We start from the raw sequence: 461,373 nt of genomic DNA on the forward strand, positions 1-461,373 counted from the left end.
AGACTCACCCGCCGCTCCCTTTGTGGTGGCTGAAAATGTGGATTGCCGTGTTCCGGCACGAAATGTCGCAAGTATAACGGGCTGTACAGGCTTTACCTTTAATGAAGCGAATTCGCTTCGCGCACACGTTTGCTGTCTGACGATGAAATCCGTTTAACAGATCGATGCCGCTGTAAGACACGGCCGATCGAAGAGAATTCAGCGCATGAAAACAAATGCTCAGGCCAGCGGCCCATTGAGCAACGGCACGAAGCGCACTGCCCCCAGGACGCGCCTGGAAAAGCCCTGTTCTTCACGGATGATCAGCATCAATTGCTGGACCTCACCGGAGCCAACCGGGATCACCAGGCGTCCGCCCGGTGCCAACTGATCGAGCAGCGCCTGGGGCACATCGGTGGCAACGGCCGTCACAATAATGCCGTTATACGGTGCCAGTGCCGGCCAGCCTTCCCAGCCATCGCCCCAACGAAACACCACGTTGCGCAGGTTCAGCTCGACCAGGCGTTCCTTGGCCCGATCTTGCAACACCTTGATGCGCTCCACGGAAAACACCCGCTCCACCAGTTGCGACAGCACGGCGGTCTGGTAACCCGAACCGGTGCCGATTTCCATCACCTTGTCCAGAGGACCCGCTTCCAGCAGCAGCTCGCTCATGCGCGCCACCATATAAGGCTGGGAGATGGTCTGGTTGTTGCCGATCGGCAGCGCGGTGTCTTCATAGGCGCGGTGCGCCAGCGCCTCGTCGACGAACAGGTGACGCGGTGTACGGCGGATGACTTCCAGCACCTTGGCGTTGGAGATCCCCTCTTCATACAGCCGCTGAATCAGGCGCTCGCGGGTCCGTTGGGAGGTCATCCCGATGCCGCGACGCAGCATATCGTCTTGTTCACGAGACATTAACGCAGCCCCTCCAGCCAGCCATCGAGACTTCTGAAGGCATCATTGAAGGTGCGATCCAGTTGTAGTGGAGTGATTGAGACATAGCCCTGCATCACCGCATGAAAATCGGTACCCGGACCGCCGTCTTCCGCATCCCCTGAGGCGGCAATCCAGTAGCCGGACTTGCCCCGTGGATCGACGACTTTTATTGGCGCCGCCGCGCGGGCGCGATGCCCGAGGCGGGTCAACTGAATACCGCGGATGTGGTCCAGCGGCAGGTTCGGAATATTCACGTTCAGCACCGTGCGCGGTGGCAGCTGGAGGTCAGCATGGGCTTCGACCAGTTTGCGCGCAAAGTAGGCGGCTGTGGGAAGGTTCTCTATTTGCCGTGAGACCAACGAAAAGGCAAACGAAGGTCGCTCCAGGAAGCGCCCTTCAAGGGCCGCCGCCACGGTACCGGAATACAGCACGTCGTCCCCCAGGTTAGCGCCCAGGTTGATCCCGGAAACCACCATGGCCGGTTCGCGCTCCAGCAAGCCGTTGAGGCCCAGGTGCACGCAATCGGTGGGTGTGCCGTTGAGGCTGATAAAGCCGTTGGCCAGGGTTTGCGGGTGCAACGGACGGTCGAGCGTCAGCGAACTGCTGGCGCCGCTTTTGTCCTGGTCCGGGGCGATAACCACGCACTCGGTGAAATCCGCCAGCGCAGCATAAAGCGCGGCGAGACCGGGTGCGGTTACCCCATCGTCGTTAGAAATCAGAATACGCATGGGCTGTCCGTCTGCCCCACCGGCACCAGATCGACAAGTTCACGCACCAATACGGTGGCGAAGCATCCGGCCGGGAGGACGAATTCCAGTTGCAGAATGTCAGGCTCGGGATAATGCCACGTCAACCCACCAATGGGCAGCCGCAGGATGCGACGTTCGTGGCTCATACCGGCGTTAATCAACCAATCGCGCAAGTCTGCTTCGCGGCTGGCGATTGCCTGCTCCAGTTCATGGACAGCGCCCGTGGTCGGCGAGTCACCTTCGCCCCACTGCGGGCCGGTCGGATGCAGGTCAAGAATCGCCAGGCGCGGATCGCTGCACTCAGCCTCACCGGCCGGAAAGAAGCTGCGGCTGTCGGTGAAAGCCAACAGATCGCCAACCTGAGCGCGCTGCCAACTGCCATCGGCGACACGCGCCGCCAGCACTTGGTTGAACAGAAAACTGCGGGCGGTAGAGAGCAGGCGCGAACGCACGTTGCGCTGTTCCGGCAACGCCTTGCGCGCCGCCCAGGCCCGGGCATCGACCACGTTGCCGCCATCAAACCCGAAACGCTGGGCGCCGAAATAATTCGGAATACCTTTTTGGGCGATCAGTTGCAGACGCTCTTCGATTGCCGCCTTGTCACCGGCAAATTGGGTCAGACGCAAGGTGAAGCCGTTAGCCGAATGGGCGCCGCGTTGCAGCTTGCGTTTGTGTCGGCCGATCTTGAGGATTTTCAGTGTGTCGTTTTCCGCCGCCGACAGATCAGGATCGGCCTTGCCCGGCAGTTGTACGCTGAACCACTGGCGGGTCAGCGCCTGACGGTCCTTGAGGCCCGCGTAACTGACGGTACGCAACGGCACGCCGGCCGCTTTTGCAATCCGGCGTGCGGCTTCTTCGGTATTCAGACCGCGTTTTTCCACCCAGATCCACAGGTGTTCGCCGTCGCCACTCAAGGGAATGTTGAGGACTTCGTCGACCTGAAAATCTTCCGCCGTGGCTTTCAGTATCGCGGTGCCGAGCGCGTCGCCATAGGCGCGCGGGCCGAGCAGTTGCTGTTCGTTCATGCGCGCAGCAACAAGGCAACGGAATGCACGGCAATGCCTTCTTCGCGACCGACAAAGCCAAGCTTCTCGGTGGTGGTAGCTTTCACGTTCACTTGATCCAACTCAACTTGAAGATCCGCGGCAATCAGCGCGCGCATCGATTCGATATGCGGGGCCATTTTCGGCGCCTGGGCGACGATGGTGTTATCGACGTTGCCGATTTTCCAGCCCTTGGCATGGATCAGTGCGACGACGTGACGCAACAGCACACGGCTGTCGGCGCCCTTGAATGTCGGGTCGGTGTCCGGGAAGTGCTTGCCGATATCACCCAGCGCCGCGGCGCCGAGCAAGGCATCGCTCAAGGCGTGCAGCAGGACGTCACCGTCGGAGTGAGCGAGCAGCCCGAAGCCGTGTGCAATGCGCACGCCGCCCAGAGTAATGAAATCGCCTTCAGCGAAACGGTGCACATCATAGCCGTGGCCAATACGCATAAAAAAACGCCCCGATTTTTGTCAGGGCGTGATTCTACCTGCATTAGGCGCCTAGGGCGCGTGCGTGATGCTGCAAGTGGTCGTCAATGAAGCTGGCGATGAAGAAATAGCTGTGGTCGTAGCCCGGTTGCAGGCGCAACGTCAGCGGATGACCGGCCAGTTTGGCCGCTTGTTGCAGGGCTTCAGGCTTGAGCTGGGTGGCGAGGAAATCGTCGCGATCGCCTTGATCGACCAGCAGCGGCAGTTGCTCATCGGCCTCGGCGATCAGGGCGCAGGCATCCCATTCGCGCCACTTCGAGCGGTCCTCCCCGAGATAACGGGAGAACGCCTTCTGGCCCCACGGGCAATCCATCGGGTTGTTGATCGGCGAAAATGCCGACACCGACTGATAACGCCCCGGATTGCGCAGCGCGCAGACCAAGGCCCCATGACCGCCCATGGAGTGGCCGCTGATGCCGCGCTTGTCCGACGCCGGGAAATGCGCCTCGACCAATGCCGGCAATTCCTGCACGACATAGTCATGCATCCGATAGTGCCGGGACCACGGTTCCTGCGTGGCATTCAGATAGAAGCCGGCGCCGAGCCCGAAGTCCCAGGCGCCATCCGGATCACCCGGCACATCGGCACCACGCGGACTGGTGTCCGGCGCAACGATGATCAGCCCAAGCTCGGCGGCCATGCGCAGGGCGCCGGCCTTGTGCATAAAGTTCTCGTCGGTGCAGGTCAGGCCGGACAACCAATACAGCACCGGCAGCTTGCCACCCTGCTCCGCTTGCGGCGGCAGGTACACGGCGAACACCATGTCGCAGCCGAGCACATCGGAACGGTGACGGTAGCGTTTGTGCCAGCCGCCGAAGCTTTTCTGGCACGAGATGTTTTCCAAAGTCATGGGAATGCTCCCAGCTTCAAGCCCCAAGCTTCAAGCTGCTAGAGGAGGCAAAGGCCCACGCTCTTGCAGCTTGGAGCTTCCAACTTGGCGCTGCTCTTAAAAATGAATGACGGAACGGATGCTCTTGCCTTCATGCATCAAGTCAAACGCCTTGTTGATATCTTCCAGGCCCATGGTGTGGGTGATGAAGGTATCCAGCGGGATCTCGCCGGTTTCGGCCATTTCGACGTAGCTTGGCAACTCGGTACGACCGCGCACGCCGCCGAACGCCGAACCGCGCCAGACGCGACCGGTGACCAGTTGGAACGGACGGGTGGAAATCTCCTGGCCGGCACCGGCCACGCCGATAATCACCGACTCGCCCCAACCCTTGTGGCAGCACTCAAGGGCCGCACGCATCAATTGCACGTTGCCGATGCACTCGAAGGAAAAGTCGACACCGCCATCGGTCATGTCGACGATCACTTCCTGGATCGGACGGTCGAAGTCTTTCGGGTTCACGCAATCGGTTGCCCCCAACTGCTTGGCGATCTCGAATTTGGCAGGATTGATGTCGATGGCGATGATGCGTGCAGCCTTGGCTTTGACCGCACCGATCACCGCCGACAGACCGATGCCGCCGAGGCCGAAAATGGCCACGGTATCGCCCGGTTTTACCTTGGCAGTATTGAGCACCGCGCCGATGCCGGTGGTGACACCGCAGCCCAGCAGGCAGACTTTTTCGAGGGGCGCTTCTTTGGCGATCTTGGCCACGGAGATTTCCGGCAACACGGTGTACTCGGAAAACGTCGAGGTGCCCATGTAGTGGAAAATCGGCTGGCCCTTGTAGGAAAAGCGCGAAGTGCCATCTGGCATCAGGCCTTTGCCCTGGGTGGCGCGAATCGCCTGGCAGAGGTTGGTTTTGCCCGACAGGCAGAATTTGCACTGGCGGCATTCCGGGGTGTACAGCGGAATCACGTGATCGCCGACGGCGACCGAGGTCACGCCTTCGCCAATGGCTTCAACCACGGCACCGCCTTCGTGGCCGAGGATCGACGGGAAGATGCCTTCCGGGTCAGCACCGGACAAGGTATAGGCATCGGTGTGGCAAACACCGGAAGCGACGACGCGCAGCAGGACTTCACCGGCCTTCGGCATGGCGACATCGACTTCAACGATCTCGAGGGGTTTCTTGGCCTCGAAGGCAACGGCGGCGCGCGACTTGATCATGCTGACTCTCCAGTGAATAAAAACGAGACAAGGAGTGTAATACACCGCCGTACGATGAATAATCGGGGCAAATGCAAAATATTATTGCCGTACAGGGATAATCCTAAATGTCCGAAAACCGCTGGGAAGGGATCGACGAGTTCGTCGCCGTCGCCGAGTGCAGCCAATTCACCGCGGCGGCGGAGCGTCTTGGGGTTTCGTCCTCCCATGTCAGTCGACAAATCGTACGCCTGGAAGAACGCCTTCAGACGCGACTGCTGTATCGCAGCACCCGTCGAGTCACCCTGACCGAGGCCGGGCAAACCTTCCTGCAACATTGCCAGCGTTTGCAGGACGGACGAGAAGAAGCGTTGCGTGCGGTCGGTGACCTGACCAGCGAACCCAAGGGCATGCTGCGCATGACCTGCGCCGTGGCGTATGGAGAACGCTTCATTGTGCCGCTGGTGACCCGATTCATGGGCCTCTATCCACAATTGCGTATCGACATTGAACTGAGCAACCGTCAGCTCGATCTGGTGCACGAAGGCCTGGATCTGGCGATCCGCCTCGGTCGCCTGCAAGACTCGCGGCTGGTGGCGACCCGTTTGGCACCGCGACGCATGTATTTGTGCGCGTCCCCGTCCTACCTGGAACGGTACGGTCGCCCACACAGCTTGTCGGAATTGAACCGGCACAATTGCCTCATCGGCAGTTCGGACCTGTGGCAACTGGAGCAGAACGGGCGGGAATTTTCGCAACGGGTGCAGGGAAACTGGCGCTGCAACAGTGGGCAAGCGGTGTTGGATGCGGCGCTGCAAGGGGTCGGGCTGTGTCAGTTGCCGGATTATTACGTGCTGGAGCATCTGCACAGCGGCGCGTTGATTTCATTGCTGGAGGCGCATCAACCGCCGAACACAGCGGTGTGGGCGCTTTATCCACAGCAACGGCACTTGTCGCCGAAGGTGCGCAAGTTGGTGGATTATTTGAAGGAAGGGTTGGCTGAGCGGCCGGAGTATCGGAATTGAGGGTTTGAAGATCTAAAGATCGCAGCCTTCGGCAGCTCCGAGGGACTTGTGTACACCCTGCAGGAGCGGCCGCAGGCTGCGATCTTTTAGCGGCGGTTAGCCCAACGCTGGCGCAACCATTCAAGATCTTCAGGCCGAGTGACCTTGATATTGTCGGAGCGCCCCTCGATCAAGCGCGGCGCGAGCCCCGACCATTCCATCGCCGACGCTTCATCGGTGATGACAACATCCGCGACCAGACTGTCCGCCAACGCCCGATGCAGCGCACCGAGGCGAAACATCTGCGGCGTGTAAGCCTGCCAGATCACGCTGCGATCCACGGTTTCCAGCACACGCCCGTTTTTGTCGACGCGCTTGAGGGTGTCCCGCGCAGGCACCGCCAACAACCCACCGACCGGATCGTCCGCCAGCTCACTCAACAACTTGTCGAGATCGTCCCGGGCCAGGTTCGGCCGTGCGGCATCGTGCACCAGCACCCAATCCTCATCGCCAGCCCCCAACGCATGCAAATGCAGCAACGCATTGAGCACCGACCCGGACCGCTCCGCGCCGCCCTCGACTCGCTGAATGCGAGCATCGGAAGCGCAGGCCAGGTTCGGCCAATAAGGATCATCGATAGCAAGACTGACCACCAACCCCTTCAGGGACGGATGATCAAGGAAACAGCCGAGGCTGTGTTCGAGAATAGTGCGCCCGCCCAGTTGCAAATATTGCTTGGGACGGTCCGCGGCCATACGGGCACCGACGCCCGCGGCAGGAATCACGGCCCAGAAGGCCGGTAACGTCTGGATCATTGAGCCAACTGGTAAAGGGTTTCACCGTCCTTGACCATGCCCAGCTCATGACGAGCCCGCTCTTCAACGGTCTCCATGCCCTTTTTCAACTCGCTGACTTCGGCGTCCATCACCCGATTGCGTTCCAGCAAGCCTTCATTCTCAGCATGTTGATCCGCGATCTGCTGAGTCAGCTCGGCCACTTGCGCCAGACTGCCATTTCCCACCCACAGGCGGTACTGCAGGCCAGCCAGCAGCAGGAGCAAGACGAGGAACAACCAATTGGGACTGCGCATCGAATATCAGGTATCCAGTGAAAAAAGACAGCCATGCCAAAACTATGAAGCTTCTGATAGCACGAAGCCTGGAAGACCCAGGCTTGTGCTCTTAAGGCATCAGATTAGTGGCAAAAACGTCGCTGTCGCGATTTTTCCGACACAATCCGGTGTCTTTTTTTACCACGTACAGCTTAGCCGCGGAACTCGCTGCGGCCGTTGTACTTGGCTTTGCCATTCAACTGCTCTTCGATACGCAGCAGTTGGTTGTACTTGGAAACGCGATCGGAACGGCACAGGGAGCCGGTCTTGATCTGGCCAGCCGACGTGCCCACGGCCAGATCGGCAATGGTCGAATCTTCGGTTTCGCCGGAGCGGTGCGAGATCACGGCAGTGTAACCTGCGGCCTTGGCCATCTGGATGGCTTCCAGGGTTTCGGTCAGGGTGCCGATCTGGTTGAACTTGATCAGGATCGAGTTGGCGATCTTTTTGTCGATGCCTTCTTTCAGGATCTTGGTGTTGGTCACGAACAGATCGTCGCCCACCAGTTGGATTTTCTCGCCGATCTTGTCGGTGAGGACTTTCCAGCCAGCCCAGTCGGACTCGTCCAGGCCATCTTCGATGGAGATGATCGGGTAGCGCTCAGTCAGGCCTTTGAGGTAGTCAGCAAAACCTTCGGAGGTGAAGACATGGCCTTCGCCGGCCAGATTGTATTTACCGTCTTCGTAGAATTCGCTGGCCGCGCAGTCCAGAGCCAGGGTCACGTCGGTGCCCAGCTTGTAACCGGCGTTGGCCACGGCTTCGGAGATCACTTTCAACGCATCTTCGTTGGACGCCAGGTTCGGCGCGAAACCACCTTCGTCACCAACAGCAGTGCTCAGGCCACGGGCTTTCAGCACCGCTTTGAGGTGATGGAAAATCTCGGTGCCCATGCGCAGGCCTTCCGAGAAAGACTTGGCGCCAACCGGCTGAACCATGAATTCCTGGATGTCGACGTTGTTATCGGCGTGCTCGCCACCGTTGATGATGTTCATCATCGGAACCGGCATCGAGTAGACACCCGGGGTGCCGTTCAGGTTGGCAATGTGAGCGTACAGCGGCAGGTCCTGGTCCTGTGCTGCGGCCTTGGCGGCAGCCAGGGAAACGGCGAGGATCGCGTTGGCGCCCAGGGAACCTTTGTTTTCAGTACCGTCGAGCTTGATCATCGCGTGATCGAGGGCTTTCTGGTCGCTTGGGTCTTTACCCAACAGCAGGTCGCGAATCGGACCGTTGATGTTGCCTACGGCTTTGAGTACGCCCTTGCCCAGGTAACGGCTCTTGTCGCCATCACGCAGCTCGAGTGCTTCACGCGAGCCAGTGGAAGCACCGGACGGCGCGCAGGCGCTACCGATGATGCCGTTATCGAGAAGCACGTCCGCTTCGACGGTGGGATTGCCACGGGAGTCGAGAACTTCACGACCTTTGATGTCGACGATTTTTGCCATTGTTGTAAACACTCCAAAGTTGACGAAACGCTCGTACTGATCGATTTATAACTTGTGGGTCGCATTGTTACATAAGACTGGTTGGCTAGCGGCGCTCTCTCGGGCGCCTTCGCGAGCAAGCTCAGCTCCTACACGGAGAAAAGAGGTTTACGCGGTTTCTACCGTCGGAAAACTCTTCACCAGTTCGTCCAACGCTTTGAGCTGGGCCAGGAATGGCTCCAGTTTGTCCAGGCGCAAGGCGCAAGGGCCGTCGCATTTGGCGTTGTCCGGATCCGGGTGGGCTTCGAGGAACAGGCCCGCCAGGGACTGGCTGATGCCGGCCTTTGCCAGATCGGTGACCTGGGCGCGGCGACCGCCAGCGGAATCGGAACGACCGCCAGGCATTTGCAGCGAGTGGGTCACGTCGAAGAACACCGGGTATTCGAACTGCTTCATGATGCCGAAGCCGAGCATGTCGACGACCAGGTTGTTGTAGCCGAAGCTCGAACCGCGCTCGCAGAGGATCAACTGATCGTTACCCGCTTCCACGCACTTGCTCAGGATGTGTTTCATCTCATGCGGAGCGAGGAACTGGGCTTTCTTGATGTTGATCACCGCGCCGGTCTTGGCCATCGCGACCACGAGGTCGGTCTGGCGCGACAGGAAGGCTGGCAACTGGATGATGTCGCAGACTTCAGCGACGACCGCGGCCTGTTCAGGCTCGTGGACGTCGGTGATGATCGGCACGCCGAAGGCTTGCTTGATGTCCTGGAAGATCCGCATGCCCTCTTCCAGGCCGGGGCCACGGTAAGAGGTCACGGAGGAACGGTTAGCCTTGTCGAAACTGGCCTTGAACACGTAAGGGATACCGAGTTTCCCGGTGACCTTTACGTATTCTTCGCAGACCTGCATCGCCATGTCGCGGCTTTCCAGCACGTTCATGCCACCGAAAAGCACCATTGGCTTGTCGTTGGCAATCTCGATATCGCCTACACGGATGATCTTCTGCGCCATCGGTTTTATGCCTTCTTCTGGTGTTGAGTCAACGCTGCTTTGACGAAGCCAGTGAACAGCGGGTGGCCGTCACGCGGGGTCGAGGTGAACTCAGGGTGGAACTGGCAAGCGACGAACCAAGGATGATCCGGTGCTTCAACCACTTCAACCAGCGCGCCATCACCGGAGCGACCGGAGATTTTCAGCCCGGCTTCCATGATTTGCGGCAGCAGGTTGTTGTTCACTTCGTAGCGATGGCGGTGACGCTCGACAATCACGTCCTTGGCATAGCAATCGTGAACCAGCGAACCCGGCTCCAGCAGGCAATCCTGTGCGCCGAGGCGCATGGTGCCGCCCAGGTCGGACGATTCGGTACGGGTTTCGACCGCGCCGGTGGCATCTTCCCATTCGGTGATCAGGCCCACGACCGGGTGACCGCTGGTGCGATCGAACTCGGTGGAGTTGGCGTCTTTCCAGCCCAGCACGTTACGAGCGAACTCGATCACGGCCACTTGCATGCCCAGGCAGATGCCCAGATACGGAACCTTGTTTTCGCGAGCGAATTGAACGGCAGTGATCTTGCCTTCCACGCCACGCAGACCGAAGCCGCCCGGAACGAGGATCGCGTCGACACCTTCGAGCAGCGCAGTGCCCTGGTTTTCGATGTCTTCGGAATCGATGTAGCGCAGGTTGACCTTGGTGCGGTTGCTGATGCCGGCGTGACTCATCGCTTCGATCAGCGACTTGTACGCATCCAGCAGTTCCATGTACTTGCCGACCATGGCGATGGTGACTTCGTGCTCAGGGTTGAGCTTGGCGTCGACCACGGCTTCCCACTCGGACAGATCGGCGCCGCCACATTGCAGGCCGAAACGCTCGACAACGAAATCATCCAGGCCCTGGGAATGCAGGATGCCCGGGATCTTGTAGATGGTGTCGGCGTCTTCCAGGGCGATCACCGCACGTTCTTCAACGTTGGTGAATTGCGCGATCTTGCGACGGGACGAGATGTCGATCGGGTGATCGGAGCGGCACACCAGCACGTCAGGTTGCAGGCCGATGGAGCGCAGTTCCTTGACCGAGTGCTGGGTTGGCTTGGTTTTGGTTTCGCCGGCAGTGGCGATGTACGGCACCAGTGTCAGGTGCATCAGCATCGCGCGCTTGGCGCCGACTTCGAAACGCAATTGACGGATCGCTTCGAGGAACGGTTGCGACTCGATGTCACCCACGGTGCCACCGATCTCGACCATGGCCACGTCGGCATCGCCGGCGCCCTTGATGATCCGGCGCTTGATTTCGTCGGTGATGTGCGGGATCACCTGGATGGTGGCGCCCAGGTAATCACCACGGCGCTCTTTGCGCAGCACGTGTTCGTAGACACGGCCAGTGGTGAAGTTGTTGTTCTGGGTCATGGTCGTGCGGATGAACCGCTCGTAGTGGCCCAGGTCCAGGTCGGTCTCGGCGCCGTCGTGGGTGACGAACACTTCACCGTGCTGGAACGGGCTCATGGTGCCCGGGTCAACGTTGATGTACGGGTCCAGCTTCAGCATGGTGACCTTAAGTCCCCGCGCCTCCAGGATGGCCGCCAATGAAGCCGAGGCAATGCCTTTCCCCAATGAAGAAACAACACCGCCCGTGACGAATATGTAGCGCGTCATGAAAAACCCTAGAAGTCTGCGTTAAAGCGGTCCGAGCCGCCGGGGAAAGCGAAGGAAGGCCGAAGCCCCCGATCACCTGCATTAATCACAGTGCATCTTTCAAAAAAACCGCCGCGTTGGGACAGACCGGGAGATGAAACACCGGTGCGTTGCTCGCTACACATTTTTTGGAATCGCCCAGCAAAGACTGCTTGGTAATCGGCAACTCCTGCAATTCAGGCGAATCCACAGAAGTTGTATCAAGAAGGGAGCGTAGTCTACCGGAAAGCCCCTTTCAGCTCAAACCTTGATCTTCGGTTGGCGGCTGCCACTGTAAATTCCAGCCGTCCGCTGTGCAGCCATTCACCCCCTGCAACCCCGCTACAGCCAGCAGTTGCTCGCCGCGATAGAGCAGCGGCAATCTGCCACGGGCGAATGCCGGGACAGCCCTTTCGTTAAGCAAACGCTTAAGGTCGCGGTGACCGCGGTCGGGTAAATTCATGATCTCGCCTCCTTCACGATAGCGGATCTGCAGCGGGCCAGCGGGGATTTGCCCGCTCAGCGTGAGCAAGCCATTGTCCGGCAACGCCAGCGGCAATGTGGGATCGGCCCAGCGTCCGGCCACCGGTGGCGTACGTAGCCAGGCACCGAACAGCCACCAGATACGCCCGCTCGCCCGGTGCAATTCACCGTCCGCCAGACGCCAGATCGGACGAGCATCACCGGTGGCATCGCGCAGATCCTGCCAACCCGACCAATGGTCACTGTCCGGCAGGCGTGTCCGCGTCTTTAACCAGTAACTCAAGGCATTGCGTTGACGTGCACCGGACAGTTTTTCCAATGAAGCCAGTGCCAGAGACGGCAATCCCAGCCAATCGAAATCACTGCGACTGCCTGCCTCGGCCAAATCGATCACCGCCAACTCATCCAGTAACCCTTGGGCTTCGCGCAGATGCGCCGCACTGCGGGCCATGGTCGCCTGCGCTTGCGGCCAACGCTGGGTCAGCACCGGGAACACTTGATGACGCAGGTAATTGCGCGAGAACTGCCGATCCTCATTCGAAGGATCTTCGATCCAGCTCAATTGATGCTCGACGGCATAAGCCTCGAGTTCCGCCCGAGTGACCTCCAGCAACGGCCGAAGCAAATGCCCCTGACCCAAGCCACGTTCGACCGGCATTCCCGACAGCCCCCTTACCCCGGCCCCGCGCAACAGTCGAAACAACAGGGTTTCGGCCTGATCGTCGCGGTGCTGGGCGGTCAGCAGTACATCGTTGATGTGTGTCGCCGCGATGAAGGCGCCATAGCGCGCATCCCGGGCGGCACGCTCCAGGCTGGCGCCGGGTCGAACCTGGACGCGAACAACCTCTAGCGGTACACCGAGGGCATCACAGACTGATTGGCAATGTTCCGGCCACGCATCCGCGGCAGCCTGGAGACCGTGATGGACATGGATCGCGCTGAGCGCCGGCAGGGATTGGATTTTGGCGAGGTGGGCTAGAAGGTGCAGCAGGACGGTGGAGTCGAGGCCGCCGGAGAAGGCGATGCGCCAGGTATTGGCATTGCGCCAAGGATCAAGTTGCTTGAGCAATTGCGCGTGAAGTGACATGGACGCACCAAAACCGTGTAGGAGCAAAGCTTGCCCGCGATGACTTGTGGCGAGGGGGCTTGCCCCGTTCGACGGCAAAGCCGTCGCAAAAAGTCGATGCATTCCAACCGAACGCATCGACTTCATTTGGGACTACTTCGTCGTCCAACGGGGGCAAGCCCCTCGCCACAGCAAGCCCCGCTCGTACAGGGTGATGCAGGAGCGTTCGATCAGAGACCGTAGCTCATCAGACGTTCGTAACGACGCTTGAGCAGCGCTTCGTTATCAAACTTCTTCAGCATCGCCAGTTGCGAGCTCAGCTCGGCACGGATCGAGGCAGCGGCGGCAGCCGGGTCGCGGTGGGCGCCGCCCAACGGCTCGCCGATCACCTTGTCCACGATGCCCAGGCCTTTCAGGCGCTCGGCGGTGATGCCCATGGCTTCTGCGGCATCCGGGGCTTTCTCGGCGGTTTTCCACAGGATCGAGGCGCAACCTTCCGGCGAAATTACCGCGTAGGTCGAGTACTGCAGCATGTTCAGCTGGTCACAAACACCAATCGCCAACGCACCGCCGGAACCACCTTCACCGATGACGGTGGCGATGATCGGGGTTTTCAGGCGCGCCATGACACGCAGGTTCCAGGCAATCGCTTCGCTCTGGTTGCGCTCTTCAGCGTCGATGCCAGGGTAAGCACCCGGGGTGTCGATGAAGGTCAGGATTGGCATCTTGAAGCGTTCGGCCATTTCCATCAGGCGGCACGCCTTGCGGTAGCCCTCCGGACGCGGCATGCCGAAGTTGCGGCGAACCTTCTCGCGCACTTCACGGCCTTTCTGGTGACCGATGATCATCACCGGCTGGTCGTCCAGACGGGCAATGCCGCCAACGATGGCTGCGTCGTCGGAGAAGTGACGGTCGCCGTGCAGTTCGTCGAACTCGGTGAAGATATGTTCGATGTAGTCCAGGGTGTATGGACGTTTCGGGTGACGCGCCAGACGCGCGATCTGCCAGCTGGTCAGCTTGCCGAAGATGTCTTCGGTCAGCGTGCTGCTTTTGTCCTGCAGGCGGGAGATCTCATCGCCGATATTCAGCGAATTGTCATTACCGACCAAGCGCAACTCTTCGATCTTGGCTTGCAGGTCGGCGATCGGCTGTTCGAAATCTAGAAAATTCGGGTTCATAGGCGTCCGTCTTGGGTCGACTTCCAAGGGAGCTTGGGCCGGCCGGTTGTCTATTCGCGCCCTACCTTAAGGGAGAGGCGCGTTCAGGTCGAGATTAAAAATTCAGGTCGAGATCAGGCCCTATCAATAGAGCCTGACCGTCAACGGTATTGGAGGAAGACGTTGTCTCGCCCGAACTGGTCACGCAGGGCTTGAATCAAGGCATCCGCCGGGTCGATCCGCCAGGTCTCGCCGAACTGCAGCAAGGCCTTCGCATCAGGACTGGTGTACTCCATGGTGATCGGGCACGCACCGCGGTGACGCTTGAACAGCTCACCCAGCCAGCGTAGCTGATCGCCTTTCAAATCCTGGGTGTGCAGCTTCAGGCGCAGGCTTTCGGCCAGGTTGGTGCGCGCATCTTCCATGCTCATCACCCGCTTGACTCGCAGGCGCAAGCCACCGGAGAAGTCGTCGTTACTGACTTCGCCTTCGACCACCACCATCGCGTCGGTCTGCAACAGCGACTGCGCGGAGTGGAACGCCTCGGCAAACAGCGACGCTTCGATCCGGCCCGAGCGGTCGTCAAGGGTGATGAACCCCATCTTGTCGCCCTTTTTGTTCTTCATCACCCGCAGGGCGATGATCATGCCGGCGACTGTTTGGGTATCGCGCGCCGGTTTCAGGTCGATGATGCGCTGGCGGGCGAAACGGCGGATCTCGCCTTCGTATTCATCAATCGGGTGACCGGTCAGGTACAGGCCCAGGGTGTCTTTCTCCCCTTTCAGGCGTTCCTTGAGGGTCAGTTCCTTGGCCTTGCGGTTATTGGCGTAGACGTCGGCGTCTTCTTCAACGAACAGGCCGCCAAACAGGTCAACGTGACCGCTGTCTTTGGTACGCAGGGTTTGTTCCGCGGCCTTGATCGCTCCCTCCATGGCATTGAGCAACACCGCCCGGTTACGGTCGATATTGGCCTGGTAGGCTTTCTGCTCGTCATGAAAGTAAGGACCGAGACGATCCAGCGCACCGCTGCGGATCAGACCGTCGAGGGTGCGCTTGTTGATGCGCTTGAGGTCAACCCGGGCGCAGAAGTCGAACAGATCCTTGAACGGACCGGCCTGACGCGCCTCGGTGATCGCTTCCACCGGACCTTCGCCCACACCCTTGATCGCGCCGAGGCCGTAGATGATCCGGCCTTCCTCGTTCACCGTGAACTTGAACTCCGACGTATTCACATCCGGCGCGTCGAGACGCAGCTTCATGGTGCGAATTTCTTCGATCAAGGTCACGACCTTGTCGGTGTTGTGCATATCCGCCGACAGCACCGCAGCCATGAACGGCGCCGGGTAATGGGTTTTCAGCCACGCCGTCTGGTACGACACCAGACCGTAAGCGGCCGAGTGAGACTTGTTGAAGCCGTAACCGGCGAATTTCTCCACCAGGTCGAAAATGTTACCGGCCAGGTCGGCGTCGATATTGTTGGTGGCGCAACCCTCAATGAAACCGCCGCGTTGCTTGGCCATTTCTTCGGGTTTTTTCTTACCCATGGCCCGACGCAGCATGTCCGCACCACCGAGGGTGTAACCGGCCATGACCTGGGCGATCTGCATCACCTGTTCCTGGTACAGGATGATGCCGTACGTCGGCGCCAATACCGGCTTGAGGCCTTCGTACTGGTAGTCCGAGTGCGGGTACGCCAGTTCGGCGCGACCGTGCTTACGGTTGATAAAGTCGTCAACCATGCCTGACTGCAACGGACCCGGACGGAACAGGGCCACCAGTGCGATCAAGTCTTCCAGGCAGTCGGGCTTGAGCTTTTTGATCAGCTCTTTCATGCCGCGGGATTCAAGCTGGAACACCGCGGTGGTTTCAGCTTTTTGCAGCAACTGGTACGTCGGCTTGTCATCCAGCGGGATGAAGGCGATGTCCAGCGGCGGCTGATCGACCTTGGCGCGGTCGCGGTTGATGGTTTTCAGCGCCCAGTCGATAACGGTCAGGGTCCGCAGGCCGAGGAAGTCGAACTTCACCAGACCGGCAGCCTCGACGTCGTCCTTGTCGAACTGGGTGACCAGACCATCACCGGCCTCATCGCAATAGATCGGCGAGAAGTCAGTCAACTTGGTCGGGGCGATAACCACACCACCGGCGTGCTTGCCGACGTTACGCACTACGCCTTCGAGCTTGCGCGCCATTTCCCAGATTTCCGCGGCTTCTTCATCGACCTTGATGAAGTCGCGCAGGATTTCTTCCTGTTCGTAGGCTTTTTCCAGGGTCATGCCGACTTCGAACGGAATCATCTTCGACAGACGATCCGCCAGCCCGTAGGACTTGCCCTGCACCCGCGCCACGTCGCGGACCACAGCCTTGGCGGCCATGGAACCAAAGGTGATGATCTGGCTGACCGCGTTACGGCCGTATTTCTCGGCCACGTATTCGATTACCCGGTCGCGGCCATCCATGCAGAAGTCGACGTCGAAGTCGGGCATCGATACCCGTTCCGGGTTAAGGAAACGTTCGAACAGCAGGTCATATTCCAGCGGGTCGAGGTCGGTGATCTTCTGCACATAGGCCACCAGCGACCCGGCACCCGACCCCCGGCCCGGACCTACCGGCACACCGTTGCTCTTGGCCCACTGGATAAAGTCCATCACGATCAGGAAGTAACCGGGGAACCCCATCTGGATGATGATATCCAGCTCAAAATTCAACCGGTCGACGTAGACCTGGCGCTTGGCTTCGTAGTCTTCGGTGGTGTCCTTGGGCAGCAGGACGGTCAGGCGCTCCTCCAGGCCGTCGAAGGACACCTTGCGGAAATACTCGTCGATGGTCATGCCATCGGGAATCGGGAAGTTGGGCAGGAAGTGCTTGCCCAGCTTCACTTCGATGTTGCAGCGCTTGGCGATCTCGACGGTGTTTTCCAGCGCTTCGGGAATGTCGCTGAACAGCTCGGCCATTTCCTCGGCGCTTTTGAGGTATTGCTGGTCGCTGTAGTTTTTCGAACGCCGCGGATCGTCGAGGGCGCGGCCCTCACCGATGCAAACGCGGGTTTCGTGGGCTTCGAAGTCTTCCTGCTTGATGAAGCGCACGTCGTTGGTCGCCACCAGCGGCGCGCCGATCTTCTCGGCCAGGGCCACGGCGCCGTGCAGTTGTTCTTCGTCGTTGGGACGGTTGGTGCGCTGGATCTCCAGATAGAAACGGTCCGGGAACACCGTCATCCATTCACGCGCCAGGGTTTCGGCTTCGGCGGGGTTGCCGCCGAGCAGGGCCAGGCCGATTTCGCCCTCTTTCGCCGCCGACAGCATGATCAAGCCTTCGCTGGCTTCGGCCACCCATTCGCGCTCGATGATGATCGAGCCATTACGCTGGCCGTCGATGAAGCCACGGGAGATCAGTTCGGTGAGGTTGCGATAGCCGACGGCGTTCATCGCCAGCAGGCTGATCCGGCTCAGGGCGTTATCCGGATCCTTGTTCGACAGCCACAGGTCGGCGCCGCAGATTGGCTTGATGCCCGCGCCCATCGAGGCTTTATAGAATTTGACCAGGGAACACATGTTGTTCTGGTCAGTGACCGCGACGGCAGGCATGTTCATGCCGACCAGGGTCTTGACCAGCGGTTTGATCCGCACCAGACCGTCGACCAGGGAATATTCAGTGTGCAGGCGTAGGTGAACGAATGAAGCCGGCATAGTGATCCTGTCTGTAAACGTGAAGACAACAAGGCCCGGATTGTACCGGGCCTTGGGAAAAACATCAGCCTTGCGACTAACTCTCGATCAGGTTTTCCCGCGCCTCGTAAGCCAGGCGGACCGGGGCGAACGAACGGCGATGGATGGGGGTCGGCCCCAAACGGGCCAAGGCTTCCAGATGAACGGGCGTCGGGTAGCCTTTGTGGCCGCCAATGCCGTAACCCGGGTAAATCAATTCGAAAGCAGCCATTTCACGGTCGCGACTGACCTTGGCCAGAATCGACGCGGCGGCGATGGCCGGCACCTTGCCGTCGCCCTGCACCACCGCTTCGGCGCGCATGGACAATTTCGGGCAACGGTTGCCGTCGATCATCGCCAGTTTCGGCTGGATGTGCAGGCCTTCGATGGCGCGCTGCATGGCCAGCATGGTGGCGTGCAGAATGTTCAGCTCGTCGATTTCTTCGACTTCGGCCCGGGCGATGTGCCAGCTCAGGGCCTTCTCGCAGATTTCGTCGTAGAGCTTTTCGCGGCGGGCTTCGGTGAGTTTCTTCGAATCGTTCAGGCCGAGGATCGGCCGATTCGGGTCGAGAATCACCGCAGCCGTGACCACCGCGCCGCAGAGCGGGCCGCGACCGACTTCGTCGACACCGGCAACCAAATCTTCCACTTCCGCGACCAAGGTGAAATCCAGCCCCATTTGCATGCTTGTCTTACTCATTGTACGTGGCCGATCAGATTCAGCACGGCGTCCGCCGCCTGGTTGGAGGCATCCAGACGCAAGGTGCGGTGGATTTCATCAAAGCCGCGGGTCTGTTCTTCGCCGCCGTCGATCAGCGGGGACAGGGTCTGGGCCAGGGCTTCGACCGTCGCATCGTCCTGCAGCAACTCGGGCACCAGCAGGCGCTGGGCCAGCAAGTTCGGCAACGAAACGTAGGGACTTTTCACCATGCGTTTGAGAATCCAGAACGTCAGCGGTGCCAGGCGATAGGCAACCACCATCGGCCGTTTGTACAACAACGCTTCGAGCGTCGCCGTACCAGAGGCGATCAACACTGCGTCGCAGGCGGCCAGGGCCAGATGGGATTTACCATCGAGCAAGGTCAGCGGCAGATCGCGACCGGCCAGCAGCTCTTCGAGCTGGGCCCGGCGCTGCGGGCTGGCGCACGGCATGACGAAGCGCACGCCAGGCCGCAGGGCGCGCAGGCGCTGGGCGGTGTCGAGGAACAATGCGCCGAGACGGCCGACTTCACCGCCACGGCTACCGGGCATCAACGCCACCAAGGGACCGTCGGGCAAGCCCAGCTCAGCCCGCGCTGCTGCGCGATCGGCTTGCAGCGGAATCGCATCGGCCAGGGAGTGCCCGACAAACCGCACCGGCACGCCTTTCTCTTCGTAGAACTTCGCTTCGAACGGGAACAGCGTCAGCATCAGGTCGCAGCCTTCGCGAATCTTCAACACCCGCTTTTGCCGCCAGGCCCAGACCGACGGGCTGACGTAATGCACGGTCTTGATCCCGGCCTGACGCAGCTTGAGTTCGATATTGAGGGTGAAATCCGGGGCATCGATGCCGATGAACACGTCCGGCTTTTCGGCGATCAGGTCCGCAATCAGCTTCTTGCGTCGGGCCAGCAGTTCGCGCAAGCGGCCCAGCACTTCCACCAGGCCCATGACCGAAAGACGTTCCATCGGGAAGTACGACGTCAGGCCTTCGGCCTGCATCAGCGGACCACCGACACCGATGAATTCCACCGCCGGATGCAGGGCCTTGAGCGCGCGCATCAGACCGGCGCCCAGAATGTCACCGGAAGCCTCACCCGCTACCAGCGCAATACGCAGATTAGCCATGATTAGCGAGTGATGCCGCGGGTCGAAGACTGGATGGAATCACGGAACACCGCGACTTCCGGAAACTGTGCCGAAGGTTCGGCCAGTTCGGCGAGCGCCTGTTCGACTGTCAGGCCCTGGCGGTAAACCACCTTGTAGGCACGACGCAGCGCGTGGATCGCGTCTTCGCTGAAACCACGACGGCGCATGCCTTCGAAGTTCATGCTGCGGGCTTCGGCCGGATTGCCAAATACCGTGACGTACGCGGGCACGTCCTTGCCAATAGCGGTGCCCATGCCGGAGAAACTATGGGCGCCGATGTGGCAATACTGGTGAACCAGGGTGAAGCCGGACAGGATCGCCCAATCTTCAACGTGCACATGGCCGGCCAACGCGGTGTTGTTGACCAGAATGCAGTGGTTGCCGATCACGCTATCGTGACCGATATGGGCATACGCCATGATCAGGTTGTGATCACCCAGCGTGGTTTCCGAACGGTCCTGCACGGTGCCACGGTGAATCGTTACGCCTTCGCGGATAACGTTGTGGTCACCGATGACCAGGCGGGTTTCTTCGCCTTTGTATTTCAGATCGGGCGTGTCCTCACCTACCGAGGAAAACTGGTAGATGCGGTTGTGCTTACCGATACGGGTCGGCCCCTTGAGAATCACATGCGGCCCGATCACTGTCCCCTCGCCGATTTCCACACCAGCGCCGATGATCGACCATGGGCCGACCTCGACGTCGTCAGCCAGGATGGCTGTCGGATCGATGATTGCGCGAGGGTCAACCAAACTCATAGTTTGCGTTCCGCGCAGATGATTTCAGCGGAGCAGACTGGCTTGCCGTCGACCGAAGCCTGGCATTCAAACTTCCAGATCTGGCGCTTGCAGCTGATGAAGCGGGCTTCGAGGATCAACTGATCGCCTGGGGTGACAGGCTGGCGAAAACGCAGCTTGTCAGAGCCGACGAAGTAGTAAAGCGTGCCGTCAGCAGGCTTCACGTCGAGCATTTTGAAACCAAGGATACCGGCAGCCTGAGCCATTGCTTCGATGATCAGTACGCCCGGCATGATTGGATGCGCAGGGAAGTGACCATTGAAGAACGGTTCGTTGATGCTGACATTCTTGTAGGCGCGAATGCGCTTGCCTTCCACATCCAGTTCCACGACCCGGTCCACCAGCAGGAACGGGTAACGGTGAGGCAGGTATTCGCGAATCTCGTTGATGTCCATCATTTCGGGGGGAAGCCTATGTAAAGATTGGGAGAGCGCGACTGACGCGCACCCCTCTAGCAAATCAAGGAGGCAGTCTAGCGGCTGTGCACACTTGATATGGAAATGGTATCAGCCATCTGATGAAGCATTACCGCCAGGGGTCACTTCCCCTACTCGCTTTTCCAGCTGTCGCAGACGCCGCGCGATGTCATCGAGCTGACGGATGCGTGCCGCGCTTTTGCGCCACTCGGCAGCCGGTTGCATGGCTGTACCGGAAGAGTAGGAACCCGGCTCGGTAATCGAGTGGGTCACCATGGTCATCCCGGTCAGGAAAACGTTGTCGCAAATCTCGATATGCCCCACCAGCCCTACACCTCCGGCGAGCATGCAGTGCTTGCCGATCTTGGTGCTGCCGGAGATCCCCACGCACGCGGCCATGGCAGTGTGATCACCGACCTGGACGTTGTGGGCGATCTGGATCTGATTGTCGAGCTTCACACCGTTACCAAGAATGGTATCGGCCAACGCACCACGGTCGATGGCGGTGTTCACGCCAATCTCCACATCGTCGCCGACCAGCACGCCACCAATCTGGGCGATCTTCTGCCAGACACCTTTCTCATTGGCAAAACCGAAACCTTCACCACCGAGCACAGCACCCGACTGAATCACCACGCGTTTGCCAATGCGCACGTCGTGGTACAGCGTGACCCGCGGAGCCAGCCAGCCGCCCTCACCAATCTCGCATCGCGCACCGATGAAGCAATGCGCCCCGACGGTCACACCCGCGGCAATACGCGCGGCGCTTTCGATCACCGCAAAGGCCCCGATGCTTGCCGCCGGATCGACCACCGCGTCCGGCGCCACGACCGCTGTCGGATGAATACCGGCAGCCGCTTTCGGCTTGGGATCGAACAGATGGGAAATGCGGGCGTAAGCCAGGTAAGGATCAGGCACGACCAACGCATTACCGGCAAAACCTTCAGCGTCGGCGGCCTTGAGCAACAGGGCTGCGGCTTTACTGTCCGGCAGGTATTTGCGGTATTGCGGGTTTGCCAGAAAGCTCAACTGAGCTGGGCCAGCCTCTTGCAAAGTGGCTAGCCCAGTAATTTCTTTCTCCGGGTCGCCACGTAGGGTGGCGCCGAGGAACTCGGCCAATTGGCCGAGCTTTATAGTCGCTGTCATGGATTACTTCAGCTGATTCATGCGCTCGATAACCTGGCGAGTGATGTCGTACTGAGGTTTGACATCAATCACTGCGCCACGCTCGAAGACCAGGTCAAAAGCACCTTTCTTGATGACTTCTTCCACAGCGCTGTCCAGTTTCGGCTTGAGCTGCTTCAGCATTTCACGGTCGGCAACGGCTTTGGCTTCGTTCAATTCCTTGGACTGGAACTGGAAGTCACGGGCCTTTTGCTTGAACTCAAGCTCCAGGCGTTCGCGTTCGCCTTGCTGCATCTTGTCACCACCGGCTACCAGACGATCCTGGATACCTTTGGCACTGCTTTCCAGCGTCTTGAGTTTGCTCAGCTGCGGGCCGAACTTCTTCTCCGCGTCCACGGCGTATTTTTTCGCCGCGTCGGATTCAAGCAGGGCCATCTGATAGTTCAGGACGGCGATTTTCATGTCGGCAAAAGCCGGACCTGCTACCAGTACGGTCGCCAGGAGAACCAATTGAGTCAACTTACGCACGATGCACTCCTACAAAATCCATTGTCGTTATGGGTCAGACGCTTAGAACGTCTGGCCGAGGGAGAATTGGAACACTTGGGTTTCAGCGTTATCCGGTTTCTTGACCGGCATGGCCAACGCGAAGCTCAGAGGACCCAGTGCGGTAACCCATGTCACGCCGACACCGACGGAACTGGCTACGTTGCTCAGGCTGATGTCGTTGCACTCTGTTTGAGAGGTCGAACCGACATTGGCGTTCGTCGTCTTGTCGCACTTGGAGTCGAATACGTTACCCACATCCCAGAATACCGAAGTACGCAGGGAACGCTGATCCTTGACGAATGGCAGCGGGAACAACACTTCGACGCCACCCTGGATCAGGACGTTACCACCGAACGGCAGCGGATCCTGGTCCGGGTCGGCGAGCGTACCGACGTTACCCGTCTTGTCAAAGCCACGGCTTGGGGTACTGCGCGGACCAAGGGTACTGTCCTTGAAGCCACGAACCGAGTTGAAACCACCAGCATAGTAGTTTTCATAGAACGGCAAGCCGTCGGTTGAACCGTAGCCGTCGCCGTAACCGAGTTCGGTGTGCAGGCGTACGGTGTAGTTCTCGGTGATTGGCTGGAACAACTGACCACGGTAATCGAGTTTGAAGAACGACAGGTCGCTGCCAGGGGTCGTGGTTTCCAGAGTCAGGCTCTGGGAATGGCCACGGGTCGCCAGTACGCCTTTGTTCAACGTGGACTCGGACCAACCGGCGGACGCCTTGAAGTTCAGGTAGCTGTCGCCTTCACGGTTTACGAAGTCGAAAATCTCGTCGACGGTGTATTGACCGGTCTTGATCTTGTCCTGCTGTGCAGTCAGGCCAAAGGTCAGACGCGAAGTCTCGCTGATCGGGTAACCGACGCTGACGCCAGCACCCAGGCTGTCTACCGCATAGCTTGCAACATCGACATCGAGGTCTTTGTAGTCAGTGGTGCGATAGAACGCGTTGTAGCCCAGGCTCACACCGTCAGCGGTCCAGTACGGGTCGACATAACCGAAGTTATAGCGGCTCTGGTATTGGCTTCGGGTCAGTCCGATGCTGACCTTGTTACCCGTACCCAGGAAGTTGTTCTGGGTGATCGAACCACCGAGGATCAGACCGGCGCTCTGGGCGAAACCGACACTGGCGGTAATCGAACCGGAAGCCTGTTCTTCAACGCTGTAGTTCACGTCCACCTGATCGTCCACGCCCGGTACGGCCGGGGTTTCGACGTTCACTTCCTTGAAGAAGCCCAGACGCTCAAGACGGGTCTTGGATTGGTCGATCAGGTAGGTCGAAGCCCAGCCACCTTCCATCTGGCGCATTTCACGACGCAGCACTTCGTCTTCGGACTTGGTGTTGCCACGGAAGTTGATGCGGTTCACGTAGGCACGCTTGCCCGGATCAACAGCGAACGTGATGTCTACCGTGTGATCGTCATCGTGAGGCTGAGGCACGCCGTTGACGTTGGCGAAGGTGTAACCCTCGTTACCCAGACGACGCGTGATCAGTTCCGAAGTCGTGGTCATCAGCTTGCGCGAGAACACCTGGCCTTTCTGGACCAGCAGCAGGGACTTGACCTGGTCTTCAGGCACTTTCAGGTCACCACTGAGTTTCACGTCACGAACGGTGTATTTCTCGCCTTCGTTGACGTTGACCGTGATGTAGACGTGTTTTTTGTCCGGGGTGATGGAGACCTGGGTCGAAGCGATATCCATGTTGATATAGCCGCGGTCCAGGTAGTAGGAGCGCAGACGCTCCAGGTCACCGGAGAGTTTCTCGCGAGCGTACTTGTCATCGTTCTTGAAGAACGACAGCCAGTTGGTGGTCTTGAGTTCGAACAGGTCGATCAGGTCGTCATCGGGGAAGACCGTGTTACCCACCACGTTGATGTGCTGGATAGCGGCAACGGTGCCTTCGTTGATATTGACCTTCAACGCCACGCGGTTACGCGGCTGCGCCACCACTTCGGTGTCGACGGTCGCCGAGTAACGACCCTGCGCGACATACTGGCGCTGCAGTTCGTTACGCACACCTTCGAGGGTGGCACGCTGGAAGATCTCGCCTTCGGACAGGCCGGATTGCTTGAGGCCCTTCATCAGGTCTTCAGTGGAGATAGCCTTGTTACCCTCGATCTCGATACTCGCGACCGACGGACGCTCGACTACCGTGATAACGAGGACATTGCCTTCGCGACCCAGCTGGATATCTTGAAAGAAACCGGTTTTGAACAACGCACGAGTGGATTCCACCAGGCGACGATCATCCGCCTGTTCACCGACGTTCAACGGCAAGGCACCAAAGACACTACCCGCGGAGACCCGCTGGAGGCCATTGACGCGAATATCAGAGATAGTGAAGGACTCGGCGTGAACTTCGGCGATCATCAATACGGTGAGAACCGCAGTTAGCAGCAGACGTTTCATGAAGTCCTTTCTTATTCCAACTGGCAATAAACAAACTGCCGCAAAATGCGGCAGATTCGCAATTCAGCGAAGCGTTACAGTCGACCCAGATCATTGACCAGAGCAAGCAACATCACCCCGACCACCAAACTGATACCGATCTGTATCCCCCAACCCTGCACCCGATCTGACAAGGGGCGACCACGCACCCACTCGATCAGATAAAACAACAAATGCCCCCCATCCAGTACTGGAATGGGCAACAAATTCAGAACACCCAAGCTAATACTCAGATAAGCAAGGAAATTCAGGAAATCAGCGACACCCGACTGGGCAGAAGCGCCCGCCACTTTAGCAATGGTTATCGGTCCACTCAAGTTTTTTACCGAGAGCTCGCCGAACAACATTTTCTTGAGCGAATCGAGGGTCAGTACACTCATGGTCCAGGTGCGTCGGGCACCCTCCCCAATTGCGGCTATCGGACCGTAGCTGACCTCGCGAATCATCTCTGGTGGCCAATCGACTGCTTTAACCCCGGCGCCCAGGTAACCCGTAGGCGCTTTGCTCCCGCCGCGGGCTGCCAGCGTCACAGGGACGTCGATTTGAGCACCATCGCGCTCGACGCGCAGCATGATTTTGGTATCCGGATGCATACGTACTGTATCGACCACTTGCTGCCAGTCATCCAGAGACTTGCCATCAAGCGCCAACAACCGGTCACCGGTCTTCAGGCCCGCAGCTTGCGCCGGCCCTTTCGAATCGAGTTCCGCCAGGATCGGCGGCAAGGCCGGACGCCATGGGCGAATACCCAGCGAGCGAATCGGATCCGGCTCATCGGCACCCTTGAGCCAGTGATCCAGCGCCAGCTCACGCGGCGAATCGGCCGTCGAGCCCTGCTCACGCACCAACAACTGCAACGTACCGCTCTCGCCAAGGCGACGGACCAGTTGCAAGTTCACGGCCGCCCACCCGGAAGTCGGCTCGCCATCAATGGCCACAATTTCCTGATTCGCGCTCAAACCCGCCTTGGCGGCGATACTGCCGGACTCGACTGCGCCGATAACCGGGCGCACCTGCTCGCTGCCGAGCATGGCCAACACCCAGAAAAACACCATCGCCAGCAGAAAGTTGGCGATCGGGCCCGCCGCAACGATGGCAATGCGCTGACGCACGGACTTGCGATTGAAGGATTGATCGAGCTGATCGACCGGCACTTCGCCTTCGCGCTCGTCGAGCATCTTCACGTAGCCACCCAACGGAATGGCGGCCAGCACGAATTCAGTGCCTTGCTTGTCGTGCCAGCGCAGCAACGGCATGCCGAAGCCCACGGAGAAGCGCAGCACTTTGACCCCACAGCGACGTGCGACCCAGAAATGGCCGAATTCGTGGAAGGTGACCAGCACGCCCAGGGCTACCAGGGTGCCGACAATCATATAGAGCGCGCTCATCTACTTTCTCCGCAATCCTATCCAGTGCTGCATGGGGGCAAACGTACTGCAGCACTTATCGCCCGTGACGACTCAACCACTGTTCGGCCAGCACACGCGCCTTGGCGTCTGCGGTGAACACCGCCTCGAGATCATTCACCGCCACCACAGGCTCGAGATTCAAGACTTCCTCGATGATACTCGCGATTTCCGGGTAACGAACCCGCCCGTCGAGAAAGGCCGCGACCGCCACTTCATTTGCCGCATTAAGCATGGCCGGCGCGCTTTTGCCCGCCTCTGCCGCTTGCCGCGCCAGGCGCAGGCACGGGAAACGCTGTTCATCGGGCGCCTGGAAATCCAGGCGCGCAATGGCAAACAGATCCAGCGGGGCGACACCCGAGTCGATCCGCTCTGGCCAGGCCAGGGCGTTGGCAATCGGCGTACGCATATCCGGGTTACCCAACTGCGCCAATACCGAACCATCGATATAGTCGACCAGCGAATGGATAACGCTCTGGGGATGAATCACCACTTCAACCTGGGATGGCTTGGCATCGAACAGCCAGCAGGCTTCGATCAACTCAAGGCCTTTGTTCATCATGCTGGCCGAATCGACCGATATCTTGCGCCCCATCGACCAGTTCGGGTGAGCGCAGGCTTGATCGGGGGTCACGTGCGCCAATTCCGCCATCGGCGTCTGCCGGAACGGACCGCCAGAGGCCGTCAGTAAAATCCGACGCACACCAACCGCTCCCAGACCGCGGGCGAAATCGTTGGGCATGCACTGGAAAATCGCATTGTGCTCGCTGTCGATCGGCAGCAGCACCGAACCGCTTTGGCGCACGGCCTGCATGAACAAGGCGCCGGACATCACCAGCGCTTCCTTGTTGGCCAGCAAGATCTTCTTGCCCGCCTCGACCGCCGCCAGGGTCGGACGCAAGCCCGCCGCACCAACGATGGCCGCCATGACCGCATCGACTTCAGGGTCGGCAGCGACCTGACACAGGCCCTCCTCCCCCACCAGAACGCGCGTCGACAGGCCGGCAGCGCGCAAGTCGTCCTGCAGGACCCGGGCAACACCCGCTTCAGGCACGACCGCAAACCGCGGTACATGTCGCACGCACAAGGCCAGCAGCTCACTCAATCGAGTAAAACCGCTCAATGCGAACACCTGATAGCGCTCGGGATGACGCGCAATGACATCCAGGGTGCTCAGGCCAATCGAGCCTGTCGCCCCCAGGACGGTAATCTGCTGTGGGCGGCTCACGGTGCAGCCATCCACAACAACACCGCGAACACCGGTATCGCGGCGGTCAGGCTGTCGATACGGTCCAGCACACCGCCGTGACCGGGCAGCAGATTACTGCTGTCCTTGATCCCGGACTGACGCTTGAACATGCTTTCGGTGAGGTCGCCCACCACCGAAATGAACACGATCAATGCGGCGCCGACCAGGCCTTTAAGCAACTCCGCCACCGTCCAGTCGCGAACCAGGCCGACCACCAGCGTGATCACCAGGCTCAGCGCCAGGCCACCATAGACGCCTTCCCAGCTCTTGCCCGGACTGACTTGCGGCGCCAACTTGCGCTTGCCGAACTTGCGCCCGGAGAAGTACGCACCGATGTCAGCACCCCAAACCAGCACCATGACCGCCATGATCAGCCAGTTGCCCAAGGGCTCTTGCTTGATCTGGACCAGACCTTGCCACGCGGGCAGCAGGATCAACAGACCGATCACCAGTTTGCAGGCGGCGCTGGCCCAGTGTTCGCTGGAGCGCGGATAGGTCAGCACCAGGTACGTCGCCACTGCCCACCAGAGCACAGAGGCGCCCAATACCCAAGGCGCGAGCCCGGGAAGGACATGCATGACAAACAGCATCAGCGCGACCAGAGCCGCATAGGCAACGCGAATCGGCTGGGCAGTGAAACCTGCCAGGCGAGCCCACTCCCATGCACCCAGGGTCACGACCAGCCCGATGAACAGCGCAAAACCGGAGCCTTCGAGCAGGAAAAACCCGCACAAGGCGATCGGCAGCAGGATCAGCGCAGTAATGATTCGTTGTTTAAGCATTAAACCCGGGCTCCAGACTCGATCTGCTCGCTCGTTTTACCGAAGCGGCGCTGACGAGAAGCGAAATCGGCCAGCGCGGTGCGCATGGCTTCGTGTTTGAAGTCCGGCCAGAACAGGTCGGAGAAGTACAGCTCGGTGTACGCCAGCTGCCACAGCAGGAAATTGCTGATGCGGTGCTCACCGCCGGTACGGATGCACAAGTCCGGCAACGGCAGATCGCCGGTGACCAGACAGGTTTGCAGCAGTTCCGGGGTGATGTCTTCCGGGCGCAAATGCCCGGCCTGGACTTCCCGTGCCAGACGCTGCGCAGCTTGCGCGATATCCCACTGACCGCCGTAGTTGGCGGCGATCTGCAGGATAAAGCGATTGGCGCCGGCGGTAATCGCCTCGGCTTCGCGCATCGCTGCCTGAAGCTCGGGGTGAAAACGCGAACGGTCGCCAATGATGCGCAGGCTGATGTTGTTGTCGTTGAGGCGCTTGGCCTCGCGACGCAACGCCTTGAAGAACAGGTCCATCAAGGCGCTGACCTCATCGGCCGGGCGCTGCCAGTTTTCACTGGAGAAGGCGAACAGGGTCAGCACCTCGACTTTGGCCTCGGCGCACACCTCGATAACCGCACGAACCGCATCCACACCCGCTTTATGCCCGGCGACACCCGGCATAAAGCGTTTTTTCGCCCAGCGATTGTTACCATCCATGATGATCGCGACATGGCGCGGCACCGCGGACGGCGCAGTCTGCTTGGTCTTATCCATGAAAACGCGACCCTTATACGGCCATCAGGTCCGCTTCTTTTTGCTTGGTCGCTGCGTCGATATCGGCCTCAGCCTTGTCGGTCAGCTTCTGGATATCAGCAGCGGCACGACGCTCTTCGTCTTCGCTGATTTCCTTGTCCTTGACCAGTTTCTTCAGGTCGCCAAGTGCATCACGACGAATATTGCGCACGGCAACACGGGCATCTTCAGCTGCGCTACGCGCCTGCTTGGTGAAGCCCTTGCGGGTTTCTTCAGTCAGGGCAGGCATGGAGATCAGCAGCAACTCGCCCAGGTTGGTCGGGTTGAGGTTCAAACCGGCACTTTGGATCGCTTTGTCGACTGCCGCGAGCATGTTGCGCTCAAACGCCACGACCTGAAGGGTCCGGGAGTCTTTTACGGTGATGTTGGCCACTTGGGTGATGGACGTGTCTGTGCCGTAGTACGGCACCATCACGCTGCCCAGAATGCTTGGGTGAGCCTTGCCGGTACGAATCTGACCAAATGCATGGTTCAGAGAGTCCAGGGATTTCTGCATGCGCTCTTGAGCGTCTTTCTTGATTTCGTTGATCATTGTTGGCCTTCCTCGATCAGGGTCCCTTCAGCGCCGCCATGTACGATGTTCAGCAGGGCGCCGGGCTTGTTCATGTTAAATACGCGCAATGGCATCTTGTGGTCGCGGCACAGGCAAATGGCCGTCAGATCCATCACGCCCAGCTTGCGATCCAGCACTTCATCGTAAGTCAGATGATCGAACTTCTCGGCATGCGGGTCTTTGAATGGGTCAGCGGTGTAGACGCCATCGACCTTGGTCGCCTTGAGCACGACATCGGCATCGATTTCGATTGCACGCAGGCAAGCTGCCGAATCCGTGGTGAAGAACGGATTGCCCGTACCGGCCGCGAAAATCACGACTTCCTTGGCGTTCAGGTGACGCATGGCCTTGCGGCGATCGTAGTGATCGGTCACGCCAACCATGGAAATGGCCGACATCACGATGGCCGAGATATTGGCACGTTCCAGTGCGTCGCGCATGGCCAGGGCGTTCATCACAGTGGCCAGCATGCCCATGTGGTCGCCGGTGACCCGATCCATGCCGGCCGCGCTCAGCGCTGCCCCACGGAACAGGTTGCCGCCACCGATCACCAGACCGACCTGTACACCGATGCCGACCAGTTGGCCGACTTCCAGCGCCATGCGATCCAGAACTTTCGGATCGATCCCGAACTCTTCCGAGCCCATCAGGGCCTCGCCGCTAAGCTTGAGTAGAATGCGTTTATAGCGAGCCTGATAACCACTGCCCTGCTGAGCCATTGCGAATCTCTCCTGCGGCGTATTTTAAAAAATTCTTTGCGAGCTGTTTACAGCTGGCGTTCACTCTAGCTTGGCGCTGCTTCAGCGCCATCGGAACATGGCTTTGTAAGCCAGTTCCAAAGGGAAACCAATAAAAATTGGTAGCCCATCTGAAAAGAGGCTGCGCGCGTAAGCGGGCAGCCTCTTCAGGGCGACAGTTAAAAAACCGTCTTATTGCTTGGCGGCAGCCAGCTGGGCAGCAACTTCTTCAGCGAAGTTGTCGACCGGCTTCTCGATGCCGTCGCCTACTTTGAAGTAGGTGAAGGAAACGATTTCAGCACCGGCTTTCTTGGCCAGTTCGCCAACCTTGATTTCAGGGTTCTTGACGAACGCCTGCTCAACCAGGGAAGCCTCAGCCAGGAACTTGCTGATACGGCCTTTGACCATGTTTTCAACGATGTTTTCTGGCTTGCCAGCGATCTTGTCGGCGTTGAGGGTCAGGAACACGCCCTTCTCACGCTCAACCGCTTCAGCGGAAACTTCCGATGGCAGCAGGAATTCAGGGTTGGTCGCCGCTACGTGCATGGCGATGTCCTTGGCCAGCTCAACAGTGCCGCCTTTCAGGACAACGGCTACGCCGATCTTGTTGCCGTGCAGGTAACCACCAACAACGTCACCTTCAACGCGTGCCAGGCGACGGATGTTGACGTTTTCGCCAACCTTGCCGACCAGAACCAGGCGATCAGCTTCTTGAGCTTCGATCAGCGGAGCCACATCAGTCAGCTTGTCAGCGAATGCTTTTTCGACGCTGGAAGCAACGAATGCCTTGAAGTCATCCTGCAAAGCCAGGAAGTCGGTCTGCGAGTTCACTTCCAGCAGAACGGCGGTTTTACCGTCTTCTTTCAGAGCGATCGCGCCTTCAGCGGCAACGTTGCCAGCTTTCTTGGCAGCCTTGATGGCGCCCGAAGCACGCATGTCATCAATGGCTTTTTCGATGTCGCCGCCGGCCTTGGTCAAGGCCTTTTTGCAATCCATCATGCCTTCGCCAGTACGCTCACGCAGTTCTTTAACCAACGCTGCAGTAATCTCTGCCATTTCAAAAATCCTCTTGGATAGGTTATCAACCATTCCACCCGATCGAACGGGCGTTCAATTCTTCCCGAATCACCCTTGTAGGCCGCTGCACGTTACAGAACTTGTAGCTGCGCTGCCGACAAATGGTTTTCGAGGTGGCAAAAAGGGGGCCAAGCCCCCTTTTTGCTTACTGAGTCAACGCCAAGGCGTCAATTACTCAGCTGCTGCTACCGGAGCTTCTTCAACGAACTGCTCGGTGCCGCCAGCAACGTGGTTGCGACCGCGGATTACAGCGTCAGCCATCGAACCCATGTACAACTGGATAGCGCGGATTGCGTCATCGTTGCCTGGGATGATGTAGTCAACGCCTTCCGGGCTGCTGTTGGTATCGACTACGCCGATAACCGGGATGCCCAGCTTGTTGGCTTCGGTGATCGCGATGCGCTCGTGATCAACGTCGATAACGAACAGTGCGTCTGGCAGACCGCCCATGTCCTTGATACCACCCAGGGAACGATCGAGCTTCTCAAGATCGCGAGTGCGCATCAGCGCTTCTTTCTTGGTCAGCTTGGCGAAAGTACCGTCTTCGGCTTGCACTTCAAGGTCACGCAGACGCTTGATGGAAGCACGGATGGTTTTGAAGTTGGTCAGCATGCCGCCCAACCAGCGGTGATCGACGTACGGCGAACCGCAACGTGCTGCTTCTTCAGCAACGATCTTGCCAGCGGAACGCTTGGTGCCAACGAACAGAATCTTGTTTTTGCCCTGGGCCAGGCGCTCTACGAAAGTCAGAGCTTCGTTGAACATTGGCAGGGTTTTTTCAAGGTTGATGATGTGGATCTTGTTACGCGCGCCGAAAATGTATTTACCCATTTTCGGGTTCCAGTAACGGGTTTGGTGACCGAAGTGCACACCGGCCTTCAGCATATCGCGCATGTTGACTTGGGACATGATAGTTCCTTAATAAGTCGGGTTTGGCCTCCACGTATCCCAATGACCAACCAGCAGCATCAGCTGAAGGCACCCAGGTCATCGTGTCGACACGTGTGTGGATTTAAGCTTCTCGGGGTATCCCCGGAAAGCGGCGCATTTTATATCACAGGGCTGCAAAAAACGGAACCCGGATTCTCGATTCCTGGCGCGCGCCTTTATAAACGCCCTTGGAATCGCTCAAGAATGCGCCTATCTATAGAGAGAAGCGATGCACAGAGGCTCAGATTTGCGCTGATCGTCTGTTAGAATCGCGTTTTTCAGGGCCGCGAAGCTTGATCGCACAATGCCCATTTCGAATTAGTAAGCGCCGTTGAGCGCAGAGAGAGCCTGTATGACCGTCACCCTCAAAACCCCCGAGGACATCGCAAAAATGCGGATCGCCGGCAAACTGGCCGCCGATGTGCTGGAAATGATTGCCGAACATGTCAAACCGGGCGTCACCACCGAAGAGCTGGACCGCATCTGCCACGACTACATCGTCAACGAGCAGCAAGCCATCCCCGCCCCGCTCAACTATAAGGGCTTCCCGAAGTCGATCTGCACCTCGATCAACCACGTGGTCTGCCACGGCATTCCGAACGAGAAGCCGCTGAAGAATGGCGACACCGTGAACATCGACGTGACCGTGATCAAGGACGGCTACCACGGCGACACCAGCCGCATGTTCCACGTCGGCACCGTGCCGGTCTGGGCCGAGCGCCTGTCCCAGGTCACCCAGGAATGCATGTACAAGGCCATCGAAATCGTCAAACCCGGCTGCCGCCTGGGCGACATCGGTGAAGTGATCCAGAAGCACGCGGAAAAGAACGGTTTCTCGGTGGTTCGCGAGTTCTGCGGCCACGGCATCGGCAAGGTGTTCCACGAAGAGCCGCAGATCCTGCACTACGGCCGCGCCGGCACCGGCATGGAGCTGAAAGCGGGCATGACGTTCACCATCGAGCCGATGATCAACCAGGGCAAGGCCGACACCAAGGTCCTGGGCGACGGCTGGACCGCGATCACCAAGGACCGCAAATTGTCCGCCCAGTGGGAACACACCCTGTTGGTGACCGACACCGGCTACGAGATCTTCACCCTGCGCGCCGATGACACCATCCCGCGCGTTTCGGCCTGATCGACCCGTTTTGCCCCTAGCCTTATAGAAAGGAAAGCCAATCGATGCCGCAGGTGGATCCCGAACTCTTCGACCGTGGCCAGTTCCAGGCTGAACTGGCCCTGAAGGCCAGCCCGATCGCGGCCTTCAAGAAGGCGATTCGCCAGGCCCGCGAGGTGCTCGACGGGCGCTTTCGCAGCGGCCGGGAGATCCGCCGGCTGATCGAGGATCGCGCCTGGTTCGTCGATAACATCCTGCAAAAGGCCTGGGAGCAGTTCAACTGGAGCGAAGACGCCGACATCGCGCTGGTGGCGGTCGGCGGCTACGGTCGCGGCGAGTTGCACCCCTACTCCGACATTGATTTGCTGATCCTGCTGGACAGCGCCGACCACGAAGTTTTCCGCGATTCCATCGAACGTTTTCTCACGTTGTTGTGGGACATCGGCCTCGAGGTCGGTCAGAGCGTTCGTTCGGTGGACGAATGCGCCGTCGAGGCCCGCGCCGACCTGACTGTCGTCACCAACCTGATGGAGAGCCGCACCATCTGCGGCCCCGAGCGCCTTCGCCAGCGCATGCTCGACGTCACCAGCACCGCGCACATGTGGCCGAGCAAGGATTTCTTCCTGGCCAAGCGCGCCGAGCAGAAGGCCCGTCACCACAAATACAACGACACCGAATACAACCTGGAACCCAACGTCAAAGGCTCGCCCGGCGGCCTGCGGGATATCCAGACGATTCTGTGGGTCGCCCGTCGCGAGTACGGCACCCTGAACCTGCGGGCCCTGGCCGGCGAAGGTTTTCTGGTGGAGAGCGAAAACGCCCTGCTGGCCTCGTCCCAGGAATTCCTGTGGAAGGTCCGCTACGCCCTGCACATGCTCGCCGGGCGTTCCGAGGACCGCTTGCTGTTCGACCACCAGCGCTCCATTGCCGGGCTGCTGGGTTTCGAAGGCGATGACGCCAAGCAAGCCATCGAAAACTTCATGCAGCAGTATTACCGGGTGGTCATGAGCATCGCCCAGCTCAGCGACCTGATCATCCAGCATTTCGAGGAAGTCATCCTCGCGCCGGAAGATGAAGCGCCGCCGCAGCCGATCAATTCGCGGTTCCAACTGCACGATGGTTACATCGAGGCACGCAACAACAACGTGTTCCGCCGCACGCCGTTCGCCATGCTCGAAATCTTCGTGCTGATGGCCCAACAGCCGGAAATCAAGGGCGTGCGCGCCGATACCATTCGTCTGCTGCGGGAAAACCGGCACCTGATCGACGACGATTTCCGCAACGATATCCGCAACACCAGCCTGTTCATCGAACTGTTCAAATGCAAGATCGGCATCCACCGCAACCTGCGACGGATGAACCGTTACGGCATCCTCGGGCGCTATTTGCCGGAGTTCGGCTTTATCGTCGGGCAAATGCAGCACGACCTGTTCCACATCTATACGGTCGATGCCCACACCCTGAACCTGATCAAGCATCTGCGTAAGTTGCAGTACACCCAGGTGTCGGAAAAATTCCCGCTGGCCAGCAAGCTCATGGCCAAGTTGCCCAAGCCCGAACTGATCTACCTCGCCGGCCTGTACCACGACATCGGCAAGGGCCGCCACGGCGACCATTCGGACATCGGCGCCGTGGATGCCGAAGCCTTCTGCCAACGCCATCAATTGCCGACATGGGACAGCCGCCTGATTGTCTGGCTGGTGCAAAACCACCTCGTGATGTCGACCACCGCCCAGCGCAAGGACTTGTCCGACCCGCAGGTGATCCACGATTTCGCACAGATCGTCGGCGATGAAACCCATCTAGACTACCTGTACGTGCTGACCGTCGCCGACATCAACGCCACCAACCCGACGCTGTGGAATTCCTGGCGCGCCAGCCTGTTGCGCCAGCTCTACACCGAGACCAAGCGTGCCTTGCGCCGCGGCCTGGAAAATCCGGTGGACCGCGAAGAACAGATCCGCCAGACCCAGAGCGCCGCCCTGGATATCCTGGTGCGCGGCGGCACCGATCCGGACGATGTCGAGCAATTGTGGGCGCAGCTGGGTGATGACTATTTCCTGCGCCACACCGCCGGCGACGTGGCCTGGCACAGCGACGCGATCCTGCAACAGCCGGCTGATGGCGGGCCGCTGGTGCTGATCAAGGAGACCACCCAGCGCGAATTCGAGGGCGGCACGCAGATCTTCATCTATGCGCCGGACCAGCACGATTTCTTCGCCGTGACCGTGGCCGCAATGGACCAGCTCAACCTGAACATTCACGACGCCCGGGTCATCACCTCCAGCAGCCAGTTCACCCTCGATACCTACATCGTGCTCGACACCGACGGCGACTCGATCGGCGACAACCCGGCGCGGGTCAAGCAGATCCGCGACGGCCTGACCGAGGCCCTGCGCAATCCGGACGACTACCCGACGATCATCCAGCGCCGGGTGCCGCGCCAGCTCAAGCATTTCGCCTTTGCGCCCCAGGTGACGATCCACAACGACGCCCAGCGTCCGGTGACCGTGCTGGAACTCAGCGCCCCCGATCGCCCGGGCCTGCTGGCGAGGATCGGCACGATTTTCCTGGAGTTCGACCTGTCGCTGCAGAACGCCAAGATCGCCACGCTGGGCGAGCGCGTGGAAGACGTGTTCTTCATCACCGACGCCAACAACCAGCCTTTGTCCGACCCGTTGCTGTGCAGCCGTTTGCAGGATGCGATCGTCGAGCAGCTTAGCGTCAGCCACGAACCCGAGATCAAACTGTCGCGCATCAGCATCTGAACCAACATATTTCCCCTGTGGGGGTGGTTTTACTGTGGCGAGGGGGCTTGCCCCCGTTGGGTCGCGAAGCGGCCCCAAAACCTGCATCCGTAGTGTCTCAGACACACCGCATGCAATGGCTTTGCGACTGCTGCGCAGCCGAACGGGGGCAAGCCCCCTCGCCACACAAGCCCGCTCCCACATTAGAAGAGGCCCCGCATGAACAACGCTCTGAACCAGTTGCAGCCTTACCCGTTCGAGAAGCTCCGCGCCCTGCTCGGCAGCGTCACGCCCAACCCGGACAAGCGCCCGATCGCGCTGTCCATCGGCGAGCCGAAGCACCGCTCGCCAAGTTTTGTCGCCGAAGCCCTGGCCAGTAATCTGGATCAGATGGCCGTGTACCCGACCACCCTCGGCATCCCGGCCCTGCGTGAGGCAATTGCGGCCTGGTGTGAACGTCGTTTCAACGTGCCGAACGGCTGGCTCGACCCGGCGCGCAATGTGCTGCCGGTCAACGGCACTCGAGAAGCGCTGTTCGCCTTCACCCAGACCGTGGTCAACCGTGGCGAAGATGCGCTGGTGGTCAGCCCGAACCCGTTCTATCAAATCTACGAAGGCGCCGCGTTCCTCGCCGGGGCCAAGCCGCATTACCTGCCCTGCCTGGACGAAAACGGTTTTAACCCGGATTTCGACGCCGTTTCGCCCGACATCTGGAAACGCTGCCAGATCCTGTTCCTGTGCTCCCCAGGTAACCCGACCGGCGCGTTGATCCCGGTTGAAACCCTGAAAAAGCTGATCGCCCTGGCCGACGAACACGACTTCGTGATCGCCGCCGACGAGTGCTACAGCGAACTGTATTTCGACGAACAAACCCCGCCGCCAGGCCTGCTCAGCGCTTGTGTAGAACTGGGTCGCAAGGACTTCAAGCGTTGCGTCGTGTTCCACAGCCTGTCCAAGCGTTCCAACCTGCCGGGGCTGCGCTCGGGCTTCGTCGCTGGCGATGCCGGCATCCTGAAAGGCTTCCTGCTGTATCGCACCTATCACGGCTGCGCGATGCCGGTTCAGACGCAACTGGCCAGCGTCGCCGCCTGGAATGACGAAGTGCACGTGCGCGCCAACCGTGCGCTGTACCGCGAAAAGTACGATGCGGTGCTGGAAATCCTTAGCCCGGTGATGGACGTGCAACGTCCCGACGGCGGTTTCTACTTGTGGCCGAATATTGAAGGCGATGACGAAGCGTTTTGCCGTGACTTGTTTGTCAAAGAGCATGTGACGGTGGTGCCGGGTTCGTACTTGTCCCGCGATGTCGAGGGTTTCAACCCCGGTGCCGGGCGCATCCGCATGGCCCTGGTTGCACCGCTGGCAGAGTGCGTTGAAGCGGCGGAACGCATTCGCGCGTTCATTACCCGCAAGTAACAAGTTATTGATTTCCTGCACGGTGCAATGCCGTGCGGGAACTTGCCAACATCAAGTAACAGCTCCAACCTTATTCAAACTTAACAAGTCAGTCTTTCTCGCTTAATCTTCCGTGGACCTGAATACCCAAAATAACTCAGGCATTCTTTTTAACTCACATGGAAGTTAGTCATGAACCGTAACCCTTGCAAAGTAATAAAGCCGATCAGTGATGAAGCATCTTATCTGGCCGCTATTACAGAAAACCCGGCCAACGAGAAAAAGTCCGCCCCGGGCGGGAGACGTAAACGTTCCGTTGGTGCTTGGAGCAAGTTCTGGGGAAACTACCGGACCCTGAACATCACTTTTCTCAATGAGGTGCCCCAATGCCTGCAAGATTCTATTGAAAGCATCATTCGGCAATGGCAGCCCAGCACAAACCTGACATTCACATTTGACGCGAGCCTGCCCGGCGACATCCGCATTCAGACAGGCACCGAGCACAACTCGTCTGCTGTTGGAAGCGATGCTTTAGGCATTCCGATAGACCAGCCTACCCTGACCCTGGCCACGCCTTCAAACGGCACCGATTTCGAAGCCACCGTGCTGCACGAGTTCGGACATGCCTTGGGACTCGAACACGAGCATCAGCACCCCAAGGCGAATATCCCTTGGGACAAACCCAAGGTTTACGAGTTTTATAAAACACTCGATAAATGGACCGAGGATGACGTCGATTTCAACTTGTTCCGCACTCTGCCCACTAACGGACTTCTTAGCGGTGCCTACGACAAGGAGTCGATCATGCACTATTCAATTCCCAACGAAATCACGCTGGGAGATTGGGAAGTAGGCTACAACACTCGCATCAGCAAACTTGACAGGCGAAACATGCGCAAGGCTTACCCAAAAGCCGAACAGCCGATCGATTAATAACAAACTTCACCCGCACCCGACTAAAACGCTTTGATACGCAGTCCAGACAATCAAGATTTAATCCAGGACCACGACACTTCAGATTGACCTGAATCTGATGCTCAGTGAAAAGGACAAGGCGTTCATGGCCGAGGCTTATCCTTGCCCGGACGCAAAGAACACAGGTTTTATCATTGAACCTGGACTTACTTGACCTGCCCAGGCTGGCCCGACCCACAATCAAGTCCTCTTATATGGAGAGGATTTGATTTCAATCTCGCCCATTGAGACAACAACCAACGAAACATGGAGGTTAATATGACCCTGCCTCTCCTCTGTACAGTGATACGACACGTCGACAAACAAGAAGCCTACGACACTGCCATTGCTGAAAACCCGGACAATGCCGGAAAAAAGTCATCCGGGGAACGCGGCAGACGTGCGACCGCCACTTTTCACAAACACTGGGCGTCGCACCGGTTATTGAGAATATCTTTTACCGACAACCCAACCGCCGAACTGCGCAATGCCATCGAACATGTAATTTGGCAATGGGATCAATACGTCAACCTGCTTATCGAGTTCAGCCCCGTGAATGACGGGGACATCAGAATCTCCACCAACACCTCTCGAAACGCTTCAAGCATCGGCACTGATGCGCTGCTTTTCAGAACGATGTCCAAGCCGACCATGTACATCGCCGTCAAACCTGCGGACGAGGGGTTTGAGGCCATGGTGCTGCATGAATTCGGACATGCCTTGGGACTGCTGCATGAACATTTACATCCAGAATCAAAGATCCCTTGGAATAAAGAAAAGGTTTACGAAGATTACGGCCGGGCACTCAATGTATCGAGAGATGAAATCCATCAGAATTTCTTTGCGACATATCCTCCAGCGTCCGTACGTCGAACGCCTTACGACACCACGTCAATCATGCACTACATGGTCCAAAAGGAATTTACCGACGGTGAGTTTGAAATTGCCCAGAACACAACGCTCAGCGAACTGGATAAAGAATTGATCAGTTCCATGTACCCCTAGGAGCCTAATTAAGTTGCTACTTGAACTGTCCTGGCCTGGCTTCACTCAGCTCCACCTCACCCAATACCTCGCACAATACGCCCGCGCCGGTTTGCACCAATGGCACGGGCTCTCCTCCGATCGGGCGTGACCCGCCGACCCGCATCAGCGGGATCAGACAGATATCCTTGAAGTGCCATATTTGCCGCCTAGACTGCTGGCAGGCCCGTGCAGCCCGCAACCCCACATCAGGTTTTGCGCTTTAACCGGAAGGCCATGGCATAATCCGTCACCATTTTTTTCCAGCACCTGTAAAGGGGGCAATTCCTTGACCGTTTCAAGTAAAACGTTGCACCTTTTCGGCATCAAAGCCTGCGACACCATGAAAAAGGCGCGCACCTGGCTCGATGAACACGCTGTCAGCTATGACTTTCATGATTACAAGACGGCCGGAATCGACCGTGAACACCTGAGCCAATGGTGCGACGAGCACGGCTGGCAAGTGGTGTTGAACCGTGCAGGCACGACCTTTCGCAAACTCGACGACGAACGCAAAGCCGATCTCGACCAAGCGAAAGCCATCGAACTGATGCTGGCACAACCCTCGATGATCAAGCGCCCGGTGCTTGATCTCGGTGACCGAACCCTGATTGGCTTCAAGCCAGATATCTACGCGGCCGCACTCAAGTAAGGCAGCCCGTTCCTTTTTGTTAGAGGTCTCAACATGTCCAATTCCCTGTTCAGCCTGGCCTTCGGCGTCGGCACTCAAAACCGTCAAGGCGCCTGGCTGGAAGTGTTTTACGCACAGCCACTGCTCAACCCGTCGGCCGATTTGGTCGCGGCCATCGCGCCAGTGCTGGGTTACACCGAAGGCAACCAGGCCATCGCGTTCACCACCGCCCAGGCTTCGCAACTGGCTGAAGCACTGAAAAGCGTCGACGCCGGCCAAGCTGCTTTGCTGACCCGTCTGGCCGAAAGCCACAAGCCGCTGGTCGCGACCATTCTGGCCGACGACGCTCAACTGACCTCCACGCCTGAGGCTTACCTCAAGCTGCACCTGCTGTCCCACCGTCTGGTCAAGCCCCACGGCCTGAACCTGGCCGGTGTGTTCCCGCTGCTGCCGAACGTCGCCTGGACCAGCCAGGGCGCCATCGATCTGGCCGAACTGGCCGAGCATCAACTCGAAGCCCGCCTGCGTGGCGAGTTGCTGGAAGTGTTCTCGGTGGACAAGTTCCCGAAAATGACCGACTACGTGGTCCCGGCCGGCGTGCGTATCGCTGACGCGGCGCGTATCCGCCTGGGCGCCTACGTGGGCGAAGGCACCACCGTGATGCACGAAGGTTTCGTCAACTTCAACGCCGGCACCGAAGGCCCGGGCATGATTGAAGGTCGCGTCTCGGCTGGCGTGTTCGTCGGCAAGGGTTCGGACCTGGGCGGCGGTTGCTCGACCATGGGCACCCTGTCGGGCGGCGGCAACATCGTGATCAAGGTGGGCGAAGGCTGCCTGATCGGCGCCAACGCCGGTATCGGTATCCCGTTGGGCGACCGCAACACCGTTGAGTCGGGCCTGTACGTGACCGCCGGCACCAAGGTTGCGCTGCTGGACGAGCACAACAAACTGGTCAAGGTGGTGAAGGCCCGTGAACTGGCCGGTCAACCTGACCTGCTGTTCCGTCGCAATTCGGAAACCGGTGCCGTGGAATGCAAAACCCACAAATCGGCCATCGAACTGAACGAAGCGCTGCACGCTCACAACTAAGCAGAGCGTTCGACGATACCTGCGCCCTGCCCTTGTAGGAGCAAGGCTTGCCCGCGAAGGGGCCTTTGAGGCCGCCAAAAGCTTCGCGGGCAAGCCTCGCTCCTACAAGATCAACATCAAGGTCAAGGGCAAGGTCAGGCGTTCCCCCCGCCCATGTTTACCAGGGCCCGATAGCATGATGATTCCTTCTCCCTGGCGCGCCGATTTTCCGGCCATCGCCGCTCTGCAACGGCAAGACCAGACCTACCTGGACAACGCCGCCACCACACAAAAGCCTCAAGCCCTGCTGGATGCCCTGGCGCATTACTACGCCAATGGCGCAGCCAACGTGCATCGGGCGCAACACTTGCCCGGCGCCCACGCCACCCAGGCGTTCGAGGACAGCCGCAACAAAGTCGCGCAATGGCTCAACGCGGGCGATTGCGGGCAGATCATTTTTACTCACGGCGCGACCTCCGCGCTGAACCTCCTGGCCTATGGTCTGGAACACCTATTCAACCCGGGCGATGAAATTGTCATCAGCGCTCTGGAGCATCACGCCAACCTGCTGCCCTGGCAGCAACTGGCCCTGCGTCGCGACTTGAAACTGGTGGTATTGCCGCTGGATGCCAACGGCGTGATCGACCTCGCAGCCGCCGCGCAACTGATCGGCCCGCGCACCCGTTTGCTGGCGGTCAGTCAGCTGTCCAACGTGCTCGGCGTCTGGCAGCCATTGCCTGAGTTGCTGGCAATGGCCAAGTCGCACAACGCCCTGACCGTGATCGATGGCGCCCAAGGCGTGGTCCATGGTCGTCATGACGTGCAGGCGTTGGGTTGCGACTTCTATGTATTTTCCAGCCACAAGCTCTACGGCCCCGATGGCCTGGGCGTGCTGTTCGGGCGCAATACAGCCCTTGAACAGCTGCGACCGTGGCAATTCGGCGGCGAAATGGTGCTGGACGCCAACTACCACGACGCCCGCTTCCGCCCGGCGCCGTTGGGTTTCGAGGCCGGTACGCCGCCGATTGCCAGCGTGATCGGCCTGGGGGCGACCCTGGATTACCTCTCCGGCTTGGATCAAGACGCTGTGTCTGCCCATGAAGCGGCGCTGCACGACTATCTATTGAAAGGCCTTGAGGCGCGCAACGGCATTCGCCTGCTGGGCAAACCGCAATTGGCACTGGCCAGCTTTGTCGTCGAGGGTGTGCATAACTCCGATCTGGCGCACCTGCTGACCGAACAGGGCATCGCCGTACGCGCCGGTCACCACTGCGCCATGCCGTTGCTTAAAAGCTTCGAATTGGCCGGGGCGATTCGGGTGTCGTTGGCGTTGTACAACGATTCCGAGGATCTGGAGCGGTTCTTTGAAGCGCTGGATCAGGCGCTGGAGCTGTTGCGATGAGTATGCCGGCCGATGCCGTTACGGCACTGGAAGCCTTTCAGCAGGCCGGGAGCTGGGAACAACGGGCGCGCCTGCTGATGCAATGGGGCGAGCGCCTGCCGGCGTTGAGCGATGTGGATAAAGTCGAGGCGAACCGGGTGCATGGCTGTGAAAGCCAGGTGTGGCTGGTTGGGGCATTGCAGGATGGACATTGGCAGTTCGCTGCGAGCAGCGATGCGCGGTTGATTCGCGGGTTGGTGGCGTTGTTGCTGGCGCGGGTCAATGGGCTGTCGGCGGTTGAGTTGCAGCAGGTGGATTTGCCGGATTGGTTCAATCAGCTTGGATTGAGCCGGCAGTTGTCGCCTTCGCGCAGTAATGGCCTCAATGCCGTGTTACAGCGGATGAATGAGTTGGCTGCGCCCTTGTAGGAGCGAGGCTTGCCCGCGAAAGCGGTGTGTCAGGTACGACGCCTTCGCGGGCAAGCCTCGCTCCTACAGGTTTTGTCAGGTCATGGAGGTCAGGCAGGTTTGATGCGATCCGCCGGGCGCCGCACGCCCGCCACAATCTTATCCACAGCCTTGGTCGCCGCGACCATGCCGAACGTCGCCGTCACCATCATCACCGCGCCGAACCCACCGGCGCAGTCCAGCTTCACGCCATCGCCGACAAAACTCTTCTGCAAGCAAATGCTGCCATCCGGTTTCGGGTAGCGCAGTTGCTCGGTGGAGAACACGCACGGCACGCTGTAATGGCGGGTCACGGTGCGGGAGAAGTTGTAGTCGCGGCGCAGGGTTGAGCGCACTTTCGAGGCCAAAGGGTCGTTGAAAGTGCGGTTCAAGTCGCAGACCTGGATCAGCGTCGGGTCAATCTGCCCGCCTGCGCCACCGGTGGTGATGATCTGGATCTTGCGCCGCTTGCACCAGGCGATCAGCGCAGCCTTGGCATTCACGCTGTCGATGCAGTCGATCACGCAATCGATGTTCGGCGTGATGTACTCGGCCATGGTCTCGCGGGTCACGAAATCCGCCACCGCGTGCACCGTGCAATCCGGGTTGATCCCGCGCAAGCGCTCGGCCATCACCTCGACCTTGGGTTTGCCGACAGTGCTGTCCAGCGCGTGCAACTGACGGTTGGCGTTGCTGACGCAGACATCGTCCAGGTCGAACAGCGATATCTCGCCCACACCACAGCGGGCCACGGCTTCCGCCGCCCAGGAACCGACGCCACCGACGCCGACAATCGCCACATGGGCCGCGCGCAAGCGCTCCAGGCCTTCAATGCCATACAACCGAGCGATGCCGGCAAACCGCGGATCTTCTGTACTCATGACCATTACCCCAAAAACCGGCGCGCATTATAGGGCCACGCAGCAACAAGTTCTAAGCTACAAGCGACAAGTGTAAGAACTTATGTGAAAGCGGATTGCCCAACGTCAGACTTTTCGCTGCCGCCTGTACGGTAAGCGGAAGCACGGTGTAGGATGCGCGCCCCTTGGCAGCATGCCGACCGTTCCTTCGTTCCACAGCCTCTGGAACCCGAAAAAGCTATGTCATCGCGTAAATTTGGACTCAACCTGGTCGTGGTGCTTGCCATCGCAGCCTTGTTTACCGGCTTCTGGGCGCTGATCAACCGCCCGGTCACCGCCCCCAATTGGCCTGAACAGATCTCCGGTTTTTCCTACTCGCCGTTCCAACAAGGCCAGTACCCGCAGAAAGACCAATACCCGTCCGACGATGAAATGCGTCGCGACCTGGAGATCATGAGCAAGCTGACGGACAACATCCGCACCTACTCGGTCGATGGCACGCTGCAGGACATCCCCAAACTGGCGGAAGAGTTCGGCCTGCGGGTGACCCTGGGGATCTGGATCAGCCCGGACCAGGAACGCAACGAACGCGAGATCCTGCGCGCCATCGAACTGGCCAACACTTCCCGCAGCGTGGTTCGCGTGGTGGTTGGTAACGAGGCGATCTTCCGTAAGGAAATTACCGCAGCGGAACTCAGCGTCATCCTCGACCGCGTGCGCGCCGCCGTGAAAGTGCCGGTGACCACGTCCGAGCAATGGCACGTCTGGGAAGAACACCCGGAACTGGCCAAGCACGTCGACCTGATCGCCGCGCACGTTCTGCCTTACTGGGAATTCGTTCCGGTGGACAAGGCCGGCCAGTTCGTCCTCGACCGCGCCCGGGACCTGAAAAAGATGTTCCCGAAAAAACCGCTGCTGCTGTCGGAGGTTGGCTGGCCGAGCAACGGCCGCATGCGTGGCGGCACCGATTCGAGCCCGGCGGATCAGGCGATCTACCTGCGCACACTGGTTAACAAGCTCAATCGCCAAGGCTTCAACTACTTCGTGATCGAAGCGTTTGACCAGCCGTGGAAGGCCACGGACGAAGGTTCGGTGGGCGCTTACTGGGGCGTGTTCAACGCCGCGCGTCAGCAGAAATTCAACTTCGAAGGCCCGGTCGTGGCGATCCCGCAGTGGCGGGTACTGGCGATCGGCTCGGCCGTGTTGGCGCTGTTGTCCCTGACCTTGCTGATGATCGACGGCTCGGCCCTGCGTCAACGGGGCCGCACCTTCCTGACCTTTATCGCGTTTTTGTGCGGTTCGGTTCTGGTGTGGATCGGCTACGACTACAGCCAGCAATACAGCACCTGGTTCAGCCTGACGGTGGGCTTCTTGCTCGCCCTCGGTGCGCTCGGGGTGTTTATCGTATTGCTGACCGAAGCCCATGAACTGGCCGAAGCGGTCTGGACCCACAAGCGCCGGCGAGAATTCCTGCCGGTCGTGGGGGATTCGGACTACCGACCGAAAGTCTCGATTCACGTACCGTGCTACAACGAACCGCCGGAGATGGTCAAACAGACCCTCAACGCCCTGGCCAACCTCGATTATCCAGACTTCGAAGTCCTGATCATCGACAACAACACCAAGGACCCGGCGGTCTGGGAGCCGGTGCGCGATTACTGCGAAACCCTCGGTCCGCGTTTCAAGTTCTTCCACGTCGCCCCGTTGGCCGGTTTCAAGGGTGGCGCGCTGAATTACCTGATCCCGCACACCGCCAAGGATGCCGAAGTGATTGCGGTGATCGACTCGGACTACTGCGTCGACCCGAACTGGCTCAAGCACATGGTGCCGCACTTCGCCGATCCGAAAATCGCCGTGGTGCAGTCGCCACAGGATTATCGCGACCAGAACGAAAGCACCTTCAAAAAGCTGTGCTACGCGGAATACAAAGGTTTCTTCCACATCGGCATGGTCACCCGTAACGACCGTGACGCGATCATCCAGCACGGCACCATGACCATGACCCGGCGTTCGGTGCTCGAGGAGCTTGGCTGGGCTGACTGGTGCATCTGTGAGGACGCCGAGTTGGGTCTGCGCGTGTTCGAGAAAGGCTTGTCGGCGGCGTATTACCACATCAGCTACGGCAAGGGCCTGATGCCGGATACCTTTATCGACTTCAAGAAACAGCGTTTCCGCTGGGCCTATGGCGCGATTCAGATCATCAAGCGTCACACCGCCAGCCTGCTGCGCGGCAAGGACACCGAGCTGACCCGTGGCCAGCGTTACCACTTCCTCGCGGGCTGGTTGCCGTGGGTCGCGGACGGCATGAACATCTTCTTCACCGTCGGCGCGCTGTTGTGGTCGGCGGCGATGATTATCGTGCCGCAACGGGTCGATCCACCGCTGCTGATCTTCGCGATCCCGCCGTTGGCGCTGTTCGTGTTCAAGGTGGCCAAGATCATCTTCCTGTACCGCCGTGCAGTTGGGGTTAACCTGAAAGATGCGTTCTGCGCGGCATTGGCCGGGCTGGCGTTGTCGCACACCATCGCCAAAGCGGTGCTGTACGGCTTCTTCACCAGCAGCATTCCGTTCTTCCGTACGCCGAAAAACGCCGACAACCACGGCTTCTGGGTGGCGATTTCGGAGGCGCGGGAAGAGGTGTTCATCATGCTGCTGTTGTGGGGCGCTGCGCTGGGGATCTTCCTGGTGCAGGGCCTGCCGAGCAACGACATCCGCTTCTGGGTGATCATGTTGCTGGTGCAGTCGCTGCCGTACCTGGCGGCGCTGATCATGGCGTTCCTGTCTTCGCTGCCGAAACCGGCCGCCGAGGCTGAGCCGCTACCAGCCGTCTAAATCAGTCCAGATGCACTAAACGGCGGCCAATGGCCGCCGTTTTGCTTTAAGATAACCGCCATTTTGCGCGCCCAGCCTAACCCCCGTAGGAGCGAGGCTTGCCCGCGAATGAAGCGACTCGGTGTAACAGATACACCGCATTATCGTTCTTCGCGGGCAAGCCTCGCTCCTACAAATCGAGCTTCCGGAGTTTTCCATGACGGCCCACGCCGACCTTTCGCCGACCCTTCAACTCGCCATCGACCTGATCCGCCGTCCGTCCGTGACGCCGGTCGACGCCGATTGCCAGAAGCAGATGATGCAGCGCCTGGGCGATGCCGGTTTCATGCTTGAGCCAATGCGCATCGAAGATGTGGATAACTTCTGGGCCACCCACGGCAAACACGACGGTCCGGTGCTGTGCTTCGCCGGTCACACCGACGTGGTCCCGACCGGTCCGGTGACGGCCTGGCAGATCGATCCGTTCAACGCGCTGATCGACGAACACGGCATGCTCTGCGGGCGTGGCGCGGCGGACATGAAAGGCAGCCTGGCCTCCATGACCGTGGCCGCCGAGCGTTTCGTCGCCGACTACCCGGACCACAAGGGCAAGGTCGCGTTCCTGATCACCAGCGATGAAGAAGGCCCGGCGCACCACGGCACCAAAGCCGTGATCGAACGCCTCGCCGCGCGCAAGGAACGTCTGGACTGGTGCATCGTCGGCGAGCCGTCGAGCACGACGCTGGTCGGTGATGTGGTCAAGAACGGCCGTCGCGGCTCCCTCGGCGCCAAGCTGACCGTGCGCGGGATTCAGGGCCACGTGGCCTATCCGCACCTGGCAAAGAACCCGATCCACCTCGCTGCCCCGGCCCTGGCCGAGCTGGCCGCCGAGCATTGGGACCACGGCAACGATTTCTTCCCGCCGACCAGCTTCCAGATTTCCAACGTCAACTCCGGCACCGGCGCGACCAACGTGATTCCGGGTGACCTGGTGGCGGTGTTCAACTTCCGCTTCTCCACCGAATCCACCGTCGAAGGCCTGCAAAAGCGCGTCGCTGGCATCCTCGACAAGCATGGCCTGGACTGGCACGTGGATTGGGCGCTGTCGGGCCTGCCGTTCCTCACCGAACCGGGCGCGTTGCTGGATGCCGTGGCATCGAGCATCAAGGACATCACCGGTCGCGAAACCAAGGCGTCCACCAGCGGCGGCACCTCTGACGGGCGCTTTATCGCGACCATGGGCACCCAAGTGGTTGAACTGGGGCCGGTCAACGCGACGATCCATCAGGTCAACGAGCGGGTGTTGGCCGCTGACCTCGACGTGCTGACCGAAATCTACTACCAGACCCTGATCAAGTTGCTCGCCTGATGCTTGCCTGCCCGATCTGCAGCGAACCGCTGAACGCGGTGGACAACGGTGTGGCCTGCCCCGCCGGGCATCGATTCGACCGCGCGCGCCAGGGTTACCTGAACCTGTTGCCGGTGCAGCACAAGAACAGCCGCGACCCTGGGGATAACCTGGCGATGGTCGAGGCCCGCCGCGATTTCTTGAACGCCGGGCATTACGCGCCGGTGGCCAAGCGCCTGGCGGAACTGGCGGCGCAATACGCGCCCCAGCGCTGGCTCGACATCGGTTGTGGCGAGGGTTACTACACCGCGCAAATCGCCGAGGCCTTGCCGAATGCTGACGGCTACGCCCTCGACATCTCCAAGGAAGCGGTCAAACGTGCCTGCAAACGTAACCCCGAGCTGACCTGGTTGATCGCCAGCATGGCGCGGGTGCCGTTGGCGTCCGGCAGTTGCCAGTTTCTCGCCAGTGTCTTCAGCCCGTTGGACTGGGAAGAAGCCAAGCGCTTGCTCAGCCCCGGCGGCGGTTTGATGAAAGTCGGCCCGACCAGCGGCCACCTGATGGAATTGCGCGAAAGCCTGTACGACGAAGTGCGCGAGTACACCGACGACAAGCACCTGGCCCTGGTGCCGGAAGGCATGGCTTTGGCGCACAGCGAAACCCTGGAATTCAAACTGATACTGGAAAGTGGTCAGGATCGTGCCAACCTGTTAGCCATGACGCCCCACGGCTGGCGCGCCAGTGCCGAACGCCGCGCCGCCGTCATCGAGCAGGTCGAGCCGTTCGAGGTCACCGTGTCGATGCGTTACGATTACTTCGTACTTCAATAATTTTTGGTCTTGAGCAACAGCTTGAGGCCGGCTAAATCCGCGAATGGATTTTTCAAGACCGCAGTGAGGACATCCATGCGCCAACCCGATATCGAGATTTACCTGAAAGACGCCGACGTCGACTACAAAGCCGTCGCAGAGTGGCTGAACACCGCGCTCGGCACCTGCACCGAGTGGGTAAAGAAAGGCCAGACCTACAAGTGCAAGGCCGGCGACGTACCCGTGACCTGGCTGCCGAAAGCCGTGGGCAAATGGAACAGCCTTTACCTGGAAAGCGACCAGACCCCGTGGGACGACGACATCGCCTGCGCCCGTGCAGCCTTTGCCGCGTTGAACGTCGAAGTGCGTTGCGCGCCGGGTACGTGGGTCGAGGAAGAAGGTGAAGAAGCGGCGGATCGCTGGATGCGTATCAGCGTTGATGGTGAAGAAGAGATCACCTGGAAAACCGCGTAAAAGCAGCATCACCACAAACCTGAAGGAGCGAGGCTTGCCCGCGAAGGCGTCATCACTGGCGCTAAAAGCTTCGCGGGCAAGCCTCGCTCCTACAGGTGATTTTGATCGTTCCCACGCTCCGCGTTCGGCCGTTGAAGGGACCCGGAGCGTCCCGGGATGCATTCCCACGCAGAGCGTGGGAACGATCGGTCAGGTCATGCGTAATCCGGAAATCGGGTCTACAACCCCACCACATCCTCAGCCTGCAACCCCTTCTCCCCCGTCACTACCGCATATTCAACCTGCTGGCCTTCAGCCAACGAACGGTGGCCTTCGCCACGGATCGCGCGGTAGTGCACGAACACGTCCACCCCGTCCTCGCGTTGAATAAAGCCGTAGCCCTTGGCGTCGTTGAACCACTTCACATTGCCGGTTTCGCGCGTTGCCATGTATCAGTCCCTCTTCTTTTTATTTTGAGCGGTCGAGTATATGACAGGCGCGAAAACTCTCAACTACAGATTGGATGAGTGCTTTTTTGCCGATTTTCGGCGAATACGGCACACTGTCCGCCCCCCGAGCAACTGCTCGGTTTTATTCACTCACGCAGAAGCCGTATGACCCGCTCCCCGTTCCGTCGTCTTGTGTTTGGCACCCTGCGCCGACTGTTGTACCTCTGGGTTCGCTCGGAGACGATCAACCAGTCGTCCCTTACCCTCAACCTCGACCGCAGCCGTCCGGTGTTCTACGTCCTGCAAAACCCTTCGCTGACCGACCTGGCCGTGGTCGACGCCGAGTGCACCAAGGCCGGCCTGCCGCGCCCGGTGCTGCCGGTGTCGGTGGGTAATCTGCTGGAGCCTGCCGCGTTCTTCTACCTGACGCCGGAGCCCGACTGGCTCGGCCGCCAGGACAAACGCGGCGCGCCGCCGACCCTGACCCGCCTGGTCAGCGCCCTGAGCCAGAACGCTGCCGAAGATGCGCAGATCATTCCGGTCAGCGTGTTCTGGGGCCAGTCACCGGACAGCGAGTCGAGCCCGTGGAAGCTGTTGTTCGCCGACAGCTGGGCGGTCACCGGGCGTTTGCGCCGCTTGCTCAGCATCATCGTGCTGGGGCGCAAGACTCGGGTGCAGTTCTCGGCGCCGATCCATCTGCGCGAGCTGATCGAGCACAACAAGGGCCACGAACGCACCGTGCGCATGGCCCAGCGCATCCTGCGGGTGCACTTCCGCAACCTGAAGGCTGCGGTGATCGGCCCGGACATTTCCCACCGCCGCAACCTGGTCAAAGGCCTGCTCAACCAGCCTTTGGTCAAGCAAGCGATCCTCGACGAAGCCGAGCGCGAGAACATCTCCCCGGAGAAAGCCAAGGCCCAGGCCCTGCGCTACGGCAACGAGATCGCCTCGGACTACACCTACACCGCCATCCGTTTCCTGGAAGTGGTGTTGAGCTGGTTCTGGAACAAGATCTACGACGGGGTGAAGGTCAACCACATCGAAGGCGTGCAGAAAGTCGCCCAGGGTCACGAAGTCATTTATGTGCCCTGCCATCGCAGCCACATCGACTATCTGCTGCTGTCCTACTTGCTGTTCCGCAACGGCCTGACCCCGCCGCACATTGCGGCGGGCATCAACCTGAACATGCCGGTGATCGGCAGCCTGCTGCGTCGCGGCGGCGCGTTCTTCATGCGCCGCACCTTCAAGGGCAACCCGCTCTACACCTCGGTGTTCAACGAATACCTGCACACCCTGTTCACCAAGGGCTTCCCGGTCGAGTACTTCGTCGAGGGCGGTCGTTCGCGCACCGGGCGCATGCTGCAACCCAAAACCGGGATGCTGGCGATCACCCTGCGCAGTTTCCTGCGTTCGTCGCGCATGCCCATCGTGTTCATCCCGGTGTACATCGGTTATGAGCGTGTCCTGGAAGGCCGGACCTACCTCGGCGAACTGCGTGGCGCGAGCAAGAAGAAAGAGTCGATCTTCGACATCTTCAAAGTCATCGGCGCCCTCAAGCAGCGCTTCGGCCAGGTGGCGGTGAACTTCGGTGAGCCGATCAAACTCGCGGAATTCCTCGACAGCGAACAGCCGGACTGGCGCCAACAGGAACTGGGCCCGCAGTACAAACCGGCCTGGCTCAACGAAACCACTAACCGCCTCGGCGAGAAAGTCGCCCAACACCTGAACGAAGCAGCGGCGATCAACCCGGTGAACCTGGTCGCTCTGGCGCTGCTGTCCACCAGCCGTCTGGCACTGGATGATCGTGCGATGGCGCGGGTGCTTGATTTGTATCTGGCGCTGTTGCGCAAGGTCCCATACTCGCCGCACACCACGTTGCCGGAAGGTGACGGTCGCGCGCTGATCGAGCACGTGAAGGACATGGATCTGCTGTCCGAGCAGAGCGATGCCTTGGGCAAGATTCTGTACCTGGACGAGCAGAACGCCGTCCTGATGACCTACTACCGCAACAACGTGTTGCACATCTTCGCGTTGCCAGCGTTGCTGGCGAGCTTCTTCCAGAGCGCGTCGCGCATGAGCCGCGAACAGATTCTGCGCTACACCCGCGCGCTGTATCCGTACCTGCAATCGGAACTGTTCATTCGCTGGTCCATGGATGAGCTGGAGGCGGTGGTCGATCAATGGCTTGAAGCCTTTGTCGAGCAAGGCCTGCTGCGGTTCGAGAACGATGTGTACCTGCGTCCGGCGCCTAGCTCGCGGCATTTCGTGCTGCTGACCCTGCTGTCGAAAAGCATCGCCCAGACCCTGCAACGCTTCTACATGACGGTGTCCCTGCTGCTCAACAGCGGCCAGAACAGCATCAGCGCCGAAGAGCTGGAAGACCTGTGCACAGTCATGGCCCAGCGCCTGTCGATCCTGCATGGCCTGAATGCCCCGGAGTTCTTCGACAAGAGCCTGTTCCGTCACTTTATCCAGACCCTGCTTGACCTCGACGTACTCAAGCGCGATGAGGCTGGCAAGCTGAGCTATCACGAGTTGCTCGGCGAGTTGGCAGAAGGCGCGGCCAAGCGCGTATTGCCGGCGGAGATTCGCTTGTCGATCCGTCAAGTGGCGTTGCATCGCAGTGAAGACGCGGCGGACGCCAGCCCGTTGTAACTTCCCGACAACTAACAAGGAAACACGGACGTTTCCTTATTAGTTAATTAACGGATAAATTGAGTTTTTTCATTATCACGATAAGGACATCGCGATGAATAACAACTCGACTATCACCCTGACATTCAAGCTCCCGCCTTTTTATTCCGTGCCGACGGAGGGCGAGCGTGAGACACGCATCAACATTCAAATCATTAATGCCTCCCGCCCCATCACTGTCATGAACCGGATTCATCCCGACATCGCGGACGGGCAGTGGAATTTTTCATTTCCGCACAACTATGAAGATGTGAGCGTCAAATATCAGGTCAATGTTCAACTCAGCCATAATCGCCAGCCCTTGTTACTGGACCTTGACTACTTCATCACTGTCGACAAGGCGCCCCATTACCAGACACTTCACCTGAGTCCGATCGGGCAACTTTATGTTGAGGCGCAACAGCCAAAACTTGTCGAGCGCGATCAAGCGATTACCATCCGCGCCCATGAACATAATGAACCAGGCGCGGAACTTGTCCGTATACAGTGCGATGAAGAAACAGCCACGGCGTTTTATCTGAATTACGATCCGGCACAAGTAGTTCCCGGTAAACGTTACACATTGAAAGGCATGGAAAACCGATTTGGCCAGGATATCTCTGTCTACCCCGATCTCGCCGTACTCGTGCCGTTTGGATTTAAAGAAGTTTCGGCCCGCTGATCTGCATTTATCGGCCAGCCGATTGTTTGAATTTCGACGTGCACCGCAAAATCCGCTAAATTCCCCGGGCGCCAGGTTCCTGCTGGCGCCAATGTCTTAGAGGCCCTCGATGAAAAAACTGATGCTTGTTTGCCTGACCACTCTGCTCGGTGCCTGCCAAACCCTGCACCCTGGCGCCAAAACCAGCCTCGATGGCGAAGTGTTCTATCTGCAACGCATCGCCTTGCCGCCGAGCGCCACCTTGAGCGTCAGCCTGCAGGACGTGTCCCTGGCCGACGCCCCCGCCGTGGTGCTCGATGAGCAGAAAGGCCCGGTCAAAGGCCAGGTCCCGCTGCCGTTTCACCTGAGCTACGACCCGGCGCAGGTCAAACCCGGTCATCGTTATTCGGTCAGTGCGCGCATTGAGGTGAACGGTGAACTGATGTTCATCACCACCGAGCACCATGCCGTGCAACTCGACGGCAACGATCCGCAACCACTGAAAATCCGCGTCGACGCCGTCCGCTAATTTCCCTTATTCGTACAAGGAAGCCGCCATGCTCCGCCCTACCCTTCGCTTCGCCGGCCTGTGCGCAGGCTTGATGATTTCCGCCAGCGCCCTGGCGCTGTCCCTCAATGACCTGTCGCAAAACGACGCCACGGGTGGTTTGAAAGACGCCCTGACCCAAGGCGCGCAACTGGCCGTCAAACAACTCGGCACGCCGGGCGGTTTCAGTAACAACCCGGACGTGAAGATCGAACTGCCGGGCAAACTGGGCAAAGTCGCCAGCAAAATGAAAGCCTTCGGCATGGGCGCCCAGGTTGATCAACTGGAAACCAGCATGAACAAAGCGGCAGAAACCGCCGTGACCCAGGCCCAGCCTATCCTCATCGATGCGGTGAAAAAAATGAGTGTGTCCGACGCCAAGGGCATCCTCAGCGGCGGCAAAGACTCGGCCACCCAGTACCTGGATAAATCCAGCCGTGAGCAGATCCGCGCCAAGTTCCTGCCGATCGTCAAGCAAGCCACCGACCAGGTTGGCCTGGCCAAACAATACAACTCGTTCGCCGGCCAGGCGGCGACGTTGGGCGTGGTGGACGCGAAGAGCGCCAACATCGAAAGCTACGTGACGGAGCAGGCGTTGAACGGCTTGTTCGAGATGATCGGCAAACAGGAAGAAACCATTCGCCAGAACCCGGCTGCTGCGGCGACCAGTTTGGCCAAGAAAGTGTTTGGTACGCTGTAAACCCGCTGCAGGTCGTTTGATCGTTCCCTCGCGCAGCAAAGGAATGCATCCCGTGACGCTCCGCGTCACTTTTTAAGCGGACGCAGAGCGTCCATGGCGGCATTCCCACGCAGAGCGTGGGAACGATCAAGATCGCAGCCTTCGGCAGTTCCTACGGGCCTGTTCGCAAGAAGAAGACCCACTCCTGCCCCATCTTGCGTTTCTCGAACACCTGCAGATCGACCAACCCGTTCAGGGTGGCCGCTGCTGTTTTGTACGAGCAATTCAGATTGTCCATCACATTGGCCGCCGTAAACTCCTTCGCCACCCCACTCTTGGCCACTTGATAAATAGCCCGCTGTTTTTCGGTGAGCTGGTCAAAAAATCCGGAGGCCATCAGCCATCGGTCAAAACGCTCGGTGTATGCCAGGTTTTTGCGATAGACCTCTGTAAAACCGGTGACGGCCCGCAAGATGACCGAACACTGGAAATCGATGAAGTAAGTCAGGTCCAGCTCATCGGACTCGGTATGCAAATACGAGTGCCCGTACTTCACCGGCGCGTTACGCAGCAAAACGCTGATGGCTATGTAGCGAAAGGCCGAAAAGTCATTCTTGAACATGAACCAATAGAACAGCGCCCGTGCGACACGGCCGTTGCCATCGCGAAAAGGATGCTCATAGCCCAGGGCAAAATGCAGCGCGATGGCCTTGATCAACGGATGAAGGTAATCAACCTGATCAGAGGCGTCGTGGGACTGGTTGATCCACGTCGACAGTGCCTGCAAGCGTGACTCAAGCCCCGCTGCGGGAGGCGGTGTGTGGACGGTGTTGCCCTCACCGTCCTGCACCACGACGTTGTCGTTGAGCCTGAAGGTCCCCGGCGCATATTGCGGGTCATCGATACCTTCGACACCCACCCGATGAATCGCTGCGATCAGCTCGACGCTCAGGGGTTCGTAACGCTTGTCCCAGGCGAAATTCATCATTTTGTAATTACCAATGACCATTCGCTCGTCCGGCGTGCGCGGCAGGCGTTTGCGCTTGAGCATGTCCTTGGCCACCCGCGTGGTGGTGGCCGCACCTTCCAGTTGGCTGCTGCTGATGGCTTCGTCTTCGATCAGATCATTGAGCAGATAACTGAAATGCGCGTGCTCACCGATCTGGCTGCTCATGTACGCCAGCGCCGCAGTGGTGGCTTGCCGATCGACCGCCGAAATGGCTTTCTGCGCGACGGGTGTCAGCACGAAACTGCCCCACTGAATCGGTTCACCCAATGGCAACAGGCTGGCGTACTGGGCGGTTCGGGCCTTCTTGACCAGTGCCCAACAGAGATGGCTATCCAGTCCTGGTGCCCAGCGGTAGCGTAGATCATCAAACGGCAAGTAGCGCCCTTGGTCATCCAGGGGTTTTAGCAACGCCAGGTAATCCGACAGGCGTTCCTTGTGAGGTGATTGCGCCAACAGGTCGAACACCGGGTCGGACCGGCCCTTCAGCGCGGGGGGCTTTTTCATTGCGACTGTCTCAAGAACTCGTCAAACCGAGCCTGGAGTACAGCATTGAGCCCTCTGCGACTCAATATCAGAGACTTCTGAAATTCCTGTAGGAGCTACCGCAGGCCGCGATCTTGATCGTTCCCACGCGCAGCAAAGGAATGCATCCCGTGACGCTCCGCTTCACATCAAAGGCTGACGCGGAGCGTCAATGGCGGCATTCCCACGCAGAGCATGGGAACGATCAATACCTGTAGGAACTGCCGAAGGCTGCTCCTGCGTGGGGAATCAGGCCGGGTCTTTCTTGATCCTGAACCACGCCGCATACAGCGCCGGCAGGAACAGCAACGTCAACGCCGTCGCGACGATCAACCCGCCCATGATCGCCACTGCCATCGGCCCGAAGAACACGCTGCGCGACAGCGGAATCATCGCCAGGACCGCGGCGAGTGCCGTCAGCACAATCGGCCGGAACCGGCGCACCGTCGCCTCGATGATCGCTTGCCACGGTTTGAGCCCGGCGGCGATGTCCTGTTCGATCTGGTCCACCAGGATCACCGAGTTGCGCATGATCATCCCGGACAGCGCGATGGTCCCGAGCATGGCGACGAAGCCGAACGGTTGACGGAACACCATCAGGAACAGGGTCACGCCGATCAGTCCCAATGGCGCTGTCAAAAACACCATCGCGGTGCGTGAGAAACTGCGCAGTTGCAGCATCAGCAATGTCAGCACGACCACGATGAAAAGTGGCACACCCGCCTTCACCGAGTTCTGCCCGCGGGCCGAGTCCTCGACCGTGCCGCCGACTTCCAGCAAGTAGCCGTCGGGCAGTTCGGCGCGGATCGGGTCGAGGGTCGGCAAGATCTGTTGCACCAGGGTCGCCGGTTGTTCCTTGCCGTAGATGTCGGCGCGAATCGTCACGTTGGGCAGGCGGTTGCGGTGCCAGATGATGCCTTCTTCGAAGCCGTATTCCAGGGTCGCGATCTGCGACAGCGCGACGCTTTTGCCGTTGTCGGTGGGCACCGCCAGGCTCGGCAGCAACGACAGTTCGGTACGCTCATGCACCGTGCCGCGCAGCAGGATTTCGATCAACTCGTTGTCTTCGCGGTACTGGCTGACGCTGGAACCGGTCAGGGAGCTTTGCAAGAACTTCGACAGGCTGGCGGTGCTCACGCCAAGGGCCCGGGCGCGGTCCTGATCGACGTTCAGGTACACGACTTTGCTCGGTTCTTCCCAGTCCAGGTGGACGTTGACCACATGGGGATTCTCGCGAACCTTCTCCGCCACTTTACGGGCCAGGGCGCGGACTTCTTCGATGTGTTCGCCGGTGACGCGGAACTGCACTGGATAGCCAACCGGCGGGCCGTTTTCCAGGCGCGTGACCCGTGAACGCAGGGCCGGGAATTGTTCGTTGAGGGTTTCGATCAGCCAGGTGCGCAGGATTTCGCGCTCCTCGATGGTCTTGGCCAGGACCACAAACTGGGCGAAGCTCGCCGCAGGCAACTGCTGATCCAGTGGCAGGTAAAAGCGCGGCGAGCCGGTGCCGACGTAGGCCACGTAATTGTCGATGCCGGCGTGATCCTTCAACAGGCCTTCAAGGCGTTTAACCTCGTCGGCAGTGTTGCTCAGGGACGCGCCTTCGGCCAGTTTCAGATCAATCATCAGTTCCAGACGCCCCGAGGCCGGGAAGAACTGCTGCGGCACGTAGCGAAACAGCACGATGGAAGCGATGAACAAGATGACCGTCAGCGTGATCACGGTCTTGCGCCAGCGCACGCACCACTCCACCAGGCGCCGGACCCGTTGATAGAACGGTGTGCCGTAAGGGTCGGCTTGGCCGTCAGCCGTGCCGTGTTTGGCGGCGTGAATTTTCGCCAGGTCCGGCAGGAGTTTTTCCCCCAGGTACGGCACAAACACCACGGCGGCAATCCACGAGGCCAGCAGCGCGATGGTCACCACCTGGAAAATCGAGCGAGTGTATTCGCCGGTGCCCGATTGCGCGGTGGCAATCGGCAGAAACCCGGCGGCCGTGATCAAGGTGCCGGTGAGCATCGGGAACGCGGTGCTGGTCCAGGCATAGCTGGCGGCCTTGATGCGGTCGAAGCCCTGCTCCATTTTGATCGCCATCATTTCCACGGCGATGATCGCGTCGTCCACCAGCAACCCCAGGGCCAGTACCAGTGCACCGAGAGAAATCTTGTGCAGGCCGATGCCCAGGTAATACATGCAGGCGAAGGTCATCGCCAATACCAGCGGAATGGCCAACGCGACGACCATGCCGGTGCGCACACCGAGGGAGAAGAAGCTCACCAGCAACACGATGGCCAAGGCTTCCACCAGCACCTGGACGAACTCGCCGACCCCGGTTTTCACCGCAGCAGGCTGGTCCGAGACCTTGCGCAGTTGCATGCCGGCCGGGAGGTTTTTCTGGATGCGGTCGAACTCGACTTCGAGAGCTTTACCCAGCACCAGAATGTCGCCGCCATCCTTCATCGCCACGGCCAGACCGATCGCATCTTCGGCCATGAAACGCATGCGCGGCGCCGGTGGATCGTTGAAACCGCGACGCACGTCGGCGACATCGGCGATGCGGAACGTGCGATCACCGACCCGGATCGGGAAGCTTTTTATCTGATCGACCGTCTGAAAACTCCCCGTGACCCGTAGCTGCAATCGCTCGCTGCTGGTTTCGAAGAACCCGGCAGTAGACACCGCGTTCTGTTCCTCAAGGGCCTGCTGCACCGCCGCCAATGGCAGCCCAAGGGTCGCCAGTTTGACGTTGGACAGTTCGATCCAGATCTTCTCGTCCTGCAAGCCGAGCAAGTCGACCTTGCCCACATCCTTGACCCGTTGCAGCTGAATCTGGATGCGGTCGGCGTAGTCCTTGAGCACCGCGTAGTCAAAACCGTCGCCGGTCAGGGCGTAGATATTGCCGAAGGTGGTGCCGAACTCATCGTTGAAAAACGGGCCTTGAATGCCCGGCGGCAGGGTCTGGCGGATATCGCTGATCTTCTTGCGGACCTGATACCACAGGTCCGGAATCTGCGCCGAGTGCATCGAATCCCGGGCGATAAACGTCACCTGAGACTCACCCGGACGGGAGAACGAGACGATGCGCTCGTACTCGCCGGTTTCCATCAGCTTCTTTTCAATACGCTCGGTAACCTGGCGCGAGACTTCCTGGGCCGTGGCCCCCGGCCAATTGGTGCGAATCACCATGGCCTTGAAAGTGAACGGCGGGTCTTCACTCTGGCCGAGCTTGGTGTAGGAAAGTGCGCCGACGATCGCCAGCAAAAGCATCAGGAACAGTACGATCTGGCGGTTACGCAGCGCCCATTCAGAAAGATTGAAACCCATCGGGGATTACTCCTTGTCCGCCAGATTGACCACGCGGTTGGAGCGATCCACCGGGCGCACTTGCTGCCCGTCGTGAAGCACATGGACACCGGCGGCCACCACCCAGTCGCTGGCGTTCAAGCCTTCCAGTACCGGCACGGTTTTCTCACCGAAGGCACCGACCCGCACCGGGACTTTCTTCAACCTATTGTTGGCGCCGACCACCCACACGTAGGTCGCACCGTTTTCCGCGGTGACCGCCGACAGCGGCACGGCCAGTGAGACTACGGCAGCGGTCTGGATAAACACCCGGGCACTCTGGCCGAGTTCGGCCGGGACTTTGCCGGAGTTGAAGGCAATGCGCGCGGCGAAGGTTCGGGACTTGGGATCGGCTGCCGGCGACAGCTCGCGGATGCGTCCGGTAAAACGTTGACCGGGCTGAGTCCAAAGCTCCACCGACACCGGTTGATCAACCTTGAAACGGCCGAAGCTTTGTTCCGGCAGGCTGATCAACACTTCGCGCTCACCATCGGTGGCGAGGGTGAACACGGTTTGTCCGGCGGCGACCACTTGGCCGACTTCCACCGCACGCTTGGCCACCACCCCGTCCTGGGGAGCACGCAGCACGGCGTAGCTGGCCTGATTGGTCGAGACGTTGAATTCGGCTTTGATTTGCTTGAGGCGCGCTTCACCGGATCGGTAAAGGTTTTCGGAATTGTCGTACGCGGATTTACTGACCATCTGACGGTCCATCAGGGTCTTGTAGCGATCCCGCTCGGCGCGGACCAGGTTCAGATTGGCTTCGGCGGCAGTGACCTGGGCGCGGGTGGCTTCCAGTTGCAGGCGCACGTCCTGGGGATCGAGCTCGGCGAGAGGCTGATCGGCCTTGACCCGCTGGCCTTCCTCGACCAGTCGTCGGCTGACTTTGCCGCCAATGCGGAATGCGAGGTCCGGCTCATAACGGGCGCGCACTTCACCGGGAAAGCTTTCCATCGCCTGGGCCGAAGGCTCGGGCTGCACCACCATGGCCGGTCGCACGCTGACTTGCGGTGCCTCGTCGTGACCACACGCCGACAATAAAAAAGCCAGACTGACTGGCAACGCGAGGGGCAAGGCATAGCGGAACATGGTGAAGGACCTTTCGCTAATGGTGCTTGGAATAATTATACTGGCCGGTATGTTATTAATAGCAAACTCACCAGTCCAGTATTAAAAGCGAAGAATGTCGAACAATCCTTCAGCATCCAGTGGTCCGGGCCGCCCCAAGGATCTGGCCAAGCGCCAGGCCATCCTCGATGCGGCGAAAATTCTGTTCCTGAGTAATGGTTATGCCAGCACCAGCATGGACGCCGTGGCGGCCGAGGCCGGGGTGTCAAAGCTGACGGTCTACAGCCATTTCAACGACAAGGAGACCCTGTTCTCCGCCGCCGTGGTGGCCAAGTGCGAAGAGCAATTGCCACCGCTGTTCTTCGAATTGCCGGAAGGCATTTCGGTGGAATCGGTGCTGCTGAACATCGCCCGGGGCTTTCATCAGCTGATCAACAGTGATGAATCCGTGAACTTGCATCGCTTGATGATCAGCCTGGGCAGCCAGGACCCGAAACTGTCGCTGATCTTCTTCGAGGCCGGGCCGGAGCGCATGTTGAATGGCATGGAGCGCTTGCTGAGCCGGATCGATCAGACCGGCGCGCTGAGCATCGATAAACCGCGCAATGCCGCCGAGCATTTCTTTTGCCTGCTCAAGGGGGCGGGGAATTTCCGGTTGTTGTATGGCTGCGGTGAGCCGTTGATTGGCGACGCGGCGGAAAGTCATGTGCGGGAAGTGGTGGGGTTGTTTATGCGGGCTTACAGGCCTGAGATTGTTGGCGCCTAGTCGGGCGCCTTCGCGGGCAAGCCTCGCTCCTACAGGGTTCGCGCAGATCCTGTAGGAGCGAGGCTTGCCCGCGAATGGAGCGACTCGGTATCAGGGCTTCAACGCCTTCTTCGGATAAATGTCATACCGGCTGGATTTCCCATCCAGCGCATGACTGGGCTTGGGCCCCGCAATACACGGCGCTTTGCGCGGGCGCTTGACCACCACCCGATGGCTGGCTAGGGCCAACGCCGCTTCAAGCAACGCCGGCGCATCCGGGTCATCCCCTACCAGCGGGCGGAACAGGCGCATTTCCTTCTTCACCAGCGCGGTTTTCTCACGGTGCGGGAACATCGGGTCGAGGTAAATCACCTGCGGCGGCTCGCCTTCCCAATTGCGCATCACTTCAATCGAATTGCCCTTGAGCAAGCGCATCCGCGCCACGATGGGCGCCACGTCGAAATCTTCCGCGCCACGGGCCAGGCCATCTTCGAGCAACGCGCCGATCAACGGCTGACGTTCGATCAGGCTCATCTCGCAACCCAGGCTCGCCAGCACGAACGCATCCTTGCCCAGCCCCGCCGTGGCATCCAGCACCCGTGGGCGCACGCCTTGGGCGATGCCGACCGCTTTGGCGATCATCTGCCCGGTGCCGCCGCCGAACAACCGGCGATGGGCCGCGCCACCCTCGACGAAGTCCACCCGCACCGGCCCCGGCGCATCGGGGCCCAGCTGTTGCAGCTGCAAACCCTGCTCGCCCACCTGCAAGGCAAACTCGCCGTCATCCACCTGCAGGGGCAAGCCCAGGCGCTCGGCCCATTGCTCGGCCTGTGGCTGAAACGCCGGGGCCGAGGCCTCGACATGGATGCGGCAGGCCGCGGGTTGTTCAATCATGGGAAAAGGTGCTCAAAAAATTAATGATCGGCCAAAAACGTCCGATAACAAAACTATCGAGCATTTTGCCAGAGCTGAGCGTCGACCGAGAAAAATGTCAGACATTCAAACCACATCCGTAGGCTACTTATCGCGTCATGGCGATTATGGCCTGCGAAACTCCCAAGCACTGAGCGGCGTCAGTCACCTGTGGCAAGATTTTTTTGCCCAGGCCCTGGCCGAACAGTCGAGCGATGTGATGCCGGCGTGCGGGACGTTTCCACCGGTGGATCTGGAAAGCCCGGTGGAGCCGACCGTTGGCAGCGAGCTCTACGCGCACATCATTTCCCAGCGCGAATGCGATGTGACAGAAACCCAGGTCAAGCCGCCAGAGCCGCTGTTCCTGCCGATTGCCGAGTTCGAAATGGACCTGGCCGACAAACCTTTCCCGCCGTTCCCGCCGGAAGAAATCGTCGCCCAGCAGCAACAGCAGAACTTTGAAAGTGGCTGGGTCCGCCCAATCGTCCTCACCGCCGGCCAACCGGTGCCAGCCGCAGGCCCGGCACCGCAGCCGCGTCCGCTGCATCTGCCGATTGCCGAATTCGAACTGCACCTGCTGGACAAACCGTTCCCGCCGTTCTCGCCAGAAGAACTGGTTGAACAGCAGAAACAACTCGATTTCGATAACGGCTGGGCTCGCCCAATCGTCCTGCAAAACCTGCGCATCGCCGCCTGATCCCTCAGCATCCCTTCAGCGACACACCCACCACGGCCCCACATCCACATGAAAGTGATTGCGATGGGCGGCGTTGTAGTCCGGGCTCAACACCACACTGAACATGTCGCAGGCGCCGTCGCGCACCTGGCGTAGAAATTGTGCGTCGCGGTTATCTTTTGGCCAATCCTTGAGCACGCTGATGGTTCGGCCATCGGCCAGGCGGAAACCGGCGATGTCCAACGCGTTGGCGCCGGCATGCTGGCTGCGGGCACCATTCTCGCGGTTGTACATGTTGCGGCAGGCGAAACTGCCGAGGTGATCGACCCGCGTCACCGCCTGGCCGTAAACCGCCTGTGACGCCGGCTGCAAGGCGTGGCGCTCGAACAGGGCGAACGCCACCGCCAACGGACAACTGGCGAGGAAACTGCTGCTCAGGGCCACCTCGCCGCCCTGAACGCGCAAGGTATTGGTCAACGGGCATGTCGCGTCCGGGCTGTCGGCCTGGCGCGAAACGCGCAAACCGGAACTGCTCAGCGCCTGATCGCACAATTGCGGATCATTGCGCAGGCGCATCAGTTTGTAGCGGGTCAGAAAATTCGGCGCGGCGTTCACGTCCAGCGGCGCCCAGGGATTCCACGGCGCGGGCACGGGAATCCAGCCACGCCAGACACTGATCCCCGCCGCCCCCATCACCAACAACACCAGCAGCAATCCCTTGGCAAACCGCATCGTCAGTCCTTGAAGAACTGATTGGCCGTCGCGTACGGCATGGAGCGCGAGGTAAAACTGAAGGTGCCCGAGGTTTTGATCTCTTGCGCCGCGCGGAAGAATTCGCCATACGCCGCCAGGGCCAGGGCCGAACCGACGCTGATGCGTTTGACGCCCATCTCGCTCAACTGCTCGACCGTCAATTTGAGGCCACCGGACATCAACACATTCACCGGTTTCGGCGCCACGGCACGGACCACCGCCAACACGTCTTCGGCGCTGCGCAGGCCCGGCGCATACAACACGTCGGCGCCCGCCTCGGCGAATGCCTGCAAGCGGCGAATGGTGTCATCCAGATCAGGATTGCCGTGCAGGAAGTTCTCGGCGCGGGCCGTCAACATGAAAGGGAACGGCAGGCTGCGCGCCGCTTTCCCCGCGGCTTCGACTCGTGCCACGGCATGTTCGAAGCAGTAGATCGGCGCGTCTTCACGACCAGTCGCGTCTTCAATCGAACCGCCGACCGCCCCCGCCTCGGCTGCGCGCAAGATGCTCTGGGCGCATTCGGCCGGGTCGTCGGCGAAGCCGTTTTCCAGATCCACCGCCACCGGCAGATCCGTCGCCGCGACAATCGCCCGAACATTGGCCAGGGTGTCGTCCAGCGACAAGCCGCCATCGGGGCGCGCATTGGAAAAAGCGTAACCGGCGCTGGTGGTCGCCAGCGCCTCGAAACCCAGGCTGGCGAGCATCTTCGCCGAGCCGGCGTCCCACGGATTGGGAATGACAAAAGCCCCCGCGCGTTCATGCAGCGCTTTGAACGCCTGGGCTCGAAGGGTTTGCGCATCCATTGGCAGGCTCCTGAGAAGAGGAAGAAATCCGCCTCAGAGCAAACCAAGTTGCTCGGCGGCGGGCTCTCTGTATAGCTCAGGCAGCGGCGGCAAGCCAGGCAAACGCAGCATCAGTTGCCCGTGGAAACGTTGCGCCAGTTTCGCCGCCAGCAGGTTGTCGGCGGTGTGCAGGAAGATATAGGGCGTGCGGCCCTCTTCGATCCACGTGGCGATTTTCTCGACCCAGGGCACGAGGAACGGATCGTTGGCTTCCAATTGCGGATGGCCGATGAATCGCACCTGGGGGAATTGGGTGAACGCCGCGGGGCGCGGCGGCACCTTGGGCTTTTTCGATTGGGCGTGGAGCACCGACGGATCGGTCGAGATGCAACTGAACAGCGCCCGCGGATCGAGGCAGATCCGCTCGACGCCGCGATCCAGCAACAGGCGATTGAGCATGCGCTCGGCATCGCCCTTGGCGAAGAATTCGTCATGCCGCACTTCCACCGCCAGCGGTCGGTCCACCGCATCGATAAAACCGGCCAGTTCCGACAGTCGTTGCGGGGTGAAGCTTTTGGAGAGTTGCAACCAGAGCGGCGACACACGTTCGCCCAGCGGGCTGAGCAATTGCAGGAAGGTATCGACGGCGGTCAGTTGTTCACGCAGGTCGCCACTGTGGCTGATGTCGCCGGGGAATTTGGCGGTGAAGCGAAAGTGTTCGGGCATGGTGTCGGCCCAGCGCTGCACAGTGGAGGCAGCCGGACTCGCGTAGAAGGTGGTATTGCCTTCAACGGCGTTGAACACTTGGGAATACAGATTGAGGAATTCGGCGGGTTTGGCGTCTTGCGGGTAGAGATAGTCGCGCCAGGCGTTTTCACTCCAGGACGGGCAACCGAGGTAGTAAGGCAGCAACATCAGATGTAGAGATCGAGGCCCAGCACATCAGCGTCCCAATCGACAAAACCGGCGGTGCTCAAGTAGCTGGCCAGGGCCATCGCCACGCTCTTGCTCATGGCGCGGTGGTAGATCATGTCTTGCTGACGGGCGGGGAGATTGCTCAAGCGTTGCGCGGAAGCTTTGGCGGCGCGGGCGGCCATTTGTTCTTCGGACGGGATTTCCAGCTCGCCGTCGATATCATCGACGGATTCATCCAGCGCGACATTGCCTTTGCGAGGCTTGCGCTTGATGGGGTAGGACTGAGAAGAAAAGCCGTCTATACGCATAAGTGCATGCTCGGTATCAGTGATGGCAGTTTAGTGGCGCGCAAGCCACTTCGCAAACTGTCGAGTGATAACTAGAACACATAAAAGGAAAAAGGTTTAAAGCCCGGGGTTAGAAACTGACGATTGGCCGCATCTGGAATACTCATTGTGGCGAGGGGGCTTGCCCCCGTTCGGCTGCGCAGCAGTCGTAGAACCAGTCAATGTGGTGCATCAGGCATAACCGGGTGCTGGATTTGGGGCCGCTTCGCAGCCCAACGGGGGCAAGCCCCCTCGCCACAAAAGCGTGTACGTCACCGCGCTTTCGGGGTGGCGACTTTGTCGCGCAAATAAACCGGCTGCGCCAAATCCGCCACAATCGCCTCACCGCGCTCCCAGGCAAACCGCGCCAGAGTCAGCAGGTCTTCGGCATGGGGCAACATGCCCGCATCCTGCCCGGTCAGGCTGACGCCGATGCGCTCGGCATAACCCCAACCGGTGCCTGCGCCGAACCATTCGCCGCTGGCATCCGCCGGCAACGCCGCCACTTCCGGCGGCAGCACGGCTTCGTTGCCGACCAGCCGCATCTCCCCTGCCGTTTCGCGGTAGCAGCCCCAATACACTTCATCCATCCGCGCATCGATGGCCGCCGCGACCTGGCTCACACCGTGTTCGCGATAAGCGCGCTGGGCCAGCACGGCCAGGTTCGACACCGGCAACACCGGGCGCTCCAGGGCAAAGGCCAAACCTTGAACCACGCCGATGGCGATCCGCACGCCCGTGAACGCGCCCGGCCCACGGCCGAAGGCGATGGCGTCCACCGCTTGCAGGGTCGTGCCGGCGTCGGCCAACAACTGCTGGATCATCGGCAACAATTTTTGCGCATGAAGGCGCGGGATCACCTCGTAATGGCTCGTCACCTTGCCGTCATGCAGCAAGGCAACGGAGCAAGCTTCAGTCGCGGTGTCCAGGGCCAGCAAGGTGCTCATCGATGTTTCCGTAAGAGAGGTCAGTAAAAGTGCGCCAGTATAAACAACTACGGCCCGCAAGCGGGCCGTAGAAGATGAAGCGATTCAGACTTTTCAGTTCAGCGCTTCAAGCACCTTGCCGGTGATCGCTTCAACCGAGCCAACACCTTCGATGTGGCTGTACTTCGGCTTGCCTTGAGCAGTGGACAGCTCCTGGTAGAACTTCACCAGTGGCTCGGTCTGGGCATGGTAGACCGACAGGCGATGACGCACGGTTTCTTCGGTGTCGTCCTTGCGCTGCACCAGCTCTTCACCGGTGATGTCGTCTTTACCGGCAATTTTCGGCGGGTTGTAGACGATGTGGTACACGCGGCCGCTGGCCTCGTGGACACGACGACCGGCGATACGCTGGACGATGTCTTCGTCCTTGACGTCGATTTCGACCACGTGGTCCAGCTCGACGCCGGCTTTCACCAGGGCTTCAGCCTGGGGAATGGTGCGCGGGAAACCGTCGAACAGGAAACCGTTGGCACAATCGGCCTGGCTGATACGTTCCTTGACCAGATTGATGATCAGGTCATCGGAGACCAGACCACCGCTGTCCATGACGCTCTTGGCGACCAGGCCCAGCTCGGTGCCGGCCTTGACCGCTGCACGCAGCATGTCGCCAGTGGAGATTTGCGGAATGCCGAATTTCTCGGTGATGAACTTAGCCTGAGTACCTTTACCGGCCCCGGGAGCTCCCAGCAGAATGACGCGCATCGATGTGCTCCTCAATTTTTTATATAGATAACGTCAGATTCGCCTCGTGGGGCCAATCTCAAAAATAGGGTCGTGGCCGCCCAAACGGCCAAAGGCTGATCAAGATACACAGCAGGCCCTGACCACACAAGCCGCCGAAAGTCGGAGAAACCCGCGCCTGTCGTGACCTTTGGACGAGGTATCCCTAGTCGCAACCCCGTCATTAACTGTCGCCTGCCAGACCTTTTGCGCCCTTCGCCCAGAGGCAACGGGCCCGAGCGCAAAGTGCCCGGCCCCAAGAGGAAAACCTTAGCCGGTATTTCGCAAACCGGCGGCAATCCCCGCCACAGACACCAGCAGCGCTTGCTCTACCGGGCTGCCCTGCGCCACTTCCTGTTGTCGCGAACGGGCCAACAGCTCGGCCTGCAATAGATGAAGCGGGTCGAGGTAGGTGTTACGCAGGCGAATGAATTCCAGGGTGTCTGGGCTATGTGCCAGTAGCTGAGACTGCCCGGTCAGCCCAAGGACCACCGCGCAAGCCTGCGACAATAGGTCGCGTAAATGCGCACCCAAAGGAAGCAGATCGGGCTCGACCAGGCGCTGATCGTAAGACAGGGCGATGTCTGCGTCGGCCTTGGCCAGCACCATTTCCAGCATATCGATGCGGGTGCGGAAGAACGGCCACTGCTCGCGCATCTGCCCCAGCAGTTCACCTTCACCGCGCTCCAATGCCTTGCTCAGGGCTGCCTCCCAACCGAGCCAGGCCGGTAGCATCAGGCGCGTCTGAGTCCAACCGAAGATCCACGGAATCGCGCGCAGGCTTTCTATCCCGCCCGCGCGGCGCTTGGCTGGGCGGCTGCCCAACGGTAAACGGCCGAGTTCCTGTTCCGGGGTCGACTGGCGAAAGTACTCAACGAACTGCGGATTTTCCCGCACCACGGCGCGGTAAGCCTTGACGCCGTCGGCGGCCAATTCGTCCATCAAGTGGCGCCACGCCGGCTCCGGCGGTGGCGGCGGCAGCAGCGTCGCTTCGAGCACGGCGGCCAGGTACAGATTGAGATTCTGTTCGGCGATGTCCGGCAGGCCGAATTTGAAACGAATCATTTCCCCCTGCTCGGTGGTACGGAAACGCCCCGCCACCGACCCCGGCGGCTGCGACAGAATCGCCGCGTGCGCCGGACCGCCGCCACGGCCCACAGTGCCGCCGCGACCGTGGAACAACAGCAGTTCCACTTGTTGCTCGCGGCAGATATCCACCAAACGTTCCTGGGCCCGATACTGCGCCCAGGCCGCCGCCGTGGTGCCGGCGTCCTTGGCCGAGTCGGAATAGCCGATCATCACTTCCTGCGGCCCTTGCAGGCGCGCGCGATAGCCCGGCAGCAGCAACAGTTTTTCAATCACCGGGCCGGCGTTGTCGAGGTCGGCGAGGGTTTCGAACAGCGGCACCACACGCATCGGCCGCAATACGCCAGCCTCTTTGAGCAGCAGTTGCACGGCAAGCACGTCGGAAGCGGCACCGGCCATGGAAATCACATAAGAGCCGAGGGACGCGCCGGGTGCGGCGGCGATTTCCCGACAGGTCGCCAGCACTTCGGCGGTATCGGCGGACGGCTTGAAGTACGCCGGCAGCAGCGGCCGACGGTTGTTCTGTTCGCGCATCAGGAAGGCGATGCGCTCTTCCTCACTCCAGTCTTCGTAGCGACCCAAGCCCAGGTAATCAGTGATTTCGGTCATGGCCGCGGTGTGCCGGGACGAATCCTGACGCACATCGAGGCGCACCAGGAACAGCCCGAACGTCACCGCCCGGCGCAGGCAATCGAGCAGCGGGCCGTCAGCGATCACGCCCATGCCGCACTCGTGCAGCGAGTTGAAGCACAGCTCCAGCGGATCGAGCAGGTCTCGATTGTTTTGCAGCACATCGGCCGGGGCTGGCGTGGTCTTCGTCAACGAGGCTTGCGCCCAGTTACGCGTTGCCCGCAGGCGTTCACGCAATTGCTTGAGCACCGCGCGATACGGCTCGGCGCTGTCGCCGGCCTTGGCTTTCAAGGCTTCGCTGGCCTGCTGCATCGACAACTCGGCAGCCAGGTGATCGACATCGCGCAGGTACAAATCCGCTGCCATCCAGCGCGCCAGCAACAGCACTTCGCGGGTGACCGCCGCCGTGACATTCGGGTTCCCGTCGCGGTCACCGCCCATCCACGAAGCAAAGCGAATCGGCGCCGCTTCCAGGGGCAAACGCAGGCCAGTGGCGGCGTGCAGGGCTTGATCGGCCTTGCGCAGGTAGTTGGGGATGGCTTGCCACAGGGAATGCTCGATCACCGCAAAGCCCCATTTGGCTTCGTCCACGGGCGTGGGGCGGGTGCGGCGGATTTCTTCGGTGTGCCAGGCTTCGGCGATCAGGCGCTGCAATTTGGCCTGGATCTGCTCGCGCTCGGCGCTGGTCAGGTCGCGGTGATCCTGGGCCGCCAGTTGCGCGGCGATGGCGTCGTATTTCTGGATCAGGGTACGGCGCGCGACTTCGGTGGGGTGCGCAGTCAGCACCAGTTCGATTTCCAGGCGTCCGAGTTGCCTGGCCAGGGATTCGGCGCTGTGGCCTTCGGCGCGCAGGCGGGCCAGTATTTCGGGTAGAACGCGAGACTCGAACGGTGCCGGTTGCGACTCTTCGCGGCGGTGAATCAGCTGATATTGCTCGGCGATATTGGCCAGGTTGAGAAACTGATTGAACGCCCGCGCCACCGGCAGCAACTCGTCTTCGCTCAACTGGTTGAGGCTGGCGCTCAGCTCGGCGTCCATCGAACCGCGACGGTCAGCCTTGGCGCCTTTGCGGATCTGCTCGATCTTGTCGAGAAAACCGTCCCCGTACTGTTCACGAATGGTGTTGCCCAACAGCTCACCCAACAGGTGAACGTCCTCGCGCAAGCGTGCATCAATATCGGTCATCAGCAGTTCTCCAGCAAAAAATCCGGGCGGCTACGAACTTCAAGAGTGCCGCTCCAGACCGGTTCTTACAAGCCACACGACAAAGGGACTTTAAACCTTGTGGCTTAAAGCTAGTCTCAACAGTAAGCCGCACAACGGCTTACCGGCGAACACCGCCGGACACTCACACCGCCTGCCAAGAGCAGGAGCGTCATGAGGTCACTATGAAAATCCGTGAGCTAGCCCAGCATTGGGAAGAAAACGCCAAGGGTCGCCTGACCGACACTGGCTACACCATTCACCTGGACGTGGAAGCCGCCGCCCGGCTGGCAGCGATCACCGAGATGTACCCCAAACGGCATCCCGAAGAACTGCTGGGCGAACTGATCGGCGCCGCGCTGGAAGAACTCGAAGCGAGCTTCCCGTATGTGAAAGGCCAGACCGTGGTTGCCACCGATGAAGAAGGCGATCCGCTGTACGAAGACGTTGGCCCGACCCCACGCTTTCTCGCGTTGTCCCGGCGGCATTTGCATGATTTGTCGGCGGATGGCGACAAGCAAAAACATTGAGGCGAATCAGGTCAAACGCCTTCGCGGGCAAGCCTCGCTCCTACAGGGTTACGCGACCTTTGTAGGAGCGAGGCTTGCCCGCGAAGGCGTCAGTCAAAACAACAAAAATCTCAATACCGCTCCCTCCTCTCGCCTCCCCAAACATGCCTGTTTCCAACCCCGCCCAAACCCGTCGATACCCCTGCGCATCGCGAAAGTTCCCGTCCTAGAGCCTTGTCCGCCCGGTCAAAGTTTTTTTAGGCAATTAGCCATCTTCTCTGAACTTTTGAAAAACAGCTCGGGTCGTACCCAGTAACCACACCTGGTACGGCCGTTTCATTAAACGTTTTGAACATTCGGTTACGGCTCCTCACACCAGGAGGGATTTAGATGTTTTTCAGGAGATACCCAATGGAGTTGAAGACCATGAAGACCAGCACTGCCAAATCCTCGTTCACCCACCTGCGCGGTCTGAAACTGGCTGCACTGGCGATCGGCAGCACTTTCGTCCTCGCCGGTTGCGCTGGCAACCCGCCGAGCGAGCAATACGCCGTGACCCAATCCGCCGTGAACAGCGCCGTCAGCGCCGGTGGTACTGAATTCGCAGCCGTGGAAATGAAGTCCGCCCAGGACAAGCTCAAACAAGCTGAAATCGCCATGCACGACAAGAAGTATGACGAAGCCCGCACCCTGGCCGAACAAGCCGAATGGGACGCTCGCGTCGCTGAACGCAAGGCCCAGGCGATCAAAGCCGAACAAGCTGTGAAGGATTCCCAGAAAGGTGTTCAGGAACTGCGTCAGGAAAGCCAGCGCACTGTGCAGTAAGCGCGCATCCGGACCACACGCCTGAAGCTCTTATCGATAGAAAGGACGAACCATTATGCGTAAACAATTGATGATCCCCGCTCTCCTGGCCGCAAGCGTCGCCCTGGCTGCCTGCTCCACCCAGCCGAACGCGAACCTGGAACAGGCCCGCGTGAACTACTCCGGCCTGCAAGCCAACCCGCAAGCCAGCAAAGTCGCGGCCCTTGAGACCAAAGACGCCAGTGATTACCTGGACAAGGCCGACAAGGCTTACCAGGACAAACAGGACCAGGCCAAGGTTGATCAACTGGCTTACCTGACCAACCAGCGCGTGGAAGTGGCCAAGCAGACCATCGCCCTGCGCACCGCTGAAGCCAATCTGAAAAACGCTGCCGCCCAACGTGCCCAGGCCCGTCTGGACGCTCGCGACCAGCAGATCAAACAGCTGCAAGACAGCCTGAACGCCAAGCAGACCGATCGCGGTACGCTGGTGACCTTCGGTGACGTGCTGTTCGCCACCGACCGTGCCGACCTGAAATCCAGCGGTCTGGTGAACATCAACAAACTGGCGCAGTTCCTTCAGGAAAACCCGGACCGTAAGGTGATTGTCGAAGGCTATACCGACAGCACCGGTAGCGCGGGTCATAACCAGTCGCTGTCCGAGCGTCGCGCTGGCTCCGTGCGCATGGCGCTGGTGAAGATGGGTGTTGATCCAGCACGCATCGTTGCCCAGGGTTATGGCAAGGAATACCCGGTTGCTGAAAACACCAGCGTTTCGGGCCGTGCCATGAACCGTCGGGTGGAAGTGACCATTTCCAACGACAACCAGCCAGTGATTCCACGTTCGGCGGTTAGCTCGAACTAAGCGTCACGCTGAAACACAAAAGCCCCGCCTGATCTGATCAGGCGGGGCTTTTTGTTTGGCTTTCTGTAGGAGCGAGGCTTGCCCGCGAAGGCGTTGTGTCGATCAACCCATTTGTTGAATGTTGAACCGCCTTCGCGGGCAAGCCTTGCTCCTACAGAATCATCATTGTTCGAGCTTCTGCGGGGTTTCCTGGCCCATGCAGCGCACGGCTTTTTTCTGGCCGTTGATCAACACGCCGGTCAGGCCTTTTTGCTCGGTGTCGAACAGCACCAGTACACCGTCGATGCACTGGGCGACTTGCGGGGCCGGTTCCAGGGCGACTTTGTAGTCTTCGCCGGGCACGGTCTTGAGCATGGTGAATTCGTTGAGCAGCAACGCATCCTCGGGTTTGGCGAAGTGCAGGTAGCCGTAGTACCACAGCACCCCGACGGTGCCGAGGATGGTACAGATACCGGTGATGATCAGCGGGATGGCGTTACGTTCTTCACTCATTGCGGACTCTCTGGTGGTTCATCTTTTGAATTCAGGGGCACCGGGTAATTCGGGATTTCGCCCAGGCGGCGCAGACCGTTGAAATGCTGCGGGTCTTCGAGATAGCGCAGCATCACCTGGCGCCAGACCGGGTCGGCAAAGGTCTGCACGTGACCGCCACGGGTCAGTTGCAGCACCCGCGGCGGCGGCGCAGCTTGATACAGACGGATGCCGTTGGAAAGGGGCACGAGGTTGTCGTCGATGCTGTGGTAGATCAGTTTCGGCACGCCTTTGAGCTGCGCCATGGAGTTGATCGCGCTGTCGCCGTCCGGCACCAGCCACGACAACGGTACCTGGAATGGCCAGGTCAGCCACGAAGTGGTCAGGGCAAATCGGCCGACATCGCGGTAGCTGGCGGGGGCGCCGTCGAGCACCAGCGCCTTGATCTGAGGCTGGCGTTCCGGGTGCTGGACCAGGTAATGCACGGCCATCGAGCCGCCGAGGCTTTGGCCGAGAATGACCAACGGTTTGCCTTTGACCTCGGGCGCCTGGTCGAGCCATTTGAACGCGGCGTCGATGTCCTGATAGATCGCCGGCAGGCTCGGTTTGCCTTCGGACAGGCCATAACCGCGGTAATCCACCAGCAACACCTGGTAACCCTCTTTCGGCAACCACCAGCTCCCACCGAGGTGATAAGACAAGTTGCCGCCATTGCCGTGCAGGTGCAGCACCGTGCCTTTGACCTCCACGCCTTTGGGTACCGGCAACCACCAACCGTGCAGTTTCAGGCCGTCGGCGGTGGTCAGGGTGAGGTCGCGGAATTCGAGCTTGGCCTTGTCCGGGGTGAACGGCTGGCCGGGTTCGGGGTAGAACAGCAGCGAACTGCAGCCGCTCAAGGTCAGGAGAAGGCAGACGATGCCGAGGATTCGCATCCGGTGAAACCTCGCAGTGATGGTTGGTAAGTCTGATCGTTCCTACGCTCCGCGTGGGAATGCCGCTTTGGACGCTCCGCGTCCTCTGTGACGCAGAGCGTCACGGGATGCATTCCCACGCAGAGCGTAGGAACGATCAGTGTGGTTCTCACAAAATGTTGGAGTAGTCGGCTTCGATCCGGTCCAGGCTCAGGTGATTGAGGAAGTTGGAGAAGCACATCCACGCCGACAGTGCGTTCAAGTCGCGGAACTGGTCCGGCAAATACTTGGGCGGCACTACCAGGCCTTCGTCCACCAATTGGCGCAAGGTCCGCATGTCTTCCAGCGTGGTCTTGCCGCAAAACAGCAGCGGTATCTGCTCCAGCTTGCCTTTACGCACGGCCAACTGAATGTAGTTGTAAACCATGATAAAGCCCTTGAGGTAGGACAAGTCTTTGGTAAATGGCAGACCATTCGGTACTGAACCACGGAAAACCCGACTGGCGTTGCCGTAGCTTTCGGCCATTTCGAAGCCCTGCTCGCGGAAGAACTCGAACACCTGCAAAAAGTCCGCGCCCTCCTCCACCATATGAATGGCGCGAGTACGGTTGGTCAGTTTGCGCAGGCGACTCGGGTAGGAGGCGAAGGTGATGATTTCCATCAGAATCGCCAGGCCTTCCTGGGTCACGGTCGACGATGGCGGGCCTTTGGACAGGAAGGTGCAGATCGGCTGGTTCAAGCCGTTCAGCGTGGTGCCCACGTGCACCAGGCCTTCATGGACTTCCAGGGCGCGCACGTCACGGTCGTTGAACATCGCGTCGGCGCGGATCTTGATGTAGTCCGCACCCGCCGCCGCGTCGGCAACGATCCCGTCAGACTCGAACACCCGGATGGTTTCCTCGGCTTCACCGAACACTTTGTTGAGTCGATGTTGCAGCAGGCTGACAGCGTCCTTGGCAGTGAGGATTTTCGGCTCATCCTTCAGATCGCCACGACCGTCGATATTGTTCAGGTAGTCGGACATCATCAGGCCGAGGTCGGCCAGGGTCGGGTCGCCGGCGTGGAACGCGTCGGACGCGGCGCCGTACAGTTCCTGGGAAATCAGCCCGAAATCCTCGGTGCCGCGCGCTTCGAGCATGCGCACCACCATCCGGTATTCCTTGCACATGCGGCGCATGATCTGGCCGACCGGGTTGAACTGGCCGAGCTGGCGGGTGATGTCGCGCTCGATGTTCTGGAATTCCAGTTTCACCTTGCTCGAGTCAAAGGCCAGCGGCCGGTTCAGGTAATAGTCGCGGTCCACGGCGGGCATTTCCTTGCCCTTGGCCTTGAGGAAGCCCTTGCGGATGTTGTCGTCCCACTTGACCGCATCGAGGACGCGAATCGGCGTCTGCGCCAGCACTATGCGATCGGACAAAATGCGTATCGTCTGCTGGTAATCGTCCACCCGAAACTCCTGTAGAAAAACCGTGAGGTGCTGGATTTATTTGGCTTTGGCTTTGGCCAGGCGCTGGTAGCGCACGGCTTCGACGAACACATCGGAATTGGCCGGGTCGTCGAGGTAAGCGAAGACTTGGTTCATGTCGGTGTTGATCAGCACGCCATCGCCGTCGTCAGTCTGGAAGCCTTCGCCACTGAGGACTTTTTGCCCCAGGGCCTGGTTGATCTGTTCGAGGTCGAGGTTGTAGACCACCAGTTCGTGCTTTTCGTTGAGTTCGAACCCGGCGATTGTGAAGTGGCCGCCAAACCTGGCCGGTACTGGCGCCGACAAGTACCAGCGACTGCCGTGGCGCGACACCGTGAAGGGATAGGCTTCGCGCTCGCGAGGCTTGGCCTTGAAGTAGCTGACGGCCTGATAGCGGTTGTCGCCGAGGCGCGTCAGTTCCAGGTTCATCGGCTCTCCCCAGGCGTTGGTGCTGGTCCATTTGCCAAGCAAGCCTTTGGGCGCGGGTTCGCTCGAAGGCAGCGGGTCCTTGAAGGTCACCAGACAGCCACTGAGCAGCAGGAACGACAAGGCGATCACAACGACGCGCCAGGCTTTCATTCAACACTCCCTATCGATACAGCACGATGATCGTTCCCACGCTCCCGCGTGGGAATGCCGCCCGGGACGCTCTGCGTCCCTTACCGGCGTGACGCAGAGCGTCACAGGATGCATTCCCACGCAGAGCGTGGGAACGATCAGGGGTTACACCGACGCCAAGACCAAATGCATGTAGCGCGTGAGGATGCCGAGCATTTCGGCTTCGGCCGCAGGCTCGGCGTCGTTGAGCAGGCCCTGATATTCCATCCGTCCGATAATCGCCGTCAACACTTTGGCATCCTGTTGTGGCTCGCGCGAACCCAATACCTCGAAAAGCTGGCAGGTGCCCTGCAACAGAATCTGTTGATGGGAACGCACCAACACCGCCAGTCGCGGGTTCAGCAGCGCCTCCTGGCGGAACGCCTGTTCGGCCATCAAATGCTCACGACGGTTGATCAATTGCCGATGAACATAGTCCGCCATCAACCGCGCAATATCGTCCGCCAACTGCGAGCGCGACTCCGGCGTACCGTCGCCGCTGACCACCATTTCGCGCAACAGGCCTTCGTTGCTGGCCCACAGCTTGCCCATGTAAGCCGCGCTGCGTTCCACGTATTGGGCGAAGGTATCGGTGAGCAGGTCATCGATATCCTTGAAGTAGTAAGTGGTGGCCGACAACGGCACACCGGCTTCGGCCGCCACGGCGCGGTGGCGCACCGCCCGTACGCCATCGCGCACGACAATGCGCATGGCCGCATCGAGAATGTCCTGTCGACGCTGTTCGCTGCCCTGTCGGCTGGCCTTGCGGCCCTGGTACTGAACACTTTCAGCGACCGCAGTGGCGATACCCGCTGCACCTTCTTGAGCCATTGCACGATTCACGACAGGTCTTCCTCTCTCACGCCAAAAGTAACCAATTGATACGTTTGTACCAGACAGGCAATAAAAAGCCGCCTGTTTTAGGCGGCTTTTTAACTGAAACGTTTACGCTTGCGGCCGCATGTGCGGGAACAGGATCACGTCGCGGATCGACGGTGAGTTGGTCAGCAACATCACCAGTCGGTCGATGCCGATCCCTTCACCAGCCGTTGGCGGCATGCCGTACTCCAGCGCGCGAACGAAGTCGGCGTCGTAGTGCATGGCTTCGTCGTCGCCAGCGTCCTTGTCGGCCACCTGGGCCATGAAGCGCTCGGCCTGGTCTTCCGCGTCGTTCAACTCGGAGTAGGCGTTGGCGATTTCGCGGCCACCGATGAACAGTTCAAAACGGTCGGTGACGTTCGGGTTGTCATCGTTGCGACGGGCCAGCGGCGACACTTCGAACGGGTACTGGGTAATGAAGTGCGGCTGTTCCAGCTTGTGCTCGACCAGTTCTTCGAAAATCATCACCTGCAACTTGCCCAGGCCTTCGAAGCCCAGCACCTTGGCGCCGGCCTTCTTGGCGATGGCGCGGGCCTTGTCGATGTCGGTCAGGTCGTCGGCGGTCAGCTCAGGGTTGTACTTGAGGATCGAGTCGAACACCGACAGACGCACGAACGGTTCGCCGAAGTGGAACACCTTGTCGCCGTAAGGCACGTCGGTGCTGCCCAGGACCAACTGCGCCAATTCGCGGAACAGTTCTTCGGTCAGGTCCATGTTGTCTTCGTAGTCGGCGTACGCCTGGTAGAACTCCAACATGGTGAATTCAGGGTTGTGACGGGTCGAAACACCTTCGTTACGGAAGTTGCGGTTGATCTCGAACACCTTCTCGAAACCACCCACCACCAGACGCTTGAGGTAAAGCTCAGGCGCGATGCGCAGGAACATTTCCAGGTCCAGCGCGTTGTGGTGCGTTTCGAACGGCTTGGCCGCTGCACCACCGGGGATGGTTTGCAGCATCGGCGTTTCGACTTCCAGGAAGTCACGCTGCATCAGGAAGCTGCGGATGTGCGCAATCACTTGCGAACGCACGCGGAAGGTATTGCGTACTTCTTCGTTGACGATCAGGTCAACGTAACGCTGGCGATAGCGCTGTTCGGTGTCGGTCAGGCCATGGTGCTTGTCCGGCAGCGGACGCAGGGACTTGGTCAGCAGGCGCACTTCGGTCATTTCGACGTACAGGTCGCCCTTGCCGGAACGCGCCAGGGTGCCAACGGCTGCAATGATGTCGCCCATGTCCCAGGTTTTCACCGAGGCCAGGGTTTCTTCAGACAGGGTTTTACGGTTGACGTAAACCTGGATGCGACCGGTCATGTCCTGGATCACCATGAACGAGCCACGGTTGAGCATGATGCGACCGGCAACCTTGACCGGGATTGCAGCCTCTGCCAGCTCTTCCTTGGTCTTGTCCGCGTATTTCTTCTGCAGTTCTTCGCAGTAGTTTTCGCGGCGGAAGTCGTTCGGGAAGGCATTGCCCTTGGCGCGCTCGGCAGCCAGCTTTTCCTTGCGCAGGGCGATCAGGGAGTTTTCTTCCTGTTGCAGGGCTTGCGGGTCGAGTTCTAGGTCGCTCATGTCTTTAGATATTCCATCAGGTTCGTTGCCCCCGGCGTTCGCCGGGGTTCGCGGGCAAGCCTCGCGCCTGCAGGATGATCCTGCAGGGCGTGCCTTAAAGCCCTTGTTTCAAGCTGGCTACCAGGTATTCGTCGATATCGCCGTCGAGCACCTTGTCGCAGTCACTGCGTTCGATGTTAGTGCGCAAATCCTTGATCCGCGACGCATCGAGCACGTAGGAGCGAATCTGGTGACCCCAGCCGATGTCCGACTTGGTGTCTTCCAGGGCCTGGGAGGCGGCGTTGCGTTTCTGCACTTCCTGCTCGTACAAGCGCGCCCGCAACATTTTCATCGCGGTGTCTTTGTTGGCGTGCTGGGAGCGTTCGTTCTGGCAGCTGACCACGGTGTTGGACGGTACGTGGGTGATCCGTACGGCCGAGTCGGTGGTGTTTACGTGCTGGCCACCGGCACCGGAGGAGCGGTAGGTGTCGATGCGCAGGTCCGACGGGTTGATGTCGATTTCGATGTTGTCATCGATTTCCGGCGACACGAACACGGCCGAGAACGAGGTGTGGCGGCGGTTGCCGGAGTCGTACGGGCTCTTGCGCACCAAACGGTGCACGCCGATCTCGGTACGCAACCAGCCAAAGGCGTATTCGCCCTTGATGTGGACCGTGGCGCCCTTGATCCCGGCGACTTCACCGGCGGACAGTTCCATGATGGTCGCGTCGAAACCGCGTTTGTCAGCCCAGCGCAGGTACATGCGCAGCAGGATGTTGGCCCAGTCCTGGGCTTCGGTACCGCCAGAGCCGGCCTGGATATCCAGGTAGGCGTTGTTGGCGTCCATCTCACCGCTGAACATGCGACGGAATTCGAGTTTTTCCAGGGCTTCGCGCAGACGCTCGACTTCGGTCGCGACGTCATCGACGGCGCCCTGGTCTTCTTCTTCGGCGGACATCAGCAGCAGTTCTTTGGCATCGGCCAGGCCGGTGTGCATTTCGTCGAGGGTTTCGACGATCTGCGCCAGCAGCGAACGCTCGCGCCCCAGTTCCTGGGCGTACGACGGGTTGTTCCAGACTGCCGGATCTTCAAGCTCGCGATTGACTTCAGTCAGACGCTCATGCTTTTGATCGTAGTCAAAGATACCCCCGAATAGTTTCGGAGCGCTCGGACAGGTCCTTGATACTGTTAAGGATCGGGTTGATTTCCATGGCGGGCAGCACTCGTTGGCGAACTTTTGAAAGCCGGCGAGTATAACGTAATCAAGCTGTCACGGCAGCCCGCCTGGCGGACTGAATACGCGCCGGTTCTTTTTGACGACTTCCTGCCAAGCAAAAAATCCTGAGGAAAAATCCTACCCGATAAAAAAATTCTTCCCACACCAGTAACAGAATCCCCCTGCATCAACCCCGCATTCACTCATTCACAGTCCCGCCCTTCTAAATCAGCACAAGGGATGTGTGATGTTCGGCCCTGCCCATCAAGCCTCTTTCCTCCTGGACATCAAGGGTTTTACCCACGACCTGCACGTCCTTGAGTTCAACGGCAAGGAAGCCATCAGCCAACCCTTTCGCTTTGATCTGAAACTGGTTAGCGAACACCCCGGCCTGGATCTGGAAAGCCTCCTGCATCGCCCGGCATTCCTGGGTTTTGATCGCCATGGCGCCGGCATTCATGGTCACGTGTACAGCATCGGCCAGGGCGACGCTGGCAAGCGTCTGACTCAATACCAAATCTCCTTGATGCCCAGCCTCGCCTACCTGGGCCACCGTTTCGACCAGAAAATATTCCAGAAACGCAGCGTGCCGCAGATCATCGCCCAAGTCCTGGAGGCCCAGGGCATCCTCGGCGATGCCTACCGCTTTGCCCTCGGCACGGATTACCGCCCAAGGGATTATTGCGTCCAGTACGGCGAGAGTTGCCTGCATTTCATCCAGCGACTCTGCGAAGAAGAAGGCCTGCATTACCACTTCGAGCACAGTCGCGAGGGGCATGTGCTGGTGTTCGGGGATGATCAAACGGTATTCCCCAGGCTGCATCGCCCTACCCCATACCTGCAGGACAGCGGACTGGTCGCCGATGAACCGGTGATCAAGGCCTTTACCCTGGCGATGGAAACCCGCCCCACTGCAGTGACCCGTCGCGACTACGATTTCGAAAAGCCCTTGCTGCAACTGGAGAGCGCGGCGAAAGATCCTTCGCCGCCACACCTCGAAGACTACGGCTTTCCCGGCCGCTTCACCGACCGTGAACAGGGCAAACACCGTGCAAGGCGAGCCCTTGAACGGCATCGCAGCGATTATCGGCAAGCCACCGGGCGTAGCGATCAGCCCATGTTGCTCAGTGGCCACTTCCTCCCCCTGACCGGCCACCCGCGCCAGGAATGGAATGACTTGTGGCTGTTGACCGAAGTCATCCATGTCGGCCAACAACCGCAAGTGCTTGAAGAGTCAGGCACCAGCCCCCCAAGCGGCGACTTTGCTCAAGGCTACCGCAACACCTTTCTCGCCATACCGTGTCACACGCCGTTCAGGCCTGCGCTCGACCACCCCAAAACCACGATCAACGGCTATCAGCACGCCGTGGTCTGCGGCCCGCCCGGCGAAGAAATCCACTGTGACGAATACGGTCGAGTGCGCATTCAGTTTCCCTGGGACCGCGACGGTGACCACGATGACCATTCCAGTTGCTGGGTGCGCGTGGCCAGCAACTGGGCCCACGACCGTTATGGCAGCGTGCTGATCCCGCGCGTGGGCATGGAAGTGATCATCGGTTTCTATCAGGGCGACCCGGACCAGCCGTTGGTCGTTGCCTGTCTGTCCAACGGCGCCAATCGCCCCCCGCTCGACCTCCCCGCCGAGAACACCCGCAGCACCTTCAAGACCCAAAGCAGCCCGGGCGGCGAAGGGTTCAACGAACTGCGCATCGAAGATCGCAAGGGAGCCGAGGAAATTTCCGTCCGCGCCCAGCGTGATTACCGGCAACACGTGTTGAACGATGAGCGGATTCAAGTCGACAACCAGCGCAGCATCGTGGTCGGGGGAAACGCTCGACATGAGCTGCGCGACGAAGAACAGCACATCGCTCACGGTGACCGGCGCACGGAAATCCGCCAGGACGATCGCCTCACGGTGCATGGCGAGCGCCATGTTCGCGCCACCAGCCATCGGCTGAGTGCTCAACAGCAGGTCCACCTCAGCGCCGATCAAAACATCGTCATCGATGGCGGCGCCAGCGCCACGATCCAGGTGGGGGGCGCGTGGATCACGATCAATTCCACAGGGGTTTTCAGCAGTGTGCCCATTCAGGTGGGCGGTGCACCAATGCCACTCATGGCAGCGGCCCCGGTGGTACTCGAGCCAAGCGAACCGCCCCTCCCCGAAACGGTTTCAACCGCTCTACTCAAACAACTACTCGGCAACGAAGCATTGATTGAACTCTGCCAGATGCCCAGCGGCGGTACGCCGATGGACTGCCCGCTGAGCGACTGCCAATGCCGCAAGGCCCTGGGCTATGGAAATCGCTCATGAATACATGGATTTTGCTGGAGCGCCCCGCCGCGCAGCTCGAAACGCTCTATCGTCTGGCGACACATGCCGACACCCAAAAGCTGTTCACCGGCACGTCACTCGGCGGTTTCGCCGAACACAGCCCGCTGCTGGCCAGGCTGAACAACCAACCGACGCTCACTCAGGCCATCGAGCAAACCCCGGCGCAGTGGCCCGGCCTGCTGATCGAAAGCACCTGTGACACGCCCTCGGTACTCGCGCACTTGCGCCAGATGCTGTTCGTCAACTTCGACCAGCAACGCAAAGGCGTGCTGCGCTACAGCAACCCGACCGTCGCCAGCTATTTTTTTGCCGCATGTACCGCGCAAGACCTCAGCCTGTGGCTCGGCCCGATCAAGAGTCTGCGCTGGTTCGGTGCGACGTGGGCCACTCAAGCGACAGGCGAAGCTGGCTGGCAGCGGTTGAACAACCTCCATGCGAACGACTGGCGCATTGAACGGACACACCGGGCAATGGTGCTGAGCGTCGCCCAGGAAGAAGCCTTGACGCGCCAGCGCAACGAGCAGTTTCTTTTCCACTGGTGGCAGCAGCATCCCCGGCATTCATTCGCGCACGCCCATGAACTGCTGGAGCAAGCCCTGACTCAAGGCATCGACGACAGCGACGCCATCAGCGATTACCTGAGCACCCACTGCGCGCAGGTTCAGTTATGACGCGCCTCGGGAAGATGACCAATGGCCCCATCTGCGAGCGCGACAAACTGATTGTCCAGGTCATTGGCACCGGGCATTCAAAAAACCAGCGACTGCTGATCGTCGATCAGTCCGGCGTCGAACCGCTTCAGGCCCTGACCGATGAGGCCGTGCGTGAAACGGAGCGTTCGACCAGCGTCCACAGCGAGCTGTTTGTGTGGGATTGGTCGGCGCAGTTCAAACATCAGTTGTGGCTCGAAATTGCCACCACCCAAGGACCGTCGATTCGCCTGCCGTTGCTGGAGGACGTGCGTGTCACCCCGCGGCAACTGGAAACCCAGTGGAACCAGATCGTACCGATCCTGCCTTTCGTCGCGCTGCCCGGGACTCGCAGCCGACATGACCTCGGCACGCCGGTCCTGTGCCGCAGTGGCTATGTCTATGTGTTTTACCGCGATCGTCTCTGGCGTGAGCTCGAGGTGCGGCAGGACGGCGAATTGACGACTTACCGCGACATCGATCTGCAGGCGTATCGCCAAGACCCGGCACTCAGCATCGACTACCGACAGGCCAACGGTGTCGATCTCAGCGACATCTGGCTGCCCGCGACCTGGAACAACCAACCCGCCGAAGCCGTGCAACTGTGCTTCAGCGAAATCCAGCTCAGCGCCGCACGCATTAAACGACTTGAGGAAGACCCGGCGTTGCGCGCCCAGCGCTGTCAGAGCCCGGCGTTGAAGTGCGAGAGCCGGACGCTCGAACGGCTTTTCCACCAGCAGCCCGATGGGCCGGCGATGCTGGAAGCTTTCAGTGGTTTCAACCTATGGGATGCACAAGCGTCCGATGCCGCGACGAAAGCCGGCGTTACCTGGCGCAACCTGGCTTCGCGAGCCTTTCCGGTCAGCCTGATCGCCCCGCAACGGGCACGCCAAAGCGGTTTCGAATACGTGCTGGAGCATCCGGGGCGTTACGTCTGCGACCTCTCGGGGCAATTCGCGGCGCAACGCAAAACCGAAGCCAGGGCCTGTCTTGATCAGTGGGAGCAAGGCGCCACACCTGCGTTACCTGCAACGTTTGAAAGCAGCGCCTGGGCGGATGGCCTCGCCACGTTGCTGGATCAATTGCGAGGAGAAACCCCCGCCACCGATGAAGCCGACCTCTGGCAACCTCAACCCACCGTCACCGATGTGCTGGAAACCGCTCGCCAACGGCGCGTGTGCGGCGTGTTGCTGGAAGACCCGCGCTACCGCGTGCGCCATCTGGTTTCACAGGTCCAGCAGCAACAACAATTGCTGACGTTGTATGCCGAGCGCGCCAGCCTGCACCCGCATCACGCCAGCGCGGTCATGGTCCAGCAACTGATCGTGCCGGCGACGATCAGCGGGCAGAAAAACCCGTTGCATGCCTGTTTCGACAAAGTGAAAGAGGCCGGCCGTCGCGACATCAATCGTTTCACCGCCACCGCCGAACGCGCCTTGCTCTGGCAACAACTGAACATGGCGCAGGCCCTGCTTGCCGAGTGCCTGCAACAACCGGTGACCCAGCAAACCCTCGCCGATCATTTGAGCCTTGAGGGCTTTGATTACCTGGCGGCGTTGTTTGCCGTGAGTCAGGTGTTCGCCAGCCTCGCCACCGTGCCCGCGCAACTTGATCCGCTGGCCCGCAATGGCGATGTCACCAATGCGCTCACCGGTTTGAGCCTCTACAGCCCGCAGGCCAGTGTCGGCCAGACGCTGCTCAATGCCATCGCCCACGACTCGGCGCACCCACTGCACCGGATGCTTTGGCCGGCCGTTGATGAAGCCGCGCTGGCTACACCTTATGTGCCGCCCACCGAGAAAACGGTCAACGAGGGCGACGGATGTCTACGCGCCCAACACCTCGCCGTATTCGAAAGCGAGCCCGGCCCTTACTACCCGCAAGTCGAACACCTCGACGGGCATTTGCTGGAAGGGTTACTGGCCAGCGGCAGCCTGAACAGCACCCTCACTGGGCAATCGAAAGCGGCGGCCAGCACGTTGGTCAGCATCTACGAAAACCTCGCTGGCTCTTTAGAAACCGCCAGCAGCGCGGTGATGGCACAGGTCGCACACGCCCCCACCAGCGCTTACCTGCATGGACTGGGCGTGGGACTGTTACGCAGTTTGATGCCCAAGACCTTTGGTGAAATGCACTTCATCAATCGCCGGGATGCGGATCCGCAGCGCTACCACCTCTTTGGTTTGTCCGATGTACCGACTGGGGATCAGCGGCCTCGGCGGGTGATGGGGGAGTATCTGGATGCTCAGGGGCGGCCGTTGAAGGTCGGGAGTGCCGCTGATGCTTTCGAGACACCGAGCACTCAACGCATGGGTCATTACAAGCTGGTGGTGATGCCGGTGGATCACCCGACAGTGCGCAGCCTTAGTGCGCTGAATCAGCGGATTAATGCGGTGCATAAAGAGGATGTGGAGGCTCGGGGGATGGACAACGCGAAAGTGAAAGGCGCGTTGCAGCAGGGTGTGGATGGGCATGCGGATCTGGCAAATAGCCGGGTTTATCGGGTGTTGAACTCGTTGCCGTTTGCGGCGGGGGTTTTGATGTTGGAGGTTTGGAATGTTAGGACGGAGTGGGAAGGTAGGGAGCAGTTAAAACGAGAGAAAGGTTCATTACGCGTAGGTTTATCTTTCGCGGGGGCCAGCATTGATCTGGTTATTGCGCTAGAGATGTTGACGGTAAAAATTGCCGGTACCAAGTCTGTTTGGGCGGTTGGCCGTAAGGTTCTTTTTACTTTTTCAGAGGAGGCTGTGAAAAAAACTTTAGGAACTCGAGCAGCAACGTATTTAGCAAAGGAGTTCACCGGCCGGATACTTGCCCAAATTGGCTCTGGGTTAATTCTTTCAGCTATTTGCCTTGCAGACGCCTGGTATGCGTGGACATGGGGCGATGATGCCGGATGGGGATATCTGATGATGGCCGTGGGTGGAGCAGTTAGTGCTCTTAGTAGCCTGATTGTTCCCACAGTCACCTTTCTTGGTCTTGGTCCGGCAGGTTGGGTAGCGCTGATATTGATTGTAATTGGCGCCGGAATGGCTTGGTGGCTAAGCGACAAGCCTATTGAAGAATGGCTGGTTAATGGCCCTTTCGGCACGCAAGTTCATTCAGACAATGTGCATCTGCTAGATCCGCAGAGTAGCTTTTACTACCTGATCAGTTTGTTTGCCGACATTCGCATCAATGTGGGGCCCAACCCCGAATTCGTCCCCAATGCTAAACACGACATTCACGCAAAGACGCCTTTTCAGGTTATCTCGTCCAACACTTGCATTCGCATTGAAAGCAACTTAGCGGGCCTGCTTTCAAATTTGGGCACGCTCAATGTCAATGCTCACTGCCGACTCAATACATTCGAAGTCAGAGGTGGACGCATCAAAAGTGAAACCGTAACGTTCAAAAAACTGATTAACAGTCAACTTGCTCCGCCTAAAGCACAAAGACTGCTTCCGCAGGGCTTGGAACTTTTTTTCGCAACCCCACCGAGCTATGCCTTTGACTTAGCGACACGCTCACCTGGCATTGAGCAGCAATGGCAAGTTAGAGCGCAATGTGTACTGGAGCAAAAAAATCAGCGCTGGCACTTTCCTGCGCCACCGCCAAAGGATGCAACGCCATTTGATGCCCCCCACAAAAAACCGAACTTCGACAGCGTAGGCGAACTTTATTGGGCTGACGAATTTACAAACAAATCCCGGAACAGTAACTGATGACTGACGAATCGTGGTACGCCCAGACTGCCTATGGATGGAATGAGGTACCCCAACAAGAACGCTCGGCTGAACGCCCATGGATTATGCGCTTCGCGAAGGTCAGACTGCCGTGGGGCAATACGGATGAAGTCACGGCTACAAATCTTTTCGAAAAATTCCCACCAAAAGAACTTCGTCTCCATGAAGGCTTCAAGAAAGAGCGTGAAAAGCAAATAGCCGAAAACATCTATGATCCGACCCCATACGGACATATTGATTTTCATATAAGGGATGATAACGAACGGTTCAGATATGCTCTTCTTCCCGCAAGCTCTCACTTCTGGATGTATATGTCAGGAGGGGGACGATTCATGTTTTTTCTACTTTTCATTGTCAGCATACCTTCCTATTTCGCAGTTGTTAGCGCAGGGCACGAGCCTATTTTGGAGTCAACCAAAACTATCTTTATCCAACTATTTTCCTGGCTTCTCGGCCTACCACTCCTATCCTGGACCATCGGTTCAACAGTCATAAAACACTTCCCAAACCTCTGGCTAAAACCCTCCCGAGGCCCCATCTGGGAACTCAACCGCCGCACCGGTCTGGTCACCGTCTTCGACTACAAAAACAACGGTGAATATAAAAAGAACGGCACCATCGGTGAACTCACCGCGCCGTTCTACGAGTTTGATGCCTACATCGCCACGTCCCCGGACAGTCAGGGCATGCCGATGAATGTGCTTTACCTCGCCCATCGCTACCGCAACATCATGATCAATTTCGGCGCACTGCTCTGTCCCGGTCCCGAGGTACAACCCGCGTGCGCCCTGTGGGATTTCATCCAGAACTACATGGACGTCAGCCGCCCGTTGCCGGACCTGCCGCAATACGAGGAATACCGCCACCTCGACCCCACCACCGCCGAATACGACCGCCTCACCGGCCGCAACCCGCGTTTCTGGATCGACATGGACGATGCGACGTTCAAGCAGGTGGTCAAGGAGATGCATCGACGCGTCGCCAGCATCGACACGTTTCAACGCCCGAACTTGATGGCCAGGTATGTGACCTATGTCGACTGATAAGACACCACCCGATAACGGGGCCCTTCCGCTCACAGATAACCCGGATGCACCCGGAAGCACCAACGACTACGCCATCATCAAAGTCCGCCACAAAAAGTCGGGCGCCATGGCTTGGCGGGTGTCGTTGTACCGGGATGGCGTCTTGAAGGTACACAAGGAATTTACGTTCATCCGCCATGGTGGTGAGCGTGAGGCGCGTTGCGCTGCCGAGCGGTTTCGCAATGAGCAGATGCTGCGTTTCCCACCACCACTGAGCTGCATGGTCCGGCAAAAGTTGCGTGTCACTAACACCAGTGGCCTGGCGGGTGTTTCACGACAAACGAACGGCAAGAACACCTATTGGATTGCGCAAACGACGACTCGCCAAGGCAAAAAACTGTCCCGGTCATTCAACGTGGCAACGTTCGGGGAGGCACAGGCGAAACACAAGGCTATCGAGGCGAGGAAGGAGCAGTTAGCGACTATTGAGCATCGAGCCTTTCGTCATCGAGGTGGCGAAAAACTCCACGCTGAATTGCTGCGGACGGTCGCTACATCGGCGAACGATGAATGAACAGTGGCGAGGGAGTTTGTCGGAATGCCGCACCACCTCGTTCGGCTGCGAAGCAGTCGTGAAACCTGCTTGCCGGATATGACTGTGTGAATGCAGAGGGCCGCTTCGCGACCCAACGGGCAAGCCCCCTCGCCACAGGGTGCGCGCGAGCCTGGAGAACTTCTACACCGGCCGACCCGCTACTCAATCCCCACCTGATTGCGCCCATTGTTCTTCGCCAGATACAGCCCCTTATCCGCCGCCGAGATCAACTGCCGGCAATCACTGCCCGCCTGCGGGGTAATCGTCGACAGGCCAATACTGATCGTCAAATTCGCCCCCTCCGCCGGGAACACATGGGGAATCTTCAACGCCGCCACGGTCTGGCGCAGTTTCTCCGCCACCAGCCGCGCGCCGCCCGGCGAAGTGTTGGGCAAGACCAGCGCAAACTCTTCACCGCCGTACCGCGCCGGCAGGTCCGACGGTCGGGCGCTGGCGTCGCGGATGGCCGTGGCGACTTTGCGCAGGGCTTCGTCACCTTCCAGGTGGCCGAAGCTGTCGTTGTAGGACTTGAAGTAGTCCACGTCGATCATCAGCAGTGACAGTTGAGTCTGGTCCCGCAATGAACGTCGCCACTCCAGTTCCAGATATTCGTCGAAGTGCCGGCGGTTCGACAGGCCGGTCAGGCCGTCGGAGTTCATCAGGCGTTGCAGAACGAGGTTGGTGTCGAGCAACTGCTGCTGGCTGACCCGCAACGCCCGATAAGCGGCGTCACGCTGGAGCAAGGTCATGTAGGAGCGCGAGTGGTAGCGGATGCGCGCCACCAGTTCGATGTTGTCCGGCAGTTTGACCAGGTAATCGTTGGCCCCGGCGGCGAACGCCGCGCTTTTGATCAGCGGGTCCTCCTTGGTCGAGAGCACGATGATCGGGATGTCCTTGGTCGCCGGGTGGTTGCGGTATTCACGCACCAGGCTCAAACCGTCGAGACCGGGCATCACCAGGTCCTGCAGGATCACCGTCGGCTTGATCCGGATCGCCTGGGCTATGGCCTGGTGCGGATCGGCGCAGAAGTGGAAGTCGATGTTCTCTTGATTCGCCAGACCGCGCCGAACCGCCTCGCCGATCATCGCCTGATCGTCCACCAACAACACCATGGCGGCGTTTTCATCGGTCTTGAAGTCGTCGAGCTGTAAGTCATTCATGTGCGGTCACCTGAGTACTACTTGGGCCAGGATTGCTGTGAAAAGTCTTCATTTGGGGAAAATCTCCAGCAATCGTGGCGCTATCTTGTCCAGTGGGCGAATTTCCACGGCGGCGTCGATGGCCGCAGCCGCTTTCGGCATGCCGTACACCGCACTGCTGTTCTGGTCCTGCGCGATGGTCAGGTAGCCCTGTTGGCGCATGAGTTTAAGCCCCTGCGCACCATCACGACCCATGCCGGTCAGCAAAACGCCCACGGCGTCGCCGTTCCAGTAACTGGCTACGCTCTCGAAAAACACATCGATCGAGGGCCGGTAAATCTCGTTGACCGGTTCGGCGGTGTAGGCCAGCGTCCCGTTTTTCAACAAGCGAATATGGTGGTTGGTGCCGGCCAGCAACACCGTGCCGGCCTGGGGCGGTTCGCCTTCCAGGGCCAGGCGCACGTTGAGGCCGCTGGCGCTGCTGAGCCACTCGGCCATGCCGGCGGCGAATACCTGGTCCACGTGCTGCACCAGCACGATGGCTGCCGAAAAATCCCGTGGCAGGCCCTTGAGCAATAATTCCAGTGCCGCCGGTCCGCCCGCAGACGAGCCGATGGCCACCAGTTTTTGCCGCGAACCCGAACTGCGCAGCGGGCTCGGCGCCGAGCGAACCCGATTGCCCTTGTCGCCGATCAGCCAGCCGATGTTCATGATCTTGCGCAGCAACGGCGCCGCCGCTTCCGCCGGGTTGCCGGCGCCGATGGCCGGCGTGTCGACCACATCCAGCGCACCGTGGCCCATGGCTTCGAACACCCGGTGCACGTTCTGCTGGCGGTCCACCGTGACAATCACAATGGCGCAGGGCGTATCGGCCATGATGCGTCGGGTCGCTTCCACGCCGTCCATCACCGGCATGATCAAGTCCATCAGGATCAGGTCCGGCGTCTGTTCGGCACAGCGTTGTACGGCCTCGGCGCCATTGCTGGCCACCCAGATCACCTGGTGCGCCGGTTCGAATGCCAAGGCGCGGCGCAGGGCCTCTACCGCCATGGGCATGTCGTTGACGATAGCGATTTTCATGCCCGCGCTCCTCCGATGAGCTCGACCACTGCATCGAGCAGGGCGTCGTCATGAAAACTGGCTTTGGCTAGATAATAGTCGGCTCCGGCGTCCAGTCCACGACGACGGTCTTCTTCGCGATCTTTATAGGACACCACCATCACCGGCAGCGATTGCAGGCGGTTGTCCCGGCGCAATAAAGACACCAGCTCGATGCCGTCCATGCGCGGCATGTCAATGTCAGTGATCAGCAGATCAAAATCCTCCGAACGCAGGGCGTTCCAGCCATCCATACCGTCCACGGCCACAGCCACGTCGTAACCGCGATTGAGCAGCAACTTGCGCTGCAACTCGCGCACGGTCAGGGAATCGTCCACCACCAGAATCCGCTTGCGCGTCGCTTCCGCCGCCTGGTTACTTTGGCGGGCAATGCGCTCCAGACGCCCGGTGTTGAGCAGTTTGTCCACCGACCGCAGCATGTCTTCGACATCAACGATCAACACCACCGAACCGTCGTCGAGCAAGGCTCCGGCGGAAATATCCTGAATCTTGCCCAGACGCTCATCCAGCGGCAATACAACCAAGGTCCGCTCGCCAATAAAGCGTTCAACCGCCACGCCGTAGATCGCATCGCGCTCGCGAATCACCACGACCTTGAGGGTTTGCTGGCTGTTCTGGCTCGCCGGGCGCTGCAACAACTGACTGGCCGCCACTAATCCGACGTGCCGGCCTTCGTACCAGAAGTGCTGGCGACCTTCGAGCTGGACGATGTCTTCCGGCTCCAGGTCGCACATGCGTTCGATGTGCGCCAGCGGAAAGGCGTAGGCCTCGTCGCCGACTTCCACCACCAGGCTGCGCACCACCGACAGGGTCAGCGGCACTTCCAGATGGAAACGACTGCCCTCGCCCGCCGTCTGCTCCAGCACCACCGCCCCGCGCAACTGCCGGACCATGTGCTGAACCGCATCCAGACCGACGCCGCGCCCGGAAACTTCGGTGACTTTGTCCCGCAGGCTGAAACCCGGCAGGAACAGGAACGTCAGCAATTCTTCTTCGCTCAACTGCGCGGCGGTTTCCGCCGGGGACAGTTGCCGCTCGATGATGCTGCGGCGGACCTTTTCCAGATCAACGCCATTGCCGTCATCGCTCAGTTCCAGCACCAGCAGACCGGCCTGGTGCGAGGCGCGCAGACGGATCAAACCTTCAGCCGGCTTGCCGGCCAATAACCGTTGTTCCGGAGTTTCAATGCCGTGGTCCACGGCGTTGCGTAGCAGATGGGTCAGCGGTGCTTCGAGTTTTTCCAGCACATCGCGGTCGACCTGGGTCTTTTCGCCTTCGATTTCCAGCCGCACCTGTTTGCCCAGATCGCGACCGAGGTCACGGACCATCCGCACCTGCCCGGTCAGCACGTCGGCAAACGGGCGCATGCGACAGGCCAGCGCCGTGTCGTACAACACCTGGGCACGTTGACTGGCATGCCAGGCGAATTCATCCAGTTCAGCGTTCTTTTCCACCAGCAATTGCTGGGACTCGGCCAACAAACGGCGGGCATCGTCCAGCGCTTCCTGGGCTTCCAGGCTCAGGTTCTGGTCCTTGAGGTGGACGTTGAGGTTTTCCAGGGCACGCAGGCCATTGCTTTGCGTGCGTTTGAGGCGCTGCATCGTCGCCAGGTGCGGTTTGAGCCGCAGGGTTTCCACCAGGGATTTGCTCGACAGGTCGAGCAGGCTGTTCAGGCGTTCGGCGGTGACCCGCAACACCCGCTCACCGTTTTCGGTGGTGCGTTTGTTTTTGCGCGGCGGCTCGGCGGGGGCGACCGGCAGCGACTCGACCACCGGAATCGGCACTTCGACCACGGGCGGCTGCACCTGTTGCTCGTCCATGAACGGTGCAATCGGTGTGCTGATCGGCGGCGCCAGCGCCATCGGATCGAGCAAGCGCCCCATCAGCGCCACGTAGGCGTCGATTTCCACCGCCGAAGGCGCGTTGTGTGGGGTGGCGATGCGCATCAACAGGTCGGTGCCCTGCAACAACGCATCGATGTGCTCGGGCCGCAGATAAAGCCGCCCTTCCTGGGCGCTGACCAGGCAATCTTCCATCACATGGGCCACGCTGACCCCGGCATCCACGCCGACAATCCGCGCCGCGCCCTTGAGCGAGTGCGCCGCGCGCATGCACGATTCCAGGTGATCGGCCTGGGTCGGATCGCGCTCCAGGGCCAACAACCCGGCGCTCAGCACCTGGGTCTGGGCCTCGGCTTCAAGGCTGAACAGTTCCAGCAAAGAGGCGTCGCGCATTTGCTCGGGGGTCATGTGAGGCTCCGGGTCACGGCGGACAGCAACTGTTCTTCATCCAGCCAACGCAGGCTGCGACCTTTGAATTGCAACACGCCACGGGTGTATTTCGCACTGGCCTGGGCGCCGGACTGGGACGCGGCATCGAGGATGCGTTCGTCGATGGCGTGAATCCCGTCCACTTCATCCACCGGCACCACCACCGGGCCACCGCGAGCGGCGATGATCAGCATGCGCGGCATCACCCGCCCACCGGCCGGTGCGTTGTTGGTTGCGTCGAGACCGAGCAACTCCACCAAAGACAAACACGCGACCAACGCACCGCGCACATTCGCCACACCGAGCAAGGCCCGGGAACGCTGGTGCGGCAAGGAGTGGATGGTTTGCAGCGGCGCCACTTCCACCAGGCTGCGCGTGGCCAGGCCCAGCCATTCTTCGCCGAGGCGGAACATCAGCAGCGAGCGGGTTTTGACGTCGGTTTCGACCGCGGTCGCCACTTGCTCGTGATCTTCCTGCTGCAAGGCGTAGCGGTCGAGCAAGCGGGTGGCGGCGGCGGAATACACCGCGCAATTGCGGCAATGAATGTGCTCGGTCAGCAACGGGCAGGACTTGTCGCCGTGGATGCCGATGCGGTTCCAGCAGTCGTCGATGGCCTGGGCATCTTCATGGGTGACGCTCAAGGTGTCGGAGATGCTCATCGTTTACGCTCACTGTCAGCGGCGCGCTCACTGCGGGCGGCGCGGTCCTGCAATCGTTTGGCGCCCGCCGTGTCGCCCTGGGATTGCAGCAAGGCCGCCAGGTGCATCAACGCGTCGGGGTGCTGTGGTTCGAGGTACAACGCCTTGCGATAAAACCCTTGGGCTTCCAGTGCGCGGCCGGCCACATCGCTGAGCAATCCCAGCCAATAAAACACCTGAGCCACCGGTTCGTGGCTGCGCAGGTAACTTTCGCAGGCGGCGCGGGCATCGGCACTTTTGCCTTCGTTGGCCAGCGCGGCAATGTTCGCCAGCAGTGAGGCGGCGTCGGGGTTAGCGGTTTTCACCGTCGCGGGCAGCGGCACCACCGTTGCGAACGGACGGCTGCGCACTGGCGGCGGGGTCACGCTGCGCACCGGTTGGCGCACCGGCAGCGGCGTCGGCACGAATGAAGACGGATAAGGCTCGGGCTCCGGCGCACTTTGGCGACTGAACGCGAAGGACTGCGGGATACCAATCGAACGCATGCCCAGACGCCCGAGCAAACTGCCCTCCGCCGGGCCGATAAACAGCACGCCATCGACGTGGGTCAGGCGTTTGAGCACTTCGAACACTTGTTGCTGGGTCGGCTGGTCGAAATAGATCAGCAAGTTGCGACAGAACACGAAGTCATAGGGCGGCTCACTCGCCAGCAAGGCCGGATCCAGCAGGTTGCCGACCTGCAAACGCACCTGTTCCAGCACCCGTTCGCTGAGTCGATAACCGTCCTCTTCGGCGCTGAAATGCCGCTCGCGAAAGGCGATGTCCTGCCCGCGAAAGGAGTTTTTGGTGTACAGCGCGCGCTTGGCTTTCTCTACCGAAAGCGGGCTCACATCCATGCCTTCGACCTTGAACTGATGGGGCTTGAGCCCGGCATCGAGCAAGGCCATGGCGATGGAATACGGCTCTTCGCCGGTGGAACACGGCAGGCTGAGAATCCGCAGGGCGCGCATGTTGTTGATGTCGGCCAGGCGTTTGATTGCCAGTTTCGCCAGGGTGGCGAAGGATTCCGGGTAACGGAAAAACCAGGTTTCCGGGACGATCACGGCTTCGATCAACGCCTGCTGCTCATCCCGCGAGCCCTGCAAGGTGTGCCAGTACTCATCGGCGGTCAGCGCCTGGGACGCCGTGGTGCGCTGGCGCACGGCGCGCTCGATGATCGCCGGGCCGACCGACGCGACGTCGAGGCCGATGCGGTCCTTGAGGAAATCGAAAAAGCGCTGGTCGCTGCTCATGGCTGCTCCCCAAGCGATGCCAGGTCCAGGGGCGGCAATGGGAACAGCAGCGCCCGCACCTGATCGTCCAGCAGGTCGGCAACCCGCACCCATTGCAGTAAACCCTGGGCATCCTTGCGCACCGGGCCGAGGTACGGCGCCTGGGGATTGTCCAGGCCATAGGGCTGAAAATCCGCCGGGTTGCAGCGTAGGGTGTCGGTGGCCTGTTCGAGGATCAGCCCGAGCAATTGTGCCGGCGTCGACTCGTCCGGCCGATAGTGCACCAGCACCAGGCGCGTACTGGTGCGGGCCTGGGCCGGTTGGCCGAACGTCAGGGCGCTGAGGTCAATCACCGGCACCACCGCGCCGCGATAGGCGAACACCCCGGCCACCCAATCGGGGGCCCGGGCAATCGGCTTCAACGGCAGGCGCGGCAGCACTTCCGCCACCTCGATGGCTTGCAGGGCGTAGCGCTCGTTACCGACGCGGAACACCAGGAACAACGCCTGCTTCGCCGACACCACGGCAGGGCGTTTGGCCGCGAGTTCGCTCATCAGACTTTAAATCGCGAGACGCCGCTGCGCAGCCCGACCGCCACCTGACTCAGTTCGTCGATGGCGAAACTGGCCTGGCGCAAGGACTCGACGGTCTGGCTGCTGGCATCGCCCAACTGCACCAGCGCGTGGTTGATCTGTTCGGCGCCGGTGGCCTGGGCCTGCATGCCTTCGTTGACCATCAACACCCGCGGCGCCAGCGCCTGGACTTGGTGGATGATCTGCGACAGCTGCTCGCCGACCTGCTGCACTTCGGACATGCCGCGGCGCACTTCCTCGGAGAACTTGTCCATGCCCATCACCCCGGCGGACACCGCCGACTGGATCTCACGCACCATTTGTTCGATGTCGTAAGTGGCCACGGCGGTCTGGTCCGCCAGACGTCGCACTTCGGTGGCAACCACGGCAAAACCGCGACCATATTCACCGGCCTTCTCGGCCTCGATGGCGGCGTTGAGCGACAACAGGTTGGTTTGGTCGGCGACCTTCACGATGGTCACCACCACTTGATTGATGTTGCCGGCCTTCTCGTTGAGGATCGCCAGTTTGGCGTTGACCAGATCCGCCGCGCCCATCACCGAGTGCATGGTGTCTTCCATGCGCGCCAGGCCTTGCTGCCCGGAACCGGCCAGCACCGAGGCCTGATCGGCGGCGGTGGAGACTTCGGTCATGGTGCGCACCAGGTCACGGGAGGTGGCGGCGATTTCTCGGGACGTCGCGCCGATTTCAGTGGTGGTAGCGGCGGTTTCGGTAGCGGTGGCTTGTTGTTGCTTGGAGGTGGCGGCGATTTCCGTCACCGACGTGGTGACCTGCACCGACGAGCGCTGGGCCTGGGACACCAGGGCCGTAAGCTCGGTCATCATGTCGTTGAAGCCGGTTTCCACCGCGTTGAATTCGTCTTTACGCTCCAGATTCAGGCGACTGCTGAGGTCGCCAGTGCGCATGATTTCGAGGATCTGCACGATGCGGTTCATCGGCGCCATGATTGCGCGCATCAGCAGCAGGCCGCAGAGGCCGGCGGCCAGCACCGCGATCAGCAGGGAAACGCCCATGATGATCTTCGCTGTGAGCACGGCGTCATCGATGTTGGCCATGTCCTGGTCGGCCACGGCTTTGTTTTCACGCAGGATATCGTTGAGCTTCATGCGCCCGGCCGTCCAGGTCGGGGTCAGTTGCTCGTTGAACATCTTGATGGCCTCGGCTTCCTGATTGCGCTTATGCAAATCAAGTACTGCGGCGAGGGTCTTGTTGTACTCCTCATGGAGTTTTTCGAAGGCGGCGAATTCGACCTTGTCTTCCGCCGTGGTGACGGTTTTGCGATAGCTGTCCATCGCATCGACCACGCGTGCTTCGAAGCTTTTGAAGTCGGCGGCGTCTTCGGCACTGATGCCCTGCCCTTCCTTCAAGCCGAGCATTTCCTGGGTCTGGAGAAAACTGTCGACCCAGGCGCCACGGATGGTCGAGCTGTAATACACCCCGGGCACTGCGTCTTCACGCACGCTTTCTTCACTGGCCTCGATCTTCAGCAACCGGGAATACGAGACGACGACCATCAACAGCATGATGGCAATAATGACCGCAAAGCTCGCCAAGATGCGTTGGCGCAACGTCCAGTTCTTCACAGTATGTCCTCGGGGCCATTTTCAAATGCTGCGGAGTATAGCTGAGGGCGGTGTTTCATTTATAAGACGGATGCGCGTCGCCCTCCGCCCCGGGGGTAAATAGCCGGGACGGGCTCTGGAATGGGACTTTCCGCTAGATGGGGGGAAGGTTGCCAGTGGTGATTTGGCAGAAAGGGGCCGTGGAATGGTCATGGGGGGATGGGTTTAGCTCAAAGGCGCGAAATTGATCCTTCCCACGCTCCGCGTGGGAATGCAGCCAGGGACGCGGAGCGTCCCAAATGGACGCGGAGCGTTCAAAGAGGCATTCCCACGCGGGAGCGTGGGAACGATCAGATCATAGGTGTTACGGGCATCGCTTACATTGCAGCCTGGCGCACCTGTTTCTCCAGCTCCGCCTTCAAACCCGGTTCAAGCTTCAATTGCCGCGCCAGTTCATCGAGGTAGGACTTCTCCATGAAGTTCTCCTCATCCACCAGCATCACGCTGGCGATGTACATCTCGGCGGCCATTTCCGGGGTGCTGGCGGCGCGGGCGACGTCGCTCGGGTCGAGGGGTTTGTTGAGTTCGGCGTGCAGCCAGTGTTGCAGTTCCTGGTCGTTATCGAGCTTGGTGAATTCACCTTCAATCAGCGCCCGTTCACGCTCATCGACATGACCGTCCGCCTTGGCCGCTGCGACCAGGGCCTTGAGAATCGCCTGGCTGTGCAACTCGACCTGCGCTGGCGGCAAGCGGTCGACCGTTTGCGGCTCGGTCTTCGGTGCCGTGCCCTGCTGGGCCTGCCAATTACCGTAGGCCTTGTAGGCAATCACGCCCAGCGCGGCGAGACCGCCGTAGATGGCGACTTTGCCGCCCACCTTGCGCACCTTCTTGTTCCCCATCAGCAGCCCCATCGCCCCCGCCGCCAACGCACCACCACCCGCCCCCGAGAGCAAGCCACCGAGGCCGCCCGAGCCACCGCTGCCGCCTAGCAAGCCGCCCAGGCCGCCGGCAGAAGGCTTGTTTTGATGACCGCCAGACTTTTTCTGCAACAGGTCCTGGCCGGATTTGAGTAACTGATCGAGCAATCCACGGGTGTTCATTTGCTGCCTCCACGAATTCGGGGTAACTGGATCAATAAGGCCATCAGCCTAGATCGAAAGTGCCCAGCGACCGGCGACGAGAGTGCTTCCAGATGTTGCCCGCGCTTTTCAACTTGCCGCTTGAAGCTCACTACTTGCGCCAGCACCTCAAAAAAATAGATATACACTCGAACAAATCTATAAAAACCGCCCACCGGGTACCTTTCCGATGATGACCCTGCGTCAGATCCGACATTTCATCGCCGTGGCCGAGACCGGCTCAATCTCCGCCGCCGCGCAAACCGCGTTCATTTCCCAATCCACCCTGACCCTGGCGATCCAGCAACTGGAGCAGGAAATCGGCGTCATCCTGTTCAACCGACACGCGAAGGGCATGACCCTGACGCACCAAGGGCATCAATTCCTACGCCAGGCGCACTTGATTCTGGCGACCGTCGATAACGCCAAACGCAGCCTGCAACAGAGCACCGATCAGGTCGCCGGGCAGTTGATCGTCGGCGTGACCAGCCTGGTCGCCGGTTACTACCTCGCGGATCTGCTCACGCGATTCCAGCGCGCCTACCCCAACGTCGAAATTCGCGTGATGGAGGACGAACGCCCGTACATCGAGCATTTGCTGGTCAGCGGCGAAATCGATGTCGGGGTGCTGATCCTCTCCAACCTCGAAGACCGCCACGCCTTGCAAACCGAGGTCCTGACCCATTCGCCCCACCGCCTGTGGCTGCCGGCCCAGCACCCGTTGCTGGAACACGACAGCATCAACCTCGCCGATGTCACGCGCGAGCCGCTGATCCAGCTCAATGTCGATGAAATGGACCGCAACGCCCAGCGCATGTGGTCGGCGGCGTCGCTGCAACCGCGCATCACCTTGCGAACCGCCTCCACCGAGGCCGTGCGAAGCCTGGTGGCGGCCGGATTAGGCGTGTCGATCCAGCCCGACATGACCTATCGCCCGTGGTCGTTGGAGGGCGACATCATCGAAGCCCGACCCATCGCCGACCTCAGCCAGACCCTCGACGTTGGCCTGGCGTGGCGCCGTGGCACTGCGCGGCCGGCGCTGGTCGATCCGTTCCTGACCGTCGCCCGCGAGCAGCCCCATGGCGGGCGCAAGCCATCTATTTAATCGAACGCCACCTTCAGTATTTAGAATTTGTCGACCTCGGGCTCGCGCACTAGTCTTGTTACATCTTTATAAGACGGCCGGGCCCCAGTCACTGGGAGCACCATGGCCACACAAGAAAAGAGAACCCGAAAAATGGCTGGCGCGCAGACCCCGTTGTTCACCGCGTTGTTGATCGATGGCGAGTTGGTCGCGGGCCAGGGCTTTGTCGAGCCGATCCTCAACCCCGCCACCGGCGAAGTGCTGACGCACATTGCCGAAGCCAGCACCGAGCAAGTCGAAGCCGCGATCCTCGCCGCCCACCACGCCTTCGCCAGTTGGTCCCGCACCACCCCGCAGCAACGTTCGAACCTGTTGCTGGACATCGCCAACGCCATCGAAAAAAACGCCGACCTCCTCGCCCGCCTCGAATCCCTGAACTGTGGCAAGCCGTTGCACCTGGCCCGCCAGGACGACTTGAGCGCGACGGTGGATGTATTCCGCTTCTTCGCCGGGGCCGTGCGCTGCCAGACCGGCCAGCTCAGTGGTGAATACCTGCCGGGCTACACCAGCATGGTGCGGCGCGATCCGATTGGCGTCGTCGCGTCCATTGCGCCGTGGAACTACCCGATCATGATGGCCGCCTGGAAAATCGCCCCGGCCCTGGCCGCCGGCAACACCCTGGTGTTCAAGCCTTCCGAACATACGCCGCTGTCGATCCTGGCCCTGGCGCCAGCCCTGGCCGAGATCCTGCCGCGCGGGGTGATCAACATCATCTGCGGCGGCGGTGAAGGGGTTGGCAGCCATTTGGTCAGCCACCCGAAGGTGCGCATGGTCTCGCTGACCGGCGATATCGTCACCGGGCAAAAAATCCTGCAAGCCGCCGCAAAAACCCTGAAGCGCACGCACCTCGAACTCGGCGGCAAAGCCCCGGTGATCGTGTGTAACGACGCGGACATTCAAGCGGTGGTCGAAGGCGTGCGCACCTACGGCTATTACAACGCCGGCCAGGACTGCACGGCGGCGTGCCGGATTTATGCACAGGCCGGGATTCATGACCGTTTGGTGGCCGAATTGGGCGCGGCGGTCAGCAGCCTGCGCTTCGCCGGTAAGCGGGATGCCGACAATGAAATCGGTCCGCTGATCAGCACGCGCCAGCGTGACCGCGTGGCCAGTTTCGTCGAACGCGCCCTCGGTCAGCCGCACATCGAGCGGGTCACTGGCGCGGCGGTGCACTCCGGTGCCGGCTTCTATTACCAGCCGACCTTGCTCGCCGGCTGCAAACAGAGCGATGAAATCGTGCAGCGCGAAGTGTTCGGACCGGTGGTCACCGTCACCCGTTTCGATGAACTCGCGCAAGCGGTGGACTGGGCCAACGATTCGGAATACGGCCTCGCCTCATCGATCTGGACCCAGAACCTCGACAAAGCCATGCAGGTGGCGGCGCGCTTGCAGTACGGCTGCACCTGGATCAACAGCCATTTCATGCTGGTCAGCGAAATGCCCCACGGCGGCCTGAAGCGTTCGGGCTACGGCAAAGACTTATCCAGCGATTCGCTGCAGGACTACAGCGTGGTGCGGCACATCATGGCCCGGCATGGCCGGGAGCTTTAAGCGGCAAGCTACAAGTCAAAGCAGATCGCTGTTTCTTGCAGCTTGAAGCTTGCCCCTTGCAGCTACTCTTTACTCTTAACAAAAACCTAAAAAACAAAGAGGTGTGTCCCATGTTCGCGCACAAGACCGCACTGCTTAGTGCAATCACCACTGCATTGCTCGCCAGTGCCAGTATCCAGGCCGCCGAACCGCTGAAAACCGTCGGTGCCGGCGAAGGTCAGCTGGATATCGTGGCCTGGCCGGGCTACATCGAACGTGGCGAGAGCGACAAGGCCTACGACTGGGTGACCGGTTTCGAGAAGGAAACCGGCTGCAAGGTCAGTGTGAAAACCGCCGCCACTTCCGATGAAATGGTCAGCCTGATGGCCAAGGGCGGATACGACCTGGTCACCGCGTCGGGCGATGCCTCGTTGCGCTTGATCGTCGGCAAGCGGGTGCAGCCGATCAACACGGCGTTGATTCCGAACTGGAAGAACATTGACCCGCGCCTCAAGGACGGTCCCTGGTACGTCGTTAATAAACAAACCTACGGCACGCCCTATCAATGGGGCCCCAACGTGCTGATGTACAACACCAATGTATTCAAGACCGCGCCGGACAGCTGGAGCGTGGTGTTCGAAGAACAGACCTTGCCGGACGGCAAGTCCAACAAGGGCCGGGTCCAGGCGTACGACGGCCCGATCTACATCGCCGATGCGGCGCTGTACCTCAAATCGACCCGTCCGGAACTGGGGATCAAGAACCCCTACGAACTCAACGAAACGCAGTACAAAGCCGCGCTCGACCTGCTGCGCAAGCAACAACCGTTGATCCACCGTTACTGGCATGACGCGACCGTGCAGATGAGCGACGTCAAGAACGAAGGCGTAGTGGCATCCAGCACCTGGGGTTACATGGTCAATGGCCTGGTGGCCGACAAGCAGCCGGTGGCCTCGGTGATTCCCAAAGAAGGGGCCACAGGCTGGGTCGACACCACGATGATGCATGTCGATGCCAAGCACCCCAACTGCGCCTACAAGTGGATGGACTGGTCGCTGCAACCGAAAGTGCAAGGCGACGTATCGGCGTGGTTCGGCGCACTGCCGGCAGTCCCTGAAGGCTGCAAGGCCAGTGAGCTGCTCGGTGCCGAAGGGTGTGCGGCCAATGGTTACGCCCAATTCGCCAACCTGGCCTTCTGGAAAACCCCACAGGCTGAAGGCGGCAAGTTCGTGCCGTACAGCCGCTGGACCCAGGACTACATCGCGATTATGGGCGGCAGGTAACACCAACTGATCGTTCCCACGCTCCGCGTGGGAATGCATCACTGGACGCTCCGCGTCCATTCGCGCAGTCGTGACGCAAAGCGTCACCGGCTGCATTCCCACGCAGAGCGTGGGAACGATCATCACTGAAGAACTCAGAAAGTCAGGCAGGGCCGCTGCGACGACCCTCGCCTTTTTGGAGCACCGCACCATGACGCTTGCAGTCCAGTTCACCAACGTTTCCCGGCAGTTCGGCGAAGTGAAGGCCGTTGACCGGGTTTCCATCGATATCCAGGACGGCGAGTTCTTTTCCATGCTCGGCCCTTCCGGCTCGGGCAAAACCACGTGCCTGCGCCTGATCGCCGGGTTCGAACAACCGAGCACCGGCTCGATCCGTATTCACGGCGAGGAAGCCGCCGGGCTGCCGCCGTATCAGCGTGACGTCAACACCGTGTTCCAGGATTACGCACTGTTCCCGCACATGAACGTGCGTGACAACGTCGCCTACGGTTTAAAGGTCAAAGGTGTCGGCAAGGCCGAACGCCTGAAGCGCGCCGAAGAAGCCCTCGAGATGGTCGCCCTCGGCGGCTACGGCGAGCGCAAACCGGTGCAACTGTCCGGCGGCCAGCGCCAGCGTGTGGCGTTGGCCCGCGCGTTGGTCAATCGCCCTCGCGTCCTGTTACTGGATGAGCCGCTGGGCGCTCTCGATCTCAAGCTGCGCGAACAAATGCAGGGCGAATTGAAGAAGCTGCAACGCCAGCTCGGCATCACGTTTATCTTCGTCACCCACGACCAGACTGAAGCGCTGTCGATGTCGGATCGCGTGGCGGTGTTCAACAAGGGACGCATCGAACAGGTCGATACCCCGCGCAATCTGTACATGAAACCGGCGACCACCTTCGTCGCGGAATTCGTCGGCACCTCCAACGTGATTCGCGGCGATCTGGCCCGGCAGTTGAGCGGCAATCCGCAGCCGTTTTCGATTCGCCCAGAGCACGTGCGCTTCGCCGAAGGTCCGCTGGCCAGCCATGAAATCGAAGTCAGCGGTTTGCTCCACGACATCCAGTACCAGGGCAGCGCCACCCGCTATGAAGTGAAGCTGGAAAACGGCCAGGTCCTGAACATCAGCCAGGCCAACGTGCAATGGCTGGACACCAGCGCCCAGCACCAGACCGGGCAACGCATCAGCGCCCGTTGGGCTCGCGAGGCCATGATCCCGCTGCACGACAACGTTGCTGGCGGGGTGTGAGATGAACACCTTGGCAGCCTCGCAAACCCCGGCCAACGGTTCGCCGTTGCGGCGGTTTTCCAACCTGCTGTATCGGCGGCCGAACTTTTACCTGGCGCTGCTGCTGGTGCCGCCGCTGCTGTGGTTTGGCGCGATCTACCTCGGCTCGCTACTGGTGCTGTTGTGGCAAGGCTTCTACACCTTCGACGACTTCACCATGGCGGTCACGCCTGACCTGACCCTGGCCAACTTCGCCGCACTGTTCCAGCCATCGAACTTCGACATCATCCTGCGCACCCTGAGCATGGCGATTGTCGTGTCGATCGCCAGCGCCATCGTCGCGTTCCCGATCGCCTACTACATGGCGCGCTACACCACCGGCAAGACCAAGGCGTTTTTCTACATCGCGGTGATGCTGCCGATGTGGGCCAGTTACATCGTCAAGGCCTACGCCTGGACGTTGCTGCTGGCCAAGGGTGGCGTGGCGCAGTGGTTTGTTCAGCACTTGGGGCTGGAGCCGGTTTTGCAATTCATCCTTGGCATTCCCGGAGTGGGTGGCAGCACCTTGTCGACCTCGCATTTGGGACGGTTCATGGTGTTTGTCTACATTTGGTTGCCGTTCATGATCCTGCCGATCCAGGCTTCACTGGAACGCCTGCCGCCCTCATTGCTGCAAGCCTCGGCGGACCTTGGAGCCAAGCCGCGCCAGACCTTTATGCAAGTGATTCTGCCGCTGTCGATTCCGGGCATTGCCGCCGGTTCGATCTTTACGTTTTCCCTGACCCTGGGCGACTTCATCGTGCCGCAATTGGTGGGCCCGCCGGGGTACTTCGTGGGCAGCATGGTGTACGCCCAGCAAGGCGCGATCGGCAATATGCCGATGGCCGCCGCGTTCACCCTGGTGCCGATTGTATTGATCGCCGTTTACCTGACCATCGTTAAACGACTGGGGGCCTTCGATGCACTCTGAGAAAGCTTCTATAGGTCTGCGCATCGCAGCCTGGGGCGGGTTGGTGTTTTTGCACTTCCCGATCCTGATCATCTTTTTGTACGCCTTCAACACCGAAGACGCGGCGTTCAGCTTTCCGCCCAAGGGCTTCACCCTGAAGTGGTTCAGCGTGGCGTTTTCGCGGCCCGACGTGCTGGAAGCAATCAAGCTCTCGGCGGAAATTGCCGCCATCGCCACCTTGATCGCCATGGTCCTCGGCACCCTCGCGTCGGCGGCGTTGTACCGGCGGGAGTTCTTCGGCAAACAGGGCATCTCGCTGATGCTGATCCTGCCGATTGCGCTGCCGGGGATCATCACCGGGATCGCGCTGCTGGCGACCTTCAAGACGTTTGGCATCGAGCCGGGGATGTTCACCATCATCGTCGGCCACGCGACCTTCTGCGTGGTGATCGTCTACAACAACGTCATCGCCCGTTTGCGCCGCACTTCCCACAGTTTGATCGAGGCGTCGATGGACCTCGGCGCCGACGGCTGGCAGACCTTCCGCTACATCGTCCTGCCGAACCTCGGCTCGGCGTTGCTGGCCGGCGGCATGCTCGCCTTTGCCCTGTCGTTCGACGAGATCATCGTCACCACCTTCACCGCCGGGCATGAACGCACCTTGCCGTTATGGCTGCTCAACCAGCTCAGCCGCCCCCGGGACGTGCCGGTGACCAACGTCGTCGCGATGCTGGTGATGATGGTGACCATGTTGCCGATCCTGGGGGCGTATTACCTGACACGGGGTGGTGAAAGCGTGGCGGGTAGTGGCGGGAAATAACCCAATGTGCAAACCGAATCCTGTAGGAGCGAGGCTTGCCCGCGAAGGCGGTGTGTCAGCCAACATCAATGTTGAATGTGATGGCCTCTTCGCGGGCAAGCCTCGCTCCTACAAGAGATCCGGTTCCGGCAGAAAAATAATAGTTTCGATGAGGACAACCCCATGCAAACCAAACTCTTGATCAACGGCCAACTGATCGACGGCGAAGGCCCCGCCCAACCGGTGTTCAACCCGGCGCTCGGCCGTGTGCTGGTGGAAATCAACGAAGCCAGCGAAGCCCAGGTCGATGCCGCCGTGCGGGCCGCCGACAACGCCTTCGAAGCCTGGTCGCAAACCCCGCCCAAGGAACGCTCGCTGCTGCTGCTCAAACTCGCCGATGCCATCGAAGCCCACGGCGAAGAACTGGCGAAACTGGAGTCGGACAACTGCGGCAAACCCTACAGCGCCGCGCTGAACGACGAGATCCCGGCGATTGCCGACGTGTTCCGTTTCTTCGCCGGCGCCAGCCGTTGCATGAGCGGCTCGGCCGGTGGTGAATACCTGGCCGGTCACACCTCGATGATTCGCCGCGACCCGGTGGGCGTGATCGCCTCCATTGCTCCATGGAACTACCCGCTGATGATGGTCGCCTGGAAAATCGCCCCGGCCCTGGCCGCCGGTAATACCGTGGTGCTCAAGCCGTCGGAACAAACCCCGCTGACCGCGTTGCGTCTGGTGGAGCTGGCGTCGGAAATCTTCCCGGCGGGTGTACTCAATCTGGTGTTCGGCCGTGGTCCTACCGTCGGCAGTCCATTGGTCACGCACCCGAAAGTGCGCATGGTGTCGCTGACCGGTTCCATCGCCACTGGCGCGAACATCATTTCAAGCACCGCCGACAGCGTGAAACGCATGCACATGGAACTGGGCGGCAAGGCCCCGGTGATCATCTTCGACGACGCTGACATCGACGCCGCCGTGGAAGGTATTCGTACCTTTGGTTTCTACAACGCCGGGCAAGACTGCACCGCTGCGTGCCGCATCTATGCGCAAGCAGGCATCTACGAAAAGTTCGTCGAGAAGCTCGGCGCGGCGGTCAGCACCCTCAAGTACGGTTTGCAGGATGACCCGGCGACCGAGCTGGGGCCGCTGATTACCGCGCAGCACCGCGACCGCGTGGCCGGGTTTGTCGAGCGCGCTGTGGCGCAATCGCACATTCGACTGATCACCGGTGGCAAGGCTGTGGAAGGCAATGGTTTCTTCTTCGAACCGACGGTGTTGGCCGACGCGCAGCAGGACGACGAGATCGTTCGCCGCGAAGTGTTCGGGCCGGTGGTGTCGGTGACCCAGTTCAACGATGAAGCGCAGGTGCTGGGCTGGGCCAATGATTCGGATTATGGCTTGGCGTCGTCGGTCTGGACCTCGGACGTCGGCCGCGCCCATCGCCTGGCCGCGCGTTTGCAGTACGGCTGCACCTGGGTGAATACCCACTTCATGCTCGTCAGCGAAATGCCCCATGGCGGTCAGAAATTGTCCGGTTACGGGAAGGACATGTCGATGTATGGGCTGGAGGACTACACCGTTGTTCGGCATGTGATGTTCAAGCATTAAAAGCTTCGCGGGCAAGCCTCGCGCCTACAGGGTTGATGTCGTTCACATGTTTGGCGAACGACACAAAACCTGTAGGAGCAAGGCTTCCCGCGAAGGCCTCACCGCAAATCCCAAGGAAGAAACCGGCACCCAGCACCACCAGGTTCCACCCCAGACAAACCAAAACAATAACCACCGACCCGGGCAGCGCCTTAACGGCCCCGCCACGGTTTCGGACATCCGAAATCTGCCGATTTTCCGGAGCTGACAGACCATGAGTGCACTACCCGAACTCTCCCCCGCCGCAGCCGACAGCGATGCCGAGCAACTGCGCAAACTGGGCTACACCTCGAACTTCAATCGCAGCATGAGCCTGTGGGAAAACTTCGCACTGGGCTTCACTTACCTCTCGCCGGTCGTCGGGGTTTATACCCTGTTCGGCCTGTGCCTCGCCGCCGGCGGGCCACCGATGTTCTGGGCCTATTTGCTGGTCGGTTGCGGCCAGTTGCTGGTGTGCCTGATCTTCGGTGAAGTGGTGTCGCAATTCCCGATTTCCGGCGGCGTCTACCCATGGGCCCGGCGCCTGGTGGGCAAAAAATGGGCGTGGATGGTCGGCTGGATCTACTCCATCGCCCTGTGCGTGACCATCGCCGCCGTGGCCGTCGGCGCCGGCCCGTACCTCGCCGCGATGATGGGTTTTGAGCCGAGCAACAACACCAACATCGTCATTGCCCTGTTCCTGACGCTGTTCGCCACCCTGGTCAACCTCAGTGGCACCAAAGTGCTGGCGCGGATCGCCATGTTCGGCTTCCTCTGCGAGCTGATTGGCGCCGTCATCGTCGGCGTGTACCTGCTGATCTTCGAACGCCACCAACCGATCAGCGTGCTGTTCAACACCTTCGACATCCGCATCGACGGCTCCTACCTGCCGGCCTTCCTCACCGCCTCCCTGGCCGGGATGTTCCTCTACTACGGCTTCGAAGCCTGCGGCGACGTCGCCGAAGAAACCCCGAACCCGAGCAAGCAAATCCCGATTGCGATGCGCATGACCATCTACATCGGCGGCATCTCCGCCATGTTCGCCTGCCTGGCCCTGATCCTCGCCGTACCGGACATGCAAGCCGTGATCAACGGCACCGACAAAGACCCGGTCACCACCATCCTCAACAACGCCTTCGGCCCAGTGGGCTCGAAAGTGGTGATGGGCGTGGTCATGATTTCCTTCATCTCCTGCGTCATCAGCCTGCAAGCGGCGGCGAGTCGTCTGCTGTACTCCTACGCCCGGGATGAAATGGTCATCGGCAGCAAGTTGCTGAAGAAGATTTCGCCTACGACTCAAGTGCCGGTGGCGGCGTTGTTTGTGTCCGGTGTCCTGCCGGCGTTGATCATCGTGCTCGGATTTTTCCTGCAAGACGCGGTGGCGACCATCGTCAGCTTCGCAGCGATCGGGATTTACCTGGCGTTTCAGATGATCGTGTTGGCCGCGTTGTATGCACGGATGAAAGGCTGGAAACCGAGCGGCAAATTCACCCTCGGCGCATGGGGTTTGCCGGTAAACATCGGAGCGCTGGTTTATGGCGTTGGCGCGATCATCAACATGGCGTGGCCGCGTACGCCGGATGCGGCTTGGTACATCAACTATGCGATGGTGTTGAGTACGGCCATTGTGATTGGGTTGGGGTTGATCTACATGTGGATTGCGAAGCCGTATGACCACGGGACTGCGCCTGCGGGGGATGCTTGGAAGGTTAGTCGGTAAGGATTTTGCCTCCGACCCCGTTGAAAGTGCCGAGATGAAATACTCCCCTTTTCTCTCACGCGTTGAGAAAAGGGGAGTTAATAACGATATCGACTGGAAAGAAATCCATCAAAGCAGCAGCTCAGTTTGATCGTGCTTCAGTAAGGATATGCGATCGAAAAGCTTTATTTTTTCATCCGCTTTTTTCTTAGAAAAATCAGACATAAATGTAATCAGCTCCTCGAGCTGCTTTACACTCCCTACCACTTTAAAAGCTTTCTCTTTATTGACAAAAACGAGCGACTTCTTCTTTCGAGACAACAGTTCTATTACGTTACTGAGCGTCCCGGTGCTTTTTGCATCCCATATCATCAAGCCGTAATCAGCGGCCTCAGCCATGACAACGTCCTTCGCGGTGAAAAATGCTCGTGACCCTTTAGAATGCTTGGTTTCCACTGTCCTCGCCGGCCACTCTCCAAGATTGTTTCTCGGGGTAGCACCGCTGCAATAAATGGTCGTTTTAGATCGAACCAGGCTTAACAGATATTCTTGAATAGATGTATCGGCTCCGCCTGCATCGCCAACCACGACATCAAACTCAGAATCAACGATATTATTGATACGCTCTTTAACCTTCGGATCAAGGTGCTTGATATTAATAGAGCCCGCAATAAATACAGTTGTCATCTATCTCACTTCCAAGTTAATGCGGCAACGTAGATTTTTCCAACTTTTGGATACTTACGCAGAGCAGCGCAAGCAGCATCCATTGATGCCCCACTGTCAAACAAATCATCAACGACCAAAACATTCCAACAGCCAGTACTAGTAATTTCATCATTGACGCTAAAGCTTGCTCCAATAGCAGCAACCTTTTCAGCTTTGGTATGCAAATCTTTAAGCGATTGCCCCATACCAGACTTCCGGAGTAAATCCGAGAACACAGGCAGTCCTATTATTCGCCCTAACTCCACGGCCACCTCAGTGACTGGTTGCCTAGCACGAACGTTTGAGGCCGGCATAGGAACAACGAATCCCACCTGAGCAAGCTTAGGCAAGACATTGGTCGCTACAGCTTGGGCAAGAGGGCTCACCTGACTCCAATCCTTCTGATATTTGAGCTGGTAGGTCGCTTGTCCTACCTCTGTACGGAGATTATCGAATCGCGGGTTTCCTCGCTCGTCATCTCCTAGAAAGGTACTACTTATCATGTGCTTGTCCAGCACCCATCCCTGGTCCCAAGGGCCGTTTATCTGTTTCAAACATACTTTCAAGGCATTCTCCATTTTTGAAGCCTGTCCGTTAAGCACCAAAATTCATTGGCGCTCTCTGACCCTAGGCAATGAAAAACAGAGATACCAGACGACCATCGATTGGCGCTGAGCCTCATGCAAAAACAGGAAATTCCTACAGACCGAGCCTTCCGCTAAAAGCTCCAATTCCTACAACACGTGACGCCAGAGTAGACTTGGCACCGCGAGCGCCTGGACGATAGGCTTTACCTCGTCGCTGCCAAATCAGCGACCCGGGGTCGAAGCCGGAAAAAGTCAAAACGGTGCTTGCGCGCCCTCCATAGAACTACGGCTGTTTCGTGCCTTTAGTTCTGCTTTATGGCGGGCCGTGTGGCGCGGGCCTTCCGGCTTTGCCGTTTTGACAGGAAGTATCCCGACTTCGAACGCCACTCGGTCCGCCACCCAACCTGTCGAAGGGTTGGTGGCGACTTTCCTAAACAAAACGGAAGTTACCTTCATGCCTAAGCACGCTCAAAATTTGCCTTACTTCACCCCAACCGTCTTCACCCGCCACAACCGCTTCCTCCACACGCTCATGCAAGACAACCAAGCCTGGTTCTGCGTCCACGACCTCGGTCGTCTGATGGGCCGCCCCATGGACGAACGCCTCACCCTTAAACTCGATCCCGATCAGCGCCGAAACGTCCGGCTGCTGAAAAGCGGTAATACCGTCGAATCTCTGATGGTCAGCGAATCAGGGATGTACGCCCTCCTGATCCACCATTTCATCCCGGAAAACCGCAACCTGCGCCAATGGCTGAGCAACGAAGTCATCCCGATGCTGCGCGAGTCGAGCGCGGCATCTGTGGATAACATTCCGAGCCTGAGTTCGTTGCAATGGGCCGGCATCTCGGTGCCGTTGCTGCACTGGCAGCATCAGGCCTGGATCAAGTGGCGGGACATGCCTGAGCTGATGCAGGTACAGAGGCCGTTCAAGATCATGGGTACCTGTAGTTGAAGAAATAAAAAGGGGCGGACATTTCAGTCCGCCCCTGTTACCTCCTCCTCAAAACCGCGAAACACTCCTCATCGCATCCACCAGATACCTCATCGCAATCCGATCACTCTCGGACAGCTCCCTATACCGCTCCACCAATTTCATCTCCTCTGAATTGAGCCGACGCCTGCGCCGACCAATGGACAAGCACGGAAATATTCCTAACAGTTCGGTGATGCCTTGTACTTTCGACATGGACGATGTCCTTTTAATACGTCAAAGAAAACTTCAGAAAACCGCATCGCCCTACTCCTTTTTTCAGCAGTCGCTGGGTGCGCACTGAACCCGCCGGCCTGAAGGGCCGAAACCGGCTATGCCCATAGGATAGGAATTAAATCGGCGCTGAAAAGTGGTTTTTAGAGTAATTAGTCGAGAAAGGCACAAATGCCCTATAAAACAGAAAGTACTGTGGGAAACGTTACCGGACATGTCTTGTTTCATTGCCGCAACATCATTGTGCTACCAATCATTTTTTCTCGATGACCGAACGGTTTAAGCTATTTGGCATCTGTTTAGAGTCCGTTGCGTTTGGCCGAAGGCATGTCCGAACCTCTATTTTTGATCCCAGCAGTGCCAGGAACGGCGCGGGATTGTTCACGACAGGTTGTACTTATGCACCGCAGGAATTTGCTCAAAGCGTCCATGGCTATCGCCGCCTACACCGGTCTGTCCGCCACTGGCCTGTTGGCCACACGGGCCTGGGCCGGGAATGGCGCCGCTGATGGTGACGCCCAGGCCTTCGACTTCGAAGCGCTGAAGATCCAGGCCAAGCAGCTTGCCGCCAGCCGCTATCAGGACACCAAGCAGGTGTTGCCGCCCACCCTCGGGACGATGACGCCGCAGAACTTCAACGCGATCCAGTACGACGGCAAGCACTCGCTGTGGAACGACTTGAACGGTCAGCTGGACGTGCAGTTTTTCCACGTCGGCATGGGTTTCAAGCAGCCCGTGCGCATGTACAGCGTCGATCCCAAGACCCGTCAGGCCCGGGAAGTGCATTTCCGCCCGTCGCTGTTCAACTACGAAAAAACCACGGTCGACACCAAGCAGCTCACCGGCGACCTGGGGTTTTCCGGGTTCAAGTTGTTCAAGGCCCCGGAACTGGACAAGCACGATGTGCTGTCTTTCCTCGGCGCGAGTTACTTCCGCGCAGTCGATGCCTCTGGCCAATATGGCCTGTCCGCCCGAGGGCTGGCGATTGACACTTACGCCAAGAAGCGTGAGGAATTCCCGGACTTCACCAAGTTCTGGTTCGAGACGCCGGACAAGGACAGCACCCGTTTCGTGGTCTACGCCCTGCTCGATTCGCCGAGCGCCACCGGTGCCTACCGCTTCGACATCGACTGCCAGGCCAGCCAGGTGGTGATGGCCATCGACGCCCACATCAATGCGCGCACCGCCATTGAACAACTGGGCATTTCGCCGATGACCAGCATGTTCAGCTGCGGCACCCACGAGCGGCGCATGTGCGACACCATTCACCCGCAAATCCACGACTCCGATCGCCTGGCCATGTGGCGCGGCAACGGCGAGTGGATCTGCCGGCCGCTGAACAACCCGGCGACGTTGCAATTCAACGCCTTCGCCGACACCGACCCGAAAGGTTTCGGCCTGGTGCAGACCGATCACGAGTTCGCCAGTTATCAGGACACCGTCGACTGGTACAGCAAGCGCCCGAGCCTGTGGGTAGAACCGACAACCGCGTGGGGCGAAGGCTCTATCGATCTGTTGGAAATTCCTACGACCGGCGAAACCCTGGATAACATCGTCGCGTTCTGGACGCCGAAAAAACCGGTAGCCGCCGGTGATTCGCTGAACTACGGCTACAAGCTGTACTGGAGCGCATTGCCGCCGGTCAGCACGCCGCTGGCGCGGGTCAATGCGACCCGTTCGGGCATGGGCGGCTTTATCGAAGGCTGGGCGCCGGGTGAGCATTACCCGGAGGTCTGGGCGCGACGCTTTGCGGTGGACTTCACCGGCGGTGGTCTGGACCGTTTACCGCCAGGCGCGGCGATCGAGCCGGTGGTCACCTGCTCGAATGGCGAGGTGAAGGACTTCAACGTGCTGGTGCTGGATGACATCAAGGGTTACCGGATTACGTTTGACTGGTTCCCGACCAATGACAGCGTGGCCCCGGTGGAGCTGCGATTGTTTATCCGCACCAATGACCGGACGCTGAGTGAAACCTGGTTGTACCAGTATTTCCCGCCGGCGCCGGAGAAGCGTAAGTACACCTGATATCAGGTGGTTGTTTGGGCGGGCCCCTTCGCGGGCAAGCCTCGCTCCTACAGGTGGCAATGTAATCCCTGTAGGAGCAAGGCTTGCCCGCGAAGACGGTCTGACAGACAACAAAAAACCCCGGCACAGAAACGCAAAAGCCCCGACCAACCCGGCCGGGGCTTTTTGTTTTACAGCGTTATTCAATCCCGCAAATCAGACTCATGAATCGGCTGGTCCCGATGGGTCGCCCGCTGATACTGCGCCGGCCACACCGCTTTGCGCCCGCCCAGGTCATCATCGGCATGCAACGGCCAGTACGGATCGCGCAACAACTCCCGGGCCAGGAAGATGATGTCCGCCTGGCAGGTCCGCAGAATGTGCTCAGCCTGCGCCGGCTCGGTAATCATGCCCACGGTGCCCGTGGCAATGCCGGACTCCTTACGCACGCGCTCAGCGAAGCGGGTTTGATAACCCGGTCCTGTAGGAATTTCCGCATTGGCCGCCGTCCCGCCCGACGAGACGTCGATCAAATCCACGCCCAGGTCCTTGAGGCGACGTGCCAGTTCCACGGTTTCATCCGGGTTCCAGCCATCTTCCACCCAGTCCGTCGCCGATACCCGCACGAACAGCGGCAACTCTTCAGGCCAGACCGCCCGCACCGCTTCGGTGACTTGCAACACCAGGCGAATGCGGTTTTCGAACGAGCCACCATATTGGTCGCGCCGCTGATTGCTCAGTGGCGACAGGAACTGGTGCAGCAGATAACCGTGAGCAGCGTGAATCTCAACCACTTTGAAACCGGCGGTCAGCGCCCGTTTGGCCGACTCGACAAAGGCCTGGATCACTTCGGCAATCTGCGCCTCATCGAGTTGCTTGGGCGGGGTGTGCTGTGGATCGAAAGCAATCGGCGAAGGCCCGACCGGGGTCCAGCCGCCGTCTTCGGGTTTGACGCTGCCGTGCTTGCCGATCCACGGCCGATGGGTGCTGGCCTTGCGCCCGGCGTGGGCCAGTTGAATACCGGCCACCGCGCCTTGGGCGGCGATAAACCGGGTGATGCGTTGCAGCGGTTCAATCTGTTCGTCATTCCACAGGCCGAGGTCTTCGGCGGTGATGCGGCCATCGGCGGTGACCGCCGTGGCTTCAGTAAAAATCAGACCGGCCCCGCCGACCGCGCGGCTGCCGAGGTGGACCAGGTGCCAGTCATTGGCCAGGCCATCGACGCTGGAGTATTGGCACATGGGCGATACGGCAATGCGGTTGAGCAGGGTCAATTGGCGAAGGGTATAGGGTTCAAGCAGCAGACTCATGGGGCACCTCTCGAATCAGTGGGCAGGCTCCAGGGTTCTGTTTGAAAAGTCGACGAGTGACAGGAAAAAGGCGCAACACCCGCCCCCGCGGGTAAAAAATTCGACAAGACGTCACAAGGCCAATCAAGCAGTGCTTAGAGCCTAGTCGACAACGGCGGATGAGGGAGGGTTCAGAGGGATTCGGTGTCAGAAAGATCACTTTCGCGGGCAAGCCTCGCTCGGGTTTGGCGGCGTCCGAATGATTGGCGACGCCACAAGTCCTGTAGGAGCGAGGCTTGCCCGCGAAGGGGTCAACGCGGTTCGATGTGGGCAATCATCAACTGCACCGTCTCATTCCCGCGAAACTCGTTGAGGTCGAGTTTGTAGGCCAGTTCCACCCATTTGATGGTTGGATTCGGCCAGATATCGCGGTCAATCCCGAACGCGATGCCATCGAGTTTCACCGAACCGCACTCACTTTTCAGCACCACTTTCAGGTGCCGCTCGCCGACCACCCGCTGCTCGACCAACTGGAACACCCCGTGGAACAGCGGCTCCGGGAAGTGCTGGCCCCAAGGCCCGGCGTGGCGCAGGGCGCGGGCCAGTTCCAGGTGAAATTCCTCGACCGCCAACGTGCCGTCCGACAGCAGGCGCCCGGTCAGGTCTTCTTCGCGCAATTGCCGACGCACTTCGACGTCAAAGGCTTCGGCAAACAGCGGAAAATTCGCTTCCGGCAAGGTCAAACCGGCCGCCATCGCGTGGCCGCCGTACTTGCTGATCAGGTTCGGATGCTGCGCCGCCACCACGCTCAGGGCGTCGCGAATATGGAAGCCCTGCACCGAACGTCCCGAGCCCTTGAGCATGCCATCGCCGGCGTCGGCAAAGGCAATGGTCGGGCGGAAGTAGCGCTCTTTCATCCGCGAGGCGAGGATGCCGATCACGCCCTGGTGCCACTCGGGATCGAACAGACACAAGCCGAACGGCATCGATTCCACCGGCAGATCCTTGAGCTGGGCCAGCGCTTCACGCTGCATGCCCTGTTCGATGGATTTGCGGTCCTGGTTCATGCCGTCGAGCTGGCCGGCCATTTCCCGGGCGAGCCCGGCATCTTCAGTCAGCAGGCATTCGATGCCCAGGCTCATGTCATCCAGGCGCCCCGCCGCGTTCAGGCGTGGGCCGACGATAAAACCCAGGTCGGTCGAGGTGATGCGCGCCGGCTCACGCTTGGCGACTTCAAGGATGGCCTTGATACCCGGTCGGGCGCGACCGGCGCGAATCCGTTCCAGGCCCTGGTGCACGAGGATGCGGTTGTTGGCATCCAGCGGCACCACGTCGGCCACGCTGCCGAGCGCCACCAGATCCAGCAATTCGCCGATGTTCGGCTGCGGCTTGCTTTCATACCAACCGAGGCTGCGCAAGCGGGCGCGCAGGGCCATCAGCACATAAAAGATCACCCCGACGCCGGCCAGCGCCTTGCTCGGAAACTCGCAGCCGGGCTGGTTCGGGTTGACGATGGCGTCGGCCAGCGGCAGTTCATCACCGGGCAAGTGGTGGTCGGTGACCAACACCTTGAGCCCGGCCTTTTTCGCCGCCGCCACGCCTTCAACGCTGGAGATACCGTTGTCCACGGTGATCAGCAGTTGCGGGGTGCGGGTCAGCGCGACTTCGACGATTTCCGGGGTCAGACCGTAGCCATACTCGAAACGGTTCGGCACCAGATAATCGACGTGGGCCGCGCCCAGCAAGCGCAACCCGAGCACACCGACGGTGCTGGCGGTCGCGCCATCGGCATCGAAGTCGCCGACGATCAGGATCCGCTGGCGCTGCTCCAGCGCCGTCACCAGCAGGTCCACCGCCGCATTGATGCCCTTGAGCTGCTCGAATGGAATCAAGCGTTTGAGGCTCTTATCCAGTTCAGCCTCGTTCAGCACGCCCCGCGCCGCGTACAGACGGGTCAGCAGCGGCGGCAGATCACCGAGGAATGGCAGGGTGTCGGGCAACAGGCGAGGTTCGATGCGCATGGGGTGACAGGTGCTTCTCTTGGGTACGTAGGATAAAACCGGATAACGCGGACCAGCAGCGAATAATCAGCCGCGCTCGCCGCTCAGCCACTGCAACTGCACTTCATGCTGACCACGGTCGTCGGTGACGAAAATCGTCCCTTCGCTGATCATCACGTCCCACTTGATAACGCGGGGCATGTCTTTGGCGAGGGTTTCCAGAATGTCCTGAGGTACGGCGGCGATGTGCACGTTTTTCAGGTTCTTGATTGCCGGGATCACTTTGGTTTCCCAGACACGCAGGCTGCCATAGGCCAGCAGGCTGGTGCGCTCGGTACGGCGCGAGCACCAGGTCAGGCGATCGGCGTCCGGCTGGCCGACTTCGATCCAGTGCAGGACCCGATCATCCAGGCTCTTTTCCCACAGGGCCGGTTCATCCACGTCTGACAGACCGCGACCGAACGACAGCTGCTCGTTGTACCAGAAGGCGTAGGCCAGCAGTCGCACGGTCATGCGCTCTTCGGTTTCCGAAGGGTGACGGGCGATGGTCTGCTTCACGCTCTCGTACACGCTGCGGTCGAGGTCGGTGAGGTTCAGTTCAAACTTGTAGGTCGTGGACGGCTGGGCCATGAACGGGCTTCTTGATACGAGGAAAGGCGGCAAGTCTAACCGATGCGGTAGGCAATCAACCAATTGACGGCCATCAACTTTGGGCGACTGACACGCGGCTATGTTAAAACGCACTACTCACACGACTTTGTCCTACAGGATCGCGCATGCCATTCACCGGAAAACCGCTCTCAGGTCTGAAAGTCATCGAATTGGGTACGTTGATTGCCGGGCCGTTTGCCTCGCGCATTTGCGGCGAGTTCGGCGCTGAAGTGATCAAGATCGAATCCCCGGACGGCGGGGACCCGTTGCGCAAATGGCGCAAGTTGTATGAAGGCACCTCCCTGTGGTGGTTCGTCCAGGCGCGCAACAAAAAGTCCCTGACCCTGAACCTCAAGCACCCGGATGGCCTGGAGATCCTGAAAAAACTGCTCAGCGAAGCCGACATCCTGATCGAGAATTTTCGCCCTGGTGTGTTGGAAAAGCTCGGCCTGGGGTGGGACGTTTTACATGCGCTCAACCCGAAACTGGTGATGGTGCGGCTCTCGGGCTTCGGCCAGACCGGGCCGATGAAAGATCAGCCGGGGTTTGGCGCCGTCGGTGAATCCATGGGCGGCCTGCGTTACATCACGGGTTTCGAGGATCGGCCACCGGTGCGCACCGGGATTTCCATCGGTGACTCGATTGCCGCGCTGTGGGGCGTGATCGGCGCATTGATGGCCCTGCGTCATCGCGAAGTCAACGGCGGCCTGGGCCAAGTGGTGGACGTGGCGCTGTACGAAGCAATCTTCGCGATGATGGAAAGCATGGTCCCGGAGTTCGATGTGTTCGGTTTTATCCGCGAACGCACCGGCAACATCATGCCCGGCATCACGCCCTCCTCCATCCACACCAGCGCCGACGGCAAGCACGTGCAGATCGGCGCTAACGGCGATGCGATCTTCAAGCGTTTCATGCTGATCATCGGTCGCGAAGACCTGGCCAACGACCCGGTGCTCGCTAGCAACGATGGCCGCGACAGCCGTCGCGACGAGATTTACGGGGTGATCGATCGCTGGGTCAACTCGCTGCCGCTCGACAGCGTGATTGCGCAATTGAACCAGGCCGACGTCCCGGCCAGCCGGATCTTCAGCGCCGAAGACATGTTCAGCGATCCGCAGTACCTGGCCCGGGAAATGTTCCTGCACGCCAAGCTGCCGGACGGCAAGGACTTCAAGATGCCGGGGATCGTGCCGAAACTCTCTGAGACACCCGGCACATCCGAATGGGTCGGACCGCAGCTGGGTGAACACAATGCGCAGGTACTTCACGATCTTGGCTATGACAAGGAACGGATCGCAAAGCTGCGTGAAGACGGAGCCATCTAAGCTGAAGCGCCTGCTTTCAGTCTTCATCCATCGCGCCAGCGGCCGGATTACGTTGGTGTTGTTGCTCGGTTTGAGCTCATCTGCCTGGGCACAACCGAAAGACACGTTGATCTGGCTGCTGCGCGACTTGCCGCCACTGACGATCTTCGAAGGCCCGGAAAAAGGCCAGGGGGTGGTCGATCAACTGATGCCGCTGCTAATCGCCGGGATGCCGCAATACGATCACACGCTGATGCGGGTCAATCGCGCCCGTGGCATGCAGATGCTGCGTGAAGAATCGTTCACCTGCGATCCCTCGCTGATCTGGAGCAAGGAGCGGGAACAGTGGATCGCGTTTTCCATTCCAGTGTTCCGGGTCGTGAGCAATGGCCTTGCCGTGCGCCAGGAAGATCAATCGGTGCTGGAGCCGTTCCTGGTGAACGGCGAAATCGATCTGGCGGCGCTGCTGGCCGACGGCAGCAAGAAACTCGGAGCCGTGGCCGAGCGTAGCTACGGTCAACTCCTCGATGCTCAGTTGAAGCAGGCGCCGACCAATACCCTGACATTCCATTATGGAAACGACGCACTCGGCAGCCTGTTGCAGATGCAGCGCCTGGGGCGTTTGCTGGGCGTGTTGGGTTACTGGCCGGAGATCCGTTACCTGGCCCGGCAAGAACATATTGCTGACAAGGAGCTGGTGTTTTATCCGGTCAAGGGCACCGGCAGGTACCTTTCCACCTACATCGGCTGCTCGAATACGCCCCAGGGTCGGCAGGCCATCAGCGAGATCAATCAGCTGTTGCGCACCCTGCCCCACGAGCGCCTGGCCCAGGCTTATGCCGACTGGCTCGACCCGGAACGGCGCCGCGATTACCTGGAGCAAGCCAAGGTCTTTTTCGAACAGCAGGCCGGCCAATGACAAATTCCGGGCAAAAAGAAACCCCGAGAAGTGGGGAGACGACTCGGGGTTAAACGTGGCCTACATAAAGACCAGTGGCAGCAAGCTACAAGCACCGGAGCACAATGCTTGATCCTGCTGTTACATGGTCTGACGACCTTGGCGCAGGAAGGTTCCCACGCCAAGGCAATTCAATTTCGATTGGCCAGGATCTTGTCCTGTGCCGCATTGCGCAACGCCGCGATGACACAGGGCTCCAGACGACCTTCGGCAATCAGCACATCGCGGTGCAATCCGTCGACGACATCCGTCAGTTGCCACTTGTCGCGCAACTGCGCCTGATTGAACGCACGTTCCACGACAATGGCGCCGGCCGCATTCTTCAAGGTCACCAGGCATTCGCCATGGGCGCCCGATGGGGTCAACGAAACTTGATATGGGCTCAGAGCCTCACCGAGCAATAGGCTGATACTTTCCATCTCGCGATCACCACTCAATAGTCCGAAAACAAAGTGCCTGGGAGGGCGTGTCTACAGTTAATGACCCCTGGCCCGAGAAGAAAGTTCTGAATACCGCATGGCAGCGGTACCTGCGTCTCTGGGGAAATTGAGCATGCACCGCAAAGATGACAAGGAAAAAACAGCCGGTTTCAGGCCCTGGCTTGCAGCATCGACTCCAGGAGATAGACATCCAGCAGCCTGCGCATCAACACCGCGGACACGGGGGTGTGCAGCTGCCCCAGGAGTTTCACCTCGTTGTCCGCCAGCATGGCCGTCACGTCCGACATGACGCTCGACGCCACGTTGCCGAGCAGGATCAGCGCCCGCGCCTCACGGTGCTGCGCCAGATGCTGCACCAGTGCCAGCCCGTCGCCCCCTTTGAGTTGCGGGTCGCAGAACGCGATGTCGACCGCGCCCCGGCGCCCCAGGGAACGCAGCGCCGCCGACATGGACGGCGCCGTGAGCACGTCATAGACCCCGATGGCGTTGAGCATTTGGTGCAGCGCCATCATCTGGAAAGGATTGTGTTCAAGAATCAGGATTTTGAGCGTGCGCATGGGCGACCTCTGGAACGACAATCGCGGACTTTCACCGCAGTTGTCGAACACTCTAGAAGAGCTTCCTTCAGCGTCCCATCGGAAAAGGAGTCGCACCCCATAGGACAATTCCTAAACTTGCGAAGCCCCCCGGCAGTGACACGACCCCCTGCGCTGATCGATATCAGTCCACCCTCCCACCAGCCCCCGCAGCTGCCCGTCGGCACTGTAAAACGGCACCGTCCACTGGTAGACATCCCTCACACCGTTGTTGAACCGTAACTGGCGCTGACTGAACCGGGTTTTATGCGTATTGAGCTGGGCCATGAACTCGGCATGCAACATCTGCGCAGTCTCCGGGGGCAGGATGTCGACGTCGATCAGCTGTCGCCCCTGAACCTGGTCGAAGCGGGTCGATAAACCTTCCTCATAACTTTTGTTGCACATGATCAGCCGCCCCTGCAGATCACGCACGAACACCGGGTCGGGCATCGCGTCGATCAACGCATGCTGGAAGGCGAGTTGATCACTGAGGTCTTTTTCGGCGTCCCGGCGTTGCTTGACCAGCGCGGCCAGTCGCCGGTTCCAGAGCAAGGAAAGCAAACCGAACAGGCCGACGAAAAACATGCCCCAGCAGCCCAACTGAGCCACGCGCTGCCAGAAGGTGAGCGCCGGTTTGGGGGCAATGCCGTCCAGCCACTTCAGGCGAATGGCCCGTAGCTCGGCCGGTGGAAAGGCTTCAAGGGCCTTGTTGAGAATACTCAGCAACTGCGGCTGCCCTTTGCGTACAGCCAAGTGGTCCGCTTCCCACGACCCTTCCACGGTATGGCCTACCTTCAACTGTCCGATCGGATAGAGCTGCGCGCCGGTTTCGTTCTCGATGGTGGCGTAGGCCTCCCCGCTTTCCACCAGCGCCCGAGCCTCGGCGTAGGTCTTGACCGTGCGCAGCTCGATGGCCGGATAGTCACGCCGAATGGTTTCCTCCATGGCGTGCCTGGCCGGCAGCACCAAGACCCTTTTCGACAGCTGTTCCAGCGACTGCAACAACGGCGCCCCGGCCCGCCCGACTAAAACCCAGGCGGACCCGCCGAAGGCATGGCTGAAATCCAGGAACTGTTTGCGCTCGTCATTGAACGCCAGCGTCGTGCTCATGTCCGCCGCACCGCTCTCCAGACGCCCGAGCAACTGATCGGTGGAAAACGATTCTTCATGGACAAAATGCAGCCCCGTCATCGCACTGATGCGGTTAAGCACATCATTGTTCAGGCCGCTCCAATGACCGTGTTCGTCCTTGAACAGGTACAGCGGGTACTGCGTCGACGCGACGATGACCTTTGGATGCGCGCGTAGCCATTGTCGCTCCTGGGCATCCAGCTCAATGGCGTTGACACTCACTGACTCGGTGGCCTCATAGGCCACCAACTGTGCGGCCAGCGTGCACGAGCCAAAGCCCATAACGCTCAACAAAAAAACCCAGCACGCGGCTGGTTTCAACCCTATTGAAAACAACATTGCCACTTCCTTCGTGATCAACTCGCCCGTCCTTCGGGGGCGAAAACACGACAAGTGTGCACGCAGAAACAAAAAAGCCCGTCAGGAGACGGGCTTCAAAATGTGACAGTTTTGCGGGCTTAAAGCGGCTTGCCGCGGTTGCCATGCTGACTGACAAAGGCTTGCACGGCCTTCAGGTCATTTGGCAACACGGTGCAACGCTCATCTCTCTCAAACAAATCAGAAAGATGTGCAGGTAGTTCGAGAGCTTTTCCTACACCCGCTTTTTCCACGGCGTCCGGGAATTTGACCGGATGGGCCGTGCCGAGGATCACCATCGGGATGTCCAGGCTACGACGGCATTCGCGGGCAGCCTTGACGCCGATGGCGGTGTGCGGGTCCAGCACCTCGCCGGTCTGCTCGTAGACCTCGGCGATGGTTTCGCAGGTTTGTGCGTCATCCACGGCCAGGGAATCGAACAGCTTGCGCGCTTCGGTCCAGCGTTCTTGCTCGACGCTGAAGCCACCGCCCTGCTTGAAGTTGTCCATCAGGCCGGCAATCGCCGCGCCGTTGCGACCGTGCAGGTCGAACAGCAGGCGTTCGAAGTTCGACGACACCATGATGTCCATCGACGGCGACAGCGTGGCGTGCAGGGTTTCCTTGACGTACTGATTGCCGCTCATGAAGCGGTGCAGGATGTCGTTGCGGTTGGTGGCGACGATCAACTGGTTGATCGGCAGGCCCATGTTGCGCGCCAGGTAACCGGCGAAGATGTCGCCGAAGTTGCCGGTCGGCACCGAGAACGACACCGAACGCGCCGGGCCACCCAGTTGCAGCGCGGCGTGGAAGTAGTAAACGATCTGGGCCATGATCCGCGCCCAGTTGATCGAGTTCACCGCCACCAGGCGCGTGCCCTTGAGGAAGCTCTGGTCGGCGAAGCTGTTCTTGACCATTTCCTGGCAGTCATCGAAGTTGCCTTCGATGGCGATGTTGTGGATGTTCTCGCCGAAGATGGTGGTCATCTGGCGACGCTGCACTTCGGACACGCGGTTGTGCGGGTGCAGGATGAAGATGTCGACGTTTTCGCAGTGCTTGCAGCCTTCGATGGCGGCCGAACCGGTATCACCGGACGTTGCGCCAACGATCACCACGCGCTCGCCGCGTTTTTCCAGCGTGTAGTCGAGCAGGCGACCGAGCAGTTGCAGAGCGAAGTCCTTGAATGCCAGGGTCGGGCCGTGGAACAGCTCCAGCACCCATTCGTTGCCGTTCAACTGACGCAACGGGGCCACGGCGCTGTGGGCGAACACGCCGTAAGTCTCTTCAAGGATCTTTTTGAAATCAGCATCGGGAATGCTGCCGGCCACGAACGGGCGCATCACCCGGAAGGCCAGTTCGTGATACGGCAGGCCGGCCCAGGAGGCGATTTCTTCCTGGGTGAAACGTGGCAGGCATTCCGGCACATACAGGCCGCCGTCCGTGGCCAGACCGGCCAGCAGAACGTCTTCGAAATTCAGGGCCGGTGCCTGGCCGCGGGTACTGATATAGCGCATAGGGGCAAACCTTCGGTTTGAGCGACAAGTTGCAAGCTACAAGCGGCAAGACAAAAGCAGATTGGCTTTTACTTGCAGCTTGAAGCTTGCCACTTGCCGCTGCTTCAATTCAATTCAGGTGTTCGACACGGATCCGTACAACCGGACCGACGACACCCGCCAGGGCTTCCAGGGCGGTGATCGCATCGTTCATGTGCTGTTCCAGCACACGGTGGGTCAGCAGGATCATCGGCACCAGGCCGTCGTGCTCTTCGACTTCCTTCTGCATGATCGATTCGATGTTGATGCCGCGCTCCGACAGGATGCTCGCCACCTGGGCCAGCACGCCAGGATGGTCCTTGGCCTGGATCCGCAGGTAGTACGCGCTTTCGCAGGCTTCGATCGGCAGGATCGGGTGGGCCGACAGCGAATCCGGCTGGAAGGCCAGGTGCGGTACGCGGTTTTCCGGGTCGGAGGTCATGGCGCGAACCACGTCGACCAGGTCGGCGATCACCGACGAAGCGGTCGGCTCCATGCCGGCGCCAGCGCCGTAGAACAGGGTCGAACCGGCCGCATCACCGTTGACCATCACCGCGTTCATCACGCCGTTGACGTTGGCGATCAGACGATCGGCCGGAATCAGCGTCGGGTGTACACGCAATTCAATACCGGCGGCGGTGCTGCGTGCCACGCCCAGGTGCTTGATGCGGTAGCCCAGCGCTTCGGCGTAGTTCACGTCAGCGGTAGTCAGCTTAGTGATGCCTTCGGTGTAGGCCTTGTCGAATTGCAGCGGGATGCCGAACGCGATGGACGCCAGGATCGTCAGCTTGTGGGCGGCGTCGATGCCTTCGACGTCGAAGGTCGGATCGGCTTCGGCGTAACCCAGGGCTTGCGCCTCGGCGAGTACATCTTCGAAGGTGCGACCCTTCTCACGCATTTCGGTGAGGATGAAGTTGCCGGTGCCGTTGATGATGCCGGCGACCCAGTTGATCCGGTTGGCGGACAGGCCTTCACGGATCGCCTTGATCACCGGGATGCCACCGGCCACGGCCGCTTCGAACGCCACGATCACGCCCTTCTCGCGCGCCTTGGCGAAAATTTCATTACCGTGAACGGCGATCAGTGCCTTGTTCGCGGTGACCACATGCTTGCCATTCTCGATGGCCTTGAGTACCAGCTCACGGGCAACGGTGTAGCCGCCCACCAGCTCTATAACGATGTCGATCTCAGGGTTCGTGGCCACTTCGAACACATCGTTGGTAATCGCAATACCGGTCGTCTGGAACTGAGGCTTTGGCGTGCGCGTGGCAATTTGTGCCACTTCGATTCCACGCCCGGCACGACGAGCAATTTCCTCGGCGTTGCGCTGAAGTACGTTGAAGGTACCGCCACCGACGGTCCCTAACCCACAGATGCCTACTTTGACCGGTTTCACTGTGAACTCCCCATAAAACGGCCGACGCAAGGCCGGCCGTGAAAACAACCGCATGCTCGCGGTTCTCTATTAATGGCCCGGCGGACAGTGCCGCCAGACCATGATCGTCAAAGGCTGACCGTGACGATGCGAATTATTTCGCGCCCAGCGCCAGTTTGGCGACTTGTGGCGCAGGCTGGTAGCCCGGAATGACCTGGCCGTCGGCCAAAACGATGGCCGGCGTGCCGTTCACGCCGATCGACTGACCGAGGGCGAACTGCTTGGAAACCGGGTTATCGCACTTGGCGGCCTTGATTTCCTTGCCATCGACCATCTTGTCCATGGCCGCTTTCTTGTCCTTGGAGCACCAGACCGCTTGCAGCTGTTCGTCACCCGGCGAACCCAGGCCCTGGCGCGGGAACGCGACGTAACGCACTTCGATGCCGCGCTTGTTCAGCTCCGGCACTTCGGCGTGCAGCTTGTGGCAGTACGGGCAGGTGGTGTCGGTGAACACGGTAATGTGCGACTTGGTTTCGCCGATCGCCGGGTAGACCACGGTTTCTGCGACCGGGATGTCGTTGACCAGTTTGGAAACGCCCAGGCGCTCGGTTTTCTCGGTCAGGTTGACCGGCTTGCCGTCCTTGAGCTGGAACATGTAGCCCTGCATCACGTACTGACCGTCGGCGCTGGCGTAGAGCACGCGACTGCCCTTGAGTTTGACTTCGTACAGGCCGGCCAGCGGGCTGGCGCTGATGCTGTCGATCTGGGTTTCCAGCTGGAGGCTTTCCAGGCTTTTACGAATGGCTTTGTCGGCCGCATCATCGGCGACGGCAAAGGTGCTGATCAACGCAATGGCTGCGGCGGCGAAAATAGGGGTCAGACGCATGAGAACTCCTGAAGGCGGACAAATGGGACGATCAGAACGCCCGTGCCGAAACACCGGGTCACAATCGCCCATCGTGCAAACCGGCAAAGCCTACCACATAAGGCTGGTGGGGCCGAATGCACCTGATACCAGGCAACATACGACTGGCAACATTCATTGTGGCGAGGGAGCTTGCTCCCGCTCGACTGCGCAACAGTCGCAAAGCAGACAAAGCAGTTTGTCTGACAGAGAGCGGTTGCCGGTTTTGGGGCCGCTTCGCAGCCCAGCGGGAGCAAGCTCCCTCGCCACAGGGACCGCAGTCGATCAAAAAAGGATCCACTAGCCGCGCGGGTGGTGTTTGGCGTGCAAATCCTGCAAACGGGCGCGGGCGACGTGGGTGTAGATCTGGGTGGTCGACAGGTCGCTGTGGCCGAGCAGCATTTGCACCACCCGCAGGTCGGCGCCGTGGTTGAGCAGGTGCGTGGCGAACGCGTGGCGCAGGGTGTGCGGCGACAGCGACTTGCCGATCCCGGCGACCTTGGCCTGGTGCTTGATGCGGTGCCAGAAGGTCTGACGAGTCATTTGCTCGCCGCGCTGGCTCGGGAACATCACGTCACTGGGCCGCCCGCCGAGCAGTTCGCCACGGCCGTCACGCAGATAGCGCTCGACCCAGACAATCGCCTCCTCGCCCATCGGCACCAGCCGTTCCTTGCTGCCCTTGCCCATCACGCGCAACACGCCTTGGCGCAGGTTGACCTGTTCCAGGGTCAGGCTGATCAGCTCGGTGACCCGCAAGCCGCAGGCGTAAAGCACTTCCAGCATGGCGCGGTCACGCTGGCCGATGGCTTCGCTCAGGTCCGGGGCATTCAGCAACGCTTCGACATCGGCTTCCGACAGGGATTTGGGCAACGGCCTACCGAGTTGCGGCATATCGACGCGCAACGTCGGATCGACGGCGATCAGCTTTTCCCGCAGCAAATAGCGATAAAAGCCACGCACGCCGGAGAGAAATCGGGCGGTGGAGCGGGGTTTGTAGTTTTGCTCGAGGCGCCAGGCCAGGTGATCGAGGATCAATTCGCGTCCGGCGTTGATCAGCTCCAGATTCTTTTCCTGTAGCCAGCCGTTGAACAGGGCCAGATCGCTGCGATAGGCATCGCGGGTGTTATCGGAGAGGCCTTTTTCCAGCCACAGGGCGTCGAGGAATTGGTCTATCAGGGGGTGGTCGATGGCGGGCATAGAGGCTCAGGTCACGGGAAAACTGGGGGCAAGTCTTTCATAGCCGGACAGGCCTTCACAGTGCCAGATGCAATTGCGGTGACGGCATGATCACCTGTAGGAGCGAGGCTTGCCCGCGAAGACGGACTTACATTCAACATTGATGTTGGCTGATATGACGCCTTCGCGGGCAAGCCTCGCTCCTACAGGTAAGGGTTGTATCGGGTAAATCGCAGGCAACAAAAAAGCAGCCCGAAGGCTGCTTTTTTCTGCATCGGAAGCTGGACTTAAGCCAGTTTTTCCTTGATGCGAGCTGCTTTACCGGACAGGTCACGCAGGTAGTACAGCTTGGCTTTACGTACGTCACCGCGACGTTTAACGGCCATGCTGTCGATTTGCGGGCTGTAGGTCTGGAAAGTACGCTCTACGCCAACACCGTTGGAGATTTTGCGAACGGTGAATGCACTGTTTACGCCGCGGTTACGCTTGGCGATAACAACACCTTCGAACGCTTGCAGACGCGAACGGTCGCCTTCCTTTACTTTCACCTGAACGACAACAGTGTCGCCCGGGGCAAAGGTAGGGATCTCTTTGGTCATCTGCTCTGCTTCGAGTGCAAGAATGATTTTGTTAGTCATGCTGTGCTCCTAAGGTAAATCGTCGGATTTACCATCGATACGTTGTTAACTATCGTCCCGCTCGCGGATGTATTCCTCGAGCAGCTTCTTCTCTTCTCCAGAAAGCGAGCGGCTTTCCAGAAGATCGGCGCGTCGTTCAAAGGTCCTACCAAGGGACTGCTGTAAACGCCAACGCCGGATATGCGCGTGATTGCCACTAAGCAACACGTCGGGAACACGCTGATCCGCATACACCTCCGGTCGGGTGTAGTGCGGGCAATCCAGCAGACCATCCGTAAAGGAATCTTCCTCGGCGGAGTCCGCATGCCCTAAAGCTCCAGGCAGCAGTCGTGTAACCGCATCAATCAGGACCATCGCCGGCAGCTCGCCGCCAGACAGTACATAGTCGCCAATCGACCACTCTTCATCGACATGAGCTTCAATAAAACGCTCGTCAATGCCTTCATAGCGGCCGGCAATCAGGATCAATGCATCCAGATTCGCCAACTCGCGCACCGCCGACTGAGTCAGTTGACGGCCTTGGGGGGACAGGTAAATAACCTTCGCCGCCTCCCCGGCTGCTGCCTTGGCCTGAACCAGAGCATCTTCCAGGGGCTTGATCTTCATCACCATGCCCGGGCCACCGCCAAATGGGCGATCGTCCACAGTGTGATGTCGATCCGTCGTGTAGTCTCGCGGATTCCAACAGGTGAGCTGCAACAGCCCCTGTTTCACCGCACGACTGGTGATGCCGTACTCGCTGATGGCGGAGAACATCTCGGGAAACAAACTGATCACTTCTACGCGCAAGTTAGCCACGCTTAGAAGTCCGCATCCCATTCCACCTTCATCTCGCCTGCGGCAAGGTCGACTACCAACACGCATTGCTCCGTATAGGGCAACAGGCGTTCTCGATCGTCCAGGCTGCCAGCGCAAGGCTTGACCACCATTACATCATTGGCGCCGGTTTCCAGAAGATGATCGATCTTCCCGAGCAATTGCCCGAGTTGGTCAATGACCTTCAGACCTTCGAGCTGGTACCAGTAGTACTCGCCGTCGGTCAAATCAGGGAACAGGTTGCGCGGCACGCAGATCTCATAACCGGCCAGAAGACGAGCTTCTTCACGATCATCGAGACCCTTGAGCTTTGCGACCAGGAACTTGTCGTTCCCGCGTCCGCTGACCAGCTCAACCTGCTTTACGCTGCCTTCGCGCTTGAGCGTCCAGGTTTTGTATTGCAAGAGGTTTTCTGTTGGATCAGTAAAGGAATACACCTTCACTTCGCCGCGAACGCCATGAACAGAATAGATTTTGCCGATAACGATCAAATCATCAGCAACAGCAGGCGTCGCGTTCATATTGCTCAGGCCGCAGCCTTAGCAGCGTCCTTCAACAACTGAGCAACACGCTCAGAAGGTTGTGCACCAACGCTCAGCCAGTAGGCTACGCGCTCTTGGTTCACGGACAGACGGACTTCTTGACCACGAGCAACAGGGTTGAAGAAACCAACCTGTTCCTTGTGCGAACCGTCGCGCGGGTTGCGGCTGTCGGTTACGGTCAAGTGGTAAAACGGGCGCTTTTTGGAGCCGCCAAGGGCAAGACGGATTGTTAGCATGTGAACATCGTTCCTGTAGTCGGTGCTGCAAATCTAAAGGCACAGCGGGCATAGGTGCCCGAAAGGCCGCATATTCTAAGGAATATCCGGACTTTTGCAAATGTCTTTTTCCGGCGGCCTTCCGGTCGCCATCAAGATTTGCTATAGAGCCGTCGTTGAAAACGGCCAGTCAGCTCCCGCCAAGTGCGGGTTTGCTGGAGTTCCCGCATCGCTGCGGGTCTGCGCCGACATGACTGCCGGCGCGGAATCTTTACATCTTGGGCATGCCGCCGCCGGGCAACATACCGCCCATGCCGCGCATCATTTTGGCCATTCCGCCTTTTGCGGAGAATTTCTTCATCATCTTCTGCATCTGCTTGTGCTGCTTGATCAAGCGACCGATGTCCTGCACCTGGGTGCCGGAACCCATGGCGATCCGACGTTTGCGCGAACCGCTGATCAGCTCAGGGTCGCGGCGCTCGGCCGGGGTCATGGAATTGATGATGGCTTCCATCTGCTTGAATTGTTTCTCTGCCGCGCCTTGGGCATTACCCATTTGCGCCAGGTTCACACCGCCGATGTTCGGCAGTTTGTCCATGAGGCCGCCGAGGCCGCCCATGTTCTTCATCTGTTGCAGCTGATCGCGGAAGTCTTCGAGGTCGAAGCCCTTGCCCTTCTTCAGTTTCTTGGCCAGTTTGTCGGCCTTGTCCTTGTCGAGGGTCTGCTCGGCCTGTTCGATCAGGCTGAGTACGTCGCCCATGCCGAGGATGCGCGAAGCAATACGCTCAGGGTGGAACGGTTCGAGCGCTTCGCTCTTCTCGCCCATACCGATGAACTTGATCGGCTTGCCGGTGATGGCACGCACCGACAGCGCGGCACCGCCACGGGCGTCGCCGTCGACCTTGGTCAGGATCACGCCGGTCAGCGGCAGCGCGTCGCCGAAGGCCTTGGCCGTGTTGGCGGCATCCTGGCCGGTCATGGCATCGACCACGAACAGGGTTTCGACCGGGTTGATCGCGGCATGCAGCGCCTTGATCTCGCCCATCATCTCTTCGTCGATGTGCAGACGACCGGCGGTATCGACGATGACCACGTCGATGAATTTCAGCCGCGCCTCTTTAATAGCGGCTTGCGCGATGTCGACCGGCTTCTGGCTCAGGTCGGACGGGAAGAAGGTAACGCCCACTTCACCGGCGAGCATTTCCAGCTGCTTGATCGCCGCCGGACGGTATACGTCCGCAGACACGACCATGACGGTCTTCTTCTTGCGCTCTTTAAGGAAGCGCGCAAGTTTACCGGCGGTGGTGGTTTTACCAGCGCCCTGCAAACCGGCCATCAGTACGACGGCTGGCGGAACGGCGCTCAGGTTCAAGTCTTCGTTGGCCGCGCCCATCAGGCTTTCGAGTTCGGCCTGGACGATCTTCACGAAGGCCTGGCCCGGCGTCAGGCTGCGCGACACCTCGGTGCCGACGGCGCGTTCCTTGACCGAATTGACGAAGTCCTTGACCACCGGCAGGGCGACGTCGGCTTCGAGCAACGCCATGCGCACTTCGCGCAGGGTGTCTTTGATGTTGTCTTCGGTCAGCTTGGCCTTGCCGGTGACATGGCGCAGCGTCTGCGAGAGACGGTCGGTTAAGTTTTCAAACATTGCGCGATCCTTTCAGGCCCTGTGTAGACCGGGATAATGGCGGCCCAGACCGGAATAAACATGTGCTCGGCGAGCCTGCGGCGTGGGCAGGTCGCGGATTATAGCGAAGACTGCGTCTGGCGGACACCTCGCACTTTCGTGTGATGTGGGTTCTATGCCAAACTCAGCGCCTTTCGGGCTTGCCTAACAGGATTTATGCTCCCCTTGTCACCCAGTTTGCTTACCACTCTCGCCGCCGCCTGCTTATATGCCGCTGCGACTCTCTATCAGGGCACTCGCCTGGCTTCCGGTGCCAAGGCGAACAAACGCCTGCTGGTCACGCTCGGCGTACTGGCCGTGCTGGCTCACAGCGCCAGCCTGTTTACCCACTTGCTGACGCCGATCGGCCTGGGCCTGGACTTCTTCAGTGCTGCCAGTCTGATTGCTGCGGCGGTCATCGCCCTGACCCTGATCGCCTGCTCTCGGATCCCGGTGGAGAACCTGCTGATCCTGCTGTTCCCGCTGGGGCTGGCAACGGTGCTGCTGGCGCAGTTCGCTCCCGCCGGCACCGTGCAGATCATCGACGAAGAACCGGGCATTCTCGCCCACATTCTCTTGTCGATCCTGGCCTACGGCATGTTCACCATTGCGGTGTTCCAGGCGTTGCTGCTGTTGGTGCAGGATCACCAGCTCAAGCACAAGCACCCGTCCGGGCTGATCAAGAACTTCCCGCCGCTGCAAACCATGGAAAGCCTGCTGTTCGGCTTTCTCTGGGCCGGCTGGACCCTGCTGTCGCTGTCGCTGATTTCTGGCTGGCTGTTCGTCGAGAACCTGTTTGCCCAGCACCTGGTGCACAAGACCCTGCTGGCCTGCCTGGCCTGGATCGTGTTCAGCGTGTTGCTGTGGGGCCGTAATCGCCTCGGCTGGCGTGGGCACAAGGCAATCCGCTGGACCCTCGCCGGTTTCTGCCTGCTGATGCTGGCCTATTTCGGCAGCAAGCTGGTTCGTGAATACATTCTGCACATCTGACGGGCGGCAAAAATGGACGACTTGCCCATAGGGCCGATGCTTGCAGTGATCGCCCTGCTGATTTTGTGGTCGGGGCTGTTTACCGCCATCGAAGTCGCGCAACAACATTTGTTGGCCCAACGCACCGCGTCGCGCTCCAGCGATAAGCCGGTGGCGAAGCTGAGCTTCCCGCTCAACAGCCTGATCCTCTGCAACACCCTGTGCCGTGCGCTGGCGATGGTCATCAGCACCTTGCTGGCGATCTTCACCTGGGCAGAGAACGGTCCGTGGGTCGCTGGCATCGGCGCCGGTGTGATCCTGCTGGTGTTCGCCGACTACCTGCCGCGCACCCTCGCCGTGCGCTATCCGGACACGATCCTGAGCCTGGGCAACACCCTGCTCGGCGTGCCGCTGAAAATCATCTACCCCGCCGCCTGGCTGCTCAATGGCATCAGCCAGTTGCTGACACGCCCGTTCGCCCGCAAGGTCAAAGTGGTGCAACAGAGCGAAGACGAGGCGCCGGTGGATCGCCACGACGAACATGAACACGCGCCCATCCGCCCCCATGCGCTGTCGGGCATCCACGCGCTGGACAACATCACGGTCAACGACATCCTGGTGCCACGCAGTGACGTCGACGGGATCAACCTCGACGATTCGCTCGAAGAGATCATCGAGCAGTTGCGCAACAACCGGCGCACACGCCTGCCGGTGTTCCACAGCGACATCAACCAGGTCGAAGCGGTGCTCAACACCCGACAGATCCGTCATCTGTTGCCGGATGCCACCTTGACCCTGGAAGCGCTGCTCGCGGCCTGCCACGAACCCTACTTCGTGCCGGAAAGCACGCCGCTGCAGTTGCAGTTGCTGAACTTCCACAAGCAACAGCGGCGTCTGGGCATGGTGGTGGACGAGTACGGCGAAGTGCTCGGCATCGTGACCCTGGAAGACATCCTCGAAGAAATCGTCGGCGAGTTCGAAAGCGAGCACAGCCTGGACAACCCGCATATTCATCCACAGGCCGATGGCCGACTGGTGATCGAGGGCGCGGCATCGATTCGCGAACTGAACAAGAGCCTGGGCTGGCACCTGCCCAGCGATGGCCCGAAAACCCTTAATGGCTTGGTCACCGAGGCACTGGAGACTATCCCGGAGAGCGCGGTGTGCCTGAAGATCGGGCGCTATCGACTGGAGATTCTCGAGACTGAGGATAATCGGGTGACACGGGTGTTGGTCTGGCATACCAGTTCGGTGCCGGTGCTCTCCAAAACCTGACACGGCCTCTTGTGGAAAGGTGCTTTTGTGGCGAGGGGGTTTACCCCCGTTGCGCTGCGAAGCAGTGCCAAAACCTGCAACCGTGTTTAATCTGATGCACCGCGTCCGTCGACTTTACGACTGCTTCGCAGCCGAACGGGGGTAAACCCCCTCGCCACAAAAGCCACCACCACCCCTTGCCCCCTTGTTTGATCGTTAGCCGCCTTCCTATAATCGAGCCGCTTACCCAAGCGCCGCCCTACCCCCGTGCTACCCGCACGCCGCGTTAAACCCACATCCCTGGGTGTTCGACCATAATAATTCGCTCCACTGGAGCATGACTGTCAGGGATCACCGCATGACGACCAGCACCGCTTATAGCGATACCACGCCTGCCCAGCCGACGAACTCCGCCACCCGCGTGGCCACGGCGAGTTTCATCGGCACCGCCATCGAGTTCTACGATTTCTACGTCTATGCCACCGCCGCCGCGCTGGTGATCGGGCCGGTGTTCTTTCCGCAGACCTCCGGCACCGCGCAGATGCTTTCGGCGTTTCTCACCTTTGGCATCGCGTTCCTGGCGCGGCCACTGGGTTCGGCGCTGTTCGGCCACTTCGGTGACCGTATCGGGCGTAAGTCGACGCTGGTCGCTTCCCTACTGTTGATGGGTGTCTGCACGACGTTGATCGGCGTGTTGCCGGGCTACGACAGCATCGGAGCCTGGGCGCCGATTCTGCTGTGCGTGTTGCGCTTCGGCCAAGGGCTGGGGTTGGGTGGCGAATGGGGCGGCGCAGCGCTGCTGGCGACGGAGAACGCCCCCAAGGGCAAACGTGCCTGGTTCGGCATGTTCCCGCAGTTGGGCCCTTCGATCGGTTTCCTCGCGGCCAATGGTTTGTTCCTGACCCTGGCGATGACGCTGAGCGACGATCAGTTCCGCTCGTGGGGCTGGCGGATTCCGTTTCTGTTGAGCGCGGTGCTGGTGATGGTCGGCCTGTATGTGCGCCTCAAACTCCACGAAACCCCAGTGTTCGCCAACGCGATGGCGCGCCAGGAGCGGGTGAAGATTCCGCTGGTCGAGCTGTTCAGCCAGTACTGGGCGCCGATGTTGCTGGGTGCCGGGTCGATGGTGGTCTGCTACGCGCTGTTCTACATCTCGACCGTGTTTTCCCTGAGCTACGGGGTGTCGACCCTCGGCTACACCCGGGAAACCTTCCTCGCGCTGCTGTGCTTTGCGGTGCTGTTCATGGCCGCCGCCACGCCTTTGTCAGCCTGGGCCAGTGACCGTTACGGGCGCAAACCGGTGTTGATCATTGGTGGCGTGCTGGCGATTTTGTCCGGTTTCCTGATGGAACCGCTGCTGACCCACGGCACGACCTGGGGCGTGGCACTGTTCCTGTGCATTGAGCTGTTTCTGATGGGCGTGACATTTGCGCCGATGGGCGCGTTGTTGCCGGAGCTGTTTCCGACCCACGTGCGATACACCGGAGCGTCGGCGGCGTACAACCTGGGCGGCATTGTCGGGGCCTCGGCGGCGCCGTTCTTTGCGCAGAAACTGGTGGCGATGGGCGGTTTGAGTTATGTCGGCGGGTATGTGTCGGGGGCGGCGGTGTTGAGTTTGATCGCGGTGCTGTGCCTGAAAGAAACGCGGCATAACGATTTGAATCGGGCCTCATAAGGATCGTTCCCCACGCTCCGCGTCCCAAAAGCGGACGCGGAGCGTCCGTTGAGGCATTCCCACGCAGAACGTGGGAACGATCTTTGTAGCCTTACAACTCGACTACAACAGCCTGCGAAGCACGAGTTGCCTTGGCGCGCGCCGCTTCAATCGACTCATCCCGCGCCAACGCCACGCCCATGCGACGCTGGCCGTTCACTTCAGGCTTGCCGAACAGACGCAACGCCGTATCCGGCTCGCTCAGCGCAGCACCCAGATTGGAGAAAGCGGTCTGGGTCGACTGCCCTTCCACCAGGATCACCGCCGACGCCGATGGACCGAACTGCCGGATCAATGGGATCGGCAGGCCCAGAATCGCCCGTGCGTGCAGCGCAAATTGCGACAGGTCCTGGGAAATCAGGGTCACCAGGCCGGTGTCATGCGGGCGCGGCGACACTTCGCTGAACCACACCTGATCACCTTTGATGAACAGCTCGACGCCAAACAGACCACGACCACCCAGGGCCTCGGTCACAGCTTTGGCGACGCGCTCGGATTCGGCCAGGGCAATCGGGCTCATGGCTTGTGGCTGCCAGGATTCCTGGTAGTCGCCCTTCTCCTGACGGTGGCCGACCGGTGCGCAGAACGTGGTGCCACCGATGTGACGCACGGTCAGCAGGGTGATTTCGTAGTCAAAATCGATAAAGCCTTCGACGATCACCCGACCTTTGCCGGCGCGGCCGCCTTCCTGGGCGTAATCCCAGGCGGTTTTCACGTCTGCGGTGCTGCGCAGCAGGCTCTGGCCTTTGCCCGACGAACTCATCACGGGTTTGACGACGCAGGGGAAGCCCAGGTCTTCAACGGCCTTGCTGTAGTCCTCGAAAGTGTCGGCAAAGTGGTACGGCGAAGTCGGCAGGTCCAGCTCTTCGGCGGCCAGGCGACGGATGCCTTCGCGGTTCATGGTCAACTGCGCGGCGCGCGCGGTCGGGATCACGGTGAAACCTTCGGCTTCCAGTTCGACCAGGGTCGCGGTGGCGATGGCTTCGATTTCCGGCACGATGAAGTGCGGCTTCTCGGCCTCGATCACCGCACGCAGGGCGGCGCCATCGAGCATGTTGATCACATGGCTGCGGTGGGCGACTTGCATGGCCGGCGCGTTGGCGTAGCGGTCCACGGCAATCACTTCAACACCCAGGCGTTGCAGCTCGATCACCACTTCCTTGCCCAACTCGCCACAGCCACACAGCAATACGCGGGTCGCGGTTGGCGACAATGGAGTTCCGATACGGGTCATCTGAAGGTCCTCAAAGAAGCGGATCATCGAGGGTCGCAGCGCCAGGCGCGCTTCCCATGGGGAGAAAGCGCGGCATTTTACATGAACTGCGAGGTTTGGCTTCAGCCGGCGACGGCCTGTTTGCGCAAGCGCCAGGCCATGATCAGCCACACGACCGTCACACCGGCGAACTTCGAGCCCATGGCGGTGAGGATCACGGCCGGGGTGAAGGCGTCGATCATGCCGAAGAAGATGAAGGTGTCGAGGGGAATGCTCAGGGCCGAACTTATCCACAGGCGATCGTGCAACGGGCGCTTGGTGATGCTGAACACCAGCCAGTCGATGCACTCGGACACCGCGAACGCCGTGGCGCTGGCCAGGGCGATGGACGGATCAGAGGTGACGTAGGACAGCACCAGCGCCGCCAGCATCGCGGCGATGGCGCCATGGCCGAAGCGGGTTTGCACCATGTCGCGCAGCACAAACACCAACCCGCCCCAGGCCGACCAGATGATGTCCAGGTGCGGGGCGGTGGAAAAGGCGTAGTTGATCAGCACGACGCTGCTGATGTAAGAAATCAGGAAGAGCATGGGGGCTTGGGAATACCTGTCAGTTTGGCGCACAGGGTACTTCAGGGAATGAGGTTGGGCCAAGAGATGGGGTGGTCGTGAGGGCCTCTTCGCGGGCAAGCCTCGCTCCTACGGTATTGTGGCGGTCACATCATTGCGGAACGCCCCGGTCCTGTAGGAGCGAGGCTTGCCCGCGAAGGCCGCACCTCATTTATCCGATTTGGCCCCGATCATCCAAAGCAGCCCACTGGATTTGGCCCGCTCATGACACAACCCCAACACCTTGCGCCGCTCTTCGTTGTCCATCCGGCTCCAACGGGTGATCTCTTCCACCGTGCGCTGGCATCCGGTGCAGATATCGTCGTCGTCCAGTGCGCAGATGTTCACGCAGGGCGATAGCACCGGTCGTTCGGGCGCGTTCATTCTTCCTGCTCGGCCAGGTCGCGGGCATAGCGCTGCGAGTTGTGCACGTAGTGAGCGGCGCTGGCTTCGAGCATTTTCTTCTGCGGCTCGGTGAGTTCGCGCACCACCTTGCCCGGCGAGCCCATGACCAGTGAACCGTCCGGGATCTCCTTGCCTTCGCCGATCAGCGAGTTGGCGCCGATGATGCAGTTCTTGCCGATTTTCGCGCCGTTGAGGATCACGGCGTTGATACCGATCAGGCTGTAGTCGCCGACGGTGCAGCCGTGGAGCATGGCGTTATGGCCGATGGTCACGCCGGTGCCGATGGTCAGCGGGTAGCCCATGTCGGTGTGCATCACGGTGCCGTCTTGGACGTTGCTGTTCTTGCCGATCAGGATCAGTTCGTTGTCGCCGCGCAGCACGGCGTTGAACCAGACGTTGGCGCCCTCTTCCAGTTTGACCTTGCCCACCAGCACGGCGTTGGGGGCGACCCAGCTCTGCGGATGGGTTTCGACGCGGGCATCGCCCAGGCGATATTTCATCGTGTTGTCCTCAAGGCTCAGGCAGCCGCGGGTTCGGATTCAGGTATTGATAAAGCTTTTCGGGGGGCGGTGCAGGCTGATGTCGGCGTCATACAGCAGGTTGATCAACTCGACGATCATGATCGCCGTCAACCCCCAGATCTTGTATTCGCCGTAGCGATAGCTCGGCACGTACCAACTGCGGCCCTGGTAATCGATGCGGTGCGTGTGTTCCCGCGGGTCCTTGCGGAAGAACTCCAGGGGCACGCTGAACACCGCCGCGATTTCGGCATCGTTGGCCAGGTATTCGACGTAGTCAGGAATGACACCGACATAAGGCGTGACCTTGATGCCATGCAGGGAAATCAGCGGGCTGAGCGGGCCGATCACTTCGACCAGGCCTGGCGGCAGGCCGATTTCTTCTTCGGCTTCGCGCAGGGCGGTGAAGATCAGGTCGGGGTCTTCGGGGTCGCGCCGTCCGCCGGGAAAGGCGACTTCGCCGCCATGGGTCGAGAGCCCGCTGGCGCGCAGGGTCAGCACCAGTTCCGGTTCATCGCTGCGAGTGATCGGCACCAGTACCGCGGCTTCGGGGAAACGTTTATCGGTTTCCAGCGTTTTCGGCGTGTGGTTGCTTACCCGGTGAAGTAGCTCGTCCAGCATGAGTGCTCTCGATCTGTTGGCTACCTCGCATCATGCACCAATAGAACCGACCGCCCAACCCCCGAACTGCGCCATGTCGCGAAACGACAACTTGCCGACTGACACCGCCGCACGCCAAGATAGGCGCAGCCTCCAGGAACCCAAGCATGAAATTTTGCAGTCAGTGCGGTAACCCGGTCACCCAGCGCATTCCCGAAGGCGATTCGCGCCTGCGTTTTGTCTGTGACAGCTGTCAGACCATTCACTACCAGAACCCCAATATCGTCGCCGGTTGCGTGGCGACCTGGGGCTCGAAGGTGTTGTTGTGCCGCCGCGCCATCGAGCCGCGCCTCGGTTACTGGACCCTGCCCGCCGGTTTCATGGAAAACGGCGAGACCATCGAGCAGGCCGCCGTGCGCGAGACCGCCGAAGAAGCCTGCGCCCGAGTGCGTAACCTGAGCATCTATACGCTGATCGACGTGCCGCACATCAGTCAGGTGCACGTATTCTTCCGCGCCGAACTGGTGGACCTGGACTTTGCTGCCGGCCCCGAGAGCCTGGAAGTCATGCTGTTCGATGAAGCCGACATCCCTTGGTCAGAGCTGGCTTTCCGCACGGTGGGCCGTACCTTAGAATGCTTCTTCGCTGACCGGCAGACGGAGGTCTACCCGGTGCGTTCCGAGTCGATTCCACCGCTTGCGCAACCCGCCATCATCTAAGCTCTTACTGAATTCCAACTTATAAATAGTCGCGACACCTCTAGGGATATCGTTTCAATGCGCTGGTTGCTTGCCTTGTTTTGCCTGTCGTTCGTCGTGGTGTCCCAGGCCTCCACCGTGGTCACCCTGGACGGCAAACCCATCGAAAAAGTGCTGGTGCTCAAATCTGCCCATCAACTGCAATTGATCGCCGACGGCAAACCGCTGCGCACCTACCGCATCTCCCTGGGCAAAAACCCACGGGGCACGAAGCTGATGGAAGGCGACAAGCGCACACCCGAGGGTTTCTACTGGGTGGACTGGCGCAAGGTCAGCGACCGCTTCAACCTGGCGATGCACATCTCTTATCCCAACCGCGACGATGCCGACCGCTCCCGGCGCGAAGGGGTCAACCCGGGCGGCATGATCATGATCCACGGCACCCCCGACACCTATGACTACCCGGAAAACCTGTTCCACACCCTGGACTGGACCGACGGCTGCATCGCCATGCGCAACATGGACATGCGCGAGGTGTGGGGTTTGGTGCCGGATGGCACGATGATTGAGATTCGGCCGTAAGGTTTGTGCAACTGCGCGGGGCTTTTGTGGCGAGGGGGCTTGCCCCCGTTGCGCTGCGAAGCAGTGCCAGAACCTGCTACCGGGTTTCAACTGGCATACCGCGTCTGCTGATTTTACGGCTGCTGCGCAGCCGAACGGGGGCGAGCCCCCTCGCCACAGTGGGCTGCGGCGCCAGTTAAATCGTGGTCTGCCCGCTACCTTCCGTCGCCCTTCGAAAAAATAAATCAAAAGATCGCAGCCTTCGGCAGCGCCTACAGGGTTGATACCAATTCTCTTTGTAGGCGCTGCCGAAGGCTGCGATCTTTGCTTCCAAAACCCCCACCGCTAATACCACTTCAAACCATCCCCCTCCAAACAAGCCCTTAAGCCCCGATTTTGCTGCGCCTCAAGCAAAGTGGTCTGATTGACATGGTATTTAAGTGGTATTAGCTTCCGTCCTACAACCGGGCGACAACAATCCAATATCCGCATCGGAAAAGACCTACATGAATGACATCCAGGCCCTACGTCCTGACGACACCCAGCCGACGCCGCTGTACCTGCAACTGGCGCGCAATCTGGAAGCGGCGATCCACGCCGGCCAGTGGAAAGCCGAGCAGGCCATGCCGTCGGAGCGCAGTCTCAGCGAATTGCTGGGCATTTCCCGCGTCACCGCACGCAAGGCACTGGAGGTGTTGTTCGAACAAGGCCTGATCCGGCGCAATCAGGGTTCCGGCACCTTCATCACCCCGCGCCTGGAACAACCGCTGTCGCGCCTCTCCGGTTTCAGCGAAATGCTCCGCCTCAAAGGCTTCGTCCCCGGTTCGCAATGGCTGGAGCGGGAAATCACTCCGCCGACCCATGAAGAACTGATCCGCCTCGGCCTCTCGCCCAACGACAAGGTCGCGCGGCTCAAACGCCTGCGCAAAGCCGACGACACGGTGATGGCCATCGAGATGAGCACCCTGCCCGCTTCGATCATCCCCAAGCCGCAAGCGGTGGGCGATTCCCTCTACGAATACCTCGACGGTATCGGCAAACCGATTGTCCGCGCCTTGCAACACATCCAGGCGATCAACGCCTCGGACGAATTCGCCGCGCTGGTGGGCATCGCCCCCGGCACCGCCATGTTGCTGATGACCCGGGTTGGCTACCTGGAAGACAACACGCCCATCGAAGTCACCGACACCTATTGCCGCAACGACTACTACGACTTTGTCGCAGAGCTTCGCCGCTAAACCGGGCGAAGTCGCCAAACAGCGAGAACCGAAATGTCCGAAGACAACATCCTCACCGCCCACGGCTGGGTTCGCGGCCGGCTGATTCACCAACACGGCAAAGTCGTGTCCATCGAAGGCGTGCCCTGCGATCCGGCCGACAACGACCTGCCTTACCTGCTGCCGGGTTTCATCGACCTGCACGTTCACGGCGGCGGTGGCAAAGACATCATGGAAGGCGCGAGCGCTTTCGAAACCATCACCAAAACCCACGTGCGTTTCGGCACCACCTCGCTGCTGGCCACCACCATGACTGCGCCGAGCGAAGAGATTTCCAGCGTGCTCAAAGCCGTCGGCGAGTTCTGCGAGCAGCGCCCGACCGGCAGCGCCCGGGTCCTCGGCGTGCACCTCGAAGGCCCGTACATCAACCCCGGAAAACTCGGGGCCCAACCGAATTTCGCCCACACCGCGTTGATGGCCGAAGTCGAGGCGTACCTGGCCCTGGCGCCGATCCGCGTGATCACCATCGCCCCGGAAATCGCCGGCCACGACGCCTTGATCCGCGCCCTCAGCGCCCGTGGCGTGCACATGCAAATCGGCCACACCCTCGGCAGTTACGAGGAAGGCGTGGCGGCGCTGGAGGCCGGCGCCAGTAGTTTCACCCACCTCTACAACGCCATGAGCCCGCTGCATCACCGCGAGCCCGGCATCGTGGGCGCAGCCCTGGCCCATGCCAAATACGCCGAGCTGATTCCGGATCTGCTGCACGTACACCCCGGCGCCATGCGCGTGGCCCTGCGCTCGATCCCGTGCCTGTATTGCGTCACCGATTCCACCGCCGCCGCCGGCATGCCTGACGGTGAATACAAGCTCGGCAGCCACACCGTGACCAAGTGCCTGGGCGGCGTGCGCCTGGCCGACGGCACTTTGGCAGGCAGCACCCTGACCATGGATCAAGCGTTGCGCAACCTGGTGAAGATCGGTTTGCCCATCGCCGAAGCCTCGCAACGCCTTTCGCAATTCCCCGCCGACTACCTCGGTATTAACGAACGCGGGCGCCTGGAACCCGGTGCCTGGGCCGACTGCGTGCGGCTGGATCGCTCACTCACACTGACCGCCGTCATGGTCGAAGGAGAAGACATTGACTTCAAAAATGCTTGAAGAGGCGCTGTCCTCGTTCGAGGCCGTGCAAGCCCAATTGCAGCAACTGGACCCGCAGATGATCGAGATCGCCGGGCGCCTGCGCCGTCAGCCGCCGCAAGTGGCGATGACCGTGGCCCGGGGCAGCTCCGACCACGCGGCGAGTTACTTCGCCTACCTGACCATGCAGCAACTGGGGATTCCGGTGGCGTCGTTGCCGATGTCGGTGGTGACCATGCAGCAAGCGCCGTTGAAGGTCAGCGGCCAGGTGGCGTTCGCCTTCTCGCAATCGGGGCAAAGTCCGGATTTGGTGAACAGCCTGCGTCTGTTGCGCAAGCGTGGCGCTCTGAGCATTTCGATGGTCAACGCGGCGGACTCGCCACTGGAAGCCGCGTGTGAATTCAGCCTGCCACTGTTGGCCGGCACCGAAAGCAGCGTCGCGGCCACCAAGAGTTTTATCGCCACCCTCAGCGCCAGCGCACGCTTGATCGCCCACTGGAAAGAAGATGTGGAATTGCTCGAAGCCGGCAACGCGCTGCCGGAAGGCCTGCGCGAGGCGGCGCAACAGGACTGGAGCCTGGCCATCGACGCCCTGCGCGATTGCGAACGCCTGATGGTGATCGGCCGTGGCGCCGGTTTCGCCATCGCCCAGGAAGCCGCACTGAAGTTCAAGGAAACCTCGGCGATCCAGGCCGAAGCCTTCAGCAGTGCCGAAGTCCGGCACGGCCCGATGGCCTTGATCGGCGAGCAATACCCATTGCTGGTGTTCGCCCCGCGCGGTGCCGAGCAGGCCGGTTTGCTGAGCTTGGCCGCCGACATGCGCCAGCGCGGCGCCCGTGTATTGCTGGCCGCACCGGATGACGTCAGTGAACGCGACCTGACCCTGACCCGCGCCGAACACCCGGCCCTTGATCCGATTCTGGCGATCCAGAGTTTCTATGTGATGGCGGCTGGTTTGGCCGTCGCCCGAGGCATGGACCCGGACCAACCACGGCACTTGAGCAAAGTGACGCGCACCCATTGAGTCGAAGGGCGCGATCGACCCGAACCGAATTGTTTACTGATGAGTACCGAGCCATGCACAACAATAATAAAGAGCTGACCCTCAGCGCCCCGCTCAGCGGCCCGGTGCTCACGCTCGCCAGAGTCCCGGACCCGGTGTTCGCCAGTGGAGCCATGGGTGACGGGATTGCTATCGATCCATTGAACGACACCCTTCACGCGCCTTGCGCTGGCGTGGTGGTGCATGTCGCCCGTACCGGCCACGCCGTGACCTTGCGCGCCGACAACGGCGCCGAGTTGCTGCTGCACCTGGGCCTCGACACGGTCGAGTTGCAGGGCGAGGGCTTTTCGATGCTGGTCAAGGAAGGTGCGCGGGTTTCTAACGGCCAGCCGCTGTTGCGCTATGACCTGGACAAGGTCGCGCAGCAGTGCAAAAGCCTGGTCAGCCTGATGATCCTGACCAACAGCCAGGACTTTCAAGCGCGCCCGATCACCCTGAAATCGGTGAAGGTCGGCGATCCGCTGCTGCATATCGTGCGGCGGCTGGCCAATGGCGTGCCGGTCGAAGTCGACCTTTGCGGCATCGAAGTTCACGGTCATGTCCGCATCGCCCATCGCGGTGGTTTGCACGCTCGGCCGGCGGCGCTGATTCGGCAGACGGCGCAAGGCTTCAAGAGCCAGTCGCGGCTGCATTTCGCCGGCAAATCGGCGCCCTGTGACAGCTTGATCGGGCTGATGAGCCTGGCCATCGGCGAGCAGGAAGACGTTCAGGTCAGCAGTCAGGGCCCGGACGCTGAAGCGGCGTTGCAGGCGTTGTTGACTGCGTTATCCACCGCATTGGCGCAAGACAGTCACACCGCTGCGCCAGCGCCGATTGCCCAACGCAATCGCCCGGCCGAAGCGGGTGTGTTGCATGGCGTTTGCGCCGCGCCCGGTCTGGTAGCAGGGCCGCTGTTTCGCTTGAACGCAATCAGCCTGCCGGTGGACGCTGGCAGCCACGATCCCGAGCAACAACGGCAAGCCCTTGATGCCGCGTTGGTCGTGGTGCGCAGCGAAATCGATCACACGCTGACCCAGGCCCGCAAGCACAAGCACACCGACGAGGAAGCGATCTTCGCCGCGCACCTCGCGCTGCTGGAAGACCCGGCGTTGCTGGACGCAGCGGCGCACTCCATCGACAACGGCAGCGCCGCGACTCACGCCTGGAGCCAGGCCATCGACGTGCAGTGCGAGGTCCTGCAGCAACTCGGCAGCCCGTTGCTGGCCGAACGCGCCAATGATTTGCGTGACCTCAAGCAACGGGTGCTGCGCGCCCTGCTGGGGGAAACCTGGCATTACGACATTCCCGCTGGCGCCATCGTGGCGGCCCATGAACTGACGCCGTCCGATCTGCTGCAACTGAGTCAGCATGGCGTTGCGGGCCTGTGCATGGCAGCGGGTGGCGCGACCTCTCATGTGGCGATTCTCGCCCGGGGCAAAGGCCTGCCGTGCCTGGTGGCGTTGGGTTCGACATTGCTGGATCAGGCGCAAGGCCAAGCGGTGGTACTGGATGCCGATGGCGGTCGCCTCGAATTGACGCCGAGCGCCGAACGCCTGGCCGAGGTGCGTCAGGCGCAAATCGATCATCAGCAACGTCGCGCCCAGCAACAGGCGCAAGCGCACACCCCGGCGTTGACCCTCGATGGCTCGCACATTGAAGTCGCAGCCAATGTCGCGTCCAGTGCCGAAGCGGCGGATGCCCTGGCCAATGGCGCCGACGGCGTCGGCCTGCTGCGTACCGAGTTTCTGTTCGTCGATCGCAACACCGCGCCGGACGAACAGGAACAACGCCACGCCTACCAAGCCGTGCTCGATGCCATGGGTGACAAGTCGGTGATCATCCGCACCATCGATGTCGGCGGCGACAAACAACTCGACTACCTGCCACTGCCCGCCGAAGCCAACCCGGTGCTCGGCCTGCGCGGGATTCGCCTGGCTCAGGTGCGCCCGGAACTGCTCGATCAGCAACTGCGCGCGCTGCTGCACGTCAGCCCGTTATCGCGCTGCCGGATCCTGTTGCCGATGGTCACTGAAGTCGACGAGCTGCTGCACATCCGCCAGCGCCTCGACGCCTTGTGCACCGAGCTGGAGCTGACTCAACGCCCGGAGCTTGGCGTGATGATCGAAGTCCCGGCCGCCGCGCTGTTGGCCGAGCAACTGGCCGAGCACGCGGACTTCCTGTCCATCGGCACCAACGACTTGTCCCAATACACCCTGGCCATGGACCGCGACCATGCCGGCCTCGCCTCCCGGGTCGATGCGTTGCACCCGGCGCTGCTGCGTTTGATCGCGCAGACCTGCGCCGGTGCGGCGGTGCATAACCGTTGGGTCGGGGTTTGTGGGGCGCTCGCGTCGGATCCGTTGGCCACGCCAGTACTGATTGGCCTGGGGGTCAGCGAATTGTCGGTGAGCCCGGTACAGATTGGCGAAATCAAGGACCGCGTCCGACACCTGGACGCCAGCGAATGCCGACGCCTCAGCCAGGGCTTGCTCAAGTTGAGCAGCGCCGGCGCGGTGCGTCACGCCTGTCATCAACATTGGCCTCTGAGCTGAACAACTAAAACAAGAATCCAGGGAGATACGCCATGTACCAATACTTCATCGAAGGCTTGCAGCGCCTCGGCCGCGCGCTGATGCTGCCGATCGCGATCCTGCCCATCGCCGGCCTGTTGCTGCGCCTGGGCGACACCGATCTGCTGAACATCGCGATCATCCACGACGCCGGCCAGGTGATCTTCGCCAACCTGGCGATGATCTTCGCCATCGGCATCGCGGTCGGTTTCGCCAAGGACAACAACGGCACTGCCGGGCTGGCCGGGGTCATTGGGTACCTGGTGATGGTGTCGACCCTCAAGGTGCTCGACGCCAGCATCAACATGGGCATGCTCGCCGGGATCGTCAGTGGCTTGATGGCCGGCGCGCTGTACAACCGCTTCAAGGACATCAAGTTGCCGGAGTACCTGGCGTTCTTCGGTGGCCGACGCTTCGTACCCATCGTCACCGGTTTCGCCGCCGTCGGCCTGGGGTTGATCTTCGGCCTGGTCTGGCCGCCGATCCAGCAAGGCATCAACAGTTTCGGCGCGTTGATGATGGAAAGCGGCAGCTTCGGCGCGTTCGTTTTCGGCGTGTTCAACCGCTTGCTGATCGTCACGGGCCTGCACCACATCCTCAACAACATGGCGTGGTTTGTGTTCGGCAACTTCACCGACCCGACCACCGGCGCCATCGTCACCGGCGACTTGTCGCGCTACTTCGCTGGCGACCCGAAGGGCGGCCAGTTCATGACCGGCATGTTCCCGATGATGATCTTCGGCCTGCCCGCCGCGTGCCTGGCGATGTACCGCAACGCCTTGCCGGAGCGGCGCAAGGTCATGGGCGGGATCTTCCTGTCGATGGCGCTGACGTCGTTTTTGACCGGCGTGACCGAACCGATCGAATTCGCCTTCATGTTCCTCGCGCCGATGCTGTATCTGGTGCACGCCGTGCTGACGGGCCTGTCGATGGCCATCACCAACATGCTGAACATCCACCTCGGGTTTACCTTCTCCGGCGGCTTCATCGACATGGTTCTGGGCTGGGGCAAATCCACCAATGGCTGGCTGGTGATCCCGGTGGGTTTGGCCTACGCGGCGATCTACTACCTGGTGTTTGATTTCTGCATTCGCCGCTTCAACCTAAAGACGCCGGGGCGTGAAGATGTTTTTTCAGGCGAGAAAGTGGTGGTCGCGGCGAACGAGCGCGCCGGGGCCTATATCAAGGCGTTGGGCGGCGCGGACAACCTGATCACCGTCGGCGCCTGCACCACGCGCCTGCGACTGGACATGGTGGATCGCAACAAGGCCAACGATGTCGAGCTCAAAGCCCTGGGCGCAATGGCCGTGGTGCGTCCGGGCAAGGGCGGGAGTTTGCAGGTGGTGGTCGGGCCGATGGCCGACAGCATCGCCGATGAGATTCGCCTGGCGATGCCCGCTCTGGGTCGTGGGGTTATCGCTGCCCCTGCCCCTGTGGTCGACGTGGTGAAACCCGTAGCGACACCGGAAGCGCAGCAGTGGCTGAATGCCTTGGGCGGTGGCGACAATGTGCTGCAAATGGACTGCATCGCCATGACCCGGATTCGCCTGCAACTGGCGGATGGCAAAGCGTTGTCGGAGTGTCAGTTGAAGGAATTGGGCTGCCAGGGTGTCAGCCAGCTTGAAGGTGGCATTTGGCACCTGCTGATTGGCGACAAAGCGCCGAGTTTGAGTGGGGCGTTGGAGGCGTTGGTTAATCGCAGTGAGGTGAGTGCCAAGGTTTAGATCTTTGGCGCCTGACCTGCCGTCTTCGCGGGCAAGCCACGCTCCTACAGGTTGATTGCATTCCCCTGTAGGAGCGAGGCTTGCCCGCGAAGGGGCCGGGTCTATTCACGCGGGTCGATCTGATCCAGCACCCGGTTCGCTGTGATTTCCGCCAGCATCACGCTGTTGGAAATGCCGAGCAAGGCGTTGCGTGAGCTGCCGTCCAGCAGGTCCACCAGGTTGTGGACCAGCACGTCGACCGAGGCCAGGGTCTCGACCAGGTATGTCATCAGGGTTTCGCTGCTGGCCTCGGGGCTTACGGCAAACAGGGTGCTCGGTGTACGCGGTGTGGCTTTGATGTCGGCGAATGAGGGGATGTCGCGTGGTGTTGATTCGGGTTGTTGCGGGGCGGTTGGATCGGTTTCTGGCGGATCGGGCGTCACTTTAGTCATAAGTCAGTTCTCAGATCGGGCGCCAACCCTTCTGCTGCTAAACGAGGGGGAGGCAGCTGTGCGCAGGTTAGCAGACCGGGGAACTAACAAAACCGGCGCGCCCGAAGACGCCCTGCACACAGCTACCATCGAGTGCTGGCATGGAAATGCCTGACTGACGGAGCTTGTGCATCTTGTTAATTGTCCTGGGCTGCTAAACCCGACCACTGATGGGCAGCGGTGCGGAAACGATAGAGGCCAGCCCCAAGGCACACAAGCCGGCGGATTCTGGCGTAGCCGTAGGCAACGGCGCAAGATTTTGTAGGTCTCGGGAAGTAACTCAGAAGTGGTTTTAAACAAGCCGTGTTTAAACGCCTGACACGCACATCCCACGCGGCGAAGGGTGGTAACTATGTACCGCCACCGCCCACGCGCCCCACTCCAAGCTGAAGGTTATTCCCATCAGCCTGGAGACCGTGCCGATGAGCACACCCACCGCCGCGCCGTCCTTTGAAGAGATCAAAGGCTATCTCAACCAGATCGGTCATCATCTGTTCAAGACCCAAACCCCTTTGCTACCCGAACAAAAACCCTCGGCCGAACAGGTCTACCTGACACGCCTGAACGGCCTTCTGAAAAACTACCGCGAGCCGTTTCTGCGCCGCTGCCGTACGCACTACCAGGCGCTGGCGGACAGTGATTTGCACAGCCAGGCCGCGCAAACGCTGCTCGCGACACTCAGGGCCACGCTCATCGCGCATTTGGCGGACATGGACCTGCGGGACTTGATCGACGGCAAGCCTGCCAAGTCCTTCATGACCTTTGAGGCCGGGTTCACCGCCATCGAGCATGAAGCCCGGTGGGCGGTCCAGGATCGCTTGCTGCATCCGCAGGCCGGCAAGATGCTGGAAAGCCTGGCGCTGGGGCCGGCCCTGCGTCCGGGCCTGTATGCCTTGCAGTTCAGCTATCAGGAACACACTGTCGAACTGGCCGGGGCTTTTGTCGCCACGGAAAAAAACAGCCCCGTGACCAACGATTTACTGACGCCGCAAAACGTCGGCCAGGTCCTGCTGTTCACGCCCTCGCGAGGGGTCGAGTCCTTCGACTCGCTGGCCGCGCTCAATAGTCATTTGTCGCAGCACATGCAGCACGCCGCCGGGCGCAGTGACTTCATGCAGATGCTGCCGACGCGCTATCACGCCTTGAGCGAATCCGGCATCTGGCCTTTGCAGTTGTCGCCCATCGACAGCACCCCCTTGTTTGAACACCTCTACGACGCGCTGATCGACAAACGCACCCGAGATATCGAGCGGGCCTTGAGTTTTGCCGACAACCCCGAGCACGACAGCGGCCAATTGCTCCGCGCCCTCGACCGCGCCATCGACGCCGCCCTGCCGGACCTCACGCCCCGCCTCGAACTTCACGCCCAAGCCCTGCTTGAACGCAGCCTGCGTTACAGCGCACCGGACTGGTATCGCAGCGCCAGTGAAGACCACCGGGCAGAACTGGCATTGCGTCTGCGTCATTACAACCAGGCGCGGCAACGTTTGCTGGACCTGCTGGGCCCCGCCGCCAGTCCGCAAGCCCTGGCCCGTCACGCCTGGCTTGAACGGCTCGGCGATGAGCTGGAAATCCATGACCTGGAACCACAACACCTGCACCTGCGCACCCGCCGTTACGTCGCCGGTTTTGGTGTCTATGAACATTCGCGAGACCTGATCGAGCTGGCCTTGCGCGGCGCCCATACCGGGGACGCGTTGCCCGGCTCGGACTTCCTGGAAAAAACCACCCTCACCTACCACGGCGCGCCCCTGCACGAATCGCACATGGACCTGACCCCGGCGTGGCTGATTCAGCAACTGGACACCCTGCACCCGCGTGTGGATTTTGCCGAGGTGCAAACCTGGATGCATGCCCGCCCCGAAATCAGGCGGGCCATCGAGCAGATGCTCGATCAGCGGATCGACGCACTGGCCTACACCGCGTATCTGCAAGGTCATCTGCGCGACGACGACCTGCAATTGATCCAGCGCCTGCGCGCCGGCAGCGATACGCGACTGAGCGCCGCAACCCTGGGGGCCGGCACCCTGTCGCTGCATGGCGCGCAACTGCAGGATGTGTGGGTGCTGCGCCAGGCGGACGACCACGGAACGATCAAACGCCTGCTGCTCTGCACCCCCGAAGCGCCGCGAGATCAGCAATTCCAGGCGTTCGGCAGCGAGGCCGCTTGCCAACAACACATCCTCGGCTGGGCCCTGAACAACGGCGACGCCGCTGCCGCCCGCATGACCGAGTACTTGATCACCCGGGCGCCCCTGCGTTTTCGCCCCAGCCTGCGCCAGGTGCTGGCCGGCCTGAGTTTTAAACCCCAGGACCGGGAATACCAGGAAGTCTGGTTCACGGTCGCCGTTAGCCATCGCGATTGCCTGAGGTCGATGGCCGAGCATGTGCTGGCCACGCGGGTCGACGACTATGAGTTCACCACGCCGGGCTGGTATCGCTCAGCCAGCGCACAAGACAGGCAAAAGCTCTCGTCCCTGGCCGAAGACGCCGAAGGCGCCTTGCGCACTTTCAACGATCATCCGGCCTCGGAAAGCCGGTTTCCGGACTTCGATACCTACCTGCATGAGCAGGCCCAGGCACGCTTGAACGAACTGCTGGGACGCAGCGCCAACGACGTCGATCCGGACACCGTCTGGGCGTATTCGCCCCCTGTCCTTGCCGGCACCACACCGCCACCGCTGAGCTATACCCAGCTGTACCGCGACGGCTATGCCGACGGCGTGGGTTTTCTCGATGAAAAGTTCTCCCATTCGGCGCGCTTCAAAGGCCCGCAAGGTGTGGACCTGAGCCGCCTGACGGCGCAAAACGTCGCACGCTCGGTCACCGGGGTGTGGATCGGCCAGCGTTACATCGACAAGGTCAGGACCGAACTGCAAAGCCCCGAGAGCCTCGGCTATGCACTGCGGCGCAACACCACCCTGGCCATCACCCAGCGGCAGATGCAAAGCGCCGCGCTAGAGTGCCACCTGCAAGGGCACCTCACCGGCGTCGATCTGCAATGGCTGGAAGCGAGCATTGCCAACCTGGGCGACAGCTCGGCGTCGACGCGCAGCCAATACGCCTTGCACCCTTTGATGATCGACGGCGACTGGGTGATCGGCGCTTGGCTGTTCAGCCACGGCGACCGCCCGGTTCTGCTCTACACCCCGCAAGCCCCCGACGGCATCAGCTTTCGCGAAGCGCGGTTGTTCAACTACCTGCTGAAAAAACAGCCCGGCATGATCGCTTACCTGACCCAACGGGTCGGCGTTCCATCCCGCACCCGCGTCCGCGCCTTCCTCGAAGAGGTCAGGCAACAACTGCCCGATCAACTGGACACCACCAGCGTCAGCCCGGCGCGCTACGACTCGACCCGTTCCGTGGCGGCCACGTCCGACGTGCGCCATGCCCTGTACAACATGCAGTTGCAGCGCAAGATCGACGACGTCAACGCCACCACGGTCAACCGCACCCGGATGATCAGCGACCTCGTCTGGACCTGCGTCGAATGGGTGGCCGCGATCGCCACCGCGCCGTACCCGATCCTGAGCCTGAGCGCCGGCCTGCTGCTGGCGTTCAAGGACGCCATGCTCGCGCTGCACGCCTACAACCAGGGCGATACCACGGCGGCGCTTGAGCATTTCGCCGGTTACCTGCTCAACAGTGCCGGCGCCTTGTTCACCGACTTGCGCCCCGCCCTGCGCGCACTCAAACCCGTGGGGCGCTCGTTGCGCCTGAGCAGCGCCGGTGCCGAGCAAAGCCGCGCGATGCAACTGATCCGACAACTGGAACCCGCCGCGCTGCCCCCGACGGACATGCGCGCGGTGGTGTTCGAAGGGCGGACCCTTTGGACGACGAACACCCCGGATGCGATCGGCCGCTACTTGCTGTATCGCCTGGACCCGCACGGCCAATGGGCCTCGACCGGACGCCTGGTCACGCCAGATGCCGACGGCGTCCTGGTACGCAGCGGTGTGTCCGGCGGCGGACCAAAATATCAACCGGTGCAGGAAACCCCCGGGCCGCACAAAGACTACGGGATCCCGGCGAAACACCGGGATCGGCTCGAAGGCATCCTGGACCCACAATGCAGGACCGAAATGGTCAACATGGGCGAATTGATGTTCAACTCGGCGCAGCCGGTGCTGGACAAAGCCGTCAAGCAGTTGGGCAATGCGCGCACCGCCTACCTGCAACAGGTCGAGCGTCTGACCACGCAGGCGCGGGCGTTTTTCAGGGAGCTGGGCCCGCTGCCCGCCGCGCCCCGGATCCTTCCGGTCCAGACCGACCTGTCCATGGCGCAGTGGCTCGCCAGCGACACCTTTGCCGGTAACAAGAGCCTGATCATCGGTGCCCTGCCAGGCTCCCTCGCCAGCAAACAGCTGTTGATCGCTCATATGGATGAGTTGATTGAAAAGGGCTTCAAGCGTCTGTACGTGGAATACCTGCCGGGTGACGTCTTCCCGATCAAACTGGAAAAGCTCAACACGGGCAAATCCTGGCGGCACATCGAGAAGCACCTCAAGGCCATGGACACAGCCCTCGGTCACGCGCCGGACGCGGAGTATTGCTACCTCGCCCTGGTGCGCAAAGCCAGGGACAAGGGTCTGCAAATACGCGCCCTGGATGCCTCGACCTGTTATCAACTGGAGGATGCCCTGCTCCTGGGCGAGACCTCGCCGACCACGCCACGGGATAACGCCGTGAGGAATTTCTATTCCCATAAAGTCATCGCCGGCGATGTCGCCGACGCCCCGCACGAGCGCTGGATCGCCCTGGTCGAACAGTCACGCCTGCGGACATTCAACGACACCCCCGGCCTGGCGGACCTGCAAAATGCCGTGGCGCTGCGCGTCGAAGACGTCGGGCTGGATCAACCGGCGGGCATCTGGGCCGATACCGCAGGCGCCATGCCCGGGGATGCACTGGCCAAAGCCGACTACCGAATGGCAGTGCCCACTGCCTACAAGGCACCCGCGCCGAGCACACCGGCGGCAGCGATTGCCCCCGAACCCGGCGTTCAGCATTTCAGCGCTTTCGACATCGCCCCGGCCTTGCGCGAGGACGTTGCCCGCCTATCCCGTCAGCCCCATGGTCTGGACAGCCGCTACGCACCAGCGAGTCAGAGCAGGCAAGGCCCGTTCATGGCCTTTCTCGAACGGCGCTCCAGCCTGAACACCACCGCCAAGCAGTTTTTTGCCGACTACGTGCCCCCCGGCAGGCCGGCACTGCCTGAGATCACCGCAAGCACGACGCCGGAATCGTTTCTGAAACAGGTGGCCGACAGCCCACTGGCGGGGCTGGTGATCGGTGAGGGCCATACCCACGAGTCGAGCAAGGCGTTGCTCAGAAAGCAGATGAAAAACATCAAGAAGCTGGGATTCAAGACCCTCTACGTCGAGCACCTGCTGACCGACCTGCACCAGGCCCACCTGGATGCCTTCCACTTGACCCAGCGAATGCCCAACCGCCTCAAGACCTACCTCAGAAACCAGGACGTGGGCCACATGGGGCCCTTCTACACCGGCGCCGATACCTACTCGGAAGTGATCCAGGCTGCTGGCAAGTACGGCATCCGCGTCAGGGCCATCGACTGCACCGCCAGCTATCACATCAAAGGAATGGAGGACGGGGACCTTACGCGAAACCAGATGTTCAGCTACTTCGCCGCCCAGGTCATCCGCGCCGATCAGGCGACACAGGGCCCGCACAAATGGATCGCCTTCGTCGGCAGCGCCCACACCAACAATAACCTTGGGGTGCCGGGGCTGGCGGAAATGCTCGGTGCAGTCAGCCTGCATGTCAGGGATACCGCACCGGCGCGGGCCAGGAGCATCCACCGTGGTTTCTGGGAAACCGACCCCACGTCACTGACGACGCGAGCCTTGCGCAGCGACTTCATACTGGACGTCGGCATTGCCGGCATGCCAAGACCGGCGGCCATCGTTCCAGTCGACCGATCAAGATTGACCGAGGCCGGGCACTACCTGATCGAACGCCCGTCCACGGCAGAGATCAATTTGCTGCACAAATCCGGCAACGGGGACATCGTTTCCACCCCGATCCAGATCGACGATAACGGGCTGTTTTTTATCAACCGCTGGGTCAAGCAGACGCGACGTTTCAAATCCCTGCTCGAACTGCTCAACATGCTCCGGCAAGAGGTGCACCTGACGCCTGCGCCATGAAGCAGTGAACACGTCGTAAAGATCCCGCCCAATAAAAAACCCGCTGATTTGCATCAGCGGGTTTCTCATTTCAGCACCCCGGAAGATCAGAAATCTTCCAGCCGCCACACTTCGTAAGCTGGCGTCTCGTAGGGATGGCTGAGTTTCAACGCGGCCACCACGGCCACGATCAACTCATCCGCCACCACCAGCTCAACTTTCCATTCCTCAACCTGTTCGATCTGCCCCGCTTCGCCAATAAACGGCTGACTGCCGTCCAGTGGACGAAACTGGCCCAGACCGAGCACCTGCCACGCGCAGTGATCATAAGCACCGATCCGCCCGCCACCGGCGGCGAATACGGCGCTTTTCACGTCTTCGACGTGACTGGTAGGAACAAAAAAGCAGAGCTTGTACACAGCGCTTGGTTCACCCGCTCTTAGTTCACCCGCTCTTAGTTCACCCAGACGCGCGCATTACGGAACATACGCATCCAAGGTGCGTCTTCGTTCCAGTCTTCCGAACGCCACGAGTTCTGCACGGCGCGGAACACGCGTTCCGGGTGCGGCATCATGATCGTGACGCGACCGTCGCGGCTGGTCAGCCCGGTGATCCCGCGCGGCGAGCCGTTCGGGTTGGCCGGGTATTTCTCGGTGACCTTGCCGTGGTTGTCGACGAAACGCATCGCCACGCAACCGGACAGATCGGCTTCCAGCAATGCTTCTTCGTTTTCGAACTCGGCATGACCTTCACCGTGAGCGATGGCGATCGGCATGCGCGAACCGGCCATGCCTTGCAGGAAGATCGAGTTCGACTCCTGGACCTGGACCATCGCCACGCGGGCTTCGAACTGCTCGGAACGGTTACGCACGAAGTGCGGCCAGAACTCGCTGCCCGGGATCAGTTCGTGCAGATTGGACATCATCTGGCAACCGTTGCACACGCCGAGGGTGAAGCTGTCGTTACGTTCGAAGAAACCCTGGAACGCATCGCGAGCGCGGCTGTTGAACAGCGCGGACTTGGCCCAGCCTTCGCCGGCACCCAATACGTCGCCGTAGGAGAAACCGCCGCAAGCGACCAGACCTTTGAACTCGTTCAGGTCGACACGGCCGGCCAGGATATCGCTCATGTGCACGTCGATCGCGTTGAAACCGGCGCGGTCGAAGGCTGCGGCCATTTCCACCTGACCGTTGACGCCCTGCTCACGCAGTACGGCAACTTGTGGGCGAATGTTTTTCTTGATGTAAGGCGCGGCGACGTCCTGGTTGACGTCGTAGCTCAGCTTGACGCTCAGGCCCGGGTTGTCTTCTTCCAGTAGCACGTCGAACTCTTGTTCGGCGCAGTCGGCGTTATCACGCAGACGCTGGATCTGGTAGCTGGTTTCAGCCCAGGTACGTTGCAGCAGACGACGCTGGCCTTCGAACACGGTTTCGCCGTTGAAGGTGATGTTGATCTGGCCGTTGTTCATCGGCTGACCGATTACCGACACGCAGTCACCCAGACCGGCCGCGCTGAACTGCGCGAGGATGTCTGGCGTCGCGTCCTGGCGAACCTGGATCACGGCGCCCAGTTCTTCGTTGAACAGGATCGCGGCGATGTCGGCGGACGTTTCCGCCAGACCGTCGAGGTTCAGACTCAAACCGCAGTGACCGGCGAAGGCCATTTCCACGACGCTGGTCAGCAGACCACCGTCGGAACGGTCGTGGTACGCCAGCAGGTGACCGTCGGCGTTGAGGCCCTGGATCACGGCGAAGAAGGCTTTCAGGTCTTCGGCATCATCGACGTCCGGCGCTTGCGAGCCGAGCTTGCCGTGCACCTGGGCCAGGATCGAGGCGCCCATGCGGTTCTGGCCACGGCCAAGGTCGATCAGGATCAGGTCGGTGGTGCCCTTGTCCATGCGCAGTTCCGGGGTCAGGGTCTGACGGATGTCAGCCACTGGCGCGAAACCGGTCACGATCAGGGACATTGGCGAGGTGACAGTCTTGTCGACACCTTCGTCGGTCCAGCGCGTGGCCATGGACATGGAGTCCTTGCCCACCGGAATGGTAATGCCCAGGTCCGGGCACAGTTCCATGCCGACTGCTTTCACGGTGTCGTACAGACGCGCGTCTTCGCCCGGGTGACCGGCGGCGGACATCCAGTTCGCCGACAATTTGATGTCGGAGATCTTGTTGATGCGCGAAGCCGCGATGTTGGTCAGGGTTTCGCCGATGGCCATGCGGCCCGACGCCGGAGCGTCCAGCAGCGCCAGCGGAGTACGCTCGCCCATGGCCATGGCTTCACCGGTGTAGACGTCGAAGCTGGTGGCGGTGACGGCAACGTCGGCCACCGGAACCTGCCACGGGCCGACCATTTGGTCACGGGCCACGAGGCCGGTGATGGTGCGGTCGCCGATGGTGATCAGGAAGCTTTTGCTTGCGACGGCCGGGTGATGCAGAACGCGTTCGACGCAGTCGGCAATCTCGAGCGTCGACGGATCGAAGTCGTCGCCCAGTTCGTTTTCACGAACAGCGGAACGGTGCATGCGTGGGGCTTTGCCCAGCAGCACTTCGAGTGGCATGTCCACCGGGCTGTTGCCGAAGTGGCTGTCGGTGACCGTCAGTTGCGGTTCGGCAGTGGCTTCGCCGACCACGGCAAACGGGCAGCGCTCACGTTCGCAAATCGCCTGGAAGCGTTCGAAGTCCGCCGGGCCGACCGCCAGAACGTAGCGTTCCTGGGATTCGTTACTCCAGATTTCGTGCGGGGCCATGCCCGGCTCGTCGTTTGGAATGTTGCGCAATTCGAAGCGGCCACCGCGGTTGCCGTCGTTGACCAGTTCCGGGAAGGCGTTGGACAGACCGCCCGCGCCCACGTCGTGGATGAAGCTGATCGGGTTTTTGTCGCCCAGTTGCCAGCAACGGTCGATGACTTCCTGGCAGCGGCGCTCCATCTCAGGGTTTTCGCGCTGTACCGAAGCGAAGTCCAGGTCCGCCGAGCTGGTGCCGGTGGCCATGGAGGAAGCCGCGCCGCCACCCAGACCGATCAGCATCGCCGGGCCGCCGAGGACGATCAGCTTGGAGCCGACGGTGATTTCGGCTTTCTGTACGTGTTCGGCACGGATGTTACCCATGCCACCGGCCAGCATGATCGGCTTGTGGTAACCGCGAACTTCGTCGCCACGGGGGGTGGTGATCGACTGTTCGAAGGTACGGAAGTAACCGGTCAGGGCTGGACGGCCGAATTCGTTGTTGAACGCGGCGCCACCCAGTGGGCCTTCGATCATGATGTCCAGCGCGGTAACAATGCGCTCAGGCTTGCCGTACGGCACTTCCCACGGCTGTTCGAAGCCCGGAATTTGCAGGTTGGACACGGTGAAACCGGTCAGGCCGGCCTTTGGCTTGGCACCACGACCGGTGGCGCCTTCGTCGCGAATCTCGCCACCGCTACCGGTGGACGCGCCCGGGAACGGGGCAATCGCGGTCGGGTGGTTGTGGGTCTCGACTTTCATCAGGATGTGCACCGGCTCCTGCACCGCGCCGTACTGGCGGGTTTCAGGGTCCGGGAAGAAACGACCGGCGACGTTGCCGACGATCACCGAAGCGTTGTCCTTATAAGCCGACAGAACGCCTTCGCTGTGCATCACGTAGGTGTTCTTGATCATGCCGAACAGGCTTTTTTCCTGGCTCTGGCCGTCGATGTCCCAACTGGCGTTGAAGATCTTGTGACGGCAGTGCTCGGAGTTCGCCTGGGCGAACATCATCAGTTCGATGTCGTGCGGGTTGCGCTTCAAGCCGATGAAGGCGTTGACCAGATAGTCGATCTCGTCTTCGGCCAGGGCCAGGCCCAGCTCGGTGTTGGCTTTTTCCAGCGCGGCGCGGCCGCCACCCAACACGTCGATCGCGGTCAGGGGCTTGGGTTCGGCGTGGCTGAACAGGCCGGCGGCCTGTTCGAGGTTGCCCAACACGATTTGCGTCATGCGGTCGTGCAGTACGTCAGCAATCAGCTGCGCTTCGGCGTCGCTGAACTGGCCGGCCACGTAGAACGCGATACCGCGTTCCAGGCGCTGGATTTTGCTCAGGCCGCAGTTGCGAGCGATGTCGCTGGCTTTACTGGACCACGGCGAAATGGTGCCGAAACGCGGCAACACCAGGAACAGACGACCGGTCGGTTCTTGCACCGGGACACTTGGGCCGTACTTCAGAAGGCGCGCGAGCACCTGCTGTTCGTCGCCGGTCAGGACGCCGGTAACTTCGGCGAAGTGAGCGAATTCAGCATACAAGCCGCTGACAGCCGGGACCTTCTGGCTCAGTTGCTCAAGGAGTTTGCTGTGGCGAAAGGCAGAAAGGGCAGGAGCGCCGCGCAGGATCAACATCTTCGGGACAGCCTCGGGAAGGGGTGTGCTTTGAGGCCGTGCATTCTAGCCTAAACCGCCCGCGACATCACCCGAAACGGTGCGCGCGGCCGTACCCGAACGTCGGGCCGGGCATCCGTACCGAAAATCGTTGCATTTGGCGGGTTATTTTTTCTGTCACAAATTGCTGTTCGGGCCCATTCCTGCGGGCTCCCGGGCAGTTTTTCGATGCCTAGCAGACAAGGCCTTCGCTGTCGAGATATGGCGGTCGTGGTCCTTTGCGTATACTGCGCAGATGTTTTCCCCAACGGCTTTGCGTCCGCGGTACGCCAAATGGCTGATCGCAACCGGACTCTTCCTGATGCTCAGTGGCTGTGTTGATAAACCCAACACGCTGGAGCGCGTAAAGGAGGATGGTGTGCTGCGGGTGATCACCCGGAACAGCCCCGCCACCTACTTTCAGGATCGTAACGGCGAGACCGGCTTCGAATACGAGCTGGTGAAGCGCTTTGCCGAAGATCTGGGGGTCGAGCTCAAAATCGAGACGGCTGACAACCTCGACGACCTGTTCAACCAGGTGGGCAAGCCTAACGGCCCGGTGCTGGCTGCTGCCGGTCTGGTCAGCAGCGAGCAACGCAAGAAGCAGGTACGGTTTTCCCATTCCTACCTGGAAGTCACCCCACAGATCATCTACCGCAATGGCCAGTCCCGGCCTACCGACGCTGGCGACCTGGTCGGCAAGAAGATCATGGTGCTCAAGGGCAGCACCCACGCCGAGCAACTGGCGGAGCTGAAAAAGAAATACCCCGGCATTGAATACGAAGAGTCCGACGCGGTTGAAGTCGTCGACCTGTTGCGGATGGTGGATGAGGGGCAGATCGACCTGACCCTGGTCGACTCCAATGAAGTGGCGATGAACCAGGTCTACTTCCCCAACATCCAGGTCGCCTTCGACCTTGGCGATGCCAGCAACCAGAGCTGGGCGGTGGCCGCCGGCGAAGACAACAGCCTGCTCAACGAGATCAATACCTACCTCGACAAGGTGAAGAAGAACGGCACGCTGCAACGCCTGAAAGACCGTTATTACGGCCACGTCGATGTCCTCGGCTACATGGGCGCCACCACCTTCGCCCAGCACTTGCAGCAGCGCCTGCCCAAGTACGAACAGCACTTCAAGAATTACGCGAAGAAAGAGAAAGTCGACTGGCGCCTGCTGGCGGCCGTGGGCTATCAGGAGTCGCTGTGGCAACCGGCGGTCACGTCCAAGACCGGCGTGCGCGGCTTGATGATGTTGACCCAGAACACCGCACAGGCCATGGGCGTGTCCAATCGCCTCGACCCCAAGCAGAGCATCATGGGCGGCGCCAAGTACCTGGCCTACATGAAGGATCAGCTGGACGAGTCGATCCAAGAGCCGGATCGCACCTGGTTTGCATTGGCGGCCTACAACGTCGGCAGCGGCCACCTGGATGACGCGCGCAAACTGGCGGCCAAGGAAGGGTTGAACCCGGACAAATGGCTGGATGTGAAGAAGATCCTGCCGCGGCTTTCAGAGAAGAAATGGTTCAGTAAAACCCGTTACGGCTACGCCCGGGGCGGGGAGCCGGTGCACTTCGTGGCGAACATCCGTCGCTACTACGACATCCTGACCTGGGTCACGCAGCCACAGCTTGAAGGTGATCAAGTGGCTGAGGGCAACCTGCACGTGCCGGGGATCGACAAGTCCAAGCCGAATCAGGAAACGCCGCCGCTTTAGATCTTTGATCGTTCCCACGCTCCGCGTGGGAATGCATCTCCTGACGCTCTGCGTCAGTTGGTGAAGCGGAACGCGGAGCGTGGGAACGATCAGGCTCACCGACCTGTAGGAGCGAGGCTTGCCCGCGAAGGTAGCGCCGCCTGTCTCAACCCTTGAGCGCAGCCGCCAGAATCAGCGCCTTCATCTCCGAAACCGCCGACTTGAACCCGACAAACAGCGCATGGGCCACCAACGCGTGACCGATGTTCAGTTCGTTGATGCCCTTGATCGCCGCCACCGCTTCAACGTTGTGATAGTGCAGGCCATGGCCGGCATTCACGATCAAGCCTTGGGTCAAACCAAACGCCACGCCATCGGCCACACGCTTGAGTTCTTGCGCCACATCAGTCGGCGTCTCGGCATCGGCATAACGGCCGGTATGCAGCTCGATAGCAGGCGCGCCAACACGCTTGGACGCCGCGATCTGCCGCTCATCAGCGTCGATGAACAACGACACTTCGCAACCGATCTTCGACAGGCGATCCACCGCAGCCTTGATCCGCGCTTCCTGCCCGGCCACGTCCAGGCCACCTTCGGTGGTCAGTTCCTGGCGGGTTTCCGGCACCAGGCAAATGTGCGCCGGGCGGATGCGTTCGGCGAACGCCATCATTTCTTCGGTGACGCCCATTTCAAAGTTCATGCGGGTTTGCAGCACGTCCTTGAGCAGCAGCACGTCGCGCTCCTGGATGTGCCGGCGGTCTTCGCGCAAGTGCACGGTGATGCCATCGGCGCCCGCCTCTTCCGCGTCCAGTGCGGCCTTGACCGGATCCGGGTAGCGCGTGCCCCGGGCCTGACGCAAAGTGGCAACGTGGTCGATGTTCACGCCAAGAAGAATGCGATTGCTGGTGGTCACGGAAGCGCTCCTGAATTGAAAGATTCGGCGCACAGCATACGGGGTGATCAGGGCTTGCGAAACAGTTCGCGACTGACCAGCGGACGACCGCCCAAGTGAACAGCCAGCGCCTGACGCATCAGACGCTTGGCGGCGGACAACGCACCGGGCGCGGTCCAGTCGGCTTCGGCCATGGCCAGCAGCTCAGTGCCGTTGAACAAACCGGGTTGCAACAGGTAGACCCGCTCCAACCCTGCATCCACCTGCAAACGATAGAGACCATCCGCCGCGACGGAATCGCCGTGGATGTCGGTATTCAGCGCAAAACCGTAGCCAAGATCATCCAGCAATCGCCATTCAAACGAACGCAGCAACGGTTCCAGCGGTCGACCTTCGGCCAGAGCAAGCAACGTCGCAGCGTAGTGATCGAACACACCGGGATGCGGGTCTTCGGCCGGCAGCAGGCGAATCAGCAGTTCATTCAGGTAGAGGCCACTGAACAGCGCCTCGCCGATGAGCCAGGTCGAAGTCCCCGCACTTTCCATGCGCCCGACATTCTTCAGCTCGCCCCGACCACGGAACTCGACTTCGAGCGGCACAAACGGCCGCGCCAATGTCCCGGCCTTGCCCCGCGCACTGCGCAACACCGCCCGCAGCCGACCTTGCGGCGTGAGGAAGTCCACCAGCGCACTGCTTTCGCGGTAGGCGCGGCTGTGGAGCACGTAGGCGAGTTGGCCGATGGGCGCGGTGGTCGACATGGTGGTCTTGTGTCCCGGTCAGGGATTGCAAAAAAAGATCGCAGACTTCGGCAGCTCCTACAAGGAGTTGCCGAAGGCTGCGATCTTTTGATCGTTGAAGCGTGTTACAGGTCGCCGTAACCCAGCGAACGCAAGGCGCGTTCGTCGTCGGACCAGCCACCTTTCACTTTCACCCAGAGGTTGAGCATGATCTTGGAGTCGAACAGCAGCTCCATGTCCTTGCGCGCCTCGGTGCCGATGCGTTTGATGCGCTCGCCCTTGTCGCCAATGATGATCTTCTTCTGGCCGTCACGTTCAACGAGGATCAAGGCATGGATGTGCAGGGTCTTGCCCTGCTGCTTGAACTCTTCGATTTCGACGGTGATCTGGTACGGCAGCTCGGCGCCCATCTGGCGCATGATTTTTTCGCGTACCAGTTCGGCAGCGAGGAAGCGGCTGCTGCGGTCGGTGATCTGGTCTTCCGGGAAGAAGTGCTCGTTTTCCGGCAGGTAGCCGGCGATCACACGCTCCAGCGCTTCGAGGTTGTGCCCGTGCTGGGCCGAGATCGGCATGATCTGCGCGTTCGGCAGCTGTTCCTGCAACCAGCTCAGGTGCGGCATCAGCTCGGCTTTGTCTTCGATGCGGTCAGTCTTGTTCAGCGCCACGATCAGCGGGCCGGTCACGTATTGGACGCGCTCGAGGACCATCTGGTCTTCGTCGGTCCACTTGGTGCGGTCAACCACGAAGATCACCACGTCGACGTCTTTCAACGCCGCCGAAGCGGTCTTGTTCATGTAGCGGTTCAGGGCCTTTTCGCCGCCCTTGTGCATGCCTGGGGTGTCGACGTAGACAGCCTGGATCGCGCCTTCGGTCTTGATGCCCAGCATGTTATGACGGGTGGTCTGCGGCTTGCGCGAGGTGATCGCCAGCTTCTGACCCAGGATGTGGTTCAGCAGCGTGGACTTGCCCACGTTGGGACGGCCGACGATGGCAACATAGCCACAGCGTGTTGCGGTTGTATCAGTCATTGCCATTCTCCACACCCAGGGCAATCAGTGCTGCGGCGGCCGCTACCTGTTCGGCAATACGACGACTCACACCCTGACCTCGGCTTTTTTCATTCAGTAAGGTGATTTCGCATTCGACGAAGAAGACTCGGCAATGCGGCTCACCCTGGATATCCACCACTTCGTAACGTGGCAGCTCACAGCCCCGCGATTGCAGGAATTCCTGCAGGCGGGTTTTCGGATCCTTGTTGGTGTCGACCAGGGTCAAGCCCTCGAACTCACCGGTCAGCCAGGCCAGCACGCGTTCGCGCGCCATGTCCATGCCGGCGTCCAGGTAGATCGCACCAATCAGCGCTTCCAGGGCATCGGCCAGAATCGACTCGCGACGGAAACCGCCGCTCTTCAATTCACCGGAGCCCAGGCGCAGGTAATCGCCCAGATCGAAACCACGGGCCAGTACGGCCAGGGTCTCACCTTTCACCAGGCGTGCGCGCAAACGCGACAACTGGCCTTCGCGGGCCAGCGGGAAGCGATCGAACAGCGCCTCGCCAGCGACGAAGTTGAGGATGGCATCACCGAGGAATTCCAGGCGTTCGTTGTTACGCCCGGCAAAACTGCGGTGAGTCAGGGCCAGGACCATCAGTTCCTGATCCTTGAAGGTATAGCCGAGCTGACGCTCTAGACGGCTTAAGGAGACGCTCACGGTTTACCCACGCTGAGTTCGTGGTTGGATTCCACCGCCATCGCCATGATGCGGCGCAGGCTTGGGACACTTAACGCTGTGTTCAAAAATTACGTCCTGAATATCATTGTTTTCATGCTTCTGGCGCCGATTGTGGCGGTTCCAGAAATGCATTCGGCGCTGTGTTCAACAGCGCCGTGTGTGATTACTTGATCAGGCCAACCCGCGAGAAATTCGGCAGGTGACTGAGTTTGGGTTCCGGCCAGCTCATCCAGACTGCGAAGGCCTTGCCGACGATATTCTTGTCGGGAACCATGCCCAGCAGATCCTTGGGAATGTTCGGATCATCCCAGTAGCGACTGTCGTTGGAGTTGTCGCGGTTGTCGCCCATCATGAAGTAGTGCCCGGCAGGCACGGTCCAGGTATGGTCCGGCGTTGCGCGGTAGCGGCTCATTTCCTTGCGGATCAGGTGCTCGGCTTCGCCGAGTTTTTCCTTGTAGAGCTCGGCACTGCCCAGCGTGCCCGGCTCGGAGCCGACCAGTTGCTCGGCGATCGACTCACCGTTGACGAACAAGCGCTTGTCGGCGGTGTACCGAATCTGGTCGCCCGGCAGGCCGACTACACGCTTGATGTAGTTGACGTTCGGATCGCTCGGATAGCGGAACACCATCACATCGCCACGCTGTGGATCACCGACATCGATGACTTTCTGGTCGACCACCGGCAAGCGGATCCCGTAGGAAAACTTGCTCACCAGGATGAAGTCACCCACGTCCAGGGTCGGTTTCATCGAGCCGGAAGGAATCTGGAACGGTTCCACCAGGAACGAACGCAGCACCAGCACGATGAACAACACCGGGAAGAACGACTTGCCGTATTCGACCAGCAGCGGCTCTTTGTTCAGCTTCTCGATCACCACCCCGTCAGGCTGGCTGACGCTGCCCTGATAGGAGGTGATGGCAGCACGCCGACGCGGTGCCAGGAAAACCAGATCGAGCAACGCCAACAGGCCGCAGACGAACACGGCGATGACCAGCAACAGCGGGAAATTTAGTGACATAGGACCTAACTATCCAACCTGAGCACTGCAAGGAAGGCTTCTTGTGGAATTTCCACGTTGCCCACTTGCTTCATGCGTTTCTTACCGGCCTTTTGCTTTTCAAGCAGTTTTTTCTTACGGCTAACGTCACCGCCGTAGCATTTGGCCAATACGTTCTTTCTGAGTGCCTTGACGGAAGTCCGCGCAATGATCTGCCCGCCAATGGCGGCCTGGATCGCGACGTCGAACATCTGGCGCGGAATCAGTTCTTTCATCTTCTCGGTCAACTGGCGACCTTTGTAGTGCGCGTTATCCTTGTGCACGATCAGCGCGAGGGCGTCGACCTTGTCACCGTTGATCAGCACATCCAGTTTCACCAGATTAGCTGATTGATAACGATCGAAATGGTAATCCAGCGAAGCATAGCCGCGACTGGTGGATTTCAGACGGTCGAAGAAGTCCAGGACCACTTCGTTCATCGGCAAATCGTAGGTCACCTGGACCTGGGTGCCGAGGAACAGCATGTCGTGCTGGACGCCACGCTTTTCGATACACAGGGTAATGACGTTGCCCAGGTGCTCTTGCGGCACAAGAATATTGGCCCGCACGATCGGCTCACGCATGTCTTCGATCGAGGACAGGTCTGGAAGCTTGGACGGGTTGTCGACGTAAATCGTTTCACCGGTTTTCAGCAACAGCTCGAAAATCACCGTCGGCGCCGTGGTGATCAGGTCCAGGTCGTACTCGCGCTCGAGGCGCTCCTGGATGATTTCCATGTGCAGCATGCCGAGGAACCCGCAACGGAAGCCGAAGCCCAGGGCGTCGGAGCTTTCCGGGGTGTACTGCAGGGACGAGTCGTTGAGCGTGAGCTTTTGCAGGGCTTCACGGAAATCTTCAAAGTCGTCGGAGCTGACCGGGAACAGACCGGCGTAAACCTGCGGCTGAATGCGTTTGAAGCCGGGCAGCACGTCAACGTCGGGGGTCGAGCTCAGGGTCAGGGTGTCACCGACCGGTGCACCGTGAATGTCCTTGATACCGGCGATGATGAAGCCCACTTCGCCGGCCTTAAGGTCAACGGTGGCGGTGTGTTTCGGGTTGAAGACACCGACGCTGTCCACCAGGTGGATCTTGCCGGTGGACTTGACCAGGATCTTGTCGCCCTTCTTCACACGACCGTGGCGCACGCGAACCAGGGAAACAACGCCCAGGTAGTTGTCGAACCAGGAATCGATGATCAACGCTTGCAGCGGATCTTCGTAGTTGCCGGTCGGCGCAGGAATGGTCTTGACCAGACGCTCGAGCACCTCGTCGACGCCCAGGCCAGTCTTGGCGCTGCACTCGACTGCATCGGTAGCATCGATGCCGATGATTTTTTCGATTTCTTCTTTGACGCGGTCCGGATCAGCCTGTGGCAGGTCGATCTTGTTCAGGACCGGCATCACCTCCAGGCCCTGCTCGATCGCCGTGTAGCAGTTGGCAACCGACTGCGCTTCAACGCCCTGACCGGCATCGACCACCAGCAACGCACCTTCACAGGCCGCCAGCGACCGGCTGACTTCATAGGTGAAGTCGACGTGGCCCGGGGTGTCAATGAAGTTCAGCTGGTACTTGATACCATCTTTGGCGGTGTAATACAGGGTGACGCTATGGGCCTTGATGGTGATCCCGCGTTCACGTTCCAGGTCCATGGAGTCCAGGACCTGGGCTTCCATTTCGCGCTCGGCAAGGCCGCCGCACATCTGGATGAAGCGGTCGGCCAGCGTCGACTTGCCATGGTCAATGTGGGCGATGATGGAGAAATTGCGGATATGACTCAAATCACTCACGGATCAACACTCAAAAAGGCTGCAGGCATAGCCCGCCGAAAAATAGCCGGGAATTGTACCTGATCCACGGCGCAAGCGTCACGTTCGCAGGTCAGACGGCGAATACAAAAACGCCCCGGTCTTGCGACAGGGGCGTTTTCAGTGAACGGCAAAATCAGGAAACCCCCTGAATCAACCGGCCCGACGCAACAACCAGACCCCGGCCAAACCACAGACTCCGGCCGGCACCAGCACCGCAAACAGCGGCGAGAAACCGAACACCAGGCTCGAAGGCCCGAGCAGGTCCTGGACGATACGGAAGGTGAAGCCCACCAGCACACCGGTAAACACCCGCTGACCAAGGGTCACCGAACGCAGCGGACCGAAGATGAAGGAAATCGCCATCAGCACCAGCGCGGCGGTGACCAGCGGCTGCAACACCTTGACCCAAAATGCCAGCCAGTAACGACCGTTGGCCAGGCCCTGGTCGGCCAGGTAGTGGATGTAACCCCACAAACCGCTGATCGACAGCGACTCGGGCGCCATGACCACGGTGCTGAGCAATTGCGGGCTCAGGGCCACTTCCCAGCGCTCGACCGGCGTGCTGACCACTTCAGTATTCTTTTCATGGAACAGCGTGGTCGTCACTTCGCTCAGTTGCCAATGGTCCTTGTCGAACTCCGCACGCTTGGCGAAGCTCGCCGACAACATGTGGCGCTCTTTGTCGAAGTGATAACGGGTCACGCCATACAGCAGGCCATTGGGCTGCACGGAGTTGACATGAATGAACTCGTCACCCTGGCGATGCCACAGGCCGTGCTTGGCGCTTTGCGCATCACCACTGCCCTGGGCCAGGGAACGGTTGGCCTGGGCGGTGACCTCGGTGGCCGGCGCGACGTACTCGCCAATCAACACGCCCACCACCATCAGGACCAGCATCGGCTTCATGACCGCCCACACGATCCGCCCGATCGACACGCCAGCGGCGCGCATGATGGTCAGTTCGCTGTTGCTGGCCAGACTGCCGAGGCCGATCAGGCAACCGATCAGCGCCGCCATCGGCAACATGTCGTAAAGACGTCGCGGCGCGGTAAGCAGCACGTAGCTCAGGACGTCCAACAAGGTGTAGGTGTCCGTGGCGTCGCTCATTTCATCGATGAAGGCGAACAGGGTCGCCAGGCCGAGAATAATCCCCAGCACGGCCAGGATCGCCACGAAAACGCTGCTACCAATGTAGCGATCGAGCTTAACCACGAGCCACCTCCAGCGCATCGCGGCGACTCGCCAGTTTCAAGCGCATAGGCTCCCAGTAGAGCAAGACCAGGCCGATGGTCAGGAAGATCCCGTGCACCCACCACAAGCCCAGCGCCGGCGGAATCTTGCCCTTTTCGAGGGCGCCGCGAGCGGCAATCAGGATGGTCAGGTAAGCCATATAAAGAAGAATCGCCGGCAGCAGCTTGAGGAAACGGCCCTGGCGCGGGTTGACGCGCGACAGCGGCACCGCCATCAGGGTCACGATGAAGACCAGCAACGGCAGGGACAGGCGCCATTGAAGTTCGGTGCGCGAGCGAATGTCTTCGCTGCCCAGCAAGGAACTGGTGGTCATGGCGTCACGGTCGGTCACCTCGTCGCTGACGTCCGGCTTGGGCAGCAAAACACCGTACTCGTCGTACTTGATCTTGCGGTAGTCGGCCTGCCCCGGGTTACCGTCGTAGCGGTAGCCGTTGTCGAGAATCAGGTAGCGGTTGCCGTCAGGGCGGATTTCCTGACGGCCCTTTTCGGCCACCAGTACGGAAATCCCGCGATCTTTCTGATCCGAAGAAACGTTCTTCTGGGAAATGAATACGCCTCCCAGGTGGATACGATCGTCGGTCAGCGTTTCGGTGTAGGTCACCCGCGTACCGTCACGCAGCGCCTGGAAGCGACCCGGTTCCAGCGTATCGAACTCGGTCAGCGCGTCCTGCTTGTTCAGCAGCAACTGGAACTGGTTGGCCCCTTGCGGCGCCAGGCTCAGGCTCAGCCATGCAACCACCAGTGCCACCAGGGTCGCCGGAAACAGGGTGATACGAAACAAGCGCTGCTGACTCATGCCGGTGGCCGACAGCACGGTCATTTCGCTTTCCAGATACAGCCGGCCATACGACAACAGGATCCCGAGGAACAGCCCCAATGGCAGGATCAGCTGCAGGAAGCCCGGCAGACGAAAGCCCATGATCAGGAACAGTGAACCCGGGTCCAGTTGGCCCGAAGCCGCCTGCGCGAGGTATTTGATGAAGCGACCGCTCATGATGATGACCAGCAGCACGGCGCTGACGGCGCTCAAGGTCAACAGGACTTCGCGGGATAGATAACGGAAGACGATCAAACCAGACACTCCAGGGTTGTCAGGCTAAGGCGGCCAAACAAGCAAACGTATCAGACGGCCCGCAGGGCAGAGCCGCCGAAAAAAGATGGCGCATTATCCTGTGATTGGGTGCGCCTGTCACTGCGCATACTCAAGCACGTGCGCAAAGCACCGAAGATCGTACAACCGAGGGTTGTCAGGCGCCGGTAGCGAGGTTCAAACTGCGGCCTTTGTCGCGGGCCGTGACCTGCGTCTTTCTATTTATATAAGCAGGCGTTTGCGCACACCGTCGAACGCTGCGTGTTGACCATTAATTCAGGGACCCGGACATGGAACTGGTTGTAAAAAGCGTTAGCCCAGAAACGTTGAAAACCGCCACTCTGGTGGTCGCCGTCGGCGAAGGCCGTAAACTCGGTGCCGTCGCCAAGCAGCTCGACGAACTGAGCGGTGGCGCCATCAGCGCCGTACTCAAGCGCGGCGACCTGGCCGGTAAAGTCGGCCAGAGCCTGTTGCTGCACAGCCTGCCGAACCTCAAGGCCGAGCGTGTTTTGCTGGTGGGCGTAGGCAAGGACGAAGAACTGGGCGATCGCCCGTTCCGCAAAACCATCGCCGGCATCCTCAACACCCTCAAAGGCCTGGGCGGCAGCGATGCCGTGCTGGCACTGGACGAAGTCGTGGTCAAGGGCCGCGACAGCTACGGCAAGACGCGCCTGCTGGCGGAAACCCTGGTGGACGGCGAATACACCTTCGACCAGTTCAAGAGCCAGAAAGCCGAACCCCGCGCCCTGAAAAAAATCACCCTGGTGACCATCAAGGCCGCCCAGGCTGAAGTCGAGCGCGCCGTGGCCCACGCCACCGCGATCGCCAACGGCATGGCGTTCACCCGCACCCTGGGCAACTTGCCGCCGAACATCTGCCACCCGACGTTCCTCGGCGAACAAGCCAAGAACCTGGGCAAAGAATTCAAGAGCCTGAAAGTCGAAGTCCTCGATGAGAAGAAGATCAAGGACCTGGGCATGGGCTCGTTCTACGCCGTCGGCCAGGGCAGCGCCCAGCCGCCGCGCCTGATCGTGATGCAATACAACGGCGGCAAGAAATCCGAGAAGCCGTACGCCCTGGTCGGCAAAGGCATCACGTTCGACACCGGCGGCATCAGCCTCAAGCCTGGCTTGGGCATGGATGAGATGAAATACGACATGGGCGGCGCGGCCAGCGTGTTCGGCACCCTGCGTGCCGTGCTCGAACTGAAACTGCCGATCAACCTGGTGTGCATCCTGGCGTGCGCCGAGAACATGCCAAGCGGCAATGCTTCGCGCCCGGGCGACATCGTCACCACCATGAGCGGCCAGACCGTGGAAATCCTCAACACCGACGCCGAAGGCCGTCTGGTGCTGTGCGATGCCCTGACCTACTCCGAGCGCTTCAAGCCGCAGGCCGTGATCGACATCGCGACCCTGACCGGCGCTTGCGTGGTTGCACTGGGCGCCCACACTTCGGGCCTGCTGGGCAACAACGACGAGCTGATCGGCCAATTGCTGAGCGCGGGCAAGACTGCTGATGATCGCGCCTGGCAACTGCCGTTGTTCGATGAGTACCAAGAACAGCTGGACAGCCCTTTCGCCGACATCGCCAACATCGGTGGTCCGAAAGCCGGCACCATCACCGCTGCCTGCTTCCTGTCGCGCTTCACCAAGAACCTGAACTGGGCGCACCTGGACATCGCCGGCACCGCATGGACCAGCGGCGGCAAGGACAAGGGCGCCACTGGCCGTCCGGTTCCATTGCTGACCCAATACCTGCTGGACCGCGCCAAAGCCTGAAACCGATGACCCTGGGCGGCGTTGTTTTCGGACAACGCCGCTCATGGCTCAGGAACCGCAATGACCAAAGTCGACTTCTATATCCTGCCCAGCGCCGATCCTTCAGCGCGGCTGGACTTTGCCTGCAAGCTCACCGAAAAAGCCTGGCGCATGGGTCACCGCATCTACCTGCATTGCAGCGATACCGCCCAACGTGAAGATCTCGATGCGCGTCTGTGGGCGTTCAAAGGTGAAGCCTTCGTGCCCCACGGCCCCGCCGAAAGCGAACCGGACAGTTTGATTGTCCTCGGCCTTGGTGATGACTGCGGTGCGCATCAGGATTTGCTGGTCAATCTCGACCTGAAAGTCCCGGCCTTCGCCAACAAATTCGCCCGGGTGGCGGAAGTGGTGGTGGAAGATCCGACGATTCGCACGGCTGCGCGGGAGAGTTTCCGTTTCTACCGCGAACAGGGCTATCCTCTGCAAGATCACCGTTTACAGCGACTCTGAGCATTCCGATGGACACTCCAAAACCGCAGCAAAAGTCCGTGCACCTGCTGGATGACCTTGAGTCGATCCGCCAACTGCTCGGCGATGACAACCTGCAACCGCCCTTGCTGACCGACACGGTCAATGAAGACGAACAGGAACAGATTCCGATGCTGTTCGAGGCCGTAGGCGCCACGCCTGAAGCCGTCGAACTGCCCCCCGCTGCCGTCCAACCGGCAGCCGCTGCGAGCAAAGGCCCTGACGCCCTGCTGCACCTGGACAGCGAACTGCGCGCCGCCGCGCAATTGATCATGCAAGACGTGATCGACGACTTCGCTCCGCATATCGAAACCGAGATCAAGCGTCGGCTGGATGCGCGGATGGAGCGGCTGCTCGCCGCAGCTACAAGCGGTAAGCTTTAAGCTGCAAGCAAAGCAAAAGCCAAGCCGGCACACCCTTCTTGCAGCTTGTGGCTTGTAGCTTGCCGCTGTCCCCGAGGCTATACTCGTCGGCTTTTCCTGAATTGATGCCAATAGGGTCCCGCCGCGCATGGATAAGACCTACCAGCCGCACGCCATTGAAACTTCCTGGTACAACACCTGGGAGTCCGAGAACTACTTCGCCCCGCAAGGCGCGGGCGAGTCCTACACCATCATGATCCCGCCGCCGAACGTCACCGGCAGCCTGCACATGGGTCACGGCTTCAACAACGCGATCATGGACGCCCTGATCCGTTTCCGTCGCATGCAGGGTCGCAACACCCTGTGGCAGCCGGGCACCGACCACGCCGGTATCGCCACGCAAATGCTGGTGGAACGTCAACTCGAAGCCCAGGGCCAGAGCCGTCACGACCTCGGTCGCGAGAAATTCCTCGAGAAGATCTGGGAATGGAAGGATCAGTCCGGCGGCAACATCAGCCGTCAGATCCGCCGTCTCGGTTCGTCCGTGGACTGGAGCCGCGAGCGCTTCACGATGGACGACGGTCTCTCCGAGTCCGTAAAAGAAGCCTTCGTGCGCCTGCATGAAGACGGCCTGATCTATCGCGGCAAGCGCCTGGTCAACTGGGACACCAAGTTGCACACGGCGATTTCCGACCTTGAAGTGGAAAACCACGACGAGAAAGGTTTCCTGTGGAACCTGAAATACCCGCTGGCCGACGGCGCCAAGACCGCTGAAGGCAACGATTACCTGATCGTCGCGACCACTCGCCCGGAAACCATGCTCGGCGACGCCGCCGTCGCGGTGAACCCGAACGATGAACGCTACAAAGCCCTGATCGGCAAATTTGTCGAGCTGCCGCTGGTCGGCCGCCGCATCCCGATCATCGCCGACGATTACTGCGACCCTGAATTCGGCACCGGCTGCGTGAAAATCACCCCGGCCCACGATTTCAACGACTACGAAGTCGGCAAGCGCCACAACCTGCCGCTGCTGAACATCTTCGACAAGAACGCCGCCGTCCTGCCGGCCTGCCAGGTGTTCAACCTCGACGGCACGCTGAACGAAAGCATCGACGGCAAGATCCCGGCCGAATACGCCGGTCTCGACCGTTTCGAAGCCCGTAAGCAGATCGTTGCCGCCTTCGACGCCGCCGGCCTGCTGGTCAGCGTTGACGACCACGGCCTGAAAGTGCCGAAAGGCGACCGCTCCGGCACCATCATCGAGCCGTGGCTGACCGACCAGTGGTACGTGTCGACCAAACCATTGGCCGAGCCTGCTATTGCTGCCGTTGAAGACGGTCGCATCCAGTTCGTGCCCAAGCAATACGAAAACATGTACTTCTCGTGGATGCGCGACATCCAGGATTGGTGCATCAGCCGTCAGCTGTGGTGGGGTCACCGGATTCCGGCCTGGTACGACGAGTCGGGCAAAGTCTACGTCGGTCGCGACGAAGCCGAAGTGCGTGCCAAGCACAACCTCGGCCCGGACGTTGCGCTGCAACAGGACAACGATGTTCTGGACACCTGGTTCAGTTCCGGCCTGTGGACCTTCTCCACGCTGGGCTGGCCTGAGCAGACCGAATTCCTGAAGAAATTCCACTCCACCGACGTACTGGTCACCGGTTTCGACATCATTTTCTTCTGGGTTGCCCGGATGATCATGCTCACCATGCATTTGGTGAAGAACGAAGACGGCACGCCGCAAGTACCGTTCAAGACCGTGTACGTGCACGGCCTGGTGCGCGATGGCCAGGGACAGAAAATGTCCAAGTCCAAGGGCAACGTCCTGGACCCGCTGGACATCATCGACGGTATCGAGCTGGAAGAGCTGGTGCAGAAACGCACCTCCGGCATGATGCAGCCGAAACTGGCGAAGAAGATCGAGAAGCAGACCCGCGACGAGTTCGCCGACGGCATCGCCAGCTACGGCACCGACGCCCTGCGCTTTACCTTCTGCTCGCTGGCGTCCACCGGTCGCGACATCAAGTTCGACATGGGCCGCGTCGAAGGCTATCGCAACTTCTGCAACAAGATCTGGAACGCCGCGCGTTATGTTCTGGACAAGGGCGAAGACTGCGGCCAGAACGGCGAAGCCTACGAGCTGTCCCTGGCGGATCGCTGGATCATCTCGCAGCTGCAACGCACCGAAGCCGAAGTGACCCGTCAACTCGACCAGTTCCGCTTCGACCTGGCAGCACAAGCCTTGTACGAGTTCATCTGGAACCAGTATTGCGACTGGTACCTGGAACTGTCCAAGCCTGTGCTGTGGGACGAAAACGCTCCGGTTGAACGCCAGCGCGGCACCCGTCGCACCCTGGTTCGGGTGCTGGAAGTCGCGTTGCGCCTGGCGCACCCGTTCATGCCGTTCATCACCGAAGAAATCTGGCAGCGCATTGCGCCGCTGGCCGGTATCGAAGGCAAGACGATCATGCTGCAACCTTGGCCCGTGGCCAATGAAGCGCGCATCGATCAGGGCGCCGAAGACGATATCGAGTGGCTGAAAACGCTGATGCTCGGCACGCGCAACATTCGCGCCGAGATGAACATCGGGCCGGGCAAGCCGCTGAACCTGTTCCTGAAGAACGTCAGCGCCGAAGACCAGCGTCGTCTCACCGAGAACGAAGCCTTGCTGAAGAAGCTGGCCCGCCTCGAATCGATCACGGTGTTGGCCGCCGGCGAAGAAGCACCGCTGTCCGCCACTGCACTGGTGGGCGAGATGGAAGTGCTGGTGCCGATGGCCGGCCTGATCGACAAGGACGCCGAACTGGCACGCCTGGATAAAGAAATTCTGCGTTTGCAGGGCGAAGTCCAGCGCGTCGGCGGCAAGCTGTCCAACGCCGGCTTCGTCGACAAGGCCCCGGCCGAAGTCATCGAGAAAGAACGGGCCAAACTGGCCGAAGCTGAACAGGCTTTGGGCAAATTGGCCGAGCAACATGCGCGGATTGCCAGCCTGTAACGGCAACTCGCAATGAAAGAGGGAGGCCCGCAACGGCCTCCCTTTTTTGTGCTCCCGACTTTTTTGCTAGCTGTAGGAGCGAGGCTTGCCCGCGAAAGCGATCTGCCTGTCGCCATTGATGTCGGATGTGACGGCCTCTTCGCGGGCAAGCCTTGCTCCTACAGGATCCCCGCGCGACCATCGTCTGTGGGACAATGCCCCCCACTTTCAGCCATACCCGAATCGATCACACCCATGAACGCCCCTCGCACTCCCCGCCCTGCGCGCAAGAAGCCTGACTCCGCCACCCCGGCCAACGCCGTGGAACCCCGTCCGAAGGCCAGCCTGCACCCGCGCAATCGCCACCAGGGTCGCTATGACTTCCCGGAGCTGATCAAGAGCACGCCGGAACTGGCGAAGTTCGTGATCCTCAACCCGTACGGCAAGGAAAGCATCGACTTCGCCAGCCCCGACGCGGTGCGGGTGTTCAACCGGGCACTGCTCAAGTCGTTCTACGGCGTGGCCCACTGGGACATCCCGGCCGATTACCTGTGCCCGCCGGTTCCGGGGCGTGCCGACTACGTGCACTTCCTGGCCGACCTGCTGGCCAGCGTCAACGACGGTGAAATCCCGCGCGGCGCGCCGGTCAAAGTGCTCGATATCGGCATGGGTGCCAACTGCGTCTACCCGCTGATCGGCTACAGCGACTACCGCTGGCACTTCCTCGGTTCGGAAATCGACCCGACTGCCGTGGCCGCCGCCAAAGCCATCGTCCAGTCCAACGGGCTGAACAAAGCCATTCAACTGCGTTTGCAAAGCAATCCCAAGCACATCCTGCTCGGCTTGCTGGAGCCCGGCGAACGTTTTGACCTGACCATGTGCAACCCGCCGTTCCACGCCTCGATGGACGAAGCGACCAAGGGCAGCGAACGCAAATGGCGCGCCCTGGGCCGTGCCGACCCGAAACGCAAACTGCCGGTGCTGAACTTCGGCGGGCAATCGGCGGAATTGTGGTGTGAAGGGGGCGAGGCACGTTTTGTGACGCAACTGATCGCCGAGAGCGCGAGCTTCCAGCACAAAGTGCTGTGGTTCAGCACCCTGGTATCGAAAGCCTCGAACCTGCCCGCCATCCAGACCGCTCTGAAAAAAGCTGGCGTGCTGGAAAGCCAGGTCGTGGAAATGTCCCAGGGCCAGAAGCAAAGCCGCTTTGTGGCCTGGACCTTCCAGACCCAGTCCGAGCAACAGGTCTGGCGCGAGCGCTGGGCCCGCAAGTAAACACCTGAAACAGCGATTGGCCTGGGGTCAATCGCTGAATCGCAGGCACAAAAAAGCCGCGCCCGGATCACTCCGGAGCGCGGCTTTTTTTACTGCGTCTTACTTGTTAACAGCGTCGGTCAGGCCTTTGGCCACAACCAGCTTGATAACTTTCTTGGCAGCGATTTCGATGGCAGCGCCAGTCGAAGGGTTACGGCCGGTACGGGCAGGACGCTCGGTCACTTTCAGTTTGCCGATACCTGGCAGAGTGATTTCGCCGCCGTTTTCCAGCTGATCGGCAACGATTTGGCCCAGTTGGTCCAGAGCGTTACGCGCGGTGGTTTTTGGCGCGTCGATAGCTTCAGCGATGTCGGCGATCAGTTGGTCTTTAGTAAGAGCCATGTAGTGTTCCTTCCCTATCAAATTCATATGGATTGCAGAGTGCAGTGTCAGCCATCGAGCCCGATCTTCTGGATCTGGCACCCTCGGCCATAACCGCGACGAGTCGGGGTAATAGATACCGAAATCAGGGTTTGGTTCGACCTGACAAATGCTGAATGCACGCTTAACGCAGTGACTTCGCGTAAGACCGGGCAAAACTAGCACAGAGACGGGGAAATATCCGCCTCTAGCTACCCATTTGGTCAGCTTTATTGCTCTAAACCGTTAAAAAAACGCATAAGGGCCGCTCTACGTTCGGGATTTCCCCTTCGAGCCGCGCCAAAACCAGTGGTTGCGGTACACTTGGCACTTTTTGGGGGAGCACGCCCTCCTCTCTTCAATCAGCCGAGAAGCCCATGCCGATCCGCCATTGCATCGTCCACCTGATCGACAAAAAACCCGACGGCACCCCCGCAGTTCTTCACGCTCGCGACTCCGAACTGGCGGAGTCCACGGCCATCGAGAACATGCTCGCCGACCTCAACGAGAGCTACAACGCCAAACAAGGCAAGGCCTGGGGTTTCTTCCATGCCGAGTCCGGGGCGCATCCGTTCAGCGGCTGGCTGAAGGAGTACCTCGACGGCGGCAAGGATTTCACGGCGTTCAGCCGGGTGGCGGTGGAACACCTGCAAAAGCTGATGGAAGAATCGAACCTGTCAGTGGGCGGCCACGTGCTGTTTGCGCACTACCAGCAAGGCATGACCGACTACCTGGCCATCGCCCTGCTGCACCACAGTGAAGGCGTGGCGGTGACGGAAGAGCTGGACGTGACCGCGTCTCGTCACCTGGACCTGGGCCAGTTGCACCTCGCGGCGCGAATCAACATCTCCGAGTGGCAGAACAACAAGCAGTCCAAGCAATACATTTCGTTCATCAAAGGCAAGAACGGGAAAAAGGTTTCGGAGTATTTCCGCGACTTCATCGGCTGCCAGGAAGGCGTCGACGGCCCGGGCGAAACCCGCACCTTGCTCAAAGCCTTCAGCGACTTCGTTGAAAGCGAAGATCTGCCGGAAGAATCCGCCCGCGAGAAAACCAAAACCCTGGTGGATTACGCCAGCAGCCAGGCCAAGCTCGGCGAGCCGATGGGCCTGGAAGAACTCTCGGAGCTGATCGACGAAGAACGCCCGAAAGCCTTCTACGATCACATCCGCAACAAGGATTACGGTTTGTCCCCGGAGATTCCGGCGGATAAACGTACCCTGAACCAGTTCCGCCGCTTCACCGGGCGCGCTGAAGGCTTGTCCATCAGCTTCGAAGCACACCTGCTGGGCTCGAAGATCGAATACGACGAAGAAGCCGGCACGCTGATCATCAAGGGCTTGCCGACCCAGCTGACTGATCAGTTGAAGCGACGCAACTGATGCTCAACGGCATCCTGAAGAAATTCCTGCTGATCCTGCTGGTGGTCGTGGTTTACCAGAACTGGGGCAAGATCGAGCGCTATATCCACCCGGCGCAGGTGGTGTCCGAGCAGACCCAGGCCAAGGCCAACGTCGTGCTCTACGCCACCGACTGGTGCGGCTACTGCAAACTGACTCGACGCTTTCTGGATCAGAAAGGCATTCCGTACAAGGAATTCGATATCGAGAAGGACGCCGAGGCGCGCAAGGCGTATGAAGCGTTGGGTGGGCGCGGGATACCGTTGATCGATGTGAACGGGACGTTGATTCGCGGGTATGACCCGGATGAGATCCTCGCTGCATTGAAATAACCGATTGCCTCACACAAAACCCGTGTAGGAGCGAGGCTTGCCCGCGAAGGCGTCCTCACTGACGCTAAAAGCTTCGCGGGCAAGCCTCGCTCCTACAGGGTTCAGGGTTTTTCGATGCGGAAGCCAAACCGCGGAAAGTGCACATGCACCACGCCCGCCCGCTCGTCTTCCCGACGCACAATCAATTCCTCACGCCCCGCAAACACCAGCTCACCCGTCACCGGATCACAACCGTAGTCCGTGGCGGCAATCACCACCTGCTGGCCCGCCTCAAAGCCGTTAGGCTCCTCGAACGCCTCATCCGGCAACGCAGCGGGCGTGGCATTGCGCGACACCTCCAGCGCCTCCTCGGCCGTCATCTCGCTGAACGCACCATGACCGAACCCCATCACCCGACCAAACCACGCCAAAACCGCCGGATAAGCATCGACCAACGGTGAAGTGACCGGCGTTGCCTTGAGGAACCACAGGCAATGAGCCAGCGAAAAATCGGCGATCGAAGGCTCGCCGAACAGGAAGTCGCCCTCCTCGCGCTGAAGCTGCAATTCGAGACGCCCCATAATCGTCGGCCACTGATGCCGCGCCTGTTCCGCCGACAATTTCGTCGAGCTGCCGCCGCTGAACAACCCGGCGCGATCGGCCAGGAACGCCTTGATCGCTTCCGGCGGCAATTTGCCAAAGCGCACCGCCACCGATTCTGGCTGGAACACCAGGCTCACCGCGTGCTGGAACACCACCGAATCGACCCAGGCCGCGAAGCTCGCGACGATCATTTCCTGACCTTCCGGGAAAAACGCCGGCAGGGCCTTTTCCTGCTCCAGGCGACGGGCGATCAGAGCGGTGTCGCAATAAATATCGGCGCCGATCTGCAACACCGGGGTCTTGCGGTAGCCGCCCGTCAGCGCGGTCAATTCAGGTTTTGGCATCACCGGCGAGATCTTCACCGAACGCCACGACAACCCTTTGAAGCCCAGCAGAAGACGGGCCTTTTCGGCGAAGGGGGACGTCGGGTAATTGTGAAGGATCAACTCTGACATGCTCGGCTCCGCCGCTCGGATAAGGAGTCCGCAGCTTAGCGCGCAATCGGGAAGCGGCCTACAGATCCGCCTGATGGGAACTTATCAGTCAGATTGATAAGTCAGCACCAGGCATTCCTTGGCGCTTTTCTTGAGTTTTTTGATCAACCGTTCCTGACGCAGCGCTTCGCTTTTGTCGCGGCAGATTTCGGTATAAACCAACGCCATGGCCGGGCTGGACAGGAAGAACCGCGCGCCCTTGCCGCTCTGGTGCTTGGCAAAGCGGCGCACCGGGTCGTCGCTGATCCCGCAATACAACGAACCATTGGCCGCGCGCACGAGGTAAACGAACCAGGGCTTGCTGGCGGGCACCGGTTCGACGGCAATGACGGGGGATTCGCTGAGGGTGTTCACGTGGCGATCATGGCTTGCAGGGAAACAAGCCGCGATCTTATCAGCGACTGGCCTGGAATGCCTTCAGCCCCTTCAACGCCTGGGCGCGCACGGCGTTGCGCACCAGCGGCGTCCAGCCCAGCAACAGGCCTTTGGTGCCCAGCGCCTGGCGGGACCAACGCCACAGGTCGAAGCTGTCGTGATGTTCGCAGATCTTGCCGTCGCGAAACACGAAACGCGCCTGGATGTCGTTGATCACAACGTTGCCGGTCTGGCTGAACAGGTAGGTCGCAACCCAATGGGCGCCGCCGGTGCGCTCGTCGCTGCGCACGTTGTCGAAGGTCAGGGAAAAGTCCTTGGCCCGGGTCGTGAGCATGCGCCACATGTCGCCGGCATCGCGGCCGCGCAACTCGCCGAACGCTGGATCGCTGAACACCACGTCGTCGGTGTAGCAGGCCGCCATGGCTTCGGCATCCAGCCGCTGAAAAGCCTGGTAGAAGCGGGTGATCAGGGCGTTATGGGCGTCACTCATGGGCTGGCTCCGAACCGTCGAAAGATTGCCAGCACGATAGTCTGCAAATGCCCGCAAGACCACCGGCATTCGTGGGCCGAATGCCAGTAGTGCGGGGATTCACACTTTTTCGCTGTTCACCTGCACGTACAGCGAACGTCCGGCGCCAAGGCCGGCGATGATCGCGCCCAGGCCAATGATGCCGAAGATCCAGCCCAACGCATTCCAGCCACCGGTCCAGTCGTGGACGATGCCGACCGCGAATGGCCCCATGGACGCCAGGGTGTAACCGATCCCTTGGGCCATGCTCGACAGGTTGGCGGCGACGTGGGAATCCCGCGAGCGCAGCACGATCAGAGTCAGCGCCAGGCTGAACGTCCCGCCCTGCCCCAGGCCGAGCAGGATCGCCCAGCCCCACAGGCCTTCGATCGGCGCATACAGGCAGCCGAACAAGCCGCCGAGGGTCAGCAACATCACGATAACAATCGCCAGGCGCTGATCCTTGCCGCGCGTGGCCAGCCAAGGCGCGGCCAGGGAGCTGGCCAATTGGACAATCACCGACCCTGAAAGCACGAGACCGGCCTGGGTCGGCGTCAGCCCACGGCCGATCAGGATCGACGGCAACCAGCCGAACACGATGTAGGCCAGGGACGATTGCAGCCCCATGTACAACGTCACTTGCCAGGCCAACGGGTCGCGCAGCAGACCACGAACGCGATAGGCGACGTTATGCGAACCGTGCTTCTGCCCCACTTGCGGCAACCAGAAAATCGCCGCCACCAGCGCCGGCACCACCCAGAAGCCCAGGCCCAGAGCCCAACTCTTGTCGAAATGCTCGCTCAACGGCACGGTCGCCCCCGCCGCCATCGCCGCGCCCAGGCACAGGGCCATGGTGTAGACGCCGGTCATGGTGCCGGCTTGTTTCGGGAAGTCGCGCTTGACGATCCCCGGCAGCAACACGCCAATCACGCCGATGCTGGCCCCGGCCAGCACACTGCCGGCGAACAGGCCGATTTCACCGAAGGAGCTACGCAGGATGATCCCGCCAGCCAGCACCAACAGAATCCCCAGCACCACCCGCTCGGCACCGAAACGCCGGGCCAGGATCGGCGCCAGCGGTGCGAACAGGCCCAGGCAAAGCACCGGCAACGTGGTCAGCAAACCGGCTTCGGCCGCGGATAAGCCGAGGGTCTTCGACACCTCGCTGAGCATCGGCGCCATGCTCGACAGCGCCGGACGCAAGTTCAGCGCCACCAGGATCAGCCCCAGCAGCAACAGCCACGGTCGTCGCAGGATCGGGTGACTGTGCTGGACCTGCTCGTCATCGGCCTCGGCATCGATCAACAGCTCTTCGAGCTCCGCCGTGCGCTTGGGTTGCGGGATGTTGCTGTGATTGGCAGACATGGGGTTCTCGGTTTCAAGGTTCATTGATCAACTGCCTCGACAGGGCTTTGGCCCGCTCCGGGTCACGTTGTTCGACGGCCTCCAGCAGTTCGATATGCAGATCGAACACCTCTTGGCGTCGCGGGGAAATGTTCAGGGTCTTGCGCAGTTGGTCGCCGACGATGCTGGAGAAGTAGCGATACAACTCGCTGAGGGTGGGGTTGTGCGCGGCGTCCACCAAGCGGCGGTGGAACACCAGGTCGCAGGCGATGTAGCTGTCGAGATCGCCGTGATAGTGACTGCCGCTGACGCCCAATGCTTCGTGCAGTGCCGCCAGATCTTCGTCAGTGCGGCGCAACGCCGCCAGGCCAATGGCCTCGACTTCCAGAATGTGCCGGGTTTCCCGCGCCTGTTCGTGGGTGCATTGCGACAACGCCTTCATGGTGTCCATCGGATCGATCACCGCCCGCAGGTAACTGCCGTCGCCCTGGCGGATCTCGATCAACCCGGAAAACGCCAACACGCGCATGGCTTCGCGCACGGTGTTGCGGCTGATGCCCAGCTCGGCGGACAGCTCAGGTTCAGTGGGCAGACGCTGGCCGACGGTCCAGATGCCTTGGGTGATGCGCAGGCGTAATTGATCCAGGGCCTGATCGACCAGGGATCGCTTAATGAGTGGAGAAATGTCTGACATAGGATTCGCCCTTTCATCCAATCATAGGATGAATTTTCCGACATGTTAGTCAGCTCCGTGTAGGACGGCAACCGCCTACGGTCAGAGGGAGGGAAATGGAGCGGGATTTTCGATTAGTCAAAATTACCCTTTAAGGGTAATTTCAGGCATAGGGTTTACGGTTTCTTATGGAGAAGAACACACCCCATTACGACTTGGCGGTGATCAAGTCGGACGTGCTGCGGCTTAGGGTATCTGCCTTTACGAGCGCGGCAAAAACAAGCGCCAGGAGGTTGGGCTTGAGCTTTACAGAGATGCAGGAGGTCATCCTCAAGCTGCAGCGCAATATGTTGTACAAATCGATGATCACCTGTGCCAACCACCGAGTCTGGCAAGACGTTTACCACATCAATTCACATGACCTGGAGATTTACATCAAGGTGACTTACCGCCCCGGCGGTGGCCCTCCGGCAATCTCCTTCAAGGAGAATAACCTATGAAAACCCAGCAGTGTTTCAGCTGTGGCGCCCCTGAAGGAATGACCCATTTCCAAGGTCGCGGCGAAACCTTGAGTGTCAAAGGCATGGAGCGCCGGATTGATGATTTATCCGGTTGGGAATGCCAGATGTGCGGCGAAGTCGAATTTGACCCCAACTGCGCGGAGCGTCATTCAAACGCAGGTGACGAACTGGTCATTGCTGGCAGGCAAATGATCGGCGCGGAGATGAAGCGCATCCGCCGCAAGCTGCACCTCTCACAAAAAGACGCGGTGCTGCTGTTGTCCGGTGGCGGGCACAACGCGTTTTCCCGGTATGAACGTGGCGAGGTACTTCCGCCAAAAGCGCTGGTACTGTTGATGCGCTTGCTGGACCGGTATCCCTATCTGCTCGCCGATGCGCATGTCTTGGGTGAGGGCGCGGATTTACGGGGCTTCAGAGAAATCGTGCACAAAGAGCACGAGACGATCACCGTTTCCTGAACGTGAACGCCAGACAAAAATAAACCCGGAACAGGTCCGGGTTTATTTCAATGCCTGACATCGATCAATGCAGAATCTGACTCAGGAACAACTTGGTCCGATCGTTCTGCGGATTATCGAAGAAGTCATTCGGCGCCGCCTGTTCAACGATCTCGCCCTTGTCCATGAAGATCACGCGGTTGGCCACGGTGCGGGCGAAGCCCATTTCGTGGGTTACGCAGAGCATGGTCATGCCGTCTTCAGCCAGGCCGATCATGGTGTCCAGAACCTCTTTCACCATCTCGGGGTCGAGTGCCGACGTCGGTTCATCGAACAGCATGATTTTCGGTTTCATGCACAGGGCACGGGCAATCGCCACACGCTGTTGCTGACCGCCGGACAGTTGACCCGGGAATTTATGCGCCTGCTCTGGAATGCGTACGCGCTCCAGATAATGCATGGCGATTTCTTCGGCCTTGCGTTTCGGCATCTTGCGCACCCACATCGGGGCCAGGGTGCAGTTCTGCAGGATGGTCAGGTGCGGAAACAGGTTGAAGTGCTGGAACACCATGCCGACTTCACGGCGGATCGCTTCGATCTGCTTGAGGTCGTTGGTCAGTTCCACGCCATCGACCACGATGCGGCCCTGCTGGTGTTCTTCCAGGCGATTGAGGCAACGGATGGTGGTGGATTTGCCGGAACCCGACGGGCCGCACAGGACGATACGCTCGCCCTGCTTGACGTTCAGGTTGATGTCTTTCAACACGTGGAACTGGCCGTACCACTTGTTCACGCCCTGCATCTGAATAATGCCTTCAGGGCTCACAGGCTGTTTGATCGCTTCACTCATGACAAAACTCCTAACGCTTGTGGCCAGTGTCCAGCTTACGTTCCAAATGCATGGAGTAGCGGGACATACCAAAACAGAAAATCCAGAACACCAGGGCCGCGAACACATAGCCTTCAGTGGCCATGCCCAACCATTTCGGGTCGGCGGCGGCTTGCTTGACGCTGTTGAGCAGGTCGAACAGGCCAATGATGATCACCAGGCTTGTGTCCTTGAACAGCGCAATGAAGGTGTTGACGATGCCAGGGATTACCAGCTTCAGGGCTTGAGGCAGAATCACCAGGCCCATACTGCGCCAGTAACCGAGGCCCATCGCTGCGGCCGCTTCGTACTGACCTTTGGGGATCGCTTGCAGACCGCCGCGCACCACTTCGGCCACGTAGGCCGACTGGAACAGGATCACGCCGATCAGGGCCCGCAGCAGTTTGTCGAAGTTCATGCCTTCGGGCAGGAACAGCGGCAGCATCACCGAAGACATGAACAGCACCGTGATCAACGGCACGCCGCGCCAGAATTCGATGAAGGTCACGCAGACCACCCGAATCGCCGGCATGTTCGAACGTCGACCCAGCGCCAGGACGATCCCCAGCGGCAACGCACCGGCGATACCGACGGTAGCAATCACCAGGGTCAGCATCAGGCCGCCCCACTGGCTGGTCGCCACGTTGGTCATGCCGAACAGGCCGCCATGCAACAGGAAGAAGGCAATGATCGGGTACGCCACCAGGAAGCTCAGCCCGTACACCGCTTTACGGTGAAAGCGCGAGATGAACAACGGTGCCACGCCGATGACCGCCAGCCACACGGTCAGGTCCACGCGCCAGCGCAGGTCCACCGGGTAGTAGCCGTACATGAACTGGCCGAAACGCTGTTGGATGAACACCCAGCAGGCGCCTTCCTTGGTGCAGTCGGCGCGAGTGGTGCCGACCCAGTTGGCGTCGAGGATGGCCCAGTCCAGGATCGGTGGGACGATCAGGTAGATCAGGTAGAACGCGAACAGGGTCAGCAGGGTGTTGATCCAGCTGGAGAACATGTTGGCGCGCATCCACGCCACCACGCCGATGCTGCTGCTCGGTGGTGGCATGTCAGGCTTGAAAGTATGAGTACTCATGCGCTTTTCCTTACCGCTCGATCAGCGCAATGCGCTTGTTGTACCAGTTCATCAGCAGGGAAATGCTGATACTGATCGCCAGGTACACGCTCATGGTGATCGCAATCACCTCGATCGCCTGTCCGGTCTGGTTCAGCACCGTACCGGCAAACAACGACACCATCTCCGGATAACCGATACCGGCCGCCAGCGAGGAGTTCTTCGCCAGGTTCAGGTATTGGCTGGTCAGCGGCGGGATGATCACGCGCAGAGCCTGCGGGATGATCACCTTGCGCAGGGTCGGACCGTTGCGCAGCCCCAGGGAACGCGCGGCTTCGGTCTGGCCGTGGCTGACCGACTTGATGCCCGAACGCACGATCTCGGCGATAAACGCCGCGGTGTACACGGTCAGGGCCAGGGTCAAGGCCAGCAGTTCCGGGATCAGGACCCAGCCACCGACAAAGTTGAAGCCTTGCAGCTTCGGCAGTTCCCAGTGCAACGGGGCGCCGAAGATCAGCGCGCACAGCGCCGGGATCACCAGGAACAGCGCCAGGCCGACCCAGAACTTGTGGAACGGTACGCCGGTGGCTTCAAAGCGCTTGTTGGCCCAACGGCACATCAGCACGATGGCGACGATAGCGATAACTACACTGACGAAGAACGCCCAGAACCCGTCCGCCATTTGCGCGGCCGGCATGTTCAGGCCACGGCTGCTGACGAAGAAGGTGTCGCCGAAGTTATGACTGGCCCGCGGGCCCGGCATGGTCAGGAACACCGCGAAGTACCAGAACAGGATTTGCAGCAGCGGCGGAATGTTACGGAAGACTTCCACGTAAACCGTCGCCAGTTTGCTGATGATCCAGTTCGGCGACAGCCGTGCCACGCCGACGATGAAACCGAGCAGGGTCGCCAGGACCACGCCGATGACCGTCACCAGCAAGGTGTTGAGCAGGCCGATGACAAACACCCGGGCATACGTGTCCGATTCGGTGTAGTCGATCAGGTGTTGAGCGATGCCGAACCCGGCACTGCGATCCAGAAAACTGAAGCCGGAGGTAATGCCCCGGTGTTGCAGGTTGGTTTGCGTATTGTCGAACAGATACCAGCCCATCGCGACAACCGCGACGATGGTGATGATCTGAAATAGCCACGCACGCACTTTTGGATCGCTGAGGCTGAGCCTCTGCTTTGGTGCGCCGATTGATTTTTGCATGGAGTGCCCCGGAAATAATGGAACAGAACATCACCCGGTGGTTGGCCCACCGGGTGATAGAACCATCAGCGCACTGGTGGTGCGTATTGAATGCCGCCGTTGGTCCACAGGGCGTTCAGGCCACGGTCGATTTCCAGCGGGGTGCTCTTGCCGAGGTTTTTCTCAAAGATTTCGCCGTAGTTACCGACTTGGGAAACGATCTTGACGACCCAGTCCTTCGGCAGTTTCAGGTCCTTACCGTATTCACCGTCGGCACCCAACATACGGGCAACGTCAGGGTTCTTGGTGGACTTGGCTTGTTCCAGTACGTTTTTCGAGGTAACACCGGCTTCTTCGGTGTTCAACAGCGCGTAGCCAACCCAGCGAACGATCGCCAGCCACTCGTCGTCGCCGTTACGCACGACTGGACCCAGTGGTTCTTTGGAGATGGTTTCCGGCAGTACCACGTAGTCTTTTGGCGAAGCCAGTTTGCTGCGCTGTGCGTAGAGCTGCGACTTGTCGGAGGTCAGCACGTCGCAACGACCGGATTCCAGCGACTTGGCGCTTTCATCGGAGGTATCGAAGGTGATCGGGGTGTACTTCAGGTTGTTGGCACGGAAGTAGTCGGAAACGTTCAGCTCGGTGGTGGTACCGGCCTGGATGCAGATGGTTGCACCGTCCAGTTCCTTGGCACTTTTCACGCCCAGCTTGCTGTTGGCCAGGAAGCCCACGCCGTCGTAATAAGTGATGAAGCCAGGGAATTTCAGGCCCATGCCCGCATCGCGGGAACTGGTCATGGTGGTGTTACGGGAGAGAATGTCGATCTCGCCGGACTGCAACGCGGTGAAGCGCTCCTTGGCGTTCAACTGGCTGAACTTGACCTTGTTGGCGTCGCCGAATACGGCAGCGGCCACAGCACGGCAGACGTCAGCGTCGATCCCGAGGATCTTGCCGGTGGAGTCCGGAACCGAGAAACCCGGCAGGCCGTCACTCACGCCGCACTGTACAAAACCTTTCTTCTGCACTGCATCCAGGGTTGCACCCGCCTGAGCGAACCCGCTGACACCGAGCACTGCGGCTGCAGTCACGATAGCCAGGGTGGATTTCAACATTTTCATTCAAACCTCCAGTTTTGCTCTTGTTGTGTCGGAGCTGAGTCCCGTCGCACCCTTTTGAGGCATTGTTGACCCGTGTTGGCTTTTTTTGGGGTCAACCGACGTCAGGACCGTCGCTATGAGTCTATTAGGAGAAAATCCACATCATGGATCACTCGCTTCTCACCAATCGGCCGAACGGGCTGTAGCCCTTTCACGTTCGCTACGCCCGTAACGGCCGCTGGCGAACATCCATCACCGGATTCTTTGCTATCCCGTCCTCGGCAGTACACTGATAGTGTTACCGCCAGGCGCGAGATTGGTTGCACAGGTTTCCCCATAGCAAAGCCCGTACCACACCGCTCGCTCAAGCGATTCAGCGACAGGTCAATAGCAAAACTTGTAGCCTTGCGACATCTTCTTAACTGATCAACCAGACGCGCACTCACATCTCGCACTCAATGAGAGCGCACGCACAAAATTGGAGCAGACATGACTCAGCCCTTGATTCTTCAGCCCGGCAAGCCAGTAGACGCCTGCGTTATCTGGCTGCACGGCCTGGGCGCCGACCGCTACGACTTTCTCCCGGTGGCCGAAACGCTTCAAGAAAGCTTGCTGACCACCCGTTTCGTTCTGCCCCAGGCGCCGACCCGGGCTGTCACCATTAATGGTGGCTACGAGATGCCGAGCTGGTACGACATATTGGCCATGAACCCGGCGCGTGCGATCAGCCGCGAGCAACTGGATGAGTCAGCGGACATGGTCATCGCGTTGATCGAAGAGCAGAAGGTCAGCGGAATAGACGCCTCGCGCATCTTTCTCGCCGGGTTTTCCCAGGGTGGCGCGGTGGTGTTGCACAGCGCTTTCCTGAAATGGCAGGGCCCGCTGGGCGGCGTACTTGCCCTGTCGACTTATGCACCGACCTTCAGCGATGAACTGGAGCTGTCCGCCAGCCAGCAACGCATTCCGGTGCTAAGCCTGCACGGCCAGTACGATGACGTTGTGCAAAACGCCATGGGCCGTAGCGCTTATGAGCATTTAAAGCAGCGTGGTGTCACCGTGACATGGCAGGAATACCCAATGGGCCACGAAGTGTTACCCGAAGAAATTCGCGATATCGGTACCTGGCTCGCCGAGCGCTTGCGTTAACTCTTTATATGAACAGAACGTCCTTTAGCTTCCTTTGATCATCCCGCTACGCCGCGCCCGTTTCTTGCATTACACTGGCCGGCGTACATTCCTTAACCAATTGATGAGATGACCGTGCTCAAAGCACTCAAAAAAATGTTCGGTAAAAGCGAGACTGAGCAGCTCGCGCCAGTCGCCAGCGCTCCGTCTCACACCACCAGCCACCGCACCGACGGTCGTCAGCCTGGCCGGACCGCAGCCGCAGCGGCACCGAAACAAGAGCCCGTGACCACACCGGCCGCCCCACCTGTCGAGGCAATCGCTGCCGAACAACCGCTCAGCGAAACCCCGAAACCTGCAAAACCGCGTCGCGAACCCAAGCCAAAAGCCCCGGTCATTCCCTGGAAACTCGAAGACTTCGCCGTCGAGCCCATGGAAGGCAAGACCCGTTTCCACGATTTCAAGCTCGCCCCGGAACTGATGCACGCCATCCAGGACCTGGGCTTTCCGTATTGCACGCCGATCCAGGCGCAAGTCCTGGGCTTCACCCTGGCCGGCAAAGACGCCATCGGTCGCGCCCAGACCGGCACCGGCAAAACCGCCGCGTTCCTGATTTCAATCATCACCCAGTTGCTGGAAACCCCGCCGCCGAAAGAGCGTTACATGGGTGAACCGCGGGCGCTGATCATTGCGCCGACCCGCGAACTGGTGGTGCAGATCGCCAAGGACGCAGCCGACCTGACCAAGTACACCGGCCTCAACGTCATGACGTTCGTCGGCGGCATGGACTTCGACAAGCAGCTCAAGCACCTCGAAGCCCGTCACTGCGACATCCTCGTCGCCACCCCGGGCCGCCTGCTGGACTTCAACCAGCGCGGCGACGTGCACCTGGACATGGTCGAAGTGATGGTCCTGGACGAAGCCGACCGCATGCTCGACATGGGTTTCATCCCGCAAGTGCGTCAGATCATTCGCCAGACCCCGCCGAAGAACGAGCGCCAGACGCTGCTGTTCTCCGCGACCTTTACCGAAGACGTGATGAACCTGGCCAAGCAATGGACCACCGAGCCATCGATCGTCGAGATCGAAGCGCAGAACGTGGCCAGCGAAAACGTCGAGCAACATATCTACGCCGTGGCCGGTGCCGACAAATACAAACTGCTCTACAACCTGGTCACCGACAACGGTTGGGAGCGGGTGATGGTCTTCGCCAACCGCAAGGATGAAGTGCGGCGCATCGAAGAACGCCTGGTGCGCGATGGCGTCAACGCTGCGCAGCTGTCCGGCGATGTGCCGCAGCACAAGCGGATCAAGACCCTGGAAGGTTTCCGCGAAGGCAAGATCCGCGTGCTGGTGGCCACCGATGTTGCCGGTCGCGGCATCCACATCGACGGCATCAGCCACGTGATCAACTTCACCCTGCCGGAAGTGCCGGACGACTATGTGCACCGCATCGGTCGGACGGGTCGTGCGGGCGCTGATGGCGTGTCCATCAGCTTCGCCGGGGAAGATGACTCCTACCAGCTACCGTCCATCGAGGCGCTGCTGGGCAAGAAAATCAGCTGTGAAACGCCACCGACGCATCTACTGCGGGCGGTTGAGCGCAAGCGCCCGTAACCCAGGCGCACTGAAGGGAGGCGCAGCCGGCAACGGACTGCGCTTTTTTTTCGCCTCGGCTTTTTAACAGGGCTTGCTCAAGAACACTAAAAGTCCATAATGGACAAATAAGTTTACTTTCAGCGCCCGGAGCCGAGCATGTCCAGTACGCCCTACGTGATCCACCAACATCAGGCCCGCGAGCTGCTGGCCCAGGTCGATGTACCGCAGATCCTGCGCAAACTGTTCCGCGACCTGGCCGCCGGGCAAGCCGTGCAACCGGCGCAGCAACTGGTGGAATTCCCCCAGGGCGCAGGCGACTTCATCAACTATCTGGGCGTGTTGGCCGAAGATGGCGTCTACGGGATCAAGACTTCGCCCTATATCGTGCGTGAACAAGGTCCGCTGGTGACCGCGTGGACGTTGCTCATGTCGATGCAAACCGGCCAGCCGCTGTTGCTGTGCGATGCCGGGGAACTGACCACCGCCCGCACCGCCGCGACCACCGCCGTAGCAGTCGACGCCCTCGCCCCGCTGAACGCCCGACGTTTGGCGATTATCGGCAGTGGCAAAGTGGCCCAGGCGCATTTGCACTACGTCAAGGACCTGCGGGACTGGCAGAGCATCAGCCTGTTCTCGCCAGGCTTGAGCGAACTGGATGCCGAGGCTCGGGCACACCTGCAAAGCCTCGACTCACGGCTGAGCCTCGTCGACAGTCGCGAAGCGGCGATTCACGACGCCGACGTGATCATGCTCTGCACCTCGTCCGCCGGCCCGGTGATCGATCCGGCCACCCTGAGCAAACCCGCCCTGATCACCTCGATCAGCACCAACGCCCCACGGGCCCACGAAGTGCCACCCCAGCGCCTCAACGACATGCAGGTGTTCTGCGACTATCGTCAGACCACCCCAGGCTCGGCGGGTGAAATGCTGATTGCCGGTGAACAGCATGGCTGGGACAAAAATACGATTGTCGGTGACTTGCCGGATCTGCTCAGCGAGAAAGTGCAGCGTCCGGGCTACGACCGTCATGTGTTCTTCCGCTCCATAGGCCTGGGCCTGGAAGACATTGCGCTGGCGAATGCCCTTTACCACCTCCAGCACTAACCACGCCCCTGTAGGAGCGAGGCTTGCCCGCGAAGGCGGTGTGTCAGTCTCCATATTTGTCTACTGACACACCGCCTTCGCGGGCAAGCCTCGCTCCTACGCACACACATTATTTGCGCCTTTTCAGGAGACGTTCATGAGCCAGGCAGACTTCATCATCATCGGCGGCGGGATTGCCGGCGCTTCCACCGGGTACTGGCTGTCGCAGCACGCACGCGTCATCGTGCTGGAGCGCGAAACCCATCCGGCCTATCACTCCACCGGACGTTCGGCGGCGCTGTACACCGCCGCTTATGGCACACCGCAAGTGCGCGCGCTGACCCAGGCCAGCCGCGACTTCTTCGACGCCCCGCCCGCCGGTTTCTGCGATCACCCGCTGCTGACCCCACGTGGCGAGATGACCGTGGATTTCACCGGTGATCCGGCCGAGCTGAACAATCAATACCTGAGTGCCAAAGCCACGGTGCCGCAGATGCAACTGCTCAGCGCCGAAGAAGCCTGTGCGCGCCTGCCGATCCTGCGCCGGGAAAAAGTCCACGGCGCGATCTACGACCCGACCGCCAGCGACATCGATACCGACGCCTTGCACCAGGGTTATCTGCGCGGGATCAAGCGCAATAAAGGTGAAGTCCACACCGACAGCGAAGTCCTGGGCCTGGCCCGTGACGCCGACGGTGTATGGCACGTGCAGACCAACGGCCAGACCTTCACCGCACCGATCATCATCAACGCCGCCGGCGCCTGGGCCGACAAGGTCGGTGCGCTGGCCGGCGCCGCATCACTGGGCCTGCAACCGAAACGCCGCGCAGCGTTCATCTTCGCCGGCCCCGAGGGCGTGGACATCCACCACTGGCCAATGCTGGTGGCGCTCGACGAATCCTTCTATATGAAGCCCGACGCCGGCATGTTCCTCGGCTCACCCGCCAACGCCGACCCGGTGGAACCCCACGACGTCCAGCCCGAAGAACTGGACATCGCCATGGGCATTTACCAGATCGAAGAAGCCACCACCCTGACCATCCGCCGCCCGACCCGCACCTGGGCCGGGCTGCGCAGTTTCGTGGCTGACGGTGATTTGCTGTCCGGTTTCGATACGCAGGTGCCGGGACTGTTCTGGGTTGCGGCGCAAGGGGGCTACGGCATCCAGACCTCACCGGCCATGGGCCAGGCCAGTGCGGCGCTGGTGCGCGGCGAAGCCTTGCCGCAACAGCTGCGCCAATTCGGCCTGGACGCCGCGATGCTCTCCCCGGCACGCCTGGGCTGAGCCGCGTGAGTGACGTGCCGACCCGATTGCGGCAAACTTCCAGCGCCCTGTTTGATGGGGCGCTGACGCTGCCTGGAGCTCCCTGTATGAATGCACCTGAACAAGACCTGGCCCTGGACAACTTCCGGGCGATTGCCGACGCCATCGCCACGCTGTTCTTTCCTCACGCCGAGGTGGTGCTGCACGATTTGCGCACGCAAAAAGTCGATTACATCGCCAACAACCTGTCGAAACGGGAAATCGGTGACGACTCGGCGCTGGAGGACATGCTCAGCGAAGAGGTCAGCGAACGAAACATCGGGCCGTACGAAAAGCTCAATTGGGACGGTCAGAAGATTCGCAGCCTCAGCAGCGTGCTGCGTGACAGTGACGGCCACCCGCTGGCGGTGCTGTGCATCAACCTGAATATTTCGCTGTTCGAAAATGCCAAGGCGGCGCTGGATCTGTTCCTGTCGCCGACCAAGCTGATCCCGCAACCGGACGCCCTGTTTCGCGATGACTGGCAGGAGCGGATCAACACCTTCCTGCATGCCTGGCTGCGCGAACGTCAATTGAGCCTGAATGTGCTGACCCGCGATCACAAGCGCGAGCTGGTGCTAGCGCTGCACGCTGAAGGGGCGTTCAAGGGCAAAAGTGCGTCGAACTATGTGGCCAATGTGCTGAACATGGGGCGGGCGACGGTGTACAAGCATTTGAAGGAATTGAAGGGTTAGGCATTTTGAGGTGTGTTGTTTGAGCGGGCTTCTTCGCGGGCAAGCCTCGCTCCTACAGGTGGAATGCGTATACCTGTAGGCGCGAGGCTTGCCCGCGAAGGCGGTTAATCAATCGCCGTAGATATCCGACTTGAAATACTTGTCGGAAATCTTCTGATACTCGCCACTCGCACGAATGCCATCGATGGCCGCGTTCAACTCACTGACTAATTCGGTATTGCCCTTGCGCACGGCAATCCCGGCGCCCTCGCCCACGTATTTCGGGTCTTTCAGCTCCGGCCCGACAAACGCGTAGCCCTTGCCGCGAGGCATCGACAGGAAGTCACTGAGCGGAATGGTGTCGGCAAAAATCGCATCGAGGCGGCCGGCGGCCAGGTCCATGTAGATTTCTTCGTTGTTGCCGTAGCGCTTGACGTTGATGCCCTTGGGTTCGAACACCTCAGTGGCGTAACGGTCGGTGGTGGTCGCGCGCTGCACGCCAATGGTCTTGCCCTTGAGGCTGGCGTACTGATCATCCACCGTCGCGCCTTCCTTCATCACCAGCCGCGAGGAGGTGAAGTAGTACTTGTGGGTGAAATCCACTGACTTCTTGCGGTCTTCGTTGATGGTCATGGACGACAGCGCCATGTCGATTTTCTTCACTTTCAGGGAAGGAATCAGACCGTCGAATTCACCTTCGACCCAGGTGCACTTGACCTTCATCTGCGCGCACAAGGCGTTGCCGATGTCGTAGTCGAACCCGACGATCTCGCCTTTGTCGGTCTTGGAGGCGAACGGCGGATACGCCGCTTCGATGCCGATGCGCAGGGTTTTCTCGGCGGCGAACACGCTGCTGCACGCCAACAGGCTCAGGGCCAGACCGGTAATGAGTGGGAATTTCTTCATGTTCGTTTTCTCGCGGGTTGTTGTTGGTTTGGCAAGAGAGAAGAAGAGCTGGAACGGGTACTTTTTGTACTTGTAATTCCATACTGGACTTTTACGTACAAATCGTCAATCGCGCGCGTGGATCTGCTGCGCCTCTGGTCGGGTGGTGAGTCAGGGGGGATTTTTGGTGGTGCGGAGGGCCTCATCGCGGGCAAGCCTCGCTCCTACGGTTGTTCACACATTCGGTGAACGACACAAAACTTGTAGGAGCGAGGTTTGCCCGCGAAGGCGTACTTAAGCGCGCTGCAAAATTATTTCTTCCAACGATCCGCCGCCGCATGATCACTGTCGCGCCCTTCCACCCAGCGCGGTCCGTCGCTGGTGTTTTCTTTCTTCCAGAACGGCGCGCGGGTTTTCAGGTAATCCATGACGAAGGCGCAGGCATCGAACGCGGCCTGGCGGTGGGCGCTGGCGGCGCCGACGAAGACGATCGGCTCGCCCGGTTCCAGGGCGCCGATGCGGTGCAGCACTTCCAGCTTGAGCAGCGGCCAGCGCTGTTCGGCCTCCAGCGCAATCTTGCCCAGGGCCTTTTCGGTCATGCCCGGATAGTGTTCGAGGAACATCCCGGCGACATCGAGCCCGTCATTGAAGTCGCGCACGTAGCCGACAAAACTCACCACCGCGCCGACGCCGACATTGGCGGCGTGCATGGCGTTGACTTCAGACCCCGGATCGAACGCCGTGGCTTGCACGCGAATCGCCATGCTCAGCCCCCGGTCACGGTCGGAAAGAACGCCACTTCATCGCCGTCGACCACCGGCTCGTCGAGCTGGCAGAGGTCTTCGTTGCGGGCGCACATCAGGTTTTGTTCGCTCAACACGTCGGCACCGTCGCGTTGCGCCAGCAGCGCTCGCACGTCATCGACCGTGGCGAAGTCGCCTTCAACCTTGACCGAGTCCACGCCCAGGGCTTCGCGGTAACGGGCAAAAAACTTCACCGTGACCTTCATGACGGATCTGCCTGGAAGTGCCCGCTCTTGCCGCCGAGTTTCTCCAGCAGCCGCACGCTTTCAATGGTCATGCCCCGGTCAACTGCCTTGCACATGTCATAGATGGTCAGCGCGGCGACACTGGCGGCGGTCAGGGCTTCCATTTCGACGCCGGTCTGCCCGGACAACTTGCAACGCGCGACGATGCGCACGGTATCGTCGCCTTCGGCACTGAGTTCGACCTTGACGCCGGTGAGCATCAACGGGTGGCACAGGGGAATCAGATCGCTGGTTTTCTTCGCCGCTTGAATGCCGGCAATGCGCGCCACGGCGAACACATCACCCTTGGGGTGATCGCCGCTGACGATCATCTGCAGGGTTTCGGGCTGCATGCGCACCAGCGCCTGGGCGGTCGCTTCACGGAACGTCACGGCTTTTTCAGTGACGTCGACCATGTTGGCGCGACCTTGGGAATCGAGATGAGTCAGCACGAGGCCTCCTTGAGGCAGCTACAAGCGGCAAGCTACGAGCGGCAAGTGAAAAGCGCAGTAGCTGCAGGTATGGAGGAAAGCATTTAAGCAGCCAAAAGCCGCAAGCTTCAAGCGCTAAGTGAGGTTCACTTGGTTCGCCTGAAACTTGCGGCTTGCAGCTTAAAGCTTGCAGCTTGCAGCTTAGAGATGAGTCTCTGCGTATTCGGCCAGAATCGAACGTGGCACCCCTTGCAGGGTGATGTGTACACCGTTAGGGAAATCCTTGAAGCGTTCAGTCAGGTAGGTCAGCCCGGAGCTGGTCGCGGACAGGTAAGGGGTGTCGATCTGTGCCAGGTTGCCCAGGCACACCACTTTGGAACCGGCGCCGGCACGGGTGATGATGGTTTTCATCTGGTGCGGCGTGAGGTTCTGGCATTCGTCGATCAAAATCAGACTCTGCTGGAAGCTGCGACCCCGGATGTAGTTGAGGGATTTGAACTGCAACGGCACTTTGCTGAGGATGTAGTCCACGCTGCCATGGGTGTTTTCGTCATCCATGTGCAAGGCTTCGAGGTTGTCGGTGATGGCGCCCAGCCAAGGCTCCATTTTTTCCGCTTCGGTGCCGGGCAGGAAGCCGATCTCCTGGTCCAGGCCCTGCACGCTGCGGGTGGCGATGATCCGGCGATAGCGCTTGCTGACCATGGTCTGCTCGATGGCGGCGGCCAGGGCCAGGATGGTTTTACCGGAACCGGCGGCGCCGGACAGGTTGACCAGATGGATGTCCGGATCGAGCAACGCGTACAGCGCCAGGCTCTGATAAATGTCGCGCGGTTTCAGGCCCCAGGCTTCCTGGTGCAACAGGGGTTCCTGATGCAGGTCGAGAATCAGCAGGCGGTCTTCCTCGATCTCCTTGATCCAGCCGACAAAGCCTTGTTCGTCGATGATGAATTCGTTGATGTGCACTGCCGGCAGGTTGTCGATCAGCTTCACCTGATGCCAGGTGCGGCCGTGGTCCTGACGGGTTTCGACCTTGCTCACGAGGTCCCAGAAGGAGCCGGTCATGTTGTGGTAGCCGTTAGGCAGCAGCGAAACGTCGTCGACCAGTTGGTCGGTGCTGTAGTCCTCGGCCGCGATCCCGCACGCTCGGGCCTTGAGGCGCATGTTGATGTCTTTGGTGACCAGCACCACGGGCAGTTTGGGTTCGCGCGCGTGCAGGTCGATCAACTGGTTGATGATGATGTTGTCGTTCAGGTGCTCGGGCAAGATGATGTTCGGCTCGGCGCGCTTGCTCATCAGAATTGACAGCAAACCCTTGGGCCCACTCTTGCCGCGCTGGATCGGCACACCGAGTTCGACATCTTCCGGGCTGGCATCGCCCAGGGTCTTGTCGATCAGGCGGATCGACTGACGGCATTCGGCCGCAACGCTGTGATGCCCGCTCTTGAGCTTATCCAGCTCCTCAAGCACGGTCATCGGGATCGCAACGTGGTGTTCTTCGAAGTTAAGCAGGGCGTTTGGATCGTGAATCAATACGTTGGTATCGAGTACATAAAGGATTGGCTGGTTGGAGGAAGAACTACGTCCGTGATCATCCATACTCGGTCACCTTTGTGGGAGCCATTCGACGCAATACCGTGACAGTGCTGCGCCTCGAAGTGGCCACCGAATTCACCTGTTGGGACTCAAGTGAACTGCTCACAAATGGGTCTTGGAAGACGCCACCTGTGTTGCAGGTTTCGGCGGTCTGTCTTCGTAATACTCCAAAACCCATGACAGAAAAAAGCACTTTGACGTTTTTTTGAAGTTTATTTTTCAGAGTGACGAATAGCCCTTGGCGTGCAGGCATTGTGCCGTTAAAGTCGGAAGTCCGCCTGCATCGAAATTCCTTCCAAAATCACCCCACCCTGCCCTCTGCCTCAACGTTTTCGGGCTTTTCACGCTTTCAGCGAAACGCCACCTGACAGTCCTGCCAACCGATCCCGCTTTGCGCCGTTTGCGCGATCAGCCAGGGCATCGACGTTTTCACCGCGTCCTGCTTCACATTGAAATTGATCACGCCGTGGCGCCACAACAGCATCAGGGTCAGCACCCGTTGTGCGCTTTGTGGGCCCTTGAGCTTGCCGGCGCCGTCCTGGGGATCGATGTCCCACAAAGCCACCTGCAAACCCTGGGACTCGAAGAAGCCCTGGGCATCGGAACGCCGTTGACCATCGGGCGGGCGGAACAGCGGCACGTAGTTCTCCGGGAGCTTGCTCTTGACCAGGTCGGCGCTGCGCCGCACCGAGTCCTGCCAGTCCTGCCAATGGCTGTGGGAGCGGAACTCCCAGCCCTGCACGCCGAGGCATTGCTGTGAATACATGGCTTGCAGGCTCGCCACCGAACGATCGGCCAGCCGCGCCTGGATGTCCTTGCCGAGGACGAAGAACGTGCCGTTCATGTTCGACTTGCGCAGGTACTCGGTCACCCACCCGGTGTTGTCCGGCACGGCATTGGCGGCGCTGTCGAAGGTCAGCAGAAACAGCCGGTCATGCATCTCGTCGCCATTGCGCTCATAGTCGCCAAAACGATCGACTTCACTGCTGGTTTGCGGAAACAGCGCGGCCTTGCGCAACTGCTCGTCGAGGTACTGGGCGTGGAATAACCGGCTCGGCTCGGACCACTTGATATAGAAGCTGTCGTCGCTGACCACGAACTTGGCCGCTTGCTCGCGCAGGGTCGGCAGGTCTTCGACCAGGAAACAGAACGACGCATCCTGATCGCAGCTCTGCTGGGCGAAGTTGTAGTTGGTCAGCAAGCGCTGCCACATACGCTCGCGTAGGGCGTTGATCGAGTCCAGATTGATCGTGCGCAGGCCCAGGCGCTGGGCCAGGCTCGCTTCATTCAGGGACTCGCTGGCCAGCAGCACCCGGGCAAACATGAGGATTTCGGCCCGGGAGGCGACGTCGAACAGGGTCGGGCTGGTGAGTTGTTCCGGCCAGGTGCTGCGATCCAGCGTCGCCACGTCGCCAGGCGCCGCCAGGGCGCCAAAGCTCAAGAGCCAGGCCGAGAATAAAAGAACGATACGCAATGGGATGTCTCCATAACAAAACCCGCGCGGCACTATAGCTGATCCCGCCGACATTCCCGCAGCAGCACTGAACCCATTGTGGCGAGGGAGCTTGCTCCCGCTGGGCTGCGAATCAGACCCAAAGCCCGCGACCTCATTCCTTCAGGTGAAACCTGTGCAGCAATCATGCGACCGCTTCGCGCTCCAGCGGGAGCAAGCTCCCTCGCCACAAAAGCCCGTCCAGTCAAACCACCGATCACCTATGGACTTGATAGCTGGAGTCATCAAGCGCAACCCCCTAGAATCGCCGCACGATTAAAGGAGACGACTTCATGCTGATGGTGATTTCCCCCGCCAAGACCCTCGATTACGAAACACCGCCGGCCACCCAGCGCTTCACCCAGCCGCAATACCTGGACCATTCCCAGGAGCTGATCATGCAGCTGCGCGACCTCACGCCGGCGCAGATCAGCGAGTTGATGCACGTCTCCGACAAGATCGGCGGGCTCAACGCCGCGCGTTTCGGCAGCTGGACCCCGGCGTTCACCCCGGAAAACGCCAAGCAGGCACTGCTGGCCTTCAAGGGCGACGTGTACACCGGCCTGAACGCGCAAACCTTCAGCGAAGCCGACTTCGATTACGCCCAGCAGCATTTGCGCATGCTCTCTGGCCTCTACGGCCTGCTGCGCCCGCTGGACCTGATGCAGCCTTATCGGCTGGAAATGGGCACCAAACTGGCCAATGCCCGTGGCAAGGACCTGTACGCCTTCTGGGGCACGCGAATCAGCGAATGGCTGAACGAAGCGCTGGCCGATCAGGGCGACGATGTGCTGCTGAACCTGGCCTCCAACGAGTACTTCTCGGCGGTCAAACGCAACGCCCTGAACGCGCGCATCATCAATACCGATTTCAAGGACATGAAGAACGGCCAGTACAAAATCATCAGCTTCTACGCGAAGAAGGCTCGCGGGATGATGAGCCGTTTCGTCATCGAAGAGCGCATCAACGACCCGGCCGACCTCAAGCAGTTTGATGTCCAGGGTTATCGCTACAGTGCCGAGCAGTCGAAACCGGACAATCTGGTATTCCTGCGCGACCACGCTCCCGAGTAACGCACACTTTCGGCGCACGACCGCTGGTCGTGCACGCCGTCTGATCGTCCAACAATTCCCCGCCTGTTTCGTCAGTTCACTGGCGCCAAAAATACATCACGCCAATTTCTAACTTTTGTTTCACTCGACAATCATGATTTTTTTCAGTAGTGGCACTGACATTTTTTAACAATGGTGGCACTTACCCATCTGATTCGATAATTACCCTATATATAAAGGGCCAAACGGTAAGTGCTATCAGTTTGAAAGCAGTGCCATCTTTCTCAATATTTCAAGAAATTTCAGAATTCACGATGGGCGGACAGGAACTATGTCCAAATGCGTCGTTCATACCACCGGTAACGATTCTCCCTGAACGTGTAGGAGATAACTTACGCAGAGACGAGAACCATGTAGCCAAGTTGTCACACTAACTTCCGCTTAATGACCTCTTATTTGGGCAACACATATAGGACAGGAAATACGCACCATTACTATCCCCTATACGGCCAAGGCAGCGCCCCTATAAACGTGCTCCACCCGAGCACCCAACCGCTTGATTTACGGGCCCCACGCCTGGCATTGAGCGCGCAAGACCTTTGCACCACGGCCCTGCTAACAGGGCACAGGATGCATAACAGGGCACATCACAATAATAAGGCCTAGTTGCGCACATCTTGAGTGCACTTATTTAGTCACTCGGAACTTAGTATGCCTGCACGCTGCATTGTGGCGCCTGTAAGGCTGCACTTGCGAGTGCACTACGACCGCTGAACACCATTAACTCCGGCCATCTAATGGCTTGATAATTACAGAGGTAAATGCGATGCGCATCAGCATATTTGGTTTGGGTTACGTCGGTGCAGTATGTGCCGGTTGCCTGTCTGCACGTGGCCATGACGTCATTGGCGTTGATGTTGCCAAAGACAAGATCGATATGATCAACGCCGGCAAATCGCCGATCGTTGAACCGGGTCTGGGCGAGCTTCTGCAGAAGGGCATCGAGACGGGCAAACTGCGCGGCACGACCAACTTCGCCGAGGCGATTCGCGACACCGACCTGTCGATGATCTGCGTCGGTACGCCGAGCAAGAAGAACGGCGACCTGGAACTGAACTACATCGAAGCCGTGTGCCGCGAGATCGGTTTTGTCCTGCGCGACAAGACCACCCGCCACACCATCGTAGTTCGCAGCACCGTATTGCCGGGCACCGTCGCAAACGTTGTCATCCCGATTCTAGAAGACTGCTCCGGCAAGAAAGCCGGCGTCGACTTCGGCGTGGCGGTCAACCCGGAATTCCTGCGTGAAAGCACCGCGATCGCCGACTACGACCTGCCACCGATGACCGTCATCGGCGAATTCGACAAGGCCAGCGGCGACGTGCTGCAAGCCCTGTACGAAGAACTCGACGCACCAATCATCCGCAAGGACATCGCCGTTGCCGAGATGATCAAGTACACCTGCAACGTGTGGCACGCCACCAAGGTGACCTTCGCCAACGAGATCGGCAACATCGCCAAGGCGGTCGGCGTCGACGGTCGCGAAGTGATGGAAGTGGTCTGCCAGGACAAAACCCTGAACCTGTCGCAGTACTACATGCGTCCAGGCTTCGCGTTCGGCGGTTCCTGCCTGCCGAAAGACGTGCGTGCCCTGACCTTCCGTGCCGGTTCCCTGGACGTCGATGCGCCGCTGCTCAACTCGCTGATGCGCAGCAACGTGTCGCAAGTGCAGAACGCTTTCGACATCGTTTCCAGCCACGACAAACGCAAAGTCGCCCTGCTCGGTCTGAGCTTCAAGGCCGGCACCGATGACCTGCGCGAAAGCCCGCTGGTCGACCTGGCGGAAATGCTGATCGGCAAGGGTTACGACCTGAGCATCTACGACAGCAACGTCGAGTACGCCCGTGTCCACGGTGCGAACAAGGACTACATCGAGTCGAAGATCCCGCACGTTTCGTCGCTGCTCAACTCCGACTTCGACGAAGTGATCAACAACTCCGACGTGATCATCCTTGGCAACCGTGACGAGAAATTCCGCGCCCTGGCGGAACAGGCTCCACACGGCAAGCAAGTGATCGACCTGGTCGGCTTCATGTCCCAAGCCACCAGCGTCACCGGTCGTACCGAAGGGATCTGCTGGTAAAGCAGCAATAAGCGACAAGCTTCAAGCGGCAAGTTAAGCGCTCTTCACTTGCAGCTTGAGGCTTGAAGCTTTCAACTGACTTTAGGATTCCGATTATGCACAGGCTAAAGCACGGCCTACTTCAGGCCGCCGGTTGGCTGTTTTACCTAAGTTTATTGATGGGCATCGCCATGGCGTTGCCTTCGTCCACGTTCGACTCCGAGTCGAAGGACTTCATTTTCCTGATCGGTTTCATCGGGATCTGGCGTTACTCGATGGGTGCCACGCACTTTCTGCGCGGCATGCTGTTCCTGTACGTGGTCTACCCGCACCTGCGGCGCAAAGTGCGCAAGCTGGGTAAAGCGGCAGACCCGTCCCACGTGTTCCTGATGGTCACCAGCTTCCGTATCGACGCGCTGACCACCGCCCAGGTCTACGCCTCGGTGATTCGCGAAGCGATTGACTGCGGCCTGCCGGCCACCATGGTCTGCTCCATCGTGGAAATGTCCGATGAGAAGCTGGTCAAGAGCCTCTGGTCCCGGATGAATCCGCCGGACCGGGTCAAGCTCGACTTCGTGCGCATTCCCGGCACCGGCAAACGCGACGGCCTGGCCTACGGCTTCCGCGCCATCTCCCGCCACTTGCCGGACGACCGCGCCGTGGTTGCAGTGATCGATGGCGACACCGTGCTTGCTCCGGGCGTCGTGCTCAAGACCGTGCCGTGGTTCCAGCTGTTCGGCAACGTCGGCGGCCTGACCACCAACGAGTTCTGCGAAGTGCGCGGCGGCTACGTCATGGCCGAGTGGCACAAACTGCGTTTCGCCCAACGCCACATCAACATGTGCTCGATGGCTTTGTCCAAGCGCGTGCTGACCATGACCGGGCGGATGTCGGTGTTCCGCGCCACGGTCGTGACCGACCCGGACTTCATCGCCGACGTGGAAAGCGACTCGCTGCAACACTGGCGCCTGGGCCGCTTCAAGTTCCTGACTGGTGACGACAAGTCGAGCTGGTTCAGCCTGATGCGCCTGGGCTACGACACCTTCTACGTGCCCGACGCGGCGATCCACACCGTGGAACACCCGCCGGAAAAAAGCTTCATCAAAGCCAGCCGCAAACTGATGTTCCGCTGGTACGGCAACAACCTGCGCCAGAACTCCCGCGCCCTGGGCCTGGGGATGAAACGCCTTGGTCTGTTCACCTCGGTGGTGCTGTTCGACCAGCGTGTGTCGATGTGGACCTCCCTGCTCGGCCTGACGGTGGCGATCATCGCCAGCTTCAAGTACGGCGCCGCGTTCATCCTCGCGTACCTGCTGTGGATCGGCATCACCCGCCTGATCCTGACCCTGCTGCTGTCGTGCTCCGGTCACCGGATCGGCCCGGCCTACCCGATGATTCTCTATTACAACCAGATCGTCGGCGCGCTGGTGAAGATCTACGTGTTCTTCCGCCTCGACCAACAATCCTGGACTCGCCAGGACACCAAATTGACCCGTGATCTCGCCAGCTTTCAACGTTGGTTCAACACCTGGTCGTCTCGGACCATGACCTTCTCCGCCGGCAGCATTTTCGTCGCCGTGCTGTTGATGATGGTCTGACCGCCCCCTTATTGAATTAACCAGGACATTGCCCCTATGAATACCGCCGTCAACGCCAACGTAGTGCACGAATCTGAAGCCCAGCGCCAACACGCCCGAGTGAAAATCCCGGCCAAGCTGCGGTTCTTCGGCCCTGACCGGACTCCGGTCGATGCCCGGGTCCTCGACCTGTCCGCTGGCGGCCTGGCGTTCAACGCCGGTCAAATGCCGCTGAAAATCGGCGAGGTGTACAAGGCTCGTCTGCAATTCGTCATCGATAACCTGGGCCTGGCCATGGACGTGGAGTTGCAGATCCGCTCCTTCGATCGCCCGACCGGGCGTGTCGGCTGCCAGTTCCAGAACCTGGAATCCCAAGACATCTCGACCCTGCGTCACTTGATCACTTCACACCTGTCCGGCGACATCGTCAGCATGGGTGAAGTACTGGCGACCCTGCAGCGCGACAACTTCACCAAGGCGCGCAAGGTCAAGGATGGCGGCCACGGCATGACCCCATTCGGTCGTCTGCGTGCGGTGACCTTCAGCTTCGCGATCTTCCTCGTCGGCCTCGCCGCCTTCGGTTTCATTTTCAAGTCGGTGTACGGCATGTACTTCGTCAGCCATGCCCAGGCCGGCATCGTCAGCGTCCCGGGCATGAACATCACCATGCCTCGCGATGGCACCGTGCAGAGCCTGATCAAAGACGACGGCATCGCCGCCAAAGGCGCGCCGCTGGCGACCTTCAGCACCAGCATGCTCGACGTGCTCAAGGGCCATCTGGACGAAGACCAGTTGCAACCGGCCAAGGTTGAAGAACTGTTCGGCAAACAAATGACCGGCACCCTGACTTCGCCGTGCGATTGCACCGTGGCCCAGCAACTGGTCGCCAACGGTCAGTACGCCAGCAAGGGCGACGTGATCTTCACCCTGGTGCCGCGTAACAGCGAAGCCAACATCGATGCGCGCTTCACCTATCGCCAGTTCGCCGACGTGCGTCCAGGTGCACCGGTGACCTTCGAAATCGCCGGCGAAGACAAGATCCGCACCGGCAAAATCGTCAGCAGCACCAGCCTGAAAAGTGCCGACCTGTCTTCCGACATCCGCGTACAGATCAAGCCTGACGAGCCGCTGAGCAGCACCTTCGCCGGTCGCCCGGTGGAAGTGAACAGCGATCGTGGCCCGAACCTGAACTGGCTGATCGACAAAGCCATGGCCGCCGGTATTTAAGCAGAGGACATGCCTGTGACGAGCCCACTCAGAATCCTGCCGGTCCCGCTGACCCTGGCCATGGCAATTGCCCTGGCCGGTTGCGCCGGCCTGCCCGACCAACGCCTGGCGAACGAAGCGCTCAAGCGCGGCGACACCGCGCTGGCTCAGCAGAACTACCAGCAACTGGCAGACCTGGGCTACAGCGAAGCACAGGTTGGCCTCGCCGATATCCAGGTCGACAGCCGTGACCCGGCGCAGATGAAACAGGCCGAGGCGACTTACCGCGCCGCGGTGGACGTCTCGCCGCGAGCCCAGGCTCGCCTCGGTCGCCTGCTGGTGGCCAAGCCCGGTTCCACCGAAGCCGAACAGCACGAAGCCGAAGGCCTGTTGAAAAAAGCCGGGGCCAATGGCGAAGGCAACACCCTGATCCCGCTGGCCATGCTGTACCTGCAATACCCGCACAGTTTCCCGAACGTCAACGCCCAGCAGCAGATCAGCAAGTGGCGCGCTGAAGGCAAGCCGGAAGCGGGCCTGGCCCAAGTGCTGCTCTATCGCACCCAGGGCACTTACGACCAGCACCTGGACGAAGTGGAAAGCATCTGCAAGGCGGCGCTGAACACCACCGACATCTGCTACGTCGAACTGGCCACGGTTTACCAGAAACAAGCCAAGCCAGAGCAAACCGCCGAGCTGATCAAACAGATGCAAGCCGCTCACACTCGCGGCACCGTCAGCGCTCAACGCGTCGACAGCGTCGCTCGCGTCCTGGGCGATGCAACTCTGGGCAAGACCGACGAGAAAACCGCGCAGTCGCTGCTCGAAGACATCGCCCCTGGCTACCCCGCTTCCTGGGTCAGCCTGGCGCAACTGCTCTACGACTTCCCGGAACTGGGTGACGTCGACAAAATGATGCAGTACCTGGACAACGGTCGCGCCGCGGACCAACCCCGCGCCGAACTGCTGCTGGGCAAGCTCTACTACGAAGGCAAATGGGTGCCGGCCGACGCCAAGGTCGCCGAAGAACACTTCCAGAAAGCCGTGGGCCGTGAAGTGGCCGCCGATTACTACCTCGGCCAGATCTACCGCCGTGGTTACCTGGGCAAGGTCTATTCCCAGAAGGCTCTGGATCACCTGCTGACCGCTGCGCGCAACGGCCAGAACAGTGCCGACTTCGCCATCGCCCAACTGTTTTCCCAAGGCAAGGGCACCAAGCCCAACCCGGTCAACGCTTACGTCTTCAGCCAGCTGGCCAAGGCTCAGGACACCCCGCAAGCCACTGAGCTTGCGACAACACTCGAAGCCCAACTGCCGCCTGCCCAGCTCGCCGAGGCCCAACGCCTGTTGAAACAAGAACAGGCCGTTCGTGGCGCCTCGAGCCAGAACAAGCTGGATCTGCAAGCCCTGCAAGAAGAAGACGGCGAGGAAAAATTATGAAATTGAATCCCTTTGTGCAGGCCGGTATTGGCCTGACCTTCGCCCTGCTGTGGTCGTGCCCGACCCTGGCCGCGATGACCGATGCGAAGAACTACGGTCTGGAAGTGAAAATCACCGGCCAGTCCGAAGACGACGCCGACCTCGGCACCGCCAAGGGCGGCGACGTCAACGGCCTGGGCCTCGACCTGCGACCATGGGTCTACGGCGAACGTGGCGCGTGGAGCGCCTATGCGATGGGTCAGGCGGTGACGTCCACCGACATCATCGAAACCGACACCCTGCAACAAGCCGACGACACCACCCAAGCCACCGACAACGGTGATCGCAAGTCGAAGAAAAACTACTTGGCCATGCGCGAATTCTGGGTCGGCTACAGCGGCCTCACGCCTTACCCGGGCGAGATGCTCAAGCTCGGTCGCCAGCGCCTGCGCAATGACGACGGCCAGTTCCGCGACACCAACATCGAAGCCCTGAACTGGACCTTCGACACCACCTTGTTGCGCGCCAACGCCGGTGTCGCCGAACGCTTCAGCGAATACCGCACCGACTTGAAAGAGCTGGCGCCAAAAGACAAGGATCGCCTGCACGCCTACGCCGATGCCGCGTACCAGTGGACCCCGGGCAACTGGGTCGGCATCCGTGGTCATCACACCCACGATGACGGCAAGCTCGACTACCCGGAACCGGGTGTGGCCGGCGACTCGCTGGACAAGAAACAGAACGGTGACATCAGCTGGCTCGGCCTCACCGCCGACAGCGACGCCTACAACTGGCGCAACACCAACACCGTCAACTACTGGGGCAGCATCACCGGTATGAGCGGCGACACCGACACGGTCAACGCACTGAATGCCGACGGCACTCGCCCGACCGAAGCCAAGACCGGTGAAGACCTCAACGGCTGGGCCACCGATGTCGGCTTGCGTCTGCGCCTCGATCCGCAATGGCAAGTCGGTGCAGCCTATGCCCGCGCCAGCGCCGATTACCAACAGAACGGCCTGGAAAGCAACCGCTCGAACTACACCGGTACTCGCTCGCGGGTGCACCGTTTCGGCGAAGCCTTCCGTGGCGAAATGAACAACATGCAAACCGCGACCCTGTTCGGTTCGTGGATGCTCAACGACGAATACGACGCCAGCCTCGTGTACCACAAGTTCTGGCGCGTGGACGGCAGCAAGCCGGTGGGCAGCAACGGGATCAACGCCGTCGAGAACAACACCGACGACGCCACCGGCGCGATCCTCTCCAGCACGTCCCTGCCGCTGCAAGATGGCAACAAAGACCTCGGTCAGGAAATGGACCTGGTGGTCACCAAGTACTTCAAGCAAGGGCTGTTGCCTGCCGCTTTGAGCCAGTCGATCGATGAGCCTTCAGCCCTGGTGCGTTTCCGTGGCGGAGTGTTCAAGCCCGGCGATGCCTACGGCAAAGAAGTCGATTCGTACATGCACCGCGCGTTCATCGACGTGATCTGGCGCTTCTGATGCGAGCCGCGAAAGGAGTGCCCGACATGACCTATCCGAAGAGAGGTTCGATCTCTTTGCTGGCCGGCGCGATGCTGCTGGCCAGCTCGGTCGCCTTCGCCAGTGCAGAGCCGACGGCGCCTGCGCAAAAAGGCCAGCCGATCACCCTGGCCAAGGGGCTGCAACAAGCCAAGACCTACACCGTCAGCAGCGCACCGACCGAGCCGCTGGAGCTGGCCAAGCCCACGCTGCCAGACACTTCCGGCTACACCGCCGAAGCCATCGCGGCGAAAATCGTGCGCAGCAAACCGGGCAAGGCCAGCGTGCGCCGGATGATGCAGGAAGACGCCTTGAAGGACTTCATCGGCGGCGACAACAAGATGGCCGAGTGGGTGGTGCGTCAGCACGGCATCCCGCAGGCGATCTTCGTCGACGACGGCTACATGAACCTCAAGGACCTGGCGAAGAAAGAACCCAAGTACATCAGCGAAACCTCGCCGGGCGTGTACCTGGCGAAGTTGCCGATCGTGGTCGGTCGCAAGGGCATCCTCGAAATCGACAAACAGACCCAGGAACTGCGCCTGTCCCAAGAAGCCGGTTCGTTCCTGGTCAACGACGGCCAGTTGTTCGTGCGTGACACCAAGATCACTGGGTGGAGCGAGAAGAACAACGGCCCGGCGCTGTTCAAGACGCCGAAGGAATTCCGTCCGTTCCTGCTGTCCTGGGGCGGCACCGAAACCTACATCGCGAACAGCAAGATCGCCAGTTTCGGCTACGCCAACAGTAAGTCCTACGGCGTGAGTATTTCCCAGTACACGCCGAACATGGCCAAGGTACTCAAGCGCCCTGAACCGACCGGCTGGATCGTCGGCTCCGAGTTCTCGGACATGTGGTACGGCTTCTACTGCTACGAAACCCGCGACTTCGTGGTCAAGGGCAACACCTACAAAGACAACATCGTCTACGGCATTGACCCGCATGACCGGTCGCATGGCCTGATCATCGCCGACAACACCGTCTACGGGACCAAGAAGAAGCACGGGATCATCATTTCCCGTGAGGTCAACGACAGCTTCATCTTCAACAACCGCAGCTACGACAACCACCTCTCGGGGCTGGTCATCGACCGTAACAGCGTGAACAACCTGATCGCCTACAACGAGATCTACAAGAACCACACCGACGGCATCACCCTCTACGAGAGTGCCGACAACCTGATCTACGGCAACAAGGTGATGGGCAACAAGCGCCACGGCATCCGGATTCGTAACAGCGTGAACATTCGCCTCTACGAAAACCTCGCCATGGCCAACGGCCTGACCGGCGTTTACGGCCACATCAAGGACCTGAGCGACACCGACCGAGACATCAAGCTCGACCCGTTCGACGCCCAGGTGTCGCTGATCGTGGTCGGCGGTGAACTGGCCGGCAATGGCAGCGGGCCGCTGGCCATTGACTCGCCGCTGAGCGTCGAGTTGTACCGCGTGTCCATGCTCGCGCCGACCAAATCCAGTGGCATCAGCTTCAACGGGATTCTTGGCGAGCGCCAGGATGAAATTCTCGACCTGCTGGTGCGCCAGCAGAAAGCCGTGCTGATCGACCCTGTCGAACGCCAGACCGAAATGCAGGACTGAGGATAATTTTATGCACCCACACTTGATCAAATTACTCAGCCTGTCGGCCCTGACCGCCGGCATTCTCGCGGCCAGCGTCGGGGCCAGTGCCGACGATGCCGCCGCTAGCGCAACCGCGCCGAAGTTCACCGCCGACCCGTGCTGCAACCTGTGCCCGGAAGCCCACGACGCGAAGAATTACACCACCCGGTATCAGCAGAACTTCACCACGCTGGTGCAGGCCCAGGGCGACTGGTTGTTCCGTACGCAAGAAGACTTGCGCACCGAGTTCGACACCTCGCCGGCCGGCTACAAACGCATGAAAGAACTGCACGATGCGTTCAAGAGCAAAGGCGTGGAACTGGTGGTCGTCTACCAGCCGACCCGAGGCCTGGTGAACCGCAACAAGCTCAACCCGGAAGACAAGGCCAAGTACGATTTCGACAAGGCCCTGCGCAATTACAAGACCATGCTCGGCCGTTTCGCCGCCATGGGCTACACCGTGCCGGACCTGTCGCCGCTGACCAACGAGTCGCTGCCCGACACCCTGCCCGCCCACGACTTCTACTTCCGCGGCGACCAACACTGGACGCCGTATGGCGCCCAGCGCACGGCGAAAATCGTTGGTGAGCAGATCAAGCAAATGCCGGCCTTCGCCGACGTGCCGAAACGCGAATTCGAGAGCCATAAGTCGGGTCGCATGGGCAAGACCGGAACATTACACAACATGGCCGGTCAACTCTGTGGCACGAGCTACGCGATCCAGTACATGGATCAGTTCACCACGGAGCCAAAAGGCGAAGCGGCCGATGGCGATCTGTTCAGTGACTCCGGCAATCCGGAGATCACCCTGGTCGGCACCAGCCACAGTGGCAAGAACTACAACTTCGCCGGTTTCCTCGAAGAGGCCATCGGCGCCGACATCCTCAACGTGGCATTCCCTGGCGGTGGCCTGGAAGGTTCGATGCTGCAGTACCTGGGCAGCGACGAGTTCCAGAAGAAGCCGCCGAAAATCCTCATCTGGGAATTCTCGCCGCTCTATCGCCTCGACCAGGAAACCATCTACCGCCAGATGATGGCGTTGTTGGACAACGGTTGCGAAGGTAAGGAAGCACAGATGTCCGGTAGCGCCACATTGAAACCGGGCAAAAACGAATTAATGGTCAACAGCAAAAACCTGAACCTGCAAAACGGCAGTCACCAGGTCGACATCCAGTTCGCCGATGCGTCGGTGAAAGTCCTGCAAGCCACCCTCTGGTACATGAACGGTCGCCACGAGGACATCAAGATCGAAAAACCGGAAACCTCCGACACTGACGGGCGTTTCGCCTTTGAGTTGCGCACGGACGAAGACTGGGCCACGCAGAATCTGCTGGCCGTCGAAGTCCAGGGCCCTGAAGCAGGTGCCGCGCCACAAAAAGTCGAAGCGAAAATCTGCAAACGCAACGTGTTCTCTGGTGCTGAGCAACGTACCGCTCAGGCCGGACAATGAGGCTCCCTCTTATGACCTGCATGCAAACCCGAACTTTGAAAAGATTACTCGCGCCCTCCCTGCTGACGTTGGCGATGTTCGCCGGCGCCACCCAGGCCGCCGCGCCATTGCGTCCGCCCCAGGGCTACTTCGCGCCGATTGAAAAAGTGAAGACCGGCGACAAGAGCGAAGGCTGTGACGCGATGCCGGCGCCCTACACCGGCGCTCTGCAATTTCGCAGCAAATACGAAGGCTCCGACAAGGCCCGTTCGACCCTGAACGTGGCGTCGGAAAAAGCCTTCCGCGACACCACCGCCGACATCACCAAACTGGAACGCGGCACCAGCAAGCGCGTAATGCAGTACATGCGTGACGGTCGCCCGGAACAACTCGAATGCACGCTCAACTGGCTGACCGCGTGGGCCAAGGCCGATGCGTTGATGTCCAAGGACTTCAACCACACCGGCAAGTCGATGCGCAAATGGGCCTTGGGCAGCATGGCGTCGTCGTACATTCGCCTGAAGTTCTCCGACTCGCATCCGTTGGCCAACCACCAGCAAGAGTCGCAGTTGATCGAAGCCTGGTTCAGCAAAATGGCCGACCAGGTGGTCAGCGATTGGGACAACCTGCCGCTCGATAAAACCAACAACCACTCGTACTGGTCCGCCTGGTCGGTGATGGCAACGTCCATCGCCACCAACCGTCGCGACCTGTTTGATTGGTCGGTGAAGGAATACAAAGTCGGCGCCAATCAGATTGACGCCGAGGGCTTCCTGCCGAACGAACTCAAGCGCCAGCAACGCGCCCTGTCCTATCACAACTACGCCCTGCCGCCACTGTCGATGATCGCCAGTTTCGCCCTGGTCAACGGTGTGGATTTGCGTCAGGAAAACAACGGCGCGCTGAAACGCCTGGGTGATCGCGTGCTGTCCGGGGTGAAAGATCCGGAAGAGTTCGAGAAGAAGAACGGCAAGGAACAGGACATGACCGACCTCAAGGTCGATTCGAAATTCGCCTGGCTCGAACCGTTCTGCTCGCTCTACACCTGCTCGCCGGATGTGCTTGAGAAGAAGCACGAGATGCAGCCGTTCAAGACCTTCCGCCTCGGTGGTGACTTGACCAAGGTCTACGACCCGGCGAATGAAAAAGGCAACAAAGGCTCCTAGAGCCAAACGCAAAACCCTGTAGGAGCGAGGCTTGCCCGCGAATTCGGTCTGACATTCACCAATGATGTCGACTGACACACCGCCTTCGCGGGCAAGCCTCGCTCCTACAGGGTCAGCGCAAGATTTGAGTTGAGTGTTATTCCCCCGTTTTTCGGTGGGGGGTTTGGGGGGGGCTGCGGCCCTTGACTGTTGGTTAAACATGGAGAGATCGGGATGGTATTTTCGTCCAATGTGTTCCTGTTTTTGTTCTTGCCGATCTTTCTCGGCATGTATTACTTGAGCGGGATTCGCTATCGCAACCTGCTGCTGCTGATCGCCAGTTACGTGTTCTATGCCTGGTGGCGCGTGGACTTCCTTGCGCTGTTCGCCGCTGTCACGCTGTGGAACTACTGGATCGGCCTCAAAGTCGGTGCGGCAGGCGTTCGGACCAAACCAGCCCAACGCTGGTTGCTCCTGGGCGTGGCCGTCGACCTGTGCATTCTGGGCTACTTCAAGTACGCCAACTTCGGCGTCGACAGCATCAACGCGATGATGACGTCGGTCGGTCTGTCACCGTTCATCCTGACCCACGTGCTGTTGCCGATCGGGATCTCGTTCTACATCTTCGAGTCCATCAGCTACATCATCGACGTCTACCGTGGTGACACCCCGGCGACCCGCAACCTGATCGACTTCGCTGCATTCGTCGCGATCTTCCCGCACTTGATTGCCGGCCCGGTGTTGCGTTTCCGCGACCTCGCCGACCAGTTCAACAACCGCACCCACACCCTCGACAAGTTCTCCGAAGGTGCCACGCGGTTCATGCAGGGTTTCATCAAGAAGGTCTTCATCGCCGACACCCTCGCAGTGGTGGCTGACCATTGCTTCGCCTTGCAAGCGCCAACAACCGGCGATGCCTGGCTCGGCGCCCTGGCCTACACCGCGCAACTGTATTTCGACTTCTCCGGCTACAGCGACATGGCCATCGGCCTGGGCTTGATGATGGGTTTTCGTTTCATGGAAAACTTCAAGCAGCCGTACATCAGCCAGTCGATCACCGAGTTCTGGCGTCGCTGGCACATCAGCCTGTCCACCTGGCTGCGTGACTACCTGTACATCACCCTCGGCGGTAACCGCAAAGGCACGTTGATGACCTATCGCAACCTGTTCCTGACCATGCTGCTCGGTGGTCTGTGGCACGGCGCGAACATCACCTACATCGTCTGGGGTGCGTGGCACGGCATGTGGCTGGCGATTGAAAAAGCGTTGGGCCTGAACACCTCGCCACGCAGCATCAACCCGATCCGCTGGGCGCTGACCTTCCTGCTGGTGGTGATGGGCTGGGTGATCTTCCGCTCGGAAAACCTGCACGTGGCCGGTCGCATGTACGGCGCGATGTTCAGCTTCGGCGAATGGTCGCTGTCGGAACTCAACCAGGCCAGCCTCACCGGCCTGCAAGTTGCGACCCTGGTGGTGGCTTACATGACCCTGGCGTTCTTCGGCATTCGTGACTTCTACACCAACCTGCCGCCAGAAAAAACCAAGCCAGTCGTGAACGTCGAGGCCGATGGCCCGGCCACCGCGACCCCTGGAATGATCAAAGCCGTACCGGGCGACAACCCGGGCAGCATCCACGAACCGGGCTACACCGTTGGCGTTGAAGCCACTGTGCAACCGGCTTACTGGACGGCGGACTGGTCGCGTTACGTGATGCGCACGCTGGTGCTGGTGTTGTTCATCGCCTCGATTTTCAAACTCTCGGCGCAAAGCTTCTCGCCGTTCCTTTACTTCCAGTTCTGAGGGATCTGACCATGACCCGCTCATTACGCATCCTCTACATCGCCCTGTTCCTGGTGACCCTGTTGGTCCTGGGCCTGTGGTCCACGCGCAGCTTCTTCGGTTTCAGCACCAGTGCCGAAACCACGGTGCTCAACGGCCGCTGGACCAAAGCCGTGGAGACGCACTACGACGCCGAGTTCCCGATCAAGCGCCTGGGAACCAACCTCTGGGCCGCGCTGGATTTCAAACTGTTCAACGAAGGCCGTCCGGGCGTGGTGCTCGGTCGCGATCAATGGTTGTACAGCGATGAAGAATTCAACCCGATCGTCAACGAAGAGCTGAACCTGCAAGGCAACTACGCGCTGGTCGAAGGCGTGCGCCAACAGTTGAAAGCCAAAGGCGTGAAGCTGGTGATGGCGATCGTGCCGGCCAAGGTTCGCCTGTACCCGGAACACCTGGGTGAAGTGAAACCGGCCAGCATCCACGCCAATCTCTACCAGGACTTCCACGCTCGTGTGGCGGCCGACAAGATCCTCGCTCCCGACCTGCTCGGCCCGTTCAATCAGGCCAAGCTTGCGGGTGAGCAAGTGTTCCTGCGCACCGACACCCACTGGACCCCGGAAGGCGCGCAAATCGCCGCCGAAACCCTGGCCAAGACCATTGCCGCGAAAACCCCGCTCAGCGGCGAACCGCAAAACTTCGTCACGACACCGGCGGAAAAAGTCACCCACAAAGGCGATCTGCGACTGTTCCTGCCGCTGGATCCGCTGTTCGAAAACCTGATGCCGGCCACCGAGCCGCTGCAGAAACGCAACACCGTGGCGGCTGACGACCAGCCTGCCGCTGACGACGCTTTGTTCGCCAACAACGAAGTGCCGGTGGCCCTGATCGGCACCAGCTACAGCGCCAACCCGAACTGGAACTTCGTCGGCGCGCTGAAGCAAGCGCTGAAAAGCGACGTAGTCAATTACGCCGAAGACGGCCACGGCCCGATTCTGCCGATGCTCAGCTACCTCAAAAGCGATGCTTTCAAGAACAGCCCGCCACAGGTGCTGATCTGGGAGTTTCCTGAACGTTATCTGCCTGTGAACAACGAAATCGGTGACGCCGACCCGCAGTGGGTCGCAGAGCTCAAAGAAGCTGGCGTGCGCCAACAAAACGTAGCCGCAAACACCAAATCCGAGACGCCCGACCGGGCGCAAAACTGAAAGAGAGAGGTACTACCATGACTTTCACTACAACTCCTCGCCGTCTCGCGAAGACTTTTGCTCTTGTTGCTGGCATGAGCGTCCTGTCGATGTCCGCCTTCGCTGGCGACGCCGCACTCTATGGCCCGACCGCACCGAAAGGCTCGTCCTTCGTGCGGGTCTACAACGCCGGTAATGCTGAAGTCAGCGCCACCGTCGGCACCACCAACCTGAGCGATGTTGCGCCACTGGCCAGCAGCGACTTCAGCTTCATGCCGGGCGGCGACTACAGCGCCAAGGTCGGCAGCCAGACCCTGCCGGTCAAACTCGCCGGTGACCACTATTACACCCTGGTCAACAACGCCAGCGGCGCACCGCAACTGATCGAAGAGCCGCCGTTCAAGAACAAGCAGAAGTCCCTGGTCCGCGTGCAGAACCTGAGCGACAAGGCCCTGACCCTGAAAACCGCTGACGGCAAGACCGAAGTGATCCCGTCGGTCGCGGCCAAGGGCCGTGGCGAGCGTGAAATCAACCCGGTGAAAGTCAGCCTGGCCCTGTACGACGGCGCGACCAAAGTCGGCGACGTGAAACCGGTTGCCCTGGAACGCGGTGAAGCGGCTGTGCTGTACGTCACCGGTAAAGGCAGCAGCCTGTCGCCAGTGTGGGTAAAACGCCCGGTTTCGACGCGCTAACTATTTTTCTGGATTGCCGCGCTCCTGTGTAGGAGCAAGGCTTGCCCCCGATGAGGCCCTTGAGACCGCCATCGCGGGCAAGCCACGCGCCTACAGGGGATCGGGTGGCAATCGAGATACGGAATAAGAACAAGAGTGAAACGACAGAACGTTCGTAGCTCTAACCAAATCGATTTTAAGGAGTAACAACATGATTCCGGTAATCTTGTCAGGTGGTAGCGGCTCACGTCTTTGGCCGCTTTCGCGTAAACAGTTTCCTAAACAGTTCCTGGCCTTGACCGGCGAGCACACCCTTTTCCAGCAAACCCTGGAACGCCTGGTGTTCGAAGGCATGGACTCCCCGATCGTGGTCTGCAACAAGGACCACCGCTTCATCGTCAACGAGCAGCTGAGCACCCGTAAGCTTGAAGTGCAGCGCATCCTGATGGAACCGTTCGGTCGCAACACTGCGCCGGCCGTGGCCCTGACCGCGATGATGCTGGTCAATGAAGGTCGCGACGAGTTGATGCTGGTGCTGCCGGCCGACCACGTGCTGGAAGACCAGAAAGCCCTGCAACGCGCCCTGGCCCTGGCCACCGTCGCTGCGGAAAACGGCGAAATGGTGCTGTTCGGCGTACCGGCGACCAAACCGGAAACCGGTTATGGCTACATCAAATCCACCAACGATTCGCTATTGCCCGAAGGCGTCAGCCGCGTCTCGCATTTCGTCGAGAAACCGGACGTCAAGCGCGCCACCGAATACGTCGAATCCGGCGGTTATTTCTGGAACAGCGGCATGTTCCTGTTCCGCGCCAGCCGCTTCCTCGAAGAGCTGAAAAAGCATGACCCGGACATCTACGACACCTGCCTGCTGACCCTTGAGCGCAGCGAGCAAGACAACGACACCATCACCTTCGACGAAGCCACCTTCGCCTGCTGCCCGGACAACTCCATCGACTACGCCGTGATGGAAAAAACCCAGCGCGCCTGCGTCGTACCGTTGACCGCCGGCTGGAGCGATGTCGGTTGCTGGGCGTCGCTGTGGGAAGTGAACGAAAAAGACGCCAATGGCAACGTGTCCAAAGGCGATGTGGTCATTCAGGACAGCAAGAACTGCATGATCCACGGCAACGGCAAACTGGTGTCGGTGATCGGCCTGGAAAACATCGTGGTCGTCGAAACCAAGGACGCCATGATGATCGCCCACAAGGACTCGGTCCAAGGCGTGAAACAGATGGTCAACACCCTCAACGAACAGGGCCGCAGCGAAACCCAGAACCATTGCGAGGTCTATCGTCCGTGGGGTTCCTACGACTCGGTGGACATGGGTGGCCGCTTCCAGGTCAAGCACATCTCGGTGAAACCGGGCGCGTGCCTGTCGCTGCAAATGCACCACCACCGCGCCGAACACTGGATCGTGGTCAGCGGCACTGCCGAAGTGACCTGCGACGAGAACGTGTTCCTGCTCTGCGAAAACCAGTCGACCTACATCCCGATCGCCTCGGTCCACCGTTTGCGCAACCCGGGCAAGATTCCACTCGAGATCATCGAAGTGCAATCGGGCAGCTACCTGGGTGAAGACGATATTGAGCGCTTCGAAGATATCTACGGTCGCTCCACCCCGATTGAACGCGGCGTGTCGGTGAAAACCATCGCGCAGTAAGCGTTTAGCGAAATAAAAAGCCCTCGTCGAGCCCACTGCGTTTTCCCTATCCGCAGTGGGTTGGTCGGGGGCTTTTTTTTGATCGTTCCTACGCTCTGCGTGGGAATGCCTCAAGGGACGCTCCGCGTTCCAATGGGACGCGGAGCGTCCCGGGCTGCATTCCTTTGCTGCGCGTGGGAACGATCACGCCCATCGCCAACCGCACCTGCGCTTAGGTAGGATGACCTTCTCTTTCCCCGAGGTTGTGCGACATGTTCATTGGCGTCCTGCTGGTCATCACCTGGCTTATCCTGTTGCTGCGCTACCCCGCCAAGGCGTTTCCCGTCTCGGTGGCCGCCGCCGTTGGCCTGGGCCTGGTCGCCACCTGGGTGATTTGGATGGACAACCGCGAGGTCAAGCAACTGGCGCGTCTTGAGTTGCGCATCACCTACGCCCCCGAACACTGCCCGGCGGATCGCCCGCTGCAACTGACCATGAACAACGGTAACGACGTGCCGCTGACCGAACTGCGCTGGCGCATCGCCGCCTACGCACCGGGCGACACCGTGAACCTGGCCGACAACCAATACGCCGCCCCGCGCTATCGCGGCCCCGGCGAATTGCAGGCCGGTGCCAACTGGGACGATTGCTTGCCATTGCCACCGCTGCGCCCCGGCTATCGCCCGCAAACCCTGGAGTTTCGCGCCGAGCATTTGCAGGGTAGTTTCTCCGACTGATCCCCCTTTCTTTTTGCACAAGGACCGCGCCATGCCCGTTGCGTTGATTACCGGTTGCTCCAGCGGCATTGGCCGCGCCCTGGCTGATGTGTTCAAGCACGCTGGCTACGAAGTCTGGGCCAGCGCCCGCAAGACTGAAGATGTGGCGGCGTTAGCGACGGCCGGTTTCACGGCGGTACAACTGGACGTCAACGATGGCGCGGCGCTGGATCAATTGAGCGAGCGCATCAACCAGCAACATGGCGGCCTCGATGTGCTGATCAACAACGCCGGTTATGGCGCCATGGGGCCGCTGCTCGATGGTGGCGTGCCGGCGATGCAGCGCCAGTTCGAAACCAACGTGTTTGCCGTGGTCGGCGTCACCCGCGCGCTGTTCCCGGTGCTGCGCCGGGCCAAGGGTTTGGTGGTGAATATCGGCAGCGTGTCCGGTGTGTTGGTCACGCCGTTCGCCGGTGCTTACTGCGCCTCGAAAGCTGCGGTGCATGCCTTGAGCGATGCGTTGCGCATGGAACTGGCGCCGTTCGGCATCCGCGTGATGGAAGTCCAGCCCGGGGCCATTGCGTCGAGCTTCGCCAAAAATGCCGGCCATGAAGCCGAACAACTGATCACCGAACAATCACCGTGGTGGCCGCTGCGCGAAGGCATTCGTGCGCGGGCCAAGGCCTCTCAGGACAACCCGACCCCGGCCAGTGAATTTGCCGCTGTATTGTTGAAGGCCGTGCAGCAGGAAAAACCGCCACGGCTGATCCGCATCGGCAATGGCAGCCGGGCGTTGCCGTTGCTGGCGGGGTTGTTGCCCAAAGGGTTGCTGGAGTCGGGGCTGATGAAGCGGTTTGGATTGCGGGGGCAGCTCTGAGACCGCGTCACCGTTCATCGCGGGCAAGCCTTGCTCCTACAGGGATTTTGAGTCGTACGCCAATCATGCGAACGACACAAACCCTGTAGGAGCAAGGCTTGACCGCGAAGACGTCAGCCCAATCACCACTCATTCTCAACACCACCCCTTCATGAAATCAATAAACGCCCGCACCTTCAGCGGCAGGTGCCGGGTGTCCGGGTACAACGCATACACCCCCTGCTGGGCAAACCGGTGATCCGCCAACAAGCGCTGTAACCGCCCCGCTTCGAGATCCTCCTGAACCAGCCACTGCGGCAAGATCGCCACGCCCTGCCCGGTCAACGCAAAGGCCCGCAACGTTGCCGAGTTGTCCGCGACAATCGCGATGCTCCCCGGTTTTGGCTGGTACAGATGCTCGGTCCCGGCCGGGTCGGTCACCGTCAATTCCGGCACTCGCCCATGCCCCAGGGTCGGCAACGATTCCACGGCCGCCAGCGTATCGGCGACATCGAAACGCTCGATCAACCCCGGCGACGCCACGGCAAAAATCTCGAACGTCGACAACTGCACCGCCCGCAGGTTGGAGTCGTGCATACGCCCCAGCCGAATCGCCACGTCAAACCGCTCGGAGATCAGGTCGGCGTGGGTCGAGGACGTGGACAGGTGAATGTTCAACTGCGGATGTTGCTGACGAAATACCTCCAGCGCCGGCACCACCTGGGCCAAGGCGAACTCCACGGTGGTGGTGATGCGCAAGGTGCCCTTGAGCTGCGAATGCTCGGACCGGGCCTCCTCGATCGCCAGCCGGGCTTCGTCGAGGGTGCGCAGGCAACGCTGATAGAAACGTTCGCCGGCATCGGTCAAGGCCAGTTGCCGGGTGTTGCGCGTGAGCAACGTCACGCCCAGTTCTTCCTCCAGGCGCTTGAGGTTGAAACTGACCACGGCACGGGTCTGGCCCAGCAAATCGGCGGCAGCGGTCAATGATCCGGCCTCGACCACGGCCTTGAAGGTGTCGAATCGATCGAGGCTGACCATGGACACCTCACTCCTTTGTCAAAATAATTTTGACAAACTAGCAGCCAAACCAGCGTTTTCCTACCCTCGCCAGCGCCCTACCCTGCACACCTCATTACAGGGAAGTGGCCATGGCCTATCGCTCGAAAGTCGCGCTCGTGTATCTGTTGGGGTTCGCCCTCGACCTGCTGAACATGTTTGTCGCCAGCATCGCCTACCCCGACATCGCCCGGGACCTGCATGCCTCGGTCACCGAATTGGCCTGGATCAGCAACGCCTACATGCTCGGGCTGACGCTGATCATTCCGATGAGCGTGTGGCTGGCGGCGCGGATCGGTGAGCGGCGGCTGATCCTCGCATCCTTGCTGTTGTTCGGTATCGCTTCGGCGTTGGTGGCCCAGGCCGGGTCGATTGAAAGCCTGATCGGCTGGCGGCTGCTGCAAGGGCTCGGTGGCGGGTTATTGCTCCCGGTCGGCCAGGCGTTGGCTTATCGACAGTTTCCACCGGCCCAGCGTGCGCATTTCACCGGCGTGGTGTTGCTGGTGGCGCTGATGGTCCCGGCCTTGTCGCCAATGGCCGGCGGGTTGATCGTGCAGACGTTGTCCTGGCGCTGGATTTTCTACCTCAACCTGCCGGTGGCGCTGCTCACCTTCGGCCTCGGCCTGCTGTGGCTGAAAGCCGATCCAGCCGTCACCGAACGCCCGACTCTGGATGCCCGTGGCTTGCTGCTGGCCATCTCGGCCCTGAGCCTGTTGCTGATCGCCTTGAGCCTGTTGAGTGAACCCGGCACCCGTGCGTTCGGCTGGCTCGGATTGATCCTCAGCGCCACGATGGCCGCGTTGTACCTGCGCGACAGCTGGCGAAAACCCGAGGCAATCCTCGACCTGCAACTGATCAAAAATCCATCACTGCGCCTGGCGATGCTGATCTACCTCTGTGTGCCCGGCATTTTTACCGGGACTAACCTGATTGCCGTGTTGTACCTGCACGAGCTCGGTTTCGGCGCAGCGCAAACCGGCGCGCTGATGTTGCCGTGGGCGGCCGGCTCGGGGGTGGCGATCCTGCTGGGCAAACGCAGTTTCAATCGCATCGGCCCCAAGCCGTTGCTGATCGCCGGCATGGTCTTGCAAAGCCTTGGCATTGTGCTGCTGATGCGCATCGAACAACCCGCCGGCCCACTGCTGATCGTTGCCTACGCCATGATGGGCCTGGGTGGCAGCCTGTGCAGCGTCACCGCACAGACCTTGGCCTTTGTCGGCATAACGCCGGAAAAAATGGGCCACGCCAGTGCCCTGTGGAACATCAATCGCCAACTCGGTTTCTGCCTCGGCGCGGCGCTGTTGAGTTCATTGCTCGGCGCGCTGGGCACTCAAGGTTTCAACTATTGCTTCCTCGCCGCCGCCCTGTTGACACTGGTGCCCATGACCGCCGTCCTGCGCTTCGATTCGACGAACGTCCTCGCCCTGCTAACCTCAAATCCCCTTCAGGAAAAATCCGTATGACTGACTACACCGAGTACTTTGACGAAGTGATCCAGGCCCACGTGGCGATCGAACAATGGTTCGCCGTGGAAGAAGATGTCGCCGCACTGGATCGGTTGCTGAGCCGTTTCTCGCCGCAGTTTTCCATGGTCTCGCCGTTGGGCCGGGTGCTGGATCTGGGCGCGTTGAGCGCGTTGTTTCGGATGGCGGGCGGCAAGAAGAGCGGGTTCAGGATTGAGCTTAGCGAGCTCAACGGCATTGCCTTGCACGAGCATGGCGCGACGGTGAGTTATCGCGAAAAGCAGACTGATGCGACGGGATTGCACTCGGATCGCAGGTCGACGGTGGTGTTTGAAAAACTCGCATCCGGGCGGGTGATCTGGCGGCATTTGCAGGAGACGTTTTGTAGCGGCGAGTGAGCCCCCGATCGCTCCCGCGCTCCGCGTGGTAGCGCGACGCCCGGGACGCTCTGCGTCCCAAGCTGTGACGCGGAGCGTCACGGGATGCATTCCTTTGCTGCGCGTGGGAACGATCTTCATTCTGCCGCGTCGCCCTGCCTCACCACCACCGTGCACGTAATCCCCGCCGCCAACAGCACCCCCTCCGGCACTTCATCAATGTGAATCCGCACCGGCACCCGTTGCGCCAGGCGCACCCAGTTGAACGTCGGGTTGACGTCAGCAATCAGCTCCCGGCTTTCCGGGTTGTCCCGGTCGTAGATCCCGCGAGAAATACTCTCCACATGGCCCTTGAGCACTTCGCCGCTCATGAGTTGCATGTCCGCTTTATCGCCGACCCGCACATGAGGCAGTTTGGTTTCTTCGAAGAAACCATAGACCCAGAACGAGTTCATATCGACCACGGCCATTTTCGCTTCGCCGATGCGCGCGTAGTCGCCGCGATGGACGTTGAGGTTGGTCACGTAGCCGTCCACCGCCGCGCGCACGGCGGTGCGTTTGAGGTTGAGTTCGGCGGCTTCCAGTTGCGCCTGGGCGTGTTGGTAATCGGCCAGGGCCGAGTCGGCGATGTTGCTGGCGTCGTCGCGGTTTTCCTTGGAGATCACCAGCGCGTCCATGTCGGCGCGGCGATGGGCGTTGACCTTGCGCATCTCCCACGTCGCCTTGCGCGACGCCACCATCGACTGCGCCTGCTTGACCGCGATGCGGTAGTGCTCGGGGTCGATCTGCATCAGCAAGTCGCCCTTTTTCACCAGTTGGTTGTCGCGCACCGGCACGTCCACCACTTCGCCGGTGACGTCGGCGGCGACGTTGATGATGTCGGCGCGCACCCGCCCGTCGCGGGTCCAGGGGGTGTCCATGTAGTGCACCCACAGGGTCCGGCCGATCCATATGGCGAGGGCCAGCACCAGCAAGGTGGCGAGCAGGCTGAAGAGCTTTTTCATCAGAGCATTCTCAGTATTAGAGAGTCAACGGTAGACAGTCAGCGCCAGGGCGCCGAACAGACAGGTAAACAGACTCAGGCGCAGCAGCGCCGGGTGCCAGAAAAAACGGTACAAGTCGAACCCCGAGAGGAAGCGGTCCAGCGCCCAGGCCAGTGCCGCGGCGATGAAAAACATCAGGGTCATGGTCGGCATGTACACGCCGTGGAAGGCGATTTCACGCGGCATGTTCAACTCCTTTGGCCGTAACTTTCATGTAGCCGGATAGCGGCGATTGCGGGTCCAGTAATGAGGTGCGGATGAAGTGCAGATAACTCTTCACCCGCCGCAGCGCCGAGGTATCGAAGTGCGGGGCGAAGGGTTCGTCGGTGGCTTGCACCCGGCTGATTGCGTGATCCACGGCAATCAATCCGCGCTCCAGATTGCTCTGGCTCGGTTGCAGGAACAGCCGCACCAGCGAACGCCCCATCACCCGGATCGCCTGGCGCCACGGCTGGGATTGAGCATAGGCCGGGTGCACCGGCAGAATCGCCTGTTCCTTGCGCAACTCGATGATCGCGTGACCGACTTCCAGTACCACGAACATCCAGCGCAGCAAGTCCCGTTGCACCTGCGGCGAACCGACCGCCAGGCCATAGGCCTGGTGCAGCAAATCCCGGGTACGACTTTCGAAACTCGACCCCAGGCCCTTGAGCTTGCCGCTGATCGCGTACACCACTTGCTCGCGCAAATCCTGCTCCAGCCGCCGCCACAACCAGCGGCTGTTGGGTGGCAGGATGATCGCCCCGGCGGCGGCGCACACCAGCATGCCCAGGACCATGGCGATGTAGTCGTTGATAAAGGTGTAGGGGTTGTAGACCGTGAGGTTGTCCGGCACCGAACCGGTGCTGAAGAAGATCAGCAACCCGAGGCCCACCCCGGCGTATTGCGGGCGTGACGTGAGGAACGAACCGAGCACGATCACCGGTGCGAGCATTACGCACAACAGCGGAAAACCATCGATCCACGGGAAGATGAAAAACATCTCGACGAAGCCGATCAATGCGCCGAGCAAGGTGCCGCAAGCCATTTGAAAGGCCATGCGTTTCGGGTTCGGCGTTGCCGCTGAAAGGCCCACGGTAGCGGCGGCAATCAACGTCATCGTCGCCCCGCTCGGCCATGCTGTAGCGACCCAATAACTGCCGAGCACCACCAGGATAAATGCCGCGCGAATCCCCGATGCGGCCGACGCCATCCAGTTGGTTTGTGGGGTGAACGGCTCGTCCCATTGTTCGCGGGCGTGACTGTGATCGGCCAGGGACGCGTGGGTCTGTGCATAACTGTGCAGGTCGTCAACGAAGCGATAGAGCAATTCGTAGGCGGTGTGGAAATCCAGTTGCTCGGCGTCGCTTGGCGCGCTCTCCTGGAAGGTCGCCCGCAGGCTGCGTACCCGCGCCGGCAAGCCTTCCTTGTACGCGGTCAACGCCGTGACCAGACGCGCGGCATCGGCGTTGGTCAGCGCCCGGCCGCTGAAGCCGTCGAGCAATTCGGCGAGGTCCTGCAAGCCCGGTTTGATCGCCGCCACCACGTGATCCGCCTCGCTGCTGCGCAAGCGTTCGAGCAATTGGTGCAAGGCGTTGAAGCGGGTAGTGATGCTCATGAATTCGCTGTTCAAGCGACTGAGCCGACCGTTGCGCCGGCGCATGTGCGGGTCTTCGAACACCGTCACGCTGCGCAAGCCTTCCAGGCCCACGGCTTCGGCAATGAAACGCACGTTGCTCGCTTCAAAAGCCTCGCGTTGGCTGCGACCGCGCAAGCCGTCGGTGACGAACAAGGCGAACACGCCGAAGCGCTGGTACAAGGCGTTGCGCATCGCGGCGCTGGCGGTTTGCGGCAGGATCGCGGCGCTGATCAGGGTCGAGCAGATAATCCCCAGGGAGATTTCCAGCACCCGCCAGACCGCCGCCATGAACGCGCCGTCCGGGTGGGCCAATGCCGGCAAACCGACCATCGCGGCGGTGTAGCCGGCGAGCACAAAACCGTAGGCGCGGAAGTTGCGATAACGCGCGGCACCGGCGGTGCACAGGCCGACCCAAATCGCCAGCGAACCGAGGAACAGTTCGGTGTTTTGCGCGAACAGCGCGATCAACGCAACCATCACCGCCGAGCCGGTGAGCGTGCCGAGGAAGCGATAGAAACTCTTGGCCAGCACGTGGCCGCTTTGCGGCTGCATGACGATGAACACGGTGATCATCGCCGTGCGCGGTTGCGGCAGTTCCAGGCGCATGGCCAGCCACAGGGTCAGGAACGCGGCGAACAGCACCTTGAAAATGTAGACCCAGGTCACGCCATCGCTGCGTGCCCAGTCGTAGAAGCCTCGGCGCCATTCGAGGGAGTACAGCCAGCGCAGGGGTGTGGGCAAAATCCTGCTCATGTAGAAGAAACCTGAGTCACACGAAAACCTGTGGAACTACGAGTACCTGTGGCGAGGGGGCTTGCCCCCGTTCGGCGGCGTAGCCGTCGTAAAACCGGTAGATGCGGTGTGCCTGAAAAAACGCGTTGGCCGGTTTTGGGGCTGCTGCGCAGCCCAACGGGGGCAAGCCCCCTCGCCACAAATGTGGGTGTGCCAGAAACAGTGTGTTCAATTCGAGAGGCTCTTAAGCAGGGCCGGGGTTTTGGGTGCGGCGGTCTGGCTGTCTGTCGGCACATCACTGCCGGCACCCAGCCCACCACCCAGCGCCGTCACCAACTCGGCATGAGCACTGAGGCGCGCAGCTTGAACCTGCTGCTGCACCTGCTGCTGCTTGAACAACAACGTCTGGGCATTGAGCACGTTGAGGTAATCAGTGAGCCCGCGCTGGTAGGCGATCATCGCGATGTCGTAGGTCTTCAGCGCCGTGGCCACCGACTCGGCGGCGAACATCTGCTGCTTGTCCATCGACTCGCGGCGGATCAGTTGATCGGAGATGTTCTTCAACGCATTGACCAACGTCTGGTTGTACTTGGCCACGGCGATGTCATACCCGGCCGACGCTTCGCCCAGTTCCGAGCGCAAGCGGCCCCCATCAAAAATCGGCAGCGAGATCGCCGGGCCGACGCTGTAGTTGAGTTTCTTGCCGGTCAGGAATTCAAGCGCCCCGCCGCCCGTGGCCATGTAGCCGAGGCTGCCGACCAGGTCGACGTTGGGGTAGAACCCGGCATGGGCGACATCGATGCCACGAGCCTGGGCCGCCACTTGCCAACGGGCCGCGACCACGTCCGGGCGCTGGCCGAGCAATTGCGCAGGCAGTGATGACGGCAGTTTCAGCGGCGCGCCCAACGCCAGAGTCGGCCGTTGCAACTGCGCGCCCTCCCCCGGGCCTTTGCCCGCCAGCGCCGCGAGTTGGTTACGGCTCAGGGCGATTTCTTCGTCCAGGGCATCGATCTGTCGATGGGTTTCCGGCAACGGGGTTTCGGCCTGGCTGACTTCGAAATGAGTGCCGATGCCGCCGTTCAAACGCTTTTGCGCCAGATCGAGGATTTGCTGTTGCTGCTGCAACGTCGCGGCGACGATGTCCCGTTGCGCGTAATGCAACGAGAGTTCGATGTAGGCGCGCACGATGTTGTTCTGCAATTCGAGCTGGGCCAGGCGCGCTTCGGCGGCGCTCATGTGCGCCATGTCCACGGCGCGCTCGGTGGCGTTGCTTTCGCGGCCCCAGAGGTCGAGGGCGTAGCTGAAGCCGAGCGCGGCGTTGTTGTCCCAGGTCGTGGTGTTGGACAGTTCACCGGGGCCATAGAACTGATCGGTCGGCCAGTTGTGGCGCTTGAGGGTCGATTCGCCATTGATCTGCAACGACTCGGCGGCCTCGGCGATGCCGGCCATGGACTTGGCCTGGCGCACCCGGGCGGTGGCCATGGCCATGGTCGGGCTGCCTTGCACGGCGAGGTCGATCCAGCGGTTCAGTTGTGGGTCGCCATAGGCCTGCCACCATTGCGCGGTGGGCCAGTGAGCGTCCTGTGCGGCGTGCTGGATGGCTTCATCGGTGGCCAGGGAATCGGCCTCCAGTGCCTTGCCCTGCGGGGCAATGCCTGCGGTACCGATGCAGCCGCTGATTGCCAGGGTTAAAGCCAAAACACTGAGCGTCTTGAGCGCTTTGTTGATGCGACGCGGCACTGCTGAAAATTCCTGAAATAGAGAGGGGTCCTGTAGGCGCGAGGCTCGCCCGCGAAGAACGATAACGCGGTGTTACTGATACACCGCGGCGCTCCCTTCGCGGGCAAGCCTCGCTCCTACATGGGACCGGCGCAATTCTAGGGGTGGGCCTTGTTGGCGATAAGCTGGGATTCCTGTGAATCTTTGTTACCGTTAACGCGATAATCCCTTGGTCGGGGTCACTGACCCCGTAACTTCGTGTCACAATTTGCCATCGAACCCGAGAGCACCCCATGGACACCTTGCAAAACATGCGCGCCTTCAGTTACGTGGCCCAGGCCGGCAGTTTTACCGCCGCCGCCGTGCAACTGGACACCACCACCGCTAACGTCTCGCGCGCGGTCTCCACCCTGGAAGCCCACCTGCAAACCCGTCTGCTTAACCGAACCACCCGCCGCATCGCCCTGACTGAGGCCGGCAAACGCTATCTGCTGCGCTGCGAGCAGATCCTGGCCTACGTCGAAGAAGCCGAAGCCGAAGCCAGCGACGCCCACGCCCGCCCCGCCGGACAGCTGAAAGTGCACACCATGACCGGCATCGGCCAACACTTCGTGATCGATGCCATCGCCCGCTACCGCAAGACCCACCCGGACGTGACCTTCGACCTGACCATGGCCAACCGCGTGCCGGACTTGCTGGACGAGGGTTACGACGTGTCCATCGTGCTCGCCAGCGAACTGGCGGACTCGGGCTTCGTCTCCCAGCGCTTGGGCATCACCTACAGCATCGTTTGCGCCTCGCCCGCGTATGTGAAAGCCAACGGCTGCGCCCAGAAACCCAGCGACTTGCTCAACCACGCCTGCCTGCGCCTGGTGAGCCCGGTGATCCCGCTGGAGAAATGGACCTTCGATGGCCCCGAAGGCCAGGAAATGGTCACCATTAACAGCTCGCCGTTTCTGGTGAACTCCGCCGACGCGATGAAAACCGCGATCACCAGCGGCATGGGCGTCGGCGTGTTGCCGGTGTATGCGGCGATTGAAGGGCTGCGCAACGGCACGCTGGTGCGGATGATGCCGAACTACCGCTCGCAGGAATTGAATCTGTACGCAATCTACCCCTCGCGCCAGTACCTGGATGCCAAGATCAAGACCTGGGTCGAATACCTGCGCGGGTCGTTGCCGGAGATATTGGCGGCGCATCAGGCGGAACTGGCGGCGTATGAATTGAGCGGGAGCCTGGCCGGGGCGCGGTTGGCGAATTGATCGCTCATCCAGCGGGCTCTTGATCGTTGATGATCGTTCCCACTCTCCGCGTGGGAATGCAGCCCGGGACGCTCTGCGTCCCCTCCAAAGCCGAACGCGGAGCGTCCGTTGAGACATTCCTTGGCTGCGCGTGGGAACGATCAATGCCGTCCGGGACCTCGCGCAACGCCCGGAAAGAATGTTAGCGTGCTTGGCATTCACCACCGCCCGCCGAGCCGATTCCCATGAAAAAAACCGTCCTCGCCTTCAGCCGCATCACCCCCGAAATGATCGAGCGTTTGAAACAGGATTTCGACGTGATCGTGCCGAACCCGAAAAACGGCGACATCAATGCCCAGTTCAACGAAGCCCTGCCCCACGCCCATGGCTTGATCGGTGTCGGGCGTAAACTCGGCCGCGCGCAGCTGGAGAACGCCGCCAAACTGGAAGTGGTGTCCAGCGTCTCGGTGGGCTACGACAACTATGACGTCGCCTACTTCAACGAACGCGGGATCATGCTGACCAACACGCCCGATGTGCTCACCGAAAGCACTGCCGACCTGGCCTTCGCCCTGCTGATGAGCAGCGCCCGCCGCGTGGCGGAACTGGACGCCTGGACCAAGGCCGGCCAGTGGCAAGCGACCGTCGGCGCCCCGTTGTTTGGCTGCGATGTGCATGGCAAGACCCTGGGCATCGTCGGCATGGGCAACATCGGCGCGGCCATCGCCCGTCGGGGTCGGCTGGGTTTCAACATGCCGATCATCTACAGCGGCAACAGCCGCAAGACCGAACTGGAACAGGAACTCGGCGCGCAGTTCCGCAGCCTTGACCAGTTACTGGCCGAAGCGGATTTCGTCTGCCTGGTGGTGCCGCTCAGCGAGAAAACCCGCCACCTGATCAGCCACCGCGAACTGGCGTTGATGAAGCCAAGTGCAATCCTGGTCAACATCGCCCGCGGCCCCGTGGTGGACGAACCGGCGCTGATCGAAGCGCTGCAAAACAACCGGATCCGCGGCGCCGGCCTGGATGTCTACGAGAAAGAACCGCTGGCCGAATCGCCACTGTTCCAGTTGAAAAATGCCGTCACCCTGCCGCACATCGGCTCCGCCACCGATGAAACCCGCGAAGCCATGGCCAACCGCGCCCTGGCCAACTTGCGCAGCGCGCTGCTCGGTGAGCGTCCGCAAGACTTGGTGAACCCGCAGGTCTGGAAAGGCTGAATAAAAACGGGCAGGTTTATACAAACACTTGCCCGTTATTGATTAACTCCGATACACACTTTGCAATTCAGTCCAGCGCCAAAATAGTTATCCACGCTATAGACTCCGCGTCATTCACTCGACTATCACGAGTATTGGCTACGGAGAGCCCATCCATTGAATTACCTGACCACAGATCAACTCATCAGATACAGCAAAATCACACTCATGGCGTTCTTGAGTTTTTTTGGGCTGCTGGTGCTATATAGCAACATCATTGACTACAGCACCAACTATGAATATATCGGCCATATCCTGAGCATGGACACCACCCGCGAGAACCTTAACATCAGCTACCGGGCGATTACCTCGCCGATTCTGCATCACCGCATCTACTGGTTCATCATCACCCTGGAAGTTATGTATACCGCTTACTGCCTGCTCGGCACTTATCAACTCTTTAAACACAGGCATGCATCCATCGACGTATTTCACGAAGCTAAAAAGTTATCCATCATCGGCCTGTTAATTGCGATCTTCGTCTATTACGTGTGCATGCAAGTGATCGGTGTCGAATGGTTCGACATGGATGAATCGCAAGTGTGGAACGCCAAGGATTGGGCGCGGCATATTGTCGATTTCATTTTGCCGTTATTGATTTACATGACATTGAAGGTTGAGCACTAAGTGCCTTGGGCTTGCGAAACACCAGCACGTTACCCAGCATCACCAACACCAGGCCCACCAGCGCCGGCGCGGTCCATTGGTAGCCTTCGGCAAATGCCGAGACATTCAGCGCCACCACCGGGAACAACACCGTGCAGTACGCCGCGCGCTCCGGGCCCATGCGTCCGACCAGCGTAAGGTAAGCGGTGAAGCCGATGACGGAACCGGGGATGACCAGGTACAGCAGCGAGCCGATGTAGCGCGCATTCCATTCGATGTCGAACGGGATGCCTTTGACCAGGCACCACACGGTCAGCATCGCCGCGCCGTAGGCCATACCCCAGGCATTGGTGGTCAGGGGTTTGAGCCCGGCCTTCTGTTGCAGGCTCGATAGCATGTTGCCGGCCGAGAAGCACAGCGTTCCGCACAGGGCCAGGCCCAGGCCGAGCAAGGTTTCCGGGCTGGCAGTTTGGCCCGCCAGTTCCGGCCAGAACAGCAGGCCAAGCCCCAACAAGCCCAGCGCGCCGCCCATCAAGACGTTGCGGGCGATTTTCTGACCGAAAAACACCCGCGCATTCAGGGCGTTCCACAGCGTGGCAGTAGAAAACACCACGGCGACCAGACCACTGGGGATCCACTGGCTGGCGGTCAGGAAGCACATGAAATTGACGCAGAACAGGCACAGGCCCTGGGCCAGGCAGATCAAGTGCCCGCGACGGTTCATCACTTGCAGGCGTCGGCTGAGCAGCAGCATCACAAACAGCACCAGCGCGGCGAGGCCGAAGCGATAGACGATCGACACCGGGATGGCCACCACCCCCAGTTGCCATTTCAAGGCAATCCAGGTGGTGCCCCAGATCAGCACGGTCAACAGGTACAAAGACAGGTTCATGGCAAAACTCCTGGAGGGGCAACGCGGCACGCTGTTCTGGCGAGTACGCTTTTGTGGCGAGTACATTTCTGTGGCGAGCGAGCTTGCTCGCGCTGGGCTGCGAAGCGGCCCCAAAATCTCGGCAACCGTTGCCAATTTTGTGAGTGCTGCGCACTCAAGCGCGAGCAAGCTCGCTCGCCACAAAAGCGTCCTCGCCACAAGGGCATTGCTTGATTAGGGCTCCAGTGTGCTGCGCCAAACGTGCACGCACTTGCATAAACTTGCGCTTTTGTCGGCCCGCGGGCTGGCAGGCCAGGATCTACGGAGTAGGATGCAAGGCGTTGGAGAGAAAACGATCATGCCCGCACTGGAAACCCTGCAAGTCTTTCAAGCCCTCAACCGCTCGCCCAATGCTCGTCTTGAGCACAGCGCCGAGCTCGGTGACGGCATGGCTGCAGCTTTGTGGAGCAACCATCACGACGCTCAAGACTACGAAGCGCCGAGCCATCACACCCTGTCCTGCTACATTGCCGGCGGCACCGGGACCTTTCGTCGTGATCAGCCCGGCACCAAGGGTGGCCCCGACAAGCTGTGCATCCTGCCGGCCGAGCATCAGTCAGGTTGGGTCATCAATGGCGACATTCGCCTGGCCCATCTGTATTTCAGCCCCGAACAATTCGCCCTCGGCTGCGTCACGCTGCTGGACCGCGAACCGCGCGAATTGCAATTGCGTGAAGGCACCTTCCTCGACGACCCACAACAAGCCCGGCGCTTTCGGCAGATGCTCACGCTCAATTGGGAAGAACCGGGCGAACGCGTGCTGACCAGCAGCCTGGCCCACGAAATGCTCAGCCACGCGCTGCTCAGCCAGGTCGGCATGCGCCAGGGTTTACGGCTCAAGGGTGGACTGGCGGCGCATCAGCGCCGGCAGTTGGTGGAGTTCATCGACAATCAACTGGCCGACGCCATCAGCCTGGGGCAACTGGCCGGGTTGTGTGCGCTGTCGGAATATCACTTTGCGCGGATGTTCCGCGAGAGTTTCGGCTTGCCGCCCCATCAGTATGTACTGGCGCGACGCATGAGTCGGGCGCGGGAGTTGTTGCGTTCGACCGCGCAGCCGTTGGGGGAGATTGCCTTGGCGTGCGGGTTTGCCAGTGCGAGTCATTTCACCAATCGGTTTCGCCAGGTGTTGGGGGTGACGCCTGGGGAATATCGGCAGGCGTTTTTGCGTTAGATCCGAAGATTATCGGCGCCCTTCAAGGCCTCTTCGCGGGCAAGCCTCGCTCCTGCATTTGATCGCATTCTCATGAAGGAACGCGTACCTCTGTAGGAGCGAGGCTTGCCCGCGAAGAACGATGACGCGGTCTGAGATCAGAACTCTAGCGTGCTGGAAAGCGACACCTGCCGCGAATCCCCCATCGACACAAAGAACCGGCTCGCCGCCGAGGTGTAGTAGGTGCGGTCGAACAGGTTCTTCACGTTGAGCTGGAACTTGACCTTCTGCCCTTCGACCTTGGTGTCGTAGGTGGCGAAGGCATCGGCCACGGTGTAGCCCGGCAGGTCGAAATCATTCGGCGCATCCCCCGCTCGCTCGCCGACATACCGCGCCCCCGCGCCAACCCGCAACTGATCGCCGCCGATGAGGGTGCCGAAGTCATAGACGGCCGACAGCGAGCCCGTATTCTTGGCGACGTTTTGTAGTTTTTTGCCCTTATAGTCCGGGTCTTCGGCGACTTCGGCGTCGGTGTAGGCGTAGCTGCCGATCATGCTCCAACGGTCGGTGAGCTGGCCGGTCAGATCGATTTCCAGACCACGGGAACGTACTTCGCCAGCGGCGCTGTAGATCGTGGTCGGCCCTTCGGCGTTGGCGATCAGCACGTTGCGTTTCTTGATGTCGAACAGCGCGATATCACCGGTGATGCGGCCTGGCATGTCGAGCCGGGCGCCGATTTCCCAGGACTTGGCTTCTTCCGGCGCGATGCTGCCGTCGAGCACCACGGTGCTGCCGCTCAACGGTGCGATGGTCGAGTTGGGTTTGAACGATTCGGTGTAGCTGCCGTAGAACGACAGTTCATCGGTGTAGCGATACACCAGCCCGGCGCGCGGCACGAATTTCTGACCGTTGTTGTCGGTATTGGCCTTGAACGGCACGCCTTTGCCGGCGTACTGGTCGTACTCCTGGAAGCGCCCGCCCGCGACAAAGATCCACTGGTCGGTGAGGTGAATAGAGTCCTGGGCGAAGATCGAATCGCTACGCAGTTGATCGGTCTGGGCACTGTCCGCCGGGCTGACGGTGGTGCCGGCGACTTCGCGACCGTACACCGGGTTGACGTAGCTGAAGGTGCTCAGGCTTTTCTGGCGGATCAGGTCTTCGCGGTAGATCTTGCGGTACTCGTCATCGACGCCGAACACCAGGTCGTGCTGCAGGCCCAACACGTTCACTTTGCCTTCGAGGCTGGCGGTGGTGAAGCGGTCGGTGCTGATCGCATTCTGCGTGCCGTCCATGTTGCGGGTCAGGGTGCCGTTCCTGGTGTTGATCGCGGTGACACGCACCTGGCTGGCGTCGTAGGTTTCGCGGTTCCAGCTGTAGCCGAAGTGGGCTTTCCAGTTGTCGTTGAGCTCGTGATCGGCCTCGAAGTGATACAGGTCCGAGCGCCCTTCCATGTTGTTGAACGGCTCGTCGAGGCGCTCGTTGCGCGAGATATCCAGTGGGTGGTTGGTGCGCGGGTCGATGATCGTGCCCCGGTCGAACGGGGTCAGAAATTCCCGGTGTTCGTAGGAGAACAGCAGCTTGGTGCTCTCGCCGAACCAGGCCAGGGACGGCGCCACCAGGGTTTCGCGGTGGGTGCCGAAGTTGCGCCAGTAATCTTCATCTTCGTGGTCCAGGACCATGCGATAGGCCAGCCCGGACTCGCCCAGCGCGCCGGTGCTGTCGAGGCCGCCGCCGCTGCCGTTCTTGCCGTCGCCGTAGGTCGAGCCGCGCAGGGTCAGGGCGTTGTATTGGGTCAGTTCGGGTTTCTTGCTGACCATGTTGACCACGCCACCCGGGTCCTGGATGCCGTAGAGCAAGGACGCCGGGCCCTTGAGCACTTCCACGCGATCAACCGTAGCGTTCATGCCACGGCCCTGCACGATCGGCATGCCGTCGCGCATGATCGAGCCGTTGCGGTTGTCGCCGAAACCCCGGGTCATCACCGAGTCCTGGGTGCTGGCCAGGGTGTTGCCCTGGGTGATGCCGCTGACGTTGGCCAGCGCATCATCGAGATTGCGCGGCGCCTGATCGCGAATGACCTGGGCCGGGATCACGTTGATGGTTTGCGGGGTTTCCTGGAGCAACGCCGAGCTGCGCATCACATTGCTGGTCGGCGGTGGCTGGTAGCTCTGGGTTTGGTCCAGCACCGAGGTGATGGTGGTCGCGTCCAAGTTCAGAGTGCCTTCGGTGGGCACGGGTTCCAGCGCCAGGGTGTGGGCGTCGGTGCGGCGGAAGGTGAAGCCCGATCCGCTGAGCAGGCGCTGGATCGCCTGTTCCGCGCTCATCTGCCCATTGAGCGCCGGGGCATTGAGGCCGTAGGGCGCTTCGTCGGTGTAGACCACGCTGGTGCCGGTGATCCGGCTGAAGTCGCTCAGGGCCTGGGGCAACGGTTTGGCGGCGATGGCGAAATTGAATTGCGTGCGCTGTTGCGTGCTGGTGGTTTCAGCAGCGATGGCCACGCTCAGCGGCAGCAATGCCACTGCCGAAAAACTCAGCGCCGAGGCACCGAACCATTGTTTGACCGAACCCGATTTTGCCCTGGACTTCATTGCTCATGACCTGTGTAGAACCGCAGCGGGATGCGAATGACTCGCAGTTTCAGTCACTACACGGATGGCGTTAGGGTTTACCTCATCATTATTTTGAAAATATTTTTTATCTTGGGTTTTGTGGTGTCTGGTCTGGCGCTTTCGCGGGCAAGCCTCGCTCCTACAGGGGATGGGTGTTTATTCCGAACATGCGAACGCCCCCTTTGTAGGAGCGAGGCTTGCCCGCGAAGAGGCCAGCCGCCTAACGCAAAATAATCATCTGCCCCAAAAGGTGATGCTGCTCAAACCCCAACACCCCCTGCAACGAACTCAACACCGCCTGCGGATCCTTGCTCGGAAAACTCCCGCTGACCCGCCGCGCCGCCAGTTCATCGTTGAGCAACAAAATCCGCCCCGGGTAATAGCGCCGCAGGTCTTGCACCACCTCCGCCAGGCTCGCCTTGTAGTAATTGAGCCAGCCCTGGCGCCAGGCCAATTGCGCCTCACTGTCCACGGCCTGCAGTTTTTCCGCCGAGCCATCGGCATAGGCGACCTGCTGGCCCGCGGTGAGGATTTGCTGTTCGGCGCCGCGCTCCGCCGTGACGCCGACCCGCCCGGACAACACCGTCACCTGCGCACCGTGAGGTTGCAGGCGCACTTCAAACTGAGTGCCGAGCACCCGCGCCTGGCCCTTTTCGGCCTCCACCACAAACGGCTCGCCGGTGTGGGTCACGCTGAAAAAACCGGCGCCGCGACGTAGTTCGACGTGACGCTCGCCGTGGCTGAAATCCACGGCAATCGCACTGTCGGCATCCAACGTCACTTGCGATTGATCAGCCAGGGTGACCGTACGAATTTGCCCCGGCGCCGACACATAATCCGCGCCCAGATCATCCGCCCAACGCAGCGGCTGCCACCCCGCGCCGACGCCGACCATCAGCAACAGACACGCCGCCATCGCCAACGCCCCGGACCAGCGCCGCACGCTGGAGCGCTTCGAACGGTCCATCGCATTCAGATACCCCTGCAGGGCAAACGCCTCTTCATCGGCCAATGTCCGCGCCGGCACTTCGCTCAATTCCCAGACCACTTGCGCCTGGGCGTAGGCCTCGGCATGCGCGGGATCGGCCTGCAACCAGTGACTGAACGTGAGCTGATCGCCAGTGCTCGGCTGATCGTGCAACAGGCTCAGCCAGGCGAAAGCGGCCTGTTCCTGGGCGGGCGTCGGGGTGACGCGTTCGGCGTGGTTCACGGTGCTTTCCTTGGCGTACGCGGTTCGGGTTCCCGCAGGCTGGCCTTGCAGGCGTCGAGGGCGCGCATCATATGTTTTTCCACGGCGCTTTGGGACAAACCCATGGCCTTGGCGATCTCGGCGTACTTGCGGCCGTGGATGCGGTTGAGCAGGAAAATCTGCCGCGTGCGCTCGGGCAACGCACGCAACGCGGCTTCGACGTGGCGCAAATCATTGCCCGCCTCCAACGCGGCTTGCGGTTCGCTGCCCTGGCTGTCCGGCGCATCCGGCATCCAGCCTTCGTTGACCCGCACCCGCGTGCCTTCGCTGCGCAAGTGGTCGATGGCGATGTTGCCGGCGCAGCGCAGCAGATAAGTGCTCAATTCTTCTACCTGAACCAATGGCCGACGCCAGAAACGCAGGAACAAGTCCTGCACCAGGTCCGCCGCCGTCGCCCTGCACCCGACGCGCCGACTCACCAGCGCTTCCATCTGCGAACGCTGGGACAAAAACACCTGGAGAAAATGCGCGCGGGCGCCACGATGTTCGTCATCGTGGGACTCCGGAGGGCTGGCGATCATCAGCTCAGCACTGCGCAAACGGGGCTGGCGAGCAAACCCATTGCTGCCAACGACAAGGCCAGGCGCGGGCGATACGGCAGCAGCAACACCAGCAACAATGCGCTGGACATCAGCACCGCGAACCACTCGACCAGGCCCAAACCCCAATCGGTCGCGGACACTGCCGCCCATAACGACAAGGCCAGCAATAACCAGCCGCCAAGTCTCATATTGCGTCGGCGCCTGGCCGATGGCTTGCGCCCCAGAAGGTCGACGTGATGCCGATCCATCGACAGACAGAGCGCGGCAAATCCGCCGTAGCAGAGCAACAGGGCCAGCAGCATTCAGGTCGCCTCGCGCTCAAGGGAGATGGGGCGGCGGGTGACTGGTGCAGCGTTCTCCACACGCCGCATTTTCCACGCAGCCCAGGCCAGGAACAGGCCACTGCCCAGGCATGTCAGATCGAAACCGGCCATGGCCCAATCGCCTTGGCTCAGGGACACGCCCACGTTGTACGGCGTGGTCAACCCGTTGAGCAACGGCACCGCGCAGAACAGCACCGCGGCCAACGCCAGTTGCTCGACCCACGCCGTGCGGCCACGGCGGACCAGCGCATGCAGCACGCTCAAACCCCAGGCGATGAAAAAGTTGTTCACTTCCCAATCCGCCCGTTCCGCCAGCGCCACCGACAACAAGCGGTTGGCCCAGAAGAACACCGCCACGGCTATCACCAGTCCCGACATGCTGGCGATGTTCAGCACTTCCACCAGCCGCAATTCGAAGGGCATCACGCCGCTCTTGGCATGTTTGAGCTGACGCTTGCCGAGCCAGATCACCAGCCCGGTGCCGATCATCGCCGTGCCGGCCAACCCGCAGATAAAGTACAGCCAACGCAACACCGGGCTGGCGAAATGGCCCATGTGCAAACCGTAGAAACCGCCGGCGATTGCCATTGGAATCGGTTGTTCCGGTGGCGTGCCGAGCAGCTCGCCAGTGACGCCGTTGAACGTCAGCGCGCGGCCAAAATCGTAGACCACGCCGTCGGCGCCATCGCGTTCCAGGATGACCGAGGCATTCGCATCGCCTGGGTTGTTCACGGCCAGGCGACCGGCGCGCCCTTCAGCCCATTGCTCATGAGCCCGTTCCAGCAACGGTGCCAGCGGCGCCAATGGCGCAGGTTGACCTGCAACAGTCGGCGTGTTGGCCGCCGGAAATACCTCCTCGAAAAACGCCGAGGCATTGCCCTTGTACGCAGCAAGAATGCCCGCCGGCATCACCATCGACATGAAAATCACCAAGCTGCTGTAGGTGATCATCAGGTGAAACGGCAACACCAGAACGCCCACCGCGTTGTGCCCGTCGAGCCAGGAACGCTGGCCCTTGCGCGGGCGGAAGGTGAAGAAGTCCTTGAAGATTTTCTTGTGCGTGATGATCCCGGTGATCAGCGCGATGAACATCAGCATCGCGGCGGCGGTCGACAACCAGCGACCCCACGGGTAAGGCATTTGCAGTTGGAAGTGGAAGCGGTAAAAGAAGTCGCCGCCCATGGTGGCCCGGCCTTGCACTTCGGCACCGGTTTGCGGGTCGAGGGTCTTTTTGCTGAATTGGCCGCGCTTGCCCGGTTCGGCCGGGGCTTGCTGCCAGCGCACCGTCAGGCCGGGCTCGCGGGCGGTCGGCAGGTCGATGAGCCAGCGGGAAGCGTTGGGCGCGTGCTGTTGAAGATAATCTTGCGCCAGGGTCAGGCTGGCTTCAGAAGACACCGAACGCGCAGGAATCTCCGGCTGCATCCAGTGGCTGGTCTCGGCTTTGAAATACGCGAGGGTGCCGGTCAGGAAAATCGCGAACAGCAACCAGCCAAAGATCAAGCCGACCCAGGTGTGCAGCCAGGCCATGGTCTGGCGAAAGCCCTCTTTCATGGCTGGCCCGCCCAGTACGCCAGCCCCGACACCGCGCCCAGCACCAGGCTCGGCACGAGCATGCCGAACCACGCCTGCCAGGCACTGCGACAGGCAAAACACCAGAGCACCGCCACCAGATACGCCAGAAACGAAGTCATCATCCCGGTGACCACCGCTTCGGCGCGGGCCATGGGCAGCAGCAGGCTCAGGCTGACACTCGCCAACGCGGCCACGACATAACCGCCCAGCACGGCAGCCAACACCCGCGAGGTAACCGCCAGTCGGTAGGAAACGGGGAGCGTGCGGCTTTTGCCTTTCATGGTTCGACCTTGAAACCGGGTAAGGCCTCGTGAATGTCTCGAGACCAACAAGGCCGCAATACTAATGATAAAAATTCTCATACGCAAAAGACTCCGATGAGAATCATCTATCGCTACTTGGGCTGGTGAACACCGGAAACAAAAACGGGCCTGCATAAGCAGACCCGTTTGTCAGTGGAAAGGTAAAAAGTGAATCAGGCCTCAGCCGTTTTGTGCAGCCTGTTCGTTCTCTAGAAACTCGTCTTCCAGCAGCGCATCGGCTGCAACTCTCTCGAACGGCACGATAGCGGCACGTGGTTTGCCCCGCAATTTGCCGAACAGATGCTCAAGCGCGTGTTCGAGTTTTTCGGCCGCCCCGTCGATGGCTTGTTCCAGGGTATCGGCTTTATGGGTCACCGAGATCGGTTGGTGGCCTTTAGGCCGCGCTTCCAGCTGGCAGCGCATGTCATGCGGTCCGGGCTTGTCGCCGTTTTCGTCCCGCAGGTGAACCTCGACGCGGGTCAGGTCCTCTTCGTAACGTTCGAGCGTGCTCTCAATGGTAGTACGTACCCACTCCTCCAGTCGGATGCTGCTTTGAATATGGTTATCGCTGTTGACTTGGATTTGCATAGTTCATCCCTTATTTCAGCTAGCTCGCGAGAGGCCGGTCGGCTTGCCCTTGGGCGTCATCACCGTGGCCTCTTACTTACACAATCGGTCTGTGCGCAGAACATTTCAACCCCTAAAAAAAGATAAATATGGATTCGCAAAAAAAGCCGGACAACGGCCAAAAGCGCTGTTAAGGTCGGGAGTTGGGTCGCCACGCTTCCTTGTCACAATTGCTCACATCTGCTGCTCCGCCAGTGGATGCAGACTGCGAAAAATCCCCGCTTCCTCTACCAGCCAATCATGCACCGCGCGCACGCCCGGATGGCTCAGCGCCCCCGGCGCATACAGCAGCATGTAGCGTTTGTGATTCGGCACCGCCAGGCCAAACGGCACAATCAACGTCCCCCGCTCCAGCTCATCGTTGAGCAAGGTTCGCCGCGCAATCGCCACGCCCATGCCGGCAATCGCCGCTTCGATGGTCAGGTGATTGCGATTGAAGGTGTGCCCGCGCCGTACGTCGGCGCCTTCGAAGCCGATGGCGTTGAGGTAGAACTCCCACTCCGCGTACTCGTAGCTGCCGCGCCAGGCGGTGATGTCGTGCAGCAGCGCAAAATGCATCAGGTCCGCCGGGCCGTGCAGTGGCGGACGGCCGCGCAGCAGGCTCGGGGCGCAGACCGGAAAGATCTGCTCATCGAGCAAGGCGGTGGATAACAAACCGGGATAGCTGCCGTCGTTCAGGTCAATGGCCAGATCGAAGTCGCCTTCGTGCAGCGGCACGCTGCTGTCCTCGGCGACCAGGCGCAACTGAATGTCCGGAAAACGTTGCTGCAAGCGTGGCAGGCGCGGGGTCAGCCACTTGCTCAGGAATGACGGAATAGAGCGCAAGCGCAAAGTCCCGCTGATCATCCCGGCGTCCAGTCGTCGCAATTCCGCGTCGATGCTGCCGTACGCCTCGTTGACCGTAATAGCCAGTCGCTGGCCCTCCGCGCTCAATTCCACGCCGCGAGCGCGACGGTGGAACAGGCGAAAACCCAGACGCTCTTCCAGCTGTCGGATTTGCTGGCTGACCGCACCCGGCGTGATGTGCAGCTCTTCGGCGCAACGGGTGAACGACAAGTGCCGCGCGGCACAGGAAAACACGTGCAGCCAGACGTAGGTCTGGGCGTGCAATTGACGACTCATCGTTTAGTCCTGCTAAAGGCTGTCTTAGGAAGTTTCGTTGGTCACGTAGGACCGAGGTGGGCAGTATCGCCGACATTGCGCTTGTCCTACAAAAATGGCAGCGATTTCTCTTCCATTGCTTGTATAGGCTTTAGCATGGCTATCAGTGTTTTCGATCTCTTCAAGGTGGGCATCGGTCCATCCAGCTCCCACACCGTCGGCCCGATGCGCGCCGCCGCGACCTTTGCCCAGGCCCTGATCGACCAACAATTGTTGGCCGACGTACGGCGGGTAGAAATCCGCCTCTACGGCTCGTTGTCGGCGACCGGCGTCGGTCACGCCACCGACCGCGCCTGCGTCATGGGCCTGATGGGCGAATGGCCGGACAGCATCGATCCGACGTCTATCGATTCACGCATCCAGCATCTGCGGGAAACCGGCGAACTGTCCCTCGCCGGCCAATTGACCATTGCCTTCAACTGGCAGCGCGATCTCCTGCTGCTGGACGAGAGCCTGCCCTACCACCCCAACGCGATGTCTCTGACAGCCTTCGGCGAAACCGGCGAGCTGTGGGAGCAAACGTACTACTCGGTGGGCGGCGGTTTCATCATCGAAGCGGCGGAAGCCGAGTCCGGCATCGCGCCTGCCAGCGACGTGGTGCTGCCGTACGATTTCTCCAGCGCCGCCGAATTGCTCAGGCTGTGCAACCAGCATGGCCTGCGGGTTTCCGAGCTGATGATGGCCAACGAACTGGCCTGGCGCAGCGAAGCCGAAATCCGCCAAGGCTTGCTGCACATCTGGTCGGTGATGCGCGAGTGCGTCGAGCAAGGCTTGCTGCATGAAGGCATTCTTCCCGGCGGTCTGAATGTTCCGCGCCGTGCCGCGAAATTGCACCGCAGCCTGTTGGAAATCGGCAAGCCGAATGTCATCACGTCCACGCTGTCGGCCATGGAGTGGGTCAACCTGTTCGCCCTCGCCGTGAACGAGGAAAACGCCGCCGGCGGACGGATGGTCACCGCCCCCACCAACGGCGCGGCCGGGATCATTCCGGCGGTGCTGCACTACTACATGAAATTCAACCCGGACGCGTCGGACGATGACGTGGTCGCGTTCTTCCTCGGCGCGGCGGCGGTCGGCATTCTGTGCAAGAAAAACGCCTCGATCTCCGGCGCCGAAGTCGGCTGCCAGGGTGAAGTCGGATCGGCCTGTGCCATGGCTGCCGCCGGTCTGGCAGACGTGCTCGGCGCCACCCCGGAGCAACTGGAAAACGCTGCCGAAATCGGCCTGGAACACAACCTCGGCCTGACCTGCGACCCGGTCGGCGGCCTGGTGCAAGTGCCGTGCATCGAACGCAACGCCATCGCCGCAGTGAAGGCGATCAACGCCACGCAAATGGCCCTGCGCGGCGACGGCAAACACTTCATTTCCCTGGACCGGGTAATCCGCACCATGCGCGATACCGGCGCCGACATGCAGGACAAATACAAAGAGACTTCACGGGGTGGGTTGGCGGTGAGCTGGGTGGAATGTTGACCGCTTCCGTTGCACCCGCACTGCTTTTGCCCTGAAACGGGCAGGCAAGAAAAGGCGAACATCACCGTTCGCCTTTTTTGTGCCCGTTTCATTGTTCGACCGTTTTCCCGGCATGCCCCTTGCTACGTCCCTGTAGGCGCTGCCGAAGACTGCTCCTACAAAGCGATGATGGCGATATGGCTATGGAATGGCCGATGGTCTGGTATTGCGAACCAACCCGATCATGGCCGGTCAACAACTGCACGTTCAATCAGGCGGTGACGCATCATGGACAACCCTTTTCAGCTCATTACCGATGCCTTTGCACCGGACTATCAGATCAACCTGAGCATTCAGGGTCTGGACGGCAGCATCATGCTGACGCTCTCCAACAGTGGCCGCGTGGTCGCCAAACGGATGATCAGCGCCGAACAACGCAACGACCCCAAACGCCTCAAGCGCCTGGTGCAAAGCATCCAGTTCGGCATCGCCATCGAACAGGGCCACAGCGCCGTGGCCATCCTTGAAGCGATGACCGACGGCGACAATCGCAATCTGCCGCCGCCACAGATCAAAGGCCACAGCCGGCCAGCCATGCGGCTTTAGATCTCGCCCTTCTCCACCTCGGGATGCTCACCGGAGCCCGTGCCGATCTTGCGCTGCGGGTGTTCGATCTTCACCGAGGGAAATTGTGAGGACGCGTAACGCACCACCAGAATCGAGAACGCCAGCAGCAGAATCCCGCCACACAGGTAGATGATGCCGATGTCCGGCGGGTTGTGGTGCGAGACGTTGGAGATCAGCAAACGCGTCAGCGCGGTAATCGCCACGTAGATCAGGAAGCGCACCGGCATGTGGTTGGTCTTGAAGTAAATCCCGACCATCGCGCCCAATTCCAAATAGATGAACAGCAGCAGGATGTCATCGATCTTGATGTGCCCCGCCTCGATCATCTGCAGGAACTCCATCACCGCCGCCCACGCGGTGACCGCACCGATGGCGAACAGCGCCAGGTAGTGGAAGGTCTCGACGAACAGGTTGCCCAGGGACTCGGCCAGTTGATGCACGTTCTGCCGCAGGTTCTCGGACCAGTTGATTTTCACGATGATTCTTCCTTAGCTCGGTTCGAGCGGATGATGCGGGTTGGACGTGACGGTTGTTCTGCATGCAGAAAAAAGGCCAGGAGTTGTGAGTTGAGATGATGGCCGCGTGATATGAGACACGTTTGTGGTGTCGCGAAGGGGACAACACGATTCACCTGACAAACGCCAATTTCGGTCTACATTAAAAAGCCACTACCCAAAGCGCAGGGATTCGCTTATCCTTTTCGCTGTATATAGATACAGTAGTCGCAAAGACAACTTAATGTGAAGGCATGTGAGGTGGTGAATGGCCGTCGAAGTGGTATACCGCAGCAGCCGAGATCTGGAGCGCTTGTTCATGGATAAAGCCGAAGCTGACCGTCATGACAAAATGCTCGAACTGGCCGAATTGCTGGCCGAAGTGTTGCAAAAAGCCGTTCCGTCCCTGAGCGAGCAGCAAGTCGAAGAAGCCGGGATCTACATGGCGAAGAACCGCGATGTGTTCGCCAAGGCGTTCAAGAGCCAGCCGGACGCACTGTCTGAACTGCTGAGCGCGCCTGCTGAAGTGGTTGAACCTGTGGCGGTGGTTGAAGACGCCGAGCCGGTGAAACCAGCGAAAGCGGTTAAAGCCGTCAAGTAAGCAAGGCCCGAATTGAATAGGCCCTGAGTCGAATGGCTCAGGGCCTTTTTCATGTCCAAAAATCAAGATCAAAAGATCGCAGCCTTCGGCAGCTCGGGGCGTTACCGATACAAAACCTTTTCCGCCAACTCGTCCGCCACCCGCGCCGGCGAACGCTTCTCCGCCTGCGCGTGGGCAAACACTTCGGTCAATCGCGAACTGATTTTCGACAGGTGCGCCGTGATCGTCGCCAACTCCTCGCCACGATGCTTGAGCGAGACGTAGATCAGGCCGCCGGAATTGATCACATAATCCGGCGCATACAGAATCCCACGCCGTTCCAGCTGATCGGCAACATCCAGGTGAGTCAGTTGATTGTTCGCCGAACCCGCTACCGCCGAGCAGCGCAGTTGCGTCACGCTATGGCTATTGAGCACACCGCCCAGGCCACACGGCGCAAGGATGTCGCACGGTGTGCTGAGCAAGGCATCGTTGGCAATCGGATGGGCGCCCAGTTGCTCCATGGCCAGTTGCACCTTGCCGTGGTCGATGTCGCTGACCAGCAGTTCGGCACCGGCCGCGTGCAGTTGCTCGGCCAGGGCGAAACCGACATTGCCCAGGCCCTGAATCGCCACGCGCAAGCCTTCGAGATTGTCGCTGCCCAAACGCGCCATGGCGGTGCTGCGGATACCGGCGAACACGCCCATCGCCGCGTGGGGCGCGGGGTCGCCGGCAGAGGTGGTGCTGGTGACGTGCTGGGTTTGTTGGGCGATGCAATCCATGTCCGCCACCGAGGTGCCGCTGTCGATGGCGGTGATGTAGCGGCCGTCGAGCTGATTGATGCAACGCCCGAAGGCTTCAAACAGCGCCCCACGGTTTTCCACGTGGACCGGGCGAATGATCACCGCCACACCGCCGCCCTGGGCCAGGCCGGCCAGTGCCGCCTTATAACTCATGCCTTGGGCCAGGCGCACCGCGTCCTCGACCGCCGATTCGTCGCTGGGGTAGGCAAGATAACGACAACCGCCCAGGGCGGGCCCCAGGCGGCTGTTATGAATGGCAATCACCGCCTTCAACCCGGTGACCGGGTCTACGCTTAGGTGTAGCGATTCAAGGCGAGTGCTTTGCATGAGAGCGAACATCGTTGGGCTCCCGAATCACTTCTGGTAGTCGCCAGTATAGGCTTGCGCCTGAAAATTGCTGAAGCGCACCGGAATAAGCCGCGCGTGTTTAAGGGCTTTGCGACATAACCTGCAGGCGCCTGTGTGCAGGACTGGACGAAAGCCGGTGGCGGGGCTAAAACGAGGCATTCCATGGAGATTCAGATGACCCCGCGCCAACGCTTCTTCGACTGCCTGCAACGTTCACCGCCCGCCCTGTTCGAGGCGGCGCTGTGGATTGCGGCCGAACACGATGCCCAGATGAAGCTCGAAGCGGTGCTGGCGGACTTCATGGAACTGCAACAACGGGTCAGTTCAGGCCTGCCGATGCTGCCGGTGAGCGAATTGGCCCAGCCGTTATTGCGGCGCATGAATGACCTGGGGTTTGCCCAGGACGACTTCACTCCACTGCGTCCGCAAGTGGCATTGGTCCATAAGGTCCTGGAACGTCGCCGTGGCCAGCCGCTGGCCCTGGGGCTGATTGCACTGGAGTTGGCCAGAAGGCTGGAGATTCCCCTGGTGGGGGTGAATTTTCCCGGGCATTTCCTGCTGCGGGTGCAGGGCGCCGATCACCTGCTCGACCCCTGTGGCGGGCGCCGACTGTACCCCAACGATTGCCGCGATCTGCTGCAGCGTCAGTACGGTCCCAACCTCAAACTCAGCGCCGAGCATTTGCTGACGGCCGACCCGGTGCACATGCTCCAGCGGCTGTCGCGCAACTTGCGCCAGTTGCACCTCACCAACGACGACTACATCGGCGCCCTGGTGGACGCCGAGCGAGTGCTGGAACTGGGCAACGGCAGCGCCTCCGATTACCTGGCCCGGGCCAGTCTCTACCAACGGCTCGACTGCCCGAATGCCGAGCGCTTCGACCTGGAGCATGCGCTGTTGCTCAGTGATGACCCGATCCAGCGGATTCGCCTGACCGAGCGCCTCGGGCACCTGCCCCCAAACTCAGTCGTTCACTGATCTCCTGTAGGAGCGAGGCTTGCCCGCGAAAGCGGTGGGTCAGCCAACATCAATGTTGGATGTCCCGCCGTCTTCGCGGGCAAGCTTTGCTCCTACAGGGGGGGGTGTTGTTTCCTGGGGCGAACGCACCTGAATGATGAACAACGCCGCAATCACCGCCGGTATCGCGCAGAAGAAGAAAATCTGCTGCACCGGGATGTGCATCGCCAGCAGCATGCTGCCAAACAATGGCCCGAGGATCGAACCGAAACGCCCCACGCCCAGCGCCCAACCGGTGCCGGTGGCGCGCACGTGCGCCGGGTAGAAGTTACTGGCGAAGGCATTGAGGGTCAGTTGCCCGCCGATGATGCAGAACCCGGCGGCGATCACGCTGGCCACCAGATAACGCGGGTTGTCGTGATTGAGGCCGAGCAGAATCGTGCACAGCGCCGCCGCCGTCAGCACGCCCGCCAGCAGTCGCACCTTGCTTTTGAGGCGGTCGGCGAACCAGGCCATGCAGATCGCGCCGACGGTGCCGGCGAACAGGAACATTGAGGTCACCAGGTTGGCTTGGTTGAGTTTCAAGCCGCTTTCCAGCAACAGCGTCGGCAACCAGCTGATCATGAAATACAGCAGGATCAGGCTGACGAAAAAGGTCGCCCAGATCAGCAAGGTCGGCCGCGCATAACCGTTGCGGAACAACTCCAGCACCGTCAGTTTGCTGCCCTGTTCCTGCTCGTTTTGCGCCATCGAGGCGGCGGGTGGTTGCCAGTCCGGGAGCATCCGCGCCGTGACGTTGCGCAAGCGCGCATAAGGCGGTGCATCGCGCAGCAGGCGCGGCAAGGACTCAGGCAGAAACCAGGCCAGGAACGGGAACAGCAGCAAAGGCGTGATGCCACCAGCGAGGAACACCGCTTGCCAGCCGAAGCTGTCGATAAAACCCGCCGCGACAAACCCGCCCGCTGCCCCGCCGAACGAAAAGCCGCAAGCAGCCAGCGTCACCATCAAGGTGCGCAGGCGTGGCGGCGAATATTCCGACATCAATGCCATGGCGCTGGGCATGGCCCCGCCCATGCCGATCCCGCAGATGAATCGCGCGGCCATCAGGGTATTCAGGGAGTTTGCGAACACCATCAGCACCGTGAGGGTGGCGTAGATCAGCACACAGCCGAGCAGAATCCGCCGTACGCCGAAGCGATCCGCCAGAGGTGTCACCGCCAGTGAACCCAGGGTCAGGCCCAACAGGTTGGCGCTGAACACCGGGCCGAACGCGGCTTTTTCCAGGCCCCAATCCTGGGCCAGGGCCGGCACGACGTAGCCGAGGACTTGCGCGTCATAGCCGTCGGTGACCAGCAGCAATGCCAGCAGCAAAAGGAGTAACCACTGATAACGGGACACAGGACGGGCGTCGAGTGCCGCCCGGAAGCTGGCAATCTGGTTGTGCATCGCGAGGTACCTGTTTTGTTTTTATGTTTGTAGACCGATCGTTCCCACGCTCCGCGTGGGAACGCATCCCGTGACGCTCCGCGTCACAGTGGACGCGGAGCGTCCATGGCGGCATTCCCACACGGAGCGTGGGAACGATCAGCTTACTGCGGGGTGTCGGGCTGGTTCGCCGGGTGGGCCTTCATAAAGGCCGGATGCGTCGCCGCCAACGCTGCAACCCGGCGAATCCGCGGATACGCCTCCAGCGAAATATTGAAGCGCTGCGCCGCATACAACTGCGGGATCAGGTACACATCCGCCAACCCCGGCTGATCACCGAAGCAGTAACCGGCATCACCGATCAACTGCTCCACCGTCGCCAACCCCTGGCTGATCCAGTGCCCGATCCACTCCACCACTTGCGGTTCATCGTGGCCCGACTGACGCAGCTTGTTCAGCACGCTGACGTTGTGCAGCGGGTGCACATCGCAGCCGATCACCGCCGCCACGCCACGTTCGCGGGCGCGTGCGACGAGGTCTTTGGACAGCAGTGGCACCTGTGGATAACGTTCCTCCAGGTACTCGATGATGGCGGGCGACTGGATCAACAGATCGCCGTCGTCAGTGCGCAAGGCCGGCACCCGACCTTGCGGGTTGATCGCCAGGTACGGCGGCTGCCGGTGCTCGCCACCGGGTGGCGCGATCAGGTTGATCGGCAGGGCCTGATAGTCCAGGCCCTTCAACGCCAGCGCGATGCGCACCCGGTAAGACGAGGTCGAACGGTAGTAGGTATAGAGTTCCATGACCCGATCCCCTTAACGCGCCGGCACGACTTTGCCACGGCATTCGCCGAAGCCGATGGAGGCAAAACCCTCGCGGCTGCAACGGGCGCGCAGGATGATTTCGTCGCCGTCCTCCAGGAACTTGCGCACTTCGCCCGACGCCAGTTCGATCGGCTTTTTACCGCCCTCGGTGATTTCCAGCAGGCTGCCGAACTGACCATTTTCCGGCCCCGACAAAGTGCCCGACCCGAACAAATCACCGGCCTGCAATTGGCAGCCGTTGACGCTGTGGTGCGCAACCATTTGCGCCACGGTCCAGTACATGTGTTTGGTGTTGCTCAGGGTCAGGCGATGGGCCGGCAGGTTTTGCTCGCGCATGGTTTCGGTGAGCAGCAACACTTCCAGCTCGATATCGAAAGCACCGCCCTCCTGATCGCGTTTGTCGGTGAGGTACGGCAGTGGCAGCGGATCACCTTCCGGGCGTGCCGGTTGGGCGCGGCGGAATGGCTCCAGCGCTTCGGCGGTGACGACCCACGGCGAGATGCTGGTGATAAAACTCTTCGACAGGAACGGCCCCAGCGGCTGGTATTCCCAGGCCTGGATGTCTCGCGCCGACCAGTCGTTGAGCAGGCAGAAACCAGCGATGTGATCCGCCGCATCGCCGATGGCAATCGAGTCGCCCATGTCGTTGCCCTGGCCGATCCAGATCCCCAGCTCCAGTTCGTAATCCAGGCGTGCGCACGGACCGAACGTTGGCTCGGTCTGACCGGCCGGCAGGGTCTGGCCCTTTGGACGACGCACGTCGGTGCCGGACGGGCGAATGGTCGAGGCGCGGCCGTGGTAGCCGATCGGCACGTACTTGTAGTTCGGCAGCAACGGGTTGTCGGGGCGGAACAGTTTGCCGACGTTTTGCGCGTGCTCGATGCCGACGTAGAAGTCGGTGTAGTCGTTGATTTTCGCCGGCAGGTGCATCACGCAATCGGCGGCCAGAGGCAGCAGTTTTTTGCCCTGGGCTTCGATCTTGCCGTGCAGCGTACTGCCTTCGGCGAACAGTTCCATCAGGCGTTCGCGCAGGGCCACCCGGGCTTCGCGACCGAGTTCGAAGAAGGCATTGAGCTGACCGCCACGGGTCGCTTCGACCGCTGTGCGCGCCGCGCCGTCAAACAGGCCGGCGTCCAGCGCTGCTTCCAGATCGAAAATATGCTCGCCGATAGCGACGCCACTGCGCGGTGCGGAACCGTTCACGCTGAACACTCCCAGCGGCAGGTTTTGCAGCGGGAAATCCGCATGGCCGTTGGCGGAGGCAACCCAGCTACGAGGGGTGGAAGTCTGAGTCATGGGTTATCTCCGGGTCGGGTCGAAAGTGACGGGCAGCGTGGCCCAGCAGGCATCGTAGTTGGATTGCAGTTGCGGGCATTCGAGGGCGAACTGGCTCGGGCGCAGCACCTGGCTGGTCTCGAACATAAAGGCCATGGTGTTGTCGATTTTCGCCGGGGCCAGTTCGGCGTTGATCGCCTTGGTGCAGCTCTCGCCGTCCGGGCCGTGGGCGCTCATGCAGCTGTGCAAGGACGCGCCGCCGGGCACAAAGCCTTCGGCCTTGGCGTCGTATTCGCCCTTGATCAGGCCCATGAATTCGTTCATCAGGTTGCGGTGGAACCACGGCGGACGGAAGGTGTTCTCGGCCACCATCCAGCGCGGCGGGAAGATCACGAAGTCCAGATTCGCCAGACCGTGGACGCTGGTTGGCGACGTCAGGACGGTGAAAATCGACGGATCCGGGTGATCGAAACTCACGGTGCCGATGGTGTTGAAACGGCGCAGATCATATTTGTACGGCACGTTATTGCCGTGCCAGGCCACCACGTTCAGCGGCGAGTGATCGAGCTCGCAGCCCCACAACTGGCCGAGGAATTTCTGCACCAGCGTGGTCGGTTGCCGCAGGTCTTCGTAATGGGCCACCGGGGTCAGGAAGTCCCGTGGGTTGGCCAGGCCGTTGCTGCCGATCGGCCCCAGGTCCGGCAGGCGCAATGGCGCGCCGTGGTTTTCGGCGATGTAGCCCCGGGCTTGGGGGTCGAGCAGCTCGACGCGGAATTTCAGACCGCGCGGCAACACGGCGATTTCCAAGGGTTCGAGTTCCAGCACGCCCAGTTCAGTGGCGATGCGCAAGCGGCCCTGTTCCGGCACCAGCAGCAGTTCACCGTCGGCATTGAAGAACACGCGCTCCATGGAACGGTTGGCGCGGTAGCTGTAAATGCTGATCCCGGACGGTTTTTCCGCGCCCGAGTTGGCGGCCATGCTCACCAGGCCGTCGATGAAATCGGTGGGCTCGCTCGGGATGTACAGCGGATTCCAGCGCAGGCGATTGGGGGTTACTTCACCCAAAGGGCCACCGGCCAGTTGCCGCTCCAGTTTGACGAATGCCGGGTGATTGGCCGATGGCTGAATACGGTACATCCAGGTGCGCCGGGCTTCGCTGCGGACCATGGTGAACGCAGTGCCGGAGAACAGCTCGGTGTAGAGGCCGTACGGGACTTTTTGCGGGGAATTGCGGCCGACAGGCAAGGCACCGGGCAGTGCTTCGCTGCTGAATTCGTTGCCGAAGCCTGACTGATAAGCCAGCGCTGGCGCGGTTGAATCGGGGTTCATGGAGCCTCCTGAACAGGGAGTTGGCAATGGCCTGTCGCTCTGCTGCAGAGGTCTCGGCACGCCTGGGTTGTTTTTATCGTAATCGAATTACGCATAACGTAATTTGATTGGTATTGACCGTCAAGCTATAAAGACGCCCATTCGTCCCGGGATTCAGACCGCCTCCATGGAAAAGCCGCGCACCAACGATAAACAGAAAGTCCGCTCGGCCGAGGTCGGCACCGACATTCTCAAGGCCCTGGCCGAACTGTCGCCCTCGACCTCATTGTCACGCCTGGCCGAACACGTGCAGATGCCCGCGAGCAAGGTTCATCGCTATTTGCGGGCGCTGATCGCCAGTGGTTTTGCCGAGCAGAACACCACCACCAACCACTATGGCCTGGGCCGTGAAGCCCTGCGTGTGGGCCTCGCTGCACTCAACAGTATGGACGTGATGAAAGTCGCCGCCCTGCCCCTGGCCGAGTTGCGCGACGATCTGAATGAAACCTGCTTTCTGGCGGTATGGGGCAATCAAGGCGCAACCGTAGTGCACATCGAACCGGCGGTGCGCGCGGTGACGGTGGTGACGCAATTGGGTTCGGTATTGCCGTTGCTCAGTTCTTCGACGGGGCTGGTGTTCAGTGCCTTCCTGCCGGATCGGGAAACCGTTGAATTGCGCGAACTGGAAATCCAGGCCAGCGAAGCCCATGCACTGACTGATGAGCAGGTGTACGCGGCATTGCGCGAACAGATCCGCGAACGCGGCTTGCACCATGTACACGGACTGTTGATGCCGGGCGTGGATGCGTTGTCGGCGCCGGTGTTCAACGCGGTCGGCAATGTCGCCGCCGTGCTGACCATCGTCGGCCCGACGTCGTTGTTCCACGCCGATGAAGACGGCCCGGCGGCGCAGCGCTTGCTGGCGGCGACCCGGGCCGTGAGTTGGCGGATGGGGTATGAATCCTAGGCGTCAGCGTACCCAGGCTTTACTGTGCGACTCGGTTTTTAAGGTGTCCTGGACAATTTCCAGCAGCACTTCGTGTGGCACCTTAAGACCTGCGGCCTTCGACACCAGATCAGCCAGGGTCTTCGCATCACCCGCGAGATCAATCAAGGTTTTCTGCAGGCTGGAGACGGCCGGCTTGCCCAGTTCCTTGTACTTGCCATAACCCAGCGTGGCCAGTTCGATCAGTGCAGTCTTCACCCGATCGGCAGCCTTTGCCCTGTCTCGGTAGTGATACGCCTCAATGCCCTCAATCACATTTTTGGTGATTTGCACCGCGCTAACGGCGAGACCAACCGGCGGGATCGCCAGACTGAGGACTTGTGCCGCCAGCATCACCGTGTCGTAGGTCACCTTGGCAATAATCTCTGCAAGGCTGGTGGTTACCGCATCCACATCGTCAATGACCCGCCGGATCATTTGCTCGTAAGCCCCGGAAAAGTTGCGCACACGGCTGCCCACCTCGAGATCCGGCGCCTTGACGGTGCTCTTGGAAGCGAGCAGCGCATCGAAATATTCACCGGCGAAAGTGCGATTCAGGTAGTGAACCCGGTCAATGTAGTACTGGCGCAGATCATTGATGCGTACAGAAGTGTCGAAATTCTCCAGCGGACGGAACCAGATTCCATCCGGCGCTTGCGGGGTGTACAGGTAGTCTTTCACTTCGCGCCCTTTCATGAAGCGAAACACATAGACGCCTTCCACGGGCCGGCGGCGACCGAGGTGGAACTGATAAACACTGTTTTGGTTGACCGGCACGTCGCCTATGACCGGCGCGCCGTTGATATCTGGTGTACGCAGTGACGCAATGGCTTGTTTGAAGTCGTGGAAGACTTCACGGGAAATACGTCCCTGAAAGTAAGAAGACAACGCGGCTCGATTCATTTCGGCCTGTTGGCGCTCGAAGTGCACGTCACGCCGGAATGTGTAGGCCGGATCGCCGGGATTCAAATAAACCGAATGCAGCATCTCGATGTATTTTTCGCCGGGGCGCAACGTCCGGGACCAACCGGCCAGGTCGAGAATATTGAGTTTATTTATCGAAGGATGATCTGCCCCGACGCGGAACCTGGGGTAACTATCGACTGGCAGACGATCATTCTCCACGGCGTAGAACGCTTTCTCTCGGGTAATCACCGAGGTCAGTGACATTTTCTCCTGTGGTCCGAACTCGATATTGATCAGATCCGGATTGACGGTGACGACTTCGCCACGCTCTTTCAGTACGCCCTCCACCCGCTCCTTGATGAGGGAGTAGGCGAACTTCTCGTAGGATACAAGTGCGGCCTCGCGTCCTTCAACGGTATACAACGCTTTGAGTTTCGTATTCAGGCTGGCAAATTCCTGACGTTCATCAAACGATGCCGTTCGATAATTAGGCGGCGCCAATTCAATACTTTCAAATCGGTCCCATCTTACTTGCCCGGAGACTACACCCGCTAATGGCGGCTCGCGCAGCGACTGTGCAACATCCACAAACCTCACCGATTCAAGTGTCCAGGCTCGAACATTCCGACTAAGTTCGCGAAGAAAATTACCAAAGCTCAACTGATATCGACTGCCTACTTGTTGAGATAGAAAGTCCGGATGCCTGACCGTCAAGTTATGAATATGCGCTCTTGCTTCGTCACTATTGGCGACCCGATGCCAAACACCACCGTCGGGATCGCCCGGCGTAAAGTACACGCCCTGACCCTCGGGCTGGCTTCGCTCGCTGATGAGGAAGAGATTTCGCAGTGGAGCACCGGTGCCTTGTAAAACAACACCGCGGACTAACATCGATGGATCACCCTGCAGCAACCTTTTCAGCCAGTCCTCGCTTATTGCATTGTCCGGGCGCTCAAACCGATCGCAAAACGCAGTGAACTCCATCTGCCGAGCCAGGTATTCCTGAGAGGCGTCATGCACAGCCTGCGACGGTTCGTTAATAAGCATTTGCGCATAATCAGAGCGGATGTCCACTTGGGACAGCCAGTTCTCCAGCGAAAAATACGAGATCGCGGAAGACGTCTGCCCTTCGAACGAAAGCGTGATCCGGTCTTTGTCTTGCTGACCAAAAATCGCATAGTCGGTTAACGAGCGACGATCTTCCTGAATCACTTCCCGATTACCCAACTTATATCGATAACGTGTTCTGATAATGCAGAGATCCGGATCAATCGACGTATGGGTTGCACTGCGCAGCCATTCCAGCGCGCGGAGTCGAGCGTATGCCCTGAGCGAAGCGCGGGGGCCCATGACTTTTTTCAGTGCAACTTCAGCTTCCAGCATCGTCGTTTGAAGAATGTCAAAGCGGCGCATCGTATGTTCGCCAAAGTTTTCGCGCCAATAAGAAAGTATGGAACTGCGATCTTCTACTGTCTTGATATCCACTTCTACTCACCTTGTGTTATTCGGAAAGCCTGATGACTCCCCTTTCAACAACAAAGCTAATCAGCACACCGTAAAAATAACAGCGCCGACCCATTGCCACTTATGTAGTGCAATCGGCCTGATTACAGAATACAAACTTTGCAAATGATACAACTTCAACCAAAACAAACTGACATTACAGGCTTCATAAAACAATATTCAGATCAATAACCCCAGCCCCTTGGCCTTGGCGACTGCCTGGGTTCTACGCTCCACTCCCAACTTCCCGTGAATGCGCCGCGCATGGGTTTTAACCGTATGTAACGAGATGAACAATTGTTCTGCAATCTGTTGATTGGAATTCCCTCGAGCAATCAACTCCAGCACTTCAAGTTCTCGCTGACTTAGCGGGTGATCAGCCTTGCAGTGTGCCACCGACAAGTGCTCCTCATGATTGACCAGTTGCTTGATTTGTTCTGGCAAGCGCGAGCAGATATCTCGCCTCGCTTGCTGAAAATGGCAGCGGTCAACCCGCTCTTGAGCCTCGCGCCAAGATTCACGGGCGCCCGTTTCATCACCAATAAGCCATGAGACTTCAGCCAGGGCGAATAACAGTTCGGTCTCCAGATTCACCGAGCCACTACGCCGAGCGTGCTCCAGCAGCCGGTTCAGTTGCAGGATCGGATCCGGGCAGCGATGCAAATACACCTGCGCCAACACCAACAGGTATTCAATACGCGCAATCAACTCCAGCGTCGCTGGCGGCGCCTGCCGGGCATTCGGCCCGCAGTAATGACGCAACACCCGGCTCAGCGCCTCTCGGGCCAATTCCGGCCGTCCTTGTTGCAACCAGAATTGGCTGCTCACCTGCAACAACACGCCGCGATACACCGTGTCGGGAATCTGCCGCTGCTGCATCAGGCGTTCGGCGTCGCGCAAGCGGATAAAGGCCTGGGCGTAGTCCCCTTGATTCGCCGCCAGTTGCGCCTGCCCAAGGAAGCCGTACAACACGCGCTTGTCCTGGCTGCGCAAGCAATCGTACAGCCCCGAATCAAAGAAGCCGGCCGCTCGCTCATCCAATCCCTGACTCAGGGCCAGGCGACCTCGGCGCAGGGCGATACGCCCCAATAACGGCGTGGCCGGATCGGGCTGCTGACTCAACAGTTCATGGATGTTGGCCAGCAGGCTTTCGGCGCGCTCGGCCGCGCCGCGCTGTTCCAGCAACTGCGCGTGATCGAGTTCCAGCAAGCCTTCAAACAGCAACGAATCCTGCGCCCGCGCCAGGCACAACGCTTCGCGATTAAGGGCCTGGGCGACCTCCAGCTCGGCGTTGAGCAAGGCTTGCTGGGTCAGCCCGGACAGGCACAACAAACGCACGGGCCAGGCATTGGCGCCCAGCGCTTGCAAAGCGTCGAGAAAATGCTCGCGCGCCGGTGCCATGCGTCCCTGAAGATGCAACAACCAGCCCATCTGGGCCTGCCAGCGCGCCAACAATTGACGCTGTTGTATCGCCGTCGGCTGCGGGGCAAAACGCTCCAATTGCGCAATGCAATTGGCCGCCTGCTCGAAGCGACCGGCGAACAGCAACGCCGCCGTAACCAACCCGACCAAATGCGGCGTACCGAGCATTAGCTCATCGCCCTGCTGCTCATGCAGGCGCAGCAACAACACCACATTCTGGCCAAGGAACACGTGCTCAAGACTGAAGTGCTGCAACAGGCTGACCGCCACTTCGAAGGCTTCGGCAAGCAACGCCTGTTCGAACGCCGCTTGCCAGTCCTCCTCGGCACAAAACCACTGACAGGCACGACGATGCCAGGAACGTCCGGCCGGCCAAGGTTCGTCGCGCATTAACTGGCGTAACGGCGCGAACACTTGCAGCCAGTCCGGCGAATCCTGCCAGGCTTCGATAAAACAACCGCGCACTTGCAGTGCCTGCATCCAGCGCGCGCCCTCCCCGGCTCCGAACAGGTGCTCGCACAGGCTGGCATTGAAACGCGGCAGATGGGCCAGCACCCGCCAGGCTTCGGCCAGTTCGGCGGGCAGGCTGGCGAACAGTTCGTGCTGCAAATAATCGAGCAGGGTCGAGCGGCCGGGGGAATGATGATCCCGCGCCCACTGGCAACTATCGAGCAAGGCAATGCGCACGGCGGCGCACCAGCCACCGCTGCGCTGGAAAATCCGTCGGGCGGCTTTGGCGGCCACGGGTGCCTCGACATGTCGCAGCAAGTGCTCGATCTCGGCCAGGGTGAACGCGAGTGTCCCCCCTTCGGATTCATGCAACTCGTCATCCAGCAACAGGCGCGGCCAGTTGCAGTGCGGCCGCCGCCGACCGCTCAGCCACCAGGTAATCAAGGGATTGCTGACGGCCAGGAGCTGATCGAGCAGGCCATCCAGTTCGGGCGCGGGCACGCGGCAGTAATCGTCGAGAAACAACCAGATGGGGGTCTGCACCCTGGCCAGGTACGCCAGCACGGTGGACTCCTGCGCCGAGGGCAACTCCAGGACCTCGGCCAGGCGCTGACAGAAATCGTCTCGGCTCAACACCGCACCGCTCAACGCCAGCCACACCACCCGACACGATGGTGGTGCCTGCAACAAACACTCGGCCAGCAGCGCGCTCTTGCCACTCCCGGCAGGGGCACACAGCAGTTTTACCCGGGCTGGCGACGTCAGCAACGGTTCGCTCAACCGAGCCCTGGGCAGGTGATGGGACGACAGGCGAGGAAGGAATCCAGGACGATCCAGACACGGGGTCATGGCGGTCATTGCGGCGTGCCTTTTTATAGTTGTGCCGCAACCCTAGCCCTGTGCAACGCACTTGTTGAGAAGTATTCAGAACGCTGATTGCCCCTCATAAAGCACGCGACCCACCAGTCACGCACAACCCTGTAGGAGCGAGGCTTGCCCGCGAAGACGTCAGCACATCCAACGATGATGCTGGCTGACGGAACGCCTTCCCCCGTAGGAGCGAGGCTTGCTCGCGAAGGCGTCAGCACATCCAACGATGATGCTGGCTGACGGAACGCCTTCCCCCGTAGGAGCGAGGCTTGCCCGCGAAGACGTCAGTACATCCAACGATGATGCAGGCTGACGGAACGCCTTCCCCCGTAGGAGCGAGGCTTGCCCGCGAAGGCGTCGTGTCAGCCAACATCATCGTTGGATGGGCAGCCGCTTTCGCGAGCAAGCTTCGCTCCTACAGGGGATTGGGGGGGGCCTTAGCGAACGCCCTCCGCACGCAGCGCCGATGGCGTGTAGTCCGCCGCCTTGGCCTCGAAGCCGAATTCGAAGCTGTGCTTCTCTTCGTTCTTCATGCCCAGGGCAATGTAGCGCCCGGCGATGATGTCGTAGAGCGCTTCGAGGGTGTAGGCCTGGGCCTGGTGATCGTAGTAGTACTGGGCGTGACCTTCGGCCACGCGCCACAGTTGACCGCGACCGTCGTAGTGATCCACCAGCGCCACTTGCCAGCTGTCTTCGTCGATGTACATGTGGCGCTTGGCGTAGATGTGCCGCTCGCTCGGCTTGACCGTGCCGACCACTTCCCACACCCGGTGCAGCTCATAGCGGGTCAGGTCCTGGTTGATGTGCCCGGCCTTGATGATGTCGTCGTACTTGAGGCTCGGCGAATCGAGTTTGTAGCTGTTGTACGGGATGTACATTTCCTTCTTGCCGATCAGTTTCCAGTCGTAGCGATCCGGTGCACCGGAGAACATGTCGAAGTTGTCGGAAGTACGCAGGCCATCGGCGGCAGTACCCGGCCCGTCATACGCCACTTGCGGCGCACGCCTTACGCGGCGCTGGCCGGCGTTGTAAATCCACGCCAGGCGCGGTTCCTTCACCTGATCGAGCGTCTCGTGCACCAGCAGCACGTTACCGGCCAGACGCGCGGGGGCGGTGACGGATTGCTTGAAGAAGGTCAGCACGTTGGCGGCTTTTTCCGGGTCCAGGTCCTTCATCAATTGCGGCACGGCGATCTCTTCTTCGAAGCGGATCGGCGTGTAGCTGCCATTCGTTTGCGGTGTCACCTGGGTGATGATGCGCCGCAGGTTGCCGCCGTGGTAACGGGTGATGTGGTTCCACAACACCTCCACGCCGTTCTTCGGAATCGGGAACGCGTAGTAGCGATTGCCGGTGAAATTGGCCAGGCCGTTACCGTCGTTGATGCTGGTCACGTTCAGCGCGCTGCGCTTGGCCGACTCGTAGATTTCCGGCGGCACGGCCACGGTGCGGTGGGTCGGGTAGACCGGGATCTTGTAGGTTTCCGGGTAGCGCTTGAACATCGCCACCTGGCCTTCCGAGAGTTTGTCTTTGTACTTGTCGACGGTGGCCGGGGTGATCACGAACAGCGGTTTTTCGTTGGCGAACGGGTCAGCCAGGAAGCCCTTGCTGTCCACCGCCCCGGCGTTTTTCGGGATGCCGCCGGTCCAGGCCGGGATCGAGCCGTCGGCGTTGCCGGCCTTCTCCGCGCCCAGTGGCGTGAGCGTGGTGCCGAGTTTTTCGGCCTCTTGCGGCGACACCGCCGCCATCACGTTGGCAGCCAGCAGGCTCAGGGCCAGGGCGCCGCATTGCAGAATCATTTTGCGCATCTAAATCATCCTTCTCAGCCAGATCAGAAGTTCACGCCGAAGCTCAGCGCCAGGAAGTCGCGGTCAGTCAGGGTGTTGTAGTCCCCGCCAAAAAAGTCGGTGTAACTCAGGCTCGCGGTATAGGTGTTGCGGTAGTCCGCATCGACGCCGACGCTGATCGCCTTGGCGCCTTCGTTGAACAGGCCGTTGGGGCCGTAGCCGCTGACGTCATGGGACCAGGACAGGTTGGGCTTGAGGTTGATCCCGCCGATCACGTTGGCGTAGTCGAGGATCGCCCGGGCGCGATAGCCCCAGGAGGTCGAGGTGACGAAGCCGTCGGTGTCGCCACCGAAACCGTATTGGCCGTAGACCGAATCGCGGCCATAACGCAGCTTGGTCCGCGACTCCAGGCCACCGACCCGCACCACTGCCGCTTCACCGACCAGGGTCAAGCGCTCGGCGCCCCACACTTGGTCGACGAAGTGCGTGAGGGTGCTCTGGATCTGGGTCACTTCCTTGCGCCGGTAGCCTTTGTTGTCAGCGCCAGGCGAGGTGGCAATCGGCGAAGCGACGCCGCCGGCAATCGGGTTGAGCAAGGCCAGGGTCAAGTCGTTGGTGTTGACCTGCACCGGGGCGTTGGGCCGGTAGCTGATCTCGCCGGTCCACGCGGTGCCGGTAGGCAAGGTGGTGGAGAAACTCGCGCCGTACAGGCGGATGTCTTCCGGGTATTCGAGGTAATACTGGCCGCGACCGAGCATCACGCTTTGCGCCAGCCCCGAACCGCTGCCCGGCGCCAGTCGGTTGGCAATGCCAATCATGCCCGGCAGGCTGGCCAGGGTCGATGCACCGGCCGTCACCGTGCCGACGGTTGGCGTGCGGCTGTGGTAGTTCATGAAGTACAGACCGTACTCGGTATCGTCACCGAGCCAGCGCAACGCCGTGCCCCACTGCCCCGAATCCCGCGCATCGCGGTCGCCGCCACGGGGCACGATCACGCCTTCGCGGGTGACCTGGATCGGCTGGCCAAAGGCCGATGCCAGCGGCGCCAACGGCGCAATCGCCGGGCTGCCGACGCTGTAGTTGTTGTTGCAACCGTCCGCCGCCACGTCGACACCGAAGTAGGTGCCGCAGTTGTCGAGAACGGTCTGGTCCCATTCCAGTTGATAGAAACCTTCGACGGTCAGTTGATCGGTCAGACCCTGGGAGCCGAACAGCATGTTCACCGGGATCAAGCCTTCCTTGATCTCCGCACCGGGACGACGAAATGCGGACACGTCGATCGGGTTGATGCTGTTGATCGAGTTACCGATGAAGGTACTTTCACCCCAGCTCACGACCTGCTTGCCGGCGCGCACGGTGCCCGGCAAATCGCCAATGGAATAGTTGTGATAGACGAAGGCATCGAGGATCTGCGCCCCGGAGGATTTGGCGCCTTCCTTGCGGCCGCTGTCGCTGATCTGCTTGAACTCGCGGTCCTCGTCCTTGAGCTCAAAGTCGTACCAGTACTTGCCACGCACGAACACGCCGGTGTCGCCGTATTTGAGCTCCAGGTCGTGGATGCCCTTGACGATCTTGGAGAAGGTTTCGCCCTTCTTGAAGTTCAGCCGCCCGTCATCACCAGTGGAGGACTGGCCGGTGCCACCGTTGACCGTACCGACCAACGACTTGTCCGCATCGCGCATGCCCCAGCTCGCGCCGACGGAGAGCGACGAATCGAACGTGCCCTCGATTTCTCCGATGTTGAATGCAACGGCGTGCGCCTGGGCGCAGCAACCCAAGGCCACCGCAGCGGCGAGCGCCTGCGGTGTGAAGATGGCGCGCATTGTTGTTTTTGTCATGCGTCTTCCCCGGTGAGTGACAGAAGGCCCCACCCTACTGCCGCACGCCAGGAGCGATAAGCGCACCAAGGAGGTATTCGCGCTGTACCTCCAAAGGATGAATGCCCGCATGGCGCGGGGTTTTGCGCGAGGTATGGACGGGCTGGATGGCGGGTTATCAGGGGAATGGATGGACGCATTGGCGAGGTGCACGGCGACTGTTACATGCCCCGTAACAGTGCATGTCTGGAATCGCTATTTTTCCTTTGCCTTCAAACCCTTATTCTTGCCGGGCTTTCACGGGCAACCGCCGCAAAGCACGACGCGAAGGCTTGTGTTGAACCCCAGGTCTCTCGCGCAAGATTTCAGATGAGTTGAAGTGTTTCGAGTCATCGCCCCGTGTTCACTGACGTTGATTTATTGCTCCTTGATCTACGTCTTACTTCGGCCGCTGCGTTTGCAGCGGCCTTTTTTATGGGCGATGGTTTTTCAGCGGGGATGGGGTGAAGGGATCAGCAGGACTCAGGCAAGCCCTGCCGGATGGCGCTGATCAGAGGGCGTACTTCTGCAAATTCCCCATCATCTCCTTCAACGCTTCGATGTTGTCCTTCGGATGCGCCGCGCCTTCGAAATCACAAATCTGCTGCCAATGCGCCGCCACGTCTTCCGGCGAAAAACCCACACGCGGATCAAACCCGGCACCGAGGCTGCGCTCCCAACGGACCTTGCCCATCCAGCCGCCACCCACTTCAAACAACCCCGACGTTTCCTGGCAATGCTCACTGGCCAAATACACCACCAGCGGGCTGACCAGTTCCGGCTTGAGTTGTTCGAACACCTGCGGCGGGATCAGGCCTTCGGTCATGCGCGTGCCGCCGGTGGGGGCGATGGCGTTGACCAGGATGTTGTTCTTGCGGCCTTCGATGGCCAGGGTGCGGGTCAGGCCGTAGAGGCCGAGTTTGGCCATGCCGTAGTTGGACTGGCCGAAGTTGCCGTAGATGCCGGAAGTCGAGGCCGTGAAAATCACGCGGCCGTAGTTTTGCTCGCGCATATGCGGCCATGCCGCGCGGGTGACTTTATAGGCGCCTTCGACGTGGACGCGGTAAACCAGGTCCCAGTCGGCGTCGTCCATTTTGTGGAAGGTCTTGTCCCGCAGGATCCCGGCGTTGTTGACCACGACATCGACACGGCCGAAGACGTCGAGGGCGTTTTGTACGAGTTTGTCGCCGTCGGTGACGGAGTCGTGGTTGGCCTCGGCCGTGCCGCCGGCCTCGCGGATTTCGGCGACCACACGGTCCGCCGCCGACGCGTTGGCACCTTCTCCCTGAGCCGTGCCGCCGAGATCGTTGACCAACACTTTCGCGCCCTGTTTGGCGAACAGCAACGCATGCGCCCGCCCGAGACCGCCGCCAGCGCCAGTGATGATCACGACTTTATCTTCGAAGCGCACAGACTCATTCATGGGGGGACTCCAGCAGGCCTAAGGGACGATGACCTCGAGTGTCAGGCACGGGGCGGCGGGTCACAATCAAGACGAGGTGGCTGAATGGTGTGCGATAAGGCTGGGGGATGATGAAGTGAATGCTGCGAAACCTGTAGGAGCAAAGCTTGCTCGCGAAAGCGTCGTGTCAGCCAACATCATCGTTGAATGTGCCGCCGTCTTCGCGAGCAAGCTTTGCTCCTACAGGGATTGGGGTCAGGAACACGCCCGCTTGAGCGGCGCCGACACCTGCCGATCCCGAAACTCAAGGTAGTGCTTGAGCACCTGCCCCGGCGCTTCGGTCTGCGGGTAGTGACCAATGCCCGGCAGCAGCACCGTATCGGGGTTGGGGATCAGCTCCCGATAACGCTCGACCATGTGCGCGCCGGAGATCGGATCGACCTCGCCATCAATCACCCGCAACGGCACTTCGCCGCGCTGCATGGCGCTGACCCAGCGATCACGCTGCACCCGTCGCTCCGGGATATAACCGATCAATTTATGCATGATCCGCGGCCCGCGATTGCTGTCGATCAGGCTCCAGAAATCATCCATTTCGCTTTCCGTGGGCCAGGTCTGGGGACCGAAGATCTGGCGGAAACTTTTCACCAGTGCGTCACGGGTAAAGGCACGACCGATCATCCAGCCCAATGGGCTGAGCAGGAGTTTCTGCGTCAGCAACGGGCGATGGGTTTCGGGAAACAAGCCCCCGTTGAGGAACACGCAACTGGCGATATTTACCTGCGCCTCATGGTGCCGGGCCAGCAACTCCTGGGCCACGCTGTCGCCGTAATCGTGGGCCAGCAGGTGCACCGGCTGCTCGATTTCCAGATGCGCCAACAAGGCCTGTTGCAAATCGGCTTGCTCCAGCAGGCTGTATTCGTGGTTCACCGGTTTGGCCGAGTCGCCGAAGCCGAGCATGTCGCAAGCGATCACTCGATAGCGCTGGGTAAGCGGCTGCCAAAGGTAATGCCAGTCCCAACTGGCGGTTGGAAAACCGTGGATCAGCAGGAGCGGCTCGCCCTGCCCGGCCGTCCAGTAACGGATGGCCTGGCCACGGAATACGAACGTCTGGCCGCGCTTGCGCCAGACACACAGCGGGATCTCGGCGAGTGGCATCAGAGTTTATAACCCGGGTCTTGTTTATCGAGTTTGCGCAGCAGCGCCGGCCAGGCCAGCGCGCCACCCATCCCTTGTGCGCTTTTGGTGACGCCGGCGATCATCGCCTTGGCGCCCGCCAGAATCTGCGGTTCGATGGCGATCAGCTCGGCGCCACCGTTCTGCGCCAGCACCTGGATATCGCAGGCGCGCTGGAAGGTGAACATCATCAAAAAGGTGTCGGCGATGGTGCTGCCACAGGTCAGCAGCCCGTGGTTGTGCAGCATCAGGAAATTGTTTTCACCGAGGTCGGCTTGCCGCCGCGCTTTCTCTTCGTGGTTCAGCGCCACCCCTTCGTAGGCGTGATACGCCAGGCTCGAGAGCACGAACAACGACTGCTGGCTGATCGGCAGGATGCCCTGCTTCTGCGCCGACACTGCTACGCCGGCAGCGGTGTGGGTATGCAGCACGCAGACCACGTCGTGACGCACTTCATGCACGGCGCTGTGGATGGTGTAGCCCGCCGGATTGATCTCATAAGGGCTGTCCATCAGCTTGTTGCCGGCCTGATCGACCTTGACCAGGCTTGATGCGGTGATCTCGTGGAACATCAGCCCGAACGGGTTGATCAGAAAGTCTTCGGTGCCGGGCACCTTGGCCGAAATATGGGTGAAGATCAGATCATCCCAGCCATGGGAGGCGACCAGGCGATAACAGGCGGCGAGGTCGACGCGGGTCTGCCACTCGGCGGCACTGACCTGGTCTTTGACACTGTAGGGCGATTGGACGGGGGCAACACTCACGGCAAGAACCTCCTGGTTTTTATTATTTTTGCTCACGTGTCAGCAGTCTAGTCAGCCCTCGGGGATCGTGTAGTTGCATTCGCAGCCAGCTTGATGGCCGAGCGAGTCAGAGACGCCAGGACCTTGGATCCATGTCAAAGCACCGACGCCAACAAGGGGGCCGCGAACAGATTCAGCAACCCCGTCAGAACCATGACCAACCCTGCGACAGAGCCCTCCTCACCGCCGACTTCATGGGCCCGGCTGACCCCGGCACCGTGAGCCCCGACGCCAAACAAGGCGCCCCGCGCCAGGGCACTGCGCAGGGGCAACCACTTGAGCAGGATCCCGCCGAGCATCGCCCCGATGACCCCGGTAAACATCACAAACACCGCGGTCAGTTCCGGTACGCCGCCGAGGTCGTGGGCCAGTGGCATGGCAAAGGGCGTGGTGATCGAACGCGGCACCAGCGACATCGTCACCGAACTGTCCAGCGCCAGCGCCTTGGCCAATCCGAACGAACTGCCGATGGACGCCACACTGCCCGCCAGCATCCCGAGCGACAGCGCCGACCAATGCCGCGCCAGCATTTGCCGCTGCTGCCAGATCGGCACCGCGAAGGCCACAGTGACCGGGCCCAGCACCCGCATCAGCCAATGGGTGTTGCTCGAATATTCGGCATAAGCGGTGTGCAGCGGCACGGCGAGGGCCAGCAACAGCGCCGGGACCAGGATCAGCGGCGACAGCAGATAACGGCCGGTTCGCCGGTAGATCCAGCGACTGAACAAATACGCCAGCAACGTGAAGGCCAGCCAGAACATCGGCATCCACTCAAGCTTCATGGGACCTCCGCATGCGTACCGCCCACTCCACGGTAAACGCCGTCACCAGCATCACCGTCAGCGTGCTGACTCCAATCACCAACAGAATCCGCCAGCCGTCGTCGCGCATGAGGCCTCCGTAATCGAGCAGGCTCATCAACGCGGGAATAAGGAACAACAGCATCTCCGCCATCAACAACCCGGCGCCCAGTTGCAACGCCGCCGGTTTGACCCAACCGAACGCGAACGCCAGCAGCAGCAACGCCATGCCGATCACACCCCCGGGGATCGGCCAGGAAAACCAGGCGGCCAATTGACAGCCGAGCAGGTAGATCGCCAGCAACACGGCCAGCTCGGCGATCAGTCGCGACAGGTATTTAACGGTGGTTGATTTCATGGTTTCGGTCCTCACAGGCGCTCATTTTACGGAGCGGGCTGCCATCCCCGAAGCGAATTGTTAGACTTGAAGCCATTCCAAAACGGAATCCGTACCATGGAATTCAAGCAGCTACGCAGCTTCATCGAAGTGATGCGCCAGGGTGGTTTCACCCAGGCCGCCAAGACCTTGCACATCAGCCAATCGGCGGTGAGCAAGCAAGTCGCACAGCTTGAGCAAAGCCTCGGCACCCCGCTGCTCGAACGCCTCGGCTCGCAGTTACGCCTGACCGCCGCCGGCAGCGTGGTGCTGCAACGGGCCGAAGGCATGCTGAGACTGCGCAATGAGTTGCTCAGCGAGCTGGATGACTTGAGCCAACTGGCCCGTGGGGAATTGCGCCTGGGGTTGCCGCTGCTGGGCAGTGACGCGTTGTTCGCCGGATTGTTCGCCGAGTACCGGCGGCGCTACCCGAACATCAACATTCATCTGCTTGAAGGCGGCAGCCGGAACATCGAACAAGCGGTGCTGAGCGGCGAACTGGAACTGGGCGGCAGTCTGCTGCCGAAGGATCCGCAATTCGCTTTTCAACCGTTCTGCGATGAACCGTTGGACGCGCTGCTGCCAGCCGATCATCCGCTGGCCACCAAGACCGCGATTGGGCTGGAGGAACTGGCTGACACGCCGTTCCTGCTGTATCAGCGCAGCTTTGTGCTCAATGACCGTTTGCTGCAAGCCTGCCAACAGATGGGATTCACGCCCAGGGAAGGCGGGCGCAGCGGCCAGGCGGATTTTCTCGCGGCGCTGGTGGCCGCCGGGCAAGGCGTGGTGCTGTTGCCCAGCGTGGTGGCGCGGGGGCTGGTGCGGCCAGGCGTGGTGCGCCTGACCCTGAACGCGCCGGCCTATCTACGCTGGGACATTGCCTTTATCTGGCGCCAGGGTGCGTACCTGTCAAAAGCCGCCCAGGCTTGGCTCGCGCTGCTGCGTGAGCATCCGGTCAGCCGCGCAGAGCCGTGATCAGCTCCGCCAGCCAAGGCTCGGCGTCGGTTTCCGGCGTGACGCTTTCGCTGGCATCCAGGCGCAGCATCGGCAACGCCTCGCGCAGGCCCAGCTCACCGAACAATTCGCGTATCTGCTCACCGCCGCCGCAGAAGGTGTCGCCATAGCTCGCATCGCCCAGACCGATCACCGCACCGGGCAAACCGCGCCAGGCGGCAGGCAACTGGTCACGAATCGTCGAGTACAGCGGTTGCAGGTTGTCCGGCAGTTCACCCATGCCCGTGGTCGAGGTCACGGCCAGGAAGGCTTCGGGGCCGAAGGCCTGAATGTCCGCCAGGCTCGCGCGGGGGTTGTGCCAGGTCTCGAAACCGGCTTCTTTCAAAATAATCGCAGCGTGCCGGGCGACTTCTTCGGCCGTGCCGTACACCGAGCCGGAAAGGATGGCGACTTTCATCAATCTGTTCCTGATGCTGTAAAAGACGGGGGATATTAACAGCACCGGCAAAAAACCCGGCGATGGCCGCTCAATTCGTGCTGGTGGCCAGTAGACAGCTCATTTTGTTCTTCTAGAATGCAGCCCCCAAACATTCAGAAAGGACTCTCTGATGATCAACGCTCAATTGCTGCAACTGGTGGTCAACGCTTCCAATGACGGCATCGTGATTGCCGAAAAGGAAGGCGAGCAAGACAACATCCTGATTTACGTCAACCCGGCCTTCGAACGCATGACCGGTTACACCAGCGAAGAAATCCTCTACCAGGATTGCCGCTTCCTGCAAGCCGGCGACCGGGATCAAGAGGCGTTGGGGGTGATTCGTGCCGCGCTGGAGAACGGTGGCTCGTGCCGTGAAGTGCTGCGCAACTACCGCAAGGACGGCACGCCGTTCTGGAATGAGCTGTCCCTTTCGACGGTTAAAAACGAAAGTGACGGACAAACGTATATTGTCGGTGTACAAAAAGATGTGACCGTTCAAGTCAAGGCACAGCAGCGGGTAGCGCTACTCGAAATGCAAGTCGCTGAATTGCAGGCCGAGCTGGCTGCGCTCAAAACGACGAACGGCGAAAACAAAACAACGAATTAATTGTCATTAACTACAATCACCGATGACTTTGTAACTTTTATTTACGAGCAAGCCATGCAACGCGACGCACTCCTGACCCAGGATGAGCTGGATTTTATCCAGACCATGCAGCACAACCCGCAGCTCAATGTGCGGGATGCAACGTCGAGCCTGCTCGTTAATGGTGGATCGCAGATCCGTGACCTGCTCACACGCCTTGCCGCGCATGAGCAGGTCACCATCCAGGCCAACTTCGAAAATCAGCAAATGACCTTCCCGCTGCACCTGGTGGAAGACGAGTTCCATGCGCTGCATTTGCGCTTGGGCGTGCCGAGTATTTTTGAAGATGGGCCGATGGTCCGGCCATGGCGCCTGACGCTCGAAGAGCCGGTCGCGCTGGAGAATGCCAAGGGCCAGCCGGGCACGATGTGGGTGCACGAAGTGTCGTTCAAAGGGGTTTTGCTGGAAGTTCGCAACAAGACCAAGCCACCGAAGCATTTCGCGTTGTGGTTCAGCCCGTCAGGTTATGAGCGGATCGCGTTGCGCGGCACGTTCGAACGGGAAACCGAGCAAGGTTTCTTCGCCTATCAGCTTAGCCAGAGCGACAAGGACGAAACCGAACGCCTGCGTCAGTTCATCCTCCAGCAACATCGCCTGACCCATCCCGCCCTGCACGTCTGAGCCTCAAGTATCCAGGTTGCCCGCCAGGAACTGCTTCAGACGCTGTCGCATCAACAAGCCCTCGTTACCCAGACAACCAATCGACGTACCGGCCAGGCTGTCCTGTGCCAGGTCGGACGCATCACCGGCGAGCATCAGCCGGCAATCCAGGCTCAAGGCCAGGCGATTCAAGCGTCGCGGCAGCTCGGCAGCCGGTACGTGATTGGAAAACAGCACCAGTGCCAGCGGCTGGATTCTTTCGCAAACCAGGGTCAACTCATCGAAGGGCTGGCCGATCGTGAGCACCCGCACGCCCGAATCCATCCCGCTCAAATACAACGCGGCGACCAGCAATTCGAGTTCATGACACTGACCGGCCAGGGCGCTGACCACGATCCGGCGCTTTGAGGTATCACGGACCATCAACAGGCGCTGCGCCACGCGCGAGCGCAGAAACGCATCGAAGAACAACCATTCGCTGGTCTGGCCGAAGCTCTCCTGGCGCTGCAGCAGTTGCTTCCAGAGCGGCATCAGAATGTCCTGGAACACCACGGGCAGCGAGTAACTGGAAAAGATCTGCCCGTAGACCCGCTCCAGCTGGACGTCGTCAAACCCGCTGACAGCGGCCTGGACCTGTTGCTGCCATTGGGCGTAGTCGGCCAGCACGAGTTCATTGGGGATGATGTGCGAGAGCGCTTTGAGCGGCTCGGTCTTTGCCAGGATCTTGCCGACCTTGCTCACCGCCACACCGCGATCAATCCAGCCGAGGATGTTGCGCACCGTCTCGATATCGGTCATCGAGTACAGCCGATGCCCGCTTTCGGTGCGGGTCGGCTGGATCAGGCCATAACGACGCTCCCATGCCCGCAAGGTGACCGGGTTGATGCCCGTCAGGCGTGCCACCTCTCGAATCGGAAAAAGCTCTTCCCGTTCCAGGGAAGCAGCTGGCAACAAGCCAGGGACAACATCAGACAGAACAGGCATGGGGCGACGATCGTTCATTGGATAAATTGGATCCCATTTAACGCCTATCCCCAGCAATCATTCAAGTTATTGATGGGTGACGAAAGTCTCTGGTGTAAATGTCAGATTAGGGAATAATCCTTGCTTGTCCAAAGACGCAGCCCACTACCCCGGCGCTGTGACTGGCGAAACTCCTACCCGGAGCAACGCGTTTGTAATACGGAGATACAAAATGTCTACCTCACCCGTCACGCTGATGGTGGCGCGCCGCGTTGCCGATGGACGTTATCAGGACCTGATCGCCTGGTTGCGTGAAGGCGAACAACTGGCCACCGACTTTCCCGGTTATCTCGGCTCTGGCGTGCTCGCTCCGCCGCCCGACGATGACGAATTCCAGATCATTTTCCGCTTCGCCGACGAGCAGACCCTGCACGCCTGGGAGCACTCCGCCTCGCGTACCGCCTGGCTGGCACGGGGCAGCGACTTGTTCGCCCATCCGACCGAACATCGGGTCAGCGGCATCGTAGGCTGGTTCGGCGCTGCCGGTAATCGCCCGCCGCGCTGGAAACAGGCGGTGGCGATCTGGCTGGCGTTCTTCCCGGTATCGCTGCTGTTCAACTTTGTCCTGGGCCCGTTGCTCGGCGAAATGAGCCTGTTGCCCCGGGTGTTCATCAGCACGTTGTGCCTGACGCCATTGATGGTCTACTTCTTTATTCCGCTGTCGACCCGAGTGTTGGCCAACTGGCTGCACAGCACGCCGGCGCGTCCGTTGCCCGTCGCGCCCACCACCCAAAATCCGTAACCCCTGTAGGAGCGAGGCTTGCCCGCGAAGAACGATAACGCGGTCTGACAGATAGACCGAGGCGTCCTCTTCGCGGGCAAGCCTCGCTCCTACAGGTCGTAGGTGATCGCTCGCCGTCGCTGGTATAGTTTTGCTCTAACCGCGACGCGAGCCGTTCATGACCTCTTCCGCAGCCCCCCTCCTCATCACCGGTGCCGGCCAGCGAGTCGGCCTGCATTGTGCGCAGCGTCTGCTCGAAGACGGCCACCCGGTGATCTTCAGCTACCGCAGCGAACGCCCCGGCGTTCAAATGTTGCGCGACCTGGGCGCGACGGCGCTGTTCGCGGACTTCTCCAGCGAAACCGGCATCCTCGCGTTCATCAGCGAACTCAAGACCCACACCGACAGCCTGCGGGCGATCGTGCATAACGCGTCCGAATGGCTGGCCGAAACCCCGGACACCGAGGCCCAGGCCTTTACCCGGATGTTCTCGGTGCACATGCTCGCGCCCTACCTGATCAATCTGCACTGCGCCGACTTGCTCGAACGCTCGAGCCCGGCCGACATCGTGCACATCAGCGACGACGTGACCCGAAAGGGCAGCAGTCAACATATCGGCTATTGCGCCAGTAAAGCCGGGCTCGACAGCCTGACCCTGTCCTTCGCCGCAAAATATGCGCCGACGATCAAGGTCAACGGCATTGCCCCAGCCCTGCTATTGTTCAATCCCGACGACGACGCGGCGTACCGCGCCAAGGCCCTGGCCAAATCCGCGCTGGGCATCGAACCCGGCAGCGAAGTGATCTACCAGAGCCTGCGCTATCTGCTCGACAACCCTTATGTCACCGGCACGACCCTGACCGTCAACGGCGGACGGCACGTCAAATAAGCCGCCCCGCGAGGATATTTCATGACGTTATCCCTGCCTCAGAACGCCTTATCCCAGAGCTATCGCGAGATCCTCATCGGCCTCGGCGAAAACCCCGACCGCGAAGGCCTGCAAGACACCCCGATGCGCGCCGCCAAAGCCATGCAGTACCTGTGTCATGGCTACGAGCAAAGCGTCGAGGAAATCGTTAACGGCGCGCTGTTTTCCTCGGACACCGACGAGATGATCATCGTCGCCGACATCGAGCTCTATTCGCTGTGCGAACACCACCTGCTGCCCTTCATCGGCAAGGCGCATGTGGCTTATATTCCGACGGGCAAAGTGTTGGGCCTGTCGAAGATTGCACGCCTGGTGGACATGTTTGCCCGACGCCTGCAAATTCAGGAGAACCTCACCCGGCAGATCGCCGACGCGGTGCAGCACGTGACGGATGCCGCCGGGGTCGCCGTGGTGATCGAAGCCAAACACATGTGCATGATGATGCGCGGTGTCGAGAAACAGAATTCGACCATGAACACCTCGGTGATGCTCGGCGCCTTCCGCGAGTCGAGCAACACCCGCCAGGAGTTCCTGCAATTGATTGGACGGAGCAAGTAGCAATGCCACAACTTCAACCAGGAATGGCGCGCATCCGGGTCAAGGACCTGTGCCTGCGCACCTTCATCGGCATCAACGAGGACGAAATCCTCAACAAGCAGGATGTGTTGATCAACCTGACCATCCTCTACGCGGCGCAAGACGCGGTGCGCGACAACGACATCGATCACGCGCTGAACTACCGCACCATCACCAAGGCGATCATCGCCCACGTGGAGGGCAATCGCTTTGCCCTGCTCGAACGCCTGACCCAGGAAATCCTCGATTTGGTCATGGTCAACGCGTCGGTGCTGTATGCCGAGGTCGAAGTCGACAAACCCCACGCCCTGCGGTTTGCCGAATCGGTGTCGATAACGCTAGCGGCGAGCCGCTAAGCTTCAAGCTTCAAGCTTCAAGCTTCAAGCTTCAAGCGGTAAGCTAACGGCCACCGAAATCCAACTTGCAGCTTGAGGCTTGCCGCTCAACGCTGTCTCGCAGAGACTCCCATGACCGATCAACAACGCCTGGAACTTGAAGCCGCCGCCTTCCGCCGACTGGTCGCCCACCTGGACAGCCGCAAGGACGTGCAGAACATCGACCTGATGAACCTCTCGGGTTTCTGCCGCAACTGCCTGTCGAAGTGGTACAAGGCCGCCGCTGACGAACGTCAGATCGAGGTCAGCCTCGACGACGCCCGCGAGGTCGTCTACGGCATGCCGTACGCCGATTGGAAAGCCCAATACCAGCAAGAAGCCAGCGCCGAACAACAAGCGGCGTTCGCCAAAGGAAAACCCAATGAGTGATTTGAACACCCTGCGCGCCAGCCTCAAAAGCGGCGAACACGTTTTTGCCGACACCCTGGCCTTCATCGCCGCCGGTTACGATTACCAGCCGCAAGCGTTCAACAACGGTGGCGTGGAAAACGCCGCCGGGCAGAACGAAGGTTCGTGCAAGACCCTAGGCCTGGCGTTGCTGGAAGGTCTGAGCGATGAAGAGGCGCTGTTGGCGTTTGGCGAGCATTACCGTTCGGTGGTGGCGACGCCTGAAGGTAGCGATCACGGCAATATCCGCGCGTTGATTGCTCATGGTCTGGCCGGCGTGAAGTTCACCCAACAGCCCCTGACCCGCCGCTAAAACCGCGTTCCCACGAACACCACCGTCCCGTAGGAGCAAAGCTTGCTCGCGATGGCGATCTTCTGGACGCCATCGCGGGCAAGCCATGCTCCTACAAAGGGCCCCGGCACACATCCCGACTTTTAAGATTGACCCGGCGACTTTATTTCGTTTGCCCGGTCCCCCTGCTCACGGCTTAGATAAAAAGAAGCAACCCTTCTTCTGAGTCAGGTATCCATGAGCAGCGAAAGCATCAGCCAATCGATCAACGTCGTGCATCCCGTCACCCTCAGCCACGGCAAGAATGCCGAAGTCTGGGACACCGACGGCAAACGCTACATCGATTTCGTCGGCGGCATCGGCGTGCTCAACCTCGGCCATTGCCACCCGCGCATCGTCGAAGCCATTCGCGAACAAGCCACCCGGCTGACCCACTACGCGTTCAACGCTGCGCCGCATGTGCCTTACCTCGACTTGATGGAGCGCCTGACGGCGTTTATCCCGGTGAGCTACCCAGTCAGCGGCATGCTCACCAACAGCGGCGCAGAAGCAGCGGAAAACGCCTTGAAGATCGTTCGCGGAGCCACCGGCCGCACCGCCGTGATCGCTTTCGACGGCGCCTTCCACGGCCGCACCCTCGCCACCCTCAACCTCAACGGCAAAGTCGCGCCCTACAAACAGAAAGTCGGGGTGCTGCCAGGTCCGGTGTATCACCTGCCTTTCCCGAGCAAGGACAACGGCGTGACCTGCGCCGAAGCGTTGAAGGCGATGGATCGGCTGTTCAGCGTCGAGATCGATGTGAATGACGTGGCGTGTTTTATCGTCGAACCGGTGCAGGGCGAAGCGGGTTTCCTGGCGATGGACGTGGAATTCGCCCAGGCGTTGCGGCGCTTCTGTGACGAGAAAAACATCCTGCTGATCGCCGATGAAATCCAGTCCGGTTTCGGCCGTACCGGGGAGCGTTTTACCTTCTCGCGATTGGGAATCGAGCCGGACCTGATCCTGCTCGCCAAGAGTATTGCCGGCGGTGTGCCGCTGGGCGCGGTGGTCGGGCGCAAAGCGCTGCTCGACACGCTGCCCAAGGGCGGACTCGGCGGCACCTATTCCGGCAACCCGATTGCGTGTGCTGCGGCACTGGCGACGTTGGACGAAATGACCGATACGAACCTGCACACGTGGGGTTCGCAACAGGAAGAAGCCATCGTCAGCCGCTACGAAGCCTGGCGCGCCAACGACATTTGCGCCTATCTGGGCCGCCTGACCGGTGTTGGCGCGATGCGCGGTATCGAGTTGGTCAACGCCGACGGCACACCGGCCTCAGCGCAACTGACCCAGCTTCTGGCCCTGGCCCGGGACGCGGGTTTGCTGCTGATGCCCAGCGGCAAGTCGCGCAACATCATTCGGCTGCTGGCACCGCTGACCACCGAGGCAGCGGTGCTGGAGGAAGGTCTGGACATCTTAGAGGCCTGCCTGGCCAAGCTTTCCTGAAAACGCAAACTGCGATCCGGGACTGACATAGCGAATTATGTTCGCTTGTAGTCCCGGATTTTGCGTCGCAATACTGCCCAATAACCGACCTGCAGGAGCCAGGCTTGCCGGCGAGGGCGCCCCGCCAATCGCCTTCGCCGGCAAGCCAAGCTCCTGCAAATAACTTCTTTTATCGAGCGAGACCGTAACCACCTACAAGCCGAGGCATTCATGTATCACGACAATATAATTTATAAAAAAAAGTCCAATGATCCTCAATTCCTGCTTGGCGTCGCTGTGGTGTTGTTCCTCGGCGCGTACCTGATGAACCTGGGCAACAGCGCCCTCAGTCACTTTCTGCATCCACTGCTGGGCGACGCCCCCGACAGCCTGACCGCCCGCAATATCGCCATCGGTTTGCTGATCGCCGTGCTCGGCACACTGAACTTCCATGTCCTCGGGCGCCTGAAGTTCAAAGTGCAAACCACCGTAGTGTGGATCGAACTGCTGATCCTGTTCCTCGCCTTCTTCGACACCTTCAACCTCTCCTACAGCTTCATCCTCGACAAGATCGGTTTCCTGATCATCCAGGGCGCCGCGACCACGCTGTATATCTCCGCCGTCGCCATCGTGATTGCCTTTGTGCTGGCGCTGATCGGCGCGGTGGCCAAGCTGTCGAACAACGGCCTGGCGAATGCCATCGCCTCGTTCTACACCTCGTTCTTTCGCGGTGTGCCGCTGCTGATCCAGATCTACCTGATTTACCTCGGGCTGCCGCAACTCGGTTACGTGGTCGACGCAGTGCCGGCCGGCATCCTCGCCCTGTCGCTGTGCTACGGCGCGTACATGACCGAGATCTTCCGCGCGGGGATCCAGAGCATCCCGGTCGGCCAGTGGGAGGCCTCGCGGGCGCTGGGCATCAGCCCGTTCAAAACCCTGAGCCGGGTGATCATGCCGCAAGCCTTGCGGGTGATCATCCCGCCCACCGGCAACCAGTTCATCGCCATGCTCAAGGACAGTTCGCTGGTGTCAGTGATCGGTGTCTGGGAGCTGATGTACCTGGCCAAGACCCAGGGCCGCGCGGACTTCCGTCACCTGGAAATGCTGATCACCGCCGCGATGATTTACTGGGCGCTGTCGTTCATTCTCGAACGGGTGCAGGCGCGAATCGAAAAACGGGTCAACCGATCCACTGCCAGAGGTTGATCCATGATGACTACCGCCGAGCGACTCGACCTGGCCCCTGCTACGCAGACCGGCCCATCCATGATTTCAATCACTGGCCTGAACAAGTGGTACGGCAATTTTCACGCCTTGCGTGACGTCGATCTGAACGTGGCCGCCGGGGAAATCCTGGTGGTGTGCGGGCCGTCAGGTTCGGGCAAGTCGACGATGATTCGCTGCATCAATCACCTGGAAAATTTCCAGAAAGGCCACATTAAGGTCAACGGCATCACCCTCACCAGCGAGGCGGAAAGTGTCAGCGCGGTGCGCCGGGAAATCGGCATGGTGTTCCAGAGCTTCAACCTGTTCCCGCATCTGAGCGTGATGGATAACCTGACCCTGGCTCCGCAGTTGGTGCAAGGCGTGTCGTCCACCGAAGCGAAAAAACGTGCGCAGGTGTACCTGGAGCGAGTGCGGATTGCCGAGCACGCGCACAAGTATCCGTCGCAACTGTCCGGCGGCCAGCAGCAACGCGTGGCGATTGCCCGGGCGCTGTGCATGAATCCCAAAGTGATGCTGTTCGATGAGCCGACCTCGGCGCTGGACCCGGAAATGGTCCACGAAGTGCTCGATGTCATGGGCGAGTTGGCCACCGACGGCATGACCATGATTTGCGTGACCCACGAGATGGGTTTTGCCAGCAAGGTCGCCGATCGCGTGCTGTTCATGGACCAGGGCCAGGTCATCGAACAAGCCACCCCGGCCGAGTTTTTCAACAACCCCCAGACCGAACGCGCGCAGAAGTTCCTCTCGCAAATCATCGGTCACTGAGAACGGCTTTACCCCGCATAACAAAAACGAAAAGTGGAGATAAACATGCTCAGTAAAAAACATGCGCTGACCCTCGCTGCCACCCTGTCGCTGTTGTTCGTCGGCGCAGCCAATGCCGGCGCGGTCCTGGACAAGATCGAGAGCAGCAAGACCCTGACCGTCGCGACCTCGGCGACCTGGCCACCCCAGGGATTCATCAACGACAAGAATGAGATCGACGGTTTCGACATCGACGTCTCCAAGGAGATCGCCAAGCGCCTCGGGGTCGCGGTCAAGTTCATCACGCCGGACTGGGACGTGATCACCGCCGGCAAATGGAACGGGCGCTGGGACGTGTCCGTGGGCTCGATGACCGCGACTAAAAGTCGCTCGCGCATCCTCGATTTCCCCGGCACCTATTACTACGTGCCCTACGTGTTTGCCGTGCACGGCACCTCCAAAGTCACCGACCACAAAGCGCTGAACGGCAAGACCATCGGCGTCGAAGGCGGCACCACGTCCGAGGACTATTTCAGCCAGGCGCTGGCCATTGAAACCACCGACGTGCCGCCCGTGGTATATGACGTCAAAACCGAAAAAATGAAGACCTACTCCGGCTCTGTCGGCCCGCTGGACGATTTGCGCCTGGGCGATGGCACACGCCTGGATGCGATCCTCACGCAACGCAGCACCCTGGACGCGGCCGTCAAGAAAGGCTACCCGCTGCGTGCCGTGGACAATGCCGTGGCGTTCTACGAACCGCTGGCCATCGCCACCGACAAGGGTGACCCGGAGCTGACCGCCAAACTCAGTGAAATCGTGGGCGCGATGCACAAGGACGGCACGCTGACCAAGCTCTCGGACAAGTGGTACGGCGTCGACTACTCGACCATCAAGTAAGCGCACTAACCCTGTGGGAGCGAGCCGGCTCGCTCCCGCAAACACCCTTCTTCAAGGATTGATCATGTCCTTTCCAACCACCTGGTATTCCCAAACCTCGCTGCCGCGCGCGGCCCGGCCCGCATTGAACGGCGATCAAACCTGCGACGTGTGCATCATCGGCGCCGGTATCGCCGGCCTCACGGCCGCCCTCGAACTGACCCGGCGCGGCAAGCGCGTGATCATCCTTGAAGCCCATCAAGTCGCCTGGGGCGCGTCCGGTCGTAATGGCGGCGTGGTCTCGCCGGGCTGGGCGGAAGGCTCTGGGGCGATCCGCAAAAAACTCGGTCTGGAACAGGCCAGGGCGTTGTTCCAGATGTCGGCCGAGGGGGTGGAGATCGTCCGCGACAACATCCGTGAACTGGCCCTGACCGGGTGCGCGCCGTCCGCCGGCACCATTCGCGTCAAGCGTTACGACGACGGCGCCGAAGTGAAAAACCACATCGAAACCATGCGCCGGGACTTCGGCTATGAACTCAACTTTCTCGACACCGCCCAGGTGCGCGAACGGGCGCACACCTCGCGTTATTTCCAGGGTGTGGAAGACCCCAATGCCCTGCATTTCCACCCCTTGAATTATTGCCTGGGCCTGGCCCTCGCCATCGAAGCGGTGGGGGGACGGATTTTCGAACATTCGAAAATGCTCGCCTGGCAGCACCAGGGCACCGACAAAATCGTCCGCACTGTTCACGGCACCGTGTGCTGCCAGGACCTGGTGTTCTGCGCCGGCGGCTACGGCGGCCCGGAATTGCAGAAGCTCAGCCGCGCCTATCTACCGATCGCCACGTACGTGGTGCTGACCGAACACCTGGGCGACGGGATCAAGAATGTCCTCGACTCCGGCGCCGCGTTCTCCGATGACCGCCGCGCATCGGACTATTACCGCGTGGTCGAAGGCGACCGCCTGCTCTGGGGCGGACGCATTACCACCCGCAACGAACAGGACGAAAAAGCCCTGGCGGCGATGCTCAAGGCCGATATGGTCTCGGTGTATCCGCAATTGGCTGCGGTCAAGATCGACCTGGCCTGGTCCGGCCTGATGGGCTACTCCACCAACAAAATGCCCAACCTGGGGCTGCTGGAACCGGGTGTCTGGGCCTGCACTTCGTTTGGCGGCCATGGCTTGAACACCGGCTCCATCGGTGGCCGGGTGATCGCTGAAGCGCTGTGTGGGGACAGTGCGCGTTATCAGCTGTTCAAGCCGTATCTGCTGGACTGGAACGGTGGGCCGTTCGGAAAGATTGCCGCCAATGCGATCTATCAGTCGTTGAAGGTCATGGATTTTGTTCAGGAACGATTGCGCGGCTAACGCATTTTTTGTGGGCACAAAAAAACCGGCCGAGGCCGGTTTTTTTCATTTCAACGCAATCAGAGCTTGGCGTTCTGCAGGTCATCGAGGTAGCGCTCGGCGTCCAGTGCCGCCATGCAGCCGGCGCCGGCCGAGGTGATCGCCTGGCGGTAAACGTGGTCAGCCACGTCACCGGCGGCGAAGATGCCTTCCAGGTTGGTGGCAGTGGCATTGCCTTCACGGCCGCCGTGCACCACCAGATAGCCGTCTTTCAACGTCAGCTGGCCTTCGAACAGCGAAGTGTTCGGGGTGTGGCCGATGGCGATGAACACGCCGTCCACGGTCAGTTCGTCGAAGCTGCCGTCGTTGTTCTTCAGGCGAGCACCGGTCACGCCCATGTTGTCGCCCAGGACTTCGTCCAGGTTCGAGTTCAACTTGAGGATGATCTTGCCTTCGGCAACCCGGGCGTTGAGCTTGTCGATCAGGATCTTCTCGGCGCGGAAGGTTTCGCGACGGTGGATCAGGGTCACGGTGCTGGCGATGTTGGCCAGGTACAGCGCCTCTTCAACAGCGGTGTTACCGCCACCGACCACAGCCACTGGCTTGTTGCGGTAGAAGAAACCGTCGCAGGTCGCGCAGGCCGATACGCCTTTGCCCATGAACGCTTCTTCCGACGGCAGGCCCAGGTAACGCGCGCTGGCGCCGGTGGCGATGATCAGGGCGTCGCAGGTGTAGGTCGCGCTGTCGCCGGTCAGGGTGTACGGCTTGGCGGCGAAGTCCACGGCATTGATGTGGTCGAAGACGATCTCGGTTTCAAAGCGTTCGGCGTGCTCTTTCATCCGCTCCATCAGCGCCGGGCCGGTCAGGCCGTGGACGTCGCCCGGCCAGTTGTCGACTTCGGTGGTGGTGGTCAGTTGACCGCCAGCCTGCATGCCGGTGATCAGCAGTGGCTTGAGGTTGGCACGGGCGGCATACACCGCGGCGCTGTAACCGGCAGGGCCGGAACCGAGAATAATCACTCGCGAATGACGGACTTCAGACATGACCTGCTCCTGTTAACCGGCCCGAATAACCTGGCGCGGAACGCCGGGTTTGCCGGCGGGAATAAAAAAGGACTGTTGAAAGCACTTGGGGAAGGCTTGAGCTCGACAGTCCTGTAAAAAGAATGGGTGCAGCGTATCGAGGGGGCGAAGATTAAGGAAATACGGTTTAACAATCCAGCTCATAGGCGGTCTCTATCCCGATACGGTGATTTTATAGACGCCTTTGTTACAGTGAATGTCGACGCTGCGACCGCGCTTTCGCCCGTGAGGCAAAGCCGGTAAGGTCGGCGCGTTTACCCCTTGCTCGGAGCACGCTATGCCCGCCCCTGTTCTGTCCGGCCCGCAATACCTGCGCGAAGGCCTCAAGCTGGTCTTGAGCCCGGGCCTGCGTTTGTTCGTCTTGTTGCCGCTGGCAATCAACCTGGTGCTGTTCGTCGGATTGATTTACCTGGCCGGCCATCAATTCAGCTTATGGGTCGACACCCTGATGCCGTCCCTGCCCGACTGGCTGAGTTTCCTCAGCTACGTCCTCTGGCCGATTTTCGTGGTGCTGGTGGGATTCATGGTGTTCTTCACCTTCACCATGCTCGCCAACGTCATCGCCGCACCGTTCAACGGCTTCCTCGCGGAAAAAGTCGAAGTGGTGGTGCGCGGCACCGACGACTTCCCGACCTTCAGTTGGGGCGAGCTGATCGAAATGATCCCCCGCACCCTGGCCCGGGAAATGCGCAAACTCGGCTACTTCCTGCCCCGGGCGCTGGGCCTGTTCATTCTCTCGTTCATCCCGGTGGTCAACATCATCGCCGCGCCGTTGTGGCTGCTGTTCGGCGTATGGATGATGGCGATCCAGTACATCGACTACCCGGCGGACAACCACAAACTTGGCTGGAACGAAATGCTCGCCTGGCTGCGCGAAAAGCGCTGGCAGAGCATGAGCTTTGGCGGGATCGTGTACCTGGCGCTGCTGATTCCCGTGGTCAACATCCTGATGATGCCGGCCGCCGTGGCCGGGGCGACGTTGTTCTGGGTGCGTGAACGTGGGGCGGAAAATCTGGTGCCCCAGCGCGCGGCGTCATAAATCCATCATCGCACTGACACAATGACGACATGGCCTCAGCCGACACTGAGGTCATGACGACAGCTCTGCATATCACCCTGATCACCGAAACCTTCCCCCCGGAAATCAATGGCGTGGCCCATACCCTTGGCCGCTTGTGCGACGGTTTGCGCGCGCGCGGGCATCAGGTCGAGCTGGTTCGACCGCGTCAGGGCTGTGATCGGCAGTTGGGCAGTGACGATGCACTGCTGCTGTGTCGCGGCTGGCCGCTGCCGGGTTATCCGGGGTTGCAGTGGGGCCAGTCGTCGATGCACAAGTTGCTGCGGCGCTGGAAACGCCATCGCCCCGACGTGTTGTACATCGCCACTGAAGGGCCGTTGGGTCTGTCGGCCTTGCGTGCGGCGCGGCGCCTGGGGATTTCGGTGGTCAGCGGCTTTCACACCAACTTCCAACAGTACTCGAGCCAGTATGGGTTCGGCCTGCTGACGCGCCTGTTGACCCACTACCTGCGCTGGTTTCACAACCGCTCGACACTGACATTGGTGCCCAGCATCAGCCAGCGACTGGAGCTGGAACGCCGGCAGTTCGAACGCCTGGCCCTGTTGTCCCGGGGGGTCGATAGCCAACTGTTTCACCCCACCAAACGTCTCGACGCGCTGCGTGAACAATGGGGCCTGGCGGACGATGACATTGCCGTGGTCCACGTCGGACGCCTGGCCCCGGAGAAGAACCTGGGCTTGCTCAAGCGCAGCTTCGAGGCATTGAAAAGCACCTATCCACAGCGAAACCTGAAGTTGATCGTGGTCGGCGACGGTCCGTTGCGAATGGCGCTGGAGAAGGATTTGCCCGAGGCGATCTTCTGCGGCACACAACGCGGCGAAGCCCTGGCCAGCCACTATGCGTCGGGGGATGTATTTCTGTTTCCAAGCCTGACCGAGACCTTCGGCAATGTGGTGCTGGAGGCGCTGGCTTCGGGGCTGGGCGTGGTGGCCTACGATATGGCGGCAGCGGGTCAGCACATTCGCCACGGCTACAACGGCGTACTGGCGATGCCGGGCGATGAGGAAGCGTTCTGCGAGGCGGCGCGCTGGTTGCTGGAAGAGCGGGAAACACTGCGTTGCGTGCGGCTGAATGCACGCCAGCATGCGAGTCGCCAGGGGTGGGCGGCGATTATCGAGCAGTTTGAGGGGCAGTTGCGCGGGGCTTGTGTGCAGGGGCAATCGCTGCCGAATGGCGCGTTGTTGCCTTAAAAGCTTCGCGGGCAAGCCTCGCTCCTACAGAGGACGGTGATTCCCTTGTAGGAGCGAGGCTTGCCCGCGAAGAGGCCTTCCCAGGCGCCGCTTAAACCAGCGTCATCAACGCCTCACGGCTGAACGGCAGGATGTCTTCCTCACGCCCCTCGCGCACTTTCTGCGCCCAATCCGGGTCCACCAGCAGCGCACGACCTACAGCCACCAGATCGAACTCTTCGTTATTCAACCGCTCCAGCAATTTCTCCAGGCTGGCCGGCTGCGCGATCTTGTCGGTGTTGACCATGAACTGCAGAAACTCGCCATCCAGACCAACGCTGCCCACGGTGATGGTCGGCTTGCCAGTGAGCTTGCGGGTCCAGCCGGCCAGGTTCAGCTCGGAACCGTCGAATTCCGGCTCCCAGAAACGCCGCGTCGAGCAGTGGAAAATGTCCACGCCTGCGTCGGACAACGGCTTGAGGAATTCACCCAGGGCTTGCGGAGTTTGCACCAGGCGCGCGGTGTAATCCTGCTGCTTCCACTGGGAGAAACGGAAGATGATCGGGAAACCTTCGCCCACGGCCGCACGCACGGCCTGGATCAATTCGATGGCGAAACGCGAACGGTTGGCCAGGCTTCCGCCGTATTCGTCGGTGCGCTGGTTGGTGCCTTCCCAGAAGAACTGGTCCACCAGATAGCCGTGGGCGCCGTGGATTTCCACGCCGTCCATGCCGATGCTCTGGGCATCTTTGGCCGACTGTGCGAATGCGGCGATGACGTCCTGGATATCCTGTTTAGTCATGCCGTGAACCACGACCTGACCGTCCTTCAGTTTCTCCGACGGGCCGTAACCCGGCACGCTGGCGTCCGGCTCGGTGCCGATGCGGCGCACACTGCCCACGTGCCACAACTGCGGAACGATCTTGCCGCCTTCGGCGTGCACCGCGTCGACGACTTTCTTCCAGCCAGCCAGGGCAGCTTCACCGTAGAAATGCGGCACGTTCGGGTAGCCGTTGGAGGCCTTGTGGCCGACGGTGGTGCCTTCGGTGATGATCAGGCCCACGCCGGCAGCAGCGCGGCGGCGGTAGTACTCGATCACTTTGGTATTGGGTACGCCGCCCGGGGAGAAGGAGCGGGTCATCGGCGCCATGACGACGCGGGTCGGCAGTTCGAGGGTGCCGAGGTGGAACGGTTTGAACAGGGCTTTAACGGGCATGGGACGCTCCACGGGGAAATGACTTTATGACGGGTATAATATGGAGAGTCGCAAGCCTTGAACAGCACTATTGATTGCGGTGATTAAGGTCTAAAAGGTAGGAAACATTGTAGGAGCATGGCTTGCCCGCGATGGCGGTGTGTCCGCCGACAACTAAGTCGACTGACATGACGCCTTCGCGAGCAAGCTTTGCTCCTACAGGTACAGGGAGATATTCAGCTCAGCGCTTTTTCGATGGCGTGGATCACCGTCGGATCATCCGGCGCTGTCCGCGGCGAAAACCGCGCCAGGACGCGCCCGTCTTTGCCCAGCAGGAATTTCTCGAAATTCCAGGTGATATCACCCGGAAACTCCGCGCCCTCGCCCGCCAGCAAACGGTACAGCTGATGACGATCGTGACCGTTGACTTCCAGCTTGCTGGACAACGGAAAGGTCACGCCATAGTTGAGGCTGCAGAACTCCTGGATCTCTTGCTCGGTGCCCGGTTCCTGGCCAGCAAACTGGTTGCACGGCAAGCCCAGCACGCTGAAGCCCTTTCCCTTGAATTGCTGATAGAGGTTTTCCAGCGCCGCGTACTGTGGGGTCAATCCACATTTGGAGGCCACGTTGACCACCAGCACGACTTGCCCCTTGAAGGGCGCCAGAGGGAGCTCCTGACCATCCAGGGCTGTCAATTTAAGGTCGTGGAAAGCACTCATGACGAACTCCAAATTCCCGTGTTCTTCTCGAAACAGCCACCTGGCGGCGCCGCCTGGGACAGCCGCGGACTAAAAAGGCGCCCTCGGGCGCCTCTCCAGTTCTCGAAAGCTTAGCGCAGAAAATCAGTGGTGATGGCCACCTTCGCCATGGACGTGACCATGAGCGATTTCTTCCTGGCTGGCATCACGGATGTCGATGATCTTGACCTGGAAATTCAGGCGCTGACCAGCCAACGGGTGGTTGCCGTCGACGGTGACATCGTCGCCGTCCAGGTCACGGATGGTGACAATTTGCATCTGGCCGTCCGGCGCGGAAGCGTGGAACTGCATGCCCACTTCCAGTTCATCGACGCCTTCGAACATGCTGCGGCTCAGGGTGCTGACCAGTTCGGCAGCGTATTCGCCGTAGGCGTCTTCAGGTTCAACGGCAACGGTCAGTTCATCACCGACGGTTTTGCCTTCCAGGGCTTTTTCCAGGCCCGGGATAATGTTACCTGCGCCTTGCAGGTAAACCAGCGGCGCGCCGCCGGCGGAGCTGTCGATGACCTCACCAGCGTCGTTGGTCAGGGTATAGTCGATGGAGACAGCCTTATTGGCGGCGATCAGCATGGGGCGAGACCTTTTGCAGAAGAATATAGAAAGAGCGAGTTTAGCGAAGCAATCGCCCGAAAGCGAACACAACCCGGACGGACGGATTGCCATGAAACCCTCAACGGTCACAGGCTTCCATCAGGACGAGGACGGCCATTGGGTCGCCGAGCTTTCCTGTGGCCACACCCAACACCTGCGCCATCAGCCGCCATGGCAATCCCGGGCCTGGGTCGTGGACCCTGCGCAACGTATTGAAAAAATAGGCCAGCCCTTTGATTGCGGTTGGTGCGCACAAGGCTCGGTTAGCGATAACCTTGGCGACTGAATTTCGGTAGATCGTCAGTTATAGATGATCACCACTGCCATGCACCTCCAGAGAATCCGCATGCAAACTTTTTTTATCGCACCCACCGATTTTGGTGTGGGTCTGACCTCCATCAGCCTCGGGCTGGTGCGCACCCTTGAGCGAGCCGGCCTCAAAGTCGGCTTTTTCAAACCGATTGCCCAGCCGCATCCGGGCGACACCGGCCCAGAGCGTTCCACCGAACTGGTGGCGCGCACCCACGGCCTCAAGCCGCCGCAACCCCTGGGCCTGGCCCACGTGGAGCGCATGCTCGGCGACGGTCAGCTGGATGAATTGCTCGAAGAAATCATCACCCTGTATCAGCAAGCGGCTATCGGCAAAGACGTGCTGGTCGTCGAAGGCATGGTCCCGACCCGCAGCGCCAGTTATGCCGCGCGGGTCAATTTGCACTTGGCCAAAAGCCTGGATGCCGACGTGATCCTAGTGTCGGCGCCGGAGAGCGAAGCCCTGACCGAACTGTCCGGCCGGGTGGAATTGCAGGCGCAATTGTTCGGCGGGCCGAAAGACCCGAAAGTGCTCGGCGTGATCCTCAACAAGGTCAAGACTGACGAAAGCATGGAGGCCTTCGCCTCGCGCCTGAAGGAACATTCGCCGCTGCTGCGTACGGGCGATTTCCGCCTGCTCGGCTGCATTCCGTTCCAACCGGAACTCAACGCCCCGCGCACCCGCGACGTGGCGGACCTGATGGGCGCGCAGATTCTCAACGCCGGTGATTACGAAACCCGGCGCATGACCAAAATCATCATCTGCGCCCGCACCATGCGCAACACCGTGGAGCTGCTCAAGCCCGGCGTGCTGGTCGTAACGCCAGGCGATCGCGACGACATCATCCTCGCCGTCAGCCTCGCCGCCATGAACGGCGTGCCCCTGGCCGGCCTGTTGCTGACCAGCGACACCCTGCCCGACCCACGGATCATGGACCTGTGCCGTGGCGCCTTGCAGGCCGGCCTGCCGGTGTTGTCGGTGAGCACCGGTTCCTACGAAACCGCCAACCAGTTGAACGGCCTGAACAAGGAAATCCCGATCGACGACCGCGAGCGTGCGGAGATCATCACGGACTTCGTCGCCAGCCACCTCGACGCCAAATGGCTGCACCAGCGTTGCGGTACGCCACGGGAAATGCGCCTGTCGCCGGCGGTGTTCCGCTATCAACTGATCCAGCGCGCCCAGGCCGCCAACAAGCGCATCGTCCTGCCCGAAGGCAGCGAGCCACTGACCGTGCAAGCCGCCGCGATTTGCCAGGCCCGGGGCATCGCCCGTTGCGTGTTGCTGGCCAAACCGGCGGACGTCGAAGCCGTGGCTCGCGCCCAAGGTATCGAGTTGCCTCCTGGTTTGGAGATTCTTGATCCGGATTTGATTCGCGGTAATTACATCGAACCGATGGTCGCCCTGCGCAAAAGCAAAAGCCTCAACGCGCCGATGGCCGAGCAGCAACTGGAAGACACCGTGGTGATCGGCACCATGATGCTGGCGCTGGATGAAGTCGATGGACTGGTGTCCGGGGTCATTCACTCCACCGCCAACACCATCCGCCCGGCCCTGCAGCTGATTAAAACCGCACCGGGTTGCACCCTGGTGTCCTCGGTGTTCTTCATGCTCTTCCCCGAGGAAGTGCTGGTCTACGGCGACTGCGTGATGAACCCGCACCCGAGCGCCAGCGAACTGGCCGAGATCGCCCTGCAAAGCGCCGATTCGGCCGCCGCGTTCGGCATCACGCCGCGAGTGGCGATGATCAGCTACTCCAGCGGTGAATCCGCCAGCGGCGAAGAAGTCGAGAAGGTCCGCGAAGCCACGTTGCTCGCCCATGAACAACAGAACTCGCTGCTGATCGACGGCCCGTTGCAATACGACGCCGCCGCCAACGAAACCGTGGCTCGGCAACTGGCGCCGAACAGCCAGGTGGCGGGTCGCGCCACGGTGTTTGTGTTCCCCGACCTGAACACCGGCAATACCACCCACAAAGCCGTGCAGCGCAGCGCCGATTGCGTCAGCCTCGGCCCGATGCTGCAAGGCCTGCGCAAACCGGTGAACGACCTGCCGCGCGGTGCGCAAGTCGATGACATCGTCTACACCATCGCGCTGACCGCGATTCAAGCTGCCAACCGACCTATGGATCTTTAAATGCTGGCTTTCCTTCCTGCCCCCGTACGCGGCGTCATCGCCTCGTTGCTGTTGGCACTGAACACCATTTTGCTGTGCTCGTTTCTGTTCATCGTGGCGCTGTTCAAAGTGCTGCCCTTCGCCCTGACCCAGCGCTTCACCCGCTGGCTGATGAGCCACACCCATGAAGCCTGGATCAGCAACAACAAGGCCTGGATGAACCTGGTTTGCCGCACTCGCTGGCACCTCAGCGGCCTTGAAGGGCTGGACTATCAGCACTCGTACCTGATCACCAGCAACCACCAGAGCTGGGTCGACATCATGGTCCTGCAATACGTGCTCAACCGGCGCATCCAGCCGCTGAAGTTCTTTCTCAAGCAAGAGCTGATCTGGGTCCCGGTGATTGGCCTGGCCTGGTGGGCGCTCGGTTTTCCGTTCATGAAGCGTTACTCCAAGGCCTATCTGGAAAAGCACCCGGAGAAGAAAGGCAAAGACCTGGAAACCACGCGCAAGACCTGTGACAAGTTCCGCAATAACCCGGTGGGGATTTTCAACTTCGTCGAAGGCACGCGGTTTACCGAGGGTAAGCATGCGCAGCAAAAATCGCCGTTCAAGTACCTGCTCAAGCCCAAGGCGGGCGGCATTGCGTTTGTGCTGGACGCGATGGGCGAGCAGCTTGAGTCCATCGTCAACGTGACCATTCACTACCCCGCTGGCCGGCCCGGCTACTGGGATCTGCTGTGTGGGAACGTGAAAGACGTGGTGGTGCATTTTCAGGAGTTGAAGATTCCGCCGCAGTTCATTGGCAAGAATTACGACCAGGACGGCGAGTACCGCTTGCAGTTTCAGGGCTGGATCAATCAGCTTTGGGAAGACAAGGATGCGTTGCTGGCGCAGATGCATCGTGAGTATCCCGCCAGGTCTTGAGGCGGCTGTACTGGCCTCTTCGCGGGCAAGCCTCGCTCCTACAGGTTAGCGTCGTGTGTTAAACGTGCGGCCACCCGCAATCCGTAGGAGCGAGGCTTGCCCGCGAAGGCGTCCCCACAGCCACAAAAAAAAACCCGCCGGATGATCACTCATCGGCGGGTTTTTTCTTGCAGCTTGAAGCTAAAAGCTTGTCACTGCTCCCATCTTAGATCGCGCCGCGGCTACGCAGCAGATCCAGCACTTGCTTGACGCTTTCTTCCAGCGACAGCGACTGGGTGTCGACCACGAGGTCGGCGTCCAGCGGCACGTCGTACGGGAAGGAGTCGCCCGGAATGTTGTCGCCAGCGGCGGCGTACAGCCCTTGCGGATCACGCTCGGCACACACCGTCGGCGAGGCCTGGACGTAAACCGTCAACAGACGCTCCTTGCCGATCAGGTCCTTGGCTTGCTCGCGACCTTCAGCACTCGGCGCCACGAAGGCCGCCAGGGTCAGCAGGCCCGCCTCGTTGAACTGACGCGCCACATGCGCGGCACGACGCCAGTTCTCGGTACGCCCGGCACGATCCTGCGGCAGACCTTTGTTCAGGTCATGACGCAGGTTCTGGCCATCCAGAACGAACACCGCGCGGCCCATGTCGAACAGCTTGCGTTCAACCGCATAAGCCAGGGTGCTTTTACCCGCGCCGGACAAGCCGCTGAACAACACGGTGGCCGGTTGCTGGCCGAAGCGCTGGGCGCGTTCTTCAGTCGCCACGTGCGCCAGTTTGCCGTGGTGCGTGCTGCCACCATGGGTCAACGGCTGGGCGATGATCATCCCGGCGGCAACGGTGCCGTTGGTTAAACGATCGATAACGATGAACGAACCGGTGGTGCGGTTGCTCGCGTAACCGTCCAGGGCGATGGCGGCGTCGAGGCTGACCTTGACCCGGCCGATCTCGTTCAGGTTCAGCGAACTGGCCGGCCCTTCTTCCAGGGTGTTCACGTCAACGCGGTTGACGATGCTGGTGATCGAACCCGGCACGTAACTGGTAGCGCGTTTGATGTCGTATTTCTTGCCCGGCAGCATCGGTTCTTCGGCCATCCACACCAGCATGGCGTCGAAGGCGTCGGTCACTTGCGGCAGGTTGTCGGCGTGTACCAGCAGGTCGCCGCGAGAGATGTCGATCTCGTCTTCCATGGTCAGCGTGACCGCTTGGCCAGGACCGGCGTGTTCCAGCTCACCTTCAAAGGTGACGATGGATTTCACACGGCTGCTCTTGCCCGACGGCAGCACCACGACTTCGTCGCCCTTGTGCACGATGCCGCTGGCCAGGGTACCGGCGAAACCACGGAAGTTCAGGTTCGGACGGTTGACGTACTGCACCGGGAAACGCAGGTCGGTGTAGTTGCGGTCGTTGGCGATCTCGACGGTCTCGAGAATTTCCATCAGCGACTGGCCGGTGTACCACGGCGAACGCTCGGACTTGTTCACCACGTTGTCGCCCTTCAGGGCAGACATCGGCACGAAGGCCATGGTGGTCGGCTTGAACGCGATGCCTTCGGCAAACTTCAGGTAATCGGCCTTGATCGACTCGAACACGCTTTCGTCGAAGCCGTTGAGGTCCATCTTGTTGATAGCGACCACGATGTGCTTGATGCCGAGCAACGAGGCGATGAAGCTGTGGCGACGGGTCTGGGTCTGCACGCCGTAACGGGCATCGACCAGGATGATCGCCAGGTCACAGGTGGACGCACCGGTGGCCATGTTGCGAGTGTACTGCTCATGGCCCGGGGTATCGGCGATGATGAATTTGCGCTTGGCGGTGGAGAAATAGCGGTAGGCAACATCAATGGTGATGCCCTGCTCACGCTCGGCTTGCAAGCCGTCGACCAGCAACGCCAGGTCGATGTCTTCGCCCGTGGTGCCGACTTTCTTCGAGTCACGGGTGATGGCTTCCAGATGATCTTCGTAGATCATTTTGGAGTCGTGCAGCAGGCGCCCGATCAGGGTGCTCTTGCCGTCGTCGACGTTGCCACAGGTCAGGAAGCGCAGCATTTCCTTGCGTTCGTGCTGGCCCAGGTAGGCGAGGATGTCCTCGCTGATCAAATCGGATTGATGGCTCATTGGGGTTAAGCTCCGAGCTGTAAGCTTCAAGCGGCAAGCTTGTCGGCGTACAGCTAGTCAGAAATTTTGTTAATCAAGCCGCATAGCATTCTTGAAAGCTCGCGGGTTTCTGTAATCCAATTTTCAGCCAGTGGATCGGCGATATAAGCAATTTCACGGGCAATGAGGAGTTGGGTGCGTAACTCCCCACAGGAAGCCTTGGCGATCCAAAGAAAACGCACTTTTTCCTTGGCACTGCGCCGTTCCATGCCTTCAGCAATATTGGAAGGCATCGAAAGCGCGGAGCGGGTGATTTGGTCCTTGAAACCAAAATCCCTTCAACGCGCGAACTCTCTGTAAATGCCCACCGCCAAACACTTGCTACGCTGCCAAACAACCAGTCTCTCGAAATCCATAACGAGTAACTCAATCACGGCTCGCAGCAACCGGCCACAAGCACCAAACCACAACGTTACGCATACCGCCTTTAACTTGCAGCTTGCCGCTTGTAACTCGAAGCTTAAAAGTAACCCTGCCGTTTCTTTTCTTCCATCGAGCCTGCGCCATCGTGGTCGATGACCCGGCCCTGGCGTTCGGAAGTTCGCGTCAGGAGCATTTCCTGAATGATGTCGGTCAGGCTGGTGGCCTCGGATTCGACCGCACCGGTCAACGGGTAGTCGCCGAGTGTGCGGAAGCGCACCTTTTTCTTGACGATGCGCGCCTTGTCTTCGTCGCTCAGGTGATTGTGCAGGCGTTCGTCGTCGATCATGATCCAGGTGCCATTCATCTCGATGACGTCGCGCTCGGCGGCGAAATACAGCGGCACGATCGGGATGCCTTCAAGGTAGATGTACTGCCAGATATCCAGCTCGGTCCAGTTCGACAACGGGAACACACGAATGGATTCGCCCTTGTTGACGTTGCCGTTGTAGACGTTCCACAGCTCGGGGCGCTGGTTTTTCGGGTCCCAGCGGTGCTTGGTGTCGCGGAAGGAATACACGCGCTCTTTGGCGCGGGACTTCTCTTCATCACGACGGGCACCGCCGAAAGCGGCGTCGAAACCATACTTGTCGAGGGCTTGTTTCAGGCCTTCGGTTTTCATGATGTCGGTGTGCTTGGCGCTGCCGTGGGTCAGCGGATTGATGCCCTGCGCGACGCCATCGGGGTTGACGTGGACGATCAGGTCCAGGCCCAGTTCTTCGACCATGCGGTCGCGGAACGCGTACATTTCCTTGAACTTCCACCGGGTGTCGACGTGCATCACCGGGAACGGCAGCTTGCCCGGGAAGAATGCCTTGCGCGCAAGGTGCAGCATCACGGCGGAGTCTTTACCGACGGAGTACAGCATCACCGGGTTATCGAACTCGGCGGCGACCTCGCGGATGATGTGGATGCTTTCGGCCTCCAGCTGTTTCAGATGCGTCAGTTTGTCGACCATGGCTACTCACGAAAACGATCTTATGGACGGCCAGCGGGCCGTGTTCGAGCGGGGAATCCTAGCACAGCGACCTCTTCTAATCAGGACGTGGGCTAGATCGAAAGGGTATATGAATATACCTGCTCGTTTGGGCTACAGCCCTTGTAGGAGCAAGGCTTGCCCGCGAAGAACGATAACGCGGTCTACCTGACGCACCGCGTAATCGTTCTTCGCGGGCAAGCCTCGCTCCCGCAGGGTATGGCGGTGTCAGATGGGGTTGGGGCAATCAATGAAGATGTGTTCCAGGGCAAACCGACGCGCCAGGTAATCCCCCAGCGCTTGAACGCCATAACGCTCGGTGGCGTGATGACCGGCGGCGATGAAGCTGATGTCGTTTTCCCGTGCGCTGTGGAAAGTTTGCTCGGAGGCTTCGCCGCTCAGGTACAGATCGACACCCGCCAGCACCGCCTGATCAATGTAGCCCTGGCCACCCCCGGTGCACCAGCCGACCCGACGAATCATCTGGCTGCCTTCAATCAGCAACGGCTCGCGGCCCATCACTTCCTGCACCCGGCGCGCAAAGTCGCGAGGGCTCAGCGGTTCACTCAGCGAGCCGACCAGGCCGACGACTTTCAGGTTATCCGGATCCAGCGGCCCTTCGACGGTGATGTCCAACTGACGGGCCAGCTGCACGTTGTTACCGACGTCCGGATGCAAATCCAGCGGCAAGTGATAAGACAGCAAACTGATGTCGTGCTTGAGCAAGGTCTTCAAGCGGCGCTGCTTCATGCCGGTGATGCACGGGTTCTCGCCTTTCCAGAAGTAGCCGTGATGCACCAGCACCAGATCGGCCTTGGCCTCGACCGCCGCGTCCAGCAGCGCCTGGCTGGCGGTGACGCCGCTGACGATGCGCATCACTTGCGGACGACCTTCGACCTGCAAGCCATTCGGGCAGTAGTCGGCGATCTTTGAACTGTTAAGGTAACGGTCGGCTTCTTCGACCAGGGTGCTCAGGGCGACGGCCATAAAAGACTCCTAAATATCCCGTTCAGAGGCGCGCTCGCCTCGTATAATGCGCGACATTATGGGCGGTCTCATACCACCTGCAACCTTTCCAGGACTTGCTTAATGCTTAAGGCGCTGCGTTTTTCCGGCTGGCCGCTGTTGGCCGGCGTGCTTATTGCTCTGTTGATAATCCAGCGTTACCCACAGTGGGTCGGGCTTCCGAGCCTGGACGTCAACCTGCAGCAAGCCCCGCAAACCACCAGCGTGCAACAAGGGCCAGTGTCCTACGCCGATGCCGTGGTGATTGCCGCACCAGCGGTGGTCAACCTCTACACGACCAAAGTCATCAATAAGCCGAATCACCCGCTGTTCGAAGATCCGCAGTTCCGCCGCTTCTTCGGCGACAACTCGCCGAAGCAGAAGCGCATGGAGTCGAGCCTGGGCTCCGGCGTGATCATGAGCCCGGAAGGCTACATTTTGACCAACAATCACGTGACCACCGGTGCCGACCAGATTGTCGTGGCGCTCAAGGATGGCCGCGAAACCCTGGCCCGAGTGATCGGCAGCGACCCGGAAACCGACCTGGCGGTATTGAAGATCGATCTGAAAAACTTGCCGGCGATCACCATCGGCCGTTCCGACAATATCCGCATCGGCGACGTCGCGCTGGCCATCGGCAACCCGTTCGGCGTCGGCCAGACGGTGACCATGGGCATCATCAGCGCCACCGGGCGTAACCAGTTGGGCCTGAACAACTACGAAGACTTCATCCAGACCGACGCCGCGATCAACCCCGGCAACTCCGGCGGTGCGCTGGTGGACGCCAACGGCAACCTGACCGGCATCAACACCGCGATCTTCTCCAAGTCCGGCGGGTCCCAAGGCATCGGCTTCGCGATCCCGGTCAAACTGGCGATGGAAGTGATGAAGTCGATCATCGAACACGGCCAGGTGATTCGCGGCTGGCTCGGGATTGAAGTGCAGCCGCTGACCCAGGAACTGGCGGAATCGTTCGGCCTGTCCGGGCGCCCGGGCATCGTGGTCGCGGGGATTTTCCGTGACGGTCCGGCGCAGAAGGCCGGCCTGCAACTCGGTGACGTGATCCTCAGCATCGACGGCGAACCGGCCGGCGATGGCCGCCGCTCGATGAACCAGGTGGCGCGGATCAAACCGACCGACAAGGTAACGATTCAGGTGATGCGTAACGGCAAGGAACTGAAGCTGAGCGCAGAGATTGGTTTGCGTCCGCCGCCGGCGCCGGTCAAAGAAGAAGAGTAAGCCCCCCGCCGCCTGACCTGATCGTTCCCACGCGGAGCGTGGGAACGATCATGTAGGAGCGAGGCTTGCCCGCGAAGGCGTCAGGTCAGTCAGCGATGATGTCGACTGATATGACGCCTTCGCGGGCAAGCCTCGCTCCTACAGGGGGTGGTACTGGTTAGAGATCGCCGAGGCCGTCGATCAGCGCCTGGTTCTGCTCTGGCGTGCCGATGGAGATCCGCAGGAACTGGGCAATCCGCTCCTGCTTGAAGTGTCGAACGATCACCCCTTGCTCACGCAACTTCGCCGCCAGACCGGCCGCATCGTGTTGCGGGTGCCGGGCGAAGATGAAGTTGGCGGCCGATGGCAGCACTTCAAAACCCTTCGCTTCCAGCTGAGCGACAACCTTCTCGCGGTTCTCGATGACCAATCGGCACGTCTTGTCGAAGTACTCACGATCCTCGAACGCCGCCGCTGCCCCGACATTCGCCAGGCGATCCAGCGGATACGAGTTGAAGCTGTTCTTGATCCGCTCCAGGGCCTCGATCAGGTCCGGGTGCCCTACCGCCAGACCAACCCGCAGCCCCGCCAACGAGCGGGACTTGGACAAGGTCTGGGTCACCAGCAGGTTCGGGTAGCGGTCCACCAGGCTGATCGCGGTTTCGCCGCCGAAGTCGATATAGGCTTCATCGACCACCACCACCGAATCCGGGCTGGCCTTGAGGATCTGCTCCACGGCGTCCAGCGCCAGCAGGCACCCGGTCGGCGCGTTCGGGTTGGGGAAAATGATCCCGCCGTTGGGCTTGGCGTAGTCGGCCGGGTTGATCTGGAACTGGGCGTCCAGCGGCACTGCGTCAAAGGCAATGCCGTACAACCCGCAGTACACCGGGTAGAAGCTGTAGCTGATGTCCGGGAACAGCACCGGATTGTCGTGTTGCAGCAAGCCGTGAAAGATGTGCGCCAGGACTTCGTCGGAACCGTTGCCGAGGAACACCTGGTTGCTCTGAACGCCGTAGTACTTGGCCACCGCATTCTTCAGCAAATCGCTGTTCGGGTCCGGGTACAGGCGCAGGTTGTCGTTCAGTTCGGTCTGCATCGCCGCCAGGGCTTTTGGCGACGGACCGTAGGGGTTTTCGTTGGTGTTGAGCTTCACCAGTTTCGCCAGTTTCGGCTGCTCGCCCGGCACGTAAGGCACCAGATCCTTGACGAACGGGCTCCAGAATTTACTCATCTTCAGTTCCCCTTCTTGTCATCAACGATGCGGTATTCGGCGCTGCGGGCGTGGGCGGTCAGCGACTCGCCACGGGCCAGCACGGACGCGGTCTTGCCCAGTTCGGACGCCCCCTGCTCGGAGCAGAAAATGATCGACGAGCGTTTCTGGAAGTCGTACACACCCAGCGGCGAGGAGAACCGCGCGGTGCCTGAGGTCGGCAACACGTGGTTGGGGCCGGCGCAGTAATCGCCCAGGGCTTCAGAGGTGTGGCGCCCCATGAAGATCGCCCCAGCGTGGCGGATCAGCGGCAGCCAGGCTTGCGGATCGGCGACCGACAACTCCAGGTGCTCCGGCGCGATGCGGTTGGCCACTTCGATGGCTTGTTCCATGTCACGGACCAGGATCAGCGCGCCACGGCCGTTGATCGAGGTTTCGATGATCTCGGCGCGCTCCATGGTTGGCAGCAACTTGGCGATGCTCGCGGCAACCTTGTCGAGGAACTCGGCGTCCGGGCTGACCAGAATCGCCTGGGCGTCTTCGTCGTGCTCGGCCTGGGAGAACAGGTCCATGGCGATCCAGTCCGGATCGGTCTGGCCGTCGCACACCACGAGAATCTCGGACGGGCCGGCGATCATGTCGATACCGACCTGACCAAACACGTGGCGCTTGGCAGTGGCGACATAGATGTTGCCCGGGCCAACCACTTTGTCGACCTTCGGCACGCTTTCGGTGCCGTAAGCCAGCGCGGCAACCGCTTGGGCGCCGCCGATAGTGAACACGCGGTCGACGCCGGCGATGCAGGCCGCGGCCAGTACCAGTTCATTGAGTTCACCGCGCGGGGTTGGCACGACCATGACCACTTCGGTCACGCCGGCCACCTTGGCTGGAATCGCGTTCATCAGCACGGAGGACGGGTACGACGCCTTGCCACCCGGCACGTACAGGCCGGCGCGATCCAGCGGCGTGACCTTCTGGCCCAGCACCGTGCCGTCGGCTTCGGTGTAGCTCCAGGAATCCTGCTTCTGTTTTTCGTGGTAGCTGCGCACCCGGGCCGCGGCTTTTTCCAACGCTTCGCGCTGGGGTACGGTGATCCGGGTCAGGGCCAGTTCCAGGCGTTCGCGCGGCAGGATCAGGTCGGCCATGGAGGCGACTTGCAAGCCGTCGAACTTCTGGGTGAATTCCACCAGCGCCGCATCGCCACGCTCACGCACAGCCTTGATGATGTCCAGCACCCGCTGATTGACCGAGTCGTCAGACACACTTTCCCAGCTCAGCAGATGATCCAGATGATGCGCGAAATCCGGGTCAGCAGCGTTGAGTCGGCGAATTGCAGTCGGTGCGGTCATAGCGAGAGCCTCATAGGAATGGCAAAAACTCAGGCGCCCTAACTTAGCAGTCGTTTCCGCTTGGGCACCTGAGATTCTGGCTATGAGGCGGATAGACGGGCGCGACTCAAGGTCGCGCAGGTGAATCAGCCGCGGTGTCGAGACTCCACTGCCTTGCGCAGGGTGTCGATCAACGCCTGGATACGGGCGTGCTGCATTTTCATCGAAGCCTTGTTGACGATCAGCCGGGAGCTGATATCAGCGATGAAATCCTGTGGCTCCAGGCCATTGGCCCGCAGCGTGTTGCCAGTGTCGACCACGTCGATGATCTTGTCGGCCAGGCCGATCAGTGGCGCCAGTTCCATCGAGCCATAGAGCTTGATGATGTCGACCTGACGCCCCTGCTCGGCGTAGTAACGCTTGGCAACGTTGACGAACTTGGTGGCGACGCGCAGACGACCCTTGGGTTCGATGGCGCCGACCTTGCCGGCCGTCATCAGCTTGCACAGGGCAATCCGCAGGTCCAAGGGCTCGTAGAGGCCCTGGCCGCCGTATTCCATCAGCACATCTTTACCGGCGACGCCCAGGTCCGCGGCACCGTGCTCGACATAAGTCGGCACGTCGGTGGCGCGCACGATCAGCAGACGTACGTCAGGCTGGGTCGTGGGGATGATCAGCTTGCGGCTCTTGTCCGGATTCTCGGTCGGCACGATGCCCGCTTCAGCCAGAAGCGGCAGGGTGTCGTCAAGGATACGGCCCTTGGACAGTGCGATGGTCAACATGGGAAACGTCAGTCCTTATCAAGGTACTCATGCCCGGTCGCAATCGGCGCCGGACATACATCGAGGCCATTACAGCCTCGATGAAGCAAATCAGTTAACAGCAAACTGTGGCGAGGGAGCCTGCTACCGCTGTGTCGCGAAGCGGCCCCAACAGCGGGACTGCTGCGCAGTCCAACGGGAGCAAGCTCCCTCGCCACAATTGCAGCCGGAACTAGCCCGGTACGCGGCGGATCTTGGCGCCGAGCATCTGCAGTTTCTCTTCGATGCACTCGTAACCACGGTCGATGTGGTAGATGCGATCGATCAGGGTGTCGCCTTCGGCGATCAGTGCCGAGATCACCAGGCTGGCCGACGCACGCAGGTCGGTGGCCATGACAGGCGCGCCCTTGAGCTTCTCGGTGCCGGTGACGATGGCAGTGTTGCCTTCGACCTGGATCTTGGCGCCCATGCGGTGCAACTCGTACACGTGCATGAAGCGGTTTTCGAAGATCGTCTCGATCACGGCACCGGTGCCTTCGGCAATGGCGTTGAGGGAGATGAACTGCGCCTGCATGTCGGTCGGGAACGCCGGGTACGGAGCGGTCCGCACGTTGACGGCTTTTGGCCGCTTGCCGTGCATGTTCAGCTCGATCCAGTCTTCGCCGCAGGTGATTTCGGCACCCGACTCACGGAGTTTTTCCAGAACGGCTTCGAGGATGGTCGGATCGGTGTCCTTGACCTTCACGCGACCGCCAGTCACGGCAGCGGCGACCAGATAGGTGCCGGTCTCGATCCGGTCCGGCATCACCTTGTAAGTGGCCGGGTGCAGACGCTCAACGCCATCGATGGTGATGGTGTCGGTGCCGGCGCCAGTGATCTTGGCGCCCATGGCGATCAGGAAGTTCGCCAGGTCGATGACTTCAGGCTCGCGTGCGGCGTTAGCCAGGACGCTACGGCCCTTGGCCAGGGCAGCGGCCATCATGATGTTTTCGGTACCGGTCACACTGACGGTATCGAAGAAGAAGTGCGCACCGCGCAAGCCGCCTTCTGGCGCCTTGGCCTTGATGTAGCCGCCTTCGACATCAATGACTGCGCCCATGGCTTCGAGACCACGGATGTGCAGGTCGACCGGACGCGAACCGATGGCGCAACCGCCAGGCAGTGCAACTTCGGCTTCACCGAAACGCGCAACCATCGGGCCCAATACCAGGATCGAGGCGCGCATGGTTTTCACCAGTTCGTACGGCGCGATCAGGGTCTTGATGGTGCGTGGGTCGATTTCGACGCTGAGTTTCTCGTCGATCACCGGCTCGATGCCCATGCGACCGAACAGCTCGATCATGGTGGTGATGTCGTGCAGGTGCGGCAGGTTGGCCACGGTGACCGGGCCATCGCACAGCAAGGTGGCGGCCAGGATCGGCAGGGCAGAGTTCTTTGCCCCGGAAATGCGGATTTCGCCATCAAGACGAACGCCACCAGTAATTATCAATTTATCCATAAGAATCTCGACGCCCTTGGGCTCAGGTGCGCTCGGCCCAGGCCGCGCTGCTGAAAAATTTCATAGTGACCGCATGGATGCTGCCATCGGTGATCCATGGGTTCAAATGGGCATAGATCTGCTGCTGACGCTTCACCGGGCTCAACGCCGCCAGTTCATCGCTAATCACGTTCAGCTGAAAGTTGCAGCCTTCGCCCTCAACTTCTACCAGCGTTCCGGGCAGCTTTCCTTCAAGGAAGCTCTTCACTTCTACGGCCTGCATGCTCAACCTCAATCGGCGCCCTGTGCGCGCGGGTCGGACATCATACAAAAAAGCCCCGCGCCTGCGAACCCCGCATTCACAGGACTCTGACGGGGGGCTTCTTTATAGATGCCGGTTAGGGGTGCGCCAACAGCTCGGTCAATTCGCTGACCTGAGCGATTTCGCGCATGTCTTCGGGCATGGCGCGGATGCTGACGGCCTTGCCGCCCGCCTCTGCATCACGCATGAAGCACAGCAGCAGCGACAAGCCGACACTGCTGGACTTCGTTACCGCCGAACAATCAACCACCACGGCGGCGGCCTTACTGGCCTTGATCAGCGCCTGACCTTGCTTGCGCAAGTCAGGGCCGGTGCGGTAATCCAGCACGCCACTGAGCAGCAACTCGCCGGTTTCGCTCATGCGAACGGCTGACTCACTCATTGAGTCTTCTTCTCTGTGGCTTCCTTGGCTTTAGCGACTTCCCCGGCCCAATTGTTGATGGTCTTGTCCAGGTCGTTGCCATTGCGCTGCATCGCGTCAGCGAACTGATCGCGGAACAGCTTGCCGATATTGATGCCGTTGATGATCACGTTGCGCAGCTTCCACTCGCCGTTGATCTTCTCCAGGGTGTACTGCACGGGATAAACCGCGCCGTTGGTGCCCTTGACCGTCATGCCAACGCTGGTGCGGTCGCCCGACTCATCCTTGGCAGGGTCAACGGTGATGCCCTGGTTGTTGTATTCGAGCAAAGCGTTGCCATAGAACTGGAACAGGCCTTTCTTGAAGTTTTCCTGGAAGGTCTGCATCTGCGCGGGCGTGGCTTTGCGCGAATACTTGACCGTCATGATGCTTTTGGAAATGCCTTCGGCATCCACCACAGGGCCGACAATGGTGTTCAGCGCCGTGTAGAAGTCCTGTGGATCCGTCTTGTACTTCTCTTTATTGGCCGACAGGTCTGCGAGCATCCGGGTCGTGGTGTCCTGAACCAGATCGTGCGCCGACTGTGCCGCCACGGCGTTAGCCATCAACGGCAGGGCCGCGAGTAATACCAACAGGCCACGTCGCAAGGTAGAGATCATTCAAAAGCTCCTCATTTGGCGTCTTTGCTAACGGTATTGAGCAGGAATTTACCGATCAGGTCCTCGAGCACCAGCGACGACTGGGTGTCATGGATGGTCCCGCCATCCTTGAGCAAGGCTTGTTCCCCGCCCACGCTGATACCAATGTACTTCTCGCCCAACAGGCCAGCGGTCAGGATAGATGCAGTGGAGTCAGTCGGCAGATTATCTACGCGCTTTTCCAGCTGCATGGTCACCCGACCGGTGAAACTGTCGCGGTCCAGATCGATCGCCGTGACCTTGCCGATGGTCACACCGGCCATGGTCACTTTAGCTCTGACCGTCAAACCGGCGATATTGTCGAAATAAGCATAAAGTTTATATGACTCGGTGGTCGCGCTCGGGGACAGGCCACTGACCCGCAACGCAAGCAGCAGTAAAGCCAGGATGCCAGCCAGCAGGAAAAGGCCGACACCGATTTCCAGGGTGCGGTTTTGCATCAGAAATCTCCAAACATCAAGGCGGTCAGAATAAAGTCCAGGCCGAGCACTGCCAAAGAGGCATACACCACGGTCTTGGTTGTGGCACGACTGATCCCCTCGGAAGTGGGCTCGCAGTCATACCCTTGGAATACGGCAATCCAGGTCACGACAAACCCGAAAACGATGCTTTTGATGATGCCGTTGAGCACGTCACCATTGAACGTCACGCTGTTTTGCATGTTCGCCCAGTAGGAGCCGTCATAGACGCCCAGCCAGTCGACTGCAACCCACGAACCGCCCCAGATCCCGACGACGCTGAAAATCATCGCCAGCACCGGCAGGGAAATGAAACCGGCCCACAGGCGCGGGGCAACGATGTACTTGAGCGGGTCGACGCCAATCATTTCCAGACTGGACAACTGCTCGGTGGACTTCATGTTGCCGATTTCCGCCGTCAGGGCCGAACCGGCACGCCCGGCGAACAGCAATGCTGTCACCACCGGCCCCAGTTCACGCAGCAGCGTCAGGGCAACCATCTGCCCGACGGCCTGTTCCGAACCGTAGCTGGACAGGATATTGAAGCCTTGCAGCGCCAGCACCATGCCGATAAACACCCCGGAGACCACGATGATCACCAGAGACATCACGCCGATCGAATGCAGTTGCTTGATCAGCAAGCCGAAACCGCCGCCAATGCCACCGCGACCCAGCAACGCGTGGAACAGGAAAATCGCCGCCCGCCCGAACACCCCCACGGCATCGATGGCCGCGCGGCCGAACCGGCGCACTCTTTCTATTAGTGAAATCTTGCGCATCAGCGCTTCCCCAGAAGATCTGCGCGGTAATCCGTCGCTGGAAAGTGATAGGCGACCGGACCGTCCGGCTCGCCCGTCATGAATTGACGGATACGCGGCTCTTGCGAGTTCATCAGTTCTTCAGGCGTGCCCTGCCCCAGGACTTGCCCTTCGCCCACCACATAAATGTAATCGGCAATGCTCGCGGTTTCGGCCAGATCGTGGGAAACCACGATGCTGGTGATGCCCAGTGCATCATTGAGCAGGCGAATCAGGCGCACCAGCACGCCCATGGCGATCGGGTCCTGCCCGACAAAGGGCTCGTCATACATGAGGATCTGCGGATCAAGTGCGATGGCCCGCGCCAGCGCGACGCGACGCTTCATGCCGCCGGACAATTCGTCAGGCATCAGGTCGATGGCGCCACGCAAGCCCACGGCCTGCAATTTGAGCAGGACGATGTCACGGATCATTTCTTCCGGCAGCTCGGTATGGACGCGCAGCGGAAAAGCAACGTTCTCGAATACATCGAGATCGGTAAACAGTGCGCCGCTCTGGAACAGCACGCCCATGTGCTTGCGCGCATCGAACAGATCGCTGCGAGACAATTTGGGTAAATTCTGGCCGTTGACCCAGACTTCGCCGCTGGTAGGTCGCAACTGCGCGCCCATCAGCCGTAATAGCGTGGTCTTGCCACACCCGGAAGGTCCCATGATGCCGGTGACCTTGCCGCGCGGGATACGGATATCGACGTTATTGAAAATGCTGCGCGTACCGCGCTTGAAGGTCAGTCCCTTCAGCTCGACCGCGTAGGCGTTATCGGCACTCATCTAAACTCCTTGCGATGCAGCCTCTCACTCGGACGCCTGGCTTTCTGTCGAAAGCACATACCTCCCCGGGCAGGCCGAACTGGCGGCGAACTATATCACTGCAAAGGCCAAGCGCCCAAGGCCCAAGCCGGGGCATGTTCAGCAACAGGACAGGCAAATCCGTTGATTTAGAAGGATTCGGTTACAGCTATTTACAAAGCATGACGAACTAGCGTGAGGGTTTCGATCATTACCGCTATAATCGCCGCCTTTTCATCGGGCTATACGATTCTGACATGAGCCAATCCAGCGACCTGATTCAATCGGCACAACGCACCATCCGTCTCGAAGTGGAAGCCGTACAAGGCTTGTTGCCCCATATCGACGCGGATTTCGTACGCGCTTGCGAGATGATTCTGGCCAGCAAAGGCCGTGTGGTCGTGCTGGGCATGGGCAAATCCGGGCACATCGGCAACAAGATTGCCGCCACCCTGGCCAGCACCGGCACCACGGCGTTCTTCGTGCACCCGGCTGAAGCCAGCCACGGCGACATGGGCATGATCACCCGCGACGACATCATCCTGGCGCTGTCGAACTCCGGCTCCACCAATGAAATCGTCACCCTGCTGCCGCTGATCAAGCGCCAGGGCATCCAGTTGATCAGCATGACCGGCAACCCGGATTCGCCGCTGGCCAAGGCCGCCGAGATCAATCTCAACGTACACGTGGAGCATGAAGCCTGCCCGCTGAACCTGGCGCCGACCTCCTCCACCACCGCCGCCCTGGTCATGGGCGACGCCCTGGCCGTGGCGCTGCTGGAAGCGCGCGGCTTTACCGCGGAAGACTTCGCCTTTTCCCATCCAGGTGGCGCACTTGGCCGCCGCCTGCTGCTGAAAGTGGAAACCGTCATGCACGCCGGCGCAGAATTGCCCCAGGTGCAACGCGGCACGCTGCTCAAGGACGCGCTGATGGAAATGACCCGCAAAGGCCTGGGCATGACCGCGATCGTGGAACCCAATGGCAAACTGGCCGGGATCTTCACTGACGGCGACTTGCGCCGCACCCTCGACCGGACCATCGACATCCACCACACGACCATTGATGAGGTCATGACCCTTCATGGCAAGACCGCACGGGCCGATATGCTGGCAGCCGAAGCCCTGAAAATCATGGAAGACCATCGAATCAACGCACTGGTAGTCGTCGACAAGGAAGACCGCCCGGTGGGCGCCTTCAACCTGTCCGACCTGCTGCGTGCCGGAGTAATGTGATGAGCGACGATCTGCTGCAACGCGGCAAGAACATCAAACTGGCGGTCTTTGACGTCGACGGCGTCCTCACCGACGGACGCCTGTACTTCCTCGAAGACGGCAGCGAATTCAAGACTTTCAGCACCCTCGATGGCCAAGGCATCAAGATGTTGATGGCAGCCGGCGTACAGACCGCTATCATCAGCGGCCGCAAGACCCCGGTGGTCGAACGTCGAGCGAAAAATCTCGGCATTCCACATCTGTATCAGGGTCGCGAAGACAAACTGGTGGTGCTCGACGAGCTGCTTGCCCAACTCAATCTAAGCTATGAACAGGTTGCCTACCTCGGTGACGACCTGCCAGACCTGCCGGTGATTCGCCGCGTCGGCCTGGGCATGGCGGTGGCCAATGCCGCCAGCTTCGTGCGCGAACACGCCCACGGCATCACCCTGGCCCGTGGCGGCGAAGGTGCCGCCCGCGAATTCTGCGAATTGATCCTGCGCGCCCAGGGCCGCCTCGATGCGGCCAACGCCGCGTACCTGTGAGCCATTTATGTTTATTTTGAGCAAAAAGTTTCGCAGATTTATGCTGTTCGGTTGCATCGCTGCGATATTTGCGGCGGTCGGCTACTGGAACATCAGCCCCGAACGCTTCCTCGACAAGCCGGTCGTCGCGGTCGATGAAAGTGCAATCGACTATTACGCCATTAACGCCCACAGCGTGCAGTACCTGCCCGACGGTGGCCTGCAGTACGACTTGACGTCCGACAAGGTCGAGCACCTCAAGGCGACCGACGTGTCGTTGCTGACCAATCCGGACCTGAACATGTACCGCGGCACCGATTTTCCATGGCACGTCACCAGTTTGCGCGGTGAAGTGAACGCGGACGGCACCCAGGTAGAACTGATCGATTCGGTGCGTATTGCACGCACCGATGAAAAGAACCGTAATTTGATCGTTACCAGCACCCGGATGACCGTGTTCCCGCAGCAGCAATATGCGCAGACCGATCAACCCGTTAGAATCGACGGCGCTGGTGGTGTGTCGACTGGCAACGGAATGAAAGCGTATTTGAAAGAAAGCAGAATACATCTGCTATCGAACGTAAGAGGACAGTATGAGGCTCGTTAAAACCCTCCCTATTTTGCTCAGTCTGGGCGCAGCACTGGGAAGCGTGAGCGCCTGGGCTCTGCCGAACGATCAAGAGCAGCCTATCCGTATTCAGGCCGACGATGCCCAACTGGACGACAAGAATGGCGTTGCCACCTATAAAGGTGACGTGATCATTACCCAGGGTTCGATGAAGGTCACCGGCAACACCGTGACCATCACCCGTACCCCGACCGGCGACATCGATGTGGTGACCTCGGTGGGCAATCTTGCTTACTTCGAGCAACTGCAGACCGCTGGTGACACCAAGCCTGTTCAGGGCTGGGGCGTGACCATCCAGTACCATGCCGCGCAAAACCGCGTTGTACTGATCGATAAGGCCAAAGTCGTCGACAAGGACAACAACACCACCCAGGGCGAGAAAATCGTCTACGACACGGTCAAGAAACTGGCGAGCGCCGGCCGTGCCACGGGTAGCAAGGTCACCGAGGCGCGTCCGCGCATCGACATGGTGATCCAGCCGAAGCCGAAAACCGACGAGAAAAAGGCCAAGTAATGGCAACTCTGAAAGCTCAGCATCTGGCCAAGAGCTACAAGAGCCGCCAGGTCGTGCGTGACGTCAGCCTGTCCATCGACAGCGGTCAGATCGTCGGCCTGCTGGGCCCGAACGGCGCCGGCAAGACCACGTGCTTCTACATGATCGTCGGCCTGGTGCAGGCCGATCAGGGTCGCGTACTGATCGACGACCTGGACGTCAGCCACCAGCCGATGCACGGTCGTGCGAAGGCCGGTATCGGCTATCTTCCGCAAGAAGCATCGATCTTCCGCAAGCTGTCGGTAGCCGACAACATCATGGCCATCCTCGAGACCCGCAAGGAACTCGACAAGGCGGGTCGTCGCAAGGAGCTGGAAAGCCTGCTGCAGGAATTCCACATCAGCCACATCCGTGACAACCTCGGCATGAGCCTGTCCGGTGGTGAACGCCGCCGGGTGGAAATTGCCCGGGCTTTGGCCACCAACCCGAAATTCATCCTGCTCGACGAACCTTTCGCCGGCGTGGACCCGATTTCGGTGGGCGACATCAAACAGATCATCCATCACCTCAAGGCCAAGGGCATTGGCGTGCTGATCACCGACCACAACGTCCGTGAAACCCTGGATATCTGCGAAACCGCCTACATCGTCAACGATGGCCAACTGATCGCCGAAGGTGACTCCGCCACCATCCTGGCCAACGAACTGGTCAAGGAAGTGTATCTGGGTCATGAGTTCCGCCTTTAAGCACTGAGGTGTCTGGCTGGTTGTCCGAGCGCTTGTCTCGATAAAAAATCAATAAGTTTTTATTGTTACAGCGCTCTAGGCAAACGATGCAGTTTCGGGCATATAATTTGCTTAAGTTTGGCGCTCCGGCGCCCTGTAGTGGATGGCGCATGCGCGCCGGCGAAATAAGGTGTTAAGCCCCTGCCATGAAACCATCGCTAGTCTTGAGAATGGGCCAGCAGCTGACGATGACACCTCAGCTGCAACAGGCCATCCGCCTGCTCCAATTGTCGACCCTGGACCTGCAACAGGAAATCCAGGAGGCCCTGGAGTCCAATCCGATGCTCGAACGCCAGGAAGAAGGCGACGACTTCGATAACGCCGATCCCTTGGCCGACAAAGCCGAACAGCAACCCAACGCCGATGTTTCAGAACCCTCCTACCAGGAAACCGCCCCGACGGTGGACAACCTCGAGGAAGGTGACTGGAACGAGCGCATTCCCAACGAACTGCCCGTCGACACCGCGTGGGAAGACGTCTACCAGACCAGCGCCAGCAGCCTGCCCAGCAACGATGACGACGAATGGGATTTCACCACTCGCACATCGGTCGGCGAAAGCCTGCAAAGCCACCTGCTCTGGCAACTGAACCTGGCGCCGATGTCCGACACCGATCGCCTGATTGCCGTGACCCTGATCGATTGCATCAACAATCAGGGTTACCTGGACGAAACCCTCGAGGAAATCCTCGAAGCCTTCGATCCGGAACTGGACATCGAACTGGACGAAATCGAAGCCGTCCTGCACCGCATCCAGCAATTCGAACCGGCTGGCATCGGCGCGCGCAACCTGGGCGAATGCCTGCTGCTGCAATTGCGCCAGCTGTCCGCCAAGACCCCTTGGCTGGCCGAGGCCAAGCGCCTGGTCAGCGATTACATCGACCTGCTCGGCAGCCGCGACTACAGCCAGTTGATGCGCCGCATGAAGCTCAAGGAAGATGAACTGCGCCAGGTGATCGAACTGGTCCAGAGCCTGAACCCGCGCCCAGGATCGCAGATCGAGTCCAGCGAAGCCGAATACGTCGTGCCCGACGTGATCGTGCGCAAGGACAACGAGCGCTGGCTGGTGGAGCTGAACCAGGAATCGGTGCCACGGCTGCGGGTCAACGCTCAGTACGCCGGTTTCGTACGCCGCGCCGACACCAGCGCCGACAACACCTTCATGCGCAACCAGTTGCAGGAAGCCCGCTGGTTCATCAAGAGCCTGCAAAGCCGCAACGAAACCCTGATGAAAGTGGCCACCCAGATCGTCGAACACCAGCGCGGCTTCCTGGAGTACGGCGACGAAGCCATGAAACCGCTGGTCCTGCATGACATCGCCGAAGCGGTGGGCATGCACGAGTCGACGATTTCACGGGTGACCACCCAAAAGTTCATGCATACCCCACGGGGTATATATGAGCTGAAATACTTTTTCTCCAGCCATGTCAGCACCTCCGAAGGCGGTGAATGCTCGTCCACAGCGATCCGCGCGATCATCAAAAAACTGGTTGCCGCGGAAAATCAGAAAAAGCCGTTGAGTGACAGCAAGATCGCTGGTTTACTGGAGGCACAAGGCATTCAGGTGGCTCGCCGCACCGTCGCCAAGTACCGCGAATCCCTGGGAATCGCGCCTTCGAGCGAACGCAAGCGGTTGATGTAAGCCACAGCACAGCGTTCCAGTGGTAGATCATCTGATCTACCGCTTTATGCACTTGCAACGAAGGAGAAGCTGTATGCAAGTCAACATCAGTGGACACCAACTGGAAGTGACCGAACCCCTGCGCGCCTACATCGGCGAAAAGCTCGAACGATTAGAGCGGCATTTCGACAAGATCACCAACGTGCAGGTCACGATGACGGTCGAGAAGCTGAAGCAGAAAATCGAAGCCACCCTGCATATTCCCGGCAATGAAGTGGTCGCCAACGCGGAACATACCGATATGTACGCGGCGATCGACGCATTGACCGACAAGCTGGATAAACAACTCAAAAAGCATAAGGAAAAGACCCAGAGCCTCCTCCAGGGCGCGACCGGTCGTTAACATCCCCAACCCATGATCCGACTTGAAAACATCCTGACCCCCGGCCGTTCCCTCGTGAACGTGCCGGGCGGCAGTAAAAAGAAAGCCCTCGAGCAAATTGCCAACCTGATCGCCCGGGAAGTGCCGGATCTGGAGATGCAAGATGTCTTCGAGGCTCTGATTGCCCGTGAAAAACTCGGTTCCACCGGTTTTGGCAACGGCATCGCTATCCCCCACTGTCGCCTGAAGGGCTGTACCTCGCCCATCAGCGCCCTGATGCACCTTGACGCACCTATCGATTTCGACGCCATCGACGGCGCCCCGGTGGACCTGCTGTTTGTACTGCTGGTCCCGGAAGCCGCCACTGATGCGCACCTGGAGTTGCTGCGCCAGATCGCCAGCATGCTTGACCGCAAGGAAGTCCGCGAGAAACTGCGCAGTGCCCCGAGCAACGAAGCCTTGTATCAGGTCGTCCTGAGCGAGCAAAACGGTCACTAATCATGCGCTTGATCATCGTCAGTGGCCGCTCCGGCTCAGGTAAAAGTACGGCGCTCAATGTCCTTGAGGACAACGGCTACTACTGCATCGACAACCTGCCCGCCGGCCTGCTGCCGGAACTGGCCGAACGCGCCCTGATTCATACCGAACTGGCACAACCACTGGTCGCCGTGTCCATCGACGCCCGCAACCTGCCCAGCCACTTGTCGCGCTTTCCCGAACTGCTTGAAGAAGTGCGCAGCCGGCATATCCAGTGCGATGTGTTGTATCTGGATGCCGATGAAGAAACCCTGCTCAAGCGTTTCTCGGAAACCCGCCGCCGGCACCCGCTGAGCAACGCCAACCGTTCACTGGCCGAGGCGATCAACGACGAGTCCCAACTGCTCGGGCCGATTGCGGACCTCGCCGACCTCAAGATCAATACCACCAACCTGAACCTGTACCAGTTGCGCGACACCATCAAGTTGCGCCTGCTGAACCAGCCGGAACCAGGCACCGCGTTCCTGGTGGAGTCTTTCGGGTTCAAGCGTGGCATGCCGGTGGACGCCGACGTGGTGTTCGACGTGCGCTGCCTGCCCAATCCTTACTGGAAGCCGGAACTGCGGGCGCAGTCCGGGCTCGATCAACCGGTGGCCGACTATCTGGCGGCACAGCCGGACGTCGAGGAGATGTTCCAGGACATCTACAACTATCTGTTCAAGTGGCTACCCCGTTTCGCCGCCAGCAACCGCGCCTACGTCACCATTGCCATTGGCTGTACCGGCGGTCATCACCGCTCCGTCTACCTGACCGAACGTCTGGGCCAGGCCCTGCAACAATCCCTGAAGAATGTCCAGGTTCGCCACCGCGACCTCAGCTAAAGGATTCACTACGCGATGCCTGCTCTGGAAATTGAAATCATCAACAAGCTGGGCCTGCATGCCCGCGCTTCTGCGAAATTCGTTGGTGTTGCCGGTGAGTTCAAGGATTGCACGATCCGGGTCGGACGCAATCCCGAGTCCATGGTCGACGGTAAAAGCATCATGGCCATGATGATGCTCGCTGCCGGCAAGGGCACCATCATTCACCTGAGTACCGAAGGTGAACAGGCCGACGAAGCCTTGCAGGCATTGGTGGCCCTGATCAACGACTACTTCGGCGAAGGTGGTTGAACATCAAAAGATCGCAGCCTTCGGCAGCTCCTTGCCGATCCTGGAGCTGCCGAAGGCTGCGATCTTTTTTACGCCAACGCCGTATCCATCACCATCATCAAGCAAAACCCCAGCAACAACCCCAGGCTAGCCAGTTTGTCGTGACCATTGCGCCGCGACTCCGGAATCACCTCATGGGTCACCACCAGCAGCATCGCCCCAGCCGCCAGCGCCAGTCCCAACGGCAACAGCAATTCCGCCAGGCTCACCAGCCACGCGCACAACAATGCGAAAACCGGCTCCACCAAGCCTGATGCCGCACCGATCAGGAACGCCTTGACCCGCGACATCCCCGCCCCGGCCAACACCAACGCAATCACCAGTCCCTCGGGCACATCCTGCAAGGCGATGCCCATGGCCAGGCTGTCGGCGTCAGGCATGCCGCCACCGGCCGAAACCCCGACCGCCATGCCTTCCGGAATGTTGTGGGCAATGATGGCGAACACGAACAGCCAGATTCGCGGCGCAATCACCGGGCGTTCCAAGGTGCCAACGAGCATTTCCGGACTGGCCCCGGAGACCTTGCGATCCACCAGAAACAATCCGAATGCGCCGAGCATGATGCCGAAACTGATCAGGCCGCTGGCCACCCAAGGCGTCAGCCCCAGGCTTTCGGCCGCAGAGATGCCCGGGACAATCAGCGAAAACGCGGTCGCCGCGAGCATCACCCCGGCACCGAAACCCAGCAAGGTATCGCTGAGCGCCTGGGGCATGCGCCGAATCACCAGCACCGGCACCGCCCCGAGCGCCGTGCCTAAGGCGCAAATTGCCCCACCTTGCAGGGCACGCAGCAACCTCGGCTCAAGTTCCAGCCACGCCAATCCCTGGGCAACCAACAACGTCATTCCCGCCAGCAGCAACAGCGATCCCAACGCGTAACGGAACATTCGTCCGCCGCCGATCGCCAGTGTTTCAGTGCCCATAGTCAGCCTTGGATTGTTTTTATAGAGGACTTAAACCAGCGCAGCCTGATAGCGCGCCGCGACTTCGGGCCAATTGATCACGTTGTAGAACGCGTTGATGTATTCCGGACGACGGTTCTGATAACGCAGGTAATAGGCGTGTTCCCAGACGTCGAGGCCGAGGATCGGCGTGTTGCCGTTCATCAACGGGCTGTCCTGGTTGCCGCTGCTTTCCACGATCAGGGTCTTTTGCGGCGTGACACTCAACCACGCCCAACCACTGCCGAAGCGGGTCAGCGCGGCTTTGGTGAAAGCTTCCTTGAAGCTGTCGAGGCCGCCCAACTGCTCATCGATGGCCGTGGCCAGCGCACCGTCCGGTTTGCCGCCGGCATTGGGCGCCATGACTTCCCAGAACAGCGAATGGTTGGCGTGGCCACCGCCCTGGTTGATCACCGCAGCGCGCAGTTTTTCCGGGAGTTGCTGGACGCCGGCCACCAGTTTTTCCACCGACCACTCGGCAAACTCGGTGCCTTCAACGGCCGCATTGAGGTTGTTGATGTAGGTCTGGTGGTGTTTGGTGTAGTGGATTTCCATGGTCTGCGCATCGATATGCGGTTCCAGGGCATCGTAAGCGTACGGCAAGACAGGCAAGGTAAAAGCCATTTCAATGGACTCCATGGTGAAGAGGGACAGGCGGGTGCCGCGTCGACGCCGCCTCCATGTGCAGCAAACGATGGGTGCGTGGGTATTCGCCGTGTTCGCTGATGAAATTCAGTAGTTCGACGTAGGTCTTGCTGCTCTGGCGCAACGCGGCTTCGCGCAGCGCCGGGGCCAGTCGCGAGTCTTGCATGGTCTGCAATAAGCGCTGATGGATCGCGCACAGGTACTCGGCGCTCTCCTCCGGCTGGTTCAGACGCAAATGCAAGTCCGCCAGGTTGTGGTGGGAAATCACGCAAGCGGCCACCGCTTCGTCGGCATCCGCCCAGCGCTCGAACAACACCTGGGCCAGCGCCAGTGCCTGCAAGTAAGCCTCGCGGGCATCGACGAACTCGCCCAGCATGAAATGGCGATTAGCCCTTTCGATCGTGCGTTTCCAGTGCTCCATGGTGTGCCTCCAAAGCAGTAGCGTGAGTTACACGCCGCCAGCGGTGAGCTTTTCTGGATTGAGCAAGTCTTCCAGTTGGCTGCGCGTCAGGTCGGTGTGTTCCAGGGCGACATCAATCACCGGACGGCCCTGCTGATACGCCTTCTTGGCGATCTCCGCGGCTTTTTGGTAACCGATGATCGGGTTGAGTGCAGTGACCAGGATCGGGTTGCGCGACAACGCTTCCTTGAGCCGGGCCTCGTTGACCTTGAAGCTGGCGATGGCCTTGTCGCCCAACAAACGGCTGGAATTGGCCAGCAACTCGATGCTGCTCAGCAGGTTCTGGGCGATGATCGGCAGCATCACGTTCAATTCGAAATTGCCCGACTGGCCGGCGATGGTGATCACAGAGTCGTTGCCGATCACTTGAGCGGCGACCATCGCCGTGGCTTCCGGGATCACCGGGTTGACCTTGCCCGGCATGATCGACGAGCCCGGCTGCAAGGCTTCGAGTTCGATTTCACCGAGGCCAGCGAGCGGGCCGGAGTTCATCCAACGCAGGTCGTTGGCAATTTTCATCAGCGACACGGCGGTGGCCTTGAGCTGCCCGGAGACTGCGACCGCGGTGTCCTGGGAGCCAATCAGCGCAAACAGGTCCTTGCCAGGCTGGAATTGCACTTGGGTCAATTTGCTCAATTGCTGACTGAACAGCGCCGCGAACTGCGGATGGGCGTTGATCCCCGTGCCCACCGCCGTGCCGCCCTGGGCCAGGGATTGCAGGCTCGGCAGCAGGTCTTGCAGGTGGCCGATATTGGCCTTGAGCTGTTGCGCCCAACCGTTGAGCACCTGGCTCATGCGCACCGGCATGGCGTCCATCAGGTGCGTGCGCCCGGTTTTGACGTGGTGATGAACCTGCTCGGCCTTGTGCTCGATCACTTGCACCAGGTGCAGCAGCGCCGGCAGCAATTGCTCGTGCAACGCCAATGCGGCGCTGACGTGAATGGTGGTCGGGATGATGTCGTTGCTACTCTGGCCGCAGTTGACGTGATCATTAGGATTCACCGGTTCGCCCAGCAAACGGCTGGCCAGGGTGGCAATCACTTCATTGGCGTTCATGTTGGAGCTGGTGCCGGAACCGGTCTGGAAAATATCCACCGGGAAGTGCTGCATGAAATCGCCTTCGAGCAGGCCTTGGGCCGCATCGACGATGGCTTTGCCCTGGGATTCGCTGATCTGCTTGAGCTCGACGTTGGCCCGGGCGGCGGCAGCTTTGGCCAGGATCAACGCGCGGATGAACTGCACCGGCATCGGTTGGCCACTGATCGGGAAGTTATCCACTGCACGCTGGGTTTGTGCGCCGTAGAGGGCGGCTTCCGGGACTTGAAGCTCGCCCATGCTGTCGCGTTCGATACGCGTATTACTCATCAGGAAATCCTTGCACCAGTTCTATGAGGGGAATCGAAGGCTGCAACTCGCAGGTCGCCAGTTGCCAGGTGTAGCTCTGCCAGCGCTTGAGGCGGCATTTGCACAGGGAGAGGCGTTCCAGTTCGCGCAATGGGCGCCAGGCCTGGTCGAGACAGAAGGTTCGCCAGTGCCACGGCAGCGCGACATCGGCGGCGGTGTCGAGCAACAAACGGAAAGAGGTTTCGGCGATGGTCCAGGGCGAGGTGGCCGTGCAACAGGCCAGATACCGGCCTTCGGCCAGGTAATGTTCGATCAGGCGCGGCTCATCGGGATCCATCGCGCAACGAATCTGGCGACTCATCCAGCGCCAGCTTTCGAGGTAAGGCTGCTCGTGCAAGGCAGAACTCATAATCCGGGCTCATTCGGTAATGAGATTTATTATTAGATGATAATGAGAACCAAAACAACCCCGGGATTATTTGCCACAGCCTCCGTAGGAGCAAAGCTTGCTCGGGATGACAATCTCGGGGACGCCATCGCGAGCAAGCTTTGCTCCTACAAGAGCCACAAAAAAAAACGCGCCACCCATGGGGTGGCGCGCCTGTTGTGTAACGGTCTGGGTTAACTACCCGCCACCGTCATCCGCTCAATCAACACCGAACCCGTGCGAATGTTGCTGCGCAGTTCCAGGTCATTACCCACCGCGACAATCTGTTTGAACATGTCGCGCATGTTGCCGGCGATGGTCACTTCCTGGACCGCGAACTGGATTTCGCCGTTCTCGACCCAGAAACCCGCCGCACCACGGGAATAATCGCCGGTGACCATGTTCAGGCCCTGGCCCATCAGCTCGGTAACCAGCAAGCCACGGCCCATGCGACGCAACAGCGCGGCCTGGTCTTCGTCGCCATGGGTGACGAACAGGTTGTGCACGCCGCCCGCGTTGGCGGTGCTCGGCATGCCCAGTTTGCGACCGGAATACGTGCCGAGGATGTACGACACCAGGACGCCATTTTCGACGAACGGTTTGGCATAGGTCGCCAAACCATCGCCATCGAACGCCGAACTGCCCATGGCCCGCATCAGGTGTGGACGCTCGTCGAGGGTCAGCCATTCCGGGAACAGCTTCTGCCCCAGAGTGCCTTCGAGGAACGACGATTTGCGGTACAGGCTGCCGCCGGACACCGCCGACAGGAAGCTGCCGAACAACCCGCCGGCCAGTTCCGCCGAAAACAGCACTGGCACTTCACAGGTCGGCACCGGACGTGCGCCCAAGCGGCTCGCAGCCCGTTGCGCGGCGCGCTGGCCGATGCTCACCGGGTCGGCCAGCAAGTTGCCCTGACGGTTCACGTCGTACCAGTAATCGCGCTGCATCTGGCCGTCGGCCTCGGCGATCATCACGCAGCTCAAGCTGTGCCGGGTCGACGCGTAGCCGCCGATAAAACCGTGGCTGTTGCCGTAGACGCGGCAGCCCTGGTGCGTGCTAAGGGTGGTGCCATCGGCATTCTTGATCCGGTTGTCGGTGGCAAACGCCGCCGCTTCACAGCTCAGGGCCATTTCGATGGCTTGCTCGGGGGTGATGTCCCACTCGTGGAACAGATCGAAATCCTGCAGATCCTTGGCCATCAGCGCGGCATCCGCCAGGCCCGAGGCTTCGTCTTCCGAGGTGTGCTTGGCAATGGCCAGCGCGGCGGCGACGGTTTCGCGGATCGCTTCCGGGCCGCTGGCCGAGGTGCTGGCCGAGCCTTTGCGCTGGCCGACGTACAAGGTGATGCCAAAGCCCTGATCACGATTGAATTCGACGGTTTCGACTTCCCGCTGACGCACCGACGTGGACAGTCCCTGCTCCAGCGACACCGCCACTTCACAGGCACTGGCACCCTGGCGCTTGGCTTCAGCGATGATCTGCTCGACTTGCTCTTGCAGTGCCGGCAACGCTTGTGGGCCGACGCTTTCAACTGCACTCATGCTGTTCTCCACTCAAATTCTGCTTTCGGTAAGGCCTTCGAGCGACCGGGCCGGACAAGCGGCCCCCGACTGGTTATCATGGCGGCGTTTCTTTGCGGACGGCCACCATGGTTGATTCTTACGACGACTCCCTCGATACGGGAGAAAAAAGCAAATCCCAGGTTAAACGCGAGCTGCATGCTCTGGTTGACCTCGGCGAACGCCTTACAACGCTCAAGCCTGACTTGCTGGCAAAACTGCCGTTGACCGACGCCATGCGCCGGGCCCTGGCCGATGCGCCCAAGCACACCGCGAATATCGCGCGTAAACGGCACCTGATGTTCATCGGCAAATTGATGCGCGATCAGGACACTGACGCCATTTTCAAGCTGCTCGATCAACTCGATGCCTCCACCCGGCAGTACAACGAACGTTTCCACGGCCTGGAACGCTGGCGCGATCGCTTGATCACGGGCGACGATGCAGTCCTGGAGAAGTTCGTGCTCGACTACCCGGAGGCTGATCGTCAACAGTTGCGCTCCCTGATCCGTCAGGCCCAGCACGAACTGGCGACCAACAAGCCACCGGCATCGAGCCGTAAAGTCTTCAAGTACATCCGTGAGCTGGACGAGACTCAACGCGGTCTGCGTTAAGTCCCGAATCGGGTGAACCGCCAAGCGGTTCACCCGAAGCTCCATCCATCAGGATCCTGTGCCACCCACAGTGATCGCATCGATTTTCAGCGTTGGCTGGCCGACACCCACCGGCACCGACTGCCCATCCTTCCCGCACGTCCCCACACCACTGTCCAGCGCCAGATCGTTACCGACCATCGACACTTTGCTCATGGCTTCCGGGCCGTTGCCGATCAACGTCGCGCCTTTGACCGGGGCCGTGATCTTGCCGTCTTCGATCAGATACGCCTCGCTGGTGGAGAACACGAATTTGCCGCTGGTGATGTCCACCTGGCCGCCGCCGAGGTTGGCGCAATAGATGCCGCGCTTGACCGATTTGATGATTTCTTCCGGGTCGCTTTCACCCGCCAGCATGTAGGTGTTGGTCATCCGTGGCATCGGCAGGTGCGCGTAGGATTCGCGACGACCGTTACCGGTACGGGCAACGCCCATCAGCCGTGCGTTGAGCTTGTCCTGCATATAGCCCTTGAGCACACCGTTTTCGATCAGCGTGGTGCACTCGGTCGGGGTGCCTTCGTCATCGACGCTCAACGAACCACGACGCCCGGCCAACGTGCCGTCATCGACGATGGTGCACAGCTTGGACGCAACCATCTCGCCCATGCGCCCGCTGTAAGCAGAACTGCCTTTACGGTTGAAGTCGCCTTCCAGACCATGACCGACCGCTTCGTGCAGCAGTACGCCGGACCAGCCCGAACCCAGCACCACCGGCAACGTGCCGGCCGGTGCCGGAATCGCTTCCAGGTTCACCAGCGCCTGACGCAAGGCTTCACGGGCATAACCCATGGCGCGGTCGTCGCTGAGGAAATAACGGTAATCAGTGCGACCGCCGCCGCCATGGCCACCGCGTTCGCGGCGCCCGTTCTGCTCGACGATCACGCTGACGTTGAAGCGCACCAACGGCCGCACATCCGCCGCCAGGCTGCCGTCGGTGGACGCGACAAGAATGCGCTCCCAAACCCCGGCCATGCTCACGGTGACTTGCTGGATACGCGGGTCGAGGGCGCGAGTCGCGACATCGATGCGCTTGAGCAGGTCGACTTTCTCGGCGCGGGTCAGCACTTCCAACGGGTTGTCCGGCCCGTACAACTGGGCGACATCCTGGGTGGTGAACGCTTGCACCGTGCCGTTCTGCCCGGCGCGGGAGATCGAACGGGCAGCACGGGCCGCTGCGCCGAGGGCTTCGAGGGTGATGGCATTGCTGTAGGCAAAACCGGTCTTCTCACCGGATTGCGCACGCACGCCGACACCCTGGTCGAGGTTGAAGCTGCCTTCCTTGACGATCCCGTCTTCCAGCGCCCAGGATTCGGAAATCTGGCCCTGGAAATACAGATCGGCAGCATCGATGCCCGGGCCGGCCAGATCGCCGAGCACACTTTGCAGGCTCTCGATCGTCACGCCGCCGGGCGCTAACAGGTGGTCACTGACTGAGGACAACAACTCGCTCATATGCTTTACGCCTTAAATTCATCGTTCTGAGGCAGGTCGCTGGACGCCCTGCGAGAAAAAGCGCCGGTGACTGGACACCGGCATCCGCGCCCGGATGGACGCCTGTTCGCTGCTGTCGCGTTCGGCCAGCAGCACGGCCTCGCCTTGATCCTGTTGCGCCAGCACGCGGCCCCACGGGTCGACGATGGCGGCATGTCCGTAAGTCTCTCGCGGCCCCGGATGGGCGCCACCTTGAGCGGCCGCGAGCACATAACACTGGGTTTCGATGGCCCGTGCACGGATCAGCACATCCCAATGGGCCGCGCCGGTCACGGCGGTAAAGGCCGAGGGTGCGGTGATCAACTCCGCACCGGCAGCGCGCAATTCGCTGTACAGCTCCGGGAAACGCAGGTCGTAACACACGCTCAGGCCGACTCGACCGACGGGGGTGTCCGCCACCACGACGCCACTGCCATAAGCATAGTCATCGGATTCACGGTAACGCCCGCGATTGTCCGCCACATCGACGTCGAACAGGTGCAACTTGTCGTACCGCGCGACGGTTTCGCCCTGGTCATCCACCAGCAGCGAGCAGGCATGCACTTTCGCCGTCGGCTGATCCACCGGCGGCAATGGCAAGGTGCCGGCGACTATCCATAACTTGAGGGCGCGTGCGGTCTGTTTCAACCACGGCAGGATCGGGCCTTCGCCCATGGCTTCGGCGCGGCCGATGTCGGCGATGTCGCGACGGCCCATGGCGGCGAAGTTTTCCGGCAGCACCGCGAGCCGTGCGCCGGCGTTCGCCGCTTGTTCAAGCAGGCGCCGGGCCTGGGCCAGATTAGCCAGCACATCGCTCTGGCTGACCATTTGAATCACCGCTACAGACATGGCCATTCCTTATTCAAAACAACACATGACCCGTAGGCGAGGCTTGCCCGCGAACCGATACACCGCAGGGTGTCAGGAAACACGCCTTCGCGGGCAAGTCGGATCGCCGCACCGCTCGCTCCTACAAGGATTAGCGCCATGCTACTCCATCAACCCAGAGCGTGTTTTTTCAAAACGGCTTGTCCAGGGTGATCTTCGGCTCTTTCCACGGCCCCTTGACGCTGTACTTCACGCTGGCAAAACGCGCCACGCGGTCGCCAATCAGTTTGTCGATCAGGAACAACGCACCGCCAATGGCCGGCGCGCCGACAATCAGCGCGGCAATCGGCAGGTTGTTGGTCAGGGGCAAGGTCACCAGCAACTTGGCATCGACCTGATCGCCGACCAGATCCAGGGTGCCATTGAGTTCCAGGTTGCTCGACGGACCGGTCAACAGGATCGGCTCGCGGGTCACGTACACGCCGTTGCTCGCCACCAGCAGGCCCTTGACCCGGTCGTAGCTCAGGCCTTTGCCGAACAGGTCGGAGAAGTCCAGGCGCAGACGGCGGCCGATGGAGTTGAAATTGAGCAGGCCGAACACTCGCAACGCCTGGGCGCTGCCTTCGACTTCGACAAACTGACCTTTATTCAGCGACGCATCGAGGCTGCCGGAGAAGCGTTTGGTGGCCAGCCACGCCGGCGAACCGGGCCAGCGACCGTCGACATCCATATGAAACTCTTCACTGGTCACGCTCGGCGCAAAGCCCCAGCCCTTGAGCACATCGGCCAGGTTCTTGCCGCTGATCCGGCCCTTGTACCAACTGTTGGTCGCGCCCGGCGTGCCTTCCCAGCCACCGCTGCCCTGCAACAGGATGCCCTTGAGACCCATGTCCAGGGTATTGAGGGCGATGCCCTTGGCGGTCGGGCGGATTTTCAGTGACCAGGCGCCGACCAGGTCATTGCCCTGGAACAGCTGATTGATGGTGATATCCAGCGCCGGGATCTTGGTCGGGTCCACCGAGACCAGCGGGTCCGGCGAGTTTTCGTCGGCCAGCACGGTCGGATCCGGCGCCGGCAACCGTACGTATTGCAAATTGATCGCAATCGGTGCGGCTTTCGCGTCGGGGATCGTCGCGCTGCCCTTGGCCTGCTGACTGTCGAGCTGCAACGCCCAGGCCGACGGTTTGCGGTTCAACTGCACCGACACCTGATCGAGGGTTGGCCCTATGCCACTGAGCTTGCCGACCTTGAAATCTGCGCCGCTGAGCAACTGCTTGGCGCTGCCACCCGGGTCCTGGCCGGCGTACTTGTCCGCCAGCTCTTTCCACGGGCCGACATCCAGCTCCGACAGCACACCGCTGATACGCAGGCCCTTGGCGTTCGGCAAGACGGCGGTGCCGTTACCGAGGAACAATTCTCCGCGACCGTCGGCAAAATTGCCGGGGGGTGACGCGAACGTGAAGTTCGCCAGGTCGCCATACGTGACGCCGTAACGCCGCTCCGGCCCTTGCAGGGACATGCGGAACACCGTGTCACGCCCCACATCGGCGGCCATGCCGAACGGCGCGGGCAGATCGATGGCAACCCCTTTGAGATTCGAGCTGACGACCAATTGGCTGTCGGCGCCATTGAGGTTCAGTTGCAACTGATACGGGACGACGCCGGACACAGGCAACGGCTGGGTCACGTTCAGCCAGTCGGTGAGTTTCTTCACCTCGACCTGACCGGACGCCGTGACCCGGGTATTGAGCTTGCCCGGGCTGCCATCGGCAAAAATCTGCGCGCTCACCGGTTTGTCGAAAGCCCGCGCAGTGATGTTCTGCCCGCTCAAGCCCTTGGTGCTGTCGAAACGGAAATCGCCTTTGAGCTGCGTCAGTTCCAACGTCGGTTCGGCCAGTTTCAGCCTCGCCTTGGCAGTCTTGAAGTCGACCAGGATTTTCGGCAGCTCGCCCTTGGCCAACGGAATGTCCAGTTTGAGCTTGCCCTGCAGGTCGCCCTCGCCTTCCCAACCGGCAAAAGTGTCAGCGGTGCCGATCGGCGCTTGCTGCAGAATCTTCAGGCCATCGCCCAAGCCGCCGGCAAACCCGCCGTCGAGGAACAGGTGGACGTTTTGCCCGGCCGGCACGTGGGGGATGTTGACGTAGATGTCGCTGACCTGGGTGTCGAGCAATTGCCCCTTGCTGGCCAGGATCCGCACACCGCTGTCTTCGATGAAGACATCGCCACTGACCTTGCTCACGTGCGGCCAACCCGGCTGGAACGCCAGTTCGGCGTCATGCACCTTGAAGAACAGGCTGATGCTGCGCGCCGTGTCTTCGGCGCCATGATTGAGCGAGCCCTGGTACTGGAAGAACCCCTGGTCCACCGCGCCCTTGAGGATCGCCGTGCGCAGCCATTCGTCCAGTGCCGGGCTGAGCACGGTGGGCAGGTACTTGGCGGTGTATTTGCCGTCGCCGTCCACCAGGCCGACCCGCAGGTCCATGTAGTCTTCCTGGGTGCGATCGAAATGCAGGCGGATCAGGAAGTCGCCGGCAATCTTGCCCTCTTCGCCCAATACTTTCAGGTACGGCGCGATCAGGGTGAAGCCGTCTTTATCGAGTTTCCAGGTCAGCCGGGCATTGGCCTGGATGTATTGCCATGGCTTGGCGAAAATCGGGTCCAGGTGCAGGGAAAAGTCCTTACTGTCCATGCGCAGCTCGCCGTGACCGAGGTCGCCGCTGATGCTGCCGCTGACATTTCGCGCCGCCGGAGCGCCGTGATAGGCGTCGAAGCCGACGCGCTCCAGGTTGGCGGCGAAACCGAATTTGCTGTCGTCGGTGGCGTTGGGCCGAAAATCCATCAACACGTTACGCAGGGCGCCGGTAACCTTGAGCTTCTCGACGGCGGTGGCCACGCCTTCCGGCAACGGCCCCAGCGCATTGAGCAGTGGCGTCAGCGGGGTCAGGTCGAGACGGTCGGCTTGCAGGTGCCAGAGCTCCGCGGTCTTGTCCGTGGCGACGCTTTGCTTGAGTTGCAGATGGGTTTCCCAGCGCGTGTCGCCAAAGTTCATCGACAAGGAATCAAGGGTCACCAGGGCGCCTTCGTCACTGCGCTGGAAGTAGCCGTTGAGGGCAAAATTGTTGATCTGGATTGGCTTGCGCTCGGCGTAGGCGCCCTTGAGTTGCGGGGCGTTGAGACGAATCGCCGCGCTTTGCACCGCGCCCTCGCCCCAGGTCAGCCACAGCTCGCCGCCGGCCTTGATCTCGGAGAAATTCCACTGCCGGGTCAGGCGTGCGGGCAACCATTTCGACCAGTCGCTTTGCGGCAGGCTCAGGTAAGCCTCGGCTGCACCGTCCTTCCATGCACTGGCGCGCACACGGGTGCGCAGGCTCATGGCCACAGGCTGGCCATCAGGCAGGGTCAGGCGCGCGTCGAGTCGCTGACGGGAAGCGCCGGTTTGCAGATTCAGGCCGACGTAAGTCAAGGTCAGCGGCTCATGGTCCAGCGGCTGCAAAGTGATCTGGCTGTCGAGCACCGACAGCTGTTGGACCATCTGCATGCGATTGAGCAGTTGCGCCGGGTCCATGGGCTGGTCTTGCTGCACCGGCAAACCTTCCAGCGCCCACTGGCCATCCTCACCTTCCTTGAGGCTGATCTTCAGGCCATTGAGTTCCAGGTGGGCAATGCGCACTTCGCGCGCCAACAGGCTGGCCCACAGATCCGGCACGGCCCGCACGTTGTCCAGGCGCAGGGCATTGGTGCCCGCGCCGACCGTCACGTCGTGCGCCAGCAGGATCGGCGCAAAACCGCTCCACCTGCCTTCCAGCTTGCCGATTTGCAGCGGCATGCCCAGCGCTTCAGTGCCTTTGGTCTCGATGTCGGCGCGGTATTCGGCCACCAGCGGCGCCAGCTCTCGGCCGAGACTGACGTACAACGCCATCAGCACCAGAACCAACGCACACAGGCCCAGCCCCCAGCGGGTCAGTGCAGCCAAAATGCGTGTCAGACGGTCCATGTCAGGTGGCTCCCATGGCAAAAATATTGCAAAAAGCTGAGGCCAGCCGTTCTAGTCGCGGTGAAACCTGGAGATTCAGAGCAGCACCACGTCGTATTGTTCCTGGGAATACATGGTTTCGACCTGGAACCGAATGGTGCGGCCGATAAACCCTTCCAGCTCGGCGACGTTGCCCGACTCTTCATCGAGCAAACGGTCCACCACTTTCTGATTCGCCAATACACGATAGCCTTCGGCCTGATAGGCGCGGGCTTCGCGGAGGATTTCGCGGAAAATTTCGTAGCAGACCGTTTCCGGTGTCTTCAACTTGCCGCGGCCCTGGCAACTGCTGCACGGTTCACACAGCACCTGTTCGAGACTTTCGCGGGTGCGTTTGCGGGTCATCTGCACCAGGCCCAACTCGGTGATGCCGATGATGTTGGTCTTGGCGTGATCGCGTTCCAACTGCTTCTCAAGGGTGCGCAGCACCTGGCGCTGGTGCTCTTCATCTTCCATGTCGATGAAGTCGATGATGATGATCCCACCGAGGTTACGCAGGCGCAGTTGGCGGGCGATGGCGGTGGCGGCTTCGAGGTTGGTCTTGAAGATGGTTTCTTCGAGATTGCGATGACCGACGAACGCCCCGGTGTTGACGTCGATGGTGCTCATGGCTTCTGCCGGGTCCACCACCAGATAACCGCCGGACTTGAGCGGCACTTTGCGCTCCAGGGCTTTCTGGATTTCGTCTTCGACGCCGTACAGGTCAAAAATCGGCCGCTCGCCGGGGTAGTGCTCAAGGCGATCCGCGATTTCCGGCATCAGTTCGGCGACGAATAGCGTGGTTTTCTGGAAGGTTTCCCGGGAGTCGATGCGGATCTTCTCGATCTTCGGGCTCACCAGGTCACGCAAGGTGCGCAGGGCCAGGCCGAGGTCTTCGTAGATCACACTTGGCGCGCCGATGGTTTTGATCTGGGCGTTGATCTGGTCCCACAGCCGGCGCAGGTAGCGGATGTCCATGAGGATTTCATCGGCCCCAGCCCCTTCGGCGGCGGTGCGCAGGATGAAACCGCCAGCTTCCTTGATGCCTTCCTTGGCCACGCAATCGGTGACCACTTGCTTGAGGCGTTCGCGCTCGGCTTCGTCTTCGATCTTCAGGGAAATGCCGACGTGGGCCGTGCGCGGCATGTACACCAGATAACGCGACGGGATCGACAGTTGGGTGGTCAGGCGCGCGCCTTTGGAGCCGATCGGGTCCTTGGTGACTTGCACTACCAGGCTCTGGCCTTCGTGCACCAGGCTGCTGATGCTTTCGACCGCCGGGCCTTCGCGCAGGGAGATTTCCGAGGCATGAATAAATGCGGCGCGGTCCAGGCCGATGTCGACGAACGCCGCCTGCATGCCCGGCAGCACCCGCACGACCTTGCCTTTATAGATGTTGCCGACGATCCCGCGCTTTTGCGTGCGTTCGACATGAACCTCTTGCAGAACACCGTTTTCGACCACCGCCACGCGCGATTCCATCGGCGTGATGTTGATCAGAATCTCTTCACTCATGGCAGGGTCTCGTTCAGGCATGTTCACGAAAATGGCCGCATCTAGTCAGTACGACGCTTAGCGCGCGTTTAGGGTTTGCCAACAGGGTATGCCGAAATGGCCGAGGAGTTCTGCGGTTTCGCACAGTGGCAATCCGACCACCGCCGAATAGCTGCCATCGAGCCCGGCGACAAACACCGCGCCAAGTCCTTGAATCCCATAGCCGCCGGCCTTGTCCCGGGGTTCGCCGCTGGCCCAATAGGCCGCTGCTTCCTCGCGGCTGATGTCACGAAACCGCACCCGGCTGCGCACCACCCGCGACTCGCAACGCTCACCTTCGAGCACGGCAATCGCCGTCAGCACTTCGTGTTCATGCACTGCCAACAGCATAAGCATGGCGCAAGCGTCGGCTTCGTCCACCGGCTTGCCGAGAATTTTCCCGTCCAGCACCACGGCAGTGTCCGCGCCCAATACACAGAACGCTGCGTCGGACACGACAGTGCCGCGCCCGGCCTCGGCCTTGCCGCGCGCCAGGCGCTCGACATAGGCCGATGGGGTTTCGTTGTGCAAAGGGGTTTCGTCGATGTCCGCACTGATGGCGGAGAACGGCACGCCGATCTGCGTGAGCAGTTCACGCCGACGCGGCGAGCCTGAGGCGAGGTAAAGCAATTTCATCCAGACATCTCCCTTGTCGAGGTGCGGGCAAATGCCTGACCGAATTAATTGATCTTGTAGCGCCGACGCAGTCCACGCAAACCGAAGCTGATCCACGGCCAGAGCAGCGCACTCACCAGTGCCGGAAGTACCAGCGCCAAGGTTGGCTGACGGTTGCCGGTCAGGGCGCTGAGCCACAGCTGCACCAATTGCGCGAGGCCGAAGATCACCAGGATCACCAGGCACTGCTGCCACATCGGGAACATGCGCAGACGTTGTTGCAGCGACAGCACGAGGAAGGTGATGAGCGTCAGGATCAACGCATTCTGGCCCAGCAAGGTGCCGTAGAGCACGTCTTCGGCCAGCCCCAGGCAAAACGCAGTGACCATGCCGACGGTTTGCGGCAAGGCCAGCGCCCAGAACGCCAGCAGCAAGGCCAGCCACAAGGGACGCAGGATTTCCATGAACTGCGGCAGCGGCGAAACGCTGAGCAGCAGGCCGATGGCGAAGGTCAGCCAGACGATCCAGCCGTTACGCGATGAAGTAGCGCCCGCCATTATTCTCGTCCCCCAGTGGTGGCCGGTGCAGTGACTGGCGGTTTGGCAGCAGGTTTCGGGGCAGCCGGTTTGGCGACAGGTTTGGCCGCACGGGTGCTGGCCGCAGGCTTGGTCGGTGTCGTTGCAGTGGGCGTTGTGACCGCTGGTGCGGTGACTGGCGCGGCAACGGCCGGAACTGGCACGACGGCTGGAATCGGTTTCGGCACCGTGGCCGGAATGATCGGCCCGCCGCCGTGCTGGTCCAGCGCTTCCTGGGCCTGGGCGGCTTCGTTGGCGCGTTCTTCGGCAGTGCGACCATCGCTGAATACCAGCAACAGATAACGGCTGCGGTTCAAGGCCGCAGTCGGTACGGCGCGGACGATGGCAAACGGCTGGCCGGAATCGTGAATCACTTCCTTGACCGTCGCCACCGGGTAACCCGCCGGGAAGCGCTGGCCGAGGCCGGAGCTGACCAGCAGATCGCCTTCTTTAATGTCGGCGGTGTCGGCGACGTGACGCAGTTCCAGGCGCTCCGGGTTGCCGGTACCGCTGGCAATCGCCCGCAGGCCGTTGCGATTCACTTGCACCGGGATGCTGTGGGTCGTGTCGGTCAACAACAGCACTCGGGAGGTGTAGGGCATCAACTCCACCACCTGGCCCATCAAGCCACGGGCGTCGAGCACCGGCTGGCCGAGGACCACACCGTCGCGCTCACCTTTGTTGATGATGATGCGATGGGTGAAGGGGTTGGGGTCCATGCCGATCAACTCGGCCACTTCGACCTTCTCGTTGACCAGCGCGGAGGAATTGAGCAACTCGCGCAGCCGAACGTTCTGCTCGGTGAGGGCGGCAAGCTTCTGCATACGGCCCTGCAACAGCAGGTTTTCGGTCTTGAGTTTTTCGTTCTCGGCAACCAGTTCGGTACGGCTGCCGAATTGGCTGGCCACACCTTGCCATAGCCGCTGTGGCAGGTCGGTGATCCAGTAGGACTGCATCAGCACCAGCGACATCTGGCTACGCACTGGCTTGAGCAGTGTGAAGCGGGCATCGACCACCATCAGCGCGACCGAAAGCACGACCAGCACCAATAAGCGCACGCCCAGTGAGGGGCCTTTGGCGAAAAGCGGTTTAATAAGCCGCTCCTCCCAGGCAAATGTTCTCTTTATTCATACGGCATCAAACCGGCCTGGATGCAGACTGACAGAAGATAAACGCAACAGGCAGCACTGCAAAGTGCTGCCTGCGCGCTCACAGCATAGAGGTGTCGGACGAGATCACTCGCTCGACAGCAGATCCATGGTGTGTTTATCCATCATTTCCAGGGCACGACCACCGCCGCGAGCCACGCAGGTCAGCGGATCTTCGGCAACGATCACCGGCAGACCGGTTTCCTGGGCCAGCAACTTGTCGAGGTCGCGCAGCAAGGCGCCACCACCGGTCAGCACCAGGCCACGCTCGGCGATGTCGGAAGCCAATTCCGGCGGCGATTGCTCCAGGGCACTTTTCACAGCCTGAACGATGGTGGCCAGGGACTCTTGCAGAGCTTCCAGCACTTCATTGGAGTTCAGGGTGAATGCGCGTGGAACGCCTTCAGCCAGGTTACGGCCACGAACGTCGACTTCGCGAACTTCGCCGCCCGGGTAGGCGGTACCGATTTCCTGCTTGATGCGCTCGGCGGTGGATTCGCCGATCAGGCTGCCGTAGTTGCGACGCACGTAGGTGATGATCGCTTCGTCGAAGCGGTCGCCGCCAACCCGTACGGACTCGGCGTAAACCACACCGTTCAGGGAGATCAGCGCGATTTCAGTGGTACCACCACCGATATCGACCACCATCGAACCGCGCGCTTCTTCAACCGGCAGGCCGGCGCCGATCGCAGCAGCCATCGGCTCTTCGATCAGGAACACTTCACGGGCACCGGCACCAAGGGCCGACTCACGGATGGCACGACGCTCGACCTGGGTCGATTTGCATGGAACGCAGATCAGCACGCGAGGGCTAGGCTGCAGGAAGCTGTTTTCGTGAACCTTGTTGATAAAGTACTGCAGCATCTTTTCGCAGACGCTGAAGTCGGCGATCACGCCGTCTTTCATCGGACGAATGGCGGCAATGTTGCCCGGCGTACGGCCGAGCATGCGCTTGGCCTCGGTGCCGACAGCAACGACACTTTTCTGGTTACCGTGTGTCCGAATAGCCACAACGGAGGGCTCATTCAGGACGATTCCGCGCTCGCGCACGTAAATAAGGGTGTTGGCAGTGCCCAGGTCAATGGAAAGATCGCTGGAAAACATGCCACGCAGTTTCTTGAACATGGGAAAGGGACCCTAGGCAACGCGTGGGTAAAAAAGTGCGGCAAACTCTAACAACGACAGGGATTTTGGGCAAGGCGCCAATATGTTAAATTGGCCGCTTTTCTGTGCACCAACCCCCACAATCGCGGCCTTATGACCGTAGAAATGCGGTAGTGTTCCGACAATCTAACACACGGACGCCGTCCGTTCTGTTTTCCACTGGAGAATCGCAATGGCGCTTGAACGCTCCGACGTGGAAAAAATCGCTCATCTGGCCTGCCTTGGCCTGAATGATGCCGATCTTCCACACATCACTTCGGCCCTGAACAGCATTCTTGGGCTGGTCGACGAAATGCAGGCGGTCAATACCGACGGTATCGAGCCGCTGGCCCACCCACTGGAAGCCAGCCAGCGCCTGCGTGCCGACGTTGTGACCGAGACCAATCATCGCGAGGCCTATCAGTCCATCGCACCAGCGGTCGAAAACGGCCTGTACCTGGTTCCGAAAGTCATCGACTAAAGGGAAAGAGCCTGCAATGCATCAAATGACTCTGGCCGAGATCGCCCGCGGTCTCGCCGATAAAAAGTTTTCTTCCGAAGAGCTGACCAAAGTCCTGCTGGCGCGCATCGCCCAGCTCGATCCACAGCTCAACAGTTTCATCAGCCTCACCGAAGACCTGGCGCTCCAGCAGGCGAAAGCCGCTGACGCACGCCGCGCCAATGGTGAGAGCGGCGCCCTGCTCGGCGCGCCGATCGCCCATAAAGACCTGTTCTGCACCCAGGGCATCCGCACCAGCTGCGGCTCGAAGATGCTCGACAACTTTAAAGCACCGTACGACGCCACCGTGGTCGCCAAACTGGCCGCTGCCGGCGCTGTGACCCTTGGCAAGACCAACATGGACGAATTCGCCATGGGTTCGGCCAACGAGTCGAGCTACTACGGCGCGGTGAAAAACCCGTGGAACCTGGAACACGTGCCGGGCGGTTCGTCCGGTGGTTCGGCGGCCGCCGTTGCCGCGCGCCTGCTGCCAGCCGCGACCGCCACCGACACCGGCGGCTCGATCCGCCAACCCGCTGCGTTCACCAACCTCACCGGCCTGAAACCGACGTACGGTCGCGTTTCGCGCTGGGGCATGATCGCCTACGCCTCCAGCCTCGATCAGGGCGGCCCGTTGGCACGCACTGCCGAAGACTGCGCGATTCTGCTGCAAGGCATGGCCGGTTTTGATGCCAATGATTCCACCAGCATCGACGAACCGGTGCCGGATTACAGCGCCAGCCTCAACACGTCGTTGCAAGGCCTGCGCATCGGCGTGCCGAAGGAATACTTCAGCGCCGGTCTCGACCCGCGCATTGCCGAGCTGATCCACACCAGCATTAAAGAGCTGGAAAAGCTCGGTGCCGTGATCAAGGAAATCAGCCTGCCGAACATGCAGCACGCGATTCCTGCGTACTACGTAATCGCCCCGGCAGAAGCGTCCTCCAACCTGTCGCGTTTCGACGGCGTGCGTTTCGGCTATCGCTGCGAAGACCCGAAAAACCTGGAAGACCTGTACAAGCGTTCCCGTGGCGAAGGTTTTGGCGCCGAAGTACAGCGCCGGATCATGGTCGGTGCCTACGCGCTGTCGGCCGGTTACTACGACGCCTACTACCTGAAGGCGCAGAAGATCCGTCGCCTGGTGAAAAACGACTTCATGGCCGCCTTCAATGAGGTCGACATCATCCTCGGCCCAACCACGCCGAACCCGGCCTGGAAGCTCGGCGCCAAGAACAGCGACCCGGTCGCTGCCTATCTGGAAGACGTCTACACCATCACCGCCAACCTCGCGGGCCTGCCGGGCTTGTCCATGCCGGCCGGTTTTGTCGACGGTCTGCCGGTCGGCGTGCAATTGCTCGCCCCGTATTTCCAGGAAGGTCGCCTGTTGAACGTTGCCCACCAGTATCAGCTCAACACTGACTGGCACACCCGCACCCCAACCGGCTTCTGAGGAGAAACACATGCAATGGGAAGTCGTGATCGGGCTGGAGATTCATACCCAGCTCACCACCCGGTCGAAAATTTTTTCCGGTAGTTCCACCACCTTCGGTTCCGAGCCGAACACCCAGGCCAGCCTGGTAGACCTGGGCATGCCCGGCGTGCTGCCGGTGCTGAACCAGGAAGCGGTACGCATGGCGGTGATGTTCGGCCTGGCCATCGATGCCGAAATCGGCCAGCACAACGTGTTCGCCCGTAAAAACTATTTCTACCCGGACCTGCCCAAGGGCTACCAGATCAGCCAGATGGAATTGCCGATCGTCGGCAAGGGCCACCTGGACATCGCCATGGAAGACGGCACGATCAAACGTGTCGGCGTGACCCGTGCGCACCTTGAAGAAGACGCCGGTAAAAGCCTGCACGAAGAGTTCAACGGCGCCACCGGCATCGACCTGAACCGTGCCGGCACGCCGCTGCTGGAAATCGTCTCCGAGCCGGACATGCGCAGCGCCAAGGAAGCCGTGGCCTACGTCAAGACCGTCCACGCGCTGGTGCGTTACCTGGGCATCTGCGACGGCAACATGGCCGAAGGTTCGCTGCGTTGCGACTGCAACGTGTCAATCCGTCCGAAAGGCCAGGTTGAATTCGGCACCCGCTGCGAGATCAAGAACGTCAACTCGTTCCGCTTTATCGAGAAGGCGATCAACAGCGAAGTGCGCCGTCAGATCGAGCTGATCGAAGACGGCGGCAAAGTGATCCAGCAGACCCGCCTGTACGATCCGAACAAGGACGAAACCCGTCCGATGCGCAGCAAAGAGGAAGCCAACGACTACCGTTACTTCCCCGATCCGGACCTGCTGCCAGTGGTGATCGAGGACTCGTTCCTCAAGGACGTGCGCGCCACCCTGCCGGAATTGCCACCGCAGAAACGTGAGCGCTTCCAGGCGCAGTTCGGTCTGTCGGTGTATGACGCCAGCGTCCTGGCCACCAGCCGCGAGCAGGCCGATTACTTCGAGAAAGTCGTAAGCATCGGCGGCGACGCCAAACTCGCGGCCAACTGGGTGATGGTTGAACTGGGCAGCCTGTTGAACAAACAGGGCCTGGACATCGAACAGTCGCCGGTCTCGGCCGAGCAACTGGGCGGCATGCTGCTGCGCATCACCGACAACACCATCTCCGGCAAAATCGCCAAGGTTGTGTTTGAGGCGATGGCCAGCGGCGAAGGCAGCGCGGACGAGATCATCGACAAGCGCGGCCTCAAGCAAGTGACCGACAGCGGCGCCATCTCGGCGGTGCTGGACGAGATGCTCGCGGCCAACGCCGAACAGGTTGAACAGTACCGCGCGGCAGATGAAGCCAAACGCGGCAAGATGTTCGGCTTCTTCGTCGGCCAGGCCATGAAAGCCTCCAAAGGCAAGGCCAACCCGCAACAGGTCAACGAACTGCTGAAAAGCAAGCTCGAAGGCTAAACCGTGGTCTTGGGCCCGAGGATCGTTCCCACGCTGTGCGTGGGAATGCCGCCCCGGACGCTCCGCGTCCATCGCAATGTGACGCAGAGCGTCACGGGATGCGTTCCCACGCGGGAGCGTGGGAACGATCACTTGGGAGCTTTTGAATGAAGCGTCTACTGGGCGCCTGCGCCCTGCTCTCCCTGCTGGCCGGTTGCGCCAGCAACGACATCATCGACCCACACGGTTACGACAAGACCGGCACCGCGTCCTATTACGGCGCCAGACACCAAGGTAAACGCACCGCCAGCGGTGAGCGTTTCGACAAGAATTCCCTGACCGCCGCCCATCGCCAGTTGCCCTTCGGCACGCGGGTGAAGGTCACCAATCTGAATAACGACAAATCCTGCGTGGTGCGCATCAATGATCGCGGGCCGCATACCCGTGGGCGCCTGATCGATCTGTCTCACGAAGCCGCCGAGCGGCTGGGCATGCTGCGCGCCGGTACCGCACGGGTTCGCGTGCAAGCCCTCGACGATTGACGGAGCCGAGACCATTTACGGATTAGAAGACATCCCTCTGCTGAGCCTGATCGAACTGCTCAGCGGCCTGTTTCTATTGATCGCCGGCGCCGAGCTGATGGTGCGCGCCGCCGTGCGCCTGGCCGCGCGCCTGCATGTGCGGCCGCTGATCATCGGCCTGACCATCGTCGCCCTCGGCAGCAGCGCCCCGCAAATGGCGGTCAGCCTGCAGGCCATGCTGGCGCAAAACCCTGACATCGCCGTCGGCAGCGTGATCGGCAGCAGCATCTTCAACATCCTCGTCACCCTCGGTCTGTCGGCGCTGATCATTCCGTTGCGGGTCTCGCGCCAGCTCGTTCGGCTGGACATTCCGCTGATGATCGGCGCCAGCCTGTTGGTCTGTGTATTGGCCTGGAACGAAGAACTGACCCGCACCGACGGTGTCATCCTGCTGACCGCGTTGGTGGTTTACCTGGGTTTGCTGTTGCGCCAGTCGCGACACTCGACCCGGCCACAATCGACTCACGAAGCCACCGCACAAGCCCCGTGGATCACCAGCCTGCTGATGATCGTCGCCGGACTGGCGATGCTGGTGTATGCCGGTCATTTGCTACTGGGCGCTGCGGTGTCGGTCGCTACCGATCTGGGGCTGTCAGAGCGCGTCATCGGCCTGACCATCGTCGCCATCAGCACCTCCCTGCCGGAACTGGCCACCTCGCTGATCGCCGCCCTGCGCGGTCAGCGGGAGATTGCCGTGGGCAATGTGATCGGCAGCAACTTGTTCAACCTGTTGGGCGTGCTGGGCTTTACCGCCTTGGTGGCGCCGTCGCCGCTGTCGGTGTCGCCCAATGCCCTGGATTTCGATCTGCCGGTGATGCTCGGCGTCGCCACGCTGTGCCTGCCGGTGTTCTATTCCGGTTATCGGGTGACCCGGGCCGAGGGCCTGCTGTTTCTGGGTTTGTACCTGGCCTACGGGTTGCACGTGGTGGCGTTCACCACCGGCATGCCCCTGGCCGGCAAGCTTGAACATTTGATGCTGATTTTCGTCCTGCCGGCGCTGGTGGCGTTCTTGCTGTTCACGTCGCTGCGCGCCTGGCGCCGCCAACACCACAAGAGGGATGTGCCATGACCGACAACAAGAAGCCCGGCGTTGAAGTACGCCGCCAAGTGATGGGCGATGCGTTCGTCGACCGCGCACTGGGCAATGCCACCGAGTTCAGCCAACCGCTGCAGGATTTCGTCAACGAACACGCCTGGGGCAGCGTCTGGAACCGTGAAGGTTTGCCGCTGAAAACCCGCAGCCTGATCACCCTCGCCGCGCTGACCGCGTTGAAGTGCCCGCAGGAGTTGAAAGGTCACGTGCGTGGCGCGCTGAACAATGGCTGCACCGTAGAAGAGATTCGTGAAGCACTGCTGCATTGCGCGGTGTATGCCGGGGTGCCGGCGGCGATTGATGCGTTTCGCGCGGCGCAGGAAGTGATCGAAACCTACAAGCCGGTACAGTAAGGCGTTCTGCCACTCGAACCGGGAGACGATCCAGTCTTCTGGTTTGTCCTGACTCACAAGTTTGCCCGCCAGATAGCCATTCGTCGAAACTGGTATTTCTGACAGTCGTAAATCCTCCATCCCTATTCAACAATCTGCCTGTCTGCAGCGAGTTCCCCCACGCCTATCAAATGACAGGGACAAGAGCCATGAAACCCGACCTGATGATATTCAGTAGCGTTGAATTTGATGGAAAAATCCACGTTAGATACATCGGCGTAAAAGCCTTCAAGCACATTCAGTATCACCTGCAACGAGCGGGTAAGACGGTCGCGCAGATTGACTCACTAACAAAAGATGAAACCCTGAGCTTTGATAATCAGCCAGCCGGTACTTATAAGGCTACCTGCCGACTGACGCTGGATGATGGAACACTGGCGACTGGCGAATCGATGGAAATCAATATATCCCCGATGTCTCAGCCCTATCCCGTTGCGCCTGCCGTGAACCAACCGCCCAGCAAATCTCTTAAAGGTGGTCACTGGCTCTATGAAGGTATCGAACATCATTTCCTTGAGGTCAAGTTTCAACCTGGCGGTCTGGCGAAGCTTGAACACGAGTCTGCCAAAGTGCTGTCCATCTTCAACGGCATCAAGCATACGCTCCGCTTCAGGCTGGTTTTTTCGGCGGTGACCACGCGTAAAAAAGGTCTTGAGGCATTTTCCGATTTCTACCGGATTGACGGCGTTATCCCAAAAGAGGACTTGATCCCGATCGCAACGGAGTTGGAAACCCTGGACTATGTTATTTACTGTTCCGTCACACCGGACACTAAATCGATGAAAGCGCCGGAACTTCCCGCGCTGGCGGATGAGGGCATTGAGGAACAAGAACAACTGACAAGCACAGACACCCCCACGCCGGACTTTACCCAACTGCAAACTTACGTTGATGCCCCTCGTGGGATGAACATCCGCAGCATCTGGGATGAACGGCATGGCGCCGGTGCAACCGTGCACCATCTTGATTTCGGTGTGTATAAAAACCATGAAGACCTGGCCAATGTTCAGGTGATCACTAGTCGTTTGGAAACCGAAGATTGCAACCACGGGACAGCCTCCTGTGGCTGTGTGGTTGGAACCGACAACAGCTTTGGGGTCAAGGGCATAGCGCACGGCTGCCGCTTTCTTTTCTACGACACGGGGGATCTTGATTTAATTGTTCAGAACGCCGAGTTGGCCGACATTGTGGCCCTGGACATCGAATTCAATGACAGCATCCGTGGCCGTCTGCCCGTGATCGACAGTAAGTCATGGTGGGACAAAATTCACGCGCTGACCCAGCGCCATGTCACCGTTCTGCTCGCCGCCGCCAACGGTGCAATGAATCTGAGCGAAAGCGCTATGAATGATTGGGGTGACAGCGGCGGCACACTGGTGGGTGCTTGCACACCCAGCACCGGGCGCCGTAGATCAACGTCCAACTACAACCACTACTCTCTGTGGCTCAATTCATGGGGTGACTCAGTGACGACTACCGGTTATGGACATCTGCAAAACCGAGGCATCAACGCAAGCTACACCTCTTCCTATTCAGGAACCTCGAGTGCAACCCCACTGTGTGCGGCAGCCCTGGCGATCGTGCAAGGTTATGCGCTGTCGGAAAGGCGCGAATACTATCCACCGCTAGTCTTCAGGGAAGCCGCCATGTACTACGGCTATGATGAGGGCGCAGTCGACGGGGTCGGCTATCGACCGAATGTCGCCCGCTGGCTGAGCGACCTGGAAGCGAAACGCTAAATCCACCCACCCCACTGCAACACAAAGATCCCGATATTGGTGGTCACCGCGGCCATCAATGTCGTAATCACAATAATCGCCGCCGCCAATTCATGGTTGCCGTTGGCCTGACGCGCCATGACAAAACTCGCCGCCGCCGTCGGGCTGCCGAAGTACAGAAACAAGATCCCCAGCTCCGCCCCACGAAAGCCCCACAGCCACGCGCCTACGGTCGCCAGCACCGGCAGGCCGATCATCTTCACCAGGCTAGAGCTCAGCGCCATGTTGCCGCTTTTGCGCAACGCCGCCAGGGACAAGGTGCCGCCGATGCAGATCAGCGCCAACGGCAAGGTGGTTTGCGCCAGGTACTGGCCTGAAGTCTCCAGCCAGCCCGGCAAACTGAGCTTGAAATAGGCAAATGGCGCCGCCGCAAACACGCTGATGATCAGCGGGTTGCTGAACACGCTTTTGCAGATGCTCCACGGATCGGACTTGATCACCGGGCTGTACACCGCCAACACGATGGTCGAGAGGGTGTTGTAAAACAGGATCACCAACGCCGCGAGAATTGCCCCGAGGGAAATCCCGTAGTCGCCGTACATGCTCGCGGCCAGCGCCAGGCCAATCACCCCGTTGTTGCCGCGAAACGCGCCTTGGGTGTAGATGCCCCGGTCTTCCCGCGGACACTTCCAGATCGCCCAGCCCCAGGCGATGGCGAAACTCGCCAGGGTCGCCACCGAAAAGTAGATCAGTAGCGCCGGCTGCAATGCAGCGTGCAGGTCGGCATGCAGGATGCCGAGGAACAGCAACGCCGGCATGGTGACATTGAACACCAGGGCCGAGGCGGTGTGGATGAAGTTGTCGTTGATCCAGTCGATGCGCTTGAGCAGCACACCCAGAAACAGCATGGCAAACACCGGCGCGGTGATGTTCAGGGTTTCGAGGAAGATTGCCAGCATGCCGGAGGGGACCTTGGGTGGGCGTCATTAAGGGCGAATGATATGCCACGGAAGACATCGGCGTCTGGGAGAACGCCTTCGCGGGCAAGCCTCGCTCCTACAGGTTCGGTGGTCTGTAGGAGCGAGCGGTGCGACGATTCGACTTGCCCGCGAAGAACGATAACGCGGTCTTAAGTGATCGGCGCCGGGTTGAACAAGGTGATGTCGTTATGCAGTTTGTGCTGCTCGGCCCAGGTCTGTTTCTTGCCGCTGGCCACGTCCAGGTAGTAATGGAACAACTCCCAGCCGAGGTCTTCAATCGAAGCGCGCCCGGTGGCAATCCGCCCGGCATCGATGTCGATCAGGTCCGGCCAGCGCTGCGCCAGTTCAGTCCGGGTCGAGACCTTGACCACCGGCGCCATCGCCAAACCATACGGCGTGCCACGCCCGGTGGTGAACACATGCAGGTTCATCCCCGCCGCCAGTTGCAACGTGCCGCAGACAAAATCACTGGCCGGGGTCGCGCAGAAAATCAGCCCTTTGCGCTTGAAGCGCTCGCCAGGGCCGAGCACGCCGTTGATCGCGCTGCTGCCGGATTTGACGATCGAGCCCAAGGACTTCTCGACAATGTTCGACAACCCGCCCTTCTTGTTCCCTGGCGTGGTGTTGGCGCTGCGGTCCGCTTCGCCCTTGGCCAGGTAACGGTCGTACCAGTCCATTTCCCGCACCAGTTCCTCGGCGACTTCCTTGGTTTCGGCGCGGGAGGTCAGCAGGTAAATCGCATCGCGCACTTCAGTGACTTCGGAAAACATCACCGTCGCACCCGCCCGCAACAGCAAGTCCGAGGCATAACCCAACGCCGGATTGGCGGTGATCCCGGAAAACGCATCGCTGCCGCCGCACTGCATGCCGAGGATCAGCTCGGACGCCGGCACGGTTTCCCGGCGGCGTTGATCAAGCTTCTTCAAACGGATTTCGGCCAGCGCCATGATCTGCTCGATCATCTCGGTGAAACCGTGACTCGAATCCTGCAAGCGATACAGCCAAGGCTCGCTCAAATCCACCGAGCTGTCGTTGTCGTGCATCACCTGCCCGGCCTGCAATTTTTCGCAGCCGAGGCTGATCACCAGCGCTTCGCCACCCAGGTTCGGGTTGCGTGCGAGGTTGCGCACGGTGCGGATCGGGATGTATGCGTCGGTCGCCGTGATCGCAACGCCGCAGCCGTAACTGTGGGTCAGCGCCACCACGTCATCGACGTGCGGGTACAACGGCAGCAACTCGTCCTTGATGCGCTTGACCGCATGATCGAGCACACCGGTGACGCACTGCACCGTCGTGGTGATCCCGAGAATATTGCGCGTACCGACGGTGCCGTCGGCGTTGCGATACCCCTCGAAGGTGAAGCCTTCCAGCGGTGCCTGGGTCGCCGGCACATCGGTGGACAGCGGCAGGCTGTCCAGCGGTGGCGCGGTGGGCATGCGCAGTTGATCTTCCTTGACCCAACTGCCGCGCGGAATCGGCTGCAAGGCGTAGCCAATGGTCTGGCCGTAGCGAATCACCTGACCGCCCTCGGGAATGTCCTCGAGGGTGACCTTGTGGCTCTGGGGCACGAAATCCACCGTGACCAGGCCATCGGGAAACTCGGTGCCGGCCGGCACGCCCTGGTCGTTGACCACAATCACTACGTTGTCCCGCTCGTGCAGGCGGATGTAGCGCGGCGAGTCGGAATGTTCAATCAACTGCATGACGCCGCTCCTCAGGAATGCGCTTCAGATAATTTGGTCAGCTCAGGACCGGTGCTTGGCGGCTCTTTGAGCACCACGCGTTTGATCGGACCAACGATCACCAGGTAGCTGAACACCGCGACCAGGGCGTTGCAACCGACGAACACCAGCGCCCATTTGAACGAACCGGTGGCGCTGATGATGTAGCCAATCACGATCGGGGTGGTGATCGACGCGATGTTGCCGAACATGTTGAACAGGCCGCCACTCAAACCGGCGATCTGTTTTGGCGAGGTGTCGGACACCACGGCCCAGCCCAGCGCGCCCACGCCTTTACCGAAGAACGCCAGGGCCATGAAGCCGACGACCATCCATTCGATGTCCACGTAGTTGCACGCGACGATGCTGCTGGAGACCAGCAAACCGGCAATGATCGGCGCCTTGCGGGCGAAGGTCAGGGAATGGCCCTTGCGCAGCAGGTAATCGGAAATCACCCCGCCGAGTACACCACCAATAAAGCCACAGATCGCCGGCAACGAAGCAATGAAACCGGCCTTGAGAATGGTCATGCCGCGCTCTTGCACCAGGTACACCGGGAACCAGGTCAGGAAGAAGTAGGTGATGCCATTGATGCAGTACTGGCCCAGGTACACGCCGAGCATCATGCGGTTGGTCAGCAACTGGCGGATGTAGTCCCACTTCGGACCGTCGACCTTTTTACCTTTGCCCTTGTCCTGGTCCATGTCGACCATGCCGCCGTTGTCGGCGATGTGCTTGAACTCGGCTTCGTTGATCATCGGGTGCTGGCGCGGGCTGTGGATAACTTTCAGCCAGATCAGCGAGAACACGATGCCGATGCCGCCCATCACCACGAACACGTGCTGCCAGCCGAAGGTGTAGACGATCCAGCCCATCAGCGGCGCAAACAACACGGTGGCGAAGTACTGCGCCGAGTTGAAGATCGCCGAAGCGGTGCCGCGTTCAGCGGTCGGGAACCAGGCCGCGACGATGCGTGCGTTGCCGGGGAAGGATGGCGCTTCGGCCAGGCCCACCAGGAAGCGCAGCATGAACAGCGCAACAATGGCCGTGGACATGCCGAACTCACCGACATAGCCCTGCAACACGGTGAACAGCGACCAGGTGAAGATGCTCAGCGCGTAGATTTTTTTCGAGCCAAAACGATCGAGCAACCAGCCACCGGGGATTTGCCCGGCCACGTAGGCCCAACCGAATGCAGAGAAGATATAGCCGAGGGTGACCGCGTCGATGCCGAGGTCTTTTTGCAGGCTGGAGCCGGCGATGGCGATAGTGGCCCGGTCGGCGTAGTTGATCGTGGTCACAAGGAAAAGCATGAGCAAAATCAAATAGCGGACGTGGGTCGGCTTGGTCGCTTGCATGTAGATGTACTCCCACTGATTATTTTTATGCGGGTAAAACATTCTTTGGTCTTGTGCCACGCGAGGCCTCAGGCAAAGGCCTCGCGCGGGTGCAGCGGGTTACGATCCGATGTAGGAAGTTTTTACGACCGTGTAGAACTCTTGCGCGTAGCGACCTTGCTCGCGGGAACCATAGGATGAACCTTTACGCCCGCCGAACGGCACGTGGTAATCCACGCCAGCGGTCGGCAGGTTGACCATCACCATCCCGGCCTGGGAGTGGCGTTTGAAGTGGTTGGCGTACTTCAGCGACGTGGTGGCGATGCCCGCCGACAGACCGAATTCGGTGTCGTTGGCCATGGCCAGAGCCGCTTCGTAATCCGCGACGCGAACCACGTTGGCCACCGGGCCGAAGATCTCTTCGCGGCTGATGCGCATCGCGGCTTCGCTGTCGGCAAACAGCGTCGGGGCGAGGTAGTAGCCTTCGGTATCGCAGGTCACCAGACCACCGCCGCTGACCAGACGCGCACCTTCGGACTGGCCGATGTCGATGTACTTCAAGTCTTGTTCAAGCTGCGCCTGGGACACCACTGGACCAATGTCGGTACCGGTTTTCAGCGCGTGGCCGACCTTGATCGACTTCATGCGCTCGGCCACGGCGTCAACGAACTTGTCGTGAATCCCGGCGGTGACGATGAAGCGGCTGGAAGCGGTGCAACGCTGGCCGGTGGAGTAGAACGCGCTCTGTACCGACAGCTCGACCGCTTGCTTGAGGTCGGCGTCGTCGAGAATGATCTGCGGGTTCTTGCCGCCCATTTCCAGCTGCACTTTCGCTTGGCGCGACACGCAGCTGACGGCGATCTGGCGACCGACACCGACGGAGCCGGTGAAGCTGATGCCATCAACTTTCGGGCTCTGCACCAGCGCATCGCCAACCACACGACCACTGCCCATCACCAGGTTGAACACGCCAGCCGGGAAGCCTGCGCGGGAGATGATTTCGGCCAGGGCCCAGGCGCAACCCGGCACCAGATCCGCAGGCTTGAGCACCACGCAGTTGCCGTAGGCCAGGGCTGGGGCGATTTTCCACGCCGGGATCGCAATCGGGAAGTTCCACGGGGTGATCAGCCCGACCACGCCCAACGCTTCGCGGGTGACTTCAACGTTGACGCCCGGACGTACCGACGGCAGGTAGTCGCCGGACAGGCGCAGGGTTTCACCGGCGAAGAACTTGAAGATGTTACCGGCGCGGGTCACTTCGCCGATGGCTTCAGGCAGGGTCTTGCCCTCTTCCCGGGCCAGCAAGGTGCCGAGTTCTTCGCGGCGGGCGAGGATCTCAGTACCGACTTTATCCAGCGAATCGTGGCGCGCCTGAATGCCCGAGGTCGACCAGGCCGGGAACGCAGCGCGAGCGGCGTCGATGGCCGCGTGAACCTGGACCAGGTCAGCCTTGGCGTATTCACCGATGGTGTCAGTCAGTTCGGACGGGTTGATGTTGGCGCAGTATTCGCTGCCGGCCACCCACTCACCGTTGATGTAGTTATCAAAACGCTTTGAATCAGCCATCTGAAAATCTCCTCAAGCAAAAGGCCGCTGATTACTCAGCGGCCTTGTTTAATCGGGTGTGTTACTGAGCACCTTGCTTGTCGATCAGCGCCGCGAGCATTTCGTACTCTTCGGCCGTCAGATCGGTCAGCGGTGCACGCACAGGACCTGCGTCATAGCCGACAATTTTTGCCCCGGCCTTGACGATGCTCACCGCGTAACCGGCTTTGCGGTTACGGATGTCCAGGTACGGCAGGAAGAAGTCGTCGATGATCTTGCCCACGGTGGCGTGATCTTCGCGGGCAATGGCGTGGTAGAAATCCATCGCGGTTTTCGGGATGAAGTTGAACACCGCCGAGGAGTAAACCGGTACGCCCAGCGCCTTATAGGCAGCGGCGTAGACTTCGGCGGTCGGCAAGCCACCCAGGTAGCTGAAGCGATCACCGAGGCGGCGACGGATCGACACCATCAACTCGATATCGCCCAGGCCATCCTTGTAGCCGATCAGGTTCGGGCAGCGCTCGGCCAGGCGTTCCAGCAGCGGCGCGGTCAGGCGGCAGACATTGCGGTTGTAGACCACGACGCCGATTTTCACCGATTTGCACACGGCTTCAACGTGGGCGGCAACGCCGTCCTGGCTCGCTTCGGTCAGGTAGTGCGGCAGCAGCAACAGGCCTTTGGCGCCCAGACGCTCGGCTTCCTGTGCGTATTCGATGGCCTGGCGAGTCGAACCGCCCACGCCGGCCAGGATCGGCACGCTGGTTTCGCAGGTGTCGACGGCAGTCTTGATGATTTCCGAATATTCGCTGGCCGCCAGAGAGAAGAACTCACCGGTGCCGCCTGCGGCGAACAGTGCCGAGGCGCCGTATGGGGCCAGCCATTCGAGACGTTTGATATAGCCCGCGCGATGGAAATCGCCCTGAGCATTGAAGTCGGTGACCGGGAAGGACAGCAGACCGGAAGAGAGGATGGACTTCAGTTCTTGTGGATTCATTATTCGAACACCCTGGGTAGCGACGTGATGTGTGAGAAAACCGTTCAGCCTCGGCCGAAGTTGTAAGTCATCGTACAACTTAAAATACAACCGTCAACTGCATTTCATCGCCGACCGCAAAATTGGAGTCGGACAAAGTGATTTCTTGACGTAGGAAGATTCTCGACTAAGATCGTTTTAACTGTATATACATACAGTTAAATCTGAAACCACCTACGACATATCAAGGAGCTAGAAATGTCAGGTCTACACTTGCAACCGAAGGAACAGCCCAAGCAGGTCATCGCCCGTTTCGATGATCTTTTTACCGGGCACGGCATCGCCATTGCCGGGGATAACGATCACCTGGTGCTGCACATCGCCGAACAACACAGCCATCCACCGACGCCTGCCCCCGCCAAAGCCTTGAAAGGCAAGCCGGTGCTGAAGTTCGAGGGCGGCGAACACACCGCCATTGGCGACAACACCCTGCTGCGTTTCGTCGAAAACGCCGAGCCGGTCCTCGCCCAAAACGTGCAATTGCACCTGACCAACGGGCTCGCGCCAACCTACGGCCAGATACTGGCATTGGGCGGTGATTTCTACGGCATTGCTGATCGCCCCGTGAGCGACGGCGCCACGCCGGTGGATCGCCTGAACCGCTTTATTACCGCGTTCGACACCCTGGCGGTGGTGTCCGCGTCCAAAGTCGAGGCGGTGAAAATCCTCGCGGTGATGCAGAAAGAAATCGACGCCGTTAAACAGGCGATCAAGGACGGCAAACAACCCCACGAAGCCTATGACGCCCTGGGTGATACGTTGTCGGAAGAGTGGAACAAGATCACCGGCGGCGGCAGTTTCGTCTCGGCGCTATTTCCGCTGGGGCGTTATCTGAAACTGGCGGCGAACAACGCCGACCACTTTGGCGAGTGGGCGCAGCAGGCTTATATCGCCGGCCACACCGCCGCGCTTCAACACGCGGCGGCTGCTCACACCAGCCGTGATGAAAAACAGCTGGAAATCGCCTACGCGATGAATGCCTTTGCCGATCACTACCTCACCGACCTGTTTTCCGCTGGCCACTTGCGTGTGCCGCGCAAAGCCATGGCGGCGGCGGTGACACCGAGCGACCTGGGCTCGCTGATCACCCGTTTCATGCACGACGAAGACAGCAAGTTCGGCCTCAATGTGCGCAACGGCAACGGCGAGCAATGGCGCGCCTATGGCGACAAGCGCTACTTCGATGCCATCGACAGCGCCAATCGCCTGCACGTTAATCAAGCGGTCCAGGTGTCAGCGGATGAAGTGTTCGCGGCTTACCTCAACGGGACCGTTCCGGCCTTCACCAGCTTCGCGGCGTTGAAACAGCTGCCGGACCTGCAGGCGGTGCTGAACCTGGCGAGCAATTTCGCGCCGCTGTTTCGGCTTGAGGGCGGCAAGGTGCTGCGGCGCAAGGATGTGAACAACCTCAACGACATCGCCACCGTCGATGACTGGTGGGGCTGGAGCACGTACCTGCTGCTCAAGGACTACCACCCAACCGGCAACGTGGCCTGATAAGGAGATCTGAACATGACGATTAAAGTGAAACTGGAATTGGCTTCGGGCCAGTCATTGAAAGGTGCGCCGCTGGAATTGTTGTCCAAGGGGCTGCCGATTGCGCGGGGCGTTGTGGATGCTCAGGGGGTGGTGGCGTTTGATGCCAAGCCTGGGGCTGGGGACTTAGCGGTGCGAGTGGATCGGGGAATCTTGAAGGCCTGACCCCGATCGCTCGATCGTTCCCACGCTCCTGCGTGGGAATGCCTCCACGGACGCTCCGCGTTCGGCTGTTGATGGGACGCGGAGCGTCCCGGGCTGCATTCCCACGCGGAGCGTGGGAACGATCTTCAAACCGCTCAACATCCTGGCTCCGTAACCCCCGCAGACCTGATCGTTCCCACGCTCCCGCGTGGGAACGCCTCCACGGACGCTCCGCGTTCGGCTGTTGATGGGACGCGGAGCGTCCCGGGCTGCATTCCCACGCGGAGCGTGGGAACGATCTTCAAACCGCTCAACATCCCGGCTCCGTAACCCCCGCAGACCTGATCGTTCCCACGCTCCCGCGTGGGAATGCCTCAACGGACGCTCCGCGTTCGGCTGTTGATGGGACGCGGAGCATCCCGGGCTGCATTCCCACGCAGAGCGTCGGCACGATCTTTTAACCGCGTTGCGCTTCTGCCTCTTCATGGGCATGGCGCAGCCGCTCACGGCTGTTGGTCAAATGCAGTCGCATCGCTGCTCGCGCCGCATCGGAATCCTGCCGCGCGATAGCGTCGTAAATCTCTTCGTGCTCACGGCTCAGACGATTCATGTAGTGCTGCTGGTCGTCATGGGCCAGGCGCGCGGAGTTAAGCCGCGTGCGCGGAATAATGCTGGTGCCCAGGTGGGTCATGATGTCGGTGAAGTAGCGGTTGCCGGTGGCCAGGGCGATTTGCAGGTGGAACTGGAAGTCCGAAGCTACCGCGTCACTGGCGTGGGAGGCGCTTTCATTCAACGCATCCAATGCCGCACGCATCAGGCCAAGTTGTTCGGCGCTGCGACGTTGCGCAGCGAGGCCAGCGGACTCCACTTCCAGACTGATGCGCAGCTCCAGGATCGCCAGCACGTCACGCAGGGTGACCACGGTGGCCGGGTCGATGCGGAAACCGCTCGGGCTCGGCGTGTCGAGGACGAAGGTGCCGATACCATGGCGGGTTTCCACCTGCCCGGCGGCCTGCAAACGGGAAATCGCCTCACGCACCACGGTGCGGCTGACGCCATGGGCGTCCATGATCGCCGACTCGGTGGGCAACTTGTCGCCCCGCTTGAGTTGACCGTCGCGGATCTGCTCGGACAGCACCGTCACCAGTTCCTGAGCGAGGCTGCGGCGCTTGCGAGGGAGACGAGGTGCGTCGATCGGGTTTTCCATGGTGAACGTCTGTCTCGAGAATTCGGCTGAAAGCGCATCATAGCGCAAGCGGGTTGTACGATCACCGTTGAAGAACACGGCCCCTGTAGGAGCGAGGCTTGTGTGGCGAGGGGGCTTGCCCCCGTTGGGTCGCGAAGCGGCCCCCTCCTCTTCAGCAAAAGAAGGGGACTGCTGCGCAGTCCAACGGAGGCAAGCCCCCTCGCCACAAAGGCCCGTCCCATCAAGGGATGTGTGGGGATCAGGCGGTTACGGCTTGATCCACCAGATGGCCGTTGTCTATTCGGATATGTCTTGGGTGGAAACGCTTCAGGCTGCTGCGATGGCCGACGCTGACAATGCTCAACCCCGGTATTTCATCGATCAACGCCTGGTACAGCGACGCTTCGTCCTCTTCATCCATCGCCGAGGTGGCTTCGTCCATGTATAGCCATTGCGGCGCGTAAAGCAGCGCCCGGGCGAAGGCCAGACGTTGCTGTTCACCCGGCGACAACATGCGCTGCCAGTGATTGGCTTCGTCCAGACGCGCCACCAGATGCGGCAAGCGGCAAGTTTCCAGCACTTCGGCATAACGCTCAGGCGCGTAGGTGTCGCCGGGCTGTGGATAACTCAAGGCTTCACGCAAGGTGCCAATCGGCAGATACGGTTTCTGCGGCAGGAACAGGTAACGCGCCGCCGGCAACCGGATGTTGCCGTGGCCCGCCGGCCACAAATGCCCCATCGCCCGCAGCAGCGTGGACTTACCGCTGCCGGAACGCCCACTGAGCATGACGCGCTCGCCCTCCTCCACGGTCATGTCGGCGTTGGTCAGCAAGTGACGGCCATCCGCCAGGTCCAGGCCCAGGTTGTGGATTTTCAAGTCCGAACCCTGGTTCTGCACGTCGATGGCCGGTGCACGCTCTTCGTTATCGCGCATGGCCTGATGGAAACTCAGCAGACGATCGCAGGTGGCACGCCACGCCGCGAGGTTCTGGTACGCACTGATAAACCAGCTGAAACTCTCCTGCACATTGCCGAACGCCGAACTGATTTGCATCAGCTCACCGAGTTCGATCTTGCCCGCGAAATAACGCGGCGCGGCCACCATGAACGGAAAGATGATGGCGGCTTGGCTGTAACCGGCAGTGAAGAATGTCAGGCGCTTGGACACTTTCATGATGTCCCAGAAATTGTGCCAGACCAGACCGAAACGGCTGCTCAGGCGCCGGTTTTCATTCGGCTCGCCGTTGTACAACGCAATGCTTTCAGCGTTTTCACGCACCCGGACCATGGAGAAGCGCAGGTCGGCTTCGAAGCGTTGTTGTTGGTTGTTGAGGCCGATCAAGCGACGACCGATCAAATGAGTCAGCCAGCTGCCGATCACGGCGTAGACCAGCACACACCAGAACATATAGCCGGGAATGGTGAAACCGAGCACTTCAATACTGCCCGACACGCCCCACAGAATGATCGAGAACGACACCAGGCTGACAATGTTGCGCAGCAAACCAATGCCCAGTTCCAGGGTGTTGGAGGTGAAGTTGTTGAGGTCTTCGGAAATCCGCTGGTCCGGGTTATCGGTGTAACCGCCCTGCTCCAGCTGGTAGTAATTCTTGTTGGCGAGCCAGCGGGCGAAATGCTTTTCGGTGAGCCACGCACGCCAGCGAATGGTCAGCATCTGCGTCAGGTAAAGGCGATACACCGCGCCGACAATCGCCACCGTCGCAATCCCGCAGAAATACAGGATCAGCCGCCAGAACGCCGCTTCATCCTTCTTTTGCAGGGCGTTGTAGAAATCCTTGTACCAGGTGTTGAACCACACCGAGATCCCCACGCTGAGCAGCGACAACGCAATCACCGCGATCAACAGCGTCCAGGCCTTGACCTTCTCTTCGCTGGACCAATACGGCGTGATCATCGCCCAGACTTTGCGGAAAAACTGCCCGCGCACCGCATCATTGACCGCGGAATATTCAGCGTTCTGATTCATGGATAAGGCTCGATAGAGAAAAGAACACACACGAACCGATCATAGATGATCGGTTCGGTTCCCCGCGAGGAGCGGCCTGCCTTCATTCAGCGCAGGTTCAGCGACGAACGGGACGCTTCTGCAGTTTGCGCTGCAGCGTGCGGCGGTGCATGCCCAGGGCGCGGGCCGTGGCGGAGATGTTGCCTTCGTGCTCGGTCAACACCCGCTGGATGTGCTCCCATTGCAGGCGATCCACGGACATCGGGTTTTCCGGCACCAGGGTGTCGAGGTCGGCGTGCTCGGACAGCAGCGCCGCCAACACGTCATCGGCGTCCGCCGGTTTGCAAAGGTAATTGCAGGCGCCGCGCTTGATCGCCTCGACAGCGGTGGCGATGCTCGAATAACCGGTGAGGATCACCACGCGCATTTCCGGGTCGAGTTCGAGCAGTTTCGGCAGCAATACCAGGCCGGAATCGCCGTCCATTTTCAGGTCGAGCGCGGCGTAGTCCGGCAGGTCGGCCTGGGCGATGGTCAGGCCTTCTTCGGCGGAACCGGCAGTGCTGACACGAAAACCACGGCGGGCCATGGCACGGGCCATCACGCGGGTGAAGGTGGCGTCATCGTCTACCAGCAGCAAATGCGGCAGTTCTTCGCCTTCTACTTGGATCTCGTCACTCATGTTCGTCTCCTCGGGCGACACGGGGCAGGCGCAGCTCGGTAAGCGTGCCACCTTCCTCATGACTGTAGAGTTTCACTGAGCCGCCCGCGCGTGTCACGCTGGCCTTGCTCAAAAACAGGCCCAGGCCGAAACCTTTGCCCTTGGTGGTAAAAAACGGTTTGCCGATCTGCTCGGCGATGGCCAGCGGCACACCGGCGCCGTGATCGCGGATGCTGATGGTCAAGTCTTCGGCGTTCCAGTCCAGCGTCACTTGCAGCCCTTCGGGGCAGGCATCGGCGGCGTTGTTCAGCAAATTCAGCAGCGCCTGGGTCAAATCCGGCGGCGGTGCCATGCGCGGCACCGTGCCCTGGCCGAGACGCTGGAAGCGGTAACTGGCTTCCGGGCGCATCAGGTGCCAGCGGTTCAGGGCTTCGTCGAGCCAATCGGTAACGTCCTGCATCTCCACCGCCAGACGGCGATTGGCTTCGGCGGCGCGCACCAGTTGTTGCAAAGTCTCTTTGCAGAGTTTGACCTGATCCTGCAGCACCTTCAGATCATCCTGCAACAGCGGGTCGGGATGATCCTGCTGCATCTCTTTGAGCAGCACGCTCATGGTCGCCAGCGGCGTGCCCAGTTCATGCGCAGCGCCGGCGGCTTGCGTGGCCACGGCCAGCAATTGCTGATCGCGCAAGCCTTCTTCGCGGCGGATGGCGCGCAGCTCATCCTGACGCCGCAACTCTTCGGCCATGCGTGCGGCGAAAAACGTGATCACTGCCGCAGCGAGGGCGAAGCTCAGCCACATCCCGTACACCTGCAGGTTTTCCCGGGCAATCGGGAACGTTTGCAGCGGGTAGAACCGCGCCAGCAGCAAGGTGTACATGGCCAGGGCGATGCCGGACAGAATCAGCGAAAAACGCCACGGCAAGGTCACGGCGGCGATGGTCAGCGGCACCAGGTAATAAGAGACGAACGGGTTGGTCGAACCGCCGGAGAAATACAGCAAGGCACTGTGGATAAACAGGTCGCAGGCCAATTGCACGGCGTATTCGAGTTCGGTGACCGGCCACGAGGTGCGCAGGCGAATGGCGGTGAATGCACACAGCAGCATCGAACAGCCGAGGGTCAATGCCAGTTGAAACCAGGGCAAGGGCAGCAAATCGAACCAGTAGGCCAGCCCGACGGAGCCGGCCTGGGCGGCGAGTACCAAAGTGCGGATGAACGTCAGCCGCCAGAGATTCTGGCGAGTCGCGGAAGTGATTTGAACGGGGGCGAGCATGAGCTCTCCTGATGAGCGCTCCAGGCGGATCGCACGGAGTATAACCAAGCACGGGGGCTGGCAGGCAAAAGTGCGGCAAATGGACACATAGAAGCAGCGGCAAGTTTTAAGCGGCAAGCTGTAAGTTAAAAGCTTGTGGCTTGTAGCTTGAAACTTGCAGCTGCCCCATAGAGTCTGATGGTTTCACGCAGGCTCGGACCTTAACCCCTGCGCCCTTCCAAGGAGCTTTTCATGCACACATTGCGCCGCAGCGCCGCCCTTCTCGCCCTCAGCGTGGGCACCGTCGCCAGTCTCCCGACCCTGGCCGCCGACGAACTTCACTACAACCAGATTGCCCTGCGCGCCGAAGTCAGCCAGGAAGTGGCCCGCGACCTGATGATCGTGACGCTCTATACCGAAGAACAAAACACCGACCCGGCCAAGCTCGCCGCCGACGTCAGCACCACCATGAACAAGGCATTGGCCCAGGCCAAGCAAGTCAAAGACATCACCCTGCGCCAAGGCAGCCGCAACAGCTACCCGATCTACGACACCAAAGGCCAGAAAATCACCGGCTGGCGTGAACGCGCCGAACTGCGCCTGGAAAGCTCGGACTTCGCCGCCCTGTCGAAACTGACCGGCGAACTGCTCACCGACCTGAAAATGGGCGGCATGGACTTCGCCATCGCCACGCCAACCCGCAAGGCCAGCGAAGACGCACTGCTCAAAGACGCCGTCACCGCGTTCAAGGCCCGCGCGCAACTGGCGACCGATGCGCTGGGCGGCAAGGGTTACAAAATCGTCAACCTGAACCTGAACAGCAACGGTTATCCACAACCCTACATGCGCGCGCCGATGATGATGAAAGCGGCGGGCATGGACTCCGCGCCGGTGACGCCTGAAGTTGAGGCTGGCACCAGCCAGGTCAGCATGACGGCGGATGGCTCGATTGAAGTGTTGATGACGCCTTGATTCAGTAGCCCGTACACACCAGAGCGCCTGATCGTTCCCACGCTCCGCGTGGGAATGCAGCAAGGGACGCTCTGCGTCCCAAGAGCGGACGCAGAGCGTCCGGGGAGGCATTCCCACGCAGAGCGTGGGAACGATCAATCAAACGGCGATCACCTGGCGTGACCGCCGTTTTTTATTGCCTGCGATAATCCGCCGGACGCCATCGCGTTCATGCCGTAATCGACCCGCGCCCTCCTCAACTATGCCCGGATAGAGCAGTCCCCCTCAAAAAACGATATTTCCGCCCGACCCGTCAACACAGCTACTCTCAGGGGTATACCGCTACCCAAATCCCCCGGGGACTCCATGGAAAGAACCACCGTCAAACCGCTGCTGCTCGCCCTCGCTTTAGCCACCTCCGCGCCGTTCGCCCAAGCCGCTACGACCCTGGTCTATTGCTCCGAAGCCAGCCCCGCCGGTTTCGACCCGAGCCAGTACACCAGCGGTACCGACTTCGATGCTTCGGCCGAGACGGTTTTCAATCGGCTCACCCAATTCAAGCGAGGCGGCACCGAAGTCGAACCGGGGCTGGCGACCAGCTGGGACGTGAGCCAGGACGGCTTGAGCTACACCTTCCACCTACGCCACGGCGTGAAATTCCACACCACCGACTACTTCACCCCGACCAGGGACTTCAACGCCGACGACGTGTTGTTCACTTTCCAGCGCCTGCTCGACCCGGAGAATGCGTTCCGCAAGGCTTATCCCGCCGAGTCGCCATACTTCACCGACATGGACCTGAACAAGACGATCAAGAGTGTCGACAAGATCGACGAGCACACCGTGCGCTTGAGCCTGAACAACATCGACGCCGCGTTCATCCAGAACCTGGCCATGAGCTTCGCCTCGGTGCAGTCCGCCGAGTACGGCGCGCAGCTATTAAAGGAAGGCAAAGCGGCAGACATTAACCAGAAGCCAGTCGGCACCGGGCCGTTCGTGTTCAAGCGTTATCAGAAGGACTCGCAGATCCGTTACGCCGGCAACAAGGCGTACTGGAAACCCGAGGATGTGAAAATCGACAACCTGGTGTTCTCGATCACCCCCGACGCCGCCGTGCGCTTGCAGAAGCTCAAGACTGGCGAATGCCAGGTCAGCGGCTACCCGCGCCCCGCCGATATTGAAGTGATGGAAAAGACCCGAACCTGACGGTGCTCAAGCAGGCCGGTTTCAACCTTGGCTTCCTGGCCTACAACGTGACCCATCCGCCGCTGGACCAGCTCAAGGTGCGCCAGGCGCTGGACATGGCCATCGACAAATCCGCGATCATCAAAGCCGTGTACCAGAGCGCCGGGCAACTCGCACAAAACGCCCTGCCGCCGGCGCAATGGTCATTTGATCCGACTATCAAGGACGCGCCCCACGATCCGGCCAAGGCCAAGGCGCTACTGAAAGAAGCGGGGGTTGCACCCGGTACGACCATTAATTTGTGGGCCATGACCGTGCAGCGCGCGTCCAATCCGAATGCGCGGATGTCGGCACAGATGATCCAGCAGGATTGGGAGAAGGTCGGGATCAAGGCCAACATCGTCAGCTATGAGTGGGGCGAGTACATCAAGCGCGCCAAGAACGGCGAGCACGACGCGATGATCTACGGCTGGACCGGCGACAACGGCGACCCGGACAACTGGCTCGGCGTGCTCTACAGCTGCGCTGCGGTGAAAGGTAGCAACTACGCCAAGTGGTGCGACCCGGCGTACGACAAACTGGTCCAGCAGGCCAAGGTGTCCACCGACCGTGACGAACGGGTCAAGCTCTACCAGCAGGCGCAGAAAATCCTCAAGCAACAGGTGCCGATTACCCCGATCGCCAACTCGACGGTGTTCCAGCCTTTGCGCAAGGAAGTAACCGACTTCAAGATCAGCCCGTTTGGCCTCACGCCCTTCTATGGCGTGGGTATAAATAAGTAACACCGCGCCCCAGTCGGGTGCGCCATACGCGCCCGTCGCCCCCTCGTGGGGCGCCGTTTGCACCGTAAAAAACGTGCGCAAACGGTCAAATGCGTCAATATTTATACATATGCGACATTAAGGTACGTTCGTGCCACTGTTTAAGACTTGTGGCCGTTCTGGATCTTGCAATGGGTATGGCCCCTGCATAAGTATCCGCAGGCACGACTCACGAGGTCGTCCTCTAATTCCAAAAATGACAACAAATCATGAGGCCACCATGCTTAAACACGCGGTCATTCCGTTTTTAGTCGGCGCCAGCTTGTTAGCTGCCGCACCTTTCGCCCAAGCGGCGACTAACCTGGTGTTTTGCTCCGAAGGGAGCCCGGCCGGTTTTGATCCTGGTCAGTACACCACCGGAACCGACTTCGACGCCTCTGCAGAAACCATGTTCAACCGTTTGACTCAGTTCGAACGTGGCGGCACCGCTGTCATTCCTGGTCTGGCGACCAGCTGGGACATTACCCCGGACGGCCTGACGTACACCTTCCACCTGCGTGAAGGCGTCAAGTTCCACACCACCCCGTACTTCAAGCCCACTCGTGAGTTCAACGCCGACGACGTGCTGTTCACCTTTAATCGCATGATTAACAAGGATGATCCGTTCCGCAAAGCGTACCCGACCGAATTCCCGTACTTCACCGACATGGGGATGGACACCAACATCACCAAGATCGACAAAGTCGACGACCACACCGTCAAGTTCACTTTGAAAGAAGTGGATGCTGCGTTCATCCAGAACATGGCCATGAGCTTCGCTTCCCTGCAATCCGCCGAGTACGCTGCCCAGCTGCTCAAGGAAGGCAAGGCTGCGGACATCAACCAGAAGCCGATCGGCACTGGCCCGTTCGTGTTCAAGAGCTACCAGAAAGACTCCAACATCCGCTACACCGGGAACAAGGACTACTGGAAGCCTGACGACGTCAAGATCGACAACCTGATCTTCGCCATCACCACCGACCCGTCGGTGCGCATCCAGAAGCTGAAGAAGAACGAGTGCCAGATCACCCTGTTCCCTCGTCCAGCCGACCTGAAAGCGCTGAAAGAAGACAAAACCCTGAAAATGCCTGACCAGGCTGGTTTCAACCTGGGCTACATCGCCTACAACGTGATGGACAAGGTCAAGGGCAGCAACGAGCCGAACCCGCTGGCTGACCTGCGCGTCCGTCAGGCGCTGGACATGGCCGTCAACAAGCCGCAGATCATTGATTCGGTTTATCAGGGCGCGGGTCAACTGGCCGTCAACGCCATGCCGCCGACCCAGTGGTCCTACGACACCACCATCAAGGACGCCAAGTACGACCCTGAGAAAGCCAAAGAGCTGCTCAAGGAAGCCGGCGTCAAGGAAGGCACCGAGATCGTCCTGTGGGCGATGCCGGTACAGCGTCCGTACAACCCGAACGCCAAGCTGATGGCTGAAATGCTGCAGTCCGACTGGAAGAAAATCGGCCTGAACGTGAAGATCACCAGCTACGAGTGGGGCGAGTACATCAAGCGTTCCAAAGGCGGCGAGAACCAGGCCATGATCATTGGCTGGAGCGGTGACAATGGTGATCCGGATAACTGGCTCAACGTTCTGTTCGGCTGCGACTCGCTGAGCGGCAACAACTTCTCCAAGTGGTGCGACAAGAAGTTCGACGGCCTCGTCAAAGAAGCCAAGCGCACGACCGACCAGGGCAAGCGCACCGAACTGTACAAAGAGGCGCAACACGTCCTCAAAGATGCAGTTCCAATGACACCTATCGCACACTCGACGGTGTATCAACCCATGCGCACAACCGTGCAGGACTTCAAGATCAGCCCATTCGGCTTGAACTCCTTCTACGGCGTCAGCGTTAGCAAATAAGATTTGGCAGCGGCGACGTGTTTAACGTCGCCGCTGCTTTTATCTGCCGGGAATGTAGGAATTTACTGACAGCCAAATCCGCTGCGTACCACAGCAGAGGTTAAGGACGTGTCGGCTTTTCCTACGCGTTTTTCAGGCCTTTCCGCATTTACTGCCAGACCCACGGCCCCTACCGTCGGGTTCTGACCAGTTCATGCGTGGGCCCTCGGTTTGCTGCACATGGTTTGAGATCAATGAAGTCTCCACGTCCCCGGACGGGACGGCGGCTCATTGTTAAACACTAAAAGAGGGAGCGTCATGCGCCATACCTTGGTTTTATCCGCATTGCTGGGCACCGGCCTGTTGGCCGCCACTTCCATCAGCCAGGCCGCCAACAACAGCCTGGTGTTCTGCTCTGAAGGCAGCCCCGCCGGTTTCGACACGGCGCAGTACACCACTGCGACCGACAACGACGCCGCCGAGCCGCTGTACAACCGACTGGCAGAGTTTGAAAAAGGCGCCACCAACGTCGTTCCGGGCCTGGCCACTCGCTGGGATATTTCCGAAGACGGCCTCACGTACACCTTCCACCTGCGCGAAGGGGTGAAGTTCCACACCACGCCCTACTTCACGCCAACCCGTGATTTCAATGCCGATGACGTGCTGTTCACGTTCAACCGCATGCTCGATCCGCAGCAACCTTTCCGTAAGGCTTACCCCACCGAGTTCCCGTATTTCAACGGGATGAGCCTGAACAAGAACATCGCCAAGGTCGAAAAGACCGGGCCGCTGACCGTGGTCATGACGCTCAACAGCGTCGACGCCGCGTTCATCCAGAACCTCGCCATGAGCTTCGCCGCCATCCTGTCGGCCGAATACGCCGACAAACTGTTGGCCGACGGCAAGCCCAGCGACATCAACCAGAAGCCGATCGGCACCGGGCCGTTCGTGTTCAAGAGCTACCAGAAAGATTCCAACATCCGCTACAGCGGCAACAAGCAGTACTGGGACCCGAGCCGGGTCAAGCTCGACAACCTGATTTTCGCCATCAACACCGACGCCTCGGTGCGGGTGCAGAAGCTCAAGGCCAACGAGTGCCAGATCACCCTGCATCCGCGCCCTGCCGATGTGACCGCCCTGAAGAACGACCCGAAACTCAAGCTGATCGAGAAGCCGGGTTTCAACCTTGGCTACATCGCCTACAACGTGCGGCACAAACCGTTCGACCAGCTCGAAGTGCGTCAGGCGCTGGACATGGCGGTGAACAAGCAAAGCATTCTCAACGCCGTGTACCAGGGCGCCGGGCAGTTGGCGGTCAACGCCATGCCGCCGACCCAGTGGTCCTACGACGACACCATCAAGGACGCCGCCTACAACCCGGAAAAAGCCAGGGAATTGCTCAAGGCTGCCGGCGTGAAGGAAGGCACCGAAATCACCCTCTGGGCCATGCCGGTCCAGCGCCCGTACAACCCCAACGCCAAGTTGATGGCCGAAATGCTCCAGGCGGATTGGGCGAAGATCGGCCTCAAGGTCAACATCGTCAGCTACGAATGGGGCGAGTACATCAAGCGCACCAAGAATGGCGAGCACGACGTCAGCCTGATCGGCTGGACCGGTGACAACGGGGACCCGGACAACTGGCTCGGCACGCTGTACAGCTGTGACGCCATCGGCGGCAACAACTACTCCATGTGGTGCGATCCGGCTTACGACAAATTGGTCAAGCAGGCCAAGGTCGTCACCGATCGTGACCAACGCACCGTGCTTTACAAACAGGCGCAGCAATTGCTTAAGCAGCAAGTGCCGATCACGCCTATTGCTCACTCGACGGTCAACCAACCGTTAAGCGCCAAAATCGAAGGGTTCAAGGTAAGCCCCTTTGGTCGCAACGTGTTCTCGGGTGTCAGCATCGATCAATAACCGATAAGCCTGAAACGCTGAGGACGGATTCTGTCCTCACGCAAGCGTATTGCCGTAATTCGCCAAACAGGCCTGGAGCAAACGTTTGCGATGCCTTGAATGAGTTCAACCAAATAGTCGGATCACCAAAAAAGACCGGCATTAAAAAAAAGAAAGAAAGGAGCTTCACCCATGAAACTGAGCAGCACCGCGATTTTGGCCTTGGCCATCAGCAGCGTAACCGCCACGGCTTACGCAGAAACCCAGAGTCAGGCGTTCACCCCGGTTACCGTGAAAGAGAAAAGTGCCCAAAGCGAAGCCACGGGCTTTGTCGAAGGTCAATCGATCAGCGGCACCACGCGTAACTGGTACGCCAACGAACAGTTCAAGCGTGGCGCCAAGCTCCGTTACAAGGAAGACGGCGTACTGAAGGAAACGGATCGTCGTATCAACTGGGTCCAGGGCACGATCATCAAGTACAACTCGGGTTTCACTGAGGGTACTGTCGGCTTCAGTACTGAAGTCGCGGCTTACAACGCTATCGCCCTGGATCGTGACCGCAAGGATCTGGCATCTGCCAATGGCGGCGCACCCATTCCCGGTGTTGGCGGTCTCGGCAATAACCGTACCCTGACTAAAAATGGCGGCGACGCCGAGGGGCAGTGGAGCAAGCTCGGCCTGGCCAACGTCAAGGCCCGTTTCTCCAACACCACGCTGACCGCCGGCCGCATGAACTTCAGCAGCCCGATGGTCGATGTCATCGGTAACCGTCCACTGCCTTCAAGCTTTGAAGGTGTGGCGATCAAGAGTGAAGAACTGGAAAACCTGTCGTTTGACCTGGCCGCCTTTGATCGCAACTCACCGCGTACAGAAGAGAGCCAGCGTAAATTCCGCGCGGAATACGCCGACCACCTCGTTGAGGTCGATCACGTATACACCGGCGGTATCACCTACCAGCCGTTCGCCAGCTTGACCACCAGCCTGTGGGGCACCCAGGCCGAAGACATGTGGAACCAGTACTACTTCGGCGCCAGCCACGTATTGGGTGACAGCTCGGTGCTGAGCCTGACCACCGGCCTGAACTACTACAAGACCGTTGACGAAGGCAAAGCCAAGCTCGGCCAGATCGACAACGACACTTACTCGCTGTCGCTGGGCCTGACCCACCAGGCCCACAGCCTGACCTTCTCGTACCAGGAAGTGAACGGTAACGAATACTTCGACTACCTGCACGAAACCAACGGCATCTACCTGGCCAACTCCCTGCTGTCCGACTTCAACGGCCCGAACGAAAAATCCTTCCAGATCGCCTACGGCCTGAACATGGCCGAATACGGCGTTCCTGGCCTGAAGTTCAACATCTACCAGGCTCGCGGCTGGGGCATCGACGGTACTCACTATAAAGGTGGCGAGTACGACAGCGTGCGGGCGATGGACGGCGAACACCATTACGAATATGGCATCGGTACTTCGTACGCCGTGCAGAGCGGCCCGCTTAAAGCGACCACCATCCGCGCGACCTACACCGCCCACCGCGCCAGCGAAAACCAGGCCGATGGCAGCCTCAACGAGTTCCGTCTCGTGACCACCATCCCATTCAACATTCTGTAAAAACGCACGCCAACGGCTGACTCAAGATGAGTCGGCCGTTCGGTTTTTATCTGTTCAACCGATTGCAGAGGGTTCTTGATGAAAATGCTTCCCCTACGTGCGGCCATCGCTGCCGCGTTGCTGAGTGTCGCTGTTGGCGTCTCGGCCAAACCCTTGGTGGTCTGCACCGAAGCCAGTCCGGAAGGCTTCGACATGGTCCAGTACACGACTGCAGTCACAGCCGATGCGGTGGCCGAAACCATCTTCAATCGCCTGGCGGACTTCAAGCCCGGCACCACCGAAGTGGTTCCGGCACTGGCCGATTCCTGGGACATCAGCGAAGACGGTCTGAGCTACACGTTCCACCTGCGCAAAGGCGTCAAGTTCCACACCACCGAATACTTCAAGCCGACCCGCGACATGAACGCCGACGACGTGGTCTGGAGCTTCCAGCGCCAGCTGGACCCGAATCACCCGTGGCACAAACTGTCGAGCGTGGGCTTCCCGTACTTTGAAAGCATGGGCTTCAAGGAACTGCTCAAAAGCGTCGAGAAAGTCGACGACAACACAGTCAAGTTCACGCTGACCCGTCGCGAAGCGCCGTTCCTGGCCGACATCGCCATGGCCTTCTCTTCGATCTACTCCGCCGAGTACGCTGACCAGTTGCTCAAGGCCAACAAGACCGGCGATCTGAACAACAAGCCAGTGGGCACCGGCCCGTTCATCTTCCAGCGTTACGCCAAGGACGCTCAAGTCCGCTTCAAGGCCAACCCGGAATACTTCCGTGGCAAGCCACCGGCAGAAGCGCTGATCCTGGCCATCGCCACCGACAACAACGTGCGCCTGCAAAAGCTCAAGGCCAACGAGTGCCAGATCGCGCTGTATCCGAAACCGGATGACATCCCGAGCATCAAGAAAGACACCAACCTGAAAGTCGATGAACTGAACGCGATGACCGTGTCGTACATCGCCATGAACACCACCCACAAGTACATGAGCGACGTGCGGGTGCGCAAAGCCATCGACATCGCGTTCGACAAGGCCGCTTACGTCAATGCGCTGTTTGGCAAAGGCAATGCGACGGTCGCGGTCAACCCGTACCCGGACACCCTGCTGGGTTACAACCACGACCTGAAGAACCCGCCACGTGACCTCGACAAGGCGCGCGCCCTGCTCAAGGAAGCCGGCGTACCGGAAGGCACCACGTTTACCCTGTTCACCCGTAACGGCGGCGGTCCGACCAACCCGAACCCGATGCTCGGCGCGCAGATGATGCAGGCTGACCTGGCCAAGGTCGGGATCAAGATCGACATTCGCGTCATGGAATGGGGCGAAATGCTCAAGCGCGCCAAAAACGGCGAGCACGACATGGTTTCCGCCGGATGGGCGGGCGACAACGGCGACCCGGATAACTTCCTGACGCCTATGCTCAGTTGCGAGGCAGCCAAAAACGGCGAAAACTACGCGCGCTGGTGCAGCGAGAAATTCCAGGCGCTGATCGACGAAGCCCGCGCTAAAGTAGATCCGGCCGAACGCGCCAAGCTGTACGAACAAGCCCAGGTAGTCTTTAACCAGGACCAACCGTGGATCAGCATGGCCCACACCCGTATGTTTACCGCAATGCGCAACAACGTAGAGGGCTATCACATTAGCCCCCTCACCACGAATAACTTCGCCACCACTCAGGTGAAGTAAATAAGAAAACGCCCGGTGTCTCTGATCCCAGAAACACCGGGCACGCCTAACCGGCTGATGAGGTAGCACACAAGATGTTTAGTTTTATTGCCCGCCGACTGGGGTTGTTGATCCCCACGTTTTTCGGCATCACCCTGCTGACTTTCGCGTTGATTCGCATGATTCCGGGCGACCCCGTGGAAGTAATGATGGGCGAACGTCGGGTCGACCCCGAAATGCACGCCCAGGCAATGGAACGCCTTGGTCTGAACAAACCCCTGTATGCCCAATACCTGGATTACATCGGCAAGTTGGCCCACGGCGACCTTGGCGAATCCCTGCGTACCCGTGAAAGCGTCTGGACCGAGTTCAGCTCTCTATTCCCTGCGACCCTGGAACTGTCCATGGCCGCGCTGTTGTTCGCCGGCATCCTGGGCCTTCTGGCCGGGGTGATCGCGGCACTCAAGCGAGGATCCCTGTTCGACCATGGGGTGATGGGCATCTCCCTGGCGGGATATTCGATGCCGATCTTCTGGTGGGGCCTGATCCTGATCATGTTCTTCTCGGTGTCCCTGGGCTGGACCCCGGTGTCCGGGCGGATCGACCTGCTGTACGACATCGAGCCGCGCACCGGTTTCATGCTCATCGACACCTTGCTGGCCGATGACGTCGGTGCGTTCTTCGATGCCCTGCATCACCTGATCCTGCCGGCCATCGTGCTTGGCACCATCCCGCTGGCCGTTATCGCGCGGATGACCCGTTCGTCGATGCTCGAAGTGCTGCGTGAAGACTACATCCGTACCGCCCGTGCCAAAGGCCTGTCGCCGGCGCGCGTAGTGTTCGTGCACGGCCTGCGCAACGCGCTGATCCCGGTACTGACCGTGGTCGGCCTGCAAGTCGGCACGCTGTTGGCGGGTGCGGTCCTGACCGAAACCATTTTCTCCTGGCCCGGCATCGGCAAATGGCTGATCGAAGCCATTGGCGCACGGGACTATCCCGTGGTGCAGAACGGCATCCTGTTAATCGCCTGCCTGGTGATTCTGGTCAACTTCGTAGTGGACATCCTCTACGGCTTTGCCAACCCACGCATTCGTCACCAGCGCTGAGATCCTCATGACCATGACCACTCAAATTCCAGCGGCAGCAGTCGATCAAAGCCTGCTGTACCCGTCTCCGTACAAAGAATTCTGGCAAGCCTTCTCCAAGAACAAAGGTGCCGTCGCCGGCCTGCTGTTCATGCTGCTGGTGATTTTCTGCGCGATCTTCGCGCCATGGGTTGCCCCACATAACCCGAGCGAGCAATACCGTGACTTCCTGCTGACCCCACCGTCCTGGCTGGAAGGCGGGCAAATCCAGTTCCTGCTCGGCACCGATGAACTGGGTCGCGACCTGCTGTCGCGCCTGATCAACGGTTCGCGCCTGTCCCTGCTGATCGGCTTGTCGTCGGTAGTGATGTCGCTGATTCCGGGGATCCTGCTGGGTCTGTTCGCCGGGTTCTTCCCGAAGGTGCTTGGTCCAACCATCATGCGCCTGATGGACATCATGCTGGCCCTGCCGTCCCTGCTGCTGGCCGTGGCGATTGTCGCCATCCTCGGCCCTGGCCTGATCAACACCATCATTGCCATCGCCGTGGTTTCGTTGCCGTCCTATGTCCGTCTGACCCGCGCTGCGGTGATGGGCGAACTGAACCGCGACTACGTGACCGCCGCGCGCCTCGCCGGTGCCGGCCTGCCACGCCTGATGTTCGTCACCGTGCTGCCCAACTGCATGGCGCCGCTGATCGTACAAGCGACCTTGAGCTTCTCCTCGGCGATTCTCGATGCCGCCGCCCTGGGCTTCCTGGGCCTTGGCGTACAACCGCCAACCCCTGAGTGGGGCACCATGCTGGCTTCGGCTCGCGACTACATCGAACGCGCCTGGTGGGTGGTAAGCCTGCCTGGTCTGACCATTTTGCTCAGCGTGCTGGCAATCAACTTGATGGGCGACGGTCTGCGCGATGCGCTGGACCCGAAACTCAAGAACGCCGCCTGAGGAGATTCAAATGTCACTGTTAGAAATCAAGAATCTCAACGTTCGCTTTGGCGACAAGAACGCCGTTCCGGTGGTCGACGGGCTCGACATTACCGTGGACAAGGGCGAAGTCCTGGCCATCGTTGGCGAGTCGGGTTCGGGTAAATCCGTGACCATGATGGCGCTGATGGGCCTGATCGAACATCCAGGGATCGTCACCGCCGACGCCCTGAATTTCGACGGCAAGAACATGCTCAAGCTCAGCAACCGTCAGCGTCGGCAGATTGTCGGCAAAGACCTGGCCATGGTGTTCCAGGACCCGATGACCGCGCTGAACCCGAGCTACACCGTCGGCTTCCAGATCGAAGAAGTGCTGCGCCTGCACCTCAAAATGTCCGGCAAGCAAGCGCGCAAGCGTGCCATCGAGCTGCTGGAAAAAGTGGAAATCCCGGGCGCCGCCAGCCGCATGGAGGCCTACCCGCATCAACTGTCCGGCGGTATGAGCCAGCGTGTCGCGATCGCCATGGCGATTGCCGGCGAACCGAAATTGCTGATCGCCGACGAACCGACCACCGCGTTGGACGTGACCATTCAGGCCCAGATCATGGACCTGCTGCTGGCCTTGCAGAAAGAGCAGAACATGGGCCTGGTGCTGATCACTCACGACCTCGCGGTCGTAGCCGAAACCGCTCAGCGCGTGTGCGTGATGTACGCCGGCCAAGCGGTGGAAGTCGGTCAGGTGCCACAACTGTTCGACATTCCGGCGCACCCGTACAGCGAAGCGCTGCTCAAGGCGATTCCGGAACACAGCCTCGGCGCCACGCGCCTGGCCACGCTGCCGGGTATCGTTCCCGGTCGTTATGACCGTCCGCAGGGTTGCCTGCTGTCGCCGCGTTGCCCGTACGTGCAGGATTCCTGCCGCCAGCAACGTCCTGGCCTTGACCCGAAAAGCAACAGCCTCGCCCGCTGCTTCTACCCGCTGAATCAGGAGGTGGCGTAATGGCCGTCGTACTTACCGCCCGCGACCTGACCCGTCACTACGAAGTGTCCCGTGGCCTGTTCAAGGGCCATGCGACCGTGCGCGCCCTGAACGGTGTGTCGTTTGAACTGGAAGCCGGCAAGACCCTCGCGGTCGTGGGCGAATCGGGTTGCGGCAAATCCACCCTGGCCCGGGCCCTGACGCTGATCGAGGAGCCGTCCTCCGGTTCCTTGAAAATCGCCGGACAAGAAGTGACCGGCGCCGACAAGGCGCAACGCAAGCAACTGCGCAAAGACGTGCAGATGGTGTTCCAGAGCCCGTACGCCTCGTTGAATCCACGGCAGAAAGTCGGTGACCAACTCGGCGAACCGCTGCTGATCAACACCAACCTCTCCGCCGCCGAACGTCGCGAAAAAGTCCAGGCGATGATGAAGCAGGTGGGCTTGCGTCCTGAGCACTACCAGCGTTATCCGCACATGTTCTCCGGCGGTCAGCGCCAGCGGATCGCCCTGGCTCGCGCGATGATGCTGCAACCGAAAGTGCTGGTGGCGGACGAACCGACCTCGGCGCTGGACGTGTCGATCCAGGCCCAGGTGCTGAACCTGTTCATGGATTTGCAGCAAGAGTTCAACACCGCCTACGTGTTCATCTCTCACAACCTGGCCGTCGTCCAGCACGTGGCCGATGACGTGATGGTGATGTACCTCGGTCGCCCGGTGGAAATGGGCCCGAAGAGCGACATCTACGAGCGTCCGCTGCACCCGTACACCCAGGCGTTGCTGTCGGCCACCCCGACCATTCACCCGGACCCGAACAAGCCGAAGATCAAGATCGTCGGCGAATTGCCCAATCCGCTGAATCCGCCGTCGGGTTGCGCGTTTCACAAGCGTTGCCCGTACGCGACCGAGCGTTGCAGCACTGAAGAGCCGGCTCTGCGCCTGCTCGACAGCCGCCAAGTGGCTTGCCACTACGCCGAGCAATTCCTCGACGGCGCGGCATAAAAAAACGCGCCTCTTTCAACGGGGCGCGCTTTTGATGAGTTGACCAAACCCCTTCTACCTGGATTGCGCATCAGTCCGGTGGAAGGGGTTTTCTTTTGCCTGCGGTTTAGGTCTGGCTGTCGCCTTCTTCGTCATCGTCGGTATCCGGCTCATCGGTGGTCGAGTCGTCATCACCGGCGCTGCCACCCTGCCCCTTATCACCGCCCTCGGAGTCGTCCGCAGCGATCATCATGCCCGTGTGCACCACCTGCCCGCTTGAAGCCTGCTCACCATGGGCCGGGCAATCCGCCCACGCCGCCGACATGCCGACGGACAGCATCACCAAAACCTTCAGCAGCAACACAATGCGTTGAAAAATGCTCATAGCCGATTCCATCCTTTCTGAGATGCAGCATAAGTGCCTGACGGCGCATGACCCGAGTGCCGTGGCGCTGAATGAAATCTAGTTCCGATCGGCCGGGTTCTCCAGATAGGACGCTGACGGAAGGTGGGAATTGCCGTTAATGGGCAGATTGGTTTGGAATAGGGACTATGCCGAACAGCAATTTCAGAGCTCGATACTTTGATCGTTCCTACGCTCCGCGTGGGAATGCCTCAATGGACGCTCTGCGTCCGCTCTTGGGACGCGGAGCGTCCCGGGCTGCATTCCCACGCAGAGCGTGGGAACGATCAACATAGGGGGGATTTTTCCTTTGCGTAATAAAAAACCCCGCAGCTTTCGCAACGGGGTTTTGGGTACAGCCATCAGACCTTAATGATGCTCACGGGTCGCACGGAATTTCACGTCCGGCCAGCGCTCTTCCATCAGCGCCAGGTTGACCCGGGTCGGCGCGAGGTAGGTCAGGTGACCGCCGCCGTCGATGGCGAGGTTTTCCACGGCCTTGACCTTGAACTCTTCCATCTTCTTCTTATCGTCGCAATCGATCCAGCGCGCGGAGTACACGGTGATCGGCTCGTAGGAGCACTCGACCTTGTATTCCTCTTTCAAGCGGCTGGCGACCACGTCGAACTGCAGCACACCGACGGCGCCGAGGATGATGTCGTTGCTGCGCTCCGGGAAGAACACCTGGGTCGCGCCTTCTTCGGCCAATTGCTGCAAGCCCTGGCGCAGTTGCTTGGATTTCAGCGGATCGCGCAGGCGCACGCGGCGGAACAGTTCCGGGGCGAAGTGCGGGATGCCGGTGAAGCTCAGGGCTTCGCCTTCGGTGAAGGTGTCGCCGATCTGGATGGTGCCGTGGTTGTGCAAACCGATGATGTCGCCGGCGAAAGCCTCTTCCAGTTGCTCACGTTCGGAGGAGAAGAAGGTCAGCGCGTCGCCGATCCGCACGTCTTTGCCGGTGCGCACGTGGCGCATCTTCATGCCTTTTTCGTATTTGCCGGAGCAGATACGCATGAAGGCGATGCGGTCGCGGTGTTTGGGGTCCATGTTCGCCTGGATCTTGAACACGAAGCCGGCGAATTTCTCTTCAACCGGTTCCACGGTGCGCTCGTTGGCGACACGGGCCAGAGGTTTCGGCGCCCAGTTGACCACGGCGTCGAGCACGTGATCGACACCGAAGTTGCCCAATGCAGTCCCGAAGAACACCGGTGTCAGTTGGCCGTCGAGGAATTCCTGTTGATTGAATTCGTGACAGGCGCCCTGCACCAGTTCCAGTTGATCGACGAAGCGATCGTATTCGTCGCCCAAGTGCGCGCGGGCTTCGTCGGAGTCGAGCTTCTCGATGATTTTCACATCGGTGCGCTCGTGGCCGTGACCGGCGGTGTACACGATGATGTAGTCGTCGGCGAGGTGATAAACACCCTTGAAGTCGCGGTAGCAACCGATCGGCCAGGTGATCGGTGCAGCCTTGATCTTCAGGACGGCTTCGATTTCGTCGAGCAGTTCGATCGGGTCGCGGATGTCACGGTCGAGTTTGTTGATGAAGCTGACAATCGGCGTGTCCCGCAGACGGCAGACGTCCATCAGCGCGATGGTCCGAGGCTCAACACCTTTACCGCCGTCGAGGACCATCAGCGCCGAGTCCACTGCCGTCAGGGTGCGGTAAGTATCTTCGGAGAAGTCTTCGTGGCCCGGGGTATCGAGCAGGTTGATCATGTGGTCGCGATACGGGAACTGCATGACCGACGTGGTAATCGAGATACCGCGCTGCTTTTCCATTTCCATCCAGTCGGACGTTGCATGGCGGTCGGATTTACGTGATTTCACCGTGCCCGCAATCGCAATCGCCTTGCCCATCAGCAAGAGCTTCTCGGTGATGGTGGTTTTACCGGCATCGGGGTGGGAAATAATGGCGAAAGTGCGGCGTTTCGCGACTTCGGCGGCCTGTTTGGTCATGGGAAATCGCCTGGCAGGTGATTCAAAAAAGGGCGGCGAGTATAGCGCAAACCGAGCGTCACGGACCACCGCTCGCCCAGTCGCCCATGGCGATTAACGGGACCGTTGGGAGATCAAGGGTGGCTAATTGCTGCTAATTATGGAACCTTTTAAAAGGTGCAGACGTCCACTCCCCTGTTACGGCACTCGTATCAGGGGCTGATAAATCAGCAAGTTAGCCTGACGAGGCTGCGCTTATGGCTCGATCTCATGCGGTTTTACCAGCATGAAGAGCTGCTTCTCGCGAACGTCGATATCCCGGCAGCCAGTGATGGCATTGCCACAAAGGACTGCGTTCGCCGACCAAGAAAAAAAAGGAGTCCGCCTGTGGCGATTCGCTATGGCAAGGGGCTTATAGGAGGTGCGGTTGTCGTCGCACTCCTGGCCCTGCTGGTCCATTGGATTGGCATCAACACGATCGAACATTACCGCGACGATTTGTTGTTTTACCTGCAAGCTCACTTGATTCTCGTCCTTGTTTCCATGCTGGCCGCCCTCGTTGTGGGCATCCCCGCCGGTATCTTCCTCAGCCGCCCGACCATGGTGGGCCGCGCTGAACGCTTCATGCAGATCTTCAACATCGGCAACACCGTGCCGCCTCTCGCCGTACTGGCCATCGCCCTGGGGATTCTGGGCATCGGCAGCGGCCCCGCGATCTTCGCCCTGTTCCTCGCCTCGCTGTTGCCGATCGTGCGCAACACCTATGAAGGCCTGAAAAACGTCCAGGGTTCGCTGAAAGAAGCGGCCGTCGGCATCGGCATGACGCCAACGCAAGTGCTGTGGCGGGTCGAACTGCCGAACGCGGTACCGATCATCATCGGTGGCGTGCGTGTGGCCCTGGCGATCAACGTCGGTACCGCACCGTTGGCATTCCTGATTGGCGCCAATAGCCTGGGCAGCCTGATTTTCCCCGGCATCGCCCTGAACAATCAGCCGCAACTGCTGCTCGGCGCGGCTTGCACCGCCCTGCTGGCCTTGCTGCTCGACGGCCTGGTGACACTCGCCAGCCGCCTCTGGCTCGAACGCGGCCTACGCCCGTCTTAAGCCTCGGCAAAGGAATTTTTATGAAGAAATTAAGCTTTCTAATAGGCTGCGCCCTGCTGTTTGCAGGATTTGCCCAAGCCGCTGAAAAACCCGTGATCCGCATCGGCGCCCGGGTGTTCACCGAACAAACCCTGCTGGCGGAAATCACCTCCCAATACCTGCGCACCAAGGGTTACGACACCCAGGTGACCGGCGGTCTGGGCAGCAACCTGGCCCGCAGCGCCCACGAAAGTGGCCAGCTGGATTTGATGTGGGAATACACCGGCGTGTCGCTGGTGGCTTACAACCACATCACTGACAAGCTCGACAGCGCTCAGTCCTACGCCAAGGTGAAAGAACTCGACGCGAAAAAAGGCCTGGTCTGGCTGACACCGTCGAAGTTCAGCAACACCTACGCCCTGGCCCTGCCGGAGAAAACCGCGCAGGCCTATCCGCAGATCAACACCATCAGCGAGCTGAACACGGTGCTGCAGGCTGAGGCGAAGACCAATCACCTCGTGGCCCTGGACACCGAGTTTGCCAACCGTTCCGACGGTCTGGACGGCATGGTCGACCTCTACGGCATGAACCTGACCCGCAAGAACATCCGGCAGATGGACGCCGGTCTGGTCTACACCGCCCTGCGTAATGGCCAGGTGTTTGCCGGTCTGGTTTACACCACGGACGGTCGCTTGAACGCCTTCAAGCTGAAACTGCTCGAAGACGACAAGCACTACTTCCCGGACTACACCGCCGCGCCGGTGGTGCGTCAGGTTTACCTCGACGCTCACCCGAATCTTGCCGAAGAACTCAAGCCACTGGCTGAACTGTTCGACGACGCCACCATGCGTGCGCTGAATGCGCGGGTCGATGTCGATCACGAAAGCCCTTCATCGGTTGCCGCAGATTTCCTGCGTCAGCATCCGATCAACTGAGGAGGAGAAGACATGGAATTTTTGAACGCCTTTTCCCATCTCGACTGGCCGCAGGTCCTGCACCTGACCTGGCAGCACATCACCCTGGTCGGCATCGCCGTGACCTTGGCGATCCTCGTCGGCGTGCCCCTGGGCATCGTGATGACGCGCTTCCCGTCGCTCGCCGGTCCCTTGCAGGCCAGCGCCACGGTGCTGCTGACCGTGCCGTCGATTGCGCTGTTCGGCCTGTTGCTGCCGTTCTACTCCAAGTTCGGCCAGGGCCTGGGCCCGATGCCGGCGATCACCGCCGTGTTTCTGTACTCGCTGCTGCCGATCATGCGTAACACCTACCTCGCCCTGACCGGCGTCGAACCGGGCATTCGCGAAGCCGCCCGCGGCATCGGCATGACCTTCGGCCAGCGCCTGCGCATGGTTGAACTGCCGATTGCCGTGCCGGTGATCCTCGCCGGTGTGCGCACCGCCGTGGTCATGAACATTGGTGTCATGACCATCGCCGCGACCATCGGTGCCGGTGGCCTCGGTGTACTTATTCTCGCTTCAATCAGCCGCAGCGACATGTCGATGCTGATCGTCGGCGCCGTGCTGGTCAGTCTCCTGGCCATCTTCGCCGACCTGCTTCTGCAATGGCTGCAACGCACGCTGACTCCTAAAGGACTGCTCAAATGATCGAACTTCAAAACCTCAGCAAGACCTTCCAAAGCAACGGCAAAGATGTGAAAGCCGTGGACTCGGTAAGCCTGACCGTCAATGAAGGCGAAATCTGTGTGTTCCTCGGGCCATCGGGCTGCGGCAAAAGCACCACGCTGAAGATGATCAACCGCCTGATCAAGCCGACATCCGGCAAGATCCTGATCAACGGCGAAGACACCACCGACCTCGACGCCGTGACCCTGCGTCGCAACATCGGTTATGTGATCCAGCAGATCGGTCTGTTCCCGAACATGACCATCGAGGAAAACATCACCATCGTTCCGCGCCTGCTGGGCTGGGACAAACAGAAATGCCACGACCGCGCCCGCGAGTTGATGAGCATGATCAAGCTCGAACCCAAGCAGTACCTGAATCGCTATCCGCGTGAGTTGTCCGGCGGCCAGCAGCAGCGGATCGGCGTGATCCGGGCACTGGCGGCGGATGCGCCGCTGTTGTTGATGGATGAGCCGTTCGGCGCGGTCGACCCGATCAACCGCGAGATGATCCAGAACGAGTTCTTCGAGATGCAGCGCGCGCTGAACAAGACCGTGATCATGGTCAGCCACGACATCGACGAAGCGATCAAGCTGGGCGACAAGATTGCGATCTTCCGCGCCGGCAAGCTGTTGCAGATCGACCACCCGGACACCCTGCTGGCACACCCGGCGGACGACTTTGTGAGCAACTTCGTCGGCCAGGACAGCACCCTCAAGCGTCTGTTGCTGGTGAAAGCCGAAGACGCGGCGGACAACGCGCCGTCGGTGAGCCCGGAAACCCCGGTGGCCGAGGCCCTGGAGCTGATGGACGAACTGGACCGTCGTTATGTGGTGGTCACCGATGGCGAGAACAAGGCGTTGGGTTATGTACGACGTCGCGACCTGCACCGTCAGGCCGGTACGTGCGCGCAATACCTGCGCGAGTTCAACGCCACCGCCGCGTTCGACGAGCATTTGCGCATCCTGCTGTCGCGCATGTACGAGTTCAACCGCTCGTGGTTGCCGGTGATGGATGCCGAGCGGGTGTTCCTGGGAGAAGTGACCCAGGAATCGATTGCCGAGTACCTGAGCTCCGGCAAGTCCCGTGGCGGCAAGACCAGCATTGTTTCGCCGGCTGAGGCTGCGGTCGCCTGATCTGACGCCTTCGCGGGCAAGCCTCGCTCCTACAGGTGCGGTGTCGTACGCAACATCACGGCATACCGAAAACCTGCAGGAGCGAGGCTTGCCCGCGAATGGGGCACCACAAATCCCCTTGAAACACCTCAAATTGATCGTTCCCACGCTCTGCGTGGGAATGCCGCCCGGGACGCTCTGCGTCCGCCCTTTGAGACGCGGAGCGTCTGTTGATGCATTCCCACGCAGAGCGTGGGAACGATCATTCGAGGGAACATCACACTGTCATGCAGGTCGGTTACATCAGTAGCTGTCCGGGACCGCACGACGGAAGCGTGCAAAAACGCGACATTTTTAGTTGATCTCAAGCCCCTCACGCCCTAAAGTTCGCGCCGAACGTCCATGCTGGAAACGATCCATCCGGCTCAAGTACTGACGACGAGACAGCAAGGCCAAGGGCAGCACCGCCTCCCGTGGCCTTTTTGCTTTCGGCGACATGCCTTGGGAAGTAGGCGAACCAAAGTGGGGATACGGAGGACGTTCATTTGCACCCATTTATTTACTCAGTTTGCCAGTAGGAGTCCCAAGCATGTCGATCAACGTCGAAGACTATTTCGCGCGCGATACCTTCAACAAAATGAAGGCATTTGCCGACAAACAAGAAACCCCGTTCGTGGTGATCGACACCGCGATGATCAGCCAGGCCTATGACGACCTGCGCGCCGGTTTCGATTTCGCCAAGGTCTACTACGCGGTCAAGGCCAACCCGGCCGTCGAAATCATCGACCTGCTCAAAGAGAAAGGCTCGAACTTCGACATCGCCTCGATCTACGAGCTCGACAAAGTGATGAACCAGGGCGTCGGCCCGGATCGCATCAGCTACGGCAACACCATCAAGAAATCCAAGGACATCCGCTACTTCTACGAGAAGGGCGTGCGCCTGTACGCCACCGATTCCGAAGCCGACCTGCGCAACATCGCCAAGGCTGCACCGGGTTCGAAAGTCTACGTGCGCATCCTCACCGAAGGCTCGACCACCGCCGACTGGCCGTTGTCGCGCAAATTCGGCTGCCAGACCGACATGGCCATGGACCTGCTGATCCTCGCCCGTGACCTGGGCCTGGTGCCGTACGGCATCTCGTTCCACGTTGGCTCGCAACAGCGCGACATCAGCGTCTGGGACGCGGCGATTGCCAAGGTCAAAGTGATCTTCGAGCGCTTGAAAGAAGAAGACGGCATCCACCTGAAGCTGATCAACATGGGCGGTGGCTTCCCGGCCAACTACATCACCCGCACCAACAGCCTGGAAACCTACGCTGAAGAAATCATCCGTTTCCTCAAGGAAGACTTCGGCGACGACCTGCCAGAAATCATCCTCGAGCCGGGCCGTTCGTTGATCGCCAACGCCGGGATCCTGGTCAGTGAAGTGGTATTGGTCGCGCGTAAATCCCGTACCGCCGTCGAGCGTTGGGTGTACACGGATGTGGGCAAGTTCTCCGGCCTGATCGAAACCATGGACGAAGCCATCAAGTTTCCGATCTGGACCGAGAAGAAAGGCGAGATGGAAGAAGTGGTCATCGCCGGTCCCACCTGCGACAGCGCCGACATCATGTATGAAAACTACAAGTACGGTTTGCCGCTGAACCTGGCGATTGGTGATCGTTTGTACTGGTTGTCCACCGGTGCCTACACCACCAGTTACAGCGCGGTTGAATTCAATGGCTTCCCGCCGTTGAAATCCTTCTACGTGTAAGTACTGCACGCGCAAATCAAAAAGCCCATGACGATTCATGGGCTTTTTTGTTCCTGCGATCTGATCGCAGCCTTCGGCATCTCCGGGGAGTGTGTCGTTTGTCAGGGCTGTGTTAGTTCGGCGCAGCGTTTGGCGTAGTCAGCGGCCAACTCGCGAATGCGTGGATGCGCTGCGTTCAATAGCGTCTGACTCGCCACCTTCAGGAAATTCAGATTCCCGCCGGCCAGCGCCTTGCGCAACCAGTCCAGCGCGTCTTCGATATTGCCTTCATCCGCGAGTACCGCGGCGTAGCTGAATTGCCCTCGAAAATCCCCACCGAGCGCCGAGCGTCGATACCAGTCGCGTGCAGCCTGCGGGTCCGCCGGGTACACCCGCCCGTCTTCCAGATAACGCCCGAGCAGGTTCATCGATTTCGCGTGGCCCAGTTCAGCGGCATTGCGATAAAGACTCAGCGCTTGCGCCTGGTCTTCAGCGACACCGCGCCCGGTGGCCAGCAGGTTGGCGTAGTTGTACATCGCCCAATCCAGCCCCTGCTCAGCCGCGAGTCGATAATGCCCCGCCGCCGTCGCAGCATCCGCCGCACACCCCCAGCCATGCTCATGACAACGACCGAGCATGTTGCGCGCCATCAGGTGCCCGCCCTGAGCGGCGATGCCGAACCAACGCACGGCCAGCGGCTGATCCTGTTCGATGCCCTGCCCGTCCAGCAGGATCTGCCCCAGCAAGGCCTGGGCCTCCACCACGCCTTCGCCGGCCGCGATCAGAATCGCCTGGGCCGCGCGCGCCGGACTTTCTTCGAGCATGGCTTTGAGGCGATCACCGTCGAGCACTTCTTCGCGGCGCAGTTGATAACTCATACCTCGACCCAGCGGCGCAGCAGGTTGTGATAAGTGCCGGTGAGGCGGATCAGCGACGGGTGGTCGGGCAGGTCCTGGGTCAGTTGCTGGATCGCCCCGTCCATCTCGAACAGCAAGGCGCGCTGGCTGTCCTCGCGGACCAGGCTTTGGGTCCAGAAGAACGACGCATAACGTGTTCCACGCGTGACGGCGTTGACCTTGTGCAGGCTGCTGCCGGGGTACAGCACCAGGTCGCCGGCGGGCAACTTGACCCGTTGGGTGCCGAAGGTGTCCTGGATTTCCAGTTCGCCGCCGTCGTAGTCCTCCGGTTCGCTGAAGAACAGTGTCGCCGACAGGTCAGTGCGTACCCGCTCGATACTGCCCTGGGGCTGGCGCACCGCGTTATCGATATGGAAGTCGAAGCTGCCGCCCGCCGTGTAACAGTTCAGTAACGGCGGGAAGACTTTGTGCGGCAGCGCGGCCGACATGAATTGCGGATTTTTCCACAGCCGCTCAAGCATGGCCGCGCCGATCTCCTTGGCCAGTGGATGACCTTCAGGCAGTTGCAGATTGTGCTTGGCCTTGGCTGACTGGAAGCCGGCGGTGATCTTGCCGTCCGCCCAATCAGCCTGTTCCAGCGCCTCGCGGATGCGCTGCACTTCTTCTTTCGCGAACACGCCGGGAATGTGCAGCAACATGAGGACGAGACCTGATTTCAAAGAGGCGCCAATGGTATTGATTCTTATTGCCCGTGTAAAACCCCGCAGACGAATGAGCCAACAAAAACCGTAAGGTCAAAGTGTAAAGAATGTAAATTTGTCGCGAATAGCAACGTTTCGCAATTGATACAAATACCTGTTTACCCTATATTCCGCGGCCTCAAATCCTTGGGGAGGGGAATTCACATGTCACGCCAACAACCACAATTACCGGTCAGTTCACCACGTTTGCTCGCGTCTGCCATTGGTATGGCGATCACTGCGGGCTCCGCGGGCCACATGGTTTTCGCTGCCGAGAAGACTGACGAAAAAGCCCCAGGCAATGCGATTTCCCTCGACGCCACCAGCGTTGTTGGCGTGCAGCAAGACACCTCCTACAAAACCGATACCTCGGCCTCCAAGAAATACACCGCCCCCCTGCGTGAAACGCCGAAAAGCGTCACCGTGATCCCGCAGCAAGTCATCCGCGATACCGGCGCTACTAGCCTGGTCGACGCCTTGCGCACCACGCCGGGCATCACCTTCGGTGCCGGTGAAGGCGGCAACCCGGCAGGCGACCGTCCGATCATTCGTGGCTTCAACGCTGAAAGCGACACCTTCGTCGACGGCATGCGCGACCCGGCGTCCCAGAGCCGCGAGATTTTCAACGTCGAATCGATCGAAATCAGCAAGGGCCCAGGCTCGGCCTTCACCGGCGCTGGTTCCACCGGCGGCAGCCTGAATCTGGTGAGCAAGACCGCCAAACTCGGCAACTTCTACAACGGCGGCTTCACCTGGGGCTCGGACCAGACCAAGCGCACCACCCTGGACCTGAACCAGCAGATCAACGACACCTCGGCCTTTCGCCTGAACCTGATGAAGCACGAAGCCAACGTCGCCGGCCGCGATGCCGTGGACGTCAGCCGCTGGGGCGTGGCGCCGACCTTCTCCTTCGGCCTGGGCACCGACACCCGTGTGACCGTCGGTTACTACCACGTCGAAACCGATGACATGCCGGACTACGGCGTGCCGCTGACCTTGAGCCCGAATCGCAGCAAGTACCACGTCGACAAGCCGGCCAACGTCAATAAAGACAACTTCTACGGCCTCACCGGCCGCGACTATCGCCAGACCGAAAACGACAGCGGCACGATCAAGATCGAACACGATCTGAACGACGACCTGACCGTTTCCAACAGCTTCCGCATGTCCCGCTCGACCCTCGACTACATCGTCACCAACCCGGATGACAGCAAGGGCAACGTGGCCAATGGCAGCGTGTACCGTGGCTCGAAAAGCCGTAACTCGACGTCCAGCGGCTGGGTCAACCAGACCGACCTGAGCGCCAAGTTCAACACCGGCGCTATCGAACACAGCCTGGTCACCGGTCTGGAGTTTTCCTATCAGGACACCCACAACCGCCCGTACATCCTGACCTCGACGGCTGCCGGCACCACTTGCAACCGCGCACTGTTCAATTCTGGCGACTGCACCAACCTGTACAAGCCGACGCCTGGGGATAACTGGTCGGGCACGATCAAAGACAGCAACGCCTTCACCGACACAGACACCAAGACCGCTGCGGCCTATGTGTTCGATACCCTGAAGTTCAACGAGCAATGGTCCCTGAACCTGGGCCTGCGCTACGACAACTACCAGACCGAATCCAGCGGCTACGCCAATGCGGGGCGTAGCACACCTGCGGGCAGTTTCTCCCGCGAGAACACCAGCGACCTGGTCAACTACCAGATCGGCGTGGTCTACAACCCGTTGCCGAACGGCAGCGTGTACGCGGCCTATTCCACCTCCAGCAACCCGGCCGGCGAAACCAGCGGTAACGGCGGCCTGGAACTGGCGGCGAACAACAGCGATCTGGACCCGGAAAAGAACCGTAACTACGAGATCGGCACCAAGTGGGACTTCTTCGGTGACGACCTGTCGCTGACCGCCGCGCTGTTCCGCACCGAGAAAACCAACGCGCGTATCGACGATCCGGACGGCGCCACCACCCAAGTGCTCGACGGCGAACAAACCGTCAACGGCCTGGAACTGACCTACACCGGCAAGCTGACCCGTAACTGGAAAGTCTTCGGCGGCTACACCTATATGGAAAGCGAAGTGGTCAAGACCACCCTCGCCGCCGACAAAGGCAACCACATGCCGAGCACGCCACGGAACAATTTCACTCTGTGGTCGACGTATGACCTGATCCCGGAGAAGTTGACCATCGGCGGCGGCGCGACCTTCGTCGACTCGCAGTTCGGCAACGTCGCCAACTCGGTGGAGATCCCGTCCTACTGGCGCTACGACGCCATGGCCAGCTACGCGCTGACCAAGAACGTCGACCTGCAACTCAACGTGCAAAACCTGACCGACAAGCGTTACTTCGACCAGGTGTTCCAGACGCACTATGCCCACGTGGCGGCGGGTCGTACCGCCTTGCTGAGCGCCAACTTCCACTTCTAACAGGGAGTCGGTCGTCGAATGCATAACTGTGGCGAGGGAGCTTGCTCCCGCTGGGTGGCGAAGCCGCCCCAAAACCAGGCACTGCGGTTTTCCCCTTAAACCGTATTGCCCTTTTGGGGAGTCCTTCGGCCTCCAGCGGGAGCAAGCTCCCTCGCCACAAAGGCAACATTCGGTCTTAACGCCCCGTTCATTGAATTGAACGGGGCTTTTGTGCGTAATAAAGAATGTTTCTCGACAACCCACGGCATAATGCGCGCCGTGATGATTACTTTCGAACGAACAAGGCGAGTGACGTGTTGAAGAAAACCCTGTTCCAGTTGCACTGGTTCTTTGGCATCAGTGCCGGGCTGGTCCTGGCCCTGATGGGCATCACCGGTGCGGCCTATTCGTTTCAGGATGAAATCCTGCGGGCGCTGAATCCATCTGTGTTGCAGGTGGAGAAACAGGTCGCCGGTGTGCTGCCGCCCGCCGAACTGGTTGAACACATCGAAGCCGCCTCCGGCAAGAAAGTCTCGATGCTCTGGGTCGAAACCGACAGCGGCAACGCCGCGCGGGTGATCTTCACCCCGCCACCGGGCGAACGTCGCGGCGAGATGCGTTACTTCGACCCGTACACCGCCGAGTTCCTGGGCGACGCCACCGGCCAGGACTTCTTTGGCTTCATGTTGCAGTTGCACCGCTTCCTCGCGATGGGTGATACCGGGCGGCAGATTACCGGCGCGTGCACGCTGCTCCTGGTGTTCTTCTGCCTGTCCGGCCTCTACCTGCGCTGGCCGCGCCAATGGAATAAATGGCGTGCCTGGCTCACTCTCGACTGGAAGAAAAAAGGCCGCAGCTTTAATTGGGATCTGCACTCGGTGGCCGGCACCTGGTGCATGCTGTTTTACCTGTTGGCCGCGCTGACCGGGTTGTCCTGGTCCTACGAGTGGTACAACAAGGGCCTGACGCAATTACTCTCCGACGCGCCGCAGAACGAGCGGGCGCGCAACCGTGGCCCGGCGCCCAGCGGTCCGGCGCCGAGCGCCGATTACGCGGCGATGTGGAGCAGCATCTACAGCGCCGCCGGCCCGAACCTGTCTGCCTACAACATCCGCATGCCACCGCTGGCCGGCCAACCGGCGACCGTGTTTTACCTGTTGAATACCTCGCCCCATGACCGCGCGCTGAACGAGATCAGCCTCGATCCGGCGACCGGCATCGTCAAACGTCACGATCGCTACAGCGACAAGAGCTTCAAGGCGCAACTGCTGACCAGTATTTATGCGCTGCACACCGGCAGCTACTTTGGCATCGTCGGACGGATCATCCTGACCGTCACCGCGCTGACCATGCCGTTGTTTTTCATCACGGGCTGGCTGCTGTACCTGGATCGTCGACGCAAAAAACGTCAGATCAAGGATGCGCGCAAAGGCCTGGCGCAACCGGGCGGCGATGCGCCGGCGTGGCTGATCGGCTTCGCCAGCCAGAGCGGTTTTGCCGAGCAACTGGCGTGGCAGACCGCGGGGCAATTACAGGCCGCCGGGTTACCGGTGAAGGTGCAGCCGCTGGCGAGTGTCAGCGAGCAGGATTTGCAGGACTCGGACAACGCGTTGTTCGTGGTCAGCACCTTCGGCGACGGCGAAGCGCCGGACAGCGCCCGGGGTTTCGAACGCAAAGTGCTGGGGCGGGCGTTGAGCCTGGGCAGTTTGAATTACGCGGTACTCGGTCTCGGTGACCGCCAGTATCAGCACTTCTGCGGTTTCGCCCGGCGCTTGCACACCTGGCTCGGCGAACACGGCGGCAAGACCCTGTTTGCCCCGGTGGAAGTCGACAGCGGCGACCCTTACGCCTTGCGCCACTGGCAGCAGCAACTCGGCCTGCTGACCGGACAGGCCCCCGTGGACACCTGGCAAGCGCCCCACTACGACAACTGGACCCTGGCCCGCCGCGAGCTGATGAACCCTGACAGCAGCGGTGCGCCGGTGTACCTGCTCGGCCTCATCGCCCCGACCACCAGCAGTTGGCTGGCCGGCGACCTGGTGGAAGTCATGCCGCGCAACTGCCCATGGGCGATCGAAAATTTCCTCGATGGCCTGGGGATTGATGGTCGGGCCAGTGTTGAACTCGATGGTCTCTCGCAACCGCTGGACCAGGCGCTGGCCAGTCGGCAGCTCCCCGAGAACCGCACGCATCTGGTCGGCCTGCATGCCCAGGCGCTGGTGCAGGCATTGGTGCCATTGGCAATGCGCGAATACTCCATCGCCTCGATCGCCGCCGACGGCGTACTGGAACTGATCGTGCGCCAGGAACTGCACCCCGACGGCAGCCTCGGCATCGGCTCCGGCTGGCTGACCGAGCATGCGCCAGTGGGCGGCAGCATCAGCCTGCGAGTGCGGCGTAACAGCGGTTTCCATCTGCCGGTGGAACCGGTGCCGATGATCCTGCTGGGCAACGGAACGGGCCTGGCCGGGCTGCGCAGTTTGCTTAAAGCGCGGATTGCCGACGGGCAGCAGCGGCATTGGCTGCTGTTTGGCGAACGCAATCGCCGGCATGACTTCCTGTGTCGCGATGAGTTGGAAGGCTGGTTGATTGAAGGTGATCTGGAACGACTGGACCTGGCGTTTTCACGGGATCAGGCCGAGAAGATCTACGTCCAGGATCGCCTGCGCGAATCGGCCGTCGAGCTGAAGAAGTGGCTGGCCGAGGGTGCCGTGATCTACATCTGCGGCAGCTTGCAAGGGATGGCATCGGGGGTGGATCACGTGCTTAACGAAGTGTTGGGGATTGAAGAGGTTGACCGGTTGATCGAACAAGGCCGCTACCGCCGCGACGTTTACTGACACCTCAAGCCAGATCGTTCCCACGCTCCGCGTGGGAATGCCGCCCGGGACGCACCGCGTCCCATCAAGAGCCGAACGCAGAGCGTCCGTTGAGGCATTCCCACGCAGAGCGTGGGAACGATCTCCCCCTCACCTCAAACCGGCTGCAACTTCTGCTCAAACACACTCACCCCATCCAGATCCCGCAACACCACACTCATCTCCCCCGTCTGCCCTTCAATATTCACCTCACCAAAAAACTGAAACCCGGCAAACGGCGAGGTGTTTTGCGCTGGCGGTGCTTTCTCGAACACCACTTCCGGGCCAAAGGTTTTATCCAGCGGATTTGGCCCGAAGCTCCCGGCATTCAACGGTCCGGCGACAAACTCCCAGAACGGTTCGAAATCCTGAAACGCGGCGCGATCCGGGTGGTAGTGATGCGCCGCGCAGTAGTGCACATCCGCCGTCAGGAACACGAAATTGCGTACCTGTTGCTGACGCAGAAAACCCAGCAACTCGGCGATTTCCAGCTCGCGTCCCTGGGCCGGTCCCGGATCACCGTTGGCCACCGCTTCCCAGCGCGCGACGCCCGGGCTGACTTCACCATCCGGCACGCCGAGACCAATCGGCATGTCGGCGGCGATGACTTTCCATTGCGCCGTTGAGGCTTTCAATGAAGCCTTCAGCCAGTCCAGTTGCTCGCGGCCGAGAAACGGTTTTTCCCCGCCGAGGTTGGCGTCATTCGCCCCGCGATAACTGCGCATATCGAGCACGAACACATCAAGCATCGGCCCATAGCTCAGCTGGCGATAAATCCGCCCGCCGTTGTCGGCGCTCTGCAAACGCATCGGCGCGTATTCGAGCCAGGCCTGACGCGCGCGGCCGACCAGGCTGTGGATATCTTTGCTCTTGTAGCGCTCGTCGAGTTGTTTACCCGGCGACCAGTTGTTCACCACTTCGTGGTCGTCCCATTGCCAGATTTGCGGCACCTCGGCGTTGAAGCGGCGGATGTTTTCGTCCATCAGGTTATAGCGATAGTTGCCGCGATATTCGTCGAGGGTTTCCGCGACTTTGCTCTTGGCTTCGCTGGTGATGTTGCGCCACACCCGACCGCTCTCGGTGGTGAGTTGTGCCGGCACCGGGCCGTCGGCGTAGATGGTGTCGCCGCTGTGGATAAAGAAATCCGGCAGGCGCAGGCGCATGGCTTCGTAGATGCGCATGCCGCCGATGTCCGGGTTGATGCCGAAGCCCTGGCCGACGGTGTCGCCGCTCCACACAAAACGAATGTCGCGCCGGGCCGTCGGCACGCTGCGCAAGTGGCCGAACCAGGGTTCGCTGCTTGTGCCGTTCTGGGCGTCTTCGAAGTGCACGCGGTAGAAAATCGCCTGATCGGCGGGCAGGCCGGTGAGTTCGACCCGGGCGGTGAAATCGGTGCGCGAATCCGCCAAGGGCGAGACGAATCGACGAGGATTAGTGAACAGGCTGCGGGTGTCCCATTCCACCACCATCCGTGCGGGGCGGTCGCTGCGACTCCAGATCATCGCCCGGTCGCCCAGCAAGTCGCCGGACTGCACGCCGTCGGTGAGTTGCGGCCGATCCTTGACCGAAGCGATCACCGCCGGGGCCAGGCCGGGCAGCAACAATCCGGCGCCAACCGCTTGCATGACACGCCGGCGACCGAGGTTGAATTCGCTCATGGTGTTCTCCCTGGAAAAGGGAAACTAAAGCATGTGCGCATGACGCCCGTGTGAAACGCGCCCCCTGTAGGAGCGAGGCTTGCCCGCGAAGGCGGTGTGTCATTCAACATAGATGTTGAATGTGACGGCCTCTTCGCGGGCAAGCCTCGCTCCTACAAGGGGTGGGTGTCAGGGGTAAGTGGCAGGGTGTCAGGCCTTCGCGGGTTCCAGCGCCAACTCCACCCCTTCCGGCCGCTTGAGCAGTGCATACGCCACCGCCGTCAGCAAACTCCCGGCCACGATGGCGAGCAGATACAGCAACGCATGGTTGATCGCATTCGGGATCATCAGCACAAACAACCCACCGTGCGGTGCCATCAGTTTGCAGCCGAAATACATCGACAACGCACCGGTCAGCGCACCACCGGCAATGCTCGCCGGGATCACCCGCAACGGGTCTTTCGCCGCAAACGGAATCGCCCCTTCAGAGATAAAGCACAGCCCCAACACCAATGCCGCTTTACCGGCCTCGCGTTCAGTCTGGGCGAACTTGCGCCGGGCAATAAACGTCGCGATGCCCAGGCCAATCGGCGGCACCATGCCGGCGGCCATGGTCGCTGCCATCGGCGCATAGCTCTGCGACGCCAGCAGCCCGACGGAGAACGCATAAGCCGCCTTGTTGATCGGCCCGCCGAGGTCGACGCACATCATCCCGCCGAGCAGCACACCGAGCAGGATCGCGTTGGTGGTGCCCATGCTGTCGAGGAAGTGCGTGAGCGCTTCGAGCATCCCCGCCACCGGTTTGCCGACCACATAAATCATCACCAGACCGGTGAACAGACTCGCGAACAACGGGATGATCAGGATCGGTTTCAGCGCCTCAAGACTTTGCGGCAATCGCGCATAACGGTTGATTGCCTGGGCCGCGTAACCGGCGATGAAACCGGCAAGGATCCCGCCGATAAAACCGGCGCCCAAGGTACTCGCGAGCAAACCACCGATCATCCCTGGCGCCAGGCCCGGACGGTCGGCGATGGAGTAGGCGATGTACCCCGCCAGCAACGGCACCATCAACTTGAACGCGGTCTCGCCGCCGATTTGCATCAGTGCGGCGGCGAGCGTGCCCGGTTCCTTGAACGCGGTGATGCCGAACACGAACGACAGCGCGATCATCAAACCGCCCGCCACCACCATCGGCAGCATGAACGACACCCCGGTCAGCAGGTGTTTATAGACGCCGGTTTTCTCTTGCTTGGCCGGCCCCTTGGCCCCCGTCGCAGCGCTTTCCTGCTTGCCTTCGGCCAAGGCTTTATTGAGCGTGGCTTCGGCCTGTTTCAACGCGATCCCAGTGCCGCAACGGTAAATCTTCTTGCCGGCAAAACGCTCGGTGGCAACTTCGATATCGCAGGCCAGCAGCACCACGTCGGCCTCGGCAATTGCCGTTGCGCTCAGGGGATTGCGCGCACCGACCGAGCCCTGGGTTTCCACTTGCAGGTCGTAGCCCAGACGCTTGGCCGCTTGCTGCAAGGCTTCGGCGGCCATGAAGGTATGGGCAACGCCAGTTGGGCACGCGGTGATTGCGACCAGGCGTGGTGCGTTTTTGGCGGCCACGACAGGTTCTTCGACCGCTTCGGCGGCGATGTAAATCTCGGCCTCTTCAGCGCCCCGACGCAACACCGCTTCAACATCTTGCAGGGCCTGGGCCGGGGTGCTGCGAAACACCCGCTTGCCGACAAATCGCGACATGTCCACCGGCGTGCTGGTCACCAGCAACACCCACTCGGCGGACTCAATCGTCGCCGCCGACAACTGACGTTCCGGGTGTGCTGCATCGTTGACTTCGACGCAAGTGCTCCAGCCCTGACGCTGGGCCGCGGCGTCGAGCAGCCGCGCGCGCAGCACACTGGTGACCATGCCGTTCGGGCAGGCCGTAACAATGGCTAACTTCATGACAACCCCTCTTATTGTTCTGTCAGGAGGCGCACGCGCACGCCCTGTTCGAGCTGCGTCAATTGCGCGACATCACTGATGCCGAAACCGATTTGCGTGACCGCCATCGCGGCAATCGCCGTGGCGGTGCGCACGGTCTGTTCCGGCGTGTCGGCACTGAGCAAACCGTGGAGCATCCCCGCCAATAGCGAATCGCCGGCACCCACGGTGCTGACCACACTGACCCGCGGTGGCGTGGCATGCATCGCCGCGCCCACGCTGAACCAGTTCACGCCGTCAGCGCCGTGGGAAATCACCACGTGCTCGATGCCTTGCGCATGCAATCGGGTCGCGGCTTCGGCCTGGGCCGTCACTGAAACCACGTCGCAATCCAGCGCATCGGCGAGTTCTTCCGTGTTGGGTTTGATCAGCCACGGGCCGGCCGCCAGCCCTGCACGCAAGGCTTCGCCGCTGGTGTCCAGGGCCACGTTCAATCCGAGGTTTTTCAGACGCTCGATCAGCGCTTGCAACCACTGCGGGCTGACGCCGCGCGGCAGGCTACCGGCGACCACGACGGCGTCGTGCCCCGGCGCGATCTGATCCAGTCGATCGAGCAACGCTTGCTGCGCCGTTTCACTGACCTGTGGTCCCGGACCGTTGATATCGGTGATACGCCCGCTGCTTTCCGCCAGTTTGATGTTGCTGCGGGTTTCGCCCGGCACACGAATGAACGCGTCGACAAAACCGCGCTTGGCGAACAGGGTTTCGAAGGCTTGCAGATTGTCTTCGCCGAGAAAGCCGCTGACCGTCAGTTGATGCCCGAGGTCCGCCAGCACTTGCGCCACGTTCACGCCTTTGCCGGCGGCGTGGGTGTGCATTTCATCGCTGCGGTTGACCTGACCGGGTGTCAGCACCGGCAACTGGACCGTGAGGTCCAGCGCCGGGTTGAGGGTCAGGGTGAGAATCTTGGCCATTACAGGGCCTCCACTAGTGCGCGCACTTCATTGGCGCTACCCACGGCTAAAGCCTGTTGGGCGAGGGTTTGGGTCTGGGCCAGGCTAAGTTCGCGGATGCGCGCCTTGACCTCGGCGATGCTGCGGCCCGACACGCTGAGTTCATCCACACCGAGGCCGACCAACACCGGCACCGCCAACGGATCCGCCGCCAGTTCGCCGCACACGCCGACCCATTTGCCATGGGCATGGGCCGCACGCACGGTGATGTCGATCAGTTGCAGCACCGCCGGGTGCAAGCCGTCAGCCTGGGCCGACAAGGTCGGGTGACCGCGGTCGATGGCCAGGGTGTATTGGGTCAGGTCGTTGGTGCCGACGCTGAAGAAATCGACTTCCTTGGCCAGCACCGGCGCGAGCAACGCCGCCGACGGCACTTCAATCATGATCCCCAGTTGCAAATCCGCCACCGGAATTTCCAGACGCAGACGTTCGGTCATGTCCCGGGCCTGACGCCATTCATCAACGCTGCCGACCATGGGAAACATAATGCGCAATGGGCGGTTGTCCGCCGCACGGAGCAAGGCGCGCAATTGCGCTTCCATGATCTGCGGACGTTGCAAGGTCAGACGAATACCACGCACGCCGAGGAACGGGTTTTCTTCCTTGGCGATCGGCCAATACGGCAGCGGTTTGTCGCCGCCGACATCGAGGGTGCGCACCACCAACGGCCGCCCGGCGAGGCCATCGAGGACGCGACGGTATTCGACTTCCTGGGTGGCTTCGTCCGGCGCTTGCGAATGCGCCATGAAAATCAGTTCGGTGCGCAGCAGGCCAATGCCTTCGGCGCCCTGCTCCACCGCGCTGGTGACGCCCGCGCTTTCGCCGATATTGGCGAACACTTCCACGGCGTGGCCGTCGGTGGTCAGCGCCGGTTGATGGCGTTGTTCGGCAGCGGCTTTCAACCGCAGATCGCGGGTGTCGCGTTCTTCGGTGGCGCGCTGCAAGGTCGCGGCATCGGCGTCCACATGCAGGCGACCGCGTTGCCCATCGATCAGCAATGGCGTGCCCGGTGCCAGCAGCAACACGGCCGCGCCAGCACCGACCAGCGCCGGAATCCCCAATGCGCGGGCAACGATGGCGCTGTGAGCGGTGGCGCCGCCACGGGCAGTAAGAATGCCGGCCACCCGGGCCGGATCGAGACGGGCCACGTCGGACGGACCGACCTCGTCCATCACCAGAATGTACGGTTGCTCCGGTTCGCTCGGGGTTTCGACACCACACAACTGCGAGAGCACCCGGCGGCCGATGTCGCGCAAGTCGGCGGCGCGTTCGGCGAGCAGCGCGTCCTGCAAGGATTCCTGCTGTTTGGCCGCCGCTTCGATCACCGCCATCCACGCCGCTTCGGCGCTTTCGCCCTGCTTGAGGCGGGTGTCGACTTCATCGGTCAATTCCGGGTCGTCGAGCATTTCCTGGTGGGTGATGAAAATCTCGCGAATCGCCTTGGACTTGCTGCGCTCGATCAACCCTTCGATGTCGCGACGGACATCGGTCAGCGCTTGTTTCAGGCGCTCGCGCTCAACGACGGCGGACTCACCGCGCAGCGGATAATCGATGGCTTGCAGCACTTGAATATGCGCCGGGCCGATGGCGATGCCGGGCGCGGCGGCGATGGCCTGGATCAGGCTGCCCGAAGCTGGGGCGAGGAGTACTTCGGCGACGTCGGCAAACACTTCCCGCTGCTGACTCACGGCGGGCAACGGCTCAACTTCTTCACCGAGGCCTTCTTCAATAGCCGCAAGCAAGGCCGGCAAGGCGTCGGCGGCGATGCTCGGTTCGGCGATGAATTCCAGCACCTGACCGCGACGGGCGCCGAGGCTCAGCAGTTTGCTCAGGCTCTTGACCGACACCGCGCTGTCCTGGCCATCGACGATGCGCACGCGGATCTCGCCTTCAAAGCTTTTCGCCAATTGCGCGAGGATCTTCGCCGGGCGCGCATGCAAACCGTGGGCGTTGGCCAGGGCAATGCGCGCGCTCGGCCAGTCGGCGGGCACTTCACCGCCCAGCACTTCGAGGACTTTGCGGCTGCTGGTGGCGCGGCCCAATTCGTGGCCGCGGCCTTCGATCAGCAAGGCGCAGAGGCGTTCGAGCAAAGCTTGATGCGCTTCGCCGAGGCTGGCCAGGCAGAACAGACCGCTCAATGGCTGCCCGAGGTAACGCATCGGTTTGTCCGGCGTGACGAAGGCCAGGCCCGGACGCTTCACGGTTTGTTCGCTGTGCAGCCACCACAGGCCATCGCCCAGGGGCAGCGCTTCGACCTGTTGCAGCACGGCGGAGAAACCGTTGCTCACGCAATCGGCCTGACGCAGCAAACGTGCACCACGCCAGACCAATTCTTCGAAGTCATCAGCGGAGACACCGAGGCCGATCATCTGTGCATCCAGCGCCAGTTCTTGCGGCGCGCCTTGCAACAGCTTCAGCAGCGCTTCGGCGGAACTGGCGCGCCGCAGGGCCTGGCCCAGATCAGTCTCGCCGAGGGCGCGGGTCAGCAGTTGCAGCAAACGCAGGTGTTCATCGGATTTGGCGGCGATGCCGATCGCCAGGTAGACGATCTGGCCATCGCCCCAATCGACGCCTTCAGGAAATTGCATCAACCGCACGCCGGTGGAAAACACCTGGTCGCGGGTTTCCGGCGTACCGTGGGGGATGGCAATACCTTGGCCGAGAAAGGTCGAGCCCTGGGCTTCCCGCGCCTGCAAACCGGCGAGATAACCCTCTGCTACCAGACCATCGGCAACCAGATGCTGGGCCAGCAGGTGCAACGCGGCTGACTTATCCACAGCCGACTGGCCCATGGATATCTGCTCTATGGTGAGCTCGAGCATGCTTTCTCCTTTTTGGCGCCTTGGGACGCCAGGTATTGTTTTGAATGTTTCAGCTTAGGCCCTTGATGATGACTTTTGGCGGTTTCGCGGCAGAACCGGCCAAAGGACTCTATAACGCAGAAAATACGCTTGCTGAAACGATTAATCTAGAATGTTTGGCACGTTACTCGATAATGTCCCATCCTTGAAGTCCAACTTGTCGGATGCGTTGCGACAATAGTCGCCTGCCCGAATCGGGTAGGATTGGCGAAAATGTCGGGGCAAGCTCGAAAAAACAAGGAAATCCCGAGTTGAAACTCAGTGATATCGCACAGTTGGCCGGTGTGTCCGTTACCACCGCCAGTTATGTCATCAATGGCAAGGCCGCGCAGCAACGCATCAGCGCTGCGACTGTGGAGCGTGTTCGCGCCGTGGTCGAGCAACATGGCTTTACGCCCAATCCTCAGGCCGCCGGGCTGCGCAGTCGGCATACCCGCACCTTGGGCTTCATCCTGCCGGACCTGGAAAACCCCAGTTACGCACGGATCGCCAAGCTGCTGGAGCAAGGCGCCCGGGCGCGCGGTTATCAACTGCTGATCGCCAGTTCTGATGATGCGCCGGAAAGTGAACGGCAATTGCTCAAACTGTTCCGCGCCCGGCGTTGTGATGCCTTGATTGTCGCCAGTTGCCTGCCGACTGACGACGACAGCTATCGCCAGTTGCAGGCCAAGGGCATTCCGATCATCGCCATCGACCGGGTCATGGAACCCGAGCATTTCTGCTCGGTGATCAGTGACGACCGCGAAGCCAGCCTGCAACTGACCCGCAGCCTGCTCGAGCCGGTGCCCAAGCAGATCGCCCTGATCGGCGCCCGTCCCGAGCTGAGCATCAGCCAGGAGCGTGCGGCCGGGTTCAAAGAGGCGTTGGCCGGGTTCAAAGGCGAAATCCTGATCGAACACGGCGAGTCGTTCAGCCGCGAGTGTGGCAAGCAGTTGATGGAAGAACTCCTACAGCGCCTGGGCCATTTGCCGGATGCCCTAGTGACGACGTCCTACGTACTGCTGCAAGGCGTGTTCGATGCCTTGCATGACTTCCCGTTGAAAACCCGCCCGCTGCGCCTCGGCACCTTCGGTGACACCCAGTTGCTGGATTTCCTGCCGTTGCCGGTCAACGCCATGGCCCAGCAACATCAGTTGATCGCCGACAAAGCCCTGGAGCTGGCCCTGGCCGCCATCGAACAGTCGGATTACCAACCCGGCGTGCTGGCCATCGCGCGGACCTTCAAGCAGCGCATTCTGCAGGACTGAGCCGTGGAGCTGATCGACAGCCACACTCATCTGGACTTCCCGGACTTCGACGCCGATCGCACGGCGTTGCTGGCCGAAAGCCGCGCCCTGGGGGTGCGGCGGATGGTGGTGTTGGGGGTTTTTCAGGGCAATTGGCAGCGGGTCTGGGATCTGGTGCAGAGCGATCCCGATCTGCACGCGGCGTTCGGGCTGCATCCGGTGTATCTGGACGATCACCGCCCCGAGGATTTGACGGCCCTCGGTGATTGGCTGACGCGGTTGGCCGGTCATCGGCAGCTGTGCGCGGTGGGCGAAATCGGCCTGGATTATTTCATCGAAACCCTCGATCGCGAGCGCCAGCAGGCGCTGTTCGACGCGCAGTTGCAACTGGCGGTGGATTTCAATCTGCCGGCGCTGATCCACGTGCGCCGCAGCCATGCCGCCGTGATTGCCACGCTCAAACGCTTTCGCCTGAAGCGCGCGGGGATCATCCACGCCTTCGCTGGCAGTCAGGAAGAAGCGCGGGAATACATCAAGCTCGGTTTCAAACTCGGCCTGGGTGGCGCCGCGACCTGGCCGCAGGCCTTGCGTATGCACCGCGTATTGGCCCAACTGCCGCTGGATTCAGTGGTGCTGGAAACCGACTCCCCGGACATGGCGCCCGCCATGTTCCCCGGCCAGCGCAACAGCCCGGCGCACTTGCCGGCGATCTGTACGGCACTGGCGCACATCATGGCGATCAGCCCCGAGCAACTGGCGGCCGTCAGTACGGCGAATGCCTGCGAGTTGTTCAACTGGTAGTCAGTCGACGTGGGCCCTGGCGGCCTCCAGCGTCAGCGTGATGTGTTGCCGATGCCGGGCAAACCGGACGACGCCGAAGTAGACGAGAATCGCCAACAGCGAAAAATTCAGCTGTTCCACGACGCTGAGCAACCCGACCCACTCCATCACCAGCGCCACCAACAGCGCGGTGCAGACCATGATCAGCGTGCTCGCCCGCAACCAGGCCAGGGAATCGAGCGACTTGAAGCGCTTGATCTGCTTGGGGTCGCGCAGTTGCAGGGTCTTCTCGCAGTGGGAACAGGTAAACGTTTCGTCGATCGCGATAGCGTTGAGTTGCCAGGGTTCAAGCAACAGGGTGCGCTGGCAATGGGCGCAGCGGCCCAGGATTCCAAGCGTGGCGGCGGACATAACCGGGCTTCCTCAGGGCAGGTTAGAGACATGGATCTTCCTCTATTGAAGACCAAAAACCAGCATCCGCGCGAAATCAGGAAACACCGCACCGGGAAAGGTAATACGTCCTACAGACTACTCACACAACACCAATCCCTGTAGGAGCAAAGCTTGCTCGCGAAGGCGGTGTGTCAGCCAACATCAACGTTGACTGTACGGCCGCTTTCGCGAGCAAGCTTTGCTCCTACAGGGGATTGGTGGTGTTGATCAGACCCGGAACGCGCTGATCAATTGTTTCAACTCCACCACCTGCGCCGACAACGCCCGGCTGGCATGCTCGGTCTGATGCGCACCTTCGGCCGTGCGCTCGCCGGCGCGGTTGATTTCGACGATGTTCTGGTCGATGTCGTGGGCCACGGCGGTTTGTTGTTCCACGGCGGCGGCGATCTGCTGGTTCTGGTCGACGATCATTCCCACAGCGCCGAGGATATTTTCCAGGGCCTGTTGGACCTTTTCCGATTGCCCCACCGTGCCGTTCGCCATTTGATGGCTGACGCCCATGGCCTTCACCGCCGCGCCGACCCCGCCGTGAAGCTTGGCGATCATCTGTTCGATTTCTTCGGTCGATTGCTGGGTGCGCTTGGCCAAGGTCCGGACCTCGTCCGCCACCACCGCGAAACCACGGCCCTGCTCCCCCGCCCGCGCCGCTTCGATGGCCGCGTTGAGCGCCAACAGGTTGGTCTGTTCGGCGATGCTTTTGATCACGTCCAGCACCCGACTGATGGACTGGCTGTCGATGGCCAGTTGATTGATCACCAGCACCGATTGATCAATCTCAGTGGCCAGCGCCGCAATGCTGCCCTGCTGGGACTCCACCAACCCGCGACCGCTGAGGGTTTCGTCGTTGACACTGTGGGCGCTGCTGACCGCCGCCGCGGCACTGCGCGCCACTTCCAGGGAGGTGGCCGACATCTGGTTCATGGCCGTGGCGACCTGCTCGATCTGGCTGCGCTGCCCGGCCACGGCCTGGTTGCTCTGGGCGGAAACGCTTTCCACTTGCCCGGCCTGGCGCTCGACTTCGCCGACGGTCTGGCCGACCCGCTCGATCAAGTCATGGATTTTCTTCACGGTGCCGTTGAACACCTCACCCAACTCGCCCAGTTCATCGCGGCTATTGGCGCTGAAGGTGATGGTCATGTCGCCGGCCGCCACTCGGTCCATCATCGCGCCCAGGCGCTTGAGGGTGGTGCGGGTCGAGGCGTAGAAACCGCCGTAGAGGTAGAAGATCAAGACAAACACCACCGACAGCGCCACGGCCTGCATCACCATGTGCGTGCGGTTCTGCTCCAGGCGCTGTTGCAACTGAGTGCCGAGAAACTTCAGGGTCGCTTCATTGAGCTGGTAGGTGTGGTCCATCAGGCCGGTGACCTGATCGTAAAAACCCTGCCACGGTGCATCGAGGGTGTCGGCCATCACCACTTGTTCTTCGAACAGCTCGCTGGCCTTTTTCAGCGACGCCTTGCTGCTCTCGGCCTGGGCGGCCAGGGTATCGTTGGCTGCTTTGCTGGAGCCCAATGCGTCGTGCAGCTTCAGCCCGTATTCAGCCTGAAGCTTTTCGATCTGCGCCAGCAGCTCGTCGAAGCGCGTACTCGATGCCGAATTGAGAAAGCCCTGCCCCAGGGACAGCGAGCCCATGGCCCGGCCTTCGCCGAGAATCTGCGTGACCGGCGGGGTGACATTGGTGATCAGTTCGCTGAGCTGGCGCATGTCGCTCTGGTTGTCGCGACTCAGGCCGGCCTGACTGGTGATGATCTGGCTGAAAATCTGCGCATTGCCCAGCAACTTGCCGATCAGCGCACTTTTGCTTTGCAGGGAGTTTTCCGCTTGCTGGACCTTGAACGCGGCAATCATTTCATCGCGTTTGCCATCGAAGACCGTGACCTGTTCCGGGTCGGTGCTCATCGCCGTCAGCCCTTGCAAGCGGGCGAGCACGCTTTGCTCCAGGGCGCTGATCTTGGTCTCGACATCGCCGGCCTTGCCGGACTGACCGAGGGTGACGTTGATCTGCACCAGGTTGTTCAGGGTTTCCAGATCCCGGCGCAGGGTCAGGCTGCTGCCCAGCAGGTCGAGGCTTTGCAGTTCGACGCGAGTGCCCTGGAATTCACGATAGGAATCGCGTACCAGGTAGAAGTTGGTCACCAGCATCGGCACCAGGAACAGCACGCTGATCAGGCTGAACTTCATGCCGAAGCTCAGGCGGTTCATCAGCGCGACAGCGGGATAGAGCAAGCTCTTCACTGTGAAGTCTCCCTTGGATTTCTTATTTTTATTGGCAGGCGCACAGATACAGCAGATAGCCACTATTGGGCGCTATCTCTGTATAGCTCAAATCGGAGGGGGGTTTTGTAACTTAAGGTTAACGGCAGGATGGGCCTGATGAGGACTTTGTGACGAGGGGGCTTGCCTGTGGCGAGGGAGCTTGCTCCCGCTCGGCTGCGAAGCAGTCGCAAAGCAATCGGGCAAGATTTTCCTGATCAATCACCTTGGCAGGTATTGGGGGTGCTTCGCACCCCAGCGGGAGCAAGCTCCCTCGCCACAATGATCTTTGGAGGCCTAAGGCAACACCGTCCACAACGCAAACCCGGCATACCAAAGCACCGCCGCACGCAGCAGCAGTTCCCAGATACGATCCAGACTGTTGATGCCATCTGGCCCAACCACCGGCGCCGGAATCTCACCCGCTACCAGTCCGACCTTTTCGATTAATTGCGCGGCCGTGATGTTCCAGTTCAGCAGTTCGTGCAGCATCACCCGACCGACCGCGACAAAGTTGCCGACCAGGGCAAAACTTGCCGCCAGCAGCCGCACCGGCACCCAATCGAAGGCGTGGCGCAGTTGTGCGGCGCGCTCGACCACCGCCGGGTTCTGCCCATGTTCTTCAGCCAGCGCCAGCAAGCGATAACTCAGCGCCGCCACCGGGCCCAGCAGGAAGTACCAGAAAATCACCGCAAAAAAGCTCTGGTAGGCCTGCCACAGCAGATGGGCCTGCACGCGCTCCAGAAGTTGCTCGCCACTGTCGGCGCAGATATTCAGATCGCGATTGGCCACATGCGCGGCGGCTTGCAGGTCTTCCCGGCGCCAGGCGTCGCGAAACGGCCCGAGTTCGCCCAGGAGATCGCCGCGACCCAAACTGTAAATCACCACCAACAGGTGCACCGGCAGGGCCAGCAAGCCATAGGCCACGGGTTCCAGCACCACCAGCAGCAAACCGAGCAGCGCCACCGGCAACAACACCAACAGCACCAACACCAGCCACGAACGGTCCTTCAGGCGCGGGCTGGCTTCCAGCTTGTGCAGCTCGCGCACCCAACCTCCGTCACGTTGAACCCGATGGCGCAGGGCCGAGAACTTCTCGATCCAGACCGCCAGCAGCAACACCAGAAAACTCATTGTTGTTCCTCTTTAGCCAAAGCGGCGCGATAGCGTGCCCAGTCGAACGCCGGTCCCGGATCGGTCTTGCGCCCAGGGGCGATGTCGCTATGCCCGCAAATGCGCTGTGCAGTGATGCCGGTAAAAGCGTTTTGCAGCTGTCGGGTCAGGGCCGTCAAGGCCTGGTATTGCGCATCGGTGAACGGCAGATCATCTGTGCCTTCAAGTTCGATGCCCACGGAAAAGTCGTTACAGACTTCTCGCCCTTCGAAATTCGAGATGCCGGCATGCCAGGCGCGCTCAAGACAGGAGACAAACTGAGTAACCGTGCCGTCACGCTCGATCAGAAAGTGCGCAGACACCCGCAGGTCAGCGATCCCTTCAAAGTAGGGATGCTCCGTGACATCCAGACGATTCTGGAAAAATTCCTGCACCTTGCCGGTGGCAAACTGCGCCGGCGGCAGGCTGATGTTGTGAATCACCAGCAGGGAGATTTCATCCGAGGGGCGCGCATTGAAGTTGGGCGAGGGGCAAATATTTACGCCCTGGCACCAACCGCTCGCGGGGTCCAACTGCATACAGGTTCCTTCAACGACGACCGTGTTGGCGCCCAGTATGCCGCGATAGACCCTCGGTACGCGATCACTTGGCGTGATTGAGGCGCCGCAAGTTGCCAATCACCGATTCCAGGGCCCGATCGAACAGCAGCGTATCGTCCAGCGCACGCACCGCGCCCCGGTGAAACTCCAGGGCCAGCCCGGTGCGGCTGCGCTCCAGCACCTTCATGCCGGTGCGGTTGACGAAGATGTATTTGCCGGTGGCATCGATGATCGCCGCCAGTTTGCAGCGCAGGGTGTTTTCTTCGTCTTCCTGAAATTCCACCCAACTGCCCACGCGCAATTGATCGACCTGGAGCAGCCCGACATCGTCCGCCGGTAAACGCACCGAAGCCGTTTCGACCGGACCTTCATCGGCATTGCGCAGGACGATTTCCTCGACCACTTCGACCATCACCGGCGTATCGCTCGAAGACGCCGGCTCCTGGGACGGCCGCTCGAACAGTTGCACGTGCAAGGCTTCCAGTTCAGCGAAGAATTCGCTGGTTGCAAACGGATCGAACGCCGAGCTGCTCAAACCATCGCGCAGCGACTTGAGCAACCCCGGCACCAGCGACAGCAGGCGCAGGCTGGCATCGGCTTCGTCGTGGCGCTGCACGCTCCAGATCAACTGCGCCATGGTCTGCACGTCGGCATGCCATTCGGCGGACTGATCGCCGTGCTTGAGGCAGGTCAGCAACAGCACCTTGCTCCAGGCCTCTTGCACGAACGCCACTACCCCTTGGGGCAGCAGCTTGCCGAGCAAGGCCTCGTTCAGCGCCTGCTCGACCCGCTGACGCGCCAGTTCGGTCTTGGCCCGACCTTCCTCGGCATCGCGGGTGCGTTGCTCCAGCAACTCACTACGGCGGCGCTCGTCACTGGTAAACGCCAGAAAGTCCGCCAGCAACTCGGAGAAAATCGCCGGGTCATCGACAAAATCGTTCAACAACCGCTGCACCACTTGTTCGATGCGCAAGTACAGCGTGTCCCGCGCATGATCGTCGCACTCGCCCCAGCCCATGGCTGCGGCGGCGATTTCATTGAGCAGGCGCCGCGCCGGATGGCTGCTGCGGCTGAAGAAGCTCTTGTCGAGCACGGCGATTTTCAGCATCGGAATCTGCAAGCGCCCGATCAGCGCCTTGAGGGAATCCGGCAGGTTGCGGTCATCGAGGATGCATTCGAAGAGCATCGCGATCAGGTTGATCACGTCTTCATCGGCGACACCGACCACCCGCGACTTGCCGCTCTTGACGCTGACCCGGGTCAGCAGTTGTTCGAGCTGGTTGCGCAGGTCGAAGTCGTCCTGAGCCGCCAGGGTCGGGACGTATTGCTGCAAATGCGAGAGCAGGCGCAGCAGGTCGCGGGTGGAGATCGGCTGGGCCGGGGTGCTGGCTTCGAGGGTTGGCGCGACACTGCCGCGCACGTGAAACAACAGCTCCTGCAACGCGGCGAAGACTTCTTGCACGCTGTCATCAATGTGCGTGCTGCCGGACTTGGCGACCGTCTCGACGGGTTCGGCCTGCACACTGGCCGCCGCGCGATCAGCGGCACGTCTGGCCGGGGCTGGCTTGAGTTCGGGCAGCACGCCAGTGGCGATCAACAGTTGATTGGCTTCGCTGTAGAGCTGATCGGCGCCGCTGAGCACGTAGCGCTCGAATAGCTTGAGGATGATCAACTTGACCTTGATCTCCACGCCCAGGTTGCGCCCGGCCTGGAGGAAATACTCGCATAGCATCGCCGGGCCCAGCGGGTTGTGCTGTTCGAGCAATTCCTTGCCCAACAACACGCTGAGCCGGGTGGTCAGTTGATCGAGGGCAAAACCTTCGCGGCTCAGCACTTTGCTGACCATAGCCTCGACCGCCACGTTGCGCTCCAGGTCATCCTGGGGCAGCGTTGCGCTGGCATCGAACGCCATGGCCTGGGACAGGGTGGACTGCGTGACGTCGTATTGGGTGAGGCTGATGAATGCCTCGAAGAATTGCTCAAGAAACCCGCGCTCGATGCTTTTGCGCTTGAGGCGCAAGTCGCGCATGGCTTCGAAGAAAATGTTCTGTTCGACGTCGTTGCGGGCCCGGTCGGCCATTTCGAACAGGGTGTCGTCGGCGTTATCGAACAGCGCCTGCAAACCATGCCTGAGCTGTTGCGCAGCCTTGTCGCGAACCTGAAGCAGAATCACAGGCAGGCGGGCGAGCGGCGAGTGAGTCGCCTGGTCGGTAGCCGCCTTGTGCAAAGGCACTACATTCCCGTCGTTGTGCATCCAAGCCTCCTGAAACGGTGAGTCTTCGGTTCGGTAAGAAAGATCGACTGCGCCGGCCTCACAGCCGACGCTCAACGGGGAACACTGCCCACCCGCTGTCATTCAATAATCGGGGACCCAACGAGACGTCAAAGCTATGACGTCAAATGCAAGGCGGATTATCGGCAAAACACGCCGCTTGTGCCAGCAGACTCTTTGCTTCACAACGAAATAGACGTACAGGACAGACCCCGGTTTTGCCGCCTATGCTCACGCGAATCGACCAAATGCAGGTTTCAGAGCGATCCGGGCACTCGGCATGCCTTGGGTTGGCCTGCGCCATGGCCCTATAATCGGGCCACTTTGTTTGTGGAGCCCGTTATGCCGAATCTACGCCTCGCCGATTTGACCGCCGAAATCGAAGCCAACGTGCGTCGCGCGCTGCTCGAAGACATCGGCAGCGGCGACATCACCGCGCAACTGATCCCGGCCGAACGCCTGGCCAAAGCCACTATCATCACCCGCGACGCGGCCGTCATCGCCGGCACCGCGTGGGTGGATGCCGTCTTTCGGCAATTGGACCCGCGAGTCGCGGTGCACTGGCAAGTGCGCGATGGCGAACGGGTGAAACCCAATCAGGCGCTGTTCCACCTCGAAGGCCCGGCGCGCTCGCTGCTGACGGGCGAGCGCTGCGCGCTGAACTTCCTGCAACTGCTGTCCGGCGTGGCGACTCGCGCGCAGTTTCTGGCGGATTTCGTCGCCGAGACTCAGGTGAAGCTGCTCGACACCCGCAAAACCCTGCCGGGGCTGCGCCTGGCGCAGAAGTACGCCGTGACCTGCGGCGGCTGCCATAACCACCGCATCGGCCTGTATGACGCGTTCCTGATCAAGGAAAACCATATCGCAGCCTGCGGCGGTGTCGCTGAAGCCATCAAGGCCGCGCACAAGATTGCCCCGGGCAAGCCCGTGGAAATCGAAGTGGAAAGCCTGGATGAACTGAAAGAGGCCCTGGCGGCCGGCGCCGATATCATCATGCTCGACGAACTGAGCCTGGATGACATGCGTGAAGCAGTACGCCTGAACAACGGCCAGGCAAAACTGGAGGCCAGCGGCGGGATCAACGAAAGCACGTTGCTACCGATTGCCGAAACCGGTGTGGATTACATTTCGATTGGTGCGATGACCAAGGATGTGAAGGCTGTCGACCTGTCGATGCGGCTCAGCCTCTGAGCAGCTCCAAGCGGCAAGTTACAAGCTTCAAGCAGTTCTGCTTTTACTTGTAGCTCGCCGCTTGAAACTTGAGGCTGCCTTTAAACCACCAGATTATTCATCTCGCAGTACTCTTCCCATTCGACGCCCAACACTTCGGCCGCCTCCTTGTGCAGAACCAGGCGCGCCGCCTCGAATTCTTCCGGGCTCGAGGTGTACTTGAGCGTCAGTTCCCACGGCTGCAAGCCCTGGGATTCCGCTTCATCCTCGAACGCCCACTGGATCTGGTCTTTCTGATCGTCGGCGGGCAAGTCCTTGATCTCTTCGGCGAGCTGGGGCGATTCCAGCAAGTACTTCTTCAGCGCTTCTTCGTGTCTGGCTTCTTGGGTCAATTCTTTAACAGTCATGTCGTTCTCGCTGATCTGGGGAATGGAAGATGGATCTGGATCATCAAGGATCTCTCTGACGCAAAAAACCGCGTAAAGCCCGGTTTGTCTGGCCTTCAGAACCATTCGGGATCATCTGAAAACAGCTCGGTGGTGCTCATGCAAGTTCCGAATATAGGACCTTTGGCTGACGATTTATATGCATGTTTACATCAAATCTACAAAAAACCGGATGCCCTCCCCGGCCACGTCATTTTTGCGCCCCCTCAGGAACATGTTTCGAAAATCGAAGTCATAGCGATGTGCCATATAGGCACTTCACAAGGAACTCAGGTGATGCGCAATTTCCCAAAGCTTTCGTCTACCCTGTTTGCAACCGGCATGGCTGCCCTGCTGCTCGGCAACCTGGCACTGGCCAGTACGGCTCAAGCTATCGAGCTCAGCTCCGACAACCCATCGTTTAACGACACGCTCACTGCCACCCACACTTCCTATGGCAAGACCGTACTGGTCAAAACCAATCTGGAAATCAGCGAGGTGGAAAAGTTACAAGGCACGGTTAAAACCAATACGGCTGAAATCGACAAACTGAAGACCACCGTCAGCGAACAAGCGCGCCTCATCGAAGAACTCAGACGCAACACCGGCACCAGCACCGGCTCGAGCAGCAATGAAATATCCAACCTCAAGCGCACTGTCGAGGAACAGGATAAAGACCTGAAGAAACTCGCCAGTCAGATGGAGGAGTTCAAGCGCAACACCGGTTCAAGCTCCAGTTCCAGCTCAAGCGAGGTGTCCAACCTCAAGCGCACTGTCAGCGATCAGGACAACCACCTGAAGAAGCTCGCCAGCCAGGTGGAAGACCTCAAGCGCAGCGCCGGCTCGAGTTCCAGCTCAAGCTCCAGCGACCTGTCCAACCTGAAGCGGGAAGTCAGCGATCAGGACAATCAACTGGATCAGCTCAAACGCACGGTCGAAGACCTGAGCCGAAAAGTGAAATAACAGCGGCAATGGTGCCCGAGACAGGAATCGAACCTGCGACCTTCGCGTTACGAGTGCGCTGCTCTACCGGCTGAGCTACACGGGCGGTGAGCTAAACCTAGCACAGCTTTCGCGAGTCGCAACCGCAAGCCCCACCTCGGTTTATCGCAGACAAAAAAAGGCCCCGCAGTTTTCACTGCGGGGCCTTTTTTATAACGTTGAAGCGGTCAGGCGGGGGTGATTAAACGCCCGACGCCTTGGCTGCTGCTACGTCTTTGATGGACAGCTTGATACGGCCGCGGTTGTCCACGTCCAGTACCAATACTTCCACTTCCTGGCCTTCTTTCAGGATGTCGGTCACTTTCTCAACGCGAGCGTCGCTCAACATGGAGATGTGAACCAGACCGTCCTTGCCAGGCAGGATGTTGACGAATGCGCCGAAGTCGACGATGCGCTCAACCTTACCGACGTAGATCTTGCCGATTTCAGCTTCTGCGGTGATGCCCAGAACGCGCTGACGTGCTGCTTCAGCCGCTTCCTTGGTTTCGCCGAAGATCTTGATCGAGCCGTCGTCTTCGATGTCGATCGAAGCCTTGGTCTCTTCACAGATCGCACGAATGGTCGCGCCGCCTTTACCGATGACATCACGGATTTTGTCGGTGTCGATTTTCATCGCGATCATGGTCGGAGCATTTTCCGACAGCTCGGTGCGGGACTGACCAATGATCTGGTTCATCTGACCGAGGATGTTCAGGCGCGCTTCCAGGGCTTGGCCCAGAGCGATTTCCATGATCTCTTCGGTGATGCCTTTGATCTTGATGTCCATCTGCAGCGCGGTAACACCTTTGGCAGTACCCGCTACTTTGAAGTCCATGTCGCCGAGGTGGTCTTCGTCACCCAGGATGTCGGTCAGGATGGCGAACTTCTCGCCTTCTTTAACCAGACCCATGGCGATACCGGCAACCGGTGCCTTCATCGGAACACCAGCGTCCATCAGGGCCAGGGAAGCGCCGCAGACCGAAGCCATGGAGCTCGAACCGTTGGACTCGGTGATTTCCGACACAACACGAATGGTGTATGGGAACACGTCGGCAGCAGGCAGCATGGCTGCAATCGAACGACGGGCCAGACGGCCGTGACCGATTTCGCGACGACCAGCGCCACCCATGCGGCCACACTCACCTACCGAGAACGGAGGGAAGTTGTAGTGCAGCATGAACGGGTCTTTTTTCTCGCCTTCCAGGGTGTCCAGCAGTTGCGCGTCACGGGCGGTGCCCAGTGTTGCAACGACCAGAGCCTGGGTTTCGCCACGGGTGAACAGCGCCGAACCGTGGGTCTTGGGCAGAACACCGACTTCGATGTTCAGAGGACGTACGGTCTTGGTGTCGCGGCCGTCGATACGTGGCTTGCCGTTGACGATGTTTTCGCGAACGGTGCGGTATTCGATTTCGCCAAACGCTGCTTTCACTTCGCTGGAAGAAGGCTGGCCTTCTTCACCGGACAGCTTGGCAACGACCTGATCTTTCAGCTCACCCAGGCGAGCGTAACGGTCGGCCTTGATGGTGATGGTGTAAGCCTGGGAGATCGCGTCGCCGAACTCGGCACGGATCGCGCCCAGCAGAGCGGTGGCTTCAGGCTGTGGAGTCCAGGTCCAGGTTGGCTTGGCAGCTTCAGCGGCCAGTTCTTTAACGGCGTTGATCACAACCTGGAACTCGTCGTGAGCAAACAGTACTGCGCCCAGCATCTGGTCTTCGGTCAGCTCTTTGGCTTCCGATTCAACCATCAACACGGCTTCCGACGTACCGGCAACGACCATGTCCAGGCTCGAAGCTTTCTGTTGTTCGTAAGTCGGGTTCAGCAGGTAGCCAGTGCTTTCGTGGAACGCAACGCGTGCACAGCCGATCGGGCCATCGAAAGGAATGCCGGAGATCGCCAGGGCAGCCGAGGTACCGATCATCGCAGCGATGTCCGGATCGGTCTTCTTGCTGGTGGAAACGACGGTGCAGACAACCTGCACTTCGTTCATGAAGCCTTCTGGGAACAGCGGACGGATCGGACGGTCGATCAGTCGGGAAGTCAGGGTTTCTTTCTCGGAAGGACGGCCTTCGCGCTTGAAGAAACCGCCAGGGATCTTACCGGCAGCGTAAGTCTTTTCCTGGTAGTGAACGGACAGAGGGAAGAAGCCCTTGCCTGGATCGGCTTGCTTGGCACCAACGACAGTCACCAACACGCTGACGTCGTCGTCAACGGTGACCAATACTGCGCCGGAGGCCTGACGGGCGATACGGCCAGTCTCGAGGGTAACGGTCGACTGACCGAACTGGAATTTTTTGATTACCGGGTTCACGGTGTCCTACCTTCTTTGTGGCTCTTGGGGAACTTGTCTTCTTGCGAAATTCTTGGGCAATGTCGGGAATCGGCCCAACGCCTGTCCAGGGTAAAACGTGTATCCAGATAAAACTTGAGGCTGGGAGCCTGCCATGCACCCGCGGGAAACCCACTGGCACACGGCAGACAACCAACCTCTAGCGCAATCGCTTATTAGCGACGCAGACCCAGGCGACCGATCAGAGCCTGATAACGACCCAGATCCTTGCCTTTCAGGTAGTCCAGCAGCTTACGACGCTGGTTTACCATGCGGATCAGACCACGACGGGAGTGGTGATCTTTACCGTTGGCCTTGAAGTGACCTTGCAGCTTGTTGATGTTGTGGGTCAGCAGTGCAACTTGCACTTCTGGCGAACCAGTGTCACCAACAGCTTGCTGGTAGTCAGCTACGATTTGAGCTTTTTCTTGAACGTCGAGAGCCATGAGGCAATCCTTTTATCAGGAAACTGTTTCAGAGAAACAGCTTCAACAGGCCAGGGACAAATCCCTGTATCTAAAAATGAGTAGTGACCATGCCTGCTAACAGCCACCCTCGTCCCAGTTTGTGTAAAAGCTACTGCGCTTTTACACCAAACTGGTTCCGGTCATTCTGACCGAATCAGTCGACGCGGCGCGATGCGCCCGTCTTCGCTCACTTCACCGATACCGATGAAGCGACCGTTGTGATCCTGTACCCGTACCATGCCGAACTTCGGTGCATCCGGGGCTCGTACCGGTTGGCCGTTGAGCCAGTAGAACGAGCTGTGCTCCGAGAACTGCAACAGCGGCCAATCCAGCAAGCCGCTGTCCGATGGCATCAGGAAGCGGTCGACCGCTTCGTTGCCGCCTTCGGCATGTACCGCTTCCAACTCTTCAAGCGTGACCGTCTGCGCCAGCGTGAAAGGCCCGGCCTGGGTACGTCGCAATTCAGCAACGTAAGCGCCACAACCGAGTTGCTCACCGATATCCTCCACCAGGGTGCGGATATAGGTGCCTTTGCTGCAATCCACTGCAAGGCGCGCAGTATCACCCTCAAAGGCCAGCAATTCCAAGCGCGCAATAGTAACAGAACGCGGTTCGCGCTCCACTACTTCGCCTGCACGGGCCAGCTTGTACAGCGGCTGGCCATCACGCTTGAGCGCCGAGTACATCGGCGGTATCTGACTGATTTGCCCGCGAAAACCGGGTAAAACAGCTTCGACATCGGCGCGACCAACGGTCACCGGGCGTTCCTGCAAAACCTCACCCTCGGCATCCGCCGTGGTGGTGGTCTTGCCCAGTTGCGCCAGGGTTTCATAAGCCTTGTCGGAATCGAGCAGATACTGCGAGAACTTGGTGGCTTCACCGAAGCACAACGGCAACACGCCGGTGGCCAGCGGATCGAGACTGCCGGTGTGCCCGGCTTTCTCGGCGTTCAGCAACCAGCGAACCTTCTGCAACGCCGCGTTGGAGGTAAACCCCAGCGGCTTGTCGAGCAGAATGATGCCGCTGACGTTACGACGGATACGTTTGACCTGAGCCACCGATTACTCCTTGGTGTCTTCGGCTTCAGCCGCAACCGGGTGCTGATTGTCTTCAGCGACCGCACGTTCGATCAGGGCCGACAGGTGCGCGCCACGCACGACGCTTTCGTCGTAGTGGAAGTGCAACTGCGGAACGCTGCGCAACTTCATTTCGCGAGCCAACTGCATGCGCAGGAAGCCAGCGGCGGAGTTGAGCACTTTGATGCTTTGTGCGATGTCTTCGGCGTTGTCCTGGCCCATCACGGTGATGAAGATCTTGGCGTGACCGACGTCACGGCTGACTTCAACAGCGGTAATGGTGACCAGGCCGACGCGCGGGTCTTTGACTTCACGACGGATCAGCTGTGCCAGCTCACGCTGCATCTGATCGCCGATACGTTGGGTACGGCTGTATTCTTTTGCCATGTCTTGTTACCTGTTACTGCCACACGGTGAAACCCGTGGGGTCTGAAAGCGGCAAACGCCCGGCCTGACAAAAGCCAGACCGGGCGTTGCGTTTAGAGTCCTGACGCCGTGCCGCGCACTTGCATGCAGCGGCTCGCCGTGGCCCTTGAAGTGCGCGAGTTAGAGGCTGCGAGCAACCTGAACCTTCTCGTAAACTTCGATCTTGTCGCCAGCTTTGACGTCGTTGTAGCTCTTGACGCCAATACCGCATTCCATGCCGGCACGTACTTCGGAAGCGTCATCCTTGAAGCGGCGCAGGGATTCCAGCTCGCCTTCGAAGATAACGATGTCTTCACGCAGTACACGGATTGGACGGTTACGGTGAACAACACCTTCGATAACCATGCAACCGGCGATCGCGCCAAACTTCGGCGAACGGAACACGTCACGCACTTCAGCGGTACCCAGGATGTTCTCGCGAACATCGCTGCCCAGCATACCGGTGAGGGCTTTCTTGACGTCTTCGATGATGTCGTAGATCACGTTGTAGTAACGCATATCCAGGCCTTCCTGCTCGACGATCTTGCGAGCGCCAGCATCGGCACGCACGTTGAAGCCGAACAGTACAGCGTTGGAGGCCAGTGCCAGGTTAGCGTCGGACTCGGTGATACCACCGACGCCGCCACCCACAACACGCACTTGCACTTCGTCGTTACCCAGGCCGTTCAAGGCACCGTTCAACGCTTCCAGCGAACCACGAACGTCAGATTTGAGGACGATGTTAAGCGTCTTCTTCTCTGCCTGGCCCATGTTTTCGAAGATGTTTTCCAGCTTGCCAGCGTGAGCACGAGCCAGTTTGACTTCGCGGAACTTGCCTTGACGGAACAGAGCCACTTCACGGGCTTTCTTCTCGTCCGACAGCACGCTCATCTCGTCGCCAGCGTCCGGGGTACCGTCCAGGCCGAGGATCTCGACAGGGATGGAAGGACCGGCTTCTTTGATTGGCTTGCCGTTCTCGTCGAGCATGGCACGTACACGGCCGTAGTTCGAACCGACCAGGACCATGTCGCCTTGGCGCAGGGTACCGTCTTGAACCAGCACGGTAGCCACCGGGCCACGGCCCTTGTCGAGACGCGATTCAACCACAACACCACGGCCAGGAGCCGAAGGTGTTGCCTTCAGTTCCAGAACTTCGGCTTGCAGCAGAACAGCTTCGAGCAACTCGTCCACGCCAGTACCGACTTTCGCCGAAACCGATACGAACGGGGTGTCGCCGCCCCACTCTTCCGAAGTCACGCCGTGAACCGACAGTTCGCTACGGATGCGATCGAGATCGGCGCCCGGCTTGTCGATTTTGTTCACAGCCACTACCAGAGGAACACCGGCAGCCTTGGCGTGCTGGACCGCTTCAATGGTCTGCGGCATTACGCCGTCGTCCGCTGCAACGACCAGGATCACAATGTCAGTCGCCTTGGCACCACGAGCACGCATTGCGGTAAACGCAGCGTGACCCGGGGTATCGAGGAAAGTGACCATGCCGCGATCAGTTTCAACGTGGTACGCACCGATGTGCTGGGTGATACCGCCGGCTTCGCCAGCAGCTACCTTGGCACGACGGATGTAGTCGAGCAGCGAGGTCTTACCGTGGTCGACGTGGCCCATTACGGTCACAACCGGTGCACGGGAGAACGTCTCACCTTCAAACTTCAGAGACTCGGCCAGGGAATCTTCCAGGGCGGTGTCGCTGACCAGGGTCACTTTGTGGCCCAGCTCTTCGGCAACCAGTTGGGCAGTTTCCTGATCCAGTACCTGGTTGATCGTCGCTGGAGTACCCAGTTTGAACATGAACTTGATGATTTCAGCAGCCTTGACCGACATCTGATTCGCGAGATCGCCAACAGTGATGGTCTCGCCGATTTGCACATCACGCACGACAGGGCCGGTTGGGCTCTGGAAACCGTGGGCGTTGCGTTTCTTCAGCTTGGCCTTACCGCGACCACCACGACGGAAGCCATCGCTTTCTTCGTCGGTAGTACGTGGCGCAACACGTGGAGCAGGCGCTTTCTCTTTGACCGAAGCACGATGCGGAGCGTTTTTGCGCTCGCCATCGCCACCGCCGCTACGACGATTGTTATCGTCGGCACGTGGTTTGTCCGGACGACGCTGATCGTTCGGCTTGCGGTCGGCCGAAGGAGCCGGTGCAGCCGCCACAACCGGTGCGCTTTCGCGAACTGGCTCGGCAACCGCAGCAGGCGCTGCGACAGCATCGTTAGTAGCGTTTTGCGCGGTAGCAGGCTGGCGGCGTGCTTCTTCTTCGGCGCGACGCTTGGCTTCTTCTTCAGCCTTCTGACGGGCAGCATTTTCTACTGCGCGACGTTCATCCAGTTCGCGTTTGCGCTCGGCTTCGATTTCTTCCGGGCTGCGCTGTACGAAAACTTTCTTTTTACGGACTTCAACGCTGATGCTTTTGCTGCCAGCAACACGCAGGGTGCTGGTGGTTTTACGCTGCAGCGTGATCTTGCGTGGTTCTTCCACTTTCGCCTTGTGGCTGCTTTTCAAGTGAGTCAGCAAAGATTGCTTCTCACTGTCAGTCACATGTTCTTCGGCGGCGGTGTGCGGCAGACCTGCCTCACGCATCTGCTGCAACAGGCGCTCTACCGGTGTTTTGACCTCATCGGCCAGTTGTTTCACCGTGACTTGCGTCATGCACTTCTCTCCTCAGGCCGCGCCTAATTACTCGAACCAGTGGGCTCGGGCGGCCATGATCAACTTGCCGGCACGATCATCGTCAATGCCGTCGATGTCGAGCAGGTCGTCAATAGACTGCTCGGCCAGGTCTTCGCGGGTAATTACGCCGCGCACCGCCAGTTCCATCGCCAAATCCTTGTCCATACCCTCAAGCGAGAGCAGGTCTTCGGCCGGATGGGCGTCTGCCAGCTTTTCCTCAGTAGCGATGGCTTTGGTCAACAAACGATCCTTGGCGCGAGCGCGAAGCTCGTTGACGGTTTCTTCGTCAAAGCCGTCGATGTTGAGCATTTCTTCCAACGGTACGTAGGCAATCTCTTCCAGGCTGGTGAAGCCTTCATCTACCAGCACTTGCGCCAGGTCTTCGTCGACTTCCAGCTCGTCGATGAAGTTGCGCAGGATGTCGCCGGTTTCTGCTTGCTGCTTAGCCTGGATGTCCGATTCGGTCATCACGTTCAGGGTCCAGCCAGTCAACTGGCTAGCCAAACGTACGTTCTGACCACCGCGACCGATGGCCTGAGCCAGATTGTCTGCGCCAACGGCGATGTCCATTGCATGGGCATCTTCGTCAACGATAATTGCCGCCACTTCAGCTGGCGACATTGCATTGATCACGAACTGCGCCGGGTTATCGTCCCACAGGACGATGTCCACACGCTCGCCGCCCAACTCGCCCGACACTGCCTGGACGCGCGAACCGCGCATACCGATGCAAGCGCCTTGCGGATCAATACGTTTGTCCTTGGAGCGGACCGCGATCTTGGCGCGCGAACCCGGGTCGCGGGACGCAGCCATTACTTCGATCAGGCCTTCAGCGATTTCCGGCACTTCGATGCGGAACAACTCGATCAGCATTTCCGGTGCGGTACGCGACAGGATCAGTTGCGGGCCGCGATTCTCGGTACGGATTTCCTTGAGCAGCGCACGCAAACGCACGCCAACCCGGAAGGTTTCGCGAGAAATGATGTCTTCACGGGCCAGCAACGCTTCAGCGTTGTTTCCCAGATCGACGATCACGTTGTCGCGGGTCACTTTCTTCACGGTGCCGGAGATGATTTCACCCAGGCGCTCGCGATATGCGTCAACAACCTGTGCGCGCTCGGCTTCACGAACTTTCTGCACGATGACTTGCTTGGCAGTCTGTGCAGCGATACGGCCGAACTCGATGGATTCGATCTTTTCTTCGACTACATCACCAACCTGGGCACCCGGATGCGTTTCTGCAACCTTGCTTGGCCAGGTTTCGATGGCCGGATCGTCCAGGTCAGCTTCTTCGACGACCGTCCAGCGACGGAATGTCTCGTAAGCACCGGTGTGGCGATTGATTTCCACACGCAGATCGACTTCGTCCTCGAAACGTTTCTTGGTAGCAGTGGCCAGAGCCAGCTCCAGCGCTTCAAAAATTACGTTTGCCGGTACGCCCTTTTCATTGGATACCGACTCAACAACCAGCAGTACTTCTTTGCTCATCGTACGCCTCGCCTTTCGCAAGCCATTGGATCCGCGGGATCCGCGTCTCAGTCAAAACTGGGAATAATGTTGGCCTTGTCGACCATATCGATCGGCAACAGAAACTCATGGTCTTCCACCTGCACCACGACGTCCTGCTCTTCTACACCGCGCAGAAGGCCCTGAAAGTTGCGTCGGCCTTCGAAAGGCGAGCGCAGCTTGATCTTCACTTGTTCACCGGCAAATTTTGCAAACTGCTCAAGAGTGAACAGTGGGCGTTCCATGCCAGGCGAGGAAACTTCAAGGGTGTACTCAACGGCGATCGGATCTTCAACATCCAGGACACCGCTGATTTGGCGGCTGACGATGGCACAGTCGTCCACCAGCACGCCGCCTTCTTTATCGATATAAACGCGCAACATTGAGTGGCGACCTTGAGCCGAAAACTCAATACCCCAGCATTCATAGCCTAGGGCCACGACCACCGGGGCCAGCAAGGCCTGCAACTCTTCTAGCTTGCTCGACACCTGAACCCCCTCGTGCATGTATGTGCATGCTATGCAAAATAAAAAAATGGGCGAAACGCCCATCCTTGAAACGCCGTCGAACAGCGGCGTTGAAAGTGTCCAGCTAACAAAAAGCCCCTTAAAAGGGGCTCCTTAAACTGGTTGCGGGGGCCGGATTTGAACCGACGACCTTCGGGTTATGAGCCCGACGAGCTACCAGACTGCTCCACCCCGCGACAAAGCTGGGGCGGAAGTATACGACCGATCCTTGACAGGGTCAATGTAACCTTCCACCTACAAGAAAGCCCGCAACAGCGGGCTCTCCTGATAATTGGTACCGAGAAGGGGACTCGAACCCCTACACCCTATGGGCACAACCACCTCAAGGTTGCGTGTCTACCAATTCCACCACCTCGGCAATACTACGTTTGAAACCCTTCTTACTTTTGCTCTTGAGCTGGAGGCACGTCAGTCGCTGGAGTAGCCGACTTTTGCTCTTGAAGCACCGGGACATCATCAGAAGCCGGTTGTTGCTTTGGAACTTCCAACACTGCTGGGTTTGGCAAACCTACTTGAGTCAGCTGGTGAGCTTTCTCTTTAGCAAAGTAACCTAACCCTAAGCTGGTTATGAAGAAACCTGCGGCAAGTATAGCAGTAAACTTACTAAGAAAGGTAGAGGAACCTTGGCTTCCGAACACAGTATTTGAAGCACCTGCACCGAAAGACGCGCCAGCATCCGCACCTTTACCCTGCTGCAGCAATACGAGAGCAACTACGCCCAATGCACCCAGCAGATGAAAAACGACTACGACTGTTTCCAGCATTTTTTCAGTTTCCCGCGGCGCGACAGATCGCACCGAACTCATCTGCATTCAGGGAAGCTCCACCAATGAGCCCCCCATCGATATCCGGCATGCCGAACAGTTCGACCGCATTGGCCGCCTTCACGCTGCCGCCGTATAGAAGCCGCACACCTTGTGCGACCTCAGAATTCTTTGCCGCCAACTGAGCGCGAATGGCTGCATGCACATCCTGCGCCTGTTGCGGCGAAGCAGTCAGCCCGGTGCCAATGGCCCAGACCGGCTCGTAAGCGATTACTGCCTTTGCAAAAACTTCAACACCCAGCTTCTCGATGACGCTGCCCAGCTGATGCCCGACAACCTCAAGAGTTTTACCGGCTTCGCGCTGCTCAAGGGTTTCCCCTATGCACAACACCGGAATCAAGCCGCATGCCTGCGCTGCTGCGAACTTGCGAATGAGTGTTTCATCATTCTCGCCGACAATCTGGCGACGTTCGGAGTGGCCCACGAGCACCAGTGAGCAACCTTCTTCAGCCAGCTGACTCGGCGCAACTTCACCGGTCAACGCACCTTGTTTGGGCTCCACCGCAGCGTTCTGCGCGCCGACCTTGATCGACTTGCCTTCCAGACCATCAATCACTTGATTGATATGCAAGAAAGACGGGAATACCGCTACATCAACACCGCTCGGCAAGGTCAGGTTACCCAGATCCTTGATCAGCTCAGCGACGCTGGCGCGGGTACCGTGCATCTTCCAGTTACCAGCTACCATAGGGCGACGCATGCTGTACCTCGTCGGTCAAAGTGGGCGCAGATGTTACCCAACACAATCATGACTGGCAAGCCGAATTCAGGCAGAAACTTCAGTAACCAGTTTTGCCAGCTCTTCGGCATAACCACGAACCAGTGTTTCGTCCTCGCCTTCGACCATGACCCGCACCAGAGGCTCTGTCCCTGACTTGCGCAACAGCACGCGCCCGCGACCCGCCATGGCTTGCGTAACACGCTCACTGGCCTCCTTGACCGACGGATGATCGAGAGGGCTCGCACCACCACCGAAACGGACGTTGATCAGCACCTGCGGGCACTTGCGCAACGCCTGGCGCGCCTGAGCCAGCCCTTCGGAACGCGTTCTCAGCGCCATCAACACCTGCAACGCAGCGATGATCGCGTCACCGGTCGTGGTGTGGTTGAAGCAGACGATGTGCCCGGAGTTTTCGCCACCGACCAACCAATTGCGCTCAAGCAGGTCTGCAATCACGTAACGGTCGCCAACGTTGGCACGCACGAAAGGAATCGCCAGATCCGCCAGGGCCAGTTCCAGCCCCAGGTTACTCATCAATGTGCCGACCACACCGCCCTGCAACTTGCCACGCTCATGCAGATCGCGGGCAATGATGAACAGCAACTCGTCACCATCGACGATAGCGCCCGTGTGATCGACCATCAGGACCCGATCGCCATCACCGTCGAAGGCGATACCCAGATCGGCATGCTCGGCCAGTACGGCGGCCTGGAGCTGTCCCATATGGGTCGAACCACAATTGTCGTTGATGTTCAGCCCGTTTGGCTGGGCAGACAGCACGACAACATCGGCACCCAGCTCACGAAACACACTAGGCGCCACTTTGTAGACCGCGCCATGGGCGCAGTCGATCACGATCTTCAGGCCCGCGAAGCTGGTGCCGGTCGGGACGCTGCTTTTGCAGAATTCAATGTAACGACCCGAAGCGTCGTTGATGCGCGACACTTTGCCGATCTTGCTCGACTCGACCACGGTCATTGGGGTGTCGAGCAATTCCTCGATCATCAATTCGACTTCGTCCGGAAGCTTGGTGCCTTTCCCGGAGAAAAACTTGATGCCATTGTCATCGTGAGGATTGTGCGAAGCACTGATCACGATGCCTGCTTCGGCATGGAACGTGCGCGTCAGATAGGCGATGGCCGGCGTCGGCATCGGTCCCAGCAGCATTACGTCAGCGCCTGCGGAGGTAAGCCCTGCTTCCAGCGCCGACTCGAACATGTATCCGGAGATACGCGTGTCCTTGCCTACCAGCACCTTGCAGGCGCCCATTTTGCGAAACGCCATGCCAGCCGCCCAGCCGAGCTTGAGCATGAAGTCTGGAGTAATCGGATATTGCCCGACCCGACCACGAATGCCGTCGGTACCAAAGTATTTCCTAGTCATAAGTGCCCCATCATTCTTATTCGGCTGATTCTACTGCGGCGATCATTCGCACCACATCGACTGTTTCGGCCACATCATGGACGCGCAATATACGCGCGCCCTTGACCGAAGCCAGCGCTGCGAGCGCCAGACCACCAAAAAGGCGCTCTCCGACCGGACGATTCAACGCCAGACCAATCATGCTCTTTCGCGAAACCCCGACCAACAGGGGCCGCCCCAAGGCATGGAGAGCCTCCATATGTTTGAACAAGCTTAGATTGTGCTGCAGGCTTTTTGCGAAACCGAAACCCGGATCAAGGATGATCCGCTCGGCCGGAATCCCCACTGACGCACATTGCGCCATGCGCTCGACGAGAAACTCGCCAACCTCTTTGGTCACGTCCTGATACTGCGGGTTGTCCTGCATATCGCCCGGCTCGCCGAGCATGTGCATCAGGCACACCGGGAGACCGGTGGCCGCCGCTGCATCCAGGGCGCCATCACGCCGCAAGGCGCGCACGTCATTGATCAACCCTGCCCCCAGTCGCGCGGTTTCGCGCATGACTGCCGGCGTGGAAGTATCGACCGAGATAATCACATCCAGCTCGCGATTGATGCGCTCGACAATCGGCGCAACACGTTCGAGCTCTTCAAGCGGCGAAACCGCCCTGGCGCCCGGTCGAGTCGATTCGCCACCTACATCAATCAGCGTCGCGCCAGCCGCTACCATCGCTTCAGCGTGGCGCAGCGCCGCATCGAGCTGGCTGTATCGGCCGCCGTCGGAAAAGGAATCGGGAGTGACATTGAGAATGCCCATGACATGCGTATGGGCCAAATCAAGAACCCGGTTGCCGCAAGGCAACCGGGTCAGGGACTGAACAGAAGTCATTTCAAACCTTAAACGTCAGCAGCCGGACCGCCGATCGGTGTTTCCGGACGAGGATCCTGCGCCACCGGAGGTGTTCCGGAGGAACCTGCCCCACCACCCGACCAATCGCGTGGCTCGCGAGGCGTACGGCCGGCCATGATGTCGTCGATCTGGTCAGCATCGATCGTCTCGTACTTCATCAAGGCATCAGCCATAGCATCGAGCTTGTCACGGTTATCCGTGAGAATCTGCTTGGCCGTGCCGTAGCACTGATCAATGATGCTGCGCACTTCGGAGTCAATCAGCTTGGCTGTCTCACCGGAGAAGCTTGCGCTCTGACCGCCACCGCCACGACCGAGGAACACTTCGCCCTCTTCTTCGGCGTACATCAACGGACCGAGTTTTTCCGACAGCCCCCACTTGGTCACCATGTTCCGTGCAATCTGGCTGGCACGCATGATGTCGTTGGAAGCACCCGTGGTAACGCCGTCAAAGCCCAGGGTCATCTCTTCGGCGATACGGCCACCGTACAACGAGCAGATCTGACTGATCAGTGCACGCTTGGACAGGCTGTAGCGATCTTCTTCCGGCAGGAACATGGTCACACCCAGCGCACGACCGCGCGGAATGATCGACACCTTGTAGACCGGATCATGCTCAGGCACGACGCGACCGACGATTGCGTGGCCAGCTTCGTGGTAAGCGGTGTTCTGCTTCTCTTTCTCGGACATGACCATCGATTTGCGCTCGGCGCCCATCATGATCTTGTCTTTGGCCAGTTCGAACTCTTTCATCTCGACGATGCGCTTGCCGGTACGGGCGGCGAACAACGACGCTTCGTTCACCAGGTTGGCCAGGTCAGCACCGGAGAAGCCAGGAGTGCCACGAGCGATCACGGCCGGAGCGACGTCGTCACCCATTGGCACTTTGCGCATGTGGACCTTGAGAATCTGCTCACGACCACGAATGTCCGGCAGGCCGACCACAACCTGACGGTCGAAACGGCCGGGACGCAGCAATGCAGGGTCGAGGACATCCGGACGGTTGGTGGCGGCAATGACGATGATGCCGTCATTCATTTCGAAGCCGTCCATCTCAACCAGCAACTGGTTGAGCGTCTGTTCACGCTCATCGTGACCGCCACCCATGCCGGCGCCACGATGCCGACCAACGGCGTCTATTTCATCGATGAAGATGATGCATGGCGCGTGTTTCTTGGCTTGCTCGAACATGTCGCGAACACGGCTTGCACCGACACCCACAAACATTTCAACGAAGTCGGAGCCGGAAATGGTGAAGAACGGCACCTTGGCTTCGCCGGCAATTGCCTTGGCGAGCAAGGTCTTACCGGTACCCGGAGGACCGACCATCAGCACGCCGCGAGGAATGCGGCCGCCGAGGCGCTGGAACTTGCCCGGATCGCGCAGGAACTCGACCAACTCGCCGACTTCTTCCTTGGCTTCGTCGCAACCGGCAACGTCACCCAGGGTGGTTTTTACCTGATCTTCGGAAAGCAGACGCGCCTTGCTCTTGCCGAAGCTCATCGGCCCGCCCTTGCCACCGGCACCGCCCTGCATCTGCCGCATGAAAAACATGAACACGGCGATGATCACCAGGATCGGGAAGCTTGCGACCAGGAGTTGAGTCCAGATGCTTTGCTGCTCAGGCTGCTTGCCTTCGACCACAACGTGGTTGTCCACAAGATCGCCGATCAGGCCATTGTCCTGGATTGCCGGACGAATGGTCTTGAAGCTGTCGCCATCGTTGCGCTTGCCGGTAATCACATAGCCATCCACGGCTACGCGCTCGACCTTGCCATCCTTGACCTGCTGGATGAAGTCGGAATAGTTAAGGGTCTGCGGCTCGTTAGGGCTGGAGAAGTTGTTCATCACCGTCACCAGGACAGCCGCGATGATCAACCACAGGATCAGATTCTTTGCCATATCGTTCAATTAACTACCCTCTGAAGCAAGCTCCGCTACTGGCGCGCGCTTCGCATGATATTCACCGGCCTAACTTACTACATTACCTACGACTCTGGCAGGCGCCGTCTGTAACCCTTTGTGAAACACTTTCTACACAATATTCGCTAATGCTCACGGGGCGAAATACGAAAATCCTATCGACCCGCGAAAAAACCTCGATTTACTCACTACGGCCGCGGTAGCCCCAAGCCAGCATGTATTGCTCGCGGGAACTGCCACGGGAAGAGTCCGGCTTGATCATCTGGACCTTGTCGAATTTCTGACGAGCGTCCTTCACATAAGCATCAAACCCTTCGCCCTGAAACACCTTGATCACGAAATTACCACCCGGTTTGAGTATCCGAGCCGCCAGATCAAGAGCCAGCTCACAGAGAAACATGGCTTTCGGCATGTCCACTTCAGGCGTACCACTCATATTGGGGGCCATATCGGAAATCACAAGGTCCACCTGCGAATTACCAACGGCTTCAAGGATCTGAGCGAGCACGTCGTCCCGGGTGAAGTCACCCTGGATGAAAGTCACGTCCGGAATGCTGTCCATCTCCAGGATGTCCGAGGCGATCAGACGCCCCTGACCACCGATCAGCCGACTAGTGACCTGCGACCAGCCGCCGGGCGCCGCTCCCAGGTCGACAACACTCATACCTGGACGGATCAGTTTGTATTTCTCCTGGACCTCCAGAAGCTTGTAACTCGCACGCGAACGGTAACCATCCTTCTGCGCCTGCTTCACATAGGGATCATTGACATGTCTTTGCAGCCACTTAAGGCTTGTCTTGGAACGGGCCACGGGCCACCTCGAAAATAAAACGGGTCGTGATTAACTGGGCGGTCCCGGACTCGCTCGGGTAAACTGGCCGCCGCTTTTTACAAGATCAGACGCAGGGGTCAGATTATGCCGCTCACTCAAGAGCAGAAGAAACAGTACAAATCCATTGGCCACCATCTGAAACCAGTTTTGACTGTGGCTGATAACGGTTTGACTGAAGGTGTGTTAGCCGAACTTGAACGCGCGTTGGCGGATCACGAGCTGATTAAAATCAAGCTCAACATCCTCGATCGCGAGTCGCGCTTGGCCAACATTGCAGAACTGTGCAAGGTCGGCAAAGCGGACCTGGTTCAGGTCATCGGCAAGATGGCACTGATTTACCGCAAGAACTTCAGCGTCAACAAGCAGCTGTCGAACGTCCATCGCTTCAAGTGATGGCAAGGGTCAAGGGTGTGCTTCGCGCACCCTGCCACTCCATCCAGGCACCGGTTGCAACACCAGCACCAGCCCGGAAAACCCCAGAACAAGATAGCTGAACGTTTCCCAGCGCACCGCCTCCGGCCAGCCCATGCGCACGATGAAAAACATCCCGCACGCATACAACGCCATCAACAGCAGTTGCCCGCGAATATCCCGCCATAGACTGACAAGGCCCTCGGCCTGAATCAGCACCAAAGCCTGAAAAATCACACACGCTGTGGCGAAACCGACCATCAGCGCATCCAGCATGCCTGTAATTTCGTCGATCAGCAGCGGTGCCAGGCCAATTTTGCCCAGCACCGGCAGCAAACCGATGTGCAACAACCACAAGCCGCCGACCCACAGCATCTGAGTCAACTGCCAAAGCATGACGCCCGCACGCAGCGGGCGCCTTCTTTCAGATGTGGCGGACTTCGACAATCTCGTACTCGATAACGCCGCTCGGCGTTTTCACGGCAACCACGTCACCCTCTTCCTTGGCGATCAAGGCGCGAGCCAGAGGCGAACCCACCGAGATCTTGCCCAGTTTGAAGTCAGCCTCGTCCTCACCCACGATGTGGTAAGTAACGGTTTCGTCGGTCTCGACGTTGGCGATTTCAACGGTGGTGCCGAAAATCACTTTACCGGTGTGAGGAATGGTCGTGACATCGATGATCACCGCGTTCTGCATGCGGCCTTCGATGTCACGGATCCGCGCCTCAACCATACCCTGCTGCTCGCGAGCAGCGTGGTATTCGGCGTTTTCCTTCAGGTCGCCCAACTCGCGAGCGGTGCCGATGTCCTGGCTGAGCTTCGGACGGACGACCTTGGTCAGGTGAGCGTGTTCTTCTTCCAGGGCTTTGGCGCCCTGGACGGTCATTGGGTATTTGATCATGCCTTCAATCCTGCGTGTAGGTCCTGCAAGCGGCGCACGGTCTTCTCGGGACCGAACTTCAACGCTTCGCAGATAGCTTCGCCAGCAGCAATGGTGGTGGTGCAGTAGATCTTGTGCTGCAAGGCATTACGACGAATGGAGTAGGAATCAGCGATCGACTGACGACCTTCAGTGGTGTTGATGATCAGGGTGACTTCGTCATTCTTGATCATGTCGACCACGTGCGGACGACCTTCGGTCACCTTGTTCACACGACGCACTTTCAGGCCTGCGGCTTCGATCAGCTTGGCAGTGCCGGCAGTGGCAACCACTTCGAAACCCAAGTTGATCAGATCACGCGCCACGCCTGCAACCAGTGGCTTGTCGTCGTCACGCACGCTGATGAACGCGGTACCGCCGGTCGGCAGCACTTCGCTGGCACCCATCTGGGCTTTGGCGAACGCTTCGCCGAAGGTGTCGCCCACGCCCATCACCTCACCGGTGGACTTCATCTCTGGGCCCAGGATCGGGTCCACACCAGGGAATTTGGCGAATGGGAACACCGCCTCTTTCACGCTGTAGAAGTTCGGAATGATTTCCTTGGTGAAGCCAATTTCTTTCAAGGTTTTACCAGCCATCACGCGAGCCGCGATCATGGCCAGGGAAACACCGATGCACTTGGACACGAACGGTACGGTACGAGAAGCGCGCGGGTTGACTTCGATGACGTAGATGTCTTCGCCTTGCAGCGCCAATTGCACGTTCATCAGGCCGACAACGCCCAACTCCAGAGCCATTTTCTTGACCTGTTCGCGCATCTCGTCCTGGATGTGGCCAGGCAGCGAGTACGGTGGCAGGGAGCACGCAGAGTCACCGGAGTGAACACCCGCCTGTTCGATGTGTTGCATGATCGCGCCGATCACCACATCGGTGCCGTCGCAAACTGCATCCACGTCCATTTCGATGGCGCAATTGAGGAAGTGGTCGAGCAGCACCGGGCTGTCGTTGGACACTTTCACCGCGTCACGCAGGTAGCGCTTGAGCTCTTCTTCTTCGTAGACGATTTCCATCGCGCGGCCGCCCAGTACGTAGGACGGACGAACCACCAGCGGGTAACCGATCTTGGCAGCGGCACGAATCGCTTCGTCTTCGCTGCGCACGGTGGCGTTTGGCGGCTGACGCAGGTTCAGGCGCTCAACCATTTGCTGGAAGCGCTCGCGGTCTTCGGCGCGATCGATGGCGTCAGGGCTGGTGCCGATGATCGGTACGCCGGCTTCTTCAAGGGCTCGCGCCAGTTTTAGCGGGGTCTGGCCGCCGTACTGGACGATCACGCCTTTTGGCTTCTCGACGCGGCAGATTTCCAGCACGTCTTCCAGGGTCACTGGCTCGAAGTACAGGCGATCGGAGGTGTCGTAATCAGTGGATACGGTTTCCGGGTTGCAGTTGACCATGATGGTCTCGTAACCGTCGGCGCGCAGGGCCAGTGCCGCGTGTACGCAGCAGTAGTCGAACTCGATGCCTTGGCCGATACGGTTAGGACCGCCGCCGAGGATCATGATCTTGTCGCGGCCCGTCGGCGCGGCTTCGCACTCTTCCTCGTAGGTCGAGTACATGTAGGCAGTGTCGGTGGCGAACTCGGCCGCGCAGGTGTCAACGCGCTTGTAGACCGGGAACACTTCAAGCTTGTGACGATGGCGACGCAGGTTTTTCTCGGTCACACCCAGCAGCTTGGCCAGACGCATGTCGGAGAAGCCCTTGCGCTTGAGCTTGAACATCATGTCGCGGTCGATGCTGGCCAGCCCCAGGGTCTTGACCTTCTCTTCTTCCTTGATCAGATCTTCGATCTGCACCAGGAACCATGGATCGATCATGTTCATGCCGAAGATGTCTTCGACCGACAGGCCGGCGCGGAAGGCGTCAGCCACGTACCAGATACGCTCGGCGCCTGGCACGGTCAGTTCGCGCTTGAGCACGCTCATGCTTTCCGGGTTGCTCAGGTCGAGCTTCTCGTCCAGGCCGCAAACGCCCACTTCCAGACCGCGAAGGGCTTTCTGCAGGGATTCCTGGAAAGTCCGGCCGATGGCCATGACCTCACCGACCGACTTCATTTGAGTGGTCAGGCGTGCGTCGGCTTTCGGGAATTTTTCGAAGGCGAAGCGCGGCAGCTTGGTGACGACGTAGTCGATCGACGGCTCGAAGGACGCAGGCGTAGCGCCGCCGGTGATTTCGTTCTGCAACTCGTCCAGGGTGTAGCCGATCGCCAGCTTGGCAGCGATACGCGCGATCGGGAAACCAGTGGCTTTCGAGGCCAGCGCCGAAGAGCGGGATACACGCGGGTTCATCTCGATCACGACCATACGGCCAGTGTCCGGGCAAATGCCGAACTGGACGTTGGAACCGCCGGTTTCCACGCCGATTTCACGCAGTACCGCCAACGAGGCGTTACGCATGATCTGGTATTCCTTGTCCGTCAGGGTCTGTGCTGGCGCAACAGTGATCGAGTCACCGGTGTGCACGCCCATCGGGTCGAAGTTTTCGATGGAGCAGACGATGATGCAGTTGTCCTTCTTATCGCGGACAACCTCCATCTCGTACTCTTTCCAGCCGATCAGGGATTCGTCGATCAGCAGCTCTTTGGTCGGCGACAGGTCCAGGCCACGGGCGCAGATTTCTTCGAACTCTTCGCGGTTGTAAGCGATGCCGCCGCCGGTGCCGCCCATGGTGAAGGACGGACGGATGATGCACGGGAAGCCAAGCTTCTCGAGCACTGCGTTGGCCTCTTCCATGCTGTGGGCGATACCCGAGCGCGGGCAGTCCAGGCCGATGGATTTCATCGCCTTGTCGAAGCGCGAGCGATCTTCAGCCTTGTCGATGGTGTCAGCGTTGGCGCCGATCATCTCTACGCCGAACTTCTCCAGAACGCCTTCGCGCTCCAGGTCCAGTGCGCAGTTCAGGGCAGTCTGGCCACCCATGGTCGGCAGCAGCGCGTCCGGACGCTCTTTCTCGATGATCTTGGCAACGGTCTGCCACTTGATCGGCTCGATATACGTGGCGTCGGCCATGTCCGGGTCGGTCATGATGGTCGCTGGGTTGGAGTTCACCAGGATGACGCGGTAACCCTCCTCGCGCAGGGCTTTGCAGGCCTGGGCGCCGGAGTAGTCGAATTCGCAAGCCTGGCCGATAACGATCGGGCCAGCGCCGAGAATCAGGATGCTTTTTATGTCTGTACGTTTTGGCATGGGTTTGTCACTCAAATCCGCAGGTCAGTCGGCAAGCCGTCTTGTTCAATCTGTTAAGCCTTGAGGGGGTCGCTGGTGTCAGGACCTCCCTCAAGCTTTGCTGCATCAGTGCCAGCGATTAGCGTCGCTTGGCCATTTCGTTGATGAAGCGATCAAACAGAGGCGCTACGTCGTTCGGGCCAGGGCTGGCTTCAGGGTGACCCTGGAAGCTGAAGGCGCTCTTGTCGGTACGCTCGATGCCTTGCAGGGTGCCGTCGAACAGCGATTTGTGGATCGCCCGGACGTTGGCTGGCAGGGTCGCATCGTCTACCGCAAAACCGTGGTTCTGGCTGGTGATCATCACAACGCCGGTGTCCAGGTCCTGGACCGGGTGGTTGGCGCCATGGTGGCCGTGGCCCATTTTCAGGGTCTTGGCGCCGGAGGCCAGGGCCAGCAGTTGGTGACCGAGGCAGATGCCGAACACCGGAATCTCGGTTTCGAGCACGTCCTTGATCGCCTGGATTGCGTAGTCGCAAGGCTCCGGGTCACCAGGGCCGTTGGACAGGAACACGCCGTCCGGCTTCAGCGCCAGAACGTCAACAGCAGGAGTCTGGGCTGGCACCACGGTCACGCGGCAACCGCGCGCGACCAGCATGCGCAGGATGTTCAGCTTGACGCCGTAGTCGTAGGCCACCACGTGGTAAGGCAGCTCGGAGGCGTCGATGGTCGCGTGGCTGTCGGTTTTCAAGTCCCAGACAGTCGAGCGCCACTCGTACTTCTCTTTGGTGCTGACGACTTTCGCCAGGTCCATGCCCTTGAGGCCAGGGAAGCCCTGGGCAGCGGCGATGGCGGCTTCTTCGGAGATGTTGTCGCCGGCCATGATGCAGCCATTCTGCGCGCCTTTCTCACGCAGGATGCGTGTCAGGCGGCGGGTGTCGATACCAGCGATAGCCACAACGTTGTTGGCTTTCAGGTAATCGGACAAGGACATCGTGTTACGCCAGTTGCTCGCAACCAGTGGCAAGTCACGGATGACTAGACCAGCGGACCAGACGCGGTCGGACTCGGCGTCTTCCGGTGTAGTACCGGTGTTGCCGATGTGCGGGTAAGTCAGGGTAACGATCTGTTGGGCGTAGGAAGGATCGGTAAGGATTTCCTGATAGCCGGTCATGGCGGTGTTGAACACCACCTCTCCAACGGTCTGACCGTCGGCTCCAATGGCTTCGCCGCGAAAAATGCTGCCATCAGCAAGGGCGAGTATGGCTGGCTTAGTCAAGAAGACCTCCCGTAAATAAAGCCTGAAAGGGCGATCGCAGGTTGTAAAAAAGCGGAGTGACGTATGGACACGTCACCCCGCTTCTTCACCGAATAATTCTGCGCGCTTTTAGTGGACACACTAAAGCTGTAGCTTACAGAAAAAGGCTTTTTTGGTCTACCGCCAATGAGCCTTAAAGGCCGGGGAATGCGACAGGACGTCGCTTGGCAGTGTAAAACCGGGCTCAAACGCAAGGTTTGAACCCGATTTCGGGCGCATCTTAACGCAGGTCGAGTACGTCTTGCATGTCGTAGAGGCCAGGCTCACGCCCATCCAGCCACAATGCAGCACGCACCGCACCCTTGGCGAAGGTCATGCGGCTTGATGCCTTGTGCGTGATCTCAAGGCGCTCACCCTCGCAGGCGAACAGCACCGTATGATCCCCCACCACATCACCACCGCGAACCGTGGCAAAGCCGATGGTTTCGCGCTCGCGAGCGCCGGTATGGCCTTCACGACCATAAACCGCAACCTTCTGCAGATCACGATCCAGCGCGCTGGCGATGACTTCACCCATGCGCAGCGCCGTGCCGGAAGGTGCATCGATCTTGTGCCGATGATGCGCTTCGATGATTTCGATATCCGCCTCATCGCCCAGCACACGAGCCGCCATGTCGAGCAGCTTCAATGACAGGTTCACACCCACACTGAAGTTAGCCGCGAACACGATCGGAATATCCTTGCCCGCCTCGGCCAGCAGCTGCTTCTGCGCCGCGTCCAGCCCGGTCGTACCAATCACCATGGCTTTGCCCGCCTTGCGGCAGAACGCCAGGTTTTTCAGCATGACTTCCGGCAACGTGAAGTCGATCAACACATCGAACTCTTCAGCCACCGCTTCTACATGCCCGGACAACGGCACACCAATACGCCCCAAAGAAGCCAGCTCCCCGGCATCCACGCCAATCAGCGTGCTGCCAGGGCGCACGATGGCCGCCGTCAGACCGGTCAACGGTGCGCGTTGCTGCACCGCTTCGACCAGGATTTTGCCCATGCGCCCGGCAGCGCCCATCACCGCAATACGTCGCATGCTCACTCCTTACAAATCGCCGAAGAAGCGCTTCACGCCTTCGAACCAACCGGTGGTTTTCGGCGAATGGCTGTTGTCGTCCGCCAGGGAGCTGCGGAACTCTTCGAGCAATTCACGCTGACGACGACCCAGGTTGACCGGGGTTTCCACCGCCACGCGACACATCAAGTCACCCGCACCGCCGCCACGCACCGGCGCAACGCCTTTGCCGCGAACACGGAACTGTTTGCCGGTCTGGGTCCCTTCCGGGATTTTCAGTTTGACCCGACCATCGAGGGTCGGAATCTCCAGCTCGCCGCCCAATGCCGCGTCGACGAAACTGATCGGCACTTCGCAGAACAGATGCTTGCCGTCGCGCTGGAAGATCGCGTGCTCGCGCACGTTGATCACCACGTACAGGTCGCCAGTTGGGCCACCCTGGGCGCCCGCCTCGCCTTCGCCAGACAGGCGAATGCGGTCACCGGTATCAACACCGGCCGGCACTTTGACGGAAAGGGTTTTGTACTCTTCGACGCGACCTTCGCCGTGGCAGGAGTCGCACGGATCGGAAATGATCTTGCCCTGGCCATGGCAGCGCGGGCAAGTCTGCTGCACCGAGAAGAAGCCTTGTTGCATACGGACCTGACCGATACCGCCGCACGTCGGGCAGGTGATCGGCGAGGAGCCTTTCTTGGCCCCCGAACCGTCGCAAGGCTTGCAGTTGACCAGTGTCGGAACGCGGATATTCACGGTCGTGCCACGCACCGCTTCTTCCAGGTTCAGCTCCAGGGTGTAACGCAGGTCGCTGCCGCGCTGAGCGCCGCCACGAGAACCACCGAAGAAGTCACTGAAGACATCGCCAAAGATATCGGAGAAGTTCTGACCGCCAAAACCGGCACCGCCGCCACCCATGCTCGGGTCGACACCGGCATGACCGTACTGGTCGTAAGCCGCGCGCTTGCTGGAATCGGACAGCACTTCGTAGGCCTCGTTGGCCTCCTTGAACATGTCTTCCGATGCTTTGTCATCGGGATTACGGTCCGGGTGATGCTTCATCGCCAGGCGACGGTAGGCCTTTTTCAGGTCTGCTTCGCTTGAGCCGCGCTCAACACCCAATACTTCGTAATAGTCACGCTTTGCCATAAGTCTTTGCACTCTTAAGGACGTTCGGCAAACCCCTCCTGAGCTTCGCCAAACTCGTTGAGCCCCAATACAGGCCCGGACCCAACTCACGTCAATTCAACGATCCTGGTCTTTGTTCATTGCGGTACTTTCGGCGCGAAAAGCAGGAGCATTCCCGGCCATACCGCCAGCACCCGAGCGTTGTCGCATGCTGTAAAAAATCGCTAACTCCAGACACGCCAACGCGGGAGCAAGCTCCCGCGCGGCGACATCCTACCAGTCACCGCCCAAAGGCAGTCAACCGGCCGACCAACAACTTACTTGTGGTCTTTGACTTCTTCGAACTCAGCGTCGACGACGTCGTCAGCCTTCTCAGCCGATTCGCCTTGCGGTGCAGCGCCTTCAGCAGGCTGGGCCTGTTCGGCGTACATTTTCTGAGCCACTGGCGCGGAGACTTTCGACAGTTCTTCAACCTTGGCGTCGATTGCAGCCTTGTCGTCGCCTTTGACGGCGGCTTCCAGGGCAACAACGGCTGCTTCGATTGCAGTCTTCTCTTCAGCGCTTACTTTGTCGCCAGCGTCAGCGACCATTTTGCGCGTCGAGTGAACCAGTGCATCGCCCTGGTTACGGGCAGCGGCCAGCTCTTCGAACTGACGATCAGCGTCGACGTTGGCTTCAGCATCACGAATCATCTGCTGAATTTCTTCCTCGGACAGACCCGAGTTAGCCTTGATCACGATCGACTGAGTCTTGCCGGTGGCCTTGTCTTTGGCGCCTACGTGCAGGATGCCGTTGGCGTCGATGTCGAAGGTCACTTCAATTTGTGGCACGCCACGTGGTGCTGGTGGAATCTCGGCCAGGTCGAACTTGCCCAGGGACTTGTTCTGAGCCGCTTGCTTACGCTCACCTTGCAGCACGTGAATAGTCACAGCGCCCTGGTTGTCGTCGGCAGTCGAGAACACTTGCGATTTCTTGGTAGGAATCGTGGTGTTTTTCTCGATCAGCGCGGTCATCACGCCGCCCATGGTTTCGATACCCAGGGTCAGTGGGCTGACGTCCAACAGCAGAACGTCTTTCACGTCGCCGGCCAATACCGCGCCCTGGATAGCAGCACCCATGGCAACGGCTTCGTCCGGGTTCACGTCTTTACGCGCTTCTTTACCGAAGAACTCGGTCACCAGCTTCTGAACCAGTGGCATACGGGTCTGACCGCCGACCAGGATCACGTCGTTGATTGCGCCAACGTCGATACCGGAGTCTTTCAGAGCGATGCGGCAAGGTTCGATGGTGCGTTGAACCAGGTCTTCCACCAGCGCTTCAAGCTTGGCGCGGGAGATTTTCACGTTCAAGTGCTTAGGACCGGTGGCGTCTGCAGTGATGTACGGCAGGTTCACGTCGGTCGAATTGCTCGAAGACAGTTCGATCTTGGCTTTTTCAGCGGCTTCTTTCAGGCGCTGCATGGCCAGCGGGTCACCTTTGAGGTTCATGCCGCTTTCTTTCTTGAATTCGTCGACGAGGTAGTCGATCAGACGGATGTCAAAGTCTTCACCACCCAGGAACGTGTCACCGTTGGTGGCCAACACTTCGAACTGATGCTCGCCATCGACTTCAGCGATTTCGATTACGGAAACGTCGAAAGTACCGCCGCCCAAGTCGTAAACGATCACGGTGTGATCGCCCTTCGCCTTGTCCATACCGTAAGCCAGAGCGGCTGCGGTTGGTTCGTTGATGATACGTTTAACGTCCAGGCCCGCGATGCGGCCGGCGTCTTTGGTGGCCTGACGCTGGCTGTCGTTGAAGTAGGCCGGAACGGTGATCACCGCTTCGGTCACTGGCTCGCCGAGGTAGTCTTCGGCGGTCTTCTTCATTTTCTTCAGGATTTCAGCCGAGATCTGTGGCGGCGACATTTTCTGGCCGTTCACTTCAACCCATGCGTCGCCGTTGTCAGCCTTGGCGATTTTGTACGGGACCATCTTGATGTCTTTCTGTACGACTTCTTCGTCGAACTTACGACCGATCAGACGCTTCACCGCGTACAGGGTGTTGTGCGGATTGGTCACAGCCTGACGCTTGGCCGATTGACCAACGAGGATCTCACCATCGTTGGCGTAAGCGATGATCGACGGCGTGGTACGCGCGCCTTCAGCGTTTTCAATGACTTTGGCTACGCCGTTTTCCAGCACGGAGACGCAGGAGTTGGTGGTCCCCAGGTCGATACCGATAATTTTGCCCATGTTAACTCTCCCGAAACTTTGGATTTGGTTGCCGCAGCAGTGGTGGCTAACTGCGGTAGCACTTAAACGCTTGACTTATAAATGGGGGCCTTGCGGCTGATTTCAAGCCTGCTCATCAATCGAAGGCGAAACCGGCGCAGGTGCCTTGCTGACCACAACCATGGCCGGGCGCAGCAAACGACCGTTAAGCTGATAGCCCTTCTGAAACACCTTGAGCACGCTGTTCGGCTCAACATCGGCGCTTTCTTGCATGGCCATTGCCTGATGATGAACGGCGTTGAACGGTTCGCCATGCGGATCGATTGCTTCCAACTGATAACGCTTCAGGGTGTCCTGGAACATTTTCAGGGTCAGCTCGATGCCTTCGCGCATTGGGCGGATGCTTTCGTCATCCGGATTGGACAACTCTAGGCCACGCTCCAGGCTGTCGATGATCGGCAGCAAGTCGCCGGCGAATTTTTCCAGCGCGAATTTGTGAGCCTTTTCGACATCCTGCTCGGCGCGACGGCGGACGTTCTGCAGATCAGCCGCTACACGCAAAGCCTGATCATGAGCACCCGCCAGTTGCTCTTCGAGCACTTGTACACGCGCCGCCAGTTCATCACCCGAAACCTGGGCGGCCTGATCGGCGTCGAGATTTTGCGTATCCACTGTCTGTTCGTCAGCCATAGAATTTCTCCTTTCAATAACGTCCGCGAGCTCAACTCGCGCTTCTGCCCAGCTATATGGGGTCGCAAAATTCAGCTTCAAGGGGTTTGCGGTGATTAACCCTACAAAAAGCACTGCATTGTCATTCCCTGATGCGCTAACGATTTCGTCGGATCAAGCAAAACGAGCTAAGAGAGGGCATTGTCAGCCACAAATAAAACACTGTATAAATAACCAGACCTAAAGCCTGGGAGCGGCCTTTATGCTGGTGCACCTGTCCGTACACAACTACGCCATCGTTGAACATCTCGATCTCGAACTCGATCGCGGGATGAGCGTGATCACAGGGGAAACCGGCGCCGGCAAGTCGATCATGCTCGATGCCCTGGGCCTGACCCTGGGCGATCGCGCCGACAGCGGCGTGGTTCGCCCCGGCGCCGACAAGGCCGATATCCTGGCGACCTTTGACCTGATCGATATCCCGGAAGCCAGTGCCTGGCTGGCCGAACGCGACCTGGAAAGCGACGGCCCGTGCATCCTGCGCCGGGTGATCACCGCTGAAGGCCGTTCACGCGGCTATATCAACGGCACGCCCTGCCCGCTTGGCGATCTCAAGGCTCTGGGCGAATTGCTGATCGATATCCACAGCCAGCACGAACACCAATCCCTGCTCAAGACCGATACCCACCGCCGCTTGCTCGACGAGTACGCCGGCGCCACGGACCTTGCCCGCCAGGTTCAGCTGGCGGCCCAGCGCTGGCGCCAGACTCGTCAGGAGCTGGAACGCCTCTCCAACTCCGGCGACGAGCAGCGTGCTCGCCACCAATTGCTGAGCTATCAACTTGAAGAGCTGGAAAACCTCGGCCTCGGCGAAAACGAACTGGAGCAACTGGAACAGGAACACAAGAACCTGACCAATGCGGAAACGCTGCTAGGCATCTGCCGACAAGTGGTCGAGCAATGCAGCGAAAGTGATTCCGGCAATGTACTCAACGCACTGACCGCCAGCCTCAACCGGCTGTCGAGCGTGAACAACTCGATCAGCGCCCTGGGGGAGGCCAGCAGCCTGCTGACCAGTGCGCAGATCCAGGTTGAAGAAGCCGTCGGCGAACTGAACCGCTTCCTCGATAACTTCGACGCCGACCCGGCACGCCTGCAATACCTGGAAGAACGTCTCGACGCGATCTACACCCTGGCGCGCAAACACCGCATCCAGCCAACCGAAGTCGCCGAGATGCAGCAAAAGCTGCTGGATGAAATCGAAACTCTCAATGCCAACGACGAATCCATCGAACGCCTGAGCGATGAACTGGCGTCCTATGCCCGTCATTATCAAGCGAAGGCGCGCGACCTGAGCGACCTGCGCCATCAAGCCTCAGGCAGTCTGGCCAGCGCGGTGGAACAGGAAATCCAGCGTCTGGGCATGCCCGGCGGGCGCTTCACCATCGAGTTGCGCCCCAATACCAGCAACGAATTGCTGCCCAATGGACTTGAACAGGTAGAACTGTTGGTCAGCGCCAACCCCGGACAACCGATGAAAGCCTTGGCGAAAGTGGCGTCGGGCGGCGAACTGTCCCGAATCAGCCTTGCGATCCAGGTCATCACCGCACAGACCTCCCGGGTTCCAACTCTGGTGTTCGACGAAGTGGACGTGGGCATCGGCGGGCCGACTGCCGAGATCGTCGGCCAGTTGCTGAGACGACTCGGGGAGCGCGGGCAGGTATTAACGGTCACTCACCTGCCGCAAGTGGCGGCGCAAGGTCACCAGCATTTATTCGTGCACAAAGTGCGCGGCGAAGATGCCACCCACACGGCGGTGTCCAAGTTGAGCAAAACCCATCGTGTCGAAGAAGTCGCGCGTATGCTCGGGGGCATCGATCTCACGAAGGAATCCCTGGCTCACGCGAAGAAAATGGTCATCACCGCGAAAATTTAAGCGCGGCAGAAAGCACGAAGGCGACCCTGGGGTCGCCTTCGCTCGTTTCGCGAACATCCTGTTCGCGCGACATACTTACTTTTTCTTGCGTACGTACAGCACGAGATTGTGATCCACCATCTCGAAACCGTACTTATCGACGATCGCCTTCTGAAGACGCTCGATTTCTTCGTCGAAGAATTCGATCACTTCACTGGTTTCGACGTTGACCATATGGTCGTGATGCTTGCCGTCGTCCAGTTCGAAGACCGCGTGACCGCCGTCGAAGTTGTGTCGCACCACAAGGCCAGCTGCCTCGAACTGAGTCAGTACACGGTAAACCGTGGCCAGACCGACGTCCTCACCAGCCTCCATCAGGGCCTTGTAGACATCCTCGGCACTCATGTGGCGTTGCTCGGCGGAATCGAGCATTTGCAGAATTTTGACCCGTGGCAGGGTCACTTTGAGGCCGGCTTTTCGTAGTTCGCTATTTTCAACCATGGTCAGCTTTCTCGCGATGCTGCTTCGCAGCTTCTCTTAATGCGGGTATGATCGGCGTTTACGTTGTCCCAGCCAAGATAGTGGAAGTCGCCCACCGATGCAAAACACCAAGCTCTTGCTAACCAGTTTCACCTTCGTGGGACTGCTCGCACTCGCCGGTTGTTCATTCCCCGGGGTTTACAAAATCGACATCCAGCAGGGCAATGTCGTCACGCAGGACATGATAGACCAGTTACGCCCGGGAATGACCCGTCGGCAAGTACGGTTTATCATGGGCAACCCTCTGCTGACCGACACGTTCCATGCCGATCGCTGGGATTACCTGTATAGCCTGCAACCGGGTGGTGGTGAACGCCAACAGGAACGCATAAGCGTTATCTTCAACCCTAATGACCAGCTTGTCAGCCTGTCAGGCGACTTCATGCCTGGCGTGAGCCGCGACGAAGCCATTCTCGGCAAGGAACCCGGCACTACCGTGACCGCTCCTGCAGAAAACACCGAGAAGCCAAAACCGGAAAAACCGGTGAAGCCAGGTTCGCTGCTGGACCAGATCCAGAAGGACGTCGACGGCGTAGAAACCGTTCCCGTCCCAAGTCCGGAACCGCTGGACACCACGCCGCAATAATTTGCGACGCAATAAAAAACCCGGCATGTCCGGGTTTTTTATTGTCAGGCGATTAGTGGATCACTGATTTCGCGCTTTGGCCTCGGCGGCCTTGGCAGCGCGCAAGCGGCGAACTTCTTTTGGATCGGCGAGCAACGGGCGGTAAATCTCGATGCGCTCGCCCGCCAGAACCACGCGAGCGTCAGGATCCGCAATCGCCTTGCCGAAGATCCCGACCGGACAACTGGCCAAGTCCAGTTCAGGAAACTCGGCACCTACGCCGGATTTGCGTAACGCATCCCGAACCGTCGCACCCGCCGGCACCGTCACGCTCAGCAACACCTGGCGATCGACGGCGGCATACACCACTTCAACCTCGAGCACCGACTCAACCATGCATCTGCTTGGCGCGCTGACAGAACGCGTCCACCAGCGTATTGGCGGCCTGATTGAATAGCGGCCCCAGCGTCGCCCGCACGATTGGCCCGGCGTAGTCGAACGACAGGTCCAGGCTTATTTTGCAGGCCTTCTCACCCAAAGGCTTGAACACCCAGACGCCATGCAACTGGTTAAACGGGCCTTCCTCGAGGTTCATCTCGATCGAATGCCCGGGCACCAGGGTGTTGCGCGTCACGAAATGCTGGCTCAGCCCACCCTTGGCCACGCCGACACTGGCACGCATGTGTTCAGGGGAGCTCTCCAGAACCTCCGCCGCGGAGCACCACGGCAGGAATTCCGGATAACGCGCCACGTCGTTGACCAGGTCATAGAGGGCTTGCGCCGGGTACGGCAACAGGGCCGAACGTTGAATATGTGTCGTCATGTCAGCGTCACTTCCACAGCTGGGCGGCAAACACTACGAGAATGCCGATGGGCGCCACATAGCGCATCAAGAACAAAGACAGGGCAAACAGAACCGGGCTGCGGATCGACAACTCGTCGCGCACCGCGTCACGCCCCATGATCCAGCCTGCAAACACCACGAAACACAAACCACCGAGTGGCAACATGATCCGTGAGGTGAAGAAATCGATCACACCAAAGAAGTCCAGACCGCCAGCAGCTCCCCATTGGTAGAGATGGAACATCCCGCCTTCGTTCACGAAAAATTTGGCTTCCTTCCAGATATTGAAGGAAAACACCGTGCCCAGACCGACGAACCAGCAGATGAATGCCAGCCAGAAAGTCACCCAGGCACGGCTGATTTTGGTGCGCTCAACCAGATACGCCACCATCGGTTCGAGCAATGAAATCGCCGAACTCCAGGCCGCAACCGCCACCAGCACGAAGAACACTACGCCCATCAACTGACCGAACGCTACGTTACCAAAGGCAAATGGCAGGCTGACGAACATCAAGCCAGGACCTTCGCTCGGGTTCAGGCCCGCTGCGAACACAATCGGAAACAATGCCAGACCGGCCACCAGCGATACAAAGGTATCGAGCAGCGCCACGCCAACCACTGTGCCGGAAATCGACGAGTTCTTCGGCATATAAGCGCCGTAGATCATGATCGAACCAACGCCCACGCTCAGGGAGAAGAACGCGTGCCCCATGGCGGGCAGCAAGCCGTCGAGGACTTTTTCCGGGTGGAAGTCGAACATGAAATGCACGCCTTCCATGAAGTGGCCGGTGGTCATGCTGTAACCCAGCAGCACAATCACCATCACGAACAGCAGCGGCATCATGATGCGCAGGCTGCGCTCAAGCCCGGCGACCACGCCTTTGGCGATCACCACGGCGGACAGCAGCATGAAAATCGTGTGCCAAAGTGTCAGGCGCCATGGATCGGCGATCACATTGCCGAAATACGCGCCAACCTGATCCGCCGTCACGCCCTGAAAGTCGCCACGGCCCATGTCGATGATGTAATCCAGCGACCAGCCGCCGACCACACTATAGAAAGACAGGATCAGCAACGCCGTGATCATCCCCGCGAACGCGCCCCAGGACCATCTCCCGGAATGCCCCGCCTCCAGCGCCAATACCTTCAAGGCGTTGGCCGGACTTTGCCGGGCGCGGCGGCCAATCAGGGTTTCGGCCAGCATGACCGGCACACCGATCAACGCGATGCAGGCCAGAAACATGAGCACGAACGCACCGCCGCCATAGACGCCGACCATGTACGGGAATTTCCAGATGCTACCCAGGCCCACGGCCGAACCGGTCGCGGCGAGTATGAAGACCCAGCGGCTAGCCCAACTGCCGTGGACAGAAACCTTGTCTGTCGACATCGTTATCACGCCCAAGCGTTCAAAAAAGAGGCCGCATTGTCCGGGATTCAATCAACCTGCTCAAGCACGTAGCGATACCGTAGCCGACTTGCGTGCAACTCCCTATAATGCCGCCCCTATGGCTAAACAGAAGAAACACCCAACAGGGACCATCGCGCAAAATAAAAAGGCGCGACACGATTACTTCATCGAGCATAAGTTCGAGGCTGGTCTGGTCCTGGCCGGCTGGGAAGTAAAAAGTCTGCGGGCAAGCAAGCTGCAACTGGTTGACAGTTATGTCCTGCTCAAGGATGGCGAAGCCTGGCTGCTCGGCAGCCACATTACGCCGCTGATGACGGCCAGCACCCACGTCATCGCAGATCCGACCCGCACCCGCAAATTGCTGCTCAACCGCCGCGAGCTGGAAAAGCTCGCCACGGCCGTGCAGCAAAAAGGTTACGCCTGCGTATGCCTGTCCTGGTACTGGAGCAAGCACATGGTCAAGTGCGAGATCGCTCTGGGCAAGGGCAAGAAGGAATACGACAAGCGTGATACCGAGCGCGAACGCGACGCCGGTCGCGAGTTGCAGCGCGCGGTGCGGAACAAGGGCAAGGAAGATTAGTCTTCTGGCCTGATCCCGGCTCCTGTGGCGAGGGAGCTTGCTCCCGTTCGGCTGCGAAGCCGTCGCCCAAGCGAGGGCAGCTTCGCACCCCAGCGGGAGCAAGCTCCCTCGCCACATTGAAACCCATCGACCAAATCACATCCCCTTGCGCCGCTCCGCCCGAGCCATGCGCTGCACTTCCTGACGCACTTCTTCCAGCACTTCCTGCACATACAAAATGTGACGACTGGAGACTTCCCGCGCCTGCTCCGCCCGCCCTTCGATAATCGCCAGGTACAACTCGCGATGCTGACTGATCAGCATGTCCCGCGTCTCGGTACGTTGTTTGTACATGCCGCCAATGTTGGTCACCACGTTGCGCTTGAGCAGGTCGAACAGCCCGCGAATGGTGTGCAACAACACGGCGTTGTGGCTGGCTTCGGCGATGGCCAGGTGGAATTTTGCATCCGCCGCGCCCTCTTCTATCCGGCTCACCTCATCGTGACGGGTGTAGCAATCCTGCAATTCGTCGAACGCCGCCGTCAGCCGTTCGCGATCAACATCCGTAGCACGCAACGCCGCGTAATAAGCGCAGGACGCTTCCAGCGTATGACGAAACTCCAGCAGGTCGCGCTGGGCCTCGGGATTGCTTTCCAGCAGATGCAGCAGCGGATCGCTGAACGTCGAGCCCAGGGAATCCACCACATAATTGCCACCGCCCTGGCGACTGACCAGCAAGCCCTTGGCCGCCAGTTTCTGAATCGCTTCGCGCAACGAAGGGCGTGATACGCCGAACTGCTCGGCCAACGCGCGTTCGGCCGGCAAGCGCTCACCGGACTTCAGCGTGCCCTCGAGAATCATCCCCTCGAGCCGCTCGACAATATCGTCAGACAAACGGCGCTGACGAATCTGATCAAACCCCATAACTCAATTCTCCACGATCCCGGCAGCTCGCCGGGCTCTCTATTCTGGCCTATCGGCGCTGCGGCAGCACCTACCAGACGACGCCTGAGCGAACAGCTCAGATGCGTTCTGCACCGCTTATTCGACAAAAGTTTTAGGGCGACAAATTGACACACCGCCTTCAAGGCTTTTACCCTAGCCAACAGCGATTGTAAATTGGTATTACCAATTAACCAAGAACGCTGACAGTGCCTGACCAACAACAATTAGGGGCCACCCCATATGCAAACCTGGCAACAGCTCTACAGCCCGCTCGGCAGTCTCGGCGTGTCCGCGCTCGCGGCCGTCATCCCCATCGTCTTTTTCTTCCTGGCCTTGGCCGTGTTTCGCCTCAAAGGCCATGTGGCCGGCAGCATCACCCTGGCGTTATCGATTGCGGTGGCGATCTTCGCCTTCCAGATGCCGGTCGATATGGCCTTCGCCGCCGCCGGGTATGGCTTCGCCTACGGCTTGTGGCCGATTGCCTGGATCATCGTCGCGGCGGTGTTCCTCTACAAACTGACGGTCAAGAGCGGGCAGTTCGAAGTGATCCGCAGCTCAGTGCTGTCGATCACCGACGACCAGCGCTTGCAGGTTCTGCTGATCGGCTTCTGCTTCGGCGCGTTCCTGGAAGGTGCCGCCGGTTTCGGTGCGCCGGTAGCGATTACCGCCGCGCTGCTGGTAGGACTGGGTTTCAACCCGCTGTACGCCGCCGGCCTGTGCCTGATTGCCAACACCGCGCCCGTCGCGTTCGGCGCCCTGGGGATTCCGATCATCGTCGCCGGACAAGTCACCGGCATCGACGCGTTCAAGATCGGCGCCATGGCCGGTCGCCAACTGCCGCTGCTGTCGCTGTTCGTGCCGTTCTGGCTGGTGTTCATGATGGATGGCCTGCGCGGCGTTCGCGAAACCTGGCCGGCCGCACTGGTGGCGGGTTTGAGCTTTGCCGTGACCCAATACTTCACGTCGAACTTCATCGGCCCGGAGCTGCCGGACATCACCTCGGCGCTGGTCAGCCTGGTGTCGCTGACCCTGTTCCTGAAAGTCTGGCAGCCGAAACGCGCCGCCGGCCAACACGTCGCCGGCGCCGTCTCGGCGTCCGTGGTCACCGCCAGCGTCGGAGGATTCGGCCAGAAGCGCACCACCGTGGCTTCGCCCTACAGCCTGCTGGAAATTCTCAAGGCCTGGTCGCCGTTCCTGATCCTCACCGTGCTGGTCACGATCTGGACCCTGAAACCGTTCAAGGCCATGTTTGCCGCGGGCGGTTCGATGTACAGCTGGGTGTTCAACTTCGCCATCCCGCACCTGGACCAAATGGTGATCAAGGTCGCGCCGATCGTGACGGCTCCGACCGCCCTTCCAGCCGTATTCAAACTTGACCCGATTTCCGCGACCGGCACGGCGATTTTCTTTTCGGCGCTGATCTCGATGCTGGTGCTGAAGATCAATTTCAAAATTGGTCTTACCACTTTGAAAGAGACCTTCTACGAACTGCGCTGGCCGATTCTGTCCATCGGCATGGTGTTGGCGTTTGCCTTCGTTACCAACTACTCGGGCATGTCGTCGACCATGGCCCTGGTCCTGGCCGCAACCGGCGCGGCATTCCCGTTCTTCTCGCCGTTCCTCGGTTGGCTGGGCGTGTTCCTGACCGGTTCCGATACTTCGTCCAATGCGCTGTTCAGTTCGTTGCAAGCCACCACCGCACACCAGATCGGCGTCAGCGATGTGTTGCTGGTGGCGGCGAACACCAGCGGCGGCGTGACCGGCAAGATGATTTCGCCACAATCCATTGCCGTGGCCTGCGCCGCGACCGGGCTGGTGGGCAAGGAGTCGGACCTGTTCCGCTTCACCCTCAAGCACAGCCTGTTCTTCGCAACAATCGTGGGCGTGATCACCTACGTCCAGGCCTATTGGCTCACCGGCATGCTGGTGCACTAAGCCTACAAGCAACTCGGAAAAAACCGACGCCGGACCACGATTCCGGCGTCAGCTATTCACAACCCGGTCTGTAAGGCTGCTGAAAGCTTCTCTCTCTATATTCAGCAGCCTCAGACGGATAACCGGGACCACCCGGAGACACGCCTGATGAGCGAGCTTTTTTACAACGCGGTGCCAAACGCGACCCGCGTCGCCCCGCCACTGCCCAAGCCTCGGCAATACCCTGGCGAAAAACCGTCACGGGTGTACCTGTTCGGGACCTGCGTGGTGGATTTGTTCTACCCCGAAGCCGGGATGGACGCGATTCACCTGCTGGAACGCGAAGGCATTCGTGTCGAGTATCCGCAAGGGCAAAGCTGCTGCGGGCAACCGGCCTACACCTCGGGTTACACCGAACAGGCCCGGACCGTGGCGCGCTCGCAACTGGCGCTGTTTGCCGGGGATTACCCGGTGGTGGTGCCGTCGGGTTCTTGCGCGGGCATGTTGCGCGAGCACTATGCCGACTTGTTCAAGGACGAGCCGGACACGTTGAAACAGGTTCAGGCGCTTGCAGCCCGGACTTATGAATTGGCGGAGTTCTTGCTGTTTGTCTGCAAGGTGCAGCTCAAGGACCGCGGCACGCCGGTAAAAGTGGCGCTGCACACCTCGTGTTCAGCCCGCCGGGAGATGAACACTCACCTGCACGGTCGCGAGTTGCTGGCGCAACTGGGCAACGTGGAACGGGTCGATCACAGCCACGAAAGTGAATGCTGTGGCTTTGGCGGGACTTTCAGCGTCCGTATGCCAGACATTTCCGGCGCTATGGTGGCGGACAAGACCCGGTCGCTGAAGGAATCCGGCGCGCATCAGGTACTCAGTGCCGATTGCGGTTGCCTGATGAACATCAACGGCTCTCTGGAGAAACAAAAGGAAGCGTTGCGCGGCCAACATCTGGCCAGTTTCCTTTGGCAACGCACCGGGGGTGTTCGATGAACGCTTCCGCGATTATTCCTACGGTTGCCGTGGAAGAAGATTTTCGCGGCCGGGCTCATGAGGCTTTGGCTGACACGCAACTGCGAAATAACTTTCGCAGCGCGATGGATTCACTGATGACAAAACGGGCCGCGTCTTTCAGCGATGCCCATGAAAGAGAACATTTGCGAGTGCTGGGCAATGCTGTCCGCGCCCGTGCGTTATCCAAGTTGCCCGACCTGCTCGAGCTGCTTGAACAAAACCTGATCCGCAACGGTGTGACAGTGCACTGGGCGGAAACGGTGGACGAGGCCAACGGCATCGTCTTATCGATCATCCGCGCTCACGAGGGGCGGCAAGTGATCAAGGGCAAATCGATGGTCAGCGAAGAGATGGAGATGAATCATTTCCTCGCTGATCAAGGCATTGAATGCCTGGAATCGGACATGGGCGAGTACATCGTCCAGCTCGACCACGAGAAGCCTTCACACATCATTATGCCGGCGATCCACAAGAACGCCGGTCAGGTCGCGTCCTTGTTCCACGACAAACTTGGCGTGGAATACACCAAGGACGTTGACCAACTCATTCAGATCGGTCGCAAAGTCTTGCGACAGAAATTCTTCGAAGCAGACATCGGCGTCTCCGGTGTCAACTTCGCCGTGGCGGAAACCGGCACCCTGCTGCTGGTGGAAAACGAAGGCAACGGCCGCATGACCACCACGGTCCCGCCGGTGCACATAGCCGTCACCGGCATCGAAAAAGTCGTTGAAAACCTGCGCGACGTCGTCCCGCTGCTATCGCTGCTGACTCGTTCGGCCCTCGGCCAACCCATCACCACCTACGTCAACATGATCTCCGGCCCGCGCAAGGCGCATGAACTTGACGGCCCGCAAGAAGTGCACCTGGTATTGCTCGACAACGGTCGCAGCCAGGCCTTCGCCGACAGCGAATTGCGCCAGACCCTGAACTGCATCCGCTGCGGCGCCTGTATGAATCATTGCCCGGTCTACACCCGAATCGGCGGCCACGCCTATGGGGAGGTTTACCCTGGGCCTATCGGAAAAATCATCACCCCGCACATGGTTGGCCTGGCGAAAGTCCCGGATCACCCGAGTGCATCGTCGTTGTGCGGCGCCTGCGGTGAAGTCTGCCCGGTAAAAATTCCGATTCCGGCACTGCTGCGGCGCCTGCGGGAAGAAAACGTCAAGGCCCCGGACAGCCCGCATCAAGTCATGCGCGGCCAGGGCAGCAAATATTCACGCAAGGAACGCTTTATCTGGAACGCCTGGGCGCGACTCAACAGCTCGCCGACGCTCTATCGTTTGTTCGGCTTCTTCGCCACGCGCCTGCGCGCGCTTGCACCGAGCAATGTCGGCCCGTGGACGCAAAACCACAGCGCACCAAAACCCGCTGCCCGCTCGCTGCATGACCTGGCCCGCGAGCACTTGGCCAAACAGGGAGATCGTTGATGAGCGCCAAGCAAAATATCCTCGGCAAATTGCGGAAAAGTCTGACCGGAACGACGCCGGTGCCTGACGAGTTCGACGTCGAACTGCTGACCGCCCCTTACACCTACACGCCCGAACAACGCATCCCGCAATTGCGCAAACTGATGGAAGCGGTGCACACCGAAATCCATCTGACCTCGGGCGAAGATTGGCCTGAGTTGTTAGCCCAACTGTTGCGAGATCGTCAGTTGCCGAGCCTGTTGATCGCGCCGACGACAGCGCATGGGCAACGTGTCACTCAACACTGGTCGAACAATCCCGGCCTGCCGACGCTCAAATCCTACGACCGCCCGATAGAAGACTGGAAAGCCGAACTGTTTAACGACACCCCGGCCAGCCTCACGACTACACTCGGCGCAATCGCCGCGACGGGTAGCCTGATTCTTTGGCCGACGCGGGAAGAACCGCGTTTGATGAGCTTGGTGCCGCCGGTGCATTTCGCCCTGCTCAAGGCCAGTGAAATCCGCGACAACTTCTATCAAGTGCAGCAGGAATTCGAATGGGCCCAGGGCATGCCGACCAACGCCTTACTGGTGTCTGGTCCGTCGAAGACTGCCGACATCGAGCAAGTCCTGGCTTACGGCGCCCACGGTCCGAAAGACCTGGTGGTGCTGATCCTGGAGGATCAATGACGTTACCCTCGACTTTCCTGCGTGATGCGCAGCAACTGATACCCCAGGACCGACGTTTCGACGACCCGCTATCGACGCTGGCATTCGGCACCGACGCCAGTTTCTATCGGCTGATTCCGCAACTGGTGATTCGTGTCGAGTCCGAAGACGAAGTGGTCGCGCTGCTGAAACTGGCGCAACGGGATCAGGTCCCGGTGACCTTTCGCGCGGCGGGCACCAGCCTGTCCGGGCAGGCCATCAGCGATTCGGTATTGATCGTGCTGGGAGATAACTGGAACGGTCGCGAGATCCGTGGCCAAGGCACGCAAATCCGCCTGCAACCCGGCGTGATCGGCGCCCAGGCCAATGCATGGTTGGCGCCGTTCGGGCGCAAGATCGGCCCGGACCCGGCCTCGATCAACGCCTGCAAGATCGGCGGCATCGTCGCCAACAATGCCAGTGGCATGTGCTGCGGTACGGCGCAAAATACCTATCACACCCTGGCCGGCATTCGTCTGGTGCTGGCCGATGGCAGCCGACTCGATACCGAAGATGCCGACAGTGTCGAGGCGTTTCGCCAGAGCCATGCCGAACTGCTGGAGCGTCTGGCGACGTTGGGCCGCGAGACCCGAGCCAACTCCGAATTGGCTGCCAGAATCCGCCACAAATACCGTCTGAAAAATACCACCGGCCTGTCACTCAACGCCCTGGTGGATTTCGACGAGCCTGTGGATATCTTGAGCCATTTGCTGGTGGGCTCCGAAGGCACGCTCGGCTTCATCAGCGCGGTGACTTACGACACGGTGATCGACCACCCGAACAAAGCCTCGGCGCTGATCGTGTTCCCGGACGTGGAAACCTGCTGCAACGCCGTCACCGTGCTGAAAAGCCAACCGGTGTCGGCCGTGGAGTTGCTGGACCGCCGCAGCCTGCGCTCGGTGCAGGACAAACCCGGCATGCCCGCTTTCGTACAGCAGCTGTCGAACAATGCCTGCGCCCTGCTGATTGAATCCCGCGCTGCCTCGTCCACGTTGTTGCGCGAACAACTGGCGCAGATCATGGCGTCCGTGGCTTCGTTCCCGGTGGAAAAACAAGTCGACTTCACCGAAGACCCGCTGGAAAACGCCCGGCTCTGGGCGATCCGCAAGGACACCTTCCCGGCAGTCGGCGCGGTACGCAAAACCGGCACCACGGTGATCATCGAAGACGTGACCTTCCCGGTGGAGCAACTGGCGATCGGCGTGAACCGCTTGATCGAGTTGTTCGACAAACATCACTACGACGAAGCGATCCTTTTCGGACACGCCCTGGAAGGCAATCTGCACTTCGTCTTCACCCAAGGCTTCAACAACCCGGAAGAAGTCGCACGCTATCAGGCGTTCATGGATGACGTGGCGCAACTGGTGGCCGTGGAGTTCGGTGGTTCGCTGAAGGCTGAGCACGGCACCGGTCGTAACATGGCACCCTTCGTTGAGCTGGAATGGGGCAGCGATGCCTATCAGTTGATGTGGCAACTCAAGCGATTGCTCGACCCCAACGGCATTCTCAACCCGGACGTGGTGCTCAGCGACGACCCGCAAATCCACCTCAAACACCTGAAGCCGCTGCCCGCCGCTGACGAGATTGTGGATAAGTGCATCGAGTGCGGGTTTTGCGAGCCGGTCTGCCCGTCGAAAGGACTGACCCTGAGCCCGCGTCAGCGCATCGTTATCTGGCGTGACATTCAGGCGAAGAAACGTGCCGGTGTCGACACCCGCGAACTTGAAGCCGCTTACGAATACCAAGGCATCGACACCTGCGCCGCGACCGGGTTGTGTGCGCAACGTTGTCCTGTAGGAATCAACACCGGCGACCTGGTGAAAAAGCTGCGCAGCCGTAAGGCGACGCACACGAAAACCGCCAATTGGCTGGAAGGAAATTTCGCCACCGCACTGCAAGGTGCGCGCTTCACCCTGCACGTGGCCAATGGCGCGCGGATGCTGTTGGGGGCGCCACGGTTGGCCAAGCTGTCGGCGACATTGACACGGTTATCCAAAGGCCAGGTCCCACAATGGACCAACGCGATGCCGCAACCGGAAAAAGCCATTCGCTTCAGCCCGACCGTATCGGACGAACGCCCGCGGGTGGTGTACCTGGCGGCTTGCGTCTCACGGGCAATGGGCCCGGCGGCGGGAGATAAAGAGCAGATGTCGCTGTACGACAAAACCCGTGGGCTGCTGGAAAAGGCCGGTTACCAAGTGGTCTTTCCAGACAATCAGGACAACCTTTGCTGCGGCCAGCCATTTGCCTCCAAAGGTTACGCCGAACAGGCCGAGCACAAACGCCAGGAACTGATCGGCGCACTGCTGCACGCCAGCCGCGGCGGGCTCGATCCGATCTACTGCGACACCAGCCCCTGCACCTTGCGCCTGGTTCAGGACCTCGGCGAAGTGCGCCTGGATCTGTACGACCCGGTGCGCTTCATCCGTACGCATTTGATGGATCGACTGGACTTCACCCCGCAGGATGCGCCCATCGCGGTGCACGTCACGTGCAGCACCCAGCATCTTGGGGAGAGCCAGGCGCTGATCGATCTGGCACGTAAATGCAGCAACAATGTGGTCATTCCCGAAGGCATTCATTGTTGTGGATTTGCCGGTGACAAGGGCTTTACCACGCCGGAACTGAACGCGCACTCGCTGCGCTCGCTCAAGGACGCGGTCCAGCACTGCAGCGAGGGGATTTCCACCAGTCGGACGTGTGAGATCGGGCTGACGCAACACGGCGGCATTGACTACCACGGGCTGGTCTATCTGGTGGATCGGGTGACCCAGGCCAGGTCAGCGTGAAGCAATTTCACTAAGCAGAAGGGGCGAATGCGCCCCTTTTTAGTGCTCTTTTCTCCGAATAACCGGTTTTTCATAGCCTTTTTCAAAAAAACCGAATTCCTGTACGTCTCCGTAGTCATTTGTATAAGCCCGGTAGAACAAGGCTTATCACTGACTCGACGTGGCGGCCATTAAGCGCCTCAGCATCGAGACCAAACGTTCAGGAGATACCCATGAAACGTACCGCACTCGCTGGTCTGTTCATTTCCGCTGCAATGTTGGCCTCTCCCGTATTCGCTGCGGACAACGACCTCTGTACCGTCAAGGTGCAAGAGCTCAAAGACAAAGTGACGTCACTGCCGGCAACGTCCGAAAACACCAAGATGGAACTCAACCGATTGCTCGCCAGCGCCCAGGCATCAAAAGCCGCCGGCGATGACAAGAAATGCGTCACCGAAGCCACCCAGGCGCTGTCCCGTGCGGACAAACTGTCCAACGAACCGAACCCATAATCAGTCGAGGCCAACCTTCGGGTTGGCCTTCTGAGCTGCGTTGGCGTACACTGCGCACGTCTGTTGCTCAATAAGATTCACCGAGCAACAGGCAAGGGGCCGTTTAGGATTCGACGCCGGTCGCGAAACTTTAGGTGCATGCCGAGTTGGTAACAGAACTCGTAAATCCACTGTTGCAACTTCTTATAGTTGCCAATGACGAAACCTACGGCCAGGAATTCTCTCTCGCTGCGTAAGCAGCTTTAGATCCTGAGCTTCTGGTACCTTCGGGTCCAGCAATCACCAGGGGATGTCTGTAAACCCAAAGTGATTGTCATATAGAACAGAATCGCCGTGCAGTACGTTGTGGACGAAGCGGCTAAAACTTACACAACTCGCCCAAAGCACCCTGCCCTTCGGGTCGCTGAGGGTTAACTTAATAGATACGGCTACGCATGTAGTACCGACAGCGGAGTACTGGCGGACGGGGGTTCAAATCCCCCCGGCTCCACCAAATAAGTTATACAAATCAGGCACTTAGCGTTTATCGCAAGTGCCTTTTTTGTGCCCGCATGGGTGGTTTTGGCTCGGTTATGCCAGCTTAATGACAGCGTCACGTGAAGCGACTGGGGCAAAATATGAGTTCGGAGATTGACAGGGTAAAGGATCGCGCTAGAAGTCGGGGCTTGGTAGATGACCTCTATCAAGACGCGAGTCGTGTATACGTCGTGCACTACTCCTGCGAGTCGTTTTATGAAGGATCCACCGGCGCCTCGAAACGGGTGACGTCTATAGCTGTGCGAAACCTAAAATCAGCCCAGACCAAATCTTGGTCACTTCATAAATCAGCCGAGCTGAAAGGCTCGCTTGCGACGATGTCGGATGAACTGGACAGTCACGAAAGATCAATGCTCGACGGCTATTTTGCTTTTCTAGAACAACATCGAGACTGTCGGTTCATTCACTGGAATATGCGAGATGAGCATTTTGGCTTTTTCGCCCTTGAGCACCGACACCGAGTCATGGGCGGGAATCCCTTTGAGCTTCAGGATGACAAGAAAGTTGATCTAGCCAGGGTGCTTGTTAGCCTCTATGGCAAGTCCTATGCTCCACACGAGGACAGCAAAGGCCGCAGAGGCCGAATAATGAGCCTGACTGAACTGAACAATGTGTCCGACGTCGACGCACTGACGGGGGAGCAGGAAGCTGACGCTTTCGTTAGTGGTGATTATCTTAAGATGCACAGATCAACGCTCAGAAAGCTGGACATGTTTGCAAATTTCTTCGAGCGTACGCATGAAAAACGCCTTAAAACGAACGCTACCTGGGCTGACAAATTTGGTGTCCGTCCGATAGCGATGCTGGAAATCGTCAAAGGCCATCCGCTGTTCACAGCGTTTACGGTGATCGCTCTAGGGCTAGGGGCAGTCGCGAAATACAGTGAGTTTTTTAAGCAGCTCCTAAACGCCGCCCCTTAAACAGCTTGCTCCGGTACTGCAGCAGTATGGGCTGGAGATCGGTGCAGGCCTTACAGGCAAAGGGTTTCGGCTTATCTCTGTCTAAAACTCTATGCTTAGAAGGCTTCGGTTTTACCCAGTAAAACCAAGATAGGTCGAGGTTGTATTAGACAGCTTTTATCCCCGCGCCCCGGCGTCCTGCCGACCGAACAAACCCTAAGAAATCAGTTTTCCGCTCTCCAAGGCTTTCACCGAGTCAATCTGTAACAACTACTGCCTTGCTTAAAAACGAGCGTATTGAGATCGTTCGCTGTTGGGTTTTATGGATAGATCTAGTGACTACATTTCAATTCATCACAGGCATGGTTTTTTGTCTCGCGGCGCTCGGGCTCAAAGCGTAAGGCGCCTGGCACACGCCGGCGTAACCCTCACTCCACCACGATTTGGTCTTGCCGTCGTTGACGCGGTTGCGGATGGTCCAGGCGACGGCGATCTGGCCTGCAAGGCTTTCGCCGCGCGCCTCACCCCACAAGGTGCGGGCAAGGATGTCGCGGTCTTTTTCGGTAACAGACATAATTTTCTCCAGGCAAAAAAATACCCGCTCGATGGCGGGTGGTTATTCTTCGATCGTCGGTATCGGCATTAAGGGCTCTGGCATTGCCAAGCGGACGTCGATCCAGCTGTTCAGCGGCACATCAATTGGTGTTCCGCGACCAGGGATCACTTCACCGTAATCCGACAGCGTCCAGCGCTGCTTGAACAACTTGATGGTTACAGTACCGTCTTCAGCCTGTTGGCTTTCGGTGATGCCGATTATCCGGCCGCCGTCAGGCGAGCACGGGTCTTGCGTGCGCCAGCCTTCCAGCGCCAGCCCCAGGCTTCCGCTGACGCGGTATTCACCGACATCCAGACGCTCGACAAGCACGCCTTGCGCTTCTTCGTTCGCCACACCCCAATCTCCGGCAGGTTCAAATGTCTGCTCCTGCAAGTCACGGCGCTGCGTGTCTGCAACGTTGGCAATGCGGACGATGGGCGATGCAGCGGACAGTGCCCCGCCCGAGCCCCGGGTCGTGTTTCCTGTGTGATACAGCTCGGCCCAAGACGTCGCCGCAGTCTGGTCTTTCATGATTGAACGGAAGTAAGCCTTGTTCGCTGATATACCTAGAGCTAATTGTGATTGCCAGCGGGGGTCAACACCCCAATCCGAAGTCAGCAGCTGGATCGCGGTAAATGGCGAGTTTGTCGCGCCGCTCACTGCGTACAACCCTGTCGCCTTTTGATTGTTGGCGTTTACGTTGTCAATAATCGACGAACCGAGCCAACCGCCCGCCCCCACGGTCATTACGTTCCCGGCGGAAGTACCGACGTTTGCGACAGCCGCCGTTCCTAGACCAAGCCCAGTCCTTGCCGCCGCCTGGGTCGTCCCGCCCGTACCACCCTGGGCAACGCTCAACGCAGTAGTCAAAGCGCTGAGCGAGGTGATATCACTGTTAGCGCCTGACTTGGCTGCTCCAAGTGCAGTCCGCGCTCCTGGGGCATCTGTCGCCCCGGTGCCGCCGCGGGCCACCGTCTGGATATCCAGAATGCCAAAATTGCTCTTCGCATCCGCGAGGGTGACGCCGCCGGTACCACCTTTGGTGATGGGCAGAACATCGTAGTTGCCGGTGGTTCCCAGTGCGGCGAGCTTCACGCCCCACTGAAGGTTGATGTTATTGAATGCGTCGGCCAGCGCTTTGGGATAGCCCTGCACCGGCATGATCGCGTAAGCCGCGCCGCTCGCTGTCGGGCCTTTGTACGCCGGGATGATTGAAATCACCGTCGCACTTGCGATGTTCCCGACTTCGTAAGTAAAACCGTCCGGGCCAATAAACGAGTCGCCAATCCTGCCGTTCGCGGCGAAATCCGCGTTGGTGCCGATGACAGTGGTAGAGCCATTGGTCACGGCAACTGTTCCATTCCTGAGCCAGGGCATGGCATGTTCCTTTTTTGTCAATAAAAAACCCGCACATGGCGGGTTATTGGTGGGAGGTTTAATCAAAGCGGGCGCATGGGCCTGGCTGCAAACGTGGTCCGGCCATTCTTCGCGGTTCCGCCCTCCGAGCTCACCAGCGCCCCCACGTACCCATTCAACGTCGAACGCACTCCCGCGTGGAAACCGCACGGGGTTTCAAGGGTGGTGTTGCCGTTGTAGATCTTCCCGCCGAGCAAGGTTGAGGCGAGGAAGTAATCCTCATAGGCGCCCGTCCAAGCCATCTGGTAGCCGGACCAATACACCCCGGACTGTTCCTGCCCACGACTGTCGAGCGACCAGCCCTCATTGATGGGGAAGCCAGTCATCACCAGCAAATTGTCCGCCCCGACAAATATCTGTTCGCCTGCGGCATTACGAAGCCGGAGGTCATACTGATTCGGAGGGGATGTTGAGCGAAAGGTCGCCACCAACCATTTACCACTGCAATCCGAGCTGTTGAACGGCGGCATCAGTTGCAGCCGAAAGTAGAAGCCCGTCCAGTTACCAGGGCCGCCGGTGTGCATAAGCGTGTGATACATGCCCTGATTCGTCGGATTGAGAAAAACGTGCGGAGCCTCCGTTGTCGTAATCGGCGCGGGGTAAGTAATAACGGCCTGAGTAATTGTCGTCGGCGCACCCGCGGGCTTCCCTATTGTGTAACTGCCGGAGGCGGCCACATTGAGGGCTCTGTTTTCGCTGTCGATCTGAAAAAAGTTCTGGCCGTTGCGCGATCTGAATCCGTAAGTCATCGCCCCTCCTACTGATAGGTCAGAATAAATACGTTGAGCACTATCCCTTGGCCGCGCCGGACCCTGAGCTGACCTGTGGACCAGAACACCGCTGGCAGTGCGGCACCTTCACTTGCTTGACCTTGCAGCGTCACGCAGACAAATGACTGCGCGGTGATTTCCGGCATGCTGATAAAGCTGGTGAAGTCACTGGTGATGGGTGGAACGGTGACTTGCTTCGTAACGATAGAGCGGACAGTCATCGTTGAAGTGTCGAGCGTTACCGCCCCCGCCGCGTTTCGGGTCCTCGCACCGTAATAAGCCATTACCCGATCTTCCCGAATGCAGCACGTTCTACGCTGTTTACGTCGTAGGCGAACATGCCGTAGTTGTTGAGCATTATCGAGCCGTCCGCCGTTTGACCGCGAAGCGTCAGGGTGCCGGCCGGAATGTTGATTTCCAGCAATGGCAGGCCCTGTGAGTTCAGCGCTGCGGAGCGGAGCGTCATCCCCAGAATCAGCTCCTGAATGAACGCGGTGCTGATGATTGCGGTGTTGATGAACACCTGGCCACCCTGCACCACGAACGGCGCAATCATCTGGCCGCTGACCTCATCCAGAATCGCGAAGCGCTGGGCGAACGCCAAAATCTGTGACTCCTGCGTCTGCCCCTCCACCCCGATGGCCAACGCTGCCATCACCGTGCGACCGCCAACCGTGGTCGAGGTCTTGATCGTGGTGGTCGCCGCCAGTTTGCCATTCAGGCCCGACACGACCGTAGTGGCCGTCTCGGCTTTGGCGCTGGCGTTGTTGGCCGTGGCGGTGACGCTGTCGATCTTCTGCGCTGTGGCTTCTTTGTCCGTCGCCACCGCCGTTTCAAGCGTCGTTAGGTTGGCCTTATTCTCTTTCACCGCCACATCGATTGTGGTGATGCGCGTCGCCGACGCCAGGTTTTCCTCTGCTCTCACCTTGTCGTTGGTGACGATGCTCGCGGTGCTTTGGTAAGCCTTCAGAGCTTCGTTCATCGCCCCGGTCCCATCGTCCTCGCGCCATGCCGCTTGCAGCGCCTGGACGGTCGAAGCCTGAGCCGTGACCTTTCCGTCAATAGTGTCGATTTGGGTGGAGTGCTGCTGGATCTGCAAGGCCATGGCGTTGGTGGTTTCCGCAATGGTGCCCATGTCGTACCAGAACTCAGCGTTCGGAGGCGTCATCCCGGCCGGCACCGCCTTCACTGCCGAGAACAGCCGACCATCCAGGCGAACCACTTCCCCCTTCACGTAAGGCTTCAGCGGGTCGTAAACCATGGCATCCGTGATATCGCTGATCAGCTCCTCCAGTTGCTGTTTGACTGCTTCGATCCGTCCGTTGACCGAATCTTCACCGTCGCCAGAGATCTTGCCGATTTCCTCGAGCAGTTGCTGCCCCAGGGCGGACGCCTGGATTTTGCCAAGGAAGTACTGCTCGTATTCCGACTGGTCGATACTCACCTGTCCATTGACCCCATTAACCGCTGGAAACCATGGCCCGACGTTACCGGTGCGATCCACAAGCCGTGCCCAGAAAAACAGGCTGGTCCCAGGCACCACGTTTTGCATCTCATGGTTTGCCTGAGGGTAGGCAAAGTCGGCCAGCTTCACGGCGGTAGCCAGGTCATTGGTCTTGTTGTTCCAGATCTCCGTGCGCTGCGTGTCCTCCGCGCCGGGCGGGAAACCCCACTCAAGGCCTATGCCGTAAATCTTGCTGGTAGTGCGCAGGAAGGCAACCGCCGGCGGCAGACCGGCTTTGCCCGCCAAGTCAGTCAGAATCGAGTTTGTCGGAATGGACGAGACGTTCATCGCGCTGACGGCCCGCACGCGGGCCAGGTACTGGCCGGAATAGATCCCACGCACGTCCGCCACCAGCTCGCCTGTACGCGGCACCTTGATCCACTCCCGGGCGCCCCAGCGCCATTCAACGTCATAACCCACCGCACCTGGCGCCGCATCCCAGGCGATGGTCATGCTGGTGACAGCGATGCCTTGCTCAATCACGACGTTCTGGCTGATCAGCACTCGCGCGGGAGCTGCTTGTGTGCCAATGGGAATACCACTGATCGGTCGTGGATCTACCACCGCGCCGAAATCGATCGCGTTGAATTTGCTCGGCTCATGCTGAATCATTTCGAGCTGGAACTGGTGCCACTCGGGACGCGTCACGTTGCGGACATAAAACTGCATCAGCTTCAGGTCGTCGTAATCGAGCGCCCACCCGCATTCAGCCTGCGGCACCTCGCTGTAATCCGCCATAACAGTGATCGATCGACCCACCACCGACTTGACCACGCGGGCTTCGGACTTGCCGCTAGGTAGGTTGACGAACAAGCGGGCGCCGGCGGGCACAGCCGTGTCGCGGTCCAGGGTGATGACCCGGCCGGCAACTTCAGAGATGCGACCACCATTGGCCCGCCCAGCCAAGGCGGGGTCAGCGATCGCGATAACCTGCCCAGGCTTTGGAATTTGCCCATCGAGCCCCACGCGCATTGTCGCGCCTCGGGTTTGTAACTGCTCAGTCAGCAGCGCCCATTGCCCGGCGCGCTGCGCCTGTCCTAGCGACGTGCAGCCGATGGCGTCAATAGCGAGCTCGCGCACCATGCCAAACTCCGCCATGGCATCGTCATCAAACACCGGTTCCTTGTCTGTGTCGAACCCCTGATCCGGATTGTCCCAGCCGACCATAGCCAAGGTGTGGCGATCCCGCTCCCGGGTGCCCTCGTATTTGATTTCACCGTTGTTTAGGATCTGCGAAGGGCTATAGGTGTAAACCGGATCACCCGGCATGTCGGCGTTGACGACGATCTGGCTACCGTCCCAATAGGCCATGCCGTGGAAGATCGAGGCCAAATCCTGCAGTACTGCGTAGGCCTCGGCCTGCTTTTGGAAATAGAGGTTGCAGGTGAAGCGCGGCTGCTGTCCGCCTTTGCCGTCCGGCACCATCTGGTCGCAATACTGGCCGATGCGGTAAAGCGACCAGCGATCAACCATGGTCGCATCGATGCGTTCGCCGAGGCCGTAATACGGATGCAGCACCAGGTCGTAAAAGATCCAGGCGGGGTTGTTGGTGTAGGCCTCTTGGAAGGTGCCATCCCAAACCCCGTTACTGGTACCGGCACCGCTGGTGCGATAAGTCCTGGTCACGGAATCATAGTTGGCCGGCACACGAATAGTGCGGCCACGCATCAGTGCCGCGACCTTGGCGATATCGCCGCCGAACTGTTGGGCGTCGTACTCAAGGCAGCCCACGGCGGTCAGCGGGTATTCTTGATCGCTGTCGACCACCTCGGCAATGGCCTCGACCAGCATGCCGTCCTGCACCAGCGAACTGTTCGCCTCTGGCGTCAGGCGGCGCACCCGGACGGTCCAGCGACTGCCGGCGGGCAATTCGATCCGGTGGGAGCGCTCGTATTTGGTGACGTTCTTGCGGTCAACGAAAGAACTCAGGACCTGCAGATACGGACCGTTATCGGTCGAAACTTCAACGGAGTACTCGATCCGCACACCATTCAAGTTGCCGCTGGTGTCCTGGCGTTGCAGCTGCGGCCATCTGATCTGCCGCGAATGCTGCCTGGGCTTCGGCATTCGCCCCAAACAGATCTCGAGTCTCGATCAGCTTGGCAATGTATTTTTCCCAATCAGCGATTTGCCCCTTGGTCTGCCCGCCGGCCATAGACTGGACGTCGGCCAACCCTTTCGCGCTCGCCGTGGCAGCTCTTGAGGACGCATTCACCCCATCAAGTTTGGTGGAGTAGCTTTCGGCCTCTTTAGAGCTAGCAGAGTAACCGGCTGATATCTCGGTCAACTGCTTGATTACGGTTGGATGGAGCTGGACGCTTTCCTTTGCCCACTCGGTGACACTATCAAGTGAGCGAGTACCTGCGCCCACCTCGTCAAGCATACGATTGAGTTGCTTTTGATATTCAGATCGGCCTTCCGCCAGCCCGTTGAGGGTGGTGCGGGTTTTGATAGCGTATTCGTTGAGATCGCCGGCGGCGGCGTTCAACGCCTCTTTTCGACCTTTCTCCCAACTATCCACTTGATATCGCTGTTGCTCGACACTGAGCTCTTTGTACTTCTGAATAGACTGGTCAAGCGTGGCGTTATGATCAATGAGCGATTTACTTGCTTTATCCGCAGAGCCACCGAAGTCGATGAATGAAGCAGCAACCAGTGCTGTCATCGCGATCATGCCGACCGGTCCAGTGAGAAGCCCCATCAGACCGGCGCCAGCGGTAGTTAACGCCCCAACTGATCGGCTGGTTACAGTGGCAGCTGCTGTCGCGCGCTCTGCTGCTTTCACGGCAGCGGCCGCCGCCAGGGTTGTTTCTGCATAACCCGCGGCGGCGGCACTGCGTAGCGCGTAACCTGCTTGGATTTCCGCCGACGTAGCGGCGTTGGTTGCTGCAAGTCCGACTTCAGCGGCCTGGATCTGCTTGATGATGGCGACTTCATCGAGGCGAGCGATCGCCATCCTGTTGCGAGCAGCTGCGCGACCTTGCTCAGTTATCTGTGCAGCCAACCGTTGTTCTTCTAAAACCCTTTCCGCTGCAAGCGTCGCCTGAACGCTTTTTAGATTGTTGATTTCCGATTGCTGGCGAAGCCTGTCTGCGGCGACTTTTTGTTCAGCAGACAAAATTTCAAGATTGGCCCGCTCAAGGAGCGCTTTCGCGTCTATCTGTCTCGCCTGAGTGGTTGCAAGTGTCTGCCTGGCCGTGGCGGCATCTGCCTCCACGCTCTTCCAAGTCGCTGCTGCGCCATACGCTAGTGCACCGGCGTGTTGAATCGACGCCTTAGTTGCAGCGGCAAATCCTACTGCGGCCTGGCCAGCGGATAGTGCAAGACGAGAACCGATAATGTAGGCAAGCGTCTCGGCCGCACTCGATACCCGCTCGAAGGTTTTCGAGGTTGCCGCGAAATCTTTCGTCAAACCATCAATCGACTTCGAGACTTTGACGATATTTGCCGAGATTGCCGCACTGATCCCGCTCGCCTGGTCCATCCTGCCGATGAACTGAGTGAGCGAGTTACCTGTGGCCGTAATGCTGTTGCCGATCGTCACCGCCGTTTTACCGAAAAGGCTTGATACAGCACCCTCTTGGGCTTGCAACGCCTTAACGACAGAATCAGCTGTGAGCTTTCCTTCAGCGCCGAGCGCGCGCAGTTCACCAACCGTCTTGCCCATGCCCGCTGCAATTGCCTGTGCTAGCGCAGGAGCTTGCTCCATGACACTGTTGAGTTCTTCGCCGCGTAGCACGCCAGAGGCAAATGCTTGCCCAAGCTGGACAAGCGCAGCGTTGGCCGAAGCAGCAGATGCACCGGAAATCGCCAGCGTCTTACTGATAGTGCCCACTACACCCGCGACGCCTTCGCCGGTCAGTTTCAGTTCTCGCTGATTTGTCGCAATCCGCTGATAAAGCTCAGCAGTGGCATTCAAAGGCTGGTAAGCGCTCTGGGCTATAGAAAAAACTGCATTTTGTGCCGTCGCGAGCTCAGCAGAGCTCTCGGTAACCAGCTTCAATCGGCTGGTCAACTGCGTATACGCCTCGGACGCGCTGTAAATTGCGCTCAAGCTAAAAGCTGATGCCAGAGGCCCCGCCAGGCTTGCGGCAGCGCCTGAAAGGGAAACAAACTGGCCTTGAAGGGCGCTAACTCTGGCAGATGCAGCATCAGCCGCGGCGCCAGTGCGAGTAACGGACTGCGACGCGCGATCCATGTTCTGCTGGAATCCGCCGATCCGTGCAATAAGATCCAGCGTCAATGTACCGAGCGATCTTGACGCCATTTACTTTTCTCCGGGCGAAAAAAACCCGCTAAATGCGGGTTCTTTGTTCTCATCTATTGAGAAATTAGTAGCTCAGTTTTTAGAGCGCTACTTGATCTCTCATAACGAATTTTGCTGATTGGATCAAACTTTCCAAAGTACACAACCCAATCCGTATACACGGCCTTTAGTGCGGTTTTCACTGCCTCGTTTTTGGCCGCCTTAATCGCCGGCGGCAGGTCAGTCCTTGCTTTTTCTGAATAGTCGGTCAAGCACTTCATCAACTTATCACCCAGCGCTGTTTGCTTTGGCGACCGATACCTTACAGCGGCTTGGTAGTTGCCATTGTCGAGCTCACAAACAAAGGAGGCGTGGCGTAAAAGCTCGTCGTATTCCTTTACTGGGTCCTTCGCTCCAGCCTCAACGCCGAAAATAACAAAGGAAGAAAGCAAGACAGCATTAACGAATGTTTTTTTCATTAGAAAACTCCCTGTAGGAGCAAGGCAATCTACCACCATCCATGGCGATGATCACTTCCACTCCTCGATGGCCTGCTCCATGTCGATCGGCTGCCGCTCGGCGTTAGGCATGAAATCTAACAGGTCGGCTTTGCCACCGGCACCGCGATTCACCTGCTGCGCGATGATCGCGGCGGCCAGATCCAGGCGACGACCAAGGTTCAGCGTTCCGTACTTATCCCGATAGGCAGACCAGGCCAACACCTCCGCATAGCTGATGTTGGCCTTCGCTTCAGCAATGGTGCACCCGCCGATTCCGTTGAGCACCAACTCATGCATCAACTCATCGGCGGGGGTCAGTTTTTTGCGGAACTGTTGACCTCGTTCACGGCCTGCAACATCAACACGCCAAGATTCGGGTCAAGATTAACCGCGTCATCGAAGGGCAGTTCTTCTTCGCCCTCGGCGCCCAGGCAGATGCTGGCAGCCAGGTAACGGGCATTCCGGAACTTGTCCGCATCGCCGCCGTTGAACATCTGCTCCATCACACCGAAGGCGTGTCGGCGTACGTGAACCTTGAACTTGTCGGTCACCACCTTGCCTTTTTCGTCGAGATGCTTCCACTCGATATCCTTGACCACCAGGGCGCCAGAGATGACGCCCCCTTTTTTCTTCAATTGAGCGAGATTCATCGAGCCCCCTTAGGCGGATTTACGAACCCAGGCCGAACCGCCCGAGCGTTGGATGGTTGCGGCGGTGCTGACCACGGCGTTTGCCGCGAAGTCGAACGGAAAGTCGCTCACATAGCCCTCGAAAACGAACCATGTGCGCGTTTTCGGCAGGTCGAAGCTGTCGGCCGAGGTAATGGCTGTGGTTGCCGTTGCGCCCGTACCGGCGCCGGTGAAAGCAACAGTCGGCGGGCTGGTATAGCCGGTGCCAGGGTTGGTAATCGTGACGCCGGTCACCGCGCCGCCGGATACGGTCGCTGTACCGGCGGCGCCAGTCCCGCCACCGCCGGTGAATGCGACTGTCGGTGCCGTGGTGTAACCGGTGCCGCCGGCGCCGATGGTCACGGCATCCAGGGCGCCGGCAGTTGCGACAGTCGGTGCGGCCTTGCCGTCGGACCAGCCCACCGCCCACTGGATAGCGGTGTCACCATCGGTTTCCGAGAGCTGATGCAGGCGGATGTGGCTCGCGTTGTTCGGATCGGCGTTGACGGTCAGCGAGGACTGGCCCGGGGTGCGCAAACCTTTCTTGTAGCTGCGGGAGGTGTCCTCGAGGCAAGTGTCCTCGATCTGATCCGCCGGCGAGCCGCCCGGGCTGAATGCCGTCGCGCATTCGATGGCCATAATGGTTTTAGGGCCGGTGCCGGTCAGTGGCGGGACGAGTGCGTAAATCTGGGTTCCTTGGGAAAGGATCGACATGGCGTTCTCCAAATGTCGGGCATAAAAAAACCCGCACTCGGCGGGTTGATTGGGGGTGATGCTCTATCGAAGGGTGATCCAGTCGATATCAAAGCTGCGGTGGTAGTCCTTCGTCGTCGGGTCTTGGCCGGAGGCGCCCCAGCGGGTGATGTTGGCCTTCAGCTCCAGCGCATCGCGCAATGACTCGGTGACCTTCGTTGCGGTGCCCGCACTGGCGGCATAGACGTCCACTTGCAGCGTGAATCCATCTGCGTCCGGGCGCCCGGCCAAGTAGTTCTCAGGGTTGCCGTCGACCAAGTTCCAGACAACGTAGGGTTTCAAAACGCCTTCAGGCGCTTCGCCGAATGAGTAAATGCGGCAGTCGATGCCCGCGCCGATCAATGCAGCGACAGCCGGATCGGTTGAGCAGGCCAGAAAAATGGGTGGATCCATCAATTCCCCCTGAGCGCGGCATCAATCTCGCGACCAAGACTCGCGACAAACTGGTCAGTGACCGCGCCGACGTTCTGTGAGAACGCCGGACGCATGAAAGGCGCCGGCGGCGTGAACTGGGTGCCAAATTCGATATAGCGCCAGTGCCTGGTGTCGCCGCCCGGGTTGCCGCTGGCGTCTTTGCTGTGCTGGTTTGACCCGGCACCACCTCGCACACCGACGCGCATCACCACACCGCCTTCGCGCCGTGATTGCTTGGGCGCCTCCTGGGTGATGATGTTTTTCCAGACCTTCTCTTTTGTTTCCGGATCGTCCAGCGCCTTGGCCCGCGCTTTGGCGTCATCGCGAACGATGTTCATCGCTTCACGGGCCGCTTTGCGCAGGCCTTTTTTCTGAAGCTTTGGCGCCAGGCCACGCATTTTCTCGACCGTCGACGCGACACCCTGCAAGCGCGAGGAAATCGAACTAGCCATCCTTAACCCCCTTCGAAACCAACAGCGTCAGGTACTCAAGACCGGACACCTTGTCGGCGAGCGGCGGCCCCTCAATGCTGTAGATCTCGCCGCGATAGAGAATTCGCATCGTCGGCAGCACGCCCGGACGATACCTGATCACCATCCGGCCAGTGGCCACCGACTTGGCAGCTTTGGCAGCCACCAGGTCGCGGGCCGACGAATCTTCAACGCTGGCCCAGACTTCGGCGAGCTTCACCCACGCCGGCTCCAGAAAATTGCCGGTAGATGGATCTCGCAGGGTGATTTTGTGCTGAATTTCGATGCGGTGGCGCAGTTTTCCGGCTTCCATCAGAAACGCTTCCTGTACCAGAGCAAACGCTCCACCGCTGTAGGAGTGACCCCGACGGCAGCATCTTCGCGATTGTCGTACCAGTGGCCGATCAGCAGCAGAATGGCATGTTCAACATCTGGGGTGAGTCCCATTTGATCGGGCTCAACTGGAGATTCCTCGACCAGTTCACGGTCGCAGTGCATTGCCACGTGAGACTTGGCCGACGCAAGGTACTCGGTGATCAGAGAGTCTTCCTGGTCACCGTCCACCCGCAGGTGCAGCTTCACGCGCGCCAAGTCGATCATTTATTTATTCTCTTTCGGGGATGTCGCTTTGGTTTGCTTGGGCGCGGACGACTTCGTATTGCTGTCATCACCGACTTCTTCAGCCAGCCCTTTGCCGATGAGCGTGTGGGCATATTCGTCGTCCACATCGTCGAATACCTGGCCGGCCTTAACAGAGGTCGAATCTGCGCTCAACAGAATCGCGTTACCGACAAAACCCCACAGTGCTTTGATTTTCATAATGTCTCCTGAGACAAAAATGGCCGGCATAAAGCCGGCCAATGCAAGGTGATGGGATTACGGTGCGACGGTGAAGCGGCCTTTGACCAGACCCTCGCGGCGGCGCACGCCCAGACCGAGACGCTCTTCCACCAGCAGCGCGCGTTCGTTCTTGATGAACTGATCATTGATCAGGCCCATCTTGAACAGGAACGACATGCGATCGAACAGCACAGACGAGCGCGCGAAGTTTGCCACCAGGAACTCGCCGCCGGTGTCCGCATCGCCTTCATCGACACTGTCAGAGGTGACAACCGGGCGGCCCCAGAGAACTGGGGTGACCAAGCCTTGAAGGTTCGCGAACAGGTAGCGGTTCTCGCCGTCCTTCTGCAGCTCGATGTTCATCCAGTCGAGCTCAGTCATCACAATGCCGTCTGCAGAAAGCATCGACTGCTTGCGAACTTGGTAAATCGCGCGGCGAACCAGGTCGATAGCGGTATCGCCAGCCTTGGTCAGAGCAGCGTCGAAAACGGTCGCCTGGGTCATCAAGCCGTTCAGGTTCTCGCCGGTGCCGTCGCCCTTCAGAATCTGGCGTTCTTCCTCGAGCTTCAGGTCGTAACGCAGCAACTCTTGCAGGTAGGCCATCAGTTGAGGAACGTCGTCCACGCCCGTCTCTTTCTCCAGGAAAGAGACGGGCGCCGAAACCACTGCCGCAGCCCTTGCCGGGCAACACATTGCAGCGTTTGTCCCTGTGACAATCGGCGTGACAAACCCCGATGTCACTCGCAGCAGCAATGCAGATGATGGTGCCGCATCCCACGGAATGGACTGCACCTGACTGACAGTCAGGCACGCCCCGGTCATCGCATCACTGCCTGCAACAGACTCAGGATCTCGCGGCGCTGGTCTCGTCAGACAACGCAGCCTCCACCCGCCCACCGCTATTGGTGCTCAGGAGGCCAGATCATGAGATGCCCAAGCTCCCGGTCGTAAAGAGCCGCCCGTCCCGCGTAAGTGGACAACCCTCACAGGCTGCAGGGGCCTTGATCCCTGATAACACTCAACAACCGTGGCGGGGAGAGTGAGGGAGAAATTCGAAACACCAGGAGAATGACGATGCAATTGTGCGAAGTGTTCGACCTGCCACGGCCGCTGCTGGAATACCGGCCCGAGCCGCTGGCATATCCGGTCGAAGCGTTGGGACAGATATTAGGGCCAGCCGTCCAACGCATGGCCGAGGTGATCGGCGTGCCCTGCGCCATGGCTGCGCAATCGGTGTTAGCCACTGCCGCCCTGGTGACCCAGTCGCACGCCAATGTGCAGCTCGATGGCCGTGTTTATCCGTTGTCCCTCTACATGCTGACGGTGGCATCGTCAGGTGATCGTAAAAGCGCAGTGGATCATCTGGCGCTAGCATCTGCACGTGAGTGGGAGCGGCGACAGTGGATGCTGTATTTGGAGCAACTGAAATCCAATCGCGCCGCCATTCGAGGAAAGCACGAAGCTCGTGAGTTACCCTAGCCGACCCTCGGCATATCGAGGGCGGCGAACTGCGCCGCTTCGACCGAATCCTCACCAACCCGCCTTTCTCCATCAACTGGGGCCATACTGAGAAAAGCGCGGATGGCAGCCTGGCTTGGAACCCGACATTCCGCGAGCAACGCTTCTGCTTCGGCGAGGTGCCGCTGGGCTCGAAAAAGGCCGACCTGATGTTCCTGCAGCACATGCTCGCTGTGACCCGCGACGAGGGCATGATCGCCACCGTACTGCCCCACGGCGTGCTGTTCCGGGGCGGTGAGGAACGCGGAATCCGCGCTGGCATTATCGAAAACGATCTGCTCGAAGCTGTGATCGGCCTCCCGGCCAACCTGTTCTATGGCACCGGCATTCCTGCCTGCATCCTTATCCTGCGCCAACAAAAGCAGGAAGGCGCCAACCGTGTCAGCGCCAAGCCTGCCGAGCGCCAGGGCAAGGTGCTGTTTATAAACGCCGACCGCGAGTACTTCGAGGGCCGTGCGCAGAACTACCTGCTGCCCGAGCACATCGAGAAGATCACCACCGCCTTCGACGAATTTCGCCGGATCGAGCGCCTCAGCGATGTGTTAGATATCGCCACCCTGCGCGACAACGGTTACAACCTGAATATCCGTCGCTACGTGGATAACGCGCCGCCACCCGAGCCCCATGATGTACGCGCGCACCTATTTGGCGGTGTGCCCAAGGCCGAAATCGAGGCGAAAGCGCCGTTGTTCGCCGCTCACGGCCTCGACCCGCACGACCTGTTCGTGGCGCGCGATGCGAAATATTTCGACTTTGGCGGCGAGCTAACTCGCCGTGCCGATCTCAAGCCAGCCATCGAAGGCAATGCCGGCCTGCAGACCAAGGAAGCCGCCCTGCGTCAGGCATTCGAGAGCTGGTGGCACGAACACAGCCCGCGTATCACCACACTGGCAGGGAAGCTGGATAACAGCGTTGCACTGGTAGAGCTACGCGGCGAATTGCTGGCTAGTTTTAGCCAGACGCTGGAAGGCATTGGCCTGCTCGACCCCTTCCAAGTCAGGGGCATCGTCGCGGGCTTTTGGTACCAGAGCAAATACGACTTCCTTGGCTTGATGGCTCGCGGTAGCCGGGGCGTAATCGACGCTTGGCGCACCAGCATCATCACCGCCCTGGAAGACAAGGCCAGCAAGCAAAGCCCGCTGGAGCACAAGCTAGTGAAATTCCTGCTCGGCGATTTCGTTGCCAGGCTGGCCGAGCTGGAGGCCAAAATGGCGGAACTGGACAGCCAGCTCAAGGCTGCCGCCCCAGCCAAGGGGGAAGGGGCTGATGAGGCCGACTGGATGCACTATCCGCAATGGAAACGTATTGCTCTCAAAGGATGGTACCGTCGGGCGTGTCGTGGTCTATAAGCAGGATGAGGAGATTGGGGCGCTCTCGTCTAGCAACCCCGGTGGCTTGGTCGATGGCGTGACCCTGGCCAACCTGCTGGTGACCGAACCGCGCCCGCGCAACCCGGCCCTGGCCGACGCCATGAAGCGCGTCGGCGTAGTCGAACGCTCCGGCCGAGGCGTAGACAAGATTTTTCGCGGCATGCTCAAATTCGGCCGGCCGGCCCCGGACTACAGTTACACTACCGCCCAGAGCGTGGTGCTGCGCTTACCCACCGCAGAGGCCGACCTTGACTTCCGCCGCCTAGTAGTCGAGCACGAGCGCGCCACCAACGCCGAGCTGCCCATCGACAGCCTGATCGCCCTGGCCGCCCTGCGTGAGACGAAGCGCGTCACGGCCGACGAACTGGCCGTACAGATCCAGCGCGACACCGCCAGTGCCAAACGCACCCTGGAAGCCCTGACCGAAGCCGGCTTGGTCGAGGCCCACGGTTCTACCCGAGGGCGCAGCTACACTCTGTCAGCCAGTCTGTACCAGGCCGTGGGCGACAAGGCCGGTTATACCCGCCAGGCAGGCTTCACACCCATTCAACATGAGCAGATGGTGTTGAACTACGTGCAGCAGCATGGGCAGATTCAGCGCGCTGAAGTAATGGATCTTTGTCGGCTCTCGCCTGATCAAGCGGCAAAACTGCTCAAGCGCATGAAAGACAAGGGCACACTGATACAGCAAGGTGAACGACGCTGGTCGGTCTATAAGCTCGGCTAAAAATTCTATGAGCCGCTATGAGCCGCTATGAGCCTGTATGAGCCCATACACGCCTGAACTGGATTAAAGGAGTAACCGTGGGCTGGGAATTGGATGACGTCGAAAAACCCTTTGTGGCTCAGTTACAGGGGCTGAACTGGAAGCATATCGAGGGCAGCCTCGACGACCCGGCCATCACTGGTCGCAGCAGTTTCAGTGAAGTGATTCAGCGAGCTGCACTGGCCGAACGCTTGCTTGCCATCAACCTGCGCGACGGTCAGCCCTGGCTGGATGAGCAGCGCATTGCCGAAGCACTGGCGGCCATTACCCGCGTGGGCGCCGGCAAGCTGATGGAAGCCAACCAGACAGTCACTGAGCTGCTGCTCAAAGGCATCACGGTCGATGGCCTTCAGGCCTGGGAAGGCGGACGTGGTCAGACCATCCAGTACATCGATTGGGCCAACCCGGCCAATAACCACTTCCGCGTGATCAACCAGTTCCGAGTGGATTGCCCACCGGGGTACAACAGCGGCAAGAAATTTATCGTCCCGGATCTGGTGTTGCTGGTGAACGGCATCCCGCTGGTGGTGGTGGAATGCAAGAGCCCATCCATCCCAGAACCGCTGGCCGAAGCTGTCGATCAATTGCGCCGCTACAGCAACCAGCGCAAGGCGGCCTTCGAAGTCGAGGACAACGAGGGCAACGAAACACTGTTCGCTAGCGTGCAGCTGTTGGTCGCCAGTAGCTACGACGAAGCACGGGTGGGCTGCATTGGGGCCGGCTTCGGGCATTTCTCCCAATGGAAAACCGTGGTTGGCCCGGAGGGTAGCGGCAGCGAGCAGTCAGTAGCCGAGCAGTTGGGCAAAGCCAAACTGTCCGAGCAGGAGCGCCTGGTGGCAGGCATGCTGACGCCGGCCCACCTGCTCGATCTGATCCGGCATTTCATGCTGTTCATGCCGGTTGGCGGGCAGACCATCAAGACGGTCTGCCGCTACCAGCAGTACCGCGCGGTGAACCGCACGGTGATCCGCATGAAACGCGGGCAGACACGCCTTGAGCACGGCGAGAGCGACCAGCGCGGCGGCATCGTTTTCGGCAAGCGCTGCGGTATCGTGGTCGATTACTACGGGGTCGCCAACCACCTGCGCGAAGCGCTGGCAGCCTATGCCGACGAGGATATCGAAGGTGCGCTGAGCAGCATCAAGGACGAGGTGCCGGTGCTGCGCGATCGTCATCTTCGTGTAGTGGATGTGCTGCGTCGCCAGGGCATCGAGTCGCTGGAAGATGCCGAAACCTGCATTGCCGCACTGGAGTCGGAAAAGGTGCGCGCCGAATTTGCGGTAAAACTCAAAGCGTTCCTCAACTCATTGGACACTGTGCTGCCACGCCCCGAGGGCCTGCCCTTCGTCAAGGATGCCAAGCGCCTGGCCTATAGCGATACGGCGGGGGTGCTGTCTGACCGTTTGATGGATCAGGCCAGAGCCAGCCATGAACGGTTGATGCAGCTGTGAGCAACGAAACGCTAACCATCAATGACCTACAATTCACACTGCGCCGCAGCGCGCGGCGTAAGACGCTAGAGATCACTGTCGAGCGTGACGGCGCCCTTATCCTGTCCGCTCCGCCAGAGGTGAAGGAGCAAGCGCTGCGTCAATTCGTAGCGGAAAAAAGCTTCTGGATTTATTCGCGTCTTGCCGAAAAGGAGCGCCTGCAGCGCTCAATCCCTATCAAGCAATACGTCGACGGAGAGGGATTTCTGTACTTGGGGCGAAGTTATCGCCTCAAACTGGTCGATGAGCAGGATGGGCCGCTAAAACTTTCTGCTGGTCGCTTCCGCCTGCTGCGTAGCGAACTGCCACGAGCCCGCGAACATTTCATCCGTTGGTATAGCGAACATGCCCGCAGCTGGCTGGCCTTACGAGTCGAGAACCACCAAGCGCGAATGGACCTGACCCCCAGCGGTGTGCGTGTGCAGGATCTGGGCTATCGCTGGGGCTCCTGTGGCAAGGGCGCACAGCTCTATTTTCATTGGAAAACAATCCTGCTGCCCAAGCCCATTGCGGAGTATGTGGTTGTGCATGAGATGGTGCACCTGCAAGAGCCACATCACACCCCAGAATTTTGGCTCCGCCTTGAACGCGTCATGCCTGACTACGCACAGCGCAAGACATGGCTGGCAGAACATGGAATTGATGTTGAAGGCCTCTGAGTACCATGGCTGACTATTTCATCAGCACCCGCGGCATAGGTACTGGTCAGAACCAACCAACTTGACTCTGAGGATGGCTTACAAGCACCAGGATTCCAGCGATCGGATAAATTTCTGCATTTAACCTTCGAGCCAGACATTAGGATCACCACGCGCCTAGAACTCTTTGAACAACCATACCCTGCAGAAAATCAATAAAATAATTCACGGCTGCCCTGGCGTCGCCCCACCAGAGTTGTCTCTACTAATCATAGGCTTTATGTAACCTTTAAATACCTCAGCTGCGGCACCCAGTACACTTTCTATCTTCTTATAATGACCCGGACGCAATTTACTTTCCTTGTCCAAATAGTTCAAAACGAGCAGAACCTGTTCACGATCTAGCATTGCAAGCGTTTGCTCAGCTACGCCGTACAGAAGGACCAACGCACCATTCTTTAGCGTTTCCGGACGCTCAAGCGCACCGAGCACTCGGCCAAAGCCCGCAGTCATGTCGCCGCCCTGATCATCACGAAGCCAATCCAGCAGCGATGAATGATTTAACTTATCTGGCTTTTTGTTTGGTAGCTTACTCGGCACTGCCCGTTTCGTCCTACCCAAAATTAACTCAGGCCACCGCTCAACATCCGAGCGATCATCATAATCAGGAAGAGATATAGCATTATATGAATATGCAATGGGAACGCCAAGTTTCTCATAAGCAAGGCAGCTTTTGAATTGCTCGCCATCAAACTGGTCAAAAACCCCGCTTTTACAATTAAGCTCTTTAATTTCCAAAAGCAGTATTTTAGCGTTTTCCAACATAGCGACTAGATCACCACAATACAGCCGCATTCCGTCGCCTTGCTGGACAGCATATGGGGGGAAGGTTTTGAGCGAAGTCCGACTATCTCTGCAGTAGGCTTCCAATGCACCAGTAATTGCAGCTTGAATTACGTTTTCCTGCCTAGTTTTCTTCATACAACCCACGCCATAGATTAGTAGCATAAATTTATCACCACTAAAGGATCATTAGAAGCAATATCTGACTATCTACTTGACGCTGCCCCAGCAGGCAATGCAGGCTCTACGCAGTAAGCAGCACACGATCTAAGGACGCAGCCTAATCAGATAGGAGTTAGGTAAATCACAATGCCCACACATACCCTACATTTCATAAAGCCTTGCCGCAAAACCGACAGTTCCCCGCGGCTCACCCCAAGCATGGTGGCCGAAAACAAGCGGAACGGCATAGAAACGACCTTGATTCTCGACCTTAACATTCTGGTGAGAATGGAAGATGTAATTCTTCGCCGCCACAGCCCGAACGATTTTGACTTAACTAGACTTATAAACTTCATAAATTCTTGCCCACCACAAAGTCTGTGCATAACGCCTGGGCTTGCCCTTAACGAGGTCCACCCGAAATTCAAGAAGCTAAGCTTTGAGATGTATGAATTGTTTCTTTCGATATTCTGCCCGCAGATGGTCGATCATCCAACCACGACACGAAACACCCCAAATGAAGCGGAAAGAACCCGACCGTATGAGTTTTCAGAACTCAGCATAGAAGAGCAGCACCTCTACAGCGTGCCGTTTTTTTCGCTCATGCAGATACATATTATCAACGCCACGAAGCCGAACTTGACAGGCATTGAAAAATTCAAAACATATATGAGCCGTGTCTGTGATGACATTGATATGCTCAGTGCTGTTGAAGCCGAAATTGCCAAGTACTGCTTCTGTGAGAAAAAGCCCAACTATTCCGACGAGCTTAACGCCAAAATCGAAGACATCAAGAACAACTTCATGAGTGGGAGCAACAAGCCAGCGCAGCGCTTCAAAAATATCTTCAATGGCGTTCAAGACCTTAAATACATAAAAGGCGCCCTGGAGTTTTCCAAAGAGCTCTTTTATGGCAAGCTTCAGGACACATGGATAGCCACATTGGACTCAAAGTTATACTGGCTGAGTGAGTCCATTCATCATTACCCAGTCGCAGGTGAGCGAGACGGAAAATACTTCAGCATCAATCGATCACATGATCAGCAGACATGCAACTATTGGCTATCAGTGGATAAACTGCAAGAGCAACTCCAGCACGAGAGAAGCCGAAATGGCAAAGGAACCGCCCCTTTAGATGAAACAGGATTGCCACGCATACATAACACATTAACCACAAAGGGCTTCAAGGAATTTTTCGCCGTTTTCAAGCCCACATAGTCCGCCGAGTAGGGTACAAGTACAAGATACTGCTCAACCACGCACCTGTACTCTTAGTACCCGGATGCTAACGATGAGTAATCAAAGCCAATTAGGTCCCTTCATTTAAAGCTGATACCTGTACCCTATCCTCATCCAACACAGGAAAGAAAAAGGGGCTGACAACCACGTGATTGGCCACAGCGAAATGACTCCTGGCAATTGACTCAGGAGGAACACGCTTCAGCATTCCGCCTCAATCCTGTGCAGCGCATTCCAAATAGTATTCCACGAAGAAAGCTCAACTAACCAACTTCATATTTTTCATAGGTTTAGCAAATCATTTCAGCTCACCCCGGCCCACCAAACGAAGCAAAACAAAACCCGCCAAGTGCGGGTTTTGTTGCATCTGGGGTATGACAAACCATCACTGCCCCCTGGAGAAGCCAATGCACCAAGCCCTCCTCATCATCGACGTCCAACCCAGCTTCGCCCCACCGCAATGGCTCATCGACGGCATTCAGGCGCTCATCGGCACCTTGCCCAGCGTCGCCACCGTCGAACGCCACGACGAATCCAAAACCCCGTTCCAGAAGCAACTCGGCTGCCCTCAGGCGTACTGACTTTGAGAGAAGTCATTTTCATTCGAACAAATCTCCAAGCTCTTCAAGTGTCGGCATGGCTGCCGGGATGACAGCCAGCTCACAATCCAGAGCGCTCAGAACCCGCGCATAGGCGATCATCCCTATGGAAGGACTGCCCTTCTCCACAGCAATGACCTTTTGGCGAGTCAGCCCGGCGAGTTCGGCGAGATTTGCCTGCGTCAGGCCGCGATTCATACGCTTTTCGCGTATCTGCGTAGCAAGTCGCAAAATCAATAAGTGATAATCCATGTTCCGCTACCGTTACATTTATAACTAAATGCAGCATATACGTAACATCAATACGGTACCCGCGAGGGACATTTAAATATTGCCCAATCAACACCCATACAACCTTCTCAAAGCAAAGCTTTTTGTCCCACGAACACAACACCTGAACCCAACCGCCCTTCTACACTCATCTCGCTTCCTCCAAAAACTCACCGACCGAGCCCCCATGACCACCCTCAAAGACCGCCTCAAGCAAGGCAAGGACGCGCGTAGAACCTGCCCCCGCAACACCCAGTCGTCCCTCGGCCATGTCGACCGCGATCCGCTGCCGCTGATCAAGGCATCCAGCGAGGGCCGCATCAAGTCGCTGGTCGAGTTGCGCTACGGCCGCATGCTGGTCTCCCCGTTCACCTTCTATCGCGGCAACGCCCTGCTCCAGGCCCATGACCTGGCGGGCACTTCCAGCATGGGGCTGATATCGCCGATCTGCGGTGACAGTCACTTAATGAACTTCGGCGGTTTCGCCACGCCCGAGCGCAATCTGCTGTTCAGCCTCAATGACTTCGACGAAGCGCACCCCGGGCCTTGGGAGTGGGACCTTAAACGGTTGGTGGCGAGTTTCCTGATCGCCGCGAAGGACCTGCGGCACGGCGAAACGGTTGAGGAAGCGGTGTGCCGCGAGGTGGTCGCGGCCTATCAGAAAACCATGGTCGAGTGCGCCGAACAGAGCGCGATGGAAACCTGGTACGAGTCCATCAGCTACGACGACTTGCTGGAGCAAGCCAGCAAAGCCACGCTGGAACACGTGGAGCGGGCCATCGAGAAAGCCGAACGACGCACCCACGCGGAGTTGCTGCCGAAAATCTGCGAACGTGACGCCAATGGCCGTCTGACGATTCGCGATGACTTGCCGGAAATCTTCCACCTGCATAAAAACACCACGCTGCTGGATGCCGATGATGACTGGCTGCGTCTGTCGGACTGGAAGCCGCTTTACGAGACGTTCATGGGCGACTATCGGGCAACGCTGCAAGCGGATCGACGTGAACTGTTGTCGCGTTTTCATGCCCACGACATGGCGTTCAAAGTGGTGGGCGTGGGCAGTGTCGGCACGCGTTGCCTGGTGGCGCTGCTGACCGACGAACAGGAGAATCCGCTGTTCCTGCAATTCAAGGAAGCGCGGCGCTCGGTGCTCGCCGGTTACGTCAAGACCAAGCCGCGAGTGCAGCACGAGGGACAGCGGGTGGTGAATGGCCAGCGCTTGATGCAATCGGCCAGCGATCTGTTTCTCGGCTGGACCACCGGGCCCAGTGGCCGGTACTTTTATGTGCGTCAGCTGCGGGACATGAAAGTCTCGGCGGAAATCGAGACGTTCGATGCACAAACCTTCGCCGCCTACGCCCGGACCTGTGGCCGCGCCCTGGCCCGGGCTCACGCCAAATCGTCAGGCCACGCCGCGCAGATCAGTGGTTACATCGGCAAAAGCGAGGCGCTGGCCGATGCGCTGTTCAAGTACGCCAAAGGCTATACCCGGCAGAATGAGCAAGACTTCGAGCTGTTTCAGAAGGCCTGTCGCAAGGGCCGCTTGCAGGCGCGTTCGGAGGCGGATTTTGCGGCAGACCATTTGCCCTAATCCTTGCGATGGGCCCACGCAGATGAATTTTTCTTCACCCATTCGCCCCGCGCCAACCGGTACAGTGCCCTCGCTCATTCAAGAAACTACGGTTTGCCCGCCCTCCCGCGGGCTTTTTTTTGCCTGGCAATTGACTGGCAAGCCACGAAACGCCCTGTTTCCGGGCGCTTAATATCGTTGATGCAAATCACTTCCAACCCCCGTATTCGGTGTACCATCGGCACCTGTCAATCAGATATCAGTTAGCCATGTCCACGCTAAGCGAAGAGAGCCGCCAGATCGTAGCTTCTCTGGCGCACCGTGTTGGTCCCAACGCTGACACTGCGAGAATCGCCCAGGCGATCGTGTCCACCTTGCAGGATATGAACGCAGCCCTCACGCCCATCATCGGCCAGCAAGGGGTTGTCGCGCTCTATCGTCGCAGCCTCCACCTCTGCGCCTCCACTCATCCGCGTCTGGCCGGCACCTATGACAGTGTGCAGGCCGCGCTGGATCTGATTGCCCTCAACTCCGTACTCGTCGAGCAAAGCGAAGTCGATGCACTGTTTTTCGGTGAAGTGCTGCTGACCACGTTCTATGAATTGCTGACCACGCTGATCGGGCCCTCGCTCACCGCACGTTTGCTTCGTGGCGTGTGGGAACCTTCTTTGAGCGACACCCCTTCGCAGGAAAATTCGCCATGAGCACCAAAGTAACTATCAACCGTCTGGCCACCGGCGTGCCAGGCCTGGACGAGGTGCTGGGCGGAGGTTTGCCGGAATTTTCGTTCAACATGATTGCGGGTCCTCCAGGCTGTGGCAAAACCACCCTGGCGCATCAGATGATGTTCGCCCTGGCGACACCTGAACGCCCGGCGTTGTTCTTTACCGTACTCGGCGAGCCGCCGCTGAAGATGCTGCGCTACCAGCAGCAATTCGACTTTTTCGATGCCGAAGCGATCAACCAGTCGATCCGCTACATCAACCTGGCCGACGATACCCTGGCCGGGAATCTGGACGAGGTGCTGCGGCGCATCGTCAGTGAGGTCGAGGCCCACTCTCCGTCACTGGTGTTTGTCGACTCGTTCCGCTCCGTGGTGCTGGCCAGCCAGACCCAGGACAACCCCAATAACAACCTGCCGCAGTTCGTTCAGCAACTGGGCATGTTGATGACCACCTGGCAGGCGACGACCTTCCTGATTGGCGAATATTTCACCGAAACCGACACCAACCCGATTTTCACCGTGGCCGATGGCCTGATCTGGCTGCGCCAGAGCGTTCAGCGCAACTCGATGGTGCGCAAGATGGAAATCATGAAGATGCGCGGCCAGCCGACATTGCCGGGGCTGCACACCTTCCGCATTGACTCGTCGGGGATCAAGGTCTTCGCCCCCGCCCCGCTCAACCCGGTTGAAGCGCCGCTGGAGTTCCCGATCAAACGCCTGAAAATGGGCGTGCCGCAGCTCGATGACATGCTCGGCGGCGGTTTGCCCCGGGGTTATTCGTTGCTGGTGGCCGGGCCGTCGGGTTCGGGCAAAAGCATTCTCGCCGCGACCTTCCTCGCCGAAGGCGCGCGCAATGGCGAGACCGGCGTGATCGCCGTGTTCGAGCAACGGCCCAATCACTCGCAAAACGCTACGCTGGCCGGGTTGATCCAGAGCGGCCAGGTCGGTTTGGTCGACAGCCGCGCGCCGGACCTGTCCATCGATGAAATCGTCCAGTTGCTGCTCAGCGAGATCGACCGACTCAAAGCCACCCGCGTGGTGATCGATTCGCTGTCGGGCTTCGAACTGGCGCTGGCGCCGACCTTCCGCGAGGACTTTCGCGAGTCGCTGTCGCGCATGGTCACCGCGCTGACCAGTGCCGGGGTCAGCGTATTGATGACCTCGGAGCTGGAAGACCGTTACACCGACCTGCGTTTCAGCCCTTACGGCACGGCGTTCCTCACCGACGCGATCATCGTCCAGCGCTACATCGAAGTGCAGAGCCGCTTGCTGCGCATCATGGCCGTGGTCAAGGTCCGCGCCAGCGCGCACTCCGATGAGCTGCGCCTGTACCGCATCGACGATGACGGCTTGCAGATCGGCGAGATGCTGCCGGATCAGGAAGGTTTGCTCGGTGGCCGGCCAACCCGTCGGCCCACCCTCCAGGACAAGGTGTAAACAAGGACCATGACTGAGGCCACTGGCACGAACGCACAAGCGATGGCAACCGCCGCGCGTGAGTTGTTCCTGCTCGGCCAGAAAACCGTGGAAGCATGTGCGGTGCTGACGGCGCTGCAAAAAGAACTGAACGACACCAACAATCGACTGGTGGATGCCCAGCAAATCGAGCACCTGGTCGAAGCCAATCAGCAATTGGTGCTGGCGGTGCTGTTGGCGCAAACCGATGCGGAAAAACCCCAGCGCTCGAAAGAAGAGCAACGGCTGTTCCTGGAGATGCGCGAGGCCAATGCACAATTGGTGATCGCCGCCCTCAGCGCGCAAAACCTGCAAGCCTCGGCCGAACACACGCTGGCGCAGCAACGCAACATCCTGACCCTGGTGGCCCATGAACTGCGCAACCCGCTGACGCCCATCAGCATGATCGCCGGTCGCCTGGTACGAGTGCCCGCCGAAGAACTGCCGCGCATGCAGGCGCTGATCGAAGGCCAGGTGCAGCACATGTCGCGGCTGGTGGACGACTTGCTCGACGTGTCCCGCGCCAGCACCGGCAAGCTGCGCCTTGATCGCCAGATCGTCGACATGGTGGAAATCATCCAGGGCGCCATCGAAGTGTGCAGCCCGGTGATGAACACCCGTCACTTGCACTTCAACGCCGAACTGCCCGCGTGCGCGCTGTCGGTGGACGGCGACCCGGTACGCCTCACGCAAATCCTCGGCAACCTGCTGGGTAACGCGGCCAAGTACACACCGGCCGGGGGCAATGTCACGCTGTCCGTCACCGCCAAGGATGACGTGCTGGAAATGAGCATTTGCGATGACGGCATTGGTATTTCCGCCCAGGCCTTGCCGTTTATCTTCGAGCCGTTTGTGCAAGACGTGCATGCCATCGGCTTCAATGGCGCCGGCCTCGGTATTGGCCTGACGGTGGTGCGCGAGCTGGTGGAAGCCCACGGCGGCAAGGTGGTCGGCATGAGCGACGGCGATGGCCAGGGCAGTACTTTTATCGTGACATTGCCGCTGGTGGTTTGAGTTTTTCCGCTGACCGCGTAATGCTTGCGCGACGATCCCCCGCGTACCGGAGCGCTGTATGCCGCTGTTGTCCCTGCCCTGCAAACGCCTGACGCTGGCGGTGCTCGACCCTGAACAGGCGTCGCTGGAAAGCGACTTCTACCGGCGCAATCAAAGACACCTCGCCCGCTGGTCACCGATTCGCCCCGCCGATTACCACAGCCCTGAACGCACCCGCCCGCGCCTTGAAGTGCAGGCCAGCGCTTTTGCCGCCGGCCTGGCGGTGCACTTCGCGCTGCTCGACCCGGACAACGGCCAGATGATCGGCGCCTGCAATTTCAGCGGCATCACGCGCGGCGCATTCCAGGCCTGCTATCTCGGCTACCACATCGACGAAGCCCATCAGGGTCGCGGCTTGATGCAGGAAGCGCTGGAGGCGGGGATCCGCTACATGTTCGAAGAACAGCAACTGCACCGGATCATGGCCAATTACATCCCGGGCAATGAACGCAGTGCGCGGCTGTTGGAGCGTCTGGGATTTGAGCGTGAGGGCTACGCCAAGGCCTACCTGAGCATCGCCGGGCGCTGGCAGGATCATGTGCTGACGGCGTTGATCAATTCGGCACCACATGCCCAATTCCGTTAAACACTGAGCGTGTTATTGCGCGACGATCTGTTGCGCGACATCGGGCAACAAGCACCCTTTGGCCATCCACTGACAATCCCTGGCCCAAAGAAAACCGGTTTCAAGATTGCCTCGGTCGTCGTAGTAGTTCAGCCGTAGTTGGCTCGCATTGAAGTCAAGTTTGGCAAAACCTGCGTGCGCATTGGCAAACGAGGTGTCCAGCGCAGTGGCGCCAACGGCGTAGAGTTTTTGGCCGCCAGCCCCGGACACCACCCAGGCGGGCTCAGCGGCGCGTAACAACAGTTGCTGATTGTGATCGTGCCCGGCCAGGAACACGTCGACCTTGTTGCGCTCCAGGGCGGGCAACAACAGGGTGACCAGTTCGCCGTCCTCACCGTGCTCGCCATGATTGCGCACCGGGTGATGGGCTGCCGCGATGCGCCATACAGGCGCTGGTCCCGGTTGCTGGAAGGCCTGGTCAAGCAAATCGATCTGCTGCTGGAAGGATTCCCGTGGCGCCGCCGTGTCGAGGAACACCATGCGCACCAATGGGCGTCCATCGACGTTGCCGAAATCCTTGACGTAGAACGTGCTCGGCATCTGCCAGCGGCCCGAGCCCTCGTGCCGCTGACCGTACTCGACTTCGACCTTTTGCGACACCGGGTAATCGTGATTGCCCAGCACGGCGTAGAACGGCACGTGGCTGAGCCATTTGCCCCAATAAACGCGCTCGAATTTCATCTGCCAGCTCAGGTCGTGAATGCCGGTCAGCGATTTGCCAT

General features: G+C 60.1%; 406 protein-coding genes, 3 tRNA genes, 1 other RNA gene and 11 pseudogenes (2 of these 421 running past the window's edge). 177 read left to right on the forward strand and 244 right to left on the reverse strand.

Annotation, left to right across the window (positions count from 1 at the left end; genetic code table 11):
• From FQ192_RS03395 to FQ192_RS03425, 7 genes are all read right to left on the reverse strand, one after another.
• Positions 1-8, reverse strand: the 5' portion of a protein-coding gene (locus FQ192_RS03395; protein ID WP_149657363.1) for a peptidoglycan DD-metalloendopeptidase family protein. Its footprint begins 850 nt before the window's first position; only the first 8 of its 858 coding nucleotides appear in the window; its start codon is at positions 6-8; the stop codon falls past the left edge of the window.
• A gap of 211 nt (positions 9-219) precedes the next feature.
• Entirely contained in the window at positions 220-855 is a 636-nt protein-coding gene (locus FQ192_RS03400) for a protein-L-isoaspartate(D-aspartate) O-methyltransferase (RefSeq protein ID WP_173860469.1), read from the reverse strand.
• A 41-nt stretch (positions 856-896) separates the two neighbouring features.
• On the reverse strand, positions 897-1,646 hold the full coding sequence (surE, locus tag FQ192_RS03405; RefSeq protein WP_149657364.1) for a 5'/3'-nucleotidase SurE: 750 nt from the start codon (positions 1,644-1,646) through the stop codon (positions 897-899).
• The gene (gene truD / locus FQ192_RS03410; protein ID WP_149657365.1) at positions 1,634-2,692 is read right to left on the reverse strand and encodes a tRNA pseudouridine(13) synthase TruD; all 1,059 of its coding nucleotides are present in this window, start codon (positions 2,690-2,692) and stop codon (positions 1,634-1,636) included. Before truD ends, surE begins: the two co-directional genes overlap by 13 nt.
• Entirely contained in the window at positions 2,689-3,162 is a 474-nt protein-coding gene (ispF, locus tag FQ192_RS03415; protein WP_054047151.1) for a 2-C-methyl-D-erythritol 2,4-cyclodiphosphate synthase, read from the reverse strand. The genes truD and ispF overlap by 4 nt, the downstream gene beginning before the upstream one ends.
• A gap of 43 nt (positions 3,163-3,205) precedes the next feature.
• Positions 3,206-4,051, reverse strand: a complete 846-nt coding sequence (fghA, locus tag FQ192_RS03420) for an S-formylglutathione hydrolase (RefSeq protein WP_149657366.1) — start codon at positions 4,049-4,051, stop codon at positions 3,206-3,208.
• 96 nt (positions 4,052-4,147) lie between these two features.
• On the reverse strand, positions 4,148-5,260 hold the full coding sequence (locus FQ192_RS03425; RefSeq protein ID WP_027924991.1) for an S-(hydroxymethyl)glutathione dehydrogenase/class III alcohol dehydrogenase: 1,113 nt from the start codon (positions 5,258-5,260) through the stop codon (positions 4,148-4,150).
• A 107-nt stretch (positions 5,261-5,367) separates the two neighbouring features.
• On the opposite strand from FQ192_RS03425, the gene FQ192_RS03430 reads away from it, so the two are divergent.
• A complete protein-coding gene (locus FQ192_RS03430) occupies positions 5,368-6,264 on the forward strand; it encodes a LysR substrate-binding domain-containing protein (RefSeq protein ID WP_149657367.1) in 897 nt (298 codons plus the stop codon).
• A gap of 86 nt (positions 6,265-6,350) precedes the next feature.
• Here FQ192_RS03430 and ispD read toward each other — a convergent pair whose 3' ends face one another.
• The 23 genes from ispD to rpsB all read right to left on the reverse strand — a co-directional run bounded on the left by ispD (position 6,351) and on the right by rpsB (position 32,544).
• Positions 6,351-7,058: a 2-C-methyl-D-erythritol 4-phosphate cytidylyltransferase gene (ispD, locus tag FQ192_RS03435; protein WP_149657368.1), complete on the reverse strand. Its 708-nt coding sequence runs from the start codon at positions 7,056-7,058 to the stop codon at positions 6,351-6,353.
• The gene (gene ftsB, locus FQ192_RS03440; protein WP_008028992.1) at positions 7,055-7,333 is read right to left on the reverse strand and encodes a cell division protein FtsB; all 279 of its coding nucleotides are present in this window, start codon (positions 7,331-7,333) and stop codon (positions 7,055-7,057) included. Before ftsB ends, ispD begins: the two co-directional genes overlap by 4 nt.
• 173 nt (positions 7,334-7,506) lie before the next feature.
• Complete coding sequence (eno, locus tag FQ192_RS03445; RefSeq protein WP_123405778.1) at positions 7,507-8,796, reverse strand: phosphopyruvate hydratase; 1,290 nt, start codon at positions 8,794-8,796, stop codon at positions 7,507-7,509.
• Between the two features lie 147 nt (positions 8,797-8,943).
• Positions 8,944-9,789, reverse strand: coding sequence for a 3-deoxy-8-phosphooctulonate synthase (gene kdsA, locus FQ192_RS03450; protein WP_149657369.1), 846 nt, complete (start codon positions 9,787-9,789; stop codon positions 8,944-8,946).
• Positions 9,790-9,794: 5 nt separating this feature from the next.
• Positions 9,795-11,426, reverse strand: a complete 1,632-nt coding sequence (locus FQ192_RS03455) for a CTP synthase (RefSeq protein ID WP_149657370.1) — start codon at positions 11,424-11,426, stop codon at positions 9,795-9,797.
• 274 nt (positions 11,427-11,700) lie between these two features.
• A complete protein-coding gene (tilS, locus tag FQ192_RS03460) occupies positions 11,701-13,014 on the reverse strand; it encodes a tRNA lysidine(34) synthetase TilS (protein WP_149657371.1) in 1,314 nt (437 codons plus the stop codon).
• Positions 13,015-13,223: 209 nt separating this feature from the next.
• Positions 13,224-14,171, reverse strand: coding sequence for an acetyl-CoA carboxylase carboxyltransferase subunit alpha (locus tag FQ192_RS03465; protein ID WP_149657372.1), 948 nt, complete (start codon positions 14,169-14,171; stop codon positions 13,224-13,226).
• Between the two features lie 140 nt (positions 14,172-14,311).
• Positions 14,312-17,833 carry a DNA polymerase III subunit alpha gene (dnaE, locus tag FQ192_RS03470; RefSeq protein ID WP_149657373.1) on the reverse strand — a complete coding sequence of 1,174 codons (3,522 nt, stop codon included), beginning with the start codon at positions 17,831-17,833 and terminating at the stop codon, positions 14,312-14,314.
• Between the two features lie 76 nt (positions 17,834-17,909).
• Positions 17,910-18,536, reverse strand: a complete 627-nt coding sequence (gene rnhB / locus FQ192_RS03475) for a ribonuclease HII (RefSeq protein WP_054047172.1) — start codon at positions 18,534-18,536, stop codon at positions 17,910-17,912.
• Positions 18,537-18,547: 11 nt separating this feature from the next.
• Positions 18,548-19,678, reverse strand: coding sequence for a lipid-A-disaccharide synthase (gene lpxB / locus FQ192_RS03480; protein WP_149657374.1), 1,131 nt, complete (start codon positions 19,676-19,678; stop codon positions 18,548-18,550).
• A gap of 2 nt (positions 19,679-19,680) precedes the next feature.
• Entirely contained in the window at positions 19,681-20,457 is a 777-nt protein-coding gene (lpxA, locus tag FQ192_RS03485; RefSeq protein ID WP_149657375.1) for an acyl-ACP--UDP-N-acetylglucosamine O-acyltransferase, read from the reverse strand.
• Positions 20,454-20,894, reverse strand: coding sequence for a 3-hydroxyacyl-ACP dehydratase FabZ (gene fabZ / locus FQ192_RS03490; protein WP_017336708.1), 441 nt, complete (start codon positions 20,892-20,894; stop codon positions 20,454-20,456). The genes lpxA and fabZ overlap by 4 nt, the downstream gene beginning before the upstream one ends.
• A 108-nt stretch (positions 20,895-21,002) precedes the next feature.
• The gene (gene lpxD, locus FQ192_RS03495) at positions 21,003-22,058 is read right to left on the reverse strand and encodes a UDP-3-O-(3-hydroxymyristoyl)glucosamine N-acyltransferase (RefSeq protein ID WP_149657376.1); all 1,056 of its coding nucleotides are present in this window, start codon (positions 22,056-22,058) and stop codon (positions 21,003-21,005) included.
• A gap of 3 nt (positions 22,059-22,061) precedes the next feature.
• On the reverse strand, positions 22,062-22,565 hold the full coding sequence (locus FQ192_RS03500; protein WP_092272436.1) for an OmpH family outer membrane protein: 504 nt from the start codon (positions 22,563-22,565) through the stop codon (positions 22,062-22,064).
• A gap of 42 nt (positions 22,566-22,607) precedes the next feature.
• Positions 22,608-24,998: an outer membrane protein assembly factor BamA gene (gene bamA, locus FQ192_RS03505; protein ID WP_149657377.1), complete on the reverse strand. Its 2,391-nt coding sequence runs from the start codon at positions 24,996-24,998 to the stop codon at positions 22,608-22,610.
• Positions 24,999-25,072: 74 nt separating this feature from the next.
• Positions 25,073-26,425, reverse strand: coding sequence for a sigma E protease regulator RseP (gene rseP, locus FQ192_RS03510; RefSeq protein WP_149657378.1), 1,353 nt, complete (start codon positions 26,423-26,425; stop codon positions 25,073-25,075).
• Positions 26,426-26,480: 55 nt separating this feature from the next.
• On the reverse strand, positions 26,481-27,671 hold the full coding sequence (gene ispC / locus FQ192_RS03515; RefSeq protein WP_149657379.1) for a 1-deoxy-D-xylulose-5-phosphate reductoisomerase: 1,191 nt from the start codon (positions 27,669-27,671) through the stop codon (positions 26,481-26,483).
• Entirely contained in the window at positions 27,668-28,474 is an 807-nt protein-coding gene (locus tag FQ192_RS03520; protein ID WP_149657380.1) for a phosphatidate cytidylyltransferase, read from the reverse strand. Before FQ192_RS03520 ends, ispC begins: the two co-directional genes overlap by 4 nt.
• Positions 28,474-29,229, reverse strand: coding sequence for a polyprenyl diphosphate synthase (gene uppS / locus FQ192_RS03525; protein ID WP_133837242.1), 756 nt, complete (start codon positions 29,227-29,229; stop codon positions 28,474-28,476). Before uppS ends, FQ192_RS03520 begins: the two co-directional genes overlap by 1 nt.
• Before the next feature lie 13 nt (positions 29,230-29,242).
• Positions 29,243-29,800: a ribosome recycling factor gene (frr, locus tag FQ192_RS03530; protein ID WP_007949335.1), complete on the reverse strand. Its 558-nt coding sequence runs from the start codon at positions 29,798-29,800 to the stop codon at positions 29,243-29,245.
• On the reverse strand, positions 29,797-30,540 hold the full coding sequence (pyrH, locus tag FQ192_RS03535; RefSeq protein WP_003172271.1) for a UMP kinase: 744 nt from the start codon (positions 30,538-30,540) through the stop codon (positions 29,797-29,799). Before pyrH ends, frr begins: the two co-directional genes overlap by 4 nt.
• Positions 30,541-30,750: 210 nt before the next feature.
• Positions 30,751-31,614 (reverse strand): translation elongation factor Ts, encoded by an 864-nt coding sequence (tsf, locus tag FQ192_RS03540; protein ID WP_149657381.1) that lies wholly within the window; start codon positions 31,612-31,614, stop codon positions 30,751-30,753.
• Between the two features lie 192 nt (positions 31,615-31,806).
• Entirely contained in the window at positions 31,807-32,544 is a 738-nt protein-coding gene (gene rpsB, locus FQ192_RS03545; protein ID WP_003219330.1) for a 30S ribosomal protein S2, read from the reverse strand.
• Between the two features lie 373 nt (positions 32,545-32,917).
• On the opposite strand from rpsB, the gene map reads away from it, so the two are divergent.
• From map to FQ192_RS03590, 9 genes are all read left to right on the forward strand, one after another.
• On the forward strand, positions 32,918-33,700 hold the full coding sequence (gene map, locus FQ192_RS03550; RefSeq protein WP_123405751.1) for a type I methionyl aminopeptidase: 783 nt from the start codon (positions 32,918-32,920) through the stop codon (positions 33,698-33,700).
• Positions 33,701-33,744: 44 nt separating this feature from the next.
• On the forward strand, positions 33,745-36,447 hold the full coding sequence (locus FQ192_RS03555) for a [protein-PII] uridylyltransferase (protein ID WP_149657382.1): 2,703 nt from the start codon (positions 33,745-33,747) through the stop codon (positions 36,445-36,447).
• A gap of 198 nt (positions 36,448-36,645) precedes the next feature.
• Complete coding sequence (gene dapC / locus FQ192_RS03560; protein ID WP_149657383.1) at positions 36,646-37,842, forward strand: succinyldiaminopimelate transaminase; 1,197 nt, start codon at positions 36,646-36,648, stop codon at positions 37,840-37,842.
• Between the two features lie 171 nt (positions 37,843-38,013).
• Positions 38,014-38,754: a M12 family metallopeptidase gene (locus tag FQ192_RS03565; protein WP_149657384.1), complete on the forward strand. Its 741-nt coding sequence runs from the start codon at positions 38,014-38,016 to the stop codon at positions 38,752-38,754.
• 300 nt (positions 38,755-39,054) lie between these two features.
• A complete protein-coding gene (locus tag FQ192_RS03570; protein ID WP_178128994.1) occupies positions 39,055-39,780 on the forward strand; it encodes a M12 family metallopeptidase in 726 nt (241 codons plus the stop codon).
• 307 nt (positions 39,781-40,087) lie between these two features.
• Entirely contained in the window at positions 40,088-40,450 is a 363-nt protein-coding gene (locus FQ192_RS03575) for an ArsC family reductase (protein ID WP_123597057.1), read from the forward strand.
• A 33-nt stretch (positions 40,451-40,483) separates the two neighbouring features.
• Entirely contained in the window at positions 40,484-41,518 is a 1,035-nt protein-coding gene (gene dapD, locus FQ192_RS03580) for a 2,3,4,5-tetrahydropyridine-2,6-dicarboxylate N-succinyltransferase (protein ID WP_149657386.1), read from the forward strand.
• 175 nt (positions 41,519-41,693) lie between these two features.
• The gene (locus tag FQ192_RS03585; protein ID WP_149657387.1) at positions 41,694-42,899 is read left to right on the forward strand and encodes an aminotransferase class V-fold PLP-dependent enzyme; all 1,206 of its coding nucleotides are present in this window, start codon (positions 41,694-41,696) and stop codon (positions 42,897-42,899) included.
• A complete protein-coding gene (locus tag FQ192_RS03590) occupies positions 42,896-43,306 on the forward strand; it encodes a SufE family protein (RefSeq protein WP_149657388.1) in 411 nt (136 codons plus the stop codon). Before FQ192_RS03585 ends, FQ192_RS03590 begins: the two co-directional genes overlap by 4 nt.
• An 89-nt stretch (positions 43,307-43,395) precedes the next feature.
• On the opposite strand, the gene tcdA is transcribed toward FQ192_RS03590, so the two are convergent.
• Positions 43,396-44,205, reverse strand: a complete 810-nt coding sequence (tcdA, locus tag FQ192_RS03595) for a tRNA cyclic N6-threonylcarbamoyladenosine(37) synthase TcdA (protein ID WP_173860471.1) — start codon at positions 44,203-44,205, stop codon at positions 43,396-43,398.
• Between the two features lie 219 nt (positions 44,206-44,424).
• Here tcdA and FQ192_RS03600 point away from each other — a divergent pair, with 219 nt between their 5' ends.
• From FQ192_RS03600 to FQ192_RS03615, 4 genes are all read left to right on the forward strand, one after another.
• Positions 44,425-47,016 (forward strand): glycosyltransferase, encoded by a 2,592-nt coding sequence (locus FQ192_RS03600; protein WP_149657389.1) that lies wholly within the window; start codon positions 44,425-44,427, stop codon positions 47,014-47,016.
• Positions 47,017-47,212: 196 nt separating this feature from the next.
• On the forward strand, positions 47,213-48,364 hold the full coding sequence (dapE, locus tag FQ192_RS03605) for a succinyl-diaminopimelate desuccinylase (protein ID WP_149657390.1): 1,152 nt from the start codon (positions 47,213-47,215) through the stop codon (positions 48,362-48,364).
• Positions 48,364-49,173, forward strand: coding sequence for a putative RNA methyltransferase (locus FQ192_RS03610; RefSeq protein WP_123405727.1), 810 nt, complete (start codon positions 48,364-48,366; stop codon positions 49,171-49,173). Before dapE ends, FQ192_RS03610 begins: the two co-directional genes overlap by 1 nt.
• A 75-nt stretch (positions 49,174-49,248) precedes the next feature.
• Positions 49,249-49,626: a hypothetical protein gene (locus tag FQ192_RS03615; protein WP_149657391.1), complete on the forward strand. Its 378-nt coding sequence runs from the start codon at positions 49,249-49,251 to the stop codon at positions 49,624-49,626.
• Positions 49,627-49,844: 218 nt separating this feature from the next.
• Here the strand turns inward: FQ192_RS03615 and FQ192_RS03620 are convergent, their stop codons facing one another.
• Complete coding sequence (locus FQ192_RS03620; protein ID WP_010462862.1) at positions 49,845-50,054, reverse strand: cold-shock protein; 210 nt, start codon at positions 50,052-50,054, stop codon at positions 49,845-49,847.
• A gap of 165 nt (positions 50,055-50,219) precedes the next feature.
• On the opposite strand from FQ192_RS03620, the gene plsB reads away from it, so the two are divergent.
• The 4 genes from plsB (at position 50,220) to FQ192_RS03640 (ending at position 54,635) form a co-directional block, all read left to right on the forward strand.
• Positions 50,220-52,709, forward strand: coding sequence for a glycerol-3-phosphate 1-O-acyltransferase PlsB (plsB, locus tag FQ192_RS03625; RefSeq protein WP_149657392.1), 2,490 nt, complete (start codon positions 50,220-50,222; stop codon positions 52,707-52,709).
• A gap of 94 nt (positions 52,710-52,803) precedes the next feature.
• Positions 52,804-53,409 (forward strand): hypothetical protein, encoded by a 606-nt coding sequence (locus FQ192_RS03630; RefSeq protein WP_149657393.1) that lies wholly within the window; start codon positions 52,804-52,806, stop codon positions 53,407-53,409.
• A gap of 109 nt (positions 53,410-53,518) precedes the next feature.
• Positions 53,519-53,917 (forward strand): YbaY family lipoprotein, encoded by a 399-nt coding sequence (locus FQ192_RS03635; protein WP_149657394.1) that lies wholly within the window; start codon positions 53,519-53,521, stop codon positions 53,915-53,917.
• 28 nt (positions 53,918-53,945) lie between these two features.
• A complete protein-coding gene (locus FQ192_RS03640; protein ID WP_149657395.1) occupies positions 53,946-54,635 on the forward strand; it encodes a DUF4197 domain-containing protein in 690 nt (229 codons plus the stop codon).
• A 151-nt stretch (positions 54,636-54,786) separates the two neighbouring features.
• On the opposite strand, the gene FQ192_RS03645 is transcribed toward FQ192_RS03640, so the two are convergent.
• The 3 genes from FQ192_RS03645 to FQ192_RS03655 all read right to left on the reverse strand — a co-directional run bounded on the left by FQ192_RS03645 (position 54,787) and on the right by FQ192_RS03655 (position 60,573).
• Complete coding sequence (locus FQ192_RS03645; protein WP_149657396.1) at positions 54,787-56,127, reverse strand: Fic family protein; 1,341 nt, start codon at positions 56,125-56,127, stop codon at positions 54,787-54,789.
• A gap of 267 nt (positions 56,128-56,394) precedes the next feature.
• The gene (locus FQ192_RS03650) at positions 56,395-59,466 is read right to left on the reverse strand and encodes an efflux RND transporter permease subunit (protein WP_149657397.1); all 3,072 of its coding nucleotides are present in this window, start codon (positions 59,464-59,466) and stop codon (positions 56,395-56,397) included.
• 6 nt (positions 59,467-59,472) lie between these two features.
• Positions 59,473-60,573 carry an efflux RND transporter periplasmic adaptor subunit gene (locus tag FQ192_RS03655; RefSeq protein WP_149657398.1) on the reverse strand — a complete coding sequence of 367 codons (1,101 nt, stop codon included), beginning with the start codon at positions 60,571-60,573 and terminating at the stop codon, positions 59,473-59,475.
• 94 nt (positions 60,574-60,667) lie between these two features.
• Between FQ192_RS03655 and FQ192_RS03660 the strand changes: the two genes are divergently transcribed.
• Positions 60,668-61,318 (forward strand): TetR/AcrR family transcriptional regulator, encoded by a 651-nt coding sequence (locus FQ192_RS03660; RefSeq protein WP_149657399.1) that lies wholly within the window; start codon positions 60,668-60,670, stop codon positions 61,316-61,318.
• A 90-nt stretch (positions 61,319-61,408) separates the two neighbouring features.
• Here FQ192_RS03660 and FQ192_RS03665 read toward each other — a convergent pair whose 3' ends face one another.
• A complete protein-coding gene (locus FQ192_RS03665) occupies positions 61,409-62,191 on the reverse strand; it encodes a class I SAM-dependent methyltransferase (protein ID WP_123405700.1) in 783 nt (260 codons plus the stop codon).
• Positions 62,192-62,285: 94 nt separating this feature from the next.
• Here FQ192_RS03665 and FQ192_RS03670 point away from each other — a divergent pair, with 94 nt between their 5' ends.
• Positions 62,286-62,906 (forward strand): energy transducer TonB, encoded by a 621-nt coding sequence (locus FQ192_RS03670; RefSeq protein WP_149657400.1) that lies wholly within the window; start codon positions 62,286-62,288, stop codon positions 62,904-62,906.
• A gap of 15 nt (positions 62,907-62,921) precedes the next feature.
• On the opposite strand, the gene FQ192_RS03675 is transcribed toward FQ192_RS03670, so the two are convergent.
• The 7 genes from FQ192_RS03675 to ppc all read right to left on the reverse strand — a co-directional run bounded on the left by FQ192_RS03675 (position 62,922) and on the right by ppc (position 70,268).
• Positions 62,922-63,617 (reverse strand): extensin family protein, encoded by a 696-nt coding sequence (locus FQ192_RS03675; protein ID WP_149657401.1) that lies wholly within the window; start codon positions 63,615-63,617, stop codon positions 62,922-62,924.
• Positions 63,618-63,619: 2 nt separating this feature from the next.
• On the reverse strand, positions 63,620-64,441 hold the full coding sequence (locus FQ192_RS03680) for an oxaloacetate decarboxylase (RefSeq protein WP_149657402.1): 822 nt from the start codon (positions 64,439-64,441) through the stop codon (positions 63,620-63,622).
• 33 nt (positions 64,442-64,474) lie between these two features.
• Complete coding sequence (locus tag FQ192_RS03685; protein WP_149657403.1) at positions 64,475-65,335, reverse strand: DUF72 domain-containing protein; 861 nt, start codon at positions 65,333-65,335, stop codon at positions 64,475-64,477.
• On the reverse strand, positions 65,335-65,643 hold the full coding sequence (locus FQ192_RS03690; RefSeq protein ID WP_149657404.1) for a hypothetical protein: 309 nt from the start codon (positions 65,641-65,643) through the stop codon (positions 65,335-65,337). The genes FQ192_RS03685 and FQ192_RS03690 overlap by 1 nt, the downstream gene beginning before the upstream one ends.
• Before the next feature lie 290 nt (positions 65,644-65,933).
• Entirely contained in the window at positions 65,934-66,608 is a 675-nt protein-coding gene (tsaB, locus tag FQ192_RS03695) for a tRNA (adenosine(37)-N6)-threonylcarbamoyltransferase complex dimerization subunit type 1 TsaB (RefSeq protein WP_149657405.1), read from the reverse strand.
• 93 nt (positions 66,609-66,701) lie between these two features.
• Complete coding sequence (gene adk, locus FQ192_RS03700; protein WP_149657406.1) at positions 66,702-67,349, reverse strand: adenylate kinase; 648 nt, start codon at positions 67,347-67,349, stop codon at positions 66,702-66,704.
• Between the two features lie 288 nt (positions 67,350-67,637).
• Positions 67,638-70,268: a phosphoenolpyruvate carboxylase gene (gene ppc, locus FQ192_RS03705; protein ID WP_149657407.1), complete on the reverse strand. Its 2,631-nt coding sequence runs from the start codon at positions 70,266-70,268 to the stop codon at positions 67,638-67,640.
• A 203-nt stretch (positions 70,269-70,471) separates the two neighbouring features.
• Between ppc and FQ192_RS03710 the strand changes: the two genes are divergently transcribed.
• From FQ192_RS03710 to FQ192_RS03720, 3 genes are all read left to right on the forward strand, one after another.
• Complete coding sequence (locus FQ192_RS03710) at positions 70,472-70,816, forward strand: pilin assembly protein (protein WP_149657408.1); 345 nt, start codon at positions 70,472-70,474, stop codon at positions 70,814-70,816.
• Positions 70,817-71,206: 390 nt separating this feature from the next.
• Positions 71,207-71,620: a DUF4398 domain-containing protein gene (locus FQ192_RS03715; RefSeq protein WP_149657409.1), complete on the forward strand. Its 414-nt coding sequence runs from the start codon at positions 71,207-71,209 to the stop codon at positions 71,618-71,620.
• A 55-nt stretch (positions 71,621-71,675) separates the two neighbouring features.
• Complete coding sequence (locus tag FQ192_RS03720; RefSeq protein ID WP_149657410.1) at positions 71,676-72,464, forward strand: OmpA family protein; 789 nt, start codon at positions 71,676-71,678, stop codon at positions 72,462-72,464.
• Positions 72,465-72,626: 162 nt separating this feature from the next.
• On the opposite strand, the gene FQ192_RS03725 is transcribed toward FQ192_RS03720, so the two are convergent.
• From FQ192_RS03725 to prfB, 7 genes are all read right to left on the reverse strand, one after another.
• Positions 72,627-72,956 (reverse strand): hypothetical protein, encoded by a 330-nt coding sequence (locus FQ192_RS03725; protein WP_123405677.1) that lies wholly within the window; start codon positions 72,954-72,956, stop codon positions 72,627-72,629.
• Positions 72,953-73,867 (reverse strand): alpha/beta hydrolase, encoded by a 915-nt coding sequence (locus FQ192_RS03730; RefSeq protein ID WP_149657411.1) that lies wholly within the window; start codon positions 73,865-73,867, stop codon positions 72,953-72,955. Before FQ192_RS03730 ends, FQ192_RS03725 begins: the two co-directional genes overlap by 4 nt.
• Before the next feature lie 148 nt (positions 73,868-74,015).
• Positions 74,016-75,293 carry a flavohemoglobin expression-modulating QEGLA motif protein gene (locus FQ192_RS03735; RefSeq protein WP_149657412.1) on the reverse strand — a complete coding sequence of 426 codons (1,278 nt, stop codon included), beginning with the start codon at positions 75,291-75,293 and terminating at the stop codon, positions 74,016-74,018.
• Between the two features lie 36 nt (positions 75,294-75,329).
• Positions 75,330-75,890: a hypothetical protein gene (locus tag FQ192_RS03740; RefSeq protein WP_149657413.1), complete on the reverse strand. Its 561-nt coding sequence runs from the start codon at positions 75,888-75,890 to the stop codon at positions 75,330-75,332.
• A gap of 144 nt (positions 75,891-76,034) precedes the next feature.
• A complete protein-coding gene (locus FQ192_RS03745) occupies positions 76,035-76,751 on the reverse strand; it encodes a TetR/AcrR family transcriptional regulator (protein WP_178128995.1) in 717 nt (238 codons plus the stop codon).
• Between the two features lie 102 nt (positions 76,752-76,853).
• Positions 76,854-78,356: a lysine--tRNA ligase gene (gene lysS / locus FQ192_RS03750; RefSeq protein ID WP_149657414.1), complete on the reverse strand. Its 1,503-nt coding sequence runs from the start codon at positions 78,354-78,356 to the stop codon at positions 76,854-76,856.
• Positions 78,357-78,450: 94 nt separating this feature from the next.
• Positions 78,451-79,546, reverse strand: a protein-coding gene (gene prfB, locus FQ192_RS03755; RefSeq protein WP_149657415.1) for a peptide chain release factor 2 whose coding sequence is annotated in 2 segments (ribosomal slippage) — positions 78,451-79,473 and positions 79,475-79,546 — 1,095 coding nt in all. Because the reading frame shifts where the segments join, the coding sequence is not laid out codon by codon here.
• 252 nt (positions 79,547-79,798) lie between these two features.
• Between prfB and FQ192_RS03760 the strand changes: the two genes are divergently transcribed.
• Genes FQ192_RS03760 through FQ192_RS03780 form a run of 5 tightly spaced genes read left to right on the forward strand, consistent with a single transcriptional unit; the run spans position 79,799 to position 87,899 of the window.
• Positions 79,799-81,865: a type VI secretion system tip protein VgrG gene (locus FQ192_RS03760; protein WP_149657416.1), complete on the forward strand. Its 2,067-nt coding sequence runs from the start codon at positions 79,799-79,801 to the stop codon at positions 81,863-81,865.
• The gene (locus tag FQ192_RS03765) at positions 81,862-82,557 is read left to right on the forward strand and encodes a DUF4123 domain-containing protein (RefSeq protein WP_178128996.1); all 696 of its coding nucleotides are present in this window, start codon (positions 81,862-81,864) and stop codon (positions 82,555-82,557) included. The genes FQ192_RS03760 and FQ192_RS03765 overlap by 4 nt, the downstream gene beginning before the upstream one ends.
• The gene (locus tag FQ192_RS03770) at positions 82,554-86,279 is read left to right on the forward strand and encodes a toxin VasX (RefSeq protein ID WP_149657418.1); all 3,726 of its coding nucleotides are present in this window, start codon (positions 82,554-82,556) and stop codon (positions 86,277-86,279) included. Before FQ192_RS03765 ends, FQ192_RS03770 begins: the two co-directional genes overlap by 4 nt.
• Positions 86,279-87,343 (forward strand): hypothetical protein, encoded by a 1,065-nt coding sequence (locus tag FQ192_RS03775; RefSeq protein ID WP_256672219.1) that lies wholly within the window; start codon positions 86,279-86,281, stop codon positions 87,341-87,343. The genes FQ192_RS03770 and FQ192_RS03775 overlap by 1 nt, the downstream gene beginning before the upstream one ends.
• Positions 87,333-87,899, forward strand: coding sequence for an AP2/ERF family transcription factor (locus tag FQ192_RS03780; protein ID WP_149657419.1), 567 nt, complete (start codon positions 87,333-87,335; stop codon positions 87,897-87,899). Before FQ192_RS03775 ends, FQ192_RS03780 begins: the two co-directional genes overlap by 11 nt.
• A 179-nt stretch (positions 87,900-88,078) precedes the next feature.
• On the opposite strand, the gene FQ192_RS03785 is transcribed toward FQ192_RS03780, so the two are convergent.
• From FQ192_RS03785 to FQ192_RS03820, 8 genes are all read right to left on the reverse strand, one after another.
• Positions 88,079-89,080 (reverse strand): PleD family two-component system response regulator, encoded by a 1,002-nt coding sequence (locus FQ192_RS03785; protein ID WP_149657420.1) that lies wholly within the window; start codon positions 89,078-89,080, stop codon positions 88,079-88,081.
• Positions 89,081-89,128: 48 nt separating this feature from the next.
• Positions 89,129-90,139 (reverse strand): chemotaxis response regulator protein-glutamate methylesterase, encoded by a 1,011-nt coding sequence (locus FQ192_RS03790; RefSeq protein ID WP_149657421.1) that lies wholly within the window; start codon positions 90,137-90,139, stop codon positions 89,129-89,131.
• Positions 90,136-92,427, reverse strand: coding sequence for a hybrid sensor histidine kinase/response regulator (locus FQ192_RS03795; protein WP_149657422.1), 2,292 nt, complete (start codon positions 92,425-92,427; stop codon positions 90,136-90,138). The genes FQ192_RS03790 and FQ192_RS03795 overlap by 4 nt, the downstream gene beginning before the upstream one ends.
• On the reverse strand, positions 92,424-93,107 hold the full coding sequence (locus FQ192_RS03800; RefSeq protein ID WP_149657423.1) for a chemotaxis protein CheW: 684 nt from the start codon (positions 93,105-93,107) through the stop codon (positions 92,424-92,426). Before FQ192_RS03800 ends, FQ192_RS03795 begins: the two co-directional genes overlap by 4 nt.
• A complete protein-coding gene (locus FQ192_RS03805; protein WP_149657424.1) occupies positions 93,104-94,378 on the reverse strand; it encodes a CheR family methyltransferase in 1,275 nt (424 codons plus the stop codon). The genes FQ192_RS03800 and FQ192_RS03805 overlap by 4 nt, the downstream gene beginning before the upstream one ends.
• Positions 94,375-94,911, reverse strand: coding sequence for a chemotaxis protein CheW (locus FQ192_RS03810; RefSeq protein WP_149657425.1), 537 nt, complete (start codon positions 94,909-94,911; stop codon positions 94,375-94,377). The genes FQ192_RS03805 and FQ192_RS03810 overlap by 4 nt, the downstream gene beginning before the upstream one ends.
• A complete protein-coding gene (locus tag FQ192_RS03815; RefSeq protein WP_149657426.1) occupies positions 94,911-96,533 on the reverse strand; it encodes a methyl-accepting chemotaxis protein in 1,623 nt (540 codons plus the stop codon). Before FQ192_RS03815 ends, FQ192_RS03810 begins: the two co-directional genes overlap by 1 nt.
• Positions 96,534-96,889: 356 nt before the next feature.
• On the reverse strand, positions 96,890-97,612 hold the full coding sequence (locus FQ192_RS03820) for a tellurite resistance TerB family protein (RefSeq protein WP_149657427.1): 723 nt from the start codon (positions 97,610-97,612) through the stop codon (positions 96,890-96,892).
• 208 nt (positions 97,613-97,820) lie between these two features.
• Here FQ192_RS03820 and FQ192_RS03825 point away from each other — a divergent pair, with 208 nt between their 5' ends.
• The 8 genes from FQ192_RS03825 (at position 97,821) to FQ192_RS03865 (ending at position 107,888) form a co-directional block, all read left to right on the forward strand.
• Positions 97,821-98,735: a LysR family transcriptional regulator gene (locus tag FQ192_RS03825; protein ID WP_149657428.1), complete on the forward strand. Its 915-nt coding sequence runs from the start codon at positions 97,821-97,823 to the stop codon at positions 98,733-98,735.
• Positions 98,736-98,837: 102 nt separating this feature from the next.
• Positions 98,838-100,325 (forward strand): gamma-aminobutyraldehyde dehydrogenase, encoded by a 1,488-nt coding sequence (locus tag FQ192_RS03830; protein ID WP_149657429.1) that lies wholly within the window; start codon positions 98,838-98,840, stop codon positions 100,323-100,325.
• A gap of 110 nt (positions 100,326-100,435) precedes the next feature.
• Positions 100,436-101,587, forward strand: coding sequence for a putative ABC transporter substrate-binding protein YdcS (ydcS, locus tag FQ192_RS03835; RefSeq protein ID WP_149657430.1), 1,152 nt, complete (start codon positions 100,436-100,438; stop codon positions 101,585-101,587).
• Between the two features lie 190 nt (positions 101,588-101,777).
• Positions 101,778-102,815 carry an ABC transporter ATP-binding protein gene (locus FQ192_RS03845; RefSeq protein ID WP_149657431.1) on the forward strand — a complete coding sequence of 346 codons (1,038 nt, stop codon included), beginning with the start codon at positions 101,778-101,780 and terminating at the stop codon, positions 102,813-102,815.
• Position 102,816: 1 nt separating this feature from the next.
• A complete protein-coding gene (locus FQ192_RS03850) occupies positions 102,817-103,764 on the forward strand; it encodes an ABC transporter permease (protein ID WP_149657432.1) in 948 nt (315 codons plus the stop codon).
• Complete coding sequence (locus FQ192_RS03855; protein WP_133837191.1) at positions 103,754-104,563, forward strand: ABC transporter permease; 810 nt, start codon at positions 103,754-103,756, stop codon at positions 104,561-104,563. Before FQ192_RS03850 ends, FQ192_RS03855 begins: the two co-directional genes overlap by 11 nt.
• A gap of 162 nt (positions 104,564-104,725) precedes the next feature.
• Positions 104,726-106,150: a gamma-aminobutyraldehyde dehydrogenase gene (locus FQ192_RS03860; RefSeq protein ID WP_149657433.1), complete on the forward strand. Its 1,425-nt coding sequence runs from the start codon at positions 104,726-104,728 to the stop codon at positions 106,148-106,150.
• Between the two features lie 253 nt (positions 106,151-106,403).
• The gene (locus FQ192_RS03865) at positions 106,404-107,888 is read left to right on the forward strand and encodes an APC family permease (protein WP_149657434.1); all 1,485 of its coding nucleotides are present in this window, start codon (positions 106,404-106,406) and stop codon (positions 107,886-107,888) included.
• Positions 107,889-107,996: 108 nt separating this feature from the next.
• On the opposite strand, the gene FQ192_RS03870 is transcribed toward FQ192_RS03865, so the two are convergent.
• Entirely contained in the window at positions 107,997-108,554 is a 558-nt protein-coding gene (locus tag FQ192_RS03870; RefSeq protein WP_149657435.1) for a hypothetical protein, read from the reverse strand.
• A gap of 5 nt (positions 108,555-108,559) precedes the next feature.
• The gene (locus FQ192_RS03875; RefSeq protein ID WP_256672220.1) at positions 108,560-109,153 is read right to left on the reverse strand and encodes a ComF family protein; all 594 of its coding nucleotides are present in this window, start codon (positions 109,151-109,153) and stop codon (positions 108,560-108,562) included.
• Between the two features lie 463 nt (positions 109,154-109,616).
• On the opposite strand from FQ192_RS03875, the gene FQ192_RS03880 reads away from it, so the two are divergent.
• The gene (locus FQ192_RS03880; protein ID WP_149657436.1) at positions 109,617-110,117 is read left to right on the forward strand and encodes a Bro-N domain-containing protein; all 501 of its coding nucleotides are present in this window, start codon (positions 109,617-109,619) and stop codon (positions 110,115-110,117) included.
• A gap of 48 nt (positions 110,118-110,165) precedes the next feature.
• Here the strand turns inward: FQ192_RS03880 and FQ192_RS03885 are convergent, their stop codons facing one another.
• Positions 110,166-110,351 carry a hypothetical protein gene (locus FQ192_RS03885; RefSeq protein WP_123405625.1) on the reverse strand — a complete coding sequence of 62 codons (186 nt, stop codon included), beginning with the start codon at positions 110,349-110,351 and terminating at the stop codon, positions 110,166-110,168.
• A 417-nt stretch (positions 110,352-110,768) separates the two neighbouring features.
• On the opposite strand from FQ192_RS03885, the gene FQ192_RS03890 reads away from it, so the two are divergent.
• Positions 110,769-112,394 (forward strand): glucan biosynthesis protein D, encoded by a 1,626-nt coding sequence (locus tag FQ192_RS03890; RefSeq protein WP_149657437.1) that lies wholly within the window; start codon positions 110,769-110,771, stop codon positions 112,392-112,394.
• A 182-nt stretch (positions 112,395-112,576) separates the two neighbouring features.
• On the opposite strand, the gene FQ192_RS03895 is transcribed toward FQ192_RS03890, so the two are convergent.
• The 3 genes from FQ192_RS03895 to FQ192_RS03905 form a co-directional block, all read right to left on the reverse strand.
• On the reverse strand, positions 112,577-113,683 hold the full coding sequence (locus FQ192_RS03895) for an NADH:flavin oxidoreductase/NADH oxidase (RefSeq protein ID WP_149657438.1): 1,107 nt from the start codon (positions 113,681-113,683) through the stop codon (positions 112,577-112,579).
• Between the two features lie 290 nt (positions 113,684-113,973).
• Positions 113,974-115,683 carry a single-stranded-DNA-specific exonuclease RecJ gene (gene recJ / locus FQ192_RS03900; RefSeq protein WP_149657439.1) on the reverse strand — a complete coding sequence of 570 codons (1,710 nt, stop codon included), beginning with the start codon at positions 115,681-115,683 and terminating at the stop codon, positions 113,974-113,976.
• Positions 115,684-115,749: 66 nt separating this feature from the next.
• Positions 115,750-116,292, reverse strand: coding sequence for a YaeQ family protein (locus FQ192_RS03905; RefSeq protein ID WP_010462971.1), 543 nt, complete (start codon positions 116,290-116,292; stop codon positions 115,750-115,752).
• Positions 116,293-116,438: 146 nt separating this feature from the next.
• On the opposite strand from FQ192_RS03905, the gene FQ192_RS03910 reads away from it, so the two are divergent.
• Positions 116,439-117,638, forward strand: a complete 1,200-nt coding sequence (locus tag FQ192_RS03910) for a CaiB/BaiF CoA-transferase family protein (protein WP_149657440.1) — start codon at positions 116,439-116,441, stop codon at positions 117,636-117,638.
• Positions 117,619-118,536: a TIGR02285 family protein gene (locus tag FQ192_RS03915; RefSeq protein WP_149657441.1), complete on the forward strand. Its 918-nt coding sequence runs from the start codon at positions 117,619-117,621 to the stop codon at positions 118,534-118,536. Before FQ192_RS03910 ends, FQ192_RS03915 begins: the two co-directional genes overlap by 20 nt.
• A 170-nt stretch (positions 118,537-118,706) precedes the next feature.
• Here FQ192_RS03915 and FQ192_RS03920 read toward each other — a convergent pair whose 3' ends face one another.
• From FQ192_RS03920 to ffh, 12 genes are all read right to left on the reverse strand, one after another.
• The gene (locus FQ192_RS03920; protein ID WP_149657442.1) at positions 118,707-118,994 is read right to left on the reverse strand and encodes a DUF3509 domain-containing protein; all 288 of its coding nucleotides are present in this window, start codon (positions 118,992-118,994) and stop codon (positions 118,707-118,709) included.
• Between the two features lie 170 nt (positions 118,995-119,164).
• Positions 119,165-119,572, reverse strand: a complete 408-nt coding sequence (locus FQ192_RS03925) for a response regulator (RefSeq protein ID WP_149657443.1) — start codon at positions 119,570-119,572, stop codon at positions 119,165-119,167.
• Between the two features lie 111 nt (positions 119,573-119,683).
• Entirely contained in the window at positions 119,684-121,063 is a 1,380-nt protein-coding gene (locus FQ192_RS03930) for a transporter substrate-binding domain-containing protein (RefSeq protein WP_149657444.1), read from the reverse strand.
• A gap of 119 nt (positions 121,064-121,182) precedes the next feature.
• A complete protein-coding gene (thrC, locus tag FQ192_RS03935; protein WP_123405607.1) occupies positions 121,183-122,592 on the reverse strand; it encodes a threonine synthase in 1,410 nt (469 codons plus the stop codon).
• A gap of 109 nt (positions 122,593-122,701) precedes the next feature.
• Entirely contained in the window at positions 122,702-124,006 is a 1,305-nt protein-coding gene (locus tag FQ192_RS03940) for a homoserine dehydrogenase (protein ID WP_133837176.1), read from the reverse strand.
• Positions 124,007-124,139: 133 nt separating this feature from the next.
• Complete coding sequence (gene dsbC, locus FQ192_RS03945; protein WP_149657445.1) at positions 124,140-124,871, reverse strand: bifunctional protein-disulfide isomerase/oxidoreductase DsbC; 732 nt, start codon at positions 124,869-124,871, stop codon at positions 124,140-124,142.
• 318 nt (positions 124,872-125,189) lie between these two features.
• Positions 125,190-126,086: a site-specific tyrosine recombinase XerD gene (gene xerD / locus FQ192_RS03955; protein ID WP_123405600.1), complete on the reverse strand. Its 897-nt coding sequence runs from the start codon at positions 126,084-126,086 to the stop codon at positions 125,190-125,192.
• A 266-nt stretch (positions 126,087-126,352) separates the two neighbouring features.
• Positions 126,353-126,703, reverse strand: a complete 351-nt coding sequence (rplS, locus tag FQ192_RS03960; RefSeq protein ID WP_063322826.1) for a 50S ribosomal protein L19 — start codon at positions 126,701-126,703, stop codon at positions 126,353-126,355.
• Between the two features lie 45 nt (positions 126,704-126,748).
• Positions 126,749-127,522: a tRNA (guanosine(37)-N1)-methyltransferase TrmD gene (gene trmD / locus FQ192_RS03965; RefSeq protein ID WP_154503229.1), complete on the reverse strand. Its 774-nt coding sequence runs from the start codon at positions 127,520-127,522 to the stop codon at positions 126,749-126,751.
• The gene (gene rimM / locus FQ192_RS03970) at positions 127,504-128,040 is read right to left on the reverse strand and encodes a ribosome maturation factor RimM (protein ID WP_149657446.1); all 537 of its coding nucleotides are present in this window, start codon (positions 128,038-128,040) and stop codon (positions 127,504-127,506) included. The genes trmD and rimM overlap by 19 nt, the downstream gene beginning before the upstream one ends.
• Before the next feature lie 5 nt (positions 128,041-128,045).
• A complete protein-coding gene (rpsP, locus tag FQ192_RS03975; protein ID WP_007944872.1) occupies positions 128,046-128,297 on the reverse strand; it encodes a 30S ribosomal protein S16 in 252 nt (83 codons plus the stop codon).
• A gap of 250 nt (positions 128,298-128,547) precedes the next feature.
• On the reverse strand, positions 128,548-129,924 hold the full coding sequence (gene ffh / locus FQ192_RS03980; RefSeq protein WP_149657447.1) for a signal recognition particle protein: 1,377 nt from the start codon (positions 129,922-129,924) through the stop codon (positions 128,548-128,550).
• Between the two features lie 195 nt (positions 129,925-130,119).
• Here ffh and FQ192_RS03985 point away from each other — a divergent pair, with 195 nt between their 5' ends.
• The 3 genes from FQ192_RS03985 to FQ192_RS03995 all read left to right on the forward strand — a co-directional run bounded on the left by FQ192_RS03985 (position 130,120) and on the right by FQ192_RS03995 (position 133,840).
• Positions 130,120-130,932, forward strand: coding sequence for an inner membrane protein YpjD (locus tag FQ192_RS03985; RefSeq protein ID WP_133837172.1), 813 nt, complete (start codon positions 130,120-130,122; stop codon positions 130,930-130,932).
• Between the two features lie 12 nt (positions 130,933-130,944).
• Positions 130,945-132,186, forward strand: coding sequence for an HlyC/CorC family transporter (locus FQ192_RS03990; RefSeq protein ID WP_149657448.1), 1,242 nt, complete (start codon positions 130,945-130,947; stop codon positions 132,184-132,186).
• Positions 132,187-132,523: 337 nt separating this feature from the next.
• A complete protein-coding gene (locus FQ192_RS03995; protein WP_149657449.1) occupies positions 132,524-133,840 on the forward strand; it encodes an MFS transporter in 1,317 nt (438 codons plus the stop codon).
• 91 nt (positions 133,841-133,931) lie between these two features.
• Here the strand turns inward: FQ192_RS03995 and purT are convergent, their stop codons facing one another.
• The 5 genes from purT to FQ192_RS04020 form a co-directional block, all read right to left on the reverse strand.
• On the reverse strand, positions 133,932-135,113 hold the full coding sequence (gene purT / locus FQ192_RS04000; RefSeq protein WP_149657450.1) for a formate-dependent phosphoribosylglycinamide formyltransferase: 1,182 nt from the start codon (positions 135,111-135,113) through the stop codon (positions 133,932-133,934).
• A gap of 101 nt (positions 135,114-135,214) precedes the next feature.
• Entirely contained in the window at positions 135,215-135,682 is a 468-nt protein-coding gene (locus FQ192_RS04005) for a VUT family protein (protein WP_133837168.1), read from the reverse strand.
• A gap of 186 nt (positions 135,683-135,868) precedes the next feature.
• The gene (locus FQ192_RS04010) at positions 135,869-136,084 is read right to left on the reverse strand and encodes a DUF1289 domain-containing protein (protein ID WP_149657451.1); all 216 of its coding nucleotides are present in this window, start codon (positions 136,082-136,084) and stop codon (positions 135,869-135,871) included.
• Positions 136,081-136,605: a gamma carbonic anhydrase family protein gene (locus FQ192_RS04015; protein ID WP_027924900.1), complete on the reverse strand. Its 525-nt coding sequence runs from the start codon at positions 136,603-136,605 to the stop codon at positions 136,081-136,083. The genes FQ192_RS04010 and FQ192_RS04015 overlap by 4 nt, the downstream gene beginning before the upstream one ends.
• 39 nt (positions 136,606-136,644) lie before the next feature.
• Entirely contained in the window at positions 136,645-137,244 is a 600-nt protein-coding gene (locus tag FQ192_RS04020) for a CoA pyrophosphatase (protein WP_149657452.1), read from the reverse strand.
• 146 nt (positions 137,245-137,390) lie between these two features.
• Here FQ192_RS04020 and FQ192_RS04025 point away from each other — a divergent pair, with 146 nt between their 5' ends.
• The 7 genes from FQ192_RS04025 to nagE all read left to right on the forward strand — a co-directional run bounded on the left by FQ192_RS04025 (position 137,391) and on the right by nagE (position 146,175).
• A complete protein-coding gene (locus FQ192_RS04025) occupies positions 137,391-137,942 on the forward strand; it encodes an NUDIX hydrolase (protein ID WP_149657453.1) in 552 nt (183 codons plus the stop codon).
• A gap of 57 nt (positions 137,943-137,999) precedes the next feature.
• A complete protein-coding gene (locus FQ192_RS04030) occupies positions 138,000-138,503 on the forward strand; it encodes a murein L,D-transpeptidase family protein (RefSeq protein ID WP_133837164.1) in 504 nt (167 codons plus the stop codon).
• Positions 138,504-138,988: 485 nt separating this feature from the next.
• Positions 138,989-139,720, forward strand: a complete 732-nt coding sequence (locus tag FQ192_RS04035) for a GntR family transcriptional regulator (RefSeq protein ID WP_123597016.1) — start codon at positions 138,989-138,991, stop codon at positions 139,718-139,720.
• Between the two features lie 33 nt (positions 139,721-139,753).
• Positions 139,754-140,860 (forward strand): N-acetylglucosamine-6-phosphate deacetylase, encoded by a 1,107-nt coding sequence (gene nagA, locus FQ192_RS04040; protein WP_149657454.1) that lies wholly within the window; start codon positions 139,754-139,756, stop codon positions 140,858-140,860.
• A complete protein-coding gene (locus FQ192_RS04045; protein ID WP_149657455.1) occupies positions 140,841-141,863 on the forward strand; it encodes an SIS domain-containing protein in 1,023 nt (340 codons plus the stop codon). Before nagA ends, FQ192_RS04045 begins: the two co-directional genes overlap by 20 nt.
• Positions 141,864-141,916: 53 nt before the next feature.
• On the forward strand, positions 141,917-144,433 hold the full coding sequence (gene ptsP, locus FQ192_RS04050) for a phosphoenolpyruvate--protein phosphotransferase (protein ID WP_149657456.1): 2,517 nt from the start codon (positions 141,917-141,919) through the stop codon (positions 144,431-144,433).
• A gap of 32 nt (positions 144,434-144,465) precedes the next feature.
• Entirely contained in the window at positions 144,466-146,175 is a 1,710-nt protein-coding gene (gene nagE / locus FQ192_RS04055; protein ID WP_149657457.1) for an N-acetylglucosamine-specific PTS transporter subunit IIBC, read from the forward strand.
• A gap of 101 nt (positions 146,176-146,276) precedes the next feature.
• On the opposite strand, the gene FQ192_RS04060 is transcribed toward nagE, so the two are convergent.
• Positions 146,277-146,606 (reverse strand): DUF6124 family protein, encoded by a 330-nt coding sequence (locus FQ192_RS04060; RefSeq protein WP_149657458.1) that lies wholly within the window; start codon positions 146,604-146,606, stop codon positions 146,277-146,279.
• 461 nt (positions 146,607-147,067) lie between these two features.
• Between FQ192_RS04060 and FQ192_RS04065 the strand changes: the two genes are divergently transcribed.
• Positions 147,068-152,815 (forward strand): membrane-targeted effector domain-containing toxin, encoded by a 5,748-nt coding sequence (locus tag FQ192_RS04065; protein ID WP_149657459.1) that lies wholly within the window; start codon positions 147,068-147,070, stop codon positions 152,813-152,815.
• An 86-nt stretch (positions 152,816-152,901) separates the two neighbouring features.
• On the opposite strand, the gene FQ192_RS04070 is transcribed toward FQ192_RS04065, so the two are convergent.
• Both FQ192_RS04070 and purL read right to left on the reverse strand, forming a co-directional pair.
• The gene (locus FQ192_RS04070) at positions 152,902-153,213 is read right to left on the reverse strand and encodes a YqfO family protein (protein ID WP_149657460.1); all 312 of its coding nucleotides are present in this window, start codon (positions 153,211-153,213) and stop codon (positions 152,902-152,904) included.
• A gap of 35 nt (positions 153,214-153,248) precedes the next feature.
• Positions 153,249-157,145, reverse strand: coding sequence for a phosphoribosylformylglycinamidine synthase (gene purL / locus FQ192_RS04075; RefSeq protein ID WP_149657461.1), 3,897 nt, complete (start codon positions 157,143-157,145; stop codon positions 153,249-153,251).
• A gap of 274 nt (positions 157,146-157,419) precedes the next feature.
• Here purL and mltF point away from each other — a divergent pair, with 274 nt between their 5' ends.
• Positions 157,420-158,880 (forward strand): membrane-bound lytic murein transglycosylase MltF, encoded by a 1,461-nt coding sequence (gene mltF, locus FQ192_RS04080; protein ID WP_149657462.1) that lies wholly within the window; start codon positions 157,420-157,422, stop codon positions 158,878-158,880.
• A 145-nt stretch (positions 158,881-159,025) separates the two neighbouring features.
• Here mltF and pdxJ read toward each other — a convergent pair whose 3' ends face one another.
• The 8 genes from pdxJ to lptF all read right to left on the reverse strand — a co-directional run bounded on the left by pdxJ (position 159,026) and on the right by lptF (position 167,386).
• Positions 159,026-159,772 (reverse strand): pyridoxine 5'-phosphate synthase, encoded by a 747-nt coding sequence (gene pdxJ / locus FQ192_RS04085; protein ID WP_149657463.1) that lies wholly within the window; start codon positions 159,770-159,772, stop codon positions 159,026-159,028.
• Between the two features lie 47 nt (positions 159,773-159,819).
• Positions 159,820-160,509, reverse strand: a complete 690-nt coding sequence (gene recO, locus FQ192_RS04090; protein ID WP_149657464.1) for a DNA repair protein RecO — start codon at positions 160,507-160,509, stop codon at positions 159,820-159,822.
• Between the two features lie 104 nt (positions 160,510-160,613).
• Positions 160,614-161,516 carry a GTPase Era gene (gene era / locus FQ192_RS04095; protein ID WP_054054777.1) on the reverse strand — a complete coding sequence of 301 codons (903 nt, stop codon included), beginning with the start codon at positions 161,514-161,516 and terminating at the stop codon, positions 160,614-160,616.
• Complete coding sequence (gene rnc, locus FQ192_RS04100; RefSeq protein ID WP_054054779.1) at positions 161,509-162,198, reverse strand: ribonuclease III; 690 nt, start codon at positions 162,196-162,198, stop codon at positions 161,509-161,511. The genes era and rnc overlap by 8 nt, the downstream gene beginning before the upstream one ends.
• Positions 162,199-162,382: 184 nt before the next feature.
• Positions 162,383-163,237 carry a signal peptidase I gene (lepB, locus tag FQ192_RS04105; RefSeq protein ID WP_149657465.1) on the reverse strand — a complete coding sequence of 285 codons (855 nt, stop codon included), beginning with the start codon at positions 163,235-163,237 and terminating at the stop codon, positions 162,383-162,385.
• A 5-nt stretch (positions 163,238-163,242) separates the two neighbouring features.
• Positions 163,243-165,042: a translation elongation factor 4 gene (gene lepA, locus FQ192_RS04110; RefSeq protein ID WP_059403403.1), complete on the reverse strand. Its 1,800-nt coding sequence runs from the start codon at positions 165,040-165,042 to the stop codon at positions 163,243-163,245.
• Between the two features lie 171 nt (positions 165,043-165,213).
• Positions 165,214-166,275: an LPS export ABC transporter permease LptG gene (gene lptG / locus FQ192_RS04115; RefSeq protein ID WP_149657466.1), complete on the reverse strand. Its 1,062-nt coding sequence runs from the start codon at positions 166,273-166,275 to the stop codon at positions 165,214-165,216.
• Positions 166,268-167,386, reverse strand: coding sequence for an LPS export ABC transporter permease LptF (gene lptF, locus FQ192_RS04120; protein WP_149657467.1), 1,119 nt, complete (start codon positions 167,384-167,386; stop codon positions 166,268-166,270). Before lptF ends, lptG begins: the two co-directional genes overlap by 8 nt.
• A 308-nt stretch (positions 167,387-167,694) precedes the next feature.
• On the opposite strand from lptF, the gene FQ192_RS04125 reads away from it, so the two are divergent.
• From FQ192_RS04125 to rlmF, 5 genes are all read left to right on the forward strand, one after another.
• Entirely contained in the window at positions 167,695-169,185 is a 1,491-nt protein-coding gene (locus tag FQ192_RS04125; protein WP_149657468.1) for a leucyl aminopeptidase, read from the forward strand.
• Positions 169,186-169,245: 60 nt separating this feature from the next.
• Entirely contained in the window at positions 169,246-169,674 is a 429-nt protein-coding gene (locus FQ192_RS04130; protein WP_149657469.1) for a DNA polymerase III subunit chi, read from the forward strand.
• A gap of 8 nt (positions 169,675-169,682) precedes the next feature.
• On the forward strand, positions 169,683-170,075 hold the full coding sequence (locus FQ192_RS04135; RefSeq protein WP_149657470.1) for a DNA polymerase III subunit chi: 393 nt from the start codon (positions 169,683-169,685) through the stop codon (positions 170,073-170,075).
• A gap of 127 nt (positions 170,076-170,202) precedes the next feature.
• Positions 170,203-173,049, forward strand: a complete 2,847-nt coding sequence (locus FQ192_RS04140) for a valine--tRNA ligase (RefSeq protein WP_149657471.1) — start codon at positions 170,203-170,205, stop codon at positions 173,047-173,049.
• Between the two features lie 234 nt (positions 173,050-173,283).
• On the forward strand, positions 173,284-174,303 hold the full coding sequence (gene rlmF, locus FQ192_RS04145) for a 23S rRNA (adenine(1618)-N(6))-methyltransferase RlmF (RefSeq protein WP_149657472.1): 1,020 nt from the start codon (positions 173,284-173,286) through the stop codon (positions 174,301-174,303).
• A 99-nt stretch (positions 174,304-174,402) separates the two neighbouring features.
• On the opposite strand, the gene FQ192_RS04150 is transcribed toward rlmF, so the two are convergent.
• Positions 174,403-174,684 (reverse strand): HU family DNA-binding protein, encoded by a 282-nt coding sequence (locus tag FQ192_RS04150; RefSeq protein WP_007905514.1) that lies wholly within the window; start codon positions 174,682-174,684, stop codon positions 174,403-174,405.
• 395 nt (positions 174,685-175,079) lie between these two features.
• On the opposite strand from FQ192_RS04150, the gene yejK reads away from it, so the two are divergent.
• Together yejK and FQ192_RS04160 are read left to right on the forward strand one after the other, a co-directional pair.
• Entirely contained in the window at positions 175,080-176,084 is a 1,005-nt protein-coding gene (gene yejK / locus FQ192_RS04155) for a nucleoid-associated protein YejK (RefSeq protein WP_149657473.1), read from the forward strand.
• The gene (locus tag FQ192_RS04160) at positions 176,084-176,434 is read left to right on the forward strand and encodes a glutaredoxin family protein (protein WP_149657474.1); all 351 of its coding nucleotides are present in this window, start codon (positions 176,084-176,086) and stop codon (positions 176,432-176,434) included. Before yejK ends, FQ192_RS04160 begins: the two co-directional genes overlap by 1 nt.
• Before the next feature lie 101 nt (positions 176,435-176,535).
• Here FQ192_RS04160 and FQ192_RS04165 read toward each other — a convergent pair whose 3' ends face one another.
• The 5 genes from FQ192_RS04165 to FQ192_RS04185 form a co-directional block, all read right to left on the reverse strand.
• A complete protein-coding gene (locus FQ192_RS04165) occupies positions 176,536-177,471 on the reverse strand; it encodes a glutathione S-transferase family protein (RefSeq protein WP_149657475.1) in 936 nt (311 codons plus the stop codon).
• An 84-nt stretch (positions 177,472-177,555) separates the two neighbouring features.
• Complete coding sequence (locus tag FQ192_RS04170) at positions 177,556-177,864, reverse strand: GIY-YIG nuclease family protein (protein WP_149657476.1); 309 nt, start codon at positions 177,862-177,864, stop codon at positions 177,556-177,558.
• A 40-nt stretch (positions 177,865-177,904) separates the two neighbouring features.
• Entirely contained in the window at positions 177,905-178,375 is a 471-nt protein-coding gene (locus tag FQ192_RS04175; protein ID WP_133837139.1) for a nuclear transport factor 2 family protein, read from the reverse strand.
• 99 nt (positions 178,376-178,474) lie between these two features.
• Entirely contained in the window at positions 178,475-179,782 is a 1,308-nt protein-coding gene (locus FQ192_RS04180; protein ID WP_149657477.1) for a CynX/NimT family MFS transporter, read from the reverse strand.
• Positions 179,772-180,431: a FadR/GntR family transcriptional regulator gene (locus FQ192_RS04185; protein ID WP_149657478.1), complete on the reverse strand. Its 660-nt coding sequence runs from the start codon at positions 180,429-180,431 to the stop codon at positions 179,772-179,774. The genes FQ192_RS04180 and FQ192_RS04185 overlap by 11 nt, the downstream gene beginning before the upstream one ends.
• Positions 180,432-180,598: 167 nt before the next feature.
• Between FQ192_RS04185 and FQ192_RS04190 the strand changes: the two genes are divergently transcribed.
• Together FQ192_RS04190 and FQ192_RS04195 are read left to right on the forward strand one after the other, a co-directional pair.
• Positions 180,599-180,910 (forward strand): type II toxin-antitoxin system MqsR family toxin, encoded by a 312-nt coding sequence (locus FQ192_RS04190; RefSeq protein WP_149657479.1) that lies wholly within the window; start codon positions 180,599-180,601, stop codon positions 180,908-180,910.
• Positions 180,907-181,389, forward strand: coding sequence for a type II toxin-antitoxin system MqsA family antitoxin (locus FQ192_RS04195; RefSeq protein ID WP_149657480.1), 483 nt, complete (start codon positions 180,907-180,909; stop codon positions 181,387-181,389). The genes FQ192_RS04190 and FQ192_RS04195 overlap by 4 nt, the downstream gene beginning before the upstream one ends.
• A gap of 64 nt (positions 181,390-181,453) precedes the next feature.
• On the opposite strand, the gene FQ192_RS04200 is transcribed toward FQ192_RS04195, so the two are convergent.
• The 4 genes from FQ192_RS04200 to FQ192_RS04215 all read right to left on the reverse strand — a co-directional run bounded on the left by FQ192_RS04200 (position 181,454) and on the right by FQ192_RS04215 (position 185,615).
• Complete coding sequence (locus FQ192_RS04200; RefSeq protein ID WP_003171943.1) at positions 181,454-182,218, reverse strand: amino acid ABC transporter ATP-binding protein; 765 nt, start codon at positions 182,216-182,218, stop codon at positions 181,454-181,456.
• A gap of 10 nt (positions 182,219-182,228) precedes the next feature.
• Positions 182,229-183,326 (reverse strand): amino acid ABC transporter permease, encoded by a 1,098-nt coding sequence (locus tag FQ192_RS04205; protein WP_149657481.1) that lies wholly within the window; start codon positions 183,324-183,326, stop codon positions 182,229-182,231.
• A gap of 10 nt (positions 183,327-183,336) precedes the next feature.
• Complete coding sequence (locus FQ192_RS04210) at positions 183,337-184,518, reverse strand: amino acid ABC transporter permease (protein WP_149657482.1); 1,182 nt, start codon at positions 184,516-184,518, stop codon at positions 183,337-183,339.
• A 65-nt stretch (positions 184,519-184,583) separates the two neighbouring features.
• Positions 184,584-185,615: an amino acid ABC transporter substrate-binding protein gene (locus FQ192_RS04215; protein ID WP_149657483.1), complete on the reverse strand. Its 1,032-nt coding sequence runs from the start codon at positions 185,613-185,615 to the stop codon at positions 184,584-184,586.
• A 468-nt stretch (positions 185,616-186,083) separates the two neighbouring features.
• On the opposite strand from FQ192_RS04215, the gene FQ192_RS04220 reads away from it, so the two are divergent.
• The 5 genes from FQ192_RS04220 (at position 186,084) to FQ192_RS04240 (ending at position 191,399) form a co-directional block, all read left to right on the forward strand.
• Entirely contained in the window at positions 186,084-186,740 is a 657-nt protein-coding gene (locus FQ192_RS04220; RefSeq protein WP_149657484.1) for an alpha/beta hydrolase, read from the forward strand.
• 108 nt (positions 186,741-186,848) lie between these two features.
• Positions 186,849-188,336: an ATP-dependent RNA helicase RhlB gene (rhlB, locus tag FQ192_RS04225; protein WP_149657485.1), complete on the forward strand. Its 1,488-nt coding sequence runs from the start codon at positions 186,849-186,851 to the stop codon at positions 188,334-188,336.
• A 138-nt stretch (positions 188,337-188,474) separates the two neighbouring features.
• The gene (locus FQ192_RS04230; protein ID WP_149657486.1) at positions 188,475-189,422 is read left to right on the forward strand and encodes an ornithine cyclodeaminase family protein; all 948 of its coding nucleotides are present in this window, start codon (positions 188,475-188,477) and stop codon (positions 189,420-189,422) included.
• A 136-nt stretch (positions 189,423-189,558) separates the two neighbouring features.
• Positions 189,559-190,686, forward strand: coding sequence for an FAD-binding oxidoreductase (locus FQ192_RS04235; protein ID WP_149657487.1), 1,128 nt, complete (start codon positions 189,559-189,561; stop codon positions 190,684-190,686).
• A gap of 86 nt (positions 190,687-190,772) precedes the next feature.
• Complete coding sequence (locus FQ192_RS04240; protein ID WP_149657488.1) at positions 190,773-191,399, forward strand: transcriptional regulator; 627 nt, start codon at positions 190,773-190,775, stop codon at positions 191,397-191,399.
• A 108-nt stretch (positions 191,400-191,507) separates the two neighbouring features.
• Here the strand turns inward: FQ192_RS04240 and FQ192_RS04245 are convergent, their stop codons facing one another.
• The 6 genes from FQ192_RS04245 to FQ192_RS04270 form a co-directional block, all read right to left on the reverse strand.
• Positions 191,508-192,284 (reverse strand): ABC transporter substrate-binding protein, encoded by a 777-nt coding sequence (locus FQ192_RS04245; protein ID WP_149657489.1) that lies wholly within the window; start codon positions 192,282-192,284, stop codon positions 191,508-191,510.
• 290 nt (positions 192,285-192,574) lie between these two features.
• Positions 192,575-193,027, reverse strand: a complete 453-nt coding sequence (moaE, locus tag FQ192_RS04250) for a molybdopterin synthase catalytic subunit MoaE (protein WP_149657490.1) — start codon at positions 193,025-193,027, stop codon at positions 192,575-192,577.
• 2 nt (positions 193,028-193,029) lie between these two features.
• Complete coding sequence (locus FQ192_RS04255; protein ID WP_149657491.1) at positions 193,030-193,272, reverse strand: MoaD/ThiS family protein; 243 nt, start codon at positions 193,270-193,272, stop codon at positions 193,030-193,032.
• On the reverse strand, positions 193,269-193,742 hold the full coding sequence (gene moaC, locus FQ192_RS04260) for a cyclic pyranopterin monophosphate synthase MoaC (protein ID WP_149657492.1): 474 nt from the start codon (positions 193,740-193,742) through the stop codon (positions 193,269-193,271). The genes FQ192_RS04255 and moaC overlap by 4 nt, the downstream gene beginning before the upstream one ends.
• Before the next feature lie 180 nt (positions 193,743-193,922).
• Complete coding sequence (locus FQ192_RS04265) at positions 193,923-195,317, reverse strand: PhoH family protein (protein WP_149657493.1); 1,395 nt, start codon at positions 195,315-195,317, stop codon at positions 193,923-193,925.
• 346 nt (positions 195,318-195,663) lie between these two features.
• Complete coding sequence (locus tag FQ192_RS04270; RefSeq protein ID WP_149657494.1) at positions 195,664-196,788, reverse strand: polysaccharide deacetylase family protein; 1,125 nt, start codon at positions 196,786-196,788, stop codon at positions 195,664-195,666.
• Between the two features lie 311 nt (positions 196,789-197,099).
• On the opposite strand from FQ192_RS04270, the gene yaaA reads away from it, so the two are divergent.
• The 15 genes from yaaA (at position 197,100) to FQ192_RS04355 (ending at position 216,761) form a co-directional block, all read left to right on the forward strand.
• The gene (gene yaaA / locus FQ192_RS04275; protein WP_149657495.1) at positions 197,100-197,879 is read left to right on the forward strand and encodes a peroxide stress protein YaaA; all 780 of its coding nucleotides are present in this window, start codon (positions 197,100-197,102) and stop codon (positions 197,877-197,879) included.
• Between the two features lie 805 nt (positions 197,880-198,684).
• The gene (locus tag FQ192_RS04280) at positions 198,685-200,001 is read left to right on the forward strand and encodes a nucleotide sugar dehydrogenase (protein WP_149657496.1); all 1,317 of its coding nucleotides are present in this window, start codon (positions 198,685-198,687) and stop codon (positions 199,999-200,001) included.
• Positions 200,002-200,096: 95 nt separating this feature from the next.
• The gene (gene alg8 / locus FQ192_RS04285) at positions 200,097-201,578 is read left to right on the forward strand and encodes a mannuronan synthase (RefSeq protein ID WP_149657497.1); all 1,482 of its coding nucleotides are present in this window, start codon (positions 200,097-200,099) and stop codon (positions 201,576-201,578) included.
• Positions 201,579-201,614: 36 nt separating this feature from the next.
• A complete protein-coding gene (locus tag FQ192_RS04295; RefSeq protein WP_149657498.1) occupies positions 201,615-202,784 on the forward strand; it encodes an alginate biosynthesis protein Alg44 in 1,170 nt (389 codons plus the stop codon).
• Between the two features lie 9 nt (positions 202,785-202,793).
• Positions 202,794-204,200 (forward strand): alginate biosynthesis TPR repeat lipoprotein AlgK, encoded by a 1,407-nt coding sequence (gene algK, locus FQ192_RS04300; protein WP_149657499.1) that lies wholly within the window; start codon positions 202,794-202,796, stop codon positions 204,198-204,200.
• Positions 204,197-205,681 (forward strand): alginate export family protein, encoded by a 1,485-nt coding sequence (locus FQ192_RS04305; protein ID WP_149657500.1) that lies wholly within the window; start codon positions 204,197-204,199, stop codon positions 205,679-205,681. Before algK ends, FQ192_RS04305 begins: the two co-directional genes overlap by 4 nt.
• 26 nt (positions 205,682-205,707) lie before the next feature.
• The gene (gene algG, locus FQ192_RS04310) at positions 205,708-207,294 is read left to right on the forward strand and encodes a mannuronan 5-epimerase AlgG (protein WP_149657501.1); all 1,587 of its coding nucleotides are present in this window, start codon (positions 205,708-205,710) and stop codon (positions 207,292-207,294) included.
• 10 nt (positions 207,295-207,304) lie between these two features.
• A complete protein-coding gene (locus FQ192_RS04315; RefSeq protein WP_149657502.1) occupies positions 207,305-208,765 on the forward strand; it encodes an alginate O-acetyltransferase in 1,461 nt (486 codons plus the stop codon).
• A gap of 11 nt (positions 208,766-208,776) precedes the next feature.
• Positions 208,777-209,910, forward strand: a complete 1,134-nt coding sequence (locus tag FQ192_RS04320) for a mannuronate-specific alginate lyase (RefSeq protein WP_149657503.1) — start codon at positions 208,777-208,779, stop codon at positions 209,908-209,910.
• A 213-nt stretch (positions 209,911-210,123) separates the two neighbouring features.
• Positions 210,124-211,689, forward strand: coding sequence for an MBOAT family protein (locus tag FQ192_RS04330; RefSeq protein ID WP_149657504.1), 1,566 nt, complete (start codon positions 210,124-210,126; stop codon positions 211,687-211,689).
• 11 nt (positions 211,690-211,700) lie between these two features.
• Positions 211,701-212,876 carry an alginate O-acetyltransferase gene (locus FQ192_RS04335; protein WP_149657505.1) on the forward strand — a complete coding sequence of 392 codons (1,176 nt, stop codon included), beginning with the start codon at positions 211,701-211,703 and terminating at the stop codon, positions 212,874-212,876.
• A gap of 17 nt (positions 212,877-212,893) precedes the next feature.
• Positions 212,894-213,547 (forward strand): alginate O-acetyltransferase AlgF, encoded by a 654-nt coding sequence (locus tag FQ192_RS04340; protein WP_149657506.1) that lies wholly within the window; start codon positions 212,894-212,896, stop codon positions 213,545-213,547.
• A gap of 190 nt (positions 213,548-213,737) precedes the next feature.
• A complete protein-coding gene (locus FQ192_RS04345) occupies positions 213,738-215,189 on the forward strand; it encodes a mannose-1-phosphate guanylyltransferase/mannose-6-phosphate isomerase (RefSeq protein ID WP_123596984.1) in 1,452 nt (483 codons plus the stop codon).
• Positions 215,190-215,440: 251 nt separating this feature from the next.
• A complete protein-coding gene (locus FQ192_RS04350; protein WP_149657507.1) occupies positions 215,441-215,905 on the forward strand; it encodes a multidrug transporter in 465 nt (154 codons plus the stop codon).
• 31 nt (positions 215,906-215,936) lie between these two features.
• Positions 215,937-216,761 (forward strand): SDR family oxidoreductase, encoded by an 825-nt coding sequence (locus tag FQ192_RS04355; RefSeq protein WP_149657508.1) that lies wholly within the window; start codon positions 215,937-215,939, stop codon positions 216,759-216,761.
• A 135-nt stretch (positions 216,762-216,896) separates the two neighbouring features.
• Here the strand turns inward: FQ192_RS04355 and FQ192_RS04360 are convergent, their stop codons facing one another.
• Positions 216,897-217,778: a LysR family transcriptional regulator gene (locus FQ192_RS04360; RefSeq protein ID WP_149657509.1), complete on the reverse strand. Its 882-nt coding sequence runs from the start codon at positions 217,776-217,778 to the stop codon at positions 216,897-216,899.
• Between the two features lie 110 nt (positions 217,779-217,888).
• Here FQ192_RS04360 and FQ192_RS04365 point away from each other — a divergent pair, with 110 nt between their 5' ends.
• Both FQ192_RS04365 and FQ192_RS04370 read left to right on the forward strand, forming a co-directional pair.
• Complete coding sequence (locus FQ192_RS04365; RefSeq protein ID WP_149657510.1) at positions 217,889-219,259, forward strand: MFS transporter; 1,371 nt, start codon at positions 217,889-217,891, stop codon at positions 219,257-219,259.
• Entirely contained in the window at positions 219,256-219,657 is a 402-nt protein-coding gene (locus tag FQ192_RS04370) for a DUF4440 domain-containing protein (protein ID WP_149657511.1), read from the forward strand. The genes FQ192_RS04365 and FQ192_RS04370 overlap by 4 nt, the downstream gene beginning before the upstream one ends.
• Positions 219,658-219,773: 116 nt before the next feature.
• On the opposite strand, the gene FQ192_RS04375 is transcribed toward FQ192_RS04370, so the two are convergent.
• The 4 genes from FQ192_RS04375 to FQ192_RS04395 all read right to left on the reverse strand — a co-directional run bounded on the left by FQ192_RS04375 (position 219,774) and on the right by FQ192_RS04395 (position 224,769).
• Positions 219,774-220,640 (reverse strand): HlyD family secretion protein, encoded by an 867-nt coding sequence (locus tag FQ192_RS04375; RefSeq protein ID WP_149657512.1) that lies wholly within the window; start codon positions 220,638-220,640, stop codon positions 219,774-219,776.
• A 24-nt stretch (positions 220,641-220,664) separates the two neighbouring features.
• Positions 220,665-220,865: a DUF1656 domain-containing protein gene (locus FQ192_RS04380; RefSeq protein ID WP_007896379.1), complete on the reverse strand. Its 201-nt coding sequence runs from the start codon at positions 220,863-220,865 to the stop codon at positions 220,665-220,667.
• Positions 220,855-223,050 carry an FUSC family protein gene (locus tag FQ192_RS04385; RefSeq protein ID WP_149657513.1) on the reverse strand — a complete coding sequence of 732 codons (2,196 nt, stop codon included), beginning with the start codon at positions 223,048-223,050 and terminating at the stop codon, positions 220,855-220,857. The genes FQ192_RS04380 and FQ192_RS04385 overlap by 11 nt, the downstream gene beginning before the upstream one ends.
• A 207-nt stretch (positions 223,051-223,257) precedes the next feature.
• The gene (locus FQ192_RS04395; protein ID WP_149657515.1) at positions 223,258-224,769 is read right to left on the reverse strand and encodes an efflux transporter outer membrane subunit; all 1,512 of its coding nucleotides are present in this window, start codon (positions 224,767-224,769) and stop codon (positions 223,258-223,260) included.
• Between the two features lie 272 nt (positions 224,770-225,041).
• Here FQ192_RS04395 and FQ192_RS04400 point away from each other — a divergent pair, with 272 nt between their 5' ends.
• The 3 genes from FQ192_RS04400 (at position 225,042) to FQ192_RS04410 (ending at position 227,875) form a co-directional block, all read left to right on the forward strand.
• Positions 225,042-226,010: a LysR family transcriptional regulator gene (locus FQ192_RS04400; RefSeq protein ID WP_149657516.1), complete on the forward strand. Its 969-nt coding sequence runs from the start codon at positions 225,042-225,044 to the stop codon at positions 226,008-226,010.
• A 224-nt stretch (positions 226,011-226,234) separates the two neighbouring features.
• Positions 226,235-227,209: a D-glycerate dehydrogenase gene (locus tag FQ192_RS04405; protein ID WP_149657517.1), complete on the forward strand. Its 975-nt coding sequence runs from the start codon at positions 226,235-226,237 to the stop codon at positions 227,207-227,209.
• 156 nt (positions 227,210-227,365) lie between these two features.
• Positions 227,366-227,875, forward strand: coding sequence for a DUF2165 domain-containing protein (locus FQ192_RS04410; RefSeq protein ID WP_149657518.1), 510 nt, complete (start codon positions 227,366-227,368; stop codon positions 227,873-227,875).
• On the opposite strand, the gene FQ192_RS04415 is transcribed toward FQ192_RS04410, so the two are convergent.
• The gene (locus FQ192_RS04415; protein WP_149657519.1) at positions 227,829-228,746 is read right to left on the reverse strand and encodes a DMT family transporter; all 918 of its coding nucleotides are present in this window, start codon (positions 228,744-228,746) and stop codon (positions 227,829-227,831) included. The genes FQ192_RS04410 and FQ192_RS04415 overlap by 47 nt on opposite strands.
• A gap of 337 nt (positions 228,747-229,083) precedes the next feature.
• On the opposite strand from FQ192_RS04415, the gene FQ192_RS04425 reads away from it, so the two are divergent.
• Positions 229,084-229,959 (forward strand): AraC family transcriptional regulator, encoded by an 876-nt coding sequence (locus FQ192_RS04425; RefSeq protein ID WP_149657521.1) that lies wholly within the window; start codon positions 229,084-229,086, stop codon positions 229,957-229,959.
• Between the two features lie 137 nt (positions 229,960-230,096).
• Here FQ192_RS04425 and FQ192_RS04430 read toward each other — a convergent pair whose 3' ends face one another.
• From FQ192_RS04430 to FQ192_RS04465, 8 genes are all read right to left on the reverse strand, one after another.
• A complete protein-coding gene (locus FQ192_RS04430; RefSeq protein ID WP_149657522.1) occupies positions 230,097-232,526 on the reverse strand; it encodes a TonB-dependent receptor in 2,430 nt (809 codons plus the stop codon).
• 241 nt (positions 232,527-232,767) lie between these two features.
• On the reverse strand, positions 232,768-233,757 hold the full coding sequence (locus FQ192_RS04435) for a FecR family protein (RefSeq protein ID WP_149657523.1): 990 nt from the start codon (positions 233,755-233,757) through the stop codon (positions 232,768-232,770).
• A complete protein-coding gene (locus tag FQ192_RS04440) occupies positions 233,754-234,317 on the reverse strand; it encodes an RNA polymerase sigma factor (protein ID WP_149657524.1) in 564 nt (187 codons plus the stop codon). Before FQ192_RS04440 ends, FQ192_RS04435 begins: the two co-directional genes overlap by 4 nt.
• On the reverse strand, positions 234,317-234,640 hold the full coding sequence (locus tag FQ192_RS04445) for a DUF3325 domain-containing protein (RefSeq protein ID WP_149657525.1): 324 nt from the start codon (positions 234,638-234,640) through the stop codon (positions 234,317-234,319). Before FQ192_RS04445 ends, FQ192_RS04440 begins: the two co-directional genes overlap by 1 nt.
• Positions 234,641-236,212, reverse strand: a complete 1,572-nt coding sequence (locus tag FQ192_RS04450) for a PepSY domain-containing protein (protein ID WP_149657526.1) — start codon at positions 236,210-236,212, stop codon at positions 234,641-234,643.
• Entirely contained in the window at positions 236,209-236,514 is a 306-nt protein-coding gene (locus FQ192_RS04455) for a DUF3649 domain-containing protein (protein ID WP_149657527.1), read from the reverse strand. Before FQ192_RS04455 ends, FQ192_RS04450 begins: the two co-directional genes overlap by 4 nt.
• A 201-nt stretch (positions 236,515-236,715) precedes the next feature.
• Entirely contained in the window at positions 236,716-237,123 is a 408-nt protein-coding gene (locus FQ192_RS04460; RefSeq protein WP_149657528.1) for an HPF/RaiA family ribosome-associated protein, read from the reverse strand.
• Between the two features lie 213 nt (positions 237,124-237,336).
• Positions 237,337-238,284 carry a LysR substrate-binding domain-containing protein gene (locus FQ192_RS04465; RefSeq protein WP_149657529.1) on the reverse strand — a complete coding sequence of 316 codons (948 nt, stop codon included), beginning with the start codon at positions 238,282-238,284 and terminating at the stop codon, positions 237,337-237,339.
• A 135-nt stretch (positions 238,285-238,419) separates the two neighbouring features.
• Between FQ192_RS04465 and FQ192_RS04470 the strand changes: the two genes are divergently transcribed.
• Together FQ192_RS04470 and FQ192_RS04475 are read left to right on the forward strand one after the other, a co-directional pair.
• On the forward strand, positions 238,420-239,796 hold the full coding sequence (locus tag FQ192_RS04470) for an L-serine ammonia-lyase (protein ID WP_149657530.1): 1,377 nt from the start codon (positions 238,420-238,422) through the stop codon (positions 239,794-239,796).
• A gap of 267 nt (positions 239,797-240,063) precedes the next feature.
• Positions 240,064-240,381 (forward strand): DUF3509 domain-containing protein, encoded by a 318-nt coding sequence (locus tag FQ192_RS04475; RefSeq protein ID WP_149657531.1) that lies wholly within the window; start codon positions 240,064-240,066, stop codon positions 240,379-240,381.
• On the opposite strand, the gene FQ192_RS04480 is transcribed toward FQ192_RS04475, so the two are convergent.
• The gene (locus FQ192_RS04480; RefSeq protein WP_149657532.1) at positions 240,378-240,878 is read right to left on the reverse strand and encodes a phosphate-starvation-inducible protein PsiE; all 501 of its coding nucleotides are present in this window, start codon (positions 240,876-240,878) and stop codon (positions 240,378-240,380) included. The two genes, FQ192_RS04475 and FQ192_RS04480, sit on opposite strands and share 4 nt — an antisense overlap.
• A gap of 286 nt (positions 240,879-241,164) precedes the next feature.
• Between FQ192_RS04480 and FQ192_RS04485 the strand changes: the two are divergent.
• A pseudogene (locus FQ192_RS04485) lies at positions 241,165-241,419 on the forward strand (YebG family protein); the annotation flags it as partial.
• A 179-nt stretch (positions 241,420-241,598) separates the two neighbouring features.
• Here the strand turns inward: FQ192_RS04485 and FQ192_RS04490 are convergent.
• On the reverse strand, positions 241,599-242,618 hold the full coding sequence (locus FQ192_RS04490) for a Glu/Leu/Phe/Val dehydrogenase dimerization domain-containing protein (protein ID WP_133838598.1): 1,020 nt from the start codon (positions 242,616-242,618) through the stop codon (positions 241,599-241,601).
• Positions 242,619-242,801: 183 nt separating this feature from the next.
• Between FQ192_RS04490 and FQ192_RS04495 the strand changes: the two genes are divergently transcribed.
• A complete protein-coding gene (locus tag FQ192_RS04495) occupies positions 242,802-243,605 on the forward strand; it encodes a SirB1 family protein (RefSeq protein ID WP_149657740.1) in 804 nt (267 codons plus the stop codon).
• Between the two features lie 39 nt (positions 243,606-243,644).
• Here the strand turns inward: FQ192_RS04495 and FQ192_RS04500 are convergent, their stop codons facing one another.
• The 4 genes from FQ192_RS04500 to hmgA form a co-directional block, all read right to left on the reverse strand.
• Positions 243,645-245,030 (reverse strand): aromatic acid/H+ symport family MFS transporter, encoded by a 1,386-nt coding sequence (locus tag FQ192_RS04500; protein WP_149657534.1) that lies wholly within the window; start codon positions 245,028-245,030, stop codon positions 243,645-243,647.
• Between the two features lie 143 nt (positions 245,031-245,173).
• On the reverse strand, positions 245,174-245,812 hold the full coding sequence (maiA, locus tag FQ192_RS04505) for a maleylacetoacetate isomerase (protein WP_149657535.1): 639 nt from the start codon (positions 245,810-245,812) through the stop codon (positions 245,174-245,176).
• A gap of 12 nt (positions 245,813-245,824) precedes the next feature.
• On the reverse strand, positions 245,825-247,129 hold the full coding sequence (gene fahA, locus FQ192_RS04510) for a fumarylacetoacetase (protein WP_149657536.1): 1,305 nt from the start codon (positions 247,127-247,129) through the stop codon (positions 245,825-245,827).
• A gap of 3 nt (positions 247,130-247,132) precedes the next feature.
• Entirely contained in the window at positions 247,133-248,437 is a 1,305-nt protein-coding gene (gene hmgA / locus FQ192_RS04515; protein WP_149657537.1) for a homogentisate 1,2-dioxygenase, read from the reverse strand.
• 166 nt (positions 248,438-248,603) lie between these two features.
• On the opposite strand from hmgA, the gene FQ192_RS04520 reads away from it, so the two are divergent.
• On the forward strand, positions 248,604-249,383 hold the full coding sequence (locus FQ192_RS04520; RefSeq protein WP_149657538.1) for an IclR family transcriptional regulator: 780 nt from the start codon (positions 248,604-248,606) through the stop codon (positions 249,381-249,383).
• A 3-nt stretch (positions 249,384-249,386) separates the two neighbouring features.
• On the opposite strand, the gene FQ192_RS04525 is transcribed toward FQ192_RS04520, so the two are convergent.
• From FQ192_RS04525 to FQ192_RS04575, 9 genes are all read right to left on the reverse strand, one after another.
• Positions 249,387-251,792 (reverse strand): dermonecrotic toxin domain-containing protein, encoded by a 2,406-nt coding sequence (locus FQ192_RS04525; protein ID WP_149657539.1) that lies wholly within the window; start codon positions 251,790-251,792, stop codon positions 249,387-249,389.
• 198 nt (positions 251,793-251,990) lie between these two features.
• Entirely contained in the window at positions 251,991-254,540 is a 2,550-nt protein-coding gene (locus FQ192_RS04530) for a LuxR C-terminal-related transcriptional regulator (protein ID WP_149657540.1), read from the reverse strand.
• Positions 254,541-254,989: 449 nt separating this feature from the next.
• A complete protein-coding gene (locus FQ192_RS04535) occupies positions 254,990-256,357 on the reverse strand; it encodes a DUF1329 domain-containing protein (protein WP_149657541.1) in 1,368 nt (455 codons plus the stop codon).
• Positions 256,358-256,380: 23 nt separating this feature from the next.
• Entirely contained in the window at positions 256,381-258,174 is a 1,794-nt protein-coding gene (locus FQ192_RS04540; protein ID WP_149657542.1) for a DUF1302 domain-containing protein, read from the reverse strand.
• Between the two features lie 529 nt (positions 258,175-258,703).
• Positions 258,704-259,615 carry an SDR family oxidoreductase gene (locus tag FQ192_RS04550; protein WP_149657544.1) on the reverse strand — a complete coding sequence of 304 codons (912 nt, stop codon included), beginning with the start codon at positions 259,613-259,615 and terminating at the stop codon, positions 258,704-258,706.
• Positions 259,616-259,849: 234 nt separating this feature from the next.
• Entirely contained in the window at positions 259,850-260,752 is a 903-nt protein-coding gene (locus tag FQ192_RS04560) for an alpha/beta fold hydrolase (protein ID WP_149657545.1), read from the reverse strand.
• Complete coding sequence (locus tag FQ192_RS04565; RefSeq protein ID WP_149657546.1) at positions 260,752-261,534, reverse strand: class II aldolase/adducin family protein; 783 nt, start codon at positions 261,532-261,534, stop codon at positions 260,752-260,754. The genes FQ192_RS04560 and FQ192_RS04565 overlap by 1 nt, the downstream gene beginning before the upstream one ends.
• Before the next feature lie 134 nt (positions 261,535-261,668).
• Positions 261,669-262,355, reverse strand: a complete 687-nt coding sequence (locus FQ192_RS04570) for an LrgB family protein (RefSeq protein ID WP_149657547.1) — start codon at positions 262,353-262,355, stop codon at positions 261,669-261,671.
• Entirely contained in the window at positions 262,345-262,731 is a 387-nt protein-coding gene (locus tag FQ192_RS04575) for a CidA/LrgA family protein (RefSeq protein ID WP_149657548.1), read from the reverse strand. Before FQ192_RS04575 ends, FQ192_RS04570 begins: the two co-directional genes overlap by 11 nt.
• A 96-nt stretch (positions 262,732-262,827) precedes the next feature.
• Here FQ192_RS04575 and FQ192_RS04580 point away from each other — a divergent pair, with 96 nt between their 5' ends.
• Complete coding sequence (locus tag FQ192_RS04580) at positions 262,828-263,724, forward strand: LysR family transcriptional regulator (RefSeq protein ID WP_149657549.1); 897 nt, start codon at positions 262,828-262,830, stop codon at positions 263,722-263,724.
• Here the strand turns inward: FQ192_RS04580 and FQ192_RS04585 are convergent.
• Positions 263,705-264,160: a flavodoxin gene (locus FQ192_RS04585; protein ID WP_149657550.1), complete on the reverse strand. Its 456-nt coding sequence runs from the start codon at positions 264,158-264,160 to the stop codon at positions 263,705-263,707. The two genes, FQ192_RS04580 and FQ192_RS04585, sit on opposite strands and share 20 nt — an antisense overlap.
• Before the next feature lie 151 nt (positions 264,161-264,311).
• On the opposite strand from FQ192_RS04585, the gene FQ192_RS04590 reads away from it, so the two are divergent.
• Both FQ192_RS04590 and FQ192_RS04595 read left to right on the forward strand, forming a co-directional pair.
• Positions 264,312-264,788 carry a PAS domain-containing protein gene (locus FQ192_RS04590; RefSeq protein WP_149657551.1) on the forward strand — a complete coding sequence of 159 codons (477 nt, stop codon included), beginning with the start codon at positions 264,312-264,314 and terminating at the stop codon, positions 264,786-264,788.
• A 54-nt stretch (positions 264,789-264,842) separates the two neighbouring features.
• Positions 264,843-265,448: a hypothetical protein gene (locus FQ192_RS04595; RefSeq protein WP_054616118.1), complete on the forward strand. Its 606-nt coding sequence runs from the start codon at positions 264,843-264,845 to the stop codon at positions 265,446-265,448.
• A gap of 3 nt (positions 265,449-265,451) precedes the next feature.
• Here the strand turns inward: FQ192_RS04595 and FQ192_RS04600 are convergent, their stop codons facing one another.
• Positions 265,452-266,411, reverse strand: coding sequence for a MerR family transcriptional regulator (locus FQ192_RS04600; protein ID WP_149657552.1), 960 nt, complete (start codon positions 266,409-266,411; stop codon positions 265,452-265,454).
• A gap of 211 nt (positions 266,412-266,622) precedes the next feature.
• Between FQ192_RS04600 and FQ192_RS04605 the strand changes: the two genes are divergently transcribed.
• The 11 genes from FQ192_RS04605 to FQ192_RS04660 all read left to right on the forward strand — a co-directional run bounded on the left by FQ192_RS04605 (position 266,623) and on the right by FQ192_RS04660 (position 275,438).
• The gene (locus FQ192_RS04605) at positions 266,623-267,192 is read left to right on the forward strand and encodes an antibiotic biosynthesis monooxygenase (RefSeq protein WP_149657553.1); all 570 of its coding nucleotides are present in this window, start codon (positions 266,623-266,625) and stop codon (positions 267,190-267,192) included.
• A gap of 157 nt (positions 267,193-267,349) precedes the next feature.
• Positions 267,350-268,060, forward strand: coding sequence for a dihydromonapterin reductase (gene folM / locus FQ192_RS04615; protein WP_149657554.1), 711 nt, complete (start codon positions 267,350-267,352; stop codon positions 268,058-268,060).
• A gap of 21 nt (positions 268,061-268,081) precedes the next feature.
• Complete coding sequence (gene folE, locus FQ192_RS04620) at positions 268,082-268,657, forward strand: GTP cyclohydrolase I FolE (protein WP_149657555.1); 576 nt, start codon at positions 268,082-268,084, stop codon at positions 268,655-268,657.
• A 2-nt stretch (positions 268,658-268,659) separates the two neighbouring features.
• Positions 268,660-269,031 (forward strand): dihydroneopterin triphosphate 2'-epimerase, encoded by a 372-nt coding sequence (folX, locus tag FQ192_RS04625; protein ID WP_149657556.1) that lies wholly within the window; start codon positions 268,660-268,662, stop codon positions 269,029-269,031.
• Between the two features lie 111 nt (positions 269,032-269,142).
• Positions 269,143-269,439, forward strand: coding sequence for a DUF1244 domain-containing protein (locus FQ192_RS04630; RefSeq protein ID WP_149657557.1), 297 nt, complete (start codon positions 269,143-269,145; stop codon positions 269,437-269,439).
• Entirely contained in the window at positions 269,432-269,770 is a 339-nt protein-coding gene (locus FQ192_RS04635) for a HopJ type III effector protein (protein ID WP_008037347.1), read from the forward strand. The genes FQ192_RS04630 and FQ192_RS04635 overlap by 8 nt, the downstream gene beginning before the upstream one ends.
• A 216-nt stretch (positions 269,771-269,986) precedes the next feature.
• A complete protein-coding gene (locus FQ192_RS04640) occupies positions 269,987-271,237 on the forward strand; it encodes an aspartate aminotransferase family protein (RefSeq protein WP_149657558.1) in 1,251 nt (416 codons plus the stop codon).
• 210 nt (positions 271,238-271,447) lie between these two features.
• Positions 271,448-272,422: an amino acid ABC transporter permease gene (locus FQ192_RS04645; RefSeq protein WP_123515254.1), complete on the forward strand. Its 975-nt coding sequence runs from the start codon at positions 271,448-271,450 to the stop codon at positions 272,420-272,422.
• Between the two features lie 60 nt (positions 272,423-272,482).
• On the forward strand, positions 272,483-273,211 hold the full coding sequence (locus FQ192_RS04650; protein WP_149657741.1) for an amino acid ABC transporter ATP-binding protein: 729 nt from the start codon (positions 272,483-272,485) through the stop codon (positions 273,209-273,211).
• Positions 273,212-273,256: 45 nt separating this feature from the next.
• Positions 273,257-274,090, forward strand: a complete 834-nt coding sequence (locus FQ192_RS04655; RefSeq protein ID WP_149657559.1) for a transporter substrate-binding domain-containing protein — start codon at positions 273,257-273,259, stop codon at positions 274,088-274,090.
• Between the two features lie 64 nt (positions 274,091-274,154).
• Complete coding sequence (locus FQ192_RS04660; protein ID WP_149657560.1) at positions 274,155-275,438, forward strand: FAD-binding oxidoreductase; 1,284 nt, start codon at positions 274,155-274,157, stop codon at positions 275,436-275,438.
• Positions 275,439-275,497: 59 nt separating this feature from the next.
• Here the strand turns inward: FQ192_RS04660 and trxB are convergent, their stop codons facing one another.
• The gene (gene trxB / locus FQ192_RS04665; RefSeq protein WP_149657561.1) at positions 275,498-276,460 is read right to left on the reverse strand and encodes a thioredoxin-disulfide reductase; all 963 of its coding nucleotides are present in this window, start codon (positions 276,458-276,460) and stop codon (positions 275,498-275,500) included.
• A gap of 316 nt (positions 276,461-276,776) precedes the next feature.
• Between trxB and cysZ the strand changes: the two genes are divergently transcribed.
• Complete coding sequence (gene cysZ, locus FQ192_RS04675; protein WP_149657562.1) at positions 276,777-277,538, forward strand: sulfate transporter CysZ; 762 nt, start codon at positions 276,777-276,779, stop codon at positions 277,536-277,538.
• Between the two features lie 29 nt (positions 277,539-277,567).
• Positions 277,568-278,767 carry a glycosyltransferase family 1 protein gene (locus tag FQ192_RS04680; RefSeq protein ID WP_149657563.1) on the forward strand — a complete coding sequence of 400 codons (1,200 nt, stop codon included), beginning with the start codon at positions 277,568-277,570 and terminating at the stop codon, positions 278,765-278,767.
• A gap of 91 nt (positions 278,768-278,858) precedes the next feature.
• Here FQ192_RS04680 and FQ192_RS04685 read toward each other — a convergent pair whose 3' ends face one another.
• The 3 genes from FQ192_RS04685 to FQ192_RS04695 all read right to left on the reverse strand — a co-directional run bounded on the left by FQ192_RS04685 (position 278,859) and on the right by FQ192_RS04695 (position 281,269).
• Positions 278,859-279,962 carry an NADH:flavin oxidoreductase gene (locus tag FQ192_RS04685; protein ID WP_149657564.1) on the reverse strand — a complete coding sequence of 368 codons (1,104 nt, stop codon included), beginning with the start codon at positions 279,960-279,962 and terminating at the stop codon, positions 278,859-278,861.
• Between the two features lie 215 nt (positions 279,963-280,177).
• Positions 280,178-280,660, reverse strand: coding sequence for a glutathione peroxidase (locus FQ192_RS04690; RefSeq protein ID WP_149657565.1), 483 nt, complete (start codon positions 280,658-280,660; stop codon positions 280,178-280,180).
• A gap of 123 nt (positions 280,661-280,783) precedes the next feature.
• The gene (locus FQ192_RS04695) at positions 280,784-281,269 is read right to left on the reverse strand and encodes a peptidylprolyl isomerase (RefSeq protein WP_008150718.1); all 486 of its coding nucleotides are present in this window, start codon (positions 281,267-281,269) and stop codon (positions 280,784-280,786) included.
• Here FQ192_RS04695 and FQ192_RS04700 point away from each other — a divergent pair.
• Genes FQ192_RS04700 through FQ192_RS04710 form a run of 3 tightly spaced genes read left to right on the forward strand, consistent with a single transcriptional unit; the run spans position 281,238 to position 284,642 of the window.
• The gene (locus FQ192_RS04700) at positions 281,238-281,576 is read left to right on the forward strand and encodes a DUF3565 domain-containing protein (protein ID WP_123406318.1); all 339 of its coding nucleotides are present in this window, start codon (positions 281,238-281,240) and stop codon (positions 281,574-281,576) included. The two genes, FQ192_RS04695 and FQ192_RS04700, sit on opposite strands and share 32 nt — an antisense overlap.
• Before the next feature lie 60 nt (positions 281,577-281,636).
• Positions 281,637-283,736 (forward strand): phosphate acetyltransferase, encoded by a 2,100-nt coding sequence (gene pta, locus FQ192_RS04705; protein WP_149657566.1) that lies wholly within the window; start codon positions 281,637-281,639, stop codon positions 283,734-283,736.
• Positions 283,737-284,642 (forward strand): acyltransferase, encoded by a 906-nt coding sequence (locus FQ192_RS04710; protein ID WP_149657567.1) that lies wholly within the window; start codon positions 283,737-283,739, stop codon positions 284,640-284,642.
• A gap of 205 nt (positions 284,643-284,847) precedes the next feature.
• Here the strand turns inward: FQ192_RS04710 and cysN are convergent, their stop codons facing one another.
• The 4 genes and pseudogenes from cysN to FQ192_RS04735 all read right to left on the reverse strand — a co-directional run bounded on the left by cysN (position 284,848) and on the right by FQ192_RS04735 (position 289,168).
• Positions 284,848-286,746: a sulfate adenylyltransferase subunit CysN gene (gene cysN / locus FQ192_RS04715; protein WP_149657568.1), complete on the reverse strand. Its 1,899-nt coding sequence runs from the start codon at positions 286,744-286,746 to the stop codon at positions 284,848-284,850.
• Between the two features lie 53 nt (positions 286,747-286,799).
• Positions 286,800-287,141, reverse strand: a pseudogene (locus FQ192_RS04720) (four helix bundle protein).
• 104 nt (positions 287,142-287,245) lie between these two features.
• The gene (gene cysD, locus FQ192_RS04725) at positions 287,246-288,163 is read right to left on the reverse strand and encodes a sulfate adenylyltransferase subunit CysD (protein ID WP_149657569.1); all 918 of its coding nucleotides are present in this window, start codon (positions 288,161-288,163) and stop codon (positions 287,246-287,248) included.
• A 246-nt stretch (positions 288,164-288,409) separates the two neighbouring features.
• Positions 288,410-289,168, reverse strand: a complete 759-nt coding sequence (locus FQ192_RS04735; protein WP_149657571.1) for a Nif3-like dinuclear metal center hexameric protein — start codon at positions 289,166-289,168, stop codon at positions 288,410-288,412.
• 102 nt (positions 289,169-289,270) lie between these two features.
• Here FQ192_RS04735 and algW point away from each other — a divergent pair, with 102 nt between their 5' ends.
• Positions 289,271-290,425, forward strand: a complete 1,155-nt coding sequence (algW, locus tag FQ192_RS04740; RefSeq protein WP_149657572.1) for a Do family serine endopeptidase AlgW — start codon at positions 289,271-289,273, stop codon at positions 290,423-290,425.
• Positions 290,426-290,582: 157 nt separating this feature from the next.
• Here the strand turns inward: algW and hisC are convergent, their stop codons facing one another.
• From hisC to FQ192_RS04790, 10 genes are all read right to left on the reverse strand, one after another.
• A complete protein-coding gene (hisC, locus tag FQ192_RS04745; RefSeq protein ID WP_149657573.1) occupies positions 290,583-291,635 on the reverse strand; it encodes a histidinol-phosphate transaminase in 1,053 nt (350 codons plus the stop codon).
• Between the two features lie 2 nt (positions 291,636-291,637).
• Complete coding sequence (hisD, locus tag FQ192_RS04750) at positions 291,638-292,963, reverse strand: histidinol dehydrogenase (protein ID WP_149657574.1); 1,326 nt, start codon at positions 292,961-292,963, stop codon at positions 291,638-291,640.
• A gap of 125 nt (positions 292,964-293,088) precedes the next feature.
• The gene (hisG, locus tag FQ192_RS04755; protein WP_092273233.1) at positions 293,089-293,724 is read right to left on the reverse strand and encodes an ATP phosphoribosyltransferase; all 636 of its coding nucleotides are present in this window, start codon (positions 293,722-293,724) and stop codon (positions 293,089-293,091) included.
• 211 nt (positions 293,725-293,935) lie between these two features.
• Positions 293,936-295,201: a UDP-N-acetylglucosamine 1-carboxyvinyltransferase gene (gene murA / locus FQ192_RS04760; protein WP_133838552.1), complete on the reverse strand. Its 1,266-nt coding sequence runs from the start codon at positions 295,199-295,201 to the stop codon at positions 293,936-293,938.
• Positions 295,202-295,223: 22 nt separating this feature from the next.
• Positions 295,224-295,463 (reverse strand): BolA family protein, encoded by a 240-nt coding sequence (locus tag FQ192_RS04765; RefSeq protein WP_007912386.1) that lies wholly within the window; start codon positions 295,461-295,463, stop codon positions 295,224-295,226.
• Between the two features lie 115 nt (positions 295,464-295,578).
• Entirely contained in the window at positions 295,579-295,884 is a 306-nt protein-coding gene (locus FQ192_RS04770; RefSeq protein WP_149657575.1) for a lipid asymmetry maintenance protein MlaB, read from the reverse strand.
• Positions 295,881-296,522, reverse strand: coding sequence for a phospholipid-binding protein MlaC (locus FQ192_RS04775; RefSeq protein WP_149657576.1), 642 nt, complete (start codon positions 296,520-296,522; stop codon positions 295,881-295,883). Before FQ192_RS04775 ends, FQ192_RS04770 begins: the two co-directional genes overlap by 4 nt.
• Positions 296,523-296,533: 11 nt before the next feature.
• On the reverse strand, positions 296,534-297,001 hold the full coding sequence (gene mlaD / locus FQ192_RS04780) for an outer membrane lipid asymmetry maintenance protein MlaD (protein ID WP_133838549.1): 468 nt from the start codon (positions 296,999-297,001) through the stop codon (positions 296,534-296,536).
• Positions 297,001-297,798 (reverse strand): lipid asymmetry maintenance ABC transporter permease subunit MlaE, encoded by a 798-nt coding sequence (mlaE, locus tag FQ192_RS04785; protein WP_133838548.1) that lies wholly within the window; start codon positions 297,796-297,798, stop codon positions 297,001-297,003. Before mlaE ends, mlaD begins: the two co-directional genes overlap by 1 nt.
• Positions 297,798-298,607: an ATP-binding cassette domain-containing protein gene (locus FQ192_RS04790; protein ID WP_054049897.1), complete on the reverse strand. Its 810-nt coding sequence runs from the start codon at positions 298,605-298,607 to the stop codon at positions 297,798-297,800. The genes mlaE and FQ192_RS04790 overlap by 1 nt, the downstream gene beginning before the upstream one ends.
• Before the next feature lie 275 nt (positions 298,608-298,882).
• Here FQ192_RS04790 and FQ192_RS04795 point away from each other — a divergent pair, with 275 nt between their 5' ends.
• From FQ192_RS04795 to FQ192_RS04840, 10 genes are all read left to right on the forward strand, one after another.
• Positions 298,883-299,857 (forward strand): KpsF/GutQ family sugar-phosphate isomerase, encoded by a 975-nt coding sequence (locus tag FQ192_RS04795; protein WP_149657577.1) that lies wholly within the window; start codon positions 298,883-298,885, stop codon positions 299,855-299,857.
• The gene (locus FQ192_RS04800; RefSeq protein WP_149657578.1) at positions 299,857-300,381 is read left to right on the forward strand and encodes an HAD family hydrolase; all 525 of its coding nucleotides are present in this window, start codon (positions 299,857-299,859) and stop codon (positions 300,379-300,381) included. The genes FQ192_RS04795 and FQ192_RS04800 overlap by 1 nt, the downstream gene beginning before the upstream one ends.
• A gap of 13 nt (positions 300,382-300,394) precedes the next feature.
• The gene (gene lptC, locus FQ192_RS04805; protein ID WP_149657742.1) at positions 300,395-300,967 is read left to right on the forward strand and encodes an LPS export ABC transporter periplasmic protein LptC; all 573 of its coding nucleotides are present in this window, start codon (positions 300,395-300,397) and stop codon (positions 300,965-300,967) included.
• Entirely contained in the window at positions 300,954-301,502 is a 549-nt protein-coding gene (gene lptA / locus FQ192_RS04810) for a lipopolysaccharide transport periplasmic protein LptA (RefSeq protein WP_149657579.1), read from the forward strand. Before lptC ends, lptA begins: the two co-directional genes overlap by 14 nt.
• Positions 301,502-302,227 (forward strand): LPS export ABC transporter ATP-binding protein, encoded by a 726-nt coding sequence (gene lptB / locus FQ192_RS04815; protein ID WP_054049904.1) that lies wholly within the window; start codon positions 301,502-301,504, stop codon positions 302,225-302,227. Before lptA ends, lptB begins: the two co-directional genes overlap by 1 nt.
• A 185-nt stretch (positions 302,228-302,412) precedes the next feature.
• Positions 302,413-303,906 (forward strand): RNA polymerase factor sigma-54, encoded by a 1,494-nt coding sequence (locus FQ192_RS04820; RefSeq protein ID WP_149657580.1) that lies wholly within the window; start codon positions 302,413-302,415, stop codon positions 303,904-303,906.
• Between the two features lie 73 nt (positions 303,907-303,979).
• Entirely contained in the window at positions 303,980-304,288 is a 309-nt protein-coding gene (gene hpf / locus FQ192_RS04825; RefSeq protein WP_149657581.1) for a ribosome hibernation-promoting factor, HPF/YfiA family, read from the forward strand.
• A gap of 12 nt (positions 304,289-304,300) precedes the next feature.
• Positions 304,301-304,765: a PTS IIA-like nitrogen regulatory protein PtsN gene (gene ptsN / locus FQ192_RS04830; RefSeq protein WP_149657582.1), complete on the forward strand. Its 465-nt coding sequence runs from the start codon at positions 304,301-304,303 to the stop codon at positions 304,763-304,765.
• 2 nt (positions 304,766-304,767) lie between these two features.
• Positions 304,768-305,625 (forward strand): RNase adapter RapZ, encoded by an 858-nt coding sequence (gene rapZ, locus FQ192_RS04835; protein WP_149657583.1) that lies wholly within the window; start codon positions 304,768-304,770, stop codon positions 305,623-305,625.
• Between the two features lie 15 nt (positions 305,626-305,640).
• Entirely contained in the window at positions 305,641-305,916 is a 276-nt protein-coding gene (locus FQ192_RS04840) for an HPr family phosphocarrier protein (protein ID WP_149657584.1), read from the forward strand.
• A 68-nt stretch (positions 305,917-305,984) separates the two neighbouring features.
• On the opposite strand, the gene FQ192_RS04845 is transcribed toward FQ192_RS04840, so the two are convergent.
• The 6 genes from FQ192_RS04845 to pmbA all read right to left on the reverse strand — a co-directional run bounded on the left by FQ192_RS04845 (position 305,985) and on the right by pmbA (position 311,313).
• Positions 305,985-306,878 (reverse strand): ZIP family metal transporter, encoded by an 894-nt coding sequence (locus FQ192_RS04845; protein ID WP_149657585.1) that lies wholly within the window; start codon positions 306,876-306,878, stop codon positions 305,985-305,987.
• A 30-nt stretch (positions 306,879-306,908) separates the two neighbouring features.
• Positions 306,909-307,520 (reverse strand): superoxide dismutase, encoded by a 612-nt coding sequence (locus FQ192_RS04850; RefSeq protein WP_149657586.1) that lies wholly within the window; start codon positions 307,518-307,520, stop codon positions 306,909-306,911.
• 1 nt (position 307,521) lies between these two features.
• Positions 307,522-307,962, reverse strand: coding sequence for a hypothetical protein (locus FQ192_RS04855; RefSeq protein ID WP_149657587.1), 441 nt, complete (start codon positions 307,960-307,962; stop codon positions 307,522-307,524).
• Between the two features lie 27 nt (positions 307,963-307,989).
• Positions 307,990-309,366, reverse strand: coding sequence for an aspartate ammonia-lyase (locus tag FQ192_RS04860; RefSeq protein ID WP_149657588.1), 1,377 nt, complete (start codon positions 309,364-309,366; stop codon positions 307,990-307,992).
• Complete coding sequence (locus FQ192_RS04865; protein ID WP_149657589.1) at positions 309,359-309,754, reverse strand: FagA protein; 396 nt, start codon at positions 309,752-309,754, stop codon at positions 309,359-309,361. Before FQ192_RS04865 ends, FQ192_RS04860 begins: the two co-directional genes overlap by 8 nt.
• 212 nt (positions 309,755-309,966) lie before the next feature.
• Positions 309,967-311,313, reverse strand: coding sequence for a metalloprotease PmbA (gene pmbA, locus FQ192_RS04870; protein WP_149657590.1), 1,347 nt, complete (start codon positions 311,311-311,313; stop codon positions 309,967-309,969).
• A 107-nt stretch (positions 311,314-311,420) separates the two neighbouring features.
• Here pmbA and yjgA point away from each other — a divergent pair, with 107 nt between their 5' ends.
• Positions 311,421-311,945, forward strand: a complete 525-nt coding sequence (gene yjgA / locus FQ192_RS04875) for a ribosome biogenesis factor YjgA (RefSeq protein WP_149657591.1) — start codon at positions 311,421-311,423, stop codon at positions 311,943-311,945.
• Positions 311,946-311,993: 48 nt separating this feature from the next.
• Here the strand turns inward: yjgA and tldD are convergent, their stop codons facing one another.
• The 8 genes from tldD to mreB all read right to left on the reverse strand — a co-directional run bounded on the left by tldD (position 311,994) and on the right by mreB (position 323,290).
• On the reverse strand, positions 311,994-313,436 hold the full coding sequence (gene tldD / locus FQ192_RS04880; RefSeq protein WP_123405271.1) for a metalloprotease TldD: 1,443 nt from the start codon (positions 313,434-313,436) through the stop codon (positions 311,994-311,996).
• Positions 313,437-313,454: 18 nt separating this feature from the next.
• Complete coding sequence (locus tag FQ192_RS04885) at positions 313,455-314,303, reverse strand: carbon-nitrogen hydrolase family protein (protein ID WP_149657592.1); 849 nt, start codon at positions 314,301-314,303, stop codon at positions 313,455-313,457.
• Between the two features lie 169 nt (positions 314,304-314,472).
• On the reverse strand, positions 314,473-318,276 hold the full coding sequence (locus tag FQ192_RS04890) for a YhdP family protein (RefSeq protein ID WP_149657593.1): 3,804 nt from the start codon (positions 318,274-318,276) through the stop codon (positions 314,473-314,475).
• Between the two features lie 75 nt (positions 318,277-318,351).
• Positions 318,352-319,809, reverse strand: coding sequence for a ribonuclease G (gene rng, locus FQ192_RS04895; protein ID WP_149657594.1), 1,458 nt, complete (start codon positions 319,807-319,809; stop codon positions 318,352-318,354).
• 57 nt (positions 319,810-319,866) lie between these two features.
• Positions 319,867-320,463, reverse strand: a complete 597-nt coding sequence (locus FQ192_RS04900) for a nucleoside triphosphate pyrophosphatase (RefSeq protein WP_149657595.1) — start codon at positions 320,461-320,463, stop codon at positions 319,867-319,869.
• A 44-nt stretch (positions 320,464-320,507) separates the two neighbouring features.
• The gene (mreD, locus tag FQ192_RS04905) at positions 320,508-320,999 is read right to left on the reverse strand and encodes a rod shape-determining protein MreD (protein WP_133838528.1); all 492 of its coding nucleotides are present in this window, start codon (positions 320,997-320,999) and stop codon (positions 320,508-320,510) included.
• Entirely contained in the window at positions 320,999-322,063 is a 1,065-nt protein-coding gene (gene mreC, locus FQ192_RS04910) for a rod shape-determining protein MreC (RefSeq protein ID WP_372242322.1), read from the reverse strand. Before mreC ends, mreD begins: the two co-directional genes overlap by 1 nt.
• Before the next feature lie 189 nt (positions 322,064-322,252).
• The gene (mreB, locus tag FQ192_RS04915; RefSeq protein ID WP_002555108.1) at positions 322,253-323,290 is read right to left on the reverse strand and encodes a rod shape-determining protein MreB; all 1,038 of its coding nucleotides are present in this window, start codon (positions 323,288-323,290) and stop codon (positions 322,253-322,255) included.
• Positions 323,291-323,501: 211 nt separating this feature from the next.
• On the opposite strand from mreB, the gene gatC reads away from it, so the two are divergent.
• The 7 genes from gatC (at position 323,502) to FQ192_RS04950 (ending at position 330,497) form a co-directional block, all read left to right on the forward strand.
• Entirely contained in the window at positions 323,502-323,789 is a 288-nt protein-coding gene (gene gatC / locus FQ192_RS04920) for an Asp-tRNA(Asn)/Glu-tRNA(Gln) amidotransferase subunit GatC (RefSeq protein WP_007901429.1), read from the forward strand.
• Between the two features lie 16 nt (positions 323,790-323,805).
• Complete coding sequence (gatA, locus tag FQ192_RS04925) at positions 323,806-325,257, forward strand: Asp-tRNA(Asn)/Glu-tRNA(Gln) amidotransferase subunit GatA (protein ID WP_123516360.1); 1,452 nt, start codon at positions 323,806-323,808, stop codon at positions 325,255-325,257.
• A 10-nt stretch (positions 325,258-325,267) separates the two neighbouring features.
• Complete coding sequence (gene gatB / locus FQ192_RS04930; RefSeq protein WP_149657597.1) at positions 325,268-326,713, forward strand: Asp-tRNA(Asn)/Glu-tRNA(Gln) amidotransferase subunit GatB; 1,446 nt, start codon at positions 325,268-325,270, stop codon at positions 326,711-326,713.
• A gap of 146 nt (positions 326,714-326,859) precedes the next feature.
• A complete protein-coding gene (locus tag FQ192_RS04935; protein ID WP_149657598.1) occupies positions 326,860-327,234 on the forward strand; it encodes a septal ring lytic transglycosylase RlpA family protein in 375 nt (124 codons plus the stop codon).
• Between the two features lie 46 nt (positions 327,235-327,280).
• Positions 327,281-328,342 (forward strand): calcium/sodium antiporter, encoded by a 1,062-nt coding sequence (locus FQ192_RS04940; RefSeq protein ID WP_149657599.1) that lies wholly within the window; start codon positions 327,281-327,283, stop codon positions 328,340-328,342.
• Positions 328,339-328,719 (forward strand): carboxymuconolactone decarboxylase family protein, encoded by a 381-nt coding sequence (locus tag FQ192_RS04945; RefSeq protein WP_149657600.1) that lies wholly within the window; start codon positions 328,339-328,341, stop codon positions 328,717-328,719. Before FQ192_RS04940 ends, FQ192_RS04945 begins: the two co-directional genes overlap by 4 nt.
• A 188-nt stretch (positions 328,720-328,907) precedes the next feature.
• The gene (locus FQ192_RS04950) at positions 328,908-330,497 is read left to right on the forward strand and encodes a S8 family serine peptidase (RefSeq protein WP_178128998.1); all 1,590 of its coding nucleotides are present in this window, start codon (positions 328,908-328,910) and stop codon (positions 330,495-330,497) included.
• Here the strand turns inward: FQ192_RS04950 and FQ192_RS04955 are convergent.
• The 5 genes from FQ192_RS04955 to kdgD all read right to left on the reverse strand — a co-directional run bounded on the left by FQ192_RS04955 (position 330,494) and on the right by kdgD (position 337,053).
• Positions 330,494-331,435, reverse strand: a complete 942-nt coding sequence (locus tag FQ192_RS04955) for an AEC family transporter (protein WP_133838521.1) — start codon at positions 331,433-331,435, stop codon at positions 330,494-330,496. The genes FQ192_RS04950 and FQ192_RS04955 overlap by 4 nt on opposite strands.
• A gap of 170 nt (positions 331,436-331,605) precedes the next feature.
• Positions 331,606-333,159: a galactarate dehydratase gene (garD, locus tag FQ192_RS04960; RefSeq protein WP_149657602.1), complete on the reverse strand. Its 1,554-nt coding sequence runs from the start codon at positions 333,157-333,159 to the stop codon at positions 331,606-331,608.
• Between the two features lie 11 nt (positions 333,160-333,170).
• Positions 333,171-334,535, reverse strand: coding sequence for an MFS transporter (locus FQ192_RS04965; protein WP_149657603.1), 1,365 nt, complete (start codon positions 334,533-334,535; stop codon positions 333,171-333,173).
• 99 nt (positions 334,536-334,634) lie between these two features.
• The gene (locus FQ192_RS04970; protein ID WP_149657604.1) at positions 334,635-336,080 is read right to left on the reverse strand and encodes an aldehyde dehydrogenase family protein; all 1,446 of its coding nucleotides are present in this window, start codon (positions 336,078-336,080) and stop codon (positions 334,635-334,637) included.
• A gap of 61 nt (positions 336,081-336,141) precedes the next feature.
• Positions 336,142-337,053: a 5-dehydro-4-deoxyglucarate dehydratase gene (gene kdgD, locus FQ192_RS04975; protein WP_149657605.1), complete on the reverse strand. Its 912-nt coding sequence runs from the start codon at positions 337,051-337,053 to the stop codon at positions 336,142-336,144.
• Positions 337,054-337,290: 237 nt separating this feature from the next.
• Here kdgD and FQ192_RS04980 point away from each other — a divergent pair, with 237 nt between their 5' ends.
• A complete protein-coding gene (locus tag FQ192_RS04980) occupies positions 337,291-338,589 on the forward strand; it encodes a phospholipase (RefSeq protein ID WP_149657606.1) in 1,299 nt (432 codons plus the stop codon).
• A gap of 15 nt (positions 338,590-338,604) precedes the next feature.
• Complete coding sequence (locus FQ192_RS04985; RefSeq protein ID WP_149657607.1) at positions 338,605-338,793, forward strand: hypothetical protein; 189 nt, start codon at positions 338,605-338,607, stop codon at positions 338,791-338,793.
• A gap of 436 nt (positions 338,794-339,229) precedes the next feature.
• On the opposite strand, the gene FQ192_RS04990 is transcribed toward FQ192_RS04985, so the two are convergent.
• The 4 genes from FQ192_RS04990 to FQ192_RS05010 all read right to left on the reverse strand — a co-directional run bounded on the left by FQ192_RS04990 (position 339,230) and on the right by FQ192_RS05010 (position 343,858).
• Positions 339,230-339,979 (reverse strand): FadR/GntR family transcriptional regulator, encoded by a 750-nt coding sequence (locus FQ192_RS04990; protein WP_054616145.1) that lies wholly within the window; start codon positions 339,977-339,979, stop codon positions 339,230-339,232.
• 238 nt (positions 339,980-340,217) lie between these two features.
• The gene (locus tag FQ192_RS05000) at positions 340,218-341,945 is read right to left on the reverse strand and encodes an ABC transporter ATP-binding protein/permease (RefSeq protein ID WP_149657609.1); all 1,728 of its coding nucleotides are present in this window, start codon (positions 341,943-341,945) and stop codon (positions 340,218-340,220) included.
• A gap of 97 nt (positions 341,946-342,042) precedes the next feature.
• Positions 342,043-342,603, reverse strand: a complete 561-nt coding sequence (locus tag FQ192_RS05005; protein ID WP_007942792.1) for a response regulator transcription factor — start codon at positions 342,601-342,603, stop codon at positions 342,043-342,045.
• Positions 342,596-343,858 carry an ATP-binding protein gene (locus FQ192_RS05010; RefSeq protein ID WP_149657610.1) on the reverse strand — a complete coding sequence of 421 codons (1,263 nt, stop codon included), beginning with the start codon at positions 343,856-343,858 and terminating at the stop codon, positions 342,596-342,598. Before FQ192_RS05010 ends, FQ192_RS05005 begins: the two co-directional genes overlap by 8 nt.
• A gap of 231 nt (positions 343,859-344,089) precedes the next feature.
• Between FQ192_RS05010 and FQ192_RS05015 the strand changes: the two genes are divergently transcribed.
• The 10 genes and pseudogenes from FQ192_RS05015 (at position 344,090) to FQ192_RS05060 (ending at position 357,772) form a co-directional block, all read left to right on the forward strand.
• Positions 344,090-344,809, forward strand: coding sequence for an SIMPL domain-containing protein (locus tag FQ192_RS05015; RefSeq protein ID WP_149657611.1), 720 nt, complete (start codon positions 344,090-344,092; stop codon positions 344,807-344,809).
• 345 nt (positions 344,810-345,154) lie between these two features.
• Positions 345,155-346,755, forward strand: a pseudogene (locus FQ192_RS05020) (ABC transporter substrate-binding protein).
• Positions 346,756-347,014: 259 nt separating this feature from the next.
• Complete coding sequence (locus FQ192_RS05025; RefSeq protein WP_149657612.1) at positions 347,015-348,640, forward strand: ABC transporter substrate-binding protein; 1,626 nt, start codon at positions 347,015-347,017, stop codon at positions 348,638-348,640.
• A 297-nt stretch (positions 348,641-348,937) separates the two neighbouring features.
• The gene (locus tag FQ192_RS05030; protein WP_149657613.1) at positions 348,938-350,539 is read left to right on the forward strand and encodes an ABC transporter substrate-binding protein; all 1,602 of its coding nucleotides are present in this window, start codon (positions 348,938-348,940) and stop codon (positions 350,537-350,539) included.
• Between the two features lie 171 nt (positions 350,540-350,710).
• Positions 350,711-352,129, forward strand: a complete 1,419-nt coding sequence (locus FQ192_RS05035) for an OprD family porin (RefSeq protein ID WP_149657614.1) — start codon at positions 350,711-350,713, stop codon at positions 352,127-352,129.
• Between the two features lie 78 nt (positions 352,130-352,207).
• Entirely contained in the window at positions 352,208-353,803 is a 1,596-nt protein-coding gene (locus FQ192_RS05040; protein ID WP_149657615.1) for an ABC transporter substrate-binding protein, read from the forward strand.
• A gap of 74 nt (positions 353,804-353,877) precedes the next feature.
• Positions 353,878-354,888: an ABC transporter permease subunit gene (locus FQ192_RS05045; protein WP_054049982.1), complete on the forward strand. Its 1,011-nt coding sequence runs from the start codon at positions 353,878-353,880 to the stop codon at positions 354,886-354,888.
• A 13-nt stretch (positions 354,889-354,901) separates the two neighbouring features.
• A complete protein-coding gene (locus FQ192_RS05050; protein WP_149657744.1) occupies positions 354,902-355,813 on the forward strand; it encodes an ABC transporter permease subunit in 912 nt (303 codons plus the stop codon).
• Between the two features lie 10 nt (positions 355,814-355,823).
• Positions 355,824-356,792 (forward strand): ABC transporter ATP-binding protein, encoded by a 969-nt coding sequence (locus tag FQ192_RS05055; RefSeq protein ID WP_123598728.1) that lies wholly within the window; start codon positions 355,824-355,826, stop codon positions 356,790-356,792.
• Entirely contained in the window at positions 356,792-357,772 is a 981-nt protein-coding gene (locus FQ192_RS05060) for a peptide ABC transporter ATP-binding protein (RefSeq protein ID WP_149657616.1), read from the forward strand. The genes FQ192_RS05055 and FQ192_RS05060 overlap by 1 nt, the downstream gene beginning before the upstream one ends.
• A gap of 106 nt (positions 357,773-357,878) precedes the next feature.
• Here FQ192_RS05060 and FQ192_RS05065 read toward each other — a convergent pair whose 3' ends face one another.
• Positions 357,879-358,136 carry a hypothetical protein gene (locus FQ192_RS05065; protein ID WP_149657617.1) on the reverse strand — a complete coding sequence of 86 codons (258 nt, stop codon included), beginning with the start codon at positions 358,134-358,136 and terminating at the stop codon, positions 357,879-357,881.
• 387 nt (positions 358,137-358,523) lie between these two features.
• Entirely contained in the window at positions 358,524-360,107 is a 1,584-nt protein-coding gene (locus FQ192_RS05070; RefSeq protein WP_149657618.1) for a peptide chain release factor 3, read from the reverse strand.
• A gap of 366 nt (positions 360,108-360,473) precedes the next feature.
• Here FQ192_RS05070 and FQ192_RS05075 point away from each other — a divergent pair, with 366 nt between their 5' ends.
• The 5 genes from FQ192_RS05075 to FQ192_RS05095 all read left to right on the forward strand — a co-directional run bounded on the left by FQ192_RS05075 (position 360,474) and on the right by FQ192_RS05095 (position 365,656).
• Complete coding sequence (locus FQ192_RS05075) at positions 360,474-361,190, forward strand: ABC transporter permease (RefSeq protein ID WP_054049992.1); 717 nt, start codon at positions 360,474-360,476, stop codon at positions 361,188-361,190.
• Positions 361,191-361,210: 20 nt separating this feature from the next.
• Entirely contained in the window at positions 361,211-362,104 is an 894-nt protein-coding gene (locus tag FQ192_RS05080; RefSeq protein WP_149657619.1) for a glycine betaine ABC transporter substrate-binding protein, read from the forward strand.
• Positions 362,105-362,116: 12 nt separating this feature from the next.
• Positions 362,117-362,770, forward strand: a complete 654-nt coding sequence (locus FQ192_RS05085; protein WP_149657620.1) for an ABC transporter permease — start codon at positions 362,117-362,119, stop codon at positions 362,768-362,770.
• Positions 362,767-363,924 carry a betaine/proline/choline family ABC transporter ATP-binding protein gene (locus FQ192_RS05090; RefSeq protein WP_149657621.1) on the forward strand — a complete coding sequence of 386 codons (1,158 nt, stop codon included), beginning with the start codon at positions 362,767-362,769 and terminating at the stop codon, positions 363,922-363,924. Before FQ192_RS05085 ends, FQ192_RS05090 begins: the two co-directional genes overlap by 4 nt.
• 568 nt (positions 363,925-364,492) lie before the next feature.
• Positions 364,493-365,656 (forward strand): type III PLP-dependent enzyme, encoded by a 1,164-nt coding sequence (locus tag FQ192_RS05095; RefSeq protein ID WP_123405201.1) that lies wholly within the window; start codon positions 364,493-364,495, stop codon positions 365,654-365,656.
• Between the two features lie 101 nt (positions 365,657-365,757).
• Here FQ192_RS05095 and FQ192_RS05100 read toward each other — a convergent pair whose 3' ends face one another.
• Together FQ192_RS05100 and FQ192_RS05105 are read right to left on the reverse strand one after the other, a co-directional pair.
• Positions 365,758-366,513, reverse strand: coding sequence for a tetratricopeptide repeat protein (locus FQ192_RS05100; RefSeq protein WP_149657622.1), 756 nt, complete (start codon positions 366,511-366,513; stop codon positions 365,758-365,760).
• On the reverse strand, positions 366,510-367,190 hold the full coding sequence (locus FQ192_RS05105) for a Fe2+-dependent dioxygenase (protein WP_149657623.1): 681 nt from the start codon (positions 367,188-367,190) through the stop codon (positions 366,510-366,512). The genes FQ192_RS05100 and FQ192_RS05105 overlap by 4 nt, the downstream gene beginning before the upstream one ends.
• A gap of 207 nt (positions 367,191-367,397) precedes the next feature.
• Here FQ192_RS05105 and FQ192_RS05110 point away from each other — a divergent pair, with 207 nt between their 5' ends.
• Together FQ192_RS05110 and FQ192_RS05115 are read left to right on the forward strand one after the other, a co-directional pair.
• On the forward strand, positions 367,398-369,656 hold the full coding sequence (locus tag FQ192_RS05110) for a TonB-dependent siderophore receptor (RefSeq protein ID WP_149657624.1): 2,259 nt from the start codon (positions 367,398-367,400) through the stop codon (positions 369,654-369,656).
• Between the two features lie 293 nt (positions 369,657-369,949).
• A complete protein-coding gene (locus tag FQ192_RS05115; RefSeq protein WP_149657625.1) occupies positions 369,950-372,475 on the forward strand; it encodes a sulfite reductase flavoprotein subunit alpha in 2,526 nt (841 codons plus the stop codon).
• Between the two features lie 134 nt (positions 372,476-372,609).
• Here FQ192_RS05115 and FQ192_RS05120 read toward each other — a convergent pair whose 3' ends face one another.
• The 4 genes from FQ192_RS05120 to ptsP (FQ192_RS05135) all read right to left on the reverse strand — a co-directional run bounded on the left by FQ192_RS05120 (position 372,610) and on the right by ptsP (FQ192_RS05135) (position 379,894).
• On the reverse strand, positions 372,610-374,151 hold the full coding sequence (locus FQ192_RS05120) for an alkaline phosphatase (protein ID WP_149657626.1): 1,542 nt from the start codon (positions 374,149-374,151) through the stop codon (positions 372,610-372,612).
• Positions 374,152-374,340: 189 nt separating this feature from the next.
• Positions 374,341-376,080, reverse strand: coding sequence for a PTS fructose-like transporter subunit IIB (locus FQ192_RS05125; RefSeq protein ID WP_149657627.1), 1,740 nt, complete (start codon positions 376,078-376,080; stop codon positions 374,341-374,343).
• A gap of 11 nt (positions 376,081-376,091) precedes the next feature.
• Positions 376,092-377,033: a 1-phosphofructokinase gene (gene pfkB / locus FQ192_RS05130; protein WP_149657628.1), complete on the reverse strand. Its 942-nt coding sequence runs from the start codon at positions 377,031-377,033 to the stop codon at positions 376,092-376,094.
• Entirely contained in the window at positions 377,033-379,894 is a 2,862-nt protein-coding gene (ptsP, locus tag FQ192_RS05135; protein WP_149657629.1) for a phosphoenolpyruvate--protein phosphotransferase, read from the reverse strand. Before ptsP (FQ192_RS05135) ends, pfkB begins: the two co-directional genes overlap by 1 nt.
• A gap of 290 nt (positions 379,895-380,184) precedes the next feature.
• On the opposite strand from ptsP (FQ192_RS05135), the gene cra reads away from it, so the two are divergent.
• Positions 380,185-381,180 carry a catabolite repressor/activator gene (cra, locus tag FQ192_RS05140; protein WP_149657630.1) on the forward strand — a complete coding sequence of 332 codons (996 nt, stop codon included), beginning with the start codon at positions 380,185-380,187 and terminating at the stop codon, positions 381,178-381,180.
• A gap of 3 nt (positions 381,181-381,183) precedes the next feature.
• Entirely contained in the window at positions 381,184-381,960 is a 777-nt protein-coding gene (locus FQ192_RS05145) for a TatD family hydrolase (protein ID WP_149657631.1), read from the forward strand.
• On the opposite strand, the gene FQ192_RS05150 is transcribed toward FQ192_RS05145, so the two are convergent.
• The 6 genes and pseudogenes from FQ192_RS05150 to FQ192_RS05170 form a co-directional block, all read right to left on the reverse strand.
• Entirely contained in the window at positions 381,961-382,350 is a 390-nt protein-coding gene (locus tag FQ192_RS05150) for a hypothetical protein (RefSeq protein WP_149657632.1), read from the reverse strand. It abuts the gene before it with no gap.
• A gap of 249 nt (positions 382,351-382,599) precedes the next feature.
• Entirely contained in the window at positions 382,600-383,529 is a 930-nt protein-coding gene (locus FQ192_RS34925) for a methyl-accepting chemotaxis protein (RefSeq protein ID WP_372242323.1), read from the reverse strand.
• Positions 383,506-384,597 (reverse strand): annotated as a pseudogene (locus FQ192_RS34930) (methyl-accepting chemotaxis protein); the annotation flags it as partial. The gene FQ192_RS34925 and the pseudogene FQ192_RS34930, both read right to left, overlap by 24 nt.
• Before the next feature lie 348 nt (positions 384,598-384,945).
• On the reverse strand, positions 384,946-385,782 hold the full coding sequence (gene ampE / locus FQ192_RS05160) for a regulatory signaling modulator protein AmpE (RefSeq protein ID WP_149657634.1): 837 nt from the start codon (positions 385,780-385,782) through the stop codon (positions 384,946-384,948).
• Positions 385,779-386,339, reverse strand: coding sequence for a 1,6-anhydro-N-acetylmuramyl-L-alanine amidase AmpD (ampD, locus tag FQ192_RS05165; RefSeq protein WP_149657635.1), 561 nt, complete (start codon positions 386,337-386,339; stop codon positions 385,779-385,781). Before ampD ends, ampE begins: the two co-directional genes overlap by 4 nt.
• A 64-nt stretch (positions 386,340-386,403) precedes the next feature.
• A complete protein-coding gene (locus FQ192_RS05170; protein ID WP_149657636.1) occupies positions 386,404-388,614 on the reverse strand; it encodes a DUF1631 domain-containing protein in 2,211 nt (736 codons plus the stop codon).
• 360 nt (positions 388,615-388,974) lie between these two features.
• On the opposite strand from FQ192_RS05170, the gene nadC reads away from it, so the two are divergent.
• Entirely contained in the window at positions 388,975-389,823 is an 849-nt protein-coding gene (gene nadC / locus FQ192_RS05175) for a carboxylating nicotinate-nucleotide diphosphorylase (protein WP_149657637.1), read from the forward strand.
• 80 nt (positions 389,824-389,903) lie between these two features.
• Here the strand turns inward: nadC and FQ192_RS05180 are convergent, their stop codons facing one another.
• Positions 389,904-390,209: a DUF6388 family protein gene (locus tag FQ192_RS05180; protein WP_128871926.1), complete on the reverse strand. Its 306-nt coding sequence runs from the start codon at positions 390,207-390,209 to the stop codon at positions 389,904-389,906.
• 315 nt (positions 390,210-390,524) lie between these two features.
• On the opposite strand from FQ192_RS05180, the gene FQ192_RS05185 reads away from it, so the two are divergent.
• Entirely contained in the window at positions 390,525-391,190 is a 666-nt protein-coding gene (locus FQ192_RS05185; RefSeq protein WP_149657745.1) for a hypothetical protein, read from the forward strand.
• A 9-nt stretch (positions 391,191-391,199) separates the two neighbouring features.
• On the opposite strand, the gene FQ192_RS05190 is transcribed toward FQ192_RS05185, so the two are convergent.
• From FQ192_RS05190 to rlmE, 16 genes are all read right to left on the reverse strand, one after another.
• Positions 391,200-391,275 (reverse strand) — tRNA-Thr (locus FQ192_RS05190).
• Between the two features lie 135 nt (positions 391,276-391,410).
• Entirely contained in the window at positions 391,411-393,516 is a 2,106-nt protein-coding gene (gene pnp / locus FQ192_RS05195) for a polyribonucleotide nucleotidyltransferase (RefSeq protein ID WP_046045794.1), read from the reverse strand.
• 194 nt (positions 393,517-393,710) lie between these two features.
• Positions 393,711-393,980: a 30S ribosomal protein S15 gene (gene rpsO / locus FQ192_RS05200; protein ID WP_003176135.1), complete on the reverse strand. Its 270-nt coding sequence runs from the start codon at positions 393,978-393,980 to the stop codon at positions 393,711-393,713.
• A 161-nt stretch (positions 393,981-394,141) separates the two neighbouring features.
• The gene (truB, locus tag FQ192_RS05205; protein ID WP_123405159.1) at positions 394,142-395,059 is read right to left on the reverse strand and encodes a tRNA pseudouridine(55) synthase TruB; all 918 of its coding nucleotides are present in this window, start codon (positions 395,057-395,059) and stop codon (positions 394,142-394,144) included.
• A gap of 3 nt (positions 395,060-395,062) precedes the next feature.
• Positions 395,063-395,464: a 30S ribosome-binding factor RbfA gene (gene rbfA / locus FQ192_RS05210; RefSeq protein WP_008149016.1), complete on the reverse strand. Its 402-nt coding sequence runs from the start codon at positions 395,462-395,464 to the stop codon at positions 395,063-395,065.
• Between the two features lie 159 nt (positions 395,465-395,623).
• A complete protein-coding gene (infB, locus tag FQ192_RS05215; RefSeq protein ID WP_149657638.1) occupies positions 395,624-398,149 on the reverse strand; it encodes a translation initiation factor IF-2 in 2,526 nt (841 codons plus the stop codon).
• 27 nt (positions 398,150-398,176) lie between these two features.
• Positions 398,177-399,658 carry a transcription termination factor NusA gene (gene nusA, locus FQ192_RS05220; protein ID WP_008024459.1) on the reverse strand — a complete coding sequence of 494 codons (1,482 nt, stop codon included), beginning with the start codon at positions 399,656-399,658 and terminating at the stop codon, positions 398,177-398,179.
• Positions 399,659-399,705: 47 nt separating this feature from the next.
• Positions 399,706-400,164, reverse strand: coding sequence for a ribosome maturation factor RimP (rimP, locus tag FQ192_RS05225; protein ID WP_149657639.1), 459 nt, complete (start codon positions 400,162-400,164; stop codon positions 399,706-399,708).
• 138 nt (positions 400,165-400,302) lie between these two features.
• Positions 400,303-400,379, reverse strand: a tRNA-Met gene (locus tag FQ192_RS05230).
• Between the two features lie 96 nt (positions 400,380-400,475).
• Positions 400,476-400,561 (reverse strand) — tRNA-Leu (locus tag FQ192_RS05235).
• Between the two features lie 22 nt (positions 400,562-400,583).
• Positions 400,584-400,967: a preprotein translocase subunit SecG gene (gene secG, locus FQ192_RS05240; RefSeq protein WP_017336473.1), complete on the reverse strand. Its 384-nt coding sequence runs from the start codon at positions 400,965-400,967 to the stop codon at positions 400,584-400,586.
• A 4-nt stretch (positions 400,968-400,971) separates the two neighbouring features.
• Positions 400,972-401,727, reverse strand: coding sequence for a triose-phosphate isomerase (gene tpiA, locus FQ192_RS05245; RefSeq protein ID WP_149657640.1), 756 nt, complete (start codon positions 401,725-401,727; stop codon positions 400,972-400,974).
• A gap of 66 nt (positions 401,728-401,793) precedes the next feature.
• Positions 401,794-403,131 carry a phosphoglucosamine mutase gene (glmM, locus tag FQ192_RS05250; protein ID WP_149657641.1) on the reverse strand — a complete coding sequence of 446 codons (1,338 nt, stop codon included), beginning with the start codon at positions 403,129-403,131 and terminating at the stop codon, positions 401,794-401,796.
• A 16-nt stretch (positions 403,132-403,147) separates the two neighbouring features.
• Positions 403,148-403,999: a dihydropteroate synthase gene (folP, locus tag FQ192_RS05255; protein WP_149657642.1), complete on the reverse strand. Its 852-nt coding sequence runs from the start codon at positions 403,997-403,999 to the stop codon at positions 403,148-403,150.
• A gap of 8 nt (positions 404,000-404,007) precedes the next feature.
• Positions 404,008-405,921, reverse strand: a complete 1,914-nt coding sequence (gene ftsH / locus FQ192_RS05260) for an ATP-dependent zinc metalloprotease FtsH (RefSeq protein ID WP_149657643.1) — start codon at positions 405,919-405,921, stop codon at positions 404,008-404,010.
• A gap of 202 nt (positions 405,922-406,123) precedes the next feature.
• Positions 406,124-406,753: a 23S rRNA (uridine(2552)-2'-O)-methyltransferase RlmE gene (rlmE, locus tag FQ192_RS05265; RefSeq protein ID WP_020299918.1), complete on the reverse strand. Its 630-nt coding sequence runs from the start codon at positions 406,751-406,753 to the stop codon at positions 406,124-406,126.
• Between the two features lie 105 nt (positions 406,754-406,858).
• Between rlmE and FQ192_RS05270 the strand changes: the two genes are divergently transcribed.
• Positions 406,859-407,167 (forward strand): YhbY family RNA-binding protein, encoded by a 309-nt coding sequence (locus tag FQ192_RS05270; RefSeq protein WP_008005472.1) that lies wholly within the window; start codon positions 406,859-406,861, stop codon positions 407,165-407,167.
• Positions 407,168-407,176: 9 nt separating this feature from the next.
• Here FQ192_RS05270 and FQ192_RS05275 read toward each other — a convergent pair whose 3' ends face one another.
• The 8 genes from FQ192_RS05275 to grpE all read right to left on the reverse strand — a co-directional run bounded on the left by FQ192_RS05275 (position 407,177) and on the right by grpE (position 417,629).
• Positions 407,177-407,581 carry an MFS transporter gene (locus tag FQ192_RS05275; RefSeq protein WP_149657644.1) on the reverse strand — a complete coding sequence of 135 codons (405 nt, stop codon included), beginning with the start codon at positions 407,579-407,581 and terminating at the stop codon, positions 407,177-407,179.
• Positions 407,582-407,609: 28 nt separating this feature from the next.
• Positions 407,610-408,086: a transcription elongation factor GreA gene (greA, locus tag FQ192_RS05280; protein WP_054050053.1), complete on the reverse strand. Its 477-nt coding sequence runs from the start codon at positions 408,084-408,086 to the stop codon at positions 407,610-407,612.
• On the reverse strand, positions 408,083-411,304 hold the full coding sequence (carB, locus tag FQ192_RS05285) for a carbamoyl-phosphate synthase large subunit (RefSeq protein WP_123516477.1): 3,222 nt from the start codon (positions 411,302-411,304) through the stop codon (positions 408,083-408,085). The genes greA and carB overlap by 4 nt, the downstream gene beginning before the upstream one ends.
• A gap of 118 nt (positions 411,305-411,422) precedes the next feature.
• Positions 411,423-412,559 carry a glutamine-hydrolyzing carbamoyl-phosphate synthase small subunit gene (gene carA / locus FQ192_RS05290; RefSeq protein ID WP_149657645.1) on the reverse strand — a complete coding sequence of 379 codons (1,137 nt, stop codon included), beginning with the start codon at positions 412,557-412,559 and terminating at the stop codon, positions 411,423-411,425.
• A gap of 259 nt (positions 412,560-412,818) precedes the next feature.
• A complete protein-coding gene (gene dapB, locus FQ192_RS05295; protein ID WP_133838474.1) occupies positions 412,819-413,625 on the reverse strand; it encodes a 4-hydroxy-tetrahydrodipicolinate reductase in 807 nt (268 codons plus the stop codon).
• 9 nt (positions 413,626-413,634) lie between these two features.
• Positions 413,635-414,747, reverse strand: coding sequence for a molecular chaperone DnaJ (gene dnaJ, locus FQ192_RS05300; protein WP_149657646.1), 1,113 nt, complete (start codon positions 414,745-414,747; stop codon positions 413,635-413,637).
• 296 nt (positions 414,748-415,043) lie between these two features.
• A complete protein-coding gene (dnaK, locus tag FQ192_RS05305; RefSeq protein ID WP_054050062.1) occupies positions 415,044-416,960 on the reverse strand; it encodes a molecular chaperone DnaK in 1,917 nt (638 codons plus the stop codon).
• Positions 416,961-417,062: 102 nt separating this feature from the next.
• Complete coding sequence (gene grpE, locus FQ192_RS05310; RefSeq protein WP_149657647.1) at positions 417,063-417,629, reverse strand: nucleotide exchange factor GrpE; 567 nt, start codon at positions 417,627-417,629, stop codon at positions 417,063-417,065.
• 241 nt (positions 417,630-417,870) lie between these two features.
• Here grpE and recN point away from each other — a divergent pair, with 241 nt between their 5' ends.
• The gene (gene recN / locus FQ192_RS05315; protein WP_149657648.1) at positions 417,871-419,544 is read left to right on the forward strand and encodes a DNA repair protein RecN; all 1,674 of its coding nucleotides are present in this window, start codon (positions 417,871-417,873) and stop codon (positions 419,542-419,544) included.
• Positions 419,545-419,619: 75 nt separating this feature from the next.
• Here recN and fur read toward each other — a convergent pair whose 3' ends face one another.
• A complete protein-coding gene (gene fur, locus FQ192_RS05320) occupies positions 419,620-420,024 on the reverse strand; it encodes a ferric iron uptake transcriptional regulator (RefSeq protein WP_003197684.1) in 405 nt (134 codons plus the stop codon).
• 97 nt (positions 420,025-420,121) lie between these two features.
• On the opposite strand from fur, the gene FQ192_RS05325 reads away from it, so the two are divergent.
• Entirely contained in the window at positions 420,122-420,649 is a 528-nt protein-coding gene (locus tag FQ192_RS05325; protein WP_054050068.1) for an outer membrane protein assembly factor BamE, read from the forward strand.
• Positions 420,650-420,709: 60 nt separating this feature from the next.
• Here the strand turns inward: FQ192_RS05325 and FQ192_RS05330 are convergent, their stop codons facing one another.
• The 3 genes from FQ192_RS05330 to FQ192_RS05340 are packed head-to-tail and all read right to left on the reverse strand — an operon-like array spanning position 420,710 to position 422,862.
• Entirely contained in the window at positions 420,710-421,024 is a 315-nt protein-coding gene (locus tag FQ192_RS05330) for an RnfH family protein (protein ID WP_149657649.1), read from the reverse strand.
• Positions 421,017-421,451 (reverse strand): type II toxin-antitoxin system RatA family toxin, encoded by a 435-nt coding sequence (locus FQ192_RS05335; protein WP_054050071.1) that lies wholly within the window; start codon positions 421,449-421,451, stop codon positions 421,017-421,019. The genes FQ192_RS05330 and FQ192_RS05335 overlap by 8 nt, the downstream gene beginning before the upstream one ends.
• Before the next feature lie 7 nt (positions 421,452-421,458).
• The gene (locus FQ192_RS05340) at positions 421,459-422,862 is read right to left on the reverse strand and encodes a sodium-dependent transporter (RefSeq protein WP_149657650.1); all 1,404 of its coding nucleotides are present in this window, start codon (positions 422,860-422,862) and stop codon (positions 421,459-421,461) included.
• A 118-nt stretch (positions 422,863-422,980) separates the two neighbouring features.
• On the opposite strand from FQ192_RS05340, the gene smpB reads away from it, so the two are divergent.
• Complete coding sequence (smpB, locus tag FQ192_RS05345) at positions 422,981-423,463, forward strand: SsrA-binding protein SmpB (RefSeq protein ID WP_008149046.1); 483 nt, start codon at positions 422,981-422,983, stop codon at positions 423,461-423,463.
• A gap of 135 nt (positions 423,464-423,598) precedes the next feature.
• On the opposite strand, the gene FQ192_RS05355 is transcribed toward smpB, so the two are convergent.
• The gene (locus FQ192_RS05355) at positions 423,599-424,366 is read right to left on the reverse strand and encodes an FCD domain-containing protein (RefSeq protein ID WP_149657651.1); all 768 of its coding nucleotides are present in this window, start codon (positions 424,364-424,366) and stop codon (positions 423,599-423,601) included.
• 261 nt (positions 424,367-424,627) lie between these two features.
• Between FQ192_RS05355 and FQ192_RS05360 the strand changes: the two genes are divergently transcribed.
• From FQ192_RS05360 to FQ192_RS05395, 8 genes are all read left to right on the forward strand, one after another.
• A complete protein-coding gene (locus FQ192_RS05360) occupies positions 424,628-426,322 on the forward strand; it encodes a lactate permease LctP family transporter (protein WP_149657652.1) in 1,695 nt (564 codons plus the stop codon).
• A 147-nt stretch (positions 426,323-426,469) separates the two neighbouring features.
• Positions 426,470-427,294, forward strand: a complete 825-nt coding sequence (locus FQ192_RS05365; protein ID WP_149657653.1) for a (Fe-S)-binding protein — start codon at positions 426,470-426,472, stop codon at positions 427,292-427,294.
• A complete protein-coding gene (locus tag FQ192_RS05370; RefSeq protein ID WP_149657654.1) occupies positions 427,291-428,745 on the forward strand; it encodes a LutB/LldF family L-lactate oxidation iron-sulfur protein in 1,455 nt (484 codons plus the stop codon). The genes FQ192_RS05365 and FQ192_RS05370 overlap by 4 nt, the downstream gene beginning before the upstream one ends.
• Positions 428,745-429,416: a lactate utilization protein gene (locus tag FQ192_RS05375; protein ID WP_149657655.1), complete on the forward strand. Its 672-nt coding sequence runs from the start codon at positions 428,745-428,747 to the stop codon at positions 429,414-429,416. Before FQ192_RS05370 ends, FQ192_RS05375 begins: the two co-directional genes overlap by 1 nt.
• Positions 429,413-432,223, forward strand: a complete 2,811-nt coding sequence (locus tag FQ192_RS05380) for an FAD-binding and (Fe-S)-binding domain-containing protein (RefSeq protein ID WP_149657656.1) — start codon at positions 429,413-429,415, stop codon at positions 432,221-432,223. The genes FQ192_RS05375 and FQ192_RS05380 overlap by 4 nt, the downstream gene beginning before the upstream one ends.
• A 212-nt stretch (positions 432,224-432,435) precedes the next feature.
• Positions 432,436-432,714 carry a hypothetical protein gene (locus FQ192_RS05385; RefSeq protein ID WP_133838462.1) on the forward strand — a complete coding sequence of 93 codons (279 nt, stop codon included), beginning with the start codon at positions 432,436-432,438 and terminating at the stop codon, positions 432,712-432,714.
• 95 nt (positions 432,715-432,809) lie between these two features.
• Positions 432,810-433,207, forward strand: a transfer-messenger RNA (tmRNA) gene (gene ssrA / locus FQ192_RS05390).
• A 124-nt stretch (positions 433,208-433,331) separates the two neighbouring features.
• Positions 433,332-434,171, forward strand: coding sequence for a hypothetical protein (locus FQ192_RS05395; protein WP_178128999.1), 840 nt, complete (start codon positions 433,332-433,334; stop codon positions 434,169-434,171).
• A 367-nt stretch (positions 434,172-434,538) separates the two neighbouring features.
• Here FQ192_RS05395 and FQ192_RS05400 read toward each other — a convergent pair.
• The 17 genes and pseudogenes from FQ192_RS05400 to FQ192_RS05475 form a co-directional block, all read right to left on the reverse strand.
• Positions 434,539-434,724: pseudogene (locus tag FQ192_RS05400) on the reverse strand (cell wall hydrolase); the annotation flags it as partial.
• 42 nt (positions 434,725-434,766) lie between these two features.
• Positions 434,767-436,122 carry a hypothetical protein gene (locus FQ192_RS34310; protein ID WP_256672222.1) on the reverse strand — a complete coding sequence of 452 codons (1,356 nt, stop codon included), beginning with the start codon at positions 436,120-436,122 and terminating at the stop codon, positions 434,767-434,769.
• A 62-nt stretch (positions 436,123-436,184) separates the two neighbouring features.
• The gene (locus FQ192_RS05410; RefSeq protein WP_149657657.1) at positions 436,185-436,910 is read right to left on the reverse strand and encodes a hypothetical protein; all 726 of its coding nucleotides are present in this window, start codon (positions 436,908-436,910) and stop codon (positions 436,185-436,187) included.
• Between the two features lie 8 nt (positions 436,911-436,918).
• Positions 436,919-437,215, reverse strand: coding sequence for a hypothetical protein (locus FQ192_RS05415; protein WP_149657658.1), 297 nt, complete (start codon positions 437,213-437,215; stop codon positions 436,919-436,921).
• Positions 437,215-440,421 (reverse strand): phage tail protein, encoded by a 3,207-nt coding sequence (locus tag FQ192_RS05420; RefSeq protein ID WP_372242324.1) that lies wholly within the window; start codon positions 440,419-440,421, stop codon positions 437,215-437,217. Before FQ192_RS05420 ends, FQ192_RS05415 begins: the two co-directional genes overlap by 1 nt.
• 43 nt (positions 440,422-440,464) lie before the next feature.
• A pseudogene (locus FQ192_RS05425) lies at positions 440,465-442,702 on the reverse strand (tape measure protein); the annotation flags it as partial.
• Positions 442,703-442,755: 53 nt separating this feature from the next.
• Positions 442,756-443,160 (reverse strand): hypothetical protein, encoded by a 405-nt coding sequence (locus tag FQ192_RS05430; RefSeq protein ID WP_149657660.1) that lies wholly within the window; start codon positions 443,158-443,160, stop codon positions 442,756-442,758.
• A gap of 51 nt (positions 443,161-443,211) precedes the next feature.
• Entirely contained in the window at positions 443,212-443,478 is a 267-nt protein-coding gene (locus FQ192_RS05435) for a hypothetical protein (RefSeq protein WP_149657661.1), read from the reverse strand.
• A gap of 17 nt (positions 443,479-443,495) precedes the next feature.
• On the reverse strand, positions 443,496-443,831 hold the full coding sequence (locus FQ192_RS05440; RefSeq protein ID WP_149657662.1) for a phage tail assembly chaperone family protein, TAC: 336 nt from the start codon (positions 443,829-443,831) through the stop codon (positions 443,496-443,498).
• 9 nt (positions 443,832-443,840) lie between these two features.
• Positions 443,841-444,212, reverse strand: a complete 372-nt coding sequence (locus tag FQ192_RS34315) for a phage tail tube protein (RefSeq protein WP_256672229.1) — start codon at positions 444,210-444,212, stop codon at positions 443,841-443,843.
• Between the two features lie 21 nt (positions 444,213-444,233).
• A pseudogene (locus FQ192_RS34320) lies at positions 444,234-444,563 on the reverse strand (phage tail tube protein); the annotation flags it as partial.
• 63 nt (positions 444,564-444,626) lie between these two features.
• A complete protein-coding gene (locus FQ192_RS05450; protein WP_149657664.1) occupies positions 444,627-444,995 on the reverse strand; it encodes a DUF3168 domain-containing protein in 369 nt (122 codons plus the stop codon).
• Positions 444,995-445,468 (reverse strand): HK97-gp10 family putative phage morphogenesis protein, encoded by a 474-nt coding sequence (locus FQ192_RS05455; protein ID WP_149657665.1) that lies wholly within the window; start codon positions 445,466-445,468, stop codon positions 444,995-444,997. Before FQ192_RS05455 ends, FQ192_RS05450 begins: the two co-directional genes overlap by 1 nt.
• Entirely contained in the window at positions 445,461-445,799 is a 339-nt protein-coding gene (locus FQ192_RS05460; RefSeq protein ID WP_149657666.1) for a phage head closure protein, read from the reverse strand. Before FQ192_RS05460 ends, FQ192_RS05455 begins: the two co-directional genes overlap by 8 nt.
• A complete protein-coding gene (locus tag FQ192_RS05465; RefSeq protein WP_149657667.1) occupies positions 445,799-446,086 on the reverse strand; it encodes a head-tail connector protein in 288 nt (95 codons plus the stop codon). The genes FQ192_RS05460 and FQ192_RS05465 overlap by 1 nt, the downstream gene beginning before the upstream one ends.
• Positions 446,087-446,305: a hypothetical protein gene (locus FQ192_RS05470; protein WP_149657668.1), complete on the reverse strand. Its 219-nt coding sequence runs from the start codon at positions 446,303-446,305 to the stop codon at positions 446,087-446,089.
• 57 nt (positions 446,306-446,362) lie between these two features.
• Positions 446,363-446,959 (reverse strand): annotated as a pseudogene (locus FQ192_RS05475) (phage major capsid protein); the annotation flags it as partial.
• A gap of 441 nt (positions 446,960-447,400) precedes the next feature.
• On the opposite strand from FQ192_RS05475, the pseudogene FQ192_RS05480 reads away from it, so the two are divergent.
• The 5 genes and pseudogenes from FQ192_RS05480 to FQ192_RS05500 form a co-directional block, all read left to right on the forward strand.
• Positions 447,401-447,769 (forward strand): annotated as a pseudogene (locus tag FQ192_RS05480) (DUF3987 domain-containing protein); the annotation flags it as partial.
• 83 nt (positions 447,770-447,852) lie between these two features.
• Complete coding sequence (locus tag FQ192_RS05485; protein ID WP_256672230.1) at positions 447,853-449,193, forward strand: N-6 DNA methylase; 1,341 nt, start codon at positions 447,853-447,855, stop codon at positions 449,191-449,193.
• The gene (locus FQ192_RS05490; protein ID WP_256672223.1) at positions 449,150-449,941 is read left to right on the forward strand and encodes a DNA glycosylase AlkZ-like family protein; all 792 of its coding nucleotides are present in this window, start codon (positions 449,150-449,152) and stop codon (positions 449,939-449,941) included. The genes FQ192_RS05485 and FQ192_RS05490 overlap by 44 nt, the downstream gene beginning before the upstream one ends.
• A gap of 77 nt (positions 449,942-450,018) precedes the next feature.
• Positions 450,019-451,353, forward strand: a pseudogene (locus FQ192_RS05495) (type I restriction endonuclease); the annotation flags it as partial.
• A 74-nt stretch (positions 451,354-451,427) separates the two neighbouring features.
• Entirely contained in the window at positions 451,428-452,129 is a 702-nt protein-coding gene (locus FQ192_RS05500; RefSeq protein WP_149657669.1) for a M48 family metallopeptidase, read from the forward strand.
• A 204-nt stretch (positions 452,130-452,333) separates the two neighbouring features.
• Here FQ192_RS05500 and FQ192_RS05505 read toward each other — a convergent pair whose 3' ends face one another.
• The gene (locus tag FQ192_RS05505) at positions 452,334-453,089 is read right to left on the reverse strand and encodes a hypothetical protein (RefSeq protein WP_149657670.1); all 756 of its coding nucleotides are present in this window, start codon (positions 453,087-453,089) and stop codon (positions 452,334-452,336) included.
• 171 nt (positions 453,090-453,260) lie between these two features.
• Between FQ192_RS05505 and FQ192_RS05510 the strand changes: the two genes are divergently transcribed.
• The gene (locus FQ192_RS05510) at positions 453,261-454,331 is read left to right on the forward strand and encodes a hypothetical protein (RefSeq protein WP_149657671.1); all 1,071 of its coding nucleotides are present in this window, start codon (positions 453,261-453,263) and stop codon (positions 454,329-454,331) included.
• 428 nt (positions 454,332-454,759) lie between these two features.
• Positions 454,760-454,915, forward strand: a pseudogene (locus FQ192_RS05515) (hydrolase); the annotation flags it as partial.
• 36 nt (positions 454,916-454,951) lie between these two features.
• Here FQ192_RS05515 and FQ192_RS05520 read toward each other — a convergent pair.
• The gene (locus tag FQ192_RS05520) at positions 454,952-455,203 is read right to left on the reverse strand and encodes a helix-turn-helix domain-containing protein (RefSeq protein WP_149657672.1); all 252 of its coding nucleotides are present in this window, start codon (positions 455,201-455,203) and stop codon (positions 454,952-454,954) included.
• A gap of 205 nt (positions 455,204-455,408) precedes the next feature.
• Here FQ192_RS05520 and FQ192_RS05525 point away from each other — a divergent pair, with 205 nt between their 5' ends.
• The 5 genes from FQ192_RS05525 (at position 455,409) to rimJ (ending at position 460,612) form a co-directional block, all read left to right on the forward strand.
• On the forward strand, positions 455,409-456,815 hold the full coding sequence (locus FQ192_RS05525) for a DUF2252 domain-containing protein (RefSeq protein ID WP_149657673.1): 1,407 nt from the start codon (positions 455,409-455,411) through the stop codon (positions 456,813-456,815).
• Between the two features lie 248 nt (positions 456,816-457,063).
• Positions 457,064-457,498, forward strand: coding sequence for a hypothetical protein (locus FQ192_RS05530; RefSeq protein WP_256672224.1), 435 nt, complete (start codon positions 457,064-457,066; stop codon positions 457,496-457,498).
• Complete coding sequence (locus tag FQ192_RS05535; RefSeq protein WP_149657674.1) at positions 457,495-458,955, forward strand: ATPase domain-containing protein; 1,461 nt, start codon at positions 457,495-457,497, stop codon at positions 458,953-458,955. Before FQ192_RS05530 ends, FQ192_RS05535 begins: the two co-directional genes overlap by 4 nt.
• 9 nt (positions 458,956-458,964) lie before the next feature.
• A complete protein-coding gene (locus tag FQ192_RS05540; protein ID WP_149657675.1) occupies positions 458,965-459,987 on the forward strand; it encodes a sensor histidine kinase KdpD in 1,023 nt (340 codons plus the stop codon).
• Positions 459,988-460,045: 58 nt separating this feature from the next.
• Positions 460,046-460,612, forward strand: a complete 567-nt coding sequence (gene rimJ, locus FQ192_RS05545) for a ribosomal protein S5-alanine N-acetyltransferase (RefSeq protein WP_149657676.1) — start codon at positions 460,046-460,048, stop codon at positions 460,610-460,612.
• A 12-nt stretch (positions 460,613-460,624) separates the two neighbouring features.
• On the opposite strand, the gene FQ192_RS05550 is transcribed toward rimJ, so the two are convergent.
• A protein-coding gene (locus FQ192_RS05550; RefSeq protein ID WP_256672225.1) for a metallophosphoesterase crosses the window boundary here: on the reverse strand, positions 460,625-461,373 show its 3' portion. The gene runs 226 nt beyond the window's last position; only the last 749 of its 975 coding nucleotides appear in the window; its start codon lies off the right edge, out of view; the stop codon is at positions 460,625-460,627.

The sequence above is a fragment of the Pseudomonas sp. ANT_J12 genome, assembly GCF_008370045.1.
GTDB lineage: Bacteria > Pseudomonadota > Gammaproteobacteria > Pseudomonadales > Pseudomonadaceae > Aquipseudomonas.

Bases quoted from the DNA above. Each gene is read 5' to 3' on its own strand.
- FQ192_RS03400 (WP_173860469.1), bottom strand. From the start codon at position 855: ATGACCTCCCAACGGACCCGCGAGCGCCTGATTCAGCGGCTGTATGAA.
- surE (WP_149657364.1), bottom strand. From the start codon at position 1,646: ATGCGTATTCTGATTTCTAACGACGATGGGGTAACCGCACCCGGTCTC.
- truD (WP_149657365.1), bottom strand. From the start codon at position 2,692: ATGAACGAACAGCAACTGCTCGGCCCGCGCGCCTATGGCGACGCGCTC.
- ispF (WP_054047151.1), bottom strand. From the start codon at position 3,162: ATGCGTATTGGCCACGGCTATGATGTGCACCGTTTCGCTGAAGGCGAT.
- fghA (WP_149657366.1), bottom strand. From the start codon at position 4,051: ATGACTTTGGAAAACATCTCGTGCCAGAAAAGCTTCGGCGGCTGGCAC.
- FQ192_RS03425 (WP_027924991.1), bottom strand. From the start codon at position 5,260: ATGATCAAGTCGCGCGCCGCCGTTGCCTTCGAGGCCAAGAAACCCCTC.
- FQ192_RS03430 (WP_149657367.1), top strand. From the start codon at position 5,368: ATGTCCGAAAACCGCTGGGAAGGGATCGACGAGTTCGTCGCCGTCGCC.
- ispD (WP_149657368.1), bottom strand. From the start codon at position 7,058: ATGATCCAGACGTTACCGGCCTTCTGGGCCGTGATTCCTGCCGCGGGC.
- ftsB (WP_008028992.1), bottom strand. From the start codon at position 7,333: ATGCGCAGTCCCAATTGGTTGTTCCTCGTCTTGCTCCTGCTGCTGGCT.
- eno (WP_123405778.1), bottom strand. From the start codon at position 8,796: ATGGCAAAAATCGTCGACATCAAAGGTCGTGAAGTTCTCGACTCCCGT.
- kdsA (WP_149657369.1), bottom strand. From the start codon at position 9,789: ATGGCGCAGAAGATCATCCGTGTAGGCGATATCGAGATTGCCAACGAC.
- FQ192_RS03455 (WP_149657370.1), bottom strand. From the start codon at position 11,426: ATGACGCGCTACATATTCGTCACGGGCGGTGTTGTTTCTTCATTGGGG.
- tilS (WP_149657371.1), bottom strand. From the start codon at position 13,014: ATGTCACTTCACGCGCAATTGCTCAAGCAACTTGATCCTTGGCGCAAT.
- FQ192_RS03465 (WP_149657372.1), bottom strand. From the start codon at position 14,171: ATGAACCCGAATTTTCTAGATTTCGAACAGCCGATCGCCGACCTGCAA.
- dnaE (WP_149657373.1), bottom strand. From the start codon at position 17,833: ATGCCGGCTTCATTCGTTCACCTACGCCTGCACACTGAATATTCCCTG.
- rnhB (WP_054047172.1), bottom strand. From the start codon at position 18,536: ATGCAAATGGGGCTGGATTTCACCTTGGTCGCGGAAGTGGAAGATTTG.
- lpxB (WP_149657374.1), bottom strand. From the start codon at position 19,678: ATGGCTAATCTGCGTATTGCGCTGGTAGCGGGTGAGGCTTCCGGTGAC.
- lpxA (WP_149657375.1), bottom strand. From the start codon at position 20,457: ATGAGTTTGGTTGACCCTCGCGCAATCATCGATCCGACAGCCATCCTG.
- fabZ (WP_017336708.1), bottom strand. From the start codon at position 20,894: ATGATGGACATCAACGAGATTCGCGAATACCTGCCTCACCGTTACCCG.
- lpxD (WP_149657376.1), bottom strand. From the start codon at position 22,058: ATGACAGCGACTATAAAGCTCGGCCAATTGGCCGAGTTCCTCGGCGCC.
- bamA (WP_149657377.1), bottom strand. From the start codon at position 24,998: ATGAAACGTCTGCTGCTAACTGCGGTTCTCACCGTATTGATGATCGCC.
- rseP (WP_149657378.1), bottom strand. From the start codon at position 26,425: ATGAGCGCGCTCTATATGATTGTCGGCACCCTGGTAGCCCTGGGCGTG.
- FQ192_RS03520 (WP_149657380.1), bottom strand. From the start codon at position 28,474: ATGCTTAAACAACGAATCATTACTGCGCTGATCCTGCTGCCGATCGCC.
- uppS (WP_133837242.1), bottom strand. From the start codon at position 29,229: ATGGATAAGACCAAGCAGACTGCGCCGTCCGCGGTGCCGCGCCATGTC.
- frr (WP_007949335.1), bottom strand. From the start codon at position 29,800: ATGATCAACGAAATCAAGAAAGACGCTCAAGAGCGCATGCAGAAATCC.
- pyrH (WP_003172271.1), bottom strand. From the start codon at position 30,540: ATGGCTCAGCAGGGCAGTGGTTATCAGGCTCGCTATAAACGCATTCTA.
- tsf (WP_149657381.1), bottom strand. From the start codon at position 31,614: ATGGCAGAGATTACTGCAGCGTTGGTTAAAGAACTGCGTGAGCGTACT.
- rpsB (WP_003219330.1), bottom strand. From the start codon at position 32,544: ATGTCCCAAGTCAACATGCGCGATATGCTGAAGGCCGGTGTGCACTTC.
- map (WP_123405751.1), top strand. From the start codon at position 32,918: ATGACCGTCACCCTCAAAACCCCCGAGGACATCGCAAAAATGCGGATC.
- FQ192_RS03555 (WP_149657382.1), top strand. From the start codon at position 33,745: ATGCCGCAGGTGGATCCCGAACTCTTCGACCGTGGCCAGTTCCAGGCT.
- dapC (WP_149657383.1), top strand. From the start codon at position 36,646: ATGAACAACGCTCTGAACCAGTTGCAGCCTTACCCGTTCGAGAAGCTC.
- FQ192_RS03565 (WP_149657384.1), top strand. From the start codon at position 38,014: ATGAACCGTAACCCTTGCAAAGTAATAAAGCCGATCAGTGATGAAGCA.
- FQ192_RS03570 (WP_178128994.1), top strand. From the start codon at position 39,055: ATGACCCTGCCTCTCCTCTGTACAGTGATACGACACGTCGACAAACAA.
- dapD (WP_149657386.1), top strand. From the start codon at position 40,484: ATGTCCAATTCCCTGTTCAGCCTGGCCTTCGGCGTCGGCACTCAAAAC.
- FQ192_RS03585 (WP_149657387.1), top strand. From the start codon at position 41,694: ATGATGATTCCTTCTCCCTGGCGCGCCGATTTTCCGGCCATCGCCGCT.
- FQ192_RS03590 (WP_149657388.1), top strand. From the start codon at position 42,896: ATGAGTATGCCGGCCGATGCCGTTACGGCACTGGAAGCCTTTCAGCAG.
- tcdA (WP_173860471.1), bottom strand. From the start codon at position 44,205: ATGAGTACAGAAGATCCGCGGTTTGCCGGCATCGCTCGGTTGTATGGC.
- FQ192_RS03600 (WP_149657389.1), top strand. From the start codon at position 44,425: ATGTCATCGCGTAAATTTGGACTCAACCTGGTCGTGGTGCTTGCCATC.
- dapE (WP_149657390.1), top strand. From the start codon at position 47,213: ATGACGGCCCACGCCGACCTTTCGCCGACCCTTCAACTCGCCATCGAC.
- FQ192_RS03610 (WP_123405727.1), top strand. From the start codon at position 48,364: ATGCTTGCCTGCCCGATCTGCAGCGAACCGCTGAACGCGGTGGACAAC.
- FQ192_RS03615 (WP_149657391.1), top strand. From the start codon at position 49,249: ATGCGCCAACCCGATATCGAGATTTACCTGAAAGACGCCGACGTCGAC.
- FQ192_RS03620 (WP_010462862.1), bottom strand. From the start codon at position 50,054: ATGGCAACGCGCGAAACCGGCAATGTGAAGTGGTTCAACGACGCCAAG.
- plsB (WP_149657392.1), top strand. From the start codon at position 50,220: ATGACCCGCTCCCCGTTCCGTCGTCTTGTGTTTGGCACCCTGCGCCGA.
- FQ192_RS03630 (WP_149657393.1), top strand. From the start codon at position 52,804: ATGAATAACAACTCGACTATCACCCTGACATTCAAGCTCCCGCCTTTT.
- FQ192_RS03635 (WP_149657394.1), top strand. From the start codon at position 53,519: ATGAAAAAACTGATGCTTGTTTGCCTGACCACTCTGCTCGGTGCCTGC.
- FQ192_RS03640 (WP_149657395.1), top strand. From the start codon at position 53,946: ATGCTCCGCCCTACCCTTCGCTTCGCCGGCCTGTGCGCAGGCTTGATG.
- FQ192_RS03645 (WP_149657396.1), bottom strand. From the start codon at position 56,127: ATGAAAAAGCCCCCCGCGCTGAAGGGCCGGTCCGACCCGGTGTTCGAC.
- FQ192_RS03650 (WP_149657397.1), bottom strand. From the start codon at position 59,466: ATGGGTTTCAATCTTTCTGAATGGGCGCTGCGTAACCGCCAGATCGTA.
- FQ192_RS03655 (WP_149657398.1), bottom strand. From the start codon at position 60,573: ATGTTCCGCTATGCCTTGCCCCTCGCGTTGCCAGTCAGTCTGGCTTTT.
- FQ192_RS03660 (WP_149657399.1), top strand. From the start codon at position 60,668: ATGTCGAACAATCCTTCAGCATCCAGTGGTCCGGGCCGCCCCAAGGAT.
- FQ192_RS03665 (WP_123405700.1), bottom strand. From the start codon at position 62,191: ATGATTGAACAACCCGCGGCCTGCCGCATCCATGTCGAGGCCTCGGCC.
- FQ192_RS03670 (WP_149657400.1), top strand. From the start codon at position 62,286: ATGTCAGACATTCAAACCACATCCGTAGGCTACTTATCGCGTCATGGC.
- FQ192_RS03675 (WP_149657401.1), bottom strand. From the start codon at position 63,617: ATGCGGTTTGCCAAGGGATTGCTGCTGGTGTTGTTGGTGATGGGGGCG.
- FQ192_RS03680 (WP_149657402.1), bottom strand. From the start codon at position 64,441: ATGGATGCGCAAACCCTTCGAGCCCAGGCGTTCAAAGCGCTGCATGAA.
- FQ192_RS03685 (WP_149657403.1), bottom strand. From the start codon at position 65,335: ATGTTGCTGCCTTACTACCTCGGTTGCCCGTCCTGGAGTGAAAACGCC.
- FQ192_RS03690 (WP_149657404.1), bottom strand. From the start codon at position 65,643: ATGCGTATAGACGGCTTTTCTTCTCAGTCCTACCCCATCAAGCGCAAG.
- tsaB (WP_149657405.1), bottom strand. From the start codon at position 66,608: ATGAGCACCTTGCTGGCCCTGGACACCGCGACTGAAGCTTGCTCCGTT.
- adk (WP_149657406.1), bottom strand. From the start codon at position 67,349: ATGCGCGTCATTCTGCTGGGAGCTCCCGGGGCCGGTAAAGGTACTCAG.
- ppc (WP_149657407.1), bottom strand. From the start codon at position 70,268: ATGACCGATATTGATGCACGCTTGCGCGAGGACGTTCACCTGTTGGGT.
- FQ192_RS03710 (WP_149657408.1), top strand. From the start codon at position 70,472: ATGAAAATCCGTGAGCTAGCCCAGCATTGGGAAGAAAACGCCAAGGGT.
- FQ192_RS03715 (WP_149657409.1), top strand. From the start codon at position 71,207: ATGGAGTTGAAGACCATGAAGACCAGCACTGCCAAATCCTCGTTCACC.
- FQ192_RS03720 (WP_149657410.1), top strand. From the start codon at position 71,676: ATGCGTAAACAATTGATGATCCCCGCTCTCCTGGCCGCAAGCGTCGCC.
- FQ192_RS03725 (WP_123405677.1), bottom strand. From the start codon at position 72,956: ATGAGTGAAGAACGTAACGCCATCCCGCTGATCATCACCGGTATCTGT.
- FQ192_RS03730 (WP_149657411.1), bottom strand. From the start codon at position 73,867: ATGCGAATCCTCGGCATCGTCTGCCTTCTCCTGACCTTGAGCGGCTGC.
- FQ192_RS03740 (WP_149657413.1), bottom strand. From the start codon at position 75,890: ATGAAAGCCTGGCGCGTCGTTGTGATCGCCTTGTCGTTCCTGCTGCTC.
- lysS (WP_149657414.1), bottom strand. From the start codon at position 78,356: ATGAGCGACCTAGAACTCGACCCGCAAGCCCTGCAACAGGAAGAAAAC.
- FQ192_RS03760 (WP_149657416.1), top strand. From the start codon at position 79,799: ATGTTCGGCCCTGCCCATCAAGCCTCTTTCCTCCTGGACATCAAGGGT.
- FQ192_RS03765 (WP_178128996.1), top strand. From the start codon at position 81,862: ATGAATACATGGATTTTGCTGGAGCGCCCCGCCGCGCAGCTCGAAACG.
- FQ192_RS03770 (WP_149657418.1), top strand. From the start codon at position 82,554: ATGACGCGCCTCGGGAAGATGACCAATGGCCCCATCTGCGAGCGCGAC.
- FQ192_RS03775 (WP_256672219.1), top strand. From the start codon at position 86,279: ATGACTGACGAATCGTGGTACGCCCAGACTGCCTATGGATGGAATGAG.
- FQ192_RS03780 (WP_149657419.1), top strand. From the start codon at position 87,333: ATGTCGACTGATAAGACACCACCCGATAACGGGGCCCTTCCGCTCACA.
- FQ192_RS03785 (WP_149657420.1), bottom strand. From the start codon at position 89,080: ATGAATGACTTACAGCTCGACGACTTCAAGACCGATGAAAACGCCGCC.
- FQ192_RS03790 (WP_149657421.1), bottom strand. From the start codon at position 90,139: ATGAAAATCGCTATCGTCAACGACATGCCCATGGCGGTAGAGGCCCTG.
- FQ192_RS03795 (WP_149657422.1), bottom strand. From the start codon at position 92,427: ATGACCCCCGAGCAAATGCGCGACGCCTCTTTGCTGGAACTGTTCAGC.
- FQ192_RS03800 (WP_149657423.1), bottom strand. From the start codon at position 93,107: ATGAGCATCTCCGACACCTTGAGCGTCACCCATGAAGATGCCCAGGCC.
- FQ192_RS03805 (WP_149657424.1), bottom strand. From the start codon at position 94,378: ATGAGCAGCGACCAGCGCTTTTTCGATTTCCTCAAGGACCGCATCGGC.
- FQ192_RS03810 (WP_149657425.1), bottom strand. From the start codon at position 94,911: ATGAGCGAACTCGCGGCCAAACGCCCTGCCGTGGTGTCGGCGAAGCAG.
- FQ192_RS03820 (WP_149657427.1), bottom strand. From the start codon at position 97,612: ATGAACACCCGTGGATTGCTCGATCAGTTACTCAAATCCGGCCAGGAC.
- FQ192_RS03825 (WP_149657428.1), top strand. From the start codon at position 97,821: ATGATGACCCTGCGTCAGATCCGACATTTCATCGCCGTGGCCGAGACC.
- FQ192_RS03830 (WP_149657429.1), top strand. From the start codon at position 98,838: ATGGCCACACAAGAAAAGAGAACCCGAAAAATGGCTGGCGCGCAGACC.
- ydcS (WP_149657430.1), top strand. From the start codon at position 100,436: ATGTTCGCGCACAAGACCGCACTGCTTAGTGCAATCACCACTGCATTG.
- FQ192_RS03845 (WP_149657431.1), top strand. From the start codon at position 101,778: ATGACGCTTGCAGTCCAGTTCACCAACGTTTCCCGGCAGTTCGGCGAA.
- FQ192_RS03850 (WP_149657432.1), top strand. From the start codon at position 102,817: ATGAACACCTTGGCAGCCTCGCAAACCCCGGCCAACGGTTCGCCGTTG.
- FQ192_RS03855 (WP_133837191.1), top strand. From the start codon at position 103,754: ATGCACTCTGAGAAAGCTTCTATAGGTCTGCGCATCGCAGCCTGGGGC.
- FQ192_RS03860 (WP_149657433.1), top strand. From the start codon at position 104,726: ATGCAAACCAAACTCTTGATCAACGGCCAACTGATCGACGGCGAAGGC.
- FQ192_RS03865 (WP_149657434.1), top strand. From the start codon at position 106,404: ATGAGTGCACTACCCGAACTCTCCCCCGCCGCAGCCGACAGCGATGCC.
- FQ192_RS03870 (WP_149657435.1), bottom strand. From the start codon at position 108,554: ATGACAACTGTATTTATTGCGGGCTCTATTAATATCAAGCACCTTGAT.
- FQ192_RS03875 (WP_256672220.1), bottom strand. From the start codon at position 109,153: ATGGAGAATGCCTTGAAAGTATGTTTGAAACAGATAAACGGCCCTTGG.
- FQ192_RS03880 (WP_149657436.1), top strand. From the start codon at position 109,617: ATGCCTAAGCACGCTCAAAATTTGCCTTACTTCACCCCAACCGTCTTC.
- FQ192_RS03885 (WP_123405625.1), bottom strand. From the start codon at position 110,351: ATGTCGAAAGTACAAGGCATCACCGAACTGTTAGGAATATTTCCGTGC.
- FQ192_RS03890 (WP_149657437.1), top strand. From the start codon at position 110,769: ATGCACCGCAGGAATTTGCTCAAAGCGTCCATGGCTATCGCCGCCTAC.
- FQ192_RS03895 (WP_149657438.1), bottom strand. From the start codon at position 113,683: ATGAGTCTGCTGCTTGAACCCTATACCCTTCGCCAATTGACCCTGCTC.
- recJ (WP_149657439.1), bottom strand. From the start codon at position 115,683: ATGCGCATCGAACCTCGCCTGTTGCCCGACACCCTGCCATTCCTCGGT.
- FQ192_RS03905 (WP_010462971.1), bottom strand. From the start codon at position 116,292: ATGGCCCAGCCGTCCACGACCTACAAGTTTGAACTGAACCTCACCGAC.
- FQ192_RS03910 (WP_149657440.1), top strand. From the start codon at position 116,439: ATGCCATTCACCGGAAAACCGCTCTCAGGTCTGAAAGTCATCGAATTG.
- FQ192_RS03920 (WP_149657442.1), bottom strand. From the start codon at position 118,994: ATGGAAAGTATCAGCCTATTGCTCGGTGAGGCTCTGAGCCCATATCAA.
- FQ192_RS03925 (WP_149657443.1), bottom strand. From the start codon at position 119,572: ATGCGCACGCTCAAAATCCTGATTCTTGAACACAATCCTTTCCAGATG.
- FQ192_RS03930 (WP_149657444.1), bottom strand. From the start codon at position 121,063: ATGTTGTTTTCAATAGGGTTGAAACCAGCCGCGTGCTGGGTTTTTTTG.
- thrC (WP_123405607.1), bottom strand. From the start codon at position 122,592: ATGCGCTATATCAGTACCCGCGGCCAGGCACCGGCCCTGAATTTCGAA.
- dsbC (WP_149657445.1), bottom strand. From the start codon at position 124,871: ATGCGTCTGACCCCTATTTTCGCCGCCGCAGCCATTGCGTTGATCAGC.
- xerD (WP_123405600.1), bottom strand. From the start codon at position 126,086: ATGCCCGCCATCGACCACCCCCTGATAGACCAATTCCTCGACGCCCTG.
- rplS (WP_063322826.1), bottom strand. From the start codon at position 126,703: ATGACTAACAAAATCATTCTTGCACTCGAAGCAGAGCAGATGACCAAA.
- trmD (WP_154503229.1), bottom strand. From the start codon at position 127,522: ATGGGATGCGGACTTCTAAGCGTGGCTAACTTGCGCGTAGAAGTGATC.
- rimM (WP_149657446.1), bottom strand. From the start codon at position 128,040: ATGAACGCGACGCCTGCTGTTGCTGATGATTTGATCGTTATCGGCAAA.
- rpsP (WP_007944872.1), bottom strand. From the start codon at position 128,297: ATGCTAACAATCCGTCTTGCCCTTGGCGGCTCCAAAAAGCGCCCGTTT.
- ffh (WP_149657447.1), bottom strand. From the start codon at position 129,924: ATGTTTGAAAACTTAACCGACCGTCTCTCGCAGACGCTGCGCCATGTC.
- FQ192_RS03985 (WP_133837172.1), top strand. From the start codon at position 130,120: ATGCTCCCCTTGTCACCCAGTTTGCTTACCACTCTCGCCGCCGCCTGC.
- FQ192_RS03990 (WP_149657448.1), top strand. From the start codon at position 130,945: ATGGACGACTTGCCCATAGGGCCGATGCTTGCAGTGATCGCCCTGCTG.
- FQ192_RS03995 (WP_149657449.1), top strand. From the start codon at position 132,524: ATGACGACCAGCACCGCTTATAGCGATACCACGCCTGCCCAGCCGACG.
- purT (WP_149657450.1), bottom strand. From the start codon at position 135,113: ATGACCCGTATCGGAACTCCATTGTCGCCAACCGCGACCCGCGTATTG.
- FQ192_RS04005 (WP_133837168.1), bottom strand. From the start codon at position 135,682: ATGCTCTTCCTGATTTCTTACATCAGCAGCGTCGTGCTGATCAACTAC.
- FQ192_RS04010 (WP_149657451.1), bottom strand. From the start codon at position 136,084: ATGAACGCGCCCGAACGACCGGTGCTATCGCCCTGCGTGAACATCTGC.
- FQ192_RS04015 (WP_027924900.1), bottom strand. From the start codon at position 136,605: ATGAAATATCGCCTGGGCGATGCCCGCGTCGAAACCCATCCGCAGAGC.
- FQ192_RS04020 (WP_149657452.1), bottom strand. From the start codon at position 137,244: ATGCTGGACGAGCTACTTCACCGGGTAAGCAACCACACGCCGAAAACG.
- FQ192_RS04025 (WP_149657453.1), top strand. From the start codon at position 137,391: ATGAAATTTTGCAGTCAGTGCGGTAACCCGGTCACCCAGCGCATTCCC.
- FQ192_RS04030 (WP_133837164.1), top strand. From the start codon at position 138,000: ATGCGCTGGTTGCTTGCCTTGTTTTGCCTGTCGTTCGTCGTGGTGTCC.
- FQ192_RS04035 (WP_123597016.1), top strand. From the start codon at position 138,989: ATGAATGACATCCAGGCCCTACGTCCTGACGACACCCAGCCGACGCCG.
- nagA (WP_149657454.1), top strand. From the start codon at position 139,754: ATGTCCGAAGACAACATCCTCACCGCCCACGGCTGGGTTCGCGGCCGG.
- ptsP (WP_149657456.1), top strand. From the start codon at position 141,917: ATGCACAACAATAATAAAGAGCTGACCCTCAGCGCCCCGCTCAGCGGC.
- nagE (WP_149657457.1), top strand. From the start codon at position 144,466: ATGTACCAATACTTCATCGAAGGCTTGCAGCGCCTCGGCCGCGCGCTG.
- FQ192_RS04060 (WP_149657458.1), bottom strand. From the start codon at position 146,606: ATGACTAAAGTGACGCCCGATCCGCCAGAAACCGATCCAACCGCCCCG.
- FQ192_RS04065 (WP_149657459.1), top strand. From the start codon at position 147,068: ATGAGCACACCCACCGCCGCGCCGTCCTTTGAAGAGATCAAAGGCTAT.
- purL (WP_149657461.1), bottom strand. From the start codon at position 157,145: ATGTTGATCCTGCGCGGCGCTCCTGCCCTTTCTGCCTTTCGCCACAGC.
- mltF (WP_149657462.1), top strand. From the start codon at position 157,420: ATGTTTTCCCCAACGGCTTTGCGTCCGCGGTACGCCAAATGGCTGATC.
- recO (WP_149657464.1), bottom strand. From the start codon at position 160,509: ATGTCGACCACCGCGCCCATCGGCCAACTCGCCTACGTGCTCCACAGC.
- era (WP_054054777.1), bottom strand. From the start codon at position 161,516: ATGACTGATACAACCGCAACACGCTGTGGCTATGTTGCCATCGTCGGC.
- lepB (WP_149657465.1), bottom strand. From the start codon at position 163,237: ATGTCACTAAATTTCCCGCTGTTGCTGGTCATCGCCGTGTTCGTCTGC.
- FQ192_RS04125 (WP_149657468.1), top strand. From the start codon at position 167,695: ATGGAACTGGTTGTAAAAAGCGTTAGCCCAGAAACGTTGAAAACCGCC.
- FQ192_RS04130 (WP_149657469.1), top strand. From the start codon at position 169,246: ATGACCAAAGTCGACTTCTATATCCTGCCCAGCGCCGATCCTTCAGCG.
- FQ192_RS04135 (WP_149657470.1), top strand. From the start codon at position 169,683: ATGGACACTCCAAAACCGCAGCAAAAGTCCGTGCACCTGCTGGATGAC.
- FQ192_RS04140 (WP_149657471.1), top strand. From the start codon at position 170,203: ATGGATAAGACCTACCAGCCGCACGCCATTGAAACTTCCTGGTACAAC.
- rlmF (WP_149657472.1), top strand. From the start codon at position 173,284: ATGAACGCCCCTCGCACTCCCCGCCCTGCGCGCAAGAAGCCTGACTCC.
- FQ192_RS04150 (WP_007905514.1), bottom strand. From the start codon at position 174,684: ATGGCTCTTACTAAAGACCAACTGATCGCCGACATCGCTGAAGCTATC.
- yejK (WP_149657473.1), top strand. From the start codon at position 175,080: ATGCCGATCCGCCATTGCATCGTCCACCTGATCGACAAAAAACCCGAC.
- FQ192_RS04160 (WP_149657474.1), top strand. From the start codon at position 176,084: ATGCTCAACGGCATCCTGAAGAAATTCCTGCTGATCCTGCTGGTGGTC.
- FQ192_RS04165 (WP_149657475.1), bottom strand. From the start codon at position 177,471: ATGTCAGAGTTGATCCTTCACAATTACCCGACGTCCCCCTTCGCCGAA.
- FQ192_RS04175 (WP_133837139.1), bottom strand. From the start codon at position 178,375: ATGAGTGACGCCCATAACGCCCTGATCACCCGCTTCTACCAGGCTTTT.
- FQ192_RS04180 (WP_149657477.1), bottom strand. From the start codon at position 179,782: ATGAACCTTGAAACCGAGAACCCCATGTCTGCCAATCACAGCAACATC.
- FQ192_RS04185 (WP_149657478.1), bottom strand. From the start codon at position 180,431: ATGTCAGACATTTCTCCACTCATTAAGCGATCCCTGGTCGATCAGGCC.
- FQ192_RS04190 (WP_149657479.1), top strand. From the start codon at position 180,599: ATGGAGAAGAACACACCCCATTACGACTTGGCGGTGATCAAGTCGGAC.
- FQ192_RS04195 (WP_149657480.1), top strand. From the start codon at position 180,907: ATGAAAACCCAGCAGTGTTTCAGCTGTGGCGCCCCTGAAGGAATGACC.
- FQ192_RS04200 (WP_003171943.1), bottom strand. From the start codon at position 182,218: ATGAGTGAAGCGATCAAACAGCCTGTGAGCCCTGAAGGCATTATTCAG.
- FQ192_RS04205 (WP_149657481.1), bottom strand. From the start codon at position 183,326: ATGAGTACTCATACTTTCAAGCCTGACATGCCACCACCGAGCAGCAGC.
- FQ192_RS04210 (WP_149657482.1), bottom strand. From the start codon at position 184,518: ATGCAAAAATCAATCGGCGCACCAAAGCAGAGGCTCAGCCTCAGCGAT.
- FQ192_RS04215 (WP_149657483.1), bottom strand. From the start codon at position 185,615: ATGAAAATGTTGAAATCCACCCTGGCTATCGTGACTGCAGCCGCAGTG.
- FQ192_RS04220 (WP_149657484.1), top strand. From the start codon at position 186,084: ATGACTCAGCCCTTGATTCTTCAGCCCGGCAAGCCAGTAGACGCCTGC.
- rhlB (WP_149657485.1), top strand. From the start codon at position 186,849: ATGACCGTGCTCAAAGCACTCAAAAAAATGTTCGGTAAAAGCGAGACT.
- FQ192_RS04230 (WP_149657486.1), top strand. From the start codon at position 188,475: ATGTCCAGTACGCCCTACGTGATCCACCAACATCAGGCCCGCGAGCTG.
- FQ192_RS04235 (WP_149657487.1), top strand. From the start codon at position 189,559: ATGAGCCAGGCAGACTTCATCATCATCGGCGGCGGGATTGCCGGCGCT.
- FQ192_RS04240 (WP_149657488.1), top strand. From the start codon at position 190,773: ATGAATGCACCTGAACAAGACCTGGCCCTGGACAACTTCCGGGCGATT.
- FQ192_RS04245 (WP_149657489.1), bottom strand. From the start codon at position 192,284: ATGAAGAAATTCCCACTCATTACCGGTCTGGCCCTGAGCCTGTTGGCG.
- moaE (WP_149657490.1), bottom strand. From the start codon at position 193,027: ATGGCGATTCGCGTGCAAGCCACGGCGTTCGATCCGGGGTCTGAAGTC.
- FQ192_RS04255 (WP_149657491.1), bottom strand. From the start codon at position 193,272: ATGAAGGTCACGGTGAAGTTTTTTGCCCGTTACCGCGAAGCCCTGGGC.
- FQ192_RS04265 (WP_149657493.1), bottom strand. From the start codon at position 195,317: ATGGATGATCACGGACGTAGTTCTTCCTCCAACCAGCCAATCCTTTAT.
- yaaA (WP_149657495.1), top strand. From the start codon at position 197,100: ATGCTGATGGTGATTTCCCCCGCCAAGACCCTCGATTACGAAACACCG.
- FQ192_RS04280 (WP_149657496.1), top strand. From the start codon at position 198,685: ATGCGCATCAGCATATTTGGTTTGGGTTACGTCGGTGCAGTATGTGCC.
- alg8 (WP_149657497.1), top strand. From the start codon at position 200,097: ATGCACAGGCTAAAGCACGGCCTACTTCAGGCCGCCGGTTGGCTGTTT.
- FQ192_RS04295 (WP_149657498.1), top strand. From the start codon at position 201,615: ATGAATACCGCCGTCAACGCCAACGTAGTGCACGAATCTGAAGCCCAG.
- algK (WP_149657499.1), top strand. From the start codon at position 202,794: ATGCCTGTGACGAGCCCACTCAGAATCCTGCCGGTCCCGCTGACCCTG.
- FQ192_RS04305 (WP_149657500.1), top strand. From the start codon at position 204,197: ATGAAATTGAATCCCTTTGTGCAGGCCGGTATTGGCCTGACCTTCGCC.
- algG (WP_149657501.1), top strand. From the start codon at position 205,708: ATGACCTATCCGAAGAGAGGTTCGATCTCTTTGCTGGCCGGCGCGATG.
- FQ192_RS04315 (WP_149657502.1), top strand. From the start codon at position 207,305: ATGCACCCACACTTGATCAAATTACTCAGCCTGTCGGCCCTGACCGCC.
- FQ192_RS04320 (WP_149657503.1), top strand. From the start codon at position 208,777: ATGACCTGCATGCAAACCCGAACTTTGAAAAGATTACTCGCGCCCTCC.
- FQ192_RS04330 (WP_149657504.1), top strand. From the start codon at position 210,124: ATGGTATTTTCGTCCAATGTGTTCCTGTTTTTGTTCTTGCCGATCTTT.
- FQ192_RS04335 (WP_149657505.1), top strand. From the start codon at position 211,701: ATGACCCGCTCATTACGCATCCTCTACATCGCCCTGTTCCTGGTGACC.
- FQ192_RS04340 (WP_149657506.1), top strand. From the start codon at position 212,894: ATGACTTTCACTACAACTCCTCGCCGTCTCGCGAAGACTTTTGCTCTT.
- FQ192_RS04345 (WP_123596984.1), top strand. From the start codon at position 213,738: ATGATTCCGGTAATCTTGTCAGGTGGTAGCGGCTCACGTCTTTGGCCG.
- FQ192_RS04350 (WP_149657507.1), top strand. From the start codon at position 215,441: ATGTTCATTGGCGTCCTGCTGGTCATCACCTGGCTTATCCTGTTGCTG.
- FQ192_RS04355 (WP_149657508.1), top strand. From the start codon at position 215,937: ATGCCCGTTGCGTTGATTACCGGTTGCTCCAGCGGCATTGGCCGCGCC.
- FQ192_RS04360 (WP_149657509.1), bottom strand. From the start codon at position 217,778: ATGGTCAGCCTCGATCGATTCGACACCTTCAAGGCCGTGGTCGAGGCC.
- FQ192_RS04365 (WP_149657510.1), top strand. From the start codon at position 217,889: ATGGCCTATCGCTCGAAAGTCGCGCTCGTGTATCTGTTGGGGTTCGCC.
- FQ192_RS04370 (WP_149657511.1), top strand. From the start codon at position 219,256: ATGACTGACTACACCGAGTACTTTGACGAAGTGATCCAGGCCCACGTG.
- FQ192_RS04375 (WP_149657512.1), bottom strand. From the start codon at position 220,640: ATGAAAAAGCTCTTCAGCCTGCTCGCCACCTTGCTGGTGCTGGCCCTC.
- FQ192_RS04380 (WP_007896379.1), bottom strand. From the start codon at position 220,865: ATGCCGCGTGAAATCGCCTTCCACGGCGTGTACATGCCGACCATGACC.
- FQ192_RS04385 (WP_149657513.1), bottom strand. From the start codon at position 223,050: ATGAGCAGGATTTTGCCCACACCCCTGCGCTGGCTGTACTCCCTCGAA.
- FQ192_RS04400 (WP_149657516.1), top strand. From the start codon at position 225,042: ATGGACACCTTGCAAAACATGCGCGCCTTCAGTTACGTGGCCCAGGCC.
- FQ192_RS04405 (WP_149657517.1), top strand. From the start codon at position 226,235: ATGAAAAAAACCGTCCTCGCCTTCAGCCGCATCACCCCCGAAATGATC.
- FQ192_RS04415 (WP_149657519.1), bottom strand. From the start codon at position 228,746: ATGAACCTGTCTTTGTACCTGTTGACCGTGCTGATCTGGGGCACCACC.
- FQ192_RS04425 (WP_149657521.1), top strand. From the start codon at position 229,084: ATGCCCGCACTGGAAACCCTGCAAGTCTTTCAAGCCCTCAACCGCTCG.
- FQ192_RS04430 (WP_149657522.1), bottom strand. From the start codon at position 232,526: ATGAAGTCCAGGGCAAAATCGGGTTCGGTCAAACAATGGTTCGGTGCC.
- FQ192_RS04440 (WP_149657524.1), bottom strand. From the start codon at position 234,317: ATGATCGCCAGCCCTCCGGAGTCCCACGATGACGAACATCGTGGCGCC.
- FQ192_RS04445 (WP_149657525.1), bottom strand. From the start codon at position 234,640: ATGCTGCTGGCCCTGTTGCTCTGCTACGGCGGATTTGCCGCGCTCTGT.
- FQ192_RS04450 (WP_149657526.1), bottom strand. From the start codon at position 236,212: ATGAAAGAGGGCTTTCGCCAGACCATGGCCTGGCTGCACACCTGGGTC.
- FQ192_RS04455 (WP_149657527.1), bottom strand. From the start codon at position 236,514: ATGAAAGGCAAAAGCCGCACGCTCCCCGTTTCCTACCGACTGGCGGTT.
- FQ192_RS04460 (WP_149657528.1), bottom strand. From the start codon at position 237,123: ATGCAAATCCAAGTCAACAGCGATAACCATATTCAAAGCAGCATCCGA.
- FQ192_RS04465 (WP_149657529.1), bottom strand. From the start codon at position 238,284: ATGAGTCGTCAATTGCACGCCCAGACCTACGTCTGGCTGCACGTGTTT.
- FQ192_RS04470 (WP_149657530.1), top strand. From the start codon at position 238,420: ATGGCTATCAGTGTTTTCGATCTCTTCAAGGTGGGCATCGGTCCATCC.
- FQ192_RS04475 (WP_149657531.1), top strand. From the start codon at position 240,064: ATGGACAACCCTTTTCAGCTCATTACCGATGCCTTTGCACCGGACTAT.
- FQ192_RS04490 (WP_133838598.1), bottom strand. From the start codon at position 242,618: ATGTTCGCTCTCATGCAAAGCACTCGCCTTGAATCGCTACACCTAAGC.
- FQ192_RS04495 (WP_149657740.1), top strand. From the start codon at position 242,802: ATGACCCCGCGCCAACGCTTCTTCGACTGCCTGCAACGTTCACCGCCC.
- FQ192_RS04500 (WP_149657534.1), bottom strand. From the start codon at position 245,030: ATGCACAACCAGATTGCCAGCTTCCGGGCGGCACTCGACGCCCGTCCT.
- maiA (WP_149657535.1), bottom strand. From the start codon at position 245,812: ATGGAACTCTATACCTACTACCGTTCGACCTCGTCTTACCGGGTGCGC.
- fahA (WP_149657536.1), bottom strand. From the start codon at position 247,129: ATGACTCAGACTTCCACCCCTCGTAGCTGGGTTGCCTCCGCCAACGGC.
- hmgA (WP_149657537.1), bottom strand. From the start codon at position 248,437: ATGAACCCCGATTCAACCGCGCCAGCGCTGGCTTATCAGTCAGGCTTC.
- FQ192_RS04520 (WP_149657538.1), top strand. From the start codon at position 248,604: ATGGAAAAGCCGCGCACCAACGATAAACAGAAAGTCCGCTCGGCCGAG.
- FQ192_RS04530 (WP_149657540.1), bottom strand. From the start codon at position 254,540: ATGACCGCCATGACCCCGTGTCTGGATCGTCCTGGATTCCTTCCTCGC.
- FQ192_RS04535 (WP_149657541.1), bottom strand. From the start codon at position 256,357: ATGCGCAAAATGATTCTGCAATGCGGCGCCCTGGCCCTGAGCCTGCTG.
- FQ192_RS04540 (WP_149657542.1), bottom strand. From the start codon at position 258,174: ATGACAAAAACAACAATGCGCGCCATCTTCACACCGCAGGCGCTCGCC.
- FQ192_RS04550 (WP_149657544.1), bottom strand. From the start codon at position 259,615: ATGAATGAGTCTGTGCGCTTCGAAGATAAAGTCGTGATCATCACTGGC.
- FQ192_RS04560 (WP_149657545.1), bottom strand. From the start codon at position 260,752: ATGCCACTCGCCGAGATCCCGCTGTGTGTCTGGCGCAAGCGCGGCCAG.
- FQ192_RS04570 (WP_149657547.1), bottom strand. From the start codon at position 262,355: ATGAAGCTTGAGTGGATGCCGATGTTCTGGCTGGCCTTCACGTTGCTG.
- FQ192_RS04575 (WP_149657548.1), bottom strand. From the start codon at position 262,731: ATGAAATCAACCACCGTTAAATACCTGTCGCGACTGATCGCCGAGCTG.
- FQ192_RS04580 (WP_149657549.1), top strand. From the start codon at position 262,828: ATGGAATTCAAGCAGCTACGCAGCTTCATCGAAGTGATGCGCCAGGGT.
- FQ192_RS04585 (WP_149657550.1), bottom strand. From the start codon at position 264,160: ATGAAAGTCGCCATCCTTTCCGGCTCGGTGTACGGCACGGCCGAAGAA.
- FQ192_RS04590 (WP_149657551.1), top strand. From the start codon at position 264,312: ATGATCAACGCTCAATTGCTGCAACTGGTGGTCAACGCTTCCAATGAC.
- FQ192_RS04595 (WP_054616118.1), top strand. From the start codon at position 264,843: ATGCAACGCGACGCACTCCTGACCCAGGATGAGCTGGATTTTATCCAG.
- FQ192_RS04600 (WP_149657552.1), bottom strand. From the start codon at position 266,411: ATGCCTGTTCTGTCTGATGTTGTCCCTGGCTTGTTGCCAGCTGCTTCC.
- FQ192_RS04605 (WP_149657553.1), top strand. From the start codon at position 266,623: ATGTCTACCTCACCCGTCACGCTGATGGTGGCGCGCCGCGTTGCCGAT.
- folM (WP_149657554.1), top strand. From the start codon at position 267,350: ATGACCTCTTCCGCAGCCCCCCTCCTCATCACCGGTGCCGGCCAGCGA.
- folE (WP_149657555.1), top strand. From the start codon at position 268,082: ATGACGTTATCCCTGCCTCAGAACGCCTTATCCCAGAGCTATCGCGAG.
- folX (WP_149657556.1), top strand. From the start codon at position 268,660: ATGCCACAACTTCAACCAGGAATGGCGCGCATCCGGGTCAAGGACCTG.
- FQ192_RS04630 (WP_149657557.1), top strand. From the start codon at position 269,143: ATGACCGATCAACAACGCCTGGAACTTGAAGCCGCCGCCTTCCGCCGA.
- FQ192_RS04635 (WP_008037347.1), top strand. From the start codon at position 269,432: ATGAGTGATTTGAACACCCTGCGCGCCAGCCTCAAAAGCGGCGAACAC.
- FQ192_RS04640 (WP_149657558.1), top strand. From the start codon at position 269,987: ATGAGCAGCGAAAGCATCAGCCAATCGATCAACGTCGTGCATCCCGTC.
- FQ192_RS04645 (WP_123515254.1), top strand. From the start codon at position 271,448: ATGTATCACGACAATATAATTTATAAAAAAAAGTCCAATGATCCTCAA.
- FQ192_RS04650 (WP_149657741.1), top strand. From the start codon at position 272,483: ATGATTTCAATCACTGGCCTGAACAAGTGGTACGGCAATTTTCACGCC.
- FQ192_RS04655 (WP_149657559.1), top strand. From the start codon at position 273,257: ATGCTCAGTAAAAAACATGCGCTGACCCTCGCTGCCACCCTGTCGCTG.
- FQ192_RS04660 (WP_149657560.1), top strand. From the start codon at position 274,155: ATGTCCTTTCCAACCACCTGGTATTCCCAAACCTCGCTGCCGCGCGCG.
- trxB (WP_149657561.1), bottom strand. From the start codon at position 276,460: ATGTCTGAAGTCCGTCATTCGCGAGTGATTATTCTCGGTTCCGGCCCT.
- cysZ (WP_149657562.1), top strand. From the start codon at position 276,777: ATGCCCGCCCCTGTTCTGTCCGGCCCGCAATACCTGCGCGAAGGCCTC.
- FQ192_RS04680 (WP_149657563.1), top strand. From the start codon at position 277,568: ATGGCCTCAGCCGACACTGAGGTCATGACGACAGCTCTGCATATCACC.
- FQ192_RS04685 (WP_149657564.1), bottom strand. From the start codon at position 279,962: ATGCCCGTTAAAGCCCTGTTCAAACCGTTCCACCTCGGCACCCTCGAA.
- FQ192_RS04690 (WP_149657565.1), bottom strand. From the start codon at position 280,660: ATGAGTGCTTTCCACGACCTTAAATTGACAGCCCTGGATGGTCAGGAG.
- FQ192_RS04700 (WP_123406318.1), top strand. From the start codon at position 281,238: ATGGAGACAGCCTTATTGGCGGCGATCAGCATGGGGCGAGACCTTTTG.
- FQ192_RS04695 (WP_008150718.1), bottom strand. From the start codon at position 281,269: ATGCTGATCGCCGCCAATAAGGCTGTCTCCATCGACTATACCCTGACC.
- pta (WP_149657566.1), top strand. From the start codon at position 281,637: ATGCAAACTTTTTTTATCGCACCCACCGATTTTGGTGTGGGTCTGACC.
- FQ192_RS04710 (WP_149657567.1), top strand. From the start codon at position 283,737: ATGCTGGCTTTCCTTCCTGCCCCCGTACGCGGCGTCATCGCCTCGTTG.
- cysN (WP_149657568.1), bottom strand. From the start codon at position 286,746: ATGAGCCATCAATCCGATTTGATCAGCGAGGACATCCTCGCCTACCTG.
- cysD (WP_149657569.1), bottom strand. From the start codon at position 288,163: ATGGTCGACAAACTGACGCATCTGAAACAGCTGGAGGCCGAAAGCATC.
- FQ192_RS04735 (WP_149657571.1), bottom strand. From the start codon at position 289,168: ATGGCCGTCGCCCTGAGCACCCTGGTCGAAGAAGCCGACCGTTACCTT.
- algW (WP_149657572.1), top strand. From the start codon at position 289,271: ATGCTTAAGGCGCTGCGTTTTTCCGGCTGGCCGCTGTTGGCCGGCGTG.
- hisC (WP_149657573.1), bottom strand. From the start codon at position 291,635: ATGAGTAAATTCTGGAGCCCGTTCGTCAAGGATCTGGTGCCTTACGTG.
- hisD (WP_149657574.1), bottom strand. From the start codon at position 292,963: ATGACCGCACCGACTGCAATTCGCCGACTCAACGCTGCTGACCCGGAT.
- hisG (WP_092273233.1), bottom strand. From the start codon at position 293,724: ATGTTGACCATCGCACTGTCCAAGGGCCGTATCCTTGACGACACCCTG.
- murA (WP_133838552.1), bottom strand. From the start codon at position 295,201: ATGGATAAATTGATAATTACTGGTGGCGTTCGTCTTGATGGCGAAATC.
- FQ192_RS04765 (WP_007912386.1), bottom strand. From the start codon at position 295,463: ATGCAGGCCGTAGAAGTGAAGAGCTTCCTTGAAGGAAAGCTGCCCGGA.
- FQ192_RS04770 (WP_149657575.1), bottom strand. From the start codon at position 295,884: ATGAGTGAGTCAGCCGTTCGCATGAGCGAAACCGGCGAGTTGCTGCTC.
- FQ192_RS04775 (WP_149657576.1), bottom strand. From the start codon at position 296,522: ATGATCTCTACCTTGCGACGTGGCCTGTTGGTATTACTCGCGGCCCTG.
- mlaD (WP_133838549.1), bottom strand. From the start codon at position 297,001: ATGCAAAACCGCACCCTGGAAATCGGTGTCGGCCTTTTCCTGCTGGCT.
- mlaE (WP_133838548.1), bottom strand. From the start codon at position 297,798: ATGCGCAAGATTTCACTAATAGAAAGAGTGCGCCGGTTCGGCCGCGCG.
- FQ192_RS04790 (WP_054049897.1), bottom strand. From the start codon at position 298,607: ATGAGTGCCGATAACGCCTACGCGGTCGAGCTGAAGGGACTGACCTTC.
- FQ192_RS04795 (WP_149657577.1), top strand. From the start codon at position 298,883: ATGAGCCAATCCAGCGACCTGATTCAATCGGCACAACGCACCATCCGT.
- FQ192_RS04800 (WP_149657578.1), top strand. From the start codon at position 299,857: ATGAGCGACGATCTGCTGCAACGCGGCAAGAACATCAAACTGGCGGTC.
- lptA (WP_149657579.1), top strand. From the start codon at position 300,954: ATGAGGCTCGTTAAAACCCTCCCTATTTTGCTCAGTCTGGGCGCAGCA.
- lptB (WP_054049904.1), top strand. From the start codon at position 301,502: ATGGCAACTCTGAAAGCTCAGCATCTGGCCAAGAGCTACAAGAGCCGC.
- FQ192_RS04820 (WP_149657580.1), top strand. From the start codon at position 302,413: ATGAAACCATCGCTAGTCTTGAGAATGGGCCAGCAGCTGACGATGACA.
- hpf (WP_149657581.1), top strand. From the start codon at position 303,980: ATGCAAGTCAACATCAGTGGACACCAACTGGAAGTGACCGAACCCCTG.
- ptsN (WP_149657582.1), top strand. From the start codon at position 304,301: ATGATCCGACTTGAAAACATCCTGACCCCCGGCCGTTCCCTCGTGAAC.
- rapZ (WP_149657583.1), top strand. From the start codon at position 304,768: ATGCGCTTGATCATCGTCAGTGGCCGCTCCGGCTCAGGTAAAAGTACG.
- FQ192_RS04840 (WP_149657584.1), top strand. From the start codon at position 305,641: ATGCCTGCTCTGGAAATTGAAATCATCAACAAGCTGGGCCTGCATGCC.
- FQ192_RS04845 (WP_149657585.1), bottom strand. From the start codon at position 306,878: ATGGGCACTGAAACACTGGCGATCGGCGGCGGACGAATGTTCCGTTAC.
- FQ192_RS04850 (WP_149657586.1), bottom strand. From the start codon at position 307,520: ATGGCTTTTACCTTGCCTGTCTTGCCGTACGCTTACGATGCCCTGGAA.
- FQ192_RS04855 (WP_149657587.1), bottom strand. From the start codon at position 307,962: ATGGAGCACTGGAAACGCACGATCGAAAGGGCTAATCGCCATTTCATG.
- FQ192_RS04860 (WP_149657588.1), bottom strand. From the start codon at position 309,366: ATGAGTAATACGCGTATCGAACGCGACAGCATGGGCGAGCTTCAAGTC.
- FQ192_RS04865 (WP_149657589.1), bottom strand. From the start codon at position 309,754: ATGAGTTCTGCCTTGCACGAGCAGCCTTACCTCGAAAGCTGGCGCTGG.
- pmbA (WP_149657590.1), bottom strand. From the start codon at position 311,313: ATGAGTGCAGTTGAAAGCGTCGGCCCACAAGCGTTGCCGGCACTGCAA.
- yjgA (WP_149657591.1), top strand. From the start codon at position 311,421: ATGGTTGATTCTTACGACGACTCCCTCGATACGGGAGAAAAAAGCAAA.
- tldD (WP_123405271.1), bottom strand. From the start codon at position 313,436: ATGAGCGAGTTGTTGTCCTCAGTCAGTGACCACCTGTTAGCGCCCGGC.
- FQ192_RS04885 (WP_149657592.1), bottom strand. From the start codon at position 314,303: ATGTCTGTAGCGGTGATTCAAATGGTCAGCCAGAGCGATGTGCTGGCT.
- FQ192_RS04890 (WP_149657593.1), bottom strand. From the start codon at position 318,276: ATGGACCGTCTGACACGCATTTTGGCTGCACTGACCCGCTGGGGGCTG.
- rng (WP_149657594.1), bottom strand. From the start codon at position 319,809: ATGAGTGAAGAGATTCTGATCAACATCACGCCGATGGAATCGCGCGTG.
- FQ192_RS04900 (WP_149657595.1), bottom strand. From the start codon at position 320,463: ATGAAATTGCTTTACCTCGCCTCAGGCTCGCCGCGTCGGCGTGAACTG.
- mreD (WP_133838528.1), bottom strand. From the start codon at position 320,999: ATGGCGGGCGCTACTTCATCGCGTAACGGCTGGATCGTCTGGCTGACC.
- mreB (WP_002555108.1), bottom strand. From the start codon at position 323,290: ATGTTCAAGAAACTGCGTGGCATGTTTTCCAGCGATCTTTCCATTGAC.
- gatC (WP_007901429.1), top strand. From the start codon at position 323,502: ATGGCGCTTGAACGCTCCGACGTGGAAAAAATCGCTCATCTGGCCTGC.
- gatA (WP_123516360.1), top strand. From the start codon at position 323,806: ATGCATCAAATGACTCTGGCCGAGATCGCCCGCGGTCTCGCCGATAAA.
- gatB (WP_149657597.1), top strand. From the start codon at position 325,268: ATGCAATGGGAAGTCGTGATCGGGCTGGAGATTCATACCCAGCTCACC.
- FQ192_RS04935 (WP_149657598.1), top strand. From the start codon at position 326,860: ATGAAGCGTCTACTGGGCGCCTGCGCCCTGCTCTCCCTGCTGGCCGGT.
- FQ192_RS04945 (WP_149657600.1), top strand. From the start codon at position 328,339: ATGACCGACAACAAGAAGCCCGGCGTTGAAGTACGCCGCCAAGTGATG.
- FQ192_RS04950 (WP_178128998.1), top strand. From the start codon at position 328,908: ATGAAACCCGACCTGATGATATTCAGTAGCGTTGAATTTGATGGAAAA.
- FQ192_RS04955 (WP_133838521.1), bottom strand. From the start codon at position 331,435: ATGCTGGCAATCTTCCTCGAAACCCTGAACATCACCGCGCCGGTGTTT.
- garD (WP_149657602.1), bottom strand. From the start codon at position 333,159: ATGCAGTTGATTGAACATTCCGACTCGCCGCGCTACATCCGCCTGCAC.
- FQ192_RS04965 (WP_149657603.1), bottom strand. From the start codon at position 334,535: ATGCAAGCGACCAAGCCGACCCACGTCCGCTATTTGATTTTGCTCATG.
- FQ192_RS04970 (WP_149657604.1), bottom strand. From the start codon at position 336,080: ATGGCTGATTCAAAGCGTTTTGATAACTACATCAACGGTGAGTGGGTG.
- kdgD (WP_149657605.1), bottom strand. From the start codon at position 337,053: ATGAATCCACAAGAACTGAAGTCCATCCTCTCTTCCGGTCTGCTGTCC.
- FQ192_RS04980 (WP_149657606.1), top strand. From the start codon at position 337,291: ATGTCAGGTCTACACTTGCAACCGAAGGAACAGCCCAAGCAGGTCATC.
- FQ192_RS04985 (WP_149657607.1), top strand. From the start codon at position 338,605: ATGACGATTAAAGTGAAACTGGAATTGGCTTCGGGCCAGTCATTGAAA.
- FQ192_RS04990 (WP_054616145.1), bottom strand. From the start codon at position 339,979: ATGGAAAACCCGATCGACGCACCTCGTCTCCCTCGCAAGCGCCGCAGC.
- FQ192_RS05000 (WP_149657609.1), bottom strand. From the start codon at position 341,945: ATGAATCAGAACGCTGAATATTCCGCGGTCAATGATGCGGTGCGCGGG.
- FQ192_RS05005 (WP_007942792.1), bottom strand. From the start codon at position 342,603: ATGAGTGACGAGATCCAAGTAGAAGGCGAAGAACTGCCGCATTTGCTG.
- FQ192_RS05010 (WP_149657610.1), bottom strand. From the start codon at position 343,858: ATGCTCGCCCCCGTTCAAATCACTTCCGCGACTCGCCAGAATCTCTGG.
- FQ192_RS05015 (WP_149657611.1), top strand. From the start codon at position 344,090: ATGCACACATTGCGCCGCAGCGCCGCCCTTCTCGCCCTCAGCGTGGGC.
- FQ192_RS05025 (WP_149657612.1), top strand. From the start codon at position 347,015: ATGCTTAAACACGCGGTCATTCCGTTTTTAGTCGGCGCCAGCTTGTTA.
- FQ192_RS05030 (WP_149657613.1), top strand. From the start codon at position 348,938: ATGCGCCATACCTTGGTTTTATCCGCATTGCTGGGCACCGGCCTGTTG.
- FQ192_RS05035 (WP_149657614.1), top strand. From the start codon at position 350,711: ATGAAACTGAGCAGCACCGCGATTTTGGCCTTGGCCATCAGCAGCGTA.
- FQ192_RS05040 (WP_149657615.1), top strand. From the start codon at position 352,208: ATGAAAATGCTTCCCCTACGTGCGGCCATCGCTGCCGCGTTGCTGAGT.
- FQ192_RS05045 (WP_054049982.1), top strand. From the start codon at position 353,878: ATGTTTAGTTTTATTGCCCGCCGACTGGGGTTGTTGATCCCCACGTTT.
- FQ192_RS05050 (WP_149657744.1), top strand. From the start codon at position 354,902: ATGACCACTCAAATTCCAGCGGCAGCAGTCGATCAAAGCCTGCTGTAC.
- FQ192_RS05055 (WP_123598728.1), top strand. From the start codon at position 355,824: ATGTCACTGTTAGAAATCAAGAATCTCAACGTTCGCTTTGGCGACAAG.
- FQ192_RS05060 (WP_149657616.1), top strand. From the start codon at position 356,792: ATGGCCGTCGTACTTACCGCCCGCGACCTGACCCGTCACTACGAAGTG.
- FQ192_RS05065 (WP_149657617.1), bottom strand. From the start codon at position 358,136: ATGAGCATTTTTCAACGCATTGTGTTGCTGCTGAAGGTTTTGGTGATG.
- FQ192_RS05070 (WP_149657618.1), bottom strand. From the start codon at position 360,107: ATGACCAAACAGGCCGCCGAAGTCGCGAAACGCCGCACTTTCGCCATT.
- FQ192_RS05080 (WP_149657619.1), top strand. From the start codon at position 361,211: ATGAAGAAATTAAGCTTTCTAATAGGCTGCGCCCTGCTGTTTGCAGGA.
- FQ192_RS05085 (WP_149657620.1), top strand. From the start codon at position 362,117: ATGGAATTTTTGAACGCCTTTTCCCATCTCGACTGGCCGCAGGTCCTG.
- FQ192_RS05090 (WP_149657621.1), top strand. From the start codon at position 362,767: ATGATCGAACTTCAAAACCTCAGCAAGACCTTCCAAAGCAACGGCAAA.
- FQ192_RS05095 (WP_123405201.1), top strand. From the start codon at position 364,493: ATGTCGATCAACGTCGAAGACTATTTCGCGCGCGATACCTTCAACAAA.
- FQ192_RS05100 (WP_149657622.1), bottom strand. From the start codon at position 366,513: ATGAGTTATCAACTGCGCCGCGAAGAAGTGCTCGACGGTGATCGCCTC.
- FQ192_RS05105 (WP_149657623.1), bottom strand. From the start codon at position 367,190: ATGTTGCTGCACATTCCCGGCGTGTTCGCGAAAGAAGAAGTGCAGCGC.
- FQ192_RS05110 (WP_149657624.1), top strand. From the start codon at position 367,398: ATGTCACGCCAACAACCACAATTACCGGTCAGTTCACCACGTTTGCTC.
- FQ192_RS05120 (WP_149657626.1), bottom strand. From the start codon at position 374,151: ATGAGCGAATTCAACCTCGGTCGCCGGCGTGTCATGCAAGCGGTTGGC.
- FQ192_RS05125 (WP_149657627.1), bottom strand. From the start codon at position 376,080: ATGAAGTTAGCCATTGTTACGGCCTGCCCGAACGGCATGGTCACCAGT.
- pfkB (WP_149657628.1), bottom strand. From the start codon at position 377,033: ATGGCCAAGATTCTCACCCTGACCCTCAACCCGGCGCTGGACCTCACG.
- ptsP (WP_149657629.1), bottom strand. From the start codon at position 379,894: ATGCTCGAGCTCACCATAGAGCAGATATCCATGGGCCAGTCGGCTGTG.
- FQ192_RS05150 (WP_149657632.1), bottom strand. From the start codon at position 382,350: ATGTCCGCCGCCACGCTTGGAATCCTGGGCCGCTGCGCCCATTGCCAG.
- FQ192_RS34925 (WP_372242323.1), bottom strand. From the start codon at position 383,529: ATGACCATCACCTTCAGCGCCAATAGCCGCGATGAACTGGGCGAGTTG.
- ampE (WP_149657634.1), bottom strand. From the start codon at position 385,782: ATGAGTTTTCTGGTGTTGCTGCTGGCGGTCTGGATCGAGAAGTTCTCG.
- ampD (WP_149657635.1), bottom strand. From the start codon at position 386,339: ATGCAGTTGGACCCCGCGAGCGGTTGGTGCCAGGGCGTAAATATTTGC.
- FQ192_RS05170 (WP_149657636.1), bottom strand. From the start codon at position 388,614: ATGCACAACGACGGGAATGTAGTGCCTTTGCACAAGGCGGCTACCGAC.
- nadC (WP_149657637.1), top strand. From the start codon at position 388,975: ATGCCGAATCTACGCCTCGCCGATTTGACCGCCGAAATCGAAGCCAAC.
- FQ192_RS05180 (WP_128871926.1), bottom strand. From the start codon at position 390,209: ATGACTGTTAAAGAATTGACCCAAGAAGCCAGACACGAAGAAGCGCTG.
- FQ192_RS05185 (WP_149657745.1), top strand. From the start codon at position 390,525: ATGCGCAATTTCCCAAAGCTTTCGTCTACCCTGTTTGCAACCGGCATG.
- rpsO (WP_003176135.1), bottom strand. From the start codon at position 393,980: ATGGCTCTCGACGTTCAAGAAAAAGCTCAAATCGTAGCTGACTACCAG.
- rbfA (WP_008149016.1), bottom strand. From the start codon at position 395,464: ATGGCAAAAGAATACAGCCGTACCCAACGTATCGGCGATCAGATGCAG.
- infB (WP_149657638.1), bottom strand. From the start codon at position 398,149: ATGACGCAAGTCACGGTGAAACAACTGGCCGATGAGGTCAAAACACCG.
- nusA (WP_008024459.1), bottom strand. From the start codon at position 399,658: ATGAGCAAAGAAGTACTGCTGGTTGTTGAGTCGGTATCCAATGAAAAG.
- secG (WP_017336473.1), bottom strand. From the start codon at position 400,967: ATGCTGGAAACAGTCGTAGTCGTTTTTCATCTGCTGGGTGCATTGGGC.
- tpiA (WP_149657640.1), bottom strand. From the start codon at position 401,727: ATGCGTCGCCCTATGGTAGCTGGTAACTGGAAGATGCACGGTACCCGC.
- glmM (WP_149657641.1), bottom strand. From the start codon at position 403,131: ATGACTAGGAAATACTTTGGTACCGACGGCATTCGTGGTCGGGTCGGG.
- folP (WP_149657642.1), bottom strand. From the start codon at position 403,999: ATGACTTCTGTTCAGTCCCTGACCCGGTTGCCTTGCGGCAACCGGGTT.
- ftsH (WP_149657643.1), bottom strand. From the start codon at position 405,921: ATGGCAAAGAATCTGATCCTGTGGTTGATCATCGCGGCTGTCCTGGTG.
- FQ192_RS05270 (WP_008005472.1), top strand. From the start codon at position 406,859: ATGCCGCTCACTCAAGAGCAGAAGAAACAGTACAAATCCATTGGCCAC.
- FQ192_RS05275 (WP_149657644.1), bottom strand. From the start codon at position 407,581: ATGCTTTGGCAGTTGACTCAGATGCTGTGGGTCGGCGGCTTGTGGTTG.
- greA (WP_054050053.1), bottom strand. From the start codon at position 408,086: ATGATCAAATACCCAATGACCGTCCAGGGCGCCAAAGCCCTGGAAGAA.
- carB (WP_123516477.1), bottom strand. From the start codon at position 411,304: ATGCCAAAACGTACAGACATAAAAAGCATCCTGATTCTCGGCGCTGGC.
- dapB (WP_133838474.1), bottom strand. From the start codon at position 413,625: ATGCGACGTATTGCGGTGATGGGCGCTGCCGGGCGCATGGGCAAAATC.
- dnaJ (WP_149657646.1), bottom strand. From the start codon at position 414,747: ATGGCAAAGCGTGACTATTACGAAGTATTGGGTGTTGAGCGCGGCTCA.
- dnaK (WP_054050062.1), bottom strand. From the start codon at position 416,960: ATGGGCAAAATTATCGGTATCGACCTGGGGACCACCAACTCCTGCGTC.
- grpE (WP_149657647.1), bottom strand. From the start codon at position 417,629: ATGGCTGACGAACAGACAGTGGATACGCAAAATCTCGACGCCGATCAG.
- recN (WP_149657648.1), top strand. From the start codon at position 417,871: ATGCTGGTGCACCTGTCCGTACACAACTACGCCATCGTTGAACATCTC.
- fur (WP_003197684.1), bottom strand. From the start codon at position 420,024: ATGGTTGAAAATAGCGAACTACGAAAAGCCGGCCTCAAAGTGACCCTG.
- FQ192_RS05325 (WP_054050068.1), top strand. From the start codon at position 420,122: ATGCAAAACACCAAGCTCTTGCTAACCAGTTTCACCTTCGTGGGACTG.
- FQ192_RS05330 (WP_149657649.1), bottom strand. From the start codon at position 421,024: ATGGTTGAGTCGGTGCTCGAGGTTGAAGTGGTGTATGCCGCCGTCGAT.
- FQ192_RS05335 (WP_054050071.1), bottom strand. From the start codon at position 421,451: ATGACGACACATATTCAACGTTCGGCCCTGTTGCCGTACCCGGCGCAA.
- FQ192_RS05340 (WP_149657650.1), bottom strand. From the start codon at position 422,862: ATGTCGACAGACAAGGTTTCTGTCCACGGCAGTTGGGCTAGCCGCTGG.
- smpB (WP_008149046.1), top strand. From the start codon at position 422,981: ATGGCTAAACAGAAGAAACACCCAACAGGGACCATCGCGCAAAATAAA.
- FQ192_RS05355 (WP_149657651.1), bottom strand. From the start codon at position 424,366: ATGGGGTTTGATCAGATTCGTCAGCGCCGTTTGTCTGACGATATTGTC.
- FQ192_RS05360 (WP_149657652.1), top strand. From the start codon at position 424,628: ATGCAAACCTGGCAACAGCTCTACAGCCCGCTCGGCAGTCTCGGCGTG.
- FQ192_RS05365 (WP_149657653.1), top strand. From the start codon at position 426,470: ATGAGCGAGCTTTTTTACAACGCGGTGCCAAACGCGACCCGCGTCGCC.
- FQ192_RS05370 (WP_149657654.1), top strand. From the start codon at position 427,291: ATGAACGCTTCCGCGATTATTCCTACGGTTGCCGTGGAAGAAGATTTT.
- FQ192_RS05375 (WP_149657655.1), top strand. From the start codon at position 428,745: ATGAGCGCCAAGCAAAATATCCTCGGCAAATTGCGGAAAAGTCTGACC.
- FQ192_RS05380 (WP_149657656.1), top strand. From the start codon at position 429,413: ATGACGTTACCCTCGACTTTCCTGCGTGATGCGCAGCAACTGATACCC.
- FQ192_RS05385 (WP_133838462.1), top strand. From the start codon at position 432,436: ATGAAACGTACCGCACTCGCTGGTCTGTTCATTTCCGCTGCAATGTTG.
- FQ192_RS05395 (WP_178128999.1), top strand. From the start codon at position 433,332: ATGAGTTCGGAGATTGACAGGGTAAAGGATCGCGCTAGAAGTCGGGGC.
- FQ192_RS34310 (WP_256672222.1), bottom strand. From the start codon at position 436,122: ATGCCCTGGCTCAGGAATGGAACAGTTGCCGTGACCAATGGCTCTACC.
- FQ192_RS05410 (WP_149657657.1), bottom strand. From the start codon at position 436,910: ATGACTTACGGATTCAGATCGCGCAACGGCCAGAACTTTTTTCAGATC.
- FQ192_RS05415 (WP_149657658.1), bottom strand. From the start codon at position 437,215: ATGGCTTATTACGGTGCGAGGACCCGAAACGCGGCGGGGGCGGTAACG.
- FQ192_RS05430 (WP_149657660.1), bottom strand. From the start codon at position 443,160: ATGAAAAAAACATTCGTTAATGCTGTCTTGCTTTCTTCCTTTGTTATT.
- FQ192_RS05435 (WP_149657661.1), bottom strand. From the start codon at position 443,478: ATGCATGAGTTGGTGCTCAACGGAATCGGCGGGTGCACCATTGCTGAA.
- FQ192_RS05440 (WP_149657662.1), bottom strand. From the start codon at position 443,831: ATGAATCTCGCTCAATTGAAGAAAAAAGGGGGCGTCATCTCTGGCGCC.
- FQ192_RS05450 (WP_149657664.1), bottom strand. From the start codon at position 444,995: ATGGATCCACCCATTTTTCTGGCCTGCTCAACCGATCCGGCTGTCGCT.
- FQ192_RS05455 (WP_149657665.1), bottom strand. From the start codon at position 445,468: ATGGCTAGTTCGATTTCCTCGCGCTTGCAGGGTGTCGCGTCGACGGTC.
- FQ192_RS05460 (WP_149657666.1), bottom strand. From the start codon at position 445,799: ATGGAAGCCGGAAAACTGCGCCACCGCATCGAAATTCAGCACAAAATC.
- FQ192_RS05465 (WP_149657667.1), bottom strand. From the start codon at position 446,086: ATGATCGACTTGGCGCGCGTGAAGCTGCACCTGCGGGTGGACGGTGAC.
- FQ192_RS05470 (WP_149657668.1), bottom strand. From the start codon at position 446,305: ATGAAAATCAAAGCACTGTGGGGTTTTGTCGGTAACGCGATTCTGTTG.
- FQ192_RS05505 (WP_149657670.1), bottom strand. From the start codon at position 453,089: ATGAAGAAAACTAGGCAGGAAAACGTAATTCAAGCTGCAATTACTGGT.
- FQ192_RS05510 (WP_149657671.1), top strand. From the start codon at position 453,261: ATGCCCACACATACCCTACATTTCATAAAGCCTTGCCGCAAAACCGAC.
- FQ192_RS05520 (WP_149657672.1), bottom strand. From the start codon at position 455,203: ATGGATTATCACTTATTGATTTTGCGACTTGCTACGCAGATACGCGAA.
- FQ192_RS05525 (WP_149657673.1), top strand. From the start codon at position 455,409: ATGACCACCCTCAAAGACCGCCTCAAGCAAGGCAAGGACGCGCGTAGA.
- FQ192_RS05530 (WP_256672224.1), top strand. From the start codon at position 457,064: ATGTCCACGCTAAGCGAAGAGAGCCGCCAGATCGTAGCTTCTCTGGCG.
- FQ192_RS05535 (WP_149657674.1), top strand. From the start codon at position 457,495: ATGAGCACCAAAGTAACTATCAACCGTCTGGCCACCGGCGTGCCAGGC.
- FQ192_RS05540 (WP_149657675.1), top strand. From the start codon at position 458,965: ATGACTGAGGCCACTGGCACGAACGCACAAGCGATGGCAACCGCCGCG.
- rimJ (WP_149657676.1), top strand. From the start codon at position 460,046: ATGCCGCTGTTGTCCCTGCCCTGCAAACGCCTGACGCTGGCGGTGCTC.